Raw genomic sequence first — 461373 nt, 5'->3', positions numbered from 1 at the left:
TCCAATCCACCATGCTCTCGGCGAGGGTGCTCGCCTCGGCCGAGGTCACATCGAGGTCGACGATTCGTTCGAAATAGTCACCCACACCCGCATACTGCCATCAGGCCGACGTCACGTTGCCGGGGGCCGAGATGACCTGGGACCGTTCATCTTCGAACGTGGCTCGCGGCCGACTCGAACAGCGCGCCACGCGGCAATGTAGGGCGTCTGCCGCAAATCGCATGGACGGGCTGAACCAGATCATGCCCGGGTGGGTCGATCCGGATTCGGGTGAACGGCACACCGCCACTTACGAATACCGACTTCGCGGGCACACCGGATACATCTATCGGTTCCTCGATGGACCGCTGACCGTCGACCCAGAGGTCAGTGGCCGGATCGACGTCCATATCAGTGCCGAACCTGTGACGGCGCTGCTGCTCAACTACGGCCGAATCGGGCCGTGGCGGCCCACGGTCACCGGGCAGGTGCTGGCGTGGGGCCGCAAACCGTGGCTCGCGACCACCTTCTACCGGCGATTCCTACCGGCCCGACGCTCCGGCTCGCGAACAGGCCACCGGATTCAGGAAGATTCGCCCCACAATCGTGGTTCTGCATAAGGGGAGATGGGTCTCGGAATGACGGAATTTCCCTCTCGGGCATGACAATCCGCGCCCCACGGGTGAAGATGGTCGGTGGCCCAGGCCACATAATCGGCAATATTCTCAGATAGTCCAAGCGCTTCGGGTTCGCGGCGCGGACAGGAGCACCCCGTGGCAACGTCGCCGCAGACCCCGGAATCCGTCACGTCCGTGATCGTCGAATCGACCCGACCGGCCCGCATCGGCACCCGCATCGCCCACCCGGTATTGCGCACCACACTGCAGCAATTCCTGCGGGCCGGGGCCTGGGTCGCCGACTTCGGGCCCGGCCCAGCCGAATTGATCTTCCGGGCCACCCGGCTCTCGGAGGCTCCCGCCCGCATTCTGGGCGCACCGCGCGGACTGCATCGGCATCCGGTGTTCTTCGCGGAGTGCCAGGCCGAATGGCTGTGGAGCGCACCGGTAGCCGATCCGCGCATCGAACGCGACGCGGCGATCCTGTACTTCCACGGCGGGGCATTCATTGCCGGTGGCCTGCACAGCTACCGCCGCCACACTGCCCGGCTGGGCAGTGAGAGCGAACTCCCGGTCTTCACCGTCGACTACCGTCAGCTGCCCGACGCGCACCCGAACGACAGCCTCGACGATGCGCTGACCGCCTACCTGCACCTCCTCGACCAGGGCTTCGCGCCCGAGAAGATCATCGTGGCAGGCGATTCCGCCGGCGGCGGGCTGGCGCTGCGGCTGGTGCTGACCGCCCGCGATATGGGTCTGCCCCTGCCCGCGGGCATTTCGGTGACCTCACCCTGGGCCGATTTCGACTCCACCGCCCGCAATGCGCACCCCAATGCCAATACCGATGCGGTACTGCCCGCCACCGGTCCGGCCATGGTGGTGCGCCGCGGAATTGCCGTCGATGGCGTGCTGGACCCCAGCTGGTCGGTGGTCAATCACGATTTCACCGGTATGCCGCCCATTCTGCTGCAGGTCGGATCGCGCGAAATGCTGCTCTCCGACGCCCTCGAGGTAGCGCGCCGCTGTGAGGAGGCGCGGGTGTCGATGACCCTGCAGATCCGGGCCGACGCGCCGCACACCCTGCTGCACCTGGGCGCGGGCCTGCTCGCCGACGGGCGGGACGCGGCCAAGGATGCCGCGGGCTTCCATCGTGCGATGATCGAACTGGCGAGCACCAGGCGCAGCGCAGCCTGACCGATCATTCGCTCCGAGAGCGGAGGATTCGGGCAGCCGACCGAATCGACCGTTAGAGAGGCCCGAATGTCCCAGCCCGCCAGCACTTCCCGCCCCGCCGTCCTGATCACCGGCGCGGCGGCCGGTATCGGCCGCGCCATCGCTGCCAGATTCGCGGGTGCGGGCTGGACCGTCGGGCTCTACGATATCGACGCCGAGGCCGTGACGCGGACCGCGCAGGAGATCGGCGGAAACACCGTGACCGGGGCGTTCGATGTCACCGATCCGGCGGGCTGGGAGCAAGCCCTGGCCAACTTCACCACCGCCACCGGCCGTCTCGATCTGCTCGTCAACAATGCCGGCATCCTTTACTCCGGCCCGTTCGGCGATATCTCCCTGGAACGCCAGCACCGCCTGGTCGACGTCAATATCAAGGGCGCACTGAACGGCTGCCACACCGCTCTCCCGTACCTGCGGCGCACTCCCGGCAGTCAGGTCATCAATCTGGCCTCGGCCTCAGCGCTTTACGGTCAGCCCGGTTTGGCCACCTATGGAGCCACCAAAGCCGCGGTCCGCAGCCTCACCGAGGCCCTGGACCTCGAATGGCGGCACTACGGCATCCCGGTCCGCGACCTGCTCCCGCTCTTCGTGGCCACCGATATGATGACCGAGGTGGCCAAGGGCTCGAAATCCGCGACCACACTCGGGGTCCGCCTCACCGCCGACGATGTGGCAAACGCGGTGTGGCACACCGCGACTCACCGCCGGGCCATTCGCGGCTCACACGTCCTGGTGGGCCTGCAAACCAAGATCACCGCGGCCGCCACCCAACTCTCCCCCTCCTGGCTCAACCGCATGGTCGTCGGCTGGATCAGCAAGACCGACACGCTCTAACCACCCGGTGGCGACTCAGATCGTCTCCCCGCGAACACGGTTCGACACGATATCCAGCAAGCTTGGCACGCCGCCGACACGCCGCAGTACACGCAGCACGGGCACCGCGAAGATCCCAGCCAAGCGGGTGTACGGCCAGATCGCGATGAGCAGCATGACAATCAGCCCCCGGGCCTGATAGATCACCGGAGCATGTTGCATCACTGCGGGATCGGGATGCAGGGTCACCAATGACCGGCTCCAGGTGAAGAGCGTCTCCGCGGTCCGGTAGCGATCATCGGTCGAGTACGGATCGAAGGTGACCAGGACCGCCGAGAGCAGCGCGGCGATCAGTACCGGCAGCGTCATACGGTCGATGGGCGTGATCCGGGGGCGGGCCTCGGCGGTGATCAGCGGCGGGATCAGGATCAAGCCCGCGCCGATCACCGCCAGCGGTACGACAATGCACTGCAGGACTGTGAGCACCACATCGACGAGGCCGCCGGTGCGCGAATGCGGGCCGGTCACAGTCACTTCGGTAACCCGCACCGCGAACAGAAGCGGCACCCCGGTACGGAATGCCAGGCTCCCGAACCATTGCGCCCGATCGATCTTCGGGCCGTACAGATAACTCAGGAACCGATCCCGCCGATAACGCCAGAGATGTCCCACGACGCAGGAGGCGAGCGCCACGGCGGGCAGGAAGACCCACAATACGTACACCATGGCCGACTTCCTCGTCTTATCGGTCCCGCTGTTGCGCACCACTGTTGCACACGCATCGACCCGGGAAAAGAGGCGAACGCCGCGAATCGACGGCTATCCGACGACGAATTCGCCGGAGGTGCCGGTGAATCCGGCGATTCGCCCGGTCGCATCCTTGCTGTCGCCGTAGTACTGGACCCGATACCTGCCGGCTCGGGCCTCGGCGGGGACGGTCCAGCGAATCTGGATGAGGGAGGCGGACGGGTTGTCCTCCGGTCGCTGCCAGTGCAGTTCAGTGCACCAGTCATTGTCGTCGTACACCCGCGCCCAGCCGTCACCGGTCGAGCGCTGCACCTCGAAGTAGGTGCCACCCAGGCGGAAGTTGTTGTTCGGGTGCGCACCGACGAATTCGACCGAGATCGTGTCTCCCGCAGCACTATTCACGGGAGGCTGGGTCACCACATCACCGAAGGCGCGACCGGCGATCGGGACGTCGGCGGGAACCGCTGCCAGCAGACTCGGCTGCAAGCCACCATTCCAGTCCAACGGCGCGGGGCCGCGGCCCAGATCCGTACGGGCGGCCACCGCGCGAGCCAGGCGGTCGAATTCCTGCATATAGGCCGAGAGAGTCCAACGGCCGTACAGGGTTTCGCCGCCCTCGTACTGCTGCGAGACATACTCCTCGGGCGTGGTGACATACCCGCAGTAGCCATTGGCATAGCCCTGCATGAGGACGTTCTCCACCGGCACCCCGAGCGCGCGAGCCACCACACGACGCACCCGCAGGCCCGACACAATGGTGAATTCCGCTGGGCCCGAGGCCAATACGAGATCACCGATGCGCATGATCTGGATCGCGACCACCTGCGGCACCCACGGCCGGGGCGGCAGAATACCCAGCGGCACGATCGCCAGCTTGGGCGCCTGCGCATCGCGCATCCACTGCTCGATCGGCGCGTCGATGCCGCCCAGGGCCGCCACCATCGGATTGGTGTCACCCTCGTGCAGGAGGGGGATCTGGGTATTGAAATTGTCTTCCGAACTGGTGGCCACGGCCGCCGCGCCCATCATGGCGGGCGCGGTGCGGGCGGGCTTACCGTCCGGAGTGTACGAACCGTCGATGAGAGTGTCGGCCATATTCACATAGCGGATGACCGAATCGACACCACCCTTGGACATGGCCTTTGCGGCGCCGAAAGCCGTTCGCCCGGCTTGGTATTGACGTTCGCCGATCATGGCGCAATTGGCCCGATTGTCCTCGGTCGGCCCGGCGGGATGCCACGGCCGCGTCCACAGGTTCGGGGTCATATCGCCCGGATTGGTCTGCGGGAACGCCGCGATGAAACCCGGTTGCCCGTCGAGATACCGCGCGCCCATCTCATCGTGCTCCCAGCGGTAGCTGGCGTAGCCCTTGTTGTCGACGGAGATGAGCGTGTTGTGATCGGTCAGCGAGGTGCCGTGCGTGGCGAACCAGGTGATGGCCCCGACATCCTTGCCGCCCTGGCGAAGTCGCAGCACCGTGACCGCCGGATCGATGGCGTCCGGGAACTCCGCCTTGTCCTCGGCGGGATTGAGATCGAAGGCCACCCGCGAGCGATTGGCGCTGGCATCGTGCAGTTCCCCGTGCCCGATCATGATGGTGCCCGGTGCGAGCCGCTCGTGCGCGTGCGTGATCGCCGCGACGATACCGCTCACCTCGGCATCGCAGGAGTTCTGCTGAAAGCCCTGTGCCGCAAGCGAGTACGCGTATTCACGCGCGGTGCCACCGCAGGAATTGTGATTGTGCGTGGCATTGAGATTCACATTGCGCTCGGTGTAGAGGTCACCGAAACGCTTGGCCAGCTCCACCATCACCGCCAGGTGCACGGACTGGAACAGGCACGCGTTATCGGTGTTCACGAAGACCACGCGATCACCGCTGACCTGGTCGACAATGATGTACGCGCGCGCCCAGCAGCGCATGAGCAGGCCGGTGGTGACCTGATCCAGTTCGGAGTAGCCCATCATGCCCTGCCCGGCGGGCGCGCCGGTCATATCGGCCATACCGCAGCCGACGAGGTAGTCCGCACCGCTATCCGGTTGGGCGGCAGCGGTTTTCGCGCCGAGCAGTCCACTCGCACCGATGGCGGCGGCGGAAGCGGCCGCGCCGGTCAGCGCGGATCGGCGGGACATCCTCATCGAATTACTCCTCCATATGCTCATCAGGGTGCGGCCCATCGGGCCGCGTACGCGCGTAGTGCGATCTTCGCTTCGGTCAGCAGGCCCGGATCCCCGTCGGGGTCGGTGCGGAACGCCTCCTGCATGACCGCATCGCCCATGAGGTGCGCGGTCCGGCAGGCGATATCCAGCTCCGGGACGTCGGCGGCGACGCCCTGGGCGATCATGATCTCGCGGAGCGTAACCGCCATTCGGCGTTTGTGCTCGCGGTCGGCCGCGCGCGCCGCCTCGGTGAGATGGCGACCGAACCACAGCGCGCGGAAACCGGGCTCACCGCGGTACAGGTGCGCGAAGGCATCGATCAGCACATCGGTGGGATCGGGCCAGCGTTCGACGCGAGCGAGTTCCAGCAGTGCGGCCGTGCGGGATTCGATCATCGCCAGATAGGACCCGGCGAGCGCCTCGATCACCGCATCGCGGTCCGGCAGGTACTGATAGAGCGAGCCGACCGAAATACGCGCCTCGGCAGCCACTCTGATCATGGTCAGCGCCTCGACGCCCTCGGTACCCATGAGCCGATCCGCCACCTCCAGCACCCGGGCCAGCCGCTCCCGGCTGCGCGCCTGACGCGGCACGCGACGCAGCAGTGCGTCGGGCAGCTGAAGAGGGGCGGGCATACTCGGCTCCGAAGTCAATGTGAATCTTATTCAGGTTTGGGTAGGGTAGCCGGAATGAGCAGTACCGCGCCAGCCGAATGCGCCCGTGTCGCACAGGCTTCCCGGCGGCTGGCCGAGGAGGGACTCCTCATCGGCACCGCCGGAAATGTGAGTCTGCGGTTCGGGGACCTCGTCGCGGTCACGCCGACGGGCGCGGTGCTGGGTGAGATGAGCGCCGACGATGTCACCGTGGTCGATCTCGCCGGGGAGATCGTCGCCGGCCGATACGCGCCTACCTCCGAGCTCGGGTTACACCTGGATGTGTACCACGCGTATCCGGCGCGGGCGATCGTGCACACGCACGCGCCGAAATCGACCGCACTCGGATGCGTGCTCGACGAGCTGCCGGTGCTGCACTATCAGCAACTGCTGCTCGGTGGCGCTACGCCAGTGGTGCCGTTCCATCCGTTCGGTACGCCGGAGCTCGCCCAGGCGGTGCGAGAAGCCTTGCGGGGCAAGCAATCCGCGCTGCTGGCCAATCACGGCGCGGTGGCGCTGGGGGCGAGCATGGAACAGGCGGTCGAGAACGCGCTGCTGCTGGAGTGGGCATGTGCGCTGTACATCGATGCGAATGCGATCGGGAAACCGCGACCGCTCTCGAACGAACAGCAGGCCGCCGTCATCGAGGTGGCTCTGCGCACCGGCTACGGCACTCGCAAGCCGCTGGACGGATCTCTCGAAAAGGACAGGCAATGAAGGTCATCACGCTGGGCGCGCATGTGCTGGATATTCTGGTGCGGCCCGTCGACGGAATTCCCGAAGGGCAGCAGACCGCACTGGTGCAGGACATTCGCATCACCGCCGCGGGCACTGCCGCCGGAACAGCGCTGACCCTGGCCAAACTCGGCGCGCAGGTCCGCACCGCCGGGGCCGTCGGAGCCGACCCCTCCGGGGATTTCCTGCTCTCCCTGCTGAATTCGGCGGGCATCGACACCGCGCTCGTGGTGCGCAAGCAGGATCAGCCCACCTCCTCCTCGGTGCTGCCCATCCGGCCCAATGGCGAACGCCCGAGCCTGCACCTGCTCGGCGCGAACCCCTTCTACACCCTCGATGATGTGGATTGGGATGCCCTGGCCGCGGCCGACTTCCTGCACCTGGGCGGTCCGGAACTCATCGGCGCGGCCACTGCGGCGCGAATCCTGCGGCACGCCAAGGCAAATGGCGTCACCACCTCCGCCGATCTCATCGCGCCGGGCAGCCTCGGCAATCTCGATGCGATAGCACCGGCCCTCCCCCACATCGACTACTTCCTGCCCAATGACGAGCAGGCCCTCGGATTCACCGGGACCACAGACCTTCCCACCGCCTGCAAAATCCTGCACGAAGCCGGAGCCGGCACTCTCGCCATCACCCAGGGCGCGGCTGGTGCGCTCCTGTCCACCGCCGAGGGCTCGCAGACCATTCCCGCCTTCGCGGTCGATGTCGTGGACACCACGGGTTGCGGTGACGCGTTCTCGGCAGGGTTCCTGCGGGGTATCGCCCTCGGCCGCGACCTGCGGGCGGCGGCGACCCTCGGTAATGCGGCGGCAGCGCTCGTCGCGCAGGGGTTGGGTAGCGACTTCGGCGAATTCGACCTCACCGCCGCCGACGCCTTCGCTGCCGGGAACTCCACCGGCGCTTCGTTGTAGATCTGCCGAGGTGTGGATCCCGGCCAAAAGCATGCCGGGATGACGAGGGGACGCGACGAAGGGATGGACTAGGGGATGCCCCGGGGCGACGATGGAGTGCGGACCGGCCGCGCAAAGACCAGGTGGCGCTGGGCGGGAGGGTGGGGTGATTATCCGCGGGGACCATTCGGTATAGGCGGGGTCGCGTTGTGGGGGTGGGGCTAATAGGCTGGCGCGGTGATTTCCGGGCGGACAGTGGTCGACGGGCGCTTCGAATTGCTCGAGCCGCTCGGTAGCGGCGGTATGGGGACGGTGTGGCGGGCCTATGATCTGGCGCTGCACCGGGAGGTGGCGCTCAAGGAGGTGAAGGCCGCCGATCCGGAGCGGGTGAGCTCGCCCGGCGTGCAGCGGGAGCGGGTGCTGCGCGAGGCGCGGGCGCTGGCGCGGATCGGGCATCCGAATGTGGTTGCGATTCACCATATTGTGGACTCGCCGGGGGAAGAGCATCCGTGGATCGTCATGGAGTTGGTGCGCGGGCGCAGCCTGTCCGAACACCTCGATATGGGGCCGATGCCGCCGGAGCGAGCCGCGCAGATCGGGCGCGGAATTCTCGCGGCGCTGCGGGCGGCGCACGCGGTGGGAGTGCTGCACCGCGATATCAAGCCCGCGAATGTGCTCATGCGCGAAGACGGTTCACCGGTGCTCACCGATTTCGGTATTGCCGCGATCAACGGCCTGGAGGGACTCACCTCCACCGGCAGCGTCGTCGGCTCGCTGGATTACGTTGCGCCGGAACGACTCGGCGGCCAGGAGGGGCATCCCGCCTCGGATCTGTGGTCGCTCGGACTGCTCCTCTACGTGGCCGTCGAGGGCTACCATCCGATGCGCCGGGACACCTCGGTCGGCACGCTCGCGGCGGTGCTACGCGGCGAGGTCCCGCCCCCACGCCGCGCGGGCACCCTCACCCCGGCGCTGCAGGCGATCCTGGTCCCGCAGCCCGATCAGCGCCCCACCTCCGAACAGGTGGATTGGCTACTCTCCCAAGTGATCACGACCCCGGGCGCACCTCCCCCGCCGTGGCCACTGCCGAACCAGGCGCAGCCGCAGACCTCCGCATCGCACCGGATGTCCGCGTCGCCCGCCGATTCCACGGCCTACTCCGTGCCCACCGGTCCGCCACAGTCACAGCCGCTGGGGTACCCCGGGTCGTCCGGGCATTCAGCCACGCCGGTCTATGCCCTGCCGACCGCCTCCTCCCCGCATTACGTGAATGATGTTGCGCCGCAATCACAACGACGGTGGGTCATCGCCGCGGTCGCGGGTGTCGTGGTCGTCGTGGCGATAATCGGTGCGGCCGTGGCACTTCGGCCCAGCGGGTCGGCCAATGATCCGAATCCGCAGGCGATTCCGAGTGGAATCGCGGGCACCACCATCATCAGGCCCAGCCTGACCCTGCCGACCACTCCGGCGCGTACCGCCCCGACCGTCGACCTGCTGACCCCCGCCGCGCTCCGCCAGGCGATCGACATTCTCGAACAGGCAACCGGCGGAACGGATTTCATCGAGTCCACGATCTATCCGGAGTACATCAGCACCGGCGCACCGGTCAAGGACCGCCCGACCGTCTACGACCAGTACAGCTTCCGCGATGGCGCCGCCACCCGCACCGGCCCCGGCGGCCAGCTCTCCGGCCACCCGACCGTGGCGCTGAGCTCCATCAACTGGGATATTCTGCCCGCCCTGCTGAGCACCGCCCAGGACAAGCTCGCGGTCCCGAATCCCAAGAGCCGCTACATCATTGTCGACCCCGCCTGGACCTTCAACGACAACAAACCCACCCTGCTGGTCTACTACTCCGCTGAATACAACGGCGGCGGCTACGTCGCCGCGAATCTGGACGGCTCGATCGTGCGCGTCTACAACAGTAAGTGAACTAGCGCAGCAGGTTGACGATCTGACGATAGGCCGTGCGGGTCGGCGGCGCGAGCTTGGACCAGCTCATCGCACCGCCGGTCGCCAGGTGCGCGTCGTAGGGAATCTCGGTGACGGCGCGCACGAATTTTCCCAGGTAGGTGCGAATGTGCTTGGCGTAGCCGGGCCCGTCGCTCGGGTTCTGCCTGGTGACAACGATGACCGCCTCGGCCAGGTGATACTCGCTGTAGTTGTCGTCCAGCCAGATCAGTGCCGGGCGTAGCCGATTCACAGCGTCGGAGCGCGCGGACAGGGTGATCACCAGCGCGATACGCGAATCCGCGAGCAGCGGTGCCACCATGCGATTGGTCACCGGCGATCCGCCGTCGTACACCGGCAGGCAGCCCGCATCACACAGACTGCGATGCACCGAGGCATAGCTCTCCCGTCGCGGTAGCGCCTCCGGGCCGCGCGGCAGAATGCCCACACTGGAGGTGTTCTCACCACAGCTGTCCAGCACCGCCGAGGCCAGCCCGCGGTGACTCATATTCAGCCAGGACTGCACGGTGCCGGCGGGATCGATTGCGTCGCAACCCCTTCGAGCCAAGTCCCCACCGGTGGCGGTGGCATCCACCACAATCGGCGAATGCTCGCGATAGTTGTAGGAGGCGGCGGTCGCGACGCCGAGCGCGGTGGTGGTCGTGCCCGCGCCACCGGAGCTGCCGAGTACGAGCACGGGCGGCAGATCGGCCCAGAGCAGGAAGCCATTGGCGCTGCGCAGCCGCACCACATCGGTGGGCGCGCCGGGTGGGGCGGGGCGTAGTAGCACAGACAGATCCGTCGGAGTGGAGGAGAGTGCGGCGGGATGATCGGGAAAACTGAGAGACACTCGAGATTCCTTTTGTACGAGCGGCATCGCGGGAATGGCAAGCGGCAGCGCAACCGATCGAACACGTCCCACCCGGCACCCACACCGTGCCGACGGGCACCCCTGCACTACCACGTCTTCGAAAAGTTACTTCGGATACTGCGCCCGCCTACCCCCTTGCCGATACTCGAGGCTCAAAAGAGTTGTACAACAACTCCTTTCAGGGTGGAACGATAGTACACCGATCATGATGCCGTGACGATTCGGCGGGCAATTACGGGAATACCCATCGGGATCCGAATGCCGGGCCGGAAGAAATTCATCGACTCGTCACACCTGGACCGCATCGCCATTAATAACAACGGAGAACTCCCCCTGCCCTCTCACGTCCACCCGGGGAGGGCAGCGACCACCTCAGAGAATGGCGATCGGAGCCACCGGAGCGCCGGTCGCCCCGGCAAAGGGTTCGGGTGTGGCCGAGAGCAGGAATTCATAGCGCCGCTCCTGCGCGCAGACCTCGGAGAGCTCCTCCAGGTTCCAGTTCTGCCCCTGCAGCATCCCCATCTCCACCAAATGCAAAGCATGCACGGCGAGCCAGACATTCTCGATCTCCGGCGGGAAGATCTCGAATGCGAGGGTGTCATTGGCCACTGCGGCGACATCGCGCGCATGAAACCATTCCGGGCAGCGCACCGAAAGGCCCGGCGCCGGAACCCCATACCCCTGGCGGTCGCCCGCCAGGAAAAGCCGCATCTGACCGGTGCGAATGAGCACCAGATCGCCGGGGCGCACCCGCACCCGCCCGAACTCCTCGGCGGCCTCCAGATCCTCCGGGCCGACGGCGTGATCCGGTGCCAGCCGCTCGACCCCGAGCGCCGCGGCGATATCGAGCAGCACGCCCCGCGAGACGATATGCCTGGCCTTGTCGATACCACTGCGCGACGCCCCGCCGTGCGCGGTGATACCGGACGCCGGGCGGTTGTTGTAGATGCGCCCCGAGCGCGAGACGTGTGTCAAAGCGTCCCAATGGGTTCCGGCCTGCAGCCCCATGGTGACGACATCATCACTGGTGGCGACGGTCTCGGGGCCGAACATCTCCCAGTTGACCGCGATCATGCTGTGTAGCGGGTTGACCCGGCCCGGGATCATGCCGGTTTGAATGCCCTGCTGACTCAGCGGCACCGCCAGCGGCACCCGCCGTCCACGGCGCACCCCGGCCGCGGCGGCGCGCACCACATTGTCGGTAATGAGGTTGAGCGTGCCGATCTCGTCGTCGGAACCCCAACGGCCCCAATTGTTCACACGCTTGGCCAGATCGAGAAATTCAGGTGGGAAAGCCATACTTCGAAAACTTACCCAGCCCGCGCCGGTGAACCGCACACACCAGACAATCCGCACGCCGAGTACCGTGGACAAATGGTCACCGTGGAGTTCGCCCGCTGGTAACCCTCGTGTGAAACAACAGACGCTGGAGCGCTGAAGCAGTTCTATGAGAGGTGGGCACGACGCGATGCAGCAGTCCCAGGTCGATACGGCGGTGGGCGCCAGCCTGTTGCTACGGGCCGGTTTGGCACCCTCCGCCCGGACCCTGGTCGATATTCTCGCCGCCACCGCGGCGCGGCATCCCGAGGCCCCCGCCATCGACGATGGCGACGCGGTACTCAGCTATTCGGAATTGCTGAGCGAAATCGATCTCGAGGTCGGCCGGTTGGCCACCGCGGGCGTGCGCGCGGGCGATCGGGTCGGCGTGCGCATGCCATCCGGGACCAGAGCGCTCTACATCACCATTCTGGCCGTACTGCACGCCGGGGCCGCGTATGTGCCCGTCGACGCCGACGATCCGGACGAGCGAGCGCGACTGGTCTTCGGTGAGGCGAAGGTGAGCGCCATCGTCACCGGCGACGGCATCCGAAGCACCGGTGCGGCAACCGAATCCGCGGCCGAGTCGACCGCGCACCCCACCCCCGCCGATGACGCCTGGATCATCTTCACCTCCGGCTCCACCGGAACGCCGAAAGGTGTTGCGGTAACTCATCGCAATGCCGCGGCCTTCGTCGACGCCGAAGCCGAGCTTTTCCTGCAGCAGGACCCGATCGCCCCGGGCGATCGCGTGCTGGCCGGACTCTCGGTCGCCTTCGATGCCTCCTGCGAGGAGATGTGGCTGGCCTGGCGGCACGGGGCCTGCCTGGTGCCCGCCCCGCGCGCGCTGGTGCGCACCGGCGCCGACCTCGGCCCGTGGCTGGTGCGCCGTGAGATCAGCATTGTCTCGACCGTCCCGACCCTGGCCGCGACCTGGCCCGCCGAGGCCCTGGACTCGGTGCGACTGCTCATCTTCGGCGGTGAGGCGGTACCGCCGGAGTTGGCCGAACGCCTGGCCGGCACCGACGACCGCGAAGTCTGGAACACCTACGGCCCCACCGAAGCCACCGTGGTCGCGTGCGCGGCACTGCTGAACGGTTCCTGGCCGGTGCGCATCGGGCTGCCCCTGGACGGCTGGGATCTGACTGTCATCGACTCAGCCGGAAATCCGGTGGGCGAGGGCGAATCCGGTGAACTCGTCATCGGCGGCGTCGGCCTGGCCCGCTACCTGGATCCGGCCAAGGATGCGGAGAAGTACGCGCCCCTGGAGTCCGTCGGCTGGGAACGCGCCTATCGCAGTGGCGATCTGGTGCGCAATGACCGCGAGGGCCTGGTATTCCTGGGCCGCGCCGATGATCAGATCAAGCTGGGCGGCCGCCGTATCGAACTCGGCGAGATCGACAACGCGCTGCAGCATCTGCCCGGTGTCACCGGTGGCGCGGCCGCCATTCGAACCACCAAGGCGGGCAATAAGATTCTGGTCGGCTACCTCACCGGACCGGCGGCCGACTACGACCTCAAGGCCGCGAGAGCCATTCTCGCCGAACAGCTTCCGGCTCCACTGGTGCCCCGGCTCGCGGTGGTCGCCGATATGCCGACCCGCACCTCCGGCAAGGTCGATCGTGATGCGCTGCCGTGGCCGCTGCCCAAGGTCGCCGAGGCCGATCCCGGACTCACCCCGACCGAGCAATGGGTTGCCGGACTGTGGGATTCGATTCTCGGCGCCGAAGTCACCGATCCGAACGCCGACTTCTTCGATCTGGGCGGCGGATCGCTCGCTGCCGCACAATTGGTGACCGGATTGCGGGAACGGCATCCGCAGATCACCGTCGCCGATCTCTACGATCAGCCCAGGCTCGGCGCGCTCGCCGCACTCCTGGATGCCACCGCGCCGGTCGCGGCCGTGCAGGAGCGGGTGGTGCGGCCGGTTCCCTTGCCCGCACAGGTGTTCCAGGTGCTGGCCACCATTCCGCTGACCACGCTGACCGGCCTGCAGTGGCTGACCTGGCTGGCGATTGTCGGCAATATCGCGGCGTGGAACGAATCGCTGCCGTGGCTGCCACGCCTGTCATGGTGGTGGGCCCTGATCGCCTTCCTGTTGTTCATCTCCCCGCCCGGTCGAATGGCATTGTGCGTGGCGGGTTCCCGGCTGCTGCTGCGCAATGTCACGCCCGGCACTCATCCGCGCGGCGGGCAGGTGCATCTGCGGCTGTGGACGGCGGTGCGACTGTCCGAGGCCAGTGGCGCCGAAAACCTCTCCGGCGCGCCGTGGATGGTGCCGTTCGCGCGGGCGCTCGGCGCACGCATCGGCAAGGGCGTCGACCTGCATACCCTGCCACCGGTGACCGGTCTGCTCGAACTCGGCGACGGGTGCAGTGTGGAACCCGAGGTCGACCTGTCCGGATATTGGATCGACGGCGATGTGGTGCATATCGGCCCGATCGCCATCGGCCCGGGTGCGGTGGTCGGTGCGCGTTCGATCCTGCTGCCCGGCACCAGGATCGGCAAGAACGCCGAAATCGCACCGGGCTCGGCGGTTTCCGGGCGAGTCAAGGGCGATCAGGCATGGGCCGGTTCGCCCGCGGTGAAAGTCGGCAAGGCGCAACACAGCTGGCCCGATCACACGCCCGCACGGGCGGCGCACTGGGTCGCCATCTTCGGTATCACCTCGATGGCCCTGGCCGCGGTGCCCATCCTCGCATTGGGTACCGGCGGATTGTTCCTGGCCTGGTGGATTCGCGATACCACCACGCTCACAGCGGGACTCGGCCGCGCGTTCGCGATTCTGCCGGTGGCCGGACTGCTCAGCCTCGGCGTGTACGCGGCGGTGACGATTATCGCCGTGCGGCTGTTCAGTATCGGCCTCACCGCCGGATATCACCCGGTGCGCAGCCGTGTCGGCTGGCAGGCGTGGGCCACCGAACGCCTGCTGGACGCCGCCCGCACCTTCCTGTTCCCGCTGTACGCCAGCCTTTTGACCCCGGTGTGGCTGCGACTGCTGGGCGCGAAGATCGGCAAGCATGTGGAAGCCTCCACCGTGTTGCTGCTGCCCAAGTTCACCACGGTCTCCGATGGCGCGTTCCTGGCCGACGACACCATGATCGCCAGTTACGAACTCGGCGGCGGCTGGCTGCATATCGGTGAGGCCAAGATCGGCAAGCGCGCCTTCCTGGGCAATTCGGGTATGACCGCGCCGGGCCGCCGGGTGCCCAAGAACGGTCTCGTCGCGGTGCTCTCGGCCGCGCCGTCCAAATCCAAGGCCGGTTCTTCCTGGCTGGGCAGCCCGCCCGTACGCCTGCGCCGCACGGCCGGAACCTCCGATACCGCACGCACTTTCGATCCGTCCTGGCAGTTGCGGGTGGCGCGCAGCATTGTCGAGACCTGCCGTTTGATCCCGGTGCTGGTGACCTTCGCCATCGGCCTGGGCGTGCTGTTCACCCTGGCATGGCTGGCCCAGCACCTCGGGCATCTGGCCACCGCACTGCTCAGCGGTCTGGTGCTGTTGGCCGCCGGTGCCGTCGCGGGGGCCTCCTCGGTCATCGCCAAGTGGTTGCTCGTCGGCCGCATCGGGCGGGTGGAGCATCCGCTCTGGTCCTCATTCGTCTGGCGTAATGAAGTCGCCGACACCTTCGTGGAACATGTTGCCGCACCGTGGTTCGCGCGCGCCGCGACCGGTACGCCCGTACTCAATTTGTGGCTGCGCGGACTCGGCGCCAAGATCGGCCGCGGGGTATGGTGCGAATCTTATTGGCTTCCGGAGGCGGACCTGGTGACTCTCGGTGACGGCGCGACTGTGGAACGCGGCTGTGTGGTGCAGACCCATCTGTTCCACGACCGCATCATGGCCATGGATACGGTAGCCCTCGGTGCCGGAGCCACTTTGGGACCGCACTGCGTCGCCCTGCCCGCGGCGAGCATCGGCGCGGGCGCGACCATCGGCCCGGCCTCGCTGGTCATGCGTGGTGACACGGTGCCGCCGTCCACGCGCTGGTGGGGCAATCCCATCGCGCCTTGGCCGGGAGCGGCCGAGTGATGCCGACCAAGTTCGACGACACACCGATCGACGATTACCTGCCGCAGAACGGGAATCGCGGATACCGGGTGTCACGGTACGAGCTGGAGCTGGTCTACAAGGTATCCAGCAACCGGCTCACCGGGCGCGCGGAGATCACCACGGTCACCACGGCGGTGCGGGATCGGTACGCGCTGGATCTGGCTCAGTCGCTGACGGTTTCGAAGGTGTTCGTCAATGGCGCGCGGGCGGCGAAGTACATCCATCAGCACGGCAAATTGGTGATCACGCCCGCGCAGAAGATTCCCGCCGGTGGCGTGCTCGCGGTGGTGGTCCAGTACAACGGGGTGCCGGCGCCGGTGCACGGACAGTGGGGCGAGGTCGGCTGGGAGGAGCTCACCGAGGGCGCCCTGGTCGCCAGTCAGCCCAATGGCGCTGCCTCCTGGTATCCGTGTGACGATCACCCGAGTTCCAAAGCCTCCTACCGCATTTCGATCACCACCGATACGCCGTACTACGCACAGGCCAATGGCACCCTCATGCGCAAGCAGACCAAGGCCAGCCAGACCACCTGGGTGTACGAGCAGCCCGAGCCGATGGCGACCTATCTGGCCACCATTCAGATCGGGCCGTACCGCAAACATCGGCTGGAGGCGCCGCGTGGCGCGGTACCCATGCAGGCCGTCTTGCCGGTACGGCTGCGCGCCGCCTTCGATCATGATTTCGCGCGCCAGCCGCAGATGATGGAGGTCTTCACCGAGAAGTTCGGGCCCTACCCATTCGAGGGATACACGGTCGTCATCACCGATGACGAGCTGGAGATCCCCATCGAGGCGCAGGGCATCTCGATCTTCGGCGCGAACCATTGCGACGGCCGCCGCGGCTCGGAACGCCTTGTCGCACACGAACTCGCGCACCAGTGGTTCGGCAACAGCCTCACACTGCGGCAGTGGCGCGATATCTGGCTGCACGAGGGCTTCGCCTGTTATGCGGAGTGGATCTGGTCCGAGGCCGCCGGCGGCCAGAGCGCCGACCACCTGGCCCGATCCGCACACCATATGCTGACCCGCCTCCCGCAGGACATCCTCATCGGCGATCCGGGCCCCGCCCGCATGTTCGACGACCGCGTCTACAAACGCGGCGCCCTCACCCTGCACGCCCTGCGCCTACACCTGGGCGACCCCAAATTCTTCAACCTGCTCCGCGAGTGGACCGCCCGCTACCGCCACGCCTCGGTCACCACCGACGAATTCACCGACCTCGCAGGCCATTACAGCGCCACCCCACTACGCGGCCTCTGGGACGCCTGGCTCTACAGCCTCCCCCTCCCCCAACTCGCCCCACCGTCGGCACCCGGGCGGAATTAGGGCGGAACCTGAACGCCCGACCCCGTGAACGGGCGTCCAGGGTCTCCACCGCACGGAAGGGCTTGCCGCTCAGTCCTTTTCGGTGGGGTCCATCCGCACCCCTGATCGCTTCGACTCAGCTCCTGTTCCACGGTTCGGTCTCCGAATCCATGGCAGCTTCGGGGGCCTTCCGGGGGACAGATCGCACCGGCATCCGGAGTTCGGACGCCATGCGGTCAGCGTCGCTGATACGTCGCGCTCTGTGTCGCGACCAGGTTCACCAGATCCTGTTGCGCGAGATTCACATCGAGCAGATGGGTGCCCCAGGTCTGGTCCGGCAGCACGGGCAGTAGCGCTGCGGCGGGACCGCTCACCAGGAGCACGTGTGTATCGTCGTCGCCGGTGCAGTGGGCTTGGAGGCCGTCGAATTCGCGGCCTTCGACCATGGGATGGATCGGGGCATCGGCGTTGTCCCGCAATGCGGCCGGGTTGGTGCAGAGCACCTCGTATCCGGGACCGAAGGGCAGGGTGCCGCGCACGGCCGAGACGTCGGGGGTCTGTGGTGAGCGACCGAAGCGGGTGTTGGACGGGGGCGTACGGGTGAAGGACGAGTATGCGATGACGCATCCGATCTGTTCCGGATCGGTGCACGCGGGTACGGACGCGAAGTCACCGCCGACCGTCGCGCCTTTGGGAACCAATACGTCGCCACCGATCAGCAGCGCCGAAACCAGCTGCGCCTGAGCCGGCTTCCCGTCGATATGATCGCGGATCAACGATCGCAGCAACCGGGTGCCCTGCGAGTGACCGATGAGCACGACGCCACGGCCGTCATTGTGGTTGGCGAGGTAGTCGTTCCACGCGTTCTCGACATCCTCATACGCGAAATCCCTTGCCGCGGAGAGACCTTCGTCTGGCGGGTCGAACATTGCCCCCAATGTCACCTGCCGATAGACCGGTGCCCACACATTGCATTGCGCGCCGAACGGCCCCGCCTGTGTGCCGGCCACCGCCCGCAATTCCGGCGACGCGTCGAAGTTCGAATTCGCGGTCTGCTGCAGCGAAACGGTCGGATACACGTAGAAGCAGTCGATCGGCGCGCCCGAACGCCCGCCGCAAGGGTCAGCGGCCTGACCCGGACGGCACAGCCACGTGGTGGTTTCCTCGGCCGAGGCCGCCGGCGCCGCCACCGTGAACGCCGCGATCAGCGCGAGAACGGTACTGCCCAATAACGCCGCGACGGCGGGGAATCGAATCATCAACGCGAAACTCCTTCTCACCGTGGCAGAACCAGAACGGTTGGGCAGGTCTCGTCGAAGCTGGGGCGAGCCTATCCGATGTCTTCCGATCGAGGGCTTGGCAAACCGGCCGCGTCTATACATAATTGCGGTTATGCCAAAACAGGTCGATGCGGTGGAACAGCGCCGGACGATCGCGGCCGCCGCGATCACGGTCATCGGGTCCGCCGGTATCGACGGGACGCGCCTGCGGGATGTGGCCGCGGCCGCGAATGTCACCACCGGCGCGGTCACGCACTACTTCGACGGCAAGGACGCCGTATTGGAGGCCGCACTCGAGGAGGTCGTGCGGCGGGTACTGGACCGGCCCGCACCGGCGGGCAGCGGCGATATCGGCGACTGTATCGAGGTCTTCGCGAGCTACCTGCCGCTCGATGCCGAGGGGCTCGGCGAATGGCGGGTATGGCTCGCGTTCTGGGCGCGAGCCATACCCGATACACGGCTGCGCGCGGTGCATCGGCGGTACTACGCCGCCATTATCGAGCGCATTTCCGATCGGCTCTCGGCCATCGCCGCACCGGGTGCGGCTCCGGCAGAGTTGCGGGCCTGCGCGGATGCGGTGCTCGCGGCCATCGATGGCGTCGGCTGCCGGGCCGTGCTGGAGGCCGATTCATGGACCGGCGACCGTCAGCGGCAGGCGTTATCGCGGCTGCTACTACCGATGCTCACCACATTCGCACAAGGAACCGGGGAAATCTGATCATGCCCGAGCAGGATATGTCCGTCGATGATGCACTGTCGGACTTCACCATTCGCGAGATCACACTCGAAAACCTCACCAAGCGTGTGTACGTCGCGGGCTCGGGTCCGGGTGTGCTTGTCATGACGGAGATGCCGGGTATCAGCCCGCATGTCGCGCGGTTCAGCCGCTGGGTGCGCGATGCCGGATTCACCGTCTACATGCCGTCACTGTTCGGCCGGGACGGGGCGGTGGCCAGTGCCGACGAGGGTGGGCAGGTATTCCGAAAAGCCTGTGTCAGTGCGGAATTCCGCGCCTTCGCCGCCGATGAGTCGAGCCCGGTCACCGTATGGCTCCGGGCGCTGGCCAGGCTGGCGCACGAGGAGTGCGGTGGTCCCGGCGTCGGCGCGATCGGCATGTGCTTCACCGGGAATTTCGCGCTCACCATGATGCTCGAGCCCGCCATGCTCGCCCCGGTGCTGTCCCAGCCGACACTGCCGCTGAACGATCCCGCCGGATTGCATATCGCGCCAGATGAGCTTGCCGCCGTTCGCGATCGACTCGAACGTGAGGATCTGACCGTGCTCGCCTACCGCTTCGCGGGCGACAAGTTCTGCCGCGCACAGCGTTTCGCGGCATACGAGCAGGCGTTGGGCGAGCGTTTCATCGGCCGGGTGCTCCCCGATGAAGCCGCCAATACCGATACCGCGCCGTTCTTCTCGGTCCATGTCGCCAGCCCGCACAGCGTGGTGACCGCACATCTGATCGACGAGGCGGGGCAACCGACCATTGCCGCCCGCGATGAGATCCTCGCCTTCTTCCGGCAGCGGCTCACCGCGGACGCGTAACTCCGGCGCGCTTACTTCCCGACAGGTTCGCCGACTCCGGCCATTGCGCGGCCGGTGAGTTCGACCGAGCGCACACGGTCGTCGATATTCGTGGCGTGGTGGGCCAGAATCAGTTCGTCCGCACCGATATCGGAGGCGAATTCCTCCAGGTACGCAACGACTTCCGCCGGAGTGCCCGCGGCGGTGTAGGTGGTCATCTTCGCCAGGTGCGCGCCATTGGGAGTGGTGAGGAACAGATCGATCTCCTCATCGGTGAAGTTCGCGTCGGCCGCGCCCCGCTGGATCATGGCGCGAGCACGGGCCCGGTAGGCGATCTGCTTCTGTTCCTGGGCAGCGGCATGGTCTTCGGCGGCAAAGACATTCGCGCCCGCCATCACATACGGTTCGGCGAGCTGCTCGGACGGGCGGAAACCGTCACGGTAGGCGGCCACGGCCTGGTGCAGCGCCTCCGGCGCGAAGTGCGAGGCGAAGGCATAAGGCAGGCCGAGGTGCGCGGCCAGCTGCGCGCCGAACAGCGATGAGCCCAGAATGTACAGCGGCACAATGCCTTCCGCACGCGGCACCGCATTGATACCGGGAATCCGGGAGTTGCCCGAGAGGTACCCCTGCAACTCAAGCACATCCTGCGGGAAGCTGTCGGCCGAGGAGGGATTGCGGCGCAGCGCCCGCATGGTCGCCTGATCACTGCCGGGCGCGCGACCCAAACCGAGGTCGATACGGCCGGGGAACAGCGACTCCAGGGTGCCGAACTGTTCGGCGATCACCAGCGGTGAATGATTCGGCAGCATGATTCCGCCCGCACCGAGCCGAATGCTCTCGGTCTGCGTCGCGACATGCCCGATCAGCACACTGGTCGCGCTCGAGGCGATGGACTTCATATTGTGGTGCTCCGCGTACCAGACCCGCCGATGCCCGCTGCGCTCCGCGGCCCGCGCCAGCCGCACACTATTGCCGAAGCTGTCACGCGCGGTCTGACCGGGCGCGATAACCGCCAGATCGAGGAGGGACAGTGCGACAGGCATCGGGCGCCGCCTTTCTGATTCGGAGATATTCGGGCGCGGCCGGAGCACACCCACTCCCTCTTGCAAGACATCTGCGCGCGAAGTTATGCCCGACCCCGCTCGCCCGACACTCCGCCGACTCACGACACGCGCACCCGCACCGCTTACGGGATAACCGTTCCCGCAGGTGAGACCCTTTCCGCTGTGACCGACTCGCTGATGATGGCCGCAATCGAGACCGTCTCCCAGACGGTGAATTCCTACGCCGCCGCGGCGGCCGGGCGGCCCCTCCCCCCTGTGACCTGGATGTGGGACTGCTGCGCCCCCTTCACCGCCGCCAGCCCCGAATTCTGCGGCACCATCCATCCCGATCTGCCCGCCATCGAAGCCAACTCCTACCTGCTGCAATGGGCGCTGGCCCTGGATCTCATCGAAGACACCACCGTCCGCGATGCCGCCGCAGGCCGCCGAGCTTTCACCGGTCAGCTCGCCGCGGCTCGAATCCGGCTGACCGCCGCGGTCGAATCCCTCTCCCCCACAATCGAAACCCAGCCCCTGCTCATCGTCTCCTGAGCGGAATCAGCGCCGCCAGAACAGGTGGTGCGTCACTCCGCTCGGGCTGGGGACTTGTTCGTGGTGGAAGCGGTCGGCGAGGGCGTCCGGGGAAGTCCAGAGTTGTTCGCCGCGCTCGATTTTGATCGGCGCTTCCACAACGTGCAGGGTGTCGACGAGGTCGGCGTCCAGGAAAGCCCGGACCGTGGCTACACCGCCGCCGATTCGAACGTCTTTGCCGTCGGCGGCTTCCCGGGCGCGCGCCAGGGCTGCTTCGGGGGACGCGTCGAGGAAGTGAAATGTGGTGTGGCCCCGGGTGATCGAGGGGCGAGGGTGATGGGTGAGAACGAATACGGGGGTGCGGAAGGGGGGTTCCTCGCCCCACCAGCCCTGCCAGTCGTAGTTCTCCCAAGGCCCGCGCTGGGGGCCGAACTTGTTGCGGCCCATGATCTCCGCGCCGATATTGTTGTGATAGTCCCGGGTAAAATAGTCGTCCAGGCCGTAGGTTCCGCCGGGTTCGGCGCGGTTGGGCCAGTGCGCGGTCGCACCCGCCCAGGACCAGAGCGGGCTCGGGTCGGCATGGCCGAAGGGGCGCTCGAAGCTTTGATCTTCGCCTGCGCCGAATCCATCGGTGGACACATTGAAGTTGTGAACGCGGACTAGCTGGGCCATCGCCATCCTCCTGGTTGCACTTTGCAATCAGTTCGGACTGTATACAAGCCGATCTTGGTTCGCAACCAGTTGATGGTCACCATGCCTGGCGGCAACCCCGAGATATCTCGGGAGTTGCCACCTACCAGGCATATTCGGTGTGCTGAGCGGAATCAGACTGCGGGCCAGTCGTTCTCGGTCTCGGCGACCTTGTTGACGTAGTTGGTCAGGGTTTGCAGGGCCACCAGCGCGACGATTTCCAGGACCTGCTCCTCGGTCCAACCGGCCGCGAGCACCGCGCTCGGATCGGCTTTGCCGCGGCTCTCGGTAAGATCCCGCGCGAAGCCGACGGCCGCGGCCTCCTTGGCATCGGCGGAGGTGCCCGCCTTGGCCGCGTCGATCTCGGCATCGGTCAGCTTAGCGACCCGCTTACCGGTGAAGGTGTGCGCCGCAACGCAGTACCCGCAGTCATTGGCCGCGCCGACCGCGAGGGCGATCCGCTCGGAGGTCGGCGCGGGCAGCGTGCCCTTCTTCAGCGCCCCGGCCAGCCCGAGGTAGCCCTCCAGCACGACCGGCGCGTTGGCCATCACCTTGGTCATATTGGGCACCCGGCCCATCCGCTTCCGCACCTCGTCCAGCAGCGGAGCGTTCTCGACGGTCTTGATCATGACAACAGCCTTCCCAGTGGAACTTCCGATTACCGTGGTGCGTACCGACGAATCTATGGCCGCGGCGCCCAGCTACCCGGGGACGGAAGACGCCACGGTGCGGACGGTCGACGCCAAAGCATCCACGCGGAAGTAATTCGAGGCGGATATCCTGCGGTGATGCGGATCTGTCCGGGTGCAATATCACCGCATCGAGGTGACCGCGTTTCCGTCGCGATATTCGGCTACATCAGTTGCTGGACAGTTACTATCCATTGAGATCATCCGTTTCAACGGCGCGGTGCGTCAGCTGCACGGTTGTCCGATATCAGACAGGAGAACACCTCATGCTCGGTCTAGGAATTCTCGGCTGGATCATTATCGGTGGTCTCGCCGGGTGGATTGCCAGCAAGTTGATGAAGACCGACGCTCAGCAGGGCATTCTGCTGAATATTGTGGTCGGCGTTGTCGGTGGTTTGCTGGGTGGATTCCTGCTCAAGATTCTCGGGGTGGATGTCAATGGCAGCGGATTGTGGTTCAGCTTCTTCACCTGCCTGGGTGGCGCGGTAATCCTATTGTTCTTGGTCGGTCGTTTCCTGCCGCGCTGACCCGTTCGTCCACGTGCGCGCGGTGATGCTCGATACGCACCACCGCCGCGCCCGTGACCAGGCACAACACACTGGCGAGCACGCCGATCACGGACCAGACGGTGAAACCGGACCCCGCGGCGGTCAGGGTCGATCCGAGTACGAGACTTCCGAAAAGCAATAAGACCAGGCCGGTGCCGTTGACGGTATCGAGGATGGACTCTCCGGTAGGCGTTCCGCTGGTATCGGAAAAGCCGGCGTGCTGACTCATCGAGGGGTTCTCCTTCGGCTGGTCGTTCTCCCCAACCCCTCCGGGATGCCCGGCCCCGCCCGCCCCAAACTGACAATCCGCGCCGTTAAGCGCGTCCTCAGCGTGTCGGCGATGTGTCGCCCGACCAATCGACGCGATGAATCGATCGAACCGTCACCTCAGCGCCTCCTTCAGCACCGTGGTGGTGTACTAATTCCGTACTAATTCCCCCCGATCGGGACATGCGTTCAGGACACGGCGAGGACCGCCGCAGGATAGGCGGTGGCTCCGGTAGAGCGGAAACGCTGCTGATACTTGCGTGGCGAAATGCCCAGTCGCGCAATGAATGCGCGGCGCATGGCCTCGCTGCTACCGTATCCGGCGGCCATGGCGGCCTCGGTCACGCTGTAGCCCGCGTGCAGTTTGTCCCGTGCCAGGCCGAAGCGGATGAACGCCACGTACTCTGCGGGCGAGTTCTCCAATTCGGCACGGAACAGCCGGGTCAGATGCCGGACGCTCACCCGGGCGTGCTCGGCCAGGGATTGCACCGTATGCGGATACGCCGGGTCCGCGCAGATCAGATCCGCCACCGAACGCACCAGTGGACTGCGCGGCGCGGCGCCGTGCAGTGAGGCCGAGAATTGCGATTGCCCACCCGCGCGCTGCATGTACACCACCAGCGATTGCGCCACCGCTCGTGCGATATCCGCGCCGTGATCCTCCTCGACCAGTGCCAGCGCCAGATCCACCCCGGCCGCGACACCCGCTGAGCTGTAGGTGTTTCCGTCGCGCACGAAGATGGCGTCCGGATCCACCCGGATGCCGGGATACCGCGCGGCCAGATCCCTGGCGAATTTCCAATGTGTGGTGGCGCGGCGGCCGTCGAGCATGCCGAGCTCGGCAAGCGCGAAGGTACCGCTGCATATCGAGGTCAGCCGCCGAGCACCGCCCGCCAGTTGCCTGATGGCGGTGAGCAATTCCGGCGTCACGAATTTGGCGGGCGGTAGCTCACTACCCGGAATCACCACGGTATCGAACGATCCGGCGTCCGCGGCCGTACCCGAAACCGTCACCTTCGCGCCGATGGAAGTCTGTACATCCCGCCCGTCCGCCGAGACCAGCACCACCTCATACGCATCCACCGATTGATTGGCCTCCACGAAAACCTCTGCGGGACCTACGAAGTCGAGCATCTTCACGCCGTCGAAGACCAGTATTCCGATCCGCCGGCGACCCTTGACCGCACTAGTAGAGGACACGTCCGCCATTATTGTGGAGGTATGCCTCCACAATCAAGGCCTGTGACAGGCAACTCGGCAGCGGCATTGGTAGGTTGAGCGCATGGGCCGCGCGCGACGATTCGACGAATCGAATCTCCTGGACGCCGCGACAGAGCTGTTCTGGTCCAACGGATACGACAGCACCTCGGTGGAGGACGTCTCCGCCGCCACCGGCGTCGGCAATGGCAGCATCTACGCGGCATACGGCAGCAAACAGGGACTGTTCCTCGCCGCGTTCGAACGCTACTGCGAGGCCAGAGCCCAATTCGTCCGCGCCACCACCGAATCCGCCCCCGGCACCGCCCGCTCCGCCATCCGCGCCCTGCTACGCGCCATTATCGAAGACTGCGCCACCCAACCCCACCGCCGCGGCTGCCTCATGATCAACAGCGTCGCCCACCTCGCCTCCCGCATCCCCGAGGTAGCGACCATAGCCTCCCGCACCACCACCGCCATGGAATCCGGCGTAGCCACCCGACTCCACCCCGCCGCCCACACCGTCACCACAGCCGAAGTCTCAGCCCTCAGCGCCAACATCATCCTGGTCTCCCAGGGCCTGATCCAACTCAGCCGCCTCCACACCTCCCCCACCCGCCTCACCGAGATCGCCGAGATCACCTGCGCCGGCCTCCCCTCCTGGGCGGACAAGTAGCACGAGAAGCGTTGACCTCGAGTGTGGTTGAGGAATGAGACCGGGGAAATGACCGACACCGAAGTCACATCGATCGACATCTTCGAAACCCCGCACGCGGATACTGACGGGCTCATCGACTCTTGGCAAGAGTTCGGCGAATCGCTCAGTGCGGCACCGGGTTTCCGGACGGCGTGCCTACATCGAGCGATTCAACCCGAGACCCGTTTCGCGGTAACGGATTTCGCGCTGTGGGACGGTCTCGCGCAGGCGGAGTCCGCACTGGGCGATCCGACCATGGCAATGACGCGGGCCGCGGCAGCGGCCACCGCCAAGGCCAACCCCGCGGTCTATGAGGTGGTCGCCGAGGCATCTCCGCCGAAATAGCACACGCCGACTCACCTCGTCGAATTACTCGGCTTCGAGGAGGCGTTTGGGGTGCATGCCGTCTACCTGGCCGATGAAGGGCGGGTGGATGCTATAGCCAAGCATGCGGCGGATGTCCTCGTCGACTATGCGGGCGATGTCATGCGGGGTGGAGAGGGTGAAGGCTTCTTGGGGGCGGAGCCAGGGTTCGCAGTATTGGGCGGTGACGGCCAGGCGGGGCGCGGTGGAGTGGTTGGGGCCGCCGCCGTGCCAGAGGGTACCGAGGAAGAAAACGCAGGAGCCGGCGGACATGATGACGGGCCGGCGGTCCGAATCCTCTTGCGGGAGTTCATCACCCCAGTCCTGGCTGCCGAGGACGATTTCGGTGGCACCGTTGGTGGCGGTGAAATCGTCTATGGCCCAGATGGTGGCGGCACTCAGGGCCTGACGGGGGCGCGGGAGAGGGTAGAAGCCGTCATCGGTGTGCAGCATCTGGGCTGATTCACCGGGCAGGATATTGATGACCTGCAGCATGGAGAGCAGGTAGTTCGGCATGAGCAGGCGGTCGAGCAGGGCCAGCACACGCGGGTGGGCGGCCAGGCGATCGCAGCTGCGGGTTTTGTTCAGCACACTGTAGATGCGCTGGGTGGCGTGGCCTTCGAAATTGTTGCGGCCCTTGAGGTTCAGCAGTGGATCGGTATCGTCACGGATCGCTTGGATCTCCTGTGCGGTGATCAGATCCGGCAGGATGACGTAGCCGTCGCGCAGCAGGGCGGCCAGATCGGCGTCGACCACTTCGGGATCGACGGTGTGCCCGCTACTTTCGGTCCGGCGATAGGTTCCGGCCAGGTCACCGGCGAGATCCTGCACAGATGAGACTTCAGCGCTCACGGCACACCTCCGTTTTAACATAATTCAGTTCTGTTATTCTTCGGAGCATGGCACGCCCTCCCCTGGGACGTCAACAACTACTCGATGCTGCCCGCGCGGAGCTGGTGGCGGCCAATGGCGTGGTCGATCTGAATTCACTCAAACGGCGTTCCGGGCTGAGCACGGGCGCGCTCTATCACCACTTCGGCTCCAAAGCCGGTCTGCTGGTGGCGATTTACGAGGAGTTCCACGCCGGTCTGGTCGCCGCCGTCGCCGACGAGACCATCGCCAACGAGCAGGGCTGGGCCGCCCGCGAGCGCGCCCGCACCCGCAATTTCGTGGAATACCACTTCGGCGATCCACTCGCGGAACTCCTACTCGGCCGGATCAGCACCGAACCCGAGGTCGCCGAGGTGGAGGCCGCCACCCTCGAGCGCATTATCGAATCCGCGGGCCGCAATATCCGCACCGGGCAGGAATCCGGCGAACTCGACCCCGGCATCGATCCCGACCTCGCGGGCGCGTGTGTCATGGGCGCACTTCGGCACGGTATGGCCGAACAGCTCCGCCGCCACCCCCGGCCCACGATAGATGCCGCGACAGAAGGACTTTGGCGGTTCATCGCCGCGGCGGTCGGCGTCAACGCGGGGTCCACACCGGCGCCATTGTGAGTGGATGACCACGAAGGTCGGCAGCGGCAGTATTCCGTGCCAAAGCCGCGGCGGGACAAGTATTTTCGGCGAACCGTACCGAAACCCGATGAAGCGCGGGGATAACGCCTAACCTGGTGTTTGTTTCAAACTGACCAAAACGGGAATGGCTGCAGTGCCCAACTGTCCAGTTGCAGCCGTCTGGCGGCAGAACGCAGGAGCAACCCAGCGTGAGCAGGAAAGCAACATCAACCCATCTCGAACTCGATCAGAAATCCACGAAAGCAGTCAGCGGCGCCGATGCCTGCTGGCCCGAGCCAAGTCCCCTCGCCTCCTGGTGGGAGGGAGTCATGTTCGATGAGGCCGAACCACAAGGAATCACTCGCGATATAGCCTGACGACCTGCTCACACCGCCCGCGTGTGAGCGAGCCGGACTCGAACGGGGCTGGCGCACAACCGAACTTGTCGGTGGCCGGGCATACGCTCGATCGGCAGATTTCAATTTGCCTATCAGCGTTAAGAGTTGATCTTCATGACTGTATACGCAGTTTATGGGGCCACCGGTCATACCGGTCGCCTGGTTACCGCCGAACTTCTCGCCCGGGGCGGGGATGTGATTGTCTCCGGGCGAGATCCGGATGCCCTGGCCGCACTCGGGCAGGCCCGCGTCATGCCCGCGGGCGTCGATGATCCCCGCGCACTACGGGCGCTCGCCGAGGCCGCGGACGTGCTCATCCACTGTGCGGGGCCGTTCACCACCACGGGACTGCCGGTCGCCACGGCCGCTGTCGAGGGTGGTTGTCACTATGTCGATCATGCCGTCGAGGTGCACCATGTGAAGCGGCTGTTCGATACCTTTCCCGAGCGCGCGCAGCGAGCCGGGGTCACCATGCTGCCGAGTGTGAGTTTCTATGGCGGACTCGGCGATCTGCTCGCGGGGGCGGTCGCACGCGATGTCCCCGAAATCGACCGTATTACCGTGGCTTACGCGGTCACCAATTGGATGATGACACACGGCGCGGTGGAGACCGCGCGATTGCTCTTCGCCGATACCGACCGCATCGGCTATTCCGACGGGCAGCAGCAGTACGGGTTCGTCGAACCGCGCCAGGCGATCTTCGCATTTCCACCGCCGGTCGGTCCGCGACCGATGATCGCACCGGTGCCTTTCCCCGAAGCCGTCACCGTCCCCCGGCACACCCACTCCAAAGCGGTGGAGGCCCAGCTCACCGCCGCCACCTTCGCCGAAGATCAAGCGTTCACCAGCGAGCAGGTCGACTCCGAGACGCGCGCGGCGAGCGAATTCACCATTACCGCACAGGTTCTCGCCGCGTCCGGCTCGGCGACCGGAAACCTGCGCGGCCGCGATCTCTGGCGCGCCGGGGCGCTGGCCTCGGTGGAGGCGGCGATCCGCCTCGCCGAGGGCACCGCCAAGAGCGGAGTGGCAAGTCCCGCAGAGGCTTTCGACGCCACCGAATTCCTGAACACCCTCGCCGAACACGGCGCATTCACCCTCGAACTGCCGGAAAAGGCGTGAGGAGCACAGCGATGGAACCCATTCTCGTCACCGGTGCGGCCGGCGGCAGTCAGGGCGGCACCGGCCGCACGGTCGCCGAATCACTACTGCGCGCGGGCCTTCCGGTGCGCGCGTTCGTACACAGCGATGATGCCCGCGCGGCCGAATTGAAGGATCTCGGCGCGGAGGTGGTCCGCGGCGATCTGCGCGAGATCACCTCGGTGCTACCCGCCGTGCAGGGTGTGCGCAGCGCCTACTTCACCTATCCGGTCACCGCCGGAATGCTGGACGCCACAGCCGTTTTCGCGGCGGCGGCCCGCGAATCCGGGATGCGGCGCGTGGTCGCGGTCTCCCAGCTGGGATCGGCGCATAATGCGGGCACACCGCATATGCGCAGGCACTGGGTGGCCGAACAGGTCCTCGACCGCGCCGAGATCGGCGCTGTCCACCTGCGTGCCGCGGTCTTCTTCGAGAATCTGCGAGTGGCGATCGGCGACAGCGGCGTCCTCGCGCTACCGCTCGGCTCGCCCGATACCGTGCTGCCGTTGATCGCCGCCGATGATGTGGCGGGGGTAGGCACCGGCGTACTGCGCACCGACGGCCCGGTGGATTCGGTGCTCTGGTTGGCGGGCGAGATCATGACGGTCGGCGCGGCCGCCGCACACTTCGGCGTCCCCTATGTGCATGTCGACCCGGAAGAGTGGGCCGAGACCGCGATTTCGCGCTACCGCGATCCCGTCGCGGTAGAGCACCTGACCCAGCTCTGGACCATGTTCGCGGCCATCGGCTCGGGCCATGAACTCTTCCGGGTGACCGAATCGATCAAGCAGTACACCGGTCGGCCGCCGATCACGCTGCGCGACTACCTATCTCGCACCTAGCGGTCAGGCCGCCTTGCGATCGTCGCCCGCCGTGCCCCGGTGATCGTCGAACATCGCCCGGTGCATCGCACACCGATGCACCGGTCCCGGCTTGCAGAAGGCGGGATCCAATCGCTGTACGAAAGTGAGGTTGTCACGCCGCCAGCAGTCCACACACACCCGCTCGTCCATGGCGTCCTCCTAGGTCTCCGACTACGAAAGGCCTGCAACCCGAGAGTTCCCCGGTATGTCAGTATTCACTCCCGACGTATCCATCCGATCACCACGAAGCCGCCAAATCGTTACGCGGGCATGAGATTCCGCGCTGTCAGCTGACACCCACCCTGCGAATCAATGCGGCCGCGCCTGGGCCGGCGAGTGCGTCGAGGCGGACGGCTCGACCGGTCGCGAGGAGCAGCAGGTCGGCGATCGGGCCTTCGACCAGGGCTCCGGTGCCAGCGGTCCAGTCGGTGTCGGTTGCCACGAGACGGAAGCCGGACATTCGCTGTTCGGAGTGGAACAGCCATTTGGTGGCCCACACCCGCTCGATGGCCAGACGGGCTGCGGCCGTGGGCATTTCGACCCGCAGACCGAGTGGAATCGCGATGTCCTGAATGTGGACGAGTACATCCATCAGGCGATCGGCCGGGGTGGTACCCGGCGCGGTGGTGCGCATGGGGATGGTGGTGCGCAGTTCCGCCAGCAGTTGCCCCGAGCTCCTGGCCTCGGCATGCCGTATTCCGGTATCCCGCGCGAACCGGGTAATGCTGCCCCGCGCTCGAATCAGATTGATCAGCAGTGCCCCGAGCGTGGGATTGCTGGAGAGCACCACGTGTGCGACCACATCGCGGATGCGCCACTCCGCGCAGAGCGAAGCGCGATCCCAATCCTGATCGGAGATCGATTCGAGCAACTCCACCAGGGTGACGCGTTCGGTGGCGACGGCTCGCCAGATATCGTCGGATGTCGTAATCATCGGGTGAATTCCTTTCGCTTCGGCGCTAGTACCGTAGGAACTCCACCCGGGTGGAGGTTCAAGCCATAGTGACCCACGACACACTGCGCGGATTGGTGAGCATCGGTGAGCTGGCCGAGCTCACCGGCGTACCCGTGCGCACCATTCGCTTCTACTGCGATAACGGGGTTTTGGAGTCGGTACGCAGCTCGGGCGGGCATCGCATGTTCGATGCCGGCCGGGCAGCCGAACGGCTGCTGCTGGTGCGGCGACTGCGCACCCTCGGAGTCGGATTGACGGCGATCTGCGCGGTGCTGACCGGCGAACAATCCCTCGCCGAGGCGGTCGCGGCGGAACGCGCGGCGGTGGATATCGAGCTCGATGAGCTCGCCTGGCGGCGAGCGTCCTTGCGCGCCATAGAGAACGCGGACCCCGCCGAACGCGCGGCGCGACTCGAACTGCTCGCGAATGTGCAGAATGGCGCGTCCGCGTCCGCGTACGACACGCTCGTAGCGTTCTGGCGGCGGATACTCACGCCGGTGCCGCCGGACCTGTTCGACGGGTTCCTCGATATGAATGTGCCCGGCCGACTCCAGGATCCGACACCGGAGCAGGTTGTCGCCTACGCCGAGCTCGTCATGCTCGTCATCGACCGCACATTCAGTACGGTTGTCTCACAACAACTCTGGCGTTCGGACCCGTATCGCCTCTCCGACCGCGCGGGATTGATCGCCGGTGTCGGCGAGGCGTGCGGTATGGCCGAGACCCATATCGCCGCGGGCAGCGAACCCGCCGCCGGCCCCGCGCTGGATCGGTTCGTGGCAGCGCATGCCGCCGCGCGAAACACCATCGACACGCCCGGCTTCCGCGAGCAACTCGGCACCGGCCACCACGACGCGGACGCCCGCACACAGCGCTATTGGCAGCGTGCGGGCGAGATCATGGGCACCTCGACCACCGCGGGCGCGGGCCAGCGCTGGCTGTTCGAAGCGCTCTCCCGAACGACGGGCGGATCAGGCCGCCGCGGTGCGTAGTTCGCGCAGCACCAGGTCCGGGTCGGCGACATCGACGACGAGCCGGGTGAAATCGGCCCCCGCCAAGTCGATTCGCACGCCCTGCCCGGCGAAGTGGGTGTCCCAGAATTCCTTGCGGCCCTTACCGCGGAAGGTGCCGGCCGCGATGACGCCGGGGAAGAAGGCACCGGGCGCACGCAACCACGGCGGGCGCAGATCCACTTCGGCCTCGGTCACGGCCGCGATCTCCGATAAATCGAATGTCACCCGCTCGCGCAGAGCCAGCACCCGATGTGTTCCGGTCACATGCACCGTCACGGTTGTCCCCGCGATCTCCAGCTCGACCATCCCGCACCTCCACTCGCCGACGTACTTCCACCATCCAGAGTGCCGCGCGGTTCTGGCCGTAGCCTGAGCATCTCCTACGATTACGCACAGACTTTCGCGTTGCGCCAGCTAGAAGGCTTGCCATCTTCTCAGGACGTCTCGGATTCCAGTTTTGCTCCAACTTTCATCGGATTCAGGTCCTCGAGAATCTCCGAGTTGTCTACCACCGCCTGAACGTAACCGTTCCGGTCGATGTAGTGGCATCGCGCCACGCTGGAGCCCTCAGAGTGCCCCAGCTGAGCACTAGCACGCCGCGGGTCGCCCTGAGGTTCCCCCCAAACGGTGGACGGGGGGCTTATGCGGCCGAGGAATCGACCGCGTGGAGTGACCACTCGTAGCTGTCGGGGCTGAGCATCCCGACCGCCGAGTGGCGTCGCCTACCGTTGTACCAATTCATCCATTTGTCAACTGTGGCAACAAGTTCGGATTTCGTAGCAAGGTGTGTCGGTAATAGTACTCATGCTTGAACGTCGACCACAGACTCTCCGCGCCGGCGTTATCCCAGCATATTCCAGTCGCCCCCATCGACCTGCGCAGCCCGTGAGGTGAGCAGGCAGCGGCCATATCGCTCGCCGTGTATTGGCTGGACTACCCCTGTCCGAGTGCAAAATCGACACACGAACGGCCACGAGCAGCGACAGCCAATTCGACAGCGTCAGTGACTATTTCGGTGCGCATATGCTCGGCCACCGTCCAGCCCAGCACTTTCCGGGAATGCTCATCGCGGATCGCGCATAAATACATGTCACCTTCACCGCAGGTCAGATAGGTGATATCCGAGGTCCACACCGCATCGAGGCGGCCCTGGTCGAAGTCGCGGTCCACCAGATCCGGCGGGAACGACGCCGCGGGATCGACGATGGTGGTGCGGATTTTGAAGGTCCGCGGGCTGATCCCGGCCAGCCCGATCTCGGCCATGACCGCCGCGACCGTCTTCTCCGACACCCGGTCACCACGTTCACGCAGCTCGGCGGTGATTCTCGGTGCACCGTAGGTGCCATCGGAATCCTGGTGGACAGCTTGGATTTTCACCGTCAGATCGACGCGGCGTTGCTGCCGGTCGGTCAGAACGGTGGCCGCCGCGCGTTTGCACCAGGCATAGAAACCCGCCCCGACACCTCCAACAGCCGTGCCATACGGGTGACATCGGCCCGCACGCCGGTGATCTGCGGGGCGGTGGCTACGCTGGTGAATCCTGACGGCGGTTATCGATGAACTCTGACGTCGGACGGCGTGGCCGAGATCCGTTGGCATCGGCGAATTTTGACGTCATCGACGAGCGTGTCCGGAAGCCTGGGCGTGTCCGGCGAATGCACGCTCATGCCGAGTTCAGTGCGATGCGTTGCATCGATAAGGTGGCATGGTGCCCGATCTAGCTGCGCCCACCACAGATTTGCACGCGTCCTGGCTCGAGGCACATGCCGAGTGGGGTCCGGACATGCACGAAGACGGTTTCGGGCTTCTGCCCACCGACGAGGTCGACTCGCCCGCGGGGTTCGAGGTCTGGGTAGCGCGGCTCACCGACGAGCCCGATCACGGGAACACCAGCGGGATCCGGTGCAGATACCGATGGATCGTCGAGGGAGGAAAGGTTCTCGGCGGAATCGCACTGCGGTACGGGTCCGGTGAGACGGTGACGCGGACCGGGCATATCGGCTTCGGCATCCGGCCATCCGCCCGCGGGTGTGGTGTGGCGACCTGGGCGCTGGGCCGGATGCTCGACGATGCACGAGGCCTGGGCATGGACCGGGTGCTACTTGTCTGTGCGGAGGAAAATGTGGCCTCCGCCAAAACGATCGAGCGTCACGGCGGCGTCCTCGAAAGCATTCAGGACACCGAACTCGGTCCGGCGCGGCGTTACTGGATCACCATCGGCCAGCGCAGCACGACGTCGCTCTAACGGTTGCGCGGATTCCGACCTCGCATTTCGAACGTCCTATATTGCCGCTGACTGCGCTGATCGGATCGGCCACGAGACACGACCAAAGATCAACGGCCCGGGGTTATCTCAGCCTTGAGAACGCACCATCATGCCAATGACCGAGCGGGTTGTCGCCCAGGAGATCTGCTCAGCTACCGGTAGGAAATCGGTGCTCGATCGCTTGACGAGCCATCGTCCAGGTCGTTTCGAATTCCTCGGCCGCCATTTGCTCGAGGGCACTGGGCTCGACATCCCAATCTTCGGCGCTACCCTCCGCGAGCACACCGTATTTGCGTTCGTACGCCTCAACCGCAGCGAATCCCCCGTGGTCTCGTGCATACGTCACCTCCGCCAGCGACGCGGCCGTGACCGGCTCACCGTCAGCACCTCGCAGATCGACCTGCCGGTTCGGCCAGCCATCGTCATCAAGTTCGATCAGGAGCCAGACGCCCTCATCTGCGTAGTAGTCGCGAATCCACCTCATCCGACCAGTATTACGGCTGTCGGTCACCACCGAGGAAACGTACGAATATGCCGCATGCCGCGCTGTTCGGAACGGCCAGCGCGGCATCATGGAAGATCAACCGGCGGTATCCATCTGGCGCCAGCGGAACGCGCGCTCAAGCCGCGTGGCCCGCTGATCGAACCGGCCAGTGCACGGTATCGGAAGATTAATGGGCTACGAGCATCTGGCTCCGGCCGCTGAACTCCAGGTCTCCAGCGGAGAGGGCTTCGATGACGGTGTACTGCTGCGACGTCACCGAACGAGAGTGGTCAACGCAACTGTGACCAGCAAGAGGCCGATCGCGACGATGAGGCACCTGATCGCAGCCCGTGTCCTCCGTACGCGATATTGATCCACGGAGGACGCAATCCACAATTCAAGGATCGCTCCTCGGAGTTGTTGTTCTGGCGACAGGTTCGTGACTCCCTCAAGGAACTGTTCGAACGTCGCCCATGTCGCGTCGTACTCGGTATAGGAGTAGAGCCGCGCTCCGTCGGAACCAACTGTGTCCCAGCGTTTCACCCATTTCTTTGGGGCGAACAATGGTGAGACCAATACCATCGCGGCGAACACGACCGAGGCTGCCACGAAGAGCAGTGCGCCGAGAGTCGAGCAAACCACCACAATGCTCGGACGCGACGGCCCCCTTGCCGTGAATGTTAGTGTGGTTCCCGCGATTACAAGTGCGTTGGCACTAAGCACAGTGCCAGTTCTCGCCACCATGCTCGCGCGATGCTGATCTTCTCGAACGATGTGCCATTGAACCGCCTCCAAGGTGAGTCCCCTTGGCCGACCAGCAGATCCCCCCGTTGCCATCATCAAATCGTCGTTCCATGCGGTCGCTCGGTCAAGGCCGAGTCAGCATAATGCTCAGGTGATGCGCCAGCGCGAAGAAGTCCCGTGTGTGAATACAAGACTGGTGGCCCATACCGACCGAATGCAGATCGGCGGCGGTTCGCTGGCCGTTGAGGACATCCCAAACTGCCGCATGGCGCGCTGACCGAACTGGCCAGCGCGGGGCATCGGAAGATCAATGGGCAGAACGCTTCACGTCTACAAGCGGTGCGCGCTCTAGCCGCATACAGCGTGGTCGGCGGTTGAGATCCGCTGCGGCTCAGGACATCCGCACACGCAGATGACAGCGTTTGCTCTCAGTAGGCATCCGTGACGTAGAAGAACGCGTTCGGTCTACGGATTTCGTGAGGCATGTCTTCGTCCAGCCAGTCCTGATGGACACCGCCGTCGAGATGGCCGTCCCCGACGCCGACAATCACACGCCACGTCCGTGGCTGAAGTTTGCCGATCACTCGACAGGGGAGGCTGTAGGGCACCTTGGTTAAGTGGACTACGTGACGCATTCGGTATCGGGCCTCTCACACATGCAGGACGCTTCCACAACCTACCTGCGACGCGCCCACCCGCACATCCATTTATGCCGCAGTCCGCGGGCAGGTGCAGGCCGGCCAGGCCGAGGTTCGGCTCAACGCACGCACATCAGCGTAAGGCGTTTTGTGTCAAGCGGTTTGGTCGGTGCCTCTGGTCTGTCGTCGTCCCGGCATAGCCCTCTCCGCCGCCTCCGCGAGTTACAACTCGTCACCAGCGTGCTGCCAGTGCTTTCAACAAACCCATCCTTGGCAACGCAATAGCGTCACCGCTTCACGACCTTCCAGGTCCAGGACGACGCGGCACCTTGGACCCCATACCGCTGATCACGACCCGACAGGAGCGCGTCCACGTCCGGCACCCCGGTCTCGACAATGGGGCACCGGCCCGCTTGGCGGCCATTTAATCGTCCGCCGTTGGTGCACAGGTCAAGACGCGCTCTCGACAAGCCAGTCTCCGGTATCGCAGGGAACGCACCGGACAGTTGGCTGGCCGCTCCGTGTGTCCTCACCGTCGAACAGGAGCCACATCGGCGTTGTGCTGTACGCCGGTCGCGACAGTGAATGCACGTAGGACATCTACTCTGGTCGATCAACGCGGCAGCCAGATGGGTATCGCTATGGGCACGATGATCGGTGGCGATGGCTATGCCGCACAACGACGGACGCTCTCACTCAGTCATTCTTCATGCGTTGAGATATCCGCTGGTCAGGTACAGAATCTCACAAATTGTGTGATGCGTGTAATGGCCAGTGGTGTCAAACGGCCATGCGGATGTTGCCCCCCTTACCTTGCGTACGAAAAAGGCGCACAATCACCATGTATTCCAACTTCAAGGTCTGTGATCGGTGGGTAGCTGGATGCCTGCCGACAACATCTGGACGGGCATCCTCCGTGATGACAGCGTCCCCATACCGGGCTGTGGCGCCTGGATTCACCGTCGGCATCGCGGCCCGCGCGCCACGCCATACTCAACGCCGGGCACCGCGAATGCTGCCTGTAGCGACTACGAGCCGCCGTCGCGAGTCGGTACCAATAGATAGGAAACGCCATGTCAGAGCAGAACAAGGCCGCCGCCAAGCGTGTCTTCGACGCATGGAACATGCGAGACCTCGATGCATTCGACGAGGTAGTCGCGGTCGACTACATCGACCACGATCCACAGAACCCGTTCGCCGATATCCATGGCCCCGACGGCCTCAAACGGCTCGCGCAGATGTATCTCGCCGCGTTCTCGGATCAACGGTTCCTGGTCAACGAACAGATCGCCGAAGGCGACTTCGTCACTACCCGATGGACGGGGACGGGAACCAACGACGGCGAGATGATGGGTATGCACGCGACAGGCAAATCGGCGGTCATTCAAGGAATTACAATCAATCGCTTCCAAGACGGTAAGCTCATCGAAGGCTGGACATGCTGGGATACGCTCGGGATGATGCAGCAACTCGGTGTCGTCCAGTCGGCGCGCTCTGCAGCAACCTGACTCGTGACGTGGCTCCGCACCACATCGCAGTGTTGCACGCGAGAAGATCCGCCATCCGCGCGTGAGCGACCTCAACGAGTTTGTCGGCGGACCGCGCAGCCTTCAGCAGCATCACCGGCCTACCCACCTGAACCAGATCGAAAACCCCTCGGCGTGTCGACAATCGACACGCCGAGGAGGTATCACATATCCAGAGGCCGAAGCATTTACTGCGCCGCGATACAGTTCATCACTGCGTGGCCTCCAAGGCTACGCGGCGGCGGCAATCCAGTACCAAAAGATGGTCAGCCCCGCGGGAACTCACGGGAATCGGACTCCACGATTCGGTGTAAGTTTGCAGCCCGAAATCCGGGAACTCCCCGGAAGTGAGGGGTGGTCTCGGGACATTCCAGATCGCCCAAAATTGCTGAACTACAAACGATTACGCCGGTGACGACGGGAATCTTGAGCAGCTCTGGTAGAACCTACGAGTTCTCTCAGGTTCGCGGCGATAATGTGATTGCCGTGATCGCGACCAGGAGGATTCGGTGGGCCGCTGTGCTCGGCGTCATAACATTGCTGATCGCGGGTTATGCGGGGTGGCAGGCTTTCTCCCGTTCCGAGGCGGGGTGTGGGAGCGGTCCGTGCGACGGTGATGATCCGGGACTGGCCGCCGGTACGCGGGCGGTGAATCCTCAGGTGCGGGTGTGGTCGCGCTCGATCACCTTGATCATGGCCGAGGGCGGGGCCTCGGCGAGCATCGCGCAGGCACAGGCGGGCGATTCGGTGTGGCTCGATCGCGGTACCACTGACCAGCGTCTTCGGGGCGAGAATTTGGGCATCACAACGCTTTCCGCCACCGAAACCGCCGCGACCACGAAGTTCTATCGATACGACGGCGGTCTGCTGCGGGCTTGCGGGAAAGCCGGTGATCGGCCGGAGGTGCGGTGCACGCGCTGGATGGCCGCCGCCGACCCGCAACCGGATCGGCGGATGCGCGCCGTGGAGCGGCTGCTGGACCGGTACGACCACGACACCGGACTCTGGGAGAACGATGTCAGCACCTGGCAGAGCGCCAATGCTTTGACCACACTGATCGATTACCTGCGAGACAGCGGAGATCGGCAGTATCTGAGCTATATCGAGGAGACCTATCGGCACGGTGAGGTAGCCCGTACCGGTCTGCCGCGAACCACCGGGTACAACGATGACGAATTGTGGTGGGCGCTGGCCTGGATCAAGGCGTTCGACCTCACCGGCGAGGCGCGGTATCTCACCGCGGCGCGCACCATCGTGGACGGGCTCGCGGATCAGAAGGCGGCGTTCTGTGGTGGCGGATTGGCGTGGGCGCGTGTGGGAGTCGATCCGCAGCTGCGCCCGTGGACGCAGGTGAACGCGATCACCAATGCGCTATACATCAGTGCGACAGCATTACTCGGCACCCGGGTCGACGCGTCGGATCAGCCGTCATACCGCGCTCGCGCCACTGCGACCTGGGATTGGTTCAGCACCGGGGCTGGACGGGCGCTACTGGATTCCTCCGGAGCCGTGAACGATCACCTCGACCAGTACGGCGACACCTGCGTACTGGTGGATGCGAACACGCGCTGGACCTACGGGCAGGGCGAGATGATCGCCGGATTGGTTGCGCTGTACCGGATTACGGGCAATTCCGAGCTACTCACCTCGGCCGACCGGATCGCCGCGGCGGCCACTCGCGACGGTTCGCCCTTCCTCCAGGATGGAGTGCTGAACGAGCCGAGCGCCACCACCTGTCCAGGTCCCTCCTGCCACGACGCCGAAACCTACAAGGGCGTCTTCGTGCGCGGGTATCGGGAGCTACGTGAGACCGGTCGATCCCACGCCGCCACAACAGATTTCCTGATGCGGCAGGCGAACTCGCTGCGCGACAACGACGATGAATACGGATTCCGGTGGCAAGGTCCGCCGGGCGCGGACGACCACCCCAATTTCGCCACTCAGGCGGCGGCTCTGGACGCGCTCAACGCCGGCTCGTAGGCAACCTCCCAGCACTCCACCAACTCACTGAACACATTGCCGCCCACCGGTTTTCACATCACGATCGCCATCGACATCGCGCTCCGGACGCGAGACACTGCAAAGCGCCGTCGCCGATTGGAGAACACAGTGGACGCACAACCGATTGTCCTGGATCCCTTGGGATCCGATATCCAGGGCGAATCCGCTCGCATTCGCGAACGCGGCCCCATTACCCTGGTGGAATTACCCGGCGGGGTCCGTGCCTGGTCGGTGACCGATGCCAAGATCCTCAAGGAACTCCTCACCGATCAGCGCGTCTCCAAGGATCCGCGGCAGCACTGGACCGCCTTCATGAATGGTGAGATCACCGCCGAATGGCCACTGCTGCCCTGGGTTTCGGTCGACAATATGTTCACCGCCTACGGCATGGACCACCGCCGCCTGCGTAAACTCGTCGCCCCCGCCTTCACTCATCGCCGCACCACCGCCCTGCAGCCGCGCCTCGAGGCGATCACCGCCGAGCTGCTCGACAAGCTCGCCCAGACCCCGCCCGGCGCGACCATCGACCTGCGGGAAACCTACTGCTATCCGTTGCCGATCCAGGTGATCAGCGAACTGATCGGGGTGCCCGAGGACCGCAATCCCGCCCTGCGCAAATGCGTCGACAGCTTCTTCGACGGGGCACTCGGTCCCGAGGAGGGTCTGGCCAACTACCTCGAAATGTACGGTCTGGTAACCGAAATCGTCGCTATGCACCGCGAATCCCCCGGCGATGACCTCACCAGCGCGCTGATCGCCGCCCGTGATGAGGACGACGGCTCCCAGCTCTCCGAGAAGGAGTTGGTCGACACCTTGAATCTGGTCATCAGCGCGGGCCACGAAACCACCGTAAATCTCTTGGACCAGGCTATTTTTGCGCTCCTGACCCGCCCCGAACTCCGCGCGGATGTCACCGAGGGCCGCGTCGGCTGGCCCGACCTGATCGAGGAAACCCTCCGCTACGAGGCCCCCGTCGCCCACCTGCCACTGCGCTATGCGGTCGAGGACATCGAGATCGGCGGCCACCGAATCCCCAAGGGCGAAGCCATTCTCGCCTCCTACGCCGGAGCCAATCGCGACCCGGACGTGCACGGCTCCACCGCCACCGAGTTCGACCCGCACCGTGCCACCAAGGACCAGCACCTCGCCTTCGGCTACGGCGTCCACCACTGCCTGGGCGCTCCCCTGGCCCGCCTCGAAGCCACGGTCGCCCTCCCCGCCCTCTTCGCCCGCTTCCCCGGCTTGACCCTGGCCGCCGACCCCGAAACCCTTTCCACCTCACGAAGTTTCATCTCCAACGGCCACGCCGAACTTCCCGTCCAGCTCACCTAGTCCATTTCACCGGGCCGGTTCAGTGCGGAATGATGCTGGACCGGCGCGGCACGGGACGGGAGGTCAGATGTGCTTCGATAACCTGCGCGACCTGGTAGGCGGCGACGGTCGGTTCGAGGTACGGCAGATATTCGACGGTGCGAGCCAGAGCGGGCAGGTCAACGCTCAAATACATTGCCATCAAAGGGTTTACGAACAGTTCTGTGCCGTTGGTGCGGTCGGTGGCGTGGATGTCGCCGAATTCGCCCCGCAGGGCCGTCGCGATTTGGGAGTGGACGATGCTGGGGCGCAGCGGTGTCTCGAGGAGTGAATGGCGGACCGCGGCGAAGTAGGCGGCGCCTTCGGGGCTGTCCGAGGGGATGGAGAGCGCGCCGAGGTAGGCGTTATCTCGTTGCAGCGCAGCGAGATTCTCCAGCACGTGGGCGTGGCAGACGCCGTGGTAGGAGTCGATGCCGAAGCCTATCGACACCACCAGACGGGTGATGGCGTCGATGCCGGCGACTGCCGCGAGGCTCGTCATGTCCTCCTGTGGGGTGCCGAGCCCGGCTTCGTCGCCGCGGAGCAGGATGTCGGTGCCGCCGTCGATCAGGACCACGGCATCCAGATCGAGTTTTTCGATGAGGGCGCGGTAGGCGTCCCGCAGCGGTTGGACTCCCGATGAGGGGAAGGCGTAGACGACCGGATTACGACCCGTACTCGCCAGCCAGCGGGCGAGTGTGCGTTCGGGGAAGTAATCGTCGTTGCCGATGGAATCGGGATGCACGGCAACAACTCCCGGCGCTTCCCAATCCTCGATGGCGGTCCGGCGCAGATCGCTGAAGGAGAAGTTCGCGAGGTGTACTCGCTTGCCGAGCCCCTCCAGCGCGATCGCGAGCGGTAGTCCGCCGTAAACGTCGAAACCACCGCCTGCTCCGGCGATCAGGATGTTCGCCGAATTGCGCAGGCGGTGGAACAGGGGTGGTTCGGCCAGACTGAAAGATGACACCCGGCCATCATGGCCGCCCGAAACCGTTGGTGGCCAATGGATTGGGTCAGCGGGTGTGGCGGCCTACGGCGTTGAGGTGGGTCAGGGCTTGGGTATAGGAGGTGAGGAGGGTGGTTTCGGCGTAGGGGACGCCACGTTCGGCGCAGAACTCCATCACGATCGGTTGGGCGAGGCGGAGATTGGGGCGCGGCATGGAGGGGAACAGGTGGTGTTCGATTTGGTAGTTGAGGCCGCCGAGAGCGGTGTCGGTGAGCCAGCTGCCCCGGACATTGCGGGAGGACAGGACTTGGCGGCGCAGGAAGTCGGTGTTGTCACCTTCGGGGAAGACCTCCATGCCCTTGTGGTTCGGCGCGAAGGTGCAGCCCATGTAGAGGCCGAAAAGGCCCTGCTGGACGGCGATGAAGACGAGGGCCTTGACCGGAGACAGGACCAGGAACACCGTGGCGAGGTAACCGGCGGCGTGGGCGGCCAGTAGCGCGCCTTCCCAGAAGCGGTGCCGCAGTGGCCATTTCACGACCGCGCGAACACTGGAGAAGTGCAGGCTGCCCGCCTCCAGCAGGAGCATGGGGAAGAAAAGCCACGCCTGGTAGCGGAAGATGAAGCGGCGGAAGCCTTTTCCGGTCATGGCTCGCTCACCGGAGTGCGCCAGTACACCGGAGACATCGGGATCCGCGCCCTCGGTATTGGGGTGGGCGTGATGCCGGTTGTGGTTGCTCGTCCACCATCCGATACTCAGTCCGGTCGCGAGATTGCCCGCGATCAGCCCGTACACGTAGTTCGCGTTCCGCTTACCGAAGATCTGCCGGTGCCCGGCGTCATGGCCGAGGAAGGCCAATTGCGAGAAGATCGCGGCCAGGAACACCGCGGGAGCCAACGACCACCAGGAGTCGCCGATCGCCACCAAGGCGGCCCATCCACCGAAGAACGCGGCCGCGGTCAGCGCGGTCCGCAAACCGTAGGCCCGCAGGCGTCGATCCAGCAAACCCGCCTGCCGCACTCGCCGCATCAGCACCGCGTACTCACTGCCACGTATCGGCGCGGAGTCACGCACCGATGGCACCCGACTCTGCACTATCGACGCAGACCTGCGCTGCGTCATCTCTATCACCACGGGCTCTGCCCATCCTGCTGTCGCTGTTTGATCAGTGGACGCCCCATTAGCGCCCGCTGCCGCACCGGATTCCGAAGTCAGCACATGGCCGCTCGCCTGCCTAGCCAACAGCATGCCGCGCTGCGACCACCATGAGATGAACATACGTGCCGAACCCCGACACATCTGCATGACGATTTCACCCCGATGCCTCGGCACGGGTATCAGCCGATCCACAAACGGGTTTCGTGCGCGTTGATCAGGGCGCTGACATGCGACAACACAGATTCTACCGGCCGGGGCGGCAGTCGGCGACCGTCCCGCAGCCGCACGGCCACATCCCCATTCGCATGCTCGGCGGGACCGATGACGAGTTGGTACGGGACCAATCTGGCGGCACGAATTCGCGCGGAGAGGCTTCCGGTGTCGGCGCCGGCCACCTCCGCACGCAAATCGACAGAGCGGCAACGTTCTAGCAACTCCGCTGCGGCGGGCTCCTGCGCGGCGGAGACCGGCAGTATCACCACCTGATTCGGGGCCAGCCAGGCCGGGAAGGCACCGCCGTGTTGTTCGATCAGGTGCGCGACAGCGCGCTCGATACTGCCGACAATGCTGCGATGCACCATGACGGGACGATGTTTGGCACCATCCGGTCCGATGTAGTGCAGGTCGAATCGCTCGGGTTGATGGAAGTCGATCTGCACGGTGGACAGGGTTGATTCGCGGCCCGCATGGTCGGCCACCTGGATATCGATCTTGGGTCCGTAGAACGCGGCTTCGCCTTCGACCGCCTCATAGGTCAGTCCGGAGCTGTCGAGTACCTCGGTGAGCAGCTTGCTCGCACGCCGCCACATCGCCGGTGCCGCAACGTATTTGCCGCCCGGACCGGGCAGCGACAGTCGATAGCGCGCCGCGCTGATCCCCATCGCGCGATACGCGGAGCCGATCAACTCCAGCGCGGCTGATGCCTCCTCGGCGACCTGATCCAGGGTGCAGAAGATGTGCGCGTCATTGAGCTGAATACACCGCACCCGGGTCAAACCGCCCAGCGCACCGGACAATTCGGACCGATACATGGCGCCGAGCTCCGCCATCCGCAATGGCAACTCTCGATAACTGTGCGACCGTGACCGATAGATCACCGCATGGTGCGGGCACAGACTCGGCCGCAACAGCACCTGCTCCCCACCGACCTCGATCGGCGGATACATGTCCTGCCCGTAATGCTCCCAGTGCCCGGATATCTCATACATCTCCCGCTTCCCGAGCACCGGCGAATACACATGGCTATACCCGGCCCGCCGCTCCACCGCCCGGATGTACTCCTCCAAACTGTGCCGCACAATCGCGCCGTCCGGCAGCCAGTACGGCAACCCGGCCCCGATCAGTGGATCGGTATCGAACAGCCCGAGCTCTCGGCCCAGCTTCCGATGGTCGTACATGAGGGACTCCTCCCAATTGAGGGCGAGTGTCCACGCGAGAAAGCCCCGGGCACTCGCCCGGGGCTTGGATCAGAACAGGATTCAGCGCGCCGGGAAGTCCGACGTCGTCGTAAGTTCAGCGCGCTGCATGCCCCGCACGGTACGCGCGGGTTCGATAACCGGGCAACGGAATTACCCGCCACTGGTTGCCGGCCGCGACGTTTCTCGCGTCGCTCCGCTCCAACACGGGCTGAAGCACGGCCTCGAATTCGGCAGGGTGCCGGAGAATGGGGGCGGTTCGATGATCACTCTCCCGGTGCGATCGGAGCTGCCGCTATGCACGATGACCGTCGCTTGATCGAGGGACGCCTGGGGCGGGTTCTCGGGGAACGGATTGTTCCGGCGATTTATCCCGAGTCGGTGCCGCTACGGGCTTCGACGTGGGTTGCTCCGGGCGAACCGGTGGAGGTGGCCGAAGGGCTCGCTGCGCCTCGGACGCCGGTTGAATCGGGGGCACGGTGGGGTGCGCCTTGGGGTACGAGCTGGTTGACGGTGGAGGGGACGGTGCCCCAGGGCTGGGCGGGGAAGACCGTCGAGGCGCTTATCGATCTCGGGTTCGACCAGAATATGACTGGGTTTCAGTGCGAGGGGCTGGTTTATCGGGCGGATGGGTCGCCGGTGAAGGGGTTGCATCCGCGCAATCAGTGGGTGCGGGTGGGGGCGCCGGCCGTCGGTGGGGAGAAGGTGTTGTTGCATGTGGAAGCGGCGTCGAATCCGATTATTCCGTTCTTCGGACCGACTGCGCTGGGCGACAAGATCACCGCCGGTGGCGATCCGCAGTATCGACTCGGAAGGCTGGATCTCGCTGTCTTCGACGAGGAGGTCTGGCAGTTGGTGCAGGATCTCGAGGTGCTCGGCGAACTCATGCACGAGATGCCGGAGGATCCGGCGCGACGGTATGATATTGTGCGGGCGATCGAACGCGCGCTCGATGCCCTCGATCTGCTGAATGTGAATGCCACCGCGACGGCCGCACGCGCCTGCCTGGTCGATGTGCTCGCCGCGCCGGCGATATCTTCCGCGCACACGATCTCCGCGGTGGGTCACGCGCATATCGATACGGCGTGGCTGTGGCCGCTGCGCGAGACGGTGCGCAAGGTCGCCCGCACCACCGCGAATATGACTGCGCTACTTGCCGATTCACCAGAATTCATCTTCACCATGTCACAGGCCGCGCAGTACGATTTCGTCAAACAGCATCGGCCCGAGGTGTACGCGAAGATCAAGCAGGCGGTGACCGAGGGGCGGTTCGTACCCGCCGGTGGCATGTGGGTGGAATCGGATACGAATATGCCGGGTTCGGAGGCGATGGCACGGCAGTTCGTCCACGGTAAACGGTTCTTCCTGACGGAATTCGGTATCGAGAATCAGGAGGCGTGGCTGCCGGACACCTTCGGATTCGCGGCCGGGCTGCCGCAGATCATCAAGGCCGCAGGCTCCAAATGGTTACTGACACAGAAGATTTCGTGGAGTCAGATCAATCAGTTCCCGCATCACACCTTTCTGTGGGAGGGCATCGACGGGACGCGGATCTTCACTCATTTCCCGCCGGTCGATACCTACAACTGTTCGATGTCCGGTCACGAGATCGCGCACGCGGCAAGGAATTTCAAGGAGAAGGGCCGGGCATCGATGTCACTGGCTCCGACCGGGTGGGGCGATGGCGGCGGCGGGACCACGCGGGAGATGGTGGCCAAGGCCGCGCGGATGAAGAATCTCGAAGGGTCACCGAAGGTGTTGTGGGACAAGCCCGCCGACTTCTTCGCCAAGGCCGAGGCCGAGTACGCGGATCCGGCCGTGTGGGTGGGTGAGCTGTACCTGGAGCTGCATCGCGCCACGCTGACCAGTCAGGCCAGGACCAAGCAGGGCAATCGGCGCAGCGAACATCTGCTGCGGGAGGCCGAGCTGTGGGCCGCGACCGCAGCGGTGCGCAAGGGGTTCCAACACCCGTACGCGGCGCTGGATCGAATCTGGAAGACGGTGCTACTGCACCAGTTTCACGATATTCTGCCGGGCTCTGCCATCGCGTGGGTGTATCGGGAGGCGGCGCAGACATACGCTGCGGTGGCCCAGGAACTGACTGCGATAATCGATCAGGCGCAGCAGGCACTGGGCGGTGAGGTGGGGCCGAATGTCTTCAATTCGTCCCCGCACACTTGGCATTCGGTTCCGGCCGGGGCGGCGGGCCCGATGCGATCCGCTCCCCCGTGCTCGGTGATCGAGCGGGCCGAGGGTGGATTCGAGCTCGAAAACGGTGTGCTGCGAGTCGAAGTCGATGCGCGGGGTCTGGTCGTATCGATCTTCGATATCAAAAATGAGCGGGAGGCCCTGCCGCCGGACTCGGCTGCGAATCTCCTGCAATTGCATCCGGATCTACCGAATTCCTGGGACGCGTGGGATGTCGATCTGTTCTATCGGAATCGCGTCACCAACCTCGTCGAGGTGGATTTCCTTGTGGCGGACTCGACACCGCAGGCGACGGTGCGGATAGGTCGCTCCTTCGGATCATCCAAGGTCAAGCAGACCGTGACGCTGCGAGCGGGCGCGCGAGCCGTCGATATCGACACCGAAATCGACTGGCACGAGACCGAGAAATTCCTGAAACTCGCCTTCCCCCTGGACATTCACGCCGATCGCTACGCCTCCGAAACACAGTTCGGGCATATGTACCGTCCGACGCACACCAATACCAGCTGGGAGTACGCGAAGTTCGAAGCCTGCAATCACCGCTTCGTCCACCTCGGTGAGCCGGGTTGGGGCATTGCGCTGGTGAATGACTCGACCTACGGGCACGATGTCACCCGCACCGTACGCGCCGACGGCGGGACGACGACCACACTGCGCGCCTCGCTGCTGCGTGCACCGCGCTTCCCGGATCCCGAAACCGATCACGGAACACACCATTTCCGGCATTCGCTGCTCCCGGGAGCCTCGATCGCGGATGCGGTACGCGATGGCTACCGCATCAATCTCACGCCGCCGACTCCCGGCTGCGCCGAGACGGTGAAGCCGCTGTTCACCATCGACAATGATGCCGTGGTGACCAGCGCGGTCAAACTCGCGGATGATGCGAGCGGCGATATCGTGCTGCGGGTTTACGAAGCGCACGGTGGCCGGGCCGAGGCATGGGTATCGCCCGGATTCGATTTCAGCGGATTCCAGCGCTGCGACCTGCTGGAACGCCCGCTGCCCGAAGAATCCTCGGAGACCCCGCAGAGCGCGGGAATTCGCCTGCGGCTGCGACCTTTTCAGCTCGTCACCCTGCGCTTCAGGCGTTCCCCCGAATCGTCGCCGAGTCAGTAGCCGGCATGGCGGGTTGCGATCCGTGCCACCGCGACAGCCTTCGGGAGGGATCCGCTCGGTGATTCGCCTGCGCCGCCGCCACAACCCCACTCGATCACCCAACAAGTGCTAGGTTGCGTCGGTTGTCTTGTATCGGATGGAGTTTCGGGTGGGGCTGGGAAGCTTGTGGCGGCGCGAACGGGAGCCGCGCAACGAGATAACACCGGAAGTCGCGGACGAACTGTGGGGCTCGTACGCGGAACTGCTGACCTGGCGGCTGTTCAACCTGCCGCTCGGTGGGCGAATCATGTTGTCACCCGGCCAAGGCCGGACCGCGCGATTCACGCGTGACGGCGGCGGGCTGGAGTGGGCGCTCTTCGCGCCCGGCCAGGACAACCTGCCCAGCCGACGGCTGCCGTGGCCCGCGCGATTCGACGACTACGAGTCCTTCGTGACGACGGCGATACTGGGGATCCGCGACATCTTCGATGTCGCGCTTCCTTTCGAACTGACCGCGCAAGCGTGGATCGAGGACAACGGGGAGCAACTCGATACGCGCGGCATCGGGTTCGGCGAATTCGGGGACGAGATACACGACTACGATGCGGACGCGGCCCTGGAACTGACCGATATGGGGCGGCTGCTCGGCTCGTCGGATCGGGATGCCAAGACGCAGGACCATAAGATCGCCATGGTCTACGGCGTGCACGTGCTCGAACAGCAGGGCGTCGAAATCCTCACCGGCGGCGCGGAGAGCTGGCCGGTGCGCGATCACACGGTGCATTTCATCGGGATGGACGGGGACCGGCTGATCGTGATGGATGTGTTCGTGAATCTCAAAGGGCTGCAAGGTATTCCGGCCGCGAGCACCGATGTCGACGGGCACATCGTCGACCGCGGCAGTCTGGCGTACGCGCACGCCATGATTCAGGCCGATCCGGATTTCCAGCGAGTGCTGGCGCGGCGGCCCGAGTTGGCGCAGGCGCTGAGCGAGAACCGGCTCACCCTCGAGTATTCGATCCTGGAGATCGATTCCGAGCAGCGGGTCCATCGGCACGGCTTCGACTTCACACCCGACACGCAGGTCGAAATCGATCTCGGCAACGCCGCGGAATCCGGGAATGGACCCGCGACCGACCCCATCGACGTGCGACTGCCGTTCGACCCATTCCCGCTGCTGCAACCCGCCGACTGGCCGTATCGCGATCGAATTCCGCACTGGCCCAGCGCATCCGGCAACGCACCGATCATCGTCATGGCCGCCGACACCGGCGACAGCTACGCCGTTCAAAGTTACGACCAGAGCAGCCGCGAAACCGAATTCATGCTACCCGCAGCCATCGCGCGACTCTCCGGACTGCAACGCTACGAATGGGAGATCGACGAAGTCTACGGTCTCCCCATCGCCAACTGCTCCGGCCACGACTTCTCCGCCGAAAAAGTGCTCGACCCCCACGCCATGCAAACCGCCCACAACGCACTCCGCACCGCACGCCTATGGGTCGCCACCCCCCGCCGCACCTGCCTCACCGCCGTCCCCTACGACCTCGACGACCGCCAAACCCTGGTATTCCAACACCTGGTCCGCCTCACCTACGAGGACGATTCCTACGGCAATGCCCCCATCACACGCGGTGTATATCTCGTCGAAAACGGCCACATCACAACGTTTGTCGACGACGTAGACCTCATCATCCCGCGCTGAACCGCACGCCGTCTTCCAACCCTGGGCGGTTCAATCCGCCCAGACAGTTGGCCGTTACTGAGGTTCGTCGCGTGATGGCGCTCCGCGTGTCTCTGGCCCCGAGTCGACCAACCACCGCGAAGCGGATTCCTTCGCCTGGCCCGGGAATGGTCCCGGGGCCTTCGTAGCCGAATACCATGCGGCACAGCACGTTCGGTCGGGGCTCGGGAGAATCAAGACAAACGCGGCAGTGCTGGTGGCGTCGCCTGCCGTACCCGGCTTTCGCTCCCCTCATCAGGCGCACTTTCGCACCTCCCGGCCTGGCGGGAAGGTTGTGGGAACCTTCAGAACCACAACGAAAAAAGACAAAACGAACAAAAGACAAGACAAAGGCGCCAGGACGAGTAGGGCCGACACCCGCTCGAGACTTGGACGATCGATCACCGGGAACTGAGCGTTGGATTTGGCTCGAAATCCAACGCTCAGTTCCCGGTGATCGCCTGTCCAGGTATGTATCTGCGTGTCGCGCGGGTGTTTCGGGGTCTTTGTCCGAGAAGGTTCCCACGGCCATCCGGCCACGCTGGGAGGTGAGAGGGCGGCTCCCAAAAGGGGGAGCGAAAGCCGGGTACGGCAGGCAAGGTTCCCACTCCGAAGAATCTTGGCCATCCTCCGAACCCCGCTGGGCCTGAAGGTAATCCGCCAGACCCTGCTACGAAGGCGCCGGATACAACCCGTCCTGTCCGCAGATGATCACCTCCACCAGTCAGTAGTGCCTCAGCGGTGAGTCGCCGCCTCCCCGCCGTGTGTGCTGACGCTGTACCAATAGCCCGGCGGTAACGCTGGGTGCCGTATCCGCTGCAGGCGGACGGGCTCGAGAGCGGAAATTAGGGTATTGCGACGAGTTTTCCTGTGGCTTGGTTGTTTTCCATGTATTGGTGGGCGTCGGCGATGTCTTTCAGGTTGAGGATTCGGTCGATGTTGGGGTGGTAGATGCCGGCTTCGATCTGGTTGATCACTCGCTGCAGGATGGGTGCGCCTGCGGTGCCCTTGTAGTCGTCGCTGTGGAATGCGGTGAGTTTGGTGGCGGAGGGGATCATCGCTATTGGTTCGAAGTCGGGGATCAGCCAGCCGCTGAGGGAGCCTGCCATGCACACTGTTCCGCCACGGCGGACCAGGCGCAGGGAGTCCGTCAGGGTGGTGGCGCCGATGAGATCCAGTATGTAGTCCGGGCCTTCGGGCCAGATGTCCCGCAGGGTCGGTGCGAGGGGTTCGCCGTTGTCGGGGAGTACGTGGTCGATGCCTGCGGCGGTCAATGCGGCGGCCTTGGTGGGCTGGCGGGTCGTGGCCGCGGTCTCGATGCCGTATCCGGACGCGATCGATGCGGCTGCCATACCGACCGAGGCGGATCCTCCTCGAATCAGTAAGCGGGCCTTGGTGTTCGGTGTGATACCCAATGCGTCCAAGGCTCCTTGGGCGGTCAGATAGGTTTCAGGCAGGGCGGCCAGGACTTCCCAGGGCAAGGTGGTACTGATCGGCATCAGCAGTTCGTTCGGCAGCAGGGCGTATTCGGCGTAACCGCCGTCGAACTCGCGGCCCATTTCACCCATTACCGCCGCGACGGTCGTCCCCTCGGGCAATGCGGGGTAAGTTGAAATGGCAAGGGTTCCAACGCATTCGATCCCGAGCACACGCGGGAAGCGCACATTCGGGGAATGCCCCTGGCGGGTCCGCAATTCCGACCGATTCAGGCCCGCGCCCTCGACTTTCACCAGGCTCCAGCCCTCCCGGACTACGGGGACTGGCAACTCCCGGATCTCCAGTACCTCCGGGCCACCCGCCCGGACGCAGACGGCCGCTCGCATTGTCGTCACGTTCTCGCTCATGTGTTCACTGTCGTCCCGAGGCGGTATGGCGGGCCACCGATAGAATGCCAAACTATGCCCGTTGGCCGCCAAACCACTCCGCCCGTTCCGACATCGCGGTTATGGCCGTCGGGCGGAGTGCACCTGTGGCCTTCCGGCGGAACGAGCTCGGCACACTCCCATCCACGTGGGCACCTGGTGTACGCGGCGAGCGGCGTCCTGTCGGTCCACACCGAAGCAGGCACCTCGATCGTTCCCACCAATCGAGTCGCCTGGACCCCCGCCGGATTCATGCACTACCACCGCGCGCACAGCAACACCGATATGCGAATCGAATTCCTACCCGCGGGCCTGGCCCGCCTGATACCGGCCCACCCGACCGTATTCATGGTCTCCGACCTGGCCCGAGAAATCCTGCTAACCCTCACCGGCCCACGCAATTACGACCCCCTCGACTCCGACCATGCCGCCCGCGTCCGCCTACGCCGAGTCCTCGTCGACGAACTCCACCGAACCCCCGACCAACAATTACAACTCCCCGAACCACGCGACGACCGCCTGCAAGCCATTGCCCGAATCCTCTACGACCACCCCGCCGACAACACCCCACTCGCCGACCTCGGACGCCGAATCGGTGCCAGCCCCCGCACCCTGAGCCGCCTATTCCACACCGAACTGGGCATGACCTTCTATGAATGGCGCACCCAACTACGCATCCACCACGCCCTCATCCTGCTCGCCGACTGCCACACCACCACCCACATCGCCCACGCCTGCGGCTGGTCGAACCCCAGCGGCTTCATAGCCGCCTTCACCAACATCATCGGCACCACACCCGGCCACTACCGAAGTCGTTGTGCGTCAGCAGATTAGAACGTTCCCGGGACTCCGAAGACCTACAAGAATCGGCTCATGCCGTGTGGCGGGCGGCCTTGGGAGAGTCGAGAGCTTGTAGCATCGATCGAATGAAAATTGGAATGGGTTCTGTTGCAGGCGCTCTCGCTGTTGCCGCGGTGTCCGTGGTCGCTCCGGTTGCCTCGGCCTTTCCTTCCGGGTCGGCCGGGGGTGGGGATGGGCGCGAGGTGGTGATTGTCGACGGCACACTCGAGTTGAGCAATCTGGACTCTTGTTGGGCCAGTGGGTTTGCGCGCGATATTCGGTTCGAGAATCGCAGTACGCGCAATTTCCTGGTGTACGGGACCAGTGATTGCTCCGGTGAGCCGACCGCGACCGTAGCTCCGGGCGCGACCACTACGTATTTCGGGTGGTCGGCCATGGCAGCCAAGTAGGCAACTGGCGAGCAGGAGCGGCAAGGCCCCGGGCGGGAGCGTTCGGGGCTGGTCAGGTCAGGTGGCGGAGGAAGAAGCGGGTGGCGCTTTCCACCTCGTGGCGGATCTTTCGGCGGCGTCCGACAGGTGATCCGCACCGAGGCAGCCGAAAACCGCTGCGGTGATTCGGGGTTCGGCCGCGACCAGAGGGATGCCTATGCCGGTGCCCTGCATGATGCCCCAGAAACCGACGGGGACATCGGGGCCGATTCGGGGAAGTTCCGCAGGGCATCGACGGCCGATTGCCATTCGGGGATGGCTCGGGGGCCAGGTCGCCGTGGCCGGGAGCGTCGAGGGCGTGTATCACGGCCTCGGAGAGATTAGCAGCCCGAACCCGTTCGCGCGCTCCAGCTCGGGCTGCACGAATGGCCGAGTGTGCTGCCGGGGCATCGGAACCCACCTATTTGGCGCGCCCGCGCAGATAGCGTTGCTGGGGCAGGCTGGTGGTGCGGGTGGCAGCGAATTCGAAAGCCGCGCGGGCGGATTCATGATCGCCGGTCATATCGAGCAGATGCGCCCGCACCGCGTACAGCCGGTGATCCTCGGCGAGGCGACCATCGGCCTCGAGTGCGCCGAGCAACTCCAGCCCGGCCTCCGGTCCCCGCGACATTGCCACCGCCACAGCATGATTGAGCGCGACAATCGGATTGTCGGCCAGTGCCAGCAGCCGCTCGTACAGCAGCACGATCTGCGGCCAATCGGTGGACTCATTATCGGGCGCCTCGTCATGCAATGCCGCGATCGCCGCCTGCAGTTGATACGGGCCCACCGGTCCGCGCGGAAGTGCCGCGGTGATCAATGCGACGCCCTCCGCGATCGCTTCGGCATTCCACAGCGCGCGATCCTGCTCTGCCATGGGAATCAGGCCCTGATCGGGAGCGGTCCGGGCGAGGCGGCGGGCATCGGTGAGCAACATCAGCGCGAGCAGACCCGCGACCTCCGGATCACCGGGCAAGAGGTGAAAAACCATGCGGGTCAACCGAATCGCCTCTGCCGAGAGCTCCACGCGCTGCAGGCTCGGGCCGGTGGTGGCCGCATACCCCTCGGTGAAGATCAGATACAGCACGTGCAGCACCGCCGCCAGACTATCCGTGCGATCGGCGGGCGCGGGCGGTGCGAACGGCAGTCCGCTCTGCTTGATGGTCGACTTGGCCCGCGAAATGCGCCGGGCCATAGCCGATTCCGAGACCAGGAAGGCCCGCGCCACCTCCGCGGTGGTGAGCCCGCCCACCGCACGCAATGTCAACGCGATCTGGGATTGCGGCGGCAGCGACGGGTGACAGCACAGGTACAGCAGCACCAGGGTGTCATCGCCGTCGGTCGGCGCGCGATCGGCGGGCGGGGTGACCCAGTCCTGCGGCAGCATCCACCCCGCCGCGGTGTCCTCGCGCCGGCGGCGGGCCTGTTCGGCGCGGAGCAGATCGGTGAGCCTGCGGGAAGCGACGGTGATCAGCCAGGCCGGCGGGTTGTCAGGGACGCCCGCGTCCGGCCACTGGGTCGCCGCGGCCAGTAATGCCTCCTGCACCGCGTCCTCCGCGGTGTCGAAATGCCCGTACCGGCGTACCAGCGCGGCCAGGACCTGCGGCGTCAGCGGACGCAGCAGATCCTCGACCGGCTCGGTCACCTCAGAACCCGAGTTCCTGCGCACCATCCGCAATCGGTCGGATATCGGCGTACGCATTGGCGGCGGCCTGTGCGGGCGCGGGGCACTGCTGTAGCCGGCCCGCGATTTCGGTTGCGCGGTCGAAACTCTCACACTCGACGATCCAGTACCCCGCGAGCACTTCCTGGGTTTCGGCGAATGGCCCATCGGTCACGAATGCCTGACCATCCTTATTTCCGACTCGGCGAGTATGCACCGGCGCGGCCAGGCCCCGTGTCTCCACCAACTCCCCCGATTCCGCCAACTCCTTGTTGAACGACTCCATGAACCCGAACATGGCGGCAAAATCCTCCGGCGCCCAGCCCGGAGTCTCCGCCGTCCCACCCGACATGCCGTCATAGTCCCGCTGCGAGGCATAACTCAGAATCATGTACTTCATGACCACTCCTAATCCGGGGCCACACCGATGTGCGACTCATGGAGAACGTCGAAGCCGATCTCCATTCTCGGACACGACCGCGCGGGGCCGGACAGACGGGGCCGGACGAGCGGTTTCGGCGCGCGTGCGGGCGGCCGCCCCGGCTCGACGCCGACCGGGAGATCCGGGCCGAATCGGCATAGCATCGGGCCGTGCCCTCGATACCGCCTTTGCCCTCGTTCCGTGCAGCGGGAAGGCGGTCGGCGAAACCGTTGCCGCGTATTCGGATTCCCACCGCGCGCGCGATTGTGGATTGTGCGGTGTATGTGGACGGCAAGCGGCTGCGGGGCCATTTCTCGCATTCCGCCGCACTGGCGGAGGTACGTAAGCGCGGGACGGGGTTCGTCTGGGTGGGATTGCACGAACCCGATGAGATCCAAATGGGCGATATCGCACAGACTTTCGGATTGCACGCCCTCGCGGTGGAGGATGTGCTGGAGGGATCGCATCGGCCCAAGCTGGAGCGGTACGACGATACGCTCATGATGGTCATGCGGACCGTCGCCTATGTCGAGCACGAATTGCATACGGTCAGCGAGATCGTGCAAACCGGTGAGGTAGTGGTGTTCACCGCCCCCGATTTCGTGGTCGCCGTGCGGCAGGGGGAACACTCGGGACTCGCCGGCGTCCGGCAGGCGCTCGAAAACGATTCGGAGCGACTACTACTCGGACCCGGCGCGGTATTGCACGCAATCGCCGACTATGTGGTCGATACCTATGTCGAGGTGACGCAGAAGCTCGAGGTCGAGGTCGATCTGGTCGAGGAGGAGGTCTTCTCTCCCAAGAGCCAGGTGGCCATCGAATCGATCTATCAGCTCAAGCGCGAGATAGTCGAATTGCGCCGCGCGGTGAGCCCGCTCGCGACCCCACTGCAATTACTCGGGCGGCCCGATACCCCACTGCCCAAGGAGGTTCGGCGATATCTGCGCGATGTCGCCGACCACCATATCGCGGTCACCGAGCGCATTCGCGATTTCGATGAGACGCTCAGCGCGCTGGTCAATGCCGCCGTCGCCAGAACCGCGGTGCAGCAGAACACCGATATGCGCAAGATCTCCGCCGCGGTGGCCATTGCCGCGGTGCCGACCATGATCGCCGGAATCTACGGTATGAACTTCGATCACATTCCGGAGTTGCACCAGGTGTGGGGATACCCCGCGGTGCTGACCCTGATGGCGATCCTCTGCACGACTCTGCTGGTGATATTCCGGCGCAATAAGTGGTTGTAGCGCGCCGGTCGATCCGGTCGCCGAGTTCACTCTCCGTTCTCCGCGTGATGTGGACGGCTGTGCCATACTTCCAAACATGTATAGCCAAGTTTCGAGCGGGCGCGGGGTCGAGGCGGCCGTGATCGATGGAGATGTGCGCCTGACCGCAGGTGGTCGGGTGGTCGAGATTCCCGCGATCTGGTTGCGGGACACCGCACCCGATGCGGACAGCCGGGATGTGCTCAGCGGGCAGCGACTGTTCAATATTCTCGATCTACCTGCCGATATCCGGGTCGAGGAGGCGGCGGTCGCCGACGATCGGCTGCGGGTGCGGTTCACGCCGGGCGGGCATCAGACCTCGTTCGATTTGCATGTGCTGCTGGGCGAGGCCGATCGGGTCGCGGATCTCGATCTGCGTAGTGAACGGGCCAAGCGGTTGTGGAGCGATGCCGCAGACGCCGAGACGCTGGCACCCGTCAAGTGGGAGAGCTATCTGGAGAACCCTGCGCCCGCATTGCGGCAGGTCGTGGAGTGGGGATTCGTACTGCTGCAAGGCGTTCCGGCGCAGGCCGGGCAGGTCACGCAGGTCGCCGAGACCTTCGGGTATGTGCGCGAGACCAATTACGGCCGGATCTTCGATGTGCGGGTGGAGCCGAATCCGGTGAACCTGGCCTTCACCGGGTTGGCCATCACCCCGCATACCGACAACCCGTATCGCGAGCCGGTGCCCACGCTGCAATTGCTGCTCTGCCTGCACAATGCGGCCGAGGGCGGGGATTCCGGCATGGTGGACGGGTTCGCGGCCGCGGCCGAACTGCGGGAGACCGATCGCGCGGCCTTCGATGTGCTCACCTCGACTCCGGTCACCTACCGGTATCACGGTGATGGCACCCGGCTGGCCGCGGTGGTGCCGTTGATCGGCCTCGATGCCGAGCAGCGGATTCGGGAGATCCGGTTCAACAACCGGTCCATGGAGGTGCCGCCGGCCGATCCGGCGCGAGTGCGAGCGTTCTACACCGCCTACCGCAGCTTCGCCGAACTGCTCTATAAACCGCAGGCGCAGTTGAACTTCCGTCTCGATACCGGCGACTGCCTCATCTTCGACAATACCCGGGCCCTGCACGCCCGCACGGCCTTCGCGGCGGCGGGCGGCCGACACCTGCAGGGCACATACGCGGATCTGGACGGATTGAACAGCACGCTCCGGCGACTGGAGGAACGATGACACACGCCTACGAGGTTCTCACCGAGCTGTTCGAGAGCGAGGGCGCGAAAGACTACCTCGGCGAACAGGTTTCGATGGCCACCCACATGTTGCAGACCGCGCGGGTGGCGCGCGAATCCGGAGCAGCGGCCGCACTGATCGTGGCCGCGGTCGTACACGATGTCGGGCACTTCTCCGGTGCGATGAGCGGGCGCGAGCTCATGCGGGGCAATGACAATCGCCATGATGCCGTTGCCGCGCAATGGCTTTCACAATGGTTCGATGCCGCCGTCACCGAACCGGTGCGGCTGCACGTGGCGGCCAAGCGGTATCTGTGCGCCACCGACCCCGCCTATTACGACCTGCTCTCGGAAGCCTCGAAGTACACCATGTCGGTGCAGGGCGGGGATATGAGCGCCGCGGAGGTGACGGCCTTCGCCGCCGAGCCGTACTGCGAATCCGCCACGGCCCTGCGCAGATTCGATGATGCCGGAAAGGATCCGGACGCGCCGGTGCCGACCCTGGCGGACTTCCGCGCCGAGATCGAGGCCATGGATCGCACGCTCAGGTCGCCAGCAGCGATCTGACCCGGCTCACCGCCCCGGCCGCCACCGAATTGCGCACCACGAACGCGACCGCGGACCCGACATAGGTGTCGAAGGAGCATTCCAGAACTTCGCCGGTCGGGTCGGTGGTGCGCCGGATGGTGCGCAATAGCGGTGTGCCGGTACGGATTCCGAGCAGTCCGGCGGTGCGGGTGGGCGCGGCGACGGCATCGATGGAGTGTTCGGCGTCGGCGAAGACTATGCCGTAGTTCTCCAGGTGATCGGTGATCGATTCGGCATCGAGGTCCATGGCCAGAATGGGCTCGGCCAGGCGCTCCGGATAGTAGGTGTTCTCCAGCATGGTCGGGGTGCCGCTCAGCAGACGGACGCGCTCCACGTGAAAAGCGTTCTCCCCCAGCGCCAAACCCAATTTATCGCGCACCTCCGCGGTCGGGGTGACGCTCGCGGTGCCGACGGTGCGGCTGCTCGGCGTCTCGCCGATACTGCGCGCCCAGCGCGCGAAGCTGACCAGTTCGGTCATCGGCTGCGAACGCGGGCCGCGCAGCACCTGGCGGCGTGCGCCTTGGCGCGAGGAGACCACGCCCGAGGCGCGCAGGAACGCGAACGCCTGCCGGATGGTGCCGCGCGAGACGCCGTAGCGCTCGCTCAGCCGGTGTTCCGAGGGCAGTGAAGCACCGTCGGCGAACTCTCCGTTCTCGATCGCCGCACGCAATTGTTCGGCGATCTCCCGATAGCGGGGAACCTTCGGATTCTCACTTGTCACACCGCAACTGTATTCAACGCGGATCGGCGGCCAGCAGCACCGGTCTGTCCAGCAGTGATACGTCCACTCGCGTGCCCGGTGTCAGGTCGCCGGCGCGGTGACTGGCCACATCGGCGAGCAGCTCGATTCCGTCGGCTCGAATCAGGCGCAGGCGGGTGGTCGCGCCGAAGAAGGTTCCGGCAGTCACAGTCACTGTGCCGTCCGGGGATTCGTGCACCAGGACCGCTTCGGGTCGGGCCAGCACGGTGACCTCGCCCGCGGCGGTCGCCTCACCATCGCAGGGCAGCACCTGCTCCCCCACCCGCACATGCGCGGCATCGACGGCGGTGGCCGGAATGCGGTTCATGGTGCCGACGAATTCGGCGACGAACGGGGTGGCGGGGCGCTGATACACCTGGTCCGGGCTGGCGCACTGCTCCATCCGGCCATTGCGCATGACCGCGACACGGTCGGCGATGGCGAGCGCCTCCTCCTGATCGTGCGTCACGAAGACGGTGGTCACGCCCAATTCACGCTGAATGCGGCGGATCTCCTCACGCAATTGCTGGCGCACCTTGGCATCGAGCGCGGAGAGCGGCTCATCCAGTAGCAGCACCCGGGGAGCGATGGCGAGCGCGCGGGCCAGCGCCACCCGCTGCTGCTGACCACCCGAGAGTTGATGCGGGTATTTCGCGACATGCTCTGCGAGCCCGACCATATCGAGCAGCTCGCGTGCGCGTTCACGCCGACCCTTGGCGGGCCGCCCGCGCAGGCCCAGACCGAAGGCGACATTGTCCTGCGCCGACATGGTCGGGAAGAGGCTGTAGGACTGGAAGACCATGCCCATATCGCGCTTGTTCGCCGGAATGGACGAGGCATCACGGCCGCCGACCAGGATCTCGCCCGAGGTGGGGTGATCGAATCCGGCGAGAATGCGCAGGGCCGTGGTCTTTCCGCAGCCCGAGGGGCCGAGCAGCGCGATGAACTCGCCGGGGGCGATATCGAGGGTGAGTCCGTCGAGGGCGCGCACCGTACCGTAATGCCGGTGCACGTCGACGAAACCGACTGCGGTACTGCTGATTTCGGGGACGGCCTGGGCGGTCATCGGGGAGCCTTTCGGGATCGACCGGCGATCGAGACGACGAGGAGCAGGATGAGCCAGGTCAGCACCAGGCTCAGGATCGACAGCGCGACCTGGAGTTGACCATCGGTATTGGCCGATTGCGCCAGCCACACCGGGAAGGTGCGGAAGATGAGGATCTTGGCAATCGTGTACTCCCCCATGACAAGTGCGAAGGTCAGGAAGGCGGCATTCAGGAGGGAGGTGCGCAGGGCGGGCAGTACCACCCGCCACAGCACCGTCGGCCAGCCCGCGCCGAGATTCTGCGCGGCCTCGACCAGGACATCGATGCGGGAGCCGCGGATTCCGGCATCCAGGGCGCGGAAGGTGAATGGGAGTGCGATCACCACGTAGACCAGAGCCAGGATCAGCGAGAGCGGCTGTTTCTGCAAGGCGGTGAAGACCTGGGTGATCTCCACGTAGTCGCTGTTATTGCCCCAGGAGAGCACGCTGCGCACGCCTACCACCAGGGCGACCGGCGGAATCACCAAGGGCAGCAACGACAGCAGCTCGACCAGTGGACGGGCAGACTGTAAACGCAAGTGCACCAGCAGCATTGTCGGCACCATGAGGACCAGGGTGACCACGACGGCGATCAACCCGAGCGCCAGGGAGGTGCCCAATGCGTCGGAAAGTCCTGCGGTGGAAAGGATTCGCCGGTAGGCGCGGAAACTCACGCCGTGTGCGTCGTGGATGGTGAACCAGAAGGCCACCGCGAACGGCCCGATGAAATAGATCCCGGCCAAGCCGAGCACAATCCACCGCCAGTACGCCCGCGGTGCGGCGAAGGCACGAGACCCGGGCGAATTCGATTGCCCCGCAGTGCCACCCAGCACCACGCCGGGATCGGTCACTGTAGCCATCGTGAGGTCCTGTTCTGCATGTACTGGTAGAGCAGGGTCAACGGCACCACCACCACAATCATGTTCAAAGCCATGGCCGCGCCCAGATTCTCCTGTCCGACAAGGACATTGCCCGAGACCGCGCTCTCGATCTGCAGCGGCGTAATGGCGAGGGTGCCATTGGTGAGCGCGTCCGCCGTGGCGAAGGACGAGAACGACGTGCAGAACAGCAGGGCCACACTGCCCAGGAAATGCGGTAGCAGGGCGGGACCGGCGACATAGCGCCAGTACTGCCAGCCGTGCGCGCCCAGGCTCTCGGCGGCCTCACGCCACTCCGGGCGCAGTCCCTCCAAGGCCGGGGTGATGACCAGAACCATCAGCGGCACAAGGAAATACAGGTAGACGAACTGCACGCCCGCCTGCGAGTACAGGTCCAGGTGCAGGTCATCGCGCAGCGAGATATTCAAGTGATCCTGGAGCAGCTTGGTCAGCACACCGGCATTGCCGATCGCCGCGACGAACAGGAATGCCAGTGGCAGGCCACCGAAATTCGCGAGGACGGCCGCGCTCGTGGAGACCGCACGCTGCAACAACTGTCCACGACCGCTCGAAATCGCCTGCGCCAGCACAATACCCAGCACGGCAGCGATAATCGCGACCACGAGCGAGAGCACCACACTGTTCTTCAACCCGGTGAGGTACGCACCCTTCAGCGCCGCAGCCACATTCGCGGTGCCGAACGACGTGTTCCCGCTATCACCGACCTGGAACGCGGAGTACGCGATCACCCCGGTCGGCAGCAGGAAGAACACGCTCACATACGCGAGAAACGGGACGAGCCCGAGCCACTGCAGGGCTCGGGCCGAACGAACCGAAGAACTCATTTGACAGTGTTCGCCCAGGTCTGGGTCATGGTGTCCTTGGCCTTGGCGGCCTGATCGTCGGTCGGGTAGACCGCCTTGTCGCTGGCCGCGGGCAGCACCTTCGCCAGCGCCGGATCGACCTTGCCGCTCTTCTGCATGGCGGGCAGGCGGACCGGGCGGGCGAAGCCCTTCAGCAGGCCGTTCTGGCCCTCATCGCTGTACAGGTACTCCTGCCACAGGCGAGCGGCGGCCGGATGCGGGGCCGTCTTGCTGACAGCCTGCGCGTAGTAGCCGCCGATGGTGGCGTCGGAGGAGACCGAGACGGTCCACTTCACGCCCGAGTTCGCGGTGGTCTGGGCGATACCGGCATTGAGGTAGTCCCAGTCGATGATGATCGGGGTCTCACCGGACTGCACGGTGGCGGCGGTCGCCTTCACCGGCACGAAATTGCCTGCGCCCTTGAGCCTTCCGAAGAAGTCGATACCGGGCGCGATATTGTCGGCCGAGCCACCGTTGGCCAGCGACGCGGTCCAGACCGCCATGAGCGCGGAGTTGCTCTTGAGCGGATCGCCGCTGAGCGCGACCTGCCCCTTGTACTGCGGCTTCAGCAGATCGGCGATGGTGGTCGGGCAGACCTGCACCTTCGCGGCATCGCAGCCGATGGACATATACCCGCCGTAATCGGCGAACCACGTTCCGTCCGAAGCCTTCTGGGAATCCGGGATATCGGCCCAGCCCGTCACCTTATAGGGCGCGTACAGCCCTTCCTTCGCACCGCTGATGGCGAACGAGGTACCCACATCCACCGCGTCGGGCGCGCGATCCTGCCCCTTCAGCGACTTGATCGCATTGATCTCATCCGCGCTGCTCGCCCCCGGATTGTCATCATTGACCTTGATCCCGTACTTGGCGGCGAAGTTGTCCATGAGGTCGCCGTAGCCCGCCCAATCCCGTGGCAGCGCCATGAGATTCAGCGTCCCCTCCTGCTTGGCGGCCGCGATCAGCGCGTCCATCCCGCCCAGATCCGCGGCCGAGGTGGCCGTCGCGGCGCTGCTTGCCGCCGTCTCCGACTTCTTGGTGCAGGCCCCCATGCTCAGGACCAAAGCCCCCGCGACGAGACAGATTCCAACATTGCGAGCAGTTGCGATGCGCACGAGCGACTCCCGGTCCAGCGTTCGATCAAATCCGGGAACCGATCACGATCCCCGGCAACTTGTACATACATTCGGCCCGAAAGTTGTATAGCCAAGATATCGTAAACATATACAGAACGTGAACAGAAAATGTGATCTCCGAGACACCCCCCGTTCACCCCATCTTGCCCTTGAATCGCTATGCCCCGCAGCGAAATCCCCCCACCCACCACCCCAACCCCAGTAGCTACAGGTTCGCGCCCCCACCGCTGACCATCCTCACGATCGTTACGGCTGGGCCAGGTCGACGAGAGTCGCGAAGCGGCACAAGAGTTTCTCGAAGACATTCCTGACCTGCTGAGCCAGCGTGACCGCCCCGCGGCCACGCTGCGACTCTCGCTGCCGACCGACTCTGAAGTGCTACAACGCCTCCGAGAATGTTCAGTTCGACTGGGGTTCCTTGAATTTGGCTTCCATTTCTGCGGCTAGTTGGGGTTGGGTGGCTTCCATTTTCTGGACGTAGGTGACTGCGTCGCCGACGGTTCGCAGGCTTGCGAGGTCTTCGTCGGGGATTTTGACGCTGTATTTGTCCTCGAGTTGTACGGCGATCTCGACCAGGGACAGGGAGTCGATTTCGAGGTCGTCTACGAAGGACTTCGCCATGACGACCTCCGATGCTTCGATGCCGGTGACCTCTTCTACGATCTCCGCGATGCCTGCGACGATTTCTTCCTGCGTGGTAGCCACGAATTGCCCTCTCCTCGTTGTGCGGTCACATATCCGCTGTACGTCAGTACGCTAGGAGCTCCAGTAGGGTGGAGGTTCAAGATCTTGTGACTGATGACACACAGGCAAGTGCTCTGGTGAGTATCGGGGAGTTGGCTTGTAGCAGCGGGATTGCGGTGCGGACGATTCGGTTCTATTGCGACGAGGGGATTTTGGAGTCCCGGCGGAGCGCGGGTGGGCATCGGATGTTCGACGGTGACAGCGCTACGGAACGGTTACTGCTGGTGCGGCGGTTGCGGGCGCTCGGGCTCGGGCTCGGATCGATTGCCGATGTGCTGCGGGGCGAACGGTCGATCGGGGAGGCGATCGCGGCCGAAAGTGCGCGGGTCGATATCGAATTCAGGGCGCTGGCTTGGCGGCGGGCGTCACTGCGGGCAGTGCGGGCGGCTGCGCCGGCGCAGCGGGGTGAGCGGCTCGCATTGCTGGCCGCCGCGCAGGATGGTGCGGCGGTGCACGATTGCCTGGTGCGGTTCTGGCGGCAGATTCTCGCACCGATAGCAGGGGCCCGGGTCGATGGCTGGGTGCAGTGGAATGTTCCGGAGCCACCCGCCGATCCGTCCGTGGACGAGGTGGTCGCGTATGCCGAACTGGCCGGTCTGGTCGGCGATCGCGCGATGACCCCCCTTGTGCGACAGCAACTCTGGCGGAGTCGGCCGGAGCTTATTCGTGACGGTCGGGCGCTCTATGACGAGGTGGGTGACGTCATGGCGGATGTGGTGCCACTCGTGGCGGAGGGTGTGCGGCCACACGGTGGCAGCGAACTAGATCGATTCGTCAGCGCGCACGCCGGTGCACGAGGGGAAGAGGACTCCCCGCGATTCCGCCGGCGATTGCTGCTCGATGCGACCGACACCGACCACCGAATTCACCGGTATTGGGCTCTGACACAGCGGTTCCTCGGAACTCGAATCACCGTGGGGCGAGCCCATAACTGGGTGTATGACGCGTTGGCGCGGGACTGTTACGGGACGTAGAAGGTCGCGAGGCCGGGCGTGACTGTGCTGGCGGTGACCGTGTTGAGGATCAGGGCGACCTGGCCCGCGCCGGTATTGATGGTTGCGGCGGAGGGGATGCCGTTGAGGCCGTCGGAGAGATCGGCGGCTCCGGTGGCTCCGGTGGAGAGGTTGATCCACTGGATGTGGGAGGAGAGGGGGCAGCCCCAGCCGCCGGGTTTACCGCCGGTGATCAGCACTACGCCGGGCCGATCACCGACGACCGCCGCGCAGCTGCCTGCGGGGGCGTCGAAACTTCCGGTGGGGATACCGAAAGGGGCGGGGTTGATCTGGAAAGGGATGGTTGTCGCGTCCGCGGTGGCCGTGCCGGTTGATGCCATCCCCGCCGCGGCACCGATTACGGCAATAAGACCGAGCTTGTGAGCGAAACCCATGGTGGAGTTCTCCTACATCCTGTTGGACCCGACCCAGACATTGCTCTGAATATCGGGCGCTCACCGCTCGGCGTTACAGTCAGCACTCTTCTGGCTAATCAGACCAAAGCCTCGAACCGGACGTAGTCCTGCAGGACGATGGCGTCGGCCTTTTGCAGCGACTTCGACATCAGGCCGCGCATGGGCTTGGAGGTCATCATGCGAACCGAGAAGTTGCGCATGCGGATTGCCGCGCGGCTGCCCGGGAGGAAGCCGTTGACCCCGCCAGGCGGCAGCTTCTGGCATTCGGTGACATACGGGCGCAGCTCTTCCTGATAGCGGGCGAAGGCGGCCCGGTGATCGCCGCGGGAGCGGGCCAGTTCCCCGGCCAGGACATACGCGCCGACCATGGCCATCGCGGTGCCGTTGCCCGAGAGCGGTGAGCCGCAATAACCCGCATCACCGATGAGCGCGACGCGCCCGCGCGACCACGCGTCCATCCGGGTTTGACTGATGGTGTCGAAGAAGAAGTCCGGAGCCTGATCCATGACTTCCAGCAATCGCGGCACGTGCCAACCGAGTTCGCCGAACTTCTCCGACAGAATCCGTTGCTGCCCCGCCTGATCGCGGCGGTCGTACACCAAATCCGTTGCCTTGAAACCGAACATGGCCTTGGCACTGGCCGGCCCCTCGGGGCGAATGGCCGCGAGCAGACCGCCCGGGGCGTTGTACATCAGAAACCAGTCGTCCAGGTCCAGACCCTGCACCGGAATGGTGAAGTAGGACAGATACCCGCCGAGGTTGTGTACGAAGTCGGCCTCGGGACCGAAGGCCAGCCGCCGCACCGTGGAATGCAGACCGTCCGCACCGACGACCACATCGAAGACGCGGGATGCGTTGCGGGAGAAGTCGACCACCACGCCATCGGCGGTCTCACGCAGATCGGTGATCGTATCGTCGAAGAGGTACTCGACACCGGATCGCGCTGCCGCATAAAGGATATCGGTGAGATCACCGCGCAGGATCTCGATCTCGGCGACCGCACCCTCACCATCGAAGAGTTCGGCGGACATACTCGCAGACCAGTTTCCGGCGGCATCGACATAGGCGAGCCCCTTCTCATGCACGCGAGCCCGCTCGATCTGCGGCAGGATGCCCATCCGATCGGCCACCTGCTTGGCAACGCCACGCAGGTCCACGGCCTGACCACCGGGACGCGGGGCGGGTGCCCGCTCGACCACGGTGACCTCGAATCCATAGCGGCGCAACCAATATGCGAGGGTCAGTCCGGCAATACTGCCGCCGGAGATGAGAACGGTGCGGGTAGTGCTGTTCATGGGGTTCTCCTAAAAGGTGGGAATCATCAACTGCCGCAGGATCGGTGGCCAACCCTGTTCACGAGCCATCCGGCGCACCGCGGTGGCGAGGGCACCGCCCGCACCACGCCCGCCGATGAGTAGCCGAGCAGAGTCGGCGTCCAGCTCAGCGGCGTGATCGGCCGCCCATTCGAGGGCGCGCGTGGCATCGGACTCGATCGCCTGCCGCTGTTCGGGCCGCAGGTCGTAGCGCACCGCGAAGACGATGAAATCGCCTGTGGCGGACAAGGTCCGGCTGAGATCGTCGAACTCGGCCGCGCCGCTGGGGTTTCCGATATCGAAGAGCATCAACAGTGGCCGTGGTGGCCCGGTCGGACCGGGCCAATAGACGCGGGCCCGGCGGCCGGCGACGGCGGCCCGCAATCGCAGTTCGGCGACCCGGCAGCGGGCTGGAGTGGAAGTCACCGGCAAACATTCGCATCGGCCACGCACGGGAAGGAAGGACCGAATAGGCATGGCAGTCTTGCGTGAACGACATGACCGCCCGCGCCCCCGATGGGCAATACTCTTGACCATGACTGCCCACACCGGCGAGAACACGGCCGGAAGCCCCACTCCCCTGCCGAAGACACCCGATGCGATCGAATTACGCCATCTGCGGGCCTTCATCACGGTGGCGGAGGAGCTCAATTTCGGGCGGGCGGCCACCCGACTGTATGTCTCACAACCCGCGCTCAGTAGGCAGATTCGCGCCTTGGAGCGACTCGTCGGCTGTGATCTGCTGCGCCGCACCACACATCGGGTCGAGCTCACTCTCGCCGGTGAGGCGCTACTCGATCGCGCCCGGCAAATTCTCAGCGATGTCGATGAGGCGGTCTCCGCGACCCGAGCGGTCGGCGGTGAACTATTGGCCCGGATCACCCGGTACTGGGAGCCGTTCGACGAGCCGGACCCCGAATTGCAGGTGCTGCGAACCGCTTACGAGGACCTGCACGCGCAGTTCCCGCCACCGCCGGAGGTGCAGATACGGCCGATCAACGCGGGCGGTGTGTCCAGCCTGCTGGTCACCCCGGACCAGCCGCTCGATGCGACGATCCTGTTTCTGCATGGCGGCGGTTACATCTTGGGCTCCGCGTTCGGATATCGCGCGCTCGCCGGGGCGCTGGCCGCCGCCGCGAATACCAGAACCCTCGTCCCGGATTTCCGGCTGGCACCCGAGCACCCGTTCCCGGCCGCGGTCGACGATGCGTTGAGCGCATACCGCTGGCTGCTGGACACCGGCACCGCGCCCGACCGCATCATCCTCGCCGGCGATTCGGTCGGCGCGCACTTGTCCATGTCGACCCTTATCCGCCTGCGCGAGCAGGGATTACCGCCCCCCGCGGCGGTCGTATCCCTCTGTCCCGGAATCGATCTGCACTGCAGATCGCATACCGAGCATGGTCCGGAAGCCGATCCGGGCGAGGTGACCGCGGAGCAGTTCCAGCGGCGCATTATCGGCGACTACCTGGCCGGGCATCCGGATGACGACCCCGTGGTCGCACCGCTGCGCGCCGATCTGACCGGTTGCCCGCCGATGCTCGTACAGGTCGGCACCGGCGACACCCATCTCACCGACGCGCACGAGCTGGTGGATCACGCCCGCGCGCACGGCGTCGAGGTGCGGCTCGAGCTGTATCCGGTGGCAACACACGTTTTCCACATCTTCTGGTCGTTCCTGCCGGAGGCGGCCGATGCGCTCGAACATGCGGGCGCGTTCATTCGAGAGCGGGTCGAGCAGGCCGGAACCCGCACGGCCGCACGCTCAACCGCATAGCCCGCGACCACCACGATCACGTTCTGCCCGTTTTGCCCGATTAGGGTTAGGGCGTGAAGAGAGTCGTAGCGCAATTATCAAGTCTCGAAGTAAGTCGGCCCGATCCGATCGCCAGCGGACGGACCAACGGTCCGGGCGGCGTCCGAATCCTCACGGACGGCTGAACTGAATGGTCGCGCATGAAACCGCACTGTCGCTGATCCAGTTGGGCGCGGTGCTATTCGGATTGGGATTGCTCGGGCGGCTCGCGGCGCGGATCGGAATGTCGCCCATTCCGCTGTATCTGATCGGCGGGCTGGTCTTCGGCACCGGCGGGCTGATCGAGTTGCGACATGTGGATCAGTTCATCGAACTGGCCAGTGAGATCGGCGTGGTACTCCTGCTGTTGTTGCTCGGATTGGAGTACACCGCAAGCGAATTGGTGACCGGCCTGCGCAGCTCCTGGGCCGCGGGTGTGGTCGATCTGATACTCAACGCGCTGCCGGGCGTCGCGGTCGCGCTGATACTCGGCTGGGGTGCCACCGGAGCCGTCGCCATGGCGGGCGTCACCTACATCTCCTCATCGGGAATCGTCGCCAAGGTACTCAATGACCTTGGGCGACTGGGCAATCGGGAGACGCCGACAATCCTGTCGATCCTGGTGTTCGAGGATCTGGTGATGGCCGGATACCTGCCCGTGCTCACCGCGATTCTGGCCGGAGCCGGATTCGCCGCCGGGCTCCTGACCGTCGGTATCGCGCTGACCGCCGTGACCGTCGTGCTCGTGGTCGCGCTGCGTTTCGGCAATCACGTCTCCAAGATCGTGGACAGCGACGACCGTGAAATCTTCCTGCTGAAACTGCTCGGCTCGGCGCTGCTGGTCGCGGGAGTGGCTTCCGCACTACAGGTATCGGCCGCGGTCGGGGCGTTCCTGCTCGGTATCGCCATCTCCGATTCCACCGCGCACAATGCCGCCAAACTGCTCGAACCGCTGCGTGATCTGTTCGCGGCGCTGTTCTTCGTACTCTTCGGACTCAGCACCGATCCGGCCAGTATTCCGCCGGTGCTCGGCTGGGCGGTGGTGCTGGCGGTGGTCACCGCCGCGACCAAGATCGCGACCGGCTGGTGGGCCGCCGGACGGGCCGGGGCGTCGCGCTACGGTCGCGCCCGTGCCGGATCGGCACTCGTCGCGCGCGGCGAATTCTCCATTGTCATAGCCGGTTTGGCGGTCACGGCCGGTGCGGTACCCACCGAATTCGCGGCCCTGGCCACCACCTATGTGCTGATTATGGCGGTGCTGGGACCGGTGGCCGCGCGCCTGATCGAACCCGTGCTGCGCTGGGCCGATCAACTGCGCACCACCGCGGCGAACAGCCCGTAGTGGTCAGTCCCGCTCGGGACCGAGTGAGATACCGCGACTGGCGAGCCAGGGCAATGGGTCGACCTTGTCGGAACCATTGAGCCACACCTCGAAATGGCAGTGCGGGCCGGTAGAGAAGCCGCGATTGCCTACCGTGGCGATCTGGTCACCGGCCAGCACGCGTTGCCCGACATCGACGGTCGCGGTATCCACATGCCCGTACACGGTGATGGTGCCGTCGTCATGCTGCAGGCGCACCCACATACCGAATCCGGAAGCGGGGCCCGCGCTGATCACCTTGCCGTCCTGCACGGCGTAGATGGGCGTACCGATCGGGGCGGCCACGTCCACACCCAAATGCTCCGCACCCCAGCGGGATCCGAAGCCGGAGGTGAAGGTGCCCGCGGCGAATCGCACGAAGAGCGGGCGCAGGGTCTCGGCCGCGCGGGCGGCGATATCAGCCTCGAACTGTTCACCGTTGTGCAGGATGTCCTGGAAGTCGGCCGGATCCTCCACCTGCGCGGCGTCGAGAATCTCCGGGAAATGCGCATCGGTGCCGTCCAGGGTGGCGGGCTGCAGCGCCGCCAGCTCTTCGGTATTCGGAGTGTTCAGCGGGTTGGTATGCACCTCCTGCAGCCCGGCCTGCGTCGCGGCGACCGCCGCGCCCGCCGCCACCGCGGCGATGACCGCACGCCCGCGCAGCGCATTGATCGCCGGCTCCCGCCGGTGCGCTCCGCGACCCCCGGATTCCCAGGAAGTATTGCCCCGCAATAGAACTGCGCCTCCTACCTAGCCCTGCACTGCTTCAGCCGCGAGACGATAACAAACGAAACTGTGAATCGTTCCCAGGAATGCGTGCTATTTGCGGGTCGGGTCCGGGTGTATTCAGGCGCTGTGTGCTAATTCCGCTGGCCCGAGCGCTCTTTGGCGCAGTGTGGTCAGTGTCCGCGTCAGCATGCGCGAGACCTGCATTTGCGAGACGCCCAGGCGCTTGCCGATCTGCGACTGGGTTTGATTGTCGAAGAAGCGCCACACCAGCATTTGCCGTTCGCGCGCGGGCAATTCCGCCAGCAGCGGGCCGACCGCCAGTGCGTTCTCCAGCAATCGATAGGACGGCTCCTCGGCACCGAGAGTGGCGACCAGTGCGGAATCCGCGGATTCGTCGTCACCGCGCGCGATATCGAGTGAACTGGGCTGATAGGCATTGCGCGCGATCAATGCCTGTGTGACATCGCTCATTTCGACCTCGAGTTCGGCCGCGATCTCACGCGCCGTGGGTATCCGCGCCAGTCGCTGCGCCAGCACCTCGACCGCACCGGTGATGCGTTGCTGCAGCTCCTTGGCACTGCGGGGGACGCGTACGGCCCAGGTGTTGTCGCGGAAATGGCGTCGCACCTCACCCATTACCGTCGGCACCGCGAATGACAGGAATGAACTGCCGCGGGTCACATCGAATCGATCCACGGCCTGCACCAATCCCACCGAAGCCACTTGGTGTAGGTCGTCGAACTCCTCGCCACGCCCCCCGAAACGACGCGCGATGTGTTCGGCCAGCGGCAGGCAGAGTTCGATGATCAACTCGCGCTGTGCCGCTCTGCGCCGATCATCCGGGGTCAGCTCGGCGAGCTCCGCGAATCGCACCTCTATCTCGTCATATGTGTCGCCCGGACTGTTCGAAGTCCGATTCCCGTTCGTACTCGGTATCGCCTCGTTCATGAAGTTTCCTCACTTCTCTACGAATCCGACGATTACCGGGTACCCACTCCACCGTTATCAAAACGTAATCAACCCGAATTGGGTTCTCACCTGGTACTTCAGGCGGAGATCTCGCGCGGTAGGCGGACGGTGAAGGTGGCCCCCGATCCGGGCGAGGTATCGACCGTCACCCGGCCGCCGTGCGCGGCGACCAGGGCCTGCACGATGGACAGGCCGAGTCCGGTACCGCCGCTCGCGCGGGTGCGCGAGGAATCGGTGCGATAGAAGCGCTCGAACACCCGCAGGGCGGCCTCCGGAGCCAGACCCGGTCCCTCGTCGATGACATCGATTCGAACCTCGTCATGAGAAGGCGTGAGCCGCACCGTAACCGGTGTCGAGGCCGGAGTATGCGTGAGGGCATTGCCCACCAGATTCGCCAGCACCTGACGCAACCGAGCCTCATCGCCGATGACCTGCAAGGTGCCTTCACCAGGCCGTATATCGAGGGCGATCGGCCGGTCCGGGGCATTCGGATCGGAGCGCTGACGCGCGGCCATGGCCTGGGCATTGTGGACCGCGTCCGTGGCGATCAACAGCAGGTCGACGGGCTTTCGATCGAAGGGCCGATTGGCGTCGACCCTGGCCAGCATGAGCAGGTCCTCCACCAGCAGGCCCATGCGGGCGGCCTCGCCTTCGATCCTGGTCAGGATTCCGGCGGCGTCGGTGCTCGCGCCCTGCCGGTACAGCTCGGCGAAACCGCGAATGGTGGTCAGCGGGGTACGCAGTTCATGGCTGGCGTCGGCGATGAAGCGGCGCATCTTGGCCTCGGAGCGGCGCGCCGCCTCCTCCTGCGCTTCGGTGGCGACGACGCCGTGCTGGATCTGCGCGAGCATCTCATTGAGCGAGCGCGCCAGATGATCAACCTCGGTATCGACATCGCGGACCGGCACCCGCCGATGCAGATCCCCGCCCGCGATGGCCGCCGCGGTCTCCTCCACCTGGCGCAGCGGGCGCAGACTGCGCCGCACCACCAGGTAGCCGCCGATACCGAGCACCAGCAAAGCCGTTGCACCGGCGGCGAGTTCGAAATAGATGAGGCCGGAGATGGTCTCCGTATTCTCGGCGAGGGAGATGCCTATCGTGGTGGAGCCGTACGCGTTCGAGATGGTCAGCACCCGCCAGCGCGGCATCGAAGCGTCGGTCGAGCTGACCGATTCAGGCCCGGCCCCGTGCTGTTCGGACAAATCGGGCGTCGACTGATCGTTTCCGGTCAGGAACTCCGAATAGACCGTCCCATCAGGGCCTTTGCGCAATTCGTAGAAGCGCCGCGGCTGCTCGGTCACCTTCACCGGCTGCGGTGGGCGCGGCGCGTCGGTCGGCACCCACACCGTGCGACCGTCTTCGGTGGTGACCTGCTTCATCGCCCGCGGCTGCGCCCAACCGCGCGCCGCGTCATAGAGCTGCTCATCGGTGCGCGAGGTCAACGACCGCGACAGCGCCGAGGTCAACGCCACCCCCGAGGCGAACAGCACCAATGCCGCCAGCGCCACCATCGCCACCACCAGGCCGATCCGCAATGGCACCGAGGAGACCCGGCGGCCCAGCGTCTCTCGCAGATTCACGTCCGACTCAGCCTCGAGTCGTTGCGCCACACCATCATGTGTCGATGGTCGCGGCGACAACCTCGACCACGCTGTACGCGCGCTGGGTGTTTCCTGTGAATGCGCCGCCCAACCGATATAACAGGTGGTATGGCCTTGAACTGGAAGCTCGTCATCGACAGTGTGGACGCGCCCGTACTCGCCGACTTCTGGGCGGCGGCCCTCGAATACGAGGTGGAGGACCCCAGCGCGCTCATCGACCAACTACTGGCAGCCGGGCACATCGGCGCAGACGCGGTGCGAGAACACAACGGCCACAAGACATTCCGAGGGATGGCGGGGATCCGGCATCCCGACGACCCGTTCGATCCGGCCAGCGGGGTCGGGCACGGCCGGCGGCTGCTCTTTCAGGATGTGCTCGAACCCAAGCAGGAGAAGAACCGGGTGCATATCGATGTGCACAGTGCACCCGGCGGGCTCGAGGCGCTGGTGACTCGGCTGGAGGGGCTCGGGGCCAAGCGGGTGCGCGAGTTCGACCGCGGGCCCGCCGGACATTGGTGGGTCATGCTCGACCCCGAGGGTAATGAGTTCTGCGCCGCATAGATCTTCGGTCAGCGCCGGCCGGAACCGGCTCGACACGCCCCCGGACCGGAAGTTGGCACAATTGGTCAGTCATTGACCATTCACCTTGCTCCGGCGCCGCCGCTACAGTGATCGACGGTCCACAAGCTGTGCGGTTACTGCCCTGTAGAACATGCGATCAGAGGTGGCGAAAACAACGGTGACAGCGATGAATACGCAGCATTTGCTGAGCGAGGTCCTCTCCAGATACGGGAGCGTCGAGGAGTTCTGCTCCCGCCTGCGCGACAGCCTCGACGACACCGTCGAATTACCGCTGACACCACCCGAACCCGAGACAGGTGGCAGGCACCGCCGCTACGATCCGGCCTGATCGGGGGGAGTATGGCGCGGTGACATTCCGGAGCATCCTGTGGCCGCACAATGCCCAGACCGCGACCGCCGACCGGGCGACAATCCAGGACTTGAACCTGGATCAGGTGTTCGCGGCCACCGGGGGCTCCGCACACGAAGCGGTGCAATATCGGCCGCTGCGAGATGTCGCCGACGTGGAATTCCGGCAGCGGGTGTTTCGCGATCTCGAAGACGATGCGGTGCGGACGGTATTCGAGGCATTCGTGGATGGAATGCACTCGGTTCGCCGGCACGACGACAAGGCGCGGCGACTGAGCCAGCCACATCAGCGCGATCGCCGGCAACTCGATGCCGAGACCGTGTACTGCCGCGTCGTGCGGGAGATGAGCGCTGGGCTGCAAGGACTTTCATTGCGGGCGACCGGATTGCGGGAATGGCGCGAGTGGCTGTCGGAGTATGTCGAGGACGCCTCGTTCCGGGCATTCGCGGCCGCGGGCGCACAGGTCCGCGCGGATCTCGACGCGGTGCGCTACTCGGTACAGGTAACCGGGCGGCACATCGTTGTCGACCACGCCGTGGACCGACCGGATTACAGCGAGGTCATAGCGTCCGCCTTCGCGCGCTTCCGCCCCGAATCCGATCCCCTCCGACCGGCTTTCGTGGACCCGTGGCCGGATATGAACGAGGTCGAAGAGCAGGTAATCGCCGCCGTCATCGAGCTGTATCCGGGACCCTTCGAACAGCTCGAGGGGCATGCCGGGCGGTATCGGGAATTCATCGACCCCGGCATTGCGCGATTCGATGCCGAAATACGTTTCTACCTGGATTATCTGCGCTTCGCGTGCGGTCTCGGGGTGCGGGGAATGCCGTTCTGCTATCCGGAGGTCACTGCGGAATTCTCCGGGATCGCGGTGGAAGGTGGGTTCGACGCCGCGCTCGGCTATGAGCTCGCCAAACATCAGAAGCTCGTGGTGCGCAATGACTTTCGACTCGACGACGGTGAACGGATGCTCACCGTCACCGGTCCGAATCAGGGCGGTAAGAGCACTTTCGCTCGAATGTTCGGGCAGACCGCGTATCTGGCGGCGCTGGGGTGTCCAGTACCCGGCACTCGGGCTCGAATAATGCTGGCGGACAACGTACTCACGCATTTCGTTCGCGAAGACGAGATCGACGATCCCCATGGTGCACTGGCACAGGAACTCACTCGTATGCACGATATCCTGCAGCGGCTCACGAATCGGAGTGTGCTTGTGCTGAACGAAAGCTTCAGTACCACAACCGCTTCCGATGCGGTCGCCATCGGCCGTGAGGTGGTCGGACGCATTGTCGAGCGTAGCGCGGTGGCGGTGTACGTGACCTTTCTCGACGAACTGGCCACGATTCGACCCGAAGTGGTGAGTATGGTCGCCGTGGTCTCGTCCGGGGACGATCCGGCCCGGACCTTTCGGATCGAGCGGCGCGCACCCGACGGACTCGCCTACGCCGCGACGGTGGCACAACGACATGGGCTGACCTACAACGAGATTCGCGCGAGGGTACGGTGATCCCGATCGGACTGCTCCAGCCTCCCGGCCGGGAGCCGCGCGCTGCGCGCAATGGCGACGCGGTCGCCGAAGACCTGGGCCTGGCCGAGCTGTACAACGTCATGGCGGGCGGCGATGAATTCATCGCCGGTGTCGTGAAAGCCATTGTCCCCCTGAGCTCGACCGATTGCGATGTCATTCGGCACCGGCAGGGTGTGCTCGCGGACTGCTGCGCCGATCCCGCCATGCTGCGGACCTGCTACACCATCGCCACCGAGGCAACCGCGGTGCGGCGCTGGACCTCCGGGCGCGGTCGCGAACCCCGGGGCAAGCTGGGACTGGCATTGCAGCCACTGCAGGCGTTGGTCGGATTGCTGCGACAGATACGGCAGAACTTCGAGAAATCGGCCGGTTCCTGCCGATCCACGGGGCTTGATCGGCTGCGTCGCATACTGACCGATCAGCTCGACGACGACTATCTCGCACTGCTCGAACACCATGTGGCCGCACTGTATTTCGAGCACGGTATGCATTTCAGCGCCGCCCTGGGAGTCGGGAACAAGGCCGATCGCATCATGCTGCACGAGCCACCGGCCGCCGCCAAACGCACGCTGTTCGGCCGCCGCCCCGGTATCGCCTTCGAGGCTTTCGACAATTTCGAATTCCACGACGGCGATCCGCTGCGGGCCGTCATCGAGCCGCCACTCGATTCGGTGGCCGAGTTGATATCCCGGGTCACCGACAATGTGCAGGACTTCTTCCGGCAGCTCCGCACCGAGCTGGCCTTCTATCTCGGATGCGTGAATCTGCATGAGAGGCTGACCGCCACGGGCACGCCGATCTGCTTCCCCGAGCCCGTGGCGGCCGGTGAGACCCTTTTGCGCACAACCGATTTGCGGGATGTGGGACTATCACTGACCGCCTCGAATGTCGTCGGCAACGATATCGACGCGACCGGCTCCACACTGCTCGTCGTCACCGGTGCCAACAGCGGCGGCAAGTCGACATTTCTGCGCAGTGTCGGCATCGCGCAGTTGCTGATGCAAGCCGGAATATTCGTTACCGCACGGTCATTCACCGCCGACCTTCGCGACGGTGTGTTCACGCATTTCGTGCGCGGTGAGGATCCCGCCATGACCCATGGCCGGCTCGATGAGGAACTCACCCGAATGCGTGCGATCACCGACCGGATGAGCGGCACGGCAATGCTGCTGTGCAACGAGCCTTTCGCCTCGACCGACGACCGTGACGCCGCCGCCCTCGCCGACCCGATCGTGTCCGCGCTGCTCGACTCCGGTGTCAAGATCGTGCTGGTCACGCACCTTTACGAATTCGCGCACCGGCGGCACGTCGCCGGGCACGGCACCGACCTCTTCCTGCGGGCACAGCGTGACAGCGACGGGCGGCGCACCTATCGACTGATCGTCGGCGCGCCCGAGCCGACCAGTCACGGCCTGGACATATTCCGGCGAATATTCGCTGATCACCAAGTGGGTGACGGGTGATCGCGCACTGGGTCGGCGAATCGCACAGCGTCACATGCGCGTAGGTGAGCAGGTCGAAATGGGTCGGCAATTGCCGAGAAAGCGCCTGGCAATCTGCGGCGATGAGGATTCCTTCGATGATAGGCCGGAGCATGCCCGGACCCGGCCACCGAGGGAGGACATGACCTGTGAGCGCAGCGCAGAGCCGAATCGCGGACCCGGCCACCGGTCCCGGACTGCGCGTGCCACTGGCGGGCATCCAGGCAGTGCTACAGACCTGGCTGACGCCGGTCCCGGAGCGCCGGGCCCCACTCACCGAGGCCCTCGGCGCGACCCTCGCCGAACCACTCACCGCGATATCGGCGTTACCGCGCGCCGACACGGCCGCGATGGACGGTTTCGCGGTCAGTGGCGGCGGGCCGAGCTGGCGACTGCGCAGTGAAATCCGTACCGCGGGAGCGCGTTCCGTCGCGGCACTGACCTCCGGTGAGGCGGTGCGGATCGCCACGGGCGCACCGACACCCACCGGTACGACCGCAGTGCTGCGCGATGAACACGTGCTCACCGAGCGCGTCTCCGGACAGTGGACACTGCAGCGACTACCCGGGACACCTCAGCGTGATGACACCCGGGTGCTCGGCGAATACTGGCTTCCCGGAACGGAACTCGCCGGCACCGGCACTCGCGTCGACGCCGCCGTGGCCTCCGCGGCCCTGAGCGCCGAAGCGCCGATCGCCGCCGTGCGCGGACCGCTGCGCGCCGATATCGTCATGACCGGTGACGAGATCCGCAATGCGGGCGCGCTCGCGCCCGGCCAGTCCCGCGATTCGATCGGCCCGATCCTGCCGGAATACCTGCGCGCCTGCGACATTCAGTTCCGCAAGCTCTGGCGACTCCCCGATGATCACACCCTGCTGCGCGCCTGGTTCGACCTTCCCACCGACTCCGAACTCGTCATCACCGTAGGGTCGACCGGCCACGGCGCCGCCGACCGCCTCCGCCCCGTCCTGCGCGAACTGGGGGCGCACATCATTATCGACGGCGTCCGAATTCGCCCCGGCGGCTCCCAAATAGTGGCTCGCCTTCCCGACGGCCGCACGCTACTGGCCTTGCCCGGCAACCCTTTCGCCGCCATAGCCGCCCTCCTGACCACCGGCCGCGCCCTGATAGACACCCTCACCGCCCGTCGCCCCCACCCGCAACGCTGGGGCCGCCTGGCCACCACGCCGACGCCCCACCCCGACGCCACCCACATCCTGCCCGCCCACCAGCTAGAGGGCGGTGTCTGGCGCACCCACACCGCAATTGGCACCCCGCACCTGGCCGACCTCATAGGCTCCCAAGCCTTGGCCCTACTGCCCCCATCCGCGACCCGGGGCACCCTGACCGAATTGATCCCCCTGCCCTACTAACCCCGCTCCGCGTGGGCGGAGTACTCGGCGACGGCGGACGCCAGATCGAGGTTGTCGACTGTGGCGAGGTAGGCGGGCGGGGTGCGGGCGATCCCGAGCTTGGTGAGCTCGGCCAGCAGGGCGGTGTGGACGGCCCAGGTGACTCCGGGCGGTTCGTGCAGCAGCGGGATGAGCTCTTCGATTGCCTTGGCGGCCTGTAGGTCTCCGAGCGCGCCGATGGCGTAGTGCCGAATGACCTCACGAGGGTCGGTGCGGGCCAGGTCGATGAGCCGATCGATCGGCTCCCCCGCCGGGGCGTGTGCCACGTACGTACGCAACGCCTCATATCCGGTGGTTCCGGTCGCGGTAGCGAGGTATTCCCAAGCGCGCGCGGCGATTTCGGGATGGGGCGGGAGTAGGACCAGCGAGTAGACGGCGGATTTGCGCACCGTGAAGCTGATGTCGCCGGTCAGCGTCAACAGAGCCGCACTGTCCGACCAGTCGGCGAGGGCAGCACAGGCGATCTCACGGATGAGCGGATCCGGGTGGGAAACCAATAGGGCGCTCAGACGAGCACGTGCCGTGGAATCGAAAGCGGTCCAGTCGATCCGGCGCAGCGCATTCGTCATGGCATCCCAGGCCTGATCCGGGTTATCGAGGATGGCCCGCAGGTCCTGTTCGGATACCACCGTGCCCGACGGCAGCCTGGGTGGCGAGAATGGTTGCGAGGGAGTGTATTTCCGTCCCGGCCCGGGTTGCGGACGCAAGAAGTCGGCGACCGGGCGCGCCCACTCCCGAAGCAGCCCCGCTTCTTTCGGGTCCGCGACATGAAGGGTGGACTCGAACTTCTCTCGCAGTTCGTCGAAGCTGACGGTGGCGACCGCTCGCACCGACTCGTCATCGCTGTCGCACAGCTCGGCCACGGCGCGCAGTACGCGGCGGGTGGGGTAGTACCGCAGCGTGTCCAGGGCCACCGCGGCCAGCTCCGGCGATCGGTCCCGGGCAGCCTCGAGCAGGCCCTCCTCCGCGGCGACCGGCTCATCCCATAGCAGCGTATCCGCCGCGACCGTGCGTATTTCACGATCGTGATGATTCAGCGCCCGAATCAGCACCGGCATGAATTCGGCCTCGCCGAAGTCGAAACTCATGCAGGCCAACGCGGTTCGCTGCAGCGGGTGGGTGTCATCGCTCGCCACCGGGATCACGATGTCCGCCTCGCTGCGATCCATCTGCTCGAGCGCATGCCGCATGATCACCGGATCGTCACTCCCCCACCAGGTTCGGCGGATTTCCGGAGTGGTGGTGCCGTCGAAGCCCCGGACCACTTTCGAGGCCGCCTCCCGGATCGCGGTCGGCAGTCGATCATCCAGGACCATGGCGGTCAGCGGGGCTATGGTGCGATAGTCCTCGAGCCACGCCAGTCCTTCGAACGCGGCCGCGCGCTCGGTCTCGCCGGTATCGGCTGCCCCGGCCTGTGCGAGCAGCGCGAAGGTTCGACTCCGGTCATGTTCCGCGGTCATGCCGCTCAGAATGACACGAGCGGACCCGGACCTGAGCAAGGCGCTTACGACCCGCGTGAGATCGTTGTGGACCAACCGATCAGGAGGATTCAGTGAGCGCTACCGATGACAGCGAAGGTCAGGCCGACATCGCGATCTCCAACGCGGGCAATCGATATGCGATCAGCGTCGACGGCGTACCGGCCGGGTTGACCGCCTATGTGGACCACGGCAACCAGCGAATCTTCTACCACACCGAGATCGGCGAGGAGTTCGGTGGACGCGGCCTCGCCAGCCGTCTCATCCCGGCCGCTCTCACCGATACCCGCAACCAGGGCAAGCGCATCGTCCCGGTCTGCCCGTTCGTCGCGGCCTACGTGCAGAAGCACCACGACTTCGACGACATCCTGGACCCGGTGACCCCCGAAATCATGAAGGTGCTCGACGCCGCGCTCAACTGAGGACCGGCCCCGGATCGGTGGGCCGCGTAGCACTTTCGCAGCCCAGCGATCCGATCGCGTTCCGAGCGGCCGATGTCAGGCCCGGCGGTCCACCGCGGCCCAGGCGGTGAGCGCCACGGCGCTCGATACCACCGCGACCGACGGCCAGGCGCCGATCTTCTTCGCCAGCGGGTGCGAGGCGCCCATCGCGCCGATGGACAGTCCGGTCAGCGCGGCGGCACCACCGATGCCGATCGTCTTGCGCCACTGCGGAATCGCGGCCGCCGTGCCCGCCGCGAACACCACGCCACCGAGCTGACGCTTCTTGGTGGCCTGTGCGAGCGCGAACCCACCCACCAGGCTGCCGGCCGCGAGCAACGACGTCGGTACCGCGGGAATTCGAGCCATGTGACTACCTCCATCTCAGTGCTTTGCGTACAAACACCTCGACGATAACCGGAGGAATCACCACCGGATCATTCGGGCAGGTAGAGGACCCGCAGCGGTTCAGACAGGATAGATTTCGTCGCACGCGTTCAGCAGAGCGGCCGCGATCCGACGCGATTCCGCGGCGGTCAATTCGGTGGGTTCGTCGTCCTGGACCGTGAGCGCGATGACAATGCGGCGACCGAAGCGGGTATCCCTGGCGCAGAGGCGAATTCGCAGTTCGGCATTCCAGCGGTGCGGGCCCGCGACCGGAATCGTCGCCGCGCGACCGTAATGCCAGAGGTCGACCAGCGGGTCCTGGTCATTGGCCGCGTCATGCCGGACGCACCAGGGCGGGCACAGCTCCGGCCCCAGCAGGGTGTCGGGCACCACCCGGGAATCCCACAGATCGGCAATCGCGATGAGGGTGTCCGCAGTGCGCCGAGCCTGCGGAATGGAGAGTTCGGCATGCGCGCGAGTGGGCGCGACCAGATCGATCCAATTATGCCGGTGCCCGTCACAGTCATGCGCGTTGAGCTGTACGAAGACCGTCGGCAGCACCGGATGTGGCTGCGGACCCACCAGGACCGAGGTCTCCTGACCGCCGTGCCGGCCGCCGTCGCACGGATCGAACGGATCCGGGTCCTCGTGCTCGACGCACCAGGCCGGACAAGGTAGAACAATCGTCATTTCAGCCCCGGGTTGGTCGCAGTGGGTCCGTTCGCGAGGACTGCGCCCCCTTCGCGCAGCCCTCGTGCCGGGATTCCCCGCACTCCGCTGGGCGGGTGAACGGTATGGGCCGGCCGCCGCACATACGAAATGTGCTGTACCGCAGCGCAATTGCCCATCACCTTGCCAGCTCCAAAGCATGCGATCGGAACCGGAGGCAATCACAACACGCCCGGACGCGGGCGTAAAGGTGTGTGAGACACGCTGATAAGAGGTACCTCTGACCAGTGGTTGTCCCGGCCCGGCGAACGAAATCCGAACTTCCGGGGCAATTTTCGTGAACCGGAACAGCCGGTCACTCGGACGACACCGCGTCCACCGAGTATCGTGCTGGCAGTGAATGCTGGCCACACCGCGCCCGGGGGATTCACAGCCGACCAGCTGCTGGCTCCCAATCTCGCCGACTTCATCCGCACCCACCGCACCTTCCCGCGCCTACCGGAACACCCGCGCGGCCTCAGCCGTCCCGCCCTGGCCGCGCGCTGCGATGTCAGCGCCAGCTATATCGCCCAGATCGAACAGCGCGAAAAGCTCTCGCCCAGCCCCGAAGTCGTGGACGCCCTGGCCCGCGCCCTGCAGCTCACCCCCGCCGAGCGCCAGCATATGCACAATCTGGCCGCGCCCAAGACACCCGGCCCGCGCACCCACGATCCGATGCTGGTGGCCGAGATGCTCACCCTGATCACCGACGACCTGCGCGATGCCGCCAACGATCTGATGCCGCACCTGTCGGGTTACGTCGACGAGCGCTGGAATGTGCTGTGGGTCAATGACACCTATGACCGCGCGTATCCGCGACTGCTGGAAGTGGTCAATATCCTGGTGTGGTTCTTCCTGGTGCCCGAATCCCGCCGGGTCATGATCGAGTGGGAGGACGAGGCCCGGCTCACCGTGAACTGGTTCCGCTGGCATATGGGCCGCTACCAGGACCCCGAATGGGCCATGGAGCTGCTCGCCCAACTGAGCTCGTGTGATGAGTTCCGCGCCATGTACCTTGCCGAGCGGGTCGATTTCGAACGGCATCAGCCGCTCATGCATCTGCGCGATCCCGACACGCACGATCCATACAGCGTGCGGGTCAGGATCACCGATGTGCCGGGTGTCGACGCACCGTTCCAGTGGTTCATCGGCATCCGGCAACCGTTCAATGGACCGGCGAGCTTGCTAGCCGAGTGAGGAACGCGCCGAGCGCGGAGTTCACCGGCTCGGGCGCGGTCCAGTTGGCGGCGTGCCCGGCTCCGGCAATGGTCACCACGCCGTCCGCTCCCGGCAGTCCGGCGGCCAACTGCGCGGACTTCTCCGCGGTGCTGGAGCCATCCTGTTCACCGCGCAGAACCAATGCGGGACAGGCGATCTCGCCCAGCCGATCGACCACGGATTCGCGTTCGATCAAGGTCTGCGCGGCCCCGCGAATCGCGGTGCGGTCGCCGGCGGCCCACTTGTAGCGCCACGGCGACTGATCGACCACGGTCCCGCCGATGAGCTGTCCGGCCAGTCCTTCGGACAATTCCCCCAGTGGCACATCGGGATTCGTCCAGGCGGCGAACAGCCCCCGGTATTCGGCCCGCTGCTCCTCGGGCGAGTCGCTCGCCTCGGTATCGAACAGCAACAGCGCGTCCGCCCGTTCGGGGGCGAGCAGCGCGGCCCGTAGAACCGCGTACCCGCCCTGTGACATTCCTCCCAGCACGGCGTGCGCCACTCCCGCGGCGTCCATCACCGCGAACATGTCGCGCGCGGAATCCCAGTAGGTGAACGACCGGTCCGGATCGGACACCGTGCCTCCGTGCCCGCGCGCATCCCAGCACAGCACCCGGAACCCCCGGGCTTCCAGGTACTCGACCTGCGGAGCGAACATGGACAGATCCATGAAGAAGCCGTGGCCCAGCACCACGGTCGGCAGGTCCTGGCCACCGGAATCGGTGTAGAAGATACGGGCACCCTCGGTACTGACGTACGGCATGGCCGTAGCGTAACTGTGCATTGCCCGCGTGTCGCGACCCCGGACACACTCTGTCCAGAGGTGGATGCCCCTATTCGCTTCCGGCGGAACCGTTTTGGGGGTGCTCCGGGTAAATCCAGTGCGGGTGGACGGCGGCGAGGTGCGCCTCCGTCGCCACGCCGACCCGGTCCCGCCAGCCTGGGTTCCGGTGGGTGGTGTTCTCATCGTGGGTCCAGGGACAACCCGGGACCGGGCAGACGAACCGGTAGGTACCGAAGTCGTCGACGCGACCCCCGGGGCTGAAACGCCAACTATCCGTAACGGTTCTGTCGAGCGATCCAGCGGAGGCTGCGCTTTCGTCTCCCACGCGCACACTCGATCACAATATGGTGCGTATGTACCACTTGCGTACCGCGCGGTACGCGATGCCGCGTCAGCGAATTCCTCGCTTCGAATGTTTCGCTAGACTTCGAAACCATTGTGGCCCAATCTAGTAGGGACACACATCACCCCCTGCTCTGCTAATCTCAGCCTGAGCGTTCGTCGGGGAACAGTTGATCGGTAGGGCCCGCTCCGGCAGGGGGGATGCGTTGCTGTTCGTGGTGTCTTCGGCGACCCGTATCGGTCGCCACAAAGTCGAAACAGGGTAGGAGTGGCTACCCTGCGCGGAGTCGGTCGTGAGACCCGGAGCAATAGATCCGTTACCCGACTCCCGTTCGAGAACACCGAAACCTGGCCTCGCACAACAGATCTCGATGCCGACAGACATGCGAAGGCGACCGTCACCGGCGAGATCCTCGATGGCGTAGGCGATTCCATCGGATTCCGCCATCTGGAAGGCCGGCGGCGGCGCGCCTTCACCATCGCGCTCTCCGCGCTCTCGCTCGGTTTGGGCGGGGGTTATGTGGTGTGGCTGATCGACAACGGCCTCGGCGCGACCGACAAGTACGAGCGGTTCGGCGCCATCGCGATCATTATGGTGACCCTGGTCGTCACCGTGGAGGCGATCCGGTTCGCACTGGTCATGGCGATGTCGATGACCACGGCACTGGCGCGCAAACCCGTGCCGATCCGGGCGCGGCCGGGCCTGAATGTCGCACTGCTGATCACCTTCGTGCCCAAGAGCGAGGACATCGCCGTCCTCGAACGAACTCTGATCGCCGCACGGCAGGTTCGGCATCGACAGCCCGGCGTCTTCGATGTGTACGTACTCGACGAAGGCGATCCGGAGCAGCCCGCTCGGGTGCGCGCATTGGTCGACGAGGTGAACCGCGGGCGCCCCGGCAATCGGGTGCACTACCTGACCCGAGGCGACAAGCCCGGCTACCACCAAAAGCGCGGACCCTTCGAGACGCGAACCAAATTCGGCAATATCAATGCCGGACTGGACATGATTCGTAACACCCCCGAACTACCCGACTATGACGTGGTAATGGGTATCGACCCGGATCACAAGCCCATGCCGGAGTTCGGTGAACGCATGCTCGGGTACTTCAACGACCCCGATGTGGCGTACGTGGCGGGACCGCAGGCGTACGCCAACGCCACCGACAATGTCGTCGCGAAACTGGCCGAGAGCCAGCAGTTCGTCTTTCACAGTCTCATTCAGCCCGCGGCGAATTGGCATGGCGCACCGATGCTCGTCGGCACCAGCTATGCGATCCGCACCGGCGTGCTCGCGGACATCGGCGGCATCCAGCCCTCCATCACCGAGGATATGGCGACCAGCTTCGCCATCCTGCCCCGGCGCAATCCCGCGACCGGACACCATTGGAAGGGCGTCTACACCCCCGACCTGCTCGCGCACGGCGAGGGACCTGCCTCCTGGGGCGACTTCTACAAACAGCAGAACCGTTGGGCGCGTGGGGCTATCGAGCACATGCTGTTCGGGCCGTTCGTCTTCCAGATGCTGCGCATGTGGCGCACACCGGCGCGGGTCACGCACTATCTGCTGCTGATGGCGTTCTACCCCGTCATGGGCATCGTCTGGCTGCTGGGTGCGGCCAATGTGGCGATGTTCAGCTGGTTCGGCGTCAGCGGGGCGGTGGTATCGCCGGACAGCTGGTTCCTGTTCTACGGCTGGGCCTCGGTGAGCCAGATGACCCTGTACACCTGGGTGCGGCGGCACAATGTGAGCCCGTACGAGACCTCCAACTCGTGGGGCGTCTACGGGATGTTCATGAGCGTCATAACCGCTCCGGTATATGCCAATTCGCTGATCAAATGCCTGCTACGGCGGCGCGTGGGATTCGATGTCACACCGAAGGGGTCCAAGAGCCAGGGCGACAGCTGGTTCACCTTCCGGCTGAATCTGATGTGGCTCGCGTTCTATCTCGCGGTGGCGGTGCTGACCACGGTGCGCGGATACGCCGCCCCGGCCACCATGACCTGGCCGGTCTTCGGTGCCCTGATCTCGGCCGCGCCGGTGCTGGTGTGGCTGCTGAACCCGGCCTGGATCTCCTGGAGTGCCCGACGGCACAGCGGCACAGCGGAATTCGTGGTCACCGTGATGCCGGAGCAGGAGCGGGCGAGTTGAAGCGGACACCGACTCGATTCGTGCGCTGGATAGTGACGCTTGTGGTGGTGGGAACACTCGGAATCGCCACCACCGCAACGGCATCGGCGCTCTACCACCGCTTCCAGCACACCCGGCTGATCAACTCCGACGACTACAAGGCGAAATTCGGCAAATGGGAGGTCGTCACCCTGCCGAATGATATCGACGCCAATATCATTCACTCGATCGTGCTGCCGACCGGCAAACTGCTCCTCATCGCCGGCAGCGGCAATGACCATCACAACTCCGATAAGAGCATCTACACCTCGCTCATCTTCGATCCCGAGACCCGGACCGCCAAACGCATCGAGACACCGCAGGACCTGTTCTGCTCCGATCACGCCTATCTGCCCGATGGCACGGTCCTGATCGCGGGCGGCACGCAGAGCTATGAGGTGCTACCCGCGAATCTCACCCATGCGGGCGGATATATGACGATTCGCAATGAGAATCCGGATCATCCGGCCTTCGTACCCAAGGGGACGATCTTCACCGGTAAGGACAGCGGGAAGGTGTATCGATCGGATCGCGATATCACCATCCCGGCTGCGTCCAAAGATCCTGTGACGTACAAGGTTTCGGCCACCGACCGCAATGTGTACGTCGCCGCGGAGGACGCCGGCACGGACGGTGTCTGGGATCGCAATGACCACTATCAGATCGGCGGGCTCACCTACGAGGAGCAGCAGAACCTGTACGGCTTCGCCCCGGAAATGGCACTGAAGAAGAAGGAATATCAGGGGATCGACTCCTCCTTCGTCTTCAATCCGTGGACCGAAACCTATGCGGCAGTGGGCAGTATGGCGTACGCGCGCTGGTATCCGACGCTCACCCGGCTGCCGGACGGGAAGGTCATCGTGCTGTCCGGACTCGACGGTTCCGGGCGAATCCTGGACGGCCAGACCGAAATCTACGATCCCGACACCAAGGTATGGACCGAGCGCGATGACCTGCGCCGGTACTTTCCCACCTATCCCTCGGTCTTCCAGACCGCGACGCCCGGCAAACTGTTCTTCAGCGGGCCGAGCACCGGCTGGGGTCCGGCCGAGGAGCACCGCGATCCGGGATTGTGGAATCTGAACGACAATTCATTTCAGCTGGTGCCCGGAATTCGCGATCCGAATATGCTCGAGACCGGTTCGTCGACCTGGCTCGGACCCGTCCAGGATCAGCGACTGCTCGTGGTCGGCGGTGGCGGCGTGGGTGATTCGGACCTCTCGACCGGGCGCATCGACATTGTGGATCTGAAGGCGGAACAGCCGAAGTTCGAGCCGTTCGCCACGCTGCCTCGGGGCACGCGGTATCCGAATCTGGTGACGCTGCCCAGCGGGGATGTATTCATCACCAACGGCGCCAACGATTATCGAGGGCGGGGCGCGAGCGATATTCTCGCGAGTTATCTGCTGGATCAGCAGGGTGGACTGCATCCGATGGCCGATCCGACCGTGGGCCGGGACTATCACTCGTCGGCGGTATTGCTGCCGTCGGGTCAGATCATGACCGAGGGGTCGAATCCGCTGTTCGCGGATCGGAAGAACACGCTACCCGGAAAGTTCGAGCGGCGCATCGAGATATACACTCCGCCTTACCTTTTCAAACCCGATGGGGGCGCGGTCGCGCGGCCGGGGATCAGCGGCGGGCCCGACGAGATCCAGCGGGGCGGCGTCTTCGATTTCCAGGTGCGCAATGGTGTTGCGGGCGTGGCGGCCTCGGAGATCAAGTATGCGCGGTTGATGACGCCGTCGGCGATCACGCATGTGACCGATACCAATCAGCGGGTGATCGATCTGCCGTTCACGCCGACCGAGCAAGGTATTTCGGTGTCGCTGCCCGATAATCCCGCCATCGCGCCGTCCGGCTATTACATGCTGTTCGTGGTCGATGCCGCCGGCGTGCCCAGTGTGGCGAAGTGGGTGCACCTGGGCTGACGGTCAATCGGACAGCTGATCCAGCAGGAGTTTTCGGTCGAATTCGCCGGCGGGAGTGTCGCTGGTGCCGCAACGGCCGTCGGATTGTCCGGGTGTCTTGATGAAGGCGTATTCGACCGTGGCATTGCGATCGAATCGCGTATCGGGCACCCTGCCCACCTTCTGCCCGGCGGGATTGCACCAGTCGACCAGATCGGCGGTATGCACCGCGCCGTTCACCGAGTCGTCGATCATCACATACAGTTCATGCCCGTACGCCTGCTCGATTCGGGTTGCGTACGAGCGTATTTCGGCCTCCGGGCGGCGGTTCGCCACATTCAGCGAAATCCCCGCCACGGGCCGGGTCGGGCTCACCACCCGTAATAGCTCCGCGACGCGTGCCGGATCCACCCAGGTGCTGTTGCCGACATCGAGATAGACGGCGGTATTCGGATTGTGTTGCAGCTCGGCGTAGGCGACGCCCAGGAGAGCCAATCTTGCGGTGCGCCCGGCCTCGTCCATCTCGGTGGCATGGGCCAGCGCGTCCGGCTCCACGATCACAATCGCGGGATTGCCGCCGATCTCCCTGCTGACGCCCTGAATCCATTGCCGATACGATTCGGCGCCATCGAGTCCCCCGCCCGATTCGCCCTGCAGGTCTCGCCCGGGAATGTTGTATGCCACGAACATCGGTATGGAATTCGCGGCCTGTGCACGGGCGATATCCTGTCGAATCGTTCCGGCCGTCACATCCAGCGAATGCGGCAGCCATTCGGCGATCGGGGTTCGGATCAACCGCTCCAGATTCGCCCGGGTCGCGGGGTTGTCGACACCGGGCAGGGTCGCCCGCAGATCGGAATAGTATTTATCGCTCGACTCCAGCAGATAATCCGCGCTGCCCGGGGCATTCCGCTCGGGCGGAGTCAGCACGGGCGCGGCGGGGCCCTGCGCGCAGCCGCTGATCAGCAATTGCACAATCAGACCGAAAAGTGTTCCGGCACGGGCTAATCGGGACCATCGTGGAGCCGACCTCTGTCGCTGCATGCACACATTATGCGAGGCGGCGCGCGACTTCACCGAGCCCATCCGCAATGGCCTGCTGCTGCGCCGGGGTGAGTGCGCTGATCAGAGCGTTGCGCACGACTTCGACATGGCCCGGGGCGATTTCGGCGAGTCGGGCGCGTCCGGCCGCGGTGAGGACCGCGAGCACGCCCCGCACATCGGTCGAACAGCTCTCGCGGCGCACCAGACCGGCCTTTTCCAGAAGAGTGACCTGGTAGTTCAGGCCACTCTTGGAGGTGTAGAGCGCATCGGCGAGTTCGGTCATGCGGACCGCGCCGTCGGGTGCGTCGGCCAGCCGCACCAGAACTTCGTATTGGGTGTGCGAGAGACCCTCCTGTTTGAGGTGGCGTTCCACCTCGCGACCCACCAGCGCGCCCGCCGCGAGGAAGCTCTGCCAGGTCCGCATCTCGCGGTCGTTCAACCACTTGGGATCGCGCACTCCCCCACCATAGCGGATGTTGTTCAAATTTGAACAAGCTGCTAGCGTGGTGGTTGTTCAAATTTGAACATCTCCCGTGAAGGAGGGTGATCTTGATGGCCGGCAACATGCCCGTGCTGTATCTCTCGCATGGCGCGCCGCCGTTGGCCGACCATGCGCGCTGGCCCGGTGAACTCGCCGCGTGGGGACGTGAACTGCCCAGGCCGCGAGCGATTCTCGTGGTGTCCGCGCATTGGGAGACCGCGCCGATCGCGCTCGGTGCGACCACGACCGTTCCGCTGGTTTACGACTTCGGTGGATTCGAAAAGCGCTACTACGACGTCACTTACGCCGCACCGGGTGCGCCGGAGCTCGCCGCCGAGGTCCGCGCGCTGATCTACCAGCCTGGTACGACCGTGCAGGATTTTCCCGACCGCGGTCTGGATCACGGAGCGTACGTGCCGCTCAAAGAGATGTACCCCGGTGCCGACATCCCGGTTCTACAGCTATCCATTCCGACACTGGACCCGCGAGCCCTCTTCGACCTCGGCCGCACCCTCGCCCCGCTGCGCGAGCAGGGTGTGCTGATCGTCGGCAGTGGATTCTTCACACACAATCTGCGCGCCATGACCGGCGATGACGACCACGCCTACTCGTTCACCGTCGAATTCGACGAATGGGGTCGAGAAGCGCTGGCCGCCAACGATATCGACACCCTACTGAACTTCCGCGACACCGCCCCCGCCGCACAACTGGCACACCCCCGCACCGAACACTTCGCACCCCTGTTCGTCACCCTCGGGGCGGGCGAATCCGATCTGAACACCCTCCGCACCGTCATCGACGGCTACTGGTTCGGCATGGCACGCCGGTCCATCCAGCTCGGCTGATCACACTCACGAAAGTCATTCTCATGACCATGATTTCCGCTCCCGCCCGACCCACCGAAACAGTTCCGACAACCACCCCCTACGACCTCGGCCTGCTGATCCTCCGAGTAGCGGTCGGCCTGACCATGGCGGCCCACGGCACCCAGAAACTCTTCGGCTGGTTCAACGGCGGCGGCCTCACCGGCACCGCCGCCTTCTTCACCAGCACCGGCTACCCCGCCGCCCACACCATGGCGACCATCGCCGGCCTAACCGAAACCCTCGGCGGCCTGGCCCTAACCCTCGGCCTCCTCACTCCCCTGGCAGCCGCAGCCCTCGTAGGCACCCTCCTCAACGCCCTCGCCATCAAATGGGGCAACGGCTTCTTCGCCCCAAAGGCATCGAATACGAACTCCTACTAACCGCCACCACCACCGCCCTAACCCTCACCGGCCCCGGCACATACGCCCTCGACCACTACATCCCCACCCTCCGCGCCCCTGGCCTCAGAAATGGCTTCGCCGCCCTCCTCCTCGCGTTGGTCACCGCCGCTATCGTCCTCACCATCCGCAACTGAGCGCGCGTCAGTTAGCAGTCGCTCGGAGGTCTCCGAAGATGGCGTATGCGTCGCCACCGGGGTTCAGGTTGGTGACCTGGAGGCGCAGGCGGAGTGGGCGGTCGAAGTCGACGTGGATCGGGGCGGTGTCACCGAGTTTGACGATGGAGTCGGCGACCAGGACCTCGTCGGCATAGATCTGGAAACGCATTGCCATGCCGGTCGGGGTCGCGTCGTCACGGACGCCCAGGGCGCCATCGAGGTGCGCGTATTTCCGGGAGAGGTCGTATTCGACGAATGCCAGATGGCGGCCGTCCGGATCGAGCATGATCGAACGGGTATAGCTGGTGCCCGACACCTCGGCGGGGCCGCTATTGAAATTGAGATAGGTTGCGCCGTCCAGCTTTCGCAGGTCCATCAGGTACTGCACCCCGGGGACCGGGGTACCCGAGGCCGCACTGGTGGGCGTTGTGGTCGAGTGGATCGTCGACGACGATGTCACCGTCGCCTGCGTCGTCGTAGCTGGGAGGCTGGCGGTGGGCCCGACGACGGTGGTGACAACGATCGTCCGTGTGGCCTGCGAATGCGAATGGTCGACCACGACGGTCGCGCCGGCGCCGACCGAAACCAGCAGTGCACCACCCAGAGCCGCGGGTGCGGCGAATCGCTTCCAGCGGCCTGGGCTCTTCGATAGTGCGGGTAGGTCGGCGAAAACCGAGTCGATCTGGGACTGCGTCGCGGCGGCGTGAATGCGCACCGCCCGCTCGTCGAATTCGGTGAGATTGATGCGATCCGCGGCGAGGTGTTGTTTGAGTACTTCGAACGCGCGCTCGCGTTCGACCGTACCGATCCGCGGCTGGCGGTTCTCATCCATGCTTGGAGCCTAACGTTCGAGAGTGGCGATCCAGATTGGTAGTGCCGGTGGAATATTCACTGCCTTTGGCAGTTGAAGTCTTGTGTCACAGCCGATTACGCACACATTGAACAGTTGAATGCGGATAGTCATTCGAACAGTGTCGGATCACCCCAGGCCAGTTCGGGGAGTCGAATCGGGCGGCCGACGGCTGTGGCCATACCTGCCAATATCGGATTGTCGACCGTATCCGGACGGTAGGCGACCAGGCGTAGTCGGAGCACTCGCTCCACGTTGTAATGGATTCGGATCGGTTCGCCGAGGGTCACGCGTACCTGTCGCTGCGGCGCGTTGTCAAGGAAGACTTGGAAGTATCCGATCTGGTTGGCATCCTTGGCATTGTCGAGAATTCCGACTACCGCTTCGAATTCATGGTACCGGCGACCCAGGGTATATTCGACGGCACTCCTCGGATCGCCGCAAAAGGCATTGCAGCGGTGCACGATGCTGTTGCCGTAGTGTTCCGCATCCAGATCCGCGCCGGCAAATATCAAGTCGGGTCCGATGTTCGACGGATCCAGCACCGTGGTCAACAGTCTGGCCCTGCGGCGCACCGGACCGGCTACCGGTGTCGCGCGCGAGTTCTCGGCGTATGGGGAGCCGATCCACTCGCCGCGAGACGGCAAGGGATGTTCCCCTTCTCCCGTGAAGGCGACAAGCAGGTCGGCGATGCCGTCCAGGCTGATTTTGCTGATCACGTAGCGGGTGGCGGAGTACCCGGTAAGGAAGACCGGGATCTCGTCTATCGAGCGCCCAGGCAGCACAACCGGAAGAATCCGCTTGGTCTGTTCGAAGAGGTTTCTGGTGAGTTCATTGCGCAGGATCGCGGACTCGAACTGGGCACCGCGTCCCTCATCCGGTGCCGCGATTCCCTCTGCGCGCCTTTTGTACTCGGGCGAGGCGATCACCAGAATGAAATCCGCCCTGGTGAGCTGATCGATCGCCCAAATCGACCAATCGCGACGCTCTGTGTCGTACCAGAGATCCAAGTGCACATCGACACCGGCGTCTTCGCGGAGAAACGTCGCGAATTTCCGGACCAGCTCCTTATGCTCCTTCGTATCGTGGGAATACGTCACGAACACCCTCGGCGGCTCGCCACGGGACTCGGACGAAAGCTGTTCTCCGACACCCATTATGCCCGTCCTCAATGCCAATCGCCAGCGGTACGGAAGCAGCGTACGCCTCGGTGGTCCATAGAAAGCCCCTCATTATTCATGAGCGTCTGATTTGTCTGCTTAATTACGGTGTTGCCGTGGCTATCTCAAAACCTATCGGTCGGGATCTTGCCGACCGGTACGGCTGACACTCTGCGAAACGCTGCGCCGGGTCCATTTCCAGTCCGGCATGCGATGCCGCAGCACATAGCAGGTCACGATGGCGGCCACGCCCAGCAGGCCGAGCACCGCCGGCCCTCCGGCGCCCGCGCCGACCGCGATCAGAAAGGTAAGCACGCATACCGAGGTCGCGACCAGGTACGCCACAATGTGATCCGATCCGTACCACCTCACCTGCGCGGCTCTGTCCACCAACCGTTGTATCTCCGCGATATGCGTGCACACGTCGGCGAACTCGGCGGTCCGGAGATCGAGGCCGGCGATCCGCTTCAGCACCTGCCGGGAGAAGTCGAGCTGTGCCTGACTGGTGATCCCGCGCCCGCCGTCGGCGTATTCGCTCCACTCGTCGGTGATCGACTCGACGAGTGCGGCGGCCAATTGTTCTCGGAAGTACACGTTATCCGGGTATTCGCGAACGGACTTCTCGTAGATGGGAATAGCCATCTCCAGATTGTCGACATAGGTGTTCGCGATGCCGATGGCGTACAGCGGACTTCGCGGATCGAGAGCCTGCGCTCGCTCGTACGCGGCCCGGGCCCGCACCCAATCGCGGGCGCCGCAATGGATATCGCCGAGTACACAGTGAAAGCGTGGATCGTCGGAACACAGTCGAATTGCCTCGGTGATCTCGAAGAGGGCGTCGTTGCCGTTGTCGAGTTCGAGTGAGGCTTGTGCCCGGATGTACCACGCCTCCGCGTCGCCGGGCCGCTGGTGAGTAGCTTCCTGCGCGGCCATATGCGCTTGGAATCCGTCACCGCGATCGAGGTAGTCCTGCGCTATCGAATTCCAGTCGGGGTGCGATTCCCCGGATAGGTACTGTGGCTCCATGAGAATATCCTGCCTGGCTCGCGCTAGAGTGCTTCGATCTTCTGAATCAGCGTGCGCCGCTTGAAGTACACGCGGTCGCAGCACCCCACGATTCCCATTCGCTGCGACCACGACGACATCCAAGCGGCGACGCTGACGTTTCCGTTGTCCAGCGCCGTCACCTTGACCGAGAGAACCGGTTTGGCACTGCCAATCGAACTCAGCCCGAACCCCCGCGCTCGAAAGTTCATATCCCCCGGGCCGTCAACCGCGCGCCACCACACCGAACCGAAATGGTCGTGCACCACGTCGGTTACGTGCTCGTAGGGCACTTTCGCATACGTGTCGATCTGCTTTCGAGCGCCGGCGCTGAGAAAGAGCCCAAGTATCAACACAGCGGCAAACGCGATAATGAAAAGTACGAACAATGCTTCCATCGTGAACTCCCGATCGCCCTCTGTGTCTCAGCCCGTCGCGATGTCGCGGACCAGTTTGTTCTTGCCGGTGGTGTGGCAGAAAGCCTCTGCGGACAACCGGGTCGCGGTGATCGAAGACCGGCTCGTGCCCTGTCCGGTACTGCGCAAATAGGTTTCGATGATCGAATCCTTGCGAGTCTTGTCGGCGGCGAGGAAATCCTTGCAGGTCGTTTCGCCGCCCGCGGCGGACTGCGTCGAATTGTTCTGCGTCGAGGCAGGCTGCGTCGAGGCGGGACCGTGGGAGTTGGAGCAGCCGCCGATGACGAGTGATCCGATAGCCAATAGGGTGGCGACAACTGCGGTTCGCTTCACGATGACTTCCTTTCCGGTCGTGAATGTTGTTGTCTACAACTGCATCACGGGTGGGAGTTCAGTTCCTGGACATCTGGAATCCGCTTGAATACACTGCACGGTGCCGCCACAGCAGCGCGGAGGTGACGATGGTCGGCACATCGCGGCGAGCCGTCGATCCGGATGCCGCACTAGAGGATTTCGTCAGCGCGCTGAACCAGGCGATGCTGCGCGCCGAAAAGCAACTCGGCGCAACTGTGAAGCGCACGAATCTGGCCAAGCGGGTGAATATCTCGGTCGGCAGCGTGTATGCCTATCTCAAGGGAACGACGCTGCCATCGGCCTCGGTACTGGAATCGATCCTTTGCGAACTGCAACTCGACGGAGCCGCCATCGGGCAGTTGCAGACCCTGCGCGACTACGCCGAGATCGCGCGGCGGACCTGTCGTGAACGCGGCGCGAAGCAACCCTCGCGCGGTACGTACGCCGCTGAATTGCCCAGGGATATAAGGCAATTGCACGGCCGGAAGGCGGAACTCGCACAGATCCTCGCCGTGCTGACCAGCTCGGCGCAGGCGGAATTCGTGACCGTGTGCGTGCTGTGCGGTGTCGGCGGTGTCGGCAAGACCGCGCTGGCGGTGCGGGCCGCCCGCAGCCTGGAGAAGGAATTTCCCGATGGGTGCCTGTTCCTCGACCTGCACGGATACGCCGATACCCCGGCCATGTCAGCGGGCGAGGCCGCGGGCAAGCTCTTGCGTCAGCTGAAGGCTCCACCGGAATCGGTGCCCGTGCACCAGGAAGACCGACTGGTCGCCTTGCATGAGCTGCTGACTGACAAATGCCTGCTGCTGGTGTTGGACAACGTCCTCGATGCCGCGCACGTGCGGGCGCTGTTACCCACCGACGGTGACAGTCGCGTGCTGCTCACGAGTCGCAGCAATCTCAACGGCCTCGACGATGCCCGCCGCCTGCCGATAACGCCGCTGTCGGTGAACGATTCGGCGGAATTGGTACGCGAGCTCCTGGCGGACTTACCCGATGACCGCCGCCCGTCTGAAGAGCAATTGGTGGCGATGACGCGTCGGTGTCATGGGTTGCCGGTCGCTATCAAGATCGCCGCAGCGGTCGTGCACACCGAGACGTGGCCAAGTGTCGCCGATGACGACGGCGGGATCGAGGTGTTCCACGACGGGGACCGCGATCTCCCTGCACTGTTCGAGTATTCGGTGGCGCGGTTGGCACCGGAGCACGCACGCGCGTTCACCCTGCTTGGACTGCACGCCGGTCGCGACTTCGACCTCGCGGCGGTTGCCGCCATCGCCGATGTCGACAGTGGTGTCGCGCGCCGCTCGGTACGGCACTTGATCGAGGTCAATCTGCTCGCGTCCCCGCGCGCGGGCCGTTACGAATTCCACGATCTCATCAAGTCTTTCGCGCATCAGCGCGCCCAGACCACGCTGACCCGGGACGATCACGCGCAGGTCCGCGCGCGGCTGGTGGATCACTATCTGTCGACCGCGGACGCGGCGGACCGCCTACTCACCCCCACCCGGCATCGTGCGGCCATGGCCCCGTCGGTCCGAGACACGGCACATCAGATGCGCGAATACCGTTCCGCGATGGCACAATTGACTGCCGACCGGGACAACCTGCTGACCGCCGCGATCACGGCCTACGCGCTGGGCCGGGACGAGCAGTGCTGGCAGCTGGCCTTCGCGGTCCGCGAATTCGCCTTCATCACCCACGATATCGACCTCTGGCTGCGTACCCACGAGCTGGCGCTGGCCGCCGCCGAACGGTCGGCCGACGGCTATGCCGAGGCGGTGACTTACAACAACCTCGGGCTTGCCGAGTTGTCGGGCGGACATGTGACAGCCGCCGCGGCCCTGTACCGGCGAGCTCGTGCCCGTTTCCAACAGATCGGCGACACCTATGGCGAGCACATCGCCCTCGCGCACGAGGCGTGGGCGGACTTCGTAGCGGGTGAGTCCGCGCAAGCGCTGCGCAAAAGCGCCACTGCGCTCGCCTATTTGACCGCCCACGGGAACCCGCGGAATGTGGCGATACTGTTGCGCGACACCGCCACGATCGAAATCGCCGCGGGCCGGTACGCGGAGGCGGTGCCGATGGTGCAGGAGGCCCTCGAGGTGTTCCACGCCCAGCAGTTACATGTCGACGAGGCGATGGCCTACAACGTGCTCGGGAGCGCCTACCGGCAGCTGGACGCCCTACAGCAGGCTGGTGAAATGTTTTCCCACGCAGCAGAACTCGCGACGCGGTCGGGCAGCACGCTGGAGCAGACCCGTGGTTACGACGGGCTGGGTGAGATCGCCGCGGCCCAAGCCAATTGGCCTGCGGCGCGTATGCACTGGAATCAGGCGCTGTCCGGCTACACCATGTTGCGCGACCGCCGGCGGCAGGACGAGATCCGCACCCGACTGCAGGCGTTGCCGGACACCGACGGTTGAGTCGGTGTCCGGACAAATCTCGGCCATTGTCGGCTCCCTTCTGTGCCCTCCCATGAAGCCACGCGGCGTGTGCGGTGCGACAGCGGCTGGAAAGCACTGAAAAGAGCCGAAAAGGACTGCACGACTGCACGATCCCGACTTGGCGACCCGCCATTAACATGGCGTTATGTCATCGATTCTGCCGCCGCAGTTGCACTACCATGGGATTGACAGTTGATATGTCGGCCGCGGTGATCGCCGCCTGCGCGAGCATTTTCGCAGCGGGCTTGACCTTCGTATTAGCGCAGCGCGGCTTGATCAGTCAGGAGCGGCGCCAAGCCAAACTGTTGCGCATCAGCAGTCAACTCGCCGAACTCTACGCTCCGCTGCGCACCCTGGTGGACGTCAACGAACACCTATGGGAGTCACTACGAGAGTCCCACCTGCCACCCAGTGCCCAACGCCGCTTCGACCGGGACAACTCGGACTGGCGCCGGTGGCGCGACCACGTCCTGATGCCCGCAAACCGCACTATGCGCGACCTGATCCTCGACCACGCCGATCTCCTGCTGGAACCCTATCTCCCAAACCCCCTCCGCGACTTCTGCGCCCACGTCGCATCGCTGGAAGTAGTTCTGGCGGCCGAATCCGAAGGCCTCACCGCGCCGCCTCTGGTCCGCCACCCCGGCGACCGTTTCGTCCGTCACGTCCGGGACTCCTACGACCACTTGGTATCCGAGCGTCACCGTCTCCTACCCGTCCACCCTGGCAACCGATAGCCGGGCCCAGACCCCCGTCGTCACCTTCCCTCGGATTGCCCTGTGCCAAACCGCAGCGACCGCGTCCCACCTATCCGAGGTAGGACCAGTTGCGCACGCTCGGTATTCCGAGTTCTCTTCCCAGGTAGTCGGTGTTGGTCGCGACGACCAGGTCCTGAGGACTTGCCAAGCCGTACACATCCCGAAATGTGGCGATAACCAGTTGGGGAAGCTTGTCCAGTCTGCGGTCGAAAGATCCAGCGCTCGAATCGATCGGACCGTACTGCCAGATCGCGCAACCGGTGCTCATGTCCATCTCATCTGACCACCCGATACGGCCAAGCCGCTGGTGCAGGTCCTCGCGAGGTCGGGCCCTTCGACGTTTTCGGCGATCGTGGCCGCCTCCAGACGCCCTCTCCCCTCTATGAATTCCAGGCCGTTGTGGTTTTCGATGGCGGGAGCCTCCAAGCAAGTGACGTCGTTGTACGGCAGTGTTCGAAGCGTCCAATCCAGCCTCTCGGCGAAATCGCCCCAGTCGGTACATCGTTCGGGTGCGTTGCGTTTCGTGGGCCGGTCGGCGGTCAGGTGGAGGCACAGCGTCGACAGCGCGTTACGAGGCCCGTTCCGGTCCCCCGCGGTGTAGCGCATTCGCGCCGGGTCCATACGCAGGCCGTCACGCATCACGGCAATGACACCGGTGGCAGCCTCGGCGTAGTGCCTGTCCGCGACGAGGAAGCCGTCTTCGCTCGGCAAACGCCAGCGCGTCATCCACCGCTGCCCAGATCTCATCGGCGAGTACCAGACCGGGTGCGACAACAGCACTCTCGTCAGCTGTTGTGCAGCAGCGGATTCACCCGGCACGCCGACCTCGACCGTCTTACCGTTCTCGGAGAACACGATTTCACTGCCGGTGCCGGTATCCCGCAACCGGACGAACGACCACAGCTGTATCTGGTTGAAGTCGTCGTCGTATTCAGCACACAAGATCTCCGGCACCGCCCGCTGTAGCTCTGCCCAGAACTCGTCGACCATCTCCACCCCTCACTCCAGTTTCGCCGAGACCATATCCGGCAGCACAGACACGTTGGGTGCGGTCATCGAGAATGAACGCTCTGCACGAATTACGTTGAGCCGCAGTCAGTCGGCTCAACTCCACTCCCCCGATCTCCAGGCAGAACCAGCCCTCGGTGAGTGCGAACCAGAACAGGCGGCGATTTCCAGCCGACCCACACGGAGTGACCGCATCGACCGGCACCGGCTCGAACCGGAATCGCGTCATGCCTTGATACGACCAGATCGACCCGCAGGCTGCCGCCTCTCACGGCGGGGTGGGGCTATCGGCGGGAGAACACTGCGACCAGATAGTCGGAGTCGTTGGTGAAGGGGCGTAGATCCCAGGTTGAGAGTCGCAAATCCAGTGTGAGACCGGCGTTCTCGGCGTCGGCGAGGAAGTGTGGGAATTCGTAGCCGCGGTCGGCACTGAAGCCTGTGATCACTCGGCCGGTGGGGGCGAGGTGGCGGGCGAATCGGGCCAGCACTGTCTCACGGGTGGAGGGTGCCAGAAATGTCATTACGTTGCCCGCGCACACGATGGCATCGAAGTCGGCGGCGATACCGCGGCTTGGCAGGTCCAATTCGGCGAGATCGCCGACGATCCAGGTGGGGCCGGGGTAGTCGTGTTCCGCGGCGGCGATGAGTACCGGGTCGAGGTCGACTCCGACCACGGTGTGACCGGCTCGATGCAGGTAGCCGCCGGTGCGGCCGGGGCCGCATCCCGCATCCAGGACTCGGCCGCCGCGGTCGAGCATGGCGTCGACCAGTCGCGCCTCACCGACGATGTCCTTGCCCTCGGCCGCCATTGTCCGGAATCGCTCCACGTACCAGGTCGAATGGGCGGGATCGGCAGCGGTGAGCTCCTCCCATTGGCTGGGGTTACGTCCGCTCATCGCCTGTTCCTCCTCGCTCGGGCCTGCCTCGGCTCCACTGTGCCACCACCGTGCCGGTGGGCAGCATGCGGCCTGCGATCAGCGCGCTGAATACTGCCTACCCGCGACTGGTGCACCCGATCGTCAGATCGAGGAGCTGAGCCGCGTCATGGCGAAGGGATTCCGCGGCGTCCGGCTCGCCGGCGTGGTGGCGCAGCAGAGCCAGCTGAAAGAGTCCGTCGAAGGTTGCGTAAGCGAGGGATTCGCTGACCACCAGCGACTGGTCGCACAGGACCGCGTAGCGCTCGACGACATTGGCGATCATCTTCTGCCGGCGCTTGTCGATGTCGACGACATCCGCACGGAACGATTCCTCGAACAGACTCTGATTGCGTACGTCGTACCACAGCCGGTGCATTGGGGCATCAGCTTGCAGGGTGTCGGCCATCAAGGCGCTGAAGGCATTTCGCAGTTCCTCAGCGGTGCGCGACGTCGCGACGACATCGTCGTAGCGGGTGACGCATGCGGCCTCGTACAGCTGTACCGCGTGGGTGAGCAGCTCGGCCTTGTCGCTGAAGTAGTAGTGCAGCACGCCGTGTGAGAACTCGGATTTCTGGGCGATCTCGCGCAGGCTGGTACGGGCATAACCCAACTCCGCCAACGTATCCAGCGCCGCGGTCGCCAACTGGGTCCGCCGCTCGGCGAACTTGTCGACTTGGTCGCGGGCATGTCGCGCCCTCTTCTCGACGCTTTCCTTGATCGCGCTTCTCCTTCATCACATCCGGCACCCGGTGACGAACCTTCCCGAGTCTATAGCTGATCCGACGCGCCCCAATTCCTTGTGGCTTGACAGTCGTCAAGAGAAATCTTGACGACTGTCAAGGCCTTGGCGTAGCGTAAGCGGCGCTTCGTAACACTGCCGACACACGCGAGAGGCCAAGCAGCACACGGCATCTCGATGACTCGCGGGTGCGCGGAAAACGCTCGTCGGATTCGCGCGCAATCCTTGCGACCGGGCGAGTCCCGAAAGCCCGATCGTCAGCACCACGGCGCCGCACGATACCGCAATTGTTCACTGCAACAAAAGATTTCGGCTCCAGCGCCGTTTTCCGGCAGCGAGAGCCGTGCAGCCGCGGGCCGCTTTTCTCGGGTCGGCTCGTGGTCGTCGACGGCTCCGCCTGCAACGGACCCACCGACGATCGTGAACGGTCGAGGCCCCGGCAGCCGCCGCCGGGGCCTCGACACACTTTCCATGAGACCACAACCACCGGAAAAGCAATAGCGGATATCCCGCCGCGCAATCACCCTGCGCCGCAACACCTTCGCAGCCGAACCCGGCACAGGAAAAGGTCGTGGTGGCCGCGTCAGCTGCCGTTCAGGCTTTGAACGAGTGCAGGCTGGCCAGGCACAGTGTCTGCTCGGCGTCGAACCACTCGAAGGTGCTGACCGGTCGGAAACCTAGGCGGGCCGCGAGTCTGAGCGAACGCTGATTGGCTGTCTGTGTCGCGATGAGGACCGGCTGGTCCGGGAGCTCGTCTGCGGCGGCGCGTAACACCGCGGTGGCGGCCTCGAATGCCAGTCCGGCTCCCCAGGTGTCGGGCCGCATCAGGTAACCCAGTTCGAGTTCCTCGCCGTCTTCTATGACGTGACCGGGCCAGTCTGCGGGGCGCCGTTTGAGTTCGAATATTCCGATGAGGGCGTCGGTGGCTTTGTCGGCGATGATGAATGTGCCGGGAGTGATGGTGGCGTTGGCCGCGCCGCCGATCCTCTCGAGGTACTGCTCAACACCCTTCCTCGGAAGCGGGCCGCCGATGTAGGCCCCAACCTCCGGGTCGGTTCGTAGCTCGATGAGCCATTCCCGATCTGTGTCCCGCGCCTTGCGCAGCAAGACCCGATCCGTTGCTATCCGGACAGCAGACAGCATCCTCAACTGGTTCATGTGCCTCCCTTGCTGGATGTCGATCCATCAGATCATGAAGAACGAGAAACCTTCCACCGCAAGCAAGATCACGCCGAGCGACCAGGTCCCCTGACTCGACCAGCATCTCGCGCTCGGGTCCGCACCAACCGCCTCGCTCACATACGCGGCGAGCGGCACCGCCAATTGCCCCGTGCCACAGCCTAAATCGAGGAGGCGCCCATTGCTGTCCAACCGGAACGTGGCGACGATCTCGTCGAAAAGCTCACGCGGGTAGCCAGGTCCGAAACGCGCATAATGCCACGCGGTATCCGCAAACAGATCGCCCACCAGTACCCCCGGTTGCGACGGCGTGTAGCTGTCAGGCCGGAAGACCAAGGGCGTGGTGGCGGGCATCGATGCCGTCGAGTAGGCGTTGCAGGCCGTACTCGAAGACTGTGTCAAGGTTGAAGTCGAACTGTTCGCGTGTGACGTAGTCGAGTCCGGGGTGACCGGTTCGCGCTCGTGTACTGCCGTTCCGGTGACGCATCCAGTCGTCGGCCGACATCCCGGTGTCCTTCTCCGCCTGCGCCTCTGTGAGTCGGACCAGTGCCATGGCGCGTACGTGCCCGAACACGTTGATGTGCGCGCACATCATGTCGTGGGCGTCGAAACCCATGGCGCGCAATGTACTCAGAGACCACTCGGCTATCGGCAGAATATTGGGGATGAGTTGGGGCCGACTCAGGGAGAGCACCTCAGCTGCCCAGGGGTGGCGGTTGAAGACTCCCCAGAACAGGTGTGCGCCGGCATCGAGGCATCGCCGCCAGTCCTGCAGCGGGATATCGGGCACTTGTGATTCGGCGAACACGCTGTCGGCCATCCGCAGCGTCAGGTCATTGCGATTCGGGACGTGCCGGTAGAGCGCCATCGTGGAGACACCCAGGCCGACGGCCACCCGCCGCATCGTCACGAGCGACAGCCCATCGGAGTCGGCGATTTGTACTGCGGCCTCGACGATTTCGCGCTGGGTCAGCCCGGTGCGTCGCGCCTGTTCGCCGGCACCCGAGAGAATGCCGGTGCCCCCTTCCCCGCGTCGCCGCACGATGGTCCTGCTGCCGGGGATCGTCTCGACCAGACCCGCCGCGCGCAGGGCACCAATCACCTTCGTGGCCGTGGCCATCGCGACACCCCGATCCCGGACGATCTGCCGCGTCGATGGCACCGGCCGGCCTTCCGCCAAGCGCCCGCTGCGGATGTCATCCGCGATCTCTTCAGCGATCCGTAGATAGAGCGCTTGGTCCGTCATGCTCCCCCGGTGCACTAGTACGGTCGGCGATGGCAGATGCCCGCTGCACTACCACTTGTACTGCGGCGACATACGAAGTGCACTGCCTCGCAAAGGATTCTACGGCTGGGTCCGGGTCTGATGCATACGTTGTAAACATCGTCCGGTCAGGTCCGGCGATCAGAGCAGCGAATGGAGAGCACCATGTCTGATCCGGCCATCCAGGTTGTGACGTCGGCTGATGGCACGCCCATCGAGGTCCTCCGAGTCGGCAATGGACCCCATGTGATCGTGGTCCCCGGCGCGCTCGCCATCGCGTCCGATTTCACCGCCTTCGCCAAACGGCTGGCCGCCCGGTACACAGTACATATCGTGCAGCGGCGTGGCCGCGGCGGCAGCGGCCCGCAAGGTGACCGATACGGCATCGCGCGCGAGTGCGAGGACATCGAGGCGGTACGCGCGCGCACCGGGGCGCGACTTCTCTTCGGGCACAGCTTCGGTGGACTGGTGGCCCTGCGCGCCGCATGCGCCAATCCGGCGTTCGACGCGGTCGCCGTCTACGAACCCGGAGTGTCGGTCGACGGGTCGATCCCCGTGGACTGGATCGACCGAGCACACCGAGAGACCACCGAAGGCGCGGACTTCGAAGCGTTCATCACCTTCGTCCGCGGGAGCAACCCCGAACAGTCCGGGCGGATTCCGCGCTGGCTTCTACGAATCATCCTGCGGCACAACATCTCCCGTGCCCAGATTCGACAGAACCTCGCACTGATGCCCCAAGCGATCAGAGAACACATCGAGGTGGGACGGTTCGACGCACACCTGCCCGACTACAGCGAGATCGCCGCGACCACCCTGATCATGCGCGGCAAGGGGCGTGCCACCAGCAGGCAAGCCGTCGCCCTCGCAAGGCTGGCCGGCACGATCCCCCGTTCCGAATCCGCGACCTTCCCCGCGCTCGACCACTTCGCGCCGGAGAAATCCCCCGACGACATCGCCGCCGCCGTGCTGCGATTCTTCACCACGCACGCTCAGCCTGGCCTCTCGACCATGAAATAACAGGCGTCCGAGCCGAAATCCTGTGTGGGGAGGTCGTTCTTGTTGTTGGGCTGATGACGTTGGCCGCGGTTGTCGAAGCTATCCGATCTGTCGCTGCCTGCGGAATTCGCGCAGGGGTATCGAGGTGGCGGAGGTCGTGGACAGGGTGGGGCGGTTGGGTTCGATTGCCTCGAGTGGCTGGACCTGGCGGAGGGTGGTGCGGGAGCGGCGGGTGAGGTCTTGGTAGACCTTGATGCCGTTGGCTTTCCAGGCCAGGGTGGCCTCGTCGAGTTGGCGTACTACCTGGGCTGGGTTGCCTGCCGCGAGGTGGTCGGGCGGGATCACCGTTTCGGCGGCGACGAAGGAGTTCGCTGCTACCAGTGCGCGGGAACCGATATCGGCGTTGTCCATGATGACCGCGTTCATGCCTACCATGGCGCCGGATCTGATGGTGCAGCCGTGCAGGATGGCGGCGTGGCCGATGTGGCCTTCGTCCTCCACCGTGCAGGTGCTGCCGGGGAAGCTGTGCAGGACGCACGAGTCCTGCACGTTGGCCCCGGTTCCCACCGAGATGCGTCCGAAATCGCCACGCAGACTGGCCAGTGGGCCGATGTAGGCACCGGCGGCAATGTGAACATCGCCGATCAGGACCGCTTCCGGATGGACGAACGCTGTCGGGTGGACTACCGGGATGACGCCTTCGATGGAGTAGATGCCCATGACTCGAAGTCTGCCATTTGAGCCTACGGGTCACGAACACTGTTGAGGGTCAACTGTTTCCGGTGATGGTCGTAGTGCTGCCCCGGGTATCGGTAGATGCCGGCGAGGGTCATGTACTCGTGGAAGTACGGGTCCCAGCGACTCGGATACCGCATAGCGCGTGCGAAGTCCGCCGCGGCCTCGCGGCTCAGGGAGCGCTGCAGTGAGGCGATGACACGGTCCATCTTCGCGCCCATCCTGCGGCGGTTGAATACGCGCGCGGCCAGACGGGAACCGTAGAAGTTGAGCACGTCGAATGGTCTGGTCGACGCGTTGAGAAGGCTCGAGTTCGCGCGGCCGGCACCGGCGGGCAGGTGGCCGAACAGCCGCAGGAGGATGAGCCCCGGAGTCAAGATGCCACCTCTCCCTCGATATCGGCCGAGTCCCGATTCGAACACCCGCCACCGCGAACCGGGTTGCGGCTGCACCGATTCAGGGACCTTCGACCATGCCCGGGAGCGGACTCGGCGAGCTATATTGACCTCGACAATGGCCGCCACCGCTTCCCGTGGCTTCGGGCCCGAATGTGGCCCGGCTTTCAACCGCGACAATCGAATCGGCCGCACACCGCTGGAACAGCCTGCTGGACAGGGGATTCGGTCATGTTCGGGTTGGTCTCATATCCGGTTTCAGCGATCATGCTGGCCGGTCATATCGCCTTCGGATGGATGTTCGGCCGGGACAGCGGGCTGAGTTGGCTGTTCGCGGTGCTGTTGCTCGCTGTCGTGGTTCGACTCTGTCTACTTCCGATTTCTTGGCTCCAGGTCACCTCATTGTGGAGACCGTCCGGCCTCCGCGCGACCGAAAAGCCGGCCTTCCCGGTCCTCCCCTATGCCGCTGAAACAACAGTCCAAGTATTGGTTTTCGCAGGTCTCTGGCATGTACTCAGCTCATTCGACCGGACCGGGACCGGGGTCGGACAGCCCGGCATGACCCCATACGAGAACGCGCATACGCCCAACTATCTGTTCGATGCCGACGAGGTTCAATCATTTCTCACCGCACGACTGTTCGGCGCACCACTGTCGGTCACGATCGGCAGTGGCACACCGGACCTGCGAAGCTTCGCGGAGTACGGCGGCATGCCCTCGACGGGAACCATCGTTCTCCTCGCGATGCCACTGATCGTGGCGACGGCGGTACTCATCGCATTGAACGAATGGTCCTCGCCCACACGAGAATTCGCCCGGCGGAAGGTACAGCCGGCAGTGGCGCTGTATCCGATCTGTCAGTGGATGCTACCGATACTGGTATTGGTCACAGGAGCGTGGCTGCCGATCGGAGTGCTGATATACCTCCTCGGCACCAACCTGTTCACTATGGTCGAGCATCGGGCGTGGGCCGCACTATCGGACGTCCGCCATGACATCAGGCGATGACAAACATCCAGACGTCAGCCGTTCATGCCGGAGCAGCACGATCTGGTTGTCGAGCACTCGGGATTCCACCAATCGTAGTGCGGCACAGACCTTCACATCGGTGAACACCGGTCTGCCGCCGCCGAGCATGACGGGGTGGATGAAGATGTGGAACTCGTCGATCAGGCCGTGGCGGGCCAATGCCGATGCCAGTTCGGATCCGCCGCACAGCAGGAAGGTGCCGTGCTCGTAGGCCGTCGCCTCGGCGAGGGATTCGATGTCGTGGAATACCCCGGCATCCCAGGATGCGTGGTCGAGGGTACGTGAGACCACGGCCTTCGGCTTGGCTCGCCACACGGGCGCGAAATCCACATCGTTCGGATGGAATGCGCGCTGTTCGACGTATGGCCAGTAGTCGGACATGAAGTCCCATGTGGCTCTGCCGTAAAGTAGCGTTCCAGCGTCCTCGGTCAGCTGGCGCATATAGGTGGCGACGCCCATATCCTTTGTCGGCCAGTAGAATTCGCCTTCCGGGCCTTCGATGTAGCCGTCCAGCGATTGGAGGACGACATGAATGATCTTCCCCATCGGGTCGATCCCTTCCTTCGCGCGTAAGTGGTCTGCACCGGCAACCTGGTCGATGGTGCTGATCAGGCGCCAGAACTCGTCGAGGTAGTCCTGCCCCTGCGCATTGAGGCGATATACCTCGCGCTACTCAGCGCTACCGACTACCGGTAGGTAGTATCACCAAGTAGCGATTCCGCAAGGAAGCCCACGCAGCCGTCGCGGGAGTGCGGACTGCCCACGCGGTCCCGCCTGGCCGGTTGGTCAAATCCTCTACCGTGCAATAGATCTGCGCCGCGCACCCGCCGGCTTCGCCGTTTCGTCAGGCTGCGGGTCGGCCGGACGAATGACGTTGCCACCGTTGCTGTTCGATCAAATCGATCAGACCGTCGACCGCCGCGAGTGAGGACCATTCATCGCGAGCGACGAGGCCGGGATACTGATCGGATCGGGCGATGAAAGCGCCGTCCACCGATGACCATTGAACATGGAAGAACGACAGGCAGACATCTCCGTCGACGGCGCCCATAACCATTGCCTCTTCTGCTGATCCCGACTCAGGATCTCGATTGGACACCACGTACTCGAGCCGCTCCCCGGTTTTAACATCTCTCTTACTTCCGGACTCACGGAAGTTCCGATTCCTTTGCGACCGGGGGCAAATCGCGCGTCCGCCACATCCACCGGAAGCGCACCCCGCCCCGGCCGCGCATCACGCGGTCCGGGGCGGGAGTGCGGGGCGGATCAGTTGATCTGGTTGAGGGCGGGTGGCTGCCAGGTGCCGTCGGCGGCGGCCTGCTTCGGCGCGTAGAGACGCAGGGCCAGGTTCAAGGTGCCGGTGTCGGGGATGGGGAGCCAATTGCCCTGCGGGACTTCACTTCCGGGATTGGCGCTCTGGAGAGTGAGGTCGGCCGAGCCGTCGGGGTTGAGGGTGACGGGGATTTGGTGGCCGATGGAGTGGATATTGTCGGGGTTGGGGACCAGGAAGCGGTCGGCGGTGTAGGCGGTCAGTGACCAGAAGGCGTCGACGGGCGGGAGCTGGCCGGGGGCGAAGTGGACGCGGAGCCGACGGGGTGTGCCGTTGGTGGTGGCGGGGACGTTGAGCATCATCGGGTAGATGGCATCGGCGGCGAGATTGGCACCGAGTCCGATGAGGGCGGTGTTGGCGCGCAGGGGGTAGTCGGTGCCGTAGGTGCCCAAGTTGGTGGCGTAGGCCCAATCGTTGACGAGCTTCGCCTTGGGGTTCTGATAGGAGCTGATCTGCTGCTTAGCGGTGCTGACAGCGTCGTTGAGCGTGGCGGTGTCGATGCCCTTGACGGTGCCGCCGGGGGCTATGCCAATGGTCGCGAAACGCTTCACGGCATCTGCATCCGCGGAGGCGGGAGGATTCTTCACCATGAGCGCATTGAGTTTGGCGAAGAAGGTCGGCCCGTCCATGGCGTCGACCTCTTTGGCGGAATTCGCCGTCGGGTCTTGAGGTGCCGCACTCGGAGTCGGGGTGTCGGGGTTGGTGTTCCACGCGCTCAACGGCATGAGTTTGATCTGGTCTTGCAGCGCCACGACCGCGTCGTGGTCGGCCGCATTGTTGACGGCCATGCGCACGATCACCCATGACGTGGGGGTCGGAACCTCCAGACGTGTTGTGCCCGTGGGTAGTTGACCCGACCATCCGGGACCGGTGAGGACGTAGGTGAACGGTCCGGCCGGGGCTCCGTCGGCGAGTTTCGGGTGCATGCTGCTGGGGTCGTTGACGGTGTTGCTCCAGGCGTCCTGCACTTGGACGAGCCAGTAGCGGTCGGGCATGGTCGGCATCTGAATCACCATCGGCTCGGCCGAAAGGTCCAGCCAAGCCTGTGCATAGAGGGTGTCGACGTTCGGCGAGACGATGGTCTTGTCGTCCGGGGTGGGCGTGGTGCTGTAGCGCATCAGCGTGTTCGTCGGTGCCGCTGTGGTCCGCGTCGTATCCATCAGGACGAGCGGATATCCGAAGACATAGGCGTCGACGGCGATAGCTTTGGGGTCGCTATCGCCGCCGACGCTGCTGGTGGAGCTGGATGACGACGAGTCGTTCGATGAACCGCAGGCCGCCAACCCGATCACCGCCGTGAAACCCGCTGCCATACCGAACAACCCACGCCGAGAGATCGAAAACCGCTCGAGACCCTGTGTCACCGTTGTAGCTCCTGTCGTTTGACCCCCCATACTCGAAGGTAGCTATACATTTGCCATCGGTGAGAACGTTAGGGGCTCGCGTTGCCAAACTGCAACGCGTTCCAGCAGCGGCGTCACAAGCCCCGGTTCAGATCTTCTCGACCACACTCGATTCGAGCGGCAGGGAGTTGCTCATCGGTCGGTCCCTTACGAACTGGTTGCGGTGGTGAGGAATTCGATAATGGTGTGGTTGACGTCATCGGGCCGTTCGAGGTACCCGTAGTGCCCGCAGTCCTCGATTTCGATGTAGCGGGCTCCGGGGATCGTGGCCGCGACCTCGCGGCCGAACACGGTCGGCACCATTTTGTCGTCGGCGAATCCGATGACCAGGCTGGGCACCCTGATCCGGCGGTAGTCGGCGATTCGGTCGCGGGAGCGATCCATCCCCAACTGCGCACGCACGCCGGCCGAAGGTGTTCCCGCCGAGGTGTATTCGAAGATGTCGAGCCATTCCTGGGCCTTGGCCGGATCGGTAAGGGTGCGCGGCGACAGATTCAGGAGCGCCTTGATCGCGGCCGCGTACTCCGCCGGCAGTTCCACGCCCTTGTCGATCAATGCCTGCTCGCCCCGGTTGAGCATCTGCGCCACCGGATCGGGTCGACCGGTCGCGGCCATCATGACCGCTCTGGCGACCAATTCGGGCCGGGCCAGCGCCAATTCGGCGACCACACGCGAGCCCATCGAGGTGCCCACGACATGAGCGGGCGCACCACCCAGATGTTCGATGAGCGCGGCGACATCGCCCACCAGATCTTCCATGCGGATCCCCGACGCACAGGCATCCGAGGGCGCGATCCCGCGGTTGTCCAGGGTCGCGACTCGGAATCCGGCCTTGACCAGCGCGGGCACCTGATAGCTGCGCCAAACCCTGCCGGGACTGCCCGATCCCATGACGAGCACGACCAGCGGACCGGTCCCGGTCACCTCGTAGCTGAGCCGGATTCCATTGAGTGTGGCGACAGGCATGTGTCTTCTTCCGTGTGACAAGTGCGGACAGTGCAGGGTAGCGGGACAGATTCAATCAGCAGGAACAGGCACAGCGGCGCGATGAACGGGATACCCGCTGCCGCATCGAGGCCGGCAGATCCGCGCCGGGAGCCCGCAGCGCGGGCTTCCAGTCCGCGAAATTCGGCAGCAGCGCGCGCACCGTCACAGGGTGCGGGAAAGCCGCAGCTTCAGCGCCGCGAGCTGTTCACGCAGGGTGTCGGGGAGCCGGTTGCCACCGATTCGGGCGTACCACTCGTCGATGGAGGTGGTCTCGGCCACCCATTCCGCGGTACCGCATCCACGCGATATCGTCGCCGATCGTCTCGGCCTTCCACCCGGGCAAGGCGGGTTCGAGCATCGCGAGATTGGTCTTACCGCACGAGGACGGGAACGCCGCGGCGACGTAATGCGTATTCCCTTGCGGGGAAGTGAGTTTCAGGATGAGCATGTGCTCGGCCAGCCAGCCCTCGTCGCGGCCGAGCACCGACGCGATGCGCAGCGCGAAGCACTTCTTGCCCAGCAGCGCGTTACCGCCGTAGCCCGAGCCGTAGGACCAGATGGTGCGGGTCTCGGGGAAGTGCGCGATGTACTTGGTCTTGTCACACGGCCACACCACATCGTCCTGGCTGTCGGCCAGTGGCGCACCTACCGAGTGCAGACATTTGACGAATTCGGTTCCGCCGGTGAGCTTCTCCCACACCGGGGTACCCGAGCGGGTCATGATCTGCATGGACACGGCCACATACTCCGAATCGGTGACCTGCACACCGAATTTCGGCTCGGCCGCATCCAAAGGCCCCATACAGAAGGCGATCACGTACATCGTCCGTCCGGCCATCGCGCCGCGATAGTGCTCGGTCATCACCGTCTGCATATCGAGCGGATCGACCCAGTTGTTCGTCGGACCGGCATCGACCATGTCCTGCGAGCAGATGAAGGTGCGATCCTCCACCCGCGCCACATCCTCGGGATCCGATGCGCACCAAAAGGAATCGGGCTTCGCGGTCAACCGCACGAAGGTGCCCCTGTCGACCAGCCGGCCGGTCAGCCGGTCCCACTCGCCCCGGCTGCCGTCGCAGAACACGATGGCATCGGGCGCGGTCAGCTCGGCGACCTCGGCCACCCACGCCAGAGTGCCCTCGTGGGTGGTCGGTGCCTGCACGGTCATGACGTCCGGATGGTCGCTCACGAATTGTCTCCTTCACGAAACTACTAGGTATTCAGTTTAGAAACACTGCAATCAGTGAACCATCCAGAGTCCTTCGACCCACACGAAAGGTCTTGCTAGGCGGGCTGTTCCAACGCCTCGGCTTGCCCGGCGACCACGCCGGTGAGGATCGCCCGCGCGGTCGACATCAACTCGGCGACCTGCGGGGAGGTGAGTTCATAGGTGACCGACAGGCCCTCACGGCGAGCGATCACCAACCCGGCTCGACGCAGAATCGACAGCTGCTGCGACAGATTCGCCGGCTCCACGCCTATCTCGTCCAGCATCTCCGAGACCGCGTGCTCACGTTGACTGAGCAGTTCCAGTACCCGGATGCGCACGGGATGCCCGAGCGTTTTGAAGAAATCGGCCTTCATCGAATAGAGCGGCCTGCTCGAGCCCGGCATTGCCACCCTTCCGTCGACGACTCGGTAGCGCTACGATCGACCACCAGTTGCAGAGTTTAGCAAACAGCGCAACCAGTTCGCCGCTCGGGTACGCGGTGCCCTCCGTACCGACAGGACTTCGATCGACATGGAACCAGACTCCTCAGGATTCTTCGAGGTTCGCGGGACGAGACGCACAATCTGTGGGTAGCGTCTGCGCCCACTCGCACACGAAAGGACCCGCCATGTCGAATCTCGATGTGACACTTAAGGATATGATGCTCATCGACGGCGCGATCGGCGCCGCGGTGGTCGACTACGAGAGCGGTATGCCGCTCGGAATGCGCCAGGGTTCCAAAGCCCTGGACCTCGAAGTCGCCGTGATGGGCAGCACGGAAGTGGTGCGCGCCAAACTGCGCACCCTCGAACAACTCGGGCTCGACGAGACCATCGAAGACATCCTGGTCTCGCTCTCGAACCAGTACCACGTAATCCGCCCGATGACCGGTCGGCACTCCCAGGGCATGCTGCTCTACCTGGTACTTGACCGCGCCTCGGCCAACCTCGCCCTGGCCCGGCACCGCCTGCGCACCGTCGAACACAACCTCGAGATCTGAAGCGCCGACCTCAACGGGTCGACGAGCGGGTCGACCGGCCGTGGGTGTCGGCTGTCGCATCGAGCGAATCACTCAGTGCCATAAGCTGTTCGACGGTGTCACCGTGCTGTCGGACGAAGTCCTCGCGGGCGTGGCCGCGACGGAAATGGATGAAGGCACGGCCGGTCTCCAACTGCCAGGTGTACCAGAACAGATACGGGACGGTGAGGGCGAAATTGACTATGCCCCAAACGATCCAGACATCGTTGTCGAACCAGCCGTCGGACGGCATCACCTTCGGGAAGATGTTGTAGATGGCGATGACCAACATGAGCACCGGCAGGGTGTAGATGCGAGCCATGATGTACAGCTCGGGGCGGCGCTTGACGAGCGGGTAGATCTCGGCGACGGCGAGAATGCAGATGCTGGCCGCGAAATGCTCTTCCTGCGGCGGGTATCCGCCGAATGTGAAGCACAGATTCCAGGTGGTGTAGAGGAAGTTCCACGCCATGGTCGTATACGCGACAAGTTCGGCATTGCGGCCGGGCAGCACCTCCCAGAAGCGCGGGCAGTACGGGATGGTCAGGCACAATCCGAGACCGACGGCCGCGTTCCAGTAGTTGCCGGTTTCCGCGTCGCGCAGCGTGGCCTCGGCGATATTCAAGAACAGGATCGCGTACGGGAACCACAGAAAACGCGGATTACGCAACAGCTCCCAGATCCGCCCCTCGCGTTGTTCGGCGGCCGCGATGCGCATCGCGCCGACAAGAGTCAACGGGATGAGCACCGACAGGATCTTCGCCCACGAGAACCAATTGATCAGCCCGATATCGCGGCCGGGCCCCCAGATCCACAGCGGGAAGGTCAGCAATGCCAGCCCCCACACCCACATGGACGGACGCGGATGGGTGCGCATGTAGTCGACGATCACCCAGAGGATGGCACAGAACACGAGCATGGACACCCCGGTGACCCAGGTGAACGGTGCCGGATTCCCGGAAACCGCCTCCGATGCTGCACTTATCACTGCGAACCGCCTTCCACAGTCACCTGGACGGAACTCGATCGGGCACCACATGAGCAGGCTGTGCGGGCATCATCATGACTCCGCCCGGCGGAAATCGGACGCGGAGCGCCGGGTCGAGGGCTCCGGCCCTGCACTATTCGACCTGGATAGGCGCCGACGGCTTGGCGGCCACCAATCCCAGATCACCGTCGTACCGCCGATAGAGGAGTCGGCCGCGGCCGTCGTCGGGGGCGGTGAAGAAGAGGAAGGACAGGCCGTAGGTGCACAATCGCGCTACCGCACCGGACTCTGTGAGGATTCGAGTGGGGTGCGGATTCATGGTCAGCCGGAGCTCGTCGGCGTTGCGCGGCGGGTGCATTCGGCGCTGCCTTGCCATTCGAACACCAAGTGGCCCAGCCCAATACACGACGGCGTCCTCCCCCGAGCCGATATCGGTGAACAGGTGCGCGTCGTAATCGAGGGCATCCATGACGCGCGCCGCGGCCACCGGATCGCAGCGGCGTGGTTCGCAGTTCTCGCGGCGCACGATCGGACGCTCATCGCTCACATATGCCAGCGGTGTGCGTCCGGGATCGGGGGCCCAGCGCGGCGGTGCCAGCGCGGCAAGCCTGGCGAGCTGCCGGTCGAGGCGTTCCGCGGCGAAGGTGAGAGCGAAGACACCGGGGCCGGCGATCTGGGTGCGGACGGGTTGCCCACCGAAATTCACATTGACCTGTGCGATGGTCTCGCCGTCGGCGAAACCCCTGGCGGTCAAGCGAATTCGCGCGCCGCCCGCCACGGCGTGGCGGCGTAACACCCGGCCGATCGTCTGTTCGGCCCGCCGGATTTCACCCGGCCTCACACCGCCGCATGCGCTCACCTCGATGTTCGACCGCACCTCCGACATCACCTCGCCTGCAATCACGAGACGATCACCTCGCTTCCTGTTCACGGAGAACCGGTTTCCAGAAGAACCCATGGCACCATTGCGCCGCTCCCGCCGAACAGGGTCGAAGGTCCCCCCGGGTCACCGATCGCCTGCCTGAGGTATTCCAGCAAAACAATGGTGCTGCGACCGGAATCGTGCGCCTGGAGCAGTTGCGGTGGACGAGAGGGTAGACAAGGTATTCATGACATCAAGTGATTCCGCCGACGATCTGGTCTATCTCGACGCCACCGACGCGCTCCGGCTGTTCGCCGCGCGTGCGCTGTCTCCGGTCGAGTTGATGCGGGCGGTCATCGAACGCACCGAGAAGGTCGAACCCGCGATCAATGCCTTCACCGAGCGGCTTTTCGACGAGGCGATGACTCAGGCGGAGCAGGCGGAGCGCAGATATCTGGGTAAGGACGGTGGTGCGCCGCGGCCGCTGGAGGGTTTGCCGATCGCGGCGAAGGAGAAGCATGCCATGGCCGGGCGGTCCCTGACCGAGGGATCGCTCGTCAACGAAGGTGTGGTGGCCGAGGAGAACGCCCCGGTCATCGATCGAATCATAAACGCGGGCGGCATAATTCACGCTCGCACCACCACTCCGGAATTCTCCGTCGCGCCATTCACCCGGTCACGTATGTGGGGTATCACCCGCAATCCATGGAATCCCTATTTCTCCACGGCCGGATCTTCGGGAGGTTCCGGTGCGGCCCTGGCTTCGGGCACCGCCACCTTGGCCACCGGATCCGATATCGGCGGCTCCACACGATTGCCGGCGGCGCTCAATGGCGTCGTCGGATTCAAGGCCCCTTACGGCCGGGTGCCCGGCGCGGGTGTCATGCCCAATGACCACTACCGAGGCGACGGCCCGATGGCTCGCTCGGTCGCCGATACGGTTCTGCTGCAGAATGTGCTGGCGGGGCCGGATCCCCGCGATCACACCTCCATAGCGCCGAAGTACGTGCTGCCCAACGACTTCGACGACGTGGCGGGCATGCGGATCGCGCTCTGCATCGACCTCGGCGAGTACCGGGTGCATCCCGAGATGGTGGCGAATACCCGTGCCACCGCACAGGCGCTGGCGGAGGCGGGCGCGATCGTGACGGAGATCGAACTCCCATGGACCCATCTCGATATTCTGACCGCACAGAGCGGCCACTTCGGGACGCTGCTCGGCCCCCTGGTCGCGGAACTCACCGACGGTAAGCGAGCGCTGGTATCCGACTACACCGCCGCTTTCCTGGACCTCACCGCGCAAGCCCGCGAACACATCAGCTATCTGGATTCACTGCGCGCGGAGAAGCGACTGCAACTGCAGCTGGCAGCGGCGATGACCGGATTCGACGCCCTGTTGTGTCCCACCACCGCCGTGCCCGGCTGGCCTGCGGATGATCAATCCCCGGGCGATCGCCTGATCGTCCACGGCGAAGATGTCGGTGAAAGCTTCTGGGCCGCAATGACTATGCCGTTCAATATCACCAACCGCTGCCCGGTCCTGAATGTGCCGTCCGGCCATTCGGAGTGGGGCATTCCGACCGGCGTACAGGTCGTCGGCCATCCTTACGACGATGCGACCGTGTTCCGCATCGGCAAGGCACTGGAACAGCTGCGCCCGTGGGCCTACCGACCCGGAAACCGTCCGGCACTCTAGTCGTGCCCGCCCGTTGAATATCGATGCGACGACCGCCGCCCGGCGTTGGGAGCGGATGCGCGCGGACGGCTCGGCCCGGTCGGGCGCGGTCGGAACCTCAGACCTTCCGACCGCGCAGGGTGGCCAGGGTTGCGAGGTACTCGTCCTTGTCGACTTCGCCGCGGGCGAAGCGCTGGGCGAGCAGGTCTTCCGCCGTCGGAGACGATTGGGTGAACTGTGGCGTCGCACCGGTCAGGGTGAATCTGATCAGAAGCGCGAGGGCGGCGAACAGCAGAACCCAGAAGATCAGCATTCCCAGGCTCATCCAGGCGTAGTCCCAGCCGCCCATGTCATGGTCGTAGCGAAACATCATCGGAGTTACTCACTTTCCGTTCAGGACGGGAACCTGGCCGGCCGTGGCGCCGCCGTCGACGACGAACTCCGCCCCGGTGCTGAAGGTGGCCTCGGTGACCAGGAATCGCACCATCGCGGCGACCTCCCGCGGTTCGCCGAAGGGCGGCAGCGGCTGGGCCGCGGCGAGAGACTCGTCCATACCGGCGGCCATCGGGGTGTGGATGGGGCCGGGATGCACCGAGCAGACTCGAATATTGGCCGAACCCAGTTCCAGGGCAGCGGCTTTGGTGACGCCACGCAGACCCCATTTACTGGCGACGTAGCCGCTTACCCCGGCGTAACCCGTCAGCCCGGCGGTGGAGGAGATATTCACGATCACGCCGCCACCCGCCGCCCGCATTCTCGCGGCGGACAGGTGCATGCCCAGCCAGGCACCGTAGAGGTTCACATCCAACACATGACGGAACAGCGACGGCGACTCGGATTCGACGGTGCCGAAATCCACGATGCCCGCATTGTTCACCAGCACCGACAGCGCGCCGAACTCTTCCTCGGTCTCATTCAGTACGCGTACCCACTCGTCCTGGTCGGTCACATCGAGATGGTGATACCGGGTGGTGGGGCCGAGGGATCTGGCGAGTTCGGCGCCGTCGTGCTCGAGCAGATCGGCGATGACCACACCCATCCCCTCCTTCACCAGCTCCGCGACCACGGCAGCGCCGACACCGCGCGCGCCGCCGGTAACGATGGCGCTTCTGCCTTTCAAGTTCGACATGGGCGGGCTCCGATCCTGCAGCCGAATTCGCTGTCGAATCCGGTCTCGAAATAGAGCATCCACGCATTCTGGACAGCGCAGGACGGTCCATGGTCACCATCGTGAAGGTCCTCGGACTCTCATTCGAACGGCCGTACAGGACAGACGATCAGGTTATGAGAACTTCCACGGCCACCGCGGTCGCGATTGCCTCCGCCGCCACCGGGCTCGCGCTCGGCTATCGCTTCTTCGCCCGCAACGCCTGCCTGACCTGGGGCGCCACCGAAGCAGAGGCCGCACGGGCGCTGCCCGGCGATGGTCTGCTCACCGAACCCGATGTAGTGACCACCCGCGCCGTCACCATCGCGGCCGAACCCGAGGAGATCTTCCCGTGGCTCGTACAGATGGGTTCCGCCCGCGGCGGGGCGTACACCTATGACTGGATCGAGAATCTCTTCGGATTGAATATGCACAGCGCCGACCGCATCATGCCGCAGTGGCAGCAGCTGGCGGTGGATGATGTACTGCCACTGGGTGATTCGGGACCGCGTATGCGCGTGGCGATCCTGGATCGCCCGCATACGCTGGTCTTCGTCTCCGAGGATAAGCACTGGGTGTGGGCGTTCGAACTCGTTCCCACGACGGGCGGCACCCGCCTGATCAGCCGCAATCGAATCGCCGCACCGGATGCCGCACTGCCGCAGCGCGTATTCACCATGCTCGTCATGGAACCGGGCAGCCTGATCATGGAGAGCAAGATGCTGCTGGGTATCAAGAAACGGGTCGAGCGGGTCGCCGCCGCTTTGCCGGCGGTGGTGACCAAAGCCCCTGAGCGGCGGGAGGAAGGGCCGTATAGGCCGGTGTTCCCGACGCGAACAATCGATGTATGACAGCTATGAATGTCCCACCTGTCGCCGGACCCGATCATCGGACGATGCTGGCGGCGCTGCGGCTGGCTTCGCGCGCACCGTCGGTGCACAACACTCAGCCGTGGCGCTGGGTGTTGTGCGGCGATGCGCTGCACCTCTACACCGATACCGACCGGCTGCTGACCGTGGCGGATCCGCAGGCGCGGCAACTGATCATCAGCTGCGGTGCCATGCTGCACCATGCACGTACCGCGTTCGGCGCGCATGGCTGGCACACCGACACCAACCGTCTGCCCGATCCGGAGCAGCCGAATCTCCTGGCCGAGATACGTTTCCGGCCTTGGCCCACCCCGCCCGCCGCGCTGGTGGCGCGGGCGGGTGCGATCGATTGCCGTCGCACCGACCGCCTGCCCATGGACGCGCCGAAGAACTGGGACGCCGTACTCCCCCACCTGCGCATGCTGGTTTCGCCGCACTACCTCGAACTGCTGACCCTCGATGACGACGCTCGCACCCGGCTGATCGCCGCGTCCCGGCAAGCCACCGCCCTGCGGCAGCACGATATCGAGTATCAGAGCGAAATCGGGTGGTGGACAGGGCATTCCGAGACCTTCGAAGGCGTTCCGCAGGATGCGCTGATCTCCGACGCGGAATCCGCTCGGGTGCCGGTCGGGCGTACCTTCCCCGCCGCACCGCATTCGGCACGCCGCCCCGAGTCCGAGGATCGCGCCGCACTGCTCGTACTCTGTTCCGAGACCGACTCTTTGATCGATTGGCTCCGCACCGGCGAGGCCCTCTCGGCGGTACTGCTCGAATGCGCCGTCGCGGAGCTGGCCACCTGCACTCTCACCCACATCACCGAATTGCCCACCGGCCGTGCACTACTCGCCAATCTGGTGCGACCGACCTATCGCCCGCAAATCCTGCTCCGCATCGGCACCGCGCCCGACGGCGAGCGCAAACCGCCACCCACCCCACGGCGACCGCTCAACGAGATTCTCACGATCGAGAGGTAACCGATCGGCGCCGCACGACGTAGACGAGGGCACCGACCGCCAGGACGGAACCTCCCGCAAAGACCGAGTCGAGAGGCAGGGAGATGGCCAGCACCAGGCATCCGATCGCCCCGAGCACGGGGATGACGCGTGGTGGCCGGCCCTCTTCCGGCGTGAGCGTCCACGCCGAGGCGTTGGCGATCGCATAGTAGGCCAGTACCCCGAACGACGAGAAGCCGATCGCCCCTCGAACATCGGCGGTAGCCGCGACCACCGCGACCACCACACCGACCGCCAGCTCCGCGCGGTGCGGCACGCCGAAACGCGGATGGACCGCCGCCAGAGCGGACGGCAGATTCCGGTCGCGGGACATCGCGAGGATGGTGCGCGAGACACCGAGCACCAGCGCCAGCAGCGAACCCAGCGCCGCGACCGCCGCGCCGACCCGCACCACCGGCACGAGACCGGAGGCCCCCGCGGCGCGCACGACATCGGCCAATGGCGCTGTAGCGCCGGCCAATCCGTCCGGGCCGAGCACCAGCAGGGCCCCGACTGCGACCGCCGCGTAGACGATAAGAGTGATCCCGAGCGCGAGCGGAATGGCACGCGGAATCGTGCGCGCGGGATCACGAACTTCCTCGCCGAGCGTGGCAATTCGGGCGTATCCCGCGAAGGCGAAGAACAGCAATCCGGCGGCCCGCAGCACACCGTACGGTGTGGCGTCGGCCCCGATATGCAGCCGAACCGGTTCCGCGGCAACCGAACTCGTCGCCGCGACGACAACCGCGAACAGCACCGTGAGCACCACGGCGACGATAATCCGGGTGAGGGCCACCGACTTCCGCACGCCGCGATAGTTCACCGCCGTCAGCGCGATCACGGCCGCGACCGCGATGGCATGCGCGTAATCGGGCAGTACATACGACCCGACGGTCAAGGCCATGGCCGCACACGAGGCGGTCTTGCCGACCACGAAACCCCAGCCTGCCAGATAACCCCAGAACTCGCCGAGCCGCTCACGCCCATAGACATAAGTTCCGCCGGAGGTGGGATAGCGTGCTGCCAACCGCGCGGACGAAGTCGCATTGCAGTAGGCGATGACCGCTGCCAGCACCAGCGCGATCAGCACACCGGATCCAGCCGCACCGGCGGCCGGGCCGAGCGCGGCGAAGACACCCGCGCCGATCATCGACCCGAGCCCGATCAGCACCGCGTCACCGAGACCGATACGCCGCGCCAATCGGGTTTCCCCCTGGGAAGGATTGGACATCGTCGACACGGCTCCCTGATGCGATCGGATCTGGCATCCGAGACCGTATGTCATAGCGGCCTCCGACCCCGGCCGGACGGGGGTGGAATTCATCTTCCGGTCGGATCGGCACGGGCCGGACTCGCGCTCACGTGGCCGCCTACGCCTGGTACCGCGGACCGTTCCATCTCCTGATCGCCGTCGATTCATCGCCTGGCGACAACTGCGGGTGATGCCGCCGGACACGTGCGGGGGCACCCTCGAAGGGCTGCTGCCGCCCGCCGCGGGGATGCCGGCCGGGACACTCGGCAGCCCGATGGCCGCCGCGGAACGCGACGGCCATCGGTAGTTCACTATCGGCGGATATCAGTTCGGCCAGCGCCATTCGGTGATCTCGGGCGGGTCGTCGCCGTGGCGGCGGGCGTAGTCGCCGGCGTATTCGAGCTTTCCGAGCAGGTGTTCGGTCAGTTCCTGTCGTCGGTCGGCCAGTCGCGGGACTTCGGCCAGGGCCGCCGCGGCGAGGTTGTATCGGTCGATGCCGTTCATCGCGCACATGTCGAATGGTGTGGTGGTGGTGCCGTTGTCCGTGAAGCCGTGGACGTGCATGGCGTCGTGGCCGGGGCGGCGGTAGGCGAGGCGGTGGATGAGCCAGGGGTAGCCGTGGAAGGCGAAGATGACGGGGGCGTCGGTGAAGATGGCGCGGTATTCGTCGTCCTCGATGCCGTGCGGGTGCCGGTCCGGTGGGAACATGCGGGCCAGGTCGACGACGTTCACGAAGCGAACGGCCAAGTCCGGCACCAGTTCTCGCAGAATCGCGGTGGCGGCCAGGGCCTCCTGGGTGGGTACATCGCCCGCACAGGCCATGACGACCTCGGTGGGACGGTCCTGGTCCGAGGAGGCCCAATCCCATACGCCCAGACCGTTTTCGCAGTGCTCGCGGGCCTGGTCGTAGTCGAGGTACTGCAGGGCGGGCTGTTTACCCGCGACCACGACATTGACCCGGCCGCGACTGCTCAGGCAGTGGTCGAAGACGTGCAGCAGGCAGTTGGCGTCCGGGGGCAGGTATACCCGGCTGACTTCGGGGCGCTTGCTCAGCACGTGGTCGATGAAGCCGGGGTCCTGGTGCGAGGCGCCATTGTGGTCCTGCCGCCAGACATGCGAGGTGATCAGGTAGTTGAGGCTGGGAGTCGGCGTGCGCCAGGCGAACTCGGACGCCATATGCAGCCATTTGGCATGCTGGACCACCATCGAGTCGATGATGTGCGCGAACGCCTCGTAGGTGGAGAACACACCGTGCCGGCCGGTGAGGAGATAACCCTCCAGCCAGCCCTGGCACAGGTGTTCCGAGAGCACCTCCAGTACCCGGCCGTCCGGTGACAACCGATCATCACCGGCCAATTTGCGGCTGCGCCAACGCCTTCCGGTGACCTCCAGGACGGCGTCGAGCCGGTTGGAGGCGTGCTCGTCCGGGGAGAAGAACAGTAGATTGCGGGGGTTCTCGACGAGCGCGTCCCGTAGGTACTGCCCCAGTACCCGGGTCGCTTCGGCCAATTCTGTTCCGGGAGCGGCGAATCCGACCGCGTAATCGGCGGGCCGGGGCAACCGCAGATCCACGCTGACATGGCCGTGGGCCTTCGGATTCGCGCTCATCCGCAGATGCTCCGGATGCAGTCGCGCGACGCGGCTGACGGGCCGCCCGGCGGCGTCGAACAGTTCCTGCGGTCGGTAGGAGCGCATCCACTGTTCCAGTTGCGCAAGGTGTTCCGGATTCTCGCGGACCTGTGCGAGCGGGACCTGATGCGCACGGAAGGTACCTTCGATCTGGACTCCGTCCACGATCGACGGTCCGGTCCAGCCCTTGGGCGTGCGCAGTACGATCATGGGCCGGTAGGGATCGCGCGGGCCGGACCCGTGATCGGCGTCGTCCCGAATTCCCCGGATCCGCTCCAGCGCCTCGTCCAGGACCGCGGCATAGCGTTCGTGAATCTCGACCGGGTCGTGGCCCTCGACATACATCGGTTCCCAGCCGTGCGCGGTCAGCAGCCCGTCGAGCTCACTGCGCGACATGCGGGACAGCAGCGTCGGATTCGCGATTTTGTACCCGTTGAGGTGCAGAATCGGCAGCACGGTGCCGTCGGTGATCCGGTCCAGGAACAGCGAGCTGTGCCAGCTGGTGGCGAGTGCGCCGGTTTCGGCCTCACCGTCGCCGATCATGCAGGCCACCACGAGATTCGGATTGTCCAGCGCCGCGCCCGTGGCGTGCGCCAGCGAGTACCCCAGCTCACCGCCCTCGTGGATGGAACCGGGCAGGTGCGGTCCGGCGTGACTGGGTACGCCGCCGGGGAATGAGAACTGCCGGAACAACTCTCGCATTCCGGCCAGGTCCTGGGTCACCTCCGGGTGGTATGTCGAGTAGGTGCCCTCCAGCCAGGCCGCGGCATTGAGCCCGGCCGCACCGTGCCCGGGACCGAGCACGAACAGCATTTCCTGACCGGTGCGGGCGATCGCCCGATTGAGGTGGGCATAGGTGAGTGTGACGCCCGGGACGGTGCCCCAGTGCCCGATCAATCGGGGCTTGATGTGTTCGGGCCGAAGGGGTTCGGTGAGTAGCGGATTGTCCATCAGGTAGATCTGACCGACGGCGAGATAGTTCGCCGCCCGCCACCAGGCGTCCAGGTCGTTCAGATCATGGTGCGGGCTCAGGCCCGCACCCGGCATACGCAGTGTCATTGCTGGAGTTCCTATTCTCAGGGTGCGCCGTGGACGACCATGACCGGGCAGTGCGCGTGCTGCACCAGTGCGTGTGCGGTGGAGCCGAGTAACAGTCCGAGGAACCCGCCACGGCCGCGGTTGCCGACCACCACCAGCTGGGCGTGCTCGGACCATTCCCGCAGTTGTGCGGCCGGACCCGCGAAGTAGACGCGGCGGATGACCTCGACGTCCGGGTACTTCTCCTGCCATCCCGCCAGGCGTTCGGCCAGGATCGCCTCCTCGACCTCTTCGAAGTTGTCCAGCAGCGCGGAGGCATCCTTACCGGCGAATTTGCCTGCGTCCCAATCACTCCAGACGTGCACGGCCACCAGATCGGTGCCGCGATCGGAGGCTTCGAAGAAGGCGGCGGCGACAGCGGCCTCGCTGACCGGGCTGCCGTCCACACCGACCACCACGGGTCCGGACGTGCGAACGGTGTTGTCCGCCTTGGGATCCGGGCGAACGACGATCACCGCGCCTTGGGCGTGCGCGGTCACCGCGAGCAGGGTCGAGCCGAGATGGCCCAGGGTTCCGGTGTTTCCGGTCGCGCCCAGAACCACCGCATAGGCTTTCGCGCTGTGCGTCAGCAGCAATTCCTGCCCGGTATCGGACGACAGCACGCTCGATACCCGGAGCCCGGGATCGGCGGTGCGGGCGGTCAGATCGGCGTGCGCGATGAGCGCGGTTCCCCGCGCCCGCACACTGTCGACCAGCGGCGGGACGATGACCTCGTACGCGCCCACCACCCGGCTCGCCCCCACCAGATCCAGTCCGTGCAGGATCTCCAGCGCCCGGCCCCGCTGTGCCGCGAAATCGGCGGCCCAGCGCAGCGCGAGCTCCGATCCGGGCGAGCCGTCCACCCCGACCACCACGGCCGCGTCGGCCAGTTGATGCGGGTCCTGATAGTCCTGCGGTGTCATCGCGACCTCCGATGTCGTACGGCGAGGTGGTCCCGGTCGGGCTCCCGCTTCAACCGTATGAAGGCGACCAGGAACGCGGCTGCGGTCGATCGTCACCGGATCAGGGGCTAAAGACCCACGGACCGGACGCGGATTGCACGAGTCGGGCCTTTCACGGTCCTTGGTCCCATGCCGGTCGGGAGTATCGGCACTGCCGCCCGAATCGTCCGGGCCGCGAGGCTGTCTTGCATGACTTCTCGCACCCACCCGGATCCGATCGCCGTGTTCGCCACCGTGATCGGCACCGCGATGGTGATCGCGGTGCCGGCGGCGATGGCACACCTGTCCTTCTGGGCGGACATGTACGGATCGGTTCTGGTGTATCTGGCGTTCGTGGAATATCTAGCAGTGGCGGTCGGGCTGGTGCGCTGGGGCGTCGGTCACTGGCTCGTGAGCGCCGGGCAGATCCTGCGGTTCGAGCGCGATACGTACCGCGTGCCCGGCCGAGAGTGATTCGGTACGGCCCGCGCACTGAATGCTGATCGGATATGCCAGGCCGGGATCCGCGCTCACCTCCAGGGTGGTGGCGTCGATCCGGACGCTGAGCCGGTGCCCGCGATAGCACATCGGAAAGCTCAACGCCGCCATGGCTTCCGGCCAGCACGGATTGAATATCAGCCGATCGTCCCGGATTTCGAGTCCGGTGAAGCAGCGCTGGACCAGATCCACGCTGCCGGCCATGGCGCCCAGATGAATTCCCTCTTCGGTGGTCCCGCCCTGGATGTCGGCGACATCGGAATCCAGCACTCGATGGAAGAAGTCCATCGCCTGCGCCCGGTGCGCTCGCGCCAATACCCAGGCATGCACCACGGCACTCAGCGTCGATCCGTGCGAGGTACGCGCCAGGTAATAGTCGATGGTGCGCGGAATCGCCTCGCCGGGGAGTTCGTAGCCGAGTTGTGCCAGCACAGTACGTAATTCGTCGGCGGACAGCAGATAGAACAGCATGAGCACATCGGCCTGTTTGGCGGCGCGATACCGGTTGACGTCGTCACCTTCGGCCTCGAGGATGCGGTCCAGCCGCTGAATGTCGCCGTAGTGCTGGTGGTAGCCGTCCCAATCCAGTTCCGCCAGTTGGTCATAGCCGTCGAACTGGCTGATCACCCCGTCGTGGAAGGGCACGAACATGCGGCGGGCGACATGCTCCCAGCGTGCCCGCTCCCCCGGCGAAACACCCAGCGATTCCAGCAGTTCGGCGCGTGCGCGCGGGGCCAGTAACTCCAGCGTCTCGACCGCGCGGCTGATCGTCCATACCGCCATCACATTGGTGTAGGCGTTGTCGTCGATGCCCGATCGCGGTGCGGCCGCGGAGCCGGTGTGGAATTCGTCGGGGCCGATCACCCCGCGCAGATGGTAGCGATCGCGGCCCGGATCGTATTCGGCGCTGCTCGCCCAGAAGCGGGCGATTTCGACGAGCATTTCCGCGCCGTAGTCGGTGAGGAATTCGATATCGCCGGTGGTCTGGTAGTACTGCCAGGTGTTGTAGGCGACCGCACTGCCGATGTGATGCGCACGCGCGCTCGGATCCGGATTCCAGTGTCCCGACAGCGGATTCAGGTGCAGACGCTGACTTTCCTCCCGGCCGTCGCCGCTGGACTGCCACGGGAACATGGCCCCTGCCAACCCCGCGGCGACCGCGGCCCGGCGGGCCTCGGGAAGCCGGCGGTAGCGGTAGTGCAGCAGCGCCCGCGCGACGCTCGGGAAGCGCGGATTCAGCAGCGGGAACACGAAGAGTTCATCCCAGAAGATGTGCCCGCGATACGCCTCACCGGCGAGGCCGCGCGCGGGAACACCCACATCCAGGTCGGCGGTGTGCGGGGAGAGGGTTTGCACCAGATGCAGCAGATGCAGCCGCACCACCTGCTGTATGCGGCCGCCGCCGTCCAGATCGATGCGCAGCCGGTCCCAGAGGTGCTCCCATGCCGCGGTGTGCCCGGCGAGCAGAGCGGCGAAATCGCCCGCGGTGCCGAGCCGGCGTTGTGCGGCGTCATCGGGCGCGGAGACGCCGTGATCGTGTCCGGTCGCGATGGCCGCGATCTTCTCCAGCACGACCGTGCCTCCGGTATCGACCTCGACGGTGTGGTCATGTCCAATCACACCGCCCGCCAGGACGAGTTCGGTTGCCGGACAGAGCTTCACACCGTCGCGATGCAGAGTGGCCCGGGCGGCGACGGCGATCGGTATCGACGAACCATTCGTATGCACCACCGACAGCACCGATTCCGGCGAGAGCTCGTACATGCTCGCCTGCTCCAGATGCTTACCCGAGAGCGTCGAATACCGTCGCACCAGCGTGTTTTCGATCTCACTGTCGATGGCTGACCGGAATACCACTGTGCCGGACCAATTTTCGGCGGTCACCGCGGTCTCGAGTGCGCACAGGTGCGGTACATGCATGGCGGCGAAGCGGCGCTGGCGCACACCGGTGATTCGGCCCGCCGTATCCCGGTAGCGGAGTTCACGGGTGAGCACGGCCCGGCGCAGATCGAATTCCTGCCGGTACGAAAGCAATTCGACGGCATCGAGGTCGAACCATGGACCATCGCCGACGCGGAAGGTCACCGGCAGCCAGTTGGGCAGGTTGACCAGGCTCTCATTGTCGATGGTGTGACCGGCGATCTCGTCGAAGACCCGGTTGTACACCCCTGCCGCATAGGTGCCCGGATAGTGCCGCTCCCCCGCTACGCATTCCGGTGCCGAGCCGCGGGTGCCGAGGTATCCGTTTCCCATGGAGAACAGCGCCTCGCGCAGCCGCTCCCCGCCGGGGTCGTAATTGTCGAAGGCCAGCACCCAGGAATCCGAAGCCGCGTAATCGGATTCGGATTCCTGACGGGTGAGGTCGGTGAGCTCGTTCAGGAAGTCACGCACGGCGGCCGGTCCGGACACCGAGAAGCGGGCGGCCGTGCGGCGGTCGCCGTCCTCACCGTGCCGAACCACGATCGCGAGCCCATCGGATTCGATGGCGTCGAAACCGTCTTCGTCGGTGAGGTCGTCGCCGAGATAGATGGGTACGGCCGGGACGGCCAGCCGGTCCAGAATCCAGCGCAGCGCGGTTCCCTTGTCCCAGTCCACATCCGGGCGCAGTTCGACGACCTTGCGGCCGCCGCTCACCCGCAGCCCGGACCGGCGCGCGAGTTCGTGGACCGCCGCGATCACCGCGCCGATCCGGGTCGAGTCCACCTGCCGGTAATGCACCGCCACGGCAAATCGCTTGTGCTCCAGGCGGACTCCGTCGATATCGGCCAACCGCTCGCGGAGTTCGCCGGCCGCGTCCGCGAGCGCCCGCTCGGCTCCGGGCGCGGCCTCGTGCAGATGGGTGGTGCCGTCCGGGGCCTGCAATTCGAAGCCGTGACAGCCCGCGTACCAGATGCCCGCCACATCCACCCTGGCCCGCAGATCCGCGAGGTCACGACCGCTGACAATGGCCACGGGACAGATCTCGGCCAATCGGCCCAGCACCTCGGCGGACCCCGGCACGAGGGTGGCAGCGGCGGGATCCGGGACGATATCGGAGAGGGTGCCGTCGAAATCCATCAGGACGGCGGACTTTCCGGTGTCCAGCAGGTCGCGCACTCGCGACCACGAGGCCAGTGCGTCCGGGATCTCCGACATCCGGCGAAATCCGCTGTGCAACCGGACCTGTGCGAGATCGTCGACGACCACATCCGCGCCGCGCGCATAGAGCCGATCCACGTGATCGGCCCGGTTCACACCGATGACCAGGCCGAAACCACCCGACCGACCGGCCGCGACACCGGATTCCGCGTCTTCGACGACCACCGTGCGTTCCGGATGCGCGCCGAGCCGCCGGGCCGCCTCCACCAGCATCGCCGGATCGGGTTTACCGGCAAGCCCCAACTCCTCGGCGACGAGCCCGTCCACGCGTACCGCGAACAGATCTCCGATTCCGGCGGCACGCAGCACCTCGGCGCAATTGCGGCTGGCCGAGAACACCGCGACACCGACTCCCGCCGCTTGCAGGCGCCGAATCAGCGCGACGGTGGACTCGAACGCCGGTACGCCCTGGCGCGCAAGGCGTTCCAGGAACAAGCGATCCTTGCGATTTCCCAAGGCGCACACCGTGCCCGCGTCCTCGGTATCCGAGCTATCTCCCGAAGGGAGCGAAATGCCCCGCGCGGCAAGGAAATCCGTGACACCGCGATATCTGGGTTCGCCGTCGACCCAGCGCAGGTAGTCCTCGCCGGTGAATGGCGTGTGGTCCTCGCCGGGATGGGCTGGACGGGCCGCCAAGAATTCGTCGAACATCTCCTGCCAGGCCGCCGCGTGCACCGAAGCGCTGTCGGTGACCACACCGTCCATATCGAAGATCACCGCGTCATGACGGCGCGAGTCGATCAGCGCCGCATCGGTTCTGGATTCGTCCACGCCTTCAGCGTGCGCGGCCCGCGCGCCGCGTCCTAGGGTCACAGGTCCCTGCGGCAGGCGGGTTCCGATGCCCGTCGAGACGGAGTACAGCGCCGGTGAACTGAGGACCAAGGGCTCCTGTGCCCGGACCGCGCGGTGCATAGCGTGAACGTATGAGTCCTGTACCCTCCGGTGAAATCATCGAACGAGCCGTCCGACTCTCCGGGCGTGCGCCGTCGCTGCACAACAGTCAGCCGTGGCAGTGGGTCTTCGACGGCACGGCATTGCGGCTGTACTCCGTGCGCGGTCGCATGTTGCCGTCCACCGATGAGTCGGGCCGCCAGATGCTCATCAGTTGTGGTGCCGCGCTGGGGCATCTGCGCGCGGCGCTGTCATCGTTCGGCTGGCATACCCGGGTGGCCTACTTCCCGAATCCGACCCGGCATGAGCACCTCGCGACCGTCACCTTCGCCGAGGCCCGCATCGTCACCGACGCCGATCGCGAGCGCGCCGCCGCCATCGAGCGTCGCCGCACCGATCGGCTGCCGTTCGGGCCGCCGGCGAACCGGCAGGATCTGGAAATAGTGTTGCGCATCGCCATCGACGAGGCTGACGCAGTGTTGACGGTGCTGCCGGACGCGGCCCGGCCCGAATTGGCGCACGCCTCACGGCTCAGTGCTGCCCTGCGCCGCTACGACGCCGACTATCAGGCCGAATTGCTTTGGTGGACAGGTCATTCCTTCGGAAGTGCCGGCATTCCGCCGACCTCGCGCCTGTCCGCGGCCGAGCAGGCCAGGGTCGAGGTGAACCGGACGTTTCCCACGGTCACCGACGCGGATCGGCGCGCCGCGACGCCCGTCGACGCTGCGCTGGTCGTGGCGCTGTCCACGGGTGATTCACCCACGGAATGGGTGCGCTGCGGGGTCGCACTCTCCACACTCCTGCTCGAATGCACCGTCCTGGGATTCGCGACCTGCCCGCTCACCCATCTGACCGAGCTGCCACACAGCCGGGCGGTCATTCGCACCGTCACCGGGAGCACCGAACCTCCGCAGGTACTGGTCCGGATCGGGACCGTGCCCGCCGACGAACGGCCCCCGCGACCCACGCCCCGGCTCCCGCTCGCGCAGATCCTCAGCACTATCATTCCCTCCCACACCGGATAAGGGACTTTCGGCCATCCCCGGCGGGGACCGGAAGGACTACGTTCATCCTTACCTACCCTTTCGAGATCGGACCTGGCCATGATCAAGGTGTTCCTCGTGGACGATCACGAGATCGTCCGTCGCGGACTCGTCGACCTGCTCGAAAGTGATCCCGAGCTGAATGTCATCGGCGAAGCTTCCGACGTCGCCCAGGCACTCGCCCGCATTCCCGCGCTACAGCCGGATGTCGCGGTCCTGGATGTGCGGCTGCCCGATGGCAATGGGATCGAACTGTGCCGCGAATTGCTTTCGCGTCTGGACAATCTGCGCTGCCTGATCCTCACCTCGTTCACCGATGAGCAGGCCATGATGGATGCCATCCTGGCCGGCGCCAGCGGCTATGTGGTCAAGGACATCAAGGGCATGGAACTGGCCAAGGCCATCAAGGAGGTCGGTTCCGGACGTTCCCTGCTGGACAACCGCGCCGCCGCCGCGCTGATGGAACGACTGCGCAACAGCACCCGCCCCGACGGTCCGCTGGCGACGCTGACCGAACAGGAGCGCAAGCTGCTGGACCTGCTCGGCGACGGTCTCACCAACCGGCAGATCGCCGAGCGAATGTTCCTGGCGGAGAAGACGGTCAAGAACTATGTCTCCCGGCTGCTCGCCAAACTCGGTATGGAGCGTCGTACCCAGGCCGCCGTGTACGCCTCGAAACTTCGTACCGGACAAGAACATTAGCCTGGCGAAGGGTGAGGGCTTTGGTCCTCACCCTTCGTGCACAGCGTCCCTACCCCGGTGATCGCGCACGGCGGAGGCTGAACTCATGTACTCGGCTGTGCGAGAAACCCATTCCGGTGTCGTCTTCCTTTGCGGGGACCGCGCGTACAAGGCGAAGAAACCCATCGCCACCGACTTCCTCGACTTCAGCACCCGGGCGGCGCGCAAGTACGCCCTCGAGCGCGAGCTCGTTCTCAACCGGCGGCTGGCCGCCGATGTGTATCTCGGGGTCGCCGAGCTGACCGACCCCGAGGGCGGGCCCGGTGAACCGATTCTGGTAATGCGCCGCATGCCCGATTCGCGGCGGCTGTCGACCATGATCACCGAAGGGTCGGTGACGGCGGCCGAATTATCCACGCTGGCAATGATTGTCGCCGATTTTCACCGCACCGCCGAGCGCGGCGACGCCATCGATTCGGCCGGGACCCCGAATGCGCTGCGGCGGCGCTGGAGCGCGCTGCTGCAGCGGCCGCAGGGACAGGACGCCGACCCGATCACCCGCGTCGAGGAGCTCGCCCTGCGCTTCATCGACGGGCGGGAAGCGTTGTTCGCGGATCGTATTGCCGCGGGCCGGATCCTGGACGGTCACGGTGATCTGCTGACCGAGGACATTTTCGCGTTGCCCGATGGCTTCCGCATTCTGGACTGTCTCGACTTCGACGACGAGCTGCGATATGTCGACGGGTTGGACGATATCGCTTTTCTCGCAATGGATATCGAATTCCTCGGCCACCCGGACCTGGCCCGCACCCTGCTGACCGCCTACCTGGACGCGGCGGGCGACGCCCCGCCCGACTCCTTATCGCACCACTATCTCGCCTATCGAGCGATGGTGCGCGCCAAGACCGATCGGATTCGGGCCACCCAAGGCGATACCGGCGCCGCTGATCGAGCGCACCGGCATATCGAGCTGGCGCTCGGACATCTCGAAGAAGGCGCGGTGCGAATGGTACTGATCGGCGGCCTGCCCGGAACCGGAAAAAGCACCGTCGCAAGGGAATTGGCGGACCGCACCGGAGCGGAGGTGATCTCCACGGACGGCCTGCGCGCCGCATTGCGCGCTTGCGGTGTCATTACCGGCACCAGTGGCGACTACGGCGCCGGCGCGTATCAACCGGCCGCCAGAGCGGTCGTCTACGCCGAGCTCCTCGAACAAGCCGGGATTCGACTCGAGCGCGGCGTCTCGGTAATCCTCGACGCCAGTTGGCTCGATGCCGATGACCGCGCCGGGGCCGCGGAGATCGCCAAGCGAACCCACGCCTATCTCCTGCAGCTGCACTGTGTCTGCCCTCGCGAGCTCGCCACCACACGAATGGAGCACCGGACGCATACCACCTCCGACGCCACCCCCGACATCGCCAAAGCGATGGCGGCCGTGGCGGATCCGTGGCCCGGGGCCGCTGTGGTCGACACCGGCGCACCCCTCGACGACACGGTCCAGACCGCGTTGCGGCATTGGCGGCACAGCACCGGAAGCGATCTCCGCCATGCCTGAGCTGATGGCGCAACGCGCTCCCGAAGTGCGACCGATCGCTGTGACCGAGTCGGCGGCCGAGTCGGGCACCGATGTTCTGCGTGCACTCGCCGCCGACGAAACCGGACTGCCCCGTGCCGAAAGCGCGCGGCGGCTCCGGATCATCGGGGCCAATGCGGTGCGATCCCATCGCGCCACCATCGGCCCGGTTATATTGCGGCAGTTGCGTTCTCCGCTGTTGCTGCTGCTCGCCGGGACCGCGGCGGTGTCGTTCTTCCTCGGCGAGCGGACCGATGCCATCGTCATCGGTGTCATCGTGGCCGTATCGGTCGGGTTGGGTGTGGTCAACGAGTATCGCGCCGAACGCGCCGCCGAGGCGCTGCACGACCGGATCCGGCATCGTGTCGAGGTATTACGCGGCGGACTGGCCGAACCCGTCGATGTCGTCGAGTTGGTGCCCGGAGACATTGTCGAAATGCGCCCCGGCGAGTTGGTGCCCGCGGATGTGCGACTGCTGTCGGTGACCGGATTGCAGTGCGACGAGTCGGTATTGACGGGCGAGGCGATTCCGGTGCGGAAGTCCATCGAGCCGATCAGCGCCGGAACTCCGATCGCGGAACTGACCTGCTGTGCCCTGATGGGGACCGTCGTCGCGGCCGGGCGCGGCACCGGCGTGGTGGTCGCCACCGGCGGTGCCACCGAATTCGGCCGTATCGCACTGGGTTTGGGGCAACGGCAGCCCGAAACCGAATTCCAGGTCGGGCTGCGGCGGTTCTCGATGCTGCTGGTCCAGGTGGCGGCGGTATTGACCGTCGGCATCTTCGCGGTCAATCTCGTACTGCATCGGCCCATTCTCGATGCGCTGATGTTCTCCCTGGCCATCGCGGTCGGGATCTCACCGCAGTTGCTGCCGGCGGTGGTCTCCACCAGCCTCGCGGCCGGGTCACGTGCGCTGGCACAGCACAAGGTGCTGGTGAAGCGCCTGGTGTGCATCGAGGATCTCGGCGATATCGAAGTCCTGTTCACCGATAAGACGGGCACGCTGACCGAAGGGCGCATCGAGTTCATGCGCGCGATCGGACCGACCGGTGCGACCTCCGATGAGACCACGACGCTCGGGCTGACCTGCACCGACGCTACCGTGCAGGGCAATGGCCTCACCGACGGCGATGCCCTCGACACCGCGCTGTGGGCCGCGTCGGAGGCACCGGTCGAACGGACCGCCCGCTATACGCGGCTGGCCGTGCTGCCCTTCGATCACAACCGGCGACTGGTATCGGTGCTCGTACAGACCGGCGACGGACAGCCGATGCTGATCACCAAGGGCGCACCCGAAACAGTTTTGGCCCGCTGTATCGGTGTTCCGGCCACCGCCCAGGACACCTTGGACGCGGAGTTCGCCGCCGGTCACCGGGTCGTCGCGGTGGCGACACGGAACCTGCCCGGACAGCACGCCGTGACTCTCGACGACGAGCGGGACCTGTCGCTGCAGGGCTGCCTGATCTTCGCTGATCCACCCAAATCGACAGCGCACCACGCGATTACGCGACTGACCGCGCTCGGAGTGCGAGTGAAGGTGATCACCGGCGACAATCCGAAGGTCGCCGCCCGCGTCTGCGCTCAACTCGGATTACCGCCCGGAGACTCGTTGACCGGCGTCGAAGTGGACCGGCTCACCGATGCCGAGCTCACCGAGAAGCTGCATACGACAACGATATTCGCTCGGATCGATCCGGAACAGAAGGCCAGGATCGTGCGGGCGCAACGCGCGCTCGGCGTCGATGTCGCCTATCTCGGTGACGGGGTCAACGACGCGCTGGCATTGCACGCCGCCGATGTCGGCATCTCCGTGGACTCGGCGACCGATGTGGCCAAGGACGCGGCGGATGTCGTACTGCTGGAGAAGGATCTACAGGTGCTCGCCGATGGCGTCACCCAGGGTCGGCGAGTCTTCGCGAACACCATGAAATACGTGCTGATGGGCACGTCGAGCAATTTCGGCAATATGTTCAGCGCGGCGGGTGCGTCGGTCTTCCTGCCGTTCCTGCCGATGCTGCCGTCGCAGATCCTGCTCAACAATCTGCTGTACGACGCAAGCCAATTGGCAATTCCCACCGATACCGTCGATGACGAACAGCTCGCCCGGCCCGCCCGCTGGGATATCCATCTGATCAAGCGGTTCATGCTGGTGTTCGGCCCGATCAGCTCGCTGTTCGACTTCCTCACCTTCGCCATCATGCTGCGCGTCTTCCACGCCGGTGAAACCCTTTTCCACACCGGATGGTTCGTGGAATCCTCGCCACCCAGACGCTGGTGCTGTTCGTGATCCGGACCCGCCGCACGCCGTTCTTCCGCAGCAAACCCAGTGCGGCGCTGCTCATTTCGACACTGTCGATCGTGGCGATCGCGGCGGCGATACCGTTCACTCCGCTCGCGCGCAGCCTCGGATTCACGCCACTGCCCGCGGGGTTCTTCCTGGCCATGGCGTTGATGATCGTGGTCTATCTCGCGTTGGCCGAAACCGCCAAGCACTGGTTCTTCCGCAATCCACCGCAGGTCCCCACCGAGCGCACGCGCCGGACCGGATACCGAATGCACCGGCGCGCGGCACGATTCAGCATCGGCTCGGTACTACCCGCACTTCTTCTCGACCAGCCGCATGCCACTGACGAGCGTGGGCTCGATGGCCACGATGCTGTCCATAGCGCCATCCACCCAGGGCCGCAGTAGCCGCTCGTAGCGCGCGATGAGCTCGGGATCGGTTACCGGACGGGCGATTCCGGTAACCACCACCGACCAGCCCAACTGGGCGATCGGGTCGATATCGTCGGCCTCGTAGGCCACCACCACATCGGGCTCCGCACGCACCACCGAGGTCAGCCGGGAGGTGAGCCGCGTGCGCACAATCACGATCTCGCCGTCGTCCACCAGATGGTTCACCGGGCGCACGGCGGGCAGGGCATCCCTGGTGAAAATGACCCGCCCGAACGAGACGCTCGCCAGCAGGCGCAGGGCTTCCGCACGCCGCAGCTGCACACTGCGCCGCGGAATGAAGCTGTCCGTAGGAATCCCATTCATGCCCGCACCCCTGCCTGCCGCCAGGTGCGGGCGGCCGGCCGGGCCAACCACCCGCCGACTGGAGCACACCGCCGATCAGACATACGCATAACCCGACAACCCTTCTACCCATCCCCGACCTGATCCCCTATTTCTCCATGTCAACACCCGGAGAGTCCACAATGACAGGGTCCAAGGTCCCGATCCCGTCGCCGTCGGACACCGACCCGCCCTACTACCGATCGCCGGCGCTGTGCGGGGGTCGAAGGACATCAGCTCGCGGGCTGGTGGGCCCTGTTGTCACCGGCCCGCGATCGGCTGGACTGGATTCGAACCCGCACAAGCGCGGATCGATGACGAAAGGGCAGCGGTATGAGCGGGGCGAATTCAGCCGGGCGGCAATATCGGACGTGGCTCGACCGGTGGAGTGGAACGGCCCTCATCGGGCTGACCGTCACCCTGCTCGCGGTCGGTGTACTGGCGTGGGCACTGGGGCAGGGCCGATTCGCCGACGCGTCCTGGCTCGCCGCCACGGTGATCGGTGCGCTGCCCGCGTGCTGGTGGATGATCTCGACCTTGCGGAGGGGACGGACCGGAGTCGACCTCATCGCCGTACTCGCGCTCGTCGGCACGGTACTGGTCCACGAGTACCTCGCGGGCGCGTTGATCGCGGTCATGCTCACCGGCGGGCACGCGCTCGATGCCGCCGCCGAACGGCGCGCCACTCGCGACCTGCGCGGCCTCCTCGAACGTGCGCCGCGATCGGCACGCCGGCGCATCGGTGAGCGGATCGATGTCGTACCGCTCCACCAGGTCGTCCCCGGGGACGTGCTGGTGGTCGCCACCGGAGAAATCGTTCCGGTCGACGGGCGTGTTCTCGATACCGTTGCGGCACTGGATGAATCGGCGCTCACCGGTGAACCGCTGCAGGTCGAGCGGGCGGTCGGCGATCCGGTGCGCAGCGGGGTGGTCAATGTCGGCGACAGCTTCGCGATTCGGGCGACCGCCACCGCGGCCGACAGCACCTACGCCGGAATCGTCCGTCTCGCACAGGAAGCCGGGGCCGAGAACGCACCCACCGTGCGCCTGGCCGATCGGTACGCCACCTGGTTCCTGCCATTGACATTGCTGATCGCCGGTGCCGCCTACGGGCTCACACAGTCGCTCGAGCGCGCGGTCGCCGTGCTGGTGGTGGCGACCCCGTGCCCGCTGCTACTGGCCGCACCCGTCGCCATCGTCTCCGGTCTGTCCCGCGCTTCCCGGATCGGTGTGGTGATCCGCAGCGGCGCGGCACTGGAAAACCTCGGCCGCGCAACGACTCTGGTGATGGACAAGACCGGAACCCTGACCGTCGGACGTCCAGCGGTCGTGGAGGTCCTCACCGCCCCCGGCGATGATCTGGACCGGCTGCTCCAATTGGCCGCGTCGGTGGACCAGCTGTCCGCGCACGTGCTGGCCGAAGCGATTGTGAGCGAAGCGCTCGCTCGCAACCTGAAACTCGATGTCCCGGCCGATGTCTCGGAGGTGGCCGGGCGTGGGGCGAGCGGTGTCCTCGCGGGCCGTGTCGTACGGGTGGGCAAACTCGACGACGACGGCGAACTGCCGCCGTGGGCTCGCAGCGCGGTCAATCGCGCGGCGCTGGACTCCGCCAGCATCGTCTGGGTGCGGGTCGACGACCGGCTCGCCGCGGCCGTGTTGTTACGAGATCCCTTGCGCCGCCATGCTCCTCGCACCATGCGACGACTACGGGAGGCCGGACTGAGCCGGTTGGTCATGCTGACCGGTGACCGTATCGAACCCGCCCGCGAAGTCGGCACCATACTCGGCCTCGACGAGATCTACGCCGGGCAGAGTCCCTCGGACAAGGTCGCCGCGGTGCGCAGGGAATGTGAAACCGCGGTCACGCTGATGGTCGGCGACGGGATCAACGACGCACCCGCCCTCGCCGCGGCGAACGTCGGAGTAGCCATGGGCGCAAGGGGATCCACCGCTTCATCCGAGGCCGCCGATATCGTCCTCACCACCGATCGACTGGACCGGTTGGCCGACGCCATGGAGACCGCGCGCTGGTCCCGGCGCATCGCGGTGCAGAGCGCGGTCACCGGTATGGCCCTGTCCCTGCTGGCCATGATCGCCGCGGCGCTGGGCTGGTTGCCCCCGGCCGTCGGCGCACTGCTGCAGGAAGGCATCGATGTGGCGGTGATACTGAACGCCCTACGCGCGCTCCGCGCCGACCCCGGCGCACGCATCGATCTGCCGGACACGACCGAATCACTGCTGCGCCGCTTCGCGACCGAACACGACACCCTGCGGGACACCCTCACCCTGCTGCGCACCGCCGCCGACCGACTCGCCGAATCCCCGGACGCCACAGCACAATCCGCGATCGACGCCGCCTACCGATTCCTCACCCACGACCTGCTCCCACACGAGCAGGCCGAAGAATCCCAGCTGTACCCCGCACTGGCCCGCCCGCTCGGCAGCACCGAGGCCACCGCCACCATGAGCCGCACCCACGCCGAGATCGAGCGCCTCACCACCCGAATCGGCACCCACCTCGAACTCTCACATGAGGCGGGCCACCTCGCCCCGGATCAGATCGACGACCTGCTGGCCTGCCTGTACGGCCTGCACACCCTGCTCCGACTGCACTTCCTGCAGGAGGAGGAGAACTACTTCACCCTCGCGGACGACACTCCAACCGAAACGGATTGGGCGACAACGGCATAGCGACGACCGCTCACCTGTGGAGCGGTCCGGGGGTCAGTGCGAAGTGCCGGTCTCGGATATCCGCACCCACACCGGCCAGCCGGTGAACCGATCCCCCAGCAGCATCGGCAGCATTCCGACCGACCACGCGACGATCGTGCCCGCCCCGGTCGCGGCCATCCAGTCGCGAATCCGCAACCGGGACAGTCCTGTTCGCAGCACACGCGCTTGGAACAGGACCAGGACACTGCCTTCGACCGTGCCTGCCGCCGGCACGAGAACAATGGTCGCCACCGCGCCCGCGTGTGCCACGAAGGCGCCCGCGCAGGCCGGGGCCCCGAAGCCGAGGAATTCGCCCAGTGTGACCGCGCCGGACCAGCGGCGCCGCAGGCCGGGCAGCGGGGTGGCCATGCCCGGCACCACTCGGCCGGTAGCGGTGAGCCACTCGCCGTCGATCCGGAGGGAGACCGGGCTTGCGCGCCACGTGGCCGGGTCAGCAGCTGGTCGTACACGGCGGTATTGGGCAGCGGGCGCGTATCGACCGGCAGCGTGGGGACGCCGGCCTGCAGGTAGGTGTAGACGGTGTCGCGAGAGATCCCGAAGGCCTGCGCGAGGGCGGTCTTGCGCTCGCCCGCCGCCGCACGGGCACGCAGTTCGCCGGCCTGCGCATCGGACAGGGCCGGTTTGCGGCCGGTGTAGACGCCGCGGGCTTTGGCCTTGGCGATGCCTTCGCGCTGGCGCTCGCCGATCATGGCGCGTTCGAACTGCGCGACCGCGCCCATGATCGAGAGCATCAGCTGCGCGTCGGTGAGGTCCTGCACGAGGGTGAGCAGGTCGCCGAGATTGCGGGCCAGGCGGTCCATGGAGTGCACCACCACGGTGTCGCCCTCGCGGACGTACCCGAGCATCGCGGTGAGCTGGTCGCGGTCGGTGTCCTTGCCGGACATCTTGTCCGTGAACGTCTTGTCCACCGCGATGCCGTCGAGCTGGCGGGCGGTGTTCTGATCCACCGCGCTGACGCGGACGTAGCCCACGCGCAACCCCAAAACGACAGGCTGTGAACACGACGCCGCGACCCCGCCCTCCGAGAAGTCAACTGTTCCCAGCGCGCGCCCGCTGAAACCAACTCTCGGCTTCAATGAGCTCGCCCCGCCTCTTGAGCAGGAACCCGAGATTGTTCATCGCGCCCGCGTGGCCGCTGTCGGCGGCTTTGCGATACCAGGTCTCGGCTTCGGTGAGATCGCCCCGCTCCTTGAGCAGGAGCCCGAGGTTGTTCATCGCGTCCGCGTTGCCGGTGTCGGCGCTCTTGCGATACCAGGTCTCGGCGTCGGCGAGCTCACCCCGCCTCTTGAGCAGGAACCCGAGATTGTTCATCGCGCGCGCGTGGCCGGTGTCGGCGGCTTTGCAGTACCAGCCTTCGGCTTCCGTGAGATCGCCCCGCTGCTCGAGTAGGAACCCGAGATTGTTCATCGCGTACGCGTTGCCGGTGTCGGCGCTCTTGCGGTACCAGCCTTCGGCTTCGGTGAGATCGCCCCGGTCTTCGAGCAGGAACCCGAGATTGTTCATCGCGCCCACGTTGCCGGTGTCGGCACCCTTGCGGTACCAGGTCTCGGCTTCGACCAGTTCACCCCGCCTCTTGAGCAGGAACCCGAGATTGTTCATCGCGCGCGCGTGGCCGGTGTCGGCGGCTTTGCGGTACCAGCCTTCGGCTTCGGTGAGATCGCCCCGCTGCTCGAGTAGGAACCCGAGACCGTTCATCGCGTACGCGTGACCGGTGTCGGCGCTCTTGCGGTACCAGGTCTCGGCTTCGGTGAGATCGCCCCGCCTCTTGAGCAGGAACCCGAGATTGTTCATCGCGCCCACGTTGCCGGTGTCGGCACCCTTGCGGTACCAGGTCTCGGCTTCGACCAGTTCACCCCGCCTCTTGAGCAGGAACCCGAGATTGTTCATCGCGCGCGCGTGGCCGGTGTCGGCGGCTTTGCGGTACCAGCCTTCGGCTTCGGTGAGATCGCCCCGCTGCTCGAGTAGGAACCCGAGACCGTTCATCGCGTACGCGTGACCGGTGTCGGCGGCTTTGCGGTACCAGATTTCGGCCTCAGCGATCTTCCCCTGCTGGCGAAGGAGGTATCCAAGACGGAACATCTCCTCAGGGTTGTGCGGGTCCGCAACGTGGGCGCCCCGAGTATCGGAGGGTTTGCGATCCGTCTCGACCGTTGGTGGTGTGGCTGGTGCGTGCGGCGGCGCGAGTGTGGTGGCGGTGACCGCGCGCCGCAGATCCGCCACCAGGTCCTGACCTGAGGGATACCGATCAGCAGGGTTCTTGGCCAGCACGGTCGCGATCACCGCGTCCAAGAACACCGGCAGATCCGGGCGCAACACCCGCACCGACGGGACCGGAGCGCTCAGGTGAGCGGTCATGAACTCGAGCGGTGCCCGCGCGGGAAACGGGACCTGCCCGGTGAACAGCTGGAACATCGTGCACCCGAGGGAGTAGAGATCGGCCCGGTGATCGACAGGGCCCGCGCCGAATCGTTCGGGCGCAGCGTAGGGAAGCGACATCGCGATGCTGGTCGCGGTCGTCGCCGAATCGACCGCGCGGGCGATCCCGAAGTCGGTGAGCACCGCCTTGCGCCCGTGGCGGGGATCGTGCTCGATCAGCAGATTCGCCGGTTTCACATCCCGATGCAGCACACCATGGGTGTGCGCGTGATCGAGTGCATACGCGGTGTCGGTGATCAACGCGAGCACTTCCTCGACAGGTAACCCGCCCGGCGCGGCAGCCAGCAACGCGGTCGCGTCCCCGCCGGCGATATGCCGCATCGAGAGCCACAACGCCGGATCCACCGGATCGCTACGGTCGTACACCTGCACGATGTTCGGATGATCGAGCTGCGAGGCCAGTTCGGCTTCCCGATCGAACGCCGCCCGCGTCCCGGCCTCCGCGGCCCACTGATCATGCAGAACCTTCAACGCCACATCACGTTTGAGCCGCGGATGCCGCGCGAGGTAGACCACACCCATCCCGCCCGCACCCAGACGCGCTTTGATCACGTACCCCGCGAACACCGACCCCACACCCACCACCAGGCCCACCCCCGATCAGTCACACCACATCACACAGTGCTGCAGGCAGGCTACGAGCCACCCCCACCACCGGTCCAGCGAACACCCTCATTCTCACTGGTCACCGTCAAGTATCCGACAGCCCGGCATCAAGATCCGGGCCTCCGGTAACACCCGAATTCGCCACTACCACAACCAGATACTTCCGAGACGCTGATACCGAGACCCAGATCCGGGACTGATCCACTCGGCAACGTCTACTGCCACGCAACGGATCTCGGAAATGATCGTTTCAGAGACAGTCGTGCGCGTACCTCGGACAGCCTGAGGAAGTCGCGCACCTGTCCCCCGCGAGCGTGGCCTACTGCTATACGGCGAATAAATACCGCCATGCCGGAAGTGGTCTGTATAGAGGAATCATGCAGGAGATACAGCCGGTTGCCGCTAGCCCCGATGGGGCCGATCGGCATGGACTGGAGATTTCTTTGGCGGACTTCAGCCGCCTGCTCCGATGGGCACACCACCATTCGGGACTCAAGGACCTCCGCATAGCTTTCGGCTGGTTCTTCGGCCGGTGCTTGCTCAGCTTCATCATCCGGGTGGCCTTCTCTCTGTGGCGCCCGCGGTTCATGGCCGCTGGCACATCTCCCTCCCACGAACGAGGTTCCTCACCGGGGCAACTGGCTTCAGCTACTCCTCACATCGAGCGTGGTCCTACCCGCGGGGCGGTCTGGCTAGCCAGTCCACCTGCGGGAGAACGCGCACCCTGCGCGCTCCCGCCTCTTCGCGGGAGAAAACAACTTGCCCAGCACCACCTCCACCATGGCGGTCGACTGGAACCACACGATCAGCCTCGTCCTGGGGCTGATCGCACTGGTGATCGCCGCCTACCTGGTGTTCATCGGGTTCGCCCTGTGGGAAGCCCTGCGCGGTACAACCCCCGCCCGCCGTGCTCGCGGCGAGCGGATCCTCACCCTCCTGCTCGGCCACTTCACCGAACTCCTGCGCCTGGTGCTCGACACCATTGCGCGGCTCAAGCAGGCGGACTCCAACGAACCGGCTAGAAGCGACGTCCCTCGCTCGGCCCTCGGCGATCCCGGATCCGCGCGGTCCGGCGAGCCGCAGGAGCGCGACCAGTGACCGGCAACGACGCTGGGCGTCGGCCTGTCGGGCGCCCTCGCGTTGCCAGCGACGAACTCGTCGGCCTGATCGATCGGATGAACAAGGCCGGACAGTCCTTCGAGACGATCGCGCAGTGGCTCACCGAGGCCCGCATTCCCACTCCGGGGGGGCCGGCCGACGTGGCACAGCAAATGCGCGTGGAACGTGGTGAACAGCGTCAGCGCCAGGAAGTATCTCGCTGACAGCCGCTGCTCGTAGGCGCTTCCGCCCGTCCCCCGCCCGCCCGTACACAGGTATGGGCAGGGTACGGACGGTCCGGAACCGACGACGCCCGCCCTGGCGGAGGGCCTGACTACTGCGCCCCTGAACTGCGCATAGTCCGGTCAATAGATGAGGGCGCTCAGGACTGGTACAACAAACGCTCCGTGCCCCAAGAGCAGGACACCACCCCCGCCGCGTAGGGGGTGCGGCCCGGGTCGGGTGGCACCTGTACTCAGCAGGACGCCTGGAACGGGAAACATGGCTGCGGCGGGACAGTCGGCTGCGTGGTCGCGATCGTCGAAGGCACCACAGCGGTGTCGGCCGGGCGCTCCACCGAACCCATGTGGGTGAGAGTCAGCACGATCAGCAGCAGGGCCACACCACCCACGAGCACCGCGAGCCCCCACACGATCGGCATGGGCGAGGCACTGTGGTAACTGTGGACATACATCGACGTGTAGCGCCCCCGCCGAGGCGCGCGTCGGTCGCGGAAACGAACGGACCCGCTCACGTAACTCCCGCCGATCTTCCCCCGGCGAGAATGACGCCGCACGGCTTCATACCCCATGAGCGACAGTATGACGCGTGGGGCCGACACGATCAGGCCAGGCGAGATGTTCGGAGATTCACGAGGGGACCGCGCCCGGAGTGGATCAGGCCGCGATATCGAACAACGTCAACGCGACCGGCTGCGCGGCCAGTGCTGCCCGCAGCTCGCTCTGCTCGCGAATCGCGCACGTGGGGCCGATGCCCGCGAGTACCGATTTCGGTGACACCAGCCAGCCGTGACACCGCCGGCAGTGCGCGACGAGTCGGACTTCGGGACGTTCACCGATCTCGGCCATGTCGTTCCTTCTTCGGGCCGCGGGTAATCCTTCCGAGAGTGACACAGGGGTCCGACACGAATCCGTCCCCGACCCTGCCGACTCACACCTGTCCTGGGGTCCCGGTAGTTTTCGCGGAACAGAATCGCCGACTCGTGTCACAGGCTGCTGTCATGCTGAACGCAGTCCGCGGGGAAGGGGCGAGCGGTGATCGAATATCTGTGTCCGAATCCGGGGTGTCTGTTCGCCTCGCATGTGACCCCGTACTGCCCGTACTGGGTACCGGAGTATCGCCCGTTCACCTCGGCCGAGCGCCGCACTCGTGACCATCTGCACAAGCTCAAAGCCGAAGGGCGGATCTCGGCACCGGTACCGGGCACGAGCAGCGGCTGGAGCTGGGCACTGCCCTGGCTGCTGCCTATTCTGCTGCCCCTGGCCTTGTTCCTGTTCTTTGTCGTGGTGCTCATCGCCGGGAGGTAGAGCCCGCCGGCGGGACAAAGGGCAGGGACGCACGAGCCCGAGACACGGGCCGAAATCCGGGACAGCACAATAGAAGCGACAACCCCGGCGGATTCGTCCCGCCGGGGTTGTCGCTTCTATTGGTGTTATCGGTCGATGTCCTCAGTTCACGGTCAGCACCAGGACCAGCCGGGGTGGTAGTCGTCGTAGCCGATGCCGCTGAGCAGCGCGGTCACCTGAGCTCGCAGTCCGGTATCGACGCAGGAGCAGTACAGAATGCTGGGCTGCAGTGCCAGCGTGGCGTCGACATCGACGGCCAGGTCCACGTCCAGGCATGGCGCCAGCCCGGCCGCGTCCAGCACCCGGGATGCGGCGATCGGAAGTGGCGATCAGCACTGCGCTTCTACCCCTGCCGGCATGACTTTTGCCTCTGGCTGCGAAACCCGGGAGCGGACACCCTGGGAACAGAATCTATTCAAGGAGGCATCCAATGGAATACCGGGTGACGCTATGCGAAACGGCGCCGCAGACTGTTGTGCGCGTACCGCTCGAGATCCGCCCGGATCTGCTCACCGAGGGCATCGTGAATGGCATGCGCCGACTCGAGGAGGCGGCCGCGCAGGCCGGGCTCACCGCCAGCGGCGCACCGACCATCACGTTCCATCGGGAACTGCCCGCCGACGACTCGATCACCGTTGATTTCGGGCTCCCCATCGAGGCCGCTCCCGCGCTGGGGCCGAGTTCCGGTGCGCAACTGGTCATTCAGCCTTCGGTGTTGGTGGCACGTACCAGTCATCGTGGCGGTTACGACGGGATCGACGCCGCATACCGCGCGCTGCGGGAATGGTTGTCCGAGGCGGCGTGCCGGCCGATCGGGCCGCCGACCGAGGCCTATTTGATCGGCCCCGACGAAGTCAGCGATCCACGACAGCTGATCACCGAGATCAGGATTCCGGTCGCACCGTCACCGGCCATCGCCGTCCATCTCACGATGAACTGGCCCGACGCGGTCGCCCTGACCCGGAATGCACTGCAGCGAGCCGGATTCCGTGTTCTCACCGAGACCGATATGCAAGCGGTGCTGCGGGAGCAGGTCGGCGAGCACATCGAGGAGTATCTGATTCTCGGCGTGTGTCATCCCCGGCTGGCGGCGCAGGGGCTCGATGCCGATCGGCAGGCCGGACTGCTGCTGCCGTGCAATGTGGTGCTACGCGCCGACGAAACCGGCATCGTTGTGGAGGCGGCCGACCCGAGCATCATGGTCCGAGCCACCTCGCAACGCGAACTCGAGTCCGTCGCGGACGAAACGCATCACCTGCTCGTCTCCGCGCTGGGCAGCCTGCGGCATCCGGCCGCGGCGGCGTCCTGAGCCCGGACTCGACGAGGCGATGACCATGGTCCCGGTCGGCGCGGGCACGAGTCCTCTCAACGAATTCGGCTGTCCGGAGCAGGCTCGACGCATGGAAAACAACGCCCTCCCCCGAATCGCCGTCATCCACGCCTCCGCGCAGGGATCGACCCGCGAGATCGCCGAATTCATCGCCTCGGACTTGGCCGGACGCGGCGCGACCGTCGAGGTCGCCGATATCGAACACGCGCCCGATCTATCGCGTTTCGACGCGGTCGTCATCGGTAGCGCCGTACACAATATGTCGCTGCTGCCGTCGGTGCCCGAGTACATCGCCAACCACCACGGCGATCTGGCCGCACGCGATGTGTGGCTGTTCAGCGTCGGCCTCGGCCCCGCACTGGTGGGGCCGATCGGCCGGCGGGTCGCCCGCGCTGTCCCGAAAAAGATCGCCGCCGTGCGGGATTCGCTCGCGCCGCACGAATACCGGGCGTTCGCAGGGCATTACGAGCGCGCCGGCGTCTCGCTACCGGCCCGCGCCATGTACCGCATGCTCGGCGGCCCCCGCTACGGCGATCTGCGTGACTGGAAGGCGATCATCACCTGGACCGAGGCCATCGCACAGACGCTGCATCTGCCGCAGCCGAAGTACACTCCGTCCCACCCCTGAGCAGTACCGTGTAAGCGGGCTCACTTCGGTTGTGTGCCACCGTCTCCGCCCGCGTGGGTCTGTGCGGGTCGTGCCGATACGCCGTTCCACACCGACCCCGACCCGGACTCCCCGATCCGGTACACCTGCACCGTCGCGGCAATGCTCGCGGCGATGGTCAGGACCGCGACCGCGCCGACCAGCACTCGGGACAGCGAACGTCCGCGACCTTCCCGGACATGGACCACCGCTACGAGCCCGGCGCCGATCAGCAAGGGGAGGGCGAAGTAGATGAAGGTGTCGCCGAGATGAGTGTGGTTCTGCAGGTTCGGATTACGCCCGACCCGCTGCTCCAGCCATTCACCGGCGTCGGTGGTGATCGGAGTCATGACCACGACACCCGCGGCCAGCACCAGGCTGAGCCAGACCAGGCGGCGGCGCGCCGCGGGCCACACCGCACACAGCGTCGCCAGTAGTGCGGTCAACGGCACCAGCACCACGATGAAGTGAACGAGCAGGATATGAGCCGGTAGACCATTGAACGTCGCCATGGAGAACTCTCTCGCGTACGGAGTGGACGATCAAAGCTTTCACAGCATTGCTGTGACGACGCTGAGGGCCGGCGATGAGAGTCCTGCGGCCCGCGCCCACACCGTGACGGCGGGGAGCGCTCCCGATGTCCGAATAGACTGTGATTGCAGCACGGCCAACCGCGCCGACATGATCACAAGAGGACAGGCGGACCACGGTGGATCCTCAAGATGACTCCTACTCGGTACGCGATACCTTGTCGCAATTGCGGCTTCGGGAACTACTCTCCGAGGTCAAGGACCGGATCGAGCAGATCATCGATGCCCGCGACCGGATGGACGGCCTGGTCGAGGCGATGCTCACGGTGACCTCCGGGCTCGATCTCGATCAAACGCTGCGCACCATCGTGCGCACCGCCATCAGCCTGGTCGACGCCCGCTACGGGGCGCTCGGCGTGCGCGGCAGCGACCAGCAGCTCACCCAGTTCATCCACGAGGGCATCGACGCGATCACCGCGGCCCACATCGGCGATCTGCCGGAGGGGCGCGGAGTGCTCGGCTTGCTCTTGAAGCACCCGACACCGATCCGGCTGGAGGTGCTGGCCGATCACCCGGCTTCGGTGGGCTTTCCCGCCAATCACCCACCGATGCAAACCTTTCTGGGCGTTCCGATCCGGATTCGCGAGGAGATCTTCGGAAATCTTTATCTGACCGAAAAATCCGGTGGCCAGCTGTTCACCGAGGACGACGAAGTCATCGTGCGCGCGCTCGCCGCCGCGGCCGGAACGGCCATCGACAACGCTCGGCTGTATGAATCGGCCCGGAGCCGACAGGCGTGGATCGAGGCGACCCGCGATATCGCCACCGACTTCCTGGCCGGAACCGATCCAGACGAGGTGCTCGCGCGGCTGGTGGTACACGCCCGCAAACTGACCCAATCGGAGCAGGTTTTCCTCGCGGTCAGCGATGATCCGGAGTGCCCGCCCGAAGAGGTCCCCGAGCTCCGGGTCTCGCAATGGTCGGGTATCGGCGAGGCCCCTACCACACTGGTCGCCCACACCACCGACACCGAGATCGGGCGGGCGTTCGTCGGGGGTATCCCGCTGCGATTCGACAATGTCACCAAGATCGACCTGGGCAAACCGATCGCCGACGCCGGGCCGGCGCTGATCCTGCCGCTGCACGCGCAGGGCTCCACCTTCGGTGTACTGGTCATGGTGCGGCCGGCCTCGGCGCCACTGTTCGACGACGAAATCCTGGAATTGGCAGCCGCTTTCACCGATCAGGCGGCACTGGCCATTCAGTTGGCCGAAGCGCAGCAGCGGATGCGCGAACTTGACGTCCTCACCGATCGTGACCGGATCGCACGCGATCTGCACGACCACGTCATCCAGCGCCTCTTCGCGGCCGGGCTGACGCTGCAGAGCACCGCCGCTCGCACCCGGGCTCCCGAAGTGCGGCAACGCATTTCGGATGTCATCAATGACCTCCAGGATGTCGTTCAGGAGATCCGCACCTCGATTTTCGATCTACACGGCGGCAACAGTCAGAGCACCCGGCTACGCCAGCGCCTGGAACAGGTGCTCAAACAGCACACCGGCCAAATCGATATGCGCACCTCGCTGCGCATCTCCGGGCCGCTGTCGGTGGTGGAAGCCGAACTGGCCGACCACGCCGAAGCGGTCGTACGAGAAGCGGTGAGCAATGCGGTGCGCCATTCGGGAGCCGAAACCCTCACCGTGACAGTCGAAGTGGCCGATGATCTGACCATCGTCATCTCCGATGACGGCTGCGGCGTCCCGGACAACATCACCTCGAGCGGCTTGCGGAATCTTCAGCACCGCGCCGAAGAGGTCGGCGGCGAGTTCGCCATCACCCGCAATGCCGACAATCACGGCACCAGGCTGCGCTGGTCGGTGCCGCTGAGCTGACTCAACCCTCGCGCACCACGATCGTCGGGCAGTCGACGCTGTGCAGTACCGCCGCGCTGGTGGAGCCGAGCAGCATACCGGTGAAACCGCCGCGACCGTGGCTACCCACGACCAGTAGTTGCGCGTTCTCCGATTCGTCGAGCAGTGCGCGAACTGGCCTGTCCATCACCAGGATTCGGCGCACCGGCACATCCGGGTAGCGCTCGCCGAAGCCCGCGAGCCGCTGCGCGAACTCCTCGTCCTCCTGCTCGCGTACCACATCCCAGCCGGGCAGTGGAATCCCGCCGACATCGCTCCAGGCATGCAGTGCGGTCAACCCGACCTTGCGGAACGAGGCCTCCTCGAAAGCGAGCTCGAGGGCGGGCACGCTGTTCGGCGAGCCGTCCACACCGACCAGCACGGGTTTGACGACCGAGACCGGATCGGCGGCGGCGTTCGCCTGGATCACCGCGACCGGGCAGTGCGCGTGCCGCGTCACCGCGGTACTCACCGAACCGAGCAGTCCCTGACGCAGCGCGCCCAGACCGCGACTGCCCAGCACCATCATCCGGGCATCGCGGGACTGCGCCAGCAGGTACGAAACGATCGGTTCCAGGGTCACTTCCGTCGTGATGACCACGCCCTCCACCGCTCCGCCGGCGCGTGCGACCCGGCTCGCCTCGGCGACGACCCGCTCACCATCGGTGAACAGCCACTGCAGATCCGAATCCGTCAGTACCGCCCCCGGTCCGAATCCTGAGGGCACCGCCACCGAGGTGACTATCCGCAGCGGGCTACCGTGCAGGCTCGCGTCCACCGCCGCCCAGGCCGCGGCCTGATACGAGATGGCGGAGCCGTCGACCGCGACCACAATCGGCGGATTGAGTTGCCGCGTTGTCGAATCGCTGTGTTCGGTCATGATGTTCTCTCCTCATCCGAGATGTCGCTGGGTATCGGCGCCGTGCACGGGTTCGCCGTTCATGCCGTGGCCGCCGATTCGAGCGGGCGCACGACCTCTTGCAGGGGCAGTCGCGGTGACGGCGAGATCGCGGCCGCGCTGCTGACCGCCCAGCCCATCCGGATCATCAGCTGTGGATGGCCGAAGCCGCCCAGAATGTCCGCGCGGATCTTCTCGCGCAATCGCGGCAGCTCCAAAGGTTCGGTGAGCGGGCAGGTGGCCAGCCCGAACGCGGTGGCGGACAGCAGTACCGCACTCGCGGCCTCACCCGCCCGCAGCCAACCCATCAGATCGTTGGAACTGGTGGCCAGCACCAACATTCGCGATGCTTCATCGGTATCGTGCACGATCGCTTCGGGCAGTCGCGGATCTCCGAACGGCCGGACCCTCGGATCCGTCGATGCCACCGCGTTACGGGCCGGCACACCATACGACTGGGCGTGATGCCCACTCCATTCGCTCAGTTCCGCCAAGTAACCGGGATCGTGGGCATGTTCGTCCGCGGCTTGCGCGAATATGCGGGACAGCCGGGTCCGCTCGCCGGTGGCCTCGACCTCGTGCACCGCGACGCCCGGTGCTTTGCCCGCGGCCATCACCTTGGCGACCTGCGCCGAGGGCACCTCCCAGGAGGTGAATCGGCGGCGGTCGCTGCGCCGGGTGGAGATAGCCCGCGCCAGTCGCACCGACTCCGGGTCGGGCACCGCGTGCCGCAGTTCCACTGCCGCCAGGTGACGCGGATCGGCCGGATTCGGGAATCGGTGCACGACCGTCTCCCAGCCGAACGCCCGCAGCGCCACGCGCAGATGATGCAGTGCCGCACCGCAACTCAGTACGAGTTCGCGGCTGTCGGGATCGGTGTGCGGCAGCCGCCGACCGCAATCGGCGTACAGCTGCACGGTGGAATCGCCGACCCGCCACGACCACGGCTGGCTGTTGTGGACCGACGGTGCGCGCACCGCCAGGGTCAGCGCCGCCCGCACGGTTTCGGGATCGGGATGCGTTCTCGACATCGTTTGTCCTTCGGAAGGATTCGGGTGGCCATTCGGGTTCAGCATGGCGCAGTCGGCGGCCGGGAAGGATGGCCGAAAGTCACCGGATGCCGGGACGTGGGGCCATGCTCAGGGTTGGCGTACGACCAGGACCGGGCAGGAGGCGGTGTGCAGCAGGGCGGTACTGACCGAACCGATGACCATGCCGGAGAAACCGCTGCGGCCGTGGCTGCCCACAACCAGCAATTGCGCGCCCTCGGCATGCTCGAGCAGCGCCCGCACCGGGGTATCGCAGGCGATGTACCGTTCGAACCGCACATCCGGGTAGCGTTCGGCGAAACTCTCGAGGCTCCTGCTCAACAGCACCTCCTCGGTCTCGCGAATCACGTCCCAGCCGACCACCGGCAGGTCGAAGCCGCTGGAGTCGCTCCAGGCCCGGACCGCGATCAGCGGAGCCTTGCGCCGCGACGCCTCCTGGAATGCCAGCTCGATGGCGGGCAGGCTGTTGGCGGTGCCGTCCACTCCGACCACGATGGGCTTGCCGTCGGTGTCCGCACCGGTCTTCGCCACACCGTGCACCACGGCGACCGGGCAGTGCGCGTGCCGCGAGAGCGCGGTGCTCACCGATCCGAGCAGGGCCCGGCGGATGGCGCCGCGACCGCGGTTGCCCACGACCAGCATGCGGGCCTGACGCGAGCGGTCCAGCAATGTCGGTGTGATCAGCTCGAAGGTGAGTTCCGTTGTCACAGCGAGGGTTCCGCTGGGCGCGGCATGCCGGGCGACCTCCAGCGCCTCGGCCAGCACCCGCTCGCCCTCGCTGCGCAGGGCCGATTTCTCGGCCGCACTCAGCGCCGACCTCGACTCCAGCTCGTGCACAATGCCGAACGAGGTGATGATGTGCAGCGGACAGCGCAGCAACTCGGCCTCGACTGCCGCCCAGGCCACCGCCTGGTACGAGATCTCCGAGCCGTCGGCTGCGGCCACAATGGGTTGATTGACAGAATCCGTTGCGGGAACGGCGTTCTCGGTCATGATGCCTCCTGACGCGGTGATACCTAGAGCATCCCGCGCGGCCCCGCGGCAACCCAGGGAACAATGTCACCACCCGTCCGGGCCGTCGGGCTCCAGATCACCTGCCCGAGGAACCGGCTCGACAGCGTCATCACAGGGCATCGGGGAGGTTGCGGGCGGCGGTCAAGAGTTCGGCGATGGCACCGTGGATTCCATCGGCGAGCGTGCGCAGGTCCGGGTTGGTGTCGTAGTCACCGGTGATGCCGAAATTGAGTTGATCGTGGTAGCTCAGGATGGCTATTCCGGTGCGCAGGCGCATGGCGATGGGGACCGCGGGGAGCAGGGACAGCACCTCACGGCCGTGCACGGTCAAAGCGTGCGGCGGGCCGGGGATATTGGTGGCCAGGGCGGTGATGCCGTGTTGCGGGATGAGGGAGAGCAGTCGCACGGTCCAGGCGATCGGGGCGAAGGGGAGCCAATCGGCTAGGCCCATCACCGACTTCTCCGCCTGCGCTTCGCCGCGCGATTTGTGCGCGGTCATGAGGTCGTGGATCAGCGACAGTCGTTGCACCGGATCCTCGAGGTGGACCGGCAGCGCGGGGATCATGACCGAAACCCGGTTGTCCAGAACGTATTTCGCGTCGGCGGCGCGCATGGAGACCGGGACCAGGATGCGCACGGTATCTTCGGCGGGTTGTTCACCACGCTGCAGCAGCAGATCCCGGTAGGCCGAGGCCAGGGCGGCGAGAACCACATCGTTGACGGTCGCGCCGAAGGCTTTTCCTATCTCCCGCACCTCGGTCAGTGAGGTGCGGGCGGCGATATAGCGGCGCTGCTGTCCGATGGAACCGTTCAGCGAGGAGTCGGTGGCCGAGGCCAGGGTCGCCGCAGCCAACGGGATCAGGCCGCGTATCACGCTCACCGCGTGCCGCGGCAAATCGAACGGTAGCCGGATTCCCTTCACCGCCCAGGCGAGCCAATTCACCGCCGGCTGTGCGCCATTCGCGCCGCCGGACTCAACGGCTTCCATACCGTCGCAGAAGGTCGAGAGCAGTGTGACGCCGGAGACACCGTCGACCATACTGTGATGCGCCTTGACGAACAGCGCCCAGCGGTCGCCGGTGAGCCTCTCCACGACAATGCACTGCCACAACGGATGGTCTCGATCCAGGCGCTTCTCCAACTCGGCCGCGACGAAGTCGAACAGCGCGCTGTCGTCGGCGGGCTCGGGCAGCGCGGTCCAGTGGATGTGATGCGCCAGATCGAAATTCGGGTCCTCCTCCCAGACGGGAGCGGTCAGATCGAACGGCGCGCGGCGCATCTTCTGACGCAGCCTCGCATTGGCGGCGATGCGCTCGCCGAGTACTTCGGCGAACTCCGCACGCGTCGGCGGTGTGCCGGAAATGATTGCGACAGCACCGATTCCGAGACTGATGTGCCGGTCGGAGTCCTCGAGTTCGATGAACCCCGCGTCCAGCGGATGTAATTCGGTCATGATCGACACCTGAGATCGAATTGTATAAAGACACCTCAATCGTGGCGCCACCCACCGACCCGGCGGCAGAAGCGAAAGTAACCACTCCGAGTGACCGACGTCACGCCGATATCAGATCGCGATGACGGAATCGGTACAGCGCCGGCGCGAACAATCCCGCGCCGATCACCGTCAGTACCGCAACCGGGGTAAAAGCCAAGTCCTGCATGGGAACCCGAGCCAATGCGTGGAAGGGCGACAGTGACAGCGTCCAACCGGGAGCCTGCAACGCGGTCCCCACGTTGTCCCACAGGAACGCCGCCGCCACCAGCGCGTACATGCTGCTGACCGCCCGGGGCGCGAGCGCCAGCACCGCCGTCGCGCACCCCACCGTCACCACGACCAGCGGCAGGCTGTTGACCGAGGCCAGCAGGAGTGAGCTCGCCCGGATCCGCTGTCCGGTGAGCGCGGCGCCGACCCACATCGATCCCGCCGCGATCGCGGTCAGCGTGGCCGCCAGTGCGATCGCCAGCACGGCTCGCCCGCACTGCCACCCGACGCGTGAGCGTGGCATGGCCAGCAGTAGTTCCAGCCTGCCCGTGGCCTCCTCACCCCTGGCCGCCACAATCAGCGTCACCGCCAATAGCGCTGCCAGCAGCTGGATCAGCGAATAGAGCGCCGAGACGAACCCGTCGACGGCGAGCTGCTCGCCGAAGAATTGGGCATACATCGGGGTGTGTCGCAGGAATTCCAGCACCGTCTTGATCAGCCCGCCCATCAGCAGCGCGTACAGCGTGGTGCCGGCGAACCAGAAACTCAGCTGCGGCGTCTCATCGCGCAATGCCGCCTGCCATGGCGAACCCAGTAGTAGCCGGCGCGGTGGCCTGCTGTCGTGTGCGCCCAGCAACCCGCGCCCGATATCTCGGGTGCCGAGCAGGCACAGCGCGATCAGAATCGGCAGGGCCGTCGCCAGCACGATCACCGTCAGCACGATCGGCGACGGCGCGGCAGGCGGGCGCAACTCCTCGAACCAGCCCAGCGGGGTCAGCCGGCGCAGCCAACTCATCCCCTCCCTCACATCGGCGGGCGCGCGAACCAGGAAGGCGGCCACCAGGATTCCCGCCGCGAGCAGCCGCGCGGCGCGCGCGGTGGGGGCCAGCTGACTGGTCAGTGCCGCGACCGCGGCGAAGAACAGAGCGGGCAGCATCAGTTGCAGGCCGAGCTCTGCGCAATTGGCGAAGGTGAGCAGATGCTGTGGCAACCCGACCGCCGCGAGCGCGATCACCATCACCGCACCGATGATGACCGTTTGCACGGCCGTCGCCGTCAGCGCGGCGGCGAACCAGCGCCGCCGCGGCTGCACACCGCTGAGCACCAATTCACCACGCCCGGCGTCCTCTTCACCGCGCAGTGCGCCGGAGGTGATGACAACCGCCCACATCGCCATGATGATGCCGGCGCTGGTCATGGTCCGCCACGCCACCCAGCCCGCCGGATCGGCGATATCGAACGGATAGCCGTACAGCACTCGCAGCGCGCCATTGTTCACCAGCGGCGCGAGCATGGTGGTGCGGGTGGACCGGTCCGGGAAGGCGGCGACATAGGTCTGCAGGGCGGCGACGCAGAATATCGCCATCAGAATGGCCATGGCCGCCAAGGAGATTCGGTTGACGCGCAGCCGAGCCCGCACCAGTACAACCAGGCCGGGAAGTGCCGCGCCGTTCATCGGACCTGCTCCGGCGTGCTCGAGCGCCCCGTGCCGTCGTGGTAGTGAATCACGAAGAGCTCCTCGAGGCTGGGCTCGCGGCTGTCGATGGTCGTTACCGGCATCCGGGTCAGCGCGGCCAGCAGCGGACCCATTTCACCGCGAACCTCCAGCGCCACATGATGATCGGCGGCTACGGCGACCTCCACCCCGGACAGTCGGCGCAGCGGATCGAGGTCGACGCCGGACTCGGCGAAATTCACCTCGACCGTGCGGGCCGACAGATGCCGCAGTTGTGCCAGCGTGCCCTCGTCCACGAGGCGACCGGCCCGCAGAATGCCGACCCGGTCGCAGACCGCCTCGACTTCGCTGAGCACATGCGAGCACAGGAAAATCGTCTGGCCGCGGTTCCGCGCCTCGGTGACGGTTTCGCGAAAAGCGGCTTCCATCAACGGATCCAGACCCGAGGTCGGTTCGTCGAGCACGAGAATATCGGCCCGGGTGGCGAAGGCGGCGACCAATTGCACCTTCTGCCGATTGCCTTTGGACAGTGCGCGAATCTTCTTGTCCGGATCGAAATCGAAGCGCTCGATCAGCGTGTCGCGATAGCCGCGGTCGCACCCTCCGCGCAGATTCTCCAGATACTCGAAGGTCTCCGCGCCGGTCAACCCGGGCCACAGTGTCGCCTCCGATGCCACGTAGGCGCAATGCCGGTGCGCGGCAACAGGATCGGCCCACGCATCGCATCCGGCGAGTCGCACGCTGCCGCTGCTCGGCCGATGCAGCCCGAGTAGCAGGCGGATCGTGGTGGTCTTGCCCGCCCCGTTCGGACCCAGGAATCCATAGATCTCGCCGCGGGGGATATCCAATTCGAGCCCGTCCAATGCGAGCGTGCTCTCGTATCGTTTCGTCAGGCCGTGCGCCTCGATGACACCCATGACTCACCTCCGACCGGTGGGGACCCCACCCATTCTCGGCGCAACGGCACCCCCCGAACCACGGGACAAGGTCACCAACCGATCTCACCGGGCAGCGAATACGCCGCAGGCCCAACGCCGCCGACGCCGGGACCTTCGCCCCTCCCGGCCCCCGGGCCGCACACGCGACGCTGAGAGGAGTGGACACACCGACGATCGGAGCCATAATGGGCGACTACGTGGCCGGCCTGAACGAACTGCGATTGGCCGATGCCGATCGCGCCGGCGGCAAGGGCGCGAATCTGGGCGAACTGGTATCGGCGCAATTGCCGGTGCCACCCGGATTCGTGGCATTGAAATCCTGCTACGAGGAGGTGATCACCTCCGGGCCACACGGAGTCGAACTCGACAAGCTGCACACCCAGGCCCTGGAGGTCGCGCGGGACGCGACCGCGGCCGAGGGGCGGCAGCTCGACGAACTCTGCATTCGCATGCGCGAACTCGTGCACGCGACTCCCATGGCGCCCGAGGTCCGCGCCGCCCTGCTCGGCGCGTATCACCGGCTCGGCGACGAGGTCGTGGTCGCGGTGCGCTCCTCCGCCGTCGGCGAGGACAGCGCGACCAATTCCTTCGCGGGAATGAATCTCTCGCGCACCAATATTCACGGCGAGGACCAGCTGATGCGGGCGCTATCGCGCAGACGATTCAAGGCGATGTCCTGTTGCGCGGACTGGGCGCCGCCCCGGGTGCGGCCAGCGGGCTGGTACGCGTGCTGCGTTCACCGGCCGAGGGTTCGACGCTGCGCGACGGCGAAGTGCTCGTCGCCCCGATGACCAATCCCGATTGGCTGCCCACCATCTCCCGCGCCGCCGCGCTGGTCACCGACAGCGGCGGCCTGACCTGTCACGCGGCCATCGTGGCGCGTGAGCTCGGCGTGCCCTGTGTGGTCGGAACACGCACCGCCACAATGCCCTCGGTGGTGTACCGCCTGCCCGAATACGTGGGCATGGGTATCGACGGTGTCTCCATCGGCAGCAATGACCTGACCCAGCTGATGCTGGGCGTGGACCGGGATTCGGAGAACTGCGCCGAATTGTTCGACGAATCCGATGCCGCGGTGCTCGATGCCATCGGGAGCATCATCTCCACCGCCAACCGCCTCGGCATCACCTCATCGCTGTGCGGGCAGGCCCCGTCCACACGCCCGGAATTCGCCGAGCACCTGGTGCGCATGGGCATCACCTCGGTCTCGGTGACCCCCGACGCCATAGCCCGGACCCGACGAATGGTCGCCGCGGCGGAACGCCGACTCCTGCTGGAGAACGCCCTGCACCACCGGTGACACCACCCCCGCAGTTCTGAATAAAGGAGCATTCGATATGCGCGCCATGGTCTTTCACGGTGCCGGACAGAAGTCCTGGGACGAAGTCCCCGACCCCACCATCCAAGCTCCCACCGACGCGATCGTGCGGGTCGACGCGGTGACCATCTGCGGCACCGATCTGCACATTCTCAAGGGTGACGTACCCGAGTTCACGCCGGGGCGGATCCTCGGCCACGAAGCCGTCGGCACCATCGTCGAGGTCGGCTCGGGCGTGCACACCCGCCGGGTGGGCGAGCGAGTCCTGTTGTCCTGCATCAGTTCCTGCGGCGCGTGCCGCTTCTGCCGGGAGGGCCGCTACGGCCAGTGTCTGGGCGGCGGCGGGTGGATTTTCGGCCACCTCATCGACGGCACCCAGGCCGAACTGGTCCGGGTCCCCTTCGTCGACACCTCCAGTCATCCGATCCCCGAATCGATTACCGACGAGCAGATGCTCATGCTCGCCGATATTCTGCCCACCAGTTACGAAGTCGGCGTCCTCAACGGCGCTGTCACACCGGGTGACACGGTCGCCATTATCGGCGCGGGCCCGATCGGCTTGGCCGCCATCGCCACCGCGCGGCTGTACAGTCCGGGCCACATCATCGCGATCGACCTCGCCGACAGCCGACTCGAGGCCGCTCAAAAGATCGGTGCCGATGTCATCGTCAACAGCAGCCGGGAGAATCCGCTCGATATCGTCCGTGAACTCACCGGCGGACTGGGCGCGGATGTCACCATCGAGGCGGTCGGTATTCCCGAAACCTTCGAGACCGCGGTGGAACTCGTGCGCGCGGGCGGGCACGTGGCCAATATCGGCGTCCACGGCAAGCCGGCGACCCTGCACCTGGAGAAGGTCTGGATCAGCGATCTGACCATCACCACCGGCCTGGTCGACACCTACTCCACCCCGAGGCTCATCCAGCTCATCGCGACCGGCCGTCTCGATCCGTCCGCCCTGATCACCCACCATTACACGATGAACGAATTCGAGACCGCCTATGAGACATTCGCGCACGCCGCCGAAACCGGCGCGCTCAAAGTGGTCGTCACGGCCGAGCACTGACCCGCTGTGAATGCCACAATCCTCGCGTGAATCCGTTGGTACGTATCAGTCGTGTGGTGGCCGCGTTCCTGCTGGTGCTGCTGGCGGGCACGGTCGGCTATCTGATGTTGGGGTTCGGATTCCTCGACGCGCTGTATCAGACCGTGACGACCATTGCCACGGTCGGATTCCGTGAGGTCCACCCGTTGTCCCCGACCGGCCAGGTGTTCACCATGGTGCTCATCCTGGTCGGTGCGGGCACCGTGTTCTATATGTTCGGGGTCCTGCTGGAGGCCCTCATCGAAGGACATCTGCGCCAGCATCTGGAACGGAGACGAATGGACCGCCGGATAGACCGGATGCGCGGGCACATCATCGTGTGTGGGTGGGGCAGGGTGGGCTGTTCGACCGCGCAGTATCTGCAGAGCCTGGGCAAGACCATCGTGGTGGTGGATCGCGATCCGGAACGGTTGCAGGACATCGAATATCCGAACATTCTCGGCGATGTCACCGATGACAGTGTGCTCGAAGCCGCGGGTATCGCGCACGCGCACGCCTTGATCGCCGCCCTGGACAGCGATGCCGACAATGTCTATGTGACCTTGTCCAGCCGCGCGATGCGCGACGATCTGGTGATCATCGCGCGGGCGCGAACCGAAGGCTCGAAGTCCAAACTTCTTCGCGCCGGGGCGAATCGAGCGGTCAATCCCCAATTGATCGGCGGTCGTCGAATGGCGGCGTTCGCGCTGCAACCCAATGTGGCCGAATTCCTGGACGTCGTCATGCACGACGACAGCCTGGAATACCGGATCGAGGAGATCACCGTCGGCGCGCAGTCACAGCTGATCGGCCACTCCCTGACGAACACCGCTCTGCGCCGCACCACAGGCGCTTTGGTAATGGCCCTGCGTGCCCCCGACGGCCGATTCATCGCCAATCCCACCGGCGAAACCCAACTCCACGCCGATTCCATTCTGATCGTCCTGGGTACCCCCACCCAGCTCGACGCGGTACGCGCCCACGCCGTCGGCTGACCGCCGATGTGGAGCCTGCGCCGCCGGGCACTACGATTCGCGTCGTCAGCTGGATTTCAATCAGGAGGGTTCTTTCATGGCGCGCAAGGTCATCGTCGAGATGGTGGACGATTATGACGGCAAGTCCACCGCGGTCGAAACAGTGCAGTTCGCTGTCGACGGCATCGACTATGAGATCGACCTGTCCGACCTCAACGCCGCCGCCCTGCGCGGAGTGTTCGAGCAGTGGACCTCCAACGCCCGCAAGACGTCCCGCACGTCCCGCACCAATGTGGCCAAGCCCCGCCCGGCCGCCGACCGCGAGCAGACCCAGGCCATTCGAGATTGGGCCCGCCAGAACGGATTCGACGTCTCCAGCCGCGGACGGGTGCCGTCCGAGATCTTGGCGGCGTACAACAAGTCCGCCGCTTAAAGACCTGTGTGGCGCTCCTCGAACTCCCGCACGGCAGCGGCTACGGCACCAGGACTGCCGCACCCGCGAAACGTCCATGTGCCAGATCGGAGAGCGCCCGGTCGGCCTCCCGGAGGTGATACCGGTGCACCGTCACTTCGAGATGATGTTCCGCGGCGAATGCCAGGAATTCACGGGCATCGTCCCGGGTGTTGGCGGTGACCGACCGAATCTCCTTCTCCTGGAATAGGTGTCGCTGATAGTTCAGGATCGGGATATCACTGAGATGGATGCCCGCGATGGACAGCACTCCACCTCGGTCGAGAGCCTCCAGTGCGGGCAGGACGAGCTCGCCCACCGGGGCGAACAGGATGGCGGCATCGAGCGCCACGGGCGGCGGGTCCGCGGCCCCCTGAGCAGAGCTCGCGCCCAATTCCAGCGCGAGCGACTGCGCGGCCGAATCTCGGGTCATCACATGGACTTCCGCGCCCCGCGCGAGAGCGACCTGTGCGGCGAGATGGGCGCTGCCGCCGAAACCGTAGATCCCCAATCGCCCGCCCGGACGGAGCGACGCGCGCTCCAGCGCCCGGTAGCCGATGATCCCGGCACACAGCAGCGGAGCGAGCTCGGCATCGCTGTAGCCACTCGGCAATCGGTGCGCGAAAGCCGCGGGGACCGTTGTGCGTTCCGCATATCCGCCATCGGCATCCCAGCCGGTATACCGCGACTCCGGACACAGGTTCTCCGCGCCACGCAGACAGTAGCGGCACCGCCCGCAGGTATACCGCAACCAGGCGATCCCCACCCGATCCCCCACCCGGAATCCCCGGGTATCCCCCGCTCCGAGCGCCACCACCTCCCCCACCACCTCGTGCCCCGGCACCACCCCGACCTTGTGCGGCGCCAGATCTCCCTCCGCCACATGCAGATCCGTCCTGCACACCCCGCAGGCCAGCACCCGCACCAGCAGTTCCCCGGCATCCGGCTCCGGGTCCTGCACATCCTCGAACCGTATGGGCCCGTCCTCGATCGCCCCGGGCCGCTCGACACGCCACGCTCGCATCCCCCGAGGGTAGTTCGCGCAATGGCCTCCGGGTCGGCACCGGGCCGCTAACCGCTGAATCTGGCGGTGAACAGCATTGCCGGATCACCCAGGCGGTGACGCGGCTGATCTGGGTCATGGCGAGCCGCCGTGCCAGTCGGCTGCCGATCAGGCCGCCGCACAACAGCATCGGGCTCATGATCGCCGCGTTCCGCAGGTCGGTTCCGCTGAATTGCCCGTGCACGGCCAGGGTCGCGGCACTGACGACGGAGATGATGAGGAAGATTGCCGAGAGGGTGGCGCGGAGTTCGGCGGGGTTCGTGGGGCGGTAGGCCAGCGAGAGTGGGGGCCTGGCAAGGCTGCCAACACCGAATCGAACGGTGTCGATAACCAGGGTTCGACAACGTTTTAAGCAGTCCTTGCCTTCGGGCGGTAGCAACACCGACCGGCAATGCCGATGAGTCAGGTAGTAGGCGAGCGCCGTTTCATCGCCCGCGCAACCCTTTTCAGTCCCGCGTCGCACAGTTCGATCAGCCGGCGCCGTTCCTCGTCCGCGAATTGGGCGGTTTCCACTTCGGAGCGCAATCGTGCGAGCCGGTTCTCGAGAGTGCCGACTTCCCCGAGAGCCAATGCCTGGCGTGCGTCGAGGAGTGCTTGGCGGATACGGTTTTCCAAATCGTCCATCATCAACCACCTCCCGGGTCCAGGGATGCGGCGTCATCGGAGTGTCACCCGTGCCCGGGCTACGCCGACTCCGGTTCCGCCTCTCCACGATACGCCGCCCATCATCGGATAGGCCGCGAATCCGTTCGCCTGCAACGCGTTTCGTGACCCAGGCTCCGGCGGCACCGGCACGCACCACTACATCGGCGAATTCGGCACGCCTGGAAATCGATCTCATGTTCAACGCCATCGCCGAGGTGATGCCGGCCTGCGCCAAATCGCCGACCTGGGAGGTGTAGTCACACCCTGTAGCGACCGATCCGCGTCAACGAGCTGGAATCGGAAAGACCGCGAAGGTTCCCAGCGCCTTGGCGACCAGACGATCCCCGTTACGAATGTCCGATTCGAGGGCGATCACCCGCTTTCCTCTGTTGATCACCCTCGATTCGCACTCCACCACGCCCTCGCGGACCACGGCGAGGTAGACGATCTTCACCTCGATGGTGGCGCAGGACTCGCCTTCGCCGAGCACACAGTAAACGGCCGCGCCCATCCCCTGGTCGGCCATCGAATACATCACCCCGCCGTGCAGCACGTGGTGCGGATTGAGGTGTTCCGGGGCCACGGTGAGTCGGCCGACGCTGCGGGCGCCGGCGCGATCGAACTCGACCATGTCCAGGCCGATGAGCGCGCCGAAGCCGCCGTCGAGATTCGCTGGGATCGTCATGATATCGGCAGCGTAGCGCTTGGCCTGCCGGTCGACCATGCCGAATACCGTGCGGCCCATAGAAAGCTGCCGTCACCATGGTGGGCAGGGTGGCGCCGTGCCAGGTACTGCGAGTCGTGGACGGCTTCCAGCACACATTGCCGGACGGGTCCTCGAACGAGATCATCGCCTTTCGCGGTCACGGGTCAGACCATCGTGTCGGTGATCGGGAGACCGAACGCGTGGGTGCCATACATGAGGTAGGCGCGCTCGGCATCGTTCGCCGCGTGTACTCGGCCGGCGTGTGCGTCACGCCAGAAGCGCTGCAGCGGAGTGCCATTGGCGAGCGCGGTCGCGCCCGAGGCCTCGAACAGCTTGTCAACCGAGGAGATGACGCGGCCGGTGGCGCGGACCTGGTCGCGCCGGGCGCGAGCGCGCACGTCGAACGGAACATCCTCGCCGCGCAGCAGGTAGGCGTACTCGTCGGCGACATTGCCCGAGAGCTGACGCCAGGCGGCGTCGATGTCACTGGCGGCCTCGGCGATACGCACCTTGCCGAACGGATCGTCCTTGGCGTTCTCACCGGCGTAGGCGGCGCGTACGCGCTTGCCCTGGTGCTCCACATGCGCGTCGTAAGCGCCGTAGGCCATTCCGACGATGGGGGTGGAGATGGTGGTGGGATGGATGGTGCCCCACGGCATCTTGTACACCGGATCGGTATTCTGCTCCAGGCCAGGCGATTTCAGCTCGCCCATGGCACGGAAGCTGAGGAAACGGTGCTTGGGTACGAACACGTTCTCCACCACGATGGTGTTGGAGCCGGTACCGCGCAGACCGACCACGTTCCAGACGTCGTCGATTCGGTATTCGCTGCGAGGAATGAGGAATGAGCCGAAGTCGACCGGCTTGCCGTCCTTGATGACCGGACCGCCGACGACCACCCACTCGGCGTGCGAGGAACCCGAGGAATACCCCCACGAACCGGTCACCCGGTAGCCCCCGTCGACCACGCTGCCCGCGCCCATGGGCGAGTAGGAGGACGCGATGCGCGTATCCGAGTCCGCGCCCCAGACATCGTGCTGCGCTTGCTGATCGAACAGCGCCAGGTGCCAGTTGTGGATGCCGAGGATGCCCGCCACCCAACCGGTGGAGCCGCACGCGCTCGCGATCTTGCGGACCGTGTCGTAGAAGACGACCGGATCGGCGGCGTGGCCGCCCCACTGGCGGGGTTGCAGAAGCCGGAAGAAGCCCGTCTCCTGTAAGTCTTTGATCGATTCGTCTGGTATGCGCCGCAGGTCCTCGGTTTCCTGTGCGCGTTCTCGCAACATGGGAAGCACTGCCTCGACACGATGGATTATCTGCTGGGTCATCTCGCCGGATGCTCCTGAACGGTAGGTGGCGGCCGGTACCCCGAGCGCCACGGAACTAGAACACGTTCTCATCACTATCAGGCATGACGAGACCTGAGATCAGCGGAGGAAGTTACTGAACTCTAGGGACTTTTGGCCATTGTCGAGACCAATACGGATGGCCCAAAATTGCACAGTTCTGCAACCTGTTCTAGTTGTATCTGGGAGATGCTGATGGCGACGCCCCCGCAAGGGCCCCGCGGAAAGATCCGCGAAATCGACGTGGGCTCCATGCCCACCCGCTATGCCCGCGGCTGGCACTGCCTGGGCCTGGCCAGCGCCTTCCGCGACGGTAAACCGCACGCGGTCAAGGCTTTCGGCACCAAACTGGTCGTCTGGGCCGACAACGCCGGTGATTTGAAGATACTCGACGCCTACTGCCGGCACCTCGGCGGCGACCTGGCCATGGGTGAGATCAAGGATGGCGCTGTCGCCTGTCCATTCCACGACTGGCGCTGGGGCGGCGACGGAAAGTGCAAGGACATTCCCTACGCGCGGCGCGTACCACCGCTGGCCCGCACGCGCACCTGGCCCACGCTCGAACGCAATGGGCAGCTGTTCGCTTGGCATGACCACGAGGGCAGTAAACCCACCGACGCGGTGACAATCCCCTACATCGACGGGCCGTACACCGACGCCACCGGCGACAGCACCGAAACCCACAGTTCCGACTGGACCCCCTGGACCTGGAACTCGATCCTGATCGAGGGCTCCAACTGCCGGGAGATCATCGACAACATCGTCGATATGGCGCATTTCTTCTATATCCACTACGCCTTCCCCACATATTTCAAGAACGTCTTCGAAGGCCATATCGCCACCCAGTTCCTGGAGACCAAGGGCCGTCCCGACATCGGAATGGCCACCAAGTACGCGGGTGACACACTGCTGAAGTCGGAAGCCTCGTACTACGGACCGTCCTACATGATCAATCCGCTGACCAATGCCTACAGCGGCTTCGAGACCAAGAGTGTGCTGATCAACTGCCACTACCCGGTCACTCAGGACTCGTTCGTGCTGCAATACGGAATCACGCTGGAGAAACCCCAGGGCTTACCGGATGAGGCGGCAAACCAGTTGGCGGCCGCCATGGTCGAGGGGATCGGCGTCGGCTTCCTCCAGGACGTCGAGATCTGGAAGCACAAGTCCAAGATCGAGAATCCATTGCTGTGCGAGGAAGACGGTCCGGTATACCAGCTGCGCCGCTGGTACGAACAGTTCTATGTGGACGTCGCCGATATCGACCCGAAAGCGCAGCGGCGCTTCGAATTCGAGGTCGACACCAGCAAAGCCAACGAAGCATGGGAGGCCGAGGTAGCCCAAAACATGCGCCGCAAACACGAGGCCGAGGCGGGCACTCGATATGAACACATCTGATCGGAGGGAGGCCGCCAAGAGGTAAGGCTTCCCGCCCCGGATGGCGAGCGACATGTTGCCCCGCACCTCGGTGCGGGGCAACATTCGTGGCGCGGCCTTGACCGCAGTGTCCTTGTCCCCGTTACCCGGTCACCGGTAGTCCAACTCCTCCGCTCCCAACCGAGTGCGGTTCCGTTGTCACGTGTTTGATTGCCGCTAGACGCTCGCGACTTCCGCCCGGCGTGCCGAGTCCACGGCGATCTCCGCGGCCCAGTCGCGGATGGCGTCCCAATCCCTGAGGTCACCGAAGCGGCGTCCGCCGAGCAGGAAATAGCGCAATTGCGCTCGCACAGGCATTTTGCCGCGCTCGCACCGCCCGGCGAAAGCCCTGTACCCGCGCACCGCCAGCGCGTCGCGCACGGTCGCGATCTGCTTCGGTACCGCACGCGCCCACCGCCGGCCGATCCGTCCGGCGGACAGCGCCGGAGCGATGCCCATGCTGAACAGCCACACATCCGGCGACGTGAGCTGTTCGAGCCGCTGGTACACGAAAATGACGAAGGGCTTCATCAGTGCCTCGTGATACACCGGACTGCCGAGTACCACCGTGTCGAACTCGGACAGGTCAGGCACCTGATGACCGATCGGGACCACCCGCACCACCACATCCGGCGATTCCAATGCCGCACCGATGAATTCGGCGACTTCTCCGGTCGTCCCTCGACCCGTCGCGTACACCACGGCGATATGCCGCACTCTCGTACCCATGCCCGCCAGCTTGCTGGCAGCAGGCCGCCCATTCCAGGGACTGGATGCCCATGGCGAAGGGACCAAGGTCATCGAGCGCGGCTGTACCACCGGTTCCCCGGGACGCTCACGCACTCGTCTGTCGAACGACCGGCTGATCCGTTCCGGCGCAACATGATCCACCGTGCGGATCTTCTTGACACTTTTGCAACGGCACCTGGAACAGCGGGAGATGGTCGAACTCGGATGGATTGACGAGGCCGGAAACCCCAGCCAAGGCACCGCAGCCGGACTGTGGGCAGCCACGGGCCGAATATCGGCGAAGCGCACCTTCCCCCCAACCCGATGTTTGGCGAGATGCGTTGGCCGACTTGATATCAGAACTGCACCAACCACAGCGGAGACGCTGATTGCGACGGCGAGGATGAAGTCCACGGCGAGTCCTCCCGGTAGTCCGATAGGCGGCGGCACCGGTGCGACCACTGCGGATCGCCGAAAACGGAGGGTGGTTCGACGCCACTTAACACCGGTGCTGCATTCGAGAGTGCGGGTTTCGATGCGGGTAATTCGAGTACATAAGCGTCTAAATGCGAATAGCTTCCGGCTCACGCCGACTACGGACTTGGGAGCGACCTATGGTGGAGGTCGAGTGGACGGCGCGCGAGATTCGCGCGCTGCGAGCGGTTCTGAAAATGAGCAGGCCCGAGTTCGCCCGCCGCGTCGGCGTGGCCAAACGAACCCTGTCGTTATGGGAGTCCGGCGAAACGGGGCAGTTGCAGGCGGCCAGTCGGCGTCTGCTCGACGAGGTCCTGGCAGGCATCACGCCCGAGCAATCCCGTTGGTTCTCGGACGTGCTCACGGTGGCACCTACCGGGCATCCTGGACAGGACGAACAATCGCACGGCAACTGGACCGGCGCCGCGCCCACTGGCGAATGTGGTTTGTATGCATGGGAAGTCGACGATGACGTGAGACGACGCGAATTCGGGAAGACGGCTGCCGCCGGTGCGGCGGTCATGCTCCTGGGCGGGCAGGACCACATCGGCATGAGTGATGTGCGCCGACTACTCACCGGTATCGACGCCCTCGAACGGGAAGATCAGACATCCGGCGGTGCGGCCCTGGTCGACTTCGCTGTCGGGCAGCTGGCCCGGCACAAGAACAAACTCGATACGGGCGCCTACGACAATGCCACAGGAAACGCGTACGCCAGCGCGACAGGGCAACTCGCCGTACTGACCGGCTGGCTCGCATACGACGTGGACCGGCATCCGCTGGCGCGCCGCTGTTACGCCGATGCCATGGCGCTTGGCACCGAGGCGGACGATTCCAACCTGATCGCGCACACCTGCCTGTATGCCGCCAACCAGTCCATCGCCCTCAGCCGCGTTGGAGCTGGAAGTCCTTCCCACGCACTCAAACTCATCGACCGCGCCCCGACGGCGAGCAGGCCGATCTGGTTGTGGCCAGCTTGCTCGGTGAGGGCCGGGTACTGCGTCCGACACCGGCCGTACCACGCACCGGACGCCGTCGGTATGGGCAACTGCGCAGACCGCACCCGCCAAGCAGCGGCGCGGCCGGTATCACCCCGACAGCGTGAGGCACCCCGCGAAGATGCTGCCCGACATCGTCCGCCACGCCGTGCAGACCTACACCCGCCCTGGCGATCTCGTCCTGGACCCGATGGTATCGGACTCGATCCCGGCACTCACATGCCGTTGACCTCGACGATCGGGGGCGGGTAGTCGCGGGCCAGGGTCGGTGCACGCCACGGCCGGTGCACGGCGCCGCCGGGGAGGTCGGCCAGTTCGGGGAGCCAGCGGTGGACGTAACTGCCGTCGGGGTCGTGCCGTTCGGCCTGCAGGATCGGGTTGAGGGTGCGGTTGGGGCGGGTGTCGGTGCCGGTACCCGCCGCCCACTGCCAGTTCAGCTGGTTGTTGGCGAGGTCGGCGTCGACCAGCCAGCGCAGGAAGTGGGCCGCACCGATCCGCCAGTCGACGCGCAGGGTCTTGGTGAGGAAGCTCGCGGCGATCAGCCGGGCCCGGCCCGGCATCCACCCCTGGGCGAGCAGTTGGCGCATCGCGGCGTCGATCACGGGGAATCCGGTGCGGCCCGCCCGCCAGGCATCGGCCGCGTGCGGGTCGTCGCGGGGCGGAGCCGGTGGCGGCCGGTAATCGGTCCACGCGAGTTCGGTTCGGGCCGCCAACATTTGGTGCTGGAAGTCGCGCCAGGCCAGCTGCCGGGCGAAGGCATAACCGCCGGGTTCGGACAGGTCGGTGCGGTGCACGAGCTCGGCGGCCGACAGGCAACCGAAATGCAGATAGGGCGACAACCCGGAGGTCGCATCGGCGGCCAGGTCGTCGGCGCGCTCGGCGTACTGCTCTACGGGCCCGGACAGCCAGGCACGCAACAACTCTCGCGCGCTGGTCTCACCACCGACGGACAGCTGGGGCGAACCCGGCGCCACGGACAGCTCGGCTACCGTCGGTAGCCGGCCGGGATCCAAGTCGGGCACCGACAGCGAGTCCGGGGCCGGGTGCACGGTCCGGATCGGGGTCTCGAGCCAGCGCCGGAAGTACGGCGTGAACACCGCGAAATGCGCTCCGCCGGAAGACGGCCGGAGTTCGCCCGGCGGCACCGCGGTCACCGAGGCGTGTTCGTACAGCGGAATGCCTTGCGCGGCAAGCCGTTCGCGCAGGCACCTCGCTCGCTGAGCGCTGTACCGGCTGACATCCGCGGCGATGTGCACGCCGCCGGCCCCCACCTCGGTGGCCACCCGCTCCACCTCGGTCACCACCTCACCGCGCCGCATGATCAGCCGCGCACCGCGAGCGCGCAATTCGGCGTCCAGCTCGGACAGCGCCGCCAGGAGAAATCCGATTCGGTTGGGCAACACCGGTTCCCGGCCGAGGATCGCGTCGTCCAGCACGAACAGCGGCACTACCTGGGCGCTCGCGCGGGCGGCGGCGCACAGCACCGGATTGTCGTGCACCCGCAGGTCCCGGGTGAATACCGCGACCGTGACGCGGCCCGAACCCACGAGAGCGGCGGTGTGGATCATCGAGCTCCTTCCGCGACGACGGACCCGGCGCCGGAACCACAGCCACCGAGAGATAGGTCCCCAGTCTAGCCAAACTTCGATGCATAATCGATTCAAACGAACAGGAGGACCGGAATGCGATCGACAGCGGCACCACGAATCGCCGGATTGGTGACAGCGGCCTACGGCGCGGCCGTCGCCGCCCGGCCCGCCGTCCTGCTCGGCCCCTGCGGATGGTCGGCCGAGGACGGCCGCCGGCGAATGCTCGCACGCACACTGGGCTGGCGGGACCTGCTGTCCGGGGCCGCATTGATATCGGCACCCCGCCCGGGCCCGCTCCGGGCCGCGATCCTGGTTCGCGTGGGAGCGGATCTGTGCGACACCCTCTTGTTCGCCGTCGCGCTGCGTGGCACTCCGCAGCGCAACCGGGCCGTAGTGGTCGCGGCGAGCTGGGCGGTACTGTGTGCCGCCACCTGGTTCACCGTCGGGTCCGGGCCGGCATCCCCGGCCGCCGCGGACCTGCCGGCCGAACGATCGGCACAATGAGCCCATGTCCACCGGACCCGATGCCGCCGTCGGCTACCCCATACGCGCCGTAGCCGACCGCCTCGGCGTACCGGTGGCCACCCTGCGCAGCTGGAACCAGCGGTACCAGCTGGGCCCGGGTCATCACGAGCCCGGGCGGCACCGGCTGTACACCGCCGCCGACATCGCAGTGCTGGAACGGGTGGTCGCGCTGGTGCGAGCCGGCGCAAGCCCGTCCAGCGCGGTAGCCGAGGTCCGGGTCCCGATTCCGGAACCGGGCGACCGCTCGGCGCTGCTGAACGCCGCGTTCGCCCTCGACAGCGGCCGAGCCGGCGAATTGCTGAGCAGTTATCTGAACCGCCACGGTGTGGTCGGTTTCTGGGAAGACCTGTGCCGGCCCGCATTCGCCGACATAGTCCAGGCTCAGCAGCAGGGCGGCTCCATCGACGTCGAGCACCTGCTGTCCTGGTGCGTGACCTCCGCTCTGCAGGCGATCCCCGCCCCACGCGGGGAGTCGGCGATCCTGCTGGCCTGCACCGGCGGCGAAACCCATGCGCTGCCCCTGACCACGCTGCACGCCGCGCTCGCCGAGCGCGGCCGGCCCGCCACGATGCTGGGGGCGAACACGCCCACCGACGCACTGGTCGACGCTATAGACCGGATTCCGGCACCGACGGTCGTGCTCTGGTCCCAGCAGGAATCCACCGCACTGGCCTCGGCCGTGACCGCCTGCGTTGCGGCCGGCGCGCGGACGTACGTCGCAGGCCCCGGCTGGGCGTCCGTGCGGCTGCCCGCCGATGTCGCGACTCTCGCCAGGCTCACCGAGGCACTGGACGCGCTCGACTGATCGCCGCGGCGTCACCCCGGCCGGATCCGGGGCACCACCCGCCTCGAACCACATAAGAGCCCACGTGAACACGTGCGGTCCACCGCATCGGCTGACACGAGCGAAAAAACGATGCATACTCGATGCATCACCACATCGTGACTACCGAGTCGAGGAGAACAGTGGTCGACGTCTCGAATATGCGCACCGGCAGCCGGGTGGCCGTCGTCGGTAGCGGAGTCGCGGGCCTCACCGCGGCCTGGGTTCTCACTCGTGCGGGGGCGCGAGTCACGGTGTTCGAAGCCGACCCGCGGCTGGGCGGGCATGCGCACACCCATCGCCTCCGCCTCGAGCCGGGCACCGAGGTCGCGGTGGACACTGGATTCATCGTGCACAATGACCGCACCTACCCGACGCTGCTGCGGCTGTTCGCTGAACTGGGCATCGAGACCCGGGCCTCGGACATGAGCATGTCGGTCCGCTGTGACGGCTGCGGTCTGGAGTACGCGGGCGCCCGAGGCCCGAGCGGTCTGTTCGCCCGCCCGGCGCATGCGACGCGAGGCCGTTACCTGCGGTTGCTGACCGAGGTTCCGCGCTTCCACCGGCTGGCCCGCGCGGCCCTGCGCGAGGCGGCCGACGACACCGAGACCCTGGGTGAATTCGTCCGGCGCGCAAGCTTTTCCGGCTACTTCACGACCCATTTCCTGGCCCCGCTCGTCGCGGCGGTGTGGTCCTGCGATCCCGAAACGGCGCTGCGGTACCCCGCGCGCTACCTGTTCACCTTCCTCGACCACCACGGCATGCTCACCGTATCCGGCTCACCGACCTGGCGGACGGTGGTGGGCGGCTCGCACACCTATGTCGCAGCGATCGCCGCCGCGGTCGACACCGTCCACGCGGGGACGCCGGTGCGGGCCCTCGAACGCCACTTCGACGGCGTCGTGCTGCGCGACGACCGCGGCACCGCACACGAATTCGACGCCGCGGTCGTCGCCACTCATCCCGATCAGGCGCTGACCCTGCTCACCGCACCGACCGGGATCGAGCGACAGGTGCTCTCGGCGATGCCGTACTCGGTGAACCGGGCAATCCTGCACACCGACGAATCGGCGCTCCCCCGGGCCGCTCGGGCCCGGGCGTCGTGGAACTATCGGCTGCCGGCCTGCACGGCCGCGCCCGCGCAGGTGCTGGTCACCTACGATCTCACCCGGCTGCAAGGACTTCCGGGCCGGCGGCTGCTGCTCACCCTCAACGACGACACCGGGATACCCGCAGCGGCGGTGCTGGACCGGATGATCTACGGCCATCCCCGCTACACACCGGAATCCGTTGTGGCACAGCAGCACCTGCACCGAATCGGCGACGCCCGCGTGGCGTTCGCGGGCGCCTATCACGGCTGGGGCTTCCACGAGGACGGGGCGTTGTCCGGACTGCGCGCCGCCGAACAGCTCGGTGCCCGCTGGGCCGGGCGAGCCGTCACCACGGTCGCGACGGCATGAAGGCGCAACTGGTGTACACCCGCACGGCCCACGCGCGGCGGGTGCCGCGGCCGCACAACTTCCGGTATCGCGGCTACAGCTGGCTGGTCGACCTGGACGAACTTCCCCGGTTGCCGCGCTGGCTCGCACCGCTGGCGCGGTTCGATCCCGCCGACCACCTCGGTGACCCCCACGCATCGCTGCGCGACAATATCGACAGCTATCTGGCAGAGCAGGGAATCCACCTGCACGGCGGGCGAATCCGCATGTTCGCCAATGCGCGGGTGCTGGGCTGGGTGTTCAACCCGCTCACGGTGTACTGGTGCCGGGACGCCGCCGGGCGGCCCGTCTGCGTGATCGCCGAGGTACACAACACCTACGGTGAGCGGCACCGGTATCTGCTGCGCCCCGACGCGAGCGGCCGCGCCGAGACCCCCAAGCAGTTCTACGTCTCGCCCTTCAACCAGGTCCGCGGTACCTACCGGATCCGGGTGCCGGAACCCGGCGAAAACCTGTTCCTGTCGGTCCTTCTCGACGACGGCGGCCCACGTTTCGCGGCGACCGTCACCGGCCGCTGCCGCCCGGCCGATACCCGATCGGTGTTGCGGGCCGCCCTCACCATGCCCATTGCGCCACTGCGGGTTTCGGCACTGATCCGCTGGCAGGGCATCCGGTTGTGGGCGCACGGCCTGCCCGTGGTGCCCCACCCCAGAGGTCAGGAGACCGAACGATGACCGTCCGCTGCGAATCTGGTGCGCCCGTCGCAGGTCCCCGCTACGAACTCGACCGGCTGCCGCGCGGCCCGCGCGCCGCGATCGCCGCCGCGACCGCCGACCGGCTGTTCCGGCGCGCGGTCCGCCGCCTGCCGCTGCAGGTCGAGTACGGCACCGGCCTCGTGCTGCCGTCCGTCGCGGACGGACCGGTCATGACCGTGCACCGGCCCGATCGTTTCGCGACTCGGCTGGGCACACGGGGGCTGATCGGATTCGGCGAGGCGTACATGGCCGGCGACTGGTCGGCGGCCGACCCGGCGACGGTCCTGGCCGTCTTCGCCGCCGGTATCGACCGCCTGGTACCGGCGCCACTGCGCGCGCTGCGGCGGTGCGTCGTCGCCGCGCACCCGAGCTCGGACCGCAACACACGCGAGCAGGCCCGCGGCAACATCGCCCGCCACTACGACCTGTCCAACGAGTTCTTCGGACTGTTCCTCGACGACACGATGACGTACTCGAGCGCGCTGTTCGGCAGCCTCGATCCGGCGCCGTCGTGGGCGGAGCTCGCACCGGCGCAGGGCGCCAAGATCGATCGGATACTCGATACCGCGCACGTCGGTCCTGGCACCCGGGTACTGGAAATCGGTACCGGCTGGGGCGAACTCGCGGTGCGGGCCGCGGCACGCGGCACCCGGGTGCGGTCGGTCACCCTGTCCGCCGAGCAGTGCCGGCACGCCCGGGATCGGGTCGCGGCGGCCGGGCTCACCGACCGCGTCGAGATCGACCTGCTCGACTACCGTGCGGTGGACGGACACTACGACGCGGTCGTGTCGGTCGAGATGGTCGAGGCCGTCGGCTACGACTTCCTGCCCGGTTACTTCCGTACCGTCGAGCGGGCGCTGCTGCCCGGCGGGCGGGCGGTGATCCAAGCCATCACCATGCCGCACGACCGCATGCTCGCGACCCGCCACACCCACACCTGGATCCAGGAGTACATCTTCCCCGGCGGATTCCTGCCGTCGGCCCGCCTGCTCACCGATACCGCCGCGACCGCCGGACTCGTTGTGCGCGAGAACTTCTCGATAGGTCCGCATTACGCGCACACGTTGCGGCTGTGGCAACGACAATTCCTGGACGCCGAAACGGCCGTCACGGCACTGGGTTTCGACGAGACCTTCCGCCGAATGTGGCAGCTGTACCTCGCTCACTCCGAGGCGGGATTCCGCAGCGGGTACCTGGACGTGGGACAGTTCCTGCTCACCCGCGGGAACGGGCACCTCCCGGCCGAGGCCGCGCAATGAGTCCCCCACCGCCGCAGCCCGACTGGGCGGACCAGTTGCTGGACCGCTCGATCATCGCCGGTTACAGCACGATCGGGTTCCGCCTGCGGAGCCGCCGCTGGCCGCCCGGCGATCCAGCCGCCGGCGCGATGCGCGGGCGCACCGCGCTGGTGACCGGCGCGGCCTCCGGAATCGGGTTCGCGATCGCCGCACAGCTGACTGCTCTCGGGGCGGGTGTGATTCTGGCGGTGCGTAATACGGACGCAGGCGCTGGAACCCGGGACCGGATCCTGGCCGACGTGCCCGGCGCCGATATCGCCGTCCGGCACTGTGATCTCACCGATCCAGCCACCCTGGCCGCCTGCGCACGCACCGCGCCCGAGGTGGTCGATGTCGTCGTCCACAACGCCGGCGTGCTGCCCGATCGCCGCACCGAGACCCACACCGGACACGAACTCACCCTGGCCACCCACGTCCTGGGCCCGCTGGCCTTGACCGACCTGCTGCTGCCCGCGCTGCGGCGCGCACCCGATCCCCGTGTGGTGTTCGTCGCGTCGGCCGGGATGTACACACAGCCGCTCCCGTGGTCCGATCCCGAATACCGGGACGGAACCTACCGCGGTGCAACAGCGTACGCCCGCACGAAACGGATCCAGGTGGCATTCGCGCCCCTCGCCGCGGAGCACTGGCAGATCGGCGTCCACGCGATGCACCCCGGTTGGGTGGATACCCCCGGACTCCGTGCCGCCCTGCCGGCGTTCCGCCGCGTCACCGCCCCGATCCTGCGGGATCCGGGCGCCGGCGCCGATACTGCGGTCTGGCTCGCCGCCACCGGAATGCAACTACCGAACGGTCAGTTCTGGCACGACCGCCGCATCCGGCCGCAGCATCGCCTGCCCACCACCACCTACACCGGGGACCAGGTGGGCGAGCTGTGGGACTACTGCCGGGCGGCAGCCGACATCGGATAGCCGGGCCCGGACCCTTGCGACAGTGCATCGCTATTGCATCGTTTTTACGTTAAGGTAAGAGAAGGAACGCAGCCCAGAACCACCAACCCCGCCGACAAGTCGTTCGAGACAGGAGTAGACATGAACGTTCGGCAAACACAACGCGCGATCGAAAAGGTCGCCGTCGCCGCAGCCCTCGCCGTCACCGTCTCCGGTTCGGTGGCGCAGGCCGACCCACTTGCGGGTACACCACCGGCGCCGGTCGCGTCGCTGGATCTCGAGCGATATCTGGGGACCTGGAATCAACTGGCCGCCGTTCCAGAGCCCTTCTCGCTGGCCTGCGCCCACGATACCCAGGCCCGCTACACCCTCGACCCGGCCGGGAACGTGACCGTGGACAACATCTGCACGACCTGGTCCGGAGCACCGAACCGCATCCTCGGTACCGCCAAGGTCACCGACCCGAGTACCGACGCACAGCTGCACGTGAGCTTTCCCGGCGTGCCGACCCAGGACCAGCTCGACGGCCCGCCGAACTACATCGTCACCGCGCTCGACACCGACTACTCCTGGTCGCTGGTCACCGACCCCGCTCGCCTGTCCGGATTCGTCCTGTCTCGCACCGCGGAACTGACTGCCGCGCAATGGGATCAAATCCGCTCCGCCATCACGTCCGCCGCCGGCATGGATCCGTGTGTGTACCTGACATCGCCCACCACCGGGGGAATCGACACGATCGAACCGCTGTGCACACTGCGCCCCGCCGGATGATCCGCTTGCGGGTCCACCACATACCCGCCGCCGGGCCGGCTCAGCGCCCCGGATCGATGCTCTCCCGCCCGAGCAGATGACGAAGGCACGCGTCCAGGTCGGGATGACGGAAGCTGTACCCCGCGGCGGTCAGCCGGTCCGGTAGCACCCGCTGACTCGCGGCGGCCAGCTCCTCGGCGCCCTGCGCGCCCAGCAACAGCGCGGGACCCCACCGCGGCACCGGAATCACGGCGGGCCGCCGCGACACCCGTGCCAGCGTCGCTGTGTAGTCGAGGTTGCGCACCGGGTTCGGGGCTACAGCGTTCACCGCGCCGGACAGCTCCCCGTCCCACAGTGCCCGGTGGTAGATTTCGACCAGGTCGTCGATGCCGATCCACGACAGCCACTGCCGGCCGTCACCGATGCGCCCACCGAGCCCCGCGGCGAACAGTGGCCTCAGCAGCCGCAGCGTGCCCCCGCGCGGGGACTGCACGATGCCGGTGCGGACCCGGACCACCCGCAATCCCGACCGCGCCGCGGGTTCGGCCGCGTGCTCCCAGTCCGCCACCAGATCGGCGAGGAAACCCGTTCCGCGTGTAGAACTCTCGTCGAGTCGTTCGTCACCGCGATCGGGTCCGTAGTAGCCGACGGCCGAGGCTGTGACGAAGGTCGGCACCCCCGCCGCCGCGGCCCGCTCGGCCAGCGCGCGGGTGGGGCCGACCCGGCTGTCGACCAGGGCGCGGCGGTGGGCGGCGGTGAACCTGCCCGCGATCGAGGCACCTGCCAGATGCACTACGGCGTCGACGCCGTCGAGCAGCTCGGGCGCGGGCGCGGCGAGGTTCCATTCTCGTTCCCCCGCATGCCGGGCCGGGTGGCGAACCAGCCGGATCACCGTGTGTCCTCCGGTGGTCAGGAACGCGGACAGGGCCGATCCCACCAGGCCGGACGAGCCGGTCATCGCGATGACCGACGGCCGGAAACCGTGCGCGGCAGCGCGGTGATGCGCGGCCAGGTCGTCGGCGAGCTGCCGGTAGCGATAGCCGAACATCGGCCGCAACAGCCGGGCCGGGACCGGCGCGGCCACGGAATCCACGACCCGGGTCCGCCCCTGGTCGATTTCCTCGAACCTATGGGTGTGCCGCCAGCGCACCAGCGCCCCCACCGGCACGGACGCGAGGCCGTCGATCGCCGTCTCGTCGGCGAAACACCACGGCGGATCGTAGGCCGCCGGATCGTGCCGGGCCACCCACCGCAGCCCGCCTGGCAGGCGCAACACCGCGCTGCCAGTGTCCAGCGAATCGGCCTCGGCCGCGATCGTCACCGGCTGCCAGGGCGGCGCCAATCTGGCCAGCGCCCCGGGGCGGGAGAACCACGCGAACACATCCTCGCGGGACTCCGGCACCACACTCGAACAGTCGATGCCCATCAGCCGACTCTAACCAGCCGAGTACCCGACTGAATGCAACGTTTACGCATCGATGTACCCGTGTCCGGTCGGCGATCCCGCGCCGACGCAAACCGGCGGCTCATCAGAAGCTCTGCCAGGCGGGCTTGTTCGCGATCGCGAACCGGTAGTAGTCGAGGGCCCGCAGGTTCGCCGCCGCGGCGGGGTCGACGATGACGGTGACGTGCGGGTGCAGCTGCAGGATCGACGCGGGACAGAACGCGGAGACCGGGCCCGGTTCGTTATCGGCGGGCGCGGAGACTCGCGGACCGGCCAGTCCGCTCCGATGTGCCGCTGTGTCAAGGTGATCGGCATCCACCAACGCCGAGAACACCATCCGCAGGCCCATCTCCATCAGCAACTCATTGCCTGGATCCAGCCAACTCGATGGAGTTGATCCATTCGGCCAATTTCACCAGTTCGGTGGTGTTGCGCATATGAATTCGCCAGGACCGGACCACCCTGCCCGGACGTTTTCGGCACATGCCTTCCCACGTTCCGCACAGAAAGCCGCCTGCCTGCCGAGAGCGTCGATAAGCCGGTCGTTATGCACGAATCTGGCCATGACGACGGTCTTCTTGCCCGAAGCGCGGGTGATCGGGCTTGTCCCGGCGAAGTTCTTGCGCGCCTTCGCGCTGCTGAAACGGTCCGGGTCGTCTCCAAACTCGGCGAGCACCCGGGCACCCGGGCACCGAGGATCATTGCCAGGCCGGGCTGGGAGGTGATGATCTCAACGTCCGGGTGCCGGCCAAAATGTAACTCCACCTGCCCCTGCAAGGTCGTCAGGGCCTGCCAGGTCATCGAACGCGTCGAGAGCGGCCGGGAAGAATTCGCGCAGCGCGTTCCGCAGCCGCAGCAGGTGACGGTTGTGTTCCCAGATCAACGTCTTGTGAGCGCGAGCCACCACCTTGATCGCCTCGACTTCTGCGCACGGCGCTTTCGCGAGATACCCAGCGGCGCAGGATGTTTCCGCATGCTGTCGCCGAGCGTTATCCCTCGGCGTCATCCGGACGGCAATAGCCACACCATCGCTATAACCACCATCCCCTGTTTCGCGAAGTTTCCTGGTACGTCCGGCGGTGTCTACAACCCGGTAGCCATGATCGGGGACCGCTCACCGCCGCGACCGAGAGAATCTCGAATCCGATTCTGATCGCGCTGGTGCACAACATGATTGGCCAACTCACTCTCGACCTCGGCGGGGACGACCTGCGCGAGGTCGCGTCGAGCGGTCGGCAGTAGCGCAGCCGGTGGTGTGCTGAGCGACTGCTGGTGACCTCGCGTTGGATAGCGCTGAGATGCCTGAGTGGGTACGGTACTCGTTGATGTCCTGAAAAATGCTCTGGGGCAACGGATATGAAATTCCGGTGCCGGGGACAACAGCTTTACCAGGAGTCAGGATGCCGCAGGTGGGGTCGGATTGCCTTGCGGCTGACGCGATCTCCGTGCGCCCGAAACTGTCGAGCCGGTCGAGCCTGAGGACCGATCTCGGACTTTGACCTGTCATCACCTATCGACGTACAAGTTAGGGGGACCATCGTGACCACATCGCACCTGCCTGGAACCTCCCATCACTCATCGGCGCAGTCCCATACCGCCGGACCGGGGGTTGGCGGTGACGAACCCCGAGAACCGATGTACACCATCGAGTTCGCCAATAACCCACACGCGGCCTACGCGCGGTGGCGCGGTTCGTACGGGCCGCTGGTGCCGGTGGAGCTCGCGCCGGGAGTGCCCGCCACCCTCGTCCTGGGTTACAAGACCGCATTGCGGATCCTGAACGATCCCGAGCATTTTCCCGCGGACCCGCGGAGGTGGCAGACCTCCGTGCCCGCGGGATGCCCGATCCTGCCGATGATGGAATGGCGTCCGAATGCCTTGCGCAGCAGCGGGCATGAGCACAAGCGCTATCGGGCGGCCAATGTCGCCGCGCTCGAGACCGTCGATATGCACCGCATGCGCGCGGTCGTCGAGCGGATCGCGGTGCCGCTGATCAACGAGTTCTGCAGCGGGCTCGGCAACGACGGCGACTCGCACCGCTCGATGGCCTCCGCGGATCTGCTCGGACAGTACATATATCCGCTGGTCTACAGGGTATTGGCCTTCGTTCTGGGTTTCGACGACGATATCAACGAGCAGGTCGGCGCCAGTATGGCGATGCTGTTCGATGCCGTCGGCGGGACCGACGACGGGAACGCGATGCTGGCCGCGGCGATGGACGAGCACATCCGGCGCAAGCGTGCTCGCCCCGGCGGCGATCTCACCTCCCACCTGATCAAGTCCAGCGACTTGAGCACCGAGGAGCTCATCCATCAACTGATAACGCTGTACGGGGCCGGCAGTGAGCCGCAGGTGCATCTGATCTCGAACACGTTGCTGCTCATGATGGTCGACGGCCGGTTCGCCGGCGACCTGATCGGCGGGAGCCTGTCCACCCGCGACGCACTCGATGAGGTGCTGTTCACCAATCCGCCGATGGCCAACTACTGCATCACCTATCCCCCGCAGCCGATCCTGGTCGAGAGCGTGTGGCTGCCCGCGCATCAGCCGGTGGTGATCAGCATGGCCGGATGCAACGCCGACCCGGCCATTCGATCCGACCGTCCCAACAGGTTCGGCAATCGCTCGCATCTGGCTTGGAGTGTGGGACCACACCAATGTCCGGCTCGTGGTCTCGGCTACCAGATCGCCATGGATGCGATCGAATATCTGCTCGATGCTCTGCCGGAACTCCAATTGGCCGTGGCCCCTGAGGATTTGGTATGGCGGCCGGGCCCGTTCCACCGTGCCCTGGAATCGCTGCCGGTCATATTCCCCGAGACTCCGCAATTGCCGGTGTTCACCGAATGAGGAAAACGATGGAACACACCACGCCGCTGGTCCTGGACCCGACCGGCAAAGATATCCAGGGTGAGTCGGCGCGGATCCGCGCCCGCGGCCCGGTCTCCCTGGTCGAGCTGCCTGCCGGAATCCAGGCTTGGGCGGTCACCGACCAGGCGATACTGCACAACCTGCTGCGTGATCCGCGCGTGTCCAAGGATGCCCGCCAGCACTGGCCCGCCTTCATTTCCGGTGAGGTGGGCCCGGGGCACCGTCGCCCGCACGATCTACGGGAACTCGATCAAGACATCGCTCGCGGGCAGCGATCTCACCGATCGCGACACCGTCGTGTCGGTAATGCTCGCCAAGCACTTCATCCAGCCGCACGCACTGCAGTCGGTGACGAACAGTCGCCTCAAAATGGCCGCCCAGGGCATGTTCAGCGCCAACCGGGTCGCCGACTATCTCGGGGTGTGCCACGCGGCCATCACCGGTGAGGGTGACTGCCACGTCCTGGGTTCGGTGGCCGATCGCGTCCTTGCCAAACACCTCGCCGGGAAGCCCGCACCCGAAGCCGGTGTGCACGATCCCGCCGACCCCGGTGACCGTTTGAACCTGTTCCACGCACGCACCCTGACAATCGTGCAGGAGGCACAGCCATATCTCGAGACGCCGGGGCTGGAAGCACGGCTGGCGATCATTCCGGACGCCCTCGCGCTGGCCGAGGCATACTGCGCCGAAGAGGCGCTGCAATTGCTCCAGGAACACGGCACCGAATACGCCGAGATCGCCGCCGTGCGTGACGTTTTCGCACTGAGCTACCTCGATCAGCACGCCACCTGGTACCTCACGCATCGCCTGCTCGAGATCGACGATATCGCAACGATCAAGCAGCAGCTCCGCCACGCCATCGACAACCTCGCCCAATGCCTACCCCAACTACTCGACGCCTTCGGCTTCGACGATGAAATCCTCGGCGCACCAGTACTTTCCGAAGATCTGCCCACCGCATGGGAATCCCGCTGCAACGATCCGCAGCGTCACTGATCCCACCGGAACAGGACGAATCGGGCGCCCGCGCTGGGCGCCCGAAATGCCGCACCGCCAGCTTGAAGTGACGGCACGAACCCCTGAATGGGGCGGATCCGCACAGCGGATCGGACTGAAGTAACGTGCCGTCACATGAGCGATGATCTGGTTGGGAAGAGTGCGCTGGTCACGGGTGCGAGCCGGGGAATTGGGTTCGCGGTGGCTTCGGAGCTTTTGCGGCGGGGGGCCAATGTTGTGGTGACTGCCCGGAAGCAGGGACCGTTGGAGGAGGCGGCGGAGCAGCTGCGGGCGTTGGGGTATTCCGGGAAAGTTGTTGCGGTGGCGGGGAATTCGGGGGAAGCCGAGGCTCGGGCGGAGCAGGTTGCTGCCGCTGTGGCGCAGTTCGGGTCGCTGGATGTGCTGATCAATAACACCGGGATCAATCCGGTGTATGGGTCGCTGATGGAGGCCGATCTGGATGGGGTGCGCAAGATATTCGATGTGAATGTTGTTGCGGCGCTGGGGTATGTGCAGCAGGCATACAAGGCGTGGATGGGTGAGCACGGTGGGGCCGTGGTCAATGTGGCCAGTGTGGCGGGGCTGCGGTCTACCGGGGTTATTGCCGCTTATGGCGCGTCCAAGGCCGCTTTGATTCGGCTGACCGAGGAGCTCGCATGGCAGCTCGGGCCGAAGATCCGGGTCAATGCGGTCGCGCCGGGCGTGATCAAGACCAAGTTCGCGGATGCGCTGTACTCGGCTGATGAGGAGGCTGCGGCGGCCGTTTATCCGATGAAGCGGCTGGGGACGCCGGAGGATGTCGCGGGGCTCATCGGGTTCCTGGCGTCCGCCGAATCAGCTTGGATTACCGGGACCACGATTCGGGTCGATGGTGGACTGCTCGCCACCGGCGGTATCTGAGAGATTGAAAACTTCTGCCCCGCACCGCGATTCGGTGCGGGGCAGTGCTATGTCCGGTTAGCGGAAGACAAGTGCGCCGAGGATTGCCCGTCCGGTCAGACGACCGCGTATGGGTACGCCGCGGCTCGCCGCTGGAACGAGAGAATCCGCAGGTTCTGTACTCGACCCTCGCGGATTTCGATTGCGCGCCTTACCGTTTCACTACCGTCCCACGAGTCGGGTCCGGCCATCACGATAGGCAGATATTCCAGCAGCGCCTCGGAGTTCTCCCAGGTGGCGGAGTTCCACAGGTATGAGGGGCTGTGGTCGACGCCGTAGTAGTACAGCTCCTCCCCCACGGTGAACATCGGGTCCGCGAACGACGTCGGCCGCGCCCATTCGAAGCCCATACCCTCGTCACACGAGACATCGATGAAGAGCGTCCCGGGCGCGAACAGGCTCAAGTCCTCGTTCAGGACGAACATGAGCGGCTCCTCGGTGTCCTGGAGGATGCAGTTCACCACGACGTCGTACTGGGCCAGCATTTCCGCCAGCGGCCCGGGTTCCGGCGCTTTCAAGGCAAGGGTGCGGCTGGGATTCGCCGGGTCACGCGCGAAATGCTGCATGCGCACCGACGCGAACGGCGCGGCCACCGCCGAGACGCTGCGCTGGGTCAGCACCGTGACATCGCTGATCCCGAGCGCCGACAGCGCCCGCACGGCCCCGCGCGCGGTGGCCCCGAAGCTGATCACGGCCGCTCGCAGGCGCCGCCCATAGTCCCCGCTGGAACCGCGCAGCTGCAATGCGTGCAGGACCGAGCAGTACCCGGCCAATTCATTGTTCTTGTGGAACACGTGGACGCTGAAGTTGCCTTCCTTGGTCCAGTGATTCATTGCCTCCCACGCGATCAAGGTCAGCCCGCGGTCGATGGCGAGCTGGGTCATGCGCTCGTCCTGAACGCAGTGCGGCCAGCCCCACACCACCTGTCCCGGGCGCAGGTTCTCCAGGTCTTCGGGCAGCGGCTTGGGCAGCAGCAGCACATCGCATTCGGCGAAAAGCTGTTCGCGCGTACGCAATCCGCCGACCAGTGGCGTCAGGTGTGCGTCGGAGTAGCCGAATCGTTCGCCATAACCGCGTTCAAGGAAGACGCGGCTGCGAAGCTGTGGATCGATCCGGTCGAGGTGTGCGGGGTGGATCGCCAGTCGGTGCTCGTCCTCTTTGCGGGAGGTCGCAACTACACCGATGGTTAGTTGCTTCACTTAGTGAGCCTACACGTCTGTCGCGACCACGCCTTTCTCGGTCGCGATCGGCCTCCGCCGAAGGATGGGGCTAGCGGAAGATCAGTGCGCCGAGGGTGTCGGTGTGGCGGTAGCGCAGGTATTTCTCGACGGTGGGCTCGTCGACGGTGGTGTCCGCAGTGGCGAGGGTGATCACCAGGAATTCGGATTGGCTGCCGGCGCGCCATTTGCCGGTCTCGAAGTGCGAGATCGTGCTGCCCGCGGGCAGTTTGATGTCGTTGTCGTCGAATTGGCCTTCTGCGGCCGAGGCTTTGGCGGCGTCGCGCATGGTGAGGATGAACTGGGTGAGCATTAGTCCGCCCTGCTCGGACTTCCAGATCAGTTCCGAGGCGTACTGGCAGCCGAGGCCGGTGAGCTTGCCGCTCTCCTCGATCGGTGCGCAGGAGTTGTAGTCGTGGCCCTCCACCCAGTCCGCTTGCAAGGCGACATCGCCGAGTCTGAAGTTCCAGGGCTGGCCGTATTCGGTGTAGGTGAAGCGGGCACCGGCCGGTGCGGCCTTGGTCGTGGTGGTGGGGCGGGTGGTGGTCGCGTCGGTGAGGGTCGGCTCTTCCGTCGTCGTGGTGGTCGTCGCCGCTTGATCGGAGCTGTCCTTACCGGCGAGGACGACGATCGCGCCGACCCCGACTGCCAGCATCGCGACCACGGCGAGGGCAATGCCGATCACCAGGCCGGTATCGGAGCGCGGCGGTTGTGGCGGCGCACCGTACCCCTGCGGCTGCGAATACCCTTGCTGCCCAGGCCATCCCGGTTGCGCCACGGGCTGCTGCCAGGCGGGTTCGCTCTGCTGCCCGGTCCAACCCGGCTGCGCGGCGGGCTGCTGCCAGCCGGGGTCGGCCGGCCAGGCGGGCTGCGGCGGTTGTGTGGGCTGGGCCGGCTCGTCCCACCAGGCCGGGTTTTCGGGCTGCTGCCCGTCCTGGCCATTCGGATCGCCACCGAATCCTGGTCCGGACGGCGGTCCGGGTGGATAAGTCATGTAGTCAACCTTTCACGGTGCGCCGGGACCTCCCGACCCGGCGACAGTCACGGAAGCGTATGACGGTCTTCGATCATGATCCAATCAAGGTGTGACTTCCGATCTCGTTGTCTGCGGTGCGGGTCCGGCAGGGCGGACGCTCGCGCACCGCGCACTGGCCCAGGGACAGTCGGTCACCGTCATCGACCCGCGACCGGGTCATCGGTGGACTGCCACCTATGCGGCCTGGGCCGATGAGCTCCCGGACTGGGTGCCGCCAGGCACGCTGGCGGCCACGGTGGATCGTCCGGCCGTCTGGACCACGCGGCGTATCGAATTGGATCGTAGATACGTCATATTCGATACCGCGGCCCTGCAGGATTCACTCGATCTCGCCGGTGTGCGGATCATTACCGACCGGGTGGTCGATATTGTTCCGCCGACCAGGTTCGGACCGCATGCCCTCGATATGCCGTCCGTGCGCCTGGCGTCCGGCCCGGTACTCCCCGGCGGCCGCGTGATCGACGCCCGAGGCATCCCCCGCTCCCCCAAGCTGGCCGAACAGACCGCCTACGGCGTGATGGTCGACCGCGACCAATGGCCGGATCCGGACACCTTTTTCATGGACTGGCGTGACGACAACGGTGCGGATTCGAATGAACCGCGGTCCTTCCTCTACGCAGTCCCGTTGAGCGACAACATGATTCTTCTCGAAGAGACCTGCCTCGCCGGTCGACCAGCCCTCGACCCCCAGGTGCTTCGAGAACGCCTGATACACCGATTGCGTTCTCGCGGAATCACTCTCACCGGCGACGAGCGGATCGAACGCGTCCGCTTCCCCGTCGAGGGTGGCAAACCGCGTCCCGGTACCTTCGGAGCGGCAGGCGCATTGACGCATCCGGCCACCGGTTACAGCGTCGCCGCCGCCCTGCGCACCGCCGATACCGTCGCGGCCGGGGATACCATCTGGACGCCCTCCGCCCGCGCCGTAAATCGACTGCGCCAGAGCGGATTACGAGCCCTGCTCAGCCTCCCTCCCCAGGACCTCCCCCTGTTCTTCGACACCTTCTTCGCCCTCTCTCCCGCGAAACAGCGCGCCTACCTCTCGGCCCGCGACGACCTCCCCGGCACCGCCGCCGCCATGGCCTCCCTCTTCGCCGCTCTCCCCTGGCGACTACGCCGCCACCTCGCCTCCGCCACCGTGACCCTCCCCAGAGGAGTTTGACCATGCGGGAACTTTGACCGCCCTATCGCACGATTCGGTGTTACCGTAGCCCCCTGGTATTGCGGGCTGTGGCGCGAGGGGAACCGATACGAGACCGGTCGGCCGTGTTGCTGCACAAGAACTTCCGGAGCATTGATCCTCATGCGAGATGACAGAACCGTCCTGCTCTCCGTCGTCGTTCCTGCCTTGAACGAGGAACGGTCCATTATCGCGACCCTCGACCGGCTGGTCGGGCAGGAGGCGGTCGATGAAATTATCGTGGTGGACAATGGGTCCACCGATGAGACGCGTGGCTTGGTCGAGAAATATACGGTGAACAATCCGAAGGTGCGGCTGTTGATCGAGCCGCGCCGGGGGTTGCCGTTTGCGCGGAATACCGGATTCGATGCCGCGCGCGGGGAATTCATCGGGCGGACCGATGCCGATACCCTGGTCCTTCCGGATTGGGGCGAGACCATCAAGGGGTATCTGGCGGAGAATCCGGAGGTGGCCGCTGTCACCGGGATCACCACCTACCATGATTCTCCGGTGGGATTCCTACTGCACCTTGGCTATTGGATTCAGGATCGACGCGGGCAACTCGGGAATCGGGTCGGGAATCTACATGGGCCGAATATGGGGATTCGACGGTCGGCGTGGCTGGAGGTGCGCGATCAGACCATGACCAAGGTCGAGGTGGCCGAGGATTTGGATCTGGCATTGTGCCTGATCAAGAAGCAATTGCCGATCCAGCAGTTGAAGGAACTGCGGGCCGACACCTCGGCGCGGCGTCGGCGCGCGACCCCGCGTGAATGGTGGCGATTCCAGTTGACCGGCCTGGATACCATTCGCGGACAGGGCTTTTGGGTGCTGCCGATGCACCGGCGGGTGATTGTCGGAGCATGGCTGGCGCACACCGTGCAGTGGCCGATCTACCTGTTCTGGGACTTCGATCGGCGGCGATTCACGCTGCGCCCCACGAAGACCCGGATTTCGTCGATCGGCCACTGACAGCGTTACCCGTCGAGAACCGGTTATGCCGCGCCCCAACGGGTTACGAGCGCCTCGAGTCCGGCCCGGGTGAGAGAACCCAGCAGGCGGAGGCGAGCGATACCGCCGTCCGGGTAGATATCGAGGCGCACGTGGGTGACCGGGCGGGAACCCTGCACGCGGAAGCGGTGTGGGGTGTCAGGTTGGATCGCGACCGTGGGCAGCAGTTCGAACCAGGCCGGGGAGTCGGCGGCCGGAAGCGGCGCGCCACTGGGCAGGTCGACACCGAGCAGCCGGACTTCGGCCGGTGAGTTGAAGACCAGATTGGTCGTGTCGATCTCGATCAACTCCGGAACACCTTGGGCGGCAAGGCGAATTACCGCCCAGTCATTTCCGTCATCGCGGCGGCGCGCGGTCTCCCAGCCTTCGGCCTGATTGCGGGCGAGGCCGGGCGCGAGCATATTGTCCGCACCCGAATAGAACAGATTCGAGCAATCGATCGCGCGCCCACCGTGTTCCAGTGCCGCCAGATCCACGGTGAGCCCGGTCAGTAGCGCCGGATCGGGTACCACGTCACCGTGCACCCGGAAGCGGGCCACACCGCCGTCCGGATGGATATTGAGGCGCACGTGGGTGAAGATCCGCTCATCCTCGACGGGCAGCTCGTGCCGGGCATCACCCTGGAGCGCTATGCGCGGCACGATCTCCACCCAGTCCGCCGAATCCAGCTGCGCCACAGCGGGATACCCGCTCACCCGGCACGCCTCCACGAATGCGAACGGTGGGTAGTTGCCCTTGAACCACGCCGTATCGATCACCACGCCCCGCACGATGCCGGGCATGCCGAGCCGGATGATCGCCCAGTCGTGCCCGGGTGCACCGCGCCGCCGTCGCGTCTCCCAGCCGTCGTACTCCTGACCTTTGGTGCCGAAGGTCTCGGCGGAGAATCGCGGCTCCCACGGTTGGATGAGGTTCTCGCGCTCCTCGAAGGATTCGTCGCTGGCGGCGATGACGCTCGCCCGGTAGGTCCGCAGTGCCAGGTCCGGCAGGCTGGTGAAGTCCGACATCGCTTCCTCTTTCAGTAGATGTGTTCGGGCGCAATCTGTTCGGGCGCTATGCGTTTCGGGACAGCAGATCGCCGAGGCGGGTTTGCGCGATTCGCACGGCGAGTTGTTCCAGTAGCGGCCCGGCATTGCTGATGCACCGTTGCGGGTCCGGTTCGATATCGGTCAACGCGTAGACATCCTCGAATCCGAAGCGGCGCAGCATATCCCGAGTGAGCAGCCGCTGTCCGGCGACGGCCAGCACCGGGATGCCGACCGCGGCGGCGGCGCGCGCCACGCCGATCGGAGCCTTGCCGTGCAGGGTCTGCCGGTCCAGACAGCCCTCACCTGTGATCACCAGCCGCGCGCCCTGCAAACGATCCGCGAAATCCAGGTGCCGCAGAATCAATTCGATGCCGGGTTCGCTGCGCGCACCCAGGAACGCGATCGCGGCGAATCCGACGCCGCCCGCCGCACCGGCTCCGGGCCGATCCGCGGAGTCGACGCCGAGATCACGCCGCGCGACCTCGGCGAATCGGGCGAGCCCGCGTTCGAGGGCCGCGATATCCTCTGCGCCAGCGCCCTTTTGGGGCCCGTACACATGTGCGGCTCCTCGCGGCCCGAGCAGCGGATTGTCCACATCGGAGGCCACCGTCACCGGCACCCGCACCAGGTCGGCGATATCGATTCGCGCCAACCGCACCAATGCCGCACCGCCCGGGGGCAATTCGACCCCCTCGGCGTCGAGCAGGCGCGCGCCGAGCGCGGTCAGCATGCCCGCACCACCATCGGTGCAGGCACTTCCACCGAGCCCCAGCACAATTCGCCGCGCACCGCGTGTAACCGCCGTGCGCATCAACTCTCCGGCGCCCGCACTGGTGGCGGTGCGCGCGGTGGCCGGGGTGGGCCGGTCGGGTAAGCGCCGCAGCCCGGAGGCTTCGGCGAGTTCGATAACGGCCGTCTCGCCCCTCATCGCAAACGAGGCGACCACTCGATTCCCGACCGGCCCGGTGACGGCGGTCTGCAGGCTGGCGAAGCCCGAGGCCACCATCGCGTCCACGGTCCCGTCCCCGCCATCGGCGACGGGGACGCAAACCACGGGCAGTTCCGGGCGGGTCTGCCGCAGACCGGCCGCGATATGCGCGGCCACCTGCGCGGCTGTCAATGACCCTTTGAACTTGTCGGGGGCGACGATCACCTGCCCGTCCCGCCACCCCCGTCCCGAACCACCGCGCGCGTGAATCACGAGGGGCTCCCGGCCGATTCGTACTCCACCCGCGCGGCTATGGCAGTCGGGGCATCGGAGAAGGAAACGGCGAGCTCCTCGAATTCGGTGATGCTGTCGATCTCGAGGCCCATGGACACGTTGGTGACGCGTTCGAGAATGACCTCCACCAGGACCGGCACCCGATGCTCGGCCATCAACCGCTTGGCCTCCACGAAGGCCGCCCCGATCCGATCGGGTTCGGTCACACGAATCGCCTTGCAGCCCAACCCTTCCGCGACTTTGAGGTGATCCACGCCGTAGCCGCCGACCTCGGGGCTGTTGATATTGTCGAACGACAGCTGGACGTAGTAGTCCATATCGAAGGTGCGCTGTGCCTGGCGAATCAGTCCCAGGTACGAATTGTTCACCACCACATGCACATACGGGATATTGAACTGTGCGCCGACGGCCAATTCCTCGATGAGGAACTGGAAGTCGTAGTCACCTGAGAGCGCCACCACGGTCTCGCCGGGCACGGCGGTGGCGACGCCGATCGCGGCGGGCAGCGTCCACCCGAGCGGACCGGCCTGTCCGGCATTGATCCAATGCCGCGGCTTGTACACGTGCAGCATCTGCGCCGCCTGAATCTGCGACAGTCCGATGGTGGTGACGTAACGCGTATCGGGTCCGAACGCCGCGTTCATCTCCTCGTACACCCGCTGCGGTTTGATCGGCACGGTGTCGAAGTGCGTCTTGCGCAATAGGGTTCGCTTGCGCTCGCGGCAGGTCGCCGCCCACTCCGAGCGATCACGCAGCTGTCCGGTGAGCTGCAATTCGTGCACCACGTCGAGGAATTCGGCCAGCGCCGCCCCGGCATCGGAGACAATCCCGTAGTCGGCCGCGAACACTCGCCCGATCTGTGTCGGCTCGATATCGACGTGCACGAAAGTGCGTTCCCCGGTGTAGGTTTCGACGCCACCGGTATGCCGGTTGGCCCACCGATTGCCGATGCCCAGCACGAAATCCGATTCCAGCAGCGTCGCATTGCCGTAACGGTGCGAGGTCTGCAACCCGACCATGCCCGCGTGCAGCGGATGGTCATCGGCGATGGTGCCCCAGCCCATGAGCGTCGGCACCACGGGAATGCCGGTCAGCTCGGCGAACTCGACGAGCAGGTCCGCGGCATCGGCATTGACGATGCCACCACCGGCCACGATCAACGGCCGCTCGGCCGCGTTCAGCATGGCGATGGCCTTCTCCGCCTGCGCGCGAGTCAAGGCGGGTCGATGCACGTCCAGGGGTGTGTAGGTCTCGATATCGAATTCGATCTCGGCCAGCTGCACATCGATCGGCAGATCGATGAGAACCGGCCCCGGACGCCCGGATCGCATGAGCTGGAACGCCTTCTGGAAGGTGCCCGGCACCTGTGCGGCCTCCAGCACGGTCACCGCCCACTTACTCACCGGCGCGGCAATGGAGGCGATATCGACTGCCTGGAAATCCTCCTTGTGCAGTTTGGCGACCGGAGCCTGTCCGGTAATGCACAGGATCGGAATGGAATCCGCACTCGCCGAATACAACCCGGTGATCATGTCGGTGCCCGCCGGCCCGGAGGTGCCGATGCAGATGCCGATATTGCCGGGTGCGGCGCGAGTGAAGCCCTCTGCCATATGTGAGGCGGCTTCGACGTGCCGGGCGAGAACATGCTTGATCCCGCCGTGCGCCCGCATCGCGCTGTAGAAGGGGTTGATGGCCGCGCCGGGAAGGCCGAATGCCTGTGTCGCGCCTTCCTTTTCGAGAATGAGCACGGCAGCATCCACAGCCCGCATGCGTGTCATGTCAGATCCCCTTTCGGGTCGGGGTGCGAGGTTCGATGGTGCAGTGCTCCACCACCCAGCCCGCTGGTACGCCGATGGCGCAGATGCCGTGACCGTCCGCCAGACACGGTCCGTAGCCGGAGGTGCTGAGCGAAACCGTCTGCAGCGCGGAGACGCTCGGTGCGCTCACGCCTGTCCCTTACCGGACAGTGCTTCGGTGACCAGCAGCAGCGCGGAATGGTCGAGCGAGCCGTGCCCCATGGCGCGGGCGGCGGCAATGAGCTGCGCGGTGAGCGCGCCTATGGGGATCGCGACCTCGGCCTGCCGGGCGGCGGCCAGGATGATGCCCATATCCTTGTGGTGCAGATCGATTCGGAAGCCGGGCTGGAAACTGCGCTCCAGCATGGACTTTCGCTTGAGCTCGAGAATCTTGCTCCCTGCGAGACCACCGGCCAGCACATCGAGGCCCGCCTCGGCATTCGCGCCCAGGTTCTCCATGAGCAGGATCGCCTCGGCGACAAGCGCGTAGGTGCCGCCGACCACGAGCTGATTGGCGGCCTTCACCACCTGACCCGCACCATTCGGACCGACGAGCGCGATGGTCTTGCCAACGGCCTCGAAAACCTCACGGGCAGAGTCGAAGTCCTCACGCGCACCACCGACCATGATGGACAGCGTGCCGTTCACCGCCCCCGGCTCACCTCCGCTGACGGGGGCGTCGAGCACCCGAAGCCCCTTCTTGGCTCCTTCGGTGGCGGTCCACTCCGATGTGCGCGGGGTAATGGTGGAGAAGTCGATGTAGAGCGTGCCGGGAGCCGCGTGCTCGAGCACATCGGCGAACACCGACTCGACATGCTCATCCTGCGGCAGCATGGTGATGACAATGTCCTTGCCGCGCACCGTCTCCACGGCATTCGTGCCCGCGATACCACCGGCGGCCGTCAGCCGTTCGACCGCCGCGTCACTGTGGTCATAGCCGGTAACATCGTGCCCCGCTTTGACCAGATGCCCGGCCATCGGGCCGCCCATAATGCCGAGACCGACAAATCCGATGCTGCTCACTTGATCCACTCCCAATTCAGTTCGGGGTCTTTGTATTCCAGGCCGATCCAGCCGTCATATCCGCTCGCGTCGAGCACCTTGAAGAGCTCCGCGAAGTCGAGGACGCCGGTCCCGGGACGCCCGCGCCCCGGCGAATCGGCGACCTGGACGTGACCGATATAGCCGCCGTAGGTGTCTATGACGCCGGGCAGGTTCTCACCCATGCGGGCGAGGTGGTACAGGTCGCAGAGGAACCGCAGATTGGGTTCACCGACCTTCTCGATAATCCGCACCGCGTGTGCGGCCGAGACGATCGGATAGTCCGGCGACTCATAGGCATTGAGCGCCTCGAGTAGAACGGTCGCACCGATGCGCTGGGCGGCGGCGGCGGCCAGGCGCAGGTTCTCCAACGCCAGCTCGTCCTGTTTCTCCGGGTTCTCGCCGGCAATCATGTTGCCGTACAGCGCATTCAGCGCCTTGCACCCGGTGCGCTCGGCAATCCCGACCGCGATTTCGATATTGTCCCGGAACCGGGTCTCCTGCCCGGGCACCGAAACCAGTCCCCGGCCGGCGGGAATCAGGTCGATGAAGTTCAGCCCGACCAGCTGCACGCCCGCATTCTCGATCGCCGAGACGAACGCATCGATATCCGCGTCGGCGGGCGTCGGATCGTCCCCGAAGGGCCACCAGAATTCCACCGCGTCGAATCCGGCGGCCTTGGCGGCGGCCGGCCGTTCCAGCAGCGGCAGATCGGTGAAGAGAATCGAACAATTGACGTCATATTTCCGGAGCGCACCCCCGGAGGTGTATTTCATCGAGTTCCTTCGCGATAGGTCGACCAGCTGCCGAATTCGGTGATATCGATCAGCTGCGGATAGGAGACGGGCGGCCGGCGCAGCAGCATGGCCAGCACCGAGCGGTGGTCGTCGAGTTCGATCACGCCGAGCTCGAGCTCCGGCGGTTCGGCCGGCAGCAGGCTCTTGCGCAGTACGTCCATCGAGACTTCGAAGAGCTCGCCCGCGATGGGCGCGCCGCCGTCGGGAACGGGGTGCAGGCCCGGGAAGCGGTCGCCGATGGAGTAGAAGCGGTACTGCGGCGCGGTGGTGACTTCACCCGCGAAGGGCGCGCCAGCCAGGAGATGGTTGAGGGGTCCGCCGCGCATGGCACCCCCGTTCAAGAAGATCAAAGGCATTGGGGTCGATCCTTTTTCGATTACTGCGTGGAGAATTCGAGGCCGTCCGGAATCCGGAGTTCTGGCATGGGGACGGTGTCGCGGTGGATGGGTGCGGCGCTGCGACCCAGTGGGATGCCGGAGCCGCCGCGGCGCACCGCCACGATTTCGGCGGCAATGGAGACGGCGGTCTCCTCCGGTGTGCGGCCGCCCAGATCGAGGCCGATGGGCGAACGGAGCCGGGCCAGTTCGGTCTCGGTCATACCGATCGCGCGCAGCCGGGTGAGGCGATCGTCGTGGGTGCGCCGCGATCCCATCGCACCGACGAAGGCCACCGGTAGGCGCAAGGCCACTTCCAGCAGTGGAACATCGAATTTGGCGTCGTGGGTGAGCACACACAGCACGGTGCGTGCGTCGATGTGGGTGTCGGCCAGGTAGGTGTTCGGCCACGCCACCACTACCTCGTCGGCGTCGGGAAACCTTGCGGGAGTGGCGAATATGGGGCGGGCGTCGCAGACCGTGACGTGGTAGCCGAGGAATTTGCCGATACGGGCGACAGCGGCGGCGAAATCGATCGCGCCGAACACGATCATCCGCGGCGGCGGTACCTCCGATTGCACGAAGACGGTGGATTCGGCGTCATCGCAGCCGATGGTGCGGATTCCGGTCGCGCCGGTGTCGAGCATGGCACGGGCCTCGGCGACGACGGTTTCGTGGAAGGTCGCGCCGACGGTCCACCACGATCCCAGGGCCATGGCGGCCCCGGTGTTCAAGTCGCGGACCAGGGCGACGGGATCTTCCGAACGCAGGAGTGCTTCGAAGGCGGTGCGATTGGCCGCGGTGACCGGCTGGACGAAAACCTCTATGGTGCCGCCACAGGTCAATCCGACCGCGAAGGCATCGGAATCGCTGTAGCCGAACGTTTCTCGTTGAATCTTCCCGGTGCGCAACGACTCGCGGCACAGCTCGTAGACCGCGCCCTCCACGCAACCGCCGGAGATGCTGCCGACGACCACGCCGTCGGTATTCACCGCCAGCGCCGCGCCCACCGGCCGGGGCGCACTGCCGCCGATCGCGATGATCGAGGCTACGGCGTAATCCTGTTGCGCCGCATGCCATTCCAAGATTTGTGCCGCGATGTCGCGCATATCAGCCTCCCAGGACCGATTCGATGGCGTTGATACCGAAGTAGGCGGCGAACACAATGCTGACCACGCCTACCAGCCAATGGATTTCACGGAATTTGCCGCGTGCGGCCTTGATCACCGCGTAGCAGATCAGGCCCGCGCCGACACCGTTGGTAATGGAGTAGGTGAACGGCATGAGCGCGATGGTCACGAAGGCCGGGACGGCGATCTCCAGGTCATTCCAGTCGATCTTGCGGGCCTGGGTCATCATGAGCGCGCCGACCAGCACCAGGGCCGGAGCCGCGGCCTGGATCGGCACCACCGCCGCGAGTGGGGTGAAGAACACTGCGGCACAGAACAATCCGCCGGTGACCACGCTGGTGAGTCCGGTACGTGCGCCCTCACCGACGCCCGTCGCGGATTCCACATAGACGGTGCTGCCCGCGCCTCCGCTGACGCCGCCCATGATCTGGGCGACACCGTCGACGGTGAGGATCTTGCCGATGCCCGGCATAGTGCCGCGCTCGTCCAACAGCTCAGCTTCGTCGCAGACGCCGAAAACCGTTCCCATGGCGTCGAAGAACCCCGTGAGCACCAGCGTGAACAGCACCACACTCGCCACCAGTCCGCCGGCGCGAGCGAAGCCGCCGACCAGATCGACATTGAACATGAGACCGAAATCCGGTGTGGCGAACAGGGAATCGGGCCGTTGCGGCACCACGGTCCCCCACGCCTTGGGATCGATATCGGCGATGGCATTGATCACGATCGCGAGCAGCGTCGACAGGGCGATGCTGATCAGGATCGCGCCGGGCACCTTGCGGACATACAGCCCGATCATGAGCAGCAGGCCGAAGGCGAAAACCACTACGGGCCAACCCTGTAGGTGCCCATCGACACCGAGTGTGACCGGTGGACCGCCCGGCGATCCGTGGCCGACGACTCCGGAGGAGACCAGGCCGATCATGGCGATGAACATGCCGATACCGACACCGATGGCGTTCTTGAGCGCCGTCGGAATGGCATTGATGATCATGGTTCGCAGGCCGGTGGCGGCCATGATCACAATGATCACGCCCATCAGGACCACCAGGCCCATGGTCTGGGGCCAGGTCATATGAGGGGCCGCCTGGAAGGCGACCACCGGGACCACCCCGAGACCCGCTGCGAGAGCGAGTGGTACGTTGCCGACCAGGCCCATGAGGACTGTGGAGAGTCCGGCCGAGAACGCGGTGGCTGTGGTGAGCTGAGCGATACTGAGATGGTTACCGTCGATATCGGTCACCCCGCCGAGGATGAGCGGGACGAGCAGGATAACGTAGGCCATGGCGACGAATGTGGTGATTCCGCCACGGATTTCACGTGAGACTGTGGTGCGACGTGCACTCAACTTGAAGAACCGGTCGAGTGCCGAACCCCCGGCAATGGTGGTGGGGGTCGGATCTTGGATTTGGGTCATTGGCATGCCCTCCTAAGGGCGTAGCCGACCTACGGTCCGGGATTCATCGGCTCCGGACCGCGGATTCGGTTGCTGCTGTTGTGGAGTCCCTACCGGTGAAAGCCGGTCTGCCCCTGTTGATCAACTGCCCCGGATGATGTCTTCCGGTCGTACCGGCACCCGGGTGATATCCCCGGTGCCGCCCTGCTTGCGGCAGGCGTCGCGAATGGCTGCGGCAATCGCCGGTGTCGAGGAGAGGGTGGGTGGTTCGCCCGCCCCGCGTAATCCGTAGGGTGCGTGCGGATCCGGGTTCTCCAGGATCTCCAGCCGCTGTGGGGGTGTGTCGAGAATGGTGGGAATCAGATAGTCCGTGAAGGACGGGTTCCGCACCTTGCCATTGCTTACCTGGATTTCCTCCATCACTGCCAGACCCAGTCCTTGAATCGATCCGCCGTGGATCTGGCCTTCGAGAGACAGGCGGTTCATGATCTTGCCGACGTCCTGGACCGCGTCCAGGGCAACGACTTTCACCAATCCGAGGTCGGTGTCGACATCAACCACGGCCCGGTGGACGCAGACCGCGAGTTGGGTGTGGCTATTGCCCTGGCCGGTTGCCGGATCCATGCCGGTGGTGGGCTTGTGGTGGTATTCGCGGGTTTCTTCGACGACCTCGTCACCGAGTACATCGGCGATGGCGTCGAGTACCTCGCCGGTGCCCGAGACGACCTTGCCCCCGATGAGCTGCAGGCCGCGATGCGCGCCATGCTTACCCTGCGCCAGGGCGAGCACGCGCTGACGCACCGCTTCGCAGGCCGCCTTCACCGCGCCGCCGGTCATGTACGTCTGCCGAGAGGCCGACGACGAGCCGGAATCTCCAACTCCGTTGTCGGCCGGGTGAATTACCACCCGTTCGATACCGAGTTCGGTGCGGGCGATCTGCGCTTCGACGGTGACCAGGCCCTGGCCGACCTCCGCGGCGGCGGTGTGTACCAGTGCGACCGGTTCACCGCCGATGACCTCCAGACGGACCCGGGCGGTCGAGAGATCGTCGAAGCCCTCGGAGAAGCAGATGTTCTTGATGCCGACGCCGTAGCCGACACCGCGCACCACACCCTCACCATGGGTGGTCTGGGAGGCACCGCCGGGGAGATTGCGAATATCGCTGGCGTCCATGGCTTCCGGGAGCGGCATCTCACTCAGGGTGCCGAGCATTTCCGCGAGCGGGGTCGGGGCGTGCACCACCTGACCGGTGGCGAGCTTGGAGCCCTGCGAGACGACATTGAGCTGACGCACCCGCACCGGATCCATATCCAGGGCCTCGGCGAGCTTGTCCATCATCGACTCGTGTGCGAAACACGCTTGCACAGCGCCGAATCCGCGCATGGCGCCACAGGGCGGGTTGTTGGTGTAGACCCCGTACGCGTCGATCTCGATGTGCGGGATTTCGTAGGGTCCTACGGCCAGTGAGGAGGCATTACCGGTTACGTTCAGCGTCGCCGAGGTGTAGGCGCCGCCGTCCAGGACGATGAGAACCTTTGCGTAGGTGAGCTTTCCGGTCGCGGTCGCGCCGAATTCGTAGAGCATCTTCGCCGGGTGGCGGTGTACGTGCCCGAAGAACGACTCTTCGCGGTTGTACATCATCTTGATGGGCTTGCCGGTGTGCATGGCGAGCATGCCCGCGTGGATTTGCATGGACAGGTCCTCACGGCCGCCGAAGGCCCCGCCGATGCCGGCCATGGTCATGCGGATCTGATCGTCGGCCAAGCCCAGACACGGCCCGATCTGCGAAAGATCGTTGTGCATCCACTGTGTCGCGACGTAGAAGTCGAGTCCGCCGTCCTCGGCCGGAATCACCATGCCGGATTCCGGACCCAGGAACGCCTGGTCCTGAATACCGACCTCATACTCCTCGGTGACCACCACGGCGGCCAGCTCGCGCCCGACCGAGATATCGCCGACGCGCACCGGCTGGTGGCGGGCGATACCGCCGCGTTCCTGCACCGCGAGCTTCTTGGGGGCCGAGAGCACCGCCATCGGATCGGTAATGGGTTCCAGTACCTCCCAATCGATTTCGATGGCACAGAAGGCGCGACGGGCGATTTCAGGATGGTCGGCGGCAACCAGCGCGATGGGTTCGCCGTGATGGCGCACCTCACCGATGGCCAGTACCGGCTGATCCCAGGTGTGGTCCAGGCCGTACATCTTGCGGCCGGGCACATCCTCATGGGTGAGCACGGCGTGCACACCGGTCATGGCCAGCGCCGGAGCGATATTGATAGTGCGGATGATCGCCCGGGGATGCGGGCTGCGCAGGGTCGCGCCCCACAGCATGCCGTCGATCCACAGATCGGAGGCATAGGCGAACTCGCCCTTGACCTTCAGTGTGCCGTCAGGGCGCAGCGGGCTCTCGCCGACGCCGCCGCGGCCGGGCGCGACCTGCTCCCCCGGAAAACGGGTGGTGCGCGCGGTACTCATGAGACCTCCTGACACTTCGGGCGGGCACCGGCACCGGGTGCGGCGCTATCGCCCCTCGTACGACTGACTGCTGCGATGGTCAACGGGACTCCTGACGCAGCAGGCGCTTACGAGCGAGCACACCCGCGCGGCCGACCTGATCGTGCGGCAGAGTGCGCAATTCGTCGTTCTGCACGACGGTGCGCCCACCGACGAGCAGCCGCGCGAGGGGCGGGGTGGGTCCGAAGATCAAGGCGCACACCGGATCCTCGACGGCAGCGCGGAAGCCGTCGACTCGCCACATGGCGATATCGGCGAGCTTGCCGGGCTCGAGACTGCCGACCTCGTTCTGGCGGCCCAGGTTTCGAGCTCCACCGAGGGTGCCCATTTCCAGGGCCTGGCGGGCGGTGAGCGCGGTCGGTCCGTGCACCGCGCGCTGGAACAGCATGGCCTGGCGCATTTCCCCTGCCATGGAGGTCAATTCGCTCGAAGCCGCGCCGTCGACACCCAGGCCGACCGGCGCGCCGGCGGCGAGCAGCTCCGACACCCGCGCGATGCCGGCACCGAGGCGGGCATTGGAGCTCGGGCAGTGCGCCGAGCCGGTCCCGGTCTCGGCGAAGCGGCGGATATCGGCGTCGTGCAGGTGTACGGCGTGGGCGAACCACACATCGTCACCGAGCCAGCCGAGCTTCTCCATATACTCCACGGGCGTGCAGCCGACCTGCTCGATGCAGTGCTGCTCCTCGTCGAGGGTCTCCGCCAAATGCGTATGCAGGCGAACACCTTTGGCGCGAGCCAGCTCGGCGGCATCGATCATCAGGCCCTCGCTCACCGAGAACGGTGAGCAGGGTGCGACGGCGACGCGCAGCATGGAATCGAAGGACGCGTCGTGGTAGCGGTCGATGATCTCCTGTGTATTGATCAGGATCTCTTCGCGGTTCTCGACGACCTCGTCCGGCGGCAGCCCGCCCTGGGACCGGCCACGATCCATGGAGCCGCGGCACGGGTGGAAACGCAGCCCGATCTCGCGGGCGGCCATCACCTCGGCCTCGAACAGATCGCCACGCCCCTTGGGGAATACATAGTGGTGATCGCTCGAGGTGGTGCAGCCGGTCAGCGCCAGCCAGCCCAAACCTGCTGTGGCAGCGCCATATACGACATCGGCGTCCATGCCCGCCCAGGTGCGGTACAGGCCGGTCAGCCATTCGAACAGCGTCGAATCCTGGAACATGCCCTGGGTGGCCCATTGGTAGAGGTGGTGGTGGGTGTTCACCAGGCCCGGGGTTACCAGGCAGCCGGTGCCTACGATGCGTTCGGCGCCCACCACCGTCGGCGCCGGTCCGGCGCCGAGGGCTTCGATACGACCATTGTCGATAATGAGGTAACCCGAGGGGATCTCATCGCCGACTACCGGTGCGATATAGGTATTCTCGATAACGATCTTGCCCGTATTGGGTAGGGAGAAGTTCACAGCGCTCACCGTGCGACCGCCTTCCGCTGAGCCGCGAGTCGCACGGCGTCCAGAATCTTCTCGTATCCGGTGCAGCGGCACAGGTTTCCGGCGAGCGCCTCACGGATCTCCACATCGGAGGGCTCCAGATTGCGCTCGATCAGATCATGCGCCTGCACGATGAGACCCGGTGTGCAGAAACCACATTGGACCGCACCGGCCTCGACGAAGGCCTGCTGCATCGGATCGAGTTTGTCGCCGCTGGCCAGGCCCTCAACGGTGCGCACCGAGCGCCCGTGCACCTGACCGGCGGCCACCAGACACGAACAGACTGGCGTGCCGTCCAAATAGACTGTGCAGGAGCCGCATTCGCCTTGCTCGCAGGCGTTCTTGGAGCCGGGCAGCCCGGCGCGCTCACGCAGCAGGTACAGCAGGCTCTCGCCCTCCCACACGTCGTCGACGGTCTCCGGGGTGCCATTGACGGTGAAGTTCACCCGCATCAGGCGGCCCTCCTCTCTGCTGTGTAGTCGTTCCAGGCCCAGCCGAGGCTGCGGCGGGCCATGACCGACAGGGCGTGCCTGCGGTAATCGGCGGTGCCGCGCACATCGTCGATGGGTTTGGCGGCGGAGGCGACGAGCGTGCCGAACTCGCGCAGCAGGGCATCGCTCAGCGGACCCGGGTTCTCCCAAAGCAGTTGTGCCGCAAGGAATTCCTGGGCATCGTGTGCTCGCAGCGGGGTCGGACCGGCCGAGCCGATACCGGTGCCCACCGTCCGGGTATCCGGGTGCAGTGCGATACCGAAGGAGCAGACCGCGATGACCATGGCATTGCGGGTGCCGACCTTGGCGAAGTACTGCGGGCCGGTCGCGGGCTTCAGCCAGATGGCCCGAATCAGCTCGTCCGGCTCCAGGGAACTCTTCTTCACCCAGACATAGAAATCGTCGATCGGAATCATCCGGGTGCCACGCGCCGCGGACTCCACCTCGATGGTGGCATTGGCCGCGAGCAGCGCGGGATGCGCGTCACCGGCCGGGGAGCAGCCGCCGAGATTGCCACCCACCGTGCCGCGATTGCGGATCTGCGGGGAGCCGACGGTGCGCGAAGCCTGTGCCAGACCGGGCAATTGGTCACCGAGTCGGCGGATGATCCGCTCGAACGGCACACCGGAGCCGATGCGCAGCCGGGCGTCGGCGGTCTCCTCGTATTCGAAGAGTTCACGGCAGGGGTTCAGATCGAGCAGAGCCTCCGGGCGGTGCCGGTCGAAATTCAGCTCGACCATCACATCGGTGCCGCCCTGAATGGGCTTGGCTTCGGGTCGCTGCGCCTTCAACGCGAGTGCGTCGGCCCAGCTGTCAGGTCGTAGGAAATCCATTGTGTCCCTTCCGAATTCAGGACCACGCCGGTCCGGCGGCGGGAACCTCGCGCACCACCGTGCCTTCGATGAGCCCGTACGGTCGGTCGGCGGCCCAGAACACCTCGTTGTCATTGACCAGGCCGAACGGCGACAGGTCCACCTCGAAGTGGTGCTTGTTGGGCAGGACGAGTTTGACCTCGGCGATATCGGGGCAGGTCTCGAGCACCCGCTCCCCCATCTCGTAGAGGGTCTGCTGTAGCGAGAGGCTGTGGGTATCCGCGAAAGCTTGCAGCAGACAGCGTTTCACCACTTCATAGGACTTGTCCCACTCCGCGTTCTCGCCGGAGTGCCGCCACTGCGCGTTCACCTCGGTGGCCAGTACACGGTCGCGGGTCTCGCGCAGTGTGGTGTAGCGGTCCTTGATGAAGCCGTGGAATTCGGACTTGGTGGTGTTGAGGACGGTGAGGTCCTTCAAACCGGAGACCACCCAGGCCCGATTGCCGTCGTAATGCACCAGGGCGGTACGGGTTTCGCGACCCGAGCGCACGAAGGAGTGCGGATGGGCGTTGAGCCCCACCACATTTCGCTCCCACTCGTACTCTTCGAGTTCGATGCGGGCGTGGTCGATGGTCGGCTGGGAACCGACGAAGTGGCGGGCCAGCTTCAGGCCGAAGTCCTCCGGGGAGGCGATACCGTGCTGCTTGGCGAAGGCGAAGACGGTGTTCTTCTGGGTATCGGTAGGCAGCACCGCGGCATTGTCGCCGGTCAGGTGCACTTCCTCCATATCACCGGAGAGCGCGACGCTGACATTGAGATCGCGGATCTGGTGTTTGGTCCCGTTCTTGTTCACCCGCACGACGCGGGTCTCCGCCTTGCCATAGCGGTTGGGACCGAGCTTGATCGACATTGTCAGCTACCTCGATACGTGGAGAAGGAGTAGGGACTGAGCAGCAGCGGCACGTGATAGTGCTGCGCCGGATCGGTGACGGTGAAAGCGATGGTCACCTCGGGATAGAACGGACTCAGGTCGCCGGTGTCGAAGACCAGCCGATGCACCCCAGCTTCGGGGGCGGGCAGATCCTTGATGCGGCCGTCGGCGTCGGTTCTGCCCTGCGCGAGCAGCGTGCCGTCGGCGGCCTCGAGCCTGACCGACACGCCGTCCGCGGGGCGACCGGTGGCCGCATTCAGCACATGGGTGGAGAGGCTCATATCAACCCCAGCAGCTTGCGAATACGCAGCCGGGTGATGGCGGCCAGCTCAGCGTGGATCACGGCGCGTTCGGCCTCGACCGAATTGCCCAGGCGGCGCTCGAGTTCGGCGAGCATCTCCTCGGCGGTGCGGCCGGTGGCGCGGATCAGGAAGACGTGACCGAAGTGGTTCTCGTAGGCCACATTCCGATCGGCCAGCCTGATCTTGACTCGATCGGAGGCGAGGTCCGCACCGGACTGTTCGTCCCGCGACCACTGCGCCTCGCGCCGCGCGAATTCACCCGAAACACCTTCGGCGCGTGAGGTCTCCGCACGCTCACCGATGCGGGGGTGGGCCGCGAGGGCCTCCTCGATATCCGTCCAGTCGAGGGCGTCCAGGCCCCAGAGCGCGGCCTGCATAAGGCTGGACTCGTCGATGTACGGCCGACCGGCCACCATCTTGCGGGCCCATTCCCGCGAAGCGCAGCAGGTGAGCAGCTGAGCCTCGGCCTCTTCCAGGGGCAGCGACCCGAGCCATTCCAGGCGACCCGACATCCGACCTCCATCCATTGGCGACTTGCCCGATAAGTACATCCGCCGGGGGCCGTCGACGGCAGGGACGAGACCTCCGAACCTGTGGCCCAGTTCACAACACCGGATTTGTAGATACATCCAAGCCGGTAACCCGCGGGTCATTCGCTGTTAGCGTTGGCAATCATGCGGTTGCGTTCTCTGCTCGCCCTCACCGAAGCCGGTCTGGAACTCGTCACCGGCGAAGACGAACTCGAAAGGTTCGTTCGCTGGGTGGTTACCACAGACATGCTCGACCCTGCCAGATATCTCTCCGGCGGGGAACTGGTGCTCACCGGCCTGCAATGGCGGCGCGCACCCGAGGACAGCGAGACCTTCATCGGCGCGCTGGCCCGGGCCAAGGTCGCGGCCGTGGCCGCGGGCGACGCGAAATATGGTGCGCCACCCGCGGATCTGGTGCAGGCGTGCGAGCGACATCGCATCCCACTGTTCCGGGTGCCGGAGGATATTGCCTTCGCCACCGTCACCGAGCAGGTCAATCGCAATCTCTCCACCGGGCGGGCAGCGGATCTGGCCGCGATTCTGGACCGGCATCGCCAACTCGTCTCCGGTGGCGGATTGAATTCGGTACTCGAACTCATCCACCGCAATCTCGGCACGCCGTGCTGGGTGGTGTCCTCCACCGGGCGGGTGGTGGCCGGACCGCAGCAACCGCTGTCGGCGCAGGTCCAAGCCGCCTGCCTGTCCGCGCAGCGACTGCCCGACACCTATTCGCTGGACGGTAGCCTGTTCTCGCTTTTCGCGGTGGACGCGGACGGCACCTCGCGGGTCGCGGACTGGTTCATGGTGTTCGAGAGCGACTACAAGGACTGGCCCGAGGAGCACCGGGCGATAATCGGCGAACTCGCCGCAGTCGTCGCGCTCGAGCGTGTCCGACAAGACGACCGGCAGAATGCCGAGGGTCGACTGGCGCAGGAGCTCATCGAACTGGTTGTGTCGGACGCCAAACCCGCCGAAATCGTTTCGCGGCTGGAACTTACGGGGCTGGCGTTGTCCGAGCGGTATCTCGCCGTCGCCGCCACCGCTGATTCGGGTGCGGTGCGCCCCAGGGAATTACGCTCACTGTTGCGCGAAATCCTTTATGACAGAAGCCCGGCCGCAGGTGTGGTCGACGGCGAGGCCATCGCGCTGGTGCCGATCGGCGATGACGGCAGCCTGGACGATCGCATTCATCGTGCGGTCGAAGCACTGGAGCCGGGATTGCAGGGCAGTCGCCTGGCGGTGGGCATCAGCGGTGGCGTGGACGGTGAAAGTCTGCGTGGCGCGGTCGAAGAGGCGCGATATGCCCGGCGCATGGCGGCCGAGCGGAATCAGCCCACCAGCGTCGTGCGGCATGACGAACTGGCCACGCACATGCTGCTGCTGGCCAGTGTTCCGGACGAGGTGCGCCGGATGTTCCGGGTGCGATTGCTCGACCCGCTGGCCATCTACGATCGCGATAATCGGGCCGATCTGGTGCACACCCTGGAGACGTTCCTGCAAGTGTCCGGGTCCTGGTCCAAATGCGCCGATCTGCTGCATGTGCACGTGAATACGCTCCGCTATCGGGTGCAGCGCATCGAGGAGCTCACCGACCGCGATCTGTCACGCCTGGAAGACCGGGTCGACTTCTTCCTGGCGCTGGCCCTGCGCTGACGAATCGCTCCGGCGAATTCACCTGCCCGTCGTGCGGGTGCCAACGGCATCTGCCAGAGTCGGGCGTATGACTCGACGCGCGCGTGGCATAGGTGCGGCCCTGTTCAGCGTGCTGCTGGTGGCCGGATGCGGTAGTTCCGGCGACACCGCCGCACCCACCACTTCCGGTGCGGCAGCAGTGGTTTCGACCGGTGACCTGCCTGCCGCGCAGCCGGGAGAGGTGCATCTTTTCGGGCTGAACGATCTGCACGGGAATCTGCAGCCGCCGACCGGGAGCAATGGGCAGGTGGGCGGCGTGCAGGCGGGTGGTGCGGCCTATCTGGCGGCACATTTGGCCAAGTTGAAAGCGGCGTATCCGGCCAGTGCGATATTGGCCGCCGGGGACAATGTCGGGGCGAGTCCGTTGATCTCGGCGCTCTTCCACGATGAGCCGACCATCGACTTCATGAACTCGATCGGGGTGGCCGCGTCATCGGTCGGGAATCACGAGTTCGACCATGGCGTAGTGGAATTGGCGCGTCTGCAGCAGGGTGGGTGCGCGGCGGACGGCTGCGTGCCCGGTGATCCGTTCACCGGTGCGGAGTTCCCATACCTGGCCGCGAATGTCACGGACGGCACCGGCAATCTCCCGAAGGGGTTGCGGCCCTGGACCATGCTCGAGGTCGGCGGGCACAAGATCGGCGTGGTCGGGACCGTCACTGCGGATACCGCGAATATTGTTCTGCCCGAAGGTATTCGGGGCTACAGCTTCGGCAACGAGGCCGACGCGATCAACAAGTATGTGCCCGAGATGAAGGTCGCGGGGGCGGAGACCATCGTCGCACTGCTGCACGACGGTGGCGCGCAGCGCACCAAGGGCGCGCCGGTGGACTACAACGGGTGCGCCGATATCACTTCTCCGGTAACCGATTTGGCCACACATACCGATGCCGCGGTGAAGGTGCTGATCACCGCGCACACGCATCAGTCCTACAACTGCACCATCAATGGGAAGGTCATCACCCAGGCATCCTCCTTCGGACGCCTGATCACCGATATCACGCTGCGGTTCCATGACGGCACGGTGGACGCGACGGCGGTCAATCGGGTCGTGACCCGCGATATCACCCCCGACCTGGCCGCCACCAAGCTGGTGAATTTCTATGCGGACCAATCCAAACCACTCGCGCAACGGGTGATCGGCACGGCCACCGCGGCACTGCCCGCCGACCCGGCACCCGCGGGCGACTCACCACTGGGTGATCTGCTGGCCGACACCATGCTCGACGGCACCACCGCCGCCGGAGCCGTGGCCGCCGTCATGAACCCCGGGGGTGTGCGCGCGGATCTGCCCGCCGGGCCGATCACCTACGAGCGGGCATATACGGTGCAGCCCTTCGGAAATCAGGTGGTGACGGTCAGCCTGACCGGGCAGCAGATTATCGAGTTGCTTGAACAGCAGTGGGACAATGTCAGCAAAACGGCGGTGCTTTCGATCGCGGGCATCACCTACGCCTACTCCGAGGCCGCGCCGAAGGGGCACAAGATCCTCGCCGATACCGTGCGTATTGGCGGACAGCCACTGAATCCCGTTGCCTCCTATCGGGTCTCGACCAATAACTTCCTGTCCTCCGGCGGTGACGGCTTCAGCGTCTTCACACGCAGCACCGGCCTCGCGGTCGGCCCGATGGACCTCGATGCCCTGGAGTCATATCTGCGCGCACACGGCGCGGTGTCTCCCCCGCCCTCCCGGATCGAACGGCGCTGAGCCGGGTCGGTCTTACGCCGGATCAGCATCCTCCGAAGGCCCTTCGATCGGGAAAAGTATTGGGCTGAGCAGGTATTGGCCACGTTCCGACGTGGGCCGATTGGCCAGGCGCGGCAGGATGACGCCGCGCAGCTCCACGATCATCTCCTCCAGCTCGGCGCGGTCGAGCCACACCGCATGTTGCCGGTAGCCGACCAAATCGGCTGCCGGGTCGGCATTCTCGCGATCCAGATAAGCATTGAACTCGGCGATCAATACCGCCATGGCGGTGGCGAAGACCCCGCGCTGCTCATCGGCGGATAGTGCCGCCGCGGTCTCGGTCTCGACAATCGCCCGTTCCGGGCGTAGCCGATACCGACGCTCCACCGCGCCGCGCACCCGCCGCTCCTCCGCAACCTCCAGCACACCGGCATTCGCCAGCAGTTCGACGTGGCGGTATGCGGTCGCCTTGGACACATCGGGGAGCCGGGCGCACAGATCGGCGGTGGTCAGGACGCGACCGCCGCGCATGGCGTGCACTATGCGCAATCGCACCGGATGGGCCAGCAGCTCGAACGGATCCACCGCACAACATTCTCACACCATGTTATTGTTCGCAAAACATGAGAATGGTTGGCAGGTGGGAACAATGGCAGAGACAGACCCCGTCGCGATCGCCACGACGGTGGCGGAGTGGGCGCGCGACGAACGCTTCACCGAAATCGAAGAACTCTTCGCGCCACGCCTGCGGGCAGTGGTGTCGGCCGAGACGGTCGGCGTGGCCTGGACCGCTCGGGTCGGCACGGTCCAGACCATCGGCGCGGCGGCCACCGAACCTCTCGACGGCGAACTGGTCCGGGTGAGCGTGCCGGTGAACTGTGAACGCGGCGAACTCACCTTGGTCGTATCCGTCGACAGTGCCGGGCAACTGCACGGAATCCGCCTCGCCCCACCGGCCGGCGCGTGGGAACCGCCGGGCTACGCCACACCGAAACGTTTTACCGAACAAGAGGTTTCGCTCGAAACCGACGCCGGATCCGTCCCCGGCACCCTGACCCTGCCCCGTGGCCGCGGTCCGTTCCCAGGCGCTGTCCTACTCGCCTCCGGCCCCACCGACCGGGATCAAACAGTGGGACCGAACAAGCCTTTCAAGGATCTCGCCTGGGGTTTGGCGAGTCGCGGGATCGCGGTACTGCGGTTCGACAAGCTGAATTTCGTCCACGGGCAACTCGCGACCGCACCGGACTTCACCATGGTCGAGGAATACCTCCCCACCACCATCGCGGCAGTCCATACGCTGCAACAACATTCGAGCGTCGACCCCGCTCAGGTGTACGTGGTGGGTCACAGCGGCGGCGGCAAGGCAGCACCCCGGGTGGCCGCCGCCGAACCATCCATCGCCGGCGTCGTGATCATGGCCGGTGACACCGTCCCTCTGCCCATCGCCGCCGTCCGAGTGGCCAATTACCTTGCCGCCCTTGACCCCGGCCCGCACACCACCGCCACTCTCGAATCGATCACCGCCCAAGCAGCCGCGGTCGAGAACCCCGACCTCTCCCTCTCCACGCCCACGTCCGAACTCCTCTTCGGCTGGCCCGCCGCCTACTGGCTGGACCTCCGCACCTACCACCCCGCCGAAGCCGCAGCGGCCCTGAACAAACCAACCCTTCTCCTCCAGGGCACCCGCGACTACCAGGTCACCGTCCACGACGACCTCCCCGCCTGGCAACAAGCCCTCGCCACCAACCCTGAAGCCCGAATCACCCTCTACCCCACCGCCGACCACATGTTCTTCCCCGGCACCGGCCCGTCCACCCCCACCTCCTACCAATCCCCCAACCATGTCGCCCCCACCGTCATCACCGACATCGCGAACTGGCTCACCAGAACCCGACCCCGGAACCCACCGACCCGTCTCATCAGCAAACTCAGGCGCTGACGGCGTGCCACAAGTGTTCGAAATCTGCCTCGGCCTGCGACCGGACCTCGGCCCTACCACATAGAATTCAGCTCATGTCTGCGATCTTCGACTGGGCTCGGCCGGACAATATCCAGCCCGAGCCGATCACCGTTGATATCTGGCGCGAGCTCCCCGAGGAGTTCTGCCGACTGGTCGAGGTGGTCAATGGGGACGCCGTGCGTGCCGAATCCCCGACCCGTGCGCATCAGAAGGCCGTACATCGTCTGCTCACGATGCTGGAGACCGCGGCTCGCGACCACATGGTTGAGGACCCATCGGTCTGCCTCGACACCAACCAAGACTTCGATGTCGTCCTCTGGGAGGCGCCGCGCGCGACAATCCGCCGCCTTGACATCGCACTCTTCGAATGTGTTCCCGCCGATGTACGGCCACTGCATGCCTGGCATTTGAAGATCGCGGTCGAGGTCATCTCTCCCAGTCATATCAAGACCGATCGCCTGGAAAAGATGAGTGAGTACGCCGCCGCCGGAATCCCCTGGTACTGGCTGGTCAGCGTCTCCGACAGCGAAGTCACCGCCATCGAGACCTACGGCCTCGACCACAGCGTCGGCCACTACCGGCTGGCCCAAATCCTCAAGCCCGAAACCACTTTCGCCGTCGAGCTGCCGATCCGAATCCGACTCGACTGGGATCAACTGACCAACCTCGTACTCTGACAACGTCCACTCTGGGCGCTTGGCCGCGCGCACTGCTACCGTCTGCGGCGTGAGCACTAGTCAGGGTCCGCCACAGCCGAAATATGTTCGTTCTCAGCGTGTTTGGCGGGTGACTCGCCGGATCGCGTTCGCGGGGCTGGTTGTCGCGCTACTCGCGGTGGTCGGATACTTTCTGCAGGGGGTTCCGCAAATCACCTGCTCATGTGCGGTTGTGAACCCGGATGTGGCCGTCGCGAAGGCGGGCGGGGTGTTCATCGGGACGCCGACCAAGGTGCTGCATGGGCGGGATGCGGACCTTTACGAATTCCAGGTGACCGAAGTCTTCAATGGGGAGGTGGGGTCGACCACCACGGTGGGCGTCAATACCAGCAGCGGTTGCGGTACCGGGTTCACGATCGGGCGGCCGACACTATTGCTTGTGTCGTCACCGTATTCGCAGGGAGCCGCCTGGCAGGCGCACGGGTGCGGGCCGGATGTCAGCGCCACCGAATTGCGGGCGATCGCACAGACCACCTATGGCCCAGCCCATGCGCCGACGGTCGCCGCGCCGACGGCCGAGATCACCAATTGGACCCGGCTCAGCTATAAAGTGCCCCGCACACTGCAGTTACTGATACTCGCCGCACTCGCCTGCGTGGGAGTGGCCGCGTATGCGACGCGTGGGCTGCACCGGGCAGAGCGGGTGGCGATATCTGCCCCCGAAACTCCGTAATAGACATAGTTCGTCCCCCGCCCCTGCTATCACCCGGTAACTACCCGCCGGTTGACAACCCCCAACCCATCCGAGCAAAGTCGTTCCGGCACAAGCACGTTGGATGGGGCACACTCCAGCGCAAACCGACCACGGCTCACACCAGATTGATCGAGTCCAGGAACCGCGCGCCCAACTCGGCATCGCCCTCGATGACCACATCGCAGTCCCGCCAGCCGCGGCGGGTGGTCGCCCAGACCGGGAATTCCAGCGCCTGAGCGTGGATGTGAGCAGCTGAGTCTGACGCGGTTCCGGGGTTGACCCGCAATCGATTTCGCGGAGCGGGTTCAATCCGCCAAGTTCCCCCGCCGGGGCCGCTCAGGGTGATTGCCACGGGCGCGTCCAGCCATCCCAATTGCGTGCGATGCGACTGTTCCAGTAACGCCGTCAACCACCCCAGAATCGCCGACATCCGCCCCGCATCGGTCGCAGGAGCCGGGCGCCCGAGCGCGGGCGCGATGTCGTGCCGCAGGTGCGTGTGCCAGTCGAACAGGTACAGGGCGGGAAAGATCCGCAGCGGATGCCAGCCGAGCTCACCGACCCGCAGTCGCAGGCTCGCGATACCCGGAACCGTCGCGGCCGTCAGCCCCACAATCCCCCGAGCACTCCAAACCTCGAATCCCGCCAGCGCCTGTTCCGGTGTGAGCGAACCACTTTCGGCCACCACAGCATCATTGGTCCGCTCGATCTGCCGCGACGCCATCGACCGCACCGCCGACGGAGTGATCACCGCCCGCACCCCCGCGGTCATATGCACCACAACGTCCTGCACACTCCACCCCGCCGCCGCACTCGGCGCGGCCCACTCCCGGGGCTCCAGACCGGTGCAGAACTCGAGCACAGTGCTCCGCTCGGCCCGCAGTGCCGCCAATGAACCGGCTCGACTCACAGTCATGGGTATGACTGTGCCAGATGACCGTAGGCGCACCCGGCCGAGACGCGAAGCATTCGATTCGCTCGGTGGATGACCTGGCCACCCCACTCGGCCGGCCCAACGAACCGAACAGCGGGACCGGTTGGCCGTCCTGAGCCAGAGCTCAGGCGCGATGCCTGCCGTTGTAGACGGTGGAGGTTGCGAAGCGGGACGCGGCGGAATGGGTGGTCATTTGCGATGAGTGGCAACTCGTTCGGGGACGGATCCGGCCGGGGGTCGGCGAGGCCCCACCAGGCGACCGATACGACGACGATCCAAGACAGTACGACCAGGATGATATGAGCGAGCGCTGACATGAAACCACCTCGGTCCAAGGTAATTCGGGCTATCGGTAATACCGCCCGCGAGTGGCGAGTGTCCTGCGGCCGCGATCAGTGATCTCCCAGGTGGCACGTCCGGCTCGCCGCCGACCCACGATCAGGCCCCGCGAGGTTCGATCACCGCGATAGGTGGCATAGCGGATGGCGGCAGCTCTCGCCGAATCAGCGGGGAGATATGAACCGTGCCAAGCCCGCACCGGCTGCGACGTGTAGGTGAAGATGCCGATTGTGCTGCTCGTCGCCGAGGTTCGTCAGTACCTGACAACCCCCATACTCGGCAACAACTTGCTCGGCGACCTCTTGTACGACTGTCAGCAGCTGAGCCCCGAGATCCGGTTCCAGCTCCAGCAAGAAGCGGACGTGCTCCTTCGGCACCACGATCACATGCTCGGTACCGAATCCCGGAATCGGTGGACGGAAGGCGAGCACGTGGTCGGTCTCGACCACGACGTCGACATCGATCAGGCGCGGGATCACCTCGGTGCAGTACCAATCCGGTTCGATCACACCTCCACAGTAGGGAGATCCGCACCAGAAGTCTTCGGTGAGGCTGCGCGACAACGACTCTCGATGCCAACTCGCTCGTGGACATGACCGTCTCGATCAGTCCGGTATGCGGCTGTGATAGCGCATTCAACCGTTCCGAGGCGCGGCTGGCCGGCGACTGCATTTACGGATGGCCATCGACGGTATGTGCGACTGGGCGCACCGATATCTCGGCCGTATCGAGAGCGCCCGCCGCCACTTCGACGAATACACCGCAGGTTGGGTGGTCATTACCGACCGGAAAGTCTGGTCCGAAGTACGATCGGGATCATGCGGTCCATTTGGAAGGGCTCCATCGCGTTCGGGTTGGTCAATGTTCCCGTGAAGGTTTATACCGCCACGGAGGACCATGACATCAAGTTCCATCAGGTGCATGCCGCGGATGGTGGGCGGATCCGGTATGAGCGGGTGTGCACGGTGGATGGGCAGCCGGTGCAGTATGCCGATATCGACAAGGCATATGAATCGCCGGATGGGGATCGGGTGATTCTCACGGATGAGGATTTCAGCAAACTGCCCGCTGCCGAGAAGCATGAGATTCCGGTATTGCAGTTCGTGCCGGCCGAACAGATCGACCCGATATTTTTCGACAAGAGTTACTTTCTGGAACCCGATTCGACTACGCCGAAAGCCTATGTGCTGCTGGCGAAAACACTTGAACAGACCGACCGGATCGCACTGGTGCACTTCACGTTGAGGCAGAAGACCCGCCTCGGTGCGCTGCGCGTACGGGACGGGGTGCTGGTCCTGCAGACCATGCTCTGGCCGGATGAGGTGCGGGCGGTCGCCTTCGACAAGCTCGACGGGGTATCCGAGCCGCGGCCACAGGAACTACAGATGGCCGAGACGCTGGTGGGTACACTCTCCGACGACTTCGATCCCACTCAGTATGTGGACGAGTACCAGATCGAATTGAAGAAGCTCCTCGACGAGGCCATTGCCAGCGGCAGCGGCAAGGTCACCCGGGCTCCCGAGGCGGCCGCGCCGCAGATGGATGCCGAGGTGGTGGACCTGGTCGCGGCCCTGCAACGGAGTTTGGAAGCGTCCGGGCGAGGCGCATCGAAGGCTCCGGCCGCTGCACCGAAGCAGACCGCCGAAGCAGCACAGGCGGCCACCCCCGCGAAGAAGACAGCCAAGAAGGCCGCGAAGAAGGCTCCCGCCAAGCAAACTCGCAAGGGCGCTTGAGACCAGCAGGTTGACCGGATTCTCGGCCGAAGCCGGTGAGAACGGCAGCTAACTGGCAAACTGTCCGGTATGGAACCCGCTATAGCCATCGTCCCCATGGGACTCGGACACCTGCGCCAGGTCCTGGATCTGGGCTACGAGGTATTCGACACCTCCACCAAGCCGTACACGTCCTGGTCGCTCACCTCGGTGGCCGAGCATCTGGACAGCCCCAGCCGCTCCTGCTGGGTCGCGGTGGATTCGGACCGGGTGGTGGGATTCGTGCTCGGATCGATGGAGTTCGAACTGCGCGATGACTGGGGATACCTGGAGTGGATCGCGGTCGCACCGGATATGCAGGGGCACGGAATCGCCGGGCGGCTCATGTCCGCCTGCTGCGACATGCTGTTCCAGAGCGGGGCGCGCCGGATTGTCACCGACGTGGAGATCCACAACACCGCGTCCGCGTCGCTGATGAAGCGCAACGGATTCAGCGAAGGCACCACCGTCACGCTGTTCGTGCGGCCGAATCCGGCCCCGGTCAGCGATGAGGCCGCCGACACGACCGACAGCGACCAGATCACGCTGACACCGGGCACCAAGCGGGAGCTGATTCGCAAGGGCCGCATAGCCGGTGAGGGCGGACGTCCCCGCATCACCCGCTAATCCCAGGGTCCGATGACGAAAAGTTGTCGGACCCTTTCTCTATCGTGTGCGACATGACCGATGCCACGATGACCGCGATCACTGCCGCCGTAACCGTTGGGCGGCAGGGAAACCCCGGACAGGCACGCGCGGACCTCGCCACGCTATGGAATTCCGTTGGTGTGGACGGTGATCCGCTGCATCGCGTCACCATCGCGCATTACATCGCCGATCTATACGATCATGCGGCGGATGCGCTCATCTGGGATGTCCGGGCGCTGGATGCCGCGCAGGCACTCACCGACGAGCGTGCCAAGCAGGAGCACGAGTCACTGGATGTGCGGGGCTTCTACCCGTCCCTGCACCTGAATCTCGCCGATAACCTCCGCCGACTGGGAGCGTTCGACTCCGCGCACCAGCAGCTCGACGCCGCCCGGGAGCGCCTCGCCGCACTCGGCGAGGGCGCGTTCGACGGTGGCGTCCGAGCGGGCATCACCCACGTGGAAACCGCACTGGCCGAAGGCAATACGGACCGACTACCCACGCACTGATCCCATCAGCGCGCGAGTATCACCGCACCGATCCCATCCGGGCGCGAGTATCACCGCACTGATCCTGTCCGGGCGCGAGTTTCTCCGCACGGATCGGCGTCCGCGGCGGCTAAGCGTCCGCGGCTGCTCGCACCTGCCCCTCCCGGAAGAATTCCAGCAGGCTGCCGACGGTCGAGACCTCCGCGCGCGAACGCTTCGCACCGAACGGCGCGTTCCAGAACTCGCCACGCCGGCGCGTCCACGGTCCGACATACGCGTACGGTTGCGGGTTCTCCCAATCCCCCGGCGAGACACCGTAATTCACCTCGCCTACCGCGACCGACAGGTCGAAACGCTCCGGCCACAGCACCGGCGGCTCGGTGGCGAAGCGGCGTAATGCGGTGTCCCCCAACGCGAACCAGTCGTGCACCGAACCCGCCGCCTCGGTATCCACGGTGAAGGGCTCGTCCGGATCCATGCCGGTGCCCTCGGAGTACAGCCCGTCCGGCGGACCATCGGCCTCGAAACCGGCGGCTATGGCCAGGTCGCTGTAGGTGCCCTGTAATCGGATGCGGCCCTGCGGCCAGACCAGATCCGTGCCGGTCACGGACACCGGCCATTTGATACCGATGAACCCGCCCAGGACGATTCGCATTCGAATGCTGCCGAACCGGCGATACTGCGGACCCGCGATGAGCAGTTCCGCCGCCGCGTGCAGGGCGAACCGAGTGTCTTCGTAGGTGATGTCGTCCACCTCGAAATCATCTCCGGCGGAGTGGGTGTGCTGCTGGGAAATGGGCGTCCGGCCAAACAAAAGTGCGTCGTACCGGATAAATCCGGCACGACGCACAGTTGATATTCGCGCTGGATCAGCGCGTCTCGCCCGAGTCAGCGTGCGTTATCGGTGCACGCCGACAGGATCACCTTGGCCGAACGCGGCGAGGCGGAACCGACATCCGGGAACGTCGGCGCGCTGTTGCCCAGCACGTCGATGGCACCCTTCTCCGCGTCGACCTTGGTGGCCGCCCACGCCCAGCCGAAGCGGGTATCGGCGCCCTGTGCGACAGCGCCGCACGCGTTCGCGAAGTGCACGACGACCTCACAGTCGCCGCCACCGCACTTGCTGACGGCCGCACTGTCCGCGCCGCCCCAACTGCCATAGTTGACCGCATATGCGACATTTCCGGTGCTCCGCGACAGCGCCAGGGCGCCGTACAGGTCACCGGAGGTGGCCGTGAATCCCGGCTGGTCTTCCGCCGCGTTGGCGGGACCGGCGGCCATGATGCCCATCGCGGCCATCGAGGTGATGGCGAGGCCCATTCCGGCCTTGCGCAGCAACGACATTCGATACTCCCCGTGATGAATTGTTGGAACGGGTCGAATCCTTGCCGAGCGACCTCGCAATGTCCAATCCAGTCTTATCGGACGCAATCACATCCGGCGCATAACCGAGACAACTTTTCCGAGCACCACGGCCTGGTCGCCATCGATCACGTCGTAGGCGGGGTTGCGCGGTTCCAGATACACATGGCCGTTGCGCCTGCGATAGACCTTCACGGTGGCTTCACCATCGATCATCGCGGCCACGATTTCACCCGAGTGCGCCTCGGTCTCCTGCCGGATCACCACGATATCGCCATCGCAGATTGCCGCGTCGATCATCGAATCACCGCGCACGCGCAGCCCGAAGACCGTCCCGCGCCCGACCAATTCGCGCGGCAGCGACAACACATCGTCGGTGTGCTGTTCGGCCAGAATCGGCGTACCGGCCGCGATATCGCCGACCACCGGCACCGGCACCGAATCGCCGGACTGCTCCCGCGGCGCGGCGGCGGCCAGGAACAGCCGCACATCCATCGGCCGGGTGACCGATTCGCCGCGGGACAGGAATCCGCGATCCTCCAGCGCCTTCAAGTGTTTGGAAACCGACGAACCGGATTTGAGCCCGACCGCGTCACCGATCTCGCGGCTGCTGGGCGAATACCCGTGCCGCTGCACCCAATCGCGGATCGTGCACAGAATCTGCTGCTGGCGGGGCGGCAGGGTGGAGGTGTCGAGGTGGGCGAACCCGTCGAAGTCGTCGTATCCGGTCACCCGGGCATCGTACGGTGCGGCGGGGCGGTTGCTCGCCGACTGCGGCCAACGGTCCGCGTGTGTCGCCGCGGTGGATTAGGTTGGTCGGGTGAGTTGCGAATTCGTCGTGCTACCGGCAGATTCCGTTGCTTCGGCCGCTGAGGTCGAACAGTATGTCGCCGCCAGCGACGGTATCCCGGCGGTAAGCCTGGGACCGGTGCTGGCGGGGCTGTGGCGGTGGAATACCGAGATACCGGTGTGGAACGGGCGTATAACCCTGGCGGCGGTGGGCGACTGCGTGCGGGTCACCGTGCCCGAACACGCGGCCTGGCGCGCGCTGCTGTGGATCGAAGAGCTCATCGCCGGAACAGAATTCGCGCTCTACGATTCGCGCGACGGCAGCCTCGACACGCCGGAAATGCGGCGGATGCGGGTGAACGTCGGCGGCCAGCGCTACTTCAATGTGCTCACCGAACGCCAACTGCACTCCTGGATACCGGAATTGGCGGCCATCGCCCGCACCCCGTTCCTGATCGTGCAGGAGCCCGGCGATCCGGACACCTTCATCCAGACCTACCGCCAGACCGCCGACGCCTACCTGCTGGAGTACCGCGAGGGCGGCCACATGTTCAGCACCACCCTCGACAATCCGCTGCGCATCGCCGACTACATCTGGGATTGGGCCGACGACCGCCGCGAGCACCTCGACAAACTCTTCTGGACCAAACGCCCCTGAATCGCAGGCGGATTCAGTAGTAGAAGCACACCAGGCCGACACCCTCGGCCTGGCAGGTACGCGCCCATTCGCGCATCTCCGCCACCGAGCCGCGAATAGCGTCATCGGTGAGGCGATCGAGCCGGACCGCGTTCAAAGTGTCTGCCATGGCATCGATTCGGTGATGCTCCACGAATCCGATGCTGGGAAAATCGTCGATCGGCGGCAGCTCGATGGGTGCGCCGCCGAGCACCAACTCGGTCGGATCGAAGTCGACCCCGATATCGGCGAGCGCCTGCTCCACCATCGAGAAGTACCGGAATCGCATTCCCGCCCAGTGCGCATTGTCGAGCAGCGTCCCGGCGTGATGGCACAGCACCTCGAGCGCATGCCCGTAGGTGGGACCGAACTCCGGATCCATCGGTTCGCCCGCCAGCAGCTGGCGCATCACATCGCGCGGTGTCAACCCCAGTTCCTCGGCCTCGTCGAGGCGGTCGAGCACCTGCTGCGGTGAAGACCGCACCACGGCGTCGACGAACTCCTGCCCATAGGACCCGACCAGCCGAATCCCGTCCAGGTCAACGGCATACGGGCTCACGATGTACGACAAGGCTCCCCTTCCGATACGACCGGCACACCCTAACAGTCCCGGCGTCGACGCGCCCCGGCCCGAAGAACCTGTGGCAATTCTTCAGTTGCCAACATGAGTCGGCCCGGCCGAGGAAAATATGCCGCATGCCCGTTGGCCTCGAAGCAGATGGTGGTGACCGCACGCCGGTCGTCGAGGCACTGTCCCAGTTGCGATTACGCGAGCTACTCGCGGGAGTGCAGGACCGCATCGCCCAGCTCGTGGATGTGCACGATCGGATGGATCGGCTCATCGGCGCGATGCTGATCATTACGGCCGGCCTGGATCTGGACGATACGCTGCGCTCGATCGTGCACACCGCCATCGAACTCGTCGACGCCCGCTACGGCGCGCTCGGCGTGCGGGAGACGCGAACCAGCACCAACCCGCTCTCCGAATTCGTCTACGAGGGCATCGACGACCGCACCCGGGTACTGATCGGCGATCTACCGCACGGCGGCGGGGTGCTCGGGCTGCTCATCGAACAGCCCAAACCGATACGGCTGTCCGATCTTTCGAAGCATCCAGCCTCGATCGGCTTCCCCGAACACCATCCGCCGATGCGGACATTTCTCGGCGTCCCGGTCAAGGTCCGCGAGGAGGTGTTCGGCAGCCTGTACCTGACCGAGAAGGCCGGCGGGCTGGAGTTCACCGAGGACGATGAGGTGGTGGTGCGCGCACTCGCCGCCGCGGCCGGTATCGCCGTGGAGAACGCGCGGCTCTACGAGGAATCGCGGCTGCGCCAGACCTGGCTGGAGTCCATCCGCGATGTCGCCACCGAACTGCTCGGCGGCGGCGAACCCGGTGAGGTGCTCGAACTGATCGCGGCCCGGGCACTGACGCTCACCGATTCGATCTGCGCGTTTCTCGCCCTGCCCGAAGATCTGGAATTACCCGACCAGGAGGTGACCGAACTGATCGTGTCCGCCGGAGCGGGCGCGACCGCCGAAGCCCTTATCGCACGCCGCATTCCGGTCGACGGCTCACATACCGGCAGTGTTTTCCGCAGTGCCGAACCGGTCATTACCGAAGGGCTGGTATTCAATCCGTTTCCGGAACTCGCACCGCAATTCGGGCCCGTACTATTACTGCCCCTGCAGGCCCGCAAACAGATGCTCGGCGTACTCGCCGTATTACGCGCGCCGGGCACCCCGGAATTCGACGCCTCCACCCAGGCGATGATGGCGGTATTCGCCGGCCAGGCCGCGCTGGCACTGCGATTGGCGGACACCCAATACCGGATGCGCGAACTCGACGTGCTCTCCGACCGCGATCGCATCGCCCGGAACCTGCACGACCGCGTAATTCAGCGACTCTTCGCCACCGGCCTCATGCTGGAAGGCACCGCACAGCGCATCCGCTCCCCCGAGATCCGAAATCGCCTGGCCAGCAGCCTCGATGACCTGCAGTCCATCGTGCAGGACATCCGGCAGTCGATATTCGATCTACACGAACCGGAACCGGGTGCACCACGCCTGCACCAGCGACTGCACGATCTGGTCTCGGAAATGACCTCCGAAACCGGTCTGCGCACCACCGTGCACGTCGCCGGGCCACTCTCCGTCATCCCGCCGGCGCTGGCCGAGGATGTGGAATCGGTGCTGCGCGAAGCACTGAGCAATGTGGTCCGGCACTCCGGAGCCCGCACGATCTCGATCAGCCTCACCATCGCCGACAGCGTCACCGTCGAAATCACCGATGACGGTGCGGGTTTCGATGTGAACTCCAGCCGTCGCAGCGGTCTGGCGAATCTTCAGATTCGCGCCCAGCGCGCGGACGGCACCTTCGCCGTCGGGCCACACGCGGCCGGCGGAACACAATTACGGTGGAGCGCGCCGCTGCCGTAACTGAGCTGACCACTTCGGGGTTGACCTGGAGTGCACTCCAAAACTTAGTTTGAATGCCATGAGTTCTATCGAGTCATTGCACGGTACGAGAGCCGTGATCACCGGTGCGACAAGCGGCCTCGGACGGACCATGGCGGCCGCACTCGCCGAGGCGGGGGCAATGGTCGCGGTGACCAGCAGGAGTACCGAACGAGCCGAGCAGACCGCGCGGGAGCTGGGTCCGAATGTGGTGGGACTGGCATCGGATGTGCGAGAAGAGGATTCGGTGGCGAGGCTGGTCGAGGAGGTCCAGCGGCGATTCGGCGGCATCGATCTGCTGGTGAACAATGCCGAAGTCCGTGCCCGCCTACTCGATCCGGCCATCATGGGCCCACCCATCACCTGGCTCGCCTCCGACGCCGCCGCAGGCGTCCACAACGAACGCATCATCGCCACCGAATTCGAGGACTGGCTCGCTCGGTACCCGCGGGTCAGCGAAGAGCAGGGCTCGTAAGGTCGAGCGTCAACCGATTCCGCCAGTCGTTGGTGAAAACTGCGGTCATGCCCTGGTAACGCACTCCGGTGAACGGGTTGGATAGATACATGACGGCAACCCATCGCAGCGAGCCGTCGGAGTTGAGACGTGCCAAGTACCCGAAATTGCCCATCCGCCAAGCGCCTCCGCCCGACATCAGCCCCGAACCGTCCGGCAGCGGGCTCTCGAAATCAGTACTCACATGTTCGCCGCCGCACTCCGCAATGGCCTCGCCCACATCGAACGGTTCCCCGATTTCGAAGGGAATCGGCTGCCCGGCATCCGGGTGATACTCCCCCGGACCATCGACATACAACTCCAAGCCGGTGTCGTCGGACCGGTACAGCCCGTCACAACCCGGCATCTGCCCGGCCGCCCACAACCCCTCAACCATTCCCATTCGACCATCCCACCGCGTAGACGACTCAATGTCGGAATCCGGCTGCGCACACCATCATTGCCATATCGATCCAACACCCAGAGCCGCACAGCCACAACGCTTCTCCTACTCGCCAGCACGGTACGCGGCCGGTTGAAGACTGACGTAAGGGTTTGATCCCGGCGGCACGGGACGGCAGGCTGTTGATCTCTCGGTGCCCACGTTGGTCCTCGGTGGACGGGCGATATCACTCCGTGGTGCTATTCCATGTCATACCAAGGGATTACAGGCAACGAGAATTCGGCCGATAGCTTCGGGGTATGACGACATCCGGCTTGGTTCCCGAGTCATCTCCACGGTCACCTCGGCTCGGTGCCGACGGTGATTACGCCCGTCTTTTACGGCGGATCTCCGAGGCGGGGCTGATGAATCGGCGGCCCGGCTACTACGCCGTGCGGCTCAGTCTTGTCGGGGTGGCGTTCGTAACCGGTTGGGCGGCATTTGTTTTCATCGGCGATTCGTGGTGGACGCTGCTCGTCGCCGGGTTTATGGCGGTGACGTTCGCGCAGGTCGCGCTTGTTATGCATGATGTCGCGCACCGGCAGGTCTTTCGGTTGCGGCAGCCGACAGAGCTGGTGGGACGGATCGTCGGCAATGCCGGGATCGGGTTGGGTTACGGGTGGTGGCAGGACAAGCACACTCGGCATCACGCCAACCCGAATCATGAGGAGCTCGATCCTGATGTCGCGCCGGACATTCTGGTCTGGTCACAACGGCAGGCGCGGTCCAGCCGCGGGTTGGCTCGGTTCATCGGGCGGGCGCAGGCGTTCCTGTTCTTTCCGCTGCTGTTGTTGGAGGGGCTGAACCTTCATGTGGCCGGTGTTCGTGCGCTCAGGAATCGATCGGTCAAACACCGTGGATGGGAGGGCGCACTGTTGTTCGGGCACTTCGCCATCTACCTGACCGCACTGTTCGCGGTGTTGCCCGCCGACAAAGCCTTCGCCTTCATCGCTGTCCACCAGGGTCTGTTCGGCCTGTACATGGGCTGCATCTTCGCCCCGAATCACAAGGGCATGCCGACCTTGACCGCCGACGACCGCCCCGACTACCTCCGCCGCCAGGTCCTGACCTCCCGCAACGTGCGGGGTGGTGCATTGACCGACCTCGCCCTCGGCGGGCTCAACTATCAGATCGAACACCATTTGTTCCCGAGCATGCCGACGCCGAACCTGCGTCACGCCCGGCTGATCGTCCGCGACTACTGCGCCGAAATCGGTGTGCCCTATTACGAAACCGGGCTGATCTCGTCCTACCGCGAAGCGCTGACGCACTTGCATCACGTCGGCGCTCCCCTGCGCAAACCAGATCGACAACCGGATGCCGAAGTGCCACAACGCAATCGCTGACACGACCGACGCGAGTACACCGCCACCAGATCCGGTCAGTCGGCGGCTATGCGGGATTTGCCGAGGTATTCGTAGTCGTCATCCCAGGAGTCGTCACTGGGTGTGAGCGGTGGTGGTGTGGTGGTAGTTCGGGCGAGGGCATCGCGGGTGGCGTCGCGAATGGCTCGCACGTCGTCATTGTCGGCGACCGCTTCGAGTTCGGCGCGGATGGTCTGCTGCGCGGTGGTGCGGGCCTGTCCGATCAGCTCGAGAAGTTCGGCGACCAATTGATTGGTGTGTTCGTCGGCGTTGGCGATTCGGCAGTTGTGCACTGTGCCATCGGCGCTCACCTCGACGGTGATCCAGCCGTCCGCGGAGGTCGCGGTGGTGGTGCGACTTGTAATCGCCGTTTGCAGGCGTTCGGTGTCCTCGGCGATCGTGTCCAGCAAAGAACGGGTGCGCGCGCTCCCGTGATCGGTCATGGTTGGAGCCCCCTGCTCATTCGGTCCGTAGCGATTTCGTAAGGGCCGCATCGTGTCTCGTTGGCATTGCGAAGCATTCGCAACTAGTTTGAAGTATCACGGATATCGGCGCTCGCTGCCGGTGAGAGGGGGCTGGGAACATGGGTGGACGCGTAGAAGTCGATCCGGAACGCGTGCGTGCGTTGGCATCCGGATTCAAAGACGCCGCACAGACCGTTGGAGGAATGAGCAGTCACGATTCGGCAGAGCAGATCTCTACCGGCCTGACCGCGACAGCGGTAGGGGGTGCGTGCGCCGCAGCGGGTACCGCCGCCGATACGGCTTTGGCTGCGGTCTCGGGCGGCTATCACAAGCTGCACACCCATGCTCACAACGGTGCCAACGATTATGTCGATACCGATACGGTGTCGGCCGACGAATTTGGTGCGGCCGAAAAGTCGGTCTGATGACAACACCGACCATCTCACAGGTCAAGGCGTGGGATCCGGATGTGCTCAATACCCAAGCGGGCGAATGGGACAAGAAAGCACAGACGCTCGGCAACACACTGGACGCGGCAGCGCGGTCGGTCGACGGGTCCCACCACTACTGGATCGGCACCGCCGGTGACTCGATGCGCGACCGGCATGACGAAATCCATGGCAACACAACAACAATCAAGACCGCACTGGAAAACGGTGTCACCGCCGCCCGCAACGGTGCCACCGCGATCCAGGCCGCCAAAACCGCACTGCTGAACCAGGTCACCACCGCAGAAGGCGCGGGTTTCACCGTTGGTGACACCGGCGAGGTGAAGATCAGCACCAACATGCTCATGATGCTCCAACTCATTGCCGGGGACGCCGCGCAAGTCGTGCAGTCAGGGTTGGAATCGCGGGCACAGGACTATCAGAAGGCGATCCAAGCCGCGCTGACCGATTGCGGCACCGCCGACGACCAAGCGATGACCGCGGTCAACAACGCATTTGCCAATCTGACCACCACCCAGGTGCAAGGGCCAACCACCGATCAACTCGATCAGCTCACGGCCGATCAGGCCCGCAAGGATCTCGCGGCAGTGAAGGACGGCACCGCCGACGATGCGACCCTGGCTCGAATCCGGATGGCCACCACGCTGTCGGATTCCGACAAGCAGGAGCTCAACAACGGCGACACCGTCGGCCTTGCCCAATACCCTTATCTCCAGGCCTTCACCCAGGGCATGAGCGATATGTCCAGCGATGACATCAGCCAACTGGGCAGCAAGCTCAACGGAAACGGGCCCGATCAGGTGAAAGCGGCAATCTCCAACGATTTCCGCATCATCTCCAACCCCCAGGTGCACAGCCTCGACGGCAAGAGCACCGGCGGAATGTCACAACTCCCCAAGAATGTTCAGAAGATACTCACCGAGGATCCCTCCGTACTCACCGGCACCGCGGTCAGCGTGGCTCCCATCGCCGTTCCCGATCAGCCGAACTATGACGCGCTGCACGACGCGGACAGCATGCTGGCGCTCGGCAAGCTGATGAGTAACGGCGACTTGTCGATTCAGGGCAGCGACATCAACCGCGCCATGATCAAACAAGGCGCCGAAATCGCCGCTGTGCACCCGAGTGCCGACCTGATCAAGGGCATGACCGGCACCCTCGCGAACAACTTCCTTCAGGACGCCTCGGGCGACCACACCGCCGTCCACGACGCGCTCGTCAATGCCCACGGCGTCATGGACGTCACCTGTAGCCCCGGCGGCCACTACAACGCCAACAGCCACGTGCTGGACATCCTGCAACATCAATGGTCGCCGGACCAGCACGGCGCGGAAAACATGCTCGAATTCATCGGTGACGACGCGGGCGCTTCCAATCAATTCCAACAGCAGCGGGCAGGAGAATCAGCGCAATCGCTGGCCACTGTCATCGCTCACAACGAAGCCACTTTGTCCCACGACGTACCCGGCGCCCCCGGCCACGCCTCCTTCGGCGAACTCAACCCCAACCTCAGCCAAACCGTCGCGAAATCCCTTGAGCCCTACCTCCCCAACCTTGCTGGGGTCAGCTATTCGGACCTGCTCGTCAACCATTATTGCGGCAATCTCGACACTGCCGGCAGCCACCACGGCAACGGAAGCCTTGATCACACGGCCGGGGACTTATCCAACCTTTTCAAGGTAATCGACTCCAATCCGAAGGCCGCGACCGATTTCAACAATGCCGCCGCACATCTTGCCGGGCAGCTCGATTTCAAGGCCGGCGCCGGGGAAGACTACGCTGCCTTCCAGCAGGCCCAGCTCACCGGTGCCATGCAGAATGGTCTCAACGACGAGTTGTCGGCTCTGATCGACGCCGATCACCAGAACACTGCCGACCACGAAACATCCAAATACAACACTAAACTGGAGATCGCCGACATCGTCACCGGAATTCTGAACGGTGCAGGTATCTCCGAGAACCCCGCAGGCGGCGTTGTCTCCACCGCAGCGTGGATACTCGACCCCATCATCAAAGCCCAGATACCCTCACCGGATATTTACGGGATCGACCACACCGCGACTCATTGGGACAATGATCTCACACCGGCCGGCAACACCGCCACCTCCGATACTCTATATCAGGATGCCAACATTATCCGCGGTTACGACTCGGAACATCAGGGGACACTCGACCGATTCAACAACTACGAGTACCGTGGTCGCACATATCAATTCTTCGACACTCAGGGGCAGCCAAATGTCGACGTCATCACGAACCATCGAGACGCGTACCAGCAGGCGTTGAGCGATATAATGCGAGATCCGTTGGATACATACAACCTCAACCACAACCAAGGGTGGGTAAATACTAAGATTTCGCATATAACCCCGGAGGACGAACCAAAATGAAACGAATCGCCACTACTGTACCGACCATCGGAGTAACACTCGTTGCAATCCTGGCACTGGTTGGCTGTTCGACTGATACTTCCACCCATCCGGCGAGCATCACGGCGCAAACGACCACCAGCAGTTATCCCGATACGCTCTACAAGGATGCGGATATGATTGCCATCTACAATGAAACGCATCCCGGAACGTTTGACAGAATCAATAACTATGCAGATAAGAACGGGCGATCATTTCAGTTCTTTGATTCAAATGGCCACCCCAATGCCGATGTCATCCAATCGCACCGCGATGTGTACACGCAAGCGCGGGATACGATAGTCCCAATTGATTTTCAGACTGAGTACTACTCCGAACACGGCTACAACTAGCGGAGAAGTTGAATCAACTCGACGCGAGGATGGACCGAAATGGGACGGATCGCCGTCAAGACGATATCGATACTCGCGGCGGTGCTCGGAATGGTTTTCTCGGCCGCCGCCTGCTCGACCGGACCATCGTCCAGCCAAGCAACCAGAACGACAACACCGCCTTCCGCCACACCCCCGTACAATCCGTACGTGGACCAAGCGCGCATAGTTGCCGACTATGCGAAAATCGATCCGGGAATCTTCGAGAAGTTCAATACCTATCCCAACGATACAGCCGGGGAGACTCGTAAATTCTTCGATTCGAATGGGCAGCCCGATATGGATGTCATCAACCATAATATGGTAACGTTCGACGAAGCAAAATTCGCCCTCATTCCGCATGATTTCTATCAGCGGGAATGGGACGAAAAATATGCCGTTCACGAGTCATCCGTCGCGGCGACACATCCGCCGAAATAGACGAAGATTGGCAATGCGTCCACCGGGACAGGTCAGCAGAGGAAACCGACCAGGGCCGCGGCGACCGGGGTGGGGTTCTCGACCTGGGGGTAGTGGCCGGTGGGTGGGGATTCGTCGAGGATGAGGAATTGGGCGTTGGGAAGGCGTTCGCGGAGGCGGGGTAAGACGTGTGCGCCGCTGACGGGATCCGCCGGGCCCCAGATGAATTGGATCGGTCCGGGGTAGGTCTCCAAGGCCGTGCGCCAACTGTCGGAATGCGTGCGACGCTCGTCTATGTAGTGGAGCAGGCGGTGTTGGACGCGTTTGCCGTTGTTCATGGTGGTGGAGAGCCACATGTCGTGGAGGGCTTCGTCGCTCACCGGGCGGCCGAAGACCTCGTGCAACGACCTGCGGTACATGCGCTCGGTGGACAGGTATTGCAGGACGGCACCCGCAGGGCCGTGCAGGAGTTGCTGAATGCGGATCGGACGGTGCAGATCGGGATACAGGCCACCATTGAGGAACACTGCGGCGGTGATGCGACTTGCGTTGCGGTGCAACAGTTCCTGGGCCACCGAGACACCGTAGTCATGGGCGCCCAAGGCGGTTTTCTCGATGGCGAGACGCTCCCACAGCTCCTCGACAATCGACGCCTGCTCGGTGATCCGATAGTCATGCCCCACCGGCTTCGCACTGGCACCGAACCCGAGCAGATCGAAAGTGGTTACCCGGCAACCCGATTCGACCAGCGCCGGGACAATCGGAGCCCAATCGTGCGATGAGGTCGGAAACCCGTGCACCAGCGTCACCGGCCGCCCATCGACCGGACCATCCTGCCGATGGAAGATCTCGTGCCCACCCAGCCGGGTCCGCTCACCACCGGCAATCCACTCGTCAAGCCGCATACGGTATGCCTACCATCCCGATCCGGTGAATTCGACAAGCCGCGAACGAAATCGCCCCCACCGGTTTCCGGCAGGGGCGATTTCGGGAAGTGCTCGGTGCGGCTAGACGGTGAAGCCGAGTGCGCGGAGCTGCTCGCGGCCGTCGTCGGTGATCTTGTCCGGGCCCCACGGCGGCATCCAGACCCAGTTGATCTGCAGGTCCTCGACCAGGCCACTGCGGACCAGGGCGTTGCGGGACTGATCCTCGATCACATCGGTGAGAGGGCAGGCCGGGGAGGTCAGGGTCATATCGAGCTTGCAGATGCCGTCGGTGACGGTCATGCCGTAGACCAGACCGAGGTCTACGACATTGATGCCGAGCTCGGGGTCGACGACATCGCGCATGGCCTCTTCGAGGTCCTCGAGGAACTTGACCTCTTCCTCGGTCAATTCGACCTGCGGAGCGGCGGTTTCGGCATTCTCCGCCACAGCGCCGTCGGCCACGGTGGTATCGGCCTGGGTTTCGGTGGTTTCACTCATCGGTCTTCTTCTCCCCGTTCGACATCGGCAGCTTGGACACCTCGGCGGAGGCTATCCGCACCACCGCGTCCTTGAACGCCATCCAGCCCAGCAGAGCGCATTTCACCCGCGCCGGGTACTTCGACACGCCGGCGAAGGCGATGCCGTCGCCGATCATGTCCTCATCGCCTTCGAGAGTGCCGCGGCTGGAGATCATCTCGTTGAACGAGTCGACCACCTTCAGCGCCTGCTGCACGGGAAGACCGATGACCTGATCGGCGAGCACCGAGGTCGACGCCTGGCTGATCGAGCAGCCCTGGCCGTCATAGGACACATCGGTGACATCGCCCTTGTCGTCCAGTTGTACGCGCAGCGTGATCTCGTCACCACAGGTCGGGTTGACGTGATGCACCTGCGCACCGAACGGCTCGCGGAGGCCGCGGTGGTGCGGGTGCTTGTAGTGGTCCAGGATCACTTCCTGGTACATCTGCTCCATGCGCATGATCTATGCAACTCCGAAGAAGCTCTGAGCCTTCCGCACCGCGGCCAGCAGTGCGTCCACCTCGTCGAGGGTGTTGTAGACGGCGAAGGAGGCGCGCGCGGTGGCCGGAACGCCGAGCCGGCGCATGAGCGGCCAGGCGCAGTGATGGCCGATGCGAATCGCGACGCCCTCGTCATCGAGGATCTGACCCACATCGTGGGCGTGGATGCCGTCGACCACGAAAGAGACTGCGCCACCACGGTTCACATTGTCGGTCGGGCCGACAATACGCACACCGTCGATCTTGGCGAGACCATCCAGGGTCGCCTGCACGAGCGAATGCTCGTGCGCCGCAACCGCATCCATGCCGATGGCTTCCAAATACCGCACGGCCGCACCCAATCCGACGACCTGCGAGGTCATCGGCACACCGGCCTCGAACCGCTGTGGCGGGGCCGCGTAGGTGGTGGCCTCCATGGTGACGGTCTCGATCATGGAACCACCGGTGATGAACGGCGGGGTCTCCTCGAGCAGCGAGTAACGGCCGTACAGCACGCCCACACCGGAAGGGCCGAGCATCTTGTGACCGGAGAAGGCGGCGAAATCCACGCCCAGCTCACGGAAGTTCACCGGCATATGCGGCACCGACTGGCAGGCGTCCAGCACGACCAGCGCGCCGACTTCCTTTGCCCGGCGCACCATTTCGTGCACATCGGCGATCGCACCGGTCACATTCGACTGATGCGTGAACGCGACAACCTTGGTGGCAGGCGACAATTCGAGCGAATCGAGGTCGATACGCCCGTCATCGGTGATGCCGTACCACTTCAGCGTCGCACCCGTGCGGCGCGCAAGCTCCTGCCACGGAACGAGATTCGCGTGATGCTCGAGCTCGGTGACCACGATCTCGTCACCCGGTCCCACGTGATACGGGAACCGCGAGTCGGAGAACGAGTAGGTCACCAGGTTCAGCGATTCGGTCGCGTTCTTGGTGAACACGATCTCGCGGGCATCCACGCCGACGAACCGCGCGATATCCGCACGCGCGTCTTCGTAAGCGTCCGTTGCCTCTTCGGCCAACTGGTGAGCACCACGGTGCACCGCCGCATTGTGCTGGATCAGGAAGTTGTGTTCAGCATCCAGCACCTCCGTCGGCCGCTGCGAGGTGGCACCCGAGTCGAGATAGACCAGGGGTTTTCCATCGCGCACCGTGCGGCTGAGGATCGGGAAGTCGGCCCGGATCCGGGCGACATCCAAGGCGGGCACCGTAGTGGTCATGAGCAATGGCTCCTAAACAGCAGCAGCGGACGTAAAGCGCACGTAGCCATTCGCATCGAGTTCCTCGGCCAGCTCCTTGCCACCCTCGGCGACAATGCGGCCGTTCACGAACACGTGCACGAAATCGGGCTCGATGTAGCGCAGGATGCGGGTGTAGTGGGTGATCAGCAGAATGCCGCCGTCCTCCCGCCCCTTGTACTTGTTCACACCCTCGGAGACGATGCGCAGCGCATCGACGTCCAGACCGGAGTCGGTCTCGTCCAGGATGGCGATCTTCGGCTTGAGCAGACCCAGCTGCAGGATCTCCTGACGCTTCTTCTCACCACCGGAGAAGCCCTCGTTCACCGAGCGCTCGACGAAGGCCGGCTCGATCTCCAGCTCGGCCATGGACTCCTTGAGCTCCTTGACCCAGGTGCGCAGCTTGGGCGCCTCGCCGCGGACGGCGGTGGCGGCGGTGCGCAGGAAGTTCGAGACCGAGACACCCGGAACCTCGACCGGGTACTGCATGGCCAGGAACAGGCCCGCACGCGCACGCTCGTCGACGGTCATCGCCAGCACGTCTTCACCGTCGAGGGTGATCGAGCCGGAGGTCACCGTGTACTTGGGGTGACCGGCGATGGCGTACGACAGGGTCGACTTGCCGGAGCCGTTGGGGCCCATGATCGCGTGCGTCTCGCCCGAGCGCACGGTCAGGTTGACGCCCTTGAGGATCTTGATGGGCTCACCGGACTCGTCCGGATTGGCGACCTCGACGTGCAGGTCCTTGATTTCCAGGGTGGTCATCGAATTCGAATTCCTTTGCAGGGAGGGGAAGTTGGTGTCAGGCGCCGACAGCGGCGAGCTCGGCCTCGATGGCCGCCTCGAGCCGCTCCCGAACCTCGGGGACCGTGATCTTGGTGATGATCTCGAAGAAGAAACCGCGCACGACCAGACGTCGCGCCGCCTCCTCCGGGATACCGCGCGAGCGCAGGTAGAACAGCTGCTCATCGTCGAAACGCCCGGTGGCGGAGGCGTGTCCGGCGCCCACGATCTCGCCGGTCTCGATCTCCAGGTTCGGCACCGAGTCGGCGCGCGCACCATCGGTGAGCACCAGGTTGCGGTTGGCCTCGTAGGTGTCGGTGCCCTCGGCGGCCGCGCGAATGAGCACATCGCCCACCCACACGGTGCGCGCATCGGGCTTCTTCGAGGTCGGATCACCTTGCAGCGCACCCTTGTACAGCACATTCGACTTGCAGTTCGGCACCGCGTGATCGATGAGCAGGCGCTGCTCGAAATGCTGGCCGTCATCGGCGAAGTACACGCCGAGCAGCTCGGCGTCGCCGCCCGGGCCGGCGTAGCGCACGGTCGCGGTCAGGCGCACCAGATCGCCGCCGAGGGTGACATTGGTGTGCCGCAGGGTGGCGTCGCGACCCAGAATGGCGTGATGTGCGGTGGCGTGCACGGCATCATCGGCCCAGTCCTGGATGACGATGACATTCAGCTTGGCGCTGTCGCCGAGCACGAATTCCACGTTCTCCGCGAAGGTTCCGCTGCCGCGCTGGTCGATGACCACATTCGCGACGGCGAAGTTACCCAGGCGAACCTGGGTGTGCCCGTAGGCGGTCTTGTCCACGCCCGGACCGGTGACCGTCAGCGTAACCGCCTCGGCCACTTCGGTTTCCGCGCCGATCGACACGACGGTGGCCTGCTCGAAGCCCGAGTACGCCTGCGCGGCAACACGATCGGTGGGGGTACCGGCGACGCCGAGGCGCGCATCGGTGCGATCGACGGTTTCGACGGTGACGCCCTCGATGGACGTCACCTCGACAACAGCCTGCCCGTCACGAACGGCAGTACCGTCGTGCAGCCCGCGCAGGCGGCGCAGCGGGGTGAACCGCCACGCCTCGTCGTGCGCCGAGGGAATCTCGAACGCGTTCACGTCGAACGAGGCGAATACTTCGCCCTTGTTCAGCGCCCGAGGACGAGCCTCGGCAGCAACGGCAACATTCTCGACCGTCATCAGCCGACGGCTCCTTCCATTTGCAGTTCGATCAGACGGTTCAGCTCGAGGGCGTATTCCATCGGCAGTTCCTTGGCGATCGGCTCCACGAAGCCGCGCACCACCATCGCCATGGCCTCGTCCTCGGTGAGGCCGCGACTCATCAGGTAGAACAGCTGGTCGGCCGACACCTTGGAGACAGTCGCCTCGTGACCCATGGTCACGTCGTCCTCGCGGATATCGACGTACGGGTAGGTGTCCGAGCGAGAGATGTTGTCCACCAACAGCGCATCGCACTTCACGGTCGACTTCGAGCCGTACGCACCCTTGTTCACCTGAACCAGGCCGCGGTACGAAGCACGACCGCCGCCGCGCGCCACCGACTTCGAGATGATGTTCGAAGAGGTGTGCGGCGCCAGATGCAGCATCTTCGCACCGGTGTCCTGGTGCTGACCCGCACCGGCGAACGCGATGGAGAGGACCTCGCCCTTTGCGTGCTCACCGGTCATCCACACGGCCGGGTACTTCATGGTGACCTTGGAGCCGATATTGCCGTCGACCCATTCCATGGTCGCGCCCGCCTCGGCCTTGGCCCGCTTGGTGACCAGGTTGTAGACGTTGTTCGACCAGTTCTGAATGGTGGTGTACCGGCAGCGGCCACCTTTCTTCACGATGATCTCCACGACCGCGGAGTGCAGCGAATCCGAGCTGTAAATCGGCGCGGTACAACCCTCGACGTAATGCACGTAGGCATCCTCGTCGACGATGATCAGCGTCCGCTCGAACTGACCCATGTTCTCGGTATTGATGCGGAAGTACGCCTGCAGTGGGATATCCACGTGCACGCCCTTCGGCACGTAGATGAACGAACCACCAGACCAGGTAGCCGAATTCAGCGCCGAGAACTTGTTGTCACCGGACGGAATGACCGAACCGAAGTACTGCTGGAACAGCTCCGGATGCTCCTTGAGCGCGGTATCGGTGTCCAGGAAGATGACGCCCTGCTTCTCGAGGTCCTCGCGGATCGAGTGGTAGACGACCTCGGACTCGTACTGCGCGGCGACACCGGACACCAGGCGCTGCTTCTCCGCCTCCGGGATGCCCAGCTTGTCGTAGGTATTCTTGATGTCCTCGGGCAGGTCATCCCAGGTGGCGGCCTGCTTTTCGCTGGACCGCACGAAATACTTGATGTTGTCGAAATGAATGCCCTCGAGGTCCGAACCCCAACTCGGCATCGGCTTCTTCTCGAAGATGCGCAGCGCCTTCAGCCGGAAGTCGAGCATCCATTCAGGCTCGCTCTTCTTCGCCGAGATGTCGCGCACGACCTCCTCGGACAGGCCGCGCTTGGCACTGGCACCGGCGACATCCTTGTCGGCCCAGCCGTACCCGTAGGTCCCAATGGAGGCGATGGTCTCCTCTTGGGACAGCGGCTGCACCTGGTCAGTCGTAGTCGTCATTCGGCGCTCCTTCCGGAGTCGTGTGTAGAAGTCGTTGCGGGCTGGGCAACGGGGGTTTCAGCGGTATTCGTTTTAGGGGGAACCGTCAGGGTGAGCGGTACGTGCGTCGTGCACGCGCAATCGCCATTGGCGATGGTCGCCAACCGCTGCACATGCGTACCCAAGATTTGTTTGAAAGCCTCGAGCTCGGCGGCGCACAACTCCGGGAATTCCTCGGCGACATGCGATACCGGGCAGTGGTGCTGGCAAATCTGTACGCCCGCACCGACTTTCCGGGTGGAGGCGGCGAACCCGGCCTCGGAGAACGCGTCCGCGATCTCATCGGCCTTGTCGATGGTCGACTCCGGGGTATGCCGCTCGAGCTGACCGATCCCGGCGACAATGGTGCCGACCCGCTTGCGCGCGAATTCGGCAATGGCCTTATCGCCACCGATCTCGCGCAGCTGGCGCATCGCGGCACCGGCGAGGTCATCGTAGGCATGGCCGAGGCGGCCACGGCCGGTGGCTGTCAACTGGTATTGCTTGGCGGGACGCCCGCGGCCCTTCTGCTGCCAGGCCGCCGAACGAGCCGCCCGCGCCTCACCGGATTCGATGAGCGCGTCCAAATGCCGACGCACGCCCGCGGGACTCAGGCCCAGCCGCTTGCCGATGGCGGTCGCGGTAATCGGACCGTCCTCCAGCAGTAGCTTGATAACGGCCTCGCGGGTGTGCCCCTCACCGGCGGCTGCGGGCACAACAGCAGCCCGGGCGCCCAGCTGGCGCCCGGTTTCCGCTTCCGCGTTCCGCAAACCCACGGTTTTCACAACATCAGTGTGACGGAATTCCATCCCACGTTCCAGTAAGGGTCACCTGACTTCGAGGGGTTCGGGGGTGTGAACCTTTACACACCATCCAACCGGGGATAACGGCACGGAACCCAGCAGTTCAATTCGCCGCCCGTTTGCCGCCGACCGGCCGGTCTGGACAAGATCAGCCGAAATGGGCGGAAGGCGCGCTGATTCGACCGAACCGGCTACCTTTTAGCTAGCTTATAACTCGACCTTTCGAGCGGCGGGAGAGCTTTCATGGGCCATGCGGTCGGCCAGATTCTGAGTCACGCGGTCGGCGTCACGATCAGCCCACTGACCCTGATCGCGATGATCCTCATATTGACCGCACCGGGCGGCAGATCCAACGCGTTCGCCTTCGCGGTCGGCTGGATTGTGGCGGTCAGCGGAATCTTCACGGTGCTGATGGCGCTCAGCATCATCACCGGCGCCGAACACAATGGCCACCCGGGAACCTGGGTCGCCTGGTTCCGCCTGATCGTGGGCCTGCTGTTGGCCCTGATGACATTTCGCCAGGTCCGTATGCTCGGCAATGCAAATGAGGGCACCCTCCCGAAGCGATTCCAGAACATCGAACAGTTCAACATCGGTAACTCCCTCGCCCTGGGTGCGATGCTGGTCGTCGCGAATCCGAAGAATGTCACGCAGATTGCCGCCGGCGCGGTCACCACGGCCTCCGCCACCGCGCATCCCGGCGGCCGGATCAGCGCGGCGCTGATATTCGTGGCCATCGCGTCCCTGGGCGTGCTGGTCCCCGCCGCCGTGCACTTCGCGCGCCGTGAGGCGTCGTGGGACATCCTGAACCGGTGGGAAGATTGGACCGTCCGCCACCACTACGCCATCATGGCCGTGCTCTTCGCACTGCTCAGCGCCAAATCGCTGGGCGACGGCATCAGCGGCCTGACCTAGTACCGCATACGGGCGGCGACCACTCCGGCGACGCCCGCAGACCGAACAGGCCGCGCCTAGGGTGAATTCGACTCGGCGGCAGCCGATTCCGCGAGGCTGGAGCGGATCAGGCGGGTCATGGCGGCGGAGACGGTGAGCAGGGGTTCGTCGGAGCGGCGGACCCGCGCCAGGATCGTCGCACCCTCGTAGGCAGCGACCACGGTGGTGGCGAGCTCGCGCGACTCCTGTTCCGGCAGGCCCATTTCCGTGAACAGGTCCGCGAAACCCCCTGCCATGGCATCGAATGCAATTACGCACGCGGTGCGCACCGCGTCCACATCGCTGCCGCCGTCCAGGGCCGGCGTGCCCACCGGACAGCCGTCGGTCCATTCGGAGACAGTGAGTTTCGCGGCCATGAAGTCGAACAACCCTGCCGCCGTGGCGAACACGTCCGCCGGTGCGTCCCGGATCATCCGCCCCACCAGCACTCCGGTTTCGGTGATGGCAGAGACTGCAATCTCTTCCTTGCCCCCCGGAAAGTGGTGGTAGATGGACCCATACGGCAACCCGGCCGCGTCACTCAGCTTCTTCAGGCCGAACCCGTGATAGCCGTGCCGAGCCAAAAGGCCCGCCGCCGCCACCTCGATCCGCCGCTTCGACTCGGAAACCATGCATCAAGCGTATGAGTCAGGTCCGACAGTGGCAGGATGAACGAGGCCGTTCCCGGCGAAAATGGTTGCACCGTGTGCACTTTCACACTCGATGCACCTTGGCATGGCACTGCGACCGGGCGGCTCAGCCGAGCGTTGCCGTGCTGCTCAGCCGAGCGATTCGATCGCGGCCCGGAGTTTGGCCGTGGCCTGGTCGGCGACCGCGCGCAGCGCGGGCTCCCCCGCGACCTGCACCATCAACTCCGGATTCATGGCCTCGACGATCACATCCGCGCTCGAACGGTCTTCGCGGACAACCACATTGCAGGGCAGCAGCAGCCCGATCTGCCGATCCACCTCCAGCGCGGCGTGCGCCAACGGCGGATTACACGCGCCGAGAATGAGGTACTGCTCCATCTCCGCACCGAGCTTCTGCCGCAGCGTGGCCGTCACATCGATTTCGGTGAGGACACCGAAACCTTGCTCGGACAGCGCTTTCCGGGTGCGCTCGACCGCGTCGGCGAAGTCGGTGTGCAGGGTGGTCGCGAGTGCGATGGTCATGATCGGTTCCTTCCGATCCCGGCTCAAGCCAGAGCCAGGAAGAGTTTCTCGAGCTCCTCCACCGACAGCGGTTCGGCACCGTCGGCCTGTTCACCGGTCAAGCAGTCCCGCAGACCGGTGGCGACAATCTTGAAACCGGCACGGTCCAGGGCCTTCGACACCGCGGCGAGCTGAGTGACCACGTCCTTGCAGTCGCGTCCCTGCTCGATCATGGAAATCACCCCGGCCAACTGCCCGTGCGCGCGGCGCAGGCGGTTGAGTACCAGTGCGATGCTGTCTTCGTCGCCGACCATGCCGGTTCCTTCCCTCGGTTCGATAACATCATCATACCCGGGGGGGTATATGAGGGTTATTCGGCGAGGCTCACCATTCGTCCGGCCTCAGTGCCCGAAGCTGATATCCGGCAGCACGCGCCGCAACCATCGCGGCGACCACCAGGCCGCATGCCCGGTCAAGCGCAGCAGCACCGGAAGCAGGATCAACCGGATCAGCACCGCGTCCAAGAGCACCGCGACGCCCAGGATGATGCCCATCTCCTTGGGCGGCAACGGATCCGCCAGCGCGAAGGTGAAGAACACCGCCACCATGACCGCGGCCGCCGCCAGAATCACCCGCCCCGAATGCGCCAGACCATCGACCTGCGCGACCGCCGGGTCACCCGACTTCTCGTAGTGCTCCTTGGCCGTCGCAAGCAGAAAGACCGTGTAGTCCATCGCGATCGCGAAGATCATGGCGAAGAAGAACACCGGACCCCAGCCGTCCAGGAACCCCTGCGGCGTGAAGCCGAGCAGGCTCGCGCCATGACCGTCCTGGAACACCAGTTTCGCCACACCGAAGGCCGCCGCCGTGGACAGCAAACTCACACCCGCACCGAGCAATGCTGGCGAGCCACATACGGCAGCGAACCCGCATTGACGCGAGCCCCGAGCGCACCCAGCACCGCGGGAAGCAGCGTCAGCGTGGCCAGCAGTACGAAGGTGACCGCGAACATGATGCCGACCGCCATGGTCCGAACTGCCGGTGCGGGCACCACCAGCACCGCGGACAGGCTCACGAGAACGGTCAGACCCGACAGCAGCACCGCCTTGCCCGCGGTCGCCATGGTCACGGCCACAGCAGCGCGCGGCGTCGCTCCGCCGCGAATCGCATCGCGGAAGCGCGAGACCACGAACAGCGCGTAGTCGATGCCGAGCGCGAGCGCGAACATCATCGCGAAATTCATGGCCCACACCGAGATCGGCGTGAACTGATTGAGCAGCACCAGTCCGCCCGCCGAGGCGATCAGGCCCACCATGGTCAGCAACAGCGGCAGTCCAGCGGCGACGAGTGAACCGAACGCCAGCACCATAATCGCCAATGTGACCGGCCAGGAGAACAATTCGGCCTTCATCATGGCGTCGTGATTGGCCTTGTTGAAATCACTCCACAGCGCGGACGATCCGGTCGGGTAGATCTCGAATCCGTCGCCGGACATCGCTCTCAACTGCGGCCCGAGCTCATCGACGGCCGCGACCATCTCATCGGTGTTCGCGGCGGCCCCCGCGAGCAGGATGCCGGTGTGCCCGTCCGGACTGATCGACCGACCCGGCTCCGGGGCGACGACAGCGCCGAATCGACTGTCCGAGGCGAGAATTCCGGTGAGCTCGTCCACGATCTGCCGCGCCCGCGGGGCATCCATCGTGGCGGTATCGGAGTGGATCACCACCTGCACCGCGGCCGCGGAGTTCCCGCCGAAATGCTGTTCGGCCAGCTCACGCGTGCGCACCGACTCCGACCCATTGGCCTGCCACCCGGCCCCGGCCAGGGAATCGAACACGGTCGGCGCCGCCGCACCGAGCAACACGGTGACCAACAGCCAGAGCGCGAACACCCAGCGCCGCCGATCGACCATGGTCGTCCCGAGCCTGCCGAGCAGCCCGCGGGATTCGGCCGAATTCGGTGGACGCTCGCCAGGTTTTAGGACCGGGTAATGAGGGCGTTCGAGCGGCACGCGTCCGGCACGCACTCCAGCCGGAGTTCTACCGGCTGAAGTGGAAGCAATAACACAGGTATCCATCCAGATGCCCCGGCCCCGCAGTGGTGAGCCGCAGCATTCGCGCATTCGGAAATGCGTTCGCTACCAATGGATTACGCGCATCAACCCGAAATCGCGGCCACCATCGATACATGGCGGTGCAGCGTTGAGCGGCAGGCTCAGCGAGCTCCGTATAGCGGCAGGCAGCCGGTGTCGAGAGCAAATCCGAAGGGCGACGGCAGCGGGATCGCATCGCCGTATGTGCCGTCGAAATGACCGTGGTAGGTGCCGTCTTTCGGTGCGGTGTGCAGCGCCCAGCGGCCGTAACGGGGGTCGACGACGAGCAGGACACGGACGCCCGCCACCGCATACCAGCCGTTCTTGTCTGCGATCTGCCTCGTCTTTTCGCTCTTCGAGATGACCTCGACGGCGAGTTCGGCGTCAGCTGGGTCAGCCAGCCATGCGTCGTCCTGGTCCCATTCCTCCGGCAGGACAACCAGATCTGGAGTGCAATAGTCGTCTTCGTCGTCGGGCAGGGCGATCGAGGTGACCTCGTACGCCGCCAGCTCCGGAGGCATCCGGCTCTCCAACTGCTGACGTAGCCGACGGATCGTCCCGGCGTGCTTCCCACGCGGTGTCGGTGACATCACCAGGCTGCCTCCCAGGATCTCCACACGCAGACCCGTGGCCTGTTCGATCTGCTCAGCCACGACGCGCAGGTTCCCCGGGCGCGGATGCATTGCAGGGACAGTCACGGCCGATCACTCCAATCCTCACGGACGGTTCGCCACCAAACATAGCTCGAGCGAGCGATCCGGACGCGGCACCTAGAACAACCATGCGATGGGCGGTCAGCGGCCTGTCCCCTACTAGGCTTGGCCATCGTGGCGGTAGTGGACGGCGCGGGGCGCAGAGTGATCGAACTGGGACGCCGGGTGCTGGGCCTGGACGTTCGGCCTTCCGACCACACGATTGCGGTCTTGCACACCAATGAGACCGAGGTGCCGGGGCTCGATCGGCGAGAAACGCTGCAGTTGATGCGGATCCGGTTGCTGGGGGCGACCGGGGTTGTCATCATGGCGATTTCGGCATTGGGGGTCGGGGCGCAACCGGTGCATCAGAATCCGACTTCGGGATTGCGGGTGCTGGGGTTTTTCGCGCGGGCGCATACCTCGACGCTGGCCATGTGCATGATCGGCGCAACGCTGGTGGTGATGGCTTGGCTGCTGCTCGGGCGGTTCGCGGTCGGCGGGTGGGGCGGGAATCCGCGGCATCGGCTGACCCGGTCGCAGATGGATCGGACGTTGCTGCTCTGGATTATTCCGTTGAGCGTCGCACCGCCGATGTTCAGCAATGACGTGTATTCGTATCTGGCACAGAGTGAAATCGCGGCTCGCGGGTTGGATCCCTATACGGTGGGGCCGGTCGACGGTCTCGGGCTCAGCAATGTGCTGACCAATAATGTGCCGAATATTTGGCGTGAGACGCCCGCACCCTATGGGCCGCTGTTCTTGTGGATGGGTCGCGCCATCGCGGAATTGACCGGCAGCAACATTATTGCCGGGGTGTGGATGCACCGACTGTTGGCGCTCGTGGGTGTGGCGCTGATCGTGTGGGCACTCCCGCGGTTGGCTCGGCGCTGCGGTGTCGCGCCGGTCAGTGCGCTGTGGTTGGGTGCGGCCAATCCGCTGGTGCTGTTTCACCTGGTCGGTGGCGTGCACAATGACGCGCTCATGCTCGGGCTCATGCTGGCCGGACTGGAATTCTGCCTGCGCGCCATAGACGATTCGCCGGTAATGGACCGAAACGCCTGGGCCACTCTGATATTCGGTGCGGTCGTTATTACTTTGTCCTCGTCGATCAAAATCACCTCGATTGTCGCGCTCGGTTTTGTCGGAATGGCGCTCGCCCGGCGATGGGGTGGCGGACTACGGTCGATTGCCTTGGCCGGTTGCATCTTGGGCGTGGTCGCGATCGCCACGACAGCTTTCGTCAGTGGCTTCAGCGGGCTGGGCTTCGGCTGGGTATACACCCTGAATCAAGCCAGTACGGTTCGCAGCTATCTGTCATTGCCCACCGCCATCGGCATCATCACCGGATTCGGGGGTGTACTCCTGGGTCTCGGCGATCACACGACCGCACTGCTCGATCTCGTTCGGCCAATGGCGGAGATCGTGATGGCGTTCATCATCCTCCGTATGCTCGTCGCCACCTGGACCGGACGCCTGAACCCGATCGGCGCGCTGGGCGTGGGCCTGGGCGCGCTGGTACTGCTGTTCCCGGTGGTACAGCCCTGGTACCTGCTGTGGGCAATCGTTCCGCTCGCGGCCTGGGCGACCCGGCCCGCCTTCCGTGTCCCCGCGGTGGTGCTGTCCGTGATCGTCAGCATGATGGTCATGCCGCGCGGCGCGGATTTCTATGTCTTCCAGATTGTCGAATCGGCCATCGCCACCGTGATCGTGGGTCTGCTGCTTATCTTCCTCACCCGGAATGTGCTGCCATGGCGCAATCAGCCGGGGGTGTCGGCTCCGTCACAGCAGCCCACGGCTTACGGTGTCTCATCGTGACCGCAGCCTCCGAACCCGCCGTCAGAGTCGACGGCGTCGTTAAACGCTACGGCGCCACCACCGCAGTCGACGGTCTCAGTTTCGAACTGCAACGCGCGCAGGTGCTGGCGTTGCTCGGGCCCAATGGCGCGGGCAAGACGACCACCACCGAAATGTGTGAGGGTTTCGTCTCCCCCGATGCCGGCAGCGTGCGAGTGCTGGGGCTGGATCCGATTGCCGATTCCGATCGGCTGCGGCCGCGTATCGGGGTGATGTTGCAGGGCGGCGGGGCGTATCCGGGGTCCAAGGCCGGGGAGATGCTGGATCTGGTCGCCTCGTATTCGGCGAATCCGCTCGACCCGAATTGGTTGTTGTCCACGCTCGGATTGCAGGACGCGCGCCGCACCCCGTATCGACGGCTCTCCGGCGGGCAGCAGCAGCGCCTGGCTCTGGCCTGCGCGCTCGTGGGCCGCCCCGAGATCGTATTCCTGGACGAGCCGACCGCCGGATTGGACGCGCAGGCAAGGCATTTGGTGTGGGAGCTGATCGACGCCCTGCGCCGCGACGGCGTGAGCGTCCTGCTCACCACGCATCTCATGGATGAAGCCGAACAGCTCGCCGATCAACTGGTCATCATCGACCACGGGCGGATTGTCGCGCAGGGCACGCCCGCCGAGGTCACCTCGCAAGGCGCAGAAGGCCGTCTCGCCTTCACCGCCCCACCGAATCTCGATCTCACGCTCCTGGCCGCCGCACTTCCGGAGGGCTTCACACCGAAGGAGACCACGCCGGGCTCCTATCAGCTGCACGGCGAGATCACCCCGCAGGTGCTGGCCACCGTCACCGCCTGGTGTGCGCGAATCGACGTGCTGCCCACCGATATTCGCATCGACCAGCGCCGCCTGGAGGATGTCTTCCTCGAACTGACCGGACGGGAAATCAGAGGGTGACCGAGACCACCAACCGCTTCGCCCCGGGCACGTTCACGCCCGCACCCCAGCCCACCACCCGGGCGAAGATGCTGGCCGCGCAGTCGCGCATGGAACTGATCCTGTTGCTGCGCAACGGCGAACAGCTACTGCTCACCATGTTCATCCCGATCACGCTGCTGATCGGTTTGACCCTGTTGCCGTTGAGCGGACTCGGCGCGCACCGGGTGGATCGGGTCGTGCCCGCCGTGATGATGGTGGCCGTCATGTCCACCGCGTTCACCGGTCAGGCCATCGCCGTGGGGTTCGACCGGCGGTACGGAGCACTGAAACGCCTTGGGGCGACACCACTCCCCCGCTGGGGCATTGTCGCGGGCAAGTGTTCCGCGGTGCTGCTGGTGGTGGTGTTGCAGTCGATTCTGCTGGGCGGCATAGGTTTCGCGCTCGGCTGGCGGCCCTCGATCACGGGGCTGCTGCTCGGCGCGATCGTGATCGCCCTGGGCACAGTTACTTTCGGCGCGCTCGGCCTGCTGCTCGGCGGCACTCTCAAGGCCGAGATCGTGCTGGCGCTGGCGAATATCCTCTGGTTCATCATGCTTGGTACCGCCAGCCTGGTCTTCATGTCCGACGATATCCCGAACGCGGTCAGCCTGATCGCCCGGATCATTCCCTCGGGCGCGCTGTCGGAGTGCCTGGAACAGGCGCTGCGCAACAGCATCGACTGGTACGGCCTGGCCGTCCTGGCCGCCTGGAGCGCGGTCAGCGGCTGGCTCGCCACCCGATTCTTCCGCTTCGACTAACCCTCCACGACACGTTGTAGTAGGGCCGGTGACAGGCCGGAATACGCTCCCGCTACCATCGATCCGTGCTATCTCGCGCCTTCCAGCGATTCGCCGATCTGTTCCCGCCAGCATCCCTGCGGGTGCAGCGCATCATCGCCTTCGCGGTGATCCTGTCCCAGGCCGGAATCTCGGTGACCGGAGCCATTGTTCGCGTCACCTCCTCCGGCCTCGGCTGCCCCACCTGGCCGCAGTGCTTCCCGGGCAGCTTCGTGCCGACCGCGGTCTCCGAGGTTCCGGCGATTCATCAGGCCGTCGAATTCGGTAACCGCATGCTGACTTTCGCGGTGACATTGTGCGCGGCCGCGGTGGTGATCGCGGTGACGCGGGCGCGACGTCGGCGCGATGTGCAGATCTACGCGTGGCTGATGCCCGGCGGCACCGTATTGCAGGCGATCCTCGGCGGTATCACGGTGCGAACCGGCTTGCTGTGGTGGACGGTCTCCCTGCACCTGCTGGCATCGATGCTGATGGTGTGGCTGGCGGTACTGCTGTACGCCAAGATCAACGAACCCGATGACGGTATCGAGACGGTCCGCGCGCCGAAACCGCTGCGACTGCTGACCGGGTTCAGCGCGATCGCTTTGGCGGGCACGCTGGTCGCGGGCACCCTGGTCACGGGCGCGGGTCCGCACGCGGGTGACAAGAGCATCGAGAAGCCGGTCGAACGCCTGCAGGTCGAGATCGTCACCCTGGTGCATCTGCACGCCGAACTGCTTGTCGCATACCTCGCCCTGTTGATCGGGTTGGCCTGCGGCTTGGCCGCGATCGGGATGAACAAGGCAATTCGCAGCCGCCTGATCGTGCTGCTGGTACTGGTCTGCAGCCAGGCGCTGGTGGGTCTGGTGCAGTACTTCACCGATGTCCCTGCCGCCCTGGTGGCAATCCACGTCGGTGGCGCGGCCGCCTGCACCGCCGCCACCGCGGCGCTGTGGGCCGCGATGCGCACCCGGGAATCGGTGACCGCGACGGTCAGCGCACCCGTGACCCAAACCGCCTGACAACCTCAGTCCCGGTCGGCGACCGCGATTCTCCCGCTGCCCAGGAAGCGCGTTCGCTCGATGATCGACATGTCCAGGTCGTGGGCCACGGCCAGCAGACCGACATCCACGGTCACGTCGAAACCGCTGCGGCTCAATAGTTCTCGCAGGGTCTCGGGTGACCAGGCGGAGCGGAATGGTTCGTTCGCCATGGGGTTGTCTCGGCCGGCCAGGGTGAGCAGTCGCTGTACTGCTCTGCGGCCGAACGCGTTCAGGCGCGATGTGGTGGCGTAGTTGAGGATCAGGCGACTGCCCGCGGCGCTGTGCTCGCCGACGACGGCGGTGGTCGCGGCCACCTGCGCGGGGGTCAGATACGGGATGACGCCTTCCCAGATCCACGTGGTGGGGATGGTGGCGTCATGCCCGGCCGCTTCCAGGGCCGTACCGAGCGAATCCTTGGCGAAGTCGACGGGTACGAAGTGGACGGCGGCGGCCAGGGGCGCGCGATCGCCGAGGCGTTCGCGCTTCTCCTGTTGTGAGGCAGGCTGATCGATCTCGTAGACCGTCGCCTCGGCGAGCTCCTTCATCCGCCAGGCGCGCGCGTCCAAGCCCGCGCCGAGGATCACCAGCTGCGGATGGCCCCGATCGCGTACGACATCATCGATGGCGACGGTGCGTGCGGCGAGGATTTCCGAAGTGCCCTTGAGTAATTCGTACTCCAACCGCGCGCCGAAGCCGCTCGGCATCACCCCGGAACGCGCCGTGCCGACCATTTCCCGCTCGGGTGCGGTGAGCAATTCGATCGCTATCGGGTCGGAAAATCTTCCCACGGCGAGTCTTCCGTCCGCGACCGCCCGGCCCTGACATACGAGTACCGCTGTCCGACTTGCCTTGCGCTCGGCCATGCGGGCCATTATTCAGTAGGTGTCCGGAGTATCGCGCGCCGACACGACCGGCTGCTCGGTGCGCGAGTGCGGTGATTCGGCGAGCGGGCGCGATGGTTCGGCCCTAGCCTTCACGCCAGGCGGGGAAGATTTAGAAGGGTTGACCAACAATGAATGTGGCGCTGTGGGTTGTCGCGATCGCGCTGGGGCTGGCGTTCGCGCTCGCGGGAGCGGCGAAGAGTACGCAGTCGAAGGAGCAGCTGCACGAGAAGATGCCGTGGGTGGAGGATGTCTCGCCCGCACAGTTGCGCCTGATCGGAATCGTCGAGGCGCTCGGCGGTCTGGGGCTGATCCTGCCCGCGTGGACCGGAATCGCGCCCATGCTGACACCGCTCGCGGCGAGCGGCATCGCGCTGATCATGGCGTTCGCGGCGGCCGTGCACGTGCGGCGCAAGGAGTACGCGGCGCTGCCGATCAATGCGGTGCTGTTCCTGCTGGCGGTATTCGTGGCGTGGGGCCGGTTCGGTCCGTACTCATATTGATCCGCTAGCCGAGTCGTCGCACGCGGAGCCCCGCGAACCCGAGCGCCAGATCGGCGATGATCTCGAAAATCGCTGCGAACCATGAGAATCCATTCACCTCGGCCGCGGCGGGCGCATTGATGAAACTGTCACTGAACGGACCGAACCAATCCGGGAACAGGTGCACGAGAGTGAATCCCGCGGCGCTGGCGAATCCGATGAGGATCGCCGCCGTCGCGGCCCACCGGTGCCCGCGGAAGATCAACACGATGGTGGCGAGGGCGAGAATCAGCTGCACGGTGCCCAGCGCCATGACGGTCGAGGAGACGGTACTCATACCGCGTCGCAGATGATCCGAGCCGTGTACGAGCAGTGCCACCGCGAAAATCACCGTGACCATGCGAAGTTGCCGCTGAGCGGCGAAGGCCGGAGCTATCGAACTGGTCATGACGACCCCCTGCGGGCGATTGCAACCGTAATTACTACTCATCGTAGTACAATCTCGGCACCCCCGAGCACCCAAACGCGGCTCATCCCTGCGAGTGCCGCTCAGCCACACGCGGGCGAGGTATCACCCACCAAGCCCAAATAGTCACAGACCCATCCGGATTCGACCCGCCATTGCCCATCCTCCGCCGTCAGCGGAACAACCATCGGCGTCTTGGCCAGAGGCGACTCCGACATGGCGGTCGCGAAGAGCGACCGCCCGATTCGAGTCACCTTGTTCACCTCGAGCATGATTCGATACTTGGCCAGGAACGACCCCATTCGCCCGAGCAGATCCGGATCCTTACCCTCGGCCTGGGCATGAAGCGTCCGCTGCGCAGCGGGAACACTCGGATCGAACGCTTGCCTCAGCTGCGTATTCAGCTGATCCACCGAAGGCACCGCGGGAACCGGAGCGTTCGTGTCCTTGTCTTCGCCGAGCGCGCCGGGATAGAGCGCCCGCACGATCATCGACCAGATCGGTGAAGCCTGCAGACCCGCGAATGTCACCGGCGGGATCGTGTACTGATTGACGACGACCGCCACGGTGACCTTCAGCTTCGGCAGGTAACCGATGTGTGTGGTGTAGCCCAGGACCGCACCGTTGTGCCAGCGCGAGCTGCCACCCACCGCCAGCCCCAGGCCGTATCCCCCATCTGCCCGGGTCGCACTGTCCGGCACCCGAATTCGGTCCTGGAATGTTTCGGGACGCAGCAGCTCACCGCGGCCGAGCATGCCCGTATACGCCGCCAGGTCGGAGATCGTGGACACCATGGTGCCCGCCGCACCGAACAGTGCCGGGGTGGTGCGCGCGGTGACATCGGTGGGGTTCTCGTCGAAGTACGCGTAGCCGTGCGCCGCCGGCTCGGGCATGCTCGCATCGGCCGGATAGCTCGTCTCGTGCAGGCCGTACCGGCCCGCCAAGTCGTCGAGTACCTCCCGCACCGGTTTGCCGGTCACCTTTTCCAATACCAGGCCCAGGAGGTAGAAGTTCGAATTCGAGTACTCGGTACGGGTATTCGGTGGGGTCGCGCGATCCGGGTTGTCGATAATGGCGCGCACGTAGTCGCCCTCATGCCATTCGGTGGCCGGGGTCTTGCGGATGAGTTGTTCGCTGAAGTCGGCGTTCTCCTCGAGGCCCCAGACTCCGGCGCGCATGTCGAGCAGATCGCGGAGTGTGATTGTGTCGCCGTAGGGAATGTGGTCGATGTAGCGGGCGAGCCGATCATCGAGTGAGAGTTTGCCCTCGTCTGCCAGTCGCAGCACCGCTGTGGCGGTGAAAGTCTTGGTGACACTGCCGATTCGGACCGAATCGTGAATGCTTGCGGCACGGCCGGTAGCGAGGTCGGCGGTGCCGTACGCGTGCACGTAGGTGCCCGCCTCCGGATCTATCACCGCCACCTGCAGCTCGGGGATGAGTCCCGCCGCCATACTCGATTCGGCGATCTCGTCGATCTTGCGCACCAGATCGGCGGGGAGTGAACGGGTTTCGTGCCCGCGCTCCATGCCGCAGCCTACGACGGCTGTGGTCAGGACCAGCACCACCGCGCAGGCTCCGCCGATCCTTCTGATTACACTGCTGCACACCATGTCTCGCCCCCCCGATAGATCAAACGGGACGAGCATAACGCTGACGGCCGGGCGCGCTGGGTCAGAAGGTCTGCCAGGTGGGCTTGTTCTGTACTGCGAAGCGGTAGTAGTCGACGGCTTTCAGGCTCGCCGCGGCGGCCGGGTCGACGATGACGGTGACGTGCGGGTGCATTTGCAGGATGGAGGCGGGGCAGAAGGCGGAGAGCGGGCCTTCGACGGCGGCGGCGACTGCATCGGCCTTGCCCGCGCCGGTGGCGATCATGAGGAGATGGTCTGCGTCGCTGATGGTTCCGAGGCCCTGGGTGAGGACGTGGGTGGGGACCTGGGTCAGGTCGTCCTCGAAGAAGCGGGCGTTGTCCTCGCGGGTCTTCGGGGTGAGGGTCTTCACGCGGGTGCGCGAGCGCAGGGAGGAGCCGGGTTCGTTGAAGCCGATGTGGCCGTTCGCGCCTATGCCGAGGATCTGCACCGAGATGCGGCCGGTCTCGGCGATCGAGCGCTCGTAATCGGCTGCGGCGGCGGGGATATCGGCGGCATTGCCGTCGGGGCTGTGCACATTCTCGTCCGTGAAGTCGACGTGGGAGGTGAATTCGTCACGGATGAATTGGGCGTAGGACTGCGGATGGCCGGGCGGCAGGCCGATGTACTCGTCGAGCAGGAAGGCTTGCACGCCTGCGAAACTCAAGTCACCGGCTTGATACTGGCGAATCAGTTCGCGGTACGCGCCGAGCGGGGAGGAGCCGGTGGCCAGGCCGATCGCGCGAGCGCCCCGGCGTACGTGGTCGGCCATGATGCGGCCCGCCAGTACTCCGGCGTCGGCCGCGCTATCGGTGATCACGAGTTCCATTGCAGTCCATCCTTGTACACGGTTATCGGGGTCAGATGGTGGTCGGTGACGAGCAGATCGGCTCGCATGCCGGGTCGGAGAGAGCCGATTTCGTCTGCGCGGCCGAGCAGTCGGGCGGGGGTAGCGCACGCCGCGGTGGTGGCGGCGGTCAGGTCCACGCCCGCATGGAAGACGGTGCGGCGCAGGACATCCGCTGCGCACGCGGTGCCACCCGCGATAGCTCCCTCGCCATTCGGATCGTAGAGTCGCGAAACACCATCCTTCACCACGACATCCAGACTTCCCAGGTGGTAGCGGCCGTCGGGTTCGCCCGCGGCGGCCATGGCGTCGGTGATGAGGGCGAGATTGTCCGGGCCGATGGTGTCGAAGACCATGCGCACGGTGCCGTCGGCCAAATGCACACCGTCGGCGATGACTTCGGCCACCACATCGCCGCGGCCGGCGGCGGCCATTGCGGCGGTGAGGAAATTGACATCGCGGTGTGCGAGTTCGGGCATGGCATTGAACAGGTGGGTGATGGATACCCGCCAGCCGCGGTGCATTGCGTGCACCGAGCGGTCGTAGTCGGCGACCGTATGCCCCAGGGACAGCACCACATTCGCGTCCGCCAGCACATCGGCCAGGGCATCGAAGTTGTCGGTCTCGGGCGCGATGGTGACCGAGAGGATGCGCCCACCGGCGTAGTCGATGAGCCGCTCCAGCATGGCCGGGTCGCCCCCGATAATCCGGTCGGGATTGTGTGCGCCCCTGCGGTGTTCGCTGATGAACGGTCCTTCGAGGTGAATGCCCGCGAGCAGACCGTCGTCGATCGCCTTGCCCAGCACGTCGATACGTTCGCGCAGTTCGGCTTCGGTGGCCGAGACCAGCGAGGCGACCAGCGTGGTTGTGCCGCGCCTGCGGTGGAAGTCCGCCGCGACAGCGACACCGTCGGAATCCGTTTCGGGGAAACCGAATCCGCCACCGCCGTGGCAGTGCACATCGATGAGACCGGGCAGGATCACCGGCGGCTCCCCCACCGGCTCGGGGAGCTCACCGTCGAATCCCGTTGCCGGGCCGACGTAGTCGAGCAGCGGTCCGTCGAACGACACCACACCGTCGGCGAGTTCGCCCGCCTCGGTGAGAGTGACGACCCGGCCGCGCAGAGTCGTCCTCACGGCGAAGTCGCCCCCGCACGCGGAGCCGGTCTCACTCGCCGCGACTCACCCAACCGGCGGGTCGCGGCGGATTGCATTGCCGCCCTCAACTTTTCCGCCCCAATGCGACCCTCGCCGCCCGCACCGCATCGTCGGCGGTGCTCGCGGCGACCACCGCCGCGGCGGCGGCCCGGCATTGCTCCAGCGTCACCTCGGCGAGCTGAGCCCGCACGCCCGCCAGGGAGCGCGGTGCCATCGACAGCGTCTCGACGCCGAGACCGACCAGCACACAGGCGAATTCGGGATTGGACGCGGATTCGCCGCAGACGCCGACCTTCACATCATGCTTACTCGCTCCGGCGACGACCATGGCAATGGTCGCGGCCAGCGCGGGCTGCCATGGATTGTGCAGCGCGGCCAGTGTCGAGGACATACGGTCCGCGCCGAACAGGTATTGAGAGAGGTCGTTGGTGCCGATGGAGAAGAAATCCACCTCCGCGCCAAGGTGTTCCGAGCGGATCGCGGCGGCCGGAATCTCCACCATGACGCCCGGTGAGCGCACCCCGGCCGCACGTGCGCGGGCGGCGAAGTACTGCGCCTCCTCGACGGTGCCGACCATGGGGGCCATAACGCTCACGGTAGCCCCGGCGGCCGTGCGCGCGGCCTCGATGGCGGTGAGCTGATTGAGCAGCGTCCCCTCATCGACGCTGCTCAACCGCAAGCCGCGCACGCCCAGCGCGGGGTTCTCCTCATCCGGCAGGTTGAGGAAGGGCAGCGGCTTGTCCGAGCCCGCGTCCAGGGTGCGGACGGTGATCGGCCGCTCCCCCATGACCCGGAAGATGTCCGCGTATTGCTCGGTCTGTTCGGCCACGGTCGGCGCGGATTGCCTTCCGAGGAACAGGAATTCGGTGCGGAAAAGGCCCACACCCTCCGCGCCGAGTTCGACGGCCAGTTGTGCGTCGGCGACACTGCCCACATTGGCGAGCAGCGGTACCGCGTGCCCGTCGGCGGTGCGGCCGGGACCGGCGGGGGCGTCCGCCTGTCGTGCGCGCACGGCAAGCACTTCCGCGCGCCGCCCCGCGGTCGGGTCGATCTCGACGACACCGGTGGTGCCGTCGACCACGACCACGGTGTTCTCCGCGATATCGGCCGCGTCCGGGCAGGCCACCACGGCCGGAATGCCCAGGGCCTTGGCCAGAATCGCGGTATGCGAGGTGGGCCCGCCTGCGACGGTGAGCAATCCGACCACGATCGCCGGATCCAGGGTCGCGGTATCGGCGGGTGCCAGATCCTGTGCGGCCAGCACGAAAGGCTCTGCGCTGTCCGGGATTCCGGGCGGATCCACACCGAGCAGTTCGGCGACCACCCGCTGCCCCACATCCCGCAGGTCCGATGCTCGCTCGGCCATCATGCCGCCCAGCGCCGTCAACTGATCGGCGAAATGCGCGACCGTCTCGGTGACCGAATGCGCGGTGGGTCCACCGGCACGGATACCGGCGCGCACCTGATCGAGCAAGGCCGGGTCGGCCGCCAGCGCAGAGGTCATGAACAGGATGTCGGCGGCCGGGCCCTCGGCATCGATGGCCTGGGCGGAGTACCGCGCAGCCACCGCCTCGAAAGCCGCTTCGGCGCGGGAGATTTCGGCGTCGATATTACTTCCGGGGGCGTCGGACGGGCTGGTGACGGGCGCGGGCGCCAGCCACTTCACCGGTCCGAGCGCCAGCCCGGGAGCGGCGGCGACGCCGGGCACCTCATGCGTCAAGATCGGTCTCCAGCAGCTTGACCAGCTGTTCGAGGGCGTCCTCATTGCCTTCCTCGGTGGAGAGTACGACCTCATCGCCCTGCTTCACGCCCAGGGTCATGATCTGCAACAGGCTACCTGCGGCGACCGGCGGCTTGTCGTCGACCGAAATGGTCACCGGGACAGCCGATTTGGCGGCGGCCTGCGCGAAGAGCGCGGCCGGGCGGGCATGCAGACCGGTCTTCGACGCAACAACAGCGGTGCGATTGATCATTACGCGACGTTCTCCTTCTCGATCTCTTCTTCGTCGGGTTCACGGCCCGGTGTCGGCAGGTTCCAGCGTCGAATAATGAAGCTGAAGGTGACGTAGTACAGCACCGCGTAGCCCAGGCCGATGGGGATGAGCAGTAGCGGATGCGTCGCCTTGCCGAAGTTCAGCAGATAGTCGATGGCGCCCGCGGAGAAGGTGAAGCCGTCGTGGATGCCGAGCCAATTGGTCAGTGCCAGTGCGGATCCGGTGAAGATCGCGTGGATGAGCAGCAGCGGCCAGGCTACGAAGATGAAGGCGAACTCGAGGGGCTCGGTGATACCGGTGACGAAGGCGGTCAGACCGGTGGACAGCATGATGCCGCCGATCAGCTTGCGGTTCTCCGGCTTGGCATTGCGCCAGATGGCCAGTGCGGCGGCGGGCAGGCCGAACATCATGATCGGGAAGAAGCCGGTCATGAAGGTGCCGGCATTCGGGTCGCCGGCCAGGAAGCGCGGGATATCGCCGTGCACACCGTTGTAATCGCCGATCACGAACCAGACGACCGAGTTCAGAATGTGGTGCAGGCCCAGCGGGAGCAGCAGGCGGTTGGCGAAGCCGAACACGCCGCCACCGGCAACGGCGTTGTCCGCCACGGTGTTTCCGAGCCAGGTGAGGCCGGAGTTGAAGGCCGGGTAGATGAACGCCATGACCACGCCGATCAACACGGCCGCGCAGGCGGTCAGGATCGGGACGAGGCGTCGGCCGGAGAAGAAGCCGAGGTAATCGGGCAACTGGGTGCGGTGGTAGCGCTGCCACAGCACGGCCGTGGTCAAGCCGATCACGATGCCGCCGAGGACACCGAAATTGATCATGAGCTGTGCGCCCTTGACATCGACCTTGCCGTCCAGCACAACTGGGGACATGGCCTTGAAAACGCCACCGAGCGCCAGGTATCCGACGACCGCGGCCAGGGCGGTGGACCCGTCGGCCTTCTTGGCCCAGCCGATGGCGATACCGACGGCGAACAGTAGGGGCAGGTTGTCGATGAGTGCGCCGCCGGCTCCAGCGAGCACATCCGCGACGGTCTTCATGGCCGACCAGCGGCCGAGCATGTCGTCCTGTCCTAGCCGTAGCAACAGGCCGGCGGCGGGTAGCGTGGCGATCGGCAGCATCAAGCTGCGGCCGAGCTTCTGCAGTCCGGAGAGGTCGATTTTCTTGCTCACGCCCTGGGCGGTATCGGCCATAGCGGTGGTCCTCAGTCTGTGAATAGGGTCACCAGTAGATAGGGTGACTGGTTATAACCACAGTAAACTGGTTATAACCAGCTTTGTCCACTCGACACGCACGGAGGAAAGATGTCGAAAGTCGATCAAATCGTTGCCGGTCTCGGCGGTGCCGGCAATATCGTCGAGGTGGAGGGTTGCATCACGCGCTTGCGCGTCGAGGTCAAGGACCCTGCACTGGTGAACGAGAAGGATCTCAAGGCCGCGGGCGCACACGGCGTGGTCAAGATGGGTGACGCGGTTCAGGTCGTGGTCGGCCCGACCGCCGATGCCCTGGCCGAAGACATCAACGATCTACTTCCATGACCACCCGGATTCTCGCGCCCCTGCCCGGCCGCGCCATCCCCTTGTCCGAAGTGCCCGATCCGGTGTTCTCGGCGGAGCTGGTCGGCGCGGGCGTCGCCATCGAACCGCCCGATACCGATGACCCGATCACGGTCGTCGCACCGATCTCCGGTTCGATCGTGAAGCTGCATCCGCACGCCGCCGTCATCGTCTCCGACGATGGGGCCGGGGTCCTGCTGCACGTCGGCATCGACACCGTCGGCAAGCCGGACCTGTTCCAAGTGAAGGCCACCGAGGGTGATCGAATAGAGGTTGGCGAACCTCTGGTTACCTTCTCGCCGAATGCCATTCGCCGCCTGGGACTCAGCGCCGCCGTCCCGGTCGTCGTCATGGACACCGCGCCGGGCTCGGCCCAGCACGCGGCCACCGGCGAAGTCACTACGGGCGAGGCACTCTTCTCGATCTGAGTCGCCTCCGAACGAACCGAGCCCCGGCCCGAATCAGGCTGGGGCTCAGTCGTTTACGCGGTCGAACGCGCTAGTCGCCCGCGGAGACCGTCATGTAGACCTGGTAGCGGTCCGCGCGGTACCAGGATTGGGCGTGTTCGATGCAGCGGTCGCGGGAGTAGGACATGCGGTCGAAGGCCAGCAGGGGTGAGCCGACATCGGTGCCCAGCCAGCCCGCGCCGCGTTCGTCGGCGGCGACCGCGCGGACCGTTTGGTCGGCGCGGTCGATCGGGCAGTCGTACTGCTGCTCCAGCAGGGAGTAGAGCGATTTCGTCAGGTCGTGATCCAGTAGGCCGGGGAGCAGGTCGGCGCGGTACCAGCCGTCATCGATGGAAATCGGTAGGCCGTCGGCCAATCGGAGACGCACCAGGTGAAAAGCCTTGTCTCCGGCGCTCGTTCCGAGGGCGTTGATCGAAGCGGGCGGCGGCACAGCGTAATCGGTGTGCAGCACCACCGTGCTGGGCGTGCGGCCGAGGCGGCGCATGTCATCGCTGAAGGACGCCATGTGCAGGCGGGAGCGCGCCACTCGTTCGGCGACGAAGGTGCCCTTGCCCGGAATACGGGTGATGACGCCCTCGGTTTCGAGCTGCCCCAGCACTTCTCGCACCGTCATACGACTGACCCGGTAGTCGTCGCAGAGCTGGCGTTCGCTGGGCAGCATCTCACCGGGGCGCAACTGCGCGCACAGGGTCGTCAGCGCGGTGCGCAGCTGCGCCTGTTTGGTCACTCGACCCGTCACATCGTCCTCTGGGTCCGTACGGCCCCCGCGGATTGCGGGCTCATTCGACCTACTTCTCGTTGCGCGCCTTGGGGAATCGCTTCTGCCGGGCAACCCAGCCCGCCATCTTGGCCCAATGACCCTTGGCCGGGGTGACGAGGTTGACGAGTTCGCGGTTCCACTCATCGGCCTCGGTGAGACCGTCGATGGTGGCCACGAGAGCCTTGGCGGTCTCGAGGTCACCGACGACTCGATCACCGAGGATACCGTCGGCACCGACCAGGGTGACGCGGACGCCGATACGACCGATGGGCTGCAGCACCGCGGTAGCGGAACCACCGTGCTCGGCGAGGAATCCCTTGACGGAATCGACGACGGACGGCGACAACTTGACGGATGCCGGGGCAGCGGTAGCGCTCATGCCGAGCAGTTTACCCACCGGTAGATCAGAGTCGATGAGCCGCCGTACAGCTCACAGTGGCGCGGGTGTAGAACGGGATGATGCGCGCCATCCAGGTTTCCGAAAACGGCGGTCCCGAGGTTCTGCGGCTCAGCGAGGTTCCGGACCCGCAGGTCGGGCCGGGGCAGTTACTGGTGGAGACCGAGGCTATCGGCGTCAATTTCATCGACACCTATATCCGGAGCGGGTTCTATCCCACGTCGTTGCCCTACATTCCGGGCGCCGAGGGCACCGGCCGGGTGACCGCTCTCGGGGCGGATGTCACCGACTTCCGGGTCGGCGATCGGGTGGCATGGGCGGCCGCGCCCGGGAGCTATGCCGAGAAGGTGCTGGTGCCTGCGGCTTCCGCGATTCCGGTGCCCGCCGGGGTATCCGCGCCCGTCGCGGCCTCCGCGCTGCTGCAGGGCATGACGGCGCACTACCTGATCGAATCGATCTACAAGCCCGAGGCGGGCGAGACGGTGCTCGTGCATGCCGGGGCCGGCGGAGTCGGACTGATTCTGACCCAACTGCTGGCGGGGCGCGGGGTGCGGGTGATCACCACCGTGTCGACCGATGACAAGGAGAAGCTCTCTCGCGAGGCGGGAGCCTTCGAGGTGCTGCGCTATGACGATGAAATCGCCGCGCGGGTAAGGGAACTCACCGATGGGGTGGGTGTGGCGGCAGCCTATGACGGGGTCGGTAAGGACACCTTCGAGGCCAGTCTGGCGGCGGTGCGAATTCGCGGCATGCTGGCGCTGTACGGCGCGGCGAGCGGGCCGGTGCCGCCGTTCGATCTGCAGCGGTTGAATCCGGCGGGTTCACTGTTCGTGACGCGGCCGACGCTGGCGCACTACATCCGTAATCGCGCCGAATTGCTCTGGCGCGCAGGCGATATCATGAATGCCATTGCCGATGGATCGCTCAATGTGCGGGTGGGGGCGAGCTATCCGCTGGCCCATGCCGAGCAGGCGCATCGAGATCTGGAGGGGCGCAAGACAACCGGGTCGGTTGTGCTGCTGCCCTGACTTATTCGATATCGCGGCCGGTGAGGCCGCGGTAGATGAAACTCGTGAGCGCGTCGACGGCCTCGGCATCGGTGAGTTCCAGCGCACCCTCTTCGACGGCCTGCAGCAGACCGCTCGTCGCCAGGAACATCATGGCCAGGCTGGCGTCGACGCTGCCCGGAAGTTTCAGCCCGGCGGCGGCGAAGCCGTCCAGATGATCGGCGATATCGGCGCGCTGTTCCGCGCCGAAACCGGTGACCAGCTGGGCGAATTCCGCATTGACCAGGGCGGCCTGGTTCATCGCGCGCATGACCGCCCAGTTCCGGCGAGCGAAACTCCAGTACTGGTCCACGTGGTAGCGGACCGCCGCCGGATCAGTGAAGTCCGGATTGTGACCCGGCGCCTCGGCCGAGGTATCCCCCTCCACCGCAAGGTCTTTCAGCAGCGACTGAAGTAGTTCCTCCTTGCTCGCGAAGTGGTTGTAGAACGAGCCCGCCGCGCGGCCGGCCGCGGCGGTGATGTCGGTGATCTTGGTGTTCAGGTAGCCGCGTTCGGCGAACAGTCGCCGCGCGGCGGATTTGAGCGCCTCTTCGGTCTCGGTCGACCGCTCCTGACGGCGTCCGGCCATTTCGACCACCTCCTTGACAGCGGAAACTACCACCCATAATACTGAATTCACATTCAGTGAATATCGATTCAGTTTCAGGAGTTGTCATGTTTCCGCAGGTACTCATCGCGGGTGCGGGTCCCACCGGCCTCACTCTCGCCATCGATCTGGCGCGTCGCGGTGTCGCGGTGCGCATTGTCGACCACGCCGACGCGTTCTTCGACGGGTCGCGGGGTGACGGGATCCAGCCGCGAACGCTCGAGGTCTTCGACGATCTCGGGGTGCTGGACGCGGTGCTGGCGGCCGGGATACCGCAACCGCTCATGCGCATTCATCTGGGCGGGGAATTGGTCGCGGAGCGGCGAATGACACCGCCGCGCGAGGCCACTCCCGATGTGCCGCATCCGAATCCGTGGGTGCTCGGGCAATCCGATACCGAGGGGCTGCTGCGGGATCGTCTGGCGGAATTCGGGGTCGAGGTCGAACTCGGCACGGGTGTAGCGGAATTCGTGGCGGACGAGGACGGGGTGACCGTCACGCTGGCGCACGGCGATGCCACCGAAACGGTACGGGTGGCCTATCTCGTGGGCGCGGATGGCGGGCGCAGCACGGTGCGCAAGGTGCTCGGTATCGCGTTCGAGGGCACCACCGATGAGTCGATTCGCATGCTGCTCGGGGATGTGCGGGCCGATGCGCTCGATCACGAGTTCGGGTACTGGTTCGCAAATGCCGAGAATCCGATGGCCGGAATCGCCATGTCGCCCTTGCCCGGTGGGCGCAAGTTCCAGTTCATGGCGCCACTCGACCAGGACACGGGCACGGATCTGGCGGCGTTGCAGCGGCTTCTGGAAGAGCGCACCGGCCGGACCGATATCGTGCTCAGCGAAGCGAGCTGGTCGACGGTGTGGCGGCCGAATATTCGCCTGGCGGAACGCTTTCGGGTGGGACGGGTGTTCCTGGCCGGCGATGCCGCACATGTGCATCCGCCGACCGGCGGGCAGGGGTTGAACACCGGGGTGCAGGATGCCTACAACCTCGGCTGGAAACTCGAAGCGGCGCTGCGGAATCCGAGGGCCGGGAGCGAGGCGCTATTGGATTCCTATGAGGCCGAGCGGCGTTCGGTGGCGGCGCGGGTGCTGGGGTTGAGTTCGGCACTGCTGGACAAGACCGTCAATGGGGATGCGGACGCCATGGATCGCGAGGGGACGCAGCAGCTCGATATCAGCTATCGGGATGTGGTCGCGGGCAATGACTCCGGCGATCCGGGGACTCGCGAGCTCATCGCCGGGGATCGCGCGCCGGACGCACCACTGGTCGATGCCGCCGGACGGAGGCTCACACTGTTCGAGGCGTTCCGGGGGCCGCAGGCGACGCTGCTGATGTTCGGTGGCGAGCCGGTATCCCCGGGCGAGATGGACATGCTCGCCGGGACCCAGATCCTCTCGGTGGTTCGACCGGGGACGGATTGCACCGGTGTCGAACTGGTCGATTTCGCTGGTCACGCGTATCGGGCATACGGTGTCGGCGATGGCGCTCGGGTCCTGGTTCGGCCCGACGGTTATGTCGGATTCCTGACCCGCTGATCCACTCCGTCGACATCCTGAGCGGTTGGTCCATTTCGTCCGCAACCGGCCGGTAAACCGCCCCGGGCGCGACAACACCACACACCGTGCAGAATGATCTTGCTGCCGCGCAAGACGATTCGTCGCGACCCCTTACGGGGACACCGTAAGGTAGTCGCGGCGACCGTTCGGGCGGCCGGCAGGTAGAGGCATCGGTCAGAGGTGGTCTTGGATGTTGGTGAAGGTCCGCAACGACGACCCGTCGCGGCTGTCGGGCACCGAACGCACCGTGGTGAATTGGCTCAAATCGTGGAGCGGTCCACACGCCGTGCCAGGTATCGCGATCGTGCAATGCCAGGACGCCGATATCGTGGTGTGGACGCCGCAGACCAGTGTGGTGCTGGGGGTGCACGCTTTCGCCGAGCGGGTCACCGGAACCCTCTCCTGCGCCGAGGACGAGCCCTGGACGGTCGACGGCAAACCCGCCCCCATCGACGGTGACGCCGATCCGCTCGAACGGGTGCGCCGCCAGACGATGGAGTTGGCCGCCCAACTCCGCTCTGCGCCCGGGCGGAAGAACGTTCCGGTCAGCGGGCTGGTGCTGCTGGTCCCCCAGCTCGGCAGTCGCGTAAAGCTCGAAAAGGGCACGCTCCCACCCGGAATCGACGTCCTCATCGGCGACGGGCCCTCATCCCTGCGCAATTACTTCACCACCCTCGCCGAGGGTGCGGCGCCGTCCTGGGATGCCGCGCAGGTGGGCCAGGCCCTCGGCGCGCTCGGATTCGCCGCCGCCGCAACGTATTCCGATCTGGTCTCGGAGGGCTTCCCGCCGCCGGAGTCGGCGCGCAGCTCGGCCCTGCCGATGTCGGCCGCACCGACGGTGGTGGTGCCCTCGGTGCCCGTACAACCCGAGCCACCGGCCACCCCGCCCGGCCGGCAGGATGCGACCCGCGGCTCCGAATCACCCAGCGGCCCTGGCGGTTCCGGCACCGGGTCGCCCATCGACTCGGGCGGTTCCCGCCGCTCCGAAGGTCCGGGCGGCTCGAGCGGACGGCGCAGCTCCGGCGGCCAGGGCAGCACGAGTGAAGCGGCAGCGCCCGGCAGCGAAGGCGCACAACAGTTCTCCTCCACCGGTCGTCGTGCCGCGAGCGCGGGCGCGGGAGTCGCGGGTGCCGCAGCAGCGGCCGCCGCCTACCGCGCCGTCACCGGCTCCTCCGAACCACAGGACCGGCCACGCACCGACGCGCCCCGCGGCCCAGCCGCACAGGGTTTTCCGCAGAGCCAAGGCGGGCAAGGCTTCCCGCCGGGCTCAGCCGGGCAGGGTTTCCCGCAGGGCCCGGCCCCGCAGCAGGCCCGGCAGCCCCAGCCTGGTAGCCAGGGCAACCCGCCACCCCGTCAGCAGGCCGGTCCCCCCGTCGAATCGAACCCACAGGCAACCTATTCCGCCGCCCCCTCCCAGCCCTCGCCCCCCGGCTTCCCGCTCTGGTCGAACCAGCCGAACTCCCCCACGGCCGCCGACCGCCCGCGTCGCCGCAAAGACCTCCCGATAGTCCTCGGCATGATCGCAGTGCTCCTCATCCTCGCCGTGGCCGCCATGTGCACCGGCGGCAGCACCAGCAGCACCGACAAGAACAAGCCCACCCACCAGACCTCCACCATCAACCGCCCCTCGGCAACCCCCACCACCGACCCCACCATCCCGAAGACCACCATCGCCCCCGCCTGCTTCCCCCTCGACCCCAACTGCTGATCTCCCCACCGATATTCGTCTCGAGGATATGGACCGAGAATGGGCCACGACCCTCCCGATCCACGAGCTGATCGGCTCACCGGTATAACCCCGCTCGGCATACGTCGCGGCGCTACGGACGCGATCTCCCGTCATCCCGGCGTGCTTTTGGCCGGGATCCACACCTGAATCGACTCAGCTGATTTCGGCGGATTCCCGCCAAAAGCATGCGGGAATGACGGGGGTGGCCGACGACATCGCGACGTCATTTTCGGTAGTCGGCGCGGCGGCCGTAGCGGGATCGGGCGCGGGCATGGGCTGCGTTCAGCAGGTCGTTCACCGCGGAGGCGGTGCGGGGACCGGGGTTGACTACCGAAAGCCATCCTGTGGAGGTGTAGATGGGGTGCGGGAAGAGGGTGTCCACCGCGCTCGGGTCGGTGGAGTGGGTGGCCGACTCACGTGGGGAGTACCCCAACTGGGCGGTGAAGGCTGCTGTGCCCACGTGGATGTTCAGGCGGAAGGTGTTGGGGCGGTTGAGGTTCGAGCCGCTGTCGTCTGGATAGTCCTTGGTGATGATTGTCGCGAAGGGCTGGGTTGTGGTGGGGACTTTGCCGTCTGGGGCGTAGTAGAAGAAGTTGTCGCCCCAGGCGATTTCGGGGTATGCGGGGTCGCCGGGGGCGGGGGCCAGATTGAGAATGCCGGGCAGGGAATCCAGATGGGCGATGAGTTCTTCCAGCGTCATGTGTTCTAGCGTTACATTCATGTCCTTGTGGAGGGTTGCGGCTCGAACCTGGAGGTGCCAGTGTGGAAAGTCTCCATTCGGGGGTATTTCGCACCGCTGATGTGGGGCGATTGTCGGGGTACTCCGTGCAGCAGGTGCGCAATCTGGAGCGGGATGGGGTGTTGCCGCCGGCGGGTCGGACGGGTTCGGGGTATCGGGTCTATGACCGGTCGCATGTGTTGTCGGCTCGCGCCTACCGGGCGCTCGCGGCTGGGACGGGGCCGGTCGAGGCCAAGCGGGTTATGCGCGCCGCGCATTCGGACCCGGAGGGGACGCTGCTCGCCATGCTCGATGCCGCACACGCTCAACTCGATCGGGAGCGACGCGATCTCGAATCCGCGAAGGAGGCGGTACAACACATCGCCGCGGAGCCGGTCAGGGATGTGCGGGCGGCGGATTCGATGTCCATCTCGGAGTTGGCGGGCGCGCTCGGGATTCGAGCTTCGACGTTGCGGCATTGGGACGCAATGGGATTGGTCAGCCCGGGGCGGGGCACACCAGCGGAGGCGCGGACGTACACGCCCGCGGATGTACGCAGCGCACGAATAGTTCATCAGCTCCGATTGGCCGGTTACGGCATCACAGCGCTGCGGGACCTGATGCCGGAGCTGCGGGCCGCAGGTCGCGGCGGTGACCTATCGACGGGGCTCGATGCCCGAGATGCGAGTATCCGAGCGCGATCGCGCGCGCTGCTCGCGGCTGCGGCCGAACTCCACGCCCTCCGCACTCCCCCGCCCGTTTGACTTGCATGTAATCACGCAGGCACCTTCTCGACGTTTACCGGCGCCATTACATGCATGTTGCATCAGCGCGGGATGGTCAGCGTGGGATTGGGGTTGGGGCGGGAGCGAACGGTGGCGTCGGTGGCTACCGTGGCGGAGGCGCGCGCACCTAGGCGGCCGTCCTTCTTGTAGACGACGGGCATGCCGGCGAGAATGGCGTAGGCGCGGTCTCGTTCGACCAGGTATTCGCGGGCGCCCACATTGAAGACGTACATTTCGTCGTTCTCGGTGATGGTGCGGTCGTCGAGACAGAATGTGCCCCACCGCCAGTCGGACTCGAAGAACGCCTGAATGGTTTGCCGCGCCTGCTCGTACGTCACGCCCAAGGTCTCGGTTCCCAACCCTCATCGGTCACTGGTGTCGGTTATGGCACTGGATAACGCATTGTCCCTCATGGTGTTTGCTGTGGGTGTACTCCGAGAGCGGCGAGTCGGGTTCCGGTGGAAGGGAATCGCAGACCAGATGGTCCCGAAGCAAGCGTTCGATCGATGTTGCCGGGTCGTCGCCGGATAATTGTGGAATGCCCACATTTCTTGGGGCACCGAATCTTTGGGCAGTACATCGCGCGTCGGCGAGTTAACACGCAGTCGAGCCGGTCCGATGTCCAAGTAGTCCTCCCGCACTACGGGATCAAGGGATCCGAATGCCTGGGCAGAGACGGCATGTTCGGTAGGGACACTGTTATCCGGATGGTTACCGGAACAACTTTCGAGGGGATTCGATGAAAGCCACCATTGCTGTGCTCACGGCCGGCCTGGCGCTGATGCTGAGCGGATGCGGTTCCAGCACAACGCAATCCGCGGATCCGACGACTACCCGCTCGGTCACCGCCCCGGCGACAACGGTCACCAAAGCGACGCAACCGGCTGACCAGTCCGAACAGCCGGGCACCCAGCCCGGCCAGTCCGTACCGACCACCGACGCACCCGTGGTCGTACCCGGCCCGGCGACGACGATCACCGAGCGCCCTGCCTCGACGACCCCCGTCGCCGCCCCGAACGGCAGCGGCCACGGCCTCTGCTTCGATGTGAACTCCGGCCTCGCCAACCAGGCTATGAACCGCCTGGCCGCCACCGCGTCCGGCCCCTGGCAGGTGTACGGGGGCAGCGGTGACGCGATCGCCGACGGCTGCGACGGTGTCCTGTCGTATCTGGTCGCCACCTCGGGCAATATCCACCCGTACACGCACATCCTCTTCTTCACCAATGGCACCTACCTCGGCACCGCCACCTCCCAGCCGTACGGCTACACCTCGGTGACGGGCAAAACACGCAATGTGGTGTCGGTCGACTACCGCTGGCTGAAATCCAACGAACCCCTCTGCTGCCCCGAGGGCGGCCCGAGCACCGTCACCTTCACCCTGAGCGGCACGACGGTCCAGGCCAACGGCCAGTTCCCGCCCAACTGATCCGCCCTCGCGGCGGTAGGCATTCGACATCACCGCGGGTTCGGCGAGCTGTCGTTGTCAGGTTCAGAGGCGAACCGCATATATCTTCATTGGTGCAGGTTTCGGGGCTGGTGAGGAGAGAGCGGGTGCTATGCACTGGGATCAGATGAGAGATACGCCCGAGGATCTACGTAAACGGGCGACCCGGTTACGCAGGGGCATCGGGCAATTGGGGATTCTGGAATCGATTATCGCGGCCGCCGAAGGACCGTGGCTGGGAGCCATGGACGCCGATGGGCGCGGGGCCGCGGAGTTGCGGATGCATCTTGCCGGGAAATACCGGCTGCTGGTCGTGGTGACCAGCGCGGGGAAAATCAGCCTGGTGCATGTGAATTCGCTGGTGAAGGGGGATGGCGGGGAGAAGATCCTGTCCACCAAGACCGCGCTGCGCAAGGGTTTCGGCGAGGAGAAGATGCCGCGGCCGCAGGAATGGGTGGAGTACGCGGTGCGGTGGGTGTCGGATGTGAGCGGGGAGGTCGATCAGCGGGCCGTAGTGGAGTGGCAATTGGCCGGAGCCGACCGGAAGCTGACCACGGTGACCGATGTGATCGAGAGCCTGCGGATCAGCCTGCGCGAGCAGGAGAAGGTGCGCGATGAGCGCGCCGCCGAGGTCGCGGAACTCAAGGCCGAGCTGAAATACCTCAACTCGATCGCCGACCGGCAGCCCGCGGTCATCGCCGAACCTCGGCCCGCACCCGTGGCGGAGCCCGCACCGATCGTCGAGTCTCAGCCCGCTGCCGAGGAACTCGTCCCAGAGCGCGTCGGCGCAGCAGCCGTATAACGAAAACCGCCGCTGGACTCGGAGTCCGGCGGCGGTTCTTGTTCGAGAGCGTGAGGGTCAGCCGAAGGCGATGTGGCCCAGGGTGTTCCAGCCCATGACCGAGTCGACGGCCAGGCCGCAGAAGACCACCGCGAGGTAGTTGTTCGACTGCAGGAACAGGCGCAGCGGCTTCACGGGCTCGCCGCGACGGACGCCGGAGTAGAGCTGATGCGCCATGAGCAGGAACCAGGCACCGGCGGCGATGGCCACGGCGGCGTAGATGGCTCCGGCGGCGGGTACCAGGGCGAGCGTGGCGAGCACGGTCAGCCAGGTGTAGATGACGATCTGCTTGGTGACGACCTCTTCGGTGGCGACCACCGGCAGCATGGGCACGCCCGCGGCCTTGTAGTCCTCCTTGTAGCGCATGGCGAGCGCCCAGGTGTGCGGCGGCGTCCAGAAGAAGATGATCAGGAACAGCACGATCGCGGGCCAGCCGATATTGCCGGTGACCGCGGACCAGCCGACGAGCGCGGGCATACATCCGGCCGCGCCACCCCAGATCACGTTCTGCGAGGTGCGTCGCTTGAGCCCGAGCGTGTAGACGAAGACGTAGAACAGAATCGTCGCCACCACGAGCACGCCGCTGAGCAGATTCGCCTGCCACCACAGCCACGCGAACGAGCCCAACCCGAGCGCGATACCGAAGATCGCCGCATTCCGGGTCGGTACCGCTTCGCGCGCGAGCGGCCGCTTGGACGTCCGCTTCATCACCTTGTCGATATCGGCGTCCGCCACGCAGTTCAGCGTGTTCGCCGAGGCCGCACCCATCCAGCCGCCGAACAGCGTGACCAGGATGAGCCTCAGGTCCGCCTCTCCGCGATTAGCCAGCAGCATGGTCGGAATCGTTGCCACCAGCAGCAATTCGATCACGCGGGGCTTGGTGAGCGCGATGTAGGCGAGTACCCGACGGACGCCCGCGGACAGCGGTCCGCTGCCCGTGACGCGGTCGGCCAGCACCGTCCCGGAGGAGCCGTGAGCGCCACCCGGCTGTTGCCCAATCCGCACTGTTTCTCCTCGCACGCCGTGCACTTGATCCGGTCTGGAACTAGCAGCGCGCACTGCCGTTCCCTTGGAGACAAGACTGTGCCGGCGCGGCTACTACTACAGAGCATGGTAGACCCACGGCGACCGTGCTCTCGTCCAGGTCCGGCCCGGGCGCACCGAGATATGTCCGCGACCACACTCGGGAGTGGTCACGAACCGATCCGCGCGAGGTGACGAAGTACGACACGTCGGCCGGTGAACGCGGGTTCCCGCGTGGCGTGGAATCGCCCACCTTTAGGGTGGTGGGTAGTCCGGTGCGCCGCACCGCGCATCGTCCCCGCCAAGCGAAGCCGCCGACAACCCAAGTGTTGACGAGAAGGTCAGGAGAACCTCGGTCGTGTCAGTCACAGACGACATCCGCGCCCTCACTCAGCCGCATCACCCCACCGACTGGTCCGACGTGGATACCAGGGCCGTTGATACGGCTCGTATCCTCGCCGCGGACGCGGTGCAGAACGCCGGAAACGGTCACCCGGGCACCGCTATGAGCCTGGCACCGTTGGCGTACACGCTGTTTCAGCGTGTGATGCGTATCGATCCGAGCGATCCGGAGTGGGTGGGCCGCGATCGTTTCGTGCTGTCCTGCGGCCACTCCAGTCTCACCCAGTACGTTCAGCTCTACCTGGCGGGCTTCGGTCTGGAGCTGAACGATCTCGTCAATCTGCGCAAGTGGGGTTCGCTGACCCCGGGTCACCCGGAGTACCGGCACACCAATGGTGTGGAGATCACCACCGGTCCGCTGGGTCAGGGTCTGGCTTCGGCGGTCGGTATGTCGATGGCCTCGCGTCGTGAGCGCGGGCTGTTCGATCCGGCCGCGGCACAGGGTGAGAGCGCGTTCGATCACTTCATCTATGTCATCGCCTCCGACGGTGATCTGGAGGAGGGCGTCACCTCCGAGGCGTCCTCGCTGGCGGGTACGCAGCAACTGGGCAATCTGATCGTCTTCTACGACGACAACCGGATCTCCATCGAGGATGACACCCGCATCGCCTTCACCGAGGATGTGGCCGCACGCTACCGCGCCTACGACTGGCATGTGCAGGTCGTCGAGGGTGGCGAGAATGTGACCGCTGTCGAGGAGGCTGTCGCCGCGGCGCAGGCCGTCACCGATAAGCCGTCGATCATCGTGCTGCGCACCATTATCGGCTACCCGGCTCCCACGAAGATGAACACCGGCAGCGCACACGGTGCCGCGCTGGGCAAGGACGAGGTCGCCGCGACCAAGAAGGTGCTGGGCTTCGACCCGGAGCAGAACTTCGAGGTCGACGACGCGGTGATCGCGCACACCCGCGGCCAGGTCGCCGATCGTGCCAAGGCCGCCAAGGCCGTGTGGCAGGGCCGTTTCGACGCGTGGGCCGCGGCCAACCCGGAGAACAAGGCGCTCTTCGATCGCCTGCAGACCCGCAGCCTGCCGCAGGGCTGGGCCGAGTCGCTGCCGACCTGGCCCGCCGATCCCAAGGGCATGGCCACTCGTAAGGCGTCCGGCGCGGTGCTCGCGGCGCTGGCCCCGGTGCTGCCGGAACTGTGGGGCGGTTCGGCCGACCTCGCGGAGTCGAACAACACCACCATGCCGAACTCCCCGAGCTTCGGCCCGGAGGACATCTCCACCGGTATGTGGAAGGCCGACCCGTACGGCCGCACGCTGCACTTCGGTGTGCGTGAGCACGCCATGGGCTCGATCCTCAATGGCATTGCGCTGCACGGTCCTACGCGTCCGTACGGTGGCACCTTCCTGGTGTTCTCCGATTACATGCGGCCCGCGGTGCGGCTGGGCGCGCTCATGCGCACCCCGGTCACCTACGTGTGGACGCACGACTCCATCGGCCTGGGCGAGGACGGTCCCACGCATCAGCCGATCGAGCATCTGGCCGCATTGCGCGCCATCCCGGGCCTGAATGTGGTCCGTCCGGGTGACGCCAATGAGACCACCTACGCCTGGCGCACCATCCTGGAACGTGACTCCTCCGAACGGCATTCGCATTTCGTGCCCGCGGACGCGCCGCACCAGGACGGTCCGTCGGCGCTGGCGCTGACCCGTCAGGATCTGCCGATCCAGGAGGGCACCTCGTACGAGGGCGTCCGCAAGGGCGGTTACGTGCTGGCCGAATCCTCCACCGCCACACCGCAGGTGATCCTGATCGCCACCGGTTCGGAGCTGCAGCTGGCGGTGGACGCGCGCGCTACGCTCGAGGCGCAGGGCGTCGGCACCCGCGTGGTGTCCATGCCGTGTGTGGAGTGGTTCGACGCGCAGGATCAGTCCTACCGTGACGAGGTGCTGCCGCCGTCGGTGAAGGCCCGGGTCACGGTGGAGGCCGGAATCGGCATGCCGTGGTACCGATTCGTCGGCGATGCCGGTGAGATCGTGTCCATCGAGCATTTCGGTGCCTCGGCCGATTACAAGACGCTGTTCCGCGAGTTCGGCATCACCACCGAAGCTGTGGTCGAGGCCGCCAACCGCTCGCTCACCAAGGTGAAGGGATAAGCACTCATGACTCAGAACACCAACCTCGCGGCGCTGTCGGCCGCAGGGGTATCGGTGTGGCTCGACGATCTCTCGCGGGATCGCATCAAGTCCGGAAATCTTCAGGGCCTGATCGATACTCGCAGCGTCGTCGGTGTCACCACCAACCCGACCATTTTCCAGGGTGCGCTCTCGCAGGGGCATGACTACGACGCTCAGGTGCGCGAGCTCGCCGCCCGGGGCGCGGATGTCGATTCCGCGATTCGCACCATCACCACCGATGATGTGCGCGCGGCCTGCGATATCTTCGCCGATGTCTACGCCGCCTCCGGCGGTAAGGACGGCCGCGTCTCCATCGAGGTCGACCCGCGACTGGCGTTCGATACCGATGGCACGGTGGCGCAGGCCGTCGAGCTGTGGAAGATCGTGGACCGCCCGAATCTGCTCATCAAGATTCCGGCGACCGAGGCCGGTATTCCGGCCATCTCGCGGGTGATCGCCGAGGGCATCAGCGTGAATGTGACGCTGATCTTCTCGGTCGAGCGGTACCGCGCGGTCATGGGCGCGTACCTCGGCGGTCTCACCGACGCGCACACCGCCGGGCATGATCTGGCCAAGATCCATTCCGTCGCTTCGTTCTTCGTCTCCCGTGTGGATACCGAGATCGACAAGCGCCTCGAGGCGATCGGCACCGCCGAGGCTCTCGCGCTGCGCGGTAAGGCCGGAATCGCCAACGCGCGCTTGGCCTATGCCGCGTACCAGGATGTATTCGACGGTGGCGCACACACTTCGGTGTTCGCGCGGCTGCGGGCCTCCGGTGGCGCGAACGCGCAGCGCGCGCTGTGGGCTTCTACCGGTGTGAAGAATCCGGAGTTCCCGGACACCATGTATGTCACCGAGTTGGTGGCGCCGAACACGGTGAACACGTTGCCGGAAAAGACTCTTCAGGCCGCCGCCGATCATGCCGAGATCACCGGCGACACCATGTCCGGCACCGGTCCGGCGTCGCAGCAGGTCTTCGATCAGCTCGTCGCGGTGGGTGTGAATCTGGACGAGGTGTTCGGCGTGCTCGAGGTCGAGGGTGTCGACAAGTTCGTGAAGTCCTGGGAGGAACTGCTGGTGGCCACCACCGAGCAGCTCCAGGTAGCCGGAGGCAACTGACCGTGGCAGACCGCGCGGCGACAACGGCCACGAGGGGGAACCCGCTCCGCGATGGACGGGACAGCCGGGTTCCCCGCATCGCCGGACCGTGCAGCATGGTGATTTTCGGGGTAACCGGTGACCTGTCGCGGCGCAAACTGCTGCCGGCCATCTATGACCTGGCGAACCGGGGGCTGCTGCCACCCGGTTTCTCCCTGGTCGGGTTCGCCCGGCGGGATATGAGCGATGAGGAATTCGCCGCCCTGGTGAAGGATTCGGTCAGCTCCTCGGCGCGTACCCCGTTCCGTGAGGAAGTGTGGGAACAGCTGCGGGAGGGATTGCGGTTCGTTCAAGGCACTTTCGAGGACGCTGCCGCATTCCACCGGCTGGCCACCACGCTCAAGGATCTGGACCGGGATCGCGGGACCGGCGGCAATCATGCCTTCTACCTTGCGATTCCGCCCACCGAATTCCCGGTGGTGCTCGATGAGCTCTCCAAAAACGGCCTGGCACAACCGAATCTGGCGCAGGCCGGGCAGACCCCGGCCTGGCGGCGCGTGGTCATCGAGAAGCCGTTCGGACATGACCTGGAGAGCGCTCGCGATTTGAACGCGCTGGTCAATCGGGTGTTCCCGGAGTCGTCGGTATTCCGTATCGACCACTACCTGGGCAAGGAGACGGTGCAGAATATTCTTGCACTGCGCTTCGCGAACCAGCTGTGGGATCCGATCTGGAATGCCAATTACGTCGATCATGTGCAGATCACCATGGCCGAGGACATCGGATTGGGCGGTCGCGCAGGGTATTACGACGGTATCGGCGCGGCTCGCGATGTGATCCAGAACCATCTGCTGCAGCTGCTCGCGCTGACGGCGATGGAGGAGCCGGTCAGCTTCCAGCCCAAGCAGTTGCAGACCGAGAAGATCAAGGTTCTGTCGGCGGTGAAACTCGTTGAGCCGCTTGACGAGACGTCCGCGCGCGGGCAGTACACCTCGGGGTGGCAGGGTAGTGAGCCCGTCGTGGGGCTGTTGCAGGAGGAGGGTTTCGACCCGAATTCGCGCACCGAGACCTATGCCGCGATCACCCTCGCCGTGGAGACGCGCCGCTGGGCGGGGGTGCCGTTCTATCTGCGCACCGGAAAACGCTTGGGCCGCCGCGTCACCGAGATCGCGGTCGTGTTCAAGCGGGCCCCGCATCTGCCGTTCGATCAGACCATGACCGAGGAGCTCGGGCAGAACGCCCTTGTCGTTCGCGTCCAGCCGGATGAGGGCATCACCATGCGATTCGGGTCCAAGGTACCCGGGTCCAGCATGGAGGTCCGCGATGTGAATATGGACTTCAGCTACGGCGAAGCCTTCACCGAGGACTCCCCCGAGGCGTACGAGCGGCTCATTCTCGATGTGCTGCTGGGTGTTCCGTCGCTCTTCCCGGTCAACGAGGAGGTCGAATTGTCCTGGCGCATCCTCGATCCGGTGCTCGCGCACTGGGCCGCCGACGGTAAACCCGACCCGTACGAGGCCGGCATGTGGGGTCCGGAATCCGCTGACGAAATGCTCGCGCGCAGCGGGCGGGAATGGCGGCGACCGTGATCATCGATATGCCCGATACCGATACCCGCGAGGTATCCAAGCGGCTCATCCAGCTGCGCGAGGCCAACGGTGTGGTCACCATGGGCCGGGTGCTGACCCTGGTGGTCTGCACCCTGGACAGCTCCGAGGCCGAGGGCGCGATAGACGCCGCCAATGACGCCTCGCGCGAACATCCTTGTCGCGTAATAGTTCTCGCACGCGGTGACCGCAATGCGTCCACGCGCTTGGACGCACAGATCCGGGTCGGCGGCGATGCCGGCGCGGCCGAGGTCATCGTGCTGCGCCTGCAGGGCGAACTGGTCGCGCACGAGAGCAGTGTGGTGGTGCCGTTCCTGCTGCCCGACACCCCCGTGGTGGCGTGGTGGCCGCGCGGCGCACCGGACTTCCCGTCCAAGGATTCGGTGGGACGTCTTGCGACCCGGCGCATTACGGACGCGACGTTCGCGCCGGACCCGCAGGACGCCATCAAGAAGCGGCGCGGCAGCTATGCGCCCGGCGATACCGATCTGGCGTGGAGCCGGATCAGCTATTGGCGGGCACTGCTGGCCGCGGCCCTCGACGAGGCTCCGTTCGAAGCCGTTGAGTCCGTGACGGTTTCGGGCCTGCGGGAGGAACCCGCCCTGGACATGCTGGCCGGCTGGCTGGCCGCACGCCTGGACTGCCCCGTGGTGCGCCGAATCGGTGAGCTGAAGGTGGAGATGCGCCGCGCGTCGGTCTCCATCTCCATCGCCCGCCCCCAGCACGGCCGCACCGCCACCCTCACCCGCACCGGCGAACCCGATCAACGATTCGCCTTGGCGCGCAGGGAAACTCGTGACTGCCTCGCCGAAGAATTGCGGCACCTCGATGCCGACGACATCTACGCCGAGGCGCTGACCGGAATCGAAAGGGTGACCTATGAGTAAGCCCGCCGTCGAAACCTTCGGCACCCCGGACGAACTCGTCCAAGCCGCCGCCGCCCGCTTCGTGGTGCAGGTGGTCGAAGCCCAGCGCCTGCGCGGCTCCGCCTCGGTGGTCCTCACCGGCGGCGGCACCGGCATCGGCCTCCTGGAATGGGTACGCAAAGCCCCCGGCGACATCGACTGGTCCAACCTCGACATCTTCTGGGGCGACGAACGTTTCGTCCCCACCGGAGACCCCGAGCGCAACGACCTGCAAGCCCGCCAGGCATTGCTCGACCACGTCCCCGTCGACCCTGCCCGGGTCCACCCCACCGAAACCTCCAGCGGCGACTACCCCGACGTCCTCGAGGCCACCGGCGAGTACGCGGCCACCATCCACGCCCACCTGGCCGAACACGGCGCATTCGACGTACACCTGCTCGGCATGGGCGGCGAGGGCCACATCAACTCCCTCTTCCCCCACACCGCCGCCACCCGCGAGGAACACGATCTCGTTGTGGCGGAAACACATTCACCCAAGCCGCCGGCGGTCCGCATCACCCTCACCCTGCCCGCCATCCGCAAGGCACGTCACGTGATGCTCATCGTCGCAGGCGAGGCAAAGGCCGCAGCCGTAGCCGCAGCCCTCAATGGTGCTTCCCCCCTCGATGTTCCGTCCGCCGGAGCCATCGGCACCGAATCCACCACCTGGCTCCTCGACGAAGCCGCAGCAACGGACCTCCCCCGCTAGCTTCGCCTTCACCCCCGCCAAAGCCGAGTCCCCCACGGGCGACTCGGCTTTCGCATCTACCCACCCCTCCGACCTGGCACCGCTTACGATCACTTCCCCGGCTGCACCACATCCATCACTGAGCCAGCCAGGTCGCCAGAGCATCGATCACCATGATCACCCAATGCACCGGCGCCGCGAAACGCCGGGACCACGAACCGGCCCGGTGGCATGTCGCGATTCAATATCATGACGATCATGTGGAGCGCGGCCGCAGATCTGGAGTTACTGATCGAGCGGCTAGCCGAGGCAGACGGCGCGTCCGACAAATCCTCTGCCTGTGCTCTTTCTCGACGTCGACGGCCCTCTCATACCCTTCGGCGGGGCACCCACGGGTGCGCCGCCGGGGTCACCGCCCGCACAAGAACGGCTGGATGGAGCGAACCCTCTTGTCGATCGAATCGACCCTGGCCTTGGGCCGTTGCTGTCGGCACTGCCCTGCGAGTTGGTGTGGGCGACTACCTGGATGCACGAGGCCAACCATGCTGTCGGTCCCGTGTTGGGATTGCCCGTGCTGGCGGTGGTGGAATGGCCGGAGCGGGCCGACTATCGGATCGACGAATGGTTCGGATTGCATTGGAAGACACGCACATTGGTCGAGTGGGCTGCCGGGCGGCCATTCATCTGGATCGATGACGAGCTCGGCGATGGCGACCAGGATTGGATATCCGAGCACCACCGAGGTCGAGCTCTCCTGCATCGCGTACACCCGCGGATCGGACTGCGGCACAGCGACTTCGCCACGTTCAGACAGTGGCTCGCAACGGTACTACCGCTGACTCAGCAGAACTCCACTGCCGGCCGCGGCCTTGGCGATCCCAATAGCGCAGGCGGCGACAGCAGTGAACGGTGACGACGCCCGGCTCAAATACTTGGCGGTAGGCGGTCGGCTCGAAAATATCCAGCCTTACGTCGAAACCGAAACGCGTACGGTCGGGGCCGCCGTGCAACCGCCGGGTACCAACCGTGGCTACGTCACCTTCGATGTCCTAGTGAGGTTCTGCGCGTGATGTCGCTCCGCGCGTCCTTGACCCTGCGTCGGCGCACCACCGCGAAGCGGATTCCTCCGCCTCGCACGGGGAATGGTCCCGGGGCCTTCGTAGCCGAATACCATGCGGGACAGCACGTTCGGTCGAGGTTCGGGAGAATCAAGACAAACGCGGCAGTGCTGGTGGCGTCGCCTGTCGTACCCGACCTTCGCTCCCCCATCAGGCGCGCTCTCGCACCTTCCAGCCGGGCTGGAAGGTTGTGGGAACGTTCAAACCAACACCCTCACGGGACCCTGGACGATCGATCACTGGGAACTGAGGGTTGGATTTCGGGCTTGGGTTCAAGGGTTCGGCATTCTTCGTCGGCATGACGGGCTCGGCAGGCTGATCCGTCGATCGGACGCAGTGCACACGGCCGGTACCCAGGGGGGCACCGGCCGTTGGTCCTGGTGGGCAAACGGATCTACTCCAGTTGGCCTAGATTCGAAACCTGTTCTAATTTGGGGGAATGCAGGGGATGACTAATCGGAAGTTCGCGCTGAGAAATGTCCGGGTATTCGACGGACGACAGGTCGGTGAACCGACCACCGTCGTTATTGACGGGTCCGTGATCGGTAGCGATGCGGCGGGTGCCGAGGTCGTCGATGCCGGGGGTGCGGTTCTGGCGCCGGGATTCATCGACGCTCATGTTCACCTCGACAATGTCGAGACGTTGGATGTGTATGCGGCACACGGTGTCACCACCGCATTCGATATGGGCTCGCTGAGCGCGGAACTGGTTGCGGCGCAGCGGGATCGGATCGGTACTGCGAGTATGCGCAGTGCGGGACTGCCGATCGTCGGCTCCGCGGACGCGCATGCGAATGTTCCCGGTATCGAGGACGTTCCGGCTGTTCGCGGCCCCGAGGATGCCGAAGCCGCGGTGGCGCTGCGGCTGGCCGCGGGCGCGGATTACATCAAGATCCTGTTCGAGGCGGGCGACGACGGGCTCGATCCGGCGATCATGAAAGCCGTTGTGGTTGCGGCACATGACCATCGGGTGCAGGTGGTCGTGCATGCCACGTCGCCGGAGGCGTACACGATATCGGTGGATGCGGCGGCGGACGTTCTCACCCACGTCCCACTCGGCCTGCGGTTGTCCGAGTCCGTGATCGGACGGATCGCGGTCGAACGTACGGTCGTCGTGCCGACCTTGACCATGATGGAAGGGTGCGCCGAATCGCTCGGCTACGGCGGCATGTTCAAGGCTTCACTGCAGAACGTGGGGGCACTGCACGCCTCCGGTGTCCCGGTGCTTGCGGGCAGCGATGCAAATGAGACTCCGGGTGTCCCATTCCATCCGGCGCACGGCGCGAGTCTGCACCATGAACTCGAACTGCTTGTCCAGGCGGGTCTTTCGACCGTCGACGCCCTGAACGCGGCCACCGTGCTGCCCGCCCGCCACTTCGGATTGACGGACCGTGGCACGATTGCCCCCGGCCTGCGCGCCGATCTGGTGCTGCTCGACGGGGACCCCGTCGCCGATATCCGCGCGACCCGCGCGATCCGTGGAATCTGGTGTGGCGGAGTCCCGATGGACCCCGTCGGCAACTAACCGGGCGGATGGAGTAGTTGACCGATGAGGCACGTCCGTGCCGCCGAACTCGTTGTCCAGGAACAGCGGTGTCGCCGCACGCAGCGGTTCCTCGGCGTACGCAGCGGTTCCTCGGCGTACGCGCCGGTGAACAATAACGTCTCGGGGTCGGCGGTGGCGAAGAGCGCCGCGTCCACCGGCATCACTCGCCGCACCGAGGCCGGCAGTTGCGGTTGCAGTTCGCCGACATCGAGCCCGCCATGACAATGGCGGACCAGGTCGCGCACGGCACGGGTCGTGCGAGCTGTCCTCGGCACATCCCCCAGTATCCTCGGCCGATCCGGGTATGGAACCCCACCAATGTGGGATGGTCCACCGCGCGCACCGGATCGACGATCAACTCATGACAGACAATGACACCACCCAGAACAAGCAACTCGTCGAGACGTTCATCCAGGACCTGTTCACCAAGGGCGATCTGGACGCCGTCAACCGCTACCTCGACCCGAATTTCGTCAACCACGACGCACCGTTCCCCGGCGCCTCGGCCGGACCGGAGGGTATGCGGCTCGCTGCCGCGATGTTCCGCGCGGCGCTCCCGGACTGGCACAGCGACATCGAACAACTCATCGCCGAGGGCGACCTGGTCACCGAACGCTTCACCGCCCGCGGCACCCAACGGGGAGAACTGATGGGCGTTCCCGCCACCGGCAAGACACTCGTCCTCACCGGCATCCAAATCTTCCGCATCGACGGTGACCGAATTGTCGAACGCTGGGGCCGGCTCGACGAGGTCAGCCTGCTCCACCAACTCGGCCTGATCCCCAGCTGATCCGGTCTCCGGGTCCGGGTGGGCCCCACCATGACCGGCGATCATGCCGGAATGGTGATGCTGATCCACCCGGGTCTGCGCGTGTACCCGCGAGAGCTCTTCCCGGACTGGGCAATCGAGCGCATCCACACAGCAATGGCCGGTTCGAAGGGCGCGGGGGACGTCCCGGTAGGTTGGATCAGTTTCGACCGATGATGACGGGAGCTTTCGCCGATGGCATCCATACGCCACGAGATCTTGATTGATGCTGCGCCGCACCATATTTGGGATGTCATTCGCGATGTCGGGAATGTGCATGAGCGGTTGCTGCCCGGGCGGGTGGCCGGGACGCGGGTTGAGGGCGTCGAGCGGTTTTTGAGCTTTCCGGATGGGCATGTGATTCGGGAGTTGATCATCGATATCGACGAAGAGGCGCGACGGCTGGCTTATGCCGTTGTGGAAGGGGCGCGGCCCGCGCTGGACTTCCATCATGCTTCGTTCGAGGTTTGTGACGAGGGTGCGCGGGGGCGGCTGGTGTGGATTACCGATGTGCTGCCCGAGTCCGCCGCTGCCGAGGTGCGTATTCGGACCGAGTTCGGGATCAGGGAGATGAAGCAGGCGATCGAAGCCACCGCGGAGTGAGTGCGCGTCCCGCCGATTCGGTTGCCGCTGGGGGAAGATGCCTGGCATGAAGGTAATCCTCTTCGGCGGGACCGGCATGATCGGGCAGGGGGTACTCGATGAGTGCCTCCGGGACGAGCGGGTGGAGCAGGTGCTCGCCGTGGGGCGGGGAGCGCTGGCGACCGCGAATCCCAAGCTGCGTGAGTTGGTGGAGGCCGATCCGACGGATTTGTCCGCAGTCGCCGGTGAGCTGGCGGAGTTCGATGCCTGTTTCTTCTGCCTCGGGGTCTCCTCGGTGGGCATGAAAGAGGAGAAGTATCGGCGGATCACGTACGACCTGACATTGCGGGTCGCTCGCACCTTGGCGGATGCGAATCCCGGGCTGACGTTTATCTATGTCTCCGGGCAGGGCACCGACAGCACCGAGCAGGGCCGCTCGATGTGGGGCCGGGTGAAGGGTAAGACCGAGAACGATCTGCTCGCACTTCCGTTCCGGGCGTACATGTTCCGCCCCGGATTCGTGCAGCCGATGGACGGCGCGGTCTCCAAGACCCCGTTGTATCGCGCCGCGTACGCGCTCACCGGACCACTGATCCCGCTGTTGAAACGGCTGGCACCGAACGCGGTCAACGACAATCGCGAGATCGGCCGCGCCATGATCGCCGTCGCGGCCTCCGGGGCGGACACCCGCGTGCTCACACCGCGGGAGATCAGTGCGCGAGCTACGCCGTAGCGAATGGTTGAAAGAAGTTCGCCCGGTTGTCGCCGGCGCCGCGTATTGTGGTGCGGCCGAACGCATTCGCTCCGAGATTGCCCGTCACGGTGACCGTCGCGGAGCGGATGCGCTGATTCGCGGTCGAGCCGCACTGGGAACGGAGATGCCGATGCAGTACACGAGCTTCGTCGATGTTCTGCTCATTCTGACGCGGGGGGATGAGGTGTTGCTGGCGCGGCGGGCCAATACCGGGTATTCGGACGGGTTGTGGAATCTGCCGTCCGGGAAGCTGGACGCCGGGGAGGACCTGGAGGCGGGGATGATTCGGGAGGCGTGGGAGGAGATCGGGATCGAACTGTCCCGCAAGGACATTCGGATGGCGAACGTGGTGCACTATCAGCCGCCGGATGAGCAGACCCGGATCGGCTTCTTCTTTCACGCCGATAGCTGGTCGGGTGAACCCTTCAATGCCGAGCCCGACAAGTGTTCGGACCTCCGCTGGTTCGCTCGCGATGAGATTCCCGCGGACACGGTTCCCTATACAAGTATCGGATTGGATCTGTTCCGGCGCGGTGAGCATTTCGGCCTGGCAGGCTGGACAGTGACGGCCGAGTCAGCCAGGAACGCGAGCGAGATTGGCTGATACCGGCATTCGAACAGCAGGGCGGTGGATCATGGCGGTATTCGTCGTTGGGCTCGGCATTGCGCTTTTGCCCCGAGCCAATCCGGACAAACCGCCATTCGATCCGGATACTGTGCCCGGCACCCAGGTGGTATGGGTGACCGCCCCGGCGGGCGAGGCGCGCGGCACCCTGGAGTTATGGCAGCGAAACCGGTTGCGGGACTGGAAGCGTAGCTTCGCGGTATCCGCCTGGGTAGGGGCCGAGGGGATCTCCAGGCATGCGGCGGAGGGCCGGGCTTTCACCCCCGAAGGCACCTTCGCCTTGACCGAGGGTTTCGGCCGACTGCCCGATCCAGCCGCGCAACTCCCCTATCTCGCGATCGACCGCTCCAATACCCTGTGGTGGGTATCGGATCCGGAGAGTCCGCTATACAACCGTTTTCCCGCGGTCCTGGGCGCGGGTTCGGCCTTCTTCCTGCACGGCGATATCGGCGTACCGACGGCCGGGTGCGTCGCGGTTTCCGAGGATGTCGTGCGTACCCTGCTCGCCACTCTGCAACCGTCCCGGCGGCCCGTCATAGGTATGTACGCGAGCTGAAAAATGCTCCGGCCCAAACAATTCGGGCCGGAGCAATGGTTATCGAAATCAGACGCACATACCGTTGAGATTCACGGCATCGATTGTGGTCTGGCCGACGGCGGGCCGCGTATCCGACGAATCGTCGAAGTAGAAAGCACTCACCGTGTGCTGCCCCTCGACCCCCGGAATCCAGAGAATGCTCGCGGTGCCATCGCTGACCGGCACCGTGCCGACCACATTGCCGCCCATATTCGGCAGGTGGCTGGTGAACTCGACATACCCGCGCGATACCGGTGTGCCATCAGCCATTTTCACCGTGGCGACCGCGGTCTGCCCGCAGCCGACCGAGGCGATTTTGACCGGCCCGACCGATGCGCCGGACATGGAGACCGACAGATTCGGCGCGCCCGCCGCCTCCGCCTGCGGTGCGAGCGCCGCCACCGTCACTGCCAGACATGCCGCCGCGACCGCTGTTCCGGCCCCGCGTGAAATTTCCAATCCGCTCATCGTGCCCCGTCTTTCGGATGGACCAATCGTGGACAGATCATCGAACCGGAGGCAGGGTACCGGACGCGCGGGCGGTGGACCGGGAGGCGGGGCGGATCAGACCAGGAACGCGAGCGCGGAGTCCACGCCGTTCTGCAGGGCTTCGGCGTGCGCGTCGATGTTCACGCAATCACTCAGGGTCGCACCCGCGTCGAGTTTCGCGATGACCCGGGATTCGGCCTGTTTGATGGATGTTTCTGCGGCGCAAAGGGATTCGAGTTCCGCGGGGTCGACAACCACAATGCCCTCGGCATCGGCGAGCACCATCTCGCCGGGGCTCACCGGCACCCCGCCGCAGGTGACCCGCGTCTGGAGTTCGCCGAGTTCGGTGGTGGAACCGGACATCGGCGTAACGAACCGGCTGTACACCGGCAGTTCGCAATCGCGCACATAGCCGATATCGCGGCAACCGCCGTCGACAATGATCCCGGCGAGTCCGCGCACCAGCGCGCCGCGTGCGAAAAGCTCTCCGGCCAAAGCGATTTCGCTACTGCCGCCGTCGACGACAATGACATCCCCGGCCGCGGCCGCTTCGATGGCGCGCAATACTCCGAAGAAGTCGTCCTGGCAGCGCACGGTGAAGGCGGGTCCGATGATTCGGGTGGCCGCCGAGCGCGGTCGAATCGCACTGTCCATCACCCGTAATGATTTGTCGGCATCGCAGAGCGCGGTGGTGTCGACGGTGTGGAAGGCTTCGGCAAATCGGTCGGCGAGCATGAGCGACGCCTTTCGAGGTTCGAATGCTGGTGGTACTTCGACCCTACTGTCCGGCGACGCGCGAATTCGGTTTTCAGCGCAGGCCGCGACACAGCAGCGCCCACGCGGCGTGTGCGCGGGAGAGGCGCGTCGCGGGCTCGGTATGGGTCAGCAGGGCGGCCAGCATGGCGAGGGCGAGCATGACCTCGTCCGGGGCGAGATCGGGTCGCCACGCGCCGGCGGGGCGGGCGGCTTCGAGCTTGGCCGCCAGGACCGCCCGGATGCGGTCGGCCAGAGCGGCCAGCCGCGGGTCGGCGCTGCTGTCGAGGCCGGCGACGATGGCCATGGCGCTCGGGAGTTGCTCGATGACCTCGGCGAGCAGATCGTCGAGGCTGGCCGCGGGTGCGGCCGCGAAGGTTTCCAGGGCCTCGACATTGCTCTCGAAGACCGCCAGCGCCAGCGCGTCACGGTCCGGGAAGTGCCGGTAGAGACTGCCCTGACCGACCCCCGCGACACGGGCGATCCGACTCAACGGTGCGTGGAATCCGGTCTCGGCGAACACTTCTCGCGCCGCGGCAATCAGTGCCGCGCGATTGTCGGCGGCGGCGCTGGGGCCCCGATTGACGCGGCGTTCGGTCGACACGCACATCAGCTTAGCGACCGGACAGTTATGTCCGGTACACCTGGACGAAGGTTGGTCGGCGGGGCGAGTTTCGGGTAGTGCGCTACTCGCGTTTCGCGCGCTGACCAGTCCTAACGTTGGCGCATGATCGATATCATCACACTGCGCGGCACCGGGGAACGGCGCAATACGGATGGCACACCGGCGGGCATGTTGCACGATGTGGCCAAATTATTGGACCCGGCAAAGTTCACCTGTTTCGAACCGGATTGGCCCGCCTCCATCGGGCCGGAACCGGATGCGTGGGGGCCTTCGCTGGAAACCTCGGTGCGCAAAGGAGTGGCCGCCGGGGTAAAGGCGATTCAGGATTCGCCGAATATCTGTGGGCTGCTGAGCTATTCGCTGGGCGGCATTGTGGCGAGCAGGATTCTGGAGGGTGCGCGGTCGGGGATCTACCTCAATACCGACGGCTCACCGCTGGAGATCGCGTTCGTGGTGAATATCGCCAATCCCATGCGCCGGACCGGGCAATCGGTCGGAAACCTGTGCGGGCCGGTCACTTACGGGCTACACGGGCAGCGCGGGTCGTGGCCGGCGGGAATTGATGTGCGGGAGTACGCGAATCCCAATGACATCATCACCGCCTCCCCCGGCGATTCACCCCTGCGGTCCATCGATACCGCAATTTCGCCGTTCTCGCTGGTGGAGGGTGCGCGCATCGGGAATCTGACGCCATTTCTCTTCCATGAGCTGTTGAACTTCCTGCTGCTGAACCCGATCGCCAATCTCGACCGGTACTCCGCGGCGGTGCGTGGGTTGCTCGGGTATCTGACACCGTGGCCGGACGGCGAACATGTGCGCTACTCCGGGCACACCATGCCCGGCACCGACGTACTGTGGACCACCCACGCCGCCGACTACCTGAACGCCAACTACTGAGTGGAATCCGCCCAGATATCGGGCGGGACGATATCGCGGGATCGGCCGTGTGAGTCCAGGATTCGGCCGAGCAGCTTCTCATGCCGAAGGGTCACAGTGCGTTCGGTGACAACCAAACCGGGATGCGTGTTGGCGAGCTGATTTTCGAAGCGCGTCACCTCGGCGACCGAATGCAGGCCCGCCTGCAGAATGAGATTGTGGGTGCCGCTCACCGCCGCGCAATTGCGGGTCTGCGGTAGGCGAATGAGGGCGTAGCCGATATCTGGCAGGGCAGCGGTCGGCGCGGTCGCCCGGTAGGTGACGGCCACCGGCCAGCCGCCCAGCGGACGCGCGAAATCGCAGCGGAAGCTCAACATGCCGAGCCGGGTCAGCTCATCGAGGCGGCGCTTGACCGTCGAACCGCTGGTGCCGAGCGCGGCGGCGACCGCCCGGTGCGCGGCGCGACCATCGCGCGACAGCTGCCCCATCATGGCGCGATCGACCGCGGTGATCCGGCGACGCCCGCGCTCGGCCGCGCTCGACGGCTCGGGGGTGCGGAGTCGATCGCGCTGGTCCGGGGCGAGCGCGTCGATCCGCCAACTGCCGCCCTCGGCGAACCAGTGGGTGACAATCTGAGTGCGAATGGCGGCGATATGCGGTACGGCCGGGAGGCTATCCAGGGTGTAGCGGGCCAGCTGATCGAAATCGCGGGTGGCGACGGTGGCGAAAATACGATTACTGCCGCCGGAGCGCTCCAGGGTGAGCATATGCGGATGCCGGGCGAGCTCGGCCACCACGGTCGCGGTTTCCCCTGCGGCGCAATCGATATCGACATACGCGGCGCAGACGTGATCGTAGAGCGCGGGCCCCGGCGACATGCACACCCAGGCTTCGCCGCGTTCGCTGAGCCGCTGCCAGCGCCGGGCGACGGTGACCGGGTCGACGCCGAGCACTCCCCCGAGTTCGGTCCAGGATCCGCGCGGCCGCAGTTGCAGCGCGTGGATGAGCGCCAGGTCCTCCTCGGTCAGCAGCCTGACATCATCCTGCATCTGTTCCGGTCCTTCTGACGACATACTGCGAATCCCCCGGCCTCACCAGCCAGTCTTGCACAATCGACTCGACCCTCACCGGGGAGAGACTGGAGGTTGCGTCATGGCATTCGGTGACTATCAGAACGAGATCTACTTCAATGGCCTGCGCGGTGTCGTGCCGACACTGCCGGTGAGCTTCGACGAGCTGGAGGCGCGGGCGCAGACCGCTATGCCGCCCTCGGTGTGGTCGTATGTGGCCGGTGGTGCGGGCAATGAGCGCACCCAGCGCGCCAATGTCACCGCCTTCGATCACTGGGGGCTCATCCCCCGCATGTTCGTCGGCGCGGCGCAGCGTGATCTTTCGGTGGAGCTGTTCGGAATGACCTTGCTCGCACCGGTTTTCATGGCTCCGATCGGAGTGATCGGCCTGTGCTCCCAGGACGGTCACGGTGATCTGGCGACCGCGCGCGCCGCCGCCCGCACCGGTGTGCCCATGGTGGCCTCGACCCTCATGGTCGATCCCCTCGAGGATGTCGCGGCCGAATTCGGTGATACCCCAGGGTTTTTCCAGCTGTACACGCCCACCGATCGCGATCTGGCGGCCAGTCTCGTGGAGCGCGCCGAGCGGGCCGGCTACCGGGGCATTGTCGTCACCCTCGATACCTGGGTCACCGGCTGGCGGCCGCGCGATCTGTCGACCGGCAATTTCCCACAGCTGCGTGGTCACTGCCTGGCGAACTACTTCAGCGATCCGGTGTTCCTGAAGAGCCTGGCGAAATCGCCGGCCGAGGATCCGCAGTCGGCGATCCTGCGCTGGATTCAGGTCTTCGGAAACCCGCTCACCTGGGAGGATCTGCCCTGGCTGCGCTCGCTGACCAAACTCCCACTGATCGTGAAGGGCATCTCCCATCCGGACGATGCCCGGCGCGCTCGTGACGGCGGCGTGGATGGCATCTACTGCTCCAATCATGGTGGGCGCCAGGCGAATGGCGGCATTCCCGCCATCGATCTACTGTCCGAGGTGGTCGCCGTGGCCGAGGGACTGCCCGTACTCTTCGACTCCGGCATTCGCTCCGGCGCGGACATCATCAAGGCGCTCGCGCTCGGCGCGACAGCGGTCGGTATCGGCCGTCCATACGCCTACGGCCTGGCCCTGGGCGGAGCGGACGGCATTACCCATGTGCTGCGCACCCTGCTCGCCGAGGCGGACCTGATCATGGCCGTGGACGGCTATCCGACCCTCGCGGATCTGACCCCGGACGCCCTGCGCCGCGTCCGCTAGCGCGATAGTTCATGATGCCGACGAACGCCAGGTGCGCGGAGTCATCCGGTGTTGCGCACGGAAGACGCGGGTGAAGTAGCCGGGATCGGAAATGCCTACCCGCCTGGCGATGTCATTGATCGGCAGATCCGATTCCGAGAGTAGACAGCGGGCCTCGGACATACGCCGTTCGGTGAGCCAGTCCTGGACGGTGCGGCCGGTGCGGCGGCGCACCAGGGTGGTCAGGTAGGCGGGTGTCATACCGACCGATTGGGCGACATCGCGGAGCGAGATCTGCTCGCCGAAGCGCTTTTCGATCACATCGAAGACCTCGGCGAGCACGGTTTCATTACTGCGGCGCAGGTCGCCCACCACATCGTCGGCCAGGCGCGCGACATCGACCAGCAGCAGGGTCAGGTGCGCGGCGGCGGCCTGCCGGAAGCCGGGGCGGCGGTCGGACAGTTCGGCTTCGATCGCGGCAATCGTGTTCTCCCACAGCGGTTGTCGCTCCGGCGGGAGGTGCAGGCGGAGCAGGCCCCCTGAATTGCCGTGCAGGAACGGGAACAGTAGCGGGTGCGCGCGCCAGGTCGGCCAGGGTGCGCGGGTGTCGTCGCCGAGGGCCGCGGGGTCGAACAGGACACCGCAGGCACTACCCATGTGCACGCTGGCGCCGTCCACCACCATGCCCGGCGCGACCACGTAGACATCACCGGTTCGAGCGCGCTGCGGAAGCTCCGGGTCGACGGGCAGGCCGTGGTCGATGTAGAGCAGGACCGGGAAATCGTGAATGTGCGGATTGTGGTCGGGCAGATGCGCCTCGTCGACGAATCGCACCACCGACAGCGGCGGGACGGACGGGTCCGCGGAGTACCGGTAGACCGGAATCCCGGCGTCGTATCGGACCGGGCGCGCACGCTGGAGCATGAACCAAAGATAATCCTAGTTCTGCCGATAATCACCCAATTCCTGTGCCGAGAGGGCCTACATCATTGGTGACATGACCAAAAATACTCCCACTGCTCACACCGCCGACCATCAACACGACTACCTCTCAGCCGCGGGTAACGACCGCATGCTGCCGTTCTACGACCTGCTCACCCGGGCGCTCGGGGCACGCAAGACACACGGCATCCTGCTCGGCAACGCCGATCTCGCGCCCGGGTTCCGAGTGCTCGAGATCGGCTGCGGCACCGGCAATCTCACCCTCGCCGCGAAGAACGCGCAACCCGGCGCGGAGATCGTCGGCAGCGATCCGGATCCGCTCGCACTCACCCGGGCGCAGCGCAAGATCCACGGCCGCAGCGGAATTCGCTTCGATCGCGCCTACGCGCAGGATCTGCCGTTCCCGGATGCCAGTTTCGATCGGGTGCTGTCGGCGTTCATGCTGCATCACCTCGATGCCGAGGTGAAGCCCGCCGTGGCCGCCGAGGCGTTCCGGGTACTGCGCCCGGCCGGCGAACTGCATGTGGTGGATGTCGGCGGAAATGTCACCACCGCAGACGGATTCACCGCGCGGCGCGCGCTGCACAATCATCACACCGCGGGCAATATCGGCGACGGCATCCCCACCCTGATGCGCTCCGCCGGTTTCGAATGCAGCGAGGTCGGACACCAGGTGACTCGACGGATGGGCCGAGTGACCTTCTACCGCGCCACCCGGCCCGCCTGATCAGGCCCTGCCCAGGAAGTCGATCACCACTTGAGGACGGGCAGGGGCGAAAGCGGGTGCGTGCGTAGCCGTTCCGCGCCGAGTTGGAGCAGGCGGCGGTGGAAGCCCGCATCGGGGAACTCCTCGGTCAGCTGCCGATACGCGGCCCGCGAGACACCGAAACGGCCCAGCACCGCCATTTCCACATCGATGGCGTCGGCCCGGCGGAAGATCTCGACCGGGTCGTCGGCCTCGCCCGCGGAGCGAACCTTGTGGTGCTGGTCGATCATTCGGATCACCAGGGGGATCAACTCGCTCTGTCCACTGCCCTCCAGCCAGTTGCCCGCGAGCCGCTCCGACGGAGCCAGGTAGTCGAAGGTGCCCGCGGTCCAGATGCCCAGATCGTGAAATACGGCCGCTGCCAAGAACTCCGGCCGATCACTCGGCGCGAGGGCGGGCGCGACCAGATCGCACAGGCGCACGACGCGGAGCACATGGTTCGTATAGGCGGTTCGATCGACTCCGAGCTGCGCGGACCACGGTTCGAGGCGGCGGTCGACTTCCGTGCGGAGCGCATTGCTGTCCATACCTGTCGACGATAGAAGACCTGTTGGCCGACCAGCCCGCATTACGGCCGCGACGCGCGGGTCCCGAGATCGAAACCCGCTGCCGCCGTGTGGTTTACGGGGTGAGTGCTGAGGCGATTCCAAGCGTCTGCAGGGTGTCGATCAGGAAGGAGTTCACCGCGTCCGGACGTTCCAGCTGGATCAGATGCCCGGCTGCGGGGACCTCGACCACAGTGCGGAGATCCGGCACCGCGGCGCGCATGGTGGCCAACGGATCGCGACCGCTGAAACCCTCCATGTCCGGGTCCTTTTCGCCATAAATGAAGAACGCCGGCACGGTCACCTCGGCGTCCGCGTACGCCTCGGTGAGCTCCCAGTTGCGGTCGAGATTGCGGTACCAGTTCAGCCCGCCAGTGAAGCCGGTGCGCTCGAAATCGGCTACGAGCGTGTCGAATTCCTGCTGCGAGAGCCACGGCCAGGGCAGCGGCGGGGCCTCGGGAAGCACATCCAGGTAGCCGAGCCCGGGCGGGTTCTTCCAGGTGTCGAGGTAGTGGTATTCGCCGCTGAGCGAGTAGTAGACGCGGGCCAGGAACCCCCGCGGATCAGCGGCCAGCTCGGCATCGGCGACACCCGGAGTCTGAAAGTACGACAGGTGCAGGAAGTGCCGTTCGGCGGCCTTGGTCCAGAAGGCCGAGGGGGCGCGCGGCGGACGCGGACTGAACGGGTTGTTCAGCACCGCCACCGCCGCCACTCGCTCGGGTGCGCGCAGGGACAGTTCCCACACCAGTTGCGCGCCGAAATCCAGGCCGACGAAGACGGCCCGGTCCGCGCCGATGTCGTCGAGCAGGGCGAGCAGATCGCCGATGACGGCTTCATTGGTGTACGAATCCAGTCCGGCGGGCGCGTCGGTTCTGCCGTACCCGCGCAGGTCGGGGGCGATGGCACGATAGCCGGCCGCCGCGACGGCTTCCAGCTGGTGATGCCATATGAACCCGGTGTGCGGGAATCCGTGGCAGAAGATGACCGGATACCCCGCACCCTGCTCCGTGACGTGCATTCGGATCTCCCCGGTATCGACCGTCCGATGCGTCAGCTCCACTACCGCCTCCAATTTCTAGAACACGTTCCTATTTCAAGGTAGTGTCCAGAGGTCGTGAGCGAAATACCCAAGATTCTCGCCGGAACGGTCGCCGTGGTGACCGGAGCCAGCCGTGGCATCGGCAAGGGCATTGCCCTGGAGCTGGGCGCGGCGGGCGCCACCGTCTATGTCACCGGGCGCACCACCACACCCGGGCGGCTGCCCGGCACCGTGGCGGGCACCGCCGCCGAGATCGATGCGCTCGGCGGCATCGGCGTGCCCGTGGTCTGCGACCACCAGGACGACACTGCGGTGGAGAAACTGTTCGCGCAGGTGCGTGACGAGCAGGGCCGCCTCGATGTGCTGGTCAACAATGTCTACAACTCCCCCGCCGCCGCCCGCTGGCTCGGCCGCAAGTTCTGGGATGTGCCCGCCAAGGCGTGGGATGAGACCTTCGACATCGGCGTCCGATCGCACTATGTGGCAAGCGTTTTCGCCGCACCGCTGCTGATCGAGTCGAACGGGCTGATTGTGAATGTGTCCTCGCCGGGGGCGGTGCGGTACATGCACAATGCCGTCTACGGCGTGGGTAAGACCGCTCTCGATCGGCTCACCGTCGATCTGGCGCACGATCTCGCCGATACCGGAGCCACGGCCGTATCGCTGTGGCCCGGGATCGTGGATACCGAACTGCTGCAAATGGTTCCGGCCGATGCCAATGGGCAGCGACTGGTCACCCTGCCCGGCGAGGGCACCTTCGACCTCGCCGAGGCCGAATCCCCGCGCTTCCCGGGCCGGGCCGTCGCGGCCCTGGCGGCGGATCCGAATCGCAAGGCACGCAGTGGAAAAGCCTGGAAGGTCGCCGACCTTGCCGAGGCATACGGCTTCACCGATATCGACGGCCGCGTACCCCGCGCGGACTAGTCAGAGCTGAACAACGTTCCAAGACAAGAGGAGTACAGAGAGTTATGCGTCGCGTTTTCGTCGTCGGTGTCAACATGACCCCGTTCGTCAAGATCGGTTCCCGCGAGTGGACCTACCCCGAAATGGTCGGAGAGGCCGTACGCGGGGCGCTCGCCGATGCGGGGGTCACCTACGACCAGGTGCAGCGCGCCGCCGCCGGCTACGTATTCCAGCCGTCGGCCGCGGGCCAGCGCGCGCTGTATGACGTCGGCCTGACCGGGATTCCGGTGGTCAATGTGAACAACAACTGCGCGACCGGGTCGACCGCGCTCATGCTGGCGCGCGAATGGGTCGCCGCCGGCATCGTCGATGTGGCTCTCGCGGTCGGCTTCGAGCAGATGACCAAGGAAGCCATGGCGGGCCCCACGCACAAGCCCAAGGCCACCACCGTGGACCACCACCTGGCTGTGATGCGCGAGCAGTACGAGTTCAGCGCTGCCCCCATCACCACCCAGTTCTTCGGTAATGCGGCCATCGAGCATATGAAGCGTTACGGCACCACGCCCGAGCAGCTGGCCGCGGTCGCGGTCAAGAACCACGAGCACTCCACCCGGAATCCGTTGGCGCAGTTCCAGAATGCGTACACCCTCGAGGATGTGCTGACGGACAAGCCGGTACACGGGCCGCTGACCCGCTCGCAGTGCTCGCCCATGTCCGACGGTGCGGCGGCGGCCGTTGTGGTCAGCGAGGAGTACGTGCGGGCGCACGGGCTCGAATCGCAGGCCATCGAGATCCTGGCGCAGGAGCTGGCCACCGATGACGGCACCTCGTTCTCGACCGGTTCCATGATCGATGTGGTCGGCGCGCCCATGACCCGCGCGGCGGCCTCGAAGGTGTTCGCCACCGCCGGAATCGGCGTGAATGATGTCGATGTGATCGAGCTGCACGACTGCTTCAGCATCAACGAGCTCATCACCTATGAGGCGCTGGGTCTCTGCGGTGAGGGTGAATCCGGCGCGCTGGTCGAGTCCGGTGCGACCACCTACGGCGGCCAGTGGGTCGTGAACCCGTCCGGTGGGCTCATCTCCAAGGGGCATCCGCTCGGGGCGACCGGTCTGGCGCAGGCCACCGAATTGTCCTGGCATCTGCGCGGAATCGTGGGCGACCGGCAGGTGCCGGACGCGAAGATCGCGCTCGCGCACAACCTCGGCCTGGGCGGTGCGGTGGTCGTCACCCTGTACGCCGCCAACACCCTGTGATTCTCCGGACGGAGTGAGATACCAATGACTGCAATCGATCCCGAGACCCTGCTGCGGCTTCCGGTGCACAATGGGCACGCCCTGGTCGCGGGGCTGAAGCGGCACAAGAAACGGCCGGTGCTCACCCTCGGCGAGCATATCCTCACCGGCGGTGAGGTTTTGGATGCCATCAGCCGGTACATCGCGGCGTTCGAGGAGCACGGTGTCGGCACCGGTACGCCCGTCGGCGTGCTGGCGTTGAACCGGCCCGAGGTGCTGTTCACCATCGGCGCGGGGCAGATCGTGGGTTCGCGGCGGACCGCGCTGCACCCGATCGGCGGGCTGGACGATCATGCGTATGTGCTTGCGGACGCCGGGATTACGACGCTGATCCTGGATCCGGTGCCCGCGTTCGTGAAGCGTGCTCGCGAACTCGTGGACCGGGTGGAGGGGCTGACCCGGGTGCTCACGCTCGGTCCGGTGCCCGAGGAGCTCGCCGATGTGGGCGTGGATCTGCTTGCGGCAGCGGACAAGTACGAGCCGCGGCCGGTCGAGGCCGTCGAGTTGATGCCCGATGACGTCATCTCCATCGCGTACACCGGTGGCACCACCGGAAAACCGAAGGGTGTCATCGGCACGGCGCAGGCCATGGCCACCATGACGCAGATCCAGCTGTCCGAGTGGGAATGGCCCAAGCACCCGAAATTCCTTATCTGCACACCGCTTTCGCATGCGGGCGCGGCATTCTTCCTGCCGGTCGTGCTGCTCGGCGGTCAGTGTGTGGTGGTGCCGCGCTTCGAGCCCGGTGAGGTGTTGAAGGCCATCGAGGAGCACAAGATCAGCGCCACCATGCTGGTGCCGTCGATGCTCTACGCGCTGCTCGATCACCCGGATTCCAAGACCCGCGACCTGTCCTCGCTGGAAACGGTCTACTACGGCGCGGCGGCCATCGACCCGAATCGACTGCAGGAGGCCATCGACCGCTTCGGCCCGATCTTCGCGCAGTACTTCGGGCAGTCCGAGGCGCCCATGGCGATCAGCTACCTCGGCAAGGAGGAGCACGACAAGGAACGCCTCGCCTCCTGCGGCCGCCCCTCCACCGCCATCCGAGTCGCTCTCCTCGACAAGGACAGCATCCCCGTCGCCTCCGGCGAGGTCGGCGAAATCTGTGTCTCCGGACCACTTTTGGCCGGCGGTTACCTCAACCTCCCCGAGGTGACCGCGGAGACCTTCCACAACGGCTGGCTCCGCACCGGCGACCTCGCCCGCCAAGACGACGAAGGCTTCCTCTTCATCGTCGGCCGCAGCAAGGACATGGTCGTCACCGGCGGCTTCAACGTCTTCCCCCGCGAGGTGGAAGACGTTGTCTCCGAACACCCGAAGGTCCTCAACGTGGCAGTGGTCGGCGTCCCCGACGCCTACTACGGCGAAGCCGTCACCGCGGTAATCGTCCTCGACCCCGAAACCGCGGCCGACCCGGCCGCCATCGAGGTAGTCACCACCGAGATCCAAGCTGCCGTGAAACAACGCAAGGGTTCCGTCCAGGTCCCCAAGCACGTCCTCATCATCGAGGAACTCCCCCTCACCGGCCTCGGCAAGCCCGACAAGAAAACAATCCGCGTAATCGCCGCGGAACGCCTCGGCCTGGCCTGATCCCCAGCCGCACCAGCCGCCCCGCCAACCATCCCTCATGGTTGGCGGGGCGGTTCGGCAATATACGGTTTGCAAGATCTTTCGCTACAGCGCGAAACATGCTGTCGCCCAGCAGTATCGGCGCACACGATGAGAATGCCGCGCTGCCCTCCAGGATGAGATCCGCTCAATCGGAGGCGAGTAGGACGGGGCATCAGTTCCCGGTGATCGGCTGTCCGACAGTGGATCTCGAGTGACAATGCGACCGCTCAGCATTTGAAATTTCTATTTGTTCATCTGCCGATATGTCCGAAATCGACTCGCGCAGTGCGGGTTGCGCGAATAATCAGTGACGTTCGACCCTCTCCGCTGTTGAGGACCGTCGCGATGGGCGTAGTACGTCCGGAATGACTCGAGCACTGGCGCTCGGACCTCGAATACAAACCGGTCCGGATTATTCACTGACGATACCCATGGTCTATTTGACGTGTCCTTATGCGGGAGAACTTTCTACAGAAAGAACGTATTGCCATGGTTACTTACATGATCGACAATGTCGCTTCGGGCAAGGTGCTGGACGTACCCAATCACAGTGCGGAGAACGGGATCCGCATCGATCAATGGTCCGACAACGGCGGCGCCAACCAGCAGTGGGAGCTCGCCGACGCGGGGAACGGGCTGGTCCATATTCTCAATTTGGAGAACAAGAAGGCGCTGCGGGTCCGTGGGGCCCAGGTGGCCAATGGTGCGGCCGTCGAACAGTGGGATGCCAATGGGGATCCGAGCCAACTCTGGAAGGTCAGCGACGGCGGCCGCGGCATGGTGAAGATCTTTTCGGCACTGGGCGGCAACAAAGTTCTGGATATCCCCGGGGGCGGAAGCACCAATGGCCTCGGCGCGCAGATCTGGGACGATGTCAATGTGGCGAGCGAACACTGGGCGCTCATCATGACCAATGTCAAACTCGTCAACGCCGGCAGCGGAAAGGTCATGGACCTGCCAGGATTCAATACCGCCGACGGCACCGTGATCGCACAGTGGGAAGACAATGGCGGCGCCAATCAGCGCTGGCGCTTCTATCCCGTAGATGCCGGGGTATACACGATCCAGAATATGGCGAGCGGAAAGTTCCTGGACCTCGGCCCCGGCGCCACCGACGGCCCGGCAATCGTCCAACAACCGATGCGAACCTCCGCCATGAGCCAGCGCTGGGTCCTCAAGGACGGCGGAGGCGGCACGAAGTGCATCGTCAATATGGCCGCCGCCGCACCCATTCATTCGAACCACGCCAGCAAGGACAACGGCTCACTCCTTTGCCTGTACAGCAGCGGCGGCGCAGCCGATCCCACCACAACCTGGAACCTCTTGTAACCCAACCGATCACGCCCCGGCCGACCCCGAACCCGGCCGGGGCACGATCCCGTTGAAACCCACGACCAGCGATCGAATCCCTGCTCGCCGAGCGATCCGATCATGGCGTCGAATCGATCGGCAGGGAGAAGAATCATGCCCGGAACAAACCATATTCTCGACAAGGCATTCAAAGATGCGCTGGCGAGGGCTGCCAGTCTGGATAAACAAGGGATTCCGCCGGCCGATACCGGGGAGCTGTTCCCGCAACGCACACCGACCAATGTCGAACTCGTGCAGGCGAGTGCGGCGTTTTATCACAAGCATCAGGCCGTGATGGACAAGGCGGTCAACGATGTTGTGGAGTTTCTCGACAGTCCGGATGGGGTGGCATATGTGAAGGCGCTGGAAGGGTCGTTCGACAGTGCGGCACCGAACGCCCTGAGCACCGAGATCGCTTCGGAGATACTTCACAACGGTGAGTTCGATTTGGCCAGTTCGCATCCGCAGGGGTTGCGCGGGTTCGGGGTTGGTGTATCGGCCGGGGTGAGTGCGGTGGTGGGGCTGCTCGCGGGGGCCGATGTGGTCTTCGATTTCAAGGATGAGACTCAGGTTCACGGGCGCGTATGGAAAGGCGGATCCTTGAAAGGGGGCCTATCCGTCAGCGCCGGCCTCGAATTGAGCTTCTGGGTCGAGAAGCCTGTCACGGGCGCGATCGCGGGATGGCTACTCGATCTCTACGTCCAGACGAAGTACATCATTGTCCTGTTTGTCCGTTTCATGTACATCAATCAGCGGGCCGAGGGCAGCACCGAGCTCGACTTCAGCGGTGTGTCACTGCAATTCCCATTGGGGATCGGCCTGCCGATCCGGCATTCCAAGGGAACGGACGGCGTCGTCGCGATCTTCGCGGCCACCCAGACCGCGTTCGACAGGAATAAGCGCGCAACCCTTCAGGTCGTGAACAAAACGACCAACGTGCCGACCATCGCCGTGAAGGAGATCGCCGATCTCGTTGTCACACTTCGGAACACCTCGGGCCACGATGTCGCACTGAGCTCGGGCGCGGCGATGACGATCAATATGCCGTCATACTTCACCGATGACGACGTCAGCGCGATGAATATCGACTATCCGGGCTGGACGTTCACCGATGTCAAGAGCAAATTGACGCTAACCCTGTCGAAGAACTCCACCTGGGCATCCAATACGGATATGTCGCTTGTCATTACGAATGTCAAGAGCAGCAATCAACCCCCGGCCGGGCAGCAGTCGTATCCGGGCAAGGTGAAGGTCGGGCTGAACGACATCTCCTTCACAGCGCCCATCGCCACCGTCGCCGACTTCAGTCTCGTATGGGCCAATTCCCAGGCGAAGCTGGATTGGCACGCGGATGTGACGACCGATTTCAAGCTGACCGGTAACGGCAGCGGGAGCCTGACCACCTACGCCCAGCCGGGAACCACAGTCGTGCAGCTCACCACCGCTGTGGACAAGAGCGGCACCTCGTGGGTCCTGGGATATATCTTCAACTACAACACGAATGTCGGAAGCCAGGTGATTCCACAGGTGACCGCGGCCTGGGTGAAGGCGGATGCGGTCAAGTTACCCGGCAATGCCTGGTACGGCGTCGCGGTCGATGTGTCGGGCAAACCCTCGGTTGCCTGGTACGGCGGCTCGGAACAGAGCGGAAGTTCGATCACGGTCACACCGACCTTCGGATAAAGCGCACTGGGCGAAAGGATGTCCTCGGGTGTCGACGCATCCGAGGACTTCGCAAACCGACCGGACGGTCATAGAATTCTGAATTATGTTTTGCCCGAAGGGTTTTCGTTCCGACGACACCTTCGAGAACTACACTGAAGACGCTCGGTCGCACAATGATGTCGCCGTCCTCCCTCCGCAAATCTCCACCACTTCAGTGCAGGAAGCCGCGGTGAGTCCTGTGACACCCTCACTTTCGCGATTACATCCCGACACCAGGCTATGGGCCTCCGGCGCGGCCCAGGGTGGTGCCTGGACCAGCCAAGCCCCCGTTCCGGGCGCGACCTCACCCGACGCTCCGGCACTGACGGTCTTCCAGCACGACCTCCATATGGCCTGGCGAGCGGAGGACAGCACGGACAGCATCTGGTTCTCCAGCACCGGCGACGGCGAAACCTGGGAAACCCCATGGAATCTGCCGTACGTCGGCACCTCCGAACAGCCGGCGCTGTGCGCCGTGAACGAAACGCTCTACCTCGCATGGAAGGGTGCGGGACGCGAGCAGAACATCTACTGGTCGACCTCCGCCGACGGTCACAAATGGGAAGACCAGCAGATCCTGGGCGGCGCGGAAACCTCCCGCTCACCGAGCCTGGTCGCATTTCACGGTGTGCTGCGTGCCTTTTGGCGCGGTGGCGAGCACCTGATCACCTCCAACCAGAATCTCTATCTGTCCGTGCGCGGCGAAACCGGTTGGAGCGCACCGATTGTGCTGCCCGGTATGGCGTCGGTGGAGAGTCCCGCCGTCGCGGTGCTCGGCGATACCCTGTACCTCGCCCATCGAGGCACCAAGGCACCGCTGGACAATGACAAGTGGATACGCCTGTGGAGCTCCGGTAACGGCGTCGCCTGGACCTCCCGCGCCAATCCGGCCGAGGCGTACACCGATCTCGCACCGGCCCTGGCAGCCGATAATGGCACCCTGCACCTGGTCTGGAAGTCGGCCAGCGGCCCGGAAATCTGGTACTCCCCGTTCGACGGCGACCAGACCTGGCAGCCGCCCGCACGAGTCGCGGCCTTCGAAACCGCGTGCAGCCCAGCCCTTTGCGACTTCCGACCCACCGCGGGTACGAGCGAGGTCTTCCTGGCTTGGCGCGGTTCGACGCTCTGAGAACCATGAATTGCCGAGCGCCCCGTCGGCCGAATGGCCGGCGGGGCGTTGTGCGGCAACCCGATTCGAGCTAGGCGATCGGGCGGAAATCGCAACTGCCGATATAGGCAGGGCGAGGACCCCTGGCAGCGTAGGGATCCACGAGGGTGTTCTCGACGCTGTTGAAAACTACGAAGAGGTTGGAGCGCGGGAACGGCGTGATGTTGTTGGCGGAGCCGTGCATGATATTCGAATCGAACAGCAGGGCTGAGCCCGCTCGGCCGGTGAACTGGGCGATGCCGTACTTATTCGCCAGTTCGGTGATGTCTTCCTCGGAAGGAACACCGATCTCCTTCTCCCGCAAGGAATCTCGGTAGTGCGCCTCGGGCGTTTCGCCTTGGCAGGGGACGAAGGTGCGATGCGAGCCGGGCATCACCATCAGACTGCCATTGAACGGGAAGTTGTCGGTGAGGGCGATGGAGAGACTGACCGCTCGCGGCGCGGGCATACCGTCTTCGGCATGCCAGGTTTCGAAGTCCGAGTGCCAGTAGAAGCCCGCGCCGCGCAGGCCGGGCAGGAAGTTGATCCGACTCTGATGGATATAGACCTCAGAGCCGAGGATCTGGCGCGCGAGACCGGCGATTCGGCTCTCCCGCACCAGGTTTGCCACCACGGCACTGAGCCTGTGCACCTCGAAAACCGAGCGGATACGATTCGACTCCTTCTCGATGATGACGCGCTCATCGAGCATGAACTCGGGGTCGCGGGTCATCCGGTCCAGCTCGGCGGCCACATCGGCGACCTCCTCACGATCGAGCAGGGCATCGAGGATCGCGAATCCGTCCCGCTCGAAATGCGATAGCGCCGGGACCCCGATCTCACCCCATACGGTGGGATCGGCGCGCTCGAGATGTGGCGCGGGTCCGGCGGTGCGGGTGGGGTATCGATCGATCAGAGTGTGGTTCGGCGACGACATTCCCTGGGAACTCCCATCATTCGCTAGTCGGCGGTGACGAGCGGGTAGACGCCGTGCTCGTCGTGTACTTCCTGGCCGGTGACCGGTGGATTGAAGACGCACAGCATGCGCATACGGGTACGGGTGCGCAGGCGATGCTTCTCATGACCGTTGAGCAGGTACATCGATCCGGGACCCAGCTGGTAGGTGACGCCGTTGTCGAGATCCTCGAGCGTGCCCTCGCCCTCGACCAGCCACACCGCCTCCACATGATTGAGGTAGTGGAATTCATGCTCGGTGCCGGCTTCGATAGTGGTCTCGTGGAAGGAGAAACCGACGCCGTCACCGCCGAGCACAATGCGCTTGCTGCGCCAACCCGCCTCTGCCACATCGCGATCGGTGCCGGTGATCTCGGCGGTGGTTCGTACGATCATTTCAGCGCTCCTTCGCAGACCACGGCCACGGATTCGGCGAGAATGCCCAGTCCGTGTTCCAGTTCGGGGTCCGTAATAGTCAGTGGTGGAAGCAGTTTCACGACCTCGTCGTAGGCGCCGGAGGTCTCCGCCAGCAGGCCGCGTTCGAAGGCCACCTGGCACACCTTGCCCGCCTGCGAGGGATCCTCGAAGACCAAACCGTGCACCAGGCCACGCCCGCGCGTCGAGAGCCCTTCGAACGCGCCGGATAGTTCGCTCAGATTGCGGTGCACCAGTTCACCTTTGGCCAGCGTCGCATCGGTGAGCAAGGTGTCGGACCAGTAGTGCTCCAGTGCCACCCGCGCCGTCACGAACGACGGATTATTGCCGCGGAAGGTGCCATTGTGTTCACCGGGAGCCCACTGATCGAGCTCGGGGCGCATGAGCACCAGCGCCATCGGAAGCCCGTAGCCGCCAATCGATTTCGACAGTGTGACGATATCCGGGGTGATGCCCGCCGCCTCGAAGGAGAAGAACGGCCCGGTACGGCCGCAACCCATCTGCACATCGTCGACAATCAGCAGAATCTCACGCGTGGAACACAATTGGGCCAGGCTGCGCAGCCACTCCGGGCACGCGATATTGACCCCGCCCTCACCCTGCACGGTCTCCACGATCACCGCGGCGGGCTTGTCCACCCCGGAGGAAGCATCATCGAGGATGGTCTCCATCCACAGGAACGGATCATCGCCCGCGTCCGGTAGGTACCCGTCGAACGGCATGGGCGTGGCATGCAGTAGCGGTACGCCCGCACCGGCCCGCTTGGCCGCATTGCCGGTGACGGCCAGCGCGCCGAGGGTCATACCGTGAAATGCGTTGGTGAAGTTCAGGATTGTGGTCCGCCCGGTCACCTTGCGCGCCAGTTTCAGCGCCGCCTCGACCGCATTCGCCCCAGTCGGTCCCGGGAACTGCACCTTGTATTCCAGGCCGCGCGGCCGCAACACAGTGCTCTGAATGGTCTCCAGCAGTCGGCGCTTGGCGACGGTCGACATATCCAGGCCGTGCGTAATGCCGTCGGCCAGCACATATTCGACCAAAGCCTGCTTGAGCACCGGATTGTTGTGCCCGTAATTCAGCGCGCCCGCACCGGCGAAGAAGTCCAGGTAGTCGCGGCCGTCCTCATCGCGCAGCCAGGCGCCGGACGCGGTATCGAAGACTGTCGGCCAGGCCCGGCAATAGCCGCGCACATTCGATTCGAGTTCGTCGAAGATGGTCATATCGAGGGTAGTCATCATCCAACCTCCTGGTCGGGGGCTATACGGAACAGATGCTCGGGCTCATGGCCGTCGGGGAAATGGCCGGGATCGAATAGCGGACGACGGGTCAGCAGGGAACCGCGCCGCCGGGCGAGTGCGCTGAACATGGCGATGGAGGCCGTGTTATCAGGGGAAACAGTGGTTTCGAGCGCGGAGACACCCTGCTCGATCAGGCCGTCCAGCAGGAAACCGAGCATGGCCACGCCCAGGCCACGACCACGATGCGCGCGATCCACCGCGACCTGCCAGACGAAGAAGGTGCCGGGCTGCTGCGGGCGCAGATAACCGATGACGAATCCGCCCACCTCGCCGTCGATTTCGACGACCGCCGAGGTGGCCGCGAAATCCCGGCACCACAGCAGATAGGCATAACTCGAATTGGTGTCGAGGACTCCCGAATTCGCGGCGATACGCCACAATCGCGCGCCATCGTCCAGGACCGGGGTGCGTAGCAGCGCCGCGCTCTCGCCGTGCATCGAGCGCACCGGAGACGATACCGGTGGTGGCTCCGCGGTGATTTGCCGAACTAGTGCGTCGAATTTCGTGAATTGGGTCTGCATGACCCTTTCCAGGCTGGCGAACGAACTTTGAGGTCTGCTGATGGGTTCTTTACGATTGTGTGACGATCCCGTTTCAGGCAGCGGCGCTGGGCAGCCGGACGCTGAATCGCGCACCGCCGCCGGGGCGTTCGACACACTCCACCCGGCCGCGATGGGCGGCAACGGTTTCCGCGACCAATGCCAGGCCGATACCGGTGCCGCTGGCGGAGCGGCGCGCATTGCGGACGGTGGCGAAGCGTTCGAAGATCCGTTCCCGTTCCGCCGCGGGGACTCCGGGACCGGCGTCATCGACGGTGATCACCACCTCGGGGCCGGCGCGAACGGCGGAGACCGCGAGCACTCCCCCGCCGTGCCGGTTCGCATTGTCGAGCAGATTGCCTATCGCGCGCTCCAGCTCCAGCTTTCGACCGGTGACCAGCACTTCTCCGGTCACACGCAACAGCTCCTGGGCGTAGGAGCGGTCGGCGAGCATGTGGGTGAGCAGCTCTGCGGCACTGAGTGATTCGGTATCGCCGCGATGCACTCCGGCCTCGACTCGAGCCAGTTCGAGCATGTCGTCCAGAATGTGGCGCAGATGCTCGAGTTCGGCGCTGACGAATTCCAATGCGCGGCGGGATCTCTCGGGCAGCTCCCGCGAATGCCGGTTCAGCACACCGACACTGGTGATCAAGGTGGTCAGCGGCGTGCGGAGTTCATGGCTCACATCGCCGACCAGGCGGCGTTCGCGATCGACGCGCCGCTGCAGGGAATCGACCATGGTGTTGAAGTCCTCGACTGTCGTGGACAGGCGGCGAGTCGCCCAGACACCCACTGCCGCACCGAATATGGCCGCGCCCGCCGCGATCACCAGCCAGGCCGAGTCCGGCGGTCCGTCACGGCCGGCCAGGTACGCGACCGAGCCGACCAGCGCGGTGGTCAGCGCGAAGGCGAAAACCACCCGCCCACGCAGGCTTTCGGCCCGGCTACCGGGTGGCGTGCGATACCCGTTCGGATCGGCGGGCGAACCGCGCTCAGCGCTGCGCATCGAGCCGATAGCCGAGCCCCCGGACGGTGACCACAATCCGCGGATCGGAGGGATCATGCTCGATCTTGGTGCGCAGACGGCGCACATGCACATCGACTATCCGCTCATCACCGAAGAACCCACGGTCCCAAATGCGTTCGAGCAGCGCCGTCCGGCTCAATACCCGTCCAGGGCTCGCGGCCAGTTCACACAGCACCCGGAATTCGGTGATGGTCAGGTGCAGTTCCTCTTCGCCGCGCCGAACGGTCCCGCCATCGGGTGAGAGCACCAGCGGCGCCCGCGGATCCGCGTCCAGGACCAGCTCCTCCGGAGATTCGGGCAGCGTGTCGTCCTGCGCGTTCGCGAGTCGCGCACGCCTGCGCAACGCCCGCATACGCGCGGTGATCTCCTTGATCTCGAACGGCTTGGTGACGAAATCATCCGCGCCCGCCTCCAGCGCGGCGACCACATCATGGGTGTCGTCGCGCGCGCTGACGACGATGATCGGCACATCGTGATCCCGGCGCACCTCGCGAATACAGGTGAATCCGTCCATCTCACCGAGCATGAGATCGACGATCATCACATCCGGAACGCCGTGATCTCGCAGGTGTTCGAGCGCCGTCTCGGCCTCCTGCGCCTCGGCGACGTCATACCCCTCGTCCTCCATGGCGAGCCGCAGAGCGCCGCGAACCCGGTCGTCGTCCTCCACGATCATCAGGCTCGCACCCATACCCATCCCTCACCTGCACACGAGCGCGGCGAACCGCGCTCTCCCTATCGCGCACCCCGGCGGGTGCACACACGAACACCCCGAGTACCCGACCGAATCCATGCCAAACAGGCGGTCACACCTGATCCGCACTGGGCGGTGTGAGCCGCAGGCCGCGCACCAGCCGCGCACCCCGGCGCGCGCTGGCCACACTCGCCTCCACGACCGCGCGTGTCACGAAGTGCCCCAGTGCCGTCGCGACGAATACCGCGGCAATCAGAATCGGCGCCCACTCCCAGGTCAGCGCCAGCACCATGCGCTCGAAGGTGCCGCGCGGCTCGACCACCGGTTCCCAACTGTTGAGCCGCACCCAGCGACCCAGGAAAACGCCTATGGCGCAAAGGAAGTGAATGGTCAGCATGACCGGCGTGCGCCACGCCCCGAGCCCCGACCGCTCCAGAAACCCGCGTAGCTCGGCCAGCACCAGGTAGTAGGCCACGAACCCGGAGGCGATGAATACGCCGTACACGGGCAGGACCGTACTGACCACCGGGCCGTTTCCGATGGCTTTGATGTCATCGCGCAGGTGCACCAGATCGGTCACCACATAGGGCGCGTTGGGCAGGAACAGCATCAGCAGCACCGCCCCCGCCCACCACACCGGCGAGATCGGCAACCGCTTGCCCACCTGCGGCGTCGAACGGAAGACCAGTAGCGCGAGAGCCACTGGTATCCAAGCCAATACGGAGTTCCAGATCATCCACAACAGATCACGGTGCAGCACCCCCGAGAGGCTCGGCGTAACCGCATTCACCAAGTCCATGCATTCATAATGCATGGCGGCAGCACAAGTCGCCCGGGCGTCGCTGAAAGCGAGGCCCGGGCGCTTGTCTGGGTAGCAGCTAGGAGAACTTGATCTCGAGGCCGATACCGAGGATCGAGATCAACCAGATCACGCCGAGGAAGATGGTGATGCGGTCGAGGTTCTTCTCCACAACCGTCGAACCCGACAGACTGGACTGCACACCACCACCGAACAGGCTCGACAGACCTCCGCCCTTGGCGCGGTGCAACAGCACCAGCAGCACCAGCAGCACGCTGGTGATGATCAGGAGGATATCGAGGAACATGCGCATAGCTGGCATTGTATGTCGTCGTCAGAGGCGTAATCGCATACCCCCTGCTTACCGTCGCGCGCTTTCCGCAACGTCCCTCGATGTCCCGCCCGATCCTGCGATGTCCGAAAAATAGTGACACTGATTCTGACACTTCAGGTCCCGCGTTGTCCTGAGCAGAGAGACGAATCAAGATCGACGACCGTGCCAACCTCCAGCGCCATCAACCCCACCGAGAGCGCTACAGAGCAACCCATCCGCAATCGCGACGGCACGATCAATTCAAGCGCTATAATTCGAACCCATGTTCGAACGCTGGCCCAGCGAATCCGGACCCCGTTATGGCGGGTGGTCCAACCACCCAAGCCAGTGAACGTCAACCTCGGCATCGCCCTCCCCACCCACTCCCCCACGTTCGGTAGCAACCGACTGCCCTTGGGGGTCCACCAGCGGCGGACTCGACCTCACCGGGACCGTCCCTGGCCTACTCCACGCTTGGGTGCGCTCCCGTTCTCTGCACTCGGCAAGCTCCACCGAATCGGCCGCAGCGCTCCGCGCAGCGCCAGCTCGGCACGGTGAGCAACGCACTCTCATGGCGCTCCTTTAGGTCAAGACCCGATTGGGGTGTCGGGGTTATTCTGTTTGGTGGGTCCGGGATGTGGCTTGTCCGAAGGATCGGTGTGCGGGTTGAAACCAGTCGCGCTGGAGTCAGTAGTCGTTCCCGATTGCCCTCCCGGGCCTGCCGATTCACCTGTGCCCTGATCGGCGAGCATGCATGCGTAGATGACGTTGGAGAGCCGTCGTTTCAAGGCTCTCAGGGCTTCCATCGAGGTCTTGCCCGCGAGTCGTTTGCGGTCGTAGTAGGCGCGGCCGGCGGTGCGGTGCCGCACCTGGACCACGGCCATGATGTGTAGCACTCGGTTGATTTTGCGGTTGCCCGAGCGGGAAAGCCGGTGCCGCTGTTGATCTCCCGAGGAGGCATCCAAGGGTGCGGTGCCGTTCCAGGACGCGAACCGGTCTCGAGTAGCGAACCGATGAATATCGCCGGTGTCGACCAAAAGCCTTGCCGCGCTGGAAGGTCCGATGCCGTTGAGGTTCATCAATGTTGAGCCGCGGTCTGCGACCAGCGCTCGCAGTTCCTTGTCGGCGGCTTTGATCTTGCCGTCGATGGTTTCGAGTTCGTCGACCTGCTCGACTACCAGCCGTTTCCGAACGAGCCCCACTGCATCGATCGGAGTGAGCGTGGCCAGCAGGGCGCGGGCTTGCATGGCGGAGAGGGACTTCTTCGCTCCGCCGGGCACCTGAAGAGGCGGATCGCTGAGCGTGTGGCCTGCGGTGATTCCGGCGACGAGCGCGAGTTCGCCTTCTACCCGCCGCAACTGGGGTCACCGTATCGGGAACGCCTGGCGGATATGGGTGCTCGCCGATACGGCGCGCTCGGTATCGCTGCCGATGACGCACAGGCCCGTGCGCGAGTTCGAGCCGAGAACTGGAACTGTTTCGGCGCTTCGACGGCGCTCTTCTGCTACCTCGACCGCGACATGTCAACGCCACAATGGGCAGACTCGGGCATGTTCCTCCAGACGGTGATGCTGCTCCTTCGCGCCGAAGGGCTACACAGCTGCACTCAAATCGCTTGGGCGGAATACCACCACACTGTCAACGAGCTGATCTCTCCACCGAACGAGCGAATGCTCTTCTGCGGCATGTCCGTCGGCTACGCAAACCCTGCCTCGACCCACCCTTCCATCCCTCGGGCTCCCCTCACCGAAACAGTGACGTTCCTGGAGTGACCGACCGCCTCAACCAACCAACCACACAGGCGCACGACAACATCGGGTCTGTCCAGATAACGGCTCTGGCTCACTTCCGGTGGTGACGTATGGCTGCTGGCGGCACGATGTTGCAGTGCATGAGGTGAATGTGCCTGCCGTGGTGGTGTTTTCGGGGCTAGCGCCGCTGGTGGTGGAGGGTGTTGTCGATGAGGGTGGGCGGATTCTGGTTCGGGCGCGGACGCCGGGCGGTCTGGCCGCCTGCCCTGCCTGCGGGGCGGAGTCGGCGCGGGTGCACGGGTATCACCAGCGGATCGTGGCCGACGTGCCCCTTGATGGCCGGGCTGTGACGCTGCAGGTGCGAGCCCGCCGGTTACTGTGCCCGACACCGCACTGCCGCACCACCTTTCGTGAACAGGTACCGGGTGTTCTGGAGCGCTATCAGCGTCGGACTTCGCGTCTGAACGTGCAGGTTCGGTCGGTGGTGCGGGAGTTGGCCGGCCGCGCCGGCATTCGACTACTGGCGGCGCTGCCGGTGCGGTTGTCGCGTCACACCGCGATCCGCATTCTGCTGCGGATCCCGTTGCCGCAGCGGACGATACCGAAAGCACTGGGCGTGGACGACTTCGCGTTGCGCCGAGGCCAGCATTAGGCCAGCGTCCTGATCGACGCCGCCACCCATCAACGCATCGACGTGCTGGCCGATCGAAAGTCCGACTCGTTGCGTGTCTGGCTGTGCGAGCACCCCGGTGTCGAGGTCGTAGTGCGTGACGGATCCACAGCCTATGCCGAGGGTGCCCGCCGAGCCCTGCCCGGCGTGGTGCAGGCACCGGACCGCTGGCACCTATGGAACGGACTGTGCCGGGTGGCCGAGAAAGCGGTTGTCGCCCACAGTGCTTGCTGGGCCCAGGCCGGGCCGAAGCGCAGAACGTTGACCCGCGAGCACACCACCCTGGAACGCTGGCACGCCGTGCATGATCTGCTCGACCAAGGCGTCGGGCTGCTGGACTGTTCGCGTCGACTGGATCTGGCACTCAACACCGTCAAACGCTATGCACGAGTGCCGGAACCGGATCGGCTGCGTCGCCCACCGCAATATCGGGCCTGCCAGGTCGACCCCTACCGCGATCATCTCCGTGATCGCCCGCCGAGCCCGGCGTTCCGGTCTTGTACCTCTTCGAAGAATTGAAAGTCCTGGGCTACACCGGCAGCCTTAACCTGCTTTATAAGTACCTCAACCAGGGCCGACACGTCAGCGATCGGATCTTGCCGTCGCCGCGGCGGCTGACCAGTTGGATCATGACCCGCCCGGGCAGGTTGTCCGATCAGCATCGCGTCCACCTCGATGAACTGCCTGCGGCCTGTCCCGAGATGACCGCCCTCGCTCGACTGGTGCACGAGTTCGCTCAAATCATGGGCAATCGGCGGGGCGCCGAAATCGACTGCTGGATCAAGCAAGTCCGCGAAGCCGGCCTGATCGAGCTGGAACCATTTCTGACCGGTGTCGATCAAGACCACGACGCGGTCGTCGCGGGTCTCACCCTGCCCTACAGCAACGGACCGATCGAAGACGTCAACACGAAAACCAAAATGATCAAACGACAAATGTATGGCCGCGCCGGATTCGACCTGCTCCGACACCGGATCCTGCTGGCATGACCCCGGCCGACTGTCACCACCGGAAGTGAGCCAGAGCCGTTATCCCTGGACAGACCCGACCGGCCTGAATTGGGTCATCGACTGCTCGCGCCCCGACGTAGCCGAGTGGTTCGCCGCCGTTCTCTGCGCCCGGCCGACCTGACATGTCATTTCGAGATTCACCCGCGCGGCCATGACAATGGCCTGGTTCGGCGGCTCATGTGTCGGCCGAACCGCTGGCCGGTGGCGGTGTGCGTCCCGGGTTCGGGCGGATCCCAGTTCAGGATGGTGATAGCCGGACGATGCGGAACAATCCTCGAGGTGACAGGCGACCCCAGATTCAACGAGACTCCGTTGGCTTATACAGCTTTGGCTGGGCAGAACTTGGATTTGCTGACCTCTCAGGAGCGCGAGGTGATCAGCGCGTACTCGGGCGACGCCTACCGGGACGTCAATCGCGCGATGCGGGGCGAGATCACGATGACGCCCCCGCTGGCGCGCCGGATCGCGCTTATCCGATCCGGGCTGCGCAGGTACCCGATCGACCATGCGGTTCGAGTCAGCCGGATAGTGGACGCGGCGTTCTTCGACATCACCGACGACGCGTCCGTACATGCAATCCTCGGCGAGGAATTTGTCGAGCCAGCCTTTCTGTCGACGAGTGGGCTGGCAACTCCACCCCCGACAGGCATCCGCGCGGCCAACCCAGTGATCGTTGACATGATCGTGCCCAGAGGCACACCCGCGCTGCGGTTGGGGGAAATCGCCGAGGTTCCCTATGAACGGGAGGTACTTATCATCGACGCCCGTACAACGTTGCCTGTTGGTGTAGTCCGTGACGAAGCGCGTAATATGTGGCGAATCCAAGCAATCGTGTTGGAGGGTGAATCATGAGCGCATTGAACGAGCCGTGGCGACCCATCCGTGTCAAACTCACCCCTGAGCAGCTCGAGAAGCGCCGCCGCCAGGCAGAAGAAGCCCTTGGTCGTCCGCTGCCTCCCCTGCCGACTCCCACCGGGCGGCGCGACAGTTGAGCTGCCTGCGCTTGTGAAGACGTAACCAACAACACGCGGTCACGACACCTGCTCGCCTTCGACCCCGCCGAGCTCTCGCACAAGAGGTTCGGTGGCGGCGCGGGCGGTGTGGCATCTACGGTGAGCCAGCAGGAGGCACCGCGGTGCCCAACAGTCCGTCAAGGGCGTTTCGGATTCGTGGGATCTCCTCGCTGCCGGTAGTGGGCAGGCGGAGTAAGGGGATGCGGTATTTGGCGCAGATGCTGTTCTTCAACCGGTCGCGAGCCAGCTGTTCGGGGTTGTTCTCATGGTATTCGAACCCGTCGACTTCGATCGCGCAGGTGCGTTGCTTGGTGACACGGTTGAATACGACGAAGTCGACCGAGGCCTTGTTGCGCACCAACCGCGCTTCTGCGGGGGTGAGCTTGTCTATGTCGGGCAGCATGTTTCGCAGGTACACCTGCGGCTGGACGGCCAAGCCGCGATAGTTCGATTCCTGCAGTAGGTCATCGAGGACGGTGGCGATGATGTCCTCTGAGAGGTAATCCGATCGGCGGCGCACGCGTGCTGCCAGAGGACGCAAGCGAGCGGCATAGTCCCGGTAGAGCAGGTCGAATACCGAGACGATCGAGCTGTCGAACACTCCGCTGCCCGGATTGCGATAGCCGATGTAGCCGATCAGATCCCGCAGATTAGTACTGCGAGGCAGCATTTCATTGTTCGTCACCAGGACGAACCGCTTCTTCGCCCGCGAGACAGCGACATTGACCATGTGGGGATCATCGAGGAACCCGAGCCCGAAGCGGTCGTTCTCGTCGGAGGTTTCGTCCAGGACCGTCGTCATGACGATCACGTCTTTCTCCCGACCCTGGAAGCGGTGGATGGTGTCGGCCTCGACCGCATCGATGAGTGCGTCGGTGACCTTGGAGACCTGTTTGCGGTACGGGGTGGTGACACCGATATCTTCGGCGGCGAACCCCCCGCAGTACCGCCGCAGTACCTCACGTTCGATGACATCGACTTCGCGTTGGTTCGAACGGCTCCCGACTCTGTGTCGACGCATGTGGTTGCCCGGCTCCGTTCGCGCCACGACCATCGACTGCCATCCCGGTGTGCGAGTTGTGAAGGTGATCAGAGTGTCGTCGTAGTATTTCTGATTGCAGAATCCGATGATGTCAGGGTCGCAGCGGTAGTGCTCGCGCAATATGGTGCGCGGCAATGTCTTTCCGTACCTGTCGCCCACTGAGGACAGGATGCTGTGCCGTTCGTAGTCGTATTCGGGATAGGGCGCGCGGGGACCGGCGCCCTGGTCCAGGCCCGCGATGTGCGCCAGTTGCTGGAGATCTCCGACGATGACAACATTTCTGGTGCACGCGAGTACCGCGGCAGCCTCGAGGAGGGTGACCTGTGAGGCTTCGTCGATGATGAGGTAGTCGATCATACGTCCGACGCCGATACTGCGCTGAAGCGAATGGCAGGTACTCAGGACGACCGGATAGTCGCGGCTGAATCGGTTCCAGTCATTCAGGTAGTGCTTGTCGTAAACGCCCGGGCGATGATCGGTGTACCTGTGGCGCAAGCGGTCCAAGAGCCAATACCGCGACTGTTCGCGATGCCGATCGAGCAGTTGATCGAATTGTGCTGTCTGCAAGGACTTTTCGAGTCGGGCAAGTTCCTGCTCGAGTTCGGCGATCTTCTTGTCGAAGTAGAGGCGTTGCAGCCGCAACACCACCTCGACGTCGGCGGCGTCGACCGCGCGCATCGAGCGGTATCGCATCCAATGTGTGATTCGATCCACCACCTCGACCAGTGCACCCGTGCGGGCCATCTCGGGATCGGTGTCGGCGATATAGCCGAGAATGCGGTCCGCGTCCCATCGCCACACCGGCAACAGCCCGGGATCGGGCAGCGACTGCCGATCGAAATGGGCCATGAAGTGTTCGCGCTCGAGCTGGTAGGCATGGTGTTCGGATCGGCGCTGCGCGAGTTGTCGTTCGGTGGCTTGCAGCCTCCGTAGCCGATCGTCCAGAGCGGCCATCTGTTTGGCGGAGGCCACAGCAGGTCCGATGTCTGCCAGGAGTTGATCGATGAGATGGTTACGCGTCGACTGCGATCGTGCGGTGAGGAACTGTGTTCGCCTATCCGCGTTTCCCAGATTGGCCACCACATAGCCAATCCCGACGTCATCGAGTTTTCCGCGCACATTGTCGACAGCGCCATTGTTGGATGACACGACCGCGACCGTCTTCGATTCGTCGAGCAGGATGTTGGCGATCAGATTGAGGATAGTCTGGGTCTTGCCGGTGCCCGGCGGGCCGTCGATCGCCGAGATCGGGAAACGCAACGCATGCTCAATGGCCTCGCGCTGGCTGAGATTGGTTTCGAAGGGATAGATCCGTGGCGCGGGTACCTCGGACCGGGCCCCGATGGGCTCGGCAGTGAGATAGCGGTGCAGCACGCTCTCGGGGTGAACGAAACTCAGCTGATCCAGCGCCTCACTCAGCAAGAAACTTTCGCTGGACAGCAGCGCCCCTACCTCTCGCCAATACTTCAGTACGGCAGCGGCTCTCGGTTCGGCCGCGCCGTTTCCGACGATCTCGACTCGACTGGCATGGCACGCTTGCCAGCGCCGTTCACGGGTGAACAGGTGCCACCAGCCGCCGTCCGGGGTATCGAAATAGTAAGCGCCACCGGCACTGTCGCATACCGCGCCATCGACCAGGATCGCGGAATGCGCGTCCAGGGGCATCTGGCGCGGATCCGCGGCGATGTGTACCCGGCCACTGTTGTACTGATATGGACTGCCGTCACCGAATCGCAAATAGACCCAGCGCCCTTCGACTCGGTACTCGGTGATTCGCGAGGTCTTGTTCTCGACGGATTGTCCGTCGCGGGCGGACACCAGCACAGCGATGCGACGGGGGTCGATCAATGCAGCCACACTCCCACCACTGCCAGCAGCACGATCACCAGGGTGGCGATCGCCAGCAGCGACCACCACGGCACCCGCCCGCGCGGGGGCACGTCGCCCCAGGGGTCGCGACGCAGCGGCGGGGTTTGAACCGGGTGCGAGGGTTTGAGGATCGGTGTCGGGGAGGACTTCGGCTGCGAGCTGGAGTAGGGAGCGGGTCCCGGAGCCGAACGCGGCGCACCGTGGGACAACCGAGACGATGGGGGCGGTGACGCGGGCGTCGGATTCCGCGGCACGGCGATTCCGTACGGACGGTACGGTGACGAAAAATCCGAGTTCGTAGTCGGAGCTTGGCGTGGCGGTACGGCCCGGGGTGGCGATGTGGCTGGAGGAGTCTGTGCCTGCACGGCGGGCGGAGAAACGGGAAAGTCTCGATACATCTCACTGAGCCGAGCCTGCCGCTGAGCCTGAACGGCCGAACGATCATGCTGTGGCGGAACGGGTTTAGGCAGTGTCGCGGGGGACGCGGGCGGAAATGTCGACTTGTTCACGACCGCGCGTGGCGGCGTCGGCGGACGTTGTCCCGCAGGCGGGCCCGCGGACGGTGGGGTGATCAGTGCGGCGATCTGCTCGTCAGTGGACTGACGTAGCAGGCCGGCACGCACAAGCTCGATCTGCGGAACAGACGTTCCCCGGTTGACGTAGATCACGACGGTGCCGGTGATCGCGACCTGCCAACCGTGCAACGCCGATAGTCGACGCTTTCCCTCGGGCAAGGCTTTTCCATAGTCCGCGAAGAGTTTTCGAGCGATATCGTCGTAGGCGACGATCGTGAAATCGCCTTTGGGCCACTCACCGAAGTTGATCAGCGCGATATCACGGCCCGAGCGCCCGATCGTCATGGTCGCGAATCTGATCCTGCCGTACACGGTCACCGTGTCACCCGCGCGGGCGAGTAGCTCCTCACGGTTCCGGGCGTCGATGACTTCCCCTGCGGCAAGTGCGAACCCGCCCGCTGTCGGCACGGCCATCGTGCCGCCGACCAACACGCGCTCGACAAAGTCGTAGTCGGTTCGACACGCCATACTCAGGCGCCGCGCGGCATCAGCGACAGCGGGCATGCGGGCCAGCGCCGCGAACACCGGCGAGTTGTCCGGATCGACGAAATCACGTGCGGAGAAGATCAGATTCTCGCCGGTTCCGCCGAAATCCTCCCAGAGCGCGGGTCGTTGACCCAGTGCACGGAGCGATACATCGATAACCGCGGACGCGAACGCATCGGCGCTCAAATCGAAGCGTTCCCCACGACCGGGATGCTGATAGTTGCGATGTCCCTGCTCGATCGCCCGCAATGTCATGGACTCGAACGCGTTGAGATACATGCCGTCGTAATCGATCAGGGAGATCGAAAGATCCTGGCCGACAACAATATTGCCGTGCTGAAGGTCGCCGTGCGCAGCACCGGCGCGGCGCAATGCGGCGACCGCGGCACCGATCCCGGTCCGCACCTTCTCGATCGCGGCACGGTCACGGTGCGCGTCCTCGATCCAGTCCTCGACCCACACACCCAGCATTTCGCCTGCGGCCCAACGCATCCGCACCATCGGATACCCGTTGCCGCCGACAACGATCCCGTCATCCTGATACACGGCATCGATCAGGAAGGTCAGCTCCGGGTGCGCCGTGATGAACCGATGGATATGTTCGTATCGTTCCCGCAGTTGGCGCTCGCTCTGGCCTTGCTTGTGAAAGCAGCGCACCGCATACAGATCACGATCGGCCGCCTGGACGGCGAACGTCGCGGCGAATCCACCGGACGCGACCGACGGCATACCTTGCGCGTTCAACACCGTTCTGCCGGCACGTAATACACCGACATTGCGAAACGCGGTGCCGGGATTCTGCACTGCGCGTTGATAATCCAACAGACTGGGCAATCTCATGGTTCAACCAGGCAGATAGTGGTGTCGTCGTTGTCCATCCCTTCCTGACGCGCCGCGGTCACCCACACGCGAAAGTCACAGTCGTTCCAAGGCACCGCGGACAAGTCGAGCAGTTCTCCGGAATGGTGGCGCTTCAGCAGGAATTTGGCCGCCGCGTCAGAGGCGAGCACCAGTTGATCCCCGCTCAGGTATGGCTTCTCGGCAGCCCAGATCGAATCCCCATGGGATCGATCACCAGCGCGAGTGGAGATCAGCGGCGGCCTGCTGCCGAATTGGCTGGGATGGTCCAGTGGGCCCGCCGCGATCACGCGCCCGGCACGGAGATGCAGAAGACACGAATCACCGACAGCGACGACCTGATATCGATGACCGACCACATCGACATCGACTCCGACGAATGCCGCCGCTCCCCCGGATTGCAGTTTCGCCAGCGCGTACCAGGGCAGCTGCTCATCATGTACTCGTCGCGCCCAATCCGCACGTAGTTCTTCCAGAACATCCAGATCCAGCACGTCCAAACCGTCCACGACAAACGCCCACGCCAAAATCTCGGCCCACACTTCGGGCCGAGCGGTGGTGAACGCGCCGTCGGCGAGCGCGAAGCGCGGTCGCGACCCGACGATCGCGCGGTCGTCGTTCTCATCGGATTCACGGCCCGCTTTGCGCCGGGTCGCGAGCCGCGCGGCCGGTACTCGCGGCCTCGTATCCGTTGTGCTCAACGCGATTTCCCGGGTATCGATCACAACATGGGCTGGTCGTCGACGTCGGGTTCCTCATCGGCGCTATCGATTTCGGCATCATCAGCGCCGACGGCGTCGGTGTCCTCGACGAGATCCTTCAGACCGGTGGGTGTAACCGCCCGCGTGCCGATATCGAGGAAGTCGATCACCATCGTGACATCGGCGTTGAAGAGGAACCCCCGCGATCCTGCTGTCACCGGATACCCCAGTGCCGCAGCGGCTTCCAGCAACGCCGGCGGCAGCACACTGGAAGCCTCGAACAATACTTTTGCGTTCGGATCAGTTAGCGCTTCCGCAGTGTCAGGAAACGCCACCGCCTGACCACCCAACGCGGACAAGTGCAGATTGAACACCAGCACCGCACCGTCGTCAGTGGACAATCCACGAATCCGAGCCGCCGCATCACCCGGATTGCCATCCGTACTGGCGCCATCGGTCACATTGATCACGATCGGCGGAAAACTCGAAGGATGCGCGGCACACCACGCCGCGATCACCGGCTCGGCATGGGTGAACGCCGACACCATCGGCGTCGCGCCATCAGCGAGCGGATCCACCCACACCGGCATCTGCTGCGACTCCGACACCACGCCCCCGGCTCCGTCGGGTACCCGCCGCGTGACCGAATCGACGCGGCGTGGATGCTCGGCCAATTCCTTGACCGGCAACACCGGTCGCTCGGCGTCGGCGCCGAACAGGATCGGGCTGATCCGAGCCCCGTAGCCGACCACGCCGACCTCGAAATAGCTGTAGACTTTCTCTCCGCCACGGCTACACAGCAACACCGCGTTGCCCAGCAGATTGTTCACCGCCAATGCCAGTGCCTGAGCCTTGGTTCCCTGCCCCTGTCCGGAGGGCTCGGACATCGAAAACGACTGGTCCACCAGCAGCATCAACAGCGCGGGTTGTTTACGGTTGATTTCCGCCGAATACATGGCACTCCATCCTGTGACGACAACTCGGCGACCCACGCCAGAACCCCCACCCGCGTCCGCGGTTGCCGTTCCCCCGTTGGTCAACGAAATACGCTGAGGTACTTACCCTTCCGAACAACCAGCCCCGGGCGACAGACATCCTGTGCCGCACCGGCGACCGACCGTGCCAGATCAGCGACAACCCGGCGAGGAGGCGGCACAGGCCGTAACTCTGTTGGGCCGCAGGTCAATCGAGGTGACCGGTGCTGGTGCCGGGCAGTTTCACGCGCACCGTGCCGCTCGCGACCGCTCACGGATTTCTCTCGCGGACTGGCGGTTTCGGTATGTCAGATTGTCGCGACGGTTCTCCGATACCAATGTCATTGTGTGGGTGAGGAAATCGAGTTGGGACTCACTGATGGCCCGGGTGGGCAATCGGTGAGAATTACCGATCATGGACACGGACTTCTCGGAGTTCAGCTTCGGCTACGCGGCAGTACGCGAAGCCGAAAGCACGCTGACTGCGATCTACCGCTCGGCCGGTGCACCGGTACTCCCATCTTTGGTGCTCGAAGAGCAACTCGGATGGGACGCCAAGATCGGCACCGTCGACTACGCACTGTTTCTCCAGTTCAAACGGCCCACCTACATCAGTCGCCGCCATCCGCACTCCCCCACCTGGGATCAGATCGGCACTCCGCACTATCGATTCGCTGTCCACACCGGTGAGCACCAGCATCAGCGCCTGCTCGAACTCGAACGCGACCTGGCAGTCGAATCCCAGATCGGCGACGTGTACTACGTGGCACCGTGCTTTCACGCGCAGCACGACTTCGACCAGGCATACCTCAACGGCACTGTGCTCGAGCACTCAGTCATCGTGCCCCCCAGCGAATTCGGCGCCGACGGCGACACCCACCATTACGTCAGCGACGCCCACACCGGTACCCAACTGGTCATGTCCCACCCGCGAGCTCCGCGCCGTCACACCGACTGGACCACCATCCAACGCCACATCGGAAGACGTGCCGACACACGAGGTCACACCGAGATATCGCGACCGAATCTGTTCGAGCTCGAAGAAATCCTCCTCCGTGTAACCCGCGGCTTCGCTACCGGCGAGCGTCGAGATCGGCAGGTCCCGATTACTCGCCGCATCGACCGACTGGCGACCCTCATGGGGTGCGGGCTGATCCTGCTCGGCTCACTCGAGGACGATCAACAGCCACCGCAAGGACAGTGACCCCAATTTCGCCAACACTCTGCCTGTCGCGCAAGGGATTTGCCGGTGCGAGTCAGACGGCTGGAGCGAATGCCGAACCGGAATTTTTCAAGGTGGATGAGTCCAGCGGGTGTTAGTTTAAGCGCTGTCGTGTCGGTCTCCGGGGTGGTTTCCTCGGCTGGGCGCAGAGGTGAAGAACGAAATGATCGGCTCGATCGATGCGGGCCGCTCGGTCGACCTTCAACGCTCCTACCTGCTGGCCTACTTCGACGCTGTTTTCGGTCGCAGCGATACGAGCCCCGCGGAAACCATCAAGCGACTCGCGCAGCCCGAGATGCTTCCGCATCTGTGATGCGTACTTTTGTGGCGCAGGATTCGACGCTACGCCGAGGTACGGCGTAGCTCGGCGCGGCGGCTCAATGCTTCGACCACGCGCTGCCAGGCCGGTGCGGACTCGGAGATACGGGATACGACCAGCTTCAGGTAGCCCGGTTGACCACCGCTCCGCTCGTGGGCGATCTCCCAGGCGTCGAGATCTTCGATGAGTCGATCCAGGCGTGGATCGTCCGGATCCCAGTCGATCGCCTGATCGCAGGCGAGATAGACGCGCATGGTTTCGGGGTCGTCGAGGTGGGCGTTCTTCTCTCGGACCCGCTGCGGCACGGCGTTCGGGTCCAGTGCCCGCATCAGAATCCACGAATCGCGTTCGGCTCGTACCCGCTCTTCGCTGATGCCGAGGCCGCGCATCCGATCCAGGATGGCGACCACCTCCGGTGGCAGGACCAGCCTTTCGCCGCTCGCCAATTCGGCTATGCGGCGGCGGTATTCGGTGATCTGATCGATCCGGTGCTGGAGTTCGGTATCGAGATCGGTGATGGCCGAGGCGAATTCGGTCGGCTGTGCGTGCAACAGCGCATCGATCCGAGCCAATGGGACACCGGCATCGGCCAGGGTCCGGATTCGGATGAGATCCACCGCCGCCTGCGCGCTGTAACGGCGATAACCGGACGCATCACGATCGGGCTCGGGCAGCAGGCCGACGTGGTGATAGTGGCGAACGGTGCGCACGGTCACCCCGGCAGTTGCCGCGAGTTGCCCGATTGTCAGCACCGCTCCCCTCTCATCGCCGGTCGCGCCGAGTCCAAGGGCGAGCAGCGCGATCAACGACATCACGGATCGCCTGGACGACCGCGTCGGGACGGTCGAAGCAGAGCCGGTGGTGCAGGGTGTCATGAACGATGCGCTGTTCGCCACGCGAGAACCCGCTCACCAGTGCGGCATCCATCCTCGTCCGGCCATCGCGCATCTCCTGCGACATCAGCGCCCGCGAAGTCGGATCGCTACCCAGGACGGAGAGAGCGACCACCGGAACGTCCGGAATACGCGGCCCCGCCCGCAGTTCGTCGGCGATTTCGGCCAGCCTGCGGCGCTCGGCGAACCCGGAACGAATCCACTCATCACTGACCTTGGCCTCGATCAATGGCTCTCGCATCCACTCCGGATAGTCCGCCAGCAACTCGGCGTGCATCTCACGCAGGCCCGGTCTCAGCTGTTCGAACTCTTCCCCATCGGGTGCTGCTTGCTCCGCCGCCGCCAAACTCACAGCGGCAGGCATGAATTCGTCCCAGTCCTGGTGCAGACCGTCCAACCAGATCAGCCCTGCCACATCCCCCGGAAACAACTGCGCGAACCGATGCGCATACAACCCACCGAGCGAGTGTGCCGCGAGAACATATGGGCCATCGATGTTCTCGAGCCGCAGCAGCTCACGCAGCTCCACCGCGACGGCTTCCGCGCTACGCGGCAAAGCCACCGCATCGCTGTACCCCGTCCCACCCCGGTCATACACGACGGCCGTCGTGAACAGCGAAACCTGTTCCTGCACAACAAGATAGTCCAACCCCACCGCACTCGCCCCCGGCAAAAACACCACCGCAGGCCCACCACTACCCACCCGATGCACAAAAACCCGGCGGCCCTGGACCACCCGAAACCCACCCACCGCCGGAGCGATCCGCGCGGCAAAACCATTGCTGTTGTTCGTCATAAGTGAACCCTCCAACCCTGACGCACGGTCAAGGTCAACCCTCCCCGCACACGCATGTAATGCCGCAGGCCCCTTCTCGACGTTTACCAGCGCCATTACATCCATGCCGCAGGACCCGAGCGGCGATCGGCCGAATCGGGCACAGCGGACCGGGATTCGCCTACCGACCGGCGGGTGACTCCCGCGAGTGTGCACCTGTGGCGGCCGAAGCCGGGATATGCCGCCCTGAGTGCACACTCGGCGCACGGGTGCGGGCGCACCAACTGGGCGCGGGTCAGCTGCGCCACCAGGAGCGGGTCGGGTCCGGGGGTGAGACGGCAATGAGGTGGAGGGTGCGGCCTTCACCGAGGGTAAGGCCGCGATGGAGATCCTCGTCGATGCGCGGGCGCTTCCAGCGCATTAGCACGACCAGGATTCCGGTGAAGGACACCGCGTTCGGGGCGAAGACGAGACGGCCGGTCTCGATGACCGAGACGGTTACGCTCACTTTAAGCGGATCGGCTTAATTTCGCGTACGACAAGTGTTCGACCACAAGCGGATAGGAGTCACCGATGGGGCGTTTCAGCCGCGACGAGATTCAACAGGCCCTGAGGAATTACAACGAGGTGGTCGACAGGTGTTCCGCCACCGGCGATTGGAGTCCGTTCGCGGATCTGTTCACCGAGGACGTGCACTATGTCGAGCACGCGTACGGCATCATGGACGGCCGAGAAGCCGTGCGCCGCTGGATCATCGACGTCATGGCACCGTTTCCGCAGATGCGGTTCGAACACGAATGGATCGCCTTCGACGACGACAATGATGCCGTGGTGATCGGCATCAGCAATGTGCTGGACCATCCCACCGAGCCCGGCGTGAAGTTCGGATTCCCGAATATCACCCGAATTGTCTACGCGGGCAATGGATTGTTCTCCTCGGAGGAGGACACCTACAACCCGGTCCGCGACGCACCACGGGTCGTCGGCGAGTGGTTGCAGGCGGGCGGTGTCATGCGCTGCGCCCCGAAGGTCGAGATGAAGCACATCATCATGGGCCAGAACTGAAGATCCCGCCGCCGAACTCCCGCGTCGTTCAGTCCTCCGGCGGCGGTGCGACGCGGGCGGCGTACATGGCAAGCATCTCCTCGACCAGTGTGAGAACGGCGGCGTCGACATCGGGCCGGGGATAGACGCCGCGCACCACGGCTTCACCCGAGAACAGGTGCAGCATCATGAAGAAGATCGGTTCTCGCACGTTCGGCGGGAAGTCGTCGAGCAGGCCGGTGCGATCGAGGGTTGCCACGATTTCGCCGTAGTAGGCGGCCGCGATGGGTTCGATCCGCGCGCAGAGTTCGGTATCCGAGCGCGCGGCCAGGAAGATCTCGCGCAGTGCGTGCGAGAGGTTGGAGGACTGCGCAGCGCGTAGGAAGCGCAGCGCGGTATCGAGGGCATTGTCCTGTGCACCAAGGTGTTCCATGGTCGACCGGTATCCGTCGATTTGACGACGGAAGCCCTCCTCTGCGGTGCGCACGATCAAATCCAGGCGCGTGTCGAACTGCCTGAACATGGCCCCTGCCGAGAGCCCGGCCCGACCGCAGATCTCCTGCACGGTCGAGCGTTGATAGCCGACCTCTCCGATCGCCGCGATCGTGGCGTCGACCAGTTTGGTCACCGTGGCGGCCCGGCGCTCCTGCTGAGTGCGGCGCGGGCGCGAAACTTCACTCACGTCGCTCCATCCTGCCGTGTGTACCGCATCCGGCGAACCAGCACCCCGCCGTGACCGTTGACACATTCCATATGACAGATGGGACACGGGCGACGATCGCCCAAGCGGGCTTGGTAGCGGCCGCCGGATTGACTGTGAGCTCGCGCCTGAAAATATCGAATACTGCTGTCGCGCACCCGCTTACGGTCGATCCGGCGCGGTCCGGCGAGATCCCGGCCGCACGACAGGTGAATCTCGCCAATTTCTCGTTGATCGGCAAGCCGGCGTGATGTCTGGCGGTTGGTCGTGCGGGCTCAGTTGGCGAACCGGCCTGAGCGGTCAAAAAACACAGGTAGGCAACATATTTGGCCGTCGTGGCGGGGTTTGTGACCGCTCAGGCCGCCCGAACTCGACTTCGTATGCGCCATAACGGCTGTCGGTCGTAAAGTAGCGTTCGCCGATGTGGCGCCTCACTCGTTCTGGCGAGGCTGGGATTCGCTGATCAAGGCGTCGCGACCCTCCGATATGACCAGATGCTCTTCCCGGCAATACACTCTGGATCCACCCGAAACCGTACGATCGGCTATATGTCAGCAACTCGCAGGTGGTGTGTGCTGCTCGCCGTGACGGTGGGTGCGGTGGCCGGATGCACGAATTCGCAGCAGGCCAGTGATCAGCCGACGGCGACGCCGATGGGGCGATCGTTCGTATCGTCCGAGGTCAAGGGGACCGCGATTCCGGGGGGCGGGCCGTTGACAATGCAATTTCGGGATGGGCGGGTGACAGCGAGCGCGGGATGCAATACCGCTACCGGGCCGGTCACGCTGGACGGCGGCATTCTGAAGGTGGGCGAAATGGCGACCACCCTGATGGGGTGCCCGGGAGAGACTGCGGGAGCCGATGATTGGGCGCTCGGGCTGTTGCGCTCCTCCCCCGCCTGGAAGCTCACCGGGCCGGACCTGACCCTCACCGGGAATGGCAGCACGGTGACCATGCTGGATCGCAAGGTCGCGCATCCGGACAAGCCGCTGACCGGCACACCATGGATTGTCGACTCACTGGTGCGCAATAACGCGGTGGAGCGGTCGCAGATCCTGGACGAGGTGCGACCGACGCTCACCATCGCCCCGGACGGATCGATATCGGGCAGCGCGGGATGCAACACCATGACCGGGCGCGCCGAGATCAGCGGTTCCGATATCACCTTCCATATCGCCACCACCAGGATGATGTGCGATCCGCAGGTGATGGACGTGGAGCGGGCGGTGCTGCAGGCCCTGGACGGAAAGGCCACCGCCACAATCGATTCCAATAACCTGAGCCTGCAGAATACGGGCAACGGCACCGGACTCAGGCTGCACGCGGAGTAGCACGCGGATCGAAAATCATTGTCGCCGGGCGGTATCCGAGCGGTACCGTCCGGCGCTATGCATACGAGATATCTGAATGTGGTGGATGTGGAGGCCACCTGCTGGCAGGGCCCGAATCCGCCCGGCCAGCCCATGGAGATCATTGAAATCGGGCTGTGCGTGCTGGATACCCAGACCCGCGAACGCGTCGCCAAACACAGCATCCTGGTGCGCCCGGAACGCTCCACCGTCAGCGAGTTCTGTACCCAGCTGACCACCCTCACCCCCGAGATGGTGGCCACCGAGATCTCCTTCGCCGAGGCGTGCGAGCTGCTGCGCACCGAATTCCACGCCGATTCCCGGCCGTGGGCGAGCTGGGGCGATTACGACCGCAAGCAGTTCGAAAGTCAGTGCGCCGCAACCGAAGTCCCCTACCCATTCGGTTCGAAGCACACCAATGCCAAGCGCGCCTTCTCGGCCGCGCGCGACACCCAGCATCGCTTCGGTATGGCGGGTGCGTTGCGAGCGGCCGATCTGCCGTTGGAGGGCACCCATCATCGCGGTGGCGATGACGCCTGGAATATCGCGGCCTTGATCATCGACATGATGCGGCAGGACGGCTGGCCCGAATAGCTTTCGCGACGTTCGTCGGGGCGCCACAATCGGCGGAGTCCCGCGACCAGCCGAGCAGACTGGAATTGCGCCGGACATGCGCTTTCCAGATCTAGTCTGATAGCCCGGCGTACGCGACATATGGGACATACGGGAGAGGGTGGGTCGCATCAACGAGCGGGAGGCCGAACTCGATGGGTGGTTTCGGGCGGAAGTCGCCGCCACGAAACCGGGACCGGCTCGGCCACAACAGGAACCGCTCACGCCGGGCAGTCGGCTGACCGGGGCGCAGGGGCTCGAACTGTTCGAAGCGCAGGCCACCTCGCGGCACCTGGATCTCGCGGCGCGGCAGCTCACGCGGGACGGGGCCGGGTACTACAGCATCGGATCCTCGGGACATGAGGGCAATGCGGCGGTGGCCGCGGCGCTGCGGCTCACCGATCCGGCGCTGCTGCACTATCGATCCGGGGCATTCTTCGTGCAGCGGGCGCGGCAGGTGGCCGGGCTCGATCCGATTCGGGATGTGCTGCTGGGAATCGTGGCGGCCGTCGCCGATCCGATTTCCGGTGGGCGACATAAGGTTTTCGGCAGCAAGGCCGCACACGTCATCCCACAGACCTCCACCATCGCCTCGCATCTGCCGCGCGCGGTGGGGCTGGCCTTCGCGCTGGACCGCGCCGCACAACTGAAGGTCGCCTGCGAATGGCCGGCGGATGCGGTCGTGGTGTGCAGCTTCGGTGACGCATCCGCCAATCACTCGACGGCGACGGGGGCGATCAATACCGCCGTACACACCGCGCAACTGGGCGTACCCATGCCGATCCTGTTCGTCTGCGAGGACAATGGCATCGGCATCAGCGTGCCCACTCCGCGCACCTGGATCGAGCAGGCGTACAGCTCGCGCCCCGGCCTGCGCTGGTTCGACGTCGACGGAGCCGACCTCGCCGATGCCTTCGCTACCGCCGAGGAGGCCGCGAATTGGGTTCGTGCACAACGGAAACCGGCCTTCCTGCGATTGCGCACCGTGCGTCTGCTCGGCCATGCGGGCTCCGATGTCGAGTCGGCCTATCGACGGCCCGCCGATATGGCGGCCGATCTGCGCCGCGATCCGGTGACCCGGACCGCGCGACTGCTCATTACCGTGGGCTTCGCCACGCCCGGCGAAATCCTGCGGCGCTACAGCGATATCGGCGAGCGCGTCACCGCGACCGCCGACAGTGTCCGGAGCGAAACGAAACTCACCTCCGCCGCCGCGGTAATGGCCCCACTCGCGCGGTCGCGACCGACCGTGGTGCGCACCGACGCCATGCGCACCACCGGCTCCGCCACGGCGATCTCCACGGGGTCGATCGCTCCGGTATCGCGGTCCGAATCCGCGAACTCCGGTGCGGCACCTACCCTGCCGTCGGAGCACACCGCCGCACACGTCACCCGTATCAATAGCCAGGCCACACCGATTCCCGGCCTCGCGTCCGCTCCCGACACCGGGGCTCCAATGACGGTGGCGCAGGCCGTGAATCACACGCTCGGGCAGTTGTTGAGTCGCGACTCGGATGTGCTGGTCTTCGGCGAGGATGTGGGGCGCAAGGGTGGGGTGTACGGCGTCACCAAGGGGTTGCAGCAGACGTTCGGGGTACGGCGGGTATTCGACACACTCCTCGACGAACAGAGTGTGCTCGGTACCGCATTGGGAGCGTCCCTCGCCGGCTTCGTGCCGATTCCGGAGATCCAGTATCTGGCCTACGTACACAATGCCGAGGACCAATTACGGGGTGAGGCGGCGACGCTGTCGTTCTTCTCCAATGGGCAGTATCGCAATCCGCTCGTGGTGCGGATCGCCGGATACGCCTATCAGAAGGGGTTCGGCGGCCACTTCCACAATGACAATTCCATTGCGGCACTGCGGGATATCCCCGGAATGGTGATCGCATCGCCATCGCGCGCCGACGACGCGGCCGCCATGCTGCGCACCTGCGTTTCGGCGGCGCGAGTGGACGGCCGGGTGTGCATCTATCTGGAGCCGATCGCGCTCTATCACACCCGTGACCTGTACCGGACCGGCGACGGCGGCTGGCTGGCCCCGGCGGCCGCGGTGCGTCACATCGAGATCGGCCAGGCCCGGGTGCACGGCACCGGAACACATCTCACGATCGTGAGCTTCGCCAATGGGGTGCCGATGAGCCTGCGCGTCGCGCGGCGACTGGCCGAACGTGGCGTGCATGCCCGGGTGCTGGATCTGCGCTGGCTGGCACCGCTGCCCATCGATGATCTGCTGAACAATGCCCGCGCGACCGGTCGCGTGCTGATCGCCGATGAAACCCGCCGCAGCGGAGGCGTTTCCGAGTCGGTGTGCACCGCGCTGCTCGATGCCGGATTCGACGGGCGGATCGCCCGGGTCACCAGTGAAGACAGTTTCATCCCGCTCGGCGCGGCCGCGAATACCGTTCTGCTGGACGAGGATCGGATCGAGGCCGCCGCGGACAAACTTCTCGCAGCGCTCTGATTCGCATCCGGAAACCGTTCCAGTGGTGGCCGATTCCCGGTACGGGGGTGGCAACGAGCGGAGCGGGCCCGATGAGGGGTGGTCACCCGATCCGCTCGTCGCCGGCGCCGGTCCGGTCGGCGCCCCTGTGCCGATGAGGTCCCGCAGCGCTTCATGGACAGCTGCCTGCTGCATCTGCACGATGCCGCCGTCGGCCGGTACGGGATGCCGGTACAGGCCGGACTGCTATCGCTCTCCGGGGTCTCCGCGCTCGCGGCCGGACTCGTCGCCGGCCGACTGGCGCATACGCTGCTGCGCTCGCGGCGCACGACGCATGAGCACGCTCGGATGGCCCGCCTGGCCGGACGACACCATGCCGGACTGGACGCGGTCATTCTCGAGGTCGACCAGCCCGCCGCGTATTGCGTTGCGGGCAAACCACATACGGTCGTGGTCAGCCGTGGCGCGCTCAGCCTGCTGACGGACCATCATCTCGATGCGGTACTCAGCCACGAACGCGCCCACCTCGAAGGGCGGCATCACCTACTGCTGGCCCTGACCCGCGGGCTGGCCACCGTCATGCCACGGATCGACCTGTTCACCGTCGGCGCGGCCGAGGTGGCGCGGCTACTGGAGATGATCGCCGACGATGCCGCGGCGCGAATTCACGGCCGCGGCACCGTACTTCAGGCGCTACTCACCCTCGCCGGTATTTCCGAGGGCCCGGCCGGAACCCTCGGTGCGGCAGAGGTCGGACTGGCCTCCCGGGTCGAACGGCTGGCCGCTCCCGCCGCGCCGGCGCTGCGCACCCGAACCAGGCTCGCCCTCACCGCCGCGGCCACGGCGGCGGCACTGATTCCACTCGCCTCGGTGGTCGCGGCGGCAATCGGTCTGGTGGTCTGCGCTCCGATGGACTGACGGCCCGGCCGCACCGATCCAGCCGGTGTAATGCGATGGCCGCTATCGCCCCGATCACCGTGAGGCCCATCCACACCGCCCAATCCCCACCCATCGCGCGAGCCGCACCGACGACAGCACCGGTCGCCAGGTTGCCGATCAAGATGCCGATGCCCACGATCGTGTTGTAGAAGCCGTAATGGGTTGCCACCAGGCGGCTTCCGGACAGGGAGACGACGGTGTCCATTTCGAAGGGGAATACCGCCGCGGTACCACTGCCAGCAGCGCCGCCGCTAGCAGGAGTGCCGCGACCGCGATGACCGGACCGAAAGTGCTTGCGCTGGGTACGATTACGAGCGGCAGGAAGGCTGCCGCCAGCAGCGCCATCCCGGCCATCAAGCTGCGACCGGTTCCCCAGCGCGCACGCAACCACGCCGTAATTCGCAGCTGCCCGGCCACCGCGACCACACCGGAGATGACGAAAATCGAGGAAGTGACCGTCTGCGCGCGGTCTCCGGCAATGTAGTCGGCCTGTAGCGGCAGCGCCAGATACGGGCGGGCAGGGCGAAGAGAATTCGCTTGGGTCGAGCACGGTTTCACAGCGCGTCCAGGACTCCACCTGCCGTTGCGCCGGATGGGCCAGGGTGTCGGGCCGCACCGGCGGGGCGGTCAGCATGACCGCCGGGCGCCGCCGCACCTGCTCCATGCCACCTCCAGTCACGAATCCGATTGGCCGGACTACGTTTTCGTCGAATCCCGTACGTAGTGGCGACATGATTGACATCGCCTCGAAACAATCTACTATCTCCGTACGTACTTAGTTGGAACCTTTGTGAGCGAGTCCCGCCTCGCGCATTACTCGAACACGATCTCGCGTCACCGGTGTCAGATATTTCGCGAGATCGTGTTCGAACCCCCCTCGAACACTCAGCATCCACCTGGCAACTGTCCCGTCCTAGTTGCGGACCAGCCCTTTTTCAGTACAGACAATGTGGCCTCGTGATCGAGGAGTCCACGCGCATCACTCGAACACGATGTTGTGGCACCGATGGCAGTGGGCTCGACCAGCGCCCGCGCCTCGATCGTCTCCGGTAACAACTGGCCGAGGACGGCGGGCCGTAAGGCGCAAACGTCGTCGCTGTCGATCCGCGAGCGGATCAGCCGCCGGTAAGTGCGGCGGGGTCGTTGTCGACCACGGCGTCGAGGTAGTCGATGGTGAGCGGGGAACCGGGGATCCACTTGCCGAAGTCCTCGGTGAAGCCGGGCTTGTACAGGGGTGGACAGACGGCTCGAAATACTTCCGTACTGTGCGGGCCTACCCAGAGGGTGGCCTGTTGGCTGCGGCCGGTGTTGCAGATCGCCTGCCAGGTCACCCGATAGGTATCGCCGGTGTCGTTGCGACAGGTGTAATCATCCCCGCAGGTGAGTCCAGGGGCGAGTTCCTTGGCAGCGGCCTGCGGTGCGAGCACTACCACGGTGACGGCGATCAGCGCGGAAATACCGGCTGCTCGCATCGATTGAATTCGAAATCGGTTGTCCTTCATCATGATCAATGACGATAAGCAGAACCGCGAAGCGTAACAATCGGGGTTTTCCCCTATATCCATGTACACCGCCACCGCCAACTTGCAACCCAGATGCGTTCGCCAACAAGGGTTTTCACGGATACCGTTGCGGTCTGGGCAAGTACCATGCGGTTCTGTGTGAATACGTTTACGGCACAACAGACCGCGACCGCGATGTTCCGCCGATCGGCCAACGGAACACCTGCGGGCACAGTTGTTGTCGCACTGTGCGATTCGATGCCGGCCGCCGCGGGCTACAGCGTTGGCAGGTCCAGTTCGGTCGCGAGGGCTTCCAGCAGATCGACCTGATGCTCCGGATCAGAGGACATGAGATGGAGTGCGATGTGCACCTCGTCGGCGTCGACTGCGGTGGCGCGTTGGAGGTCTTTCAGTACCGCCTCGGCGAAGGCGCGGGGCGAGAGTTGGTGGCGTGCAGGGATTACGTTCACCACGACGGTGCCGGTGCCGCCTGCGGCTCGGTACCAGCGAATGTTGGTTCCGGTGTCGTCCCAGTCGATCGCGGTGGTGATGTAGCCGTCGCCGATGCGGGCCGCGCGTTCGATGGTGTGGCGGTTGATCGCGCCGATGAATACGGGGATGGTGTTTCCCGATGGTTTCGGGCCGACCATGGACGGTGGGATCCGGTAGTGCTCACCGTCGAACTCGACGGGGTTGGGGGCCCAGCATGCGCGCATCGCGGCGATGTGCTCGACGAATCCGGCGCCTCTGCGGCTGGCGGGCACGCCCGCGGCGGTGAATTCTTCCGGGATGTAGAACGGTGGCAGTCGGGTGCCGCCGCCCTGGCCGACGCCGACGTCCAGGCGTCCTCCGGAGAGCCGGTCGAGGGTGGCCAGCCTGCGGGCCAGGACGATGGGCGGCTGAAAGATCGAGTTCACGATATCGGTGGTCACGCGGATCCGGCGGGTGTGCGCGGCTGCCCAGGTCAGCATCTCCAGTGAGTCCCAGGCGTGGGACTCGGGCAGGCCCGCGTCGTTGTTCCAGTGTGGTCCGGTGGGGATCAGGAGTCGGTCGCTGGCGGACACGGCGTGGAATCCGAGCCTTTCCACGGCCTGGGCCACGGTGACGACGGCGTCGGGGCCGGCGTTGGGCTCGATGTACGGCAGGCTGAAGCCGATGCGTGGCAAGTTCATTCCGATACTCCCGTGATAGCCGTTGGGTGCGGAACGCCCCGGTGAGGCGCCCCTTGGGAGATAGTCGGAGCGGGTAACGAATTTTTGCGGGTCCGCGCGCAAGAATGCGTATCGGGCTCCGACTTGATGGTGAACGGCGCTCACCGGAGCACCGGACGGCTGAGGAGAAGACATGCAGTTCTTGTTGATCATGCACAGCAACCCGCAGATCTGGGATGCGCTGACCGAGCAGGAGCGCAACGAGGTGATGAGCGGCCACGGCGCGTTTATGGAGACCGTCAAGAAGTCCGGCGAGATGATCTCCACTACAGCGCTGGCGGACCCGTCGCAGAGCGCCGTGGTCAGGGTGCGGGGCGGTGTGCCGGCGGTGACCGATGGCCCCTACCTCGAGGCCAAGGAGTACCTCGGCGGCTACTACCTGGTGGAGTGCGCCAGCCGGGAACGAGCTGTGGAGCTGGCCACGCTCATCCCGGACGCTCGCGTCGAGGGCCTGGGCATCGAGGTGCGGCCAGTCGTCTTCACCGGTACGGCCGACGACTGAGCGCGGTGAAGTTCCTGCTGATTCTCTATCCCGACGCGGCGGCCCTGCCGGGAGAGGGTTTCGACCACGATGAGTTCCTGGCCGCGGCCGCGGAGACGGGGGAGCTGATCAGCGGGCATGTGCTCGCCGACCCCTCCATCAGCTCGGTCGTGAAGGTTCGAGACGGTGTGGTGAGCGTGACCGACGGTCCATACCTGCGGGGTCCGGATCATGTCGCGTGCCAGTACCTGATCGACTGCGAAAGTCGTGCGCGCGCAGTGGAATTGGCGGCACTGATATCGAGCGCCCCGCAGGGCGGCGTGGAGGTGCGACCGCTGATGGACTCCGCCGGGATGGAGATGTGAGCACGCCCGGACGATTCGAGGACCTGCTGCGCGAACTCGCGCCGCAGGTCCTGGGTGTGCTCCTGCGCCGGTACGGCGGGTTCGAGGAGTGTGAGGACGCGGTGCAGGAGGCGTTGCTGGCCGCCGCGACCCAATGGCCCGTCGAAGGCATCCCGGATAGCCCGCGGTCCTGGCTGGTTACCGTCGCCGGTCGGCGAGTGGTCGATCATGTGCGCAGCGAACAGGCACGTCGCCGCCGCGAGGTCACCGCGGCGGCACTGGAGACGCCGAACATCGACCAGCCGACCGGCGACAAAACCGCCAGCGATCAGGACGACACGCTCGCGCTGTTGTTTCTGTGTTGTCATCCGTCGCTCATCCCCGCCGCGCAGATCGCGCTCACCCTGCGTGCGGTCGGCGGACTCACCACCGCCGAGGTGGCGCGGGCTTTCCTCGTGCCGGAGGCCACCATGGGGCCGCGGATCAGTCGCGCCAAGCAGCGAATAAAAGCCACCGGAGCGTCGTTCGCGAAGCCGAGTGGCCAGGAGTGGGCCGAGCGGCTGGACGCGGTCCTGCAGGTGCTCTATCTGATCTTCAACGAGGGCTACACCGCCGGTTCCGGCCCCGACCTGCACCGCGCTGAACTCACCATGGAGGCGATCCGGCTCACCCGCATGTTGCACCGGTCCGTGCCGGACGACGGTGAAGTCGCCGGACTGCTGGCGCTGATGCTGCTGACCGACGCCCGTCGTGCGGCCCGCACCGGACCGGACGGCGCACTCGTACCGTTGGCCGAGCAAGACCGGTCCAGGTGGGACACCACCTTGATCGAAGAGGGCACCGCGCTGGTCACCGCCGCCATGTCCGGTTCGCCCCTGGGTCCTTATCAGCTGCAGGCGGCGACCGCCGCACTGCACGTCCAGGCACCGCGCGCCGAGGACACCGACTGGGAACAAATCCGCATCCTGTACGGGATCCTCGACCGGATCGCTCCGAATCCCATGGTCACACTCAATTACGCGGTCGCCGTCGCGATGACCCGCGGCCCCCGCGCCGGCCTCGAATTGCTCGAAGCACTGGACACCGACACCCGGATCGCCGACCACCACCGCCTCTACGCCGTCCGCGCCCACCTGCAAGAGCAGGCGGGCGAATACACTGCGGCGCAAGCGAACTACCGAATAGCTGCCCGGCGCACCACCAGTCTCCCCGAACAGCGCTACCTGCGAGACCGAGCACGCGCTCTCGACCGGCAGCGCTCGAATCACCATCGGGGCGATGGTTGATGTTCGGTGGTCGCCACCGGACCGCGAGTAGCCATCAGTCGGCGTGGCAGGTGAGATCGGTCGCGGGCAGAGCACCGTCGCGGAGATAGGTTTCGACCGCCTGGCTCACGCAGCTACTCGGGACGGTGAACGCGCCGTGCACGATGACATCTTGCAGTGTCACCAGCCGTGACGCGGTCATGGTGCGGTGCAGACCGACGCCTTCGCGGTATGCCGCGACCGGATCACCGGTGGCCTGCACGATGAGCACCGGCGTGCCGTTGTGCACGTCGGTATGTGGTTCAACGGGCTCGGGCCAGAACGCGCACGGGGAGATGTTGTTGACCAGTGGCCCGAATATCGGCTGGTCGGCGAGACTGGCTTCGACATTGCGCCAGTACCACGCGGGGTCGCGCGGCGCGCTGACATCACCGCACACCACAGCGGTCGAGGATTCCACCGATGCGACGGCGTCATCGGTTGTCGCGGTCAGCAATCCGCTCAGCGCCTGCTCCAGGTCGGCGCTGGGCTCGGCCAGCTGTCCTGCGGCGGCGTCCGCGAGCTGCCGGACAGCATTCGCCGCGTCGTCGAACCGGCGGGAATCGTGTAGATAGCCGAACAATACGGACGGTAGCCAATGCTCGTCCACGTCGTAGGCGCCGACCCGGATCGGTTGCCGGGCAGCCTGTTCGATCAGCCCGGACACTACCGCGCGAACATCGGTGCGAGTGGTTCCCAGCCGATACCGGTCGGCGCGGGCGGCGGTCCAGTCGGCCAGCGCGTCGAGCGCTTCCTCCAGCGGCGGTCCCTGATCCTGGATCATCACGTCGGGGCCGTAGCGCGCCGGATCGACTGCGCTGTCGAGCACCATCCGATCGGTGCGCTCGGGAAACATTTGTGTGTAGACAGCTCCCAGATAGGTGCCGTAGGACATTCCGAAATAGTTGATTCGTTCTTCGCCGAGCAGTCTGCGAATGAGGTCGATATCGCGTGCGGTATTGCGAGTGGTGATGTGGGGCAACATGCCGGAGTCGGCGGCCAGGCACCGCGCCGCCAAATCGGCTTGGGTAGAAACGGATTCGCCGAATCCGGCCGGGTCCGCTCCTGCTGATTGGAACGAGTCCCCGATCGACCATCCGCAGTGGATTGGCGTTGATCGGCCCACTCCTCGTGGGTCGAAACCGATCAGGTCGTAAAGCCCCCACGGATAGGACGGCGCCGCTCGGCCCAGTCGCACCGGCAAATCCAGGCCGCGGCCGCCGGGCCCACCCGGATTGGACAGCAGAATCCCTCGCCTGTGACTCGGATCGGTCGCCTGTACCCGGGAGATCGCGACGGAAATAGTGCGCCCCTGTGGCTCGGAATAGTCCAGCGGCACAGTCATATTCGCACAGTGCGCGCCGACTCCATCCAGAAGATCGCTCTCGCACGAACCCCATTCCAACCGTTGGTCGACCAAGCGGTCCAGCGCAGCGACAACGGGCGGATCCGTCGGTGCGGTTCTGGCGATACCGAATCCTGCCACGGAGCCGATCAGCACCACCGCGGCAAGCACCGGAACCCCGCCGCGCCAGTTCGCGATCGCCACCTTCGATCCTCGAAACTTCTTGCCCAACAGGATGTTTCCCCTTGCCGTCAGTTGATCGGTTACCTTCTCGGTCAGGTTATTCAGAAGGTGTATCTGTGCCCATCCGGGAAAACCCCGATTTCCGCCGGGCGGATACTTGCCAGCGCGCCCATGATTCAGGGTGCTTATGCGGGCAAATCCGGGGTTCACCCTGATGCGCGCCAAACCTCCTGTGCGACAAGCTGAATCCCGGGTCGGGACATTTGTCGATAAGGAGTTGTACACATGGCTCAACGGTTACTGGTCGGTCTGGGTGCTGCCGCTCTGATAGCCGCTGCGACTGGCGCGCTCGCCCCGGCGGCGAACGCCGCCGACTTGGCCGAAGGGGTGTCGTGCGATGATCGCAGCTGCCGCAACGACACCGATGACATCTACCGTGTGCAGGCCCGAGTGCGGTGCACCGGCACCGTTGGCCCACACGAGATCTCGATCTTCCTCGACAGCCACTCCACGCAGCACGTGAGTGCCTCATGTCCGGATGAGTGGCCCGGGACCGGTGGAATCATGAACTGGAACGATGTGAAGGGCATCGACTACCTGAGCGCCACGATCGACAACAGTAGCCGTCGCGCGGCTCCATCAGGATCCTGATTCCAGGTCTCTCGACAAACCAGCCCGAACTCATAGTCCGACACGGAGCGGCCGGTGGCCCAGGCATCACGCGCACATTGGCACAGGATGCCCGCCGGACGAGCCGTTGTCCTGCCGCAGCAGTCGGCGGGTTCGTTGTCCTGGCACCGGTCGGCGGCGGTGATGAGTACCGCGGCTATTGCACGCGTCTGTGCTGCGGTGGTCTCGATGAATCCACCGCCGGGAAACACCACATCGACGTTCGTATTGCGGTGCCCGCGGTAGTCGCTGGCCTGCACCTGCACCCCTGATCAATTCGCCGATGCTTCCTGACCTGAAGCCCGATGCGGACGGTGGCTACACGTTCTACGTGCAGCAGGAGTCGCCGGGAGCGGACAAGGAATCGAACTGGCTACCGGAGCCCGAGGGGCCCTTTGTCCTGATCAAGCGGCTCTACTGGCCCGATGAGGCGGCAATCAACGGGACCTGGAAGGCTCCGCTGCCACAACAGGTCGCCCGGTTCAGACGGGAAGCGTCTGGAGTCTGCGCTGACGGGCACCGTCGGATTTGATCTGTACTCGAGGAGACATCGGTGAATCCGATGCCTCCCCAACGCAATTCCGGACTAGCGGCTGAGGTAGGCCAGGACCGCGAGTACTCGGCGGTGGCCGCTGTCCTCGGCGGGGAGGTCGAGCTTGGCGAAGATATTGCCGACATGTTTGTGAATCGCGCGCTCGGTGACATGTAAGCGTTGAGCGATCTCGCCATTGGCATAGCCCTGGGCCATCAGTTCGAGGACTTCTCGCTCCCGGTCGGTGAGGGTGGTTACCGGATCGTGGCGGGTCATGAGCTGTTCGAGCACTTCCGGGTCCATCACGGTGCCGCCCGAGGCGACGTGTTGCAGGGTCCGCAGAAAGTCGTCGACACGTGCGACACGGTCCTTGAGCAGATAGCCCACGCCTCCGCCGCCGCGCAGCAGATCGCGCGCGTAACTGTGTTCCACGTACTGCGAGAAAACGAGCACGGGTTGACCCGGAAAGCGGGAGCGCACCTCGAGCGCCGCGCGGATGCCTTCATGACGGAAGGTCGGCGGCAGCCGTACATCGACAACGGTGACATCGGGGCGGTGTTCGGCGACCGCGGCGATGAACGAGTCGCCGTCCGCGGTGACCGCGGTGACCACGTGCCCCTCTTCGCGCAGGAGAAGTACAAGCCCTTGTGCGAGAACGACATTGTCCTCGGCGATCACTACTCGCATGGGCACGCCGCCCGCAGTACGGTCGGACCACCCAGCGGGCTGTCGACGGCGAGCACACCGTCGAGCGCCTCCAGCCGCCTGCGCATCCCGGCCACCCCCGTCCCCTTGGATTCATCGACACCGCCACGCCCATTGTCGTGGACTTCGACGGTGACGTATCCGCCTACCTTGCGAACATCCACGCGGGCGGTGGTCGCGCCGGAGTGACGTGCGGTATTGGTAATCGCCTCGGTGACTACGAAATACACTGCCGCTTCCACCGAAGCGGGTATGTCACCGGCGATCTCGACTTCCGCATGGGTCGGAACGGCGCAGCGCGCCGCGACAGCGGCGAGCGCACCGTCGAGGCCCTGGTCGGACAGGATCGGTGGGTAGGTCGTGCGCAAGACGGTCCGCAGGTCACTCGGCTTCGGCACCGTCGCGTGCCTGTTCCAGTAGCGGGCCCACTGCCGCGGGATCGCGTTTCAGCACGCGCATGGCCAAACCCAGTCGCATGGCGAGTCCGACCAGGTGGGCCTGAGTGCCGTCGTGCAGGTCGCGTTCGATGCGCCGCAGATCGGCGGTGTGCGCGTCGACCGCCCCGGAACTTCTCGGCCACCACAGACGCACTCTGTTGCGTGCAGATCCAGTCCTGGGGACCGTTCGCCGAGGGACGCAACAACCTGTTCACCGATCCCACCCGACCGCGGCCCCGATACGGTTCGTCGGCTCAGCAGCCGCGAACATAACTAGCCGATTAGCCGCACCCTGAGTCGAGAAATCGGCGGCAACAGCGTTGGCGCGCGCTCGCAACTCCTCGAGCGTAGGACTGTCAACAGCGTCGCGATCGCGGTGCGCCTGCCGAATCGCTGCCGCCAAAGGGGCCGGACTACGAGTCGACTTCTCGACATCCATCCACTCACGCCGAATCTGTGCGACCCGGGTACGAAGCACACTCACCCGCTGCGCCACCTCATTCAGGCCAGGATCAATCTGCTCTGTCATGGAACCCCTCGCCTGAGCACGACTGGGGTAGACAGGGTAATGATGAGAATCATCCAGCACGGCCAACGTTTTTGGGCACAAGTTCCCCAGTATCTGGGGCGTATTCCTTTGTGGTAGAGCAGCTTCCGTGATGTCCGCGATAGCGACCGGTTCGGAGCGTAGCCAATGGTGAACCGCAGCCCACTGTCGGCGGTGCCGTCTACAAACTGCTCCGATGAACTCCGGTGCGGTGGGCGAATGCTTGAAGCCCGGTCAGCATCTCTGCTCCGGGTTGCCGCAGCAGGCTCAGGGTTATCTGCTGCATGGGTTTGCGGTAACGGACTTCGTCCGGGGCGATTCGTTCGGCCGCTAACAGCGCACGGTAGCTCTGCTCGAGCTTCCCCCATTGATCGAAAGCTCGGGCGATGTCGGCCCAGTATCGTGCGCGCCGCTCGGCTGACACGATGGTGCGATATGCGCGAAAACATCTGGATCGAAGTCGGTCGCGCAGCCGAGTATTCAACACATGCAACACGTTTCGGTTGAATTCGGAGGTGACGCCGGTCCGTCGTCGTACGCGGGGACCATCACCGCCGGCTCGCTCACCAGCCCGCCGCCGAGCAGCAGTTGCTCGCCCGGCTCAGCACCTCATGAATGCCGGCCAGCATCTCGGCACGCTCGGCGGGTATCAGAACACCCAAATACGACACCCAGCCACGGACGTGCGGGTTCAAGTCCCGCCGCGCACGCTGAACGTTGTTGCACTGCAACACTTTTCATTCAGACAATACTCAAAGGTGCTGGTAAACCGGGCCTTATCGGATCTCATTCAACATGAAATCCGTTTCAAGGCCCACGGTGCGTAGACCGTACACCGCAGTCCGCGTACCAGCCGCACAAACCCACAGCTAAGTCGCTTGACCTCAGCTGCGCTGGATCGGTTGCAGTCCAGCCCGCTCTACCCACTGGTCACCGATCACGTCGCCGGGCTGCTCGCCCTCCTCGCCCCAGTCATCTCCGCCGCGGCCACACCGGCAGTGGGATGCTGGGTCTACACGAGCAGATAGCCGGGCGTGGGACCTTTGTTCAACGGCCGATGCATCACCACCAGATCGTCCTCGTAGATCACCTCTGCGTGCCCGAGGCATGAGATATCCGGCCGGGAGTCCGCACTCCGCAGCCGAATGTCTCATGATGTCAAACCATCTCGGGCACGCGCAGGTGAGCGAAACCCAGTCTGAACTCCGCCACCTCGAGAATCTCGGCACCGATACTTTGGGTCGATGTGGTCCTGATCCGCTCCGCCAGTTCGCGACTGCTCTCCAACTCCTCGCGGCTTGCCCAGACGGTCGAGCCCACCCCTCGGCCAGTTGCCCGGTCAACGAACAGACTGGCACTGCGGAATCCTTCGATCTTCTCGAGCTGCGGCAGCAGACTTGTCTTGAACGTGTCGATCATCCGGTCCATCCGAGCGGGATCGATCTGTAACCATGTGCACCGGGTGCAAGCTCTTTCGCCGGCCAGGTGATCGCGGTGCATGACCACAACCTCCCATTCGTCGACCTTCTCGACCGGCCCGTTGAGCATCTGGGCCAGACCGTCGCGCAATGGTTGGACGCGCAGGCTGCTGGCACGCATCGCGGCCTCGGACTCCCACGCAGTTGTGGCGATGCAGTGCCCCGTTGCCCTGTCCACCATCAGCGAGAGGCCAACCCACCCTTCGAGCTCGGGCAGATTCGACATCAGCTCATCGCGGAGGTATGCGATCCCGCTGTCGATCGACGACGGCTGGGCCGCAATTTTGCTTGAACGTGCGTACACGGGTCACCTCCTACCCGTAAGGGCGGCGCCCCGGTGGGCACCACCGGACATATCCACCTTCCTCCACGGTGACCGACCGCACAATGCCTCATGGCGGGCATGCCGGTCGCAGGGCGGTCCTCGCAGGCTTCTACAACTTGCAGCCGAGGTAGTCGGCTACGCATGTTCCGAGATGATCATCGGTGTCGGACTTGATTCGGGTGCGATTGCGGGACTTGGTCGGCGCCGTCCGGCCGCCAACGCGCACGGAAAAAGAGGGCGTCATGACCATCAAGGGTTCGTTCACTGTCATTGCCGCATCCGTCTTGATCCTCGGCTTCGCAGGATGCGGGGTGGCGTCGGCCGGGGTCGATCCCCCGGTAGCGGGGACAATGGCGAAAGGCTTCGGCTCGGAAATGTCAGTGGGCAGCGTAGAGCTCGCTGGATCCTGTATCAGCCCATTGGGCGAACAAGGGGTAATGGTCGGCGTGACCCCGGGGTGGGGGACAGACGTCGGAGTTTTGCGCGTCATGCCGACCGGTGGCCACCCGAATCCCCGGGCACACGCCCCCGCATACGCCGATATCGGCACCCAACTCGCTGGCCGACTGGTATCCGAGCAACGCACCACCAACGGAGCGGTGCTCGTCCCCCGCAAGGGTATGCAACCGCGATCGGCGGCGCTGCCACGGTGACAGTCGACTACCCCATGAGCGGCGCGGTTACCCTTGCCCAGGCCGGAGTGAAAGCACTCAGGAACAACCTGGACCCCGTCGCCGGTGCTCTCGACGAAATCCGCACCTGCGCAACAGGATCCATCTGTTTGTGGAACCAATTCGGGAACTCCTCCGAACCAGCCGTACTGGGAGACGTCGGGAGCCACCTCGTCGACGTGTCGGACTGTAAAACCTTCGTCCGCCAGGTAGCGGCACGGTTCCAGCGGCGGAGACCGAACTCAGCCTCGGAGCGAAGCTTGTCAGAGTGCTCGAGAGAACTGGATTCAACGATGCTGTGAAGTCGTTCGGGAAGCTCCTCCTCGAAAACACCGAAGTGTGGCTGCGCTGAACACCGGGGAGAAGCACTCGGCTGGCGCGAGGGCGCCCTCGGTGAAAGCTGTTGCGCAGTCGAGTGATTCGCTGCTATGAATGGCGGGGTTTCACTCGGGGGTTCGGATGGATTCATCAGCGGTGGCGGCGACCGCGGCCGTCATTACGCTCTTGGCTGCGGCACTGCGCGGCCGGGGATTTCGTCGCGGCGTACGACGACAGCATCGACACCGGAGAACGCGGCGAACCCCCGTTCGATGCGTGAGAGCATCCGTGTGCGCTTGACCGGTTGTGGCGGACGTGCGGGTTCAAGTCCACGCTCGCAAGCGAATTCGAAACCAAACGACGGGATGTAGGAATCACTATCGGCAGATTCACCCGGGGCGCGAGCGTGGTCATCGCGCCGGCCATCGGCGCGGGCGCGCTACTGGCGGCACCGGCGACGGCCGCACCCCTGACACCTGCGTCCGGCCATGGCGCGATTCAGCACGGCGGCAATGGAAATGGCGACGGTCACGGCAATGGCTCCTGTAACGGCGGAAACCCGCGGCACGGCCATGGCAATACGCACGATCCACGGGGCGACAGTCATCGCGACAGGATCCCGCCGCGACATGCCGGCTGAACTCAGGAGCGCTTGCCCCCGGTGAGCTTGCGCAGGGCGGCGCGCAGACCCTCGGATTCCTCGGCGCTCATCTGCTCCACGAAATGCGCGAGCACCAGTTCGGAGCGGCCGCCGCTGCCCAGGGCCTCGCGCATCAGTCGGGCGCTGTACTCCTCGCGACTCAAAGTCGGCCAGTAGGCGTATGCCTTGCCGACGCGTTCGCGTTCCAGCCAGCCTTTGCGATGCAGGTTGTCCATGGTGGACATGACGGTCGTGTAGGCGATTTCGCGTTCGGCGGCCAGGCCGTCGAATACCTCACGGACGGTTGTCTTCTCGAGGCGGTCCCAGATCCGTTCGATCACGACCGCTTCCAGTTCACCGAAGCCTCGCGCACCCATGCGTCTCATCTCCTCATCTCACGGCGCCGTACACACCGTGTCGGGGCCTGATGTCCTGGTGCGTGGTACCTGATCGTAGGGGGACGCCCGTACCTGCTCAAGCCGTCGTCCACCGGTCCGCAGCCGCATGCCCTCACATACGTTCTACGTACGTAGACAGTAGTATCGTGCACCTGGGGTGCGATCGGCGCAACTGGACAGGAGAAATCATGTCGGCCAGGCAATGCCCCCCATCGGCCGCGCTGAGCCGGCGCGGATTCCTCGCGATCGCCGCCGGCGCGAGCCTACTCGGCGCATGCGCGAAGAACAGCGCGAGCAGCCCGGTGGAGCCGGGATCGGAAGCCGTACGACATGCCGAGGACGCGCGCCGGGCAACCGGTTCCGGTATGAATTCACCGCACCCGATGCGGGCACCTACTTCTTCCACCCGCACGTGGGGGTGCAGCTGGATCGCGGGTTGTACGCGCCACTGATCGTCGAAGACCCCGCGGATGGGCGCGACTATGATCTGGAAGCCGTTGTGGTGCTGGATGATTGACTCGACGGCGTGGACGGGCGGGATCCCGATCGGGAACTGGCGCGGCTGCGGGCCACCGGTATGGACGAGATGAATATGGGCGGGTATCACCGAGGGACAACGCGTCCGGCTGCGGTTCATCAACAAGTCGATGATGTATCACCCCATGCATCTGCACGGGCACACCTATCAGGTCGTCAACCCCGCTGGAAACGGGCCGCGCAAGGACACCTCGATCGTGCTGCCCATGCAGACCGTCGAGGTCGACTTCGACGCGAACAATCCCGGACAGTGGATGATGCACTGCCACAATATCTATCACGGTGAATCCGGGATGATGGCGGTCGTGTCGTATGTGAGTTAGTCGGCGATGCGGTGCCCGGCCTCGCGTAGCACCGTCGACGCCTCCTCCAGGCGATGATCCGGCACCAGCACCAGATCGGCGTGATAGGTCGAGGCCACGAACACCGGAATGGCGGAGTCGGCGAGCGGGCCGATCAGCGCCGCCAGCATGCCGGGTTTGTCCAGGTTGTGCGGGCCGTCACCGTAGATGCCCTTCCAGCGCTCACCCTCCACCCAGCCCGGGGCCTCGCGAATCACGGTGAGGCCCTCCGGCGCTCGCACCAGCGCGATCCAGTCGTCGTCCTCCGGGAAGGTGGAGTTCGGCAGATGCTCCACCACGAACTGTGACGGGACGATGCGCAAACGCTGGCGGGCGGTCATGGCTTGCATCGTAGAGGCGGGCACCGACTGATTCGCGGTGCGCGTCGACGAAAAGGGGTGCGTGGTCGGCACCACCGGGCGGAAAGCTAAGATTTAGTAGATATGACCAAAATTCAGGTGACGGCTGCGGACATGGCCCGTACGGTCTGAGCCATGAGCAGTAGTCCCAGGTGCATGGCCGCGCAGAACGAGGAGATCGCGGATAACGGCGGCTATCGGACGACCAGCGGCGTCGAGGTCGATATTCGCGCGGCACTGGCGGCCGCGCGGGCCGGAACCGTCTCGTACACACCAGAAGACACCTTCGACGGTGGCGTACGCGGAGCCTTCGACGGGGTGGCCGAGGTCACCGCCGAAGGGAGTATCGAGGCGGCGCGGCGGTTGTACGTGGACGGCGGTGCGGCGGTCGGCGTGCTGAATTTCGCGTCGGCGCGCAATCCCGGTGGCGGGTATCTACGCGGGGCGCGGGCGCAGGAGGAGGATCTGTGCCGCAGCGCGCTACTGTATCGATGCCTGCTCGAAGCACCCGATTACTATGCGGCGCACCGCGATTCCAGCGATCTGCGATACAGCCATCGGGTGATCTTCGCGCCCGATGTGCCGGTGATTCGCGGCAGGCGCGGCGAACTGCGGGCCGACCCGTATCCGGTGTCGTTCCTGACCTCGGCGGCGCCGAATGCCGGTCAGCTGAACCTTCATGCGGGACATCCGGTTTCGATTCGCGAAATCCTGAATGAGCGCGCCGAGAAGGTGATTGCCATTGCCGCGCGGCACGGCATCCGCGATCTCGTTCTCGGCGCGTGGGGTTGCGGTGTATTCCGAAATGATCCCGCCGAGGTCGCCGCGGCCTTCGAACACGCCCTGGGCATTTACGGTGCGGCCTTCGACCGCGTGGTCTTCGCCGTCTGGGATCGCTCGGCCGTCTCCCCCAATCGCACCGCCTTCGAGGCCCGATTCCCCTCCCCCACACCACAATCCAGCATAGAAAGCCGATGACGAACAATTTCGAGATCAGGGCCGATTACGACCGCGACAGCATTGTCGTCTATCAGGCGTACGGCGAGCAGATCGCCGGACCGGCGGTGGCGGCGCAACGGTTCGTGCCGCCGTTCTCCACCAATCGCATGACATGGATCAAACCGTCGTTCCGCTGGCTCATGCACCGCAGCAATTGGGCTCGCAAGCCCGGGCAGGAACGCATTCTCGCGGTGCGTATTTCGCGCGCGGGATGGGAGCAGGCGCTCGGGCAGGCGGTGCTCACCAGCCCGGAGCGGCGGGTGTATGCCGATGCGGTCGAATGGCGAAAGTTGTTCGCGCACGCGGTGGTTCATGTGCAGTGGGATCCGGAGTATTCACTGCGCGATGCCAAGCTGGACCATCGCAGCATTCAGGTGGGGCTGTCCCGGCACATTATCGAGAGTTATGTCCAGGACTGGACATTGGAGATCCGCGATCTGACGCCGTTGGTGCACAAGATGTCCGCGCACCTGCGCGCGGGACATGCCGAGCGTGCGAAGGCACTCCTGCCTCCGGAGCGGCCGTACCCCTTGAGCACGGAGCTCGCCGGTCGGATCGGCGCGGCCTGAACTCGAGCGAAAGCACCACGGCGTGAGCACGCGCCGATTACCCTGCGAAACACTTCATTTTCAGATATTTGATGTGGGTCGCGGCGAGCATCGGATGCGCGGCCGCGGATCCGCCGGAAGGACCCCGCTCCATGCGTAAATCCCTGTGGGTCAATGGTATTGCCCTCACCGCCGCCGCCCTGATGAGCGCCGCCGGACCGGCTTCGGCCACCGTCGCGGACTCCATGGGCTACGACTCCACCTTCAAAGTCGGCGTCGATATCAAGCCCGGTGTCTACACCACGACCACCGCCGCCACCATCTGCGCGTGGGCGCGACTCTCGGCCATCACCGACGACCTCAGCGCCGTACTGGAGAGTGGCGGCGCGATCAACGGCAAAGTCACCGTCGAGATCAAGCCCGGCGATATCGCATTCTTCACCACCGGCTGCGGAACCTGGAAACTCCAGACCACCACCAGCATCAACACCGGCTCCCTGGGCAGCGGCTCCGCGGGAAGCGGCTCGGGCGGCAGCGGCTCCGGCACCGGCTCTTCCTAGCGAGTATCAAGATCACCAGGAGCTGACGGCGCGATTCCGCGAGAAATCGCAACCCTCAGCTCCTGGTGATCATCCGACTCGCAAGCGATCTCGGTCCAAGTCCACCCCGCCCCGGTGCGCTCACCCCGATGGACGCTCATAGCGCCCGCATAAATCTGATTGGGATTGTCCGGCGCAACCGTCAGAAACCAGTCATACCGCGACCGAGCAGTACGCACACCAGGCGGCAATCGCTGTGCGGTCCAAACGTTTCGGGCCCGCCGCCACAGATACGCGGTCGGATTCCCCTCGGCATCGAAGGGCCCACCCGTCCCCCACACATAAGCGATAGCCGGATCGGTAGGCGCAATCGCCACCACCAGCCGAGTGAACCGCCCCGGACTCCCCTGCAGCCGTTCGGCCACGAAAGTCCTTGCGCCGTCAATGGATCGCCACACCCCATCAACACTCGCCACCAGAACCTCCCCGCAGCCGAGCGCCAAAGACCAGCCGCGCCCCGAACGCCGCTCCGTCTCACCGCAGTCAGATCCATCGATCTCGTTCATCGGCACCCCACACGCCATCAGTAGCTATGCATGAAGCCTATCGACGCCCGACCCCCAAACCTTACGAACGTGTACGCCATCCCCGGTGGACCGAATGACGAAGGGCCGGACATCCATTCGGATGTCCGGCCCTTCGAGGGTGAAACCGTTACGGCAGGGGGCCGCCGGCGGCGATGGCTGAGAGGGTGGCGAATTCGTCGCCCTTCAGGGAGGCGCCGCCTACGAGGGCTCCGTCGATGTCGGTTTGGCCGACGAGTTCGCCTACGTTCTTGGCGTTGACCGAGCCGCCGTAGAGGATGCGGACTCCTGCTGCCACTTCGGGATTCGCCAGGTCGGCGAGTTCCTTGCGGATGGCGCCGCAGACTTCTTGGGCGTCTGCGGGGGTGGCTACCTTGCCGGTGCCGATGGCCCAGACGGGCTCGTAGGCGATGACCACCTTGGAGATTTCCTCGGCGGTCAGGCCCTTCAATGAGCCGCGGAGCTGTTCGAGGTTGTACGCGACATGGGTTTTGGACTCGCGGACGCCCAGGCCCTCACCGATGCAGACGATCGGGGTGATGCCGTATTTGAGCGCCTGCTTGGCCTTGGCCAGGACCGTCGAATCGTTCTCCAGGTGGTACTGGCGACGCTCCGAGTGACCGACCACCGCGTAGGTGCAGCCCAGCTTGGCCAGCATGGAACCGCTGATCTCGCCGGTGTAGGCACCCTCGTCGTGGGTCGAAACATCCTGCGCGCCATAGGTGAGCAGCAGGCGGTCGCCCTCGATGAGGGTCTGCACGCTGCGCAGGTCGGTGAACGGCGGGATCACCGTGACATCGACCTTCGCGAAGTACTTCTCGGGCAGGGCGAAAGCGATCTTCTGCACCAGAGCGATGGACTCCAGGTGGTTGAGATTCATCTTCCAGTTGCCCGCGATCAAAGGCTTACGTGCCATTGCTCAGTCCTCCAGAACCGAAAGGCCGGGAAGTTCCTTGCCCTCCAGGTATTCCAGTGACGCACCGCCACCGGTGGAGATATGCGAGAAACCGTCATCCGGCAGGCCGAGCGAACGCACGGCCGCGGCCGAATCGCCGCCACCGACCACGGTGAACGCGCCCTTGCCGGTGGCGACCACGATCGCCTCGGCAACGCCACGGGTACCGGCCGCGAACTGCTCGAACTCGAACACGCCCATGGGACCGTTCCAGAACACCGTCTTGGCCTCGGTCAGCAGCGCACCGAACCGAGCGGTGGACTCCGGACCGATATCCAGACCCATCCAGCCTTCGGGAATCTCGTTGGCGGGCACCACCTTCGACTCCGCGTCGGCCGCGAACTTGTCGGCGACGACAATGTCGCGCGGCAGGTGGATCACGTCCGCGAACTTCTCCAGCAGCTCCTTGCAGGTGTCGATCATCTCTTCCTGCAGCAGCGAACCGCCGACCGGAAGTCCTTGCGCCGCAAGGAAGGTGAAGCACATGCCGCCACCGATGACGAGGGTGTCGACCTTCGGCGCGAGCGCCTCGATGACCGCCAGCTTGTCCGAGACCTTGGAACCGCCGAGCACGACCGCGTACGGACGCTGCGAATCCTCGGTGAGCTTGCGCAGCACCTCGGTCTCGGCGGCAACGAGCTGACCGGCGTAGTGCGGCAACACCTTTGCCACGTCGTAGACCGACGCCTGCTTGCGGTGCACGACACCGAAACCGTCGGAGACGAACGCACCGTCATCGCCGACCAGCTCGACCAGCGCCGCGGCCAGCTTGGCCCGCTGCGCATCGTCCTTGCTGGTCTCACGCGGATCGAAGCGAATGTTCTCCAGCAGCAACACATCACCGTCGGTGAGGCCCTCGGACCGCGCGAGCGCGTCCTGGCCGACCACATCACCGGCGAGCTGCACATTGCGGCCCAGCTCCTCGGCGAGACGCGCGGCCACGGGAGCCAGCGACAGCTTCGGATCCGGCTCACCCTTCGGGCGGCCCAGATGCGCGGTCACAACCACTTTCGCGCCGGCCTCGGCCAGCGCTTTGATGGTCGGAGCCGACGCGATGATGCGGCCCGGATCGGTGATTACGCCGCCGCTTGCGATCGCTTGCGGGTCGCTCGAAACAGGAAAGTCGAGGGGAACGTTCAGGTCGGAGCGCACGAGCACGCCCCGACCCTCGACACCCTCGTTCAGCAAATCTGCGAGTGTCTTGATCGCCATTGCGCTTACAGGGACTTACCGACGAGACCGATGAGGTCCGCCAGACGGTTGGAGTAGCCCCACTCGTTGTCGTACCACGAGGCGACCTTGACCTGCTTGCCGATGACCTTGGTCAGCGGCGCGTCGTAGATCGAGGAGTACGAGTCGCCGACGATGTCCGAGGAGACGATCGGATCGTGGTTGACCCGCAGGATGCCCTTCATCGGACCATCCGCGGCGGCCTGCATGGCGGCATTGATCTCGTCGATGGTGGCGGCCTTGGCCAGATCCACGGTGAGGTCGGTGATCGAACCCGTCGGGACCGGCACGCGCAGCGCGTAACCGTCCAGCTTGCCCAGCAATTCGGGGAGCACCAGGCCGATGGCCTTGGCCGCACCGGTACCGGTGGGCACGATGTTCAGCGCGGCGGCGCGGGCACGACGCATATCGGAGTGCGGCGCGTCCTGCAGGTTCTGGTCCTGGGTGTACGCGTGCACGGTGGTCATCAGACCACGCTCGATACCGAAGGAATCGTTGAGCACCTTGGCAATCGGGCCGAGGCAGTTGGTGGTGCAGGACGCGTTCGAGATGATGTTCTGCGAACCGTCGTACTTATCGTCGTTGACGCCCATCACGATGGTGATGTCCTCACCCTTGGCGGGCGCGGAGATGATGACCTTCTTGGCGCCGGCCGCGATGTGGCCCTTCGCCTTGGTCGCGTCGGTGAAGATACCGGTGGACTCGACAACCACGTCGACACCCAGGTCGCCCCAGGGCAGCGCCGCCGGACCTTCCTTGATGGCGAGGGCCTTGATGCGCATATCGCCGACCACGATGGTGTCATCGCCATCCAGCGAGACATCCTGCGGCAGCCGGCCGAGGATCGAGTCGTACTTGAGCAGGGTCGCCAGCGTCGCATTGTCGGTGAGGTCGTTGACCGCGACGATTTCGATGTCAGTGGTGCCGAGCGCCTTCTGCGCTTCGACGGCCCTGAAGAAGTTGCGTCCGATACGACCGAAGCCGTTGATGCCTACCCGGACAGTCACGTTATCGCTCCTCAGCTTTCAAGCGGATCGTTTTCCGTTGGTGTTCCCACCCTATCGCCGTAACAGAAACGTCACGGACACGCCCCACCTCACCTGTGCGGGCAGGACTGGTTGGTTCGCTTCCAGTTACGGCTGAGGCACCGTACCCCAGGGATACGGTGCCTCAGTACGCATTCACGCCTCTTCGAGGAGTTCTGCCGTCACGGCGGATTCGGTGTCCGGGACGCCCAATTCCTTTGCGCGGCGGTCCGCCATCGACAACAGGCGTCGAATGCGGCCTGCCACAGCGTCTTTCGTCATCGGAGGATCGGCGAGTTGGCCGAGTTCCTCCAGCGACGCCTGACGGTGCAGCACGCGCAGTTTGCCCGCGGCGGCCAAATGATCGGGCACATCGTCGGCCAGTATTTCCAATGCTCGCTCCACACGAGCGGCGGCGGCTACCGCTGCCCGGGCCGAACGACGCAGATTCGCGTCGTCGAAGTTCGCGAGGCGGTTGGCCGTCGCGCGGACCTCGCGGCGCATGCGCCGCTCCTCCCACGTGAGCCTGGTGTCCTGCGCACCCATGCGGGTGAGCAGCGCCCCGATGGCCTCACCATCGCGCACCACGACGCGATCGGTGCCGCGCACTTCCCGCGCCTTGGCCGAGATGCCCATCCGGCGAGCCGCACCGACCAGGGCCAATGCGGCCTCCGGTCCCGGGCAGCTGACCTCCAGTGCGGAGGAGCGGCCCGGTTCGGTGAGCGAACCGTGCGCGAGAAACGCTCCGCGCCAAGCCGCTTCGGCGTCACCGATGCTGCCGCCGACCACCTGCGCGGGTAGACCCCGCACCGGACGGCCGCGCACATCGAGCAAACCGGTCTGGCGCGCGAGCGCCTCGCCTTCCTTGGAAACCCGTACGACGTACCGGGAGGTTTTGCGAAGCCCGCCTGCACCCAGGACGTGCACATCGGAGCCGTAGCCGTACAGCTCGAAGATCTCACGACGCAGTCGGCGCGCGATGGAACCCATGTCCACCTCGGCCTCAACGATCACTCGACCACCGACGATGTGCAATCCACCGGCGAACCGCAGTAGCGCGGACAGTTCCGCCTTGCGCGAACTCACCTGTGAAATGGTGAGTCGGCTCAGCTCGTCCTTCACTTCCGCTGTCATCGCCACGAGACGCGCTCCTTTCCACCCAACCCGGACCGCACATGTTGGCCCATATGCCGTCCTTCGACTCGAAGCCCTGCTGATTCCGGCCGAGGTTGCCGGATCACCTGATCCAGTGCGGCGGCAAGCTTTCCGGGGTGGTGCCGGTCCGTCCCGGCCTCGGCGACATCAGCGAAGGTTACTCGTGCTCGCAGCTGTTCGGCAGCTCTTGCCACATGTTCGCGCTCCCTACCCTCGGGTACGGATCCGGAATCCACCAAAACATGGTCGACCGTGAAATCCGGTGCGTGCTGGGACAATACATGTAGGTGGCGTTCCGCGGAGAATCCGGCCGTTTCGCCCGGTTCGGCAGCGAGGTTGAGCACCAACACTTTCCGCGCCCGAGTGTGCAGCAGAGCTTCGTGCAAATCGGGCACGAGGACGTGTGGAATCACGCTCGTGAACCAGCTGCCGGGGCCGAGCACAACCACGTCCGCATGCTCGATTGCCGAGGTAGCCTCGCCGCAGGCGGGCGGATCCGACGGAATCAACCGCACCCGGCGCACCTTGCCCGGCGTGGTCGCCACCGCCACCTGACCGCGAATACAACGGCTCACCCGGGGGTCGCCCTCCAGGCCCGCCACATCGGCTTCGATGGTCAAAGCGATGGGCGACATGGGCAGCACGCGACCCGTGACGCGCAACAGTTTTCCCGCTTCGTCAAGTGCCGCAACGGGATCCCCGAGCTCCTCGGTGAGACCCGCCAAAATCAGGTTGCCCACCGAATGCCCGGCAAGCGCACCGGTCCCGCCGAAGCGGTGTTGCAGCGTCCGCGCCCAGATGCCGTCGGACTCCTCGGCCAAGGCCGCCAACGCCATTCGAAGATCACCGGGCGGCAGCATGCCGAGCTCGGCCCGCAGCCGTCCGGAGGACCCACCGTCATCGGCGACCGTCACCACCGCCGTGATCTTACGGGTCAGCCGTCGTACCGCCGTCAGCGTCGCATACAGACCGTGTCCACCGCCCAGCGCGACAAACGCCGGGTTCGTCTCGCGCGCACTCATTCCCGCCCCAAATCCCGGTGCACCACGCGCACAACGTCTCCCGATCCGTTGTTCGCGCCGGCGCCGAGTAATTCACCCAGCGCCTCCGCTATTGCCACACTGCGGTGCTTACCGCCCGTGCAGCCCACTGCCACGGTCATGTATCGCTTCCCCTCTTGGCGGTAGCCCTCGGTGGTGAGATCGATGAGGTGGCGGCCGGTACCCAGATAATCCTGGGCACCCGGACGCGACAGCACATACTCACTGACCGCGGCATCCTGTCCGGTCTGTTCGCGGAGTTCCGGCACCCAATGCGGATTGGGCAGGAAACGCAAATCCAACACCATGTCGGCGTCGAGCGGTACTCCGTACTTGAAACCGAACGATTGGATTGTTAATTGGAGGGCGGTCGGGGTGGCCCCGCCGTACGCCTCCTCCAGCTTTCGGTGCAGCTGGTGAATCGATAGTGCGGTGGTGTCGATAACCAGGTCGGCCGCGGTCTTGACCGAGGCAAGACGCGCACGCTCGGCGGCGATACCCGCGGTCAGCGTGCCGTCGGCGCTTTCGCTCTGCAGCGGATGACGACGCCGGGCGAACCCGTATCGACGGATCAGAACATCGTCGGATGCCTCCAGGAAGAGAATGCGGGTACGCACGCCCGCAGAGCGCAATTGTTCGGTGACCGCCGAAAGATTTCCGGTGAAGAAGCGACTGCGCACATCCATCACCATCGCGAGTTTGCGAATGGGTGGATCGGCGCTTTCGCCCAATTCGACCATCCGGCCGATCAACTCGGGCGGCAGATTGTCGGCCACGTAGTAGCCCAGATCCTCGAGCACCTTTGCCGCAGTACCACGGCCCGCCCCGGATAAACCGGTGACTATGACCACCTCGACCGGTTGCTCACCGCTCTCGGTTCCACTGCTCTGGTTTGCGACCGCACTGCTGCTGGCTTCGACGCGCGTCATGTCCTACCGGGTTCGTCTCTGGGGGTCCCTCGATCATCCTGCACCGATACCCGAAACCGGCGCAGGCGCACGCTCGAGGAGAGACACAGCTGTGATTCTCCCTCCCGACCTGCACTGACGGCGTGTCGCGCAACACGCTCTCGGCGTGTCGCGTGAATGCCGAGGAGTGACCTAGTCGGTGTGCAAAGCAGTGAGAACCGCTTTGGCCGTGGCCACCCCGATGCCCGGGACCTCGGTGATCTGCTCCACCGTAGCCTCCTTCAGCTTGGCGACCGACCCGAAGTGCGTCACCAATGCCGTTTTTCGGGTTTCGCCCAGGCCGGGGACGGTGTCCAGCACCGAGGCGGTCATCCGGCGCGAACGTTTGCTGCGATGGAAGGTGATGGCGAAACGGTGCGCCTCGTCGCGCACGCGCTGCAGCAGATATAGCGCCTCACTGGTGCGCGGCATGATGACCGGATCCGGCTCATTGGGGACCCAGACCTCTTCGAGCCGCTTGGCCAGGCCGATGACCGCGACATCGGTGATGCCGAGTTCGTCCAGGATCTCGGCGGCGGCATTCACCTGCGGGGCACCACCGTCGACCACGTACAGGTTGGGCGGGTAGGCGAAGCGGCGCGGCTTGCCGGTCTTGGGGTCGATCCCGGGCAGGCTGGATTCGGTTGCGTCCGAATCGGATTCGGCGAGCTCCGCGGCCTCGGCGGCATCGAGGTCGCGACGCAGTTTGGCGAAGCGGCGGCGGGTCACCTCGGCAATGCTGGCCACATCGTCGGAGCGGCCGTCGCCGGCGGCCTCCTTGATGGCGTAGTGCCGGTACTCGGACTTGCGGGCCAGGCCGTCCTCGAAGACGACCAGGGAGGCCACCACATCGGTGCCCTGCACGTGGCTGATGTCCACGCACTCGATACGCAGCGGGGCGCTGTCCAGATCGAGGGCGTCCTGGATCTCCTGGAGCGCGGCCGAGCGGGCGGTGAGATCGCCTGCGCGCCTTAGCTTATGCCGTTGCAGCTCCTCCTGGGCATTGCGCTGCACGGTCTCGGCGAGGGCCTTCTTGTCGCCGCGCTGGGGAACGCGCAACTGCACGGCGGAACCGCGAATCCCGGACAGCCACTGCTGCGCCGCTTCGGCATCGCGCGGCAGAGCCGGCACCAGAACCTCGCGCGGCACCACATTGCCGGGCTGCTCCTCGCCCGACTGCTCGGCCAGGGTCGACTGCTCACCGTAGAACTGGGTGAGGAACTGCTCGACCAGGGCGGGCACTTCGCCGCCGGCCTCGACCTCGTCGATGGCATCGCCGGATTTGTCGACCACCCAGCCGCGCTGACCGCGCACGCGGCCGTTGCGGACGTGGAAGATCTGCACGGCGACTTCCAATTCGTCTATGGCGAAGTCGATTACGTCGGCATCGGTGCCGGTGCCGAGCACCACGGCCTGCTTTTCGAGGGCGCGGCGCAGGGCCTGCACATCGTCACGTAGCCGGGCGGCGGTTTCGAAGTCGAGCTCCTCGGCAGCGGAGTGCATCTTCTTCTCCAGCTCCTTGACCAACCGGTCGGTCTTGCCGGAGAGGAAGTCGCAGAAGTCCTCGACAATCTGGCGGTGCTCATCGGCGTTCACGCGGCCGATGCACGGCGCGGAGCACTTGTCGATGTAGCCGAGCAGGCAGGGGCGGCCAATCTGACTGTGCCGCTTGAAGACTCCCGCCGAACAGGTGCGCACGGGGAACACTCGCAGCAACAGGTCGAGAGTCTCGCGAATCGCCCAGGCATGCGCGTACGGGCCGAAATACCGGACGCCCTTCTTCCGTGCGCCGCGATAGACGAACACCCGCGGATACTCCTCATTGAGGCTCACCGCCAGCACCGGATACGACTTGTCGTCCCGATAGCGCACATTGAAGCGCGGATCGAATTCCTTGATCCAGTTGTACTCGAGCTGCAGCGCCTCGACCTCGGTGGAGACGACCGTCCACTCCACGCTGGCCGCGGTGGTCACCATCTGCCGAGTGCGCGGATGCAGGCCCGAGACATCCGCGAAATATGAGTTCAGCCTGCTGCGCAGACTTTTCGCCTTACCGACATAGATGACCCGCTTATGGACGTCCCGGAACTTGTAGACACCGGGCTCAACAGGAATCGTCCCCGGCGCGGGCCGGTACGTCGAAGGATCAGGCACGCTCCCAGATTAACGATTCCCTCCGACAGCCCGCCCGCGCCCGCTGCTGACCAATCCGGCGAACCCGACACGACAGTCGTGTAGGACCGCGCCACGCCGTCGGGCTCATCCGCGAGAGCGTCGGCACCGAACGTACCGGCAAGATCACCGAACCAGAGGGGAGCAGTGCCATGATTCGCCTTCGCCTTCGACGCCGGTCGCTTGCGATCGGAGCCGCGTTGACCTTGGCCGCCGCCGCACTGGTGGCGGTGTCCGTCCCGGCGACCGCCGAGTCGGCCGACGGAACCATATTCGTCTACGGGGACTACCTGATTCACGAATCGACCGTGCTGGTCTGCGGCGGCCAGGTGGTGTCCGAACCCGCGGTTCTGGTCGCATAGGCGCGCCACGCCGAGGACCGCCGCGCGCGTGTTCCCGCATCTCGGCACCGCGCGAGGCCAGTATGGGTGCGCACAGTCATCGAACGATCTGTCCACGCACAAGGGGAGTATTGAAGATGAAAGAGCAGCACCGCCGGTCGTTCGGCATCGGCTCGGCCCTGAGCCTGGGAGCCGCCGCGCTGGTCAGCATTGCCGCCCCGGCCGCACACGCCGACGCGCCCTGCCGCATCGACCGTACCCTCGACACGGCGACCTACACCTGTCCGGAAGGCATGTGGTACGCCGCCGTCGTCGAGTGCCTCGGCACCCGCCAGGTCGGCAACGGCGTCCAAACCCCCATCTACATCGTGGGCGACTCCCCCCGCCCCCTCATCCCCATGACCATCGAATGCAATGGCGACGGCAAGAGGGGCATCGTCCTCAACGCCTACACGGACGGCCCCTTCTGAGTTAGCCGCCCCCGTCATTCCGGCGCGCTTTTGGCCGGAATCCACCGAGACCCGTTGCCGCGCTTCGGGTGTGGATCCCGGCCAAAAACATGCCGGGATGACGGAAGCCCTCATCCCGGATGATGGGCCGAGATCGCCTACCTGCTGCTATGAAACCCGTCATCCCGGCGTGGTTGTGGCCGGGATCCACACTTGCGGGACTCCAACAGGTTTCGATCGATTCCGGCCAAGGGTGCGGCGGCTTTCGCCTGGCAGCTGCCGCTTCGCGGTCAGGCGCTGACGCGGACGCGGGCCGCCTTGGACAGAGCCGAGGTGAGGTCACCGCGGGTACCTACCTCCAAGGTGTCCAGCTCGAGCCAGTCTGCCATTTCGCGAAGTGCCGCAGCAAGTTCGGATGCCACGTACGCCTCGTCGTGGCCGGGTTCGAGGAATGCTCCGGGTACTCGGAGGACGCCGGTGGTGCGATCCGCGCGCAGGTCGACTCGGCCGACGATCTCTCCATCCAGCAGGAATGGGAAGACGTAGTAGCCGTGCACGCGTTTGTGTTCGGGGGTGTAGATCTCTATGCGGTAGTGGAAATCGAAGAGGCGCTCGGTGCGGGCGCGGAAGAAGATCAGTGGGTCGAAGGGGCAGAGTAATGCCGCGCCGGTGACTCGGCGTGGGGTGCGGGCGGCCGTGTGCAGGTAGGCGGGTTTGTCCCAGCCTTCGACGGCGACCTGCTCCAACTCCCCCGCCGCGATGAGATCGGCTATGGCGGGTTCGGTTTGGACTCGGGTCAGGCGGTAGTAATCGCGTAGGTCGGTTTCGGTGCCGATGCCGTGGGCGGACGCCGAGCGGCGGACGAGTTGGCGGATCGCGTCCGCTTCATCGAGTTCGCGGGCGCAGACCTCGGCGGGGAGAACGCGTTCGGTGAGGTCGTAATGGCGTTGGAAGCCAACGCGTTTGGGGACCGACAGCTCACCCGAGGCGAAGAGTTGTTCGCAGACCACCTTGGTCTCGCTGTAGTTCCAGCCCCAATGGTCCTTGGCGCGTGGGCGATCCAATTCGAGGTGCTTCTCGATCTCACCGGCGGTGCTGGGGCCGAATTCGCGGACCACGCTCAGCACCTCGTCGGCGAGCTTCTCATCGCGGTGCCGACCGAGTCCGGCCCAACGGCCGTGCCGGTACTTCACCATCCGCCAGCGCATAAGGGGCCAATCCTCCACCGGCAGCAATGCGGCCTCGTGTGCCCAATATTCGACCAGCTTGCGCGGGCGGCGCGCGGAATCGCTCCACGACATCTCATCGAGCAGGGCGCGATCGTATGCCCCGATCCGGCTGAACACGGGTGTGTAGTGCGCGCGCACCACCGCCGATACCGAATCGATCTGTAGCAGCTTGGTGTTGTCGAGCACCTTGGCCAGCGCACGGCGGGTGGGCGGACCGCTCGGGCGGGCGGTGGCGAAGCCCTGCGCGCCCAGGGCTATACGACGCGCCGCGGCGACGGTCAAAGCAGCAGATCCATTCGAGGAAATCGGCACAGTGGAACCATGCCATGTCCCACCGACAACCAAGTTCGATACAGTCATGTATCGAACTTCTACGAACCGAGGAATTGGGCATGATCGAGAATCCGGATGTCATCGTCGTCGGCGCCGGTCTGGCCGGCCTCGTCGCGACCCACGAACTGGTCAAGGCCGGGCGCCGGGTACTGGTGGTGGATCAGGAGAACCGCGCCAATCTGGGCGGGCAGGCGTTCTGGTCGCTCGGCGGCCTCTTCTTCGTGGACAGTCCGGAGCAGCGCCGTCTCGGAGTGAAGGACTCCGTGGAGCTGGCCATGCAGGACTGGCTGGGCTCCGCGGGCTTCGACCGCGAGGACGAGGACCACTGGGGCCGCCAATGGGCGCGCGCCTATGTGGAGTTCGCGGCCGGCGAGAAGCGGCAGTACCTGCACGATCTGGGGCTGCGGGTGACCCCGCTGGTCGGCTGGGCCGAGCGCGGTGGCGAATTCGCCGATGGGCACGGCAATTCCGTGCCGCGCTTCCACCTCACCTGGGGTACCGGGCCGGAGGTGGTGCGGGTATTCCTGGAGCCGGTGCTGGCGGCCGAGCAGCGCGGGCAGGTCGGTTTCGCCTTCCGGCATCGCGTGGATGAACTGGTGGTCACCGACGGCACGGTCACCGGCGTACGCGGCAGCGTGCTGGAGCCTTCCGAAGAGGCGCGCGGTGTCGCCTCATCGCGAAATATTGTGAGCGACTTCGAACTTGCCGCCCAGGCCGTGATCGTCACCTCCGGCGGAATCGGCCACAATCACGATCTGATCCGCCGCAACTGGCCGGTCGATCGCCTCGGCCCGTGCCCGGAACACATGATCTCGGGCGTGCCCGCGCATGTGGACGGGCGCATGCTCGGCATCACCGAGGCCGCCGGCGGACGCATCGTGAACCGGGATCGTATGTGGCACTACACCGAAGGCATTCACAACTGGGATCCGATCTGGCCCGATCACGCCATTCGCATCATCCCGGGGCCGTCGTCACTGTGGTTCGACGCCAATGGAAAGCGTATGCCCGCACCGTGTTTCCCCGGTTTCGACACCAATGCCACTATGAAGCAGATTCTTTCGACCGGATACGACTATTCCTGGTTCATCCTGGACCAGTCGATCATCGAGAAGGAGTTCGCGCTTTCGGGCTCGGAGCAGAATCCCGATATCACCGGCAAGGACCTCAAGCTCACACTCAAGAGCCGAGTGGCCAAGGGTGCGCCGGGTCCGGTGGAGGCATTCAAGCAGCACGGGGTGGATTTCGTGGTCGCCGATACCCTCGCGGATCTCATCGCGGGCATGAACAAGATCACCCGCGGGCCGCACCTGGACCCTGCCGATATCGAACGCCAGATCGTGGCTCGCGACCGCGATACCGAGCACAAGTACAGCAAGGACGGCCAGCTCATGGCCATCGGCAATGCGCGCCGGTACCTGGGTGACAAGCTGGGCCGGGTCGCCACGCCGCACAAGATCCTGGACCCCGCGCACGGGCCGCTCATCGCGGTGCGGCTCAATATCCTGACCCGAAAGACGTTGGGCGGCTTGCAGACCAACCTCGACTCACAGGTCATGCGCCCGGACGGGACCGCCTTCCCCGGGCTGTACGCCGCGGGTGAGGTCGCCGGATTCGGCGGCGGTGGCGTGCACGGCTACAACGCGCTGGAGGGTACCTTCCTGGGCGGGTGCATCTTCTCCGGCCGCGCCGCCGGACGAGCGCTGGGCCGCAGCTTGAAGTGATCGGAAGTGCCTGCCGCCCAGTCGAATGTGTGGGCGGCAAGCATCGATCAGGCGGCTACGAACCAGCGGTAGCAGTCGCCGCGCAGCAGTAGCGCCAGCACGATTCCCGATGTCATCACACCGAACAGCACGGCGAAAGGCCCGACCCCCGTGGGCATTTCGGCCGATACCAGCGTGAAGACGCCGTAGAACGCCTGCAGGCTGGCCAATCCCAGCGCGGCCACCCAGACCCACTGCGAGCGCAACCCGAAAAACAGTGCCACACCGCCGGTTACCCATGCGGCCAAGAAATGACCGGTGCTGCCCAGTACCCCACCGAACCCGCTGGTCGCCCCCAGCAGTACATGCAGCAACGCGAATCCCGCCGCGGCGAAAGCGGCGTATTGAGTTTCCCGCACCTTTGCGGGCACATCGATCTCGGAACTATTACGGCGGACCGTTCGCAGTATCTCTGCGAATCGCTCGAAAATCGTGGCAGGAACACTGTTCCCGGCACTTGTCGGCGAGATATCCATCTCGTCGACCACAGCCGACTGCGAACTCACAGCACTCCTCATCGAGTATCCCCTGGTTGCGCGCCCCCTGCGAACGCGCAGAGCCTGACGCTAACCAAATGTTTCCCTGCGAGACAATCGAGTTCGGGAAGTTATGACCATGGCCACAGCGGATAGCACGCAGCGCAAACAGTGATCTCGAACACATAACGGCCGCACACGATTCGCGTGCGCGGCCGTCGTAAGCGCAGGTCCCCCAGCGATTTTCCAGTATACCGCCGGAAGCCGGAAACTACTTGTCGTCCATGGGAATCGGCGGAATCACCGGAAACTCGCCGGTGTATCCGGCCCGCTCCTGCGCGATGGCCAGCACCCGCGGTTCGGCGATCCTCCACCCGATCATCAAGGCGGGCACGATGATCAACAGGCTGCCCACGGTCCAGGTACCCACCGGGTGGTCGAACGCCATGAGCACCAGCACCGCGAACAGGAACACCAGCGTCGCGATACCGGAGTACGGCGCACCCCACATCCGGAACGCCGGCCGCTCGGCCCGACTGTTCTTCCACCAGTACCAGAGCTTGAGCTGGCACAGCACGATGGTCGCCCAAGACGCCAGAATGCCCAGCGACGCCACATTCAGCACGATCTCGAACGCCTCGTCCGGGACGATGTAATTCAGCCAGATACCGAACAGCGCGATGGTGCTGGTGAGCAAAATGCCGCCATAGGGCACACCGGCACTCGACATCCGCGCGGTGAACTTGGGCGCACTGCCGTTCATGGCCATCGACCGCAGAATGCGACCGGTCGAGTACAGCCCGGCGTTCAAACTCGACAGCGCGGCGGTCAGCACCACGAAGTTCATGATCGAACCCATATGCGCCACACCGATTTTGCTGAAGAAGGTGACGAACGGGCTCTCCCCGGCCTTGTACGCGGTGTACGGCAGCAGCAGCGCCAGCAGGATGACCGAACCGCAGTAGAACACCGCGATACGCATGATCACCGAGTTGATGGCGCGCGGCATGATCTTTTCCGGGTTCTCGGTCTCACCGGCGGCGATACCGACCATTTCGACTGCGGCATAAGCGAATACGACACCGGAGGTGACGGTGATCAGCGGCAGGATGCCGGTCGGGAACCAGCCACCGGCGTCGTTCACCATACGCAGGCCCGTCTCAGCGCCCTCGATATCGAAGCGCCCGGTCAGGAACACGGTGCCGACAATCAGGAAGGTGACCAGCGCCAGCACCTTGATCATGGCGGCCCAGAACTCCATCTCACCGAACCACTTCACCGACGCCAGGTTGATACCCAGCACGATGATCAGTGCGCCCAGCGCCAGAATCCATTGCGCCACAGGCTCGAACGGCCCCCAGTAGTGCAAATATGTTGCCACGGCGGTGGTGTCGACAATGCCGGTCATGGACCAGTTCAGGAAGTACATCCAGCCGGCGACGAAAGCCGCTCGCTCACCGAAGAATTCGCGCGCATAAGAGACGAACGAACCCGAGGACGGGCGATGCAACACCAGCTCGCCGAGGGCGCGCAGGATGAAGAAGACGAAAACACCACAGATCAGATACACCACGAACAGCGACGGTCCCGCGCTGGCGAGGCGACCGCCCGCGCCGAGGAAAAGGCCGGTTCCAATGGCGCCACCGATGGCGATCATCTGCAACTGCCGGGGCTTGAGGGCCTTGTGATAGCCGCTGTCCTCGGCAGTGAGATTTGTGGCCCGTGTCCGGATCTCGGTCATACGCCGGTTAACCCTCCGCAATCGTGTATTGAGGCGGTCCGAGAGTACCTTGCAATTTGCCGATAGCCACATCGCCGCTCCGAGCTGGGAAAATTCCCAATATTGCGGGCCGCTGAGCAGAGCGGACATGACATTCTGTATAGATAGCGGCTCAGATGCTGAAGGTTCGCGTATTGCCCTACCAGCCCAAAAACGAGACCGCGCCACGCACCGGCGCTAGAGTCCGACCATGAGGCGCATGCGACGGCATACCTGGAGCGGCGCCGCGGCCGCCCTGCTGCTGCTACTCGGAGCGGCCACGGCCTGTTCATCCGATTCGGACTCGAAACTGGGCGTGTGCGAGACCTCCCCCAACGGCGTTCCCATTACTGCCAGCGCGGGTAGCGGCCCCACCAGCACGAATCTGAGTCTGCATCCGGAGATCGCGACCGGATACCGCACCGGCATGAAACCGGTGCACACCAAGACCTTCGCGGTCTCCACGGCCAATCCCGTTGCCACCGAAGCGGCCTGCAAGGTGCTGCGCGATGGCGGCACGGCCGCGGACGCGCTCATCGTGGCGCAGACCGTGCTCGGATTGGTGGAGCCGCAGGCGTCCGGAATCGGCGGCGGCGCATTCCTGCTCTACTACGACGCGGCAGGTAAACAGATCGACGCCTACGACGGCCGCGAAACCGCGCCCGCGGCCGCCACCCAGGACTATCTGCGCTGGATAAGCGATACCGACCGCACCACACCGCAACCCAACGCGCGCGCCAGCGGCCGATCCATCGGCACGCCCGGCGTACTGCGCATGCTCGAACTCGCACAGCACGAACACGGTAAGCAAACCTGGCGCGATCTGTTTGCCCCGGCGATCGCACTGGCCGATCAAGGCTTCCAGATCAGTCCGCGTATGGCAGGCCAAATCGCCGACAGCGCAACCGATCTCAAGCGTGACGAGAACGCCGCCGGCTACTTCCTGCAACCGGACGGCAGCCCCAAACCCGCGGGAACCACCCTCACCAATCCGGCAATGGCCAAGACGCTCAACGCGATTGCCTCCGACGGGGCGAACGCCTTCTACACCGGAGCCATCGCCGCCGACATCATCGACGCCATCGGCACCACCTCCGGCGGACGCACCCCCGGCCTGACCACCGCCGCGGATCTCGCCGCATACCAACCGAAGAAGCGCACCGTCCTGTGCGCGCCCTACCGCACCCATGAGATCTGCGGCATGCCCAACCCCTCCTCCGGCGGCACCACCGTCGAAGCCACCCTCGGCATCCTGTCGAACTTCGACCTGGCCTCGATGAAACCGGCCGACACCACCGGCGACAACGACACCGCCCGCAACGGTGGCAAACCCACCGCCCAAGCCGTACACCTGATCTCCGAGGCCGAACGCCTCGCCTACGCCGACCGCGACAAATACGTCGCCGACTCGGATTTCATTCCGATGCCCGGCAATTCACCCCAGACCCTGCTGAATCCGGACTACCTGAAGCAGCGCGCGGGCCTGATCGACCCCAACCGCAGCATGGGCACCGCCCAACCCGGCGACTTCGGCCCGGTGCCACTCGGAGACGGCGTTCAACAGCCCGAACACGGCACCAGCCACATCTCCATAGTCGACCAGTACGGCAACGCGGCCTCCATGACCACCACCGTCGAATCCGCCTTCGGCGCCTTCCACCTGGTAGACGGCTTCATCCTGAACAACCAACTCACCGACTTCGCAGCCGACCCCCTCGGCAAAGACGGTCTCCCCGTAGCCAATCGCCTCGCCCCCGGTAAACGCCCCCGCAGCTCCATGGCCCCAACCCTGGTCTTCGACCGCGCCCCCGACGGCACCCGAGGCCAACTCACCTACGTAACCGGCTCCCCCGGCGGCGCGGTAATCATCCAATTCGTAGTGAAAACCCTGGTGGCCATGCTCGATTGGGGACTCAACCCTCAACAGGCAGTCTCCATGGTGGCTTTCGGCGCAGCCAACTCCCCCACCACCAATGTCGGCGGCGAACACCCCGCCATAAACGCCGCCAACAACGGCGACCAAGACCCCCTGGTCCAACAGTTGCGCCAGCTAGGCCACACAGTCTCGGTCCTCCCCCAATCAAGCGGCCTCTCCGCCCTGACCCGGGACGGCACCGGCTGGGTAGGCGGGGCGGACCCCCGCCGTGAAGGCGCAGTACTGGGTGATCCCAACTGACGCGGACGGTTTCCACACGGGGCCTTCGCAGCCGAATACCCTGCGGGACATTATGTTCCAGCGGGGTTCGGAGGATGGCCACGATTCTTCAGAGTGGGAACCTCGCCTGCCGTACCCGGCTTTCGCCTACCGACGGGCGCGAATACTCGCGACCCAGCCTGGCTGGCAGGCCGTGGTTACCTTCAGGACCAATACGAAAAAAGACAAAAGACCAAGAACCAAGACAAAAGACGCCAGGACGAGAAGAACCAACGCCCTGGAGGGGTCCGGCGATCACTGAGGGGGTACTCATGGCGGGGAAACGGACAAAATCCCGCCACCATTGCCCCTCGATGCGGGGAGATTCGCAAAGACCTCGAAACACCCACACGACACACCGGGAATCGATCTGGACGTGTGATCACCGGGAACTGAGCGTTGGTGTTTGCGGCGTGTCGCCCCGATAAGTTCCCGGTGATCACACGTCCAGGACTTCTTCGGGGTTTCGGGGGCTGAGGAATCCGGAGTTGGTGTCTCGCGGGCCCGAGGTGAGGTGGGTGTTGTCTTTGGGGCCTTCGGCCCCTTCTCGTCCAGGCGTCTTTTGTCTTGGTTCTTGGTCTTTTGTCTTTAAATCTCAGCCGGCGTTTTCGGCGGTGTACTTGGCGCCGAGTTCGCGGAAGCGATCCATCGCCGCCGCCGCACGCAACTTGTCATTGGTGCGAATGGCCATCATGGGCACGTACTCGTCATGCACCAATTCCAGTCGGGCCCAAGACTTCTTGTCCGCGAAGGAGATGCCACGAATATCCTCCCAGCGAAATTCCATGTCGCCCAGGATGTTTCGGACCACGACGCCGCGCTTACCGACTCGCACGCGAGGCCGGGTGAGGAGCAGAACCGCACTGCCGAGGAGTAGACCGAAGACCGCGAGGCCCAATTGATCGGCGAGGCGGAAGTTCACGCCGGTGGAACCGTTACGCAGGAGAACTCCGGCGATGATGAAGATGAGCGCGAGCAATGCCGCGACGATGCGCGCCGTCATGATGGCGTGCTGCGGGCGCACCTCTAGATCCCACTCGGCTTCGGGAGCGGCGGGGTTGTCGCTCTCCCCCACCTCAGGGGCCTCCGCGGCTTCCGGAGTCGACTTCGATTGCGCGCCAGCGGTTTCGGTGCCAGACACTGCGGTTTCACCGGCCTTCGATTCGGTCGTCGCCCGGGCCCGGCGGGGCGGTTCTTCCGCTCCCCCGCGCTTCCAGATCCGGACGACAGGCATTGCTAGACGGTCTGCGAGAGTTCGCGCAGGGTCAGCGCGGCATCGAGGGCGGCGGCGGACGCCTGCTCACCCTTGTTCTCGAACGAACCCGGCAGTCCGGAGCGGTCCAGGGCCTGCTGTTCGGTATTCACGGTGAGCACACCATTGGTGACCGGGACGCTCTCGTCGAGCGAGACCCGGGTCAGACCGGCGGTGACCGAATCGCACACGTACTCGAAATGCGGTGTCTCACCACGGATTACGACGCCGAGAGCGACCACCGCGTCATGGCTGCGGGCGAGCGCCTGCGCCACCACCGGCAGTTCCATCGCGCCCGCGACCCGCACGACGGTGATATCGGCGACCCCCGCATCACGCGCGGTCTTCTCCGCATTGGCGACCAGCGCGTCGCAGATGGTGGTGTGCCAGCGCGACGCCACGATGCCAAGCTTGAGATCCTTGGCATCGGCGAGCTCGAACGTGGGAACGCCCGTGCCGCTCATCGGTTTTCCGCCCTTCTCGTAAACAAGCAGTCAGTTCGCGGTTTCGCCCAGATCGATATCGTCCAGGCCGACCAGGTCGTGGCCCATGCGATCACGCTTGGTGCGCAGGTAGTGCAGGTTGTGCGAATTGGCGCGCACCGGCATCTGCACCCGCTCGGTGATCCGCAGGCCGTAGCCCTCGATCCCCGCGCGCTTGTCCGGATTATTGGTGAGCAGTCGCATCGAGGCGATGCCCAGATCGACCAGGATCTGCGCGCCCGTGCCGTAATCGCGCGCGTCGGCGGGCTGGCCGATGGCGATATTGGCGTCATAGGTATCCAGTTGCTGTTCGTCCTGCACCTGGTACGCCTGCAACTTGTGCATGAGGCCGATGCCCCGGCCCTCATGACCGCGCATGTACAGCACCACGCCGCGGCCCTCATCGGCCACCAACTGCAGTGCGGCGTTCAGCTGCGGACCGCAGTCGCAGCGCAGCGAACCGAAGACATCACCGGTGAGGCATTCCGAGTGCACGCGCACCAGCACGTCGTCACCGTTGCCTTCGGAGATATCGCCCATGACCAGGGCGACATGCTCGGAATCGTCGTATTCGCTCTCGTAGCCGATGGCCTTGAAATCACCGAACGCGGTCGGGATGCGGGCCTCGGCGACGCGGCGGACATGCTTCTCGTTCTTGCGGCGCCAGGCGATCATGTCGGCGATACAGATGAGCGCCAGATCGTGTTCGTCGGCGAAGACGCGCAGCTCCTCGGTGCGCGCCATATCGCCTTCGTTCTTCTGACTGACGATCTCGCAGATGACACCGGCCGGATGCAGTCCGGCCATCCGGGATAGGTCGACCGCGGCCTCGGTGTGCCCGGCGCGGCGCAGTACGCCACCGTCCTTGGCGCGCAACGGAACCACATGACCCGGACGGGTCAGATCATCGGACTTGGCGAGCGGATCGGCGAGCACCCGCATGGTGGTGGCGCGATCGGCGGCGGAGATACCGGTCGAGATGCCTTCGCGGGCATCCACCGAGACGGTGTAGGCGGTGCCGTGCTTGTCCTGATTGACCGCGTACATGGGCGGCAGGCCCAGGCGGTCGCAGTCTTCACCCGTGAGCGGGACACAGATGTAACCGGAGGTGTAGCGGATCATGAAGGCCACCAGCTCGGGTGTTGCCTTCTCCGCCGCGAAGATGAGGTCGCCCTCGTTCTCCCGGCCCTCGTCGTCGACGACGACGACCGCCTTACCGGCGGCGATGTCGGCGACTGCGCGCTCGATGGTGTCGAACCTGGTCACGTCTGTTGTGCTCCATCTCGATTTAGGTGCCGCTACCCACATTAGGCCAGCGTCCGTTTTGCGCCGCCTCCGGCGTCGCTTTGTCAGCCGCGCTGTACCAGCCGCTCGACGTACTTCGCGATGACATCCACCTCCAGGTTCACGGTGGTGCCGACCGGCGCGGTGCCGAGGGTGGTGAGTTCACGGGTGGTCGGGATGAGCGAAACCTCGAACCAGTCCTTGCTGCCGTCGGTGGCGGCCTCGGCGGCCAGGCCCAGGCCCGAGACGGTCAGCGAGATACCGTCGACGGTGATGGAGCCCTTCTCCACGACATAGCGAGCGATGCTGTCGGGCAACGAGATTCGCACTACCTCCCAGTTCTCGGAAGGGGTGCGGGAGAGCACGGTGCCGGTACCGTCGACATGGCCCTGCACAATGTGGCCGCCGAGGCGACTGTTCACGGCGGCGGCGCGCTCGAGGTTGACGCGGGAGCCGGCGGCCAGGCCACCGATGCTGGAGCGCTCGAGCGTCTCGGCCATGACGTCGACGGTGAAGATGTCACCCTCGACCTGCTGGTCCACCACGGTCAGGCAGACGCCGTTGACCGCGATCGAATCACCATGTCCGGCATCGGAGGTGACCAGTGGGCCGCGGATCGTGAGCCGGGCCGCATCGGCCAGTTGCTCGGTGGCGACGATCTCGCCCAGCTCCTCCACGATGCCTGTGAACATGCCCTACCTCTCCCTGATGCCTCGGGCCACCGAACGTGCCCACCGATTGCGCCAACCGCCCGGACCACCGGTGCTATTCCCCGATGAGTGGGCGTCCGTCACCAGCCTAACGACACGGAGTCGTAGAAGACGGAGCGCCTCGTTACAGGAACGTGCCATTTCACGCCGGAGAGCGGCGAGCCTTACCCAATTCCGACTCGCTTACACCAGAATCTTGCGCATCCACGGAGATGGTCGCAAGATTCTTATGCAGCTGATTCCTACAGTTCAACTTCGCTCAATCACTTCCGGGTGAGCGTCCCATCCAGGCGAGCAGTTCAGCGCAGAACAGTCCCGCATCCGTCGCCGTGTCCGGCGCGGGTGAGTCTTCGCAGCAAGTCAAACCGAAGGAAGGTCGGACCGTCGGATCCAGGTGGACTACAACACAATTGGGAGTACAGCGTGACCACGCTTCTCGATACCACCCTCGAAGTTCGATGCGTGCAGTACCGACGCGAATTTCATCTCCCGGCATCGATAGACCCGGCGTCACGACACATCCTCTTGGAGATAGGCAGCTGCTACGGCGCGATCACCATGCCCGCCGAACTAGGCGAACGGGTGCAGCAGCGCCTCTCCCAGGCCGATCTCGCCGGGCCGGTCGTACACCATCCGCGTGCGCGGCGGTGGACCTTCATCACCGGTCCCGCCCGGCCCGAAACCCTCAGCACACCCGTCGGCGCGGCACTGTTCCGGCTGTACGCGACGGTCGCGTGCGCGGGCGCCCAGGTGGTGCTGCCGTCCGCCGATGACGAGCGGACGGGCTACCGCACCTGGATTCAGCCGCCGGAGACGGTCCGCTCGGTGCCGCCACTGGAATCGGTGGTCGAGGCCCTACTGGGCCGCTGACGCCTCCACCGCGATCACCTTCTGCCGCAAGGCCTCCACGGTCGCGGCCGGATCGGCGGTGCCGTAGACGGCGGAACCCGCTACGAAGCAGTCGATTCCGGCCTCGGCGGCCTGTTCGATGGTGTCCATATTGATGCCGCCGTCGATCTCCACCACCAGGCGCAGCTCACCGGCATCGACGAGATTGCGCACAATGCGGGCCTTTTCGAGCACATCCGCGATGAACGACTGGCCGCCGAAGCCGGGTTCGACACTCATCACCAGCAGGGTGTCGAAGTCGCGCAGGATCTCCAGATATGGCTCGATCGGGGTGCCGGGCTTGACCGAGAGCCCTGCCTTCGCACCCGCCGCGCGGATATCGCGGGCCACCGCGATCGGATTGTCGGTCGCCTCGGCGTGGAAGGTGACGTTGTACGCGCCGGCCTCCGCATAGCCCGGCGCCCAGCGCTCCGGGTTGGAGATCATCAGATGGCAATCCAGCGGAATGTCGGTGGCCTTCAACAGACTCTGCACCACCGGCAGGCCCAGGGTCAGGTTCGGTACGAAGTGATTGTCCATGACATCCACGTGCACCCAATCGGCTCCTCCGATGGCCTTCATCTCTTCACCGAGGCGGGCGAAATCGGCGGACAGAATGGACGGCGCGATCATGGGCGCGGGCCGCCGGAAGGGAGAGGAAGGGGTACACACACGCGGCAGTCTAACGGCCGGCGCGTAGGCGAAACCATGACACCGCGCTTGCCGGCTCGGGCGGCATCGCATCCGCGGCCGAAGGTCGGTGGCGCGAAATTCGCGAAGCCGATCGAATCAGTGGCCGGAGTGGCGCTTCGCGGCCATTGCGCTGATTGCGGCGCGGTGGAATGGGTAGCCTAGTGCAGGTGATCAACATTTCGGCGGAACAAGGAGTCCGGGCCACACCGGTCGAGATCGGCGTTGCCGCGTCCGTCTCCCAGTTGCCTATCGTGCGCGGACTCGCCGAAACACTGGTGCTACTCAGCGATTTCACTCTGGACGAGGTCGCCGATATCCGGCTCGCGGTGGACGAGGCCGCCTCCACCGTCATCGCGCTCGCGGTACCCGGCTCCACGCTGCAGTGCGTGTTCACCGTGGGTGACAGCGATTTGGTGATTCGGGTCAGTGGTGTCGCCGGCTCCGAGGGCCTACCCGATCAGCGCAGCTTCGGCTGGCATGTGCTACGCACCCTCTCCGATGAGGTCACCGCGAGCCAGGGCGAATACGACCCGGCAATCTCCGGATACCCGACGACGGTGGAGTTCCGGCGGGTCCGGGGGAAGGCGTAGTGACCGACGAGGACATGGTGTTCGCCTCCCCCGAAGCGTCACAGCCCGATTCGCCCGAATCCGATGCAGGAGGCAGCGCTGCCGACAGCCCGGCAACCGGTGCGCCGGAGAACGGCACGAGCGACGAGAGCAACACTGCGGGCGCGAGCGGAGGCTCCGGCGGTAGAGGCAACGTGACGCACGGTAGCGGTGCTGCCGTGTCCGGTCCGATCAGCGAAAGTGGCGAGGCGACTGGGCATGACGGGTCCACAAGTGGCGGGGCGACCGGGCACGACGCGGTCGACAGGACCATGTCGCCTGGGCAAGACGCCGTAGCCGAGAATGCCGAACCCAACGCCGCGACCGAAGGTGACGAAACCGCCGAGAGCGAAGAGGTCGTCGACGCCGAAGAGGCGGAGGAGGTCGCGCGCAGCGTCTCCGGATATGACGATGTGGCAGTGCTGTTCGAGCAATTGGCCGCCACCGACCCGCAATCCGCGCGCCGCGTCGCACTGCGCTCGGAACTGATCCGCCGCTGCATTCCGCTGGCCGATCACATTGCCCGCAAATTCAGCGGGCGTGGTGAACCTTTCGATGATCTCACCCAGGTGGCGCGGGTCGGCCTCGTCCACGCGGTGGACCGCTTCGATGTCAGTCGCGGCTCCAACTTCCTGTCCTTCGCGGTGCCGACCATTATGGGCGAGGTCCGCCGGTACTTCCGCGACAACACCTGGGCCATGCGAGTTCCCCGGCGGGTCAAGGAGACTCATCTGCGCATCGGCGCGGCCATCGACGCGCTCTCGCAGCAGCTCGGGCGCTCCCCCACCGCCAAGGAGATCGCCGCCCAACTCGGCATCGACCCCGATGAGGTCACCCAGGCGGTCATTGCCGGAAACGCCTACCAGCCCAGCTCCATCGACGCGGTCTCCGTCGGCCGCGATACCGAGGCGTCGCTGCTGGATACCCTCGGCGAGGAGGAATCGCAATTCGATCGGGTCGAGGAGTACGTGGCCATCCGGCCACTGCTCGCGGGCCTGCCCGAACGCGAACGGCGCATACTCACCATGCGGTTCTTCGAATCCATGACGCAGACCCAGATCGCCCAGCAGATGGGGATCTCGCAAATGCACGTCTCCCGGATCCTGGCGAAAACCCTTGCGCGCCTGCGGGAGCAGTCCGCCCGCGAGTGACACGCCCGCCCGGATTCAATAGGCTTGCCAGCACCGCACACCGGTGCGACGATCGATGCCACCCGGCACGCACCGCAATCGGGCGGCATCATGACCCAGCACCGAGATCGACAAATCGTGAACCAGATCGACCAGCTCGTGAACGATCAGCTGGCCGACGGCGAACCACGCACCGGCTACGACTACGGCGATCCCGACTTCCCCCGCTGCCCACACCCCTGGTGCGATGAGGAATGGCATGGGCTGCCGATCACCACACGCATGGCCGAAATGCGTTGGCGCGGTGAGGTCGATCCCGGATACCGATACCCCGACGACGAATCACCGGTACTGTGCCCAGGCTCGGACGATCCGGGCGATTTCACACCCGCCGACCGGTTCCGCGCCCTGGCCGAGCTACGACACGCGGTCTCGGCGGCACGCACCACACGCCGCAGCCGAGCCCAGCCACAGTGGTGGTGCTGCTTCCACGTCGCCGATCTGACCATCAATACGGTGGTGCGGTACAGCAATGGGCGGCCACAGCGGTTCATCGAGGTGAATGGCGAAACCATCGAACTGGTACCGGATTCCGACGGCAGCTGCATGCTCGGGCGCACCGATCGCGGACCCGACAGCACCGCGCGCCCGCAATGGATGGCAATCCGCTGCCAGCGAGTGCCACGCGCCGGGGTCTGGGTATCGTGGCGGCCGAATCCGCCTGCGCGACAATGAGATACCGACCAGGGTGAGGCCCGCGATGCGCGCGCCCCACCCTGTGGGGTTACTTCGATTCGAGCGGTTTACGCAGTGCGGCAAGGAACATGGCGTCGGTGCCGTGCCGGTGCGGCCACAGCTGTGCGCCCGGACCGTCGCCGAGGTCCGGGACGCCGGCCAGCAGTTCGCGGGAGTCGAGCTGTTCCGCGCCGGTGCGGCGCACCATATCGGCTACCACGGACACTGTCTCGGACAGATGCGGTGAGCAGGTGGAGTACACAACTACACCGCCCGGTCGCACCAGATCCCATGCGGCGCTGAGCAATTCGCGCTGCAGCTTGACCAGGTCCTTGACGTCCGAGGGCTGTCGCCGCCACCGCGCCTCCGGACGGCGGCGCAGCGCGCCCAGTCCGGTGCAGGGGGCGTCGACCAGAATCCGGTCGTAGCCCGGGGTCAGCCCGCTCTCGCGGCCGTCGGCGACATGAATGTCGACGGGCAGGCCGCGAGTCGCCTGCCGGACCAGATCGGCTCGATGCTCGGCGGGCTCGACTGCGTCGATATGGAAGCCGTCGATATCGGCGATCGCACCCAACAGCGCGGTCTTACCGCCCGGACCCGCACACAGATCCAGCCAGCGACCGCCGTCCTCACCCTGCAGCGGGGCACGCGTAACCGCAAGCGCCACAAGCTGACTGCCCTCGTCCTGCACGGCGGCCAAACCGTCGCGCACGGGTTCCAGCTTGCCCGGATCGCCACCGTCCATATACACGGCGTACGGCGACCATTTGCCCTCTTCACCACCGGTGATCAGCGCCAGTTCCTCAGCGCTGATCTCACCCGGTCGAGCCACCAGGTGCACGGCGGGCCGAGCATCATCGGCCGCCAGCACGGCTTCCAACTCCCCGGCATCCGCGCCCAGCGCATCCGCGAACGCCTGCGCGATCCACACGGGATGTGCGTGCTCGAACGCCATATGCCCCAGCGGATCCTGCGGCGCCAGCGCCTCAACCCACTCCTCGGCGGATTTCTCCGCGACACGACGCAGCACCGCATTCACGAAACCCGCACGCCCGACGCCATATTCGGCGCGAGCCATCGCCACCGAGGTATCCACCGCGGCATGCGCACCAATCCTGGTCCGCAACAACTGGTAGGTCCCCAACCGCAAAGCATCCAACAGCGGCCCGTCGATCTCCGCGACAGACCGGCCCGCCCCCGCCTCGATAACCGCATCCAACAACCCGAGCGACCGAGCCGCCCCATACGTCAACTCGGTAGCCAGCGCGGCATCGCGGCCACTGATCTTCCGCTCCCGCAACAACCCCGGCAGCACCAGATTGGCGTAAGCATCCCGCTCCCGCACCGCCCGCAACACATCCCGAGCCACAACACGCACCGGATCCAGCCCATGCGCCGCGTTATAAGCCGCCGTCACATCAGTCTTGCGCGAGTCTCCACCCCGGCCGGCCCCACCGGCCTTACCGCCGGCAGCACCCGAATTACGTCCCACACCACCGGACTTCGCACCGGCCGGACCGGACTTACCGCCCGCACCGCCGGACTTGCCACCCGGAGCACGCGACTTACCCTCCGCCGCACCGGGATTCCCCCCGGCGACACCCGAGTCGCGGCCCGCCGCGCCAACGGTCCGACGCCGATCGTCCTGCGCCGCACCCGATTCCCGCTCACCGCGCGGACGGCCGCTGTCCTCGGACCTCGGACCGCGCGCAGGCCGATCCGATCCGCGCTGGGCGCCGGACGAGTCTGCCCCGCGCTGGCTATAGCCGGAGCGCTCGGGCCCGGACGCACCGCGCTGAGTGCCCTGCGGGGAGCGACTCACTCCTTCGCCGCGGTCGCGCGCGGCTGCGCCACCGGATGATCGCGGGCCGCCGCGCTTCGCGTCGGCCTTGCCCTCGCCGAAGGAACGCTTGGCATCACCAGCGGGGCGCGAGCCTCGGGTGTCGGCGGTCTTACCGCGCTGTGTGCGCTTGGCATCACCGCCGGGGCGGGAGCCACGGGAGTCCGTGCTGTTCGCGCCGTAGGTGCGTTTGGCGTCACCGTTGGGGCGAGCCTCCGCGGACTTGCGGGGGCGGGCGGTGCCGGCCGCGTCGTCGTGGGTTTCGCCGGAGGCGGCCGGCTTGCGGTATGGCGCATTGGCCGCGCGGGGGCGCCAGTCGCGTTTGGGTGGTTTGGCCGCGCGGCGGTCGTCGCCGGTGGAATCTCCCCGCTCGGGGCGGGTCATTCGGTGACCGTGCCGGGCTGGAGGCGGGCGCCGCGCGCCCAGTCGAGGGCAGGCATCATGCGCTTTCCTTGGGGTTGGACCTCGGTGAGGCGGATGGCTGTGGTGGCGGTGCCGATGAAAACGCCCGACTTGCGGACCTCGATCTCGCGTTCGGGGAGGGTCTCCTCCACCATTTCGACGGGGCCGAGCTTGATGCGTTTACCGTCGACCTCCGTCCAGGCTCCCGGGTTGGGGGTCACCGCGCGAATGCGGCGATTGATGGCCAGCGCGGGCTCGTCCCAGCGGATCCGGCCCGCCTCGACCTCCACCTTCGAGGCGTATGAGACGCCATCGTTGGATTGCGGAACCGCTTGCAGCGCACCGGATTCCACCCCGTCGAGGGTGGATTCCAAAAGGTGCGCGCCACTTTCGGCGAGGCGATCGAGCAGAATGCCCGAAGTATCGGTGGCACGGACCTTCTCGGTGATGATGCCGAAGACCGGACCGGTATCGAGGCCCTTCTCGATGAGAAACGTCGAAGCGCCGGTGATCTCGTCACCGGCGAGAATCGCCGCCTGCACCGGAGCCGCGCCACGCCAGGCGGGCAGCAGCGAGAAGTGCAGATTGATCCACCCGTGCACGGGAATCGCCAGCACCGCCTCGGGCAGCAACGCACCGTACGCCACCACCGGACAGCAATCCGGCGCTAGTTCGGTCAACTGCTCGATGAATTCGGGCTCGGACGGGCGCTTCGGCGTGAACACCGGAATCCCGTACTCGTCCGCGAGCAGCCCGATGGGCGAACGCGTCACCTTGCGCCCGCGCCCGGCCACCGCATCCGGCCGGGTCACCACCCCGACCACTTCGTGCCGCTGCGATTCGATGAGCCGCCGCAGCGACGGCACCGCCGGTTCGGGTGTACCGGCAAAGACCAAGCGCATCAACGACTCCGTTCCCGGGTGCGACGGCCGCCGCCGATCTCGGAGGCGGCCAGCACCGTGATTCCCTTTGTGAACCAGGACGATTCACGCAGGGTGCGCATCGCCTCCTTACGCACCGCGGGATCCAGCCGCTGCAGGAACAGCACACCGTCGAGATGATCGGTCTCATGCTGTACGCAGCGGGCCAGCAGCCCCTCGGCCTCGAACTCCACGGGCGCGCCATCCATATCGACACCGCGCGCGATCACCTTGTTCGGCCGCGTAACGTCTTCGCGCACACCGGGAATCGACAGACAGCCTTCCGGCCCGGTCTGTGTCTGCTCCCCCACTACCTCGAAGGTCGGGTTGATCAGATGCCCCTGCGCGTCCCCGGTGTCATAGACGAAGACGCGCAGCCCGACCCCGATCTGCGGGGCCGCCATACCGACCCCGCCGGTCTCGTACATGGTGTCGATCAGGTCGGTCACCAGCTGGCGCACCTGGAGGTCGAACGTCTGGACCTCCGCCGCGCGAGCGCGCAGGATCGGATCGCCGAACAGGCGGACAGGCTGGATGGTCACGGACAACTCCCGGTGAATACGAATACGGTCGTCTCATTTTACGGATAAGACCGGACCGCCACGCCGGGGCACTCGTTCAGGAATGCGCGGCGAGCACCACTTCACTGATACCGGTACCCAGCGGCACCGCCACACAGGCAGGTGTCACCGCATGCTCCGGATCGAGCGTGTTTCGCACCAACTGCTGCACGTATGGGTCGTAGACCTCGTGGAAGTGTCCGGTCTTGTTCACCGGGCACAGGTCCTGCAGCACCAAATTCGTCGCCTCGGACCCATGTAGCGCGATGTTCTCGAACGGCTGGATCATCTCATCCACCCGACTGCCGATAGTGGTGTATCGCACGCTCGGCACGGTGTCACCACCGGCATTGAGCTCGGTGATATACGGCGATCCGGCCGCCTGCTGCACCGCCGCCTCGGAGCTGAAGAGCTCGGCGACTGTGAATAGAGCGGGCACCTGATCCGCGACGGGCACCAGGCCGTACATGACACCGCCGTAGCTGGGTGAGGCCACGCCGACCCACTGGCCGACCTTGGCCGCGCCACCCAGCTTGTTGATGTAGAAGCGAGATACGCTGGCGCCCTGGGAAAATCCGACGATATCCACCTTGGCGGCCCCGGTAGCGGCGAGTACCTGATCGACGAACCCGCCCACCTGCGCCGAGCTGGCCCAGATATCCTCGGTGCCGTAGCTCTTGCCCCCGGGCTTACCGCCGTAATTCAACGCGAAGACACAGAACCCGGCCTGCACGAGTTGCGGGCCGATGACCGAGAAGTCGGAGTACGCCGACGAATCTGTGCCATGTGCCAGCACCACCGGGCGCGGATGTGCAGCGCTCGGTTTGCAGCCGAAATTGTTCGTGCCCTCGGGCGCGGCGTTCGGATGCAGTTTCAAATAGTTGGCCGCCGCGAGCGGACCCGACTGCGGCGGCCCGGATTCCACCGGCACCACGGCCGGTAGATAGATAATCGTGCCCGCGACCGGTTGCCCGGCCGGTTGAGCCGCGGCCACCCCTGTCTCGATCGGCATCGCGGTCATCCCTGCTATGACTCCGAGCACCAACACCCCGACCGGCACGACGCTGCGCCACAGCGTCTTTCGTGACCGGCTCCGCCGAATTCCCATAGAGAAATAATCTCTTGTGAGGACTCACAATGCCCAGCAAGTTGCGGTGTTGCGCACCCACTACTTTTCGGGTGTGTCGTCTTCGGCGAGGATCCGGTAGAGCGACCGGCGCGCCTCGGTGAGTACCTCGGCGGCCTTGGCGGCCTGCTCCGGAGTTCCGGCGGCGGCGACCTGTGCGGCCGCACCCATGAGCTGACCGATCAGACCTCGCAGATCGAGTGCCTGATCGCCGACGCCGTCCTTGACGTCCTGCCAGGGATCGCCCAGGTCGGCGCGATGCTCCTCCAGGTACGCGGTACCGGATTCGGTGAGCTTGGCGGTCTTGCGACCGGCGACCTTCTCGATAATGACCAGGCCCTCATCCTCGAGCTGCGAGAGCGCGGGGTAGATGGAGCCGGGACTCGGACGCCAAACGTCTTGGCTGCGTTCGCGAATCTGCTGAATCAGCTCGTAGCCGTGCATGGGCCGTTCCTGCAGCAGCAGCAGGATGGCCGCGCGGACATCGCCGCGCCGACCGCGTCCACCACGACCGCGACCGCGACCGAAGTGCGGGCCACCGCCGGGACCGAAACCGCCAGGACCGAAGTCCGGGCCGAACCCACGGCCGTGACCGTGCCGATGTGCGTGCGGGCCGTGCTCGCCGCGCGGTCCACCCCGCCGTGCACGCGGGTGTTCGGGGCCTTGCTGCTCTTCTGCGCGCAGTCGCCGCCAGGGCCCGCGGCCCCTGTTGTCAAAGTTCTCCATGCGTTCCATGGTGTGCCTCCTAAGGCTTTGTCGTTGTTCTTGACGATATCAACGATATATCGGCAATCTATCCACAGCAAGTGTGTCGCGGGACACGAACCTGCCGGTTCGGTTGTTCAGGAGGGTAGGGCGAGCAGACCGCGGTCGACCAGGATGTCGTGCAGCGCCGCCGGGCGATCGGCAATGGGAAGCGGCTGCACCAGAGCGAATTCGGCACCGAGAACCGTTGCGCCGCCGTCGGCTTCGGCGCTGTCGCCGATCATGAGGGCGTTCTCCGGCGCGATACCGAGGTTCGCGAGGGCGGATTCGAAGATACGGCGATCGGGCTTCATCGCGCCGAGTTCGAAGGAGAGGGCGAAATCGCCGATATATCGATCCCAGCCGCGGCTCGCGAAGGCCGGGCGGATATCCCAAGCGATATTGCTGACAATGGCGGTCGGGATGCCGGACTCGTGCAGTTGCCGCAGGACCTCGCCGGTATCGGTGTACGGCGTCCAGGCTTTCGGATCGAGCATGCGGTCATAGAGCTGCTTGGCCGGCACCTCCGGCACTTCGGAACGCTCCAGCACCTGCAGGTAGGACGTACGGTGCAGGGCCGGGTCGAGATCCCTTCGGTCCCAGGCATATTGGCCTGCTTCGTCGAATTCGAAGAGTTGACCGACCGGTGCGGTCATGGCCCGCATGATCGCGGCGACCTCATGGGTATCGAGGGAACGCCCGTCGGCGTCGGTGAGCTCGGCGTCCCAGAATTCCGATTCCTCGAATCGGAACACGGTGCCGGAGAAGTCGAAGAGAACCGCCTCGATCGCCATATCGCCACCCTACACAGCGGGTTTTCGGCAGCTCGGAGCTTCGCGGCCACTCCTCAACTTGTCCGAGGAGCTTGCTGCGGTGGGGCGATGACGGACTTCCCCGGTGCTCCAGGTCGGTGGAGCGTGCGCACCGCCCAGCCGGCACATCACTAGTCCAGGGAGTCGATCCAGCGTTGCAGCCGGTCCCCCTCCCCCGCCATCATGTCCGGATCACGGAATGTGTTGGTGAGCAGGGAGATTCCCTGATATGAGGCGAATAGGGCGATGGCGAGTTCCCGCGCGTCCGCGCGTCCCATTGCCGCGAACTGGGTTTCGATCCAGTCGAGCAGGCCGCGCATGACCGAGGCCATTTCCTGATCCAGGCCGTCGGCGCGCTTGTCGAGTTCCGTGGCGAGACTGCCTGACGGGCAACCGAATTGGACGGCCTGGTCACGCTGGTCGACCCAGCCACGCACCAGAGCCTTGAGCCGCTCGGCGGGGGTGTCGAACTGCTCCAGGGCGGTGATGATCTCTTTCAGCGTACGGTCGTGCGCGCCGATCGCCGCCTGGACCAGCTGATCCTTGGTCTTGAAGTAGTAGTAGACGTTTCCCACGGGCACCTCGGCCGCACGTGCGATATCGGCGATCGTGGTCTTCTCCACGCCCTGCTCGTGGAAAACCTTGGCCGCCGCATCGGCCAGGCGCTCCCGTTTCCCCGCGCCACGCCCTACCGAGTTAGTCATACAACTAACTATAGACAACCTCGCGGCGGTACTCTAACGTTCACCTCGACAAGTAAGTCAGCCAACTAACTCAGGAGCGAAGATGATCGTGGTAACCGGCGCAACGGGCAATGTCGGCAGCACCGTGGTGCGATTGCTCGCCGATGCGGGCGAGAAGGTCGTCGCGGTTTCGCGCGGCGAGAAGCCGGTGGAGCTACCGGAGGGCGTGGAGCACCGCACCGGCAATGTGGGCGACCTCGCGAGCCTGGCCGAGGTCGCGGCCGGGGCGGACGCACTGTTCCTGCTCATTACCGGCGAACAGCTGGTGACCGGGCCCGAGCCCGCCGAAGTCCTCGAAACCCTTGCCGCGCAGGGTGTTCGGCGCGTGGTATTCCTCTCCTCGCAAGGTGCGGTGACCCGCCCGGAGAGCGAGGGGTACTCCCGCACCATCGCCTTCGAAAAGGCTTTGGCCGCTTCGGATCTGGAATGGACCGCGGTGCGGCCGGGTGCCTTCGCCAGCAATACCTTCGCCTGGATCGAACCCGTGCGCACCCAGCGCATGGTGCCCGCCCCCTTCGGCGATATCGGACTCCCGGTAGTCGATCCGGCCGATATCGCGGCGGTGGCCGCGTCCGCACTGCGCGAAGACGGCCATCACGGCCGGGCATACATGGTCACCGGCCCGGCGGTGATCACCCCGCGCGAACAGGCCGAGGCGCTCGCCGCCGCTCTCGGCGAATCACTGCGGTTCCTCGAACTGACTCGCGACCAGGCCAAGACGAACATGCTCCGCTTCATGCCCGAATCCGTTGCGGATCACACCCTTTCGATCCTCGGTGCGCCGACGGCGGCGGAACAGCAGGTCAGCCCGGATGTCGAGCACGTGCTCGGCCGCCCGGCGACCAGCTACGCCGAGTGGGCTCGGCGGGTCGCACCGGCGTACCGCTGAGCTCCGATTCAACCCTTGCGAATTTAGTACGCATACGCTTACTGTATGCTCATGCTTACTAAATTCAGTTTCTCCGAAGACACCGTGCTGATGCCCTGGAATCCTGGTCCGCGCCAAGGCATTTCCGGGACGGTATTCGTCAGCGTCACCGACTTCCTCGCGGCATCGGATGACGAAGCCCGGAGGATCTACGAAACCGGCTTCGAACTCGGCCGCACCTGGCCGGTCATGCAGGGCGCGGTCGGACTCTGGTTATGGGGCAGGCCCGCCGAGCGGCGCGGCGGATCCATCTCGGTTTGGGAATCGGAGCCGGATATGCGCCGGTTCGTGCGATGGCCGGTGCACACCGCGATCATCAAGGAGTGGCGCGGACGGGTCGGCATCGGGGCGGACTCGTGGCAGGCCGACCAGTTCGATCCCGACGCGATCTTGACCCGCGCCGGGGACACGATCGAACAACCGCATCGGGGGGCCGCATAATCTTGTCCGCATGACGACACACCGCCGGGATCTGGCAGCGATGATCGCACCCCTCGGGCGCGCCCTCATGGCGGCCGAACAGCCGATCCTGGCGGCGCACGGGCTGAGCATGTGGGCCTACGTCGTACTGCTGGCATTGGACGACGGTCCCGCGCGCGGGCAAGGCGTGCTCGCCCAGGAGATCGGAGCCGACAAGACCCGCATTATCGCGGTGCTCGACGATCTGCAAGAACGCGGATTGATCGAACGCACCCCCGACCCCACCGACCGTCGGGCCCGCGTGCTCGCCCTCACGCCGAAGGGACGGCGACTACGCGACGCGACGCAGGCGGATATCCAGGCTCGGGAAGATCGGCTGCTGGCCAAACTGCCCGCCGCCGACCGACTCGGATTCCTCAACGCGCTGGCCACCTTGGCAGACCTGCCGCGCGATGAGATCACCGGCGACTGACACTCCTCAGCCGATGTCCACCGGATCGATCTGAACGCGGAGCGGGTCATCGGACTTGTGGGTGCTGCGGACCGCCTGGGCAACGGAGAGGGCACGGGACAGGGCCGAACCGCCCGAGCGATCCACGCGCAGGATCATGCGCTCCACCTCGGCGGGAGAATCGCCGGAGGAGAACGGTTTCCGCGCGCCGGGCGGCAGCGGTACCGGGCCGAGCACCTCGACCTCGGCAGGAAGCTTTGCCTCGGTGAGCAATTCGGCGATCGAATCGGTGGTGCCGTCGATGGCGGCCAAACGCACGGCGGGCGGGAACCGCACCTCGGTGCGCTCGCTCAACTCGAAGTAGGCGTGCCCCACCGGATCCCAGCGCAGGAACGCCTGCACCGTCGTCAGCGCCGGATCCGCCATGACGATCACCTGCCCGCTCGGGCGCACCAGCGCGGCCGCGGACATCCAGCGCCGCATGGCATCCTCCGCCGCCCGCAGATCCGCGCGCCCAAGCAGCGCCCACCCATCGAGCAGCATCGCCACCGAATATCCGCCCGGCACAACGGGTTCCGCACCGATGGTGGACACCACCACCTGGGGGCCTTCCGGCACCGAACTCAATACCGTGGACCCACCGGACCCGCGCACCGGCACGCCGGGAAACGCCCGCCCCAACTCCTCGGCCGTGCGCTGCGCACCGATCACCACGGCCCGCAGAGCTCGCGAACCGCAAGCCCCACACCTGAACGCCGCCTCGGTAATCCCGCACCACCGGCACGCCGGACTGTGCGCCACCTCCGCCCCACCACGAGGCACCCCAACGCCCACCGCCACACCCAAATCCACCCGATCCCGCCGCACGGGTGTGTTGGCACCGCGACCCCGCTGTTCGAGATCCCGGTTCCAAGACAGCTGCTCACGATCCGGCGGCACGGCATTTCGGCCCGAGACGGCGAAATCGCCACCGCGTGAACCTCGCTGTTGCGGCGCGGCGGACTGACCCTGCGGCGCGGCATTTCGGTTCGGGGAGGCGGAATCACCACTCCCCGAACCGAAGCCACGATGTTGAGACGGGCGACCGCGTGCAGCATCCCCACTACCGGTCGCACGAGCCGACCCGCCCGTTCCACCGGATGGTGCGGCCTGGATGTTGTTGTCCGGCAATGCCAATGGGCCGTTGCAGTGCCGACAACGGGCCGGGGTGCGGCATTTCGAGCACGACAGCGCGGGGATATAGCCGCGGCGCGGGACCTGCACGAGGACCGGCTCCCCCGCTGCCAGTGCGCGCCGCGCCGCCATGAAGGCCGCTGCCGGGATACGGATCGCGCGGGCCATCGGATCGCGTTCGAGTGCGGCATCGGTATCGCCGGGCGCGATGAGGCGCGGCATCACCTGGCGCAGCACGCTGCGATCGGCGAGAAGATCATGCGCCCAACCGGATTCGACGATCGCCTGCACCTCGGCGGTGCGCGCGAACCCGCCCGCGACGAACGACGCCCCGGTCTCATGCGCCCGCAGCATCGCCACCTCCCGCGCATGCGGATAGGGCGAGCGCGGCTCCGCGTAGGTGTCGTCCCCGTCATCCCACATGGCGATAAGCCCGAGATCTTCGACGGGCGTGAACACCGAACTGCGAGTACCCACCACGACGCGCGCGGTCCCACGCAGCGCCGCCAACCAGCGCCGATACCGCGCCGAGGGCCCCAGTCCGGCGGCCAGTCCGACGGCCGACTCCCCCACCAGCGCAACACATTCGGTCAGCACCCGATCCAGATCCCGCTGATCCGGAACCATCACGATGGCACTGCGCCCACTACCGACAACGGTGGCCGCCAACTCGGCCAACCGCCGAGCCCAATCCTCCCCCGGCAGGGCCTGCCAAGCCGCCCGCGGCCCCCGCCCAGCAGCCAACGCCTCCAGGAACGAATGCCCATGCACATACCGTTCCCACCCCGGATACAACTCCGAAACAGGCTGCGCCCCACCACCTTGTACCCCGTGACCCGATTCCACACGCACGTCCGACGCGTCACCGGCCCCAATACTCGGGTCGGCCATATCCGTGTCCGCGTCGCTCGCGTCGACCACTACGGCAGGGTCGCCGCCCGACCCGGTAGCCGAAGGCGAGTCATCGATCGCCCTCGGTCCAGCGCCCACAGCGGGACCGTCACCCGCGGCCGAATCTTCGTCGGTCGCATCCGCTCGGGCCCCGAGATCGGCGGCGGAAACGCTCTCTCCCACAACACCATCGGCGCTCGAGGCTGCTGCCCCACCGACGGCCGCGATACCTGCCACAGCACCGTCGACGACCGTGTCATCCGGCGCACCGGCGGGTTCGGCCCTCTGGACCGCCGCTGTCTGAGGCAATTTTCCGGTCGACGCTTCGGCGGTGTCAGCAGTCTCAGCGGTCCTCGAGACAATGGCCCAGTCGCGGCTCAAGGAGCCTTGTGCCCGCCCGGCGGAATCAGCGTCCGAAGCGACGGCGATGTCATCGCTCACGGCCGGATTCGTATCGTCTGCACCTGCTGGATCCTGATCGTTCGATCCGGTCAGGACCTGGGACGTCGAAGTCGTTCGGGCCGAAACATCTTCTCGTGCAGCGGTATCGACCGGATTGCCAACAACACTGCCGACCGCGGGTTCGGGCGCGTCCAAATCCACCGGACTTGCGGGGGCGGCAAGCGTCTCCGCCGTGGCGGCTTTGGAGCGGCGCCCCTTTTTCGCGGCGGGTGTCGGGGTGGTGCCTTCGGCTTCGGTTTTGGCGTGGCGGGGTGGGATAGCCAGGCGCAGGACATCGGCTCGGGTTCCCGCGTAGCGGGATGCCACCGCTGTGACGAGGCGGAGGATCTCCGGGGTGAGGACGCGTTCGGGTGAGACGACACGTTCCAGGCGGACGAGTTTGCCTGTGTGGTCGGTCTTTTCGAGGCGTTCGAGGATGTAGCCGTCTATCAGGCGGCCGGAGAAGCGGACACGGACGCGCACGCCGGGTTGGGCGTCGGCATCCAGTTCGGCGGGGACCAGGTAGTCGAAATCGCGGTCCAGGTGGGCGGGTTCGAGCAGCGGCAGGACGCGCGCGATGGGGTGGGATGTGCCTACGACGGCGGGAGCGCCGAGCTCGGAGGTGCTCTCCGTGCTCGACGCTCCCGTCGATGCTTCTCTTGTGTCGGCCAATTACAGACCGGCGGCGGCGCGCAGCTTCTCCGCGCGGTCGGTGCGCTCCCAGGGCAGATCCACGTCGGTGCGGCCGAAGTGGCCGTACGCGGCGGTGGGGGCGTAGATCGGGCGCAGCAGGTCCAGATCGCGGATGATCGCGCCGGGACGCAGGTCGAAGACCTCGCCGATGGCGGCGGAGATCTTGGCCGGATCGATCTGCTCAGTGCCGAAGGTCTCCACGAACAGACCCACGGGGGCGGCCTTGCCGATGGCGTAGGCGACCTGAACCTCGACGCGCTCGGACAGACCGGCGGCGACGACATTCTTGGCGACCCAGCGCATGGCGTAGGCGGCCGAACGGTCCACCTTCGACGGATCCTTACCGGAGAACGCGCCACCACCGTGACGGGCCATGCCGCCGTAGGTGTCGACGATGATCTTGCGACCGGTCAGACCGGCGTCACCCATCGGACCACCGAGCACGAACTTGCCGGTCGGGTTGACCAGCAGGCGAATGTTGGAGGTGTCCAACGGATTCGGCAGCTTCAGCTCGGAAAGCACCGAGTCGACGACCTTCTCACGGATGTCCGGAGTCAGCAGGTTGTCCAGGTCGATATCCGCCGCGTGCTGGGTGGAGATGACGACCGTGTCCAGGCGCACCGGGACGTCGCCCTCGTATTCGATGGTGACCTGGGTCTTGCCGTCGGGACGCAGGTACGGCAGCACACCGGACTTGCGGACCTCGGTCAGGCGACGGGAAAGCTTGTGCGCCAACGAGATCGGCAGCGGCATGAGCTCGGGAGTCTCGATGGTGGCGTAGCCGAACATCAGGCCCTGATCGCCCGCACCCTGGCGCGCGATGTCGTCATCCTCGCCGCCGACGCGGGCCTCGTGCGAGGTGTCCACGCCCTGCGCGATATCGGGCGACTGCGCACCGATGGCGATGTTCACGCCACAGGAGGCACCGTCGAAACCCTTTGCGGAGGAGTCGTACCCGATCTCCAGTACCTTTTCGCGGACGATGGTCGGGATATCCACATAGGCCGAAGTGGTGACCTCACCGGCCACGTGCACCTGGCCGGTGGTCACCAGGGTCTCCACCGCGACACGGCTGCGCGGATCGGCCGCGAGCAACGCGTCGAGGATGGAATCGCTGATGGCATCACAGATCTTGTCCGGGTGACCCTCGGTCACGGACTCACTGGTGAATAGGCGGCTGCCAGACGTGCGCACAGTTCTTCCCTCTCCCTCAACGGGTTCTCGTATCGGGCTGCGACAGTAGCGGACCCCCACCACCACACAACCCTTTGTCTCAGGTTATGCCAATTCGCTCGGCACCAGGCGTGAGGACGCTCCGGTGACGAACGTATTGTGACTCAGACAGTCCGTCATCAGATGACGGCCCATCCGAACCCTGCGGTGCCGAGGCTTCAGCGGAGCAAGGGGCCGAGCGCATCGAGCACTCGGCTGGCCAGCAGTGCCTTGGATCCATGATCCAAAGCGATCTCGGTGCCATCGGCACCGAGGAGCCAACCATCATTATGGTCTACTTCGAAGGCTTTGCCTTCACCAACTGCGTTGACCACCAAAAGGTCACAGCCCTTACGTGCCAATTTGGCGCGCGCGTGGGTGAGCACATCGGCGTGTTCGTCACCGGTTTCTGCGGCGAAGCCGACAATCGCGGTGCCCGCGAGCTGACCGTCCCGACGCGACTGCACCAGACCCGCGAGAATGTCCGGGGTCTTGGTCAGTTCGATCGAATTCGGTTCGTCCGCACCCTTTTTGATCTTCGCGGCGGCCACGTTCACCGGCCGGAAATCGGCCACCGCGGCGGCCATGATGACCGCGTCCGCGCCGATCGAATGCTTGTCGACGGCCACCTTCAACTGCTCGGCGGTCGTGACATGCACGACCTCGACCGCGGCCGGCGGAGCCAGTCCGATGGTGTTGCCCGCGATGAGCGTCACCTGCGCACCGCGCTGCGCGGCCACCCGGGCGATCGCATAACCCTGCTTACCGGAGCTGCGATTACCGAGGAACCGCACCGGATCCAGAGGTTCACGGGTGCCGCCCGCCGAGACGACGACACGACGTCCTTCGAGATCCCGGGGAATCGCGTCATTGCGCTCGAGTAGCAGCGTGGCGAACGAGAAGATCTCCTCCGGTTCGGGCAAACGCCCTGCGCCGGTATCGGATCCGGTGAGCCGCCCGTGCGCGGGCTCCATAACCATGGCGCCGTGCGCGCGCAGTGTCGCCACATTCGCGATCGTCGCGGGATGCTCCCACATTTCGGTGTGCATCGCGGGCGCGAACAAAATGGGACATCGGGCGGTGAGAAGTGTGGCGGTGAGCAGATCGTCCGCGCGGCCGGTAGCGGCACGCGCCATGAGATCGGCTGTCGCGGGGGCGATGACCACCAGATCGGCCTCCTGGCCGAGTCGCACATGCGGCACCTCGGACACATCGGAGAAGACTCCGGTGTGCACGGGGTGACCGGACAGCGCCTCGAAGGTGGCCTTGCCGACGAAATTCAACGCCGCTTCGGTCGGAATGACGCGCACCTCGTGCCCGGTTTCGGTGAACCGGCGCACGAGGGCGCAACTCTTGTACGCGGCGATACCGCCGCCGACACCGACGATGACCCGGGTCACCGCATGCCCCGGGTGAATTCTGTCGTCACTACGCCTCCAGCGCCGTAGAGAGATGCCTGGCTTTTACGCTGCGAGGGCTTATTCGCCTTCGGAGTGCTCGAGCAGGTCGGCGTGGATCTCACGCATGGCCACCGACAGCGGCTTCTCCTGCAGACCCGGCTCGACCAGCGGGCCGACGTATTCGAGAATGCCGTCGCCGAGCTGGTTGTAGTAGTCGTTGATCTGCCGGGCCCGCTTGGCCGCATAGATGACCAGCGCGTACTTCGACGAGGTCCGCTCCAGCAGTTCATCGATCGGCGGGTTGGTCAGGCCGATCGGAGTGTCGTAGATGGCCGCGGTCTTCATGTCAGTACTCACTAGGAAGGCTCCTGCGGGTTGTTTGAATGGTGAAACCGGCCCACTTCGAAGATGAGCCGGGTCAGGTTCCGAGTACTACCTCGAAATTGTGCTAACGAACAAGGATACCAACTGCTCGCAGGCGGTCGTCACCTCGTCGTTCACTATGACGGTGTCGAACTCGTCACAGGCCGCCAATTCGGTTCTGGCGGTTTGCAGCCTTCGCGCTATGACCTCGGGCGATTCGGTGCCTCGCGAGGTCAGCCGGGATACGAGCTCATCCCAGCTGGGCGGTGCCAGGAAGACCAATTGGGCTTCGGGCATGGTCTTGCGGATCGAGCGAGCGCCTTCGAGGTCGACCTCGATCAGCACCGGGTGTCCGGTCGCGAGCGCTTCGCGCACAGGTGCGGCCGGAGTACCCGACCGCTGTAGTCCACCGTGGATATCGGCCCATTCGAGGAGTTCCTCCGCCGTGATCATGGCGTCGAAATCTTCGCGGGATACGAACCGGTAGTCGCGACCGTCGACCTCCCCGGGCCGGGGGGCCCGGGTGGTGGCCGAAACACTGAAAACCAGTTCGGGCAGTCGTTCGCGCACGCAGCGCACGACAGTGGACTTGCCGACGGCCGAGGGGCCGACCAGTACTACCAGTCGTCCCTTCCGAGTGTGTTCGACCACCCTCGGATTATTCCGCGCTGAAGTCGAACCGGGCCAGCAGCGCCTTGCGCTGCCGATCGCCCAGTCCGCGCAGGCGGCGGGTAGGAGCAATTTCCAGTTCGCTCATGATCTCGGCAGCCTTGACCTTGCCAACCTTCGGCAGGGCCTCGAGCAGCGCCGAAACCTTCATCTTGCCGAGAACTTCGTCCTTCTCGGCATCAGCAAGGACCGTCTTCAGATCGGTGCCGCCACGCTTCAGGCGCTCCTTGAGCTCCGCCCGAATGCGCCGGGCGGCAGCCGCCTTCTCCAAAGCAGCGGCGCGCTGCTCGTCAGTCAGCTGGGGAAGGGCCACGGTTCCTCCGTCTCGTCGTTCATTGCTTGTACTCCCGCCGTTCGAACCGGCGGTCTCAGCGACCGTACCCACGACGCCTCCCGATTGCGAACCCGCCCCCCAGGTCAGCGCGTGATTCCGAGCACGACCGGGCGGAATGCGGCCATCCGGGGGCGGGGTTGCGGTGGCTTCGGGGATCACCCCGGCGGGTGCGTGAATCCCCTTGTGGCCAGGGGTTTTTCGACTTTCGGCGGGGCCGGTGAATACCGTTCGGGATGTCCGATTCAGACCGTGACCCACCTGTAATCATCCGACCTGGAACTTTCTCGAATTTCCCGGCGTGTCGCGCGAAACTGTACCGCGTGTCGCGGGTCACGCGACTCATTCGAACACCATTCGAACACTCGATCCCGCCGCAGGTCCAGCCCCCTAATCCCTCCCCGGTACGGCGTGGCGACCCCTCACCGCGCCGTAGACGGGTGAAACGCGGTGGATGTAACTTCCCGGGCGTTTCGCCCACAGCGCAGCCGGAGCGTCGCGATCAGGACGAGCGACCGATCAATCGTCGTACTGGCAGAGCTCGATGAGAGTGCCCTCGGGGGCGCGCAGATGAGCAACGCGCATGCCCCACGCCTCCTGATCGGTCGGCTCGGCGGTCAAGCGCACACCCCGCGATTCCAGGACTTTCGCCGCGGTGTCGACATCGGCGACGCGCAGCACCACCACCACGGCATCGACGCCATCGCGCGGGCGGTGTTCCGCGCCCACGGCTGCCTCCATGAAGGCGCGCTGAAACAGCGCGAGGTCGCCATTACCGGCGACGAAGCACGCGTACGGGCCGTTCGCGGGTTCGGGATCGCCCTCGTCGTGATGTTTGAGCGGGAGACCGAGGATGTCGCGGTAGAAGCGGAAGCTGGGCTCGAAATCGTCTACCAGGACACGGGTTTGGGCGTATGAGACCAGACCCAGGCCGTCACCGGACATAAATATCCACCTTTCACTACGGGGCGATCGAGGCCACTGTAGTGAAAAGTGGTGCGGTTCAGCGGGTCGGCCACACCGCCTTCAGGCGCGGGGCAGCCTCGGCGGCCTGGCGGTAACCCGCCTCGTAGGAGGGCTGCCGCGCGGCGAGATTGAAGAGTTCGAGACCGAAGATGGCGACGGTCTCCTCGTTCGGAACGATGGACAGCGTTGCGGCACCGCCCAATTCGCTGTCCGACGGGATATGCGGGAACAGATGCGCCAGCGGCTCGATGATCACGATCTGCTCGGCTCCGGCGGCCAGGTCGGCATTGATGGGCGAACGAATACCGCCGTCCATGTAGTAGCGGCCGTGGATCGGGACGGGCGGGAAGATGCCCGGGACCGCGGTACTGGCGGCCAGCGCCTCGGCGAGAGTGGCGGCGCCGCCACGGGTCCAGAGCTGTAGTTCACCGGTGGCGATATCGATCGAGGTGATCACGAGATCCGCCGTCGGCCACTCGGAAGCGCCTGCGAGACCGCCTATTCGGGCAATGTGATCGGCCGGATCGCCGACCGCCATCTCCAGGGCACGAGCCCCGGCGCGTTGCCGGGCCTCGTTCGCGCTCAGGCCGGGCGTGGTGAGAATTTGCATGATCTCGCCGAACCCCGCCGGATTCATCTGCGGCGCCTCGCCATCCGGCCTCGGCACGCCGATCAGGCTCCGCAGGTCACCGTGACCGGCCAGTACCGAGCCGACGACCGAGCCCGCCGAGGTGCCCACGAAACGATCGGCGAGCGACAGGTCGACGCCCGCCTCGCGTAAGCCGGCGGCCAGCCCGGCCATCCAGCAGATACCCAGCGGACCGCCCCCACCCAATACGAGAGCATGGCGAATACCGTTGGGCGACAGCGCGTCAGACATGCACCTCACTGTACCGAACGGCCCGTTGCGAGATTTCGCAACGGGCCGTTCGGGATTCGATCAGGTGGGAATCAGTGCTGCAGGAAGGCGAACTCCTCGGCCAGTTCGGCTACCCGGTCCTGGAGAGCTTCCACCGACGGGCCGGACTTGAGGACCTCTCGGGAGACGTTCGGCAGGACTGCGCCGAGATCGGTTGCGGGGACGAGGTTGCGGATGGACTCCGCTCCCCCGCCCTGTGCGCCTACACCCGGCATGAGGATGGGGCCGTTCAGGGCGCTCAGGTCGGGAGCTTCGGTGAGGGTCGCGCCGATGACGACGCCGACGGAACCGAATTCGGTGCCCGCGTTCGCGGCGGCCGCATCATCGACCATGCGCTGGGCGATGGTGCGGCCGTCCGGGCCGGTAATGCGTTGCAGCTCGGCCGCTTCCGGGTTCGAGGTGGCCGCCAGGACGAATACGCCACGGTCATTGGCGCGCGCCAGCTCCAGAGCCGGTGCGAGAGCACCGAATCCGAGGTAGGGCGAGACCGTGACCGCATCGCTTGCCAGGGGGCCGTCGCCGAGCCAGGCGTGCGCGTAGGCGTCCATGGTGGAGCCGATATCGCCGCGTTTGGCATCGGCGAGCACCAGGGTGCCCGCTTCGCGCAGGGCGCCGATGGTCTCCTCCAGCACCATGATTCCGGCGGAACCGTAGGTTTCGAAGAACGCCACCTGCGGTTTGACCAGGGCCACCCGACCGGCGAACGCCTCGACGCAGGCGTTGGCGAATTTCGCAAGGCCGACGGTGTCCTCGGGCAGGCCCCACGCCCGCAGCAGCGGCGGGTGTGGGTCGATACCTACACAGACGGGTCCGTGCTCGCTCATCGCATCGCGCAGTCGCACACCGAAACTCGTCATGGTGTCAGCCTCGCAGGGTCGCGTGGAGTTCCTGCAGGGACCGCACGCCGATGCCGCCGTTGATGGTGGCCTCGATGCCCTGCACGGCCGCGGCCGCACCCTGCACCGTGGTGATGCACGGGATATTCGCGCTCACCGCGGCGGTGCGGATCTCGTAACCGTCCACGCGGGGACCGTTATTGCCGTACGGAGTGTTGAAGACGATATCGACTTCGCCGTCCTTGATCATGTCCACGATGCTGGGCTGATCGTTGGCCTCCTCGGAGTGCTTGCGCACCTGCTCGCACGGGATTCCGTTGCGGCGCAGCATTTCCGCGGTGCCCTCGGTGGCCAGGATGCGGAAGCCGAGGTCGTGCAGGCGCTTGACCGGGAAGACCATGGCGCGCTTGTCGCGGTTGGCGATCGAGACGAAGGCGGAGCCCTCGGTCGGCAGCGAACCGTAGGAAGCGGTCTGGGACTTGGCGAACGCGGTGCCGAAGTCGGCGTCGATGCCCATGACCTCACCGGTGGACTTCATCTCCGGCGAGAGCAGCGAATCGATACCGCTGCCGTCGGGCCGCTTGAAGCGGTGGAACGGCAGTACGGCTTCCTTCACCGCGACCGGGGCGTCCATCGGGGTGTGCCCGCCGTCGCCCTCGGCCGGGAGCAGGCCCTCCTTGCGGAGTTCGGCGATGGTGGCGCCCAACGCGATTCGCGCCGCGGCCTTGGCCAGGGGCACCGCGGTGGCCTTGGAGACGAACGGCACGGTGCGGCTGGCGCGCGGGTTGGCCTCGAGGACGTAGAGCACATCGTCCTTGAGCGCGTACTGCACGTTCAGCAGGCCCTTGACGCCGATACCGTGCGCGAGCGCGACGGTGGAGCGGCGCACGGCCTCGATATCGCTGCGGCCCAGGGTGATCGGGGGCAGGGCGCACGCGGAGTCACCGGAGTGGATACCGGCCTCCTCGATGTGCTCCATGACCCCGCCCAGGTACACTTCGTCGCCGTCGCACAGGGCGTCGACGTCGATCTCGATGGCGTCTTCCAGGAACCGGTCGATGAGCACCGGGCGGTTCGGGGAGATATCGGTGGCGCGGGAAATGTAGCCCTCGAGGGTGGCCTCGTCGTAGACGATCTCCATACCGCGACCACCGAGCACGTAGGAAGGACGCACCAGGACCGGGTAGCCGATCTCGGCGGCGATCTTCTTCGCCTGCGGGAAGGTGGTGGCGGTGCCGTACTTCGGTGCCGGAAGGCCCGCTGCCACAAGGACATCGCCGAATTCGGCGCGGTCCTCGGCGAGGTCGATGGCGGCGGCGGAGGTGCCGACCACGGGAACGCCCGCGTCCGTGAGCTTTTGGGCCAGACCCAGCGGGGTCTGGCCGCCGAGCTGGCAGATAACGCCTGCGACGGTGCCGGATTCGGTTTCCGCGTGGTAGACCTCGAGGACGTCCTCGAAGGTCAGCGGCTCGAAGTAGAGGCGGTCGGCGGTGTCGTAGTCGGTGGAGACGGTTTCGGGGTTGCAGTTGACCATGACGGTCTCGTAGCCGGCTTCCGAAAGCGTCAGCGCCGCATGCACACACGAGTAGTCGAACTCGATGCCCTGGCCGATGCGGTTCGGGCCCGAACCCAGGATCAGGACCTTCTCGCGCTCCTTCTGCGGCGCGACCTCGGACTCCGCGGCGGGATCGAGCTCGTAGGCCGAGTAGTGGTACGGGGTCTTGGCCTCGAACTCGGCGGCGCAGGTGTCGACGGTCTTGAACACCGGGCGAATCTGCAGGCGGTGCCGCAGTGCGCGCACACCGTCCTCACCCGCGAGTTCCGGTCGCAGAGCGGCGATCTGGCGATCGGAGAGGCCGTAGTGCTTGGCGGTGCGCAGTAGCGGCTCGTCCAGTACGGCGGCGTCCAGGATCTCCTGACGCAGCTCCACCAGGGCGGCGACCTCAGCGACGAACCAGGGGTCGATGCCGGACGCCTTGGCGGTGTCCTCGATGCTCGCGCCCAGGCGCAGCGCCCGCTCGACCTGGTAGATGCGGCCCTCGGTGGGGGTGCGCAGGTCTTCCAGGATGGCCTCGACGTCGGTCCACTCGCCGTCGGGCTGGGTCCAGAAGCCGGTGGCCTTGGTCTCGAGCGACCGCAGCACCTTGCCCAGGGCCTCGGAGAAGTTGCGGCCCATGGACATTGCCTCACCGACCGACTTCATGGTGGTGGTCAGCGTCGGGTCGGCGCCCGGGAACTTCTCGAACGCGAAGCGCGGCGCCTTGACCACAACGTAGTCGAGGGTCGGCTCGAAGCAGGCCGGGGTTTCCTTGGTGATGTCGTTGACGATCTCATCCAGGGTGTAGCCGATGGCCAGCTTGGCGGCGATCTTGGCGATCGGGAATCCCGTTGCCTTGGAAGCCAATGCGGACGAACGCGAGACGCGCGGGTTCATCTCGATGACGATGAGACGACCGTCGGCCGGATCCACCGCGAACTGGATATTGCAGCCGCCGGTGTCGACGCCGACCTCGCGCAGGATGGCGATGCCGAGATCGCGCATCTTCTGGTATTCGCGGTCGGTGAGGGTCATGGCCGGGGCGACGGTGACCGAGTCACCGGTGTGCACGCCCATCGGGTCGACATTCTCGATCGAGCAGACGATGACCACATTGTCATTGCGGTCGCGCATGAGCTCGAGCTCGAATTCCTTCCAGCCCAGGATGGATTCCTCGATGAGCACGTTCGCGGTCGGCGAGGCCGCGAGGCCGCCACCGGCGATGCGATCGAGGTCGTCATCGTTGTAGGCCATACCGGAGCCGAGGCCGCCCATGGTGAAGGACGGGCGCACGACCACCGGGAAGCCCAGTTCCCCAACGGTTTCGCGAACCTGGTCCATGGTGTAGCAGACCTTGGAGCGGGCGCTCTCGCCGCCGACCTTGGCGACGATGTCCTTGAACTTCTGCCGGTCCTCGCCGCGCTGGATGGCTTCGAAGTCCGCGCCGATGAGCTCGACGTTGTACTTCTCCAGAATGCCGTTGTCGTGCAGGTCGACCGCGCAGTTCAGCGCGGTCTGACCGCCCAGGGTCGCCAGGATCGCGTCGGGGCGCTCCTTGGCGATGACCTTCTCGACGTATTCCCAGGTGATCGGTTCGACATAGGTGGCGTCGGCGAACTCCGGGTCGGTCATGATGGTCGCCGGGTTGGAGTTGACCAGCGACACGCGCAGGCCCTCCGACCGCAGGACGCGACACGCCTGGGTTCCCGAGTAGTCGAACTCACAAGCCTGGCCGATGACGATCGGGCCCGAGCCGATCACCAGGATGTGATTGAGGTCGGTACGGCGTGGCATCAGGCACCTTCCATCAGGCTGGCGAAGCGATCGAACAGGTAGGCGGCGTCGTGCGGTCCGGCGGCGGCCTCGGGGTGGTACTGCACCGAGAAGGCGCGGCCGGAGACCAGCTGAACGCCTTCGACGACACCGTCATTGGCGCAGATGTGGCTGACTTCGGCTTTGCCGAACGGAGTGTCGAAGACCTCGCCGCGCTCGCCTTCGAGGGCGAAGCCGTGGTTCTGCGCGGTGATCGAGATGCGGCCCGAATGATGTTCGATCACAGGCACATTGATGCCGCGGTGGCCGAACTTCATCTTGTAGGTGTTGCGCCCGAGCGCGCGGCCCAGGATCTGGTTGCCGAAGCAGATGCCGAACAGCGGCAGATTCTCCTGCAGCACAGCCTGGGTCAGCGCGACCGCGCCGTCGGCGGTGGCCGGGTCGCCGGGACCGTTGGACAGGAACACCCCGTTCGGGTTCAGCTCCTTGATCTGGTCCAGGGTCACGTTCGAGGGCACCACGTGCACCCGCATGCCGCGCTGGGCGAACATGCGCGGGGTGTTGGACTTGATGCCGAGATCGACTGCGACCACGGTGAAGCGGTGCTCGCCCTCGGGCTCGATGGTGTACATCTCGTCGGTCGAGACCTCACCGGCCAGGTCCGCACCCAGCATGGAGGGCTGGCCGTTGACCCGCGCCACGAGCTCCTCGTAGTCGGCCAGGGCCGCACCGGAGAAGACGCCCGCCTTCATGGAGCCGCGAGTGCGCAAGTGCCGCACCAGGGCTCGGGTGTCGATACCCGCGATGCCGACGATGTTCTGGTTCTCCAGCTCGTCCTGCAGGGTGCGCTTGGAACGCCAGTTGGAGGCGCGGCGCGAGGGGTCGCGCACGGCGTAACCGGCGACCCAGATCTTGCCGGACTCGTCGTCCTCGTCATTCCAGCCGGTATTGCCGATCTGCGGGGCCGTAGCCACCACGATCTGCCGGTCGTAGCTGGGGTCGGTGAGGGTCTCCTGGTACCCGGTCATCGCGGTGCAGAAGACCGCCTCACCCAAAGTCTCTCCGACAGCGCCGAAGGTCGTCCCGCGGAATACGCGACCGTCTTCGAGCACCATCACTGCGGTATTGCCGCTGCTCATGCCTCGTCTCCCGTCTTCGTCGTCTGTGTCGTCTGTGTCCCGGTCCAGGCCGGATACACCGTCTTGTCGTCTCCCCGGAATCCGGTATCCACCTCGGTTCCGGTCGGCAGCTTCCAGCGAATCACCAGCACACCGCCTTCCGTCATCACCTTGCCCGCATGCCCGCGCTCGGTGCGCACCGCGGTAATGGACTCCTGCGGAATCCAGACCGTGCCGGCGCCATCGCGTTCGAGCAGAATTCCGCGTTCGAATCGAGTCATCTCCGCTGTGGCCCGGAAGCCCAAGTCACCCACCGTGATTCGCTGAATCCAGCTGGGCGCGAGGGTGCTGCCGAGATACATGCCCGTGGTCGGCTCCAGTAGCTGGGCACCGCAGTCGGCCGGAACGAGCGGCAGTTCACCGATCGACGCGGCCTGCTTCTTCGCTCTGCCGGTCCAGGCCCGATACATGCCCCAGACGCACAGTGCGAACAGTGCGAGCAGCACGACCACCGTCAGTGTTCGCTCCATTACGGACCTCCTCGGTTCCCCACCCGCCGGTCTCCACCGGCGAAGACCTCATCGCCACCGCGCGGGGCGGCGGCCACTCCGTCGCGCGAGGTGATCCGGCCGCGCAGGAAGGTGGCGGTCACCTTCGCGGGCAGGGTCATCTCGTCGAACGGGGTGTTGTGGGCGATGCTGGCGAGTTCCTTCGCGCGCACCGTCCACTCGGTGTTCGGATCGATCAGTGCCAGGTTGGCCGGTTCGCCGACGGCGAGCGGGCGGCCCTGATCGTCCAGGCCCACAATGCGGGCCGGGTTCTCACTCATGACGCGGGCGACGCCGCGCCAGTCGAGCAGACCGGGCTGCACCATGGTCTGCACGATGATCGAGAGCGCGGTCTCCAGACCGAGCATGCCGGGGCGAGCGGCCGCGAATTCGCAGCACTTGTCCTGTTCGGCGTGCGGGGCGTGATCGGTTGCGACACAGTCGATGACACCATCGGCCAGGGCCTGACGCAGCGCGGTCACATCGGAGGATTCGCGCAGCGGCGGGTTGACCCGGTTCACCGCGTCGTAGGTCTCCAGGCGCGAGTCATCCAGGAGCAGGTGGTGCGGGGTGACCTCGGCGGTGATCGAAATGCCCTGGGACTTGGCCCATTTCAGCAGTTCGACGGTGCCTTCGGTGGAGGCGTGGCAGATGTGTACGCGCGCACCGGCATCGCGGGCCAGCAGGGCGTCGCGGGCCACGATGGATTCCTCCGCGGCGCGCGGCCAACCGGCCAGGCCCAGGCGGGCGGCGTTCGGACCCTCGTGTGCCACAGCGCCCTTGGTGAGCCGGGGCTCCTCCGCGTGCTGGGCGATGAGGACGCCGAGCGAGTTCGCGTACTCCAGTGCGCGACGCATGATCAGCGGGTCGTAGACGCAGTGGCCGTCGTCGGAGAACATGCGCACCCCGGCGACTCCGGCTGCCATGGTGCCCATTTCGGCGAGCTGCTTACCCTCGAGGCCCACGGTGACCGCGCCGACCGGGTGCACGTCGACCAGGCCGACCTGCTGTCCGCGCCGCCACACATGGTCGGTGATGACCTGCGAGTCGGCGACCGGGCTGGTGTTCGCCATGGCGAAGACCGCCGTGTAGCCGCCCAGAGCTGCTGCGGCGGAACCGGTTTCGATGGTTTCGGTGTCCTCACGACCGGGCTCACGCAGGTGCGTGTGCAGGTCGATGAAGCCCGGCAGCAGGAATTGCCCGGTGCCATCGACGATTTCGGCGTCATCGGCGTTCAGGCCCGCACCTATCTCGCGGATTTCACCGTCGGCCAGCAGGACGTCGACCGGGTCGCCTTCGCCATACAGACGGACGTTCTTGATCAGGATGCTCATGCTGTCTCCTCTCGGCGCGACCGGGAGCCTTCCGTGGTTACGCAGGCTGCCTCCTCCAGGCCCTGACCGTTCACGCCACCACCTCGTCGGTTCCGACCAGCAGGCGGAAGAGCACCGCCATGCGCATATGGACTCCGTTGTTGACCTGTTGCAGCACAGCCGCTTTGGGGGAATCGGCGACGGCCGACGCGATTTCCATGCCGCGCAGCATGGGGCCCGGATGCAGGACCACGGCGTGCTCGTCGAGCATGCCCATGCGGCGCTCGCTCAGGCCGTAGTTGATCGAGTACTCGCGCGCCGACGGGAAGAAGCCGCCGTTCATGCGCTCGGCCTGCACGCGCAGCATCATGACCGCGTCCGCGCCGGGAAGCTCGGCATCGAGGGAGTGCGAGACGCGCACCGGCCACTGCTGCACGCCCACCGGGAGCAGGGTCTGCGGGGCGACCAGGACCACCTCGGCACCGAGTGTGCTGAGCAGGAAGGCATTCGAGCGGGCGACCCGGCTGTGCAGGATGTCGCCGACCAGTACAACGCGCTTGCCCTCGAGGTCACCGAGGCGCTGGCGCAGGGTCAGCGCGTCCAGCAGAGCCTGGGTGGGATGTTCATGAGTGCCGTCACCGGCATTGATGATGGCCGGGCCGGGTCCGACGAAACCGCCGCTCTGCTCCTGGATCTGGGAGAACCAGCGCGCGATCTGATGCGCCGCACCGGAGGCCGGATGCCGCACGATGAGCGCATCCGCGCCCGCCGCGTGCAGGGTCAGCGCGGTATCGCGCAGCGATTCACCCTTGGAGACCGAGGAACTGGAGGCGCTGACATTGATCACGTCGGCGCTCATCCACTTGCCCGCGACCTCGAAGGAAACCCTTGTGCGCGTGGAGTTCTCGAAGAACACCGTCATCACAGTGCGCCCGCGCAGCGTCGGCAGCTTCTTGACCTCGCGGCCGAGCAGGGCCTGTTCGAACCGCTCGGCGTCATCGAGGAGTTCGGTGGCGGCGCCGCGGTCCAGATCGGTCACCGACAGCAGATGCTTCACTTGTCACCCTCCTGTCGCAGGTACACACCGTCGCGGCCGTCGTGCTCGCGCAGCAGCACCGAGATGTCCTCGCTGCGGGAGGTGGGCACGTTCTTGCCGACATAGTCGGCGCGGATGGGCAGTTCGCGATGGCCGCGGTCGATGAGTACGGCCAGCTGGACCGCGCGCGGGCGGCCCAGATCGCGCAGCCCGTCCAGGGCCGAGCGCACGGTGCGTCCGGAGAACAGGACGTCGTCGACCAGCACCACCAGCACGTCTTCGATGCCGCCCTCGGGCACCGAGGTGCGCTCGAGCGGGCGGTGCGGACGGCTGCGCAGGTCGTCGCGGTAGAGGGTGATGTCGAGGGAGCCGACGGCGGGTCGCACGCCGGAGAACTCTTCGATGCGGTTCGCCAGTCGAGTGGCGAGAGTCGTTCCGCGCGTGGGGATTCCGATCAGCACCACGCGGGGGCCGTTCGGATCGCCGGAGTCCAGAGCGGTCTTCTCGATGATCTGATGCGCCATGCGCGCAATGGTCCGGCCGACGTCCGAGTCCGAGAGCAGTTCTCGTCCGGCGTCCACCTGTGCGGGATCGTGCCGCTGCGAGTATTCGGCAGCGCTCGACTTGGCCGCCCGATCTTCGGGCACAGCCATGCCGACCTCCTTCCCCGCCTCACCGGACGGTCCGTTAAAGGATGTCTTTTCGGGTTGCGAGCCTAGCAGCGCCGGTGACCCCGGCCGTCACCGCACCCCTGTGGCAACCGGCGGGTCGGGGCAGGTCGGCGAGTTGCGCACGACACACCTGCGGAACAGGCGGCGGTTCACCGCGATCACCGGGCGCAAGCCTCGCACCAGCGGGTTTCCGGGACCGACCCGCGCAACGCGGACGCGACTCGGGCAACTCTGTAGCTATGATCCGAACCGATTGGTATGCACGGGGTTCGCGACCACTGCTCGTCGCTGGGAGGAATCTCACACCATGGGCAGGCGGCGAATTCGGGCCATCTCCACGGTAGCGGTAATCGCCGGTCGGCTCATCGACATCGGCACGCACAGAGTCGGTGTTCCCGAGCACCGCAGCACGATTCCGCACCCGGCGGGGGTGCTCGAATGCGCGCCCGTCGGCGCAGCCGAAACCCGCTTGGCGACCGCACTTCATACACCGTAAACCGGTCTGTGCGATGCTCGGAGGGTGAGCAACGAAGCCGACTTCACCGAACCAGCCCGCGTCACCTTCCGCGGCTATGGCGGTATCAACCTCGCCGGAGACTCCTGGGGACCCCAGGACGGACCGCTGGTGGTATTCCTGCACGGCGGCGGACAGACCCGCCACTCCTGGAAAGATTCCGGACTGGCGCTGGCCAAGGCCGGTATGCACGCGGTGCAACTGGACGCGCGCGGACACGGCGACAGCGACTGGGCGCCCGAGGGCGACTACACCCGCGGCGCCATGGTCGAGGACCTGCTGGGCGTGCTCGAGCAGATCGGCAAGCCCGGCTTCGTGGTCGGAGCCAGCATGGGCGGCCTCACCGGACTCATTGCCAGCGCGCACCCGCAGCACGAGCGGATGACCGGTCTGGTGCTGGTCGATGTGGTGCCGCGACCCGAGGTCGCCGGCGTGGAGCGCGTGATCAACTTCCTGGGCAGCAATCCCGAGGGCTTCGCCAGCCTCGAGGAGGCCGCCGATGCCGTGGCCGCCTATCTGCCGCACCGCCGCCGGCCGCGCAATCCCGAAGGGCTGCAACGCAATCTGCGCCAGCGCGAAGACGGGCGCTGGTACTGGCATTGGGATCCGGCCATGCTCGGCGGGCGCGGTGAGCAGATCGATATGCACACCGAGGCGCTGGAAGACGCTGCGCGGCAACTGACCATGCCGGTGCTGCTGGTGCGTGGCGCGCTCTCGGATGTGGTGAGCGAGGAAGGTGTGCGCTCCTTCCAGGCGCTGGTACCGCACGCCGAATACGCCGAGATCGGCGCGGCCGCGCATACCGCCGCCAGTGACGCCAATGACGAATTCACCGATGCCGTGGTCGATTTCGTGCGCGCCCACGTGAATATGGAGTGAGGGCTACTCCCCCAGCATCCGATCGAGCAGGTGGCGGGTCAACTCGATCACCTGCTCGCGGGTGTGACTGCCGATCAGCACACCCTGGGTGATGCTGCCGATGGCGAAAACGATCAGCTGGGCGTCCATATTGGCATTGTCGAATGCCTTGCCCGGCTGCCGATTTCGCCGCAATTGCGTGGTGAACAGATTCACCAGATACAGCGGTGCGCCGTGGGTGTCCTCCGGCTTGATGACATCGGACCCGCTCAGCGCCGCGGCGTGAAAGGCCGCGAGCACCAGGCTGTCCTGATGGCTGGCGTCATCGAGCGGCAGTAGGGCGAGCGCGACGGCCTCGATCACTTCCCGGGGTGAGGCGTCCTCCCCCAGCGTGCCCACCCGCGCGGCGAACCGGCCCCCCGAATCCACCACCACGGCCAGGTGGGTGGCGAGCAGCAGTTCCCGCTTGGCCCCGAAGTAGTACTGGATCAGGCGCACCGAGATCCCCGCCGCGGCGGCTACCGATTGGAAGGTCGCGGCCTCCAGCCCTCCGGCGGCGATAACGCTCCGAGCAGCCGTGGTGATCTCGCGACGGCGCTGCTCGTGATCGACCAAACGTGGCATGGGAAGCGATGGTACGCCCATACCATGGCACGAATTACACAATGCGGATTGAACAATCTGAATTGAACAATCTTGGTTGTCGATCTACCGTGGGTGACATGACCGATTCGACCGGGACCATCTCCGAGACCGCCGCGCAGGCAGCCCGCGATCTGCGCATTCTGGTCGGGCGATTGCGCAGAAGGTTTCTGGAACAGTCGGACAGTCGCGAGCTCACGCCCACCCAACAGTCGGTACTCAGCCGATTGAGCAAGGGCGACAGTTCGGCCAGCGATCTCGCCGCGGCCGAGCGGGTCCGGCCGCAGGGGGTCGCGGTGACGCTCGGCATTCTCGAGGAGCGCGGGCTCATCGAGCGGCGACCCGATCCGGCGGACCGGCGACGGCAACTGGTCTCGCTGAGCGAAGAGGGCCGAGAGTTCCATGAGGGCCGACGGCGCGCTGGCGATGAATGGCTCGCCGCCGTCATGCAGGAGAGATTCACCGAGGGAGAGCGTCAGACCGTGCTCGACGCCCTGAGACTGCTGGAAAGACTTGGGCAGCAATGACTTCGGTTCTCGCCCGACGCCGGGCGGCGGCCGGGGACGGGTTCGATCGGTCCCTGCTGACACCGATGCTGCTCGGCACGATCCTCAATCCGATCAACTCCTCGATCATCGCGGTCTCGCTGGTGCCGATCGGAGTGGCGTTCGGCGCGCCCGCCGCGGAGACCGCCTGGCTGGTGTCGGCGCTGTATCTCGCGACCGCGATCGGGCAGCCGGTGGTCGGGCGACTGATCGATCTGTACGGGCCGCGACGGCTGTTCCTGGCGGGGGCCGCGCTCACCGGAATCGCCGGGGTGCTCGGGGTTTTCGCGCCCGCGCTGTGGGTGCTGGTGCTCGCCCGGATCGTGCTCGGATTCGGGACCTGCGCGGGCTATCCCGCATCGATGTACCTGATTCACAGTGAGGCCCGGCGCACCGGCAAGGACAGTCCGGCCGCGCTGTTGACCGCCTTGGCGGTGGCGGCGCAGACCATCGTGGTGATCGGTCCACCCCTGGGCGGGTTGCTCATTCACCTCGGAGGCTGGCGTGCGACCTTCGCCATCAATATTCCGCTGGGCATCGCCGCGCTGATCGCGGGGCTGCTGTGGATGCCGAAAACCGCCGCGCCCCAGCGCGACAGGTCGACCGGTATCGACACCCCGGGTATCGCCCTGTTCGCCGCGCTACTGCTGTCCACGCTGCTGTTCCTGATGAATCCGCAAGCGGCACATTGGTATCTGCCCGTACTCGCCATCGCGGCCGCTACCGGGCTGGTGATTCGCGAACTCCGCACGCCCACACCGTTTCTCGACGTGCTGGTATTGGGCGGCAATATCCCGCTGCTGGCCACCTATGCCCGAGTCATGTTGACCAGCATGGTGGCGTATTGCTTCCTCTACGGCTTCACCCAGTGGCTGGAGGCAGGGCGCGGATTAACCGCCGCCGCAGCCGGTCTCGTCCTGCTGCCACTGTCCCTCACCGGAATCGCCGTCTCCGCCGCGATCGGCCGCCGCGCCGTCATCCGCGGCAAGCTCGTCGTCGGAGCGACAGCCCAAATCCTCGGCTGCGCAATGCTTTTCCTCATGCCTGGCCATGCCGCCATCTGGCTGCTCATCGCCGCGGCCTGCGTCATGGGCATCCCGCAGGGCCTCAACAGCCTGGCCAACCAGAATGCCGTCTACTACCAGGCGGACCCGTCCCGCATCAGCTCCTCGGCGGGCCTGTCCCGCACCTTCACCTACCTCGGTGCGATGGGGGCCGCGGCCGCCGGCGGAGCATTCCTCGGCCCCGGCAGCGGCACGACCGGCCTACATCACCTGGCGGCGTTCATGCTCGCCACATCCGGCCTCTTCCTCGTGCTGACCCTGCCGGACCGGTCGATTCGGCACGTGCGGTCGCCCGTCGAGCGACGGCACGGATTCCGTTCAGCGCAGGTGATCCACGAGAGTGCCCTGATCACCGAACAATTGCGCGGTCCAGTACTCGAGCAGTGCGGTGTTGTCGGTGTCGTCGGGATGGAAGCCGGGCTTGACGTAGTCCCGGAATCGACCGAAGACGCGTGGCGTCAGGAAGGGCGAATGTCGCAGGGCCGCAAGGCTTCGTGCCAGCGTGACCGGGTGGTAGGCGGTGCGGTCTCCGGCAAGCGAGACGGCGGTGTGGGTGATGATGCCGGTGGCGAAGAAGGCCTTCGTGAAGAGCATTGCGATTATGCGCCGACGTTCGGTGCCGCCGACCGCCCGGTAGACGTCGAACGCCACCGCCTTGTGCTCGGATTCCTCGACCGCGTGCCACAGCAGCATCGAGCGCACCTCGGTCGACCCCAGCAGGGCTTGCGCGCGCTCATCGGTGAGCAGGGTTTCCGCGAAAACCGCCGTGTAATGCTCCAGCGCCGCCGTGATGCCGAGGCAGGTGCGCGGTGACAGCACGCGTTCGCAAAGGCCGAGAAAGTGATACGTGGTGCGGTCACCCCACCGGGTGGGATAGCCCATCTGCCACAGGCGTTCGTTCAACTCGTGATGCTCGCGACCGTGCGTGACCTCCTGGCCGATGAATCCGCGCACCCGCGAACGGAGTTCGGGCTCGATCAACTCATCGGCGAAGTGTTGTACGGAGCGAACGAAGAAGTCCTCGCCCTCCGGAAAGGTCGATGACAGATAGGCCATGACGTGGCTCATGACCAGGTCGCCGTCGACGAAGTGCCGCCGCAGCGACCCGGTCGGATAGGCGAATCGGATGCGGCGGACTCGAATTGGCGGTTTGGCGCTAGCGGATGACTGCGTCATGGCTGGCTCTCAATGATCGAATAATGTCTTTGGCGGCGGCGATCGCATACATCGACCACAGCAGTTCAATGGCGGCGTCGACTCGATCCACGGCCGGATCGGGATCGGCCATGACTTCGCGGTACTCCTCGACGCTCCGTTCGACCGAGTGCGCGACCGCGGCGCACAGCAGATCCGATTTCGTCGGGAAGTGATGCAGCACAGCACCGATCGATACCCCGGCCCGATGGGCGACGCCGGTGGTGGTGATCGCGCTGAAACCGGATTCCACCAGAGCGTCGATGGTGGCGTCGAGTACCGAGCGCCGGCTGGCGGCCGCCGTAGTCGAGGTCGATCGGCAAGCCATGGCCGCCATCGGATCGGGGTCAGTCGAGTTCGAGCCGGGATGTCAAGAGGAACTTGGTGTTCGGCCAGTCGTCGACGGTGATGGAGAACAGGACGCTGTCGCGGAGGGTGCCGTCGGCGCGGCGGAATTGGCGGCGGAGGGTGCCTTCGTATTGGGCTCCGAGGCGGGCTATTGCCTGCTGGGAGCGGTGGTTGCGGACATCGGTTTTGAGTTGTACCCGTGCCGCGCCGAGGGTTTCGAAGGCGTGGTCGAGGAGGAGAAGTTTGGCTTCCGGGTTCACCGCGGTGCCCCACACCGAGGGCGTGTAGACGGTGAAGCCGATCTCCAGGCCCGCGTCACGGGGACGGGCTTCCAGGTAGGAGGTGACGCCGAGGATCGCCCCGGCGGGCCGATCGGCGATCGGGCGACGGGAACGTACCGTCCACACATGCCAGTCGGGTTGCGAATTTCGCTCGCGCAGTAAGGCTTCCAGCTCTTCGGGAGCGCTCGGACGCCAGGGCAGATGCGCCCATACCCGGTCGTGGTCGAGGGCTCGGAACAGTTCGGCGGAATCGGCGGCCGGGTCGACGGCGGTCAGTGCAATCGCAGTGCCGGTCAACACGGTGCCGGTCGGTATGGGCCAGGTCATCTCCGGCCAGGGCTCATCGTCGGGGCGGGGGTCCGGCCGGGGCTCGAAGCGCTCCGACTCCGCGATCTGCTGCACATTCGGACTATACGGTTGCGACAGCGCGGCCGGCCGCAGGCAACCCGGCCCGCGGCTTCCGCGTCGCCGGATCAGTCGGTACCGAAGTCGGCGGCGTGGTCGAGGGCCCACCGGGCGAAAGTGGTTGCGGGACTTCCGGTGATATCCGGAACGCTGGTGATCGGCAGTTCCGCGGGCGCTTGGTCGAAGCTCGCGAGAGCGTTGTCCACGTACCATGTCGCGGTCTCACCCATGGTGGGAGTCAGGGCAGCGATGGTGTCCTCACGGGACGAGCGCTCGAAGGTGATGTCACGCCCGAGCGCGGCGGCGATGCGGCTGACTAGTTCGGTGCGAGTGAGAACTTCGGGGCCCGCGAGGGAGTACGCGTGGCCGATATGCGAATCGTCCGACAGGGCGGTGGCGGCGACGGCGGCTATGTCGACCATGGCGATCGGTGCGCTCGCGGCTTCGGGGTGGGGTTCACGGACCGTGCCGGTGGTCCGGATCTGATGGGACCAGGTCAGCGAGTTCTCCATGAAGTCGGCGGGCCACAGGTGGGTCCAGGCCAGGCCGCTTTTCTCGACCGCGCCGGAGACATCGCCCCACCAACTCTCCGGTTCCCCGGACAGGTCCACGACATGCCGGACGCCCCCGGCCCGCGCCAGCGCCAGCACATCGACGACGGAGTCGGAGGCGGGTGCGAGGTACATGCGATCCACCCCGTCGAATACTCCCGACAGGGTTTCCGGTCGTCGCACATTGCCCTCGGCGACCTGCACCGCGGCGGGTAGGGCGGCCTTGCGCGGGTTGTTGGTGAGGGCGCGAATATCGGTGATCCCGCGGGCCAGCAGCTGGTCGACGACCTTGCGGCCGATGTTCGCGGTAGCTCCGGTTACCAGGATGGTCATGTGTGCCTCTCCATGCGAATCGACGAAAGTGCCAGTTTGCCTACGGAATTCGCGCGGCGCATATGTCCTTTTTCCGCTATTCGCACGGTGGCCGGGCGCGGCGCGCTTGAACATCAACTCGATAGAACGTATGTTCGATCTCATGTCGATGCCATTGCAGGGCTCACTGCTCGACGGGTTCGGAGAGCTCGAGGTCGGTGCGCTGGACGGAGTGCGGCGCACGGTATTGAGCGACGGAGCCTGGGTGGATGTACTGCCCGGGTGGCTGACCGGGGCGGATCTGCTGTTCGAACGACTCGTCACCGATGTGCCGTGGCGGGCCGATCGGCGGGCCATGTACGACCGGGTGGTGGATGTGCCTCGCCTGCTGGCCTTCTACGAACAGGGGCAGGCGCTCCCGGATCCGGTGCTGGATCAGGCCCGCGATGCCTTGAGCGCGCACTACCTGCGCGAGCTCGCCGAACCGTTCACCACCGCGGGGCTCTGCTACTACCGCGACGGCAACGACAGTGTCGCCTGGCATGGCGATACCTCCGGCCGCGGAGCCACCCACGACACCATGGTCGCCATTGTGTCCGTCGGCGCGGCGCGCGCACTGCTACTGCGGCCACGCGGCGGAGGTGAGAGCCTGCGGTACGCGCTCGGCCACGGGGACCTCATCGTGATGGGCGGATCATGTCAGCGGACCTGGGAACATGCGATACCCAAGACCCGACGGCCGGTGGGGCCGCGCATCAGTATTCAATTCCGGCCGCGGGGGGTGCGCTGAAACACGCTGGTATCACCCGGATTTGGTGCCCTTCGGCGCGGGTGGCACCGGGCGACGCGCGAATTCCGGGACATGCTCGTTGAAGACGCCGCGCGCCACCAGGAACGGCAGCAGGCTGCGCAGCACGGGGATACGGCGGAATATCCGCAGGACCATCGGGGTGCGATCCGAATTGGACACGTTGACCGCACCCGAAACCGCCGGGCCGATGGCGCGCGCGTGCGCGATGCGCTGCACACCCTGAACCACCGTGGTCGGGATGGACCTTCGGCGCTGCACCCGCGCCAGATCGGACGGGGAGACACCACCCGAAATCAACTTGGGGGCAAGGATTCTCGCCGCCGCGACGGCGTCCTGCACCGCCAGGTTGATGCCCACACCCCCGACCGGTGACATGGCGTGCGCGGCATCGCCGAGACACAGCAGCCCATCGGTGTACCAGCGGTCGAGCCGATCGAGCTTCACATCCAGGAGTTTGACCTCATCCCAACTCCGCACGGCCTCGACGCGATCGAGGAGCCAGGGCGCGGGCCCGGCCATATCGCGCATGATGGCATCGACCGGTTGTTGTTGCCGCACAACCGAATCACTGCCTTTGGCGATCAGAATCGCACACTGCCAGTAGTCGCCGCGATCCAGCATGATGGCGACCCGGCCGGTGGTCAGCACCGGCACCGCCCCAGCGGGATCGGTGTCGTTGCGCGGAATACGCATCCACCACACGTCGAACGGCGTCGGCCAATCCCGCACCCGCAGCCCCGCCGCCGCGCGCAGCGTGGAGGTGCGGCCGTCGCAGGCCACCGTCAGATCGGCTCGAATCTCGCCGGTGGCACCGTCTTTCGCGCGGTAGCGCACCCCGGTGACCCGGCCGTTCTCGCGCAGCAGATCCGTCGCCTCGGTGTTCATCCGCAACCGGAAGGCGGGTTCGGCATCGGCGGCCTGGGCGAGCAGGTCCAGCAGATCCCACTGCGGCACCATGGCGATGTACTTGAACCGCCCGGGAATGTGTTCGAAGGTGGCGATCGGCTGCATACTGCCGCCGATCGGTATGGCGATCGAATTCAACCGCCGCTGCGGCAGTTTCGCGAATTCCTCGCGCAAGCCGAGCTCATCGAGCAGTTCCAGGGTGGTGGGATGCACGGTGTCCCCGCGGAAATCCCGCAGGAAGTCACCGTGCTTCTCCAGCACCATCACATCGATACCGCCGCGCGCCAGCAGCAGCCCCAAAATCATGCCCGCCGGTCCACCACCGGCGACGAGACAGGTCGTAGATTCCACCGCACACCCCTCCCGAGCGATAACGATCGGTCAATTCCAGGGTAGGCCGCGAACACGGGCTGGTCGGTCCAACCTATCGATCCCGGTGCAGCACAAAGAAGTACGGGTCACGCATGCCGCGCATATCCATGACGCCCAGCAGGGTGTCGGTGTCCACGCGCCGGAAGACGTCGATGATCGGCAGGTGGTCGTAGATCATCGTGGCACTGGACTTGCCGCGGAACTCCAGATTGCGCAGCCGGGCGCGCGAGGTCTTGGTGGCCAGTGCCGGGCGCAGGAAGCCGAGCGAACGGCGCACCGGCCGCAGCGTGGCGTTGGGCACCTTGCCGGCCAGGAAGAGCGGGACCCGGCGCGGGTCGACCGGGAAGACCTGTCCGTCCGGGGTGGCGAACAGCAGCGGCTGCACCTCGTCGGCGCTGTCGAACTGCTTTCCGTACCAACCGGATTCGACCAACACGCCCTGCCACGGATGCCCGGTATCGAGCTCACCTCCGCGCCAGCGCCCGCTGGTCACCTCCTCCACCCGCGCGGCGGGCAGTCCGTCGAAGAACTGCCAGGCCTGCTCCGGAGCGCACCCACCGGCCCGCAATTCCGCCAATCGCCGCGTCGCGCCCGATGCCGATTCACCGGTGACCATCCCAAGTCTCCTCGCCCGAGTGGATGAAACATTCTCGCTCACACTATCTCACCCCCCCACCAGTCAGACCCTCTGCCCGCTACCCGGTCGATACGTTTTAGTCCACTTGACAAAATACTTCCCGAAAAGGGTGGTGCTTCTAGTTTTAGTCTCCTAGCCTAAAACACATGACGACGGTGCGGGACACAGCGGAGACGATCCGAACGGCCAACCGGCCGCAGGACCTATTCGGCAGTGCCACAGCCGATTCCGACTCACGCGAGGAGGGACGGCGGCGGTATCACCGACTCGCCGCGCAGGTGCATCCCGATCGCGCCGCACCCGGTGAAATCGATCTGGCGCGCACGGCCTTCGAGCGTCTGACCGAGCTGTATCGACAGTGGACCGAGGGCGACGACACTGGAATGCGGGTCACCGGGGCACGTGCGAGCTATCCGATCGGCACGCTGCACGCGCGTGGCACCCTGGCGGATCTATACCACAGCGGCAGCCATCGGATTGTGAAGATCCCCCGGCGCACCACCGCGAACAAACTCCTAGCTGCCGAGCGAAACGCACTGCGGGACATAGCGATCGTGACCGGCGAACACGAATGGCTGCGGCCCTACTTCCCAGAGCTCGTCGATACGGTCGACCATCGGGACATCGATACCGGTGCACACCGGACGGTGAACGTGCTCAACGCGCTCACCGACGGCTTCGTCACCCTCGAGCAGGTGCGCGCCGAATATCCCGGCGGACTCGACCCACGCGACTACGCCTGGATGCATCGGCGACTGCTGCGCTGCCTGTCCGGGGCGGCGCTGGCGGGATGGGTACACACCGCGATCAGTCCCGCGAATGTGCTCATCCACCCACGTCAGCACGGTGTCGTCCTGGTCGGCTGGTCCTTCGCCACCCGGCCGGGCACGCCCGCCGCGGCGACCTTCGGCGCCATCGACTACCCGGCGGAGATCAAGGACGCGGTCTCCCCCGCCACCGATGTGTACCTCGCGCACCGGCTGATGCTCACCATGCTCGGCCGCCGCGCACCCACCGCCATGCGCGGCTTCGCGGCGGGCTGTATGCAGTCCGATCCGCGGCTGCGCCCCGAACCCGCCGATCTGCTCGGCGAATTCGACGATCTGCTCGACCGGCTTTACGGACAGCGCCGCTTCCGGCCCTTCGAGCTCACGAAAGGACAGTGACAGCAATGGGTTACGGAAACTGGGACGATCGTGCCTACGATGCGGGACGTACCTTCCGCGCCGCCCGCGGCCTCGACGATTTCGGCTACACCGCCGATGTGCGGTCGCAGCCGATGAGTTCCTGGAAAGCACACCCCTCGCTCGATCCCAAGGGGGTGAAGCTCCGCGAATCGCGCGATTCGGATGATCACGGGAACTCGCTGCCGATCGCGGTGCTCTTCGACGTCACCGGATCGATGGGCCGGGTGCCGCGCATCATGCAGGAGAAGCTCGGCAAACTGCACGGACTGTTGCAGCGCAAGGGTTATGCCGACGATCCGCAGATCATGTTCGGCGGTATCGGTGACGCCGATTCGGATCAGGTGCCCCTGCAGGTCGGACAGTTCGAATCCGACAACCGCATGGACGAACAGCTGCGACTGATCTTCCTGGAGGGCAACGGCGGCGGACAGAAGTCCGAAAGTTATGAACTGGCCGCGTATTTCACGGCCCGGCACACCGCCACCGACGCCTGGGACAAGCGCGGGCAGAAGGGCTATCTGTTCATTGTCGGCGACGAACTGAACAAGCCGCGACTGGCGTCGCGGCACATTCGAAATATTGTCGGCGACAAGGTGAATCGGGATATCGCGGTGGAGTCGATCTACCGTGAGCTCGCCGACCGCTGGCACGTGCACTACATCCTGCCCAATCAGTCCAGCTACTACCACGATTCGGAGATCTCGGACTACTGGCGCGGACTGCTCGGCGAACGCTTTCTGCGCCTGGACGATCCGGCGGCGGTATGCGAACTCATCGCCCTGACCATCGGAATCGGCGAGGACCGGATCGATCTCGGTGCGGGACTGGCGGATCTGCGCGATATCGGCTCCACCGACGAAGCCGACGCGGTCGGCAAGGCACTCGCCCCCATCGGCGCGGCACGACGTTCGCACAGCGTCGGCGCGCTGCCCGCACCCACCGGCGACGACGACGTCGACTTCGGAAACTAGAGGGGACACAGCGATGTTCGGCGATCGCCACCTCATAGTGGTCGACCTCGGGTTCGGCGACGCCGGAAAAGGCGCCACCGTCGACTGGCTCTGCGCGCCCGCCGGCGGCCTCGATGTGTCCGCGGTGGTGCGATTCAACGGCGGCGCGCAGGCCGCACACAATGTGATCGCCGGCGGACGGCACCACACCTTCCGGCAGTTCGGGTCCGGCACCCTGTCCCGGGTGCCGACCCTGCTGTCGCGATACATGCTGGTGGAGCCCATCGCGCTGGCCACCGAAGCCCGCGCACTGGAGCGGCTCGGTATCGCCGATCCGCTGTCGCTGCTGTCCGTGGACGAACGAGCGCTGCTCACCACCCCGATACACGGGGCCGCCAACCGCTGCCGGGAAGACACGAGGGGTGCTGCCCGGCACGGTTCGTGCGGAATCGGCATCGGCGAGACGGCGAGTTACGCACTCACCCATGACGCGCCACGCGTCGCGGACTGCCTGCGACCGAATGTGCTGCGGCGCAAGCTCATCGCGCTCGAAGAGCACTACCGGCCACTGCTGGCGGGCGGTAAGCACCGGTACGACTCGATCGATGATCTCGTCGACGTGTACACCGAATTCGCCCGAGCCGTAGCGATTCTGCCGGGCGATCAACTCGCCGCGTTCGCCGCGAACGGGCGACTGGTGTTCGAGGGCGCACAGGGGGCACTGCTGGACGAATGGCGCGGCCTGCACCCGTACACCACCTGGTCGACGGTGGAGCCACGCAACGCACGGGCCATGCTCGCCCGCATCGACGCGCCCGGATACGTCCTCGGGGTCACGCGCAGCCATTTCACCAGGCACGGGGCCGGACCATTCCCCACCGAGGACGCCGAACTGTCAATTGTGGAGCGGCACAACGGAACCGGGGAGTATCAGGGCGACTTCCGGCGTGGGCACCTCGATCCGATCCTGCTGCGATACGCCATCGAAGCCTGCGGTGGCATCGACGGACTGGCAGTCAACCACCTGGACGCCGTCGGCGAAATCCGCACCGCCAGCGGATATCTCACCGCCGACGGCTGTATCGACCGCCTCGATCTCGGTGACTGGCAGGACCTGGACCACCAGCAGCGCCTCACCGACCTGCTCACCGGCGCGACACCGGCGCTGGCGGATCTACCCGGCGACATCCCCGGCTATCTCGAGGCCGAACTCGGCGTGCCGGTGGTGCTCACCGGACACGGACCCGACCGCTTCGACCGCACGCCCAGGACACCCGGCATCACGCCGGACGGCCAGCTCACACGCGGTTTCGCACCGCACACCAGACTCGACACCGGCCGATCGCACGAAGCACGCCCCGACTACGGCATGATTGACCACTTGTGGAGCAACAATCCGCGGTATCCATCGATGTGATCGCCCTGCGCTACGGGCGCGACGACGCCACCGTCACGGTCGGCATCGCGCCCCGGCGATGGGAGCCGTTCCCCGGCGAACTCGCCCTGCCCGGCGTCCTACTCGGGCGCGGCGAACGCCTGGAAGCGGCGGCCCGGCGCGCGGTGCACACCAAACTCGGTGTGCCCGAACAGGCTATCCACTCCGTCGGGCAGCTGGTCACCTTCGACGAACCCAATCGCGACCCGCGCGGACCCACCCTGTCCATCGCCATGTGGGCCGTCATCGGCGAACACGACAGCGATACTGCCGACTGGGTGACCTTCGAGCGCATGCCGGCACTGGCCTTCGACCACAATCGGATCGTCGAGACCGCCCGCGGCCTCTTCGCCGAAATGCTGTGGAAACACCTCGAATTCACCCGCCCGCTGATCGGCGAGCAGTTCCCCGCGACCCGCGCGGTCGCACTGACCGCGGCACTCGAGGGCGCGCGCCCCGACCCGGGCAATCTCAACCGCACCCTCGCGGCACTGCCCGGGCTGACCCGCACGGGCGAACGACTACGGGTGAAGGCGACCGGGCGGCCCGCCGCCGTATGGGCATTCGACGCCGAGTAGGCAAATTCTCCACGTCCGCTCAGCGGTTTCGTCGAGGCCCCGGGTCCGAGCGCTGTTCGGCCGGTTTCGACACGCCAGATTCTCATGTATAGATGCGCATATCCGCGTGTTGACATGTCGCGCGGCCACTCAACTCGGCGTCCCGGACGACGGGTTGCGCCAGCTCTTGAATTAGGTTGGCCGGCAAGATGATTCGTCGCCACGCCGAGTCGACACGAACCACCTCACCGAGACCCCGGTGAGCCCTTGGGCCGCACCGAAGATCACGTGACCTTCAGTGGATGATGTGGATTCCAGCCGGGCCCGGCGTGCTCACCGCGCCGATGATCGGCGCCATCATCCGGCGACGGGTCAGGGCGTGGATTTGCCGTTGAGCAGCGATTCCACCAGGGCGCGAATCGCACTGCGCAGGCGCTCGGTTTCACCCGCGCGAACCATGGCGCGGGCCACCTCCGAGCCGACGGAGCTGAAGAGCAGGCGGCCCGCCGCTTCGGCGTCGAGGTCGGGGCGGACCTCGGCCAGCAGGGTGGTGATGTGACGGTCCCAGGTGCCGTGGAATTCGGCGGTGCGCGGATGCGGAGGGATGTTCATACCAGTTGCGGCAGCCATCAATTCCACATTGTCGGCCATCATGACGGTCATCGTGTCGAAGAAGGCGAGCAGGCGAGCACCGGCGGGCGCGCCGGGGCCGAGCGGTGGCGGGCCCGCGGTGATCCCGGCAAGCAATGCCTCCGCGGGCTCGGCGACCAGGGCGTGCAATAGCCCGGCACGGCTGCCGAAGCGGTGGAAGATCGTGCCTTTGCCCACGCCCGCCGCGGCGGCCACGCGGTCCATGGTGATGGCGTCCGCGCCATATTCGGCCAGCAGCCCACGCGTGGCCGCCAGAATCGCGTGGCGATTACGTGCGGCGTCGGCGCGTTCCTTGGGGGCGGCACGCTCCCCCGGCTGCTCAACCGGCATTTCCTCCACTTTCGTTGACAAGTTGACCGGCGGTCCATATCGTAGCGAGGCATAACTGGACCGTCAGTCAACTTATGAGGTTTTCGATGCAGGCAATCCTATTGACCACGACCGGTGGACCCGAAGTCCTGGTACCGAGCGAGGTACCCGCGCCGCACCCACAGGCCGGACAGGTGCTCGTGCGCAACGAGGCGATTCCGGTGCTGTACCCCGAGGCCATGCTGCGCTCGGGCGCATTCCCCATCCCCCTCGAGAAGCCTTTCGTCTTCGGCACCCAGGCCGCCGGCGTGGTCGTCGAACTCGGCGCCGGCGTGGACCCCGCACTGCTCGGACAGCGCGTCATCGTCGCCAGCGACACGTTCGGCACATACGCCGAATTCGTCTGCGCCCCAGCCGAATCCGCCGTCCGGATTCCGGACGCGCTCTCCTCGGTGGATGCGGCGGCGCTGTCCATGAGCGGGTCGGTGACCATTCCCCTGATGGCGACCGCGAAGCTCACCGGCACCGAGACCGTACTCATCGAGGCCGCCGCGACGGGAATCGGCGGGTACCTCACCCAGCTCGCCAAGGAAGCCGGTGCGGCGCGCGTCATCGCCACCGCCGGCGGAGCCGAAAAGGCCGACCGCGCACGCGAATTCGGCGCCGATGTGGTGATCGACCATCTCGACCCCGACTGGGTCGACCAGCTTCGCGAAACCCTCGGCGGCGCAACCATAGACGTGGTGTTCGACTCCATCGGCGGCGAATCCGCGCCGGCACTACTGGATCTCATGACCCCGCTCACCGGCCGCATGCTCAGCTACGGCTTCCTCTCCGGCGCACCCGCCCAGATCACCGCCATGGACCTGATAATGCGCGGACTCACCCTCATCGGCTGCTCCGGCCCGGCTTGGCTGGCGGGCGTAGCCAATGCACGCGGCGCGGCCATGGCACACGCGGTATCGGGTTCACTGACCCCGATCGTGGATCGGGTACTCCCGCTGGATCAAGCCGCCCAGGCCCACCGGATCCTCGACGACCGAGCCGCCAAGGGCACGATCGTGCTGCAACCCCGATAGCCGCGACACCTGCCAAACCTTCCGAATCGGGCGCGCCCGCCGCATAGAGTGCGAAGACGACAGCGGCGCGGCGCGGCACCTACCCGGAAGCGAGGCTCCATGAGCTCCTCGAATACCGTCCTGATCACCGGCACGTCCTCGGGCATCGGCCTGGCCACCGCCATAGGCGCGGCGCGCGCGGGCTGGCAGACCGTGGCCACCATGCGCGATGTGGGGCGGGCGGAGGCGCTCATGGACGCGGCGAATGAGGCCGGGGTCGCGGGGCTCATCCGGGTCGAGCCGCTCGATGTCACCGATTCCGGCTCGGTCGCGGAGTGCGTGAAGAAGGTGTTCGCCGAGTACGGGCGGCTGGACGCGGTCATCAACAACGCCGGGTCCGGGTTCGTCGGGACCATCGAGCAGACCGGGCTGGAGCCGGTGCGAGATGTCATGGAGGTCAACTACTTCGGCGTTGTCGAGGTGACCCACGCCGCCATGCCGCACCTGCGGGAATCGGGTGGGCGGTTGATCACCGTCACCAGCGTCGGCGGGGTGATCGGACAACCGTTCAATGAGGCGTACTGCGCGGCCAAGTTCGCCGTCGAAGGGTTCATGGAGTCGCTCGCACCGGTCGCGGCGACCGTCGGCGTGCGCGTCATGGTGATCGAACCCGGTGCCGTGGCAAGCGAATTCGTGGCCAGCCAGAAGATCGATATTCCGGGATTGCTGGCGGCGGCCGGGCCGTACGCACCGGCACTACAGCACTACATCGAACGCACTCAGAACGCGTTCCGCAGCGCGCAGACGCCGGACGAGGCGACCGTTCCCATTATTGCCGCGCTCACCGAGGAGGCACCGCCGTTCCGGGCGCAGACCTCATCGTGGGCACGGGGATTCACCTCCACCAAACTCGCCGATCTGGACGGTGCGGCCGTCCAGATGGTCACCGCGAGCTGGGTGGAGGAGCGCCAGCACTGAGCTCGGCTCAGCCCTTCGGACTGCCCAGGCAGAACGTGGTTTTCGGGTCCGCCAGGGTGATGACGCTATTCGCCTCGGAACCGCACAGGTTCTCATCGGCTTCGCCGTCGACGCGGGTCAGCACCCGGAAACTCGCCTCCGAGGAGGCACAGTCGGCGAACTGGTAGCCGGTGAGCGAACTCTCGTGATAGCAGGCGCCCTGCTTGAAATTCGGTGCCAGACACAGGAATGCGGTGGTGCCGCCGTTCAGCGTCTCCTCATAGGAGGTGTAGTCGGCGGCGCAATCGGCCTTGGTGTCGAAGACCTGCGCGACCTTGTAGACCGCCTTCTCCGAGGCGCAATCCGCCGGTTCGGTCTTGGAATCGATCATCGAACCCTTGAGCACATTGATGCAGTCGCCCACCTTGGCTCGCGCGGTGTCGGATTTGCTGGCGTCCTTCACCACATCCGCGCCCTTCTCCACGATCGAGCATCCCGTCAGCGCCAGCGCGAATACCGCCAGCACGGCGGGTACGAGACGGATCGAACGGCCCGCTCCCCTTGGATTTACCTGCATCGATGCCACAAACCTTTCAAACCTCGCAAATCGGTCAAGACATCGACAACCACACCGCATCAGCGAACCGCGAGCATCCGGGAAACCACGGGATCGGGGCGGAACCCGTGGTCCTCGCCCGGCCGGTTAGGCTTCGAGCCGGGCGGCCAGCGAAATGAGGAGTAGGCGATCAACGCGTTTGTCGGCCGCGTCCACGAACTGACCAGCCTGGACGCGGAATGCCATGCACCCGACGGGCCCTGGGTATTCCTGGTGGAGGGACCGGCGGGCATCGGGAAATCCCGGCTGCTCGGCGAATTCGCTCGACGGGAACAGGATCGCGGTGCCACGACCGGTCTGCGCGTGGTGTCCGTGCCCGCCACCGAATTCGAGCATTCCACACCCCTGCAGCTCGTGCACGACATCCTCGACCGGATCTCCGAACTACCGGACCCCGCCAGCACTCGCGATGATTGCAGCGACCCTCGCGAACTGGCGCGATTGCTGCGGCGGCGGCTCGGCACCGAACCGACGCTGCTCGTCATCGATGACGCGCACTGGGCCGACACCGCCTCACTCCATGTGCTGGCCTTGCTGATTCGGCATCGCCCCGACGGCACCCGCTTGGCGCTGGCGTATCGCGAGCGACAGTTTCCGGCGGCGCTCGGGCACGCACTGCGCACGCTCGGCACCGCGACCTTTCATCTGCCGGTGCCGCCGCTGTCCATCGCCGATGCGGCCGCACTACTGCCCGAGCTGCCGTCGAGTCGCCGCGAGCGACTATTGAGCGCGGCGCACGGCAATCCGCTGTATCTACTGTTGCTCGCCGAACTCACCCCCGCCGAGTTCGATACCGCTGTGCGGTCGGGCGATCCGGCCTCGACGGACTGCTCCCATCTGGATCGCACCATTCGAGCCGAACTCGCGCAACTGCCCGATCGCGAACTGCTCGCCGCGGCGGCAGCGGCGGTCTGCGGCCCGACCGCGGACGCCGACCTGCTCTGCGCCACAGCCGAATTGCCCCTGGAAGAGCTCTCCGCCGCACTGGACGAACTGGCCCGGCGCGGCTGGCTCACCATTACCGGCGGCACGGTCACCTTCCGACATCCACTGATCCGCACGGCCGCCTACCGACTCGGCGGCCCCGGTTGGCGTGCCGGCGCCCACGCCCGTGCCGCCCGCACCCTGCGTGCGGCCGATGCCCCATTGCTCACCCGCGCAAGACATCTCGAACACGCCCTGCGCGGTCGAGACGACCTCGCCGCCACCGAACTCATCCACGCCGCCGAACTGGCCCTGCCCACCGACCCCGCCACCAGCGCCCGCTGGATCACCGCTGCTCTGGCGGCCGGATCCGGCCATCGAACAGCAGACCTCGGCACATTCGATACAAACGGCTCGGGCGACACCGGATCCGGGCCACACTCCCCCGGCCCGGACCGCCCGACCGACGCGAGCCACAATCGGCCCGACCGAAACAGGCTCGCGGCGAACGACTTCGACTCACCAAATTCGGGCGCACATCGCCGAGTCCGGGACGATTCCGGTCCGGACAACTCCATCCCTGCAAGCACCGATTCACCGGCAGCCACCGCGAGCCGCTCGCACGAGAACTGGCCGAGCCCAGGTGATTCCGGGCCGAGCGGCTTCGGTTCGGCCGACTGCGGACCCGGTGGTGTTGCGCGCGTTCGGATTCAGCACCTGCTCGGGCGGGCGCTACTGCTGTCCGGAGCCGTGGAGCAGGCGCGCGAGGTACTGGAACCGCTTGCCGCTCGAGCGGGTTCACAGCAGCAGGACTCACTGCTGCTGTACGCGCGATGTGAACGGATACTCGGGAATGTCGATACGGCGCGCTCTCGGCTGGCGACCGTGGCCGATCGGCCCGATCTCGCCGGAAACGGGCCGGTGCAACTGGAATTGGCGATCCTCGAGTTGCAAGACAATCGGGATGTCGCGGGGGCGGCCCGGGTGCGGGCACTGTTCGGGTCCGAGGCCATTCGCGAGCCCGCAATTCTCGCGGCCGCGCTCACGCTGTGGAGTATGGGGCAGCTCACCGAGTTGGATATGGCCGGGGCCAGAGCGAATTATCAAGCGGGCGAACGGGAGTACACGCGGCTCACCGACACCCAGTTGCTCGACAGCGCGCACGCGGTATCCGCGCTGGGCTGGATGGCGTATTTTCTCGACGATCAGCGCACCGGGCTCGCGCATATCGAGCGGGCCGTGCGCGTCACCCGGCGGTTCGGGCGCAGCTTCATTCTGCCGGAACTGTATACGGTGCAGGCGTATTCGCTGGCCAAGCTGGGACGGAACGAGGAAGCCCTCACGGCGGCCGAAGATGCCGCCGAATGCGCCGAACTGTACGGGTACCCCGGCATCCTCCCGCTCGCCGGCGCGATCAAACTACGTGTGCTGCATACGACTTCACCGCGCGCCCAAGTCCTGGAGTGGTGGCGCACCGTCGACGCCATGCCGCGCCCGGTGATGCGCTGGTGGCGGGCGGTCGTCGAATCGGCATTGAACGAGATCGCGGCCAGGCTCGGCATCGCCGCGGCGAAACCGGCAGCAGCACAACCCGATCGAGCCCATCCCATGCAGCCGACCGAGGTCGGAGCGTTCGCCCAGGTACTGCTCGGCAAGGGTGATATCGAGACCGCGGGACGACTGGTGACGCAAGCCGAGAAGGCGGCACAGGGGCTCGGCCTGTCCGGACAGCTCGCGGCCGCCGCGCACGCGCGCGCCGAATACGCTTGCGCACGTGCGGATCTCGACCGGGCCGAGACCGCCGCACAAGCCGCGATCGAGGGATACGCGGTCGCCGAGATGCCGATTCAACGCGCACAGGCGCAGCTGATCGCCGCACGAGTCGCCGGTCAGCGCGGCGACTTCGGTCGCGCGACCGCCCTGATCGCCACGGCGCGAACGGAATTCACCCGTGCCGGAACACACGAGCTGTTGATCGAGGCGACAGCGGCGCAGCGGCAGCTCGCCGGACGGCAGAGTGTCACCGGCGCACTGGCATTGACCGAGCGCGAACGCGAGGTCGCCGGGCTGGTGGCGCGGGGCTGCACCAATAAAGAGATTGCCGCGCAACTATTTCTGAGTCCGCGCACCGTCGAGGATCATCTCAGCCGCATCCTGCGCAAACTCGGTCTCAGCAGTCGCGCGGGCATCGCGCAGCGGCTCAGCGAAGTGGATGCGAAAACGCTCTAGTCAGCGGATGCGGATCCCGGCCAAAAGCATGCCGGGATGACGGGAAACCGGCCAAGCTCTATCCGGTGATTTCCCACTCGTAGACGGTGAGATCCGATGCGCCGGTGGTGTGAATGGGGTCGGTGAAGACCAGATCCCGTGCGGCGTCCAGGCTTTCGGCCAGAATCACGTAGGCCCCGCCGCTGTTGTTGGTGAACTTACCGGTCTCGACGAGCTGTCCGCGCGAGCGGACGCCGTCGAGCCAATCCTTATGTGGCTGTGCCACAGTCGGATCGAAGCGCGGGGTGCGCATTGCCAGCACCAAGTACTTGCGCACCCTGCGCCTCTCCCTACTTACTTGTCGTCGCCGCGCGGCGCGCGAGTCGCCGCCGCGGCCGCCCGGACCTGCGGTGCCACCAGCACCACCTGGCCGAGCACACCATTGATGAACGAGGGGGAATCATCGGTGGAGAGCTCCTTGGCGAGCTCGACCGCCTCATCCACCGCCACCACGGGCGGAACATCATTGGCGTGGAACAACTCCCACACCGCGACCCGCAGAATCGCGCGGTCCACGGCGGGCAGCCGGGACAGTGCCCAATCCTGCAGGTAGGACTCGATGGTGCCGTCCACGCGATCCAGATCGTCGGCGACGCCTTCGACCAGGACGCGGGTGTACGGGTTCACCGGGGCCACCGAATCGTCGCGCACCGAGAGCGAGACGCGGTCGGAGAGCAATTCCGCGGGGTCGATATCGCGGGCCTCTGCCTCGAAGAGCAGATCGACCGCTCGTCGGCGCGCCTTGTGTCGCGCACCGAGCTTCTTGAAACCTGCGGACTTCTTGTCCGGCGGTTGGTTGGCCACGGTCACCATTATCCGCGCGTCAGGAGTTGACGCGGCTGATGTAGGAACCGTCGCGGGTATCCACGCGCAGCTTGTCACCCTGGTTGATGAAGAGCGGCACCTGAATCTCGGCGCCGGTCTCCACGGTGGCGGGCTTGGTGCCCGCGCTGGAGCGGTCGCCCTGCAGGCCCGGCTCGGTGTGAGTGACGATGACGTCGATGGCGACGGGAAGCTCGACGAAGAGCGCCTCGCCCTCGTGCATGGCGATCTGCACCTGCATGTTCTCCAACAGGAAGCCCGAGTTCTTGCCGATGGTGGCTTCCTGCAGGTGAATCTGGTCGTAGGTCTCGCCATCCATGAAGATGAAGTCCGAGCCGTCGTGGTACAGGTAGGTCATATCGCGACGATCGACGGTCGCGGTCTCCACCTTGACGCCGGCGTTGAAGGTCTTGTCGACCACCTTGCCCGAGACGACGTTCTTCAGCTTGGTGCGCACGAAGGCGGGACCCTTACCGGGCTTCACATGCTGGAACTCGACAATCTGCTGCAGCTGATTGTCGATCTTCAGCACGAGGCCGTTCTTGAAGTCGCTGGTATCCGCCACTGTCCTCGGATCTCCTCTTCTTAGGGCAGACCGGCGTCACTCGACGACGGTCAGGTCTTTGCTGGTGCGGGTGAGCAGTTCCGGGCCCCCCTGGCGAACCACGAGCGTATCCTCGATCCGGACTCCGCCGCGGCCGGGGAAATACACACCTGGCTCGACGGTCACCGCCACGCCATCGAGAAGTGTACCCGTGCCGGTTTTGGCGATTCCGGGCGCTTCATGGATCTGCAGGCCGACCCCATGTCCGAGGCCGTGCACGAAGAGTTCGCCGTAGCCCGCCGCCTCGATCACCGAGCGGGAGGCGGCATCGACCGCGCGGGTCGAAACGCCCGGCGCCAAGGCTTCGCGTCCGGCTTTCTGCGCGGCGTAGACCAGGTCATAGATCTCGCGCTGCCAGTCCGAGGGCTGACCGAGCACGAAGGTGCGGGTCATATCCGAGTGGTAGCCGCCGACCAGCGCGCCGAAGTCGAGCTTCACGAAATCGCCCTGGGCCAGCACCGCCTCGGTCGGACGATGGTGGGGGACGGCCGAATTCGCGCCCGCGGCCACAATGGTCTCGAAGGCGACCGCATCCGCGCCGTGCTCGAACATGAGCCACTCCAGCTCGCGGGCCACCTGGCGTTCGGTGCGACCGGGACGCAGACCACCGCGCTCGAGCAGCGTCGCCAGGGCCACATCGGCGGCATCGCAGGCGGCTTGCAGACGGCCGACCTCGAAGTCGTCCTTGACCATTCGCAACTGCTCGACCAGGCCCGAGACCGGCACCAGATCCAATCCGGTGGCCTGTGCCTCGAAGGCGCGATGCTGTTCGAAGGTGACGATATGGCTCTCGAAACCGACCCGGCCGGTCTGCCACTCCCCCGCGATCTCCACCACCCGGCGAGCGCTGGCCCGATTGATCTCGGCGCGCAGATCCGGGACCTGCTCGCCGACCTGGGTGATGTAGCGGCCGTCGGTGCAGATGACGGTGCGGCCCTCATCGCTGCCCCAGGCGTAGACCAGCAGTGCGGCATTGGATCCGGTGAAGCCGGTGAGGTAGCGGATATTGATCAGATCCGTGACCAGCAGCGCGTCGACGCGGTTCTCGACCAGTAGGTTCCGCAGGTTGGTCCGGCGCAGCGCGAAATCGGGGTGCGCACCCGCATCGGGATCGACAGACATGTGTCCAAGCTACCGCCGACCCGCCGCAACGCTGACACGCGACGCAAAGATCGGCATGTGAAGGCGAAAGCCTGGCTATTCACATGCCAAGTGGTTCTCCACAATTCGCGATTCCGCGGCCCACGCGCGGCTCGCAGGCGTCAGGCTCGAAGGCATGGAATCGCTGCCACTGATCATCCTCACGCTCTGGTGCGCACTGCTCAGCTACTCCGACCTGCGCACCCACCGCCTGCCGAATCTGCTCACACTCCCCGGTGCCGCGGTCGTGCTCGGCTACGGATTCGCCACGGGCCGTGGCACTGTCGCGGTGCTCGGGGCGCTACTACTGGCGATTCCGTATCTGCTCGTACATCTCTGCTCGCCCGCTGCTCTCGGGGCCGGGGATGTGAAGCTCGCCCTCGGGCTCGGCGCGGCGACCGCCCTCGGCGGCCCTGATGCCTGGGTCTCGGCAGCTCTCACCGCACCGGTTCTCACAGTCCTCGCCTGTGTCGGCACACTGACGATGGACAGTCTGTCCCCGCGGCACCTCACTGTCATGGACGGCCGAATCACGAATCTCGTGCCACTACCCCGGCCGGATACAGGGCCCGTGCCACCCGTGGACTCCACGTCTGTGCAGCTGGCGCGGGTACTGCCGATCCGGCCGGTGGACAGCGCGTCACCGCCGCCCGCGGATGCCTTGCGACCACGGCGTTCACGCCGGGCAACGGTGCCGATCGGCGCCGTCGCCACCGGGTCGATCGGAGTCGTCGCGCACGGTCCCGGAATGTGTGTGGCGAGTGTGGTTGCGCTGCTTGCCACGCGGTGAGGGCGGGCCTGTGCGGACCGCGTGTCCGGGCAGCCTCATTGACATGGAAAGATGTAACCCGTGTTGCGCTGGATAACTGCCGGAGAATCCCATGGCCCCGCTCTCGTCACAATCCTCGAGGGGATGGTGGCCGGTGTCGAGGTGAGCTCTGCCGATGTCGCGGCGCAATTGGCGCGGCGACGCCTGGGCTACGGGCGCGGCGCCCGAATGAAGTTCGAGGCCGATATGGTCACCCTGGTCGGCGGCGTACGCCACGGCCGCACCATGGGCGGACCGGTCGCCATCGAGGTCGCCAACTCCGAATGGCCGAAGTGGACGCAGGTCATGTCCGCCGATCCGGTCGATGAGGCCGAACTCGCCGAACTCGCCCGCAACGCGCCGCTGACTCGCCCGCGCCCCGGGCACGCCGATTACTCGGGCATGCTCAAGTACGGCTTCGACGACGCCCGCAATGTGCTGGAGCGGGCCAGTGCCCGTGAGACCGCCGCGCGTGTCGCCGCCGGCACCGTGGCCAAGAACTTCCTGCGCCAGGCGCTCGGGGTCGAGGTGATCTCGCATGTGGTGTCCATAGGTACCGCCGCCGCGACCGCCGGCCTGATCCCGACCGCCGCGGATCTCGATGCGGTGGACGAGAGTCCGGTGCGCGCGTTCGACAAGGACGCCGAGGCCGCCATGATCGCCGAGATCGAGGCCGCCAAGAAGGACGGCGACACCCTCGGTGGTGTGGTCGAGGTCGTTATCGAGGGGCTGCCCGTCGGCCTGGGTTCGTTCACCAGTGGTGAGGCGCGCCTGGATTCGCGACTCGCCGCCGCGCTCATGGGGATTCAGGCCATCAAGGGTGTCGAGGTGGGTGACGGTTTCGAGACCGCCCGCCGCCGCGGCAGCCAGGCGCACGACGAGATGCGGCCCGGCCCGGACGGCGTGCTGCGCTCCACCAACCGCGCGGGCGGGCTCGAAGGCGGCATGACCAATGGCGAGCCGCTGCGCGTGCGCGCCGCCATGAAGCCCATTTCGACTGTGCCGCGCGCACTTTCGACCGTCGACATGTCCACCGGCGAAGAAGCCGTCGCCATTCACCAGCGCTCGGATGTGTGCGCGGTGCCCGCCGCCGGTGTGGTCGCCGAGGCCATGGTTGCGCTCGTCGTCGCGCAGGCCGTACTGGAGAAGTTCGGCGGCGATTCGCTGAACGAGACCGTCGACAACATCACCAGCTATGTGAAGCGAATCAACGCGCGCCCGCACGTTCCCTCGGGCAACGCGCCACAGTGACCGGTGATACCGACCAGCCGCTGAGTGTGGTGCTGGTCGGTCCGCCCGGCGCGGGCAAGTCGACAATCGGCCGCAAACTCGCCCGCGAACTCGGCGTGGACCTCTACGACACCGATGCCGGGATCGAGGAGCAGACCGGGCGCACCATTCCGGAGATCTTCGCCGAGGACGGCGAACCCGAATTCCGCCGCATCGAAGAGCAGGTGGTGCGGGACGCGGTGCTCGCCGGGCACGGCATCATCTCGCTCGGCGGCGGCTCCGTGCTGTCCGCCGCCACCCGCGAGATCCTGCGCGGCCGCACCGTGGTCTACCTGGAAATCAGTGTGGGCGAAGGACTCCGCCGCACCGGCGCGAGTACCAACCGCCCCCTGCTCAACGGTGACGACCCGGCCGCCAAATACCGCGAACTCATGAAGATCCGCCGCCCCCTCTACCGCGAGGTGGCGAGCGTGCGCGTGCGCACCGACGGCCGCAGCCCCGGCCGCGTGGTCCGCATGATCCTGGCCAAACTCGGCCTGGAATCGACCCTCGCGCAAGAGGAAATCACCCCCGACACCCTCCCCGACACCGTCGAGCCCGGCGATCCCAGCAAGACTCGCTCGCGCCGCCGACGACGCCGGGGCCGAGGTCGAGCCGACAAATCAGCCGCCACCCCGGCCGATACCACCGCCCCCGAACCGAATTCCACGCCCGCGGCACCCCTTACCGGTGGCGCGCCCCAAACCGCCTCCGACACAGACGATCCCACGAAACCCGCGCGCCGCAGCCGCCGTTCCCGGCGACGCAGCAGTCGCGCGGCAGGCCCGGCGAGCAGCGTGGCCGACGGTCAGGGCACCGTCGGAACCGCTACAGCCACACCAACAGCCGCCGGCAATGCACCGGCGAGGACCACGACCACAACCACAACCGAGAGTGGCAATGTCGCTGTGACCGCGACGCAGCCCGAAACCGCCTCGGCGTCGAGGTCGCGGCGGGGCCGCCGCCGCAGCGCGCCCCGATCTCGCGGCGCCTCGCGAAGTGAAGGCACGTCAGCCGAGCAGGTGGGCGGCGCTGCCGACGAATCTTCCGTGAGCGAGCGGTCATCGACCCCCGACCTGAGCTCGCCTGCCGCTGGGGCCAACTCAGTCGGGGGCGGAAATTCGACCGTTGGTGGGTCGATCTCCGCCGGGGCGGAGGCTTCCGCCGGCCGAGCGAATTCTGCTGAGGGCGGACCGGATTCCGTGGCCGGGGAGCCTGGGGCGGGGCGGTCACGGCGGGCGCGAGCGCGGCGGGCTCGGGCTCGCGCGCGCGGGGAGAACGGTACTGAACACATCGCACGAGAAGAATCGGAGCAGCCCCTATGAGCGAGCCGACCCGTATCGAGGTCCGCACCGCCGATCCGTACCCGGTGATTATCGGGCGCGGTCTGCTCGGTGACCTGGTCGATGAGGTGACCGGGCGCAATGGTGTGCGCACGGTCGCCATCTTCCATCAGCCGCCCCTCGCCGAGACCGCCGAGGTGGTGCGGAAGGCATTGGCGGACAAGGGGATCGACGCGCACCGCATCGAGATCCCGGACGCCGAGGACGGTAAGGATCTGGCCGTGGCCGGGTTCTGCTGGGAGGTGCTCGGGCGGATCGGGTTGACCCGCAAGGACGTGATCATCAGCCTCGGCGGTGGCGCGGCCACCGACCTGTCCGGGTTCGTCGCCGCCACCTGGATGCGCGGCGTGAGCATCGTGCACGTGCCGACCACCCTGCTGGCCATGGTCGATGCCGCCGTCGGCGGTAAGACCGGGATCAATACCGAGGCGGGCAAGAACCTCGTCGGATCGTTCCACGAACCGGCCGCGGTGCTCGTCGACCTCGCCACTCTGGAAACGGTGCCGCGCAATGAGATCGTCGCGGGCATGGCCGAGATCATCAAGGCCGGCTTCATCGCCGACCCGGTAATCCTGGAGCTCATCGAGCGCGACCCGCAGGCCGCCCTCGATCCGACCGGTGACGTCCTGCCCGAGCTGATTCGCCGCGCGGTGCAGGTGAAGGCCGATGTGGTCGCCGCGGACCTCAAGGAATCGGATCTGCGCGAGATCCTGAACTACGGCCACACCCTCGGCCATGCCATCGAGCGCCGCGAGCGCTACCGCTGGCGTCATGGCGCGGCCGTCTCGGTCGGCCTGGTCTTCGCCGCGGAGCTCGGCCGCCTGGCCGGTCGCCTCGACGATGCCACCGCCGAACGCCATCGCACGGTCCTCGAAAGTGTCGGTCTCCCCACCACTTACGACGCCGACGCCCTCCCCCAGCTCATGGACACCATGCAGACGGACAAGAAGACCCGCTCGGGTGTCCTGCGTTTCGTGGTCCTGGACGGCCTGGCCAAGCCCGGCCGCCTCGAAGGCCCCGACCCGTCGCTGCTGGCGGCGGCCTACTCGGCCATTGCCCGCGAGACCACCCCCGGCGGTAGCACCGCGATCCTGCTCTAGGACGCGAAACCGACTACGAAAAACCGCGCGCCGCCATGGATTCCATGGCGGCGCGCGGTGGTAGCTGTGTGCGATGGATCAGACGGCCGCGGATTCCTTCTGCAGCGATACGTCCGGTGCGGGGCCGCTCTTCTTGCCCTCGCGGCCGACCAGGAAGCGGCCCAGGGCCACACCGATCATGGCCGGAATGAAGATGAGCAGGATGACGAAGGACGCCCCCGAGGAGATCTCGAAGAAGAGACCGTTGTCACCGAGGTCGAACTTCGGCAGGAAGTCCAGGATCCAGGCGACCAGACCGGCACCGAGGCCACCGGCGAGACCCGCCTTCAGCCAGCGCATGGTCAGATCGGCGCCGTGATCCGGGTCCGGATTGGCGCGCCGGTCGGCGCGGCCGTCCAGCACACCCCAGGCGACGACCGCCGCGATCAGGACGATCAGGCACAAGATCCGCATCCACGAACCATTGGTCGGCCAGTACACCATCGCGAAGCCGAGCACGGTCCGCAGCACAATGGTCAGCGCTCCCAAACCTACGGCGCGCAACACCCACGCATTCATGATGATCACCTTAGCCTGCGAAACCGCCGAGCCGAACTGAAACCGGTTCTAGAACTGTATCCGTTTCCGGAATTCGGGCCGCACACGGCACCCGCGGGCGGTGTTCACGCGGCGACGCGCTGATAGAAATGCAGGGTGAGTATCGAAGCCGTCGCCCTGCTGGAGGACCCGATTCGCAGGCGGCTGTACGACTACATCGCTGCCGCGGATCACGATGTGAGCAGGGATGAAGCCGCTGAGGCCACGGAGATCAAGCGACCGCTCGCGGCATTCCACTTGGACAAACTCGCGGAGGCGGGACTCCTGGACGCGGTGTTCCGGCGGCCGGAGGGTAAGACCGGGCCGGGGTCGGGGCGGCCCGCGAAATTCTATCGGCGCGCCGACGCGGAGTTCTCGGTCACGCTGCCCGCGCGCGACTATCGCACGGTCGCAACGATTCTGGCCGAGGTGACCGAGCATGCAGGGTTCGAGCAGGCGATCGAGCGGGCCGCCGCGCAGCACGGGCCGGTACTGAAGGACCGCGATGTGCTCGAGGCGCTGCGGGAGCGCGGGTATGAGCCGTATCTGGACGGTGCGGTGATTCGCCTGCGCAACTGCCCTTTTCATCGGCTCGCGGTCGACTTCCCACCGCTGGTCTGCGGTATGAACCTGGCGTTGCTGGAAGGCCCTGCGGCGGAAGCGGGTTGGAGGGCGCGGATGGATCCGGCTCCGGGGAGATGCTGCGTCAGCTTTTCTAAAATAAACAAAGTTTAGTTATAGTCCAGGCATGCATCTCGCACTGTTCAATATCGGGCGCATGATCGCCCCGGAAGGCGACCGGCGCGTCGCCGAGTTCTATGCCGAACTCGATCGCATCAACTCCCTTGCCGACGACTCCCCCGGATTCGTCTGGCGCATGGTCGATTCGGACTCGAACAATGCGACCTCGGTGCGGCCGTACGAGGCGGACCCGGACATGCTGGTGAACCTCAGCGTGTGGGAGTCACGCGAGGCGATGTTCAACTACGTGTATCGCAGTGCCCATATGGATTTCCTGCGCCGCCGGCGGGAGTGGTTCGTGCCGATCAAGGAGGCGATCACCGTGCTGTGGTGGGTGCCGCTCGGGCACACCCCGTCGCTGCACGAGGCCATCGGACGCCTCGACCACCTTCGAGAGCAAGGGCCGACGCCGCAGGCGTTCACGTTCCGCAGTTATTACGAGCCACTGCCGGCGAGTTGAGTTCAGCGGGGGTGTGGATCCCGGCCAAAAGCATGCCGGGATGACGAGGGGATTTGTGCAGGGATGACGAGGGATTCTCGTGACGGTCGGCCTTGATCACCGGCCCACTAAAGCTGTACGGCCGCAGCCATTTCCGCGCGCGGGGCGGGCTTGCCGGTGAATAGTTCCACCTGGCCGTAGGCCTGGTTGAGGAGCATTTGCAGGCCGCTGACGACGGTGTGGCCCGCGCGGGCGACGGCCTCGGCGAGCGGGGTGGGCCAGGGGTTGTAGATGGCGTCCAGGACGACGGGGGCCTGCGCGATGGCGTCCGCGAACGGTTCCGCACCGGTGGCCGGGATGGTGCTGACGACCGCGTCGACCTCGGAGCAGACGAAACCGATTGTGTCGGAGTCGAATCCGATGACCTCGGCGGAGAGTCCCAGGCGTTCGGCGAGATCCAGGGTGTCGGCGGCGCGGCGGGGGCTGCGGGCGACGATGGTGACGGTGTGGACGCCGAGTTCGGCGAGGCCGAGCAGCGCGGGGCGAGCCGTACCACCCGCGCCGAGGACCACGGCCTTCTCGATCTCCTTCAGGCCCGCGCCCTCCAGCGCGCCACGTACGCCGTCGACGTCGGTGCAGTCGGCGCGCCAACCGTTTTCGATGCGCACCAGGGTGTTCGCCGAGCCGACCAGCTCGGCACGGTCGGTACGCTCGGTCGCGTATTCGAGGGCGGCGACCTTACCGGGCATGGTCACCGACAGGCCGACCCACTCGGGGCCGAGACCGTCTACGAGGCCGGGCAGTTGCTCGGCGTCACATTCGATGCGCTCATACGTCCAGTCCAGGCCCAGTGCCCGATAGGCGGCCAGGTGCAGTTGCGGCGAGCGCGAATGCGAGATGGGGCTGCCGAGTACGGCGGCCTTGCGGCGCTCACCGTCCACTGTCGAGAATTCCACTCTGCCTGGCCTTTTCGATATTGCGCAGATGCTCGTTATAGCTGTCGGTGAACAGCGTGGTGCCCTGCTTGTCGACGGTCACGAAGTACAGCCACGGGCCCGCCTCCGGCTTCTCCATGGCGCGCATGGCATCCAGCGAGGGTGCGGAGATGGGTGTCGCGGGCAGACCCGCCATGGCGTAGGTGTTCCAGGGGGTCTTGCGATTGCGGTCCGCGTCGGTGGTGGCGACCTCGGTGGCCGAGAGCGCGTAGTTGACCGTCGAGTCGAACTCCAGCTTTTGATCCGCCTTCAAGCGGTTCACGATCACCCGCGCCACCTTGGACATGTCCTGCGGCAGGGCTTCGCGCTCCACCAGCGACGCACCGATCAGCGTGTCATAGGGCGAGAGGCCGTTGGCGGCACCGGAATTCAGAATCCCGGTCGCCTCATAGCTGGCGGCGGAGTCACTGACCAGCTGCTTGAGAATCTGCTCCGGTGAGCCGCTCGGATCGAAATCCAGTGTGCCCGCGGCGATCAGACCCTCCAGCTGGCGACTGCGATCGGGCACCTGACGCACCCGGTCCATCGCCCAGGAGGGGACGCCCAGGGTGGCCGGATCGGCGCTACCACCGACGGCCTCGAGCTGGTCGTAGGTCACACATTTCGCGGCGGTACCGGTGCCGACACAGCTGGCATCGGCGATCTTGCGGTAGATGCCGTCCTTACGCGCGCCGGTATTCACATCGGTGGAGTCGTGCAATTGGCGGCCTTCGGAGATCACCACATTACCGACCCGCGAGCTCTTACCGACCAGTGCCACAACGGCTTCCGCGGCCTTGCTGTGACTGGGGATCGCGTAGTAGCCGGGCTGTACCGCGCTCATATTGTCATTGCGCACCGCGGCCTCGTAGAACGCGGCACTGCTGGCCACCACGCCCTTGGCGAACATGGTGTCCGCGATCTGGGTGGCGGTATCGCCGGGCTTGACCTGCACCACCGCGAGCGGGCCGGGGGTACCGGCGAAGTCCTCAGCCGGGCTGAACCGGTTCATGAACTTCCAGGCCGCAAATCCGGCCGCGCCGACGAACAATACGGCGAAGACGGTGCCGATGACCACGAGATTGCGGCGACGGCGCTTGCGCTCGGCGGCTTTACGGGAGGCCATGCGGGAGCGCCGCGGCCGCTGTCCGCGTCCACCTGAACCGCGGGACTGCCCGCGCCCACCCGAGCCGCGACCGCGGTCGGCGCGCTGCGGGGGTTGGCGGCGTGGCGGTTCCGGCTCCAGGATGGGCTCGTCGTCCTCGTCATCCTCGTAGCGCGGGATGACGGTGGTGTCGTCCTCATAGTCGTCCGCTTCCGACCATTCCAGGTCGTCGCGGCGGTATCGGTGTTCAGCGCTCTGCCGGTAACGTTCCTCGGCTCGCGTCCAGCGATCGGTCATGCAAGATCACCATCACCGCGCGGCTTCAATGCTGCACTCCGTTCGTCCAACCAACCTTGCAGGATCGACACGGCGGCCGCCTGATCGATGACCGACCGCTGCCCACGCGCGCGAACTCCACTGTCCCGCAACGCGCGTGCAGCAGACACCGTAGTCAAACGCTCGTCGGAAAGCCGCACCGGCACCGGTGCGATCAGGGTCCGCAAACGCCCCGCGAAGGTGGCCGCCAGCTTAGCCGACGAGCCGCTCTCTCCGCGTAAGGTGCGCGGCAGCCCCACGATCACCTCCACAGCCTCGTATTCGCGGACAAGTTCGGCAATTCGGGCAAGGTCCGGTGCGAGGGTGCCGGGCGCGATCTTCTTCGCCTTGGGCACGGTTTCGACGGGCGTGGCGAGCAGGCCGTCGGGATCGCTGGAGGCCACGCCGATGCGGACCGTCCCCACATCGAGCGCGATCCGCCGGCCGCGACCGGGATCGTCAGCGGGGGTGGGCCGGTCCACGGGAAAGCCCGCTGTTCCAGCCGATTTCCGAGCGTCGCCGTCGACGCCCGGACTGTCCGAGGGTTCGGAAGAGGACATCAGCCGGCGAGCTCGGCCACCCGCGCCCGCAAGGCCGACAATCCGGCCTCGATGCCATCGGGGTTCGAGCCCGCACCCTGCGCCATCTCCGGCTTACCGCCACCGCGACCATTGATGCTGGGGCCGAAGGACTGCACCAGATCGCCCGCCTTCACACCCAGCTCCTGCGCCGACTTGGTGACCGCGACCACGAACGGCACCTTGCCCTCGTCGTTGCCGAGCAGCGTCACAATGGCGGGCTCGGAACCGAAGCGGCCCTTGATGTCCTGCACCAGGGTGCGCAGATCGCCCGCGCCGACACCCTTGGGCGCGGCGGCGGCGACCAGCAGCACCTTGCCGACGCGCTGCGCCTGCTCCACGAAGGTGCCCGCGCTCGACAGCACGGCGGCCATCTTGGTGCGTTCCAGCTCTTTCTCGGCAACCTTGAGGCGCTCGACGAGCTGCTCCACGCGCCCGGGGACCTCTTCCGAGGGCACCTTCAGCGAGGAGGCGATGCCGGCGAGCAGCGCCCGCTCCTTGGCCAGGTACTTGTAGGAGTCAAGGCCCACAAAGGCTTCCACGCGGCGGATACCCGAGCCGACCGAGGACTCACCGAGCAGAGTGATCGGTCCGATCTGCGAGGAGTGCCGCACATGCGTGCCACCGCACAGCTCCATGGAGAACGGTCCGCCGATCTCCACCACGCGCACCTCATCGCCGTAGTTCTCGCCGAACAGGGCCATCGCGCCCATCTTCTTGGCGGACGGCAGATCGGTGACGAAGGTGTTCACGGCGAAGTCGTCCGCGACAGCGTTATTGGAGATGGCCTCGATATCGGCCTTCTGCTGCTCGGAAAGCCCGCCCTGCCAATTGAAGTCGAAGCGCAAATAGCCCGGCTTGTTCAGCGAACCGGCCTGAACGGCGTTGGGGCCCAGCACCTGTCGCAGCGCGGCATGCACCATATGCGTGCCGGAGTGGCCCTGGGTGGCACCGTGCCGCCACGACGGATCGACCTGCGCGAGAACGGTATCGCCCTCGGTGAGCTGGCCCGCCTCGACGGTGGACTTGTGCACCCACACCTTCTTGGCGATCTTCTGCACGTCATTGACGCGCACCTTCAGCCCGTGCGAGGACTGCAGCGAACCGCGATCGGCGATCTGACCACCGGACTCGGCGTACAGCGGCGAGCGGTCGAGAATGATCTCGACATCCTGGCCCACCGTGGCCACCGGCACCCGCACGCCGTCCTTGATGAGCGCGAGAACCGTTGCCTCGGTGGAGAGTTCGTCGAAACCGGTGAACTCGGTGGCGCCGCGGTCGACGAATTCCTTGTAGACCGTCAGATCCGCGTGGGCGTGCTTGCGGGAGTAGGCGTCCTCCTTGGCGCGGGCACGCTGCTCGGCCATGAGGGAACGGAAACCGTCCTCGTCGACCTGCAGACCGGCCTCGGCGGCCATCTCCAGGGTCAGGTCGATCGGGAAACCGTAGGTGTCGTGCAGCGTGAACGCCTCGGTACCGCTGATCTTCTTGCCGCCCTGGGCCTTCACCTCGGAGACGGCATCGTCGAACAGCTTGGAACCGGTCGTCAGCGTCTTGAGGAACGCGGATTCCTCACCGACAGCGACGGTTTCGATGCGCTTGAAATCGGTGGCCAGCTCCGGGTACGACGGGGCCATGAGTTCGCTGACGACCTTGATGAACTCACCCATCACCGGCTTCTCGGCACCCAGCAGACGGGCCGAACGGACGATGCGGCGCAGCAGGCGGCGCAGCACATAGCCGCGGCCGTCATTGCCCGGGTTCACGCCGTCCGCGATGAGCATGGCGGCGGTGCGGGCGTGGTCGGCGATGACACGGAAGCGCACATCATCGGTGTGCTCGACACCGTAGTTGCGGCCGGTCAGTTCCTCGGCCTTGCTGATGATCGGGCGCAGCAGGTCGGTCTCGTAGACATTGTCGACGCCCTGCAGCAGGAACGCGACGCGCTCGACGCCCATGCCGGTGTCGATATTCTGCTTGGGCAGCGGGCCTAGGATCTCGAAATCGTCCTTGCCGCGGCCTTCGCCGCGCTCGTTCTGCATGAAGACGAGGTTCCAGATTTCGAGGTAGCGATCCTCGTCGGCCTCCGGGCCGCCCTCGATACCGAACTCCGGACCGCGGTCGAAGTAGATCTCCGAGCACGGGCCGCACGGGCCGGGGATACCCATGGACCAGTAGTTGTCGGCCATACCGCGGCGCTGAATGCGCTCGGACGGCATACCGAGTTCGAGCCAGATGCGCTCGGCCTCGTCGTCATCGAGGTAGACCGTGGCCCACAGTTTTTCGGGGTCGAAGCCGTAGCCGCCGTCCTCGACGCTGTTGGTCAGCAGGGACCAGGCGAAGGAGATGGCCTGGCGCTTGAAGTAGTCGCCGAAGCTGAAGTTGCCCGCCATCTGGAAGAAGGTGTTGTGGCGGGTGGTGATGCCGACATTCTCGATATCGCCGGTGCGCACGCACTTCTGCACGCTGGTCGCGGTAGCCCAGGGCGGGGTTTGCTGACCGAGGAAATACGGCACGAACTGGACCATGCCCGCATTGACGAACAGCAGGTTGGGGTCGGCCAGGATCAGCGAGGCGCTGGGTACCTCGGTGTGTCCGGCACGAACGAAATGCTCCAGGAAGCGTCGGCGAATCTCGTGGGTCTGCACAGATGTCAAGCCTACCGGTCCCGGTCCAGCGAGTTTCCAGCCCCCACCTGGGAATGGATATCATCGCGGAGTCGACTGTGATCCCGGACCCATCGACGCCGGCACCCGGCCGAGCTACCAGCTCACCGGCAGCGACTTCGGGCCGCGCACGAGCATGCCGCGCTTCCACGGAATATCGGCATCCGCGGCGGCCAGGCGCAGGTTCGGGAAACGACCGAGCAGCGCTTCCAGGACCACCTGGAGTTCGATGCGGGCGAGTTGTGCGCCCAGGCAGTGGTGGAAACCGTGCCCGAAAGCCATATGCGGGTTGTGTTCTCGCGTCAGGTCCAGGGTGTCGGCGGCGGTGAAGACCGATTCGTCGCGATTGGCGGCCTGGGTATTGATGAAGACCGCGTCACCGGTGCGAATAAGCGTGCCGGAAAGCTCGATGTCCTCGGTCGCGATGCGCGGAAACCCGCCGCCGGAGCCCAGTTGGACGTAGCGCAGCAGTTCCTCCACCGCATTCGGCACCAGCTCCGGGTGCGCGCGCAGGAACTCCCACCGCCCTGGTTCGGAGAGCAGTACGTAGGTGAAATTGGCAATCTGATTGGCGGTTGTCTCATGGCCCGCGATGAGAATCGTGACACCGAGATTCACGAGCTCAGCCTCATTGAGGCGATCCCCGTCATCGCGGGCGGAGACCAGCGCGCCGAGCAGATCGTCGCGCGGACGTTCCCGGCGTTCGGCGACTTGTTCGCTCAAATAGGTTTCCAGGCCCGCGCGGGCGGTGACGATCTGCTCGCGGGTCGCGGCCGTGGTGGACATGACGGTGTCGGAGAACTCCCGGAACCGATGCTGATCCCGCGGCGGAACCCCGAGCATTTCGCAGATGACGGTGACCGGCAGCGGCAAGGCCAGCGCCGGAATCAGATCGGCGGGCGAGCCGTCGCGCACCATATCGTCGAGCAGGCCGTCGACGATCTCCCGCACGTGCGGCCGCAATGCCCGAACTCGCTGACCGGTGAACGCCTTGGCCACCAGCTTCCGCAGCCGAGTGTGCCCGGGCGGATCGGTATTGAGCAGCGAATCACCGCGCGCCGGTTCGGGTGTCACCCGTGGCAGGTCCTCGCGCCCGACCACGGCCGCACGACTGAACCGCGAATCGGCGAGCACGATCCGCACATCCTCGAACCGCGTGACCAGCCACCCCTCCCCACCGAACGGCAGCTCGATCCGTGAAACCGGTTCGTCCCGTTGCAGTTTCGCGAAGAGCGGATGCGCATCCAGTCGAACCGGTTCACCGAACGGATACCGGCGCACTTCGATGTGAGTGGTCATGCCAATGTCCTTCCCGAAGGAGTCCCGACCCAGAGTAGGAGCGCCGCAGCGCCCCGTCAACGATCGAATTCCCTTACGGCGGAGGAAGACTCAGCGAACCCAATTCTTCAACGGGGCCGTGTCCAAGGCGATTTCCACGGGTGCGGGCAGCTCGACCTGCGCACCGAATGGCAGACGCACGGGCAAGGAATAGACGCCGTCAACCGGAAGGCTGTAAACGATTGTCTCGCACGTATCGCGGTCGATCAGCAGGTAAATCGGAATACCCGCCTCGGCATATGCGCGAGGCTTCTCGACCCGTCCCGCCGCTCGGAATCGGAATCGGAATCGTACGACGTGACCTCTACGACCATGAGCGCCGAATCCGCATCGACCCAATTCCCCTGACCCGAAAAAGAACCATCCGGGGCGAGGACCGCATCCGCCCGGGCACGCCCGTTGCGATACTTCTCAACTTTCAGGTCAACCGGATTGTGGTCGCCAGGTCGGAGCGCGAGTTCGGTGGATAACCGGACATCAGGGGTGGGGAGTTCTAGGCTCGCGGTGTCGGCTCATAGGCCGTGAGCCGGTACTTCCCGCCCGAGAGGAGTTCGGCTATGCCGCACGTGAGTTCATATGAACCGGGAGTCCCCAACTGGGTAGATCTGGCTACCCCGGATATCAACGCATCCAAGGCCTTCTACGGTGAGCTGTTCGGCTGGAAAGCCAATGTCTCACCCGATCCGCAGTACGGCGGCTACACCATGTTCACCCTCGGCGATACCGAGGGAAATGAAGTCGCCGCGGCCATGCCCATCATGATGGAGGGCCAGCCCCCCGCCTGGACCACCTATATCAATGTGCTCGATGTCGACGCCACCGCGAAGGCCGTGCAGGCCGCGGGCGGACAACTCTTCATGGAACCGATGGACGTACCCGAGCAAGGCCGGATGGCCGTATTCGCCGATACCACCGGCGCGGCCCTGGCCGCCTGGCAGCCGTACGGATTCAAGGGCGCGAGCACCGTCAACGAACCCGGCAGCTGGTGTTGGAGCGAACTCAACGGCCGAGATGTGGACGCGGCCAAGGCTTTCTACGGTGAGGTCTTCGGCTGGGACAGCAGCACGGCCGCATTCGGCACCACCTCCTATACCGAATTCAAGGTCGGCGGCCGGTCCATCGCGGGCATGATGCAGATGGACGACAATTGGCCGCCCGACGTTCCCGCGCACTGGATGGTCTATTTCGCGGTCGCCGATGCCGATGCCACCGCGACCAAAACCGGTCAGCTGGGTGGCACGGTCACGGTTCCGCCGACCGATATCCCGATCGGCCGCTTCGCCGTTCTCGGTGATCCGCAGGGCGCGCACTTCTCGGTCATCAAGCTGAACGCGACCATGTAATCGCCCCCTACCGACCGCGGACTATGCGGCGAAGTTTGGTAACTCGGGGGCCTACTTCGCGCTCATAGCCGTGGTCGGTGGGGTGGTAGTAATCCGTGCCGACGAGCTCATCGGGCGGATACTGCTGCGCGAGAACACCATCCGGATGGTCGTGCGGGTATTTGTAGCCCTGGGCATTGCCGAGTGCGGCCGCACCACCGTAGTGACCGTCACGCAGATGCGGCGGGACCGCACCCGCCTTGCCCGCGCGCACATCGGCTATGGCCGCGCCGATACCCTTCACCACCGCACCGGATTTGGGGGCGGTGGCAATGTGGATGGTGGCCTGGGTGAGCGCCAGTTGCGCCTCCGGCATACCGACCAATTGCACGACTTGCGCTGCGGCGACGGCGGTTTGGAGCGCGGAGGGGTCGGCCATCCCGACCTCCTCGCTGGCCTGGATCATCAGCCGGCGGGCGATGAACCGCGGATCCTCACCGGCGCTGATCATGCGGGCCAGATAGTGCAGTGCCGCATCCACATCCGAGCCGCGCAGGGATTTGATGAACGCGCTGATGACGTCGTAATGCTGATCGCCCGCGCGGTCGTAGCGCACGGCGGCCTTGTCCACGCTGGCTTCGACGAGTTCCACGCCGACGGTGCCATCGAGGGATGATTCGGCCGAGGCCTCGAGCGCGGTGAGCGAGCGCCGGGCATCGCCGCCCGCAATGCGCACGATGTGATCGAGCGCCTCCTCGGACACCGTGTACTCCCCCGCCAGCCCGCGCGGGTCCTCGATGGCGCGGGTCAGCACCGTGCGAATATCGGCCTCCGACAAGGAGGTCAGCTGCAGCACGAGCGACCGGGACAGCAGCGGCGACACCACCGAGAACGACGGGTTCTCCGTGGTCGCGGCCACCAGCAGCACGATCCGGTTTTCGACCGCGGCCAGCAGGGCGTCCTGCTGCGTCTTGGAAAACCGGTGCACCTCATCGATGAAGAGCACGGTCTGCTCCCCCGCGGTGAGCCGCCGCCGCGCCAATTCGATGACCCCGCGCACCTCTTTCACGCCCGCCGACAGCGCCGACAGCGCCTCGAACCGGCGACCGGTCGCCTGCGAAATGAGCGAGGCGAGGGTGGTCTTACCGGTGCCGGGCGGCCCGTACAGCAGTACCGATGCCGCGCCCGAGCCTTCGATCAATCTGCGTAGTGGTGATCCGGGGCCCAGCAGATGCTGCTGTCCCACCACCTCGTCCAGATTTCGCGGCCGCATGCGGACGGCCAGGGGCGCGAAGCCCTCACCCATCGGCGCAATACTCGGCACGAATTCGTCGGCCACGTCCTCCGTCCCCGGTGCATCGAACAACCCGTCACTCACCCCGCGACCGTACCGCCCGGCCCCGACAAACTCGCCGCCACCGGGCGCGCGTGCCGCGACCGGGCGGGGTGCCGGACGCTTCACGAACTGTTCATCTGTCCAGATTTGCCTGTGGGTGCCGAATCGTATGTGATCTGTCCCGTGCGCTCCCCCGAGATCCTCGCTGCCCGATTCGATCGACGCTCCGCCCTGAAGGGTGGTGGCGTCGCGGTCGCGGCATCATTGCTCGCTTCCGGCGTAGGGCGCGCGGACTCCCCGGAGTCCGCGGTCTTCCGGCATGGCATCGCCTCCGGCGATCCGCTGCCGGGCGGGATGATCATCTGGACTCGGGTCACGCCGTCCGAGGACGCGACTCCGGGCTCGGGCTCGGGCGCGTCGACGGCGGTGCGCTGGGAGGTTGCCACCGACTCCGGTTTCGCGGCCGTCGTCGCATCGGGAACCCAGACCGCGACAACGGATTCCGATCACACCATCAAGGTCGATGTCTCCGGGCTGACCGCGGGACGCGAATACTTCTATCGTTTCAGCGCTTTGGGCCAGACCTCGGTGGTGGGCCGCACGCATACCGCACCCGCCACCTCGGACACTCCGGAGCGGCTGCGGCTCGGCGTGGTGTCCTGCGCGAACTGGGAGGCCGGTTACTTCGGGGCATACCGGCATCTGGCGGCGCGCGGGGATCTCGATGCCATCGTGCATCTGGGCGACTACATCTACGAGTACCAGCGCGGCGAGTACGGCGGGCGCAATGGTTCGGTGCGCTGGCATGAGCCCGCGCACGAGATCGTGAGCCTGGCCGATTATCGAATTCGGCACGCGCAGTACAAGACCGATCCGGATCTGGCGGATCTGCATACCCGGCTGCCGTTCATCTGCACCTGGGACGATCATGAGTCGGCCGATAATGCCTGGTCCGGTGGTGCGGAGAATCATCAGCCCGCCACCGAGGGCGATTGGCAGGCCCGGCGCGCGGCGGCCCTGCAGGCATACCTGGAGTGGATGCCGGTGCGCACCGGCGGCGATCGGCGGCTGTACCGGCGACTGCGCTTCGGCACGCTCGCCGAGCTCTCCATGCTGGATCTGCGCAGCTACCGCAGCGAGCAGGCCAAGTCCGGATCGGGCTGGCGCGCGGTGGACAATCCGGATCGCACCATCGCGGGCAAGGACCAATTGGACTGGGTCTCAGCCGGTTTGACCTCCGCGCCGGTGAGCTGGAAGTTGGTCGGCAATCCGGTCATGATCGCGCCGCTGGTCTTCCCGCCGCTGGATCCCGATGCGACCAAGGCGCTCACCGAGCTCATCGGCATTCCGGAGTCGGGCATTCCGGCCAATCTGGATCAGTGGGACGGATACACCGCCGACCGGCAGAAACTGCTGCACGCCATCACCGACAATCAGATCGCCGATGTGGTGTTCCTGACCGGCGATATCCACACCTCCTGGGCCGCGGATGTACCCCTGGATGCCGGCACGTACCCGGCCGGACCGACCGCGGGCGTGGAATTCGTTGTGCCGTCGGTGTCTTCGCAGAGCATGGGCGATATGACCAAGACGCCGCCGCGTACCGCCTCCGTGGTCGCCGAATCGGCGCTGACCTCGGTCAACCGCCACCTGCACTATGCCGAGCTGGATTCGCACGGCTACGGCGTCCTGCATGTCGATGCCGAGCAGGCGCAGATGGACTGGTTCTACCTCAATGACGTCACCGACCCCAATACCGGTGTGCGCCACGGCAGTTCCTTCGGGGTCCGGCGCGGTGGGCGTATCGAGCCGCGCGCGACGCCCGTGGTCTGAGACGAACCGCTGAACAGCGAAAGGCCGGGATCCGATGTGGATCCCGGCCTTTCGCTTCGGATCTACTCTTCCCAGTGCTCCTCGAGCGTCGCCGACACGTGCTCGGCGAAATCGCCCAGTGAGTCGTCACCGGTGCAGCGGGCGTCCTCGGCGAGGGCGGCCCAGCGATTGATCAGCGCCGCCGAACGCGGAATCGAGAGTCCGTGCTCACGGGCGGCGGCAATGCGGGTGTGATCTGCGGGCAGGAACCAGTACGTGGACAACCACACCCAGATGAGGCGTGCCTCGAGAATGCGCTCGGCGAGCACATTGTCATCGGCGAGGGCGGGCCAGACCGCGACCACTTCCGAGCGCCAGGCTTCGACCATCTGCCGGGCGCGTTCGCGGGAGAGCTCGAAATCGCAGAGGCAGCCCGGGAAAGAGACCAGGGCGTACGCGATATCGAGCGTCGCGTCACGGAAGCCTCCCCATTCGTAGTCGAGGAACCGGGCGCCCTCGTCATTGAGAATGACATTGTCGGGACACAGATCCGAGGGACTGAAGGCGCGGTAGCGCCCGGCGGAGAACAGTCGGTTACCGCGCACGATGCGTTCGGCGATCTCGCCCGGCACCTCGATGCCGAGTTCGCGCTGCAGCATGATTGGCACCTCGGAGACGGCGGTCTCGGCCTGCTGGGCGATACCGTCGACCCGGTGCACCACGTCGACGCGGCGTAGCAGGGCCACGAAGTCGGCTTCACGGCCGACGGTCGCGGCGTGCATCCGGCCCAGAGCCTGCGCGAACGCCATGAGCGAATTGCGCCCGGCGGGTTCGGCGTTCGCCTGTAGGACCGCGGTGAGTGACGTGTTCTCACCGAGGTCGCTGAGTATGAGGAGCCGATCGGGGAGGCTGTACGCGAGTAGGTACGCGCCCGGTCGGTGATCGCGCCCCAGCGCGGTGGTGAATTGGTAGGAGACCGCCTCCCGCAGGAATGCGGAGTCGATGCTTGCCACACCGGGTGCCATGCCCCCGGTGCGTCGTTCCTGTGCGGCGCCGCGTACCTGCTTCACTATGAGTGTGCGAGGAAGTGAAAACGCGTTCTCCGCAACACGTACGCGTAGCACCGTCGTCCTACCACTGCCGCTGAGTTCCATAGGATCGCTCAGCTTTACCGGAGCACCCATTCGCTTTGTGAGCAACTGCTGTGCCGCGGACACGACTTCGGCGGCGCGTTCGGCCAATAGTGCGGTCATCTCGTCCCAAGTTACTCGCACCAGGTCACTTTCAGCGAGCGGTTACGCAACCTTTCGCGCGTCGCCCGGCGTGTCTCGGTGCGGGGTTTGCTCACACGGCGCTGGTTGCTTGACACAACCAGGGCGTTCTAGTTGTCTCATGTTCAACTGCTGTGCGCCACACCGTAAACCGGGAAATGTGAAAGGCTCGCGACCATGACCGGCACGCCGCCCTCCGCACCGAACGATCCCTCCGGCGACACTCCCGGCGACACAGGCGAACCGCACGCCACCGCCCGCCCCGGACAGCACCAAAACCCCGAACCACCACCGCATTCCGGTGGTGAACCCGGACCCGAACACGGGCGCCACGAGTTGCCCGGCCTCGCGGGCTACCCGCAATTCGAGGGTCCGGGCGCGGCGCAGTACGGCAGCGAAGCGGTGGAACCCCCGCCGCGCCTGCACCCGCAGTCGGGCGCACAGGTGCCACCGCCCGGCTACACCCCGAGCGGCAGCCCCGGCCCGCAGGGTGGATACGGTTCCGCCGCGGGCGGTTACGCACCGCAGCAGGGCGGGTACGCACCGCAGTCGGGTGCGCCACAGGGCGGGTTCGCACCGCAACAGAGCGGGCCGCAGGGTAGTTATGCGCCGCAACAAGGCGGTTACGCGGCAACGCAAGGCGGACCCCAGGGCGGATTCGCTCCTCAGCAGGGCGGCTTCCCGCAGCAGGGTGGCTATGGCCCTCCCGGGGCTCCACAGGGTTACGGACAGCCCGGAACGCCCCCGGGTTATAGCCAGCCGGGCGCACCGCAGCAGGGCTTCCCGCCCGGGAATATGCCTCCGGGCAATGTCCCTCCGGGCGTCGACCCGAATGGCGGCACCCCGCCCGGCGCGCCCACTCAGGTGTCCGCGGCCGCGTATGAGCGTCTCGATGTCGGCCATGCAGTCTCGTATGGCTGGGATCGCTTCCGCGCCAATCCGATTCCGTGGGTCGGCATGGTGCTGATCGGCCTGATCGCGTGGCTGGTCGTCACCCTGCTGGTGAATATCGTGAACGTCCAGTCTCTTGCGGGCGTGCTGCTCATGTTCGCGGTGGCCGCGCTCATCGTCTGGTTGTTGCAGGCGGCCATGATTCGCGGCGCGCTCTACGAAACCGATGGCACCCCACCGGATTTTCCCGCTTTCTTCGGCTTCGTGAACGCGGGCAGCGTCCTGCTCACGGCGTTGATCGTCTTCGTGGCCTGCCTGATCGCCTCCGCGCTCTGTGTCTTCCCCGCGGTGATCGTCGGCATCCTGTGCATGTTCTCGCTGCACTTCGTGATCGATCAGGAGATGGATCCGGTCACGGCGATCAAGTCCAGCGCCCAACTGGTGATCGCCAATGCGCTGCAGGTGATCCTGCTCGCCCTGACGGTCATGGTGGTCACCTTCGTCGGTGCGCTCTTCTGCGGTATCGGCCTGCTGGTGGCGGGTCCGGTCACCGCGATCGCGGTGACCTACGCCTACCGATTCCTCACCGGTCGCCTGGTCGTGCAGTACTGAGCTACTGCACGGCCGCGCTCGCGGCGGCTTCGGCCGCCGCGGCGAAATCCGGTGTACGGGAACGCCTCGCGAGATCGTCGCGTCTGTATCGGCGTTCGACCTCCTTCCAGCGATCCGCCGCGGTGCGCAGCAATGGCGCGGCCTCGGCGGATCGGCCCAATCCGTGCAGGACGAGGCCGTAGTACCCGGTGGCCTCCAACAGATAGTCCCGCTCCGCACCCTCCTGGTACGCGCGCTTCAGCAGCGGCTCCGCCTCCGCGAACGCGCCGCGCTGGGCCTTGAGCTTGCCCGCGAAGAACTGGGCGAGACCATTGCCGTGCGCGGCCGCGCGCTCGTACCAGCGTTCGGCTTCCTGCCAATCATGGTGATGTTCGGACAACATACCCATCTCGACTCCGGCGGCCGGTTCACCCAATTCGGCTGTGCGCCGCCACCAGTGGTCGCGCAGGTATGGCCGGCCGAGCTCCTCGTTCATCTTCGCCATGGTGCGCGCGGCCTCGACATCGCCTGCCTCTGCGGCCGGGCGGATCCACTCGATCATGTGCCGGGCCGACAGCCCGGCCGCCCAGCCCCACATCATCGCGCCGTATTCGAAACGGGCTCGGTCATCACCCGATTCGGCGCGGGCCCGCACGCCCGGCAGGCTCGCCACACTCGCGAGGCGAACCGAATGGTCTTGTCCGCGCATTGTTTCGATGGCCGCGAGCTTCCCCGGAACGTCGTCGTCATCGAGCCCGACCCGCTCGTACCAGTGCGCGGCCTCGTCGAGGCGACGCTGCCGCAGATACAGCGTCGCCAGATTCCATTGCGCCGACTCATGATCCGCGTTCGCCGCCTCGGTATACCAGTGCTCGGCCGCCGCCAATTCACCACGCTGCTCCTCGAACAGCCCGAGCAGATAGGTCGCCCCGGAGTACCCGAGTTCGCGGGCCCGCAGCAGCAGCTCACGAGCCTCCTCGTACTCACCGCACTCGTCGAGCGCGAGTGCGTGATCGGCGAGCGCGGCGACATTGCCGAGCTCCGCCGCCCATCGATAGTGCTCCTCGAACTCGGCAAGCAGTCCGGGATAGTTACGCAATTGGGGACGCAGTTCATTGAGCTTGCGCCGCGCTTCGTCTGCGGTGTCGGCGGCGTCTGCGTTGTCGGCGGCGGAGGTCGCCGCGGCAAGCTCCTGCGCCACCCAATCCAGCTCGGACCGCAACGCCTCGAACTCACGCACCCACCGGAAGACCCCGACGTCTCCCAGCTCCGCACCCGCCATCAAGAACGCCGCCGCCTCGGTCAGCTTGCCCTCGGCCGCAAGCAGTTTCGCCGCCTCGATCTTGCACTCGAGATGCCCCCGCTCCGCGCCGCGCCGAAACCACTCCCCCGCCTCGCGATCCCGATCCTCCTGCAGCAGGACGGCGAGTCCGTACGCACAGCCCGCGTCGCTTTCGGCATGGGCGCGATATAACCGCTCGGCGTCCGCACGGTCACCGCGAATCTTCCGATACCTGGCCAGCGTGTAGGCGGCATACGCATCGGACGACGCTCGCTGCCAGTACGGAATCGCCTCGTCGATACACCCCGCGCTCACCAAGGCATCCGTCCGCCGGCGAACCGTCTCCGCGTCGCCGCTGCTCGCCGCTGCGGCGAGCTCCTCACCCCACTGAATCACCTTGTCCGACATGTCCGAAATACTGCCAGGCCCGAGCGACGCGAGTACCAGCCACAAAAAGATGCACCCGCCGCCGGAGTTACCGGCAACGGGTGCAATGTCTTTCGTGCAGGCTACTTTTCGGCCTTCACCGGATTGCCGTTCTCGTCCAGCTTCACATCCAGGCCGGCGTCGCGACGCTGGATGGGTGTGATCGGGGTCGGTGCGTCGGTGAGCGGGTCGACGCCGCCACCGGACTTCGGGAAGGCGATGACCTCGCGGATGGAGTCGACACCGGCCAGCAGCGCGGTGATGCGGTCCCAGCCGAAGGCGATGCCGCCCATGGGCGGAGCGCCGAAGGAGAAGGCGTCCAGCAGGAAGCCGAACTTGTCCTGCGCCTCCTCTTCGCTGATGCCCATCACCTTGAAGACGCGTTCCTGCACATCGCGGCGGTGGATACGGATGGAACCGCCACCGATCTCATTGCCGTTGCAGACGATGTCGTAGGCGTAGGCCAGCGCCGAGCTCGGATCCGTGTCGAAGGTGTCGAGGTGCTCCGGCTTGGGCGAGGTGAAGGCGTGGTGCACGGCGGTCCAGGCCGAATAGCCCAGGGCCACATCGCCGCTCGCGGTGGCGTCGGCCGTCGGCTCGAACATGGGGGCGTCCACGATCCAGACGAAGGCCCACTCGTTCTCGTCGATGAGCTCGCACTTGCGGGCGATCTCACCGCGCGCGGCACCCAACAGGGCACGCTGCGGCTTGGCCTCACCGGCGGCGAAGAACACGCAGTCGCCCGGGCTCGCGCCGACGTACTTGGCCAGACCCTCACGCTCGGCGTCGGTGAGGTTCTTGGCGACCGGTCCGCCGAGGGTGCCGTCCTCCTGAATCAGGATGTACGCCAAGCCCTTCGCGCCACGCTGCTTGGCCCACTCCTGCCAGGCGTCGAGCTGGCGACGCGGCTGCGACGCACCACCCGGCATGACGACCGCGCCGACGTACGGAGCCTGGAACACGCGGAAGGACGTGTCCTTGAAGTACTCCGCCATTTCGGTGATCTCGATACCGAAGCGCAGATCCGGCTTGTCCGAGCCGTAGCGGCGCATGGCCTCGGCGTAGGTCATGTGCGGGATCGGGGTGGTGATCTCGTGACCGATGAGCTTCCACAGCGCGACGAGGATGTCCTCGGCGAGCAGGATCACATCCTCCTGCGTCACGAAGCTCATCTCGATGTCGAGCTGAGTGAACTCGGGCTGGCGGTCGGCGCGGAAGTCCTCGTCGCGGTAGCAGCGCGCGATCTGGTAGTACCGCTCGATACCGGCGACCATGAGCAGCTGCTTGAACAGCTGCGGAGACTGCGGCAGCGCGTAGAACTTGCCGGGCTGCAGCCGCGCGGGCACCAGGAAGTCGCGGGCGCCTTCGGGAGTCGAGCGCGTCATGGTCGGGGTCTCGACCTCGACGAACGCATGCTTGCCGAGCACCTCGCGCGCGGCGGCACTGACCTTGGACCGCAATCGAATCGCGTACGCGGGGCCTTCGCGGCGCAGATCCAGGTAGCGGTACTTCAGCCGGGCCTCTTCGCCGGGCTCGTCATCGAGCTGGAACGGCAGCGGCGCGGACTCGTTGAGCACCTCGAGTTCGGTGACGTTCACCTCGATGGCGCCGGTCGGCAGATTCGGGTTCTCGCTCCCCTCGGGCCGATTCTCGACCACACCGGTGACCTTCACGCAGAACTCGTTGCGCAGCTTATGGGCCTGTTCGGCGGGCTCGCCCTCACGGAAGACGGCCTGCGACACGCCTGATGCATCACGCAGATCGATGAAGATCACGCCACCGTGGTCTCGCCGCCGGGCCACCCATCCGGTGAGGGTGACGGTCTGACCGGCCTGCTCGCTTCGCAGCGAACCAGCCAAGTGGGTGCGCAGCACGGGAATCCTTTCGACGGGCTGGAAAACACCACGGGGTCCGCCGGGTGCGCTCCCATCGTAGTGAGACACGTTTCCCGAGTGGAAACCGATATCCGTGCGGCCATGCCAAGCTATTGCCCATGACCTTCAACGAGGGCCTGCAGATCGACCCCAACCGGGTATCCGGCGGTGGCGGCGGACCGGGCATGGGCGGCGGATTGGCTCTCGGCGGTGGTGCCCTCGGCATCATCGCTCTCATCGCGACCTTGCTGCTGGGCGGCGACCCGGGCAGCGTGCTCGGACAGTTCACGGGCGCGGACAGCAATTCACAGTCCGGTACCGCGGGCTCCCCCGATCACTGCAAGACCGGAGCGGACGCGAACAAGTACGTCGACTGCCGCGTGGTGCTGACGGTGCAGAGCCTGGACGCGGTGTGGAGCACCGAACTGCCCAAGCAGACCAACCGCAAATATGTCGACCCGAAGGTGGCGCTGTTCTCCGGTCAGGTGAACACCGGCTGCGGGCGCGCGTCGTCGGCGGTCGGGCCGTTCTACTGCCCCGCCGACCAGACCGCGTACTTCGACACCAGCTTCTTCCAAGAGTTGAAGGATCGCTTCGGCGCGAGTGGCGGGCCGCTCGCCCAGGAGTATGTGGTGGCGCACGAGTTCGGGCATCACATCCAGAACCTGCTCGGCGATATCAATCGCGCGCAACGTGATCCGAAGGGTCCGGAGTCCGGCGCGGTCCGCACCGAGCTTCAGGCCGACTGCTACGCGGGTGTCTGGGCGTACTACGCCGACAAGCTACCCGCGCCCGGTTCGAACACTCCCTTCCTGAAGCCGTTGACCACCAACGACATCAACGACGGCCTCTCCGCCGCTTCTGCCGTGGGTGACGACCGCATCCAGAAGGCATCCACCGGCCGCGTGAATCCCGAAGCGTGGACGCATGGTTCGTCGGAGGAACGGCAGAAGTGGTTCCTGTCCGGCTATAAGACCGGGCAGCTCGAGATGTGCGACACCTACAACGCTCGCGATCTGAGCAACCCGCCCGGCCTGAAGTAGTTCACCCGGCGTCGGGCTTTCGTCGAATCAGCTCAGTCGATGGGCGAGTTGCCGCACCATCAGCGTCGCCAGGATGGCCTGCCCGGATGTGGAGAAGTGAATCTTGTCCTCGCTCAACAGATTCGGGCGGTCGTTGAGCGGATGGTTCTCGGAATCGACCAGGACGGCATCGAATTCACCGGCCAGGTTGCGGGTGATGTCATTGAGTCTGAGTAGACGTTCGGTCCAGTCCGGGAAGACCGGGACGAGGTAGGCGCGGCCGAGGGTGTAGACGGCGAGCTGGGCGCCGGTTCGGGCGGCGAAGGTGTACATATCGCGCAGGTCGCCCTCGATCCGATCCCAGTCGGGGGTGCGCCGGACGATATCGTTCGCGCCGCTGTTCACATGCAGCAGATCGGGTTTGAACTCGCGCATGCGCCGCCCCTGTTCGTCGAGCGCCTGTGCGGTGGTCGCGCGGAACCGGGCGGTATTGAGGTACTCCAGGTCCGGTCGCACCATGCGCAGCACTCGCTCGACGCGGGCGGGCCAGCCCAGGTTCTCGTAGCCGGGGGTCGGATCACCCATACCCAGCGAGAGGCTGTCGCCGAAGACTCCGTAGCGCCGCCATGGCGCGTCGAACAGCAGGGCGGCGAGATCGGTCGGCGGCAGTACGTGCGGATCCGTTTCCTCGGTCAGAGGCTGCGCGATGGTCGTCATAAAGTAAGCATACGGTCGACCGCATACACTTGCAATGGATGCCGACTCCCTTGTCCGGCACTCAGAAGGCGGCCCGCAAGCGCTTCGCCGATCTGTATCAGCGCCCGCTGACCGCCTTCGGCGCGGACATCCTACAGCGAAGAAGCCAGGCTGCCTGATGAATTGTGTTCGCGCGCTTGAATTCTCCGCAAGCCGGGTGCGCGCTCGAGTGGGTATGATCTGGCGACGTGGAGCCTGTTGGGTGTGGACCCCTCCGTGTGAGTGTCGGTCGGAGTCGACGATGGCGCTGCCCCTGCGCCGCATCGGCACAGGAGTTCGGCGCGCGTTTAGGGCCAACCTGATCGCCGGTGCGTAACCCGCCAGATCGTCACTCAGGCACCAGCATTCGATTTTTTTGCGAAATGTCGTGCGGCTGTGTGGATTACGTCCACATCGTTCGTCGATAGAACCTATCTACCTGAACTCAGGGCCAGCGCAGACGCATTCGAGATCATTCGGTACGTCGCTGCACCCCCTGTCCCATACCTGGAGTTATGTCGTTGACAACGCCCTATGATCCCTCCCCCTCAGCCGACTGGAGCGAAGCACCGGCACCGGCCATCACCGTCTCTGGCCAGGCCCCGGTGCCGCTGTACACGCCGGAGTTCGCGGCCAACCCGCATTGGTTCTACGACGAGATGCGCCGCAAGTTCGGTTCGCTGGTCCCCGTGGAGCTATCACCTGGTATTGCAGCAACTTTGGTGATCGGCTACCACACCGCGGTGAAGATCAACAACGATCCGCAGCGTTTCCGGGCCGACCCGCGCATCTGGGAGAAAGATATACCCGCCGATTGTCCGGTCCTGCCGATGCTGCAGTACCGGCCGAATGCCCTGCGCAGTGCGGGCCAGGCTCATGAGCGCTATCGGCAAGCCAGCGTCGACAGTATCGACAGCATCCCCCTGTTCGGCATTCATCTCGAGATCGAGCAGATGGCGATCCCGCAGATCAACACGTTCTGCCTGGACGGGGAGGCGGATCTGCTGGGCCAGTACGCACTTCCGGTGACGTTCGCCTATCTCAACGCGATGGTCGGGTGCCCGGCCGATATCGGACAGCAGGTAGCGCGAGGTATGGCGATGATGTTCGAGGGCACCGATGCCGGGGAAGGCAGCGCACTGTTCGCGGGTGCGCTGGGCGAGCTGGTGAACCTCAAACGGGAGGAGCCTGGCGAGGACGTGACCACCCGGTTGCTGGCCCATGCGGCGAGCCTGACCGATGAGGAGCTCGTTCAGCAACTGGTCACGATTTACGGGGCGGGGATCGAGCCGCTCACGAACCTGATCGCCAATACCGTGCTGCTGATGCTCACCGACGACCGGTTTTCCGGGCAAAACGCGTCGACGACGCCAGATGCGTTGAACGAGTTGCTGTTCAAGGATCCGCCGCTGGCGAACTTCGGTATCACCTACCCGGCGCAGCCGAGCAGAGTCGAGGACGTCTGGTTGCCGCCCAATCAGCCGGTGGTCACCAGCATGGCGGCCTGCAACAACGACCCCGCGATCTCAGGTGCCTACAACGGCAACCGCTCGCATCTGGCGTGGGGCACCGGGCCGCATGCCTGCCCCGCGCAGGATGTCGCCTACATGGTCGCCCACAACGCTATCGATCAGCTCTTCGATGCGCTGCCGGACATGCGGCTCGCCTGCCCTGCCGACCAATTGACGTGGCGGCCTGGGCCTTTCCACCGATCCCTGGCGATGCTGCCGGTGGTTTTTCCGCCCTCGCGGACCATTTTCTGACAGCAGAGCCGATACCTCGGGATGCTGATCCAGCATCCCGAGGTCGGGCACGGCGGGCGTGCTGGTGGAACTATCAGTCACCGAGCGTGAGTGCGTTCGCACATTGGGTGATGTAGGTGTCGGAGTCGAACACGGTGCGCAGGGATCCGTGTTCCAGCTCGAACGCTCCGGCGAGCTCGCTCAGGTGCGGAGCCAGCAGGCCGTGCAGCTGACTGCTCATGTCCCGCAACGATTGCCGGGTCTTGGGGAAGGGACCATCGGGGAGCATGTCCGCCCCGTGCGCCTGACACTGGCGGATAGCGAACAGGGTCAAAAGGTTCTCTGCCACCTGCCGAGGCCCGGCCGGAAGCCGGCTGGCGCGGTCGGCCATGGTCCGCGCGGCCTGGTGCACGAGGTGCGCTTCGGCCGCAGCCAGAGCCAGGTCATAGACGCTGTCCCAGCGTGCTTGCCGGTCGCCGGTGGCGTGGGCGTAGGTGTCCAGTGTGGTGTGCTGCAGGTAGGCCGCGCGGGCACCGAGCCAGTCGAGCCAGCTGCCGGGGGTGTCGATATCCAAGGGCTCAGGGTTGTCCCAGCACCCGGGCGTCCACTCATCCGGGAGCGACAGGCGACGGTAGGCGGCGAGCAGGGCGATGACGTAGCTGTCTCCCTCGGCGGTGGCCGCCGCATCACGCAGAGCGCGGTACTCCACGATTCGATTGTGGGCGAACATGCCCTGCGCGCCGAGCCGGTCGCGTACTTCGCCGCAGACCCGCAGTGCGGTGGAGGTGGCGAGGTGCTTGGTCAGTGCCACCAGGTCGGTGAGCTGTGGCCCCTGCTCGTCGAGGTGGTCGTCGACCGCGTCGGCGAAGGCGTCCAGGGCGATTTCCACTGCGGTGGTGGCGATGTAGGTATCGGAGATGGCATCCAAGAGCGGGGCGTGGTGCGCCGGGACATGCGAGAGCAGGACGCGACCGCCGGCCATGCTCGCGATATCTCGCTGCGCGCTGTGGCGTACCGCGGTGGACACCGCGGCCCGGGAGACGGCGGCGGCCATCGCCGAAATGCATAGTCGCCCTACCCGCACTCGGCTGATGGCGCGCCACACCTGGTTGTCGGCGGGGATCGGCGCGATCAGCTGCCCGTCCTGGTCGATGTGGGTCCCGGTATGGGACAGCAGGCACTCGCGTGGCAGGCGCACACCGTCGAAGCGAGTCAGTGCGTTGTCCATTCCCAGGCCGGGCTTTTCGGGCAGGCGGCGGATCGTGATGCCTGGTCGGACCTGCCCGTCCGCATCGCAGAGCCGTACCAGGAACGGGTATACGCCATGGCCGGCTCCGCCGAGGACCAGCCGGGCGAACACGATGCCGAACCGTGCGACACCCTCCACCGGCGACGGCGCGGTGGTCGGCATGAACTTGATCGCGGTGTCGGTCGGCGTGCTCAGGATGAACCCGCCACCGTCGGCCGGGTCGTAGACCGCCTCGGTCTCCAGATTGTTCAAATCGCTACCGTGACCGACCTCTGTCAGCACATAGGCACCCACGGCGCGGCCTTCCACGAGGTCCGTGAGAGCCGCGGCGACTTCCCCGGTGGGTGCATGCTGCTCGAGCAGCGTCCCCAGGACCAGGTTCACCTGCACTGTGAGCAGAGATCCTAGATGCGGATCGACCACCGTGGCCTGCTCGTGCAAGGTCACCAGATCACGCAGATCGCCCACCGTCTCGGTGGCAGACAGGCGCGGGAGCAGCCGCAGGTACCGTTCGTAGGCGCGTGTGCCCGGGTCCTGTGCGGCAGCCCACCAATCCTGATCGAATTCTTCCTCGGCAAACAGCTCGTTGTACCGCTGGGCCGTGGCGCGTCGATCACCGAACAACATGTCCGCCAACACATCCGCGAGATTCTCGTGCGAAACCATGACTGCACCCTTTCTTCCCACTCACTACCAAGACTCCGGGCGACGGCTCAAGCGTCGTCGCCCGGCATAATGCGGGCTTGGAGCCCGAAAGATCAGTGGCCAAGGGGCCAGCGGGGCAAACGCGTGGTCACGGCATGCAGAAGCTTCCGGTCAACCGGGGAGACCGGGGCCGGAGTATCGACCTGCCGAGAGTTCAACCCAGCACCTACCTTCCGGTGATAGCACTGCTCTGCCGGCCGTGTGCGATTCCCTAGCCCACGCTCGGCGTGCCTGGCAAGAGGCTGCGAATGCGTTAAGCCGTGTGCGACAACGGATGTGGCGATGCTGGGTTCACTTGAGCCGAATGCCTGTGCGGCACAGCACCATCGAGGCTTCGTGGGCGTCATGGTGCAATTGCGGTAAGCCAAGTGAGACACGAGACATATTGTGACACAAAGCCCTTCCGCTCATTGGGTGTGCACAACTCCTGGCCTCTAGCGGACACAAGTTGTGCGGGTCTGCCGGTCGCCTGTGGAACTGATCAGGGCCTGCGCTTCGAAGACGTCACCGTCAATGAGCAGCCGGGAAGCCGCGTAGACGTGGCCGCCGCCGCTGCAGTCGCCGAATCCTTGTCCACGCCGCGCGATCTGGGCGACGAACAGCGCTGACTTACGATCTCGGACCAGTCGCGGCCGCGAGTGATTGCGGCTGCGCTCTTGGAACTTCGATCGTGGAGCCGAACCGTGCGTTCTAGTGTGCCTAGGTAGGGGGTCGCCGAGATCCGTTCAGCGGTGCTGCGGTGACCACCGCAACAGGTTTTGAGGTAGCACCTCGGAGTTGATTCCGGTTGGCAGGCCCAAATCATGAGCAGGGGCACCGAGGGCCAACATGTCCCATGCGATCCGGTGGCCCGGATCGCTGATGGTGGTCGTGAGCGCTTCCTCGAGTTGTCCGTCCACAGCCCGCCCCGCGGCCAACTCCTGTACCACTCTTACTCCGCGAAGTGACGCGGAATTTGCACCAGCACAGGCCAATTGCTCCAGTGCCGGCGGCAACATCACCGCCACATCCGCTTTCGCTTGGCCAGCAGCTCCAACCTGGTCGGCGGCGCGCGCCGCTGGTTCTCTGCGCGTAGGTGTGCGTCCCCACCCGAGATCGATTTCGCCTCTCACTCCGCGCTTTTCGATGTGGTCGGCCAGTGACTTGATGGTTTCGCTGTGCTCGTCGGTCCCGGCCGAGGCCGCAATCGTTGTCACCGAGGCGATGAGATCGGGCCGCCATGCCGCCACCCGCAATGCCACCATGCCGCCCAGACCTTGGCCCACAACGTGTGGTTTGTGCAGGCTCAATCCCTCGATCACAGATATCGCATCGGCGGTCAGCTCGGTGAGGTTCACTTCCGGGCTGCCCCGTAACAGCCTGTTCGAGCCTTGGCCTCAATGATCCCAGGTGATTACCCGATACCCTCGCGATGCCAGCTGCTCCATGAGGGGCCCGAGCGCTCCTATTCCCATCATCAGCGGGGGACTCAGAAGCACCGACCGCCCATCAGGCGGCCCGACCTCGTCGATGATGAGAATGGCCCCGAGGGGGCACACGGCGTAGGTGCGCAATTTCATGCAGGTATCCCGAATGTCACAAAGGGCGAAAAGAGATGGGAAGGCGAGATCAGTTGAATCCGATTGTGGGACAGACATGCTCACTCGATGTTGCGGCAACCGTGCATGCGGACATCGAGGTGGCGAAGTTCCCGCCGGACCAGCACCCTAGTGGGCGGGTCCGGCGGGAACTTCGCTGTCCTGTCGCCCCCTTCGCGCCAGGACAGCTCTTTATGGAGTGGCGCTCTGAATGTTGAAGTGCCGCATGACGTCCTTGCCCCGATGCCGGTCACTGGCCAGCTCGAAACCTCCGACAATGCGCGATACTTGAATATGAGATCTCACCAGTCCGTAACTCGGTGTGGACGGCATCGAGCACCCAACGAAGCAAACTCGAGCGCAGCCGCCATTGGTTCGGCTGTTGTCGCACCACCACCGGCGCTCGAATCAGTTCGTGGCGTCTTGTACTACGCGTAGCGCCCGGAACTTCGTCGGCTACCTGCCGGTGGGGTGACCGAACAGCTTTTCACGCATCTCGACTGGGGTCCGCCCGTAGCGCTCTCGATAGGCTTGTCGGAAGCTGCGCACGCTGGGAAATCCTTCCTCAAACGCGATTTTGTCCATGTCGAATGGCAGCGCGGTACGAATACGCTGATGTGCGCGGTTGACGCGGACCTCGCGCAGCATCGTCGCTGCTGGAGGGTACCCAGCTCGTTTGAGCACTTTGTACAGCGTGCGCTCGCCGATACCCAGCATCGCGGCGATGGCCTCAGGGGTCACCTTGGGGTCCTTGGCATGTTCTTCGATGAGGCATCGTGCGCGTTCGGCGTCTATCGCACCCCTGGCGGACGATGCGTCCGGATAGGGGTTGAGTACCCCTTTGAGGAGCTCGACCGCGCTGCTGTATGCGACGCTCCAATCCGCTGCCGTCCAGCCTTTGGCCTCGCCGAGCAAGCGGGCCTGTGCCTCGAGCGAGCGCACCAACGGCCGCGTCTCATCGAGTGCGAGCGGGGCATTTGCGGCGTGTGCGATATCGACTGAGTCCTGGGCGACGGTCAGGATCAGAGCGCTGATGTCTGTGTCGTGTGTCATGGACAGCGGTTGGTGCCACTGGAAGAAGCCAACTTTGCCGGGGTAGAAGATTTCCCTGGCATCGCCCTGCTCGAACCTGAAATGACCTTGCAGGGGGACCAGGAGCCGGTAGCTGTGTTCGTCGCCGTCGGCTCGTATATGGCGTTGCGTGCGCCGGTAGTCCACCGGTGCGGTAGAGAATTTGACTACCTGTAATTGGCCCAGACTCTGGGCAAACGCGGCGGAGCGGAACCCCTGGCGGAACGCCAACCCCACCGTTCCCTGCTTGTCCCTGAGGTAGTCGTCCCAGGATCCCGCAGGATCTTTGTCGTCGGACGTGAAGTCCTGTGCCTGATATTCCACATCGCTCATATGGACACCTCTGTTCACGCACCCGAACTGGCCATGACACTACAAGAACCCTTCAGGACCTGCTGATCCCCAGCACTGTGCGCGGCAGAACCTACGCCGCGCACAGTTAGAGGCATGCCGCTGGTCCTCTCCCGCTCAGTCATTTCCCGCTCAGCAGCACCGGCAGACGGCGATGCCCATTGGAGATGAAACCCGGTACCGCCCCGATCTCCTGTCCAGGGGCGAGCATCATGTCCGGGAACCGCGTGAAGATCTCCGGAAGAGCGATCTGCGCCTCGAGCCGCGCCAGGGGCTCACCCAGACAATGATGGACGCCGTAGCCGAACGCCATATGCTCTTTGGTCGCGCGGGTGGGGTCGAACACGTCGGTGGTAGGGCCGTGGACCTGCGGGTCTCGGCTGGCCCCGGCATAGCAGACCAGGATCGGGTCGCCGGCGGCGATCGCCACACCGCCCAGCTCAAAATCGTCGACCGCGTAGCGCAGCGGGACATGCGCGGCGGGCGACTCGAACCGGAGCACCTCCTCGATCACCTCTGTCCAGCCCAACGTGCCCTCAGACACCGCGGCTCGATGTCCGGGGTGAGTCAGCAGCAGGTGTATGGCGTGGTCGAGCAGGCTCACCGTCGTCTCGTGCCCGGCGTTGACTGTCAGATAGAGCGTGCCGACGAGTTCGGCTTCGGTGAAATCGGTTTCGGGATCATCGGCCGCGCGGATGAGCGTGCTGGTCATGTCCTGCCCGGGGTTCTCCCGCCGGAACGCCACCAGAGTCTGTAGCAGGCCGATCATCTCGGTGTAGGTGGCTACCGCTTCGTCTTTGCTCACCCCGGTGTCGAAAACACTGTCCACACAGACACGCAGTGGCTCGCTCAGGTCCTCGGGCACTCCCAGCAGTTCACCGATCACCCGGATCGGCAGTGGGTACGCGAATTCCTCGCGCAGATCTACCACCTGCCCGGCCGGGGTCGCCTCGAGGCCCTTGACCAGCTCTTGGACTATCTCCTGGATTCGGGGCTCGAGCTCCGCGGTGCTCCGAGGGGTGAACCCCTTCGAGACGACTTTGCGCAGCCTGCGGTGGTCAGCCCCGTACGCAATGAACATCGAGGGCGTGTTGATCCAATTGGCCAGCTCCCAATCTTCGGGGATTTCCCCGTTTTGGAACGCGGGCCAGTGTTTGCGCGGGTCCTTGGAAACCGTGGATCCGGACAGTATCTCTTTGAGCACGGCCGCGTTGGTGATCGACCATGCTCGCACTCCGCCGGGGAGCTCAACCAGGGTGACCGGCCCCTGCTCGCGAATTCGGGCGATTTCGCCCTGGATGTTCGTGCCCGCGGGGTCGAGAACAATGGGGACGGTGTGGTTGTCCATCGAGAAACTCCTGTCTGAAAACTACGGGTTGCCGGCCAGATGGATCGGTGGGCTGGGGGGGAATGAGACCGGCAGAGACGACAGCGCCCGGTGGAATGGTCCTGGCCGCCATCGCAGCGCCGACTTGGGCACTGCCAATTTCATGTCCGGGAGAGCGTCCAGCAGCTGATCGATCGCGTCTTGGACGATCATGTAGCCCACCGAGCGGGCGGGGCAGGCGTGCGGGCCGGTGCTGAACGCCAGATGCGCCCGGTTGCCGGTGAAGTCGCCGGACCGGATCTCTGGATCGTTGTTGCAGGCTGCCATGCTGATCACAACCGGCTGATTGGGCGGCAACCAGACGTCTTCGACCAGGACCGGCTGCCGGGGATAGCTGATGCAGTAGTTGGCCATCGGCGGGTCGTCGAACAACACTTCGTCGATGGCGTCGCGGGTGGACACGTTGCCCCCGAGCAGCCCGCCGCCGAACCGCTGGTCGGTCAGCATCAGCAGCAGCGTGTTCACGATGAGGTTCTGTGGCGGTGAGATTCCGGCGGCATACATCAGCACCAGCTGATGCAGCATTTCGTCATCGTCCAACCGCGCCGGATGCTGGGTGAGCCAGCTGGTGACATCGGCCCCCGGAGCGGCGCGTTTGGCCGCGATGAGTTCCAGCAGCGCCTCGCCCAGAATCCGGTTGCCGTCGGCGGCATCGGCAGTGGTGTCGAACATCGCCGCCATACCTCGCGAGGCGCGGTCGCTGATCTCGGGGGAACACCCGAGAAGCACATTGAGAGTCTCGAACACCACGGGCAGTGCGTACTGCCGCACCACGTCGCAATGCCCGGCCGCGCAGAACCGGTTGATCTGCTCGACGGCGACCTGCTCGACGATCGTATGCAGGCGATACAGGTCGATCCGGTCGAGTGCCGCCGTCGCCGGCGCCCGGTAGCGCCGGTGGTCCTGGCCGGCACTGCGGATGGGATTGGGGCGCCACTCCATCATCGGCAGCACCGGGCAGTCACCAGGAACGCCCTGCTGCCATGCGCGCGGATCGGCGGGGAAATGCTCCGGATCGTTCAGAACGCGCAGCGCGGCGCGATAGCCGATCACCAGGGTGGCCGGGACCGCGGGTGCCAGCTCTACCGGCACCACTGCGCCGAACCGCTCGCGCATGGCCCGATAGACCTGGTGCGGGTCGGCCGCGAATTCCTGCGGCCAGAGCGGAATTCGCGGGCCGGGGAAGCGGGGTGCGGGATCCGACAGGGTTTGTCTATCAGCAATCAACTTATGCCGGTTCCTCTGGAGGTTAGCCAACGCCGTACTTGTCATGCGGAAAGCACGTCTCGACATTAGAGCGGGCCGACTCTGCGACTCGACCGCTTTCCTGCCCGTTCGCGGTCATTTTCTGCCCGCGCGGGCGGGCACCTTTGTGGCCCTCACCGTTGCCCCGGACTCGCCATTACCCACCCGGACCCCTAGTCGACTCGCGGGGCGGTCCTTGTCGTGCCGATCGCCGCTGTGTCGCGCCGGGGAAGGTGAACACCCCTCGTTAGCCCTGTGGCCAGGGCGGGGGTGGTTTCGGCCGCCGGTTACTTGTGCGGCATTAACGGAGGGCAGAAAATTGCCACGAATGGGCAGGAAAGCGCTCGAGACCGGGCGAAAGCGCGACTTAGTGTGCAAGACAAACTTTCGCAAGACTCCGTGCTCGGAGCCATATGCCTCGACCAGACACCTTGCGAGGGTGGGCATTGGGGTGGTGGGGGATGAAACCACCCATTCGTGACAGTACGCAAAGCGAAGACGCTGCGGCTCTTCGCTTTTCGTCGTCGATGACAAGGATTTGAGCGAATGTGTGCTCGACGTTTCGGCCGGGACCTGAGCCCGCCGTGCCACCGCGCCACAGCAAGGCAGGGGTGGTGAGCGGCGATGGTGGATATCGATACCCCGGCCAACCAGGATCTTGCCCTTGCCCTCGCGCTCGACTCCGCCGAGAAGGTGTGCGGCGAGGTGACGGATCTGTGCGCTTCGGCCGGGGTGTGGCTCGCCATGGGCGGGCCGGTGCTCCCCGATTGGCATGAGTTGTTCGCTGCGCTGTGTCCTGAGCGGGGCGCCGATCCCGCTGCGCACCCGGTGGCGAAATGTGCGCGCGGTCTGGCCGAACTTCACACCGTCGCGCGCAGGGACCCCGGGGTCGTCGGGATCCTCGGTATGCGCCTGGCGCTGAGGTCAGCGATCGACCTGTGGACCCTGCACCATGCGCGGTACGCGTATCGGTGCGGGCAATCGCTGGGCGCGGTGGTTGATGCGATGGCCGCGGCACAACTCGACGCGGTGCAGATCCTGCGGGCACCAGCGGTGCCACCGTCAGAGGCACTGCACCTGGTGTGGCTGCAGGTCGGCGAACTGGCCGTCCGATGGGCCGATCTCGTCGACCACGTCGTGCACGGACAGGCACTGTCCGTGCAGGCACGCCCCCGCGGGTGCGTTACTCCGGGTGCTGAGGCAAGGAAACCGACAATCTAGGCGCAGGTGATCCGGCCATGCCCGGTGACTATCGTTGAGCGGGTTGCCCACGCGCGCCAACAGGCGCAGGAGCAGACCTAAGACCGGCTGGCGCATATGCTCGCGCCCGCGCAGTGCGCCGAACCGAACCCCTGTCGTCCCCGACGCTCTGAGCTATCACCACGTCATGAACGCCAAGCTCGCAAGTGAAGCAGCCACGACCGGGAGCCGCTACATCACCACCCCTAGGTTCCGGTCACCCGGCGACTGGATCCCGTCGAGAACCGGCGAACTGGTAGAGGGACGGATTCGAGGGCGACCCCCGACTCGAACGCCGCCGCCGACGGGTCCTGAACTTACGTTATGGCGGCCGGAAGGACGCGCGATCGGTTCCGCAGAGAGATTGTTCCTGCACCCCATATCGGGTAACTCTTCGCAGGGCCGTAAACGCGATCTGTGCTCTAGCCCCTTTAGAGACTGTCGAGAATAATACGGTGAGGAGCGACTGTCGGACGAGTCCCAGCGCGTCCGGCGTCGCAGCTGATCTTCATAGGTAGTTATAGCGCCAGTTTTGACATTGACGCGGCCGGAGTAAGGTCCCGTTAATTCGACCGCATTGCGGTCGTACAGGTGCGTTTGTAGCCGACCATCGGCACAATTTCGCGCGCGCAGAAACAATTAAGGGTGGAGATGGCCGAAACCAGCGAGAACGGCAGCGAAGGAACTGGAGGGGCGGGACTGCTAGGACTTGGGTTCGCCTTGCTGCTGGTCGGCGCGCTCCTGCTTCTGGTGTCTTGCGCGGCGAACAGCGACGCGAAGAATCCACGATGCGATGGCCAGCGGTTGAGCAGCGGTGACACGTGCGTGTCGACGAAATCCGGCGCGCAGAGCTATCACGACCGAGCCTCGACCGCTGAAACCGCGGCCGGCTGGACACGTCCCATAGGCATAGTGCTGGCACTCGGCGGATTGGTAGCTGCAGTCGGCGGCCTGGTGTCGACAGCACGCAGTTAGTCACCATTTGACCGAATTGGGATGGATCGTCCGGAACCTGAATGTGCTTCGGTGCGTGTGGTCGGGGCGAGCTCGGATTACTACTTACTCAGGGGAAGATTCGATCAACTCGGGGTCTGAACTGACCATTTCGAGACGCTCCGTCGTGCCGAAGGGTAATTCTTCACACCCCCGACAGAGGCGAATCTTCATCACTCCTAAATATTTCCAGGCATCGTGCACCGCAGCCATTCTCGGCGTACTAGTGGCAACGTTTGTGGGGATTTTCGTTACCGCATGGAGGCGATTGCGGTGAGGATTATCGATCATTGCCAAGAAGAATCCACAGCATATGGCGGGGATCCGCCGACAGCGCCGCGGGCGGTAGAGGAGCCTTGTGTGCGAGGTGTGGTTGCGACCCAATCCGGGTCGGACACAGCTCGCACAGCGCGCTTCCGTGTTTCTGGCATAAAAGCACGAGACCCCGAGCTCGACTCGCGGGCAGGGTCCAGCAGGCACCTACGTCCGACAGCTACCGCAATGCGGTCGAACTCTCCATCGAGCACCCCGGCGTGGAACGCCTCCCACTCGGGAGGCGTATAGACCAGCGTGGTGACCCCGTCGGATATCGACGCATCACCCTCGCTGTCGTAGGCGATGAAGGGAAATCCACCGGAACCTTCGCTAGCGCGATTCTCGACGGCCTTCAGGAAGTCTGCCCACCCTCCGGCGGGCACCCGAAGAATTGGCTGCTGTGCGGGGTGATTGTCAGGGTCGCGCAGGTACTTGCTATCGCGAATGAGTGCCCCGTCGGCGGTGAAGGCAACCTCGACGCAGCTCGATGAGGAGTTGGAGCGCGTCGCCTTGAACCAGTGGAGTGCAGTGGTGCCTGTGATATTGAGGATCCTACTCACCTGCCGTTTTGTTCCTTATCTGCGAGTTGTTGTTTGAGAAAGCCGAGAGAGTCGTCTCGGGTGAGCGATTCCGTTTGGAGGTGACCGAAGACCGTGGTCATGTTCCGCACCCGCAGCGGGTCCTCGACCAGCTCGTCCCAGGTCGGCACTTCACTCCAGGCGAGAGTGGGCAGGCGGGGCCGCGCGAAATCGAGGATGTGGAAGGTTGAGCACCCACGAATCGCACCGATATTGCTCGTGAACGGGAGCACCCGAAAGTCGATGGTGGTCTCGTGTCCCTCGATCATCGTGATGAGGTGCTCGAGCTGGTTCCGCAGGACAGCCGGCCCACCCGTCTGCTGTCGCAGCGCCGCTTCGCTGACCACGACATTGAGCCTGAGCGGGCAGTACGTGCGGGTCCGTTTCCTCGGTCAGAGGCTGCCCGATGGTCGTCATAAACTAAGCATACGGTCGACCGCATACACTCGCAATGGATGCCGACGCCCTTGTCCAGCACGCAGAAGGCGGCCCGCAAGCGCTTCGCCGATCTGTATCAGCGCCTGCCGACCGCCTTCGTCGCGTCCCGAAAGCGCGAAACCTCATCCGACCGTCCATGTTTCGCGTCCGGTGAGCAGGTCTTGGAGCGAATTCTCCCCTACCGGTTTGCGTTCGACAGCCGTCTCGAGCTGAGCCCGGGCACCATCGTCATAGGTGGGTCGGGTGGCACTGCGGAAGACTCCGGTCACCACCCGCGACAGATCCTGATCGGACAGCCGCGACAGCGCGTAGGCGTACTCGGGATTGTCGGTGTACGCGTCGTGCACCACGATCTCGGCTTCGGCGACGGTCTCGGTGGGCACCACCCGCAAACCGAAACCGCTTCGCACCACGGCGAATTCGTTCTCCGCTCCGAATCGGATGGGCTCGCCGTGACGCAGGCGAATCAGATGCGATTCGGCGTTCTCCTTGCGCAGCATGTCGAATGAACCGTCGTTGAAGATCGGGCAGTCCTGCAAGATCTCCACGAACGACGTGCCGCGATGCTCGGCCGCGGCGCGCAACACCTCATTGAGCCCGGTACGGTCGGAGTCCAAAGCCCTTGCGGCGAAAGTGGCTTCGGCTCCCAGCGCCACCGACAGCGTGTTGAACGGGTGGTCGATGGACCCCATCGGCGTCGATTTGGTGACCTTGCCGGTCTCCGAGGTCGGTGAGTACTGACCCTTGGTGAGCCCGTAGATCCTGTTGTTGAACAACAGGATCGTCATATTCACATTGCGCCGCAGCGCATGGATCAGGTGATTGCCGCCGATGGAGAGCGCATCGCCGTCCCCCGTCACCACCCACACCGACAGATCCGGGCGCGTCACCGCGAGTCCGGTGGCGATGGCGGGCGCACGCCCGTGAATCGAGTGAATCCCGTACGCCTCCAGGTAATACGGGAATCGGCTGGAGCATCCGATGCCGGAGACGAACATGAGATTCTCGCGCTCGAGCCCCAGGTCCGCGAGGAATCCGCGCACGGTCGCGAGAATGACATAGTCACCGCATCCCGGGCACCAGCGCACCTCTTGATCGGTGGTGTAGTCCTTGGCTTTCTGCGGCCCGTCCGCGCGCGGCACACCGGACAGTCCGGTGAGCCCGAGATCGGTTCCGATCAAAGAGTTTTCGAGGATGGTCATCAGTTACCCCCTGGTGTGCGATAGGTCGCCCGCGCTCGGGCATCGAAGCCCTTGGCCTGTTCCATCTCCGCGATAGAGCCGTCCAGTGCCGCGTCGATGACGCCGACGAGTTCCTGGGCCGAGAAAGCCAGCCCGGCGATCTTGGTCCAGGGTTGGACGTCGACCAGGTAGCGGGCGCGCAGCAGCATGGCGAGTTGGCCGCCGTTCATCTCCGGAGCGACGACGGTGCGGTAGCGGCGCAGCACCTCACCGAGGTTGGCGGGGAACGGATTCAGATGCCGCAGGTGTGCCTGCGCCACCGGGACGCCGCGCCGCCGGGCACGCCTGCACGCCTCGCCGATCGGACCGTAGGAACTCCCCCAGCCGATCAGCAGCAGTTCGGCGCGGCCGTCGGGATCCTCGACCTCGAGATCAGGCACGGTGATGCCGTCGATCTTGGCCTGCCGCAGCCGGACCATGAGTTCATGATTGGCGGGTTCATAGGAGATGTTGCCGCTGCCGTCGGCCTTTTCGAGGCCGCCGATGCGATGCGCACGCCCGACCGTGCCGGGTACCGCGAGCGGTCGGGCCAGGGTCTCGGGATCGCGTGCGTACGGCTGGAATTCATCACTCGAGTCCCCGCCGGGCTCGAATCCCGGGTCTATGCGCGGTATTTCGGCGACCTCGGGAATCGACCACGGCTCCGAGCCATTGGCGATCGCGCCATCCGACAGCAGCAGCACCGGGGTGCGATAGGTGAGTGCGATGCGGGCCGCCTCCACCGCGGTCTCGAAACAGTCGGCGGGTGAGCGCGGAGCCAGTACGGCCGCCGGCGATTCGCCATTGCGCCCGTACAGCGCCTGCAACAGATCGGACTGTTCGGTCTTGGTGGGCAGACCGGTCGACGGCCCGCCGCGCTGCACATCGATGATGAGCAATGGCAATTCGGTCATGACGGCCAGGCCGATGGTCTCGCTCTTGAGCGCCAGTCCGGGCCCGGACGTGCTGGTGACCCCCAGCGCTCCCCCGAGCGAAGCCCCCAGTGCCGCACCGATTCCGGCGATCTCGTCCTCGGCCTGGAAGGTGGTGACGCCGAAGTTCTTATGCTTGCTCAGTTCGTGCAGGATGTCCGAGGCCGGGGTGATCGGATACGTGCCCAGGAATACCGGCAGTCCGGCGAGTTGCCCGGCGGTGACGATGCCGTAGGCGAGCGCGGTATTGCCGGTGATCTGCCGGTAGGTGCCGGCGGGCAGTGTCGCGGGAGCGACCTCGTAGGTGGTGGCGAACGCCTCGGTGGTTTCGCCGTAATTCCACCCTGCCCGAAATGCGAGGATATTCGCTTCGGCCACATCGGGTTCGGCCGCGAATTTCTCCCGCATGAACTCTTCCGTGCCACCCAGGGGCCGCCCGTACATCCAGGAGAGCAATCCCAGCGCGAACATATTCTTGGCGCGCTGCCCATCCTTTTTGCCCACACCGGTCGGTTCGGTAGCGCCGAGGGTCAGCGAAGTCATTGGCACCTGATGCACCACGAAATCGGTCAAAGTGTCATCGGCGAGCGGATCACCCGTATACCCCACCTTGGCGAGATTCCGTTTGGTGAATTCGTCCGTATTGATGATCAACATGGCCCCGCGCGCGAGATCCTCCAGATTCGCCTTCAGCGCAGCGGGATTCATCGCCACCAGCACATCGGGCTGGTCACCGGCGGTGAGGATGTCGTAATCGGCGATCTGGATCTGGAACGAGGACACCCCCGGCAGCGTGCCCTGAGGCGCGCGGATCTCGGCGGGGAAGCTGGGCTGAGTGGCGAGGTCATTGCCGAATGCGGCTGCCTCGTGGGTGAATCGGTCACCGGCGAGCTGCATACCGTCACCGGAGTCACCGGCGAACCGAATTACGACCTTTTCCAATTTCTCTGGGGCACCACTGTTTCCCATGCGCCTACATCACTTCCTCGTCCGTGAGAGGTACCAACGCCAAACTACTCCGCTATATTCGCGACTCTCCTGCAAAGTGAGCGGTGAAACAGGCAAAGATTGGTGAATCGGGCCGAGATTCGCGGCCGGTCTCAGGCGAACAGAGCCAGCTGCGGGTCGGGCGTGTGCGATACGGCGGCGCGCACCTCGGGTTCGGCCTGCCGTTCGCGGTTCAGTCCATGCTTTTCGAGCAGCGGCTCGATCCGGCCGCGTAGCCACGCAGAGTACTCCGGTGTCACCGAAGTCCCGCGACCATACAACTGCCGGTAGCGCCGCAGCAGCGCCGGGTGCTGTTCGGCGAGCCAGTTCAGGAACCAGCCGCGGGTGCTGCCGCGTAGATGCATGGGGAAGGCGACCACACTGGCCGCGCCCGCCTCGGCAATGGCTCCGAGGAGTTCGTCGAGGTGTGAGCGGGTATCGGTGAGGCACGGAATGACCGGAGCCACCATGACATTCACGGCGAAACCGGCATCGGCCAAGGCGCGCACCAACTCCAGGCGCGCACGCGGCGAGGGGGTGCCGGATTCGAGACCGGCATGCAGCTCGGGATCCATGATCGCGATGGAGACGGCGAGATGCACCGGCACCTGCCGTGCGGCTTGAGTCAGCAGCGGCAGATCCCGGCGCATGAGCGTGCCCTTGGTGAGGACGGAGAACCCGGTCCCCGATTCGGTGAGCGCGCCGATGATCCCCGGCATCAGCCGGTAGCGGCCCTCGGCGCGCTGATAGGGATCCGTATTCGACCCCAGCGCAACGGTTTCCCGATGCCAGGAGCGCTTGTGCAGCTCCCGGCGCAGGACGGCGGCGACATTGGTCTTGACGACGATCTGATTGTCGAAGTCATTGCCCGCGTCCAGGTCCAGATATTCGTGGGTGGTGCGGGCGAAGCAGTAGGTGCAGGCGTGTGAGCACCCGCGCATGGGGTTGATGGTCCAGTTGAACGGCAGGTCACCGCCGTTCACCTTGTTCAGCGCGGATTTGCAGAGCACCTCGTGGAAGGTGATGCCTTCGAACTCCGGAGTCTGTACGCTCCGAACGAATCCGGCGCGCTCCAACCCGGGCAGCGCGCCGTCATCGGCCTCGAGGGTCTGGCTTTGCCACCGCACCACTCAAGTCGAACATTTGTTCTACCTGGTGTCAAGCGATCTTCTGCGTGACAACCTTGAAATTCTGGCCGTTGTAGAAGGCGACGAGGTCGCGAATGGTCTCCTCGGCGGGGCGCGGGCGGTAGCCGATTTCGGCAGTTGCCTTGTCGTGCTCCACAATCGGGGCCGAGAGCAGCGCGCCCATGGCGGCCTTGGAGATGCGATCGCTACCGAGCGCCTTGGCGACAGGTTCCATTACCGGCATGAGCGAGTTGATCACCTTGACGGGAATGGCGAAGGCGGGCTTCATCTTCCCGTTCACCTCGGCCGCGAGGCGGGTGGCGTCGAACATATTGGTGAAGTGCCCGCCGAGCAGGTAGTTCTCACCGGTCTTGCCGCGCTCGCCCGCGAGCACCAGGCCGTTGGCCACGTCGCGCACGTCGACCAGGTCGAAGCCGCCGCTGATCATGACCGGGACGCGGCCGCGCGCGGCATCCCAGAGGGTCTTGTTGATACGCGAGTCGGTGTGGTCGATCGGGCCGTACACACCGGTCGGATTACAGACCACGGCATCCAGGCCCTGGTCGATGACCTTGCGCAGCTCGACCTCGCCCTGGAACTTGGAGCGGTCGTACACCGGCAGATCGGGATCGATGGAGCGCGGCGCGCGCTCATTGATGGTGCCGCCGCAGGTGTACTGGTTGAACGCGTGAATCGAGCTGGTGTGCACCATGCGGCGCGCGCCGACCTCGAGCGCGGCCTCGGCGACCACGCGCACGCCCTCGGTATTGACCCGCCAGGCCAGATCGTTCTTGTGCGCGAGGGTGATGAGCGCGACCAGGTGGTAGACGACCTCGGCGCCATCGAGGGTCTTGCGCATCGAGGCGGGATCCAGCACATCGCCGCTGACCCAGGTCACGCCGGGGGTGTCGGTGGTGGGCCGGACGCGATCGATGGCAGTCACCTCGTGACCGCGATCCGTAAGCAGGCGAAGCAAATTGGTGCCAAGGAACCCGGCAGCGCCGGTGACTGCGACCTTCATGGAATGAAGAATATAGAACTTGTTCTAATTTGCAAGAACGGCTCGGCGGCGACTCCGAAACGACCCCGACCTGCGGCGTCGAGACATGCGCCACGCCGGGCTGGACGCTCAGTGGGCTATATTCGCAACCGCATGTCTTTTCAACTCGACGCAGTCACGACGTTTTGGGGGGCTCCGATGGCCGATCTCTCGGTCGACACCGACGCGGTCCGCGGCTTCGCGACCACGCAGCACGGCGTAGCCGCCGATATCGCCGGCACCGGCGGGCTCGACGCGGTCTCGCATGTCGCGGCCATGACCCCGGTCTTCGGGCTCATCGGCGCGGACTTCCTGGCCAGCTTCGCCGTCGCCGAGCTACTCCACGACAAGGACATCAACGCGCTCTCCGCGCGGTTCACCCACCTCGGCCAGGCCGCCTTCGGCTCCGCCGCCACCTACGACTCGACCGACAGCTCCTTCGCGAGCGGGCTGGGGAGCGTGGCGAGCCAGATCGGGGAGCAGGCATGAGGCCCATCGACTCCGGAGTGATCGGACTCGCGCACCCCGGCGGCGCCGGGGAATCAGGGGCCGTCGCCGGCGCTGACGCATTGCACGCCGTAACTCCCGGAGCTCTTCCGGCGTTGCCGCTCGGGGAGTTCCCGGCCGATATGCCGGATATCGAACCGCCCGCATTCGCCCTGTCCCGCAAGGAATTCGAGCAGGAAGGCACGCCGCTCTCCGGTGGATTGCCGCACTTCCCCGGCGGTAGCGGCGACACCCATGCGGCCTCGGTCCTGGACGGTGCCATCTCCCCCGCGCTCGACTCCGCGCACGGCGTGCTCTCGGGCGCGCAACAGACGCTGAGCACCGCGCAGAGCGTGGTCGGAGCCGCTCAGGCGGCCTTGAACAGCGTGCCCGCCGCCTTGAACGCCGCCCAGGCCGCCTTCAACCAGGCCGCAGGCAGCCCGGTGTTGCCGCCGCTGCCGGCCGATCCGGTGGGCGATCTCATGAAGGGCCTGTCGGTCCCCGCGATCCCAGGTATCGATGCCCTCTTCAAACCCTTCCTGGACTTGATCAACAGCTTCGGCACCGGCGTCCTGGGTTCCCTGAATCCCGCCACCCTGCTGAGCCAGGGCTCGAAGTACATCGAGAGCGCCGTCCAAATCGGTAGTGGCGCTTTGAAAACCGTCGAACAGCTCTGGCAGGGCCAGGCATCGACCAAAGCGCAATCGGCGGGCCGGCAGGCGCAGAATCACGGCGAGGAAACCACCCAGCGCGGCTTCGACCTCTCCACTCTCACCGAACAGGCCGCCGCGGTGGTCCAACGCGGCAATATCCAACTCACAGCCATCGCCCAATCCTTCGCCACCCAGGCCACCGCCCTCGCCCCGGTAGCCCTGACTCACCCGGGCCAAACCGCCCTGATCGCTGCTGCCACAGAACATCTCAGCTCGGCGATCACGGTGGTCAACCTGACCCACGGCGAACTCTCCGGCTACACAGCCCAACTCAACGCCCTCATCGCCCAACTCGCCGGCCAGAACGGCGGCGTGAACCCGGCCGAGGTAGCCCACTCCCTCGCCCAGAATGTCGGCCAGCCCATCCTGGAAAAGGCTAAATCCCTCCTCGAGGGCGCGATGAACCCGTCCGCCGCCAACCCGTCCGGACTCGCCACCCCCGGCTCCCCCACGGATCTGGATACGAAGGCAGCAGGTCTCGGTGGTGGTGGCGGCGGAGCCGGTGGTGGCGGTGCGGGCGGAGGCGCCGGTCTCGGCGGCGGCATCCCCTCGATCCCCGGCGGCCCCGGCTCCTCGATCCCCGGCGGCCGAATCGCCGCCCAGGCCAACCCCTTCGGCTCCGGCACGGCAGGCGCCCCCGGCATCGGCGGCCCAGGCAACCCCGGTTTCATGGGCTCCCCCGGGGCCGCGGGAGCGGGCCGCGGCGGCTCCGACCAGGAGTCCTCCCGCACCGTCCAGCACTACCAAAGCGTCTCCGCCGAAAGCGAACTCACCGGCAACCTGGGCGCTGCGGGCCCCGGCGTCATCGGCCAACCCGACGATGAACCCACCGGCGACTACGACACAGATCAAACCTGAAATTCCACCCGAACGGCGCTGAACATAGTGATGCCGCGGCCTCGGAGTAGCTGCTCCGAGACCGCGGCATCGCGGGGGCCGAGACCGAATGCGGATTTGTACACCTCGCGGGCGACGGCCACCGATTGTGGGCCGGGATCCATGCCCGGCGGGGGCGGTCAGACCGCGGTGGGGCGGACCTGGGCGTCGATACCGCCGTCGATTACGAATTGGGCGCCGTGGATGAAGCCGGCGTCGGGGCCGAGCAGGTACTTGATCAGGGAGGCGATTTCGGCGGGGGTGCCGTTGCGGCCGATGGGGGCCACGAAGTTGCGGATGGCGTCGCCGTAGCGGGGATCATCCATGCCGGCCCGGAGCAGCGGGGTGTCGACGCTGCCGGGGGCGACGGTGTTGAGGCGGACGCGGGCACTGCCCCATTCGGTGGCGCGCTGGCGAACTGCCACGGTGACAGCGTTCTTGGAGGCGGCGTAAGCGTATGAGCCTGCGAAATCGCCTGCGGCGGTGAATGCTTCGGATTCGGTACCCAAATTGATGGGGTTCTCCTCCCACTTGATGTGGGTGGAGGCTACCGACGAAACCACCACGGCCGCAGGGGATTCGCCCTTTTGCAGGGCGGGGAAGAGGGCGTCGAGGAAGGCGACGGTGGCGCGGTAGTTGATCTCGACCACGAAGTTGGGGTCGGAGACGTGCGGGCCGACTCCGGCGCACAGCACCAGGCCGTTCAGGACGCCACCGGAGCGTTCCAGCACCGCGTCTACGGCCGCCGCGCGGGCGGCCGGATCGGTGAGGTCGGCGGTCACGTCGGCATTGCGCAGGTCGATGCCGATGATGTCGTGGCCCGCCGCGGTGAGCGCGGCGGCGGTGGCCGCTCCGATGCCCGACCCGGATCCGGTGATGGCGATGGTCATGCCCGAGATTAGAACAAGGTTCAACTGCCCAGGGCAACCCCGTGGGCGCGTCATCTCAGCCACCGAGACCGTTGCGGTGGCGTGCGCGGATGCTGCGATACAACAGATGTTGCACTTCAGCGCCGCTGAAATGGCTGTCGCGGTTTCGCCCCGATTCATCGCCATCGCGCGCATTCCGGGCTAACATCACGACAAGAAACTGGAATCTGTTCTAGTTTTCGCACCTTGCTCACTGTCGAGAGGACGACCCGATGCGCTTCACCTATGCGGAGGCGATGACCAACCCGGATTACTACATCCCCCTCGCTCAGGCGGCCGAGGCGGCCGGGTTCGACAGCATCACCATCGCGGACAGCATCGCCTACCCCGCGGAGTCGGACTCGAAGTATCCGTACACCCCGGATGGCAATCGCGATTTCCTGGACGGCAAGCCGTTCATCGAGACTTTCGTACTGTCGGCGGCGATCGCCGCGGCCACCACCACGCTGCGGCTCACCCCGTTCGTGTTGAAGCTGCCGATCCGCCCGCCGGTGCTGGTCGCCAAGCAGGCGAGTTCGCTTGCGCGCCTGAGCAATAACCGTTTCGCTCTCGGTGTCGGCATCAGCCCGTGGCCGGAGGATTTCGAGATGATGGGCGTCCCGTTCGAGCGCCGCGGCAAGCGCCTGGACGAGTGCATCGAGATCGTGAAGGGCCTGTCCACCGGCGAGTACTTCGAGTACCACGGCGAGTTCTACGACATTCCCAAGATCAAGCTCACCCCCGCACCCACCGAGCCGCTGCCGATCCTGGTGGGCGGGCACAGTGACGCGGCGCTGCGACGCGCGGTGCGGCTCTCGGACGGTTGGATGCACGCGGGCGGTAACCCCGAGGACCTGGACAAGTACCTGGCCCGCATCAACGAATTGCGTAGCGAGCGTGACAATCCCGGCGAGTTCGAGATCCACGCCGTCTCCTACGACGCGTACACCCCGGATGGTGTGAAGCGCGTCGAGGAGAAGGGCATCACCGATGTGATCGTCGGCTTCCGCAACTCGTACGCCAAGGAGCACGACACCGAGACCTTGGAAGAGAAGATCACCAAGATCAAGTGGTACGGCGACAACATCATCGCCAAGGTCCGCGGCTAGTCAGGAACGCTTGGCGAAGCCGAGCTCGATCACCGCATCGCGCTCGGCCGCCAGCTCCGCGACGCTCGAATCGATTCGGGCACGGGAGAATTCGTCGATCTCCAGCCCCTGCACAATGCGGTACTCACCATCGGCACAGGTCACCGGGAACGAGCTGATCAGGCCCTCCGGAACACCGTAGGAACCGTCCGACGGCACCGCCATCGAGACCCACTCCCCATGCGGAGTGCCCAGCGCCCAATCATGAATATGGTCGATGGCAGCGCTGGCCGCACTGGCTGCCGACGAAGCCCCACGGGCCTTGATGATCGCGGTCCCGCGCTGCTGCACGGTCGGAATGAAGTCGTCCTCCACCCACGCTGGATCATTGATCAGTTCGAGCGCGGGCTTACCGGCGACGCTGGCATGCGAGAGATCCGGGTACTGCGTCGCGGAGTGATTGCCCCAGATGGCAATTCGATGGATCTCCGCCGCAGCCGCCCCGGTCTTCTTCGCTACCTGCGCAATAGCGCGATTGTGATCGAGCCGAGTCAACGCGGTGAACCGGGCGGCGGGCACATCGGGCGCATTGCTCATGGTGATGAAAGCATTGGTATTGGCCGGGTTTCCGACCACCAGAACCTTGATGTCCTGTGCCGCATTGGCATTGATGGCCGCACCCTGATCGGTGAAGATCGGCCCATTCGCGGCCAGCAGATCCGACCGCTCCATCCCCGAGGTACGCGGCCGCGCACCAACCAGCAGCGCGATATTCGCCCCATCGAACCCGACCCACGGATCATCGGAGATATCGATCCCGTCCAGCAACGGAAACGCCCCATCCTCCAACTCCATGGCAACGCCTTCGAGCGAGGACACCGCGGCGGGAATCTCCAACAGCCGCAATCGAACCGGAGTCTCCGACCCCAGCAACGCCCCCGAAGCAATCCGGAACAACAGCCCATAAGCGATTTGTCCAGCAGCACCGGTAACGGTGACGGTCACAGGTGCAAGCCGAGCGGCAGTGCTCACGACGAACTCCTAGCGCTAGTCGGTTCTCGCCCAACCCTAACCGCCCTCACCCCGCCCCCACCCTGTCGGTGAGCCCCATCGTGAGCAAAGAGACATCCACCGCAAATACACCTCGCCCGGCTCGCATCCGCCTACCGACCGGCACGGTGCTGCAACATGGATGTACTCATGCAGGGGGCTACTCGGCGTTTACCAGCGCCATTACATGCATGTTGTCGGCTCCCCCGGGGAATCCGACAAACGGTATGGTAGATGGCTTGTGCACGGGGCCTTCGTAGCCGAATACCCTGCGGAACATCACGTTCCAGCGGGGTTCGGAGGAGGGCCAAGATTCTTCGGAGTGGGAACCTCGCCTGCCGTACCCGACTTTCGCTCCCCCTTTGGGAGCCGCACTCTCACCTACCAGCCCGGCTGGCAGGCCGTGGTACCGATCTCGAGCAAAAAAACAAACCCCAAAGACCAAAACCCCCAAACCGCCCACCCTCGAAGCCATCACACCCCGTGTCTAACCCGCACACCCCTTTATACGGGGTGTGCTGTGTCGAGGAGGGGTGTGATGGCTCGATACAGGGGTGCGCCGTCAGCCCGAGACCCCTCACCTTGTCTGAATTGTCCACTTCAGGTCGGTGGTTCTTCTTGTCCGGGCGTCTTTTGTCTTGTTCGTTCTTGGTCTGCTACGAAGGTCCGGGACCATCACCGAGCAAGTTGGGCGATATCGGCGTCGGTGAGGACCACGGTGGAAACGGCGTCCCGATCACGAACCAGGCCAACCGCGCGATAGAGCGGCCGCTCCTCGGCATAGGCATCGCGGACTTCGGCCCGGGACTGCCGGATGAGCAGGTCGGAGACGGCGAGAGCAGCCGCCAATGGACACGCCGCCAACGCATCGGCCAGTTTGCGCAGACCCAGGGCGTGGAGTTCACGGCCATCGCCGCTGTCGGTGTACATACCGAGCGGGATGATGCGGGTGTCCGGACCTGCGGTCACGCGTAGCAGGATCCGGCTCAACCGCCCCGGGTGGACCAGGATCTCCACGCCCGTGGCGTCGGCAATGTCGAGACTTCGCTCCCCCCGCCAGGTCCGTGCCCGAATCACTGTGCCGGAGAGCCGGATTCGTCGACGCTGCACGGCGATGGCATAAAGCGCGGTCGGTGCGCCGAGTACCAGTCCGATCGCGATTGCGACCGGCCAGTTCACCAGTATCGCCGCGAGCAACCCGACACCGACCCCGATGCCGATGGCGGCGAGGGTGAGTCTGCGGAGTGCGGGGGCGAGCAGCTCCGGGGCAATGAGGTCGAGCCCGACCTCATTGGCGGGCCCGGGCGTGGATTGTTCAGTCACGGTTGCGCATTCGTCCGGGTGGCGCGCCGGTCGGCGTGGCGCGCTGGTCCGCGCACCGTCCGGCACGCTACCAGCAGTGTCGTGCGATCCGCCCGGATTCGGGCGGGTTCGACCGGCCGTCGCACTCGGTTTTACCGCAATGAAATACCTCGTCCCGGAGAGCTTTTCAGCTTTCCGGGACGAGGGGCGAACTGTCCTATTCGGCGGCGAGGGCCGCGGTCACCTGGGCTACGGCTTCTGCCAGTGGGATCTGGCGTTGTTCACCGTTGCTGAGGTCCTTGAGCCCGATTTCGCCCTCGGTGACCTCACGGTCGCCGAGTACCAGGGCGAAACGCGCACCGGACTTGTCGGCCGCCTTCATGGCGCCCTTCATGCCGCGCCCACCGTAGGCGAGGTCGGTGCGGATGCCGGCGGCACGCAGTTGCGCCGCGAGCGCGACCAGGTGCTGCTTGGCGATATCGCCCAGCGGCACGCCGAACACGTCGATGCGCGACCCGTCGGTGGCGGTCTTGCCCTCGGCTTCGAGCGCGAGCACGGTCCGGTCCACGCCGATTCCGAAGCCGATACCGGACAGCGGCTGCCCGCCGAGTTCGGCCATCAGCCCGTCATAGCGTCCGCCGCCGCCGATACCGGATTGCGCGCCGAGCCCGTCGTGCACGAATTCGAAGGTGGTCTTGGTGTAGTAGTCGAGGCCGCGCACCATGCGCGGGTTGACCACGTACGGCACGCCGAGCGCGTCGAGGTAGCCGAGCACCAGTTCGAAGTGCGCCTTGGCGGATTCGGACAGGTGGTCGATCATGAGCGGCGCGTCGGCGGTCATTTCCTTGACCTCGGGCCGCTTGTCGTCGAGCACACGAAGCGGGTTGATCTCGGCGCGGCGGCGGGTCTCCTCGTCCAAAGGCAGCTTGAACAGGAAGTCCTGCAACAACTCCCGATACTGCGGGCGGCAGCTGTCGTCGCCGAGGGAGGTGAGTTCGAGCCGGAATCCGTCGAGTCCGAGCGACCGGAAGCCCCGATCGGCAATCGTGATGACCTCGGCGTCCAGGGCCGGATCGTCGACGCCGATGGCCTCCACGCCGACCTGCTGCAACTGCCGGTAGCGCCCCTTCTGCGGGCGTTCGTAGCGGAAGAATGGCCCGGCATAGGCGAGCTTGACCGGCAACTGCCCGCGATCGAGCCCGTGCTGGATGACCGCGCGCATGACGCCGGCGGTGCCTTCGGGCCGCAATGTGAAGCTCTCGCCATTGCGGTCGGCGAAGGTCCACATCTCCTTGCTGACCACGTCGGTGGACTCACCCACACCGCGCGCGAACAGCACGGTTTCCTCGAAGATCGGCAGCTCCACATGCCCGTATCCGGCCAGTCGCGCGGTGTTCAAAAGCGTGTCGCGTACGGCGACGAACTCCGCGGAGCTGGGAGGCAGATAGTCGGGTACACCCTTCGGGGCACGGAAGCTGCTGGTCTTGGTCACAGCGTCCAGTTTTCCCCATGGTGCTCCGACAAGTCCAACCGGTTACGGGCACAGCACAGCTAACGGGTCGCATGCGGCGCGCGGATGGAGCCGGCAAATCGGGACATTCTCCGCCGATTCACCTCAACTCGAACATATTTGCGAGTCTCGCCGATATGGTTCGACACAATCAATGGAGCGTGCTGGACCGAGCAGAGAAAACGGGGCAAGTGTGGCGAAGTTCCGAGCACGCCCCGGGTGGGTGTTTCAGGCATACCGATTCGCATTGGACCCCAGCGCAAGCGTCGAGCAGGCACTGCGGTCACACTGCGGGGCCGCTCGTTCGACCTATAACTGGGCGGTGGACTGGGTGACGGCAGCATGGCGGCAGCGCGCCGCCGAACGGTCGTACGGCATTCCCGACGCCCAGCTCACCCCCGCTGCGACCGTATTCCCTGCCCGCGCTACGAAGGGTCTTCAACCAGATCAAGCACACCGATCCACGGTTCGCCCACTGGTGGCGAGAAAACTCGAAAGAGGCATATAACACCGGATTGTCCGCAGCCGCAGCTGCATTCGATTCGGGTGGAGCCGGACCTCCGCCACGTCACCCTTCCCCGGCTCGGAACCATCCGTACCCACGAATCCACCCGCGCACTTGAACGTCGTCTCCAGGCTGGGACCGCCCGGGTCCTGTCTGCGACAGTCCGCCAGGAACGCGGCCGCTGGTTCGTCGCCTTCCATGTGGAGACTCGGCGCGACACGCTCGACCCCACTCGACCAGAGATCGCTGTCGGCGTCGATGTCGGGATCAAACATCTGGCGGTGTCGGCGGCGAGTGACGGTGAAGTCCGCTACGAAGCCAACCCCGCTCACTTACAGACGGCGCTCAGTCGGCTGCGACGGGCGTCGCGGGTGGTCGCACGGCGACGCGGATCCGATCGAAAGAAAGGCACTCCGGCTTCGCGCCGCTGGGAAAAGGCCAACCTGCAGCGAAACCGTATCCGTCATCGGGTGGCGAACCTTCGCGCTGATGCGCTGCACCAGTTCACATCTCGAGTACGCCGGAAGACGGCACTGTCGTCGTCGAGGATTTGAATGTGGCGGGAATGCTGCGGAACCGGAGGTTGGCGCGGCGTATCGCCGACGCGAGTTTCGGCGAGATACGTCGGCAACTCACCTACAAGGGCGATTGGGCCGGTACCACGACGGTGGTGGCAGATCGCTGGTTTCCCAGTTCGAAAACCTGCTCGGCATGTGGGTTAGTGAAAGCCAAACTGCCACTACATGTTCGGGTGTTCCAATGCGACGGATGTGGCCTGATCCTGGATCGGGACGTGAACGCCGCCACCAACCTCGCCGCTCTCGCGGTGAACGTTTCCGCTGGTACCGGAGTGGCCGGAGACCAGGACGTAACCACGTCGAATCCTCGCCGAGCCGACCGTAAGACCCGAATCACTCGCCCGGGCGTCGCCGGGGTGGGCCGGGCTGGTGGCGGAAACCCGCCAAGCAGCGGAAGGAAACGAGAGACCGTCCTCAGGACACCACTGCCGTTGGGTTTTGGTGATGCCGAAACGGACCATCCGAGCAGAAAAACTCGGATCGCTGAAACTGACAATGAATCAGCGACGGATGTCTCAGGAAGTGATGGCACACTACTATCCCGGAAGCAACCGATACGGAGGGACTAGCTAGTGCCGAGCAATGAACAGCGACGCGCTGCGGCGAAACGGAAGCTGGAGCGTCAGGTCGCAAGTCGGGCCCAGCGGGCGCGCAAGCGCAAGCAGCTGACCATCGTCGCCTCTGCAGTGGGTGTCGTGGTCGCGGTCGCGGCGGGGGTCGGCATCTACTACTGGACCAAGGGCGATGACGACAGCAAGACCACCGCGAGCGCCGCGTGTGATTACCGGCCCACGCAGACCCCGGCGGCCCGCCAGGTGGACAAGCCGACGGTCGACAAGCCGTCGGATGTGAAGGCCGCCAACGCGACTCTGGATACCACGCAGGGTCCGATCGGCGTGCAGTTGGATGCGAAGCAATCCCCTTGCACCGTGGCCAGTTTCGAGAGTCTGGCGAAGCAGAAGTTCT

450 protein-coding genes and 18 pseudogenes (2 of these 468 only partly in view) are annotated in these 461373 nt (G+C 65.5%); 204 read left to right on the top strand and 264 right to left on the bottom strand.

Annotation, left to right across the window (positions count from 1 at the left end; translation table 11 throughout):
* Nucleotides 1–85, bottom strand: partial view of a hypothetical protein gene (locus GFY24_RS09820; RefSeq protein ID WP_228566120.1) — the 5' end (the start) only. The gene continues 509 nt to the left of window position 1, outside the view; 85 of the gene's 594 nt are visible here — the first part of the coding sequence; the start codon lies at nt 83–85; its stop codon lies off the left edge, out of view.
* A gap of 136 nt (nt 86–221) precedes the next feature.
* On the opposite strand from GFY24_RS09820, the gene GFY24_RS09815 reads away from it, so the two are divergent.
* The 3 genes from GFY24_RS09815 (at nt 222) to GFY24_RS09805 (ending at nt 2663) form a co-directional block, all read left to right on the top strand.
* Entirely contained in the window at nt 222–599 is a 378-nt protein-coding gene (locus tag GFY24_RS09815; RefSeq protein ID WP_153804645.1) for a hypothetical protein, read from the top strand.
* 153 nt (nt 600–752) lie between these two features.
* The gene (locus tag GFY24_RS09810; RefSeq protein WP_153804644.1) at nt 753–1790 is read left to right on the top strand and encodes an alpha/beta hydrolase; all 1038 of its coding nucleotides are present in this window, start codon (nt 753–755) and stop codon (nt 1788–1790) included.
* Between the two features lie 66 nt (nt 1791–1856).
* Nucleotides 1857–2663: an SDR family oxidoreductase gene (locus GFY24_RS09805; protein ID WP_153804643.1), complete on the top strand. Its 807-nt coding sequence runs from the start codon at nt 1857–1859 to the stop codon at nt 2661–2663.
* A 15-nt stretch (nt 2664–2678) separates the two neighbouring features.
* Here the strand turns inward: GFY24_RS09805 and GFY24_RS09800 are convergent, their stop codons facing one another.
* From GFY24_RS09800 to GFY24_RS09790, 3 genes are all read right to left on the bottom strand, one after another.
* Nucleotides 2679–3368: a respiratory nitrate reductase subunit gamma gene (locus tag GFY24_RS09800; protein ID WP_153804642.1), complete on the bottom strand. Its 690-nt coding sequence runs from the start codon at nt 3366–3368 to the stop codon at nt 2679–2681.
* A gap of 93 nt (nt 3369–3461) precedes the next feature.
* Nucleotides 3462–5525, bottom strand: a complete 2064-nt coding sequence (locus tag GFY24_RS09795; protein WP_153804641.1) for a neutral/alkaline ceramidase — start codon at nt 5523–5525, stop codon at nt 3462–3464.
* A 23-nt stretch (nt 5526–5548) separates the two neighbouring features.
* Entirely contained in the window at nt 5549–6181 is a 633-nt protein-coding gene (locus GFY24_RS09790; protein WP_153804640.1) for a TetR family transcriptional regulator, read from the bottom strand.
* A gap of 54 nt (nt 6182–6235) precedes the next feature.
* Between GFY24_RS09790 and GFY24_RS09785 the strand changes: the two genes are divergently transcribed.
* From GFY24_RS09785 to GFY24_RS09775, 3 genes are all read left to right on the top strand, one after another.
* On the top strand, nt 6236–6916 hold the full coding sequence (locus GFY24_RS09785; RefSeq protein WP_153804639.1) for a class II aldolase/adducin family protein: 681 nt from the start codon (nt 6236–6238) through the stop codon (nt 6914–6916).
* Nucleotides 6913–7848 (top strand): carbohydrate kinase family protein, encoded by a 936-nt coding sequence (locus GFY24_RS09780; RefSeq protein WP_153804638.1) that lies wholly within the window; start codon nt 6913–6915, stop codon nt 7846–7848. The genes GFY24_RS09785 and GFY24_RS09780 overlap by 4 nt, the downstream gene beginning before the upstream one ends.
* Nucleotides 7849–8064: 216 nt before the next feature.
* Complete coding sequence (locus GFY24_RS09775) at nt 8065–9759, top strand: serine/threonine-protein kinase (protein ID WP_309230660.1); 1695 nt, start codon at nt 8065–8067, stop codon at nt 9757–9759.
* Nucleotide 9760: 1 nt separating this feature from the next.
* Here GFY24_RS09775 and GFY24_RS09770 read toward each other — a convergent pair whose 3' ends face one another.
* Together GFY24_RS09770 and GFY24_RS09765 are read right to left on the bottom strand one after the other, a co-directional pair.
* Entirely contained in the window at nt 9761–10627 is an 867-nt protein-coding gene (locus GFY24_RS09770; protein WP_153804637.1) for a hypothetical protein, read from the bottom strand.
* A 393-nt stretch (nt 10628–11020) separates the two neighbouring features.
* Entirely contained in the window at nt 11021–11947 is a 927-nt protein-coding gene (locus GFY24_RS09765) for a cyclase family protein (protein WP_153804636.1), read from the bottom strand.
* A 169-nt stretch (nt 11948–12116) separates the two neighbouring features.
* Here GFY24_RS09765 and GFY24_RS09760 point away from each other — a divergent pair, with 169 nt between their 5' ends.
* Together GFY24_RS09760 and GFY24_RS09755 are read left to right on the top strand one after the other, a co-directional pair.
* Entirely contained in the window at nt 12117–15998 is a 3882-nt protein-coding gene (locus GFY24_RS09760) for a Pls/PosA family non-ribosomal peptide synthetase (protein WP_153804635.1), read from the top strand.
* Entirely contained in the window at nt 15998–17344 is a 1347-nt protein-coding gene (locus GFY24_RS09755; protein WP_153804634.1) for a M1 family metallopeptidase, read from the top strand. The genes GFY24_RS09760 and GFY24_RS09755 overlap by 1 nt, the downstream gene beginning before the upstream one ends.
* 215 nt (nt 17345–17559) lie before the next feature.
* On the opposite strand, the gene GFY24_RS09750 is transcribed toward GFY24_RS09755, so the two are convergent.
* Nucleotides 17560–18582, bottom strand: coding sequence for a DUF3089 domain-containing protein (locus tag GFY24_RS09750; RefSeq protein ID WP_153804633.1), 1023 nt, complete (start codon nt 18580–18582; stop codon nt 17560–17562).
* Between the two features lie 133 nt (nt 18583–18715).
* Here GFY24_RS09750 and GFY24_RS09745 point away from each other — a divergent pair, with 133 nt between their 5' ends.
* Nucleotides 18716–19321 carry a TetR/AcrR family transcriptional regulator gene (locus GFY24_RS09745; protein ID WP_153804632.1) on the top strand — a complete coding sequence of 202 codons (606 nt, stop codon included), beginning with the start codon at nt 18716–18718 and terminating at the stop codon, nt 19319–19321.
* Nucleotides 19322–19323: 2 nt separating this feature from the next.
* On the top strand, nt 19324–20148 hold the full coding sequence (locus tag GFY24_RS09740) for a dienelactone hydrolase family protein (RefSeq protein ID WP_153804631.1): 825 nt from the start codon (nt 19324–19326) through the stop codon (nt 20146–20148).
* 11 nt (nt 20149–20159) lie between these two features.
* Here GFY24_RS09740 and GFY24_RS09735 read toward each other — a convergent pair whose 3' ends face one another.
* A complete protein-coding gene (locus GFY24_RS09735) occupies nt 20160–21170 on the bottom strand; it encodes an LLM class flavin-dependent oxidoreductase (protein WP_153804630.1) in 1011 nt (336 codons plus the stop codon).
* A 183-nt stretch (nt 21171–21353) separates the two neighbouring features.
* On the opposite strand from GFY24_RS09735, the gene GFY24_RS09730 reads away from it, so the two are divergent.
* A complete protein-coding gene (locus tag GFY24_RS09730) occupies nt 21354–21722 on the top strand; it encodes a hypothetical protein (protein WP_153804629.1) in 369 nt (122 codons plus the stop codon).
* A 6-nt stretch (nt 21723–21728) separates the two neighbouring features.
* Here GFY24_RS09730 and GFY24_RS09725 read toward each other — a convergent pair whose 3' ends face one another.
* Both GFY24_RS09725 and GFY24_RS09720 read right to left on the bottom strand, forming a co-directional pair.
* A complete protein-coding gene (locus GFY24_RS09725; protein ID WP_153804628.1) occupies nt 21729–22373 on the bottom strand; it encodes a dihydrofolate reductase family protein in 645 nt (214 codons plus the stop codon).
* Nucleotides 22374–22525: 152 nt separating this feature from the next.
* Entirely contained in the window at nt 22526–23020 is a 495-nt protein-coding gene (locus GFY24_RS09720; protein ID WP_153804627.1) for a carboxymuconolactone decarboxylase family protein, read from the bottom strand.
* On the opposite strand from GFY24_RS09720, the gene GFY24_RS09715 reads away from it, so the two are divergent.
* Complete coding sequence (locus GFY24_RS09715; protein WP_153804626.1) at nt 23019–23156, top strand: hypothetical protein; 138 nt, start codon at nt 23019–23021, stop codon at nt 23154–23156. The genes GFY24_RS09720 and GFY24_RS09715 overlap by 2 nt on opposite strands.
* 190 nt (nt 23157–23346) lie before the next feature.
* Nucleotides 23347–23607: a GlsB/YeaQ/YmgE family stress response membrane protein gene (locus GFY24_RS09710; protein ID WP_153804625.1), complete on the top strand. Its 261-nt coding sequence runs from the start codon at nt 23347–23349 to the stop codon at nt 23605–23607.
* 477 nt (nt 23608–24084) lie between these two features.
* Here GFY24_RS09710 and GFY24_RS09705 read toward each other — a convergent pair whose 3' ends face one another.
* Nucleotides 24085–25104 carry a GlxA family transcriptional regulator gene (locus GFY24_RS09705; RefSeq protein WP_153804624.1) on the bottom strand — a complete coding sequence of 340 codons (1020 nt, stop codon included), beginning with the start codon at nt 25102–25104 and terminating at the stop codon, nt 24085–24087.
* A gap of 73 nt (nt 25105–25177) precedes the next feature.
* Here GFY24_RS09705 and GFY24_RS09700 point away from each other — a divergent pair, with 73 nt between their 5' ends.
* The gene (locus GFY24_RS09700; protein WP_153804623.1) at nt 25178–25768 is read left to right on the top strand and encodes a TetR/AcrR family transcriptional regulator; all 591 of its coding nucleotides are present in this window, start codon (nt 25178–25180) and stop codon (nt 25766–25768) included.
* A 48-nt stretch (nt 25769–25816) separates the two neighbouring features.
* Nucleotides 25817–26134, top strand: a complete 318-nt coding sequence (locus GFY24_RS09695) for an antibiotic biosynthesis monooxygenase (RefSeq protein WP_153804622.1) — start codon at nt 25817–25819, stop codon at nt 26132–26134.
* Between the two features lie 24 nt (nt 26135–26158).
* Here GFY24_RS09695 and GFY24_RS09690 read toward each other — a convergent pair whose 3' ends face one another.
* The gene (locus GFY24_RS09690; protein ID WP_309230658.1) at nt 26159–27004 is read right to left on the bottom strand and encodes a phytanoyl-CoA dioxygenase family protein; all 846 of its coding nucleotides are present in this window, start codon (nt 27002–27004) and stop codon (nt 26159–26161) included.
* Nucleotides 27005–27051: 47 nt separating this feature from the next.
* Here GFY24_RS09690 and GFY24_RS09685 point away from each other — a divergent pair, with 47 nt between their 5' ends.
* From GFY24_RS09685 to GFY24_RS09670, 4 genes are all read left to right on the top strand, one after another.
* The gene (locus GFY24_RS09685; protein WP_153804620.1) at nt 27052–27654 is read left to right on the top strand and encodes a TetR/AcrR family transcriptional regulator; all 603 of its coding nucleotides are present in this window, start codon (nt 27052–27054) and stop codon (nt 27652–27654) included.
* 209 nt (nt 27655–27863) lie between these two features.
* Nucleotides 27864–28031 carry a hypothetical protein gene (locus tag GFY24_RS09680; protein ID WP_153804619.1) on the top strand — a complete coding sequence of 56 codons (168 nt, stop codon included), beginning with the start codon at nt 27864–27866 and terminating at the stop codon, nt 28029–28031.
* 135 nt (nt 28032–28166) lie between these two features.
* Complete coding sequence (locus GFY24_RS09675; RefSeq protein ID WP_153804618.1) at nt 28167–29171, top strand: saccharopine dehydrogenase NADP-binding domain-containing protein; 1005 nt, start codon at nt 28167–28169, stop codon at nt 29169–29171.
* 11 nt (nt 29172–29182) lie between these two features.
* Nucleotides 29183–30031: an NAD(P)H-binding protein gene (locus tag GFY24_RS09670; RefSeq protein ID WP_153804617.1), complete on the top strand. Its 849-nt coding sequence runs from the start codon at nt 29183–29185 to the stop codon at nt 30029–30031.
* 3 nt (nt 30032–30034) lie between these two features.
* Here GFY24_RS09670 and GFY24_RS09665 read toward each other — a convergent pair whose 3' ends face one another.
* Together GFY24_RS09665 and GFY24_RS09660 are read right to left on the bottom strand one after the other, a co-directional pair.
* Nucleotides 30035–30202 carry a hypothetical protein gene (locus GFY24_RS09665; RefSeq protein ID WP_153804616.1) on the bottom strand — a complete coding sequence of 56 codons (168 nt, stop codon included), beginning with the start codon at nt 30200–30202 and terminating at the stop codon, nt 30035–30037.
* Nucleotides 30203–30338: 136 nt separating this feature from the next.
* Nucleotides 30339–30986: a maleylpyruvate isomerase family mycothiol-dependent enzyme gene (locus tag GFY24_RS09660; protein WP_153804615.1), complete on the bottom strand. Its 648-nt coding sequence runs from the start codon at nt 30984–30986 to the stop codon at nt 30339–30341.
* A 68-nt stretch (nt 30987–31054) separates the two neighbouring features.
* On the opposite strand from GFY24_RS09660, the gene GFY24_RS09655 reads away from it, so the two are divergent.
* Nucleotides 31055–31999, top strand: a complete 945-nt coding sequence (locus GFY24_RS09655) for a MerR family transcriptional regulator (RefSeq protein WP_309230657.1) — start codon at nt 31055–31057, stop codon at nt 31997–31999.
* Here the strand turns inward: GFY24_RS09655 and GFY24_RS09650 are convergent.
* The 3 genes and pseudogenes from GFY24_RS09650 to GFY24_RS09645 all read right to left on the bottom strand — a co-directional run bounded on the left by GFY24_RS09650 (nt 31979) and on the right by GFY24_RS09645 (nt 33397).
* Nucleotides 31979–32326, bottom strand: coding sequence for a hypothetical protein (locus GFY24_RS09650; RefSeq protein WP_153804614.1), 348 nt, complete (start codon nt 32324–32326; stop codon nt 31979–31981). The two genes, GFY24_RS09655 and GFY24_RS09650, sit on opposite strands and share 21 nt — an antisense overlap.
* Before the next feature lie 334 nt (nt 32327–32660).
* Nucleotides 32661–32786, bottom strand: a pseudogene (locus GFY24_RS43625) (hypothetical protein); the annotation flags it as partial.
* 167 nt (nt 32787–32953) lie between these two features.
* Complete coding sequence (locus tag GFY24_RS09645; RefSeq protein WP_194852805.1) at nt 32954–33397, bottom strand: IS3 family transposase; 444 nt, start codon at nt 33395–33397, stop codon at nt 32954–32956.
* On the opposite strand from GFY24_RS09645, the gene GFY24_RS41040 reads away from it, so the two are divergent.
* Both GFY24_RS41040 and GFY24_RS09640 read left to right on the top strand, forming a co-directional pair.
* Nucleotides 33377–33580 (top strand): hypothetical protein, encoded by a 204-nt coding sequence (locus tag GFY24_RS41040; protein ID WP_194852804.1) that lies wholly within the window; start codon nt 33377–33379, stop codon nt 33578–33580. The genes GFY24_RS09645 and GFY24_RS41040 overlap by 21 nt on opposite strands.
* A gap of 145 nt (nt 33581–33725) precedes the next feature.
* Entirely contained in the window at nt 33726–34265 is a 540-nt protein-coding gene (locus GFY24_RS09640) for a GNAT family N-acetyltransferase (protein ID WP_153804612.1), read from the top strand.
* 169 nt (nt 34266–34434) lie between these two features.
* On the opposite strand, the gene GFY24_RS09635 is transcribed toward GFY24_RS09640, so the two are convergent.
* Nucleotides 34435–34800 (bottom strand): hypothetical protein, encoded by a 366-nt coding sequence (locus GFY24_RS09635; RefSeq protein ID WP_228566119.1) that lies wholly within the window; start codon nt 34798–34800, stop codon nt 34435–34437.
* 2425 nt (nt 34801–37225) lie between these two features.
* On the opposite strand from GFY24_RS09635, the gene GFY24_RS09630 reads away from it, so the two are divergent.
* From GFY24_RS09630 to GFY24_RS09620, 3 genes are all read left to right on the top strand, one after another.
* Nucleotides 37226–37660 carry an ester cyclase gene (locus tag GFY24_RS09630; protein ID WP_153804611.1) on the top strand — a complete coding sequence of 145 codons (435 nt, stop codon included), beginning with the start codon at nt 37226–37228 and terminating at the stop codon, nt 37658–37660.
* Between the two features lie 504 nt (nt 37661–38164).
* Nucleotides 38165–39658 carry a glycoside hydrolase family 76 protein gene (locus GFY24_RS09625; RefSeq protein ID WP_153804610.1) on the top strand — a complete coding sequence of 498 codons (1494 nt, stop codon included), beginning with the start codon at nt 38165–38167 and terminating at the stop codon, nt 39656–39658.
* Nucleotides 39659–39787: 129 nt separating this feature from the next.
* Nucleotides 39788–41011, top strand: coding sequence for a cytochrome P450 (locus tag GFY24_RS09620; protein ID WP_309230656.1), 1224 nt, complete (start codon nt 39788–39790; stop codon nt 41009–41011).
* 19 nt (nt 41012–41030) lie between these two features.
* On the opposite strand, the gene GFY24_RS09615 is transcribed toward GFY24_RS09620, so the two are convergent.
* From GFY24_RS09615 to thrS, 3 genes and pseudogenes are all read right to left on the bottom strand, one after another.
* Entirely contained in the window at nt 41031–41996 is a 966-nt protein-coding gene (locus tag GFY24_RS09615; RefSeq protein ID WP_309230655.1) for a DUF1152 domain-containing protein, read from the bottom strand.
* Nucleotides 41997–42042: 46 nt separating this feature from the next.
* On the bottom strand, nt 42043–43047 hold the full coding sequence (locus GFY24_RS09610) for an acyl-CoA desaturase (RefSeq protein ID WP_309230654.1): 1005 nt from the start codon (nt 43045–43047) through the stop codon (nt 42043–42045).
* A gap of 263 nt (nt 43048–43310) precedes the next feature.
* Nucleotides 43311–44531: pseudogene (gene thrS, locus GFY24_RS09605) on the bottom strand (threonine--tRNA ligase); the annotation flags it as partial.
* 312 nt (nt 44532–44843) lie between these two features.
* Between thrS and GFY24_RS09600 the strand changes: the two are divergent.
* Together GFY24_RS09600 and GFY24_RS09595 are read left to right on the top strand one after the other, a co-directional pair.
* Nucleotides 44844–47870 carry a glycoside hydrolase family 38 C-terminal domain-containing protein gene (locus GFY24_RS09600; RefSeq protein WP_153804606.1) on the top strand — a complete coding sequence of 1009 codons (3027 nt, stop codon included), beginning with the start codon at nt 44844–44846 and terminating at the stop codon, nt 47868–47870.
* 148 nt (nt 47871–48018) lie between these two features.
* Nucleotides 48019–49554, top strand: coding sequence for a hypothetical protein (locus GFY24_RS09595; protein ID WP_153804605.1), 1536 nt, complete (start codon nt 48019–48021; stop codon nt 49552–49554).
* An 863-nt stretch (nt 49555–50417) separates the two neighbouring features.
* On the opposite strand, the gene GFY24_RS09590 is transcribed toward GFY24_RS09595, so the two are convergent.
* Nucleotides 50418–51416, bottom strand: coding sequence for a zinc-binding dehydrogenase (locus tag GFY24_RS09590; RefSeq protein ID WP_228566118.1), 999 nt, complete (start codon nt 51414–51416; stop codon nt 50418–50420).
* 177 nt (nt 51417–51593) lie between these two features.
* Here GFY24_RS09590 and GFY24_RS41790 point away from each other — a divergent pair, with 177 nt between their 5' ends.
* A complete protein-coding gene (locus GFY24_RS41790) occupies nt 51594–52268 on the top strand; it encodes an AraC family transcriptional regulator (RefSeq protein WP_309230653.1) in 675 nt (224 codons plus the stop codon).
* A gap of 104 nt (nt 52269–52372) precedes the next feature.
* Nucleotides 52373–52684 carry a hypothetical protein gene (locus GFY24_RS41035; RefSeq protein WP_194852803.1) on the top strand — a complete coding sequence of 104 codons (312 nt, stop codon included), beginning with the start codon at nt 52373–52375 and terminating at the stop codon, nt 52682–52684.
* Between the two features lie 439 nt (nt 52685–53123).
* On the opposite strand, the gene GFY24_RS09580 is transcribed toward GFY24_RS41035, so the two are convergent.
* Nucleotides 53124–54347 (bottom strand): sigma-70 family RNA polymerase sigma factor, encoded by a 1224-nt coding sequence (locus tag GFY24_RS09580; RefSeq protein WP_309230652.1) that lies wholly within the window; start codon nt 54345–54347, stop codon nt 53124–53126.
* Between the two features lies 1 nt (nt 54348).
* Entirely contained in the window at nt 54349–54765 is a 417-nt protein-coding gene (locus GFY24_RS09575) for a YciI family protein (protein ID WP_153804602.1), read from the bottom strand.
* A gap of 191 nt (nt 54766–54956) precedes the next feature.
* Here GFY24_RS09575 and GFY24_RS09570 point away from each other — a divergent pair, with 191 nt between their 5' ends.
* From GFY24_RS09570 to GFY24_RS41785, 3 genes are all read left to right on the top strand, one after another.
* The gene (locus GFY24_RS09570; protein WP_375336020.1) at nt 54957–56033 is read left to right on the top strand and encodes a magnesium and cobalt transport protein CorA; all 1077 of its coding nucleotides are present in this window, start codon (nt 54957–54959) and stop codon (nt 56031–56033) included.
* Between the two features lie 76 nt (nt 56034–56109).
* Nucleotides 56110–57237, top strand: coding sequence for a TauD/TfdA family dioxygenase (locus tag GFY24_RS09565; protein WP_228566117.1), 1128 nt, complete (start codon nt 56110–56112; stop codon nt 57235–57237).
* A complete protein-coding gene (locus tag GFY24_RS41785; RefSeq protein WP_228566116.1) occupies nt 57234–57803 on the top strand; it encodes an HD domain-containing protein in 570 nt (189 codons plus the stop codon). The genes GFY24_RS09565 and GFY24_RS41785 overlap by 4 nt, the downstream gene beginning before the upstream one ends.
* Here the strand turns inward: GFY24_RS41785 and GFY24_RS09560 are convergent.
* The 6 genes from GFY24_RS09560 to acpM form a co-directional block, all read right to left on the bottom strand.
* Nucleotides 57781–58545 (bottom strand): GntR family transcriptional regulator, encoded by a 765-nt coding sequence (locus GFY24_RS09560; protein WP_309230651.1) that lies wholly within the window; start codon nt 58543–58545, stop codon nt 57781–57783. The genes GFY24_RS41785 and GFY24_RS09560 overlap by 23 nt on opposite strands.
* Before the next feature lie 13 nt (nt 58546–58558).
* Entirely contained in the window at nt 58559–59629 is a 1071-nt protein-coding gene (locus GFY24_RS09555) for an ABC transporter ATP-binding protein (protein WP_153804601.1), read from the bottom strand.
* Nucleotides 59626–60507 (bottom strand): ABC transporter permease, encoded by an 882-nt coding sequence (locus GFY24_RS09550; protein WP_153804600.1) that lies wholly within the window; start codon nt 60505–60507, stop codon nt 59626–59628. Before GFY24_RS09550 ends, GFY24_RS09555 begins: the two co-directional genes overlap by 4 nt.
* Nucleotides 60495–61370 carry an ABC transporter permease subunit gene (locus tag GFY24_RS09545; protein WP_153804599.1) on the bottom strand — a complete coding sequence of 292 codons (876 nt, stop codon included), beginning with the start codon at nt 61368–61370 and terminating at the stop codon, nt 60495–60497. The genes GFY24_RS09550 and GFY24_RS09545 overlap by 13 nt, the downstream gene beginning before the upstream one ends.
* On the bottom strand, nt 61367–62503 hold the full coding sequence (locus GFY24_RS09540) for an ABC transporter substrate-binding protein (RefSeq protein WP_309230650.1): 1137 nt from the start codon (nt 62501–62503) through the stop codon (nt 61367–61369). The genes GFY24_RS09545 and GFY24_RS09540 overlap by 4 nt, the downstream gene beginning before the upstream one ends.
* Before the next feature lie 420 nt (nt 62504–62923).
* Nucleotides 62924–63229 carry a meromycolate extension acyl carrier protein AcpM gene (gene acpM / locus GFY24_RS09535; protein ID WP_309230649.1) on the bottom strand — a complete coding sequence of 102 codons (306 nt, stop codon included), beginning with the start codon at nt 63227–63229 and terminating at the stop codon, nt 62924–62926.
* Between the two features lie 68 nt (nt 63230–63297).
* Here acpM and GFY24_RS09530 point away from each other — a divergent pair, with 68 nt between their 5' ends.
* Nucleotides 63298–64242 carry a MerR family transcriptional regulator gene (locus tag GFY24_RS09530; protein WP_309230648.1) on the top strand — a complete coding sequence of 315 codons (945 nt, stop codon included), beginning with the start codon at nt 63298–63300 and terminating at the stop codon, nt 64240–64242.
* Here GFY24_RS09530 and GFY24_RS09525 read toward each other — a convergent pair.
* The 3 genes from GFY24_RS09525 to GFY24_RS09515 all read right to left on the bottom strand — a co-directional run bounded on the left by GFY24_RS09525 (nt 64230) and on the right by GFY24_RS09515 (nt 66415).
* Entirely contained in the window at nt 64230–64655 is a 426-nt protein-coding gene (locus tag GFY24_RS09525; RefSeq protein WP_153804598.1) for a hypothetical protein, read from the bottom strand. The genes GFY24_RS09530 and GFY24_RS09525 overlap by 13 nt on opposite strands.
* 98 nt (nt 64656–64753) lie before the next feature.
* On the bottom strand, nt 64754–65971 hold the full coding sequence (locus GFY24_RS09520) for an FAD-dependent monooxygenase (RefSeq protein ID WP_153804597.1): 1218 nt from the start codon (nt 65969–65971) through the stop codon (nt 64754–64756).
* Nucleotides 65972–65980: 9 nt separating this feature from the next.
* Nucleotides 65981–66415 carry an alpha/beta hydrolase gene (locus GFY24_RS09515; protein WP_194852802.1) on the bottom strand — a complete coding sequence of 145 codons (435 nt, stop codon included), beginning with the start codon at nt 66413–66415 and terminating at the stop codon, nt 65981–65983.
* A 109-nt stretch (nt 66416–66524) separates the two neighbouring features.
* Here GFY24_RS09515 and GFY24_RS09510 point away from each other — a divergent pair, with 109 nt between their 5' ends.
* Both GFY24_RS09510 and GFY24_RS09505 read left to right on the top strand, forming a co-directional pair.
* The gene (locus GFY24_RS09510; RefSeq protein ID WP_153804595.1) at nt 66525–67766 is read left to right on the top strand and encodes an alpha/beta hydrolase fold domain-containing protein; all 1242 of its coding nucleotides are present in this window, start codon (nt 66525–66527) and stop codon (nt 67764–67766) included.
* A 169-nt stretch (nt 67767–67935) separates the two neighbouring features.
* Nucleotides 67936–69126, top strand: coding sequence for a cation:proton antiporter (locus tag GFY24_RS09505; protein ID WP_153804594.1), 1191 nt, complete (start codon nt 67936–67938; stop codon nt 69124–69126).
* Between the two features lie 3 nt (nt 69127–69129).
* Here GFY24_RS09505 and GFY24_RS09500 read toward each other — a convergent pair.
* The 3 genes and pseudogenes from GFY24_RS09500 to GFY24_RS09490 form a co-directional block, all read right to left on the bottom strand.
* Nucleotides 69130–69840 (bottom strand): annotated as a pseudogene (locus tag GFY24_RS09500) (M23 family metallopeptidase); the annotation flags it as partial.
* 150 nt (nt 69841–69990) lie between these two features.
* Complete coding sequence (locus GFY24_RS09495) at nt 69991–70821, bottom strand: RNA polymerase sigma factor SigF (RefSeq protein WP_153804592.1); 831 nt, start codon at nt 70819–70821, stop codon at nt 69991–69993.
* Nucleotides 70822–70919: 98 nt separating this feature from the next.
* On the bottom strand, nt 70920–72422 hold the full coding sequence (locus GFY24_RS09490; protein WP_309230647.1) for a HAMP domain-containing sensor histidine kinase: 1503 nt from the start codon (nt 72420–72422) through the stop codon (nt 70920–70922).
* A gap of 129 nt (nt 72423–72551) precedes the next feature.
* Here GFY24_RS09490 and GFY24_RS09485 point away from each other — a divergent pair, with 129 nt between their 5' ends.
* The 5 genes from GFY24_RS09485 to GFY24_RS09465 all read left to right on the top strand — a co-directional run bounded on the left by GFY24_RS09485 (nt 72552) and on the right by GFY24_RS09465 (nt 77756).
* Entirely contained in the window at nt 72552–73004 is a 453-nt protein-coding gene (locus GFY24_RS09485) for a VOC family protein (protein WP_153804591.1), read from the top strand.
* Nucleotides 73005–73191: 187 nt separating this feature from the next.
* Nucleotides 73192–73353, top strand: coding sequence for a hypothetical protein (locus GFY24_RS09480; protein ID WP_153804590.1), 162 nt, complete (start codon nt 73192–73194; stop codon nt 73351–73353).
* Between the two features lie 19 nt (nt 73354–73372).
* Nucleotides 73373–74881, top strand: a complete 1509-nt coding sequence (locus GFY24_RS43300; RefSeq protein WP_153804589.1) for a DNA mismatch repair protein MutS — start codon at nt 73373–73375, stop codon at nt 74879–74881.
* Nucleotides 74878–76365, top strand: a complete 1488-nt coding sequence (locus tag GFY24_RS43295; protein WP_153804588.1) for a DNA mismatch repair protein — start codon at nt 74878–74880, stop codon at nt 76363–76365. The genes GFY24_RS43300 and GFY24_RS43295 overlap by 4 nt, the downstream gene beginning before the upstream one ends.
* Before the next feature lie 167 nt (nt 76366–76532).
* The gene (locus tag GFY24_RS09465; RefSeq protein ID WP_309230646.1) at nt 76533–77756 is read left to right on the top strand and encodes a molybdopterin-binding protein; all 1224 of its coding nucleotides are present in this window, start codon (nt 76533–76535) and stop codon (nt 77754–77756) included.
* Here GFY24_RS09465 and GFY24_RS09460 read toward each other — a convergent pair.
* Entirely contained in the window at nt 77753–79255 is a 1503-nt protein-coding gene (locus GFY24_RS09460) for a hypothetical protein (protein WP_153804587.1), read from the bottom strand. The two genes, GFY24_RS09465 and GFY24_RS09460, sit on opposite strands and share 4 nt — an antisense overlap.
* Before the next feature lie 92 nt (nt 79256–79347).
* Between GFY24_RS09460 and GFY24_RS09455 the strand changes: the two genes are divergently transcribed.
* Nucleotides 79348–79695, top strand: coding sequence for a GNAT family N-acetyltransferase (locus tag GFY24_RS09455; protein WP_309230645.1), 348 nt, complete (start codon nt 79348–79350; stop codon nt 79693–79695).
* Nucleotides 79696–79770: 75 nt separating this feature from the next.
* Here GFY24_RS09455 and GFY24_RS09450 read toward each other — a convergent pair whose 3' ends face one another.
* Complete coding sequence (locus GFY24_RS09450; protein ID WP_153804586.1) at nt 79771–80082, bottom strand: hypothetical protein; 312 nt, start codon at nt 80080–80082, stop codon at nt 79771–79773.
* Between the two features lie 99 nt (nt 80083–80181).
* Nucleotides 80182–80790: a DUF6907 domain-containing protein gene (locus GFY24_RS09445; protein ID WP_153804585.1), complete on the bottom strand. Its 609-nt coding sequence runs from the start codon at nt 80788–80790 to the stop codon at nt 80182–80184.
* A gap of 375 nt (nt 80791–81165) precedes the next feature.
* On the opposite strand from GFY24_RS09445, the gene GFY24_RS09440 reads away from it, so the two are divergent.
* On the top strand, nt 81166–82005 hold the full coding sequence (locus GFY24_RS09440; RefSeq protein WP_194852801.1) for a helix-turn-helix domain-containing protein: 840 nt from the start codon (nt 81166–81168) through the stop codon (nt 82003–82005).
* Here the strand turns inward: GFY24_RS09440 and GFY24_RS09435 are convergent.
* Nucleotides 81974–82789, bottom strand: a complete 816-nt coding sequence (locus GFY24_RS09435) for an alpha/beta fold hydrolase (protein WP_153804583.1) — start codon at nt 82787–82789, stop codon at nt 81974–81976. The genes GFY24_RS09440 and GFY24_RS09435 overlap by 32 nt on opposite strands.
* A 631-nt stretch (nt 82790–83420) precedes the next feature.
* Between GFY24_RS09435 and GFY24_RS09430 the strand changes: the two genes are divergently transcribed.
* Nucleotides 83421–85304 (top strand): glycosyltransferase family 2 protein, encoded by a 1884-nt coding sequence (locus tag GFY24_RS09430; protein WP_153804582.1) that lies wholly within the window; start codon nt 83421–83423, stop codon nt 85302–85304.
* The gene (locus GFY24_RS09425; protein ID WP_194852800.1) at nt 85301–87253 is read left to right on the top strand and encodes a kelch motif-containing protein; all 1953 of its coding nucleotides are present in this window, start codon (nt 85301–85303) and stop codon (nt 87251–87253) included. Before GFY24_RS09430 ends, GFY24_RS09425 begins: the two co-directional genes overlap by 4 nt.
* A 3-nt stretch (nt 87254–87256) precedes the next feature.
* Here the strand turns inward: GFY24_RS09425 and GFY24_RS09420 are convergent, their stop codons facing one another.
* Together GFY24_RS09420 and GFY24_RS09415 are read right to left on the bottom strand one after the other, a co-directional pair.
* Nucleotides 87257–88207: a glycoside hydrolase family 6 protein gene (locus GFY24_RS09420; RefSeq protein WP_194852799.1), complete on the bottom strand. Its 951-nt coding sequence runs from the start codon at nt 88205–88207 to the stop codon at nt 87257–87259.
* A gap of 76 nt (nt 88208–88283) precedes the next feature.
* Entirely contained in the window at nt 88284–88733 is a 450-nt protein-coding gene (locus GFY24_RS09415; protein WP_309230644.1) for a MarR family transcriptional regulator, read from the bottom strand.
* Nucleotides 88734–88828: 95 nt separating this feature from the next.
* Here GFY24_RS09415 and GFY24_RS09410 point away from each other — a divergent pair, with 95 nt between their 5' ends.
* Genes GFY24_RS09410 through GFY24_RS41765 form a run of 3 tightly spaced genes read left to right on the top strand, consistent with a single transcriptional unit; the run spans nt 88829 to nt 90158 of the window.
* Complete coding sequence (locus GFY24_RS09410; protein WP_228566113.1) at nt 88829–89602, top strand: dioxygenase; 774 nt, start codon at nt 88829–88831, stop codon at nt 89600–89602.
* A gap of 23 nt (nt 89603–89625) precedes the next feature.
* Nucleotides 89626–90003, top strand: a complete 378-nt coding sequence (locus GFY24_RS09405; RefSeq protein WP_228566112.1) for a DoxX family protein — start codon at nt 89626–89628, stop codon at nt 90001–90003.
* Nucleotides 89952–90158 carry a hypothetical protein gene (locus tag GFY24_RS41765; protein ID WP_228566176.1) on the top strand — a complete coding sequence of 69 codons (207 nt, stop codon included), beginning with the start codon at nt 89952–89954 and terminating at the stop codon, nt 90156–90158. Before GFY24_RS09405 ends, GFY24_RS41765 begins: the two co-directional genes overlap by 52 nt.
* A 7-nt stretch (nt 90159–90165) precedes the next feature.
* Here the strand turns inward: GFY24_RS41765 and GFY24_RS09400 are convergent, their stop codons facing one another.
* The 5 genes from GFY24_RS09400 to GFY24_RS09380 all read right to left on the bottom strand — a co-directional run bounded on the left by GFY24_RS09400 (nt 90166) and on the right by GFY24_RS09380 (nt 93982).
* Nucleotides 90166–91011, bottom strand: coding sequence for a DUF1707 domain-containing protein (locus tag GFY24_RS09400; protein WP_153804579.1), 846 nt, complete (start codon nt 91009–91011; stop codon nt 90166–90168).
* A 128-nt stretch (nt 91012–91139) separates the two neighbouring features.
* Nucleotides 91140–92129, bottom strand: coding sequence for an SEFIR domain-containing protein (locus GFY24_RS09395; RefSeq protein ID WP_309230643.1), 990 nt, complete (start codon nt 92127–92129; stop codon nt 91140–91142).
* Between the two features lie 192 nt (nt 92130–92321).
* Nucleotides 92322–93215 (bottom strand): M48 family metallopeptidase, encoded by an 894-nt coding sequence (locus GFY24_RS09390; protein ID WP_153804577.1) that lies wholly within the window; start codon nt 93213–93215, stop codon nt 92322–92324.
* Nucleotides 93216–93238: 23 nt separating this feature from the next.
* Complete coding sequence (locus GFY24_RS09385) at nt 93239–93631, bottom strand: hypothetical protein (RefSeq protein WP_153804576.1); 393 nt, start codon at nt 93629–93631, stop codon at nt 93239–93241.
* A 27-nt stretch (nt 93632–93658) separates the two neighbouring features.
* A complete protein-coding gene (locus tag GFY24_RS09380; protein ID WP_153804575.1) occupies nt 93659–93982 on the bottom strand; it encodes a hypothetical protein in 324 nt (107 codons plus the stop codon).
* Nucleotides 93983–94110: 128 nt separating this feature from the next.
* Here GFY24_RS09380 and GFY24_RS09375 point away from each other — a divergent pair, with 128 nt between their 5' ends.
* Both GFY24_RS09375 and GFY24_RS09370 read left to right on the top strand, forming a co-directional pair.
* Nucleotides 94111–96429, top strand: a complete 2319-nt coding sequence (locus GFY24_RS09375; protein WP_194852798.1) for an NB-ARC domain-containing protein — start codon at nt 94111–94113, stop codon at nt 96427–96429.
* Nucleotides 96430–96629: 200 nt separating this feature from the next.
* Nucleotides 96630–97187 (top strand): hypothetical protein, encoded by a 558-nt coding sequence (locus GFY24_RS09370; protein ID WP_228566111.1) that lies wholly within the window; start codon nt 96630–96632, stop codon nt 97185–97187.
* Between the two features lie 70 nt (nt 97188–97257).
* Here the strand turns inward: GFY24_RS09370 and GFY24_RS09365 are convergent, their stop codons facing one another.
* The 8 genes from GFY24_RS09365 to GFY24_RS09335 form a co-directional block, all read right to left on the bottom strand.
* On the bottom strand, nt 97258–97476 hold the full coding sequence (locus GFY24_RS09365; RefSeq protein WP_153804573.1) for a hypothetical protein: 219 nt from the start codon (nt 97474–97476) through the stop codon (nt 97258–97260).
* Nucleotides 97473–98198 carry a hypothetical protein gene (locus tag GFY24_RS09360; RefSeq protein WP_153804572.1) on the bottom strand — a complete coding sequence of 242 codons (726 nt, stop codon included), beginning with the start codon at nt 98196–98198 and terminating at the stop codon, nt 97473–97475. The genes GFY24_RS09365 and GFY24_RS09360 overlap by 4 nt, the downstream gene beginning before the upstream one ends.
* Nucleotides 98140–98445 (bottom strand): DUF5984 family protein, encoded by a 306-nt coding sequence (locus GFY24_RS43620; protein WP_375336019.1) that lies wholly within the window; start codon nt 98443–98445, stop codon nt 98140–98142. Before GFY24_RS43620 ends, GFY24_RS09360 begins: the two co-directional genes overlap by 59 nt.
* A gap of 55 nt (nt 98446–98500) precedes the next feature.
* Nucleotides 98501–99112, bottom strand: coding sequence for a bifunctional 2-polyprenyl-6-hydroxyphenol methylase/3-demethylubiquinol 3-O-methyltransferase UbiG (locus GFY24_RS09355; protein WP_153804571.1), 612 nt, complete (start codon nt 99110–99112; stop codon nt 98501–98503).
* A gap of 97 nt (nt 99113–99209) precedes the next feature.
* The gene (locus tag GFY24_RS09350) at nt 99210–99851 is read right to left on the bottom strand and encodes a helix-turn-helix domain-containing protein (protein WP_309230682.1); all 642 of its coding nucleotides are present in this window, start codon (nt 99849–99851) and stop codon (nt 99210–99212) included.
* A 615-nt stretch (nt 99852–100466) separates the two neighbouring features.
* Nucleotides 100467–101030 (bottom strand): GNAT family N-acetyltransferase, encoded by a 564-nt coding sequence (locus GFY24_RS09345; protein WP_153804569.1) that lies wholly within the window; start codon nt 101028–101030, stop codon nt 100467–100469.
* A 27-nt stretch (nt 101031–101057) separates the two neighbouring features.
* A complete protein-coding gene (locus tag GFY24_RS09340) occupies nt 101058–101405 on the bottom strand; it encodes a methyltransferase domain-containing protein (RefSeq protein WP_153804568.1) in 348 nt (115 codons plus the stop codon).
* Nucleotides 101371–102297 carry a TetR/AcrR family transcriptional regulator C-terminal domain-containing protein gene (locus tag GFY24_RS09335; protein WP_153804567.1) on the bottom strand — a complete coding sequence of 309 codons (927 nt, stop codon included), beginning with the start codon at nt 102295–102297 and terminating at the stop codon, nt 101371–101373. The genes GFY24_RS09340 and GFY24_RS09335 overlap by 35 nt, the downstream gene beginning before the upstream one ends.
* 183 nt (nt 102298–102480) lie before the next feature.
* On the opposite strand from GFY24_RS09335, the gene GFY24_RS09330 reads away from it, so the two are divergent.
* Nucleotides 102481–103335: an alpha/beta fold hydrolase gene (locus GFY24_RS09330; RefSeq protein ID WP_153804566.1), complete on the top strand. Its 855-nt coding sequence runs from the start codon at nt 102481–102483 to the stop codon at nt 103333–103335.
* Between the two features lie 78 nt (nt 103336–103413).
* Here the strand turns inward: GFY24_RS09330 and GFY24_RS09325 are convergent, their stop codons facing one another.
* A complete protein-coding gene (locus GFY24_RS09325) occupies nt 103414–104034 on the bottom strand; it encodes a transferase hexapeptide repeat family protein (protein ID WP_153804565.1) in 621 nt (206 codons plus the stop codon).
* 23 nt (nt 104035–104057) lie between these two features.
* On the bottom strand, nt 104058–104426 hold the full coding sequence (locus tag GFY24_RS09320) for a hypothetical protein (protein ID WP_153804564.1): 369 nt from the start codon (nt 104424–104426) through the stop codon (nt 104058–104060).
* 249 nt (nt 104427–104675) lie between these two features.
* On the opposite strand from GFY24_RS09320, the gene GFY24_RS09315 reads away from it, so the two are divergent.
* Nucleotides 104676–105452, top strand: coding sequence for a hypothetical protein (locus GFY24_RS09315; protein WP_194852797.1), 777 nt, complete (start codon nt 104676–104678; stop codon nt 105450–105452).
* Here the strand turns inward: GFY24_RS09315 and GFY24_RS09310 are convergent.
* The 6 genes and pseudogenes from GFY24_RS09310 to GFY24_RS09285 all read right to left on the bottom strand — a co-directional run bounded on the left by GFY24_RS09310 (nt 105420) and on the right by GFY24_RS09285 (nt 110807).
* Entirely contained in the window at nt 105420–106019 is a 600-nt protein-coding gene (locus GFY24_RS09310; protein WP_153804562.1) for a dihydrofolate reductase family protein, read from the bottom strand. The genes GFY24_RS09315 and GFY24_RS09310 overlap by 33 nt on opposite strands.
* 298 nt (nt 106020–106317) lie before the next feature.
* Entirely contained in the window at nt 106318–106524 is a 207-nt protein-coding gene (locus tag GFY24_RS09305) for a hypothetical protein (protein ID WP_153804561.1), read from the bottom strand.
* Nucleotides 106525–106739: 215 nt separating this feature from the next.
* A complete protein-coding gene (locus GFY24_RS09300; RefSeq protein ID WP_309230642.1) occupies nt 106740–108167 on the bottom strand; it encodes a DUF1254 domain-containing protein in 1428 nt (475 codons plus the stop codon).
* Between the two features lie 186 nt (nt 108168–108353).
* Complete coding sequence (locus GFY24_RS09295) at nt 108354–109172, bottom strand: alpha/beta fold hydrolase (RefSeq protein ID WP_153804559.1); 819 nt, start codon at nt 109170–109172, stop codon at nt 108354–108356.
* A gap of 292 nt (nt 109173–109464) precedes the next feature.
* Nucleotides 109465–110361: pseudogene (locus GFY24_RS09290) on the bottom strand (phosphoenolpyruvate carboxykinase domain-containing protein); the annotation flags it as partial.
* A gap of 116 nt (nt 110362–110477) precedes the next feature.
* On the bottom strand, nt 110478–110807 hold the full coding sequence (locus GFY24_RS09285) for a helix-turn-helix transcriptional regulator (protein ID WP_153804558.1): 330 nt from the start codon (nt 110805–110807) through the stop codon (nt 110478–110480).
* Nucleotides 110808–111031: 224 nt separating this feature from the next.
* Here GFY24_RS09285 and GFY24_RS09280 point away from each other — a divergent pair, with 224 nt between their 5' ends.
* Nucleotides 111032–111403 carry a hypothetical protein gene (locus tag GFY24_RS09280; RefSeq protein WP_153804557.1) on the top strand — a complete coding sequence of 124 codons (372 nt, stop codon included), beginning with the start codon at nt 111032–111034 and terminating at the stop codon, nt 111401–111403.
* A 10-nt stretch (nt 111404–111413) separates the two neighbouring features.
* Here the strand turns inward: GFY24_RS09280 and GFY24_RS09275 are convergent, their stop codons facing one another.
* Together GFY24_RS09275 and GFY24_RS09270 are read right to left on the bottom strand one after the other, a co-directional pair.
* Complete coding sequence (locus tag GFY24_RS09275; protein ID WP_194852796.1) at nt 111414–112409, bottom strand: hypothetical protein; 996 nt, start codon at nt 112407–112409, stop codon at nt 111414–111416.
* A 133-nt stretch (nt 112410–112542) separates the two neighbouring features.
* Nucleotides 112543–113313 (bottom strand): sigma 54 modulation/S30EA ribosomal C-terminal domain-containing protein, encoded by a 771-nt coding sequence (locus GFY24_RS09270; protein WP_309230641.1) that lies wholly within the window; start codon nt 113311–113313, stop codon nt 112543–112545.
* A gap of 205 nt (nt 113314–113518) precedes the next feature.
* On the opposite strand from GFY24_RS09270, the gene GFY24_RS09265 reads away from it, so the two are divergent.
* The gene (locus GFY24_RS09265) at nt 113519–114967 is read left to right on the top strand and encodes an amidase (RefSeq protein WP_153804556.1); all 1449 of its coding nucleotides are present in this window, start codon (nt 113519–113521) and stop codon (nt 114965–114967) included.
* A gap of 97 nt (nt 114968–115064) precedes the next feature.
* On the opposite strand, the gene GFY24_RS09260 is transcribed toward GFY24_RS09265, so the two are convergent.
* Nucleotides 115065–115319: an SHOCT domain-containing protein gene (locus tag GFY24_RS09260; RefSeq protein WP_153804555.1), complete on the bottom strand. Its 255-nt coding sequence runs from the start codon at nt 115317–115319 to the stop codon at nt 115065–115067.
* 9 nt (nt 115320–115328) lie between these two features.
* Nucleotides 115329–116075 (bottom strand): SDR family oxidoreductase, encoded by a 747-nt coding sequence (locus GFY24_RS09255; protein ID WP_153804554.1) that lies wholly within the window; start codon nt 116073–116075, stop codon nt 115329–115331.
* Nucleotides 116076–116230: 155 nt separating this feature from the next.
* On the opposite strand from GFY24_RS09255, the gene GFY24_RS09250 reads away from it, so the two are divergent.
* On the top strand, nt 116231–116944 hold the full coding sequence (locus GFY24_RS09250; protein ID WP_194852795.1) for an SRPBCC family protein: 714 nt from the start codon (nt 116231–116233) through the stop codon (nt 116942–116944).
* On the top strand, nt 116941–117939 hold the full coding sequence (locus GFY24_RS09245) for an Acg family FMN-binding oxidoreductase (protein ID WP_153804553.1): 999 nt from the start codon (nt 116941–116943) through the stop codon (nt 117937–117939). Before GFY24_RS09250 ends, GFY24_RS09245 begins: the two co-directional genes overlap by 4 nt.
* Here GFY24_RS09245 and GFY24_RS09240 read toward each other — a convergent pair.
* The 4 genes from GFY24_RS09240 to otsB all read right to left on the bottom strand — a co-directional run bounded on the left by GFY24_RS09240 (nt 117923) and on the right by otsB (nt 127263).
* Nucleotides 117923–119188 carry an APC family permease gene (locus GFY24_RS09240; protein WP_153804552.1) on the bottom strand — a complete coding sequence of 422 codons (1266 nt, stop codon included), beginning with the start codon at nt 119186–119188 and terminating at the stop codon, nt 117923–117925. The genes GFY24_RS09245 and GFY24_RS09240 overlap by 17 nt on opposite strands.
* Before the next feature lie 345 nt (nt 119189–119533).
* Entirely contained in the window at nt 119534–121897 is a 2364-nt protein-coding gene (locus tag GFY24_RS09235) for a phosphoketolase (RefSeq protein WP_153804551.1), read from the bottom strand.
* A gap of 17 nt (nt 121898–121914) precedes the next feature.
* Nucleotides 121915–122838, bottom strand: coding sequence for a universal stress protein (locus GFY24_RS09230; RefSeq protein ID WP_153804550.1), 924 nt, complete (start codon nt 122836–122838; stop codon nt 121915–121917).
* A gap of 381 nt (nt 122839–123219) precedes the next feature.
* On the bottom strand, nt 123220–127263 hold the full coding sequence (gene otsB / locus GFY24_RS09225) for a trehalose-phosphatase (protein ID WP_309230640.1): 4044 nt from the start codon (nt 127261–127263) through the stop codon (nt 123220–123222).
* Between the two features lie 152 nt (nt 127264–127415).
* Between otsB and GFY24_RS09220 the strand changes: the two genes are divergently transcribed.
* The 5 genes from GFY24_RS09220 (at nt 127416) to GFY24_RS43290 (ending at nt 133371) form a co-directional block, all read left to right on the top strand.
* On the top strand, nt 127416–128408 hold the full coding sequence (locus GFY24_RS09220; protein WP_153804548.1) for an Acg family FMN-binding oxidoreductase: 993 nt from the start codon (nt 127416–127418) through the stop codon (nt 128406–128408).
* A gap of 78 nt (nt 128409–128486) precedes the next feature.
* Nucleotides 128487–129128 (top strand): response regulator transcription factor, encoded by a 642-nt coding sequence (locus GFY24_RS09215; protein WP_153804547.1) that lies wholly within the window; start codon nt 128487–128489, stop codon nt 129126–129128.
* Between the two features lie 85 nt (nt 129129–129213).
* Entirely contained in the window at nt 129214–130662 is a 1449-nt protein-coding gene (locus GFY24_RS09210) for an AAA family ATPase (RefSeq protein ID WP_153804546.1), read from the top strand.
* Complete coding sequence (gene mgtA / locus GFY24_RS09205; RefSeq protein WP_309230639.1) at nt 130655–132967, top strand: magnesium-translocating P-type ATPase; 2313 nt, start codon at nt 130655–130657, stop codon at nt 132965–132967. Before GFY24_RS09210 ends, mgtA begins: the two co-directional genes overlap by 8 nt.
* Nucleotides 132922–133371, top strand: a complete 450-nt coding sequence (locus GFY24_RS43290) for a cation transporting ATPase C-terminal domain-containing protein (protein ID WP_309230638.1) — start codon at nt 132922–132924, stop codon at nt 133369–133371. Before mgtA ends, GFY24_RS43290 begins: the two co-directional genes overlap by 46 nt.
* Here GFY24_RS43290 and GFY24_RS09200 read toward each other — a convergent pair.
* Complete coding sequence (locus GFY24_RS09200) at nt 133273–133719, bottom strand: pyridoxamine 5'-phosphate oxidase family protein (protein ID WP_153804545.1); 447 nt, start codon at nt 133717–133719, stop codon at nt 133273–133275. The genes GFY24_RS43290 and GFY24_RS09200 overlap by 99 nt on opposite strands.
* 351 nt (nt 133720–134070) lie before the next feature.
* Between GFY24_RS09200 and GFY24_RS09195 the strand changes: the two genes are divergently transcribed.
* Complete coding sequence (locus GFY24_RS09195) at nt 134071–136428, top strand: heavy metal translocating P-type ATPase (RefSeq protein ID WP_153804544.1); 2358 nt, start codon at nt 134071–134073, stop codon at nt 136426–136428.
* Nucleotides 136429–136461: 33 nt separating this feature from the next.
* On the opposite strand, the gene GFY24_RS41760 is transcribed toward GFY24_RS09195, so the two are convergent.
* The 3 genes and pseudogenes from GFY24_RS41760 to GFY24_RS09185 form a co-directional block, all read right to left on the bottom strand.
* Nucleotides 136462–136818, bottom strand: a complete 357-nt coding sequence (locus GFY24_RS41760) for a hypothetical protein (protein WP_228566175.1) — start codon at nt 136816–136818, stop codon at nt 136462–136464.
* A gap of 152 nt (nt 136819–136970) precedes the next feature.
* A pseudogene (locus tag GFY24_RS41755) lies at nt 136971–137453 on the bottom strand (recombinase family protein); the annotation flags it as partial.
* Nucleotides 137454–137499: 46 nt separating this feature from the next.
* Nucleotides 137500–139491 carry a tetratricopeptide repeat protein gene (locus GFY24_RS09185; protein WP_153804543.1) on the bottom strand — a complete coding sequence of 664 codons (1992 nt, stop codon included), beginning with the start codon at nt 139489–139491 and terminating at the stop codon, nt 137500–137502.
* 780 nt (nt 139492–140271) lie between these two features.
* Between GFY24_RS09185 and GFY24_RS09180 the strand changes: the two genes are divergently transcribed.
* Complete coding sequence (locus tag GFY24_RS09180; protein WP_153804542.1) at nt 140272–140610, top strand: hypothetical protein; 339 nt, start codon at nt 140272–140274, stop codon at nt 140608–140610.
* The gene (locus tag GFY24_RS09175; protein ID WP_153804541.1) at nt 140607–140834 is read left to right on the top strand and encodes a hypothetical protein; all 228 of its coding nucleotides are present in this window, start codon (nt 140607–140609) and stop codon (nt 140832–140834) included. The genes GFY24_RS09180 and GFY24_RS09175 overlap by 4 nt, the downstream gene beginning before the upstream one ends.
* 251 nt (nt 140835–141085) lie before the next feature.
* On the opposite strand, the gene GFY24_RS09170 is transcribed toward GFY24_RS09175, so the two are convergent.
* Together GFY24_RS09170 and GFY24_RS09165 are read right to left on the bottom strand one after the other, a co-directional pair.
* On the bottom strand, nt 141086–141271 hold the full coding sequence (locus GFY24_RS09170) for a hypothetical protein (protein ID WP_153804540.1): 186 nt from the start codon (nt 141269–141271) through the stop codon (nt 141086–141088).
* 235 nt (nt 141272–141506) lie between these two features.
* Nucleotides 141507–141698: a DUF6011 domain-containing protein gene (locus GFY24_RS09165; RefSeq protein ID WP_153804539.1), complete on the bottom strand. Its 192-nt coding sequence runs from the start codon at nt 141696–141698 to the stop codon at nt 141507–141509.
* 186 nt (nt 141699–141884) lie between these two features.
* Between GFY24_RS09165 and GFY24_RS09160 the strand changes: the two genes are divergently transcribed.
* Nucleotides 141885–142157 carry a hypothetical protein gene (locus tag GFY24_RS09160; protein WP_153804538.1) on the top strand — a complete coding sequence of 91 codons (273 nt, stop codon included), beginning with the start codon at nt 141885–141887 and terminating at the stop codon, nt 142155–142157.
* Between the two features lie 152 nt (nt 142158–142309).
* Here the strand turns inward: GFY24_RS09160 and GFY24_RS09155 are convergent, their stop codons facing one another.
* The gene (locus GFY24_RS09155) at nt 142310–142498 is read right to left on the bottom strand and encodes a hypothetical protein (RefSeq protein ID WP_153804537.1); all 189 of its coding nucleotides are present in this window, start codon (nt 142496–142498) and stop codon (nt 142310–142312) included.
* A 128-nt stretch (nt 142499–142626) separates the two neighbouring features.
* Here GFY24_RS09155 and GFY24_RS09150 point away from each other — a divergent pair, with 128 nt between their 5' ends.
* Together GFY24_RS09150 and GFY24_RS09145 are read left to right on the top strand one after the other, a co-directional pair.
* Entirely contained in the window at nt 142627–143505 is an 879-nt protein-coding gene (locus tag GFY24_RS09150) for a DUF302 domain-containing protein (protein ID WP_153804536.1), read from the top strand.
* Nucleotides 143506–143596: 91 nt separating this feature from the next.
* A complete protein-coding gene (locus tag GFY24_RS09145; RefSeq protein WP_153804535.1) occupies nt 143597–144154 on the top strand; it encodes a flavodoxin domain-containing protein in 558 nt (185 codons plus the stop codon).
* A gap of 20 nt (nt 144155–144174) precedes the next feature.
* Here GFY24_RS09145 and GFY24_RS09140 read toward each other — a convergent pair whose 3' ends face one another.
* Nucleotides 144175–144684: a DUF2231 domain-containing protein gene (locus GFY24_RS09140; protein ID WP_153804534.1), complete on the bottom strand. Its 510-nt coding sequence runs from the start codon at nt 144682–144684 to the stop codon at nt 144175–144177.
* 197 nt (nt 144685–144881) lie between these two features.
* Here GFY24_RS09140 and GFY24_RS09135 point away from each other — a divergent pair, with 197 nt between their 5' ends.
* Nucleotides 144882–146594, top strand: a complete 1713-nt coding sequence (locus GFY24_RS09135; RefSeq protein ID WP_309230637.1) for a GAF domain-containing sensor histidine kinase — start codon at nt 144882–144884, stop codon at nt 146592–146594.
* Nucleotide 146595: 1 nt separating this feature from the next.
* On the opposite strand, the gene GFY24_RS09130 is transcribed toward GFY24_RS09135, so the two are convergent.
* The 6 genes from GFY24_RS09130 to GFY24_RS09105 form a co-directional block, all read right to left on the bottom strand.
* Nucleotides 146596–147492, bottom strand: coding sequence for a universal stress protein (locus GFY24_RS09130; RefSeq protein WP_153804533.1), 897 nt, complete (start codon nt 147490–147492; stop codon nt 146596–146598).
* A gap of 59 nt (nt 147493–147551) precedes the next feature.
* Nucleotides 147552–148541 carry an Acg family FMN-binding oxidoreductase gene (locus GFY24_RS09125; protein WP_153804532.1) on the bottom strand — a complete coding sequence of 330 codons (990 nt, stop codon included), beginning with the start codon at nt 148539–148541 and terminating at the stop codon, nt 147552–147554.
* A gap of 108 nt (nt 148542–148649) precedes the next feature.
* Complete coding sequence (locus GFY24_RS09120; protein WP_153804531.1) at nt 148650–149552, bottom strand: universal stress protein; 903 nt, start codon at nt 149550–149552, stop codon at nt 148650–148652.
* 130 nt (nt 149553–149682) lie between these two features.
* Nucleotides 149683–151026 (bottom strand): wax ester/triacylglycerol synthase family O-acyltransferase, encoded by a 1344-nt coding sequence (locus tag GFY24_RS09115; protein ID WP_153804530.1) that lies wholly within the window; start codon nt 151024–151026, stop codon nt 149683–149685.
* Between the two features lie 100 nt (nt 151027–151126).
* The gene (locus tag GFY24_RS09110) at nt 151127–152731 is read right to left on the bottom strand and encodes a hypothetical protein (RefSeq protein ID WP_153804529.1); all 1605 of its coding nucleotides are present in this window, start codon (nt 152729–152731) and stop codon (nt 151127–151129) included.
* On the bottom strand, nt 152728–153648 hold the full coding sequence (locus GFY24_RS09105) for an ABC transporter ATP-binding protein (RefSeq protein WP_153804528.1): 921 nt from the start codon (nt 153646–153648) through the stop codon (nt 152728–152730). The genes GFY24_RS09110 and GFY24_RS09105 overlap by 4 nt, the downstream gene beginning before the upstream one ends.
* Nucleotides 153649–153854: 206 nt before the next feature.
* Between GFY24_RS09105 and GFY24_RS43615 the strand changes: the two are divergent.
* From GFY24_RS43615 to GFY24_RS09085, 5 genes and pseudogenes are all read left to right on the top strand, one after another.
* Nucleotides 153855–154298 (top strand): annotated as a pseudogene (locus GFY24_RS43615) (PEP/pyruvate-binding domain-containing protein); the annotation flags it as partial.
* Between the two features lie 38 nt (nt 154299–154336).
* Nucleotides 154337–154969: pseudogene (locus GFY24_RS43610) on the top strand (putative PEP-binding protein); the annotation flags it as partial.
* 37 nt (nt 154970–155006) lie between these two features.
* Nucleotides 155007–156053 carry a zinc-dependent alcohol dehydrogenase family protein gene (locus GFY24_RS09095; RefSeq protein ID WP_153804527.1) on the top strand — a complete coding sequence of 349 codons (1047 nt, stop codon included), beginning with the start codon at nt 155007–155009 and terminating at the stop codon, nt 156051–156053.
* Nucleotides 156054–156079: 26 nt separating this feature from the next.
* The gene (locus GFY24_RS09090) at nt 156080–157066 is read left to right on the top strand and encodes a potassium channel protein (protein WP_309230636.1); all 987 of its coding nucleotides are present in this window, start codon (nt 156080–156082) and stop codon (nt 157064–157066) included.
* Nucleotides 157067–157142: 76 nt separating this feature from the next.
* Nucleotides 157143–157478, top strand: a complete 336-nt coding sequence (locus GFY24_RS09085; protein ID WP_153804526.1) for an Lsr2 family protein — start codon at nt 157143–157145, stop codon at nt 157476–157478.
* 40 nt (nt 157479–157518) lie between these two features.
* On the opposite strand, the gene GFY24_RS09080 is transcribed toward GFY24_RS09085, so the two are convergent.
* The 3 genes and pseudogenes from GFY24_RS09080 to GFY24_RS41750 form a co-directional block, all read right to left on the bottom strand.
* On the bottom strand, nt 157519–158520 hold the full coding sequence (locus tag GFY24_RS09080) for a zinc-binding alcohol dehydrogenase family protein (protein WP_153804525.1): 1002 nt from the start codon (nt 158518–158520) through the stop codon (nt 157519–157521).
* A gap of 94 nt (nt 158521–158614) precedes the next feature.
* Nucleotides 158615–158941, bottom strand: a pseudogene (locus GFY24_RS43605) (TSUP family transporter); the annotation flags it as partial.
* Between the two features lie 20 nt (nt 158942–158961).
* Nucleotides 158962–159186 carry a hypothetical protein gene (locus GFY24_RS41750; protein ID WP_228566110.1) on the bottom strand — a complete coding sequence of 75 codons (225 nt, stop codon included), beginning with the start codon at nt 159184–159186 and terminating at the stop codon, nt 158962–158964.
* Between the two features lie 140 nt (nt 159187–159326).
* Between GFY24_RS41750 and GFY24_RS42875 the strand changes: the two genes are divergently transcribed.
* Complete coding sequence (locus GFY24_RS42875; protein WP_255458622.1) at nt 159327–159461, top strand: hypothetical protein; 135 nt, start codon at nt 159327–159329, stop codon at nt 159459–159461.
* Between the two features lie 26 nt (nt 159462–159487).
* On the opposite strand, the gene GFY24_RS09070 is transcribed toward GFY24_RS42875, so the two are convergent.
* Together GFY24_RS09070 and hsaA are read right to left on the bottom strand one after the other, a co-directional pair.
* Nucleotides 159488–159928: a PaaI family thioesterase gene (locus GFY24_RS09070; RefSeq protein WP_194852794.1), complete on the bottom strand. Its 441-nt coding sequence runs from the start codon at nt 159926–159928 to the stop codon at nt 159488–159490.
* Between the two features lie 146 nt (nt 159929–160074).
* On the bottom strand, nt 160075–161238 hold the full coding sequence (gene hsaA, locus GFY24_RS09065; protein ID WP_153804523.1) for a 3-hydroxy-9,10-secoandrosta-1,3,5(10)-triene-9,17-dione monooxygenase oxygenase subunit: 1164 nt from the start codon (nt 161236–161238) through the stop codon (nt 160075–160077).
* 213 nt (nt 161239–161451) lie between these two features.
* Here hsaA and GFY24_RS09060 point away from each other — a divergent pair, with 213 nt between their 5' ends.
* Entirely contained in the window at nt 161452–162654 is a 1203-nt protein-coding gene (locus tag GFY24_RS09060) for a Rieske 2Fe-2S domain-containing protein (protein ID WP_153804522.1), read from the top strand.
* 195 nt (nt 162655–162849) lie between these two features.
* Here GFY24_RS09060 and GFY24_RS09055 read toward each other — a convergent pair whose 3' ends face one another.
* A complete protein-coding gene (locus GFY24_RS09055) occupies nt 162850–163401 on the bottom strand; it encodes a flavodoxin domain-containing protein (RefSeq protein WP_194852793.1) in 552 nt (183 codons plus the stop codon).
* A 614-nt stretch (nt 163402–164015) separates the two neighbouring features.
* Between GFY24_RS09055 and GFY24_RS09050 the strand changes: the two genes are divergently transcribed.
* Nucleotides 164016–165125 carry a DNA-binding transcriptional regulator gene (locus tag GFY24_RS09050; RefSeq protein ID WP_153804520.1) on the top strand — a complete coding sequence of 370 codons (1110 nt, stop codon included), beginning with the start codon at nt 164016–164018 and terminating at the stop codon, nt 165123–165125.
* On the opposite strand, the gene GFY24_RS09045 is transcribed toward GFY24_RS09050, so the two are convergent.
* The gene (locus tag GFY24_RS09045) at nt 165089–166441 is read right to left on the bottom strand and encodes a deoxyribodipyrimidine photo-lyase (RefSeq protein ID WP_153804519.1); all 1353 of its coding nucleotides are present in this window, start codon (nt 166439–166441) and stop codon (nt 165089–165091) included. The genes GFY24_RS09050 and GFY24_RS09045 overlap by 37 nt on opposite strands.
* A gap of 114 nt (nt 166442–166555) precedes the next feature.
* Here GFY24_RS09045 and GFY24_RS09040 point away from each other — a divergent pair, with 114 nt between their 5' ends.
* The 7 genes from GFY24_RS09040 (at nt 166556) to GFY24_RS09010 (ending at nt 172963) form a co-directional block, all read left to right on the top strand.
* Nucleotides 166556–166966, top strand: coding sequence for a hypothetical protein (locus tag GFY24_RS09040; protein ID WP_194852792.1), 411 nt, complete (start codon nt 166556–166558; stop codon nt 166964–166966).
* A 4-nt stretch (nt 166967–166970) separates the two neighbouring features.
* Complete coding sequence (locus tag GFY24_RS09035) at nt 166971–167792, top strand: MerR family transcriptional regulator (protein WP_153804518.1); 822 nt, start codon at nt 166971–166973, stop codon at nt 167790–167792.
* A 179-nt stretch (nt 167793–167971) separates the two neighbouring features.
* Nucleotides 167972–169270 (top strand): NAD(P)/FAD-dependent oxidoreductase, encoded by a 1299-nt coding sequence (locus GFY24_RS09030; RefSeq protein WP_153804743.1) that lies wholly within the window; start codon nt 167972–167974, stop codon nt 169268–169270.
* A complete protein-coding gene (locus tag GFY24_RS09025) occupies nt 169267–169983 on the top strand; it encodes a DUF1365 domain-containing protein (RefSeq protein ID WP_153804517.1) in 717 nt (238 codons plus the stop codon). The genes GFY24_RS09030 and GFY24_RS09025 overlap by 4 nt, the downstream gene beginning before the upstream one ends.
* Nucleotides 169980–171263, top strand: a complete 1284-nt coding sequence (locus tag GFY24_RS09020; protein ID WP_153804516.1) for a cyclopropane-fatty-acyl-phospholipid synthase family protein — start codon at nt 169980–169982, stop codon at nt 171261–171263. The genes GFY24_RS09025 and GFY24_RS09020 overlap by 4 nt, the downstream gene beginning before the upstream one ends.
* Entirely contained in the window at nt 171260–172213 is a 954-nt protein-coding gene (locus GFY24_RS09015; protein WP_153804515.1) for an SDR family NAD(P)-dependent oxidoreductase, read from the top strand. The genes GFY24_RS09020 and GFY24_RS09015 overlap by 4 nt, the downstream gene beginning before the upstream one ends.
* Nucleotides 172214–172333: 120 nt before the next feature.
* On the top strand, nt 172334–172963 hold the full coding sequence (locus GFY24_RS09010; RefSeq protein WP_153804514.1) for a lipocalin family protein: 630 nt from the start codon (nt 172334–172336) through the stop codon (nt 172961–172963).
* Between the two features lie 40 nt (nt 172964–173003).
* On the opposite strand, the gene GFY24_RS09005 is transcribed toward GFY24_RS09010, so the two are convergent.
* The 3 genes and pseudogenes from GFY24_RS09005 to GFY24_RS43600 form a co-directional block, all read right to left on the bottom strand.
* Complete coding sequence (locus GFY24_RS09005; RefSeq protein WP_153804513.1) at nt 173004–174368, bottom strand: TIGR01777 family oxidoreductase; 1365 nt, start codon at nt 174366–174368, stop codon at nt 173004–173006.
* A gap of 103 nt (nt 174369–174471) precedes the next feature.
* Nucleotides 174472–174621, bottom strand: a pseudogene (locus tag GFY24_RS09000) (glucosamine-6-phosphate deaminase); the annotation flags it as partial.
* A 264-nt stretch (nt 174622–174885) separates the two neighbouring features.
* Nucleotides 174886–175311, bottom strand: a pseudogene (locus tag GFY24_RS43600) (transposase); the annotation flags it as partial.
* Nucleotides 175312–176021: 710 nt separating this feature from the next.
* Between GFY24_RS43600 and GFY24_RS08990 the strand changes: the two are divergent.
* The 3 genes from GFY24_RS08990 (at nt 176022) to GFY24_RS08980 (ending at nt 179153) form a co-directional block, all read left to right on the top strand.
* Entirely contained in the window at nt 176022–177236 is a 1215-nt protein-coding gene (locus GFY24_RS08990) for a cytochrome P450 (protein WP_153804512.1), read from the top strand.
* A gap of 222 nt (nt 177237–177458) precedes the next feature.
* Nucleotides 177459–178253 carry an acyl-CoA dehydrogenase gene (locus GFY24_RS08985; RefSeq protein WP_194852791.1) on the top strand — a complete coding sequence of 265 codons (795 nt, stop codon included), beginning with the start codon at nt 177459–177461 and terminating at the stop codon, nt 178251–178253.
* 135 nt (nt 178254–178388) lie between these two features.
* Complete coding sequence (locus GFY24_RS08980) at nt 178389–179153, top strand: SDR family oxidoreductase (RefSeq protein ID WP_153804510.1); 765 nt, start codon at nt 178389–178391, stop codon at nt 179151–179153.
* Nucleotides 179154–179248: 95 nt separating this feature from the next.
* Here the strand turns inward: GFY24_RS08980 and GFY24_RS08975 are convergent, their stop codons facing one another.
* Both GFY24_RS08975 and GFY24_RS08970 read right to left on the bottom strand, forming a co-directional pair.
* Nucleotides 179249–180391 carry a N(5)-(carboxyethyl)ornithine synthase gene (locus GFY24_RS08975; protein ID WP_309230634.1) on the bottom strand — a complete coding sequence of 381 codons (1143 nt, stop codon included), beginning with the start codon at nt 180389–180391 and terminating at the stop codon, nt 179249–179251.
* A 70-nt stretch (nt 180392–180461) separates the two neighbouring features.
* Complete coding sequence (locus GFY24_RS08970; protein ID WP_153804509.1) at nt 180462–181403, bottom strand: hypothetical protein; 942 nt, start codon at nt 181401–181403, stop codon at nt 180462–180464.
* Between the two features lie 91 nt (nt 181404–181494).
* On the opposite strand from GFY24_RS08970, the gene GFY24_RS08965 reads away from it, so the two are divergent.
* Nucleotides 181495–182607: a lycopene cyclase family protein gene (locus GFY24_RS08965; RefSeq protein WP_309230633.1), complete on the top strand. Its 1113-nt coding sequence runs from the start codon at nt 181495–181497 to the stop codon at nt 182605–182607.
* A gap of 141 nt (nt 182608–182748) precedes the next feature.
* Complete coding sequence (locus GFY24_RS08960) at nt 182749–183597, top strand: glycosyltransferase family 2 protein (protein WP_153804508.1); 849 nt, start codon at nt 182749–182751, stop codon at nt 183595–183597.
* Between the two features lie 23 nt (nt 183598–183620).
* Here the strand turns inward: GFY24_RS08960 and alc are convergent, their stop codons facing one another.
* The 16 genes from alc to uraD form a co-directional block, all read right to left on the bottom strand.
* Nucleotides 183621–184643, bottom strand: coding sequence for an allantoicase (gene alc / locus GFY24_RS08955; RefSeq protein ID WP_153804507.1), 1023 nt, complete (start codon nt 184641–184643; stop codon nt 183621–183623).
* Nucleotides 184644–184689: 46 nt separating this feature from the next.
* Nucleotides 184690–185865, bottom strand: a complete 1176-nt coding sequence (locus GFY24_RS08950) for a glycerate kinase (protein ID WP_309230632.1) — start codon at nt 185863–185865, stop codon at nt 184690–184692.
* Nucleotides 185862–187664, bottom strand: coding sequence for a glyoxylate carboligase (gcl, locus tag GFY24_RS08945; protein ID WP_153804506.1), 1803 nt, complete (start codon nt 187662–187664; stop codon nt 185862–185864). The genes GFY24_RS08950 and gcl overlap by 4 nt, the downstream gene beginning before the upstream one ends.
* Before the next feature lies 1 nt (nt 187665).
* A complete protein-coding gene (locus tag GFY24_RS08940) occupies nt 187666–187833 on the bottom strand; it encodes a hypothetical protein (RefSeq protein ID WP_153804505.1) in 168 nt (55 codons plus the stop codon).
* Entirely contained in the window at nt 187830–188705 is an 876-nt protein-coding gene (locus GFY24_RS08935; RefSeq protein WP_309230631.1) for an NAD(P)-dependent oxidoreductase, read from the bottom strand. Before GFY24_RS08935 ends, GFY24_RS08940 begins: the two co-directional genes overlap by 4 nt.
* The gene (locus GFY24_RS08930; protein ID WP_153804504.1) at nt 188702–189499 is read right to left on the bottom strand and encodes a hydroxypyruvate isomerase family protein; all 798 of its coding nucleotides are present in this window, start codon (nt 189497–189499) and stop codon (nt 188702–188704) included. Before GFY24_RS08930 ends, GFY24_RS08935 begins: the two co-directional genes overlap by 4 nt.
* Complete coding sequence (locus GFY24_RS08925; protein ID WP_153804503.1) at nt 189496–189876, bottom strand: gamma-glutamylcyclotransferase; 381 nt, start codon at nt 189874–189876, stop codon at nt 189496–189498. The genes GFY24_RS08930 and GFY24_RS08925 overlap by 4 nt, the downstream gene beginning before the upstream one ends.
* A 20-nt stretch (nt 189877–189896) precedes the next feature.
* The gene (locus GFY24_RS08920; protein ID WP_153804502.1) at nt 189897–191003 is read right to left on the bottom strand and encodes an XdhC family protein; all 1107 of its coding nucleotides are present in this window, start codon (nt 191001–191003) and stop codon (nt 189897–189899) included.
* Between the two features lies 1 nt (nt 191004).
* Entirely contained in the window at nt 191005–192441 is a 1437-nt protein-coding gene (locus GFY24_RS08915) for an NCS2 family permease (RefSeq protein WP_153804501.1), read from the bottom strand.
* A 120-nt stretch (nt 192442–192561) separates the two neighbouring features.
* Nucleotides 192562–194895, bottom strand: coding sequence for a xanthine dehydrogenase family protein molybdopterin-binding subunit (locus GFY24_RS08910; RefSeq protein WP_194852790.1), 2334 nt, complete (start codon nt 194893–194895; stop codon nt 192562–192564).
* 79 nt (nt 194896–194974) lie between these two features.
* Nucleotides 194975–196354: an 8-oxoguanine deaminase gene (locus tag GFY24_RS08905; RefSeq protein ID WP_309230630.1), complete on the bottom strand. Its 1380-nt coding sequence runs from the start codon at nt 196352–196354 to the stop codon at nt 194975–194977.
* Nucleotides 196351–196824 carry a (2Fe-2S)-binding protein gene (locus tag GFY24_RS08900; protein WP_153804500.1) on the bottom strand — a complete coding sequence of 158 codons (474 nt, stop codon included), beginning with the start codon at nt 196822–196824 and terminating at the stop codon, nt 196351–196353. Before GFY24_RS08900 ends, GFY24_RS08905 begins: the two co-directional genes overlap by 4 nt.
* The gene (locus GFY24_RS08895; RefSeq protein ID WP_153804499.1) at nt 196824–197696 is read right to left on the bottom strand and encodes a xanthine dehydrogenase family protein subunit M; all 873 of its coding nucleotides are present in this window, start codon (nt 197694–197696) and stop codon (nt 196824–196826) included. The genes GFY24_RS08900 and GFY24_RS08895 overlap by 1 nt, the downstream gene beginning before the upstream one ends.
* Before the next feature lie 16 nt (nt 197697–197712).
* Nucleotides 197713–198585 carry a factor-independent urate hydroxylase gene (gene pucL / locus GFY24_RS08890; protein ID WP_153804498.1) on the bottom strand — a complete coding sequence of 291 codons (873 nt, stop codon included), beginning with the start codon at nt 198583–198585 and terminating at the stop codon, nt 197713–197715.
* A 2-nt stretch (nt 198586–198587) separates the two neighbouring features.
* Nucleotides 198588–198887 carry a hydroxyisourate hydrolase gene (uraH, locus tag GFY24_RS08885; protein WP_153804497.1) on the bottom strand — a complete coding sequence of 100 codons (300 nt, stop codon included), beginning with the start codon at nt 198885–198887 and terminating at the stop codon, nt 198588–198590.
* Nucleotides 198884–199420, bottom strand: a complete 537-nt coding sequence (uraD, locus tag GFY24_RS08880; protein WP_153804496.1) for a 2-oxo-4-hydroxy-4-carboxy-5-ureidoimidazoline decarboxylase — start codon at nt 199418–199420, stop codon at nt 198884–198886. Before uraD ends, uraH begins: the two co-directional genes overlap by 4 nt.
* A 162-nt stretch (nt 199421–199582) precedes the next feature.
* On the opposite strand from uraD, the gene GFY24_RS08875 reads away from it, so the two are divergent.
* Both GFY24_RS08875 and GFY24_RS08870 read left to right on the top strand, forming a co-directional pair.
* Nucleotides 199583–201091 carry a PucR family transcriptional regulator gene (locus GFY24_RS08875; protein WP_153804495.1) on the top strand — a complete coding sequence of 503 codons (1509 nt, stop codon included), beginning with the start codon at nt 199583–199585 and terminating at the stop codon, nt 201089–201091.
* 67 nt (nt 201092–201158) lie between these two features.
* Nucleotides 201159–202838, top strand: a complete 1680-nt coding sequence (locus GFY24_RS08870) for a bifunctional UDP-sugar hydrolase/5'-nucleotidase (RefSeq protein WP_153804494.1) — start codon at nt 201159–201161, stop codon at nt 202836–202838.
* 12 nt (nt 202839–202850) lie between these two features.
* Here the strand turns inward: GFY24_RS08870 and GFY24_RS08865 are convergent, their stop codons facing one another.
* Nucleotides 202851–203402: a helix-turn-helix domain-containing protein gene (locus GFY24_RS08865; protein WP_309230629.1), complete on the bottom strand. Its 552-nt coding sequence runs from the start codon at nt 203400–203402 to the stop codon at nt 202851–202853.
* A 64-nt stretch (nt 203403–203466) separates the two neighbouring features.
* On the opposite strand from GFY24_RS08865, the gene GFY24_RS08860 reads away from it, so the two are divergent.
* The 3 genes from GFY24_RS08860 to GFY24_RS08850 all read left to right on the top strand — a co-directional run bounded on the left by GFY24_RS08860 (nt 203467) and on the right by GFY24_RS08850 (nt 206166).
* On the top strand, nt 203467–204756 hold the full coding sequence (locus GFY24_RS08860; RefSeq protein WP_153804493.1) for a S9 family peptidase: 1290 nt from the start codon (nt 203467–203469) through the stop codon (nt 204754–204756).
* Between the two features lie 74 nt (nt 204757–204830).
* Complete coding sequence (locus tag GFY24_RS08855) at nt 204831–205454, top strand: Uma2 family endonuclease (protein ID WP_153804492.1); 624 nt, start codon at nt 204831–204833, stop codon at nt 205452–205454.
* Between the two features lie 49 nt (nt 205455–205503).
* A complete protein-coding gene (locus GFY24_RS08850; RefSeq protein WP_153804491.1) occupies nt 205504–206166 on the top strand; it encodes a hypothetical protein in 663 nt (220 codons plus the stop codon).
* Nucleotides 206167–206302: 136 nt separating this feature from the next.
* Here the strand turns inward: GFY24_RS08850 and GFY24_RS08845 are convergent, their stop codons facing one another.
* Together GFY24_RS08845 and GFY24_RS08840 are read right to left on the bottom strand one after the other, a co-directional pair.
* Entirely contained in the window at nt 206303–207100 is a 798-nt protein-coding gene (locus GFY24_RS08845; protein WP_153804490.1) for a maleylpyruvate isomerase N-terminal domain-containing protein, read from the bottom strand.
* Nucleotides 207101–207621: 521 nt separating this feature from the next.
* Nucleotides 207622–207966 carry an HIT domain-containing protein gene (locus GFY24_RS08840; RefSeq protein ID WP_309230628.1) on the bottom strand — a complete coding sequence of 115 codons (345 nt, stop codon included), beginning with the start codon at nt 207964–207966 and terminating at the stop codon, nt 207622–207624.
* Nucleotides 207967–208275: 309 nt separating this feature from the next.
* Between GFY24_RS08840 and GFY24_RS08835 the strand changes: the two genes are divergently transcribed.
* The 3 genes from GFY24_RS08835 (at nt 208276) to GFY24_RS08825 (ending at nt 210365) form a co-directional block, all read left to right on the top strand.
* Nucleotides 208276–209190, top strand: coding sequence for a Ku protein (locus GFY24_RS08835; RefSeq protein WP_153804489.1), 915 nt, complete (start codon nt 208276–208278; stop codon nt 209188–209190).
* 69 nt (nt 209191–209259) lie between these two features.
* A complete protein-coding gene (locus GFY24_RS08830; protein WP_153804488.1) occupies nt 209260–209835 on the top strand; it encodes a GNAT family N-acetyltransferase in 576 nt (191 codons plus the stop codon).
* Nucleotides 209836–209888: 53 nt separating this feature from the next.
* Nucleotides 209889–210365 (top strand): hypothetical protein, encoded by a 477-nt coding sequence (locus GFY24_RS08825; RefSeq protein ID WP_153804487.1) that lies wholly within the window; start codon nt 209889–209891, stop codon nt 210363–210365.
* Between the two features lie 109 nt (nt 210366–210474).
* On the opposite strand, the gene GFY24_RS08820 is transcribed toward GFY24_RS08825, so the two are convergent.
* The 3 genes from GFY24_RS08820 to lexA form a co-directional block, all read right to left on the bottom strand.
* A complete protein-coding gene (locus GFY24_RS08820; RefSeq protein WP_309230627.1) occupies nt 210475–211098 on the bottom strand; it encodes a hypothetical protein in 624 nt (207 codons plus the stop codon).
* 134 nt (nt 211099–211232) lie between these two features.
* Nucleotides 211233–211688 (bottom strand): DUF4189 domain-containing protein, encoded by a 456-nt coding sequence (locus GFY24_RS08815; protein ID WP_153804485.1) that lies wholly within the window; start codon nt 211686–211688, stop codon nt 211233–211235.
* 87 nt (nt 211689–211775) lie between these two features.
* Nucleotides 211776–212438, bottom strand: a complete 663-nt coding sequence (gene lexA / locus GFY24_RS08810) for a transcriptional repressor LexA (RefSeq protein WP_309230626.1) — start codon at nt 212436–212438, stop codon at nt 211776–211778.
* Nucleotides 212439–212526: 88 nt separating this feature from the next.
* Here lexA and GFY24_RS08805 point away from each other — a divergent pair, with 88 nt between their 5' ends.
* The gene (locus GFY24_RS08805; RefSeq protein WP_153804484.1) at nt 212527–213153 is read left to right on the top strand and encodes a hypothetical protein; all 627 of its coding nucleotides are present in this window, start codon (nt 212527–212529) and stop codon (nt 213151–213153) included.
* Between the two features lie 13 nt (nt 213154–213166).
* Here GFY24_RS08805 and GFY24_RS08800 read toward each other — a convergent pair whose 3' ends face one another.
* Entirely contained in the window at nt 213167–213742 is a 576-nt protein-coding gene (locus tag GFY24_RS08800; RefSeq protein WP_153804483.1) for a hypothetical protein, read from the bottom strand.
* A 125-nt stretch (nt 213743–213867) separates the two neighbouring features.
* Here GFY24_RS08800 and GFY24_RS08795 point away from each other — a divergent pair, with 125 nt between their 5' ends.
* Complete coding sequence (locus GFY24_RS08795) at nt 213868–215607, top strand: GAF domain-containing sensor histidine kinase (protein WP_153804482.1); 1740 nt, start codon at nt 213868–213870, stop codon at nt 215605–215607.
* Nucleotides 215608–215665: 58 nt separating this feature from the next.
* Complete coding sequence (locus GFY24_RS08790; RefSeq protein ID WP_153804481.1) at nt 215666–216100, top strand: SDR family NAD(P)-dependent oxidoreductase; 435 nt, start codon at nt 215666–215668, stop codon at nt 216098–216100.
* Here the strand turns inward: GFY24_RS08790 and GFY24_RS08785 are convergent.
* On the bottom strand, nt 216078–216521 hold the full coding sequence (locus GFY24_RS08785; RefSeq protein ID WP_153804480.1) for a hypothetical protein: 444 nt from the start codon (nt 216519–216521) through the stop codon (nt 216078–216080). The two genes, GFY24_RS08790 and GFY24_RS08785, sit on opposite strands and share 23 nt — an antisense overlap.
* 404 nt (nt 216522–216925) lie before the next feature.
* Between GFY24_RS08785 and GFY24_RS08780 the strand changes: the two genes are divergently transcribed.
* Entirely contained in the window at nt 216926–217906 is a 981-nt protein-coding gene (locus GFY24_RS08780; protein ID WP_228566108.1) for an acyl-CoA desaturase, read from the top strand.
* A 35-nt stretch (nt 217907–217941) separates the two neighbouring features.
* Here the strand turns inward: GFY24_RS08780 and GFY24_RS08775 are convergent, their stop codons facing one another.
* Nucleotides 217942–218367, bottom strand: coding sequence for a YbaB/EbfC family nucleoid-associated protein (locus tag GFY24_RS08775; RefSeq protein ID WP_194852789.1), 426 nt, complete (start codon nt 218365–218367; stop codon nt 217942–217944).
* A gap of 140 nt (nt 218368–218507) precedes the next feature.
* On the opposite strand from GFY24_RS08775, the gene GFY24_RS08770 reads away from it, so the two are divergent.
* From GFY24_RS08770 to GFY24_RS08755, 4 genes are read left to right on the top strand one after another with little or no spacing between them, the layout of a single operon-like run.
* Entirely contained in the window at nt 218508–218813 is a 306-nt protein-coding gene (locus GFY24_RS08770; protein ID WP_153804477.1) for a type VII secretion target, read from the top strand.
* Nucleotides 218813–221227 carry a WXG100 family type VII secretion target gene (locus tag GFY24_RS08765; RefSeq protein WP_153804476.1) on the top strand — a complete coding sequence of 805 codons (2415 nt, stop codon included), beginning with the start codon at nt 218813–218815 and terminating at the stop codon, nt 221225–221227. Before GFY24_RS08770 ends, GFY24_RS08765 begins: the two co-directional genes overlap by 1 nt.
* Nucleotides 221224–221598, top strand: a complete 375-nt coding sequence (locus GFY24_RS08760) for a hypothetical protein (RefSeq protein WP_153804475.1) — start codon at nt 221224–221226, stop codon at nt 221596–221598. Before GFY24_RS08765 ends, GFY24_RS08760 begins: the two co-directional genes overlap by 4 nt.
* A gap of 39 nt (nt 221599–221637) precedes the next feature.
* Nucleotides 221638–222057, top strand: coding sequence for a hypothetical protein (locus tag GFY24_RS08755; RefSeq protein ID WP_153804474.1), 420 nt, complete (start codon nt 221638–221640; stop codon nt 222055–222057).
* Between the two features lie 32 nt (nt 222058–222089).
* Here the strand turns inward: GFY24_RS08755 and GFY24_RS08750 are convergent, their stop codons facing one another.
* The 8 genes from GFY24_RS08750 to GFY24_RS08715 form a co-directional block, all read right to left on the bottom strand.
* Complete coding sequence (locus tag GFY24_RS08750) at nt 222090–222941, bottom strand: alpha/beta fold hydrolase (protein ID WP_153804473.1); 852 nt, start codon at nt 222939–222941, stop codon at nt 222090–222092.
* A 102-nt stretch (nt 222942–223043) separates the two neighbouring features.
* Nucleotides 223044–223460 carry a metal-sulfur cluster assembly factor gene (locus GFY24_RS08745; RefSeq protein ID WP_153804472.1) on the bottom strand — a complete coding sequence of 139 codons (417 nt, stop codon included), beginning with the start codon at nt 223458–223460 and terminating at the stop codon, nt 223044–223046.
* Nucleotides 223453–223941: a Fe-S cluster assembly sulfur transfer protein SufU gene (gene sufU / locus GFY24_RS08740; RefSeq protein ID WP_153804471.1), complete on the bottom strand. Its 489-nt coding sequence runs from the start codon at nt 223939–223941 to the stop codon at nt 223453–223455. Before sufU ends, GFY24_RS08745 begins: the two co-directional genes overlap by 8 nt.
* A 3-nt stretch (nt 223942–223944) precedes the next feature.
* Nucleotides 223945–225198 carry a cysteine desulfurase gene (locus GFY24_RS08735; protein ID WP_153804470.1) on the bottom strand — a complete coding sequence of 418 codons (1254 nt, stop codon included), beginning with the start codon at nt 225196–225198 and terminating at the stop codon, nt 223945–223947.
* Nucleotides 225199–225210: 12 nt separating this feature from the next.
* Nucleotides 225211–225981, bottom strand: a complete 771-nt coding sequence (gene sufC, locus GFY24_RS08730; RefSeq protein WP_153804469.1) for a Fe-S cluster assembly ATPase SufC — start codon at nt 225979–225981, stop codon at nt 225211–225213.
* Between the two features lie 37 nt (nt 225982–226018).
* Nucleotides 226019–227197 (bottom strand): Fe-S cluster assembly protein SufD, encoded by a 1179-nt coding sequence (gene sufD / locus GFY24_RS08725; RefSeq protein WP_153804468.1) that lies wholly within the window; start codon nt 227195–227197, stop codon nt 226019–226021.
* Nucleotides 227197–228633 (bottom strand): Fe-S cluster assembly protein SufB, encoded by a 1437-nt coding sequence (gene sufB, locus GFY24_RS08720; protein ID WP_153804467.1) that lies wholly within the window; start codon nt 228631–228633, stop codon nt 227197–227199. The genes sufD and sufB overlap by 1 nt, the downstream gene beginning before the upstream one ends.
* Nucleotides 228630–229460 carry a metalloregulator ArsR/SmtB family transcription factor gene (locus tag GFY24_RS08715; protein ID WP_153804466.1) on the bottom strand — a complete coding sequence of 277 codons (831 nt, stop codon included), beginning with the start codon at nt 229458–229460 and terminating at the stop codon, nt 228630–228632. Before GFY24_RS08715 ends, sufB begins: the two co-directional genes overlap by 4 nt.
* A 237-nt stretch (nt 229461–229697) precedes the next feature.
* On the opposite strand from GFY24_RS08715, the gene GFY24_RS08710 reads away from it, so the two are divergent.
* On the top strand, nt 229698–230369 hold the full coding sequence (locus GFY24_RS08710; RefSeq protein ID WP_153804465.1) for a GAP family protein: 672 nt from the start codon (nt 229698–229700) through the stop codon (nt 230367–230369).
* Nucleotides 230370–230425: 56 nt separating this feature from the next.
* On the opposite strand, the gene GFY24_RS08705 is transcribed toward GFY24_RS08710, so the two are convergent.
* From GFY24_RS08705 to GFY24_RS08685, 5 genes and pseudogenes are all read right to left on the bottom strand, one after another.
* A complete protein-coding gene (locus GFY24_RS08705; RefSeq protein ID WP_153804464.1) occupies nt 230426–231019 on the bottom strand; it encodes a TetR/AcrR family transcriptional regulator in 594 nt (197 codons plus the stop codon).
* A gap of 147 nt (nt 231020–231166) precedes the next feature.
* A complete protein-coding gene (locus GFY24_RS08700) occupies nt 231167–231559 on the bottom strand; it encodes a DUF302 domain-containing protein (protein ID WP_153804463.1) in 393 nt (130 codons plus the stop codon).
* Nucleotides 231560–231582: 23 nt separating this feature from the next.
* A complete protein-coding gene (locus GFY24_RS08695; RefSeq protein WP_153804462.1) occupies nt 231583–231852 on the bottom strand; it encodes a metal-sensitive transcriptional regulator in 270 nt (89 codons plus the stop codon).
* A gap of 87 nt (nt 231853–231939) precedes the next feature.
* Nucleotides 231940–233450 (bottom strand): annotated as a pseudogene (locus tag GFY24_RS08690) (MMPL family transporter).
* A gap of 302 nt (nt 233451–233752) precedes the next feature.
* Nucleotides 233753–234283 (bottom strand): Uma2 family endonuclease, encoded by a 531-nt coding sequence (locus GFY24_RS08685; protein ID WP_309230625.1) that lies wholly within the window; start codon nt 234281–234283, stop codon nt 233753–233755.
* Nucleotides 234284–234457: 174 nt separating this feature from the next.
* Here GFY24_RS08685 and mptB point away from each other — a divergent pair, with 174 nt between their 5' ends.
* The 4 genes from mptB to GFY24_RS08665 all read left to right on the top strand — a co-directional run bounded on the left by mptB (nt 234458) and on the right by GFY24_RS08665 (nt 238888).
* Nucleotides 234458–236140 (top strand): polyprenol phosphomannose-dependent alpha 1,6 mannosyltransferase MptB, encoded by a 1683-nt coding sequence (gene mptB / locus GFY24_RS08680; protein ID WP_309230624.1) that lies wholly within the window; start codon nt 234458–234460, stop codon nt 236138–236140.
* Entirely contained in the window at nt 236137–237069 is a 933-nt protein-coding gene (locus tag GFY24_RS08675) for an ABC transporter ATP-binding protein (RefSeq protein ID WP_309230623.1), read from the top strand. Before mptB ends, GFY24_RS08675 begins: the two co-directional genes overlap by 4 nt.
* Nucleotides 237066–237848 carry an ABC transporter permease gene (locus GFY24_RS08670; protein ID WP_309230622.1) on the top strand — a complete coding sequence of 261 codons (783 nt, stop codon included), beginning with the start codon at nt 237066–237068 and terminating at the stop codon, nt 237846–237848. Before GFY24_RS08675 ends, GFY24_RS08670 begins: the two co-directional genes overlap by 4 nt.
* A 65-nt stretch (nt 237849–237913) precedes the next feature.
* Complete coding sequence (locus GFY24_RS08665) at nt 237914–238888, top strand: heme A synthase (RefSeq protein WP_309230621.1); 975 nt, start codon at nt 237914–237916, stop codon at nt 238886–238888.
* A gap of 5 nt (nt 238889–238893) precedes the next feature.
* Here GFY24_RS08665 and GFY24_RS08660 read toward each other — a convergent pair whose 3' ends face one another.
* Nucleotides 238894–239772, bottom strand: coding sequence for a class I SAM-dependent methyltransferase (locus GFY24_RS08660; RefSeq protein WP_153804459.1), 879 nt, complete (start codon nt 239770–239772; stop codon nt 238894–238896).
* A gap of 149 nt (nt 239773–239921) precedes the next feature.
* On the opposite strand from GFY24_RS08660, the gene GFY24_RS08655 reads away from it, so the two are divergent.
* Complete coding sequence (locus GFY24_RS08655) at nt 239922–240293, top strand: DoxX family protein (RefSeq protein WP_153804458.1); 372 nt, start codon at nt 239922–239924, stop codon at nt 240291–240293.
* A gap of 4 nt (nt 240294–240297) precedes the next feature.
* On the opposite strand, the gene GFY24_RS08650 is transcribed toward GFY24_RS08655, so the two are convergent.
* The 7 genes from GFY24_RS08650 to GFY24_RS08620 all read right to left on the bottom strand — a co-directional run bounded on the left by GFY24_RS08650 (nt 240298) and on the right by GFY24_RS08620 (nt 247560).
* Nucleotides 240298–240720 (bottom strand): hypothetical protein, encoded by a 423-nt coding sequence (locus GFY24_RS08650; protein ID WP_228566107.1) that lies wholly within the window; start codon nt 240718–240720, stop codon nt 240298–240300.
* A gap of 101 nt (nt 240721–240821) precedes the next feature.
* Nucleotides 240822–242348 (bottom strand): serine hydrolase, encoded by a 1527-nt coding sequence (locus GFY24_RS08645; RefSeq protein WP_194852787.1) that lies wholly within the window; start codon nt 242346–242348, stop codon nt 240822–240824.
* Between the two features lie 61 nt (nt 242349–242409).
* Nucleotides 242410–243192 (bottom strand): glucosamine-6-phosphate deaminase, encoded by a 783-nt coding sequence (nagB, locus tag GFY24_RS08640; RefSeq protein ID WP_153804456.1) that lies wholly within the window; start codon nt 243190–243192, stop codon nt 242410–242412.
* A complete protein-coding gene (locus GFY24_RS08635) occupies nt 243180–244346 on the bottom strand; it encodes an amidohydrolase family protein (RefSeq protein ID WP_309230620.1) in 1167 nt (388 codons plus the stop codon). The genes nagB and GFY24_RS08635 overlap by 13 nt, the downstream gene beginning before the upstream one ends.
* An 85-nt stretch (nt 244347–244431) precedes the next feature.
* Complete coding sequence (ptsP, locus tag GFY24_RS08630; RefSeq protein WP_228566106.1) at nt 244432–246087, bottom strand: phosphoenolpyruvate--protein phosphotransferase; 1656 nt, start codon at nt 246085–246087, stop codon at nt 244432–244434.
* Nucleotides 246077–246340 carry an HPr family phosphocarrier protein gene (locus GFY24_RS08625; protein ID WP_153804454.1) on the bottom strand — a complete coding sequence of 88 codons (264 nt, stop codon included), beginning with the start codon at nt 246338–246340 and terminating at the stop codon, nt 246077–246079. The genes ptsP and GFY24_RS08625 overlap by 11 nt, the downstream gene beginning before the upstream one ends.
* Nucleotides 246340–247560, bottom strand: coding sequence for a PTS transporter subunit EIIC (locus tag GFY24_RS08620; protein WP_153804453.1), 1221 nt, complete (start codon nt 247558–247560; stop codon nt 246340–246342). The genes GFY24_RS08625 and GFY24_RS08620 overlap by 1 nt, the downstream gene beginning before the upstream one ends.
* A 111-nt stretch (nt 247561–247671) precedes the next feature.
* On the opposite strand from GFY24_RS08620, the gene GFY24_RS08615 reads away from it, so the two are divergent.
* Entirely contained in the window at nt 247672–247905 is a 234-nt protein-coding gene (locus GFY24_RS08615; protein ID WP_153804452.1) for a glucose PTS transporter subunit EIIB, read from the top strand.
* Nucleotides 247902–248351 (top strand): PTS glucose transporter subunit IIA, encoded by a 450-nt coding sequence (locus GFY24_RS08610; RefSeq protein WP_153804451.1) that lies wholly within the window; start codon nt 247902–247904, stop codon nt 248349–248351. Before GFY24_RS08615 ends, GFY24_RS08610 begins: the two co-directional genes overlap by 4 nt.
* A gap of 70 nt (nt 248352–248421) precedes the next feature.
* On the opposite strand, the gene GFY24_RS08605 is transcribed toward GFY24_RS08610, so the two are convergent.
* Both GFY24_RS08605 and GFY24_RS08600 read right to left on the bottom strand, forming a co-directional pair.
* Entirely contained in the window at nt 248422–249129 is a 708-nt protein-coding gene (locus GFY24_RS08605; RefSeq protein ID WP_309230619.1) for a GntR family transcriptional regulator, read from the bottom strand.
* Between the two features lie 49 nt (nt 249130–249178).
* A complete protein-coding gene (locus tag GFY24_RS08600; protein ID WP_153804449.1) occupies nt 249179–249529 on the bottom strand; it encodes a hypothetical protein in 351 nt (116 codons plus the stop codon).
* Nucleotides 249530–249609: 80 nt separating this feature from the next.
* Between GFY24_RS08600 and GFY24_RS08595 the strand changes: the two genes are divergently transcribed.
* Complete coding sequence (locus tag GFY24_RS08595; RefSeq protein ID WP_153804729.1) at nt 249610–250575, top strand: quinone oxidoreductase; 966 nt, start codon at nt 249610–249612, stop codon at nt 250573–250575.
* A gap of 1 nt (nt 250576) precedes the next feature.
* Here GFY24_RS08595 and GFY24_RS08590 read toward each other — a convergent pair whose 3' ends face one another.
* Nucleotides 250577–251215: a TetR/AcrR family transcriptional regulator gene (locus GFY24_RS08590; protein WP_309230618.1), complete on the bottom strand. Its 639-nt coding sequence runs from the start codon at nt 251213–251215 to the stop codon at nt 250577–250579.
* Nucleotides 251216–251268: 53 nt separating this feature from the next.
* Between GFY24_RS08590 and GFY24_RS08585 the strand changes: the two genes are divergently transcribed.
* Nucleotides 251269–252744, top strand: a complete 1476-nt coding sequence (locus GFY24_RS08585; RefSeq protein ID WP_153804448.1) for an FAD-dependent monooxygenase — start codon at nt 251269–251271, stop codon at nt 252742–252744.
* A gap of 211 nt (nt 252745–252955) precedes the next feature.
* Nucleotides 252956–254473, top strand: a complete 1518-nt coding sequence (locus tag GFY24_RS08580; protein ID WP_153804447.1) for a hypothetical protein — start codon at nt 252956–252958, stop codon at nt 254471–254473.
* A 244-nt stretch (nt 254474–254717) separates the two neighbouring features.
* Here GFY24_RS08580 and GFY24_RS08575 read toward each other — a convergent pair whose 3' ends face one another.
* Nucleotides 254718–255194 carry a DUF6194 family protein gene (locus tag GFY24_RS08575; RefSeq protein WP_153804446.1) on the bottom strand — a complete coding sequence of 159 codons (477 nt, stop codon included), beginning with the start codon at nt 255192–255194 and terminating at the stop codon, nt 254718–254720.
* Between the two features lie 62 nt (nt 255195–255256).
* Here GFY24_RS08575 and GFY24_RS08570 point away from each other — a divergent pair, with 62 nt between their 5' ends.
* Nucleotides 255257–255976: a MerR family transcriptional regulator gene (locus tag GFY24_RS08570; protein ID WP_309230617.1), complete on the top strand. Its 720-nt coding sequence runs from the start codon at nt 255257–255259 to the stop codon at nt 255974–255976.
* Nucleotides 255977–256038: 62 nt separating this feature from the next.
* On the opposite strand, the gene GFY24_RS08565 is transcribed toward GFY24_RS08570, so the two are convergent.
* On the bottom strand, nt 256039–256356 hold the full coding sequence (locus tag GFY24_RS08565) for a hypothetical protein (RefSeq protein WP_153804444.1): 318 nt from the start codon (nt 256354–256356) through the stop codon (nt 256039–256041).
* Nucleotides 256357–256736: 380 nt separating this feature from the next.
* Between GFY24_RS08565 and GFY24_RS08560 the strand changes: the two genes are divergently transcribed.
* Both GFY24_RS08560 and GFY24_RS08555 read left to right on the top strand, forming a co-directional pair.
* The gene (locus GFY24_RS08560) at nt 256737–257423 is read left to right on the top strand and encodes an LppP/LprE family lipoprotein (protein ID WP_153804443.1); all 687 of its coding nucleotides are present in this window, start codon (nt 256737–256739) and stop codon (nt 257421–257423) included.
* A gap of 145 nt (nt 257424–257568) precedes the next feature.
* A complete protein-coding gene (locus tag GFY24_RS08555; protein ID WP_153804442.1) occupies nt 257569–258243 on the top strand; it encodes a hypothetical protein in 675 nt (224 codons plus the stop codon).
* A gap of 57 nt (nt 258244–258300) precedes the next feature.
* Here the strand turns inward: GFY24_RS08555 and GFY24_RS08550 are convergent, their stop codons facing one another.
* On the bottom strand, nt 258301–259287 hold the full coding sequence (locus GFY24_RS08550) for a heme o synthase (protein ID WP_375336018.1): 987 nt from the start codon (nt 259285–259287) through the stop codon (nt 258301–258303).
* Between the two features lie 376 nt (nt 259288–259663).
* Between GFY24_RS08550 and tkt the strand changes: the two genes are divergently transcribed.
* From tkt to GFY24_RS08515, 7 genes are all read left to right on the top strand, one after another.
* The gene (gene tkt / locus GFY24_RS08545; RefSeq protein WP_309230616.1) at nt 259664–261808 is read left to right on the top strand and encodes a transketolase; all 2145 of its coding nucleotides are present in this window, start codon (nt 259664–259666) and stop codon (nt 261806–261808) included.
* Between the two features lie 6 nt (nt 261809–261814).
* Nucleotides 261815–262948 carry a transaldolase gene (gene tal, locus GFY24_RS08540; protein ID WP_153804441.1) on the top strand — a complete coding sequence of 378 codons (1134 nt, stop codon included), beginning with the start codon at nt 261815–261817 and terminating at the stop codon, nt 262946–262948.
* A gap of 2 nt (nt 262949–262950) precedes the next feature.
* Nucleotides 262951–264516, top strand: a complete 1566-nt coding sequence (gene zwf / locus GFY24_RS08535) for a glucose-6-phosphate dehydrogenase (protein WP_309230615.1) — start codon at nt 262951–262953, stop codon at nt 264514–264516.
* Nucleotides 264513–265421 carry a glucose-6-phosphate dehydrogenase assembly protein OpcA gene (opcA, locus tag GFY24_RS08530; RefSeq protein WP_309230680.1) on the top strand — a complete coding sequence of 303 codons (909 nt, stop codon included), beginning with the start codon at nt 264513–264515 and terminating at the stop codon, nt 265419–265421. The genes zwf and opcA overlap by 4 nt, the downstream gene beginning before the upstream one ends.
* Nucleotides 265414–266148, top strand: coding sequence for a 6-phosphogluconolactonase (gene pgl / locus GFY24_RS08525; protein WP_153804439.1), 735 nt, complete (start codon nt 265414–265416; stop codon nt 266146–266148). The genes opcA and pgl overlap by 8 nt, the downstream gene beginning before the upstream one ends.
* A gap of 535 nt (nt 266149–266683) precedes the next feature.
* The gene (locus GFY24_RS41735; RefSeq protein ID WP_228566104.1) at nt 266684–267040 is read left to right on the top strand and encodes a hypothetical protein; all 357 of its coding nucleotides are present in this window, start codon (nt 266684–266686) and stop codon (nt 267038–267040) included.
* A 653-nt stretch (nt 267041–267693) separates the two neighbouring features.
* Nucleotides 267694–268770, top strand: coding sequence for an amidohydrolase family protein (locus GFY24_RS08515; RefSeq protein WP_153804438.1), 1077 nt, complete (start codon nt 267694–267696; stop codon nt 268768–268770).
* Here the strand turns inward: GFY24_RS08515 and GFY24_RS08510 are convergent.
* Nucleotides 268767–269066, bottom strand: a complete 300-nt coding sequence (locus tag GFY24_RS08510) for a hypothetical protein (protein ID WP_194852786.1) — start codon at nt 269064–269066, stop codon at nt 268767–268769. The two genes, GFY24_RS08515 and GFY24_RS08510, sit on opposite strands and share 4 nt — an antisense overlap.
* An 86-nt stretch (nt 269067–269152) precedes the next feature.
* On the opposite strand from GFY24_RS08510, the gene GFY24_RS08505 reads away from it, so the two are divergent.
* The 6 genes from GFY24_RS08505 to GFY24_RS08480 all read left to right on the top strand — a co-directional run bounded on the left by GFY24_RS08505 (nt 269153) and on the right by GFY24_RS08480 (nt 272116).
* Nucleotides 269153–269581 (top strand): ester cyclase, encoded by a 429-nt coding sequence (locus GFY24_RS08505; RefSeq protein ID WP_153804437.1) that lies wholly within the window; start codon nt 269153–269155, stop codon nt 269579–269581.
* Nucleotides 269582–269611: 30 nt separating this feature from the next.
* Nucleotides 269612–269776, top strand: a complete 165-nt coding sequence (locus GFY24_RS08500; protein ID WP_153804436.1) for a hypothetical protein — start codon at nt 269612–269614, stop codon at nt 269774–269776.
* An 18-nt stretch (nt 269777–269794) separates the two neighbouring features.
* Complete coding sequence (locus tag GFY24_RS08495; protein WP_153804435.1) at nt 269795–270202, top strand: SRPBCC family protein; 408 nt, start codon at nt 269795–269797, stop codon at nt 270200–270202.
* Nucleotides 270203–270248: 46 nt separating this feature from the next.
* Nucleotides 270249–270914, top strand: a complete 666-nt coding sequence (locus GFY24_RS08490; RefSeq protein WP_153804434.1) for an NAD-dependent epimerase/dehydratase family protein — start codon at nt 270249–270251, stop codon at nt 270912–270914.
* A 151-nt stretch (nt 270915–271065) separates the two neighbouring features.
* On the top strand, nt 271066–271539 hold the full coding sequence (locus GFY24_RS08485) for an NUDIX domain-containing protein (RefSeq protein WP_153804433.1): 474 nt from the start codon (nt 271066–271068) through the stop codon (nt 271537–271539).
* A gap of 31 nt (nt 271540–271570) precedes the next feature.
* Nucleotides 271571–272116, top strand: coding sequence for a L,D-transpeptidase family protein (locus tag GFY24_RS08480; protein ID WP_153804432.1), 546 nt, complete (start codon nt 271571–271573; stop codon nt 272114–272116).
* Between the two features lie 48 nt (nt 272117–272164).
* Here the strand turns inward: GFY24_RS08480 and GFY24_RS08475 are convergent, their stop codons facing one another.
* The 3 genes from GFY24_RS08475 to GFY24_RS42870 form a co-directional block, all read right to left on the bottom strand.
* A complete protein-coding gene (locus tag GFY24_RS08475) occupies nt 272165–272605 on the bottom strand; it encodes a hypothetical protein (RefSeq protein ID WP_153804431.1) in 441 nt (146 codons plus the stop codon).
* Between the two features lie 96 nt (nt 272606–272701).
* A complete protein-coding gene (locus tag GFY24_RS08470; RefSeq protein ID WP_153804430.1) occupies nt 272702–273361 on the bottom strand; it encodes an RraA family protein in 660 nt (219 codons plus the stop codon).
* Nucleotides 273362–273434: 73 nt separating this feature from the next.
* Nucleotides 273435–273989, bottom strand: a complete 555-nt coding sequence (locus tag GFY24_RS42870; protein ID WP_153804429.1) for a TetR/AcrR family transcriptional regulator — start codon at nt 273987–273989, stop codon at nt 273435–273437.
* 117 nt (nt 273990–274106) lie between these two features.
* Between GFY24_RS42870 and GFY24_RS08460 the strand changes: the two genes are divergently transcribed.
* Nucleotides 274107–274901, top strand: coding sequence for a hypothetical protein (locus GFY24_RS08460; protein WP_153804428.1), 795 nt, complete (start codon nt 274107–274109; stop codon nt 274899–274901).
* Here GFY24_RS08460 and GFY24_RS08455 read toward each other — a convergent pair.
* Nucleotides 274895–275929, bottom strand: coding sequence for an Lrp/AsnC family transcriptional regulator (locus GFY24_RS08455; protein WP_228566103.1), 1035 nt, complete (start codon nt 275927–275929; stop codon nt 274895–274897). The two genes, GFY24_RS08460 and GFY24_RS08455, sit on opposite strands and share 7 nt — an antisense overlap.
* Before the next feature lie 103 nt (nt 275930–276032).
* Between GFY24_RS08455 and GFY24_RS08450 the strand changes: the two genes are divergently transcribed.
* A complete protein-coding gene (locus GFY24_RS08450) occupies nt 276033–277193 on the top strand; it encodes a lactate 2-monooxygenase (protein WP_153804426.1) in 1161 nt (386 codons plus the stop codon).
* Between the two features lie 9 nt (nt 277194–277202).
* Here the strand turns inward: GFY24_RS08450 and GFY24_RS08445 are convergent, their stop codons facing one another.
* Nucleotides 277203–278096 carry an AraC family transcriptional regulator gene (locus GFY24_RS08445; RefSeq protein ID WP_153804425.1) on the bottom strand — a complete coding sequence of 298 codons (894 nt, stop codon included), beginning with the start codon at nt 278094–278096 and terminating at the stop codon, nt 277203–277205.
* Nucleotides 278097–278169: 73 nt separating this feature from the next.
* On the opposite strand from GFY24_RS08445, the gene GFY24_RS08440 reads away from it, so the two are divergent.
* The gene (locus tag GFY24_RS08440; RefSeq protein WP_153804424.1) at nt 278170–278841 is read left to right on the top strand and encodes a class I SAM-dependent methyltransferase; all 672 of its coding nucleotides are present in this window, start codon (nt 278170–278172) and stop codon (nt 278839–278841) included.
* Nucleotides 278842–278864: 23 nt separating this feature from the next.
* Here GFY24_RS08440 and GFY24_RS08435 read toward each other — a convergent pair whose 3' ends face one another.
* Together GFY24_RS08435 and GFY24_RS08430 are read right to left on the bottom strand one after the other, a co-directional pair.
* Complete coding sequence (locus GFY24_RS08435; RefSeq protein WP_153804423.1) at nt 278865–279407, bottom strand: hypothetical protein; 543 nt, start codon at nt 279405–279407, stop codon at nt 278865–278867.
* A gap of 94 nt (nt 279408–279501) precedes the next feature.
* Nucleotides 279502–280485: an alpha/beta hydrolase gene (locus tag GFY24_RS08430; RefSeq protein ID WP_309230614.1), complete on the bottom strand. Its 984-nt coding sequence runs from the start codon at nt 280483–280485 to the stop codon at nt 279502–279504.
* A 54-nt stretch (nt 280486–280539) separates the two neighbouring features.
* Here GFY24_RS08430 and GFY24_RS08425 point away from each other — a divergent pair, with 54 nt between their 5' ends.
* The 6 genes from GFY24_RS08425 to GFY24_RS08400 all read left to right on the top strand — a co-directional run bounded on the left by GFY24_RS08425 (nt 280540) and on the right by GFY24_RS08400 (nt 288462).
* Nucleotides 280540–281388: an SDR family NAD(P)-dependent oxidoreductase gene (locus tag GFY24_RS08425; RefSeq protein WP_309230613.1), complete on the top strand. Its 849-nt coding sequence runs from the start codon at nt 280540–280542 to the stop codon at nt 281386–281388.
* A gap of 44 nt (nt 281389–281432) precedes the next feature.
* Nucleotides 281433–282626, top strand: a complete 1194-nt coding sequence (locus GFY24_RS08420; protein ID WP_153804422.1) for a Nonspecific lipid-transfer protein — start codon at nt 281433–281435, stop codon at nt 282624–282626.
* A 24-nt stretch (nt 282627–282650) separates the two neighbouring features.
* Nucleotides 282651–284258, top strand: coding sequence for a fatty-acid--CoA ligase FadD8 (gene fadD8 / locus GFY24_RS08415; protein WP_153804421.1), 1608 nt, complete (start codon nt 282651–282653; stop codon nt 284256–284258).
* Between the two features lie 474 nt (nt 284259–284732).
* On the top strand, nt 284733–285608 hold the full coding sequence (locus tag GFY24_RS08410) for an RICIN domain-containing protein (RefSeq protein ID WP_153804420.1): 876 nt from the start codon (nt 284733–284735) through the stop codon (nt 285606–285608).
* A 135-nt stretch (nt 285609–285743) separates the two neighbouring features.
* A complete protein-coding gene (locus GFY24_RS08405; RefSeq protein ID WP_153804419.1) occupies nt 285744–287312 on the top strand; it encodes a hypothetical protein in 1569 nt (522 codons plus the stop codon).
* Between the two features lie 211 nt (nt 287313–287523).
* Nucleotides 287524–288462, top strand: coding sequence for a hypothetical protein (locus tag GFY24_RS08400; protein WP_153804418.1), 939 nt, complete (start codon nt 287524–287526; stop codon nt 288460–288462).
* 70 nt (nt 288463–288532) lie between these two features.
* On the opposite strand, the gene thpD is transcribed toward GFY24_RS08400, so the two are convergent.
* From thpD to GFY24_RS41725, 9 genes are all read right to left on the bottom strand, one after another.
* Nucleotides 288533–289417, bottom strand: a complete 885-nt coding sequence (gene thpD / locus GFY24_RS08395) for an ectoine hydroxylase (RefSeq protein WP_153804417.1) — start codon at nt 289415–289417, stop codon at nt 288533–288535.
* 23 nt (nt 289418–289440) lie between these two features.
* Nucleotides 289441–289830, bottom strand: a complete 390-nt coding sequence (locus GFY24_RS08390) for an ectoine synthase (RefSeq protein ID WP_153804416.1) — start codon at nt 289828–289830, stop codon at nt 289441–289443.
* Nucleotides 289827–291101 (bottom strand): diaminobutyrate--2-oxoglutarate transaminase, encoded by a 1275-nt coding sequence (gene ectB / locus GFY24_RS08385; protein ID WP_153804724.1) that lies wholly within the window; start codon nt 291099–291101, stop codon nt 289827–289829. The genes GFY24_RS08390 and ectB overlap by 4 nt, the downstream gene beginning before the upstream one ends.
* Nucleotides 291101–291601 carry a diaminobutyrate acetyltransferase gene (gene ectA, locus GFY24_RS08380; RefSeq protein WP_153804415.1) on the bottom strand — a complete coding sequence of 167 codons (501 nt, stop codon included), beginning with the start codon at nt 291599–291601 and terminating at the stop codon, nt 291101–291103. Before ectA ends, ectB begins: the two co-directional genes overlap by 1 nt.
* Before the next feature lie 157 nt (nt 291602–291758).
* A complete protein-coding gene (locus GFY24_RS08375; protein ID WP_228566102.1) occupies nt 291759–292709 on the bottom strand; it encodes a cell wall metabolism sensor histidine kinase WalK in 951 nt (316 codons plus the stop codon).
* The gene (locus GFY24_RS08370) at nt 292696–293421 is read right to left on the bottom strand and encodes a response regulator transcription factor (RefSeq protein ID WP_153804413.1); all 726 of its coding nucleotides are present in this window, start codon (nt 293419–293421) and stop codon (nt 292696–292698) included. Before GFY24_RS08370 ends, GFY24_RS08375 begins: the two co-directional genes overlap by 14 nt.
* 115 nt (nt 293422–293536) lie before the next feature.
* A complete protein-coding gene (locus tag GFY24_RS08365) occupies nt 293537–294223 on the bottom strand; it encodes a DUF1361 domain-containing protein (RefSeq protein WP_153804412.1) in 687 nt (228 codons plus the stop codon).
* Between the two features lie 79 nt (nt 294224–294302).
* Complete coding sequence (gene secG, locus GFY24_RS08360) at nt 294303–294536, bottom strand: preprotein translocase subunit SecG (RefSeq protein WP_067564549.1); 234 nt, start codon at nt 294534–294536, stop codon at nt 294303–294305.
* Between the two features lie 587 nt (nt 294537–295123).
* Nucleotides 295124–295894, bottom strand: a complete 771-nt coding sequence (locus tag GFY24_RS41725) for a transposase (RefSeq protein ID WP_153804411.1) — start codon at nt 295892–295894, stop codon at nt 295124–295126.
* Nucleotides 295895–295927: 33 nt separating this feature from the next.
* Here GFY24_RS41725 and GFY24_RS41720 point away from each other — a divergent pair, with 33 nt between their 5' ends.
* From GFY24_RS41720 to GFY24_RS08335, 4 genes and pseudogenes are all read left to right on the top strand, one after another.
* The gene (locus GFY24_RS41720) at nt 295928–296308 is read left to right on the top strand and encodes a nitroreductase family protein (protein WP_228566101.1); all 381 of its coding nucleotides are present in this window, start codon (nt 295928–295930) and stop codon (nt 296306–296308) included.
* Between the two features lie 145 nt (nt 296309–296453).
* Nucleotides 296454–297946 (top strand): annotated as a pseudogene (locus GFY24_RS08345) (ISL3 family transposase).
* Nucleotides 297947–298246: 300 nt separating this feature from the next.
* Entirely contained in the window at nt 298247–298819 is a 573-nt protein-coding gene (locus GFY24_RS08340; protein ID WP_194852785.1) for an ADP-ribosyltransferase, read from the top strand.
* The gene (locus GFY24_RS08335) at nt 298816–298959 is read left to right on the top strand and encodes a hypothetical protein (RefSeq protein ID WP_153804409.1); all 144 of its coding nucleotides are present in this window, start codon (nt 298816–298818) and stop codon (nt 298957–298959) included. Before GFY24_RS08340 ends, GFY24_RS08335 begins: the two co-directional genes overlap by 4 nt.
* A gap of 115 nt (nt 298960–299074) precedes the next feature.
* Here GFY24_RS08335 and GFY24_RS08330 read toward each other — a convergent pair whose 3' ends face one another.
* The 4 genes from GFY24_RS08330 to GFY24_RS08315 are packed head-to-tail and all read right to left on the bottom strand — an operon-like array spanning nt 299075 to nt 305467.
* Nucleotides 299075–301879 (bottom strand): AAA domain-containing protein, encoded by a 2805-nt coding sequence (locus GFY24_RS08330; protein WP_153804408.1) that lies wholly within the window; start codon nt 301877–301879, stop codon nt 299075–299077.
* Nucleotides 301867–303792, bottom strand: coding sequence for a hypothetical protein (locus tag GFY24_RS08325; RefSeq protein WP_153804407.1), 1926 nt, complete (start codon nt 303790–303792; stop codon nt 301867–301869). Before GFY24_RS08325 ends, GFY24_RS08330 begins: the two co-directional genes overlap by 13 nt.
* A complete protein-coding gene (locus GFY24_RS08320; protein ID WP_153804406.1) occupies nt 303789–304511 on the bottom strand; it encodes a hypothetical protein in 723 nt (240 codons plus the stop codon). Before GFY24_RS08320 ends, GFY24_RS08325 begins: the two co-directional genes overlap by 4 nt.
* Nucleotides 304512–304531: 20 nt before the next feature.
* Nucleotides 304532–305467, bottom strand: coding sequence for a VWA domain-containing protein (locus GFY24_RS08315; RefSeq protein WP_228566099.1), 936 nt, complete (start codon nt 305465–305467; stop codon nt 304532–304534).
* Nucleotides 305468–305900: 433 nt separating this feature from the next.
* Between GFY24_RS08315 and GFY24_RS08310 the strand changes: the two genes are divergently transcribed.
* Nucleotides 305901–306689 (top strand): hypothetical protein, encoded by a 789-nt coding sequence (locus GFY24_RS08310; protein ID WP_153804405.1) that lies wholly within the window; start codon nt 305901–305903, stop codon nt 306687–306689.
* 181 nt (nt 306690–306870) lie between these two features.
* Complete coding sequence (locus tag GFY24_RS08305) at nt 306871–307020, top strand: hypothetical protein (protein WP_153804404.1); 150 nt, start codon at nt 306871–306873, stop codon at nt 307018–307020.
* A 29-nt stretch (nt 307021–307049) separates the two neighbouring features.
* Here the strand turns inward: GFY24_RS08305 and GFY24_RS08300 are convergent, their stop codons facing one another.
* The 3 genes from GFY24_RS08300 to GFY24_RS08290 all read right to left on the bottom strand — a co-directional run bounded on the left by GFY24_RS08300 (nt 307050) and on the right by GFY24_RS08290 (nt 309202).
* Nucleotides 307050–307838, bottom strand: coding sequence for a MerR family transcriptional regulator (locus GFY24_RS08300; RefSeq protein WP_153804403.1), 789 nt, complete (start codon nt 307836–307838; stop codon nt 307050–307052).
* Nucleotides 307789–308715, bottom strand: coding sequence for an alpha/beta fold hydrolase (locus GFY24_RS08295; protein ID WP_153804402.1), 927 nt, complete (start codon nt 308713–308715; stop codon nt 307789–307791). Before GFY24_RS08295 ends, GFY24_RS08300 begins: the two co-directional genes overlap by 50 nt.
* Nucleotides 308716–308989: 274 nt before the next feature.
* Nucleotides 308990–309202: a hypothetical protein gene (locus GFY24_RS08290; RefSeq protein ID WP_153804401.1), complete on the bottom strand. Its 213-nt coding sequence runs from the start codon at nt 309200–309202 to the stop codon at nt 308990–308992.
* Between the two features lie 65 nt (nt 309203–309267).
* Here GFY24_RS08290 and GFY24_RS08285 point away from each other — a divergent pair, with 65 nt between their 5' ends.
* Nucleotides 309268–309759 (top strand): nuclear transport factor 2 family protein, encoded by a 492-nt coding sequence (locus GFY24_RS08285; protein ID WP_153804400.1) that lies wholly within the window; start codon nt 309268–309270, stop codon nt 309757–309759.
* Between the two features lie 28 nt (nt 309760–309787).
* Here the strand turns inward: GFY24_RS08285 and GFY24_RS08280 are convergent, their stop codons facing one another.
* Nucleotides 309788–310420: a TetR/AcrR family transcriptional regulator gene (locus GFY24_RS08280; protein ID WP_309230612.1), complete on the bottom strand. Its 633-nt coding sequence runs from the start codon at nt 310418–310420 to the stop codon at nt 309788–309790.
* A 71-nt stretch (nt 310421–310491) separates the two neighbouring features.
* Between GFY24_RS08280 and GFY24_RS08275 the strand changes: the two genes are divergently transcribed.
* The 5 genes from GFY24_RS08275 (at nt 310492) to GFY24_RS08255 (ending at nt 315760) form a co-directional block, all read left to right on the top strand.
* On the top strand, nt 310492–310689 hold the full coding sequence (locus GFY24_RS08275) for a hypothetical protein (RefSeq protein ID WP_153804398.1): 198 nt from the start codon (nt 310492–310494) through the stop codon (nt 310687–310689).
* A 297-nt stretch (nt 310690–310986) separates the two neighbouring features.
* Nucleotides 310987–311769, top strand: a complete 783-nt coding sequence (locus tag GFY24_RS08270) for an META domain-containing protein (protein ID WP_153804397.1) — start codon at nt 310987–310989, stop codon at nt 311767–311769.
* A gap of 57 nt (nt 311770–311826) precedes the next feature.
* The gene (locus GFY24_RS08265; protein ID WP_153804396.1) at nt 311827–312381 is read left to right on the top strand and encodes a 3'-5' exonuclease; all 555 of its coding nucleotides are present in this window, start codon (nt 311827–311829) and stop codon (nt 312379–312381) included.
* 139 nt (nt 312382–312520) lie between these two features.
* Nucleotides 312521–314863, top strand: a complete 2343-nt coding sequence (locus GFY24_RS08260) for a thiamine pyrophosphate-dependent enzyme (protein WP_309230611.1) — start codon at nt 312521–312523, stop codon at nt 314861–314863.
* 153 nt (nt 314864–315016) lie between these two features.
* Nucleotides 315017–315760 (top strand): M56 family metallopeptidase, encoded by a 744-nt coding sequence (locus GFY24_RS08255; protein WP_153804395.1) that lies wholly within the window; start codon nt 315017–315019, stop codon nt 315758–315760.
* On the opposite strand, the pseudogene GFY24_RS41715 reads toward GFY24_RS08255, so the two are convergent.
* The 3 genes and pseudogenes from GFY24_RS41715 to GFY24_RS08240 all read right to left on the bottom strand — a co-directional run.
* Nucleotides 315669–316291, bottom strand: a pseudogene (locus tag GFY24_RS41715) (MFS transporter); the annotation flags it as partial. The gene GFY24_RS08255 and the pseudogene GFY24_RS41715 overlap by 92 nt on opposite strands.
* 605 nt (nt 316292–316896) lie before the next feature.
* On the bottom strand, nt 316897–317253 hold the full coding sequence (locus GFY24_RS08245; RefSeq protein ID WP_153804394.1) for a hypothetical protein: 357 nt from the start codon (nt 317251–317253) through the stop codon (nt 316897–316899).
* 305 nt (nt 317254–317558) lie between these two features.
* Nucleotides 317559–318455, bottom strand: a complete 897-nt coding sequence (locus GFY24_RS08240) for a TIGR03619 family F420-dependent LLM class oxidoreductase (protein WP_153804393.1) — start codon at nt 318453–318455, stop codon at nt 317559–317561.
* Between the two features lie 172 nt (nt 318456–318627).
* On the opposite strand from GFY24_RS08240, the gene GFY24_RS08235 reads away from it, so the two are divergent.
* Genes GFY24_RS08235 through GFY24_RS08225 form a run of 3 tightly spaced genes read left to right on the top strand, consistent with a single transcriptional unit; the run spans nt 318628 to nt 320605 of the window.
* On the top strand, nt 318628–318996 hold the full coding sequence (locus tag GFY24_RS08235) for a YciI family protein (RefSeq protein ID WP_153804392.1): 369 nt from the start codon (nt 318628–318630) through the stop codon (nt 318994–318996).
* A 5-nt stretch (nt 318997–319001) separates the two neighbouring features.
* Nucleotides 319002–319340 (top strand): YciI family protein, encoded by a 339-nt coding sequence (locus tag GFY24_RS08230; RefSeq protein WP_228566098.1) that lies wholly within the window; start codon nt 319002–319004, stop codon nt 319338–319340.
* Nucleotides 319337–320605 carry a sigma-70 family RNA polymerase sigma factor gene (locus tag GFY24_RS08225; RefSeq protein WP_309230610.1) on the top strand — a complete coding sequence of 423 codons (1269 nt, stop codon included), beginning with the start codon at nt 319337–319339 and terminating at the stop codon, nt 320603–320605. Before GFY24_RS08230 ends, GFY24_RS08225 begins: the two co-directional genes overlap by 4 nt.
* Nucleotides 320606–320639: 34 nt before the next feature.
* On the opposite strand, the gene GFY24_RS08220 is transcribed toward GFY24_RS08225, so the two are convergent.
* Nucleotides 320640–322172, bottom strand: coding sequence for an alpha/beta hydrolase (locus GFY24_RS08220; protein ID WP_153804391.1), 1533 nt, complete (start codon nt 322170–322172; stop codon nt 320640–320642).
* 264 nt (nt 322173–322436) lie between these two features.
* Between GFY24_RS08220 and GFY24_RS08215 the strand changes: the two genes are divergently transcribed.
* Nucleotides 322437–322802, top strand: coding sequence for a hypothetical protein (locus tag GFY24_RS08215; RefSeq protein WP_153804390.1), 366 nt, complete (start codon nt 322437–322439; stop codon nt 322800–322802).
* 211 nt (nt 322803–323013) lie between these two features.
* On the top strand, nt 323014–323352 hold the full coding sequence (locus tag GFY24_RS08210) for a DUF1214 domain-containing protein (protein WP_375336022.1): 339 nt from the start codon (nt 323014–323016) through the stop codon (nt 323350–323352).
* 54 nt (nt 323353–323406) lie between these two features.
* Here the strand turns inward: GFY24_RS08210 and GFY24_RS08205 are convergent, their stop codons facing one another.
* The 5 genes and pseudogenes from GFY24_RS08205 to GFY24_RS08195 form a co-directional block, all read right to left on the bottom strand.
* Complete coding sequence (locus GFY24_RS08205) at nt 323407–324039, bottom strand: response regulator transcription factor (RefSeq protein WP_153804719.1); 633 nt, start codon at nt 324037–324039, stop codon at nt 323407–323409.
* Nucleotides 324030–324455 (bottom strand): sensor histidine kinase, encoded by a 426-nt coding sequence (locus tag GFY24_RS08200; protein ID WP_228566097.1) that lies wholly within the window; start codon nt 324453–324455, stop codon nt 324030–324032. Before GFY24_RS08200 ends, GFY24_RS08205 begins: the two co-directional genes overlap by 10 nt.
* A complete protein-coding gene (locus GFY24_RS41710) occupies nt 324439–324648 on the bottom strand; it encodes a histidine kinase dimerization/phosphoacceptor domain-containing protein (RefSeq protein ID WP_309230609.1) in 210 nt (69 codons plus the stop codon). Before GFY24_RS41710 ends, GFY24_RS08200 begins: the two co-directional genes overlap by 17 nt.
* A gap of 574 nt (nt 324649–325222) precedes the next feature.
* On the bottom strand, nt 325223–325465 hold the full coding sequence (locus tag GFY24_RS41025; RefSeq protein WP_194852812.1) for a hypothetical protein: 243 nt from the start codon (nt 325463–325465) through the stop codon (nt 325223–325225).
* A gap of 5 nt (nt 325466–325470) precedes the next feature.
* A pseudogene (locus GFY24_RS08195) lies at nt 325471–325703 on the bottom strand (L-histidine N(alpha)-methyltransferase); the annotation flags it as partial.
* A gap of 216 nt (nt 325704–325919) precedes the next feature.
* On the opposite strand from GFY24_RS08195, the gene GFY24_RS08190 reads away from it, so the two are divergent.
* Nucleotides 325920–326069, top strand: coding sequence for a hypothetical protein (locus tag GFY24_RS08190; RefSeq protein ID WP_153804388.1), 150 nt, complete (start codon nt 325920–325922; stop codon nt 326067–326069).
* Between the two features lie 130 nt (nt 326070–326199).
* Here GFY24_RS08190 and GFY24_RS08185 read toward each other — a convergent pair whose 3' ends face one another.
* Nucleotides 326200–326823, bottom strand: a complete 624-nt coding sequence (locus GFY24_RS08185; RefSeq protein WP_228566096.1) for a hypothetical protein — start codon at nt 326821–326823, stop codon at nt 326200–326202.
* A gap of 263 nt (nt 326824–327086) precedes the next feature.
* On the opposite strand from GFY24_RS08185, the gene GFY24_RS08180 reads away from it, so the two are divergent.
* A complete protein-coding gene (locus tag GFY24_RS08180) occupies nt 327087–327497 on the top strand; it encodes a hypothetical protein (RefSeq protein ID WP_153804387.1) in 411 nt (136 codons plus the stop codon).
* A gap of 775 nt (nt 327498–328272) precedes the next feature.
* Here the strand turns inward: GFY24_RS08180 and GFY24_RS08175 are convergent.
* Together GFY24_RS08175 and GFY24_RS08170 are read right to left on the bottom strand one after the other, a co-directional pair.
* Nucleotides 328273–328440, bottom strand: coding sequence for a hypothetical protein (locus GFY24_RS08175; RefSeq protein WP_153804386.1), 168 nt, complete (start codon nt 328438–328440; stop codon nt 328273–328275).
* Between the two features lie 35 nt (nt 328441–328475).
* Nucleotides 328476–328850, bottom strand: coding sequence for a BlaI/MecI/CopY family transcriptional regulator (locus GFY24_RS08170; protein WP_153804385.1), 375 nt, complete (start codon nt 328848–328850; stop codon nt 328476–328478).
* A 364-nt stretch (nt 328851–329214) separates the two neighbouring features.
* Between GFY24_RS08170 and GFY24_RS08165 the strand changes: the two are divergent.
* A pseudogene (locus tag GFY24_RS08165) lies at nt 329215–329731 on the top strand (multicopper oxidase domain-containing protein); the annotation flags it as partial.
* On the opposite strand, the gene GFY24_RS08160 reads toward GFY24_RS08165, so the two are convergent.
* Nucleotides 329728–330090 carry an ACT domain-containing protein gene (locus tag GFY24_RS08160; RefSeq protein WP_153804384.1) on the bottom strand — a complete coding sequence of 121 codons (363 nt, stop codon included), beginning with the start codon at nt 330088–330090 and terminating at the stop codon, nt 329728–329730. The pseudogene GFY24_RS08165 and the gene GFY24_RS08160 overlap by 4 nt on opposite strands.
* A 153-nt stretch (nt 330091–330243) precedes the next feature.
* On the opposite strand from GFY24_RS08160, the gene GFY24_RS08155 reads away from it, so the two are divergent.
* The 3 genes from GFY24_RS08155 (at nt 330244) to GFY24_RS08145 (ending at nt 332215) form a co-directional block, all read left to right on the top strand.
* Nucleotides 330244–331086 carry a TIGR02452 family protein gene (locus GFY24_RS08155; protein WP_194852783.1) on the top strand — a complete coding sequence of 281 codons (843 nt, stop codon included), beginning with the start codon at nt 330244–330246 and terminating at the stop codon, nt 331084–331086.
* Nucleotides 331083–331676, top strand: a complete 594-nt coding sequence (locus tag GFY24_RS08150; protein ID WP_153804383.1) for a DUF4291 domain-containing protein — start codon at nt 331083–331085, stop codon at nt 331674–331676. Before GFY24_RS08155 ends, GFY24_RS08150 begins: the two co-directional genes overlap by 4 nt.
* A 131-nt stretch (nt 331677–331807) precedes the next feature.
* Nucleotides 331808–332215, top strand: a complete 408-nt coding sequence (locus GFY24_RS08145) for a hypothetical protein (protein WP_153804382.1) — start codon at nt 331808–331810, stop codon at nt 332213–332215.
* A 693-nt stretch (nt 332216–332908) separates the two neighbouring features.
* Here the strand turns inward: GFY24_RS08145 and tpiA are convergent.
* The 7 genes from tpiA to uvrC form a co-directional block, all read right to left on the bottom strand.
* Complete coding sequence (gene tpiA, locus GFY24_RS08140) at nt 332909–333694, bottom strand: triose-phosphate isomerase (protein WP_153804381.1); 786 nt, start codon at nt 333692–333694, stop codon at nt 332909–332911.
* 3 nt (nt 333695–333697) lie between these two features.
* Nucleotides 333698–334945 carry a phosphoglycerate kinase gene (locus GFY24_RS08135; RefSeq protein ID WP_153804380.1) on the bottom strand — a complete coding sequence of 416 codons (1248 nt, stop codon included), beginning with the start codon at nt 334943–334945 and terminating at the stop codon, nt 333698–333700.
* Between the two features lie 5 nt (nt 334946–334950).
* A complete protein-coding gene (gap, locus tag GFY24_RS08130) occupies nt 334951–335970 on the bottom strand; it encodes a type I glyceraldehyde-3-phosphate dehydrogenase (protein ID WP_309230608.1) in 1020 nt (339 codons plus the stop codon).
* 174 nt (nt 335971–336144) lie between these two features.
* The gene (gene whiA, locus GFY24_RS08125) at nt 336145–337128 is read right to left on the bottom strand and encodes a DNA-binding protein WhiA (protein ID WP_067564519.1); all 984 of its coding nucleotides are present in this window, start codon (nt 337126–337128) and stop codon (nt 336145–336147) included.
* Nucleotides 337119–338165 (bottom strand): uridine diphosphate-N-acetylglucosamine-binding protein YvcK, encoded by a 1047-nt coding sequence (yvcK, locus tag GFY24_RS08120; protein ID WP_153804378.1) that lies wholly within the window; start codon nt 338163–338165, stop codon nt 337119–337121. The genes whiA and yvcK overlap by 10 nt, the downstream gene beginning before the upstream one ends.
* Nucleotides 338162–339112 (bottom strand): RNase adapter RapZ, encoded by a 951-nt coding sequence (gene rapZ, locus GFY24_RS08115; RefSeq protein WP_153804377.1) that lies wholly within the window; start codon nt 339110–339112, stop codon nt 338162–338164. The genes yvcK and rapZ overlap by 4 nt, the downstream gene beginning before the upstream one ends.
* Nucleotides 339113–339283: 171 nt before the next feature.
* Nucleotides 339284–341284, bottom strand: coding sequence for an excinuclease ABC subunit UvrC (gene uvrC / locus GFY24_RS08110; RefSeq protein WP_309230607.1), 2001 nt, complete (start codon nt 341282–341284; stop codon nt 339284–339286).
* A gap of 170 nt (nt 341285–341454) precedes the next feature.
* On the opposite strand from uvrC, the gene GFY24_RS08105 reads away from it, so the two are divergent.
* Together GFY24_RS08105 and GFY24_RS08100 are read left to right on the top strand one after the other, a co-directional pair.
* Nucleotides 341455–341664, top strand: coding sequence for a hypothetical protein (locus GFY24_RS08105; RefSeq protein WP_153804376.1), 210 nt, complete (start codon nt 341455–341457; stop codon nt 341662–341664).
* A 116-nt stretch (nt 341665–341780) separates the two neighbouring features.
* A complete protein-coding gene (locus GFY24_RS08100) occupies nt 341781–342113 on the top strand; it encodes a hypothetical protein (RefSeq protein ID WP_153804375.1) in 333 nt (110 codons plus the stop codon).
* Between the two features lie 269 nt (nt 342114–342382).
* Here GFY24_RS08100 and GFY24_RS08095 read toward each other — a convergent pair whose 3' ends face one another.
* Nucleotides 342383–343633, bottom strand: coding sequence for a DNA glycosylase AlkZ-like family protein (locus tag GFY24_RS08095; protein WP_309230606.1), 1251 nt, complete (start codon nt 343631–343633; stop codon nt 342383–342385).
* Between the two features lie 80 nt (nt 343634–343713).
* Between GFY24_RS08095 and GFY24_RS08090 the strand changes: the two genes are divergently transcribed.
* On the top strand, nt 343714–345378 hold the full coding sequence (locus tag GFY24_RS08090) for an FAD-binding dehydrogenase (protein ID WP_153804373.1): 1665 nt from the start codon (nt 343714–343716) through the stop codon (nt 345376–345378).
* Between the two features lie 47 nt (nt 345379–345425).
* Here GFY24_RS08090 and GFY24_RS08085 read toward each other — a convergent pair whose 3' ends face one another.
* Nucleotides 345426–345923 carry a hypothetical protein gene (locus GFY24_RS08085; RefSeq protein ID WP_153804372.1) on the bottom strand — a complete coding sequence of 166 codons (498 nt, stop codon included), beginning with the start codon at nt 345921–345923 and terminating at the stop codon, nt 345426–345428.
* Between the two features lie 241 nt (nt 345924–346164).
* On the bottom strand, nt 346165–347634 hold the full coding sequence (locus GFY24_RS08080; protein ID WP_153804371.1) for an amino acid permease: 1470 nt from the start codon (nt 347632–347634) through the stop codon (nt 346165–346167).
* 238 nt (nt 347635–347872) lie between these two features.
* Here GFY24_RS08080 and GFY24_RS08075 point away from each other — a divergent pair, with 238 nt between their 5' ends.
* Nucleotides 347873–349828, top strand: a complete 1956-nt coding sequence (locus GFY24_RS08075; protein ID WP_153804716.1) for a gamma-glutamyltransferase family protein — start codon at nt 347873–347875, stop codon at nt 349826–349828.
* A gap of 613 nt (nt 349829–350441) precedes the next feature.
* Here the strand turns inward: GFY24_RS08075 and GFY24_RS08070 are convergent.
* From GFY24_RS08070 to GFY24_RS08055, 4 genes are all read right to left on the bottom strand, one after another.
* Complete coding sequence (locus tag GFY24_RS08070; protein ID WP_375336017.1) at nt 350442–350987, bottom strand: PH domain-containing protein; 546 nt, start codon at nt 350985–350987, stop codon at nt 350442–350444.
* A 95-nt stretch (nt 350988–351082) separates the two neighbouring features.
* Nucleotides 351083–351562, bottom strand: coding sequence for a 6,7-dimethyl-8-ribityllumazine synthase (gene ribH / locus GFY24_RS08065; RefSeq protein ID WP_153804370.1), 480 nt, complete (start codon nt 351560–351562; stop codon nt 351083–351085).
* A 30-nt stretch (nt 351563–351592) separates the two neighbouring features.
* Nucleotides 351593–352846: a bifunctional 3,4-dihydroxy-2-butanone-4-phosphate synthase/GTP cyclohydrolase II gene (locus GFY24_RS08060; RefSeq protein ID WP_309230605.1), complete on the bottom strand. Its 1254-nt coding sequence runs from the start codon at nt 352844–352846 to the stop codon at nt 351593–351595.
* A gap of 83 nt (nt 352847–352929) precedes the next feature.
* Nucleotides 352930–353556: a riboflavin synthase gene (locus GFY24_RS08055; RefSeq protein ID WP_153804368.1), complete on the bottom strand. Its 627-nt coding sequence runs from the start codon at nt 353554–353556 to the stop codon at nt 352930–352932.
* Between the two features lie 441 nt (nt 353557–353997).
* Here GFY24_RS08055 and GFY24_RS08050 point away from each other — a divergent pair, with 441 nt between their 5' ends.
* A complete protein-coding gene (locus GFY24_RS08050) occupies nt 353998–354444 on the top strand; it encodes a hypothetical protein (protein ID WP_228566095.1) in 447 nt (148 codons plus the stop codon).
* On the opposite strand, the gene rpe is transcribed toward GFY24_RS08050, so the two are convergent.
* Nucleotides 354430–355095 (bottom strand): ribulose-phosphate 3-epimerase, encoded by a 666-nt coding sequence (gene rpe, locus GFY24_RS08045; RefSeq protein ID WP_153804714.1) that lies wholly within the window; start codon nt 355093–355095, stop codon nt 354430–354432. The genes GFY24_RS08050 and rpe overlap by 15 nt on opposite strands.
* A 227-nt stretch (nt 355096–355322) precedes the next feature.
* Between rpe and GFY24_RS08040 the strand changes: the two genes are divergently transcribed.
* From GFY24_RS08040 to GFY24_RS08030, 3 genes are all read left to right on the top strand, one after another.
* On the top strand, nt 355323–355745 hold the full coding sequence (locus GFY24_RS08040; RefSeq protein WP_309230604.1) for an anti-sigma factor: 423 nt from the start codon (nt 355323–355325) through the stop codon (nt 355743–355745).
* Nucleotides 355746–356035: 290 nt separating this feature from the next.
* Entirely contained in the window at nt 356036–356914 is an 879-nt protein-coding gene (locus GFY24_RS08035) for an RNA polymerase sigma factor SigF (protein ID WP_153804713.1), read from the top strand.
* A 24-nt stretch (nt 356915–356938) separates the two neighbouring features.
* A complete protein-coding gene (locus tag GFY24_RS08030) occupies nt 356939–357628 on the top strand; it encodes a hypothetical protein (RefSeq protein ID WP_153804366.1) in 690 nt (229 codons plus the stop codon).
* A 49-nt stretch (nt 357629–357677) separates the two neighbouring features.
* Here the strand turns inward: GFY24_RS08030 and GFY24_RS08025 are convergent, their stop codons facing one another.
* The 7 genes from GFY24_RS08025 to GFY24_RS07995 form a co-directional block, all read right to left on the bottom strand.
* Nucleotides 357678–359045, bottom strand: a complete 1368-nt coding sequence (locus tag GFY24_RS08025; protein WP_309230679.1) for an RsmB/NOP family class I SAM-dependent RNA methyltransferase — start codon at nt 359043–359045, stop codon at nt 357678–357680.
* A gap of 803 nt (nt 359046–359848) precedes the next feature.
* On the bottom strand, nt 359849–360772 hold the full coding sequence (fmt, locus tag GFY24_RS08020) for a methionyl-tRNA formyltransferase (protein ID WP_153804365.1): 924 nt from the start codon (nt 360770–360772) through the stop codon (nt 359849–359851).
* A complete protein-coding gene (gene def / locus GFY24_RS08015) occupies nt 360772–361332 on the bottom strand; it encodes a peptide deformylase (protein ID WP_309230603.1) in 561 nt (186 codons plus the stop codon). Before def ends, fmt begins: the two co-directional genes overlap by 1 nt.
* A gap of 76 nt (nt 361333–361408) precedes the next feature.
* Complete coding sequence (locus tag GFY24_RS08010; protein ID WP_153804363.1) at nt 361409–362362, bottom strand: alpha/beta fold hydrolase; 954 nt, start codon at nt 362360–362362, stop codon at nt 361409–361411.
* Between the two features lie 156 nt (nt 362363–362518).
* Nucleotides 362519–363202, bottom strand: coding sequence for a PadR family transcriptional regulator (locus GFY24_RS08005; protein ID WP_153804362.1), 684 nt, complete (start codon nt 363200–363202; stop codon nt 362519–362521).
* A gap of 116 nt (nt 363203–363318) precedes the next feature.
* Nucleotides 363319–364014 (bottom strand): HAD family hydrolase, encoded by a 696-nt coding sequence (locus GFY24_RS08000; protein WP_153804361.1) that lies wholly within the window; start codon nt 364012–364014, stop codon nt 363319–363321.
* Nucleotides 364015–364163: 149 nt separating this feature from the next.
* Complete coding sequence (locus tag GFY24_RS07995) at nt 364164–364736, bottom strand: TetR/AcrR family transcriptional regulator (protein WP_153804360.1); 573 nt, start codon at nt 364734–364736, stop codon at nt 364164–364166.
* 82 nt (nt 364737–364818) lie between these two features.
* Here GFY24_RS07995 and GFY24_RS07990 point away from each other — a divergent pair, with 82 nt between their 5' ends.
* From GFY24_RS07990 to GFY24_RS07980, 3 genes are read left to right on the top strand one after another with little or no spacing between them, the layout of a single operon-like run.
* Nucleotides 364819–365664, top strand: a complete 846-nt coding sequence (locus GFY24_RS07990) for an SDR family oxidoreductase (RefSeq protein ID WP_153804359.1) — start codon at nt 364819–364821, stop codon at nt 365662–365664.
* 51 nt (nt 365665–365715) lie between these two features.
* Nucleotides 365716–366144, top strand: coding sequence for a hypothetical protein (locus GFY24_RS07985; protein WP_153804358.1), 429 nt, complete (start codon nt 365716–365718; stop codon nt 366142–366144).
* A gap of 10 nt (nt 366145–366154) precedes the next feature.
* Complete coding sequence (locus GFY24_RS07980) at nt 366155–366595, top strand: MarR family winged helix-turn-helix transcriptional regulator (RefSeq protein ID WP_153804357.1); 441 nt, start codon at nt 366155–366157, stop codon at nt 366593–366595.
* A gap of 6 nt (nt 366596–366601) precedes the next feature.
* On the opposite strand, the gene GFY24_RS41705 is transcribed toward GFY24_RS07980, so the two are convergent.
* From GFY24_RS41705 to pyrR, 15 genes are all read right to left on the bottom strand, one after another.
* Complete coding sequence (locus GFY24_RS41705; protein ID WP_309230678.1) at nt 366602–369658, bottom strand: hypothetical protein; 3057 nt, start codon at nt 369656–369658, stop codon at nt 366602–366604.
* A 93-nt stretch (nt 369659–369751) separates the two neighbouring features.
* Complete coding sequence (metK, locus tag GFY24_RS07960) at nt 369752–370966, bottom strand: methionine adenosyltransferase (RefSeq protein WP_309230602.1); 1215 nt, start codon at nt 370964–370966, stop codon at nt 369752–369754.
* Between the two features lie 197 nt (nt 370967–371163).
* Complete coding sequence (gene coaBC, locus GFY24_RS07955; RefSeq protein ID WP_309230601.1) at nt 371164–372384, bottom strand: bifunctional phosphopantothenoylcysteine decarboxylase/phosphopantothenate--cysteine ligase CoaBC; 1221 nt, start codon at nt 372382–372384, stop codon at nt 371164–371166.
* A gap of 78 nt (nt 372385–372462) precedes the next feature.
* Nucleotides 372463–372729: a DNA-directed RNA polymerase subunit omega gene (gene rpoZ / locus GFY24_RS07950; protein WP_067571890.1), complete on the bottom strand. Its 267-nt coding sequence runs from the start codon at nt 372727–372729 to the stop codon at nt 372463–372465.
* Nucleotides 372730–372816: 87 nt separating this feature from the next.
* Nucleotides 372817–373398, bottom strand: a complete 582-nt coding sequence (gene gmk, locus GFY24_RS07945) for a guanylate kinase (protein WP_309230600.1) — start codon at nt 373396–373398, stop codon at nt 372817–372819.
* Nucleotides 373399–373405: 7 nt separating this feature from the next.
* Complete coding sequence (mihF, locus tag GFY24_RS07940) at nt 373406–373729, bottom strand: integration host factor, actinobacterial type (RefSeq protein WP_067521651.1); 324 nt, start codon at nt 373727–373729, stop codon at nt 373406–373408.
* Nucleotides 373730–374266: 537 nt separating this feature from the next.
* Nucleotides 374267–374692, bottom strand: a complete 426-nt coding sequence (locus GFY24_RS07935; protein ID WP_153804356.1) for a VOC family protein — start codon at nt 374690–374692, stop codon at nt 374267–374269.
* 58 nt (nt 374693–374750) lie between these two features.
* On the bottom strand, nt 374751–375593 hold the full coding sequence (locus GFY24_RS07930) for a patatin-like phospholipase family protein (protein WP_153804355.1): 843 nt from the start codon (nt 375591–375593) through the stop codon (nt 374751–374753).
* Nucleotides 375594–375664: 71 nt separating this feature from the next.
* Entirely contained in the window at nt 375665–376489 is an 825-nt protein-coding gene (gene pyrF, locus GFY24_RS07925) for an orotidine-5'-phosphate decarboxylase (protein ID WP_153804354.1), read from the bottom strand.
* 4 nt (nt 376490–376493) lie between these two features.
* On the bottom strand, nt 376494–379799 hold the full coding sequence (carB, locus tag GFY24_RS07920; protein ID WP_153804353.1) for a carbamoyl-phosphate synthase large subunit: 3306 nt from the start codon (nt 379797–379799) through the stop codon (nt 376494–376496).
* Complete coding sequence (gene carA, locus GFY24_RS07915) at nt 379799–380917, bottom strand: glutamine-hydrolyzing carbamoyl-phosphate synthase small subunit (RefSeq protein WP_153804352.1); 1119 nt, start codon at nt 380915–380917, stop codon at nt 379799–379801. The genes carB and carA overlap by 1 nt, the downstream gene beginning before the upstream one ends.
* Nucleotides 380914–381426 carry a transporter gene (locus GFY24_RS07910; protein WP_153804351.1) on the bottom strand — a complete coding sequence of 171 codons (513 nt, stop codon included), beginning with the start codon at nt 381424–381426 and terminating at the stop codon, nt 380914–380916. Before GFY24_RS07910 ends, carA begins: the two co-directional genes overlap by 4 nt.
* The gene (locus GFY24_RS07905; RefSeq protein WP_153804350.1) at nt 381426–382778 is read right to left on the bottom strand and encodes a dihydroorotase; all 1353 of its coding nucleotides are present in this window, start codon (nt 382776–382778) and stop codon (nt 381426–381428) included. Before GFY24_RS07905 ends, GFY24_RS07910 begins: the two co-directional genes overlap by 1 nt.
* Nucleotides 382779–382848: 70 nt before the next feature.
* Nucleotides 382849–383814 carry an aspartate carbamoyltransferase catalytic subunit gene (locus tag GFY24_RS07900; protein WP_309230599.1) on the bottom strand — a complete coding sequence of 322 codons (966 nt, stop codon included), beginning with the start codon at nt 383812–383814 and terminating at the stop codon, nt 382849–382851.
* Complete coding sequence (gene pyrR / locus GFY24_RS07895; protein WP_153804349.1) at nt 383811–384446, bottom strand: bifunctional pyr operon transcriptional regulator/uracil phosphoribosyltransferase PyrR; 636 nt, start codon at nt 384444–384446, stop codon at nt 383811–383813. Before pyrR ends, GFY24_RS07900 begins: the two co-directional genes overlap by 4 nt.
* Before the next feature lie 538 nt (nt 384447–384984).
* Here pyrR and GFY24_RS07890 point away from each other — a divergent pair.
* Nucleotides 384985–385857, top strand: coding sequence for an alpha/beta hydrolase (locus GFY24_RS07890; RefSeq protein ID WP_309230598.1), 873 nt, complete (start codon nt 384985–384987; stop codon nt 385855–385857).
* 3 nt (nt 385858–385860) lie between these two features.
* On the opposite strand, the gene GFY24_RS07885 is transcribed toward GFY24_RS07890, so the two are convergent.
* Nucleotides 385861–386460, bottom strand: a complete 600-nt coding sequence (locus GFY24_RS07885) for a TetR/AcrR family transcriptional regulator (protein WP_153804347.1) — start codon at nt 386458–386460, stop codon at nt 385861–385863.
* A 98-nt stretch (nt 386461–386558) separates the two neighbouring features.
* Here GFY24_RS07885 and GFY24_RS07880 point away from each other — a divergent pair, with 98 nt between their 5' ends.
* Nucleotides 386559–387005 (top strand): MarR family winged helix-turn-helix transcriptional regulator, encoded by a 447-nt coding sequence (locus GFY24_RS07880; RefSeq protein ID WP_153804346.1) that lies wholly within the window; start codon nt 386559–386561, stop codon nt 387003–387005.
* Nucleotides 386909–388225 (top strand): annotated as a pseudogene (locus GFY24_RS07875) (MFS transporter); the annotation flags it as partial. The gene GFY24_RS07880 and the pseudogene GFY24_RS07875, both read left to right, overlap by 97 nt.
* 180 nt (nt 388226–388405) lie before the next feature.
* Here the strand turns inward: GFY24_RS07875 and GFY24_RS07870 are convergent.
* The 4 genes from GFY24_RS07870 to GFY24_RS07855 all read right to left on the bottom strand — a co-directional run bounded on the left by GFY24_RS07870 (nt 388406) and on the right by GFY24_RS07855 (nt 391199).
* Nucleotides 388406–389263 carry a metal-dependent hydrolase gene (locus GFY24_RS07870; protein ID WP_153804345.1) on the bottom strand — a complete coding sequence of 286 codons (858 nt, stop codon included), beginning with the start codon at nt 389261–389263 and terminating at the stop codon, nt 388406–388408.
* Nucleotides 389244–389609, bottom strand: coding sequence for a TetR/AcrR family transcriptional regulator (locus tag GFY24_RS07865; protein WP_228566094.1), 366 nt, complete (start codon nt 389607–389609; stop codon nt 389244–389246). The genes GFY24_RS07870 and GFY24_RS07865 overlap by 20 nt, the downstream gene beginning before the upstream one ends.
* 19 nt (nt 389610–389628) lie before the next feature.
* On the bottom strand, nt 389629–390312 hold the full coding sequence (locus tag GFY24_RS07860; RefSeq protein ID WP_309230597.1) for a GNAT family protein: 684 nt from the start codon (nt 390310–390312) through the stop codon (nt 389629–389631).
* Between the two features lie 71 nt (nt 390313–390383).
* The gene (locus tag GFY24_RS07855; RefSeq protein WP_153804343.1) at nt 390384–391199 is read right to left on the bottom strand and encodes an SDR family oxidoreductase; all 816 of its coding nucleotides are present in this window, start codon (nt 391197–391199) and stop codon (nt 390384–390386) included.
* A gap of 142 nt (nt 391200–391341) precedes the next feature.
* On the opposite strand from GFY24_RS07855, the gene GFY24_RS07850 reads away from it, so the two are divergent.
* The gene (locus GFY24_RS07850; RefSeq protein ID WP_153804342.1) at nt 391342–391968 is read left to right on the top strand and encodes an alpha-ketoglutarate-dependent dioxygenase AlkB; all 627 of its coding nucleotides are present in this window, start codon (nt 391342–391344) and stop codon (nt 391966–391968) included.
* Nucleotides 391969–391980: 12 nt separating this feature from the next.
* Here GFY24_RS07850 and GFY24_RS07845 read toward each other — a convergent pair whose 3' ends face one another.
* Together GFY24_RS07845 and GFY24_RS07840 are read right to left on the bottom strand one after the other, a co-directional pair.
* Complete coding sequence (locus GFY24_RS07845; protein WP_309230596.1) at nt 391981–393246, bottom strand: FAD-dependent oxidoreductase; 1266 nt, start codon at nt 393244–393246, stop codon at nt 391981–391983.
* Nucleotides 393247–393319: 73 nt separating this feature from the next.
* On the bottom strand, nt 393320–393883 hold the full coding sequence (locus GFY24_RS07840) for a DUF4334 domain-containing protein (RefSeq protein ID WP_153804341.1): 564 nt from the start codon (nt 393881–393883) through the stop codon (nt 393320–393322).
* Between the two features lie 167 nt (nt 393884–394050).
* On the opposite strand from GFY24_RS07840, the gene GFY24_RS07835 reads away from it, so the two are divergent.
* The 4 genes from GFY24_RS07835 to GFY24_RS07820 are packed head-to-tail and all read left to right on the top strand — an operon-like array spanning nt 394051 to nt 398054.
* Nucleotides 394051–395070 carry a J domain-containing protein gene (locus GFY24_RS07835; protein WP_153804340.1) on the top strand — a complete coding sequence of 340 codons (1020 nt, stop codon included), beginning with the start codon at nt 394051–394053 and terminating at the stop codon, nt 395068–395070.
* A gap of 5 nt (nt 395071–395075) precedes the next feature.
* On the top strand, nt 395076–396062 hold the full coding sequence (locus GFY24_RS07830) for a hypothetical protein (RefSeq protein WP_153804339.1): 987 nt from the start codon (nt 395076–395078) through the stop codon (nt 396060–396062).
* A 13-nt stretch (nt 396063–396075) separates the two neighbouring features.
* Nucleotides 396076–397458: an adenylosuccinate synthetase gene (locus tag GFY24_RS07825; RefSeq protein ID WP_153804338.1), complete on the top strand. Its 1383-nt coding sequence runs from the start codon at nt 396076–396078 to the stop codon at nt 397456–397458.
* Nucleotides 397425–398054, top strand: coding sequence for an NUDIX domain-containing protein (locus GFY24_RS07820; RefSeq protein ID WP_309230595.1), 630 nt, complete (start codon nt 397425–397427; stop codon nt 398052–398054). Before GFY24_RS07825 ends, GFY24_RS07820 begins: the two co-directional genes overlap by 34 nt.
* Before the next feature lie 351 nt (nt 398055–398405).
* Here GFY24_RS07820 and GFY24_RS07815 read toward each other — a convergent pair whose 3' ends face one another.
* Nucleotides 398406–399014, bottom strand: a complete 609-nt coding sequence (locus GFY24_RS07815; RefSeq protein WP_153804337.1) for a TetR/AcrR family transcriptional regulator — start codon at nt 399012–399014, stop codon at nt 398406–398408.
* An 86-nt stretch (nt 399015–399100) separates the two neighbouring features.
* Between GFY24_RS07815 and GFY24_RS07810 the strand changes: the two genes are divergently transcribed.
* Nucleotides 399101–400072 carry a zinc-binding dehydrogenase gene (locus GFY24_RS07810; RefSeq protein ID WP_194852781.1) on the top strand — a complete coding sequence of 324 codons (972 nt, stop codon included), beginning with the start codon at nt 399101–399103 and terminating at the stop codon, nt 400070–400072.
* Between the two features lie 99 nt (nt 400073–400171).
* Nucleotides 400172–401029, top strand: coding sequence for an SDR family oxidoreductase (locus GFY24_RS07805; RefSeq protein ID WP_153804335.1), 858 nt, complete (start codon nt 400172–400174; stop codon nt 401027–401029).
* Between the two features lie 7 nt (nt 401030–401036).
* Here the strand turns inward: GFY24_RS07805 and GFY24_RS07800 are convergent, their stop codons facing one another.
* Nucleotides 401037–401585, bottom strand: a complete 549-nt coding sequence (locus tag GFY24_RS07800) for a hypothetical protein (RefSeq protein ID WP_153804334.1) — start codon at nt 401583–401585, stop codon at nt 401037–401039.
* A 168-nt stretch (nt 401586–401753) separates the two neighbouring features.
* Between GFY24_RS07800 and GFY24_RS43285 the strand changes: the two genes are divergently transcribed.
* Nucleotides 401754–404777 (top strand): AAA family ATPase, encoded by a 3024-nt coding sequence (locus GFY24_RS43285; protein ID WP_309230677.1) that lies wholly within the window; start codon nt 401754–401756, stop codon nt 404775–404777.
* A 58-nt stretch (nt 404778–404835) separates the two neighbouring features.
* Here the strand turns inward: GFY24_RS43285 and GFY24_RS07790 are convergent, their stop codons facing one another.
* Genes GFY24_RS07790 through GFY24_RS07775 form a run of 4 tightly spaced genes read right to left on the bottom strand, consistent with a single transcriptional unit; the run spans nt 404836 to nt 407364 of the window.
* Nucleotides 404836–405093: a YciI family protein gene (locus GFY24_RS07790; protein WP_309230594.1), complete on the bottom strand. Its 258-nt coding sequence runs from the start codon at nt 405091–405093 to the stop codon at nt 404836–404838.
* Between the two features lie 17 nt (nt 405094–405110).
* Nucleotides 405111–405620 carry a transcription antitermination factor NusB gene (nusB, locus tag GFY24_RS07785; protein WP_309230593.1) on the bottom strand — a complete coding sequence of 170 codons (510 nt, stop codon included), beginning with the start codon at nt 405618–405620 and terminating at the stop codon, nt 405111–405113.
* A gap of 19 nt (nt 405621–405639) precedes the next feature.
* Nucleotides 405640–406203, bottom strand: a complete 564-nt coding sequence (efp, locus tag GFY24_RS07780; protein WP_309230592.1) for an elongation factor P — start codon at nt 406201–406203, stop codon at nt 405640–405642.
* Nucleotides 406204–406239: 36 nt separating this feature from the next.
* Nucleotides 406240–407364 carry a Xaa-Pro peptidase family protein gene (locus GFY24_RS07775; RefSeq protein ID WP_153804331.1) on the bottom strand — a complete coding sequence of 375 codons (1125 nt, stop codon included), beginning with the start codon at nt 407362–407364 and terminating at the stop codon, nt 406240–406242.
* A 154-nt stretch (nt 407365–407518) separates the two neighbouring features.
* Between GFY24_RS07775 and GFY24_RS07770 the strand changes: the two genes are divergently transcribed.
* From GFY24_RS07770 to aroB, 4 genes and pseudogenes are all read left to right on the top strand, one after another.
* Complete coding sequence (locus tag GFY24_RS07770) at nt 407519–408172, top strand: A24 family peptidase (RefSeq protein WP_153804330.1); 654 nt, start codon at nt 407519–407521, stop codon at nt 408170–408172.
* A 60-nt stretch (nt 408173–408232) separates the two neighbouring features.
* Nucleotides 408233–409441 (top strand): chorismate synthase, encoded by a 1209-nt coding sequence (gene aroC / locus GFY24_RS07765; protein ID WP_309230591.1) that lies wholly within the window; start codon nt 408233–408235, stop codon nt 409439–409441.
* Nucleotides 409442–409461: 20 nt separating this feature from the next.
* Nucleotides 409462–409953 (top strand): annotated as a pseudogene (locus tag GFY24_RS07760) (shikimate kinase); the annotation flags it as partial.
* 827 nt (nt 409954–410780) lie between these two features.
* Entirely contained in the window at nt 410781–411902 is a 1122-nt protein-coding gene (aroB, locus tag GFY24_RS07755) for a 3-dehydroquinate synthase (protein ID WP_153804329.1), read from the top strand.
* 78 nt (nt 411903–411980) lie between these two features.
* On the opposite strand, the gene GFY24_RS07750 is transcribed toward aroB, so the two are convergent.
* Nucleotides 411981–412460: a B-4DMT family transporter gene (locus GFY24_RS07750; RefSeq protein ID WP_153804328.1), complete on the bottom strand. Its 480-nt coding sequence runs from the start codon at nt 412458–412460 to the stop codon at nt 411981–411983.
* Nucleotides 412461–412595: 135 nt separating this feature from the next.
* Between GFY24_RS07750 and GFY24_RS07745 the strand changes: the two genes are divergently transcribed.
* Nucleotides 412596–413213 carry a helix-turn-helix domain-containing protein gene (locus GFY24_RS07745; protein WP_309230590.1) on the top strand — a complete coding sequence of 206 codons (618 nt, stop codon included), beginning with the start codon at nt 412596–412598 and terminating at the stop codon, nt 413211–413213.
* Between the two features lie 13 nt (nt 413214–413226).
* Nucleotides 413227–413679 carry a DUF3291 domain-containing protein gene (locus tag GFY24_RS07740; RefSeq protein ID WP_153804327.1) on the top strand — a complete coding sequence of 151 codons (453 nt, stop codon included), beginning with the start codon at nt 413227–413229 and terminating at the stop codon, nt 413677–413679.
* A gap of 107 nt (nt 413680–413786) precedes the next feature.
* On the opposite strand, the gene GFY24_RS07735 is transcribed toward GFY24_RS07740, so the two are convergent.
* From GFY24_RS07735 to GFY24_RS43595, 6 genes are all read right to left on the bottom strand, one after another.
* On the bottom strand, nt 413787–414614 hold the full coding sequence (locus tag GFY24_RS07735; protein ID WP_309230589.1) for a shikimate dehydrogenase: 828 nt from the start codon (nt 414612–414614) through the stop codon (nt 413787–413789).
* On the bottom strand, nt 414589–416034 hold the full coding sequence (gene mltG / locus GFY24_RS07730) for an endolytic transglycosylase MltG (RefSeq protein ID WP_153804326.1): 1446 nt from the start codon (nt 416032–416034) through the stop codon (nt 414589–414591). Before mltG ends, GFY24_RS07735 begins: the two co-directional genes overlap by 26 nt.
* Nucleotides 416031–416534, bottom strand: coding sequence for a Holliday junction resolvase RuvX (gene ruvX / locus GFY24_RS07725; RefSeq protein ID WP_309230588.1), 504 nt, complete (start codon nt 416532–416534; stop codon nt 416031–416033). Before ruvX ends, mltG begins: the two co-directional genes overlap by 4 nt.
* Before the next feature lie 77 nt (nt 416535–416611).
* A complete protein-coding gene (gene alaS, locus GFY24_RS07720; protein WP_309230587.1) occupies nt 416612–419278 on the bottom strand; it encodes an alanine--tRNA ligase in 2667 nt (888 codons plus the stop codon).
* Between the two features lie 114 nt (nt 419279–419392).
* Nucleotides 419393–420595: a cytochrome P450 gene (locus tag GFY24_RS07715; RefSeq protein ID WP_153804323.1), complete on the bottom strand. Its 1203-nt coding sequence runs from the start codon at nt 420593–420595 to the stop codon at nt 419393–419395.
* 90 nt (nt 420596–420685) lie between these two features.
* Complete coding sequence (locus tag GFY24_RS43595; protein WP_375336016.1) at nt 420686–420973, bottom strand: Uma2 family endonuclease; 288 nt, start codon at nt 420971–420973, stop codon at nt 420686–420688.
* Nucleotides 420974–421191: 218 nt separating this feature from the next.
* Here GFY24_RS43595 and GFY24_RS07705 point away from each other — a divergent pair, with 218 nt between their 5' ends.
* Complete coding sequence (locus tag GFY24_RS07705; RefSeq protein ID WP_153804322.1) at nt 421192–421977, top strand: VOC family protein; 786 nt, start codon at nt 421192–421194, stop codon at nt 421975–421977.
* A gap of 7 nt (nt 421978–421984) precedes the next feature.
* On the opposite strand, the gene GFY24_RS07700 is transcribed toward GFY24_RS07705, so the two are convergent.
* Nucleotides 421985–423334, bottom strand: coding sequence for a replication-associated recombination protein A (locus GFY24_RS07700; RefSeq protein ID WP_375336015.1), 1350 nt, complete (start codon nt 423332–423334; stop codon nt 421985–421987).
* 141 nt (nt 423335–423475) lie between these two features.
* Here GFY24_RS07700 and GFY24_RS07695 point away from each other — a divergent pair, with 141 nt between their 5' ends.
* Nucleotides 423476–425125: an alkaline phosphatase D family protein gene (locus tag GFY24_RS07695; protein WP_375336014.1), complete on the top strand. Its 1650-nt coding sequence runs from the start codon at nt 423476–423478 to the stop codon at nt 425123–425125.
* Between the two features lie 62 nt (nt 425126–425187).
* On the opposite strand, the gene GFY24_RS07690 is transcribed toward GFY24_RS07695, so the two are convergent.
* A complete protein-coding gene (locus GFY24_RS07690) occupies nt 425188–426357 on the bottom strand; it encodes a phosphotransferase family protein (RefSeq protein WP_153804700.1) in 1170 nt (389 codons plus the stop codon).
* A 195-nt stretch (nt 426358–426552) separates the two neighbouring features.
* Between GFY24_RS07690 and GFY24_RS07685 the strand changes: the two genes are divergently transcribed.
* Entirely contained in the window at nt 426553–427878 is a 1326-nt protein-coding gene (locus GFY24_RS07685) for a hypothetical protein (RefSeq protein WP_228566093.1), read from the top strand.
* Between the two features lies 1 nt (nt 427879).
* On the opposite strand, the gene GFY24_RS07680 is transcribed toward GFY24_RS07685, so the two are convergent.
* Together GFY24_RS07680 and aspS are read right to left on the bottom strand one after the other, a co-directional pair.
* Nucleotides 427880–429547: a sel1 repeat family protein gene (locus GFY24_RS07680; RefSeq protein WP_153804320.1), complete on the bottom strand. Its 1668-nt coding sequence runs from the start codon at nt 429545–429547 to the stop codon at nt 427880–427882.
* Between the two features lie 101 nt (nt 429548–429648).
* Entirely contained in the window at nt 429649–431439 is a 1791-nt protein-coding gene (gene aspS / locus GFY24_RS07675) for an aspartate--tRNA ligase (RefSeq protein WP_309230586.1), read from the bottom strand.
* A gap of 119 nt (nt 431440–431558) precedes the next feature.
* Between aspS and GFY24_RS07670 the strand changes: the two genes are divergently transcribed.
* Nucleotides 431559–432482 carry a neutral zinc metallopeptidase gene (locus tag GFY24_RS07670; RefSeq protein WP_153804319.1) on the top strand — a complete coding sequence of 308 codons (924 nt, stop codon included), beginning with the start codon at nt 431559–431561 and terminating at the stop codon, nt 432480–432482.
* 27 nt (nt 432483–432509) lie between these two features.
* Here the strand turns inward: GFY24_RS07670 and GFY24_RS07665 are convergent, their stop codons facing one another.
* On the bottom strand, nt 432510–433178 hold the full coding sequence (locus GFY24_RS07665; protein ID WP_153804318.1) for an SGNH/GDSL hydrolase family protein: 669 nt from the start codon (nt 433176–433178) through the stop codon (nt 432510–432512).
* 533 nt (nt 433179–433711) lie between these two features.
* On the opposite strand from GFY24_RS07665, the gene GFY24_RS07660 reads away from it, so the two are divergent.
* Nucleotides 433712–434959 (top strand): cytochrome P450, encoded by a 1248-nt coding sequence (locus tag GFY24_RS07660; protein WP_228566092.1) that lies wholly within the window; start codon nt 433712–433714, stop codon nt 434957–434959.
* 73 nt (nt 434960–435032) lie between these two features.
* Here GFY24_RS07660 and GFY24_RS07655 read toward each other — a convergent pair whose 3' ends face one another.
* The 5 genes from GFY24_RS07655 to GFY24_RS07635 form a co-directional block, all read right to left on the bottom strand.
* Nucleotides 435033–436853 carry an acyl-CoA dehydrogenase family protein gene (locus GFY24_RS07655; RefSeq protein WP_153804317.1) on the bottom strand — a complete coding sequence of 607 codons (1821 nt, stop codon included), beginning with the start codon at nt 436851–436853 and terminating at the stop codon, nt 435033–435035.
* Between the two features lie 764 nt (nt 436854–437617).
* Nucleotides 437618–438229, bottom strand: a complete 612-nt coding sequence (locus tag GFY24_RS07650) for an alpha/beta fold hydrolase (RefSeq protein WP_153804316.1) — start codon at nt 438227–438229, stop codon at nt 437618–437620.
* Between the two features lie 696 nt (nt 438230–438925).
* Entirely contained in the window at nt 438926–439873 is a 948-nt protein-coding gene (locus tag GFY24_RS07645) for a helix-turn-helix domain-containing protein (protein ID WP_153804315.1), read from the bottom strand.
* A 139-nt stretch (nt 439874–440012) separates the two neighbouring features.
* Nucleotides 440013–441239 carry a cytochrome P450 gene (locus GFY24_RS07640; RefSeq protein ID WP_153804314.1) on the bottom strand — a complete coding sequence of 409 codons (1227 nt, stop codon included), beginning with the start codon at nt 441237–441239 and terminating at the stop codon, nt 440013–440015.
* Nucleotides 441240–441260: 21 nt separating this feature from the next.
* The gene (locus GFY24_RS07635) at nt 441261–442505 is read right to left on the bottom strand and encodes a cytochrome P450 (protein ID WP_228566091.1); all 1245 of its coding nucleotides are present in this window, start codon (nt 442503–442505) and stop codon (nt 441261–441263) included.
* Between the two features lie 642 nt (nt 442506–443147).
* On the opposite strand from GFY24_RS07635, the gene GFY24_RS07630 reads away from it, so the two are divergent.
* Nucleotides 443148–443744, top strand: a complete 597-nt coding sequence (locus GFY24_RS07630) for a hypothetical protein (RefSeq protein WP_153804313.1) — start codon at nt 443148–443150, stop codon at nt 443742–443744.
* A gap of 669 nt (nt 443745–444413) precedes the next feature.
* Nucleotides 444414–444737, top strand: coding sequence for a hypothetical protein (locus GFY24_RS07625; protein ID WP_153804312.1), 324 nt, complete (start codon nt 444414–444416; stop codon nt 444735–444737).
* Nucleotides 444738–445042: 305 nt separating this feature from the next.
* On the opposite strand, the gene GFY24_RS07620 is transcribed toward GFY24_RS07625, so the two are convergent.
* The 6 genes and pseudogenes from GFY24_RS07620 to GFY24_RS07595 form a co-directional block, all read right to left on the bottom strand.
* On the bottom strand, nt 445043–445630 hold the full coding sequence (locus GFY24_RS07620; protein WP_153804311.1) for a DUF397 domain-containing protein: 588 nt from the start codon (nt 445628–445630) through the stop codon (nt 445043–445045).
* Nucleotides 445627–446013: pseudogene (locus GFY24_RS07615) on the bottom strand (Scr1 family TA system antitoxin-like transcriptional regulator); the annotation flags it as partial. The gene GFY24_RS07620 and the pseudogene GFY24_RS07615, both read right to left, overlap by 4 nt.
* Before the next feature lie 195 nt (nt 446014–446208).
* Nucleotides 446209–447288, bottom strand: a complete 1080-nt coding sequence (locus GFY24_RS07610) for a 2-oxoacid:ferredoxin oxidoreductase subunit beta (RefSeq protein WP_153804309.1) — start codon at nt 447286–447288, stop codon at nt 446209–446211.
* The gene (locus GFY24_RS07605) at nt 447288–449207 is read right to left on the bottom strand and encodes a 2-oxoacid:acceptor oxidoreductase subunit alpha (protein ID WP_153804308.1); all 1920 of its coding nucleotides are present in this window, start codon (nt 449205–449207) and stop codon (nt 447288–447290) included. Before GFY24_RS07605 ends, GFY24_RS07610 begins: the two co-directional genes overlap by 1 nt.
* A 131-nt stretch (nt 449208–449338) precedes the next feature.
* On the bottom strand, nt 449339–450352 hold the full coding sequence (locus GFY24_RS07600; RefSeq protein ID WP_309230585.1) for an Rv2578c family radical SAM protein: 1014 nt from the start codon (nt 450350–450352) through the stop codon (nt 449339–449341).
* A 31-nt stretch (nt 450353–450383) separates the two neighbouring features.
* Nucleotides 450384–451373, bottom strand: a complete 990-nt coding sequence (locus GFY24_RS07595; RefSeq protein WP_153804307.1) for an NAD-dependent epimerase/dehydratase family protein — start codon at nt 451371–451373, stop codon at nt 450384–450386.
* A gap of 177 nt (nt 451374–451550) precedes the next feature.
* Here GFY24_RS07595 and GFY24_RS07590 point away from each other — a divergent pair, with 177 nt between their 5' ends.
* Complete coding sequence (locus tag GFY24_RS07590) at nt 451551–451880, top strand: type VII secretion target (RefSeq protein WP_153804306.1); 330 nt, start codon at nt 451551–451553, stop codon at nt 451878–451880.
* A complete protein-coding gene (locus tag GFY24_RS07585) occupies nt 451877–453448 on the top strand; it encodes a hypothetical protein (protein WP_153804305.1) in 1572 nt (523 codons plus the stop codon). Before GFY24_RS07590 ends, GFY24_RS07585 begins: the two co-directional genes overlap by 4 nt.
* Before the next feature lie 158 nt (nt 453449–453606).
* Here the strand turns inward: GFY24_RS07585 and GFY24_RS07580 are convergent, their stop codons facing one another.
* The gene (locus GFY24_RS07580) at nt 453607–454356 is read right to left on the bottom strand and encodes an SDR family oxidoreductase (protein ID WP_153804304.1); all 750 of its coding nucleotides are present in this window, start codon (nt 454354–454356) and stop codon (nt 453607–453609) included.
* Between the two features lie 251 nt (nt 454357–454607).
* Here GFY24_RS07580 and GFY24_RS07575 point away from each other — a divergent pair, with 251 nt between their 5' ends.
* A complete protein-coding gene (locus GFY24_RS07575; RefSeq protein ID WP_153804303.1) occupies nt 454608–455483 on the top strand; it encodes a TIGR03619 family F420-dependent LLM class oxidoreductase in 876 nt (291 codons plus the stop codon).
* Here the strand turns inward: GFY24_RS07575 and GFY24_RS07570 are convergent, their stop codons facing one another.
* From GFY24_RS07570 to hisS, 3 genes are all read right to left on the bottom strand, one after another.
* Nucleotides 455484–456494, bottom strand: coding sequence for a malate dehydrogenase (locus GFY24_RS07570; RefSeq protein WP_309230584.1), 1011 nt, complete (start codon nt 456492–456494; stop codon nt 455484–455486). It lies immediately after the preceding gene.
* Between the two features lie 693 nt (nt 456495–457187).
* Nucleotides 457188–457835, bottom strand: coding sequence for a hypothetical protein (locus GFY24_RS07565; protein WP_309230583.1), 648 nt, complete (start codon nt 457833–457835; stop codon nt 457188–457190).
* 196 nt (nt 457836–458031) lie between these two features.
* Nucleotides 458032–459306 carry a histidine--tRNA ligase gene (gene hisS / locus GFY24_RS07560; protein WP_309230582.1) on the bottom strand — a complete coding sequence of 425 codons (1275 nt, stop codon included), beginning with the start codon at nt 459304–459306 and terminating at the stop codon, nt 458032–458034.
* Nucleotides 459307–459478: 172 nt separating this feature from the next.
* Here hisS and GFY24_RS43590 point away from each other — a divergent pair, with 172 nt between their 5' ends.
* The 4 genes in view from GFY24_RS43590 to GFY24_RS07550 are tightly spaced (at most 38 nt apart) and all read left to right on the top strand, a layout consistent with a single transcriptional unit that may run on beyond the window.
* Nucleotides 459479–459832 carry a helix-turn-helix domain-containing protein gene (locus GFY24_RS43590; protein WP_375336013.1) on the top strand — a complete coding sequence of 118 codons (354 nt, stop codon included), beginning with the start codon at nt 459479–459481 and terminating at the stop codon, nt 459830–459832.
* A 38-nt stretch (nt 459833–459870) separates the two neighbouring features.
* A complete protein-coding gene (locus GFY24_RS41700; protein WP_309230581.1) occupies nt 459871–460383 on the top strand; it encodes a transposase in 513 nt (170 codons plus the stop codon).
* A gap of 11 nt (nt 460384–460394) precedes the next feature.
* Nucleotides 460395–460976, top strand: a complete 582-nt coding sequence (locus GFY24_RS43585; protein ID WP_375336021.1) for an RNA-guided endonuclease InsQ/TnpB family protein — start codon at nt 460395–460397, stop codon at nt 460974–460976.
* A 3-nt stretch (nt 460977–460979) separates the two neighbouring features.
* A protein-coding gene (locus GFY24_RS07550) for a peptidylprolyl isomerase (RefSeq protein ID WP_309230580.1) crosses the window boundary here: on the top strand, nt 460980–461373 show its start. It continues 416 nt past the right edge of the window; the window shows 394 of its 810 coding nt (coding positions 1–394); the start codon lies at nt 460980–460982; its stop codon lies off the right edge, out of view.

This window comes from Nocardia sp. SYP-A9097 (genome assembly GCF_009649815.1).
Classification (GTDB): domain Bacteria; phylum Actinomycetota; class Actinomycetes; order Mycobacteriales; family Mycobacteriaceae; genus Nocardia.
Note: the sequence above shows the minus strand (reverse complement) of the source record. Positions and strands in the feature narration are given on the sequence as shown.

Bases quoted from the DNA above. Each gene is read 5' to 3' on its own strand.
- GFY24_RS08145 (WP_153804382.1), top strand. From the start codon at position 331,808: ATGCGTAAATCCCTGTGGGTCAATGGTATTGCCCTCACCGCCGCCGCC.
- GFY24_RS07775 (WP_153804331.1), bottom strand. From the start codon at position 407,364: ATGTCTGTCGATCCCGATGCGGGTGCGCACCCCGATTTCGCGCTGCGC.
- GFY24_RS07930 (WP_153804355.1), bottom strand. From the start codon at position 375,593: ATGTCTGACGCGCTGTCGCCCAACGGTATTCGCCATGCTCTCGTATTG.
- GFY24_RS08735 (WP_153804470.1), bottom strand. From the start codon at position 225,198: ATGACCACTACGGTGCCCGCCTTGGATGTCGCCCGGATCCGGGCCGAC.
- GFY24_RS09765 (WP_153804636.1), bottom strand. From the start codon at position 11,947: ATGGCTTTCCCACCTGAATTTCTCGATCTGGCCAAGCGTGTGAACAAT.
- GFY24_RS09785 (WP_153804639.1), top strand. From the start codon at position 6,236: ATGAGCAGTACCGCGCCAGCCGAATGCGCCCGTGTCGCACAGGCTTCC.
- secG (WP_067564549.1), bottom strand. From the start codon at position 294,536: ATGCGCATGTTCCTCGATATCCTCCTGATCATCACCAGCGTGCTGCTG.
- GFY24_RS41035 (WP_194852803.1), top strand. From the start codon at position 52,373: ATGGGTTCTGTTGCAGGCGCTCTCGCTGTTGCCGCGGTGTCCGTGGTC.
- GFY24_RS09505 (WP_153804594.1), top strand. From the start codon at position 67,936: ATGGTCGCGCATGAAACCGCACTGTCGCTGATCCAGTTGGGCGCGGTG.
- GFY24_RS09370 (WP_228566111.1), top strand. From the start codon at position 96,630: ATGGGATTGACAGTTGATATGTCGGCCGCGGTGATCGCCGCCTGCGCG.
- GFY24_RS09390 (WP_153804577.1), bottom strand. From the start codon at position 93,215: ATGGAGCCACAGTACCTATCCGGGGAATCGCACCCCGACTGGAATTCG.
- GFY24_RS09735 (WP_153804630.1), bottom strand. From the start codon at position 21,170: ATGCCTGTCGCACTGTCCCTCCTCGATCTGGCGGTTATCGCGCCCGGT.
- GFY24_RS08585 (WP_153804448.1), top strand. From the start codon at position 251,269: ATGTTTCCGCAGGTACTCATCGCGGGTGCGGGTCCCACCGGCCTCACT.
- GFY24_RS08500 (WP_153804436.1), top strand. From the start codon at position 269,612: ATGACCGGCGATCATGCCGGAATGGTGATGCTGATCCACCCGGGTCTG.
- GFY24_RS43585 (WP_375336021.1), top strand. From the start codon at position 460,395: ATGCTGCGGAACCGGAGGTTGGCGCGGCGTATCGCCGACGCGAGTTTC.
- GFY24_RS09325 (WP_153804565.1), bottom strand. From the start codon at position 104,034: ATGGGCATCTACTCCATCGAAGGCGTCATCCCGGTAGTCCACCCGACA.
- GFY24_RS08695 (WP_153804462.1), bottom strand. From the start codon at position 231,852: ATGGTCGGCGACGAAGACAGCATCGCACTGGTACTCAACCGCCTGCGC.
- GFY24_RS07665 (WP_153804318.1), bottom strand. From the start codon at position 433,178: ATGACGACCATCGCGCAGCCTCTGACCGAGGAAACGGATCCGCACGTA.
- sufB (WP_153804467.1), bottom strand. From the start codon at position 228,633: ATGACGACTACGACTGACCAGGTGCAGCCGCTGTCCCAAGAGGAGACC.
- GFY24_RS08315 (WP_228566099.1), bottom strand. From the start codon at position 305,467: ATGTATTCGGCGGAAATCAACCGTAAACAACCCGCGCTGTTGATGCTG.
- GFY24_RS08855 (WP_153804492.1), top strand. From the start codon at position 204,831: ATGTCTGCGATCTTCGACTGGGCTCGGCCGGACAATATCCAGCCCGAG.
- GFY24_RS43590 (WP_375336013.1), top strand. From the start codon at position 459,479: ATGGAGCGTGCTGGACCGAGCAGAGAAAACGGGGCAAGTGTGGCGAAG.
- GFY24_RS08620 (WP_153804453.1), bottom strand. From the start codon at position 247,560: ATGGCCGATACCGCCCAGGGCGTGAGCAAGAAAATCGACCTCTCCGGA.
- GFY24_RS09230 (WP_153804550.1), bottom strand. From the start codon at position 122,838: ATGACACCGCAGGACTATCAGGACCCGCATCAACTGGCCGACGCGGCC.
- GFY24_RS08715 (WP_153804466.1), bottom strand. From the start codon at position 229,460: ATGGAATTCCGTCACACTGATGTTGTGAAAACCGTGGGTTTGCGGAAC.
- GFY24_RS08980 (WP_153804510.1), top strand. From the start codon at position 178,389: ATGAGCGATGATCTGGTTGGGAAGAGTGCGCTGGTCACGGGTGCGAGC.
- GFY24_RS09150 (WP_153804536.1), top strand. From the start codon at position 142,627: ATGGAATACCGGGTGACGCTATGCGAAACGGCGCCGCAGACTGTTGTG.
- GFY24_RS07715 (WP_153804323.1), bottom strand. From the start codon at position 420,595: ATGACCACTCACATCGAAGTGCGCCGGTATCCGTTCGGTGAACCGGTT.
- GFY24_RS08000 (WP_153804361.1), bottom strand. From the start codon at position 364,014: ATGGCGATCGAGGCGGTTCTCTTCGACTTCTCCGGCACCGTGTTCCGA.
- GFY24_RS09630 (WP_153804611.1), top strand. From the start codon at position 37,226: ATGTCAGAGCAGAACAAGGCCGCCGCCAAGCGTGTCTTCGACGCATGG.
- GFY24_RS09670 (WP_153804617.1), top strand. From the start codon at position 29,183: ATGGAACCCATTCTCGTCACCGGTGCGGCCGGCGGCAGTCAGGGCGGC.
- GFY24_RS08900 (WP_153804500.1), bottom strand. From the start codon at position 196,824: ATGCGGGTGAACTTCACCGTCAATGGCACCCCGGAGACCGTCGACGAC.
- gcl (WP_153804506.1), bottom strand. From the start codon at position 187,664: ATGACACGCATGCGGGCTGTGGATGCTGCCGTGCTCATTCTCGAAAAG.
- GFY24_RS09400 (WP_153804579.1), bottom strand. From the start codon at position 91,011: ATGGATGAGAACCGCCAGCCGCGGATCGGTACGGTCGAACGCGAGCGC.
- GFY24_RS07935 (WP_153804356.1), bottom strand. From the start codon at position 374,692: ATGTCCGGTGACGGCCTGGGTCTGGTCTCATACGCCCAAACCCGTGTC.
- GFY24_RS09315 (WP_194852797.1), top strand. From the start codon at position 104,676: ATGTTCGGGTTGGTCTCATATCCGGTTTCAGCGATCATGCTGGCCGGT.
- GFY24_RS08265 (WP_153804396.1), top strand. From the start codon at position 311,827: ATGCATACGAGATATCTGAATGTGGTGGATGTGGAGGCCACCTGCTGG.
- GFY24_RS09145 (WP_153804535.1), top strand. From the start codon at position 143,597: ATGGAAAACAACGCCCTCCCCCGAATCGCCGTCATCCACGCCTCCGCG.
- GFY24_RS09010 (WP_153804514.1), top strand. From the start codon at position 172,334: ATGAACGTTCGGCAAACACAACGCGCGATCGAAAAGGTCGCCGTCGCC.
- GFY24_RS08150 (WP_153804383.1), top strand. From the start codon at position 331,083: ATGACGAACAATTTCGAGATCAGGGCCGATTACGACCGCGACAGCATT.
- GFY24_RS09005 (WP_153804513.1), bottom strand. From the start codon at position 174,368: ATGGGCATCGACTGTTCGAGTGTGGTGCCGGAGTCCCGCGAGGATGTG.
- GFY24_RS09750 (WP_153804633.1), bottom strand. From the start codon at position 18,582: ATGATTCGATTCCCCGCCGTCGCGGCGTTATTGGGCAGTACCGTTCTC.
- GFY24_RS08990 (WP_153804512.1), top strand. From the start codon at position 176,022: ATGTACACCATCGAGTTCGCCAATAACCCACACGCGGCCTACGCGCGG.
- GFY24_RS08655 (WP_153804458.1), top strand. From the start codon at position 239,922: ATGAATGTGGCGCTGTGGGTTGTCGCGATCGCGCTGGGGCTGGCGTTC.
- alc (WP_153804507.1), bottom strand. From the start codon at position 184,643: ATGTCGGACTTCACCAGCCTGCCGGACCTGGCACTGCGGACCTACCGG.
- GFY24_RS08055 (WP_153804368.1), bottom strand. From the start codon at position 353,556: ATGTTCACAGGCATCGTGGAGGAGCTGGGCGAGATCGTCGCCACCGAG.
- GFY24_RS08495 (WP_153804435.1), top strand. From the start codon at position 269,795: ATGGCATCCATACGCCACGAGATCTTGATTGATGCTGCGCCGCACCAT.
- GFY24_RS08490 (WP_153804434.1), top strand. From the start codon at position 270,249: ATGAAGGTAATCCTCTTCGGCGGGACCGGCATGATCGGGCAGGGGGTA.
- GFY24_RS09650 (WP_153804614.1), bottom strand. From the start codon at position 32,326: ATGGTCGAGCTGGAGATCGCGGGGACAACCGTGACGGTGCATGTGACC.
- GFY24_RS08575 (WP_153804446.1), bottom strand. From the start codon at position 255,194: ATGACGCTGGAAGAACTCATCGCCCATCTGGATTCCCTGCCCGGCATT.
- GFY24_RS09345 (WP_153804569.1), bottom strand. From the start codon at position 101,030: ATGAACCAGTTGAGGATGCTGTCTGCTGTCCGGATAGCAACGGATCGG.
- GFY24_RS09410 (WP_228566113.1), top strand. From the start codon at position 88,829: ATGGCCGGCAACATGCCCGTGCTGTATCTCTCGCATGGCGCGCCGCCG.
- rpe (WP_153804714.1), bottom strand. From the start codon at position 355,095: ATGATCGCGCCGTCCATTCTGTCCGCCGATTTCGCCCGCCTCGGTGAA.
- sufU (WP_153804471.1), bottom strand. From the start codon at position 223,941: ATGCGCATGGAGCAGATGTACCAGGAAGTGATCCTGGACCACTACAAG.
- GFY24_RS08440 (WP_153804424.1), top strand. From the start codon at position 278,170: ATGACCAAAAATACTCCCACTGCTCACACCGCCGACCATCAACACGAC.
- GFY24_RS09665 (WP_153804616.1), bottom strand. From the start codon at position 30,202: ATGGACGAGCGGGTGTGTGTGGACTGCTGGCGGCGTGACAACCTCACT.
- GFY24_RS09030 (WP_153804743.1), top strand. From the start codon at position 167,972: ATGCGCACCGGCAGCCGGGTGGCCGTCGTCGGTAGCGGAGTCGCGGGC.
- ectB (WP_153804724.1), bottom strand. From the start codon at position 291,101: ATGACTACCCTCGATATGACCATCTTCGACGAACTCGAATCGAATGTG.
- GFY24_RS08295 (WP_153804402.1), bottom strand. From the start codon at position 308,715: ATGACGAACAACAGCAATGGTTTTGCCGCGCGGATCGCTCCGGCGGTG.
- GFY24_RS09685 (WP_153804620.1), top strand. From the start codon at position 27,052: ATGGCACGCCCTCCCCTGGGACGTCAACAACTACTCGATGCTGCCCGC.
- GFY24_RS09365 (WP_153804573.1), bottom strand. From the start codon at position 97,476: ATGAGCACCGGTTGCGCGATCTGGCAGTACGGTCCGATCGATTCGAGC.
- GFY24_RS08650 (WP_228566107.1), bottom strand. From the start codon at position 240,720: ATGACCAGTTCGATAGCTCCGGCCTTCGCCGCTCAGCGGCAACTTCGC.
- GFY24_RS07880 (WP_153804346.1), top strand. From the start codon at position 386,559: ATGACCGATTCGACCGGGACCATCTCCGAGACCGCCGCGCAGGCAGCC.
- uraD (WP_153804496.1), bottom strand. From the start codon at position 199,420: ATGTCGGGTCGCCTGGAATGGCTCGGGTCGCTGCCCCTGGAAGAGGCC.
- sufC (WP_153804469.1), bottom strand. From the start codon at position 225,981: ATGACCACCCTGGAAATCAAGGACCTGCACGTCGAGGTCGCCAATCCG.
- GFY24_RS08205 (WP_153804719.1), bottom strand. From the start codon at position 324,039: ATGCGAGTAGTGATCGCCGAGGACAATGTCGTTCTCGCACAAGGGCTT.
- GFY24_RS08100 (WP_153804375.1), top strand. From the start codon at position 341,781: ATGAAAGAGCAGCACCGCCGGTCGTTCGGCATCGGCTCGGCCCTGAGC.
- GFY24_RS09235 (WP_153804551.1), bottom strand. From the start codon at position 121,897: ATGACACTGCGTATGCCGGGTGCGGGCCTGAGCCCGCACCATGATCTG.
- GFY24_RS07625 (WP_153804312.1), top strand. From the start codon at position 444,414: ATGGCCGAAACCAGCGAGAACGGCAGCGAAGGAACTGGAGGGGCGGGA.
- GFY24_RS08335 (WP_153804409.1), top strand. From the start codon at position 298,816: ATGAGCGCATTGAACGAGCCGTGGCGACCCATCCGTGTCAAACTCACC.
- GFY24_RS07815 (WP_153804337.1), bottom strand. From the start codon at position 399,014: ATGCCGGTTGAGCAGCCGGGGGAGCGTGCCGCCCCCAAGGAACGCGCC.
- GFY24_RS09260 (WP_153804555.1), bottom strand. From the start codon at position 115,319: ATGATGTTTCGCTACGACCATGACATGGGCGGCTGGGACTACGCCTGG.
- GFY24_RS09045 (WP_153804519.1), bottom strand. From the start codon at position 166,441: ATGATCCACACCGCCGCTCTCGTGGGTTCGGGCCGCGTCACGGTCGCG.
- GFY24_RS09020 (WP_153804516.1), top strand. From the start codon at position 169,980: ATGACCGTCCGCTGCGAATCTGGTGCGCCCGTCGCAGGTCCCCGCTAC.
- GFY24_RS09700 (WP_153804623.1), top strand. From the start codon at position 25,178: ATGGGCCGCGCGCGACGATTCGACGAATCGAATCTCCTGGACGCCGCG.
- GFY24_RS08960 (WP_153804508.1), top strand. From the start codon at position 182,749: ATGCGAGATGACAGAACCGTCCTGCTCTCCGTCGTCGTTCCTGCCTTG.
- GFY24_RS09115 (WP_153804530.1), bottom strand. From the start codon at position 151,026: ATGACCGAATTACATCCGCTGGACGCGGGGTTCATCGAACTCGAGGAC.
- GFY24_RS07705 (WP_153804322.1), top strand. From the start codon at position 421,192: ATGCCGCACGTGAGTTCATATGAACCGGGAGTCCCCAACTGGGTAGAT.
- GFY24_RS09105 (WP_153804528.1), bottom strand. From the start codon at position 153,648: ATGGGTGTCATCGAGGCGCACGGCCTGACGAAACGATACGAGAGCACG.
- GFY24_RS08325 (WP_153804407.1), bottom strand. From the start codon at position 303,792: ATGAGATTGCCCAGTCTGTTGGATTATCAACGCGCAGTGCAGAATCCC.
- GFY24_RS08410 (WP_153804420.1), top strand. From the start codon at position 284,733: ATGCGGGAGAACTTTCTACAGAAAGAACGTATTGCCATGGTTACTTAC.
- GFY24_RS08700 (WP_153804463.1), bottom strand. From the start codon at position 231,559: ATGACCATCGCACTCGCGACCACCCTGCACACCGACTTCGCCGACGCG.
- GFY24_RS07995 (WP_153804360.1), bottom strand. From the start codon at position 364,736: ATGACTAACTCGGTAGGGCGTGGCGCGGGGAAACGGGAGCGCCTGGCC.
- tal (WP_153804441.1), top strand. From the start codon at position 261,815: ATGACTCAGAACACCAACCTCGCGGCGCTGTCGGCCGCAGGGGTATCG.
- GFY24_RS08245 (WP_153804394.1), bottom strand. From the start codon at position 317,253: ATGCGAGCAGCCGGTATTTCCGCGCTGATCGCCGTCACCGTGGTAGTG.
- GFY24_RS07575 (WP_153804303.1), top strand. From the start codon at position 454,608: ATGCGCTTCACCTATGCGGAGGCGATGACCAACCCGGATTACTACATC.
- GFY24_RS08450 (WP_153804426.1), top strand. From the start codon at position 276,033: ATGGCATTCGGTGACTATCAGAACGAGATCTACTTCAATGGCCTGCGC.
- GFY24_RS09760 (WP_153804635.1), top strand. From the start codon at position 12,117: ATGCAGCAGTCCCAGGTCGATACGGCGGTGGGCGCCAGCCTGTTGCTA.
- GFY24_RS08005 (WP_153804362.1), bottom strand. From the start codon at position 363,202: ATGGAGAACTTTGACAACAGGGGCCGCGGGCCCTGGCGGCGACTGCGC.
- GFY24_RS07985 (WP_153804358.1), top strand. From the start codon at position 365,716: ATGCTTACTAAATTCAGTTTCTCCGAAGACACCGTGCTGATGCCCTGG.
- GFY24_RS08170 (WP_153804385.1), bottom strand. From the start codon at position 328,850: ATGGGTGCGCGAGGCTTCGGTGAACTGGAAGCGGTCGTGATCGAACGG.
- GFY24_RS09460 (WP_153804587.1), bottom strand. From the start codon at position 79,255: ATGACCGCGGAACATGACCGGAGTCGAACCTTCGCGCTGCTCGCACAG.
- GFY24_RS09520 (WP_153804597.1), bottom strand. From the start codon at position 65,971: ATGAACAGCACTACCCGCACCGTTCTCATCTCCGGCGGCAGTATTGCC.
- GFY24_RS09755 (WP_153804634.1), top strand. From the start codon at position 15,998: ATGCCGACCAAGTTCGACGACACACCGATCGACGATTACCTGCCGCAG.
- GFY24_RS09130 (WP_153804533.1), bottom strand. From the start codon at position 147,492: ATGACCGAACACAGCGATTCGACAACGCGGCAACTCAATCCGCCGATT.
- GFY24_RS09795 (WP_153804641.1), bottom strand. From the start codon at position 5,525: ATGAGGATGTCCCGCCGATCCGCGCTGACCGGCGCGGCCGCTTCCGCC.
- GFY24_RS09035 (WP_153804518.1), top strand. From the start codon at position 166,971: ATGTCCACCGGACCCGATGCCGCCGTCGGCTACCCCATACGCGCCGTA.
- GFY24_RS08215 (WP_153804390.1), top strand. From the start codon at position 322,437: ATGGCTCAACGGTTACTGGTCGGTCTGGGTGCTGCCGCTCTGATAGCC.
- GFY24_RS07865 (WP_228566094.1), bottom strand. From the start codon at position 389,609: ATGGCTTGCCGATCGACCTCGACTACGGCGGCCGCCAGCCGGCGCTCG.
- GFY24_RS08180 (WP_153804387.1), top strand. From the start codon at position 327,087: ATGACCATCAAGGGTTCGTTCACTGTCATTGCCGCATCCGTCTTGATC.
- GFY24_RS07655 (WP_153804317.1), bottom strand. From the start codon at position 436,853: ATGGTTTCGCACGAGAATCTCGCGGATGTGTTGGCGGACATGTTGTTC.
- GFY24_RS08420 (WP_153804422.1), top strand. From the start codon at position 281,433: ATGCGTCGCGTTTTCGTCGTCGGTGTCAACATGACCCCGTTCGTCAAG.
- GFY24_RS07630 (WP_153804313.1), top strand. From the start codon at position 443,148: ATGGTGGATATCGATACCCCGGCCAACCAGGATCTTGCCCTTGCCCTC.
- GFY24_RS08915 (WP_153804501.1), bottom strand. From the start codon at position 192,441: ATGACCCAAATCCAAGATCCGACCCCCACCACCATTGCCGGGGGTTCG.
- GFY24_RS08555 (WP_153804442.1), top strand. From the start codon at position 257,569: ATGAGAGATACGCCCGAGGATCTACGTAAACGGGCGACCCGGTTACGC.
- GFY24_RS09015 (WP_153804515.1), top strand. From the start codon at position 171,260: ATGAGTCCCCCACCGCCGCAGCCCGACTGGGCGGACCAGTTGCTGGAC.
- yvcK (WP_153804378.1), bottom strand. From the start codon at position 338,165: ATGAGTGCGCGCGAGACGAACCCGGCGTTTGTCGCGCTGGGCGGTGGA.
- GFY24_RS09335 (WP_153804567.1), bottom strand. From the start codon at position 102,297: ATGACGGACCAAGCGCTCTATCTACGGATCGCTGAAGAGATCGCGGAT.
- GFY24_RS07905 (WP_153804350.1), bottom strand. From the start codon at position 382,778: ATGAGCATCCTGATCAAGAACGTCCGTCTGTATGGCGAAGGCGACCCG.
- GFY24_RS09085 (WP_153804526.1), top strand. From the start codon at position 157,143: ATGGCGCGCAAGGTCATCGTCGAGATGGTGGACGATTATGACGGCAAG.
- GFY24_RS09240 (WP_153804552.1), bottom strand. From the start codon at position 119,188: ATGTCCAATCCTTCCCAGGGGGAAACCCGATTGGCGCGGCGTATCGGT.
- GFY24_RS08580 (WP_153804447.1), top strand. From the start codon at position 252,956: ATGTTGGTGAAGGTCCGCAACGACGACCCGTCGCGGCTGTCGGGCACC.
- GFY24_RS07770 (WP_153804330.1), top strand. From the start codon at position 407,519: ATGGAATCGCTGCCACTGATCATCCTCACGCTCTGGTGCGCACTGCTC.
- GFY24_RS09170 (WP_153804540.1), bottom strand. From the start codon at position 141,271: ATGCCGATCGTGTGGGGGCTCGCGGTGCTCGTGGGTGGTGTGGCCCTG.
- pyrR (WP_153804349.1), bottom strand. From the start codon at position 384,446: ATGGCTGTGCCCGAAGATCGGGCGGCCAAGTCGAGCGCTGCCGAATAC.
- GFY24_RS09305 (WP_153804561.1), bottom strand. From the start codon at position 106,524: ATGGGCGCCGTCGACGGAGATGTCTGCCTGTCGTTCTTCCATGTTCAA.
- GFY24_RS08970 (WP_153804509.1), bottom strand. From the start codon at position 181,403: ATGACTTATCCACCCGGACCGCCGTCCGGACCAGGATTCGGTGGCGAT.
- GFY24_RS08920 (WP_153804502.1), bottom strand. From the start codon at position 191,003: ATGCGCGACATCGCGGCACAAATCTTGGAATGGCATGCGGCGCAACAG.
- GFY24_RS08305 (WP_153804404.1), top strand. From the start codon at position 306,871: ATGATCGGCTCGATCGATGCGGGCCGCTCGGTCGACCTTCAACGCTCC.
- GFY24_RS08365 (WP_153804412.1), bottom strand. From the start codon at position 294,223: ATGGACTTGGTGAATGCGGTTACGCCGAGCCTCTCGGGGGTGCTGCAC.
- GFY24_RS09210 (WP_153804546.1), top strand. From the start codon at position 129,214: ATGTACTCGGCTGTGCGAGAAACCCATTCCGGTGTCGTCTTCCTTTGC.
- GFY24_RS07750 (WP_153804328.1), bottom strand. From the start codon at position 412,460: ATGAATGCGTGGGTGTTGCGCGCCGTAGGTTTGGGAGCGCTGACCATT.
- GFY24_RS09280 (WP_153804557.1), top strand. From the start codon at position 111,032: ATGTCGAATCTCGATGTGACACTTAAGGATATGATGCTCATCGACGGC.
- GFY24_RS08825 (WP_153804487.1), top strand. From the start codon at position 209,889: ATGACCGATGCCACGATGACCGCGATCACTGCCGCCGTAACCGTTGGG.
- GFY24_RS09725 (WP_153804628.1), bottom strand. From the start codon at position 22,373: ATGGCCCAGCTAGTCCGCGTTCACAACTTCAATGTGTCCACCGATGGA.
- GFY24_RS07990 (WP_153804359.1), top strand. From the start codon at position 364,819: ATGATCGTGGTAACCGGCGCAACGGGCAATGTCGGCAGCACCGTGGTG.
- GFY24_RS09060 (WP_153804522.1), top strand. From the start codon at position 161,452: ATGGCGACGCCCCCGCAAGGGCCCCGCGGAAAGATCCGCGAAATCGAC.
- GFY24_RS08765 (WP_153804476.1), top strand. From the start codon at position 218,813: ATGACAACACCGACCATCTCACAGGTCAAGGCGTGGGATCCGGATGTG.
- pyrF (WP_153804354.1), bottom strand. From the start codon at position 376,489: ATGACGAGTTTCGGTGTGCGACTGCGCGATGCGATGAGCGAGCACGGA.
- GFY24_RS08455 (WP_228566103.1), bottom strand. From the start codon at position 275,929: ATGCAGGATGATGTCAGGCTGCTGACCGAGGAGGACCTGGCGCTCATC.
- GFY24_RS09120 (WP_153804531.1), bottom strand. From the start codon at position 149,552: ATGACCGAGAACGCCGTTCCCGCAACGGATTCTGTCAATCAACCCATT.
- GFY24_RS08515 (WP_153804438.1), top strand. From the start codon at position 267,694: ATGACTAATCGGAAGTTCGCGCTGAGAAATGTCCGGGTATTCGACGGA.
- GFY24_RS09450 (WP_153804586.1), bottom strand. From the start codon at position 80,082: ATGGCTCGAATTCCCGCGGTACCGACGTCGTTGCTCGCGGCCGGCAGC.
- GFY24_RS09435 (WP_153804583.1), bottom strand. From the start codon at position 82,789: ATGCCGTACGTCAGTACCGAGGGTGCCCGTATCTTCTACACCGATTCC.
- GFY24_RS09565 (WP_228566117.1), top strand. From the start codon at position 56,110: ATGTATAGCCAAGTTTCGAGCGGGCGCGGGGTCGAGGCGGCCGTGATC.
- GFY24_RS08135 (WP_153804380.1), bottom strand. From the start codon at position 334,945: ATGGCGATCAAGACACTCGCAGATTTGCTGAACGAGGGTGTCGAGGGT.
- GFY24_RS08785 (WP_153804480.1), bottom strand. From the start codon at position 216,521: ATGGGAATGGTTGAGGGGTTGTGGGCGGCCGGGCAGATGCCGGGTTGT.
- GFY24_RS09285 (WP_153804558.1), bottom strand. From the start codon at position 110,807: ATGCCGGGCTCGAGCAGGCCGCTCTATTCGATGAAGGCCGATTTCTTC.
- GFY24_RS09550 (WP_153804600.1), bottom strand. From the start codon at position 60,507: ATGGCTACAGTGACCGATCCCGGCGTGGTGCTGGGTGGCACTGCGGGG.
- GFY24_RS09220 (WP_153804548.1), top strand. From the start codon at position 127,416: ATGAGTCCTGTACCCTCCGGTGAAATCATCGAACGAGCCGTCCGACTC.
- GFY24_RS08090 (WP_153804373.1), top strand. From the start codon at position 343,714: ATGATCGAGAATCCGGATGTCATCGTCGTCGGCGCCGGTCTGGCCGGC.
- GFY24_RS09255 (WP_153804554.1), bottom strand. From the start codon at position 116,075: ATGTCGAACTTGAAAGGCAGAAGCGCCATCGTTACCGGCGGCGCGCGC.
- GFY24_RS08270 (WP_153804397.1), top strand. From the start codon at position 310,987: ATGTCAGCAACTCGCAGGTGGTGTGTGCTGCTCGCCGTGACGGTGGGT.
- GFY24_RS09340 (WP_153804568.1), bottom strand. From the start codon at position 101,405: ATGCCCGCCACCACGCCCTTGGTCTTCCGGCCTGACAGCTACACGCCG.
- aroB (WP_153804329.1), top strand. From the start codon at position 410,781: ATGAGCGAGCCGACCCGTATCGAGGTCCGCACCGCCGATCCGTACCCG.
- GFY24_RS07610 (WP_153804309.1), bottom strand. From the start codon at position 447,288: ATGACCATCCTCGAAAACTCTTTGATCGGAACCGATCTCGGGCTCACC.
- GFY24_RS08285 (WP_153804400.1), top strand. From the start codon at position 309,268: ATGGGGCGTTTCAGCCGCGACGAGATTCAACAGGCCCTGAGGAATTAC.
- GFY24_RS07835 (WP_153804340.1), top strand. From the start codon at position 394,051: ATGACGACGGTGCGGGACACAGCGGAGACGATCCGAACGGCCAACCGG.
- thpD (WP_153804417.1), bottom strand. From the start codon at position 289,417: ATGTCGTCGCCGAACCACACTCTGATCGATCGATACCCCACCCGCACC.
- GFY24_RS09125 (WP_153804532.1), bottom strand. From the start codon at position 148,541: ATGTCGAGAACGCATCCCGATCCCGAAACCGTGCGGGCGGCGCTGACC.
- GFY24_RS09360 (WP_153804572.1), bottom strand. From the start codon at position 98,198: ATGGTCGACGAGTTCTGGGCAGAGCTACAGCGGGCGGTGCCGGAGATC.
- GFY24_RS08445 (WP_153804425.1), bottom strand. From the start codon at position 278,096: ATGCTCCAGCGTGCGCGCCCGGTCCGATACGACGCCGGGATTCCGGTC.
- GFY24_RS08930 (WP_153804504.1), bottom strand. From the start codon at position 189,499: ATGAAATACACCTCCGGGGGTGCGCTCCGGAAATATGACGTCAATTGT.
- GFY24_RS08600 (WP_153804449.1), bottom strand. From the start codon at position 249,529: ATGAGCGCTACCGCTGCCCCGGCATCCGTCAAGTTGTCGCCGTCCGTC.
- GFY24_RS09245 (WP_153804553.1), top strand. From the start codon at position 116,941: ATGACAGCTATGAATGTCCCACCTGTCGCCGGACCCGATCATCGGACG.
- GFY24_RS08755 (WP_153804474.1), top strand. From the start codon at position 221,638: ATGGGACGGATCGCCGTCAAGACGATATCGATACTCGCGGCGGTGCTC.
- GFY24_RS09040 (WP_194852792.1), top strand. From the start codon at position 166,556: ATGCGATCGACAGCGGCACCACGAATCGCCGGATTGGTGACAGCGGCC.
- GFY24_RS09590 (WP_228566118.1), bottom strand. From the start codon at position 51,416: ATGAGCGAGAACGTGACGACAATGCGAGCGGCCGTCTGCGTCCGGGCG.
- GFY24_RS08610 (WP_153804451.1), top strand. From the start codon at position 247,902: ATGACCACCCGGATTCTCGCGCCCCTGCCCGGCCGCGCCATCCCCTTG.
- GFY24_RS09705 (WP_153804624.1), bottom strand. From the start codon at position 25,104: ATGGCGGACGTGTCCTCTACTAGTGCGGTCAAGGGTCGCCGGCGGATC.
- GFY24_RS09790 (WP_153804640.1), bottom strand. From the start codon at position 6,181: ATGCCCGCCCCTCTTCAGCTGCCCGACGCACTGCTGCGTCGCGTGCCG.
- GFY24_RS07585 (WP_153804305.1), top strand. From the start codon at position 451,877: ATGAGGCCCATCGACTCCGGAGTGATCGGACTCGCGCACCCCGGCGGC.
- GFY24_RS08875 (WP_153804495.1), top strand. From the start codon at position 199,583: ATGCGGTTGCGTTCTCTGCTCGCCCTCACCGAAGCCGGTCTGGAACTC.
- GFY24_RS09710 (WP_153804625.1), top strand. From the start codon at position 23,347: ATGCTCGGTCTAGGAATTCTCGGCTGGATCATTATCGGTGGTCTCGCC.
- GFY24_RS08310 (WP_153804405.1), top strand. From the start codon at position 305,901: ATGGACACGGACTTCTCGGAGTTCAGCTTCGGCTACGCGGCAGTACGC.
- GFY24_RS09480 (WP_153804590.1), top strand. From the start codon at position 73,192: ATGAATACGCAGCATTTGCTGAGCGAGGTCCTCTCCAGATACGGGAGC.
- ribH (WP_153804370.1), bottom strand. From the start codon at position 351,562: ATGAGCGGCACGGGCGTTCCCACGTTCGAGCTCGCCGATGCCAAGGAT.
- GFY24_RS09080 (WP_153804525.1), bottom strand. From the start codon at position 158,520: ATGCGAGCGTGGCGTGTCGAGCGGCCCGGGGCGATCGAGGACGGGCCC.
- GFY24_RS08795 (WP_153804482.1), top strand. From the start codon at position 213,868: ATGCCCGTTGGCCTCGAAGCAGATGGTGGTGACCGCACGCCGGTCGTC.
- ectA (WP_153804415.1), bottom strand. From the start codon at position 291,601: ATGCACGGCGAGAGCGCGGCGCTGCTACGCACCCCGGTCCTGGACGAT.
- GFY24_RS08780 (WP_228566108.1), top strand. From the start codon at position 216,926: ATGAATCGGCGGCCCGGCTACTACGCCGTGCGGCTCAGTCTTGTCGGG.
- GFY24_RS08710 (WP_153804465.1), top strand. From the start codon at position 229,698: ATGGGCCATGCGGTCGGCCAGATTCTGAGTCACGCGGTCGGCGTCACG.
- GFY24_RS08460 (WP_153804428.1), top strand. From the start codon at position 274,107: ATGATCGATATCATCACACTGCGCGGCACCGGGGAACGGCGCAATACG.
- GFY24_RS09025 (WP_153804517.1), top strand. From the start codon at position 169,267: ATGAAGGCGCAACTGGTGTACACCCGCACGGCCCACGCGCGGCGGGTG.
- GFY24_RS09640 (WP_153804612.1), top strand. From the start codon at position 33,726: ATGGTGCCCGATCTAGCTGCGCCCACCACAGATTTGCACGCGTCCTGG.
- GFY24_RS09485 (WP_153804591.1), top strand. From the start codon at position 72,552: ATGGCCTTGAACTGGAAGCTCGTCATCGACAGTGTGGACGCGCCCGTA.
- carB (WP_153804353.1), bottom strand. From the start codon at position 379,799: ATGCCACGCCGTACCGACCTCAATCACATCCTGGTGATCGGCTCGGGC.
- GFY24_RS08235 (WP_153804392.1), top strand. From the start codon at position 318,628: ATGCAGTTCTTGTTGATCATGCACAGCAACCCGCAGATCTGGGATGCG.
- GFY24_RS08375 (WP_228566102.1), bottom strand. From the start codon at position 292,709: ATGCGCAGCGCTGAGCGCGGTTCGCCCGCCGATCCGAACGGGTATCGC.
- rpoZ (WP_067571890.1), bottom strand. From the start codon at position 372,729: ATGAAGACCGCGGCCATCTACGACACTCCGATCGGCCTGACCAACCCG.
- GFY24_RS07805 (WP_153804335.1), top strand. From the start codon at position 400,172: ATGAGCTCCTCGAATACCGTCCTGATCACCGGCACGTCCTCGGGCATC.
- GFY24_RS08255 (WP_153804395.1), top strand. From the start codon at position 315,017: ATGGACAGCTGCCTGCTGCATCTGCACGATGCCGCCGTCGGCCGGTAC.
- GFY24_RS08470 (WP_153804430.1), bottom strand. From the start codon at position 273,361: ATGCTCGCCGACCGATTTGCCGAAGCCTTCCACACCGTCGACACCACC.
- GFY24_RS09215 (WP_153804547.1), top strand. From the start codon at position 128,487: ATGATCAAGGTGTTCCTCGTGGACGATCACGAGATCGTCCGTCGCGGA.
- GFY24_RS08435 (WP_153804423.1), bottom strand. From the start codon at position 279,407: ATGGACAGCAATGCGCTCCGCACGGAAGTCGACCGCCGCCTCGAACCG.
- GFY24_RS08480 (WP_153804432.1), top strand. From the start codon at position 271,571: ATGGCGGTATTCGTCGTTGGGCTCGGCATTGCGCTTTTGCCCCGAGCC.
- GFY24_RS09660 (WP_153804615.1), bottom strand. From the start codon at position 30,986: ATGATTACGACATCCGACGATATCTGGCGAGCCGTCGCCACCGAACGC.
- GFY24_RS09165 (WP_153804539.1), bottom strand. From the start codon at position 141,698: ATGGCCGAGATCGGTGAACGTCCCGAAGTCCGACTCGTCGCGCACTGC.
- fmt (WP_153804365.1), bottom strand. From the start codon at position 360,772: ATGCGCTTGGTCTTTGCCGGTACACCCGAACCGGCGGTGCCGTCGCTG.
- GFY24_RS09780 (WP_153804638.1), top strand. From the start codon at position 6,913: ATGAAGGTCATCACGCTGGGCGCGCATGTGCTGGATATTCTGGTGCGG.
- GFY24_RS09050 (WP_153804520.1), top strand. From the start codon at position 164,016: ATGGTGGAGGTCGAGTGGACGGCGCGCGAGATTCGCGCGCTGCGAGCG.
- mgtA (WP_309230639.1), top strand. From the start codon at position 130,655: ATGCCTGAGCTGATGGCGCAACGCGCTCCCGAAGTGCGACCGATCGCT.
- GFY24_RS07980 (WP_153804357.1), top strand. From the start codon at position 366,155: ATGACGACACACCGCCGGGATCTGGCAGCGATGATCGCACCCCTCGGG.
- GFY24_RS09740 (WP_153804631.1), top strand. From the start codon at position 19,324: ATGCCCGAGCAGGATATGTCCGTCGATGATGCACTGTCGGACTTCACC.
- pucL (WP_153804498.1), bottom strand. From the start codon at position 198,585: ATGTCGATCAAGCTCGGTCCCAACCGCTATGGCAAGGCGGAGACCCGC.
- GFY24_RS43290 (WP_309230638.1), top strand. From the start codon at position 132,922: ATGGTTCGTGGAATCCTCGCCACCCAGACGCTGGTGCTGTTCGTGATC.
- rapZ (WP_153804377.1), bottom strand. From the start codon at position 339,112: ATGACGCGCGTCGAAGCCAGCAGCAGTGCGGTCGCAAACCAGAGCAGT.
- GFY24_RS07840 (WP_153804341.1), bottom strand. From the start codon at position 393,883: ATGGTCACCGGTGAATCGGCATCGGGCGCGACGCGGCGATTGGCGGAA.
- GFY24_RS08835 (WP_153804489.1), top strand. From the start codon at position 208,276: ATGCGGTCCATTTGGAAGGGCTCCATCGCGTTCGGGTTGGTCAATGTT.
- GFY24_RS07645 (WP_153804315.1), bottom strand. From the start codon at position 439,873: ATGAGCGATGTGGAATATCAGGCACAGGACTTCACGTCCGACGACAAA.
- GFY24_RS08485 (WP_153804433.1), top strand. From the start codon at position 271,066: ATGCAGTACACGAGCTTCGTCGATGTTCTGCTCATTCTGACGCGGGGG.
- GFY24_RS08870 (WP_153804494.1), top strand. From the start codon at position 201,159: ATGACTCGACGCGCGCGTGGCATAGGTGCGGCCCTGTTCAGCGTGCTG.
- GFY24_RS09555 (WP_153804601.1), bottom strand. From the start codon at position 59,629: ATGACCGCCCAGGCCGTCCCCGAAATCAGCAGTACCGCAGTCGGTTTC.
- GFY24_RS09110 (WP_153804529.1), bottom strand. From the start codon at position 152,731: ATGAACGGCGCGGCACTTCCCGGCCTGGTTGTACTGGTGCGGGCTCGG.
- GFY24_RS07800 (WP_153804334.1), bottom strand. From the start codon at position 401,585: ATGCAGGTAAATCCAAGGGGAGCGGGCCGTTCGATCCGTCTCGTACCC.
- GFY24_RS09575 (WP_153804602.1), bottom strand. From the start codon at position 54,765: ATGAAGTACATGATTCTGAGTTATGCCTCGCAGCGGGACTATGACGGC.
- GFY24_RS08155 (WP_194852783.1), top strand. From the start codon at position 330,244: ATGAGCAGTAGTCCCAGGTGCATGGCCGCGCAGAACGAGGAGATCGCG.
- GFY24_RS09745 (WP_153804632.1), top strand. From the start codon at position 18,716: ATGCCAAAACAGGTCGATGCGGTGGAACAGCGCCGGACGATCGCGGCC.
- GFY24_RS09140 (WP_153804534.1), bottom strand. From the start codon at position 144,684: ATGGCGACGTTCAATGGTCTACCGGCTCATATCCTGCTCGTTCACTTC.
- GFY24_RS08300 (WP_153804403.1), bottom strand. From the start codon at position 307,838: ATGTCGTTGATCGCGCTGCTCGCCCTTGGACTCGGCGCGACCGGCGAT.
- GFY24_RS08910 (WP_194852790.1), bottom strand. From the start codon at position 194,895: ATGAGTACCGCGCGCACCACCCGTTTTCCGGGGGAGCAGGTCGCGCCC.
- GFY24_RS08645 (WP_194852787.1), bottom strand. From the start codon at position 242,348: ATGGTGTGCAGCAGTGTAATCAGAAGGATCGGCGGAGCCTGCGCGGTG.
- GFY24_RS07885 (WP_153804347.1), bottom strand. From the start codon at position 386,460: ATGCCACGTTTGGTCGATCACGAGCAGCGCCGTCGCGAGATCACCACG.
- GFY24_RS09330 (WP_153804566.1), top strand. From the start codon at position 102,481: ATGTCTGATCCGGCCATCCAGGTTGTGACGTCGGCTGATGGCACGCCC.
- GFY24_RS09720 (WP_153804627.1), bottom strand. From the start codon at position 23,020: ATGATCAAGACCGTCGAGAACGCTCCGCTGCTGGACGAGGTGCGGAAG.
- GFY24_RS09295 (WP_153804559.1), bottom strand. From the start codon at position 109,172: ATGCCTGTCGCCACACTCAATGGAATCCGGCTCAGCTACGAGGTGACC.
- GFY24_RS08080 (WP_153804371.1), bottom strand. From the start codon at position 347,634: ATGACCGAGATCCGGACACGGGCCACAAATCTCACTGCCGAGGACAGC.
- GFY24_RS09545 (WP_153804599.1), bottom strand. From the start codon at position 61,370: ATGAGTTCTTCGGTTCGTTCGGCCCGAGCCCTGCAGTGGCTCGGGCTC.
- GFY24_RS08705 (WP_153804464.1), bottom strand. From the start codon at position 231,019: ATGGTTTCCGAGTCGAAGCGGCGGATCGAGGTGGCGGCGGCGGGCCTT.
- GFY24_RS08760 (WP_153804475.1), top strand. From the start codon at position 221,224: ATGAAACGAATCGCCACTACTGTACCGACCATCGGAGTAACACTCGTT.
- GFY24_RS41785 (WP_228566116.1), top strand. From the start codon at position 57,234: ATGACACACGCCTACGAGGTTCTCACCGAGCTGTTCGAGAGCGAGGGC.
- GFY24_RS07660 (WP_228566092.1), top strand. From the start codon at position 433,712: ATGTCGTTGACAACGCCCTATGATCCCTCCCCCTCAGCCGACTGGAGC.
- hsaA (WP_153804523.1), bottom strand. From the start codon at position 161,238: ATGACCCAGCAGATAATCCATCGTGTCGAGGCAGTGCTTCCCATGTTG.
- GFY24_RS41765 (WP_228566176.1), top strand. From the start codon at position 89,952: ATGGGGCAACGGCTTCTTCGCCCCAAAGGCATCGAATACGAACTCCTA.
- GFY24_RS09715 (WP_153804626.1), top strand. From the start codon at position 23,019: ATGACAACAGCCTTCCCAGTGGAACTTCCGATTACCGTGGTGCGTACC.
- GFY24_RS09815 (WP_153804645.1), top strand. From the start codon at position 222: ATGGACGGGCTGAACCAGATCATGCCCGGGTGGGTCGATCCGGATTCG.
- GFY24_RS08660 (WP_153804459.1), bottom strand. From the start codon at position 239,772: ATGGCCGAGCGCAAGGCAAGTCGGACAGCGGTACTCGTATGTCAGGGC.
- GFY24_RS08770 (WP_153804477.1), top strand. From the start codon at position 218,508: ATGGGTGGACGCGTAGAAGTCGATCCGGAACGCGTGCGTGCGTTGGCA.
- GFY24_RS07595 (WP_153804307.1), bottom strand. From the start codon at position 451,373: ATGAAGGTCGCAGTCACCGGCGCTGCCGGGTTCCTTGGCACCAATTTG.
- GFY24_RS08625 (WP_153804454.1), bottom strand. From the start codon at position 246,340: ATGATCAATCGCACCGCTGTTGTTGCGTCGAAGACCGGTCTGCATGCC.
- GFY24_RS08895 (WP_153804499.1), bottom strand. From the start codon at position 197,696: ATGGATTTCCTACGACCTGACAGCTGGGCCGACGCACTCGCGTTGAAG.
- GFY24_RS09055 (WP_194852793.1), bottom strand. From the start codon at position 163,401: ATGGGTACGAGAGTGCGGCATATCGCCGTGGTGTACGCGACGGGTCGA.
- GFY24_RS08240 (WP_153804393.1), bottom strand. From the start codon at position 318,455: ATGAACTTGCCACGCATCGGCTTCAGCCTGCCGTACATCGAGCCCAAC.
- GFY24_RS08745 (WP_153804472.1), bottom strand. From the start codon at position 223,460: ATGAGTGAAACCACCGAAACCCAGGCCGATACCACCGTGGCCGACGGC.
- GFY24_RS09525 (WP_153804598.1), bottom strand. From the start codon at position 64,655: ATGGGTTTCGCTCACAAGCTCGGTCTTATTGCCGTAATCGGTGCCGCG.
- GFY24_RS09250 (WP_194852795.1), top strand. From the start codon at position 116,231: ATGAGAACTTCCACGGCCACCGCGGTCGCGATTGCCTCCGCCGCCACC.
- GFY24_RS07830 (WP_153804339.1), top strand. From the start codon at position 395,076: ATGGGTTACGGAAACTGGGACGATCGTGCCTACGATGCGGGACGTACC.
- GFY24_RS09265 (WP_153804556.1), top strand. From the start codon at position 113,519: ATGACATCAAGTGATTCCGCCGACGATCTGGTCTATCTCGACGCCACC.
- GFY24_RS08390 (WP_153804416.1), bottom strand. From the start codon at position 289,830: ATGATCGTACGAACCACCGCCGAGATCACCGGCACCGATCGCGATGTG.
- GFY24_RS09405 (WP_228566112.1), top strand. From the start codon at position 89,626: ATGACCATGATTTCCGCTCCCGCCCGACCCACCGAAACAGTTCCGACA.
- GFY24_RS08075 (WP_153804716.1), top strand. From the start codon at position 347,873: ATGCGACGGCATACCTGGAGCGGCGCCGCGGCCGCCCTGCTGCTGCTA.
- GFY24_RS08560 (WP_153804443.1), top strand. From the start codon at position 256,737: ATGAAAGCCACCATTGCTGTGCTCACGGCCGGCCTGGCGCTGATGCTG.
- GFY24_RS09355 (WP_153804571.1), bottom strand. From the start codon at position 99,112: ATGAGCGGACGTAACCCCAGCCAATGGGAGGAGCTCACCGCTGCCGAT.
- sufD (WP_153804468.1), bottom strand. From the start codon at position 227,197: ATGACGGTCGAGAATGTTGCCGTTGCTGCCGAGGCTCGTCCTCGGGCG.
- GFY24_RS08615 (WP_153804452.1), top strand. From the start codon at position 247,672: ATGTCGAAAGTCGATCAAATCGTTGCCGGTCTCGGCGGTGCCGGCAAT.
- GFY24_RS08750 (WP_153804473.1), bottom strand. From the start codon at position 222,941: ATGCGGCTTGACGAGTGGATTGCCGGTGGTGAGCGGACCCGGCTGGGT.
- GFY24_RS07870 (WP_153804345.1), bottom strand. From the start codon at position 389,263: ATGACGCAGTCATCCGCTAGCGCCAAACCGCCAATTCGAGTCCGCCGC.
- uraH (WP_153804497.1), bottom strand. From the start codon at position 198,887: ATGAGCCTCTCCACCCATGTGCTGAATGCGGCCACCGGTCGCCCCGCG.
- GFY24_RS09200 (WP_153804545.1), bottom strand. From the start codon at position 133,719: ATGAATGGGATTCCTACGGACAGCTTCATTCCGCGGCGCAGTGTGCAG.
- GFY24_RS09695 (WP_153804622.1), top strand. From the start codon at position 25,817: ATGACCGACACCGAAGTCACATCGATCGACATCTTCGAAACCCCGCAC.
- GFY24_RS09070 (WP_194852794.1), bottom strand. From the start codon at position 159,928: ATGGTCGACCGGCAGGCCAAGCGCTACGCTGCCGATATCATGACGATC.
- GFY24_RS08815 (WP_153804485.1), bottom strand. From the start codon at position 211,688: ATGTCGTTGCTGCGCAAGGCCGGAATGGGCCTCGCCATCACCTCGATG.
- GFY24_RS07640 (WP_153804314.1), bottom strand. From the start codon at position 441,239: ATGGACAACCACACCGTCCCCATTGTTCTCGACCCCGCGGGCACGAAC.
- GFY24_RS08010 (WP_153804363.1), bottom strand. From the start codon at position 362,362: ATGCCGATCGAGACAGGGGTGGCCGCGGCTCAACCGGCCGGGCAACCG.
- GFY24_RS08790 (WP_153804481.1), top strand. From the start codon at position 215,666: ATGAGTTCTATCGAGTCATTGCACGGTACGAGAGCCGTGATCACCGGT.
- GFY24_RS07685 (WP_228566093.1), top strand. From the start codon at position 426,553: ATGACCGGCACGCCGCCCTCCGCACCGAACGATCCCTCCGGCGACACT.
- GFY24_RS08925 (WP_153804503.1), bottom strand. From the start codon at position 189,876: ATGCCTTTGATCTTCTTGAACGGGGGTGCCATGCGCGGCGGACCCCTC.
- GFY24_RS08035 (WP_153804713.1), top strand. From the start codon at position 356,036: ATGTCGCCTGGGCAAGACGCCGTAGCCGAGAATGCCGAACCCAACGCC.
- GFY24_RS07825 (WP_153804338.1), top strand. From the start codon at position 396,076: ATGTTCGGCGATCGCCACCTCATAGTGGTCGACCTCGGGTTCGGCGAC.
- GFY24_RS08405 (WP_153804419.1), top strand. From the start codon at position 285,744: ATGCCCGGAACAAACCATATTCTCGACAAGGCATTCAAAGATGCGCTG.
- GFY24_RS09195 (WP_153804544.1), top strand. From the start codon at position 134,071: ATGAGCGGGGCGAATTCAGCCGGGCGGCAATATCGGACGTGGCTCGAC.
- GFY24_RS41720 (WP_228566101.1), top strand. From the start codon at position 295,928: ATGGGTGCTCGCCGATACGGCGCGCTCGGTATCGCTGCCGATGACGCA.
- GFY24_RS07670 (WP_153804319.1), top strand. From the start codon at position 431,559: ATGACCTTCAACGAGGGCCTGCAGATCGACCCCAACCGGGTATCCGGC.
- GFY24_RS09095 (WP_153804527.1), top strand. From the start codon at position 155,007: ATGCGCGCCATGGTCTTTCACGGTGCCGGACAGAAGTCCTGGGACGAA.
- GFY24_RS08370 (WP_153804413.1), bottom strand. From the start codon at position 293,421: ATGGGTGCGAGCCTGATGATCGTGGAGGACGACGACCGGGTTCGCGGC.
- GFY24_RS09385 (WP_153804576.1), bottom strand. From the start codon at position 93,631: ATGGAAGCATTGTTCGTACTTTTCATTATCGCGTTTGCCGCTGTGTTG.
- GFY24_RS08475 (WP_153804431.1), bottom strand. From the start codon at position 272,605: ATGAGCGGATTGGAAATTTCACGCGGGGCCGGAACAGCGGTCGCGGCG.
- GFY24_RS07910 (WP_153804351.1), bottom strand. From the start codon at position 381,426: ATGGAGCGAACACTGACGGTGGTCGTGCTGCTCGCACTGTTCGCACTG.
- fadD8 (WP_153804421.1), top strand. From the start codon at position 282,651: ATGACTGCAATCGATCCCGAGACCCTGCTGCGGCTTCCGGTGCACAAT.
- pgl (WP_153804439.1), top strand. From the start codon at position 265,414: ATGAGTAAGCCCGCCGTCGAAACCTTCGGCACCCCGGACGAACTCGTC.
- GFY24_RS07590 (WP_153804306.1), top strand. From the start codon at position 451,551: ATGGCCGATCTCTCGGTCGACACCGACGCGGTCCGCGGCTTCGCGACC.
- GFY24_RS08595 (WP_153804729.1), top strand. From the start codon at position 249,610: ATGCGCGCCATCCAGGTTTCCGAAAACGGCGGTCCCGAGGTTCTGCGG.
- GFY24_RS07690 (WP_153804700.1), bottom strand. From the start codon at position 426,357: ATGACCGCACTATTGGCCGAACGCGCCGCCGAAGTCGTGTCCGCGGCA.
- GFY24_RS09375 (WP_194852798.1), top strand. From the start codon at position 94,111: ATGGTCGGCACATCGCGGCGAGCCGTCGATCCGGATGCCGCACTAGAG.
- GFY24_RS07810 (WP_194852781.1), top strand. From the start codon at position 399,101: ATGCAGGCAATCCTATTGACCACGACCGGTGGACCCGAAGTCCTGGTA.
- mltG (WP_153804326.1), bottom strand. From the start codon at position 416,034: ATGACCGATCGCTGGACGCGAGCCGAGGAACGTTACCGGCAGAGCGCT.
- GFY24_RS09495 (WP_153804592.1), bottom strand. From the start codon at position 70,821: ATGAACGAGGCGATACCGAGTACGAACGGGAATCGGACTTCGAACAGT.
- GFY24_RS08160 (WP_153804384.1), bottom strand. From the start codon at position 330,090: ATGACCGCCCGCCAGCGTTTGCGCATCGTCCCGTCACAGTTCGTGGTG.
- GFY24_RS41760 (WP_228566175.1), bottom strand. From the start codon at position 136,818: ATGGCCACCCCGCTGCCCGGCCTGCGGCGCCGCTGGTCCGGCGCGGTC.
- GFY24_RS07680 (WP_153804320.1), bottom strand. From the start codon at position 429,547: ATGTCGGACAAGGTGATTCAGTGGGGTGAGGAGCTCGCCGCAGCGGCG.
- carA (WP_153804352.1), bottom strand. From the start codon at position 380,917: ATGAGCAGCGGCAATACCGCAGTGATGGTGCTCGAAGACGGTCGCGTA.
- GFY24_RS08505 (WP_153804437.1), top strand. From the start codon at position 269,153: ATGACAGACAATGACACCACCCAGAACAAGCAACTCGTCGAGACGTTC.
- GFY24_RS08830 (WP_153804488.1), top strand. From the start codon at position 209,260: ATGGAACCCGCTATAGCCATCGTCCCCATGGGACTCGGACACCTGCGC.
- GFY24_RS08845 (WP_153804490.1), bottom strand. From the start codon at position 207,100: ATGACTGTGAGTCGAGCCGGTTCATTGGCGGCACTGCGGGCCGAGCGG.
- GFY24_RS07855 (WP_153804343.1), bottom strand. From the start codon at position 391,199: ATGACCATCCTGGTAACCGGAGCTACCGCGAACATCGGCCGCAAGGTC.
- GFY24_RS41750 (WP_228566110.1), bottom strand. From the start codon at position 159,186: ATGATGGACGATTTGGAAAACCGTATCCGCCAAGCACTCCTCGACGCA.
- GFY24_RS42870 (WP_153804429.1), bottom strand. From the start codon at position 273,989: ATGTGCGTGTCGACCGAACGCCGCGTCAATCGGGGCCCCAGCGCCGCC.
- GFY24_RS07605 (WP_153804308.1), bottom strand. From the start codon at position 449,207: ATGGGAAACAGTGGTGCCCCAGAGAAATTGGAAAAGGTCGTAATTCGG.
- GFY24_RS43620 (WP_375336019.1), bottom strand. From the start codon at position 98,445: ATGACGCGATTCCGGTTCGAGCCGGTGCCGGTCGATGCGGTCACTCCG.
- GFY24_RS09510 (WP_153804595.1), top strand. From the start codon at position 66,525: ATGACTGCCCACACCGGCGAGAACACGGCCGGAAGCCCCACTCCCCTG.
- GFY24_RS09310 (WP_153804562.1), bottom strand. From the start codon at position 106,019: ATGGGGAAGATCATTCATGTCGTCCTCCAATCGCTGGACGGCTACATC.
- GFY24_RS09805 (WP_153804643.1), top strand. From the start codon at position 1,857: ATGTCCCAGCCCGCCAGCACTTCCCGCCCCGCCGTCCTGATCACCGGC.
- nagB (WP_153804456.1), bottom strand. From the start codon at position 243,192: ATGGAACTCGTGATCACCGATAGCGCGGCCGACGCCGGAGTACTGGCG.
- GFY24_RS08105 (WP_153804376.1), top strand. From the start codon at position 341,455: ATGATTCGCCTTCGCCTTCGACGCCGGTCGCTTGCGATCGGAGCCGCG.
- GFY24_RS08775 (WP_194852789.1), bottom strand. From the start codon at position 218,367: ATGACCGATCACGGGAGCGCGCGCACCCGTTCTTTGCTGGACACGATC.
- GFY24_RS08175 (WP_153804386.1), bottom strand. From the start codon at position 328,440: ATGACTGTCGCCCCGTGGATCGTGCGTATTGCCATGGCCGTGCCGCGG.
- tpiA (WP_153804381.1), bottom strand. From the start codon at position 333,694: ATGGCACGTAAGCCTTTGATCGCGGGCAACTGGAAGATGAATCTCAAC.
- GFY24_RS08275 (WP_153804398.1), top strand. From the start codon at position 310,492: ATGACAGATGGGACACGGGCGACGATCGCCCAAGCGGGCTTGGTAGCG.
- GFY24_RS07740 (WP_153804327.1), top strand. From the start codon at position 413,227: ATGCATCTCGCACTGTTCAATATCGGGCGCATGATCGCCCCGGAAGGC.
- GFY24_RS08860 (WP_153804493.1), top strand. From the start codon at position 203,467: ATGGCAGAGACAGACCCCGTCGCGATCGCCACGACGGTGGCGGAGTGG.
- GFY24_RS09675 (WP_153804618.1), top strand. From the start codon at position 28,167: ATGACTGTATACGCAGTTTATGGGGCCACCGGTCATACCGGTCGCCTG.
- GFY24_RS07850 (WP_153804342.1), top strand. From the start codon at position 391,342: ATGTCGATGCCATTGCAGGGCTCACTGCTCGACGGGTTCGGAGAGCTC.
- GFY24_RS09445 (WP_153804585.1), bottom strand. From the start codon at position 80,790: ATGACGATTGTTCTACCTTGTCCGGCCTGGTGCGTCGAGCACGAGGAC.
- GFY24_RS07580 (WP_153804304.1), bottom strand. From the start codon at position 454,356: ATGACCATCGCCATCACCGGATCCGGGTCGGGCATCGGAGCGGCCACC.
- GFY24_RS09800 (WP_153804642.1), bottom strand. From the start codon at position 3,368: ATGGTGTACGTATTGTGGGTCTTCCTGCCCGCCGTGGCGCTCGCCTCC.
- GFY24_RS09600 (WP_153804606.1), top strand. From the start codon at position 44,844: ATGCACGATGACCGTCGCTTGATCGAGGGACGCCTGGGGCGGGTTCTC.